Below are 454,491 nucleotides of genomic sequence, written 5' to 3' on the forward strand. Positions count from 1 at the left end.
CACCTAGGACTCGACAGACAAGGCTGTCGTCATCCTCCTTATTTTGCGGCAAATCATCCTCTCTAACTTCAGGCCCCGTGTAATTTCTTGATATCAATATTCCAACATCATTTTGAGAATTGTCTGTTAACTCCGGGCCGATAACCACAATTTCACCATATACCGGGTCGCTGCAATTTTCTCCGGTCGGACCACAAGCGATATCCATTCCCGTCGGATCCCTAGCGTTCATCGGATCATTCATCATAGCCAATAGGATCGGTCCGCAAAAACCTCCCCAAATAAGGCGAATAGGCTCGCGCCTTATAGTGATAGATGCCGATCTCGGGGATCAGTATCTGGCTCCGCTTGCCGCCATGTCCGCCGGACACAGCGCATGCTCGCGCATACTGGAACCGGCCAAGGTTGATGGCATTGGGAATGCCATAGGCGTCATAGGCGTTGACGTGGACCACATTGCCGGTCGCGTCGGTGATCGCGGAGATGCTGCCCTGCCAGTAGTCGAACATGTGACGGCGATCAGCCGGTTCTCCACATCATAGGTGAGATTGACCGACCCATCGCTGGTCAGATTGCCGTTGGCATCAAAGGTGAACGCTGATGGAGCGATAGGCTTTGAAAAAAGTTAGGCCGCTGACAATCAGCTTCTTATGGAGGCGCACTGCATCTCATAGTGCCATAGGTTCCCTATATTCTACCTAACGGATATTAGATAGAATCGGATTTATGGCTAAGTCATTGAAAAACTGGAGCGGGCGAAGAGATTCGAACTCTCGACCCCAACCTTGGCAAGGTTGTGCTCTACCCCTGAGCTACGCCCGCTCGGCGTTGCTGCGACACTCGGGTAATCACTTGGTCAGCAGCAGTTGAGGCGCGCGGTTAGCATGGGTTTTTATACCCCGCAAGCCCCAATTCACCTCTCTATCGCTACAAATGCAAAAATATCCTTGGCTTTGCCTCCTCTGACCCCACATAAAGCGCACAAGTTAAACGATTTGGGCGCGAGTCCGGGCATTTGGTCCCGCGCCATAACAGGAGCAAGATGTGGCAACAGCAGGACTGACAGTTGAAGAACAGAAAGCGGTAGAGGTCTTCCAGCGGGAGGTCGTGACACCCAGCATGGACAAGCTGGTGATTCTCGATTTCTGGGCGGAATGGTGTGGTCCGTGCAAGGCGCTGGCCCCGATGCTCGAAAAGGTCGCCGCCCAATATGCGGACAAGGGCGTCGTTCTGGCCAAGATCAATGTCGACGAGAATAAATTTATCGCTGCCCAGTTCCAGGTGCAGTCGATTCCCACTGTTTATGCGATTTTTCAGGGTAAGCCGGTGGCAGATCTGACCAGCGCGCGTTCGGAAAGCCAGCTGACCGGCGCACTGGACCAGCTGCTCGCACAATTGCCGGTCGGCGGCGGCGAAGAGCCGAAACAGGATATCGCGCCCCTACTCGCCATGGGTGAGGACGTGCTGGCCGAAGGCGACGCCGAGCGCGCCGCCGGGGTGTTCGCCCAGATTGCCGACATGGCGCCGGACAATGTCGAGGCGGTCGGCGGGCTGATTCGCGCACTGGTCGCCGCTGACCATATAGAGCAGGCGGAAGCCGCGCTGGCCGGCCTGCCGGAAGAGTTGCGCAGCGATCCGGCTATCGAACGGGCGCAGACGACGCTGCAACTGGCCAAGGACAAGCCGGACGCCGGCGCGCTGGAGGCACTGCAGGCGGCCGTAGCAGCCGATGAGAAGAATCATCAGGCGCGTTTTGATTTGGCCGGCGCGCTGATCGCCAACGGCGACCATGATGCCGCCGCAGAGCATCTGCTGTCGATCATCGCCGCCGACAGGGACTGGAACGAGGGCGCCGCGCGCCAGAAGCTGCTGTCGCTGTTCGAAATGGTTGGCCTGGAAGACGAATGGGTCGCCGCGACCCGCCGCAAGCTCAGCGCCGTGCTGTTCGGATGAGCGAAACCAAAAGGCTCTCGATTTTTCCGCTGGCCGGAGCGCTGCTGTTTCCCGGCATGCACCTGCCGCTGCATATCTTCGAGGAACGCTATCGCGCGCTCATCAATGACGCGATGGCGCGGGACCGGCAGATCGGTATGGTCCAGCCGAAAGAAGCGGGCAACCACCCGGCTTTGTTCGACGTTGGTTGCCTCGGCAAGATCATAGACATCGAGGCGCTTGACGACGGGCGTTTCAATGTTGTGCTGGAAGGGGTGGCACGGTTTCGCATCACCGAAGAAATCGATGCATCCACGGCTTTTCGTCAGGTCCGGGCCGAGATTGAGGAAGATCTCGAACGCGGCGAAGTTCTGGCGAGTGCGGAACGCGCTGCGCTGGAACTCGAATCGCGCCAGTTTGCCGAGCTGCAGGGCTATCAGGTGGACTGGGACAGTATCGGCCGACTCGACGATATGGCGTTCGTCAACGGCATTGCCCAGATCGCGCCTTTTGATGCGGCGTCGAAACAGGCCTTGCTCGAAGTCGACGGGCTGGCCAACCGCGCCGAACTGATCATCCAGCTGCTGCAGTTTTTCGGACGGCAGGACGGCGACGATAACCGGGTCACATTGCAATGAACAACCGTGCGCCTGCGCCCTCCGGCGACCGGCAGCGGCGTATCGACCCCGAACTGCTTGAAATTCTGGTCTGCCCGATGACGCGGACACCGCTTGTGCATGACGAGGAGGCAAGCGAACTGATCAGCGAAGCCGCCGGGCTTGCCTATCCGATTCGCGATGGCATTCCGGTGATGCTGGTGGAAGAGGCGCGCCGGCTATAGACCGGCCTCAAACCGGCTAACTTTTGGCCGCCAGTGAATATTCGAGAATCGATCCGGATATCAGCCCTGCTCTGCGCTGGACAAGGCTGTTCGGCGGGTTGCGAATCGCTCCGATCGTGAAATGGGTCAGGGGCAGAGGCTGCCTGCCCTCGATCATCCTGCCGAAAGTCAGCTCTGGTCGCTGTCCGCTTTCAACTGAAGGGCTTCGGCGCTGGAGGTGAGCGCATTATGTTCGGTTTCCGCCGCAAGCAAGGGAACAAAGGCAATCGCCAGTGCCACAGCCGAAAAGATGCAGCCCCAAGTCACCAGATTCCCGAGAATCAATTCTCTTTCTCTCTGGCTCAATGCCTTTTGCTGCAATCTATTCAATACGTTCATATTCACTACACTACTCTGAACTGCCAAACGCCAAGCTATCTCGTCCGCTCGGTACGGACCGTTAAATCCATCTCCGGGTTGATCCACATCATGGGAGGTAATGGATCAACCCGGACTGGAATGTCTGAACGAAGCCAAACGGGTGAAAAAACTTCCTTCAAACTGGCCCGAAACCCTGATGCAGCGAGAGAATATTGACCAGAATATTCCATTCACTCCATCCGATGACGGATTTGGTGGGAAACAGATTCGAAATCCGCAAAGCGAGACTCAAATGTTGCCGTTCCAAACCAGCCACCGCCAGGGGCTCCTTGCCGAACGCCTATGAATATGCACCGCTGGACGGATAAACATGAGTTTCAAACCGTGTCACCGTCCCCATGGTGTAACACGTTAACGTTACCCACGGAGAACCGGCAGAAATTCGGGGGAGTTAATGCTAAATTAGTGAGTTTCGTTTACGCTTTGTAGCGGTAACATCGGCTTTTACCCCTCCTTAACCCGGTGGAATATATTTGTTACCCAATGAGATCGGACAGTTAGCCATCTAGCCGACCAATCTTTTTGCCAAATGATCGCCCCTGATTTAAGATTGTAAAATGACAAAAGCCGCTTGCGACAATTTGAACGACAAAGAAAAGGAGGTTCTTCACCTTCTTTTGCTGGGCCATGATGCGAAAACCGCGGCCCAGGAGATTGACGTGACTCCCAACGTCATCAACGAACGGCTACGCTCGGCGCGGCAGAAACTGCAGGTTACGAGCAGCAAGGCGGCGGCCCGGATGCTCGCCGATCATGAAAATCTGGCACCCAAATTTTTTGTGCCCAAGAATATTGGGATTGTGCAAAAGCCGAAATCCGACGCAATTTATCCCTTGCCTGGACAACAGGCAGCGACACCGGACAGGGTCAGGGAAGTGCAATCGGCTTATCAGTCATATTCCACTTTCTCCAACTCGTTACTTTCGGTGCCGTTCCGCAAGCAGGGAGAAACGAGTAACGATCTAAGCAAGGAAGCGCGAATCTGGGCAATTGCCGACCTGTCGGTCAAACTTGCCTTCTCATTTGCCTTCGTCTGTCTCGCCGCAATGGTTGTGAGCAGGTTGCTGGATCCGAGCTGAATCTCTGTATGTTTTGTCACTATTAAGCGCCGGTACCCGCCGGCGTCCGGAGATTCACATGCTGAACCAACGTATTGAAGCCGCCCGTCCGATTGCCACCAAGATCAAGGAAGTCGAAACATCCCTCAACCTGACCATGGTCCAGATAGGCGAACTGATGAGCAACATCGCCGCTGCTCGCATGGCCCCCGGCACCCGTTTTTCGCTGACCGCAGGCGTTGATGCTTCCGAGAAGCTGATCGCGGCCGCCGCCCAGACGGCCCGGTCGTACCGCGAAGTCGTCGAGGCGCATGCGCATCTTGCAGAAGACCAGCAGGATGCCGGTCTCCGTACCGTCAGCTGGGGCGACGGACTGGAATGCCCACCACCACCTTCCGGACTGGCTGATCAGGACACCATCTATCCGCGCGCGGTTCCGAACGCGTAAGGCAAGCTGAGCTTGACCGGTCCGACATTCTTTGGTCGAGTAAGACATGGTCAGAATTCAATTATTTCAGATGCTGCTGATTTTATGTTGCGGCTACGGATTAATATGGGGCGGTCGGCCCGAGCGATATGCTGTCATCATCATAATGGTGGGCTTTCTGCTGACGATCGCGGTGGCCGCCCCTGTTTCTGAGCGTTTTTCTTACGTGGAAGTGAGAATCCTTCTCGTCGATACCGCAATGTTGGCCAGCTTTTTCTACCTTGCCCTAAACGCTGAGAGGTTTTGGACAATATGGTTATGCGCTATGCAATCGATACAGGTGCTCACGCATCTACCGATAATTATCATTCCGGAGCTGCTGCCGCAGGCCTATGGAGCGGTGGCGGCAATCTGGGCCTATCCGATGCTGATTGTGCTGGCGATCGGCACCTACCGTCATCAGCAACGGCTTCGGCAATTCGGGGCCGACAGATCCTGGAGCGACTTTTCCAGCTTGCCAAAATAGACAATGCATCGGCGGTTGCATCGGCACTGATTGCCGAGTTCGGCTCTATTGGTGCGGTTCTGCATTCCGATTCGCGGCCGGCCAAAAGCGCGACTGCCCAGGCCATTCTGTCGCTGGTCCGCGAGGCCATGCTGGTTTCTTCGAAAGACAGGATGCTGGACCGGGTTTGCCTATCCAGAGCCGATGACGTGATCGAATATCTGATTGTCGCAATGGCACGCCTCCCGGTCGAGGAAGTCCGGGTATTGTTTCTCGACAGCAAGAACCGCCTTATTCGCGACGAAGTCGTCAGCAGAGGCACAATATCCGAAGCCCCTATCTATCCCCGTGAAATATTGAAGCGCGCGCTCACCGTGGATGCCAGCGCGCTGATTCTTGCTCATAATCATCCATCTGGCGATCCCGAACCGAGCGAAGGCGATATCGACGCAACCCGCAGGCTGCTCAAGGCCGCGAAGGAACTGGGGCTGACCGTCCACGACCATATCATTGTCGGCAGCGAAGGCTGGATCAGCCTGCGCGACTGGGTGTCGTTCGAGTGACCAAAATGATGGTGCAGCTGTCGAACCGCTCTGATAAGGCCGCGATCAAAGGGAGACCGGAGTAGTGGCCTCACCGATTACGGAAGAGCAACGGGTAAAGCTGCTCCGCGCTGAAACGCATAAATTGTTGCAATCGCCGGATTTCATCCGCTCGCCAGTCATGTCACAATTGCTGAGCTATCTGGTCGAAGAATCAATTTCCAACCCGGACACCCCGCCCAAGGCCTATCAGGTTGCCGTAGACGGACTCGGTCGCAGCGAAGACTTTGACGTCCAGGCCGACAGTTACCCGCGCGTACAGGTCGGCCGGCTGCGCAAGATGCTCGGCACTTATTATAGCGCGCACAAGAGCGCGACCCGGCTACATATCCCGATCGGCCATTATGCCGTAAAAATTGCGGTTGATGAGGGGCCGCAGCCGACGGATGGGAAAAACTCCGCCCCCGACAAGCCGTCGCCCACCGAGCGCGGTCGGGACCGCTGGTTCGACAATCGGCTGATCCGGATCGCGCTGGCCATCCTCCTGCTGATCGCAGCGGCAGGCCTGATCTGGCTACTGAAACCGACCGACCCGGACGACAACCGGACGGGTATGTTAACGGAACACAACACCCTGCCGCCGAAAATATATATCGCCGCCTCAGATGCCGAACCCCACATAGCAGAAGACGACAGATCCGCCGGAATCGAGGAATTTTTTGAAGGGACATTTGCCCGTTCCTCACAAGTGCGGCTGGCGGCGGCTGTCGAACCGGATGTCGCTTCGATCAGGGGGCAGAATGCCTATCTGTTTGAAAGCCATGTCGTCCCGGGCCGGAGCGGCCCGGAGATAAAATTTCAGCTGACGTCGTTGATTGAGGGCGAAACCATCTGGTCAACGACCGTGAAAATGCCGGATTCGCCGGCGGATTATCCGGACCAGCTCGGCCCTGTTTCCAGCCGGATCACCGGCATTTTCGGATTGGTAGCGACCGACCAGCGTAAAAGACTGCCGGATAGCGCGATGATCGGTTATCCCTGCCTGCTTCGCTTCGACAGCTATCGGGCCAACCGCGATCCTGACCTGTTGCCGGTGGTAGAATCCTGCATCACGCAATCGCTGGCGATCGACCCGTATGACAGCGAGATTCTCGCGGCCGCCTCGTTCATTGCCTTTCTGCGGAAAGAAGCGACCGGCAGAGAGCCCGATCCCGAGCAGGGCCTGGAATATGCGCGGCGCGCCATGGTGCGCGGCAGGGAGAATGCGTCGGCCAATTTTGCGCTCGCCCGATCGAGCTTTTTCAATGGCAATTGTATTAGGGGCAAGGAATTCGCCGAGAAGGCCGTGGCACTGGATCCATATGAAGCCGCGATACAGGCACAGGCCGGCGCTTTTCTTTTTGCTTGCGGGGACCCCGACGCCACCCGTTATTTGAGACGCGCAATCGCGCTGGATCCCCGCGGGTCGCTGCTGGCGGAAACGGCTCTCGTGCTGATGCTGCTGGCGGAAGGGAAGGATGCACAGGCGTTGGAAGTCGCGGAAAAAATTGTCCCGTCCAGCACGGGCGTCGGGCCTTTTTATGACGTCGCAATGGCCATGGTCTATGCCAAGAACGGCCGGATCGAGGATTCGCGCGCATCATGGGACCGGCTGGTTGCAACCTACGGCAATGATTCTGATGAAAGCCAGGAACAGTTGCTCAAGCGGCTGATCACCAATCCGGTGCTGGCCGAGCGGGCTTTTCAGGTGCTGGTGCAGACCGGGGTGATCAACAAATGACCGGCCACTCCTAGCCCGTCACCATCGCCTGTCCCGTCAGAAACTGGCGTTCAGCCCGTCGACGACAAATTGCACCGCGAGCGCGCCAAGCAGCACACCAAGAACACGCGTAATCACCGCCTCGACCTTGTTGCCGAGAACCCGCATCAACGGGCCGGCTGCTAGCAGACCGAACAGGGTCAGCAACAGAACCGTGGCCAAGGCACCGAGAATCACAAGCGCATTGTCGATACCGTCATGCTGCGACGTCAGCAGCATCACGGCGGCAATCGACCCCGGTCCGGCGATCATCGGCATGGCCATCGGGAAAATCGAGACATCCTCGATCTCGGGCTGTTCGATAATTTCCTGCGCCCGGTCTTCGCGCCGTTCGGTCCGTTTTTCGAACACCATTTCCAGCGCGATCAGGAACAGCATGATCCCGCCGGCGATGCGGAAACTGTCCAGACTGATGCCCAGCGCGCTCAGCATCTGCTCGCCGAACAGGGCAAAGACCAGCAATATGATCGCGGCAACAAAAATGGCGCGAATGGCCATGATCCGGCGATCGCGCGGCGGCGCGCTGCTGGTCAGGCTGGCGTAGATCGGCGCGCAGCCGGGCGGATCGATCACCACGAAAAAAGTGATGAAGGCAGAGATGAAGAGTTCGATCATGGTGCCGGTGCGTCGACCTTATATTCATGCACACGCTTGAAGCTGCCGTCATCCTGCGCAAGGTCTACAAAAACGATGCGCCCGCCGCCATCAACAGACGAAGCGTTCCAGATCAGGCTGCCGTCGGCAGACCGTCCTGACCGACCCGCACCGGCTTGTTCTGTCGGGGGGAAGCCGGCCGGAACCTTGGTCTTGCACGAAGCGACCTCGGTCTCGACATAATCCGGTTCTGCCAGCGGCGCGGTCAACGGCACGCCATCATCAAATATCCATTTCCACTCCACATCCTTTCCGGGCTTGCGCTTGCCGAAATTCTCCTGATGCCAGATGGTAGTGAAATGGCCGGTGGTTCCGCTCGCGCTTTGCCAGGCACCGGTGGACACACCGATGCTGCCGTCGCAGGACATATAGATTTTATGCGGTTGCCAGTCGACGGCCTGCGCCGGATCGGCCTTGCCTTTCAGCCATTGCTGCGCGTTGACCAGACCGGGCGTGAACATGATCGCCTCGTCGGCAGCGGTTTTCCGAAAGGCGGACCACTGCCCCTCTTCCTGCGCCAGTCGGGCAAAGGACAGTTCGGCCTTCACGATTGCGCTGGGATTGGCGACGGCCTTGCCCATCACCCTGTCATAGCGTTCCCGGTCGCTTGGACGCCCGCCACCACTCGCACAGCTCGTCAGGATCAGCGCGATTCCGATAACGGCAAATATTCGCATTAGAGACCTTCCGGTTTTTCCAGTCCGGCGCGCGCAGATGCAGCGACCAGTGTATTGCGCAATAGCACTGCAATCGTCATTGGGCCAACCCCTCCCGGAACCGGCGTAATCGCCCGGACATGATCGATGGCTTCGGCGGTGGCGACATCGCCGACCAGACGCCCCTTGTCCTTGCCCGGTTCGGGGGCGAGCCGGTTGATACCGACATCGATAACCACGGCACCGTCTTTCAGCCAGTCGCCCTTGACCATTTCGGCCCGGCCAACGGCGGCGACAACGATATCGGCACGGCGGACGACTTCCGGAAGATCGCGAGTCCGGCTATGCGCCATGGTGACGGTGCAATTTTCTCCAAGCAGCAGCTGCGCCATCGGCTTTCCTACCAGAATCGAGCGGCCAACCACGACGGCATTCAGTCCGGTGAGGTCACCCAAAGTGTCTTTCAACAGCATCAGGCTGCCCAGCGGCGTGCAGGGAATCAGCGCATCTTCGCCATTGGCCAGCCGGCCGGCATTGATTACGTGCAGACCGTCGACATCCTTGTCCGGATCGATCGCCATGACCACGGCTTTTTCATCGAGACCTTCGGGCAGCGGCAATTGCACCAGGATACCGTCAACGGTCTCGTCGGCGTTAAGACGCTCGACCAGCGCGATCAGCTCTTCCTGCGCGACATTGGCGGGCAGCCGGTGTTCGAAACTTTCCATGCCGGCGGCGATGGTCGCCTTGTGCTTGGAGGCGACATAGACCTGGCTGGCGGGGTCTTCGCCAACCAGAACCACGGCCAGACCGGGCACTCGGCCTGTCTGTTTCACAAAGGCCGGTACGGCATCCCTGATCCGTTCGCGAAGGCCGGCGGCGAACGCCTTGCCGTCTATGATCTGCGCGGCGGTCAACCGAGAAGCGCCTGAGCGATTGGCGGCAGAATGGCGTCCTGCAGGATGATGATACCGATGATCACTACCATCGGGGTCAGATCAATGGCTCCGAAATCCGGCATGATTCTGCGGATCGGGCGGTAGATCGGCGCGGTCAGCGCATCGAGGGTGGTCCAGATCGCCCGGGCGATGTCATTTTGCAGATTGATCACATTGAATGCGAGCAGCCAGCTCATGATCGCCTGCACGATGATCACGGTGATCGCCACATTGAGCAGGATGGAAATAATTTGGAGAAGTGCGAATGCCATGGTCGGACCCTTTATCGATAATCTGCCATAGCGACTAGAGCTTTGTCACCATCTATGCCAGAATTTTACTGTGTCACCAATATAAGACAGCGGGCGGATTATTCAACCGGCAGAAAATCGTCCTTGACCAGCGTACCAGCACCCTTGCTGGTGAAGATCTCGAGCAGCATCGCGTGCGGAATCCGGCCGTCGAGCACGACCGCCGCATCGACCCCGCCCTGCACCGCATTGACGCAGGTTTCCAGTTTCGGGATCATCCCGCCGGAGATCGTGCCCTCGTCGACCAGCGCCCGGATCTTTTGCGGGTCGAGATCGGTCAGCAACTCGCCCTGCTTGTCCAACACGCCGGGCACATCGGTCAGCAGGAACAGGCGCGCCGCGCGCAGAGCCGAGGCCACGGCTCCGGCCATTGTGTCGGCGTTGATATTATAGGTCGCACCATCGTCACCCACGCCGATCGGCGCGATGACCGGGATCATTCCGGCAGCGGAAATCCGGTCGACCACGCTGCGATCCACTCTTCTGGGCTCGCCGACATAGCCGAGATCGATAATCCGTTCGATATTGCTGTCCGGATCGCGATTGGTGCGGCGCAGCTTGGACGCCTTGACAAAACCGCCATCCTTGCCGGAAATGCCGATGGCGCTGCCGCCGGCCTGTCCGATCCAGCTGACCAGTTCCTTGTTGATTGCGCCGGAGAGCACCATTTCGGCGATTTCCGCGGTTTCCTTCGTGGTGACCCGCAGGCCGTCGACAAATTCGCTTTCCACGCCGACCCGCGCCAGCATCGCCCCGATTTGCGGTCCGCCACCGTGCACGACCACCGGGTTGATCCCGACCGCCTTGAGCAGCACGATATCCTGCGCGAAATTGCGCGCCAGCGTCGCATCGCCCATGGCATGGCCGCCATATTTGACGACAAAGGTCTTGCCCGCATAGCGTTGCAGATAGGGCAAGGCATCGGTGAGCGTTTCCGCTTTGGCGAGCATGGCGGGATCGGGTGCGTGATCAGTCATGGGCATCTTTCAATCCAGGCGCAGCGCAAATGCAAGCGTTAAATCAGCTTTCGGAAAGGGCTTTCACTTTTTCCAGCGTGCCGGCCACATGGCCGTGCGGCTTCGTCGCGCTATGGACAAAGACGATTTTCCCCTGCCGGTCGATAACATAGCTGGTCCGATTGGTCATCGCGAGGCCGGGTGCCATGCGAACCTGATAGCCGTTGATGATCTTTTCGTCCGCCCGGGCAACCGCGAACTTGTTGCGGCATTCGGAAACGGAAAATTTCTTCAAGCCCTCGATATCATCGCCCGACATGCCGATGACCGTTGCGCCCGCAGCATTGAAGTCGGCGGTGGCCTCGGCAAACATATTGGCCTCGATCGTGCAGCCCTCGGTAAAGACCTTGGGAAAGAAATAGAGCACAACGGGCCCGTTTTTCAGCTTGTCGGACAGCGAAAATGCAAAGGCTTCGCCAGCCAGGGCACCAGTGGTGGTGAAATCCGGAGCGGTAGCACCGATTTCCAGCGGTTCTGCGTTGGCGCTGCGGGTGTTGTAGACAAAGGCAGAGCCGCCGATGATCGCCACGGCGAGCAGGATTACGATCCATTTTTTCATATCTTCATTCCTGTTCGAGCTGCGCCTTGAGCGCATAGAGCTGGTCCAGCGCCTCGCGCGGAGACAGCGCGTCTACATCGATCGCGCCCAGAGCCTCCCGCAAACCGTCGGACTTTTCTTCCCCCTCCGCAAGACTTGCGGCAAATAACGGCAGATCACCGAGACCCGCTGCAAGGCCGCCGGTTTCCGCCTTGCCGGCCTCCAGCTTGTCGAGCACCGCCTTGGCGCGGTTGAGCACCGGCCTGGGAATCCCGGCCAGCTTTGCCACGGCCAGACCATAGCTTTTGTCCGCCGGGCCTTTCGCCAGCTCGTGCAGCAGCACCAGATCGCCTTTCCACTCGCGCGCGCGCACATGATGCAGCGACAGCGCATCAAGCCGGTCGGCCAGCCGGGTCAGTTCATGATAATGGGTGGCGAACAGGCAGCGGCAGCGATTGGTCTCGTGCACCGCCTCGACCACCGCCCAGGCCAGCGCCAGCCCGTCATAGGTCGAGGTCCCCCTGCCCACTTCGTCGAGAATGACAAAACTATTCTCGGTTGCCTGAGACAGGATCGCCGCGGTTTCGACCATCTCGACCATGAAGGTCGAGCGGCCCTGCGCCAGATTGTCCGATGCACCGACGCGACTGAACAGACGGTCGACCAGACTGAGCCTCGCCGAGGCTGCCGGCACATAGCCGCCGGCTTGCGCGAGGATGACGATCAGCGCATTTTGGCGCAGGAAGGTCGATTTACCGCCCATATTGGGGCCGGACACCAGCCACAGCCGTTCGTCCTGTGCCAGACAGCAATCATTGGCGACAAAGGGATCGCCCTTGGCCGACAGCGCCGCTTCGACCACCGGATGACGACCGGCCCGGATATCAAGCACATTGCCATAGACAAATTCGGGACGGCACCATTGCCCCTCGGCGGCGCGTTCGGCCAGCGCCGCCGCGACATCGATCCGGGCCAGCGCGTCGGCGCTTTCGCCAATCTCCTGTTTGCGGGCCAGCACCTTGTCGACCAGTTCCTCGAAATGGGCCGCTTCTGCCGCCAGCGCATGGGCACCGGCCTGCGACACGCGCACCGCCTCTTCGTGCAGATCGGTCGAGTTAAACCGCACCACACCGGCCAGCGTCTGGCGATGGGTGAAACCGGAATTTTCCGCCATCAGGCTGTCGCCATGACGGGTGGGAACTTCGATGAAATAGCCGAGCACCGCATTATGCTTGATCTTGAGCGTGTTGATGCCGGTCGCCTCGCGATAGCGTGCTTCGAGCGTGGCAATCGCCTGCCGACCGTCGGAACCGGCGCTGCGCAGTTCGTCGAGCGCGGGATCGAAGCCCGTAGCAATATAGCCACCATTGGTCATATCGGTGGGCGGCGCCTCGACCAGCGCCTGCTCGAGCAGATCGACCAGCGCGGCATGGCCGTCCAGCGCCGGCAATATATTGTCTAGCAGTTCGGGCAGACCCGCCAGTTGTGCCAGGCGTTCGCGCAACAGCCGCGCCCCGGCCAGTCCATCGCGAATCTGCCCCAGATCGCGCGGACTGCCTCGCCCTGCCGACACCCGGCCAAGCGCGCGGCCGATATCGGGCAAAGCCTTCAGACCTGTGCGGACATCGTCGCGGATCGCCGAGCCGTCATGGAACCACTGAACCAGTCCGAGCCGACGATTGATCGGCTGTTCGGCAAACAGGGGCGCGGACAGATCGCGTGCCAGCAAGCGGGCACCGGCGGGTGTAACCGTGCGGTCGATGGCATGGAGCAGACTGCCCTCGCGCCCGCCGGCCAGCGTCCGGTCGATCTCCAGGCTCGCCCGCGTCGGGCCGTCGATCGAGAGAAATTCCCGCGTTTCCCGCCTTTTCGGCGGATGCAGATAGGGCGCATGGCCTTGCGAGACATGATTCACATAGGCGACAAGACCACCGGCCGTGGCCAGTTCGGCCCGCGAAAATTCGCCCATGCCATCGAGCGTCGCCACTCCGAAATGTTCGCGCAACCGTTTTTCGGCCCGGCCACTGTCGAAATTATCTTTCGCCCAGCCGGTTGCCTTGTGCAGCCGTGGCAGCAGCGATGGCGGACAGATTATTTCCGATGGTGCGATCCGGGCGAGTTCCGCATCAAGCGCATCGTCGGAAATCGTCGCCAGTTCGAAATTGCCGGTCGAAATATCCGCCGCGGCCAGCCCGATCTCGCCCTGCACCTCGGCCAGCGCGACCAGCATATTGTCGCTGCGCGCATCGAGCAGATTGTCTTCGGTCAGGGTACCCGCGGTCACATAGCGGATGATATCCCGCGCAACCAGCGCCTTGTAGCCACCCCGTGCCTTGGCTTCGGCCGGGGTTTCTGTCTGTTCGGCGATCGCCACCTTGAATCCGGACCGGATCAGCTTGGCCAGATAGCCCTCGGCCGAATGTACGGGCACCCCGCACATCGGGATCGAATCTCCGGCATTTTTGCCGCGCGAGGTCAGCGCGATATCGAGCGCCGCTGCAGCCAGCTTTGCATCCTCGTAAAACAGCTCGAAAAAGTCGCCCATTCGGTAAAATAGCAGGCAATCGCCGGCCTTTTCCTTCAGCCCGAAATATTGCTCCATCATCGGCGTGACCTTGGCCGCTTTCGGCGCGGGCTCTTTTGCCGTCTTGTCTGCTTTGTCCCGAGTCTGGATTGCCATGGCCCTGCGATAGCGGACTGCGGCTGGACATAAAAGAGTAGCGATCGCATCCTATTGATTTTTACTTGATATTGCGGCTCAGGGACAAAAAGAGTAGGTCCCGAACGAAACTTGAACCTGTGATCGGTACTATCGAGCCGCTCTCAGCATATCCGGAGACAGAATTTGGCCGACCAGAACGACAATGATCTAGAATTTTCCGAACGGGAAGCTTTGCTCTTTCACTCCCACGGTCGTCCAGGGAAAATCGAGATTATTGCCTCCAAGCCGATGGCCACCCAGCGCGATCTCAGCCTCGCTTATTCACCCGGTGTTGCCGTCCCGGTCCGCGCCATCGCCGAAGACCCGTCGAAAGCCTATGATTATACCGCCAAGGGCAATCTGGTCGCGGTGATCTCCAACGGTACGGCTATCCTGGGTCTCGGCAATCTCGGCGCGCTTGCTTCCAAACCGGTGATGGAAGGCAAGGCGGTATTGTTCAAGCGCTTCGCCGATGTCGATTCCATCGACCTGGAACTCGATACCGAAGACGCAGACGCGTTTATCAATGCTGTCCAGCTGATGGAGCCCAGTTTTGGCGGCATCAATCTGGAAGATATCGCAGCGCCGGACTGTTTCATCATCGAACAGACATTGCGCGACCGGATGAACATCCCGGTCTTCCACGATGACCAGCACGGCACCGCGATTATCGCCGCCGCCGGGCTCATCAACGCCTGCCTGCTCACCAACCGCAAGATCGAGGATATCAAGGTTGTCGTCAACGGAGCCGGCGCCGCGGCCATTGCCTGCGCGTCGCTGATCAAGAGCCTCGGCGTACCGCACGACAATCTGACCATGTGCGACCGCAAAGGCGTGATCTACCGGGGCCGCGACGATGTTGACCAGTGGAAATCGGCGCACGCCATAGATACCGATGCGCGCAGCCTGACAGACGCGTTGCAGGGTGCCGACTGTTTCCTCGGCCTGTCCGCTGCCGGTGCGCTCAAGCCCGAAATGGTGAAGGAAATGGCGCCGCAGCCGATCATCTTCGCGATGGCCAATCCCGATCCGGAAATTACCCCGCCCGATGCCAAGGCAGCGCGTCCCGACGCGATTATCGCAACCGGGCGCTCCGACTATCCCAACCAGGTCAATAATGTCATCGGCTTCCCCTTCATTTTCCGGGGTGCGCTGGATGTCCGCGCAACCCGGATCAACGAGGAAATGAAAGTCGCGGCAGCCCATGCCATTGCCGAACTGGCGCGCGAACAGGTTCCGGAAGAGGTGGCCGCGGCCTATGGCGGGAAAGCGCCGACATTTGGCGTCGAATATATCATTCCCGCCCCTTTTGACCCGCGCCTGATGGACGTGGTATCCGCCGCCGTCGCCAAGGCCGCGATGGACAGCGGCGTGGCCCAGAAACCGATCGAGGATCTCGACGCCTACCGGCAGAGCCTGAAGGCGCGTCTCAATCCGACCACTTCGGTATTGACGCAGGCTTATGAAGCCTGCCGGCTGTCTCCGAAGCGCGTCATTTTCGCCGAGGCCGAAGAAGCTGTGGTATTGCGGGCAGCGATCCAGTTCCGCGATGGCGGCTATGGCACGCCGGTTCTTGTCGGGCGCGAAGATCGCGTTCGCCAGCAGCTTGCCGAACTGGGCGTCAGCGATCCGGACAGTTTCGAGGTACACAACAGCCGCAACAGTCCGCTGGTTCCAGACATGGTCAGCATGCTTTATGAACGTCTCCATCGCCGCGGGTTCATGGAGCGCGACATCAAGCGCATGGTTAACCAGGACCGGAATATCTTCGGTTCCGCGCTGCTCTCCATGGATCAGGGCGATGCGATGATCACCGGCGTAACCCGCCCCTATTCGCAGACCTTCCGCGATGTCGCCAAGGTGATTGATGTCGAGAAGGGTCGTACGGCACTCGGCATCCATGTCATGGTCGGCCAGCATCACACGGTATTCATGGCAGACACGACGGTCAATGAACGGCCCTCTGCGCATGAACTGGCGGATATCGCCGAACAGACAGCCGCGGTTGCCCGGCAGATGGGCCACGAACCGCGCGTCGCTTTTCTCAGCTATTCGACCTTCGGCAATCCCGAAGGCCGCTGGCTGGAAAACCTGCGTGAAGCGGTTGCGCTGCTCGACCAGCGTCGGGTCAATTTCGAATATGAAGGCGAAATGGCGCCGGACGTCGCGCTCAATCCGAAACTAATGGGCAATTACCCGTTCAGCCGTCTGTCGCAGCCGGCCAATGTGCTGGTCATGCCAGGACTGCAATCAGCCAATCTGTCCGCCAAGCTGTTACGCGAACTGGGTGGGGACTCGGTCATCGGACCGATGCTTGTCGGTCTGGAAAAATCGGTCCAGATTGCCACCATGGCATCGGCGGCGTCCGAACTGGTAACACTCGCCGTGCTGGCTGCCAGCGGTATCGCGAAATAGTAGCGACCGCCGGGTCCCAGACCCGCCGGCCCGTCAGGGCATGGTGGGATCGTTGCTTGCGCCTTGCGCGCCGGGCGCGCCAACCGCACCGATATTGCCGAACAATTCCTCGAAGAAGGAGCGGTCGCGGCCGAGCGTCGGCGTCTTGTCGCCATCCGGGCTGATACTCGCAACCAGTTCCAGACCGGTCCGGTCGACCGCAGCAACATTACCGTCTGCATCGAAAATTATCCGCATAACCTGCTGTTCGCGAGGGCGCGGGTTGTTGAAACCATATTGCCGGGTGTCGCGGGACAGATAGTACCAGGTGCTGTCGTCAAACTGGCCGGTGAAAGTCGGCCGGCCGAGCGAAGCTTCTACCGACTGGCGATTGTCTACGCCAGCCTGAACGGCGGACATCAACACCTCGTCGGCGATATATCCCTGATGGCCCCGCACCTGCGTGCAGCCGGCGATCGTCATCGTGCCGGCCATGAGCCCCAGCCACAGACTGTATTTCTTGATATTGCCGACCATCAAACTCATTCTCCACTATCCAGCCAGCACCGTATCGGTGCCTGACTCATCATCGCCCATTGCATCTCGCGCCATAAATATCAATATGCCCTGTATCCAGACTTAACAACCGGCCCGATCGTCCATAAACTTGCGATCCAACCAGCGGAACCAGCAATGTCCTTTTTCAGCAAGATTTTTTCCCGTGACAACCCCAATGCCAAGATGCAGTCATTATATAATGCGATCGTCAGCGAGGGGCGGCAACTGGCCTGGTATGAGGAGGCGCAAGTGCCCGACAGCATCGATGGCCGGTTTGACATGATCGCGGCGATATTTTCACTCGTATTGATCCGTCTGGAAAAGGACGAGTCCCGGGGTCAGGACATCGCCTGGCTGTCAGAGATTTTCATCAGTGATATGGAAGGACAGCTGCGCCAGATCGGTATTGGTGACATGGTTGTGGGCAAGCATGTCGGCCGGCTGATGGGCGCGCTTGGCGGCCGGGTCGGCGCCTATCGTGATGCGCTGGAAAATGATGCCGATCTGAAGGACGCAATCGTGCGTAATATTTTCCGCGGCGAGAAACCGGATGACGAGGCCCTGGATATTCTTGCCCGCCGCCTCGCGGCCTATCATGCCGCGCTCGGTGCTTGCGGCACCGAAGCGATCATCGCAGGACAACTGCCCGCCAGCGGGACGGCCATATGATGGAACAACCGGAATTCTCGCGTATCGTCAGGCTGTCGGAAATTGGATCCACCGCGCGCAGCGGCGAGCTGTCTGCCGACGAGGAGGAACGGAGAAAGCTGGCACGACGGTTTGATCTGCCGAAGATCAGCAGGCTGGAAGCCAGCTACAGCCTGCTCGCCGGCGAAGACCGTATCGGCTTTACCGGGCAACTGGAATCCGACCTGCAGCAGCGCTGTGTCGTTACCGGGGAAAGCTTTCAGGTCCGGCTCCGCGAAGATTTCGATATCGCCTTTGTGCCTGAACTGGACATCGCCGGCGCGGAGGAAGAAATCGAGCTGACCGAAGAAGATTGCGACATCATCGAATATGAAAACGGCCAGCTCGATCTCGGCGAAGCGATCGCCCAGACGCTCTACCTTGCGCTCGATCCCTTTCCGCGCGGCCCCAATGCCGATGCGGTGGCACAGGAAGTGCTCAAATCGGAAGAAGAAGCCGGGCCCTTTGGCGCGCTGGCAGCGCTGAAGGACAAGCTGCCCTAGGCTGTTTCCTTGTCATCCTTGATCGCCGCTGCATTGATCAGCCGCTTCTGCAATCCGTTCAGCCGCTGTTTGCTGGTGATCTTGCTGCCGAGAAGGTCGGTAATATAGAATGTATCAACCGCCCGCTCGCCATAGGTGGCGATATGCGCGCTGTGCACGGTGACCTTTGATTCGAACAGCGCATAGGCCAGTTCGTTGAGCAGCGCCGGGCGATCCTGGGCATTGACTTCGATCACGGTAAACCGGTTGGAAGCTTCATTGTCGACCAGGGCAAAGGGAGTGATCTTGAACGCCCCGGCCCGCGAATGGGCCAGCGGGCGTGCCTCCAGTTTGCTCGAGAGCTTGGCCCGGTTTGCCAAGGCATCCTCGACCGCCTGCTTGATCCGCTCCAGCTGCGCCTTTTCCGAAAAAGCCTTGCCATGCGGGTCTTGTACCAGAAAATTGTCCAGCGCCATGCCATCGCGGGTGGTATGAATGCGCGCGTCGATGATATTGCCGCCCGAGACATGGATGCCCCCGGCGATCCGGTAGAATAGCCCGGGATGGTCAGCGGCATAGACGGTGATCAGCGTCGCGCCGCGTTCGGGATAGACATCCGCGAAAATCGCGAGATCCGTATCACCGGCTTCGAGGACCAGCTGGGCGTTTTGCACGATGATATCGTCCGGCTCGGCAATCCAGTAGGCATCGGTAAAGCGCGCGGCCAGATCGTTGAATGTGGCTTCCGGCAATTTCAGCGCCTCTGCCAGAACTGCCTTTTTCTCCTCGACCCGATCCTTGCGACCACGCTGCTTGTGGCCGAGCAGAAGCATTTCCTGCGCGGCTTCAAACAGGTCGGTCAGCAACTGCCGTTTCCAGCTGTTCCACACGCCAGGCCCTACCGCGCGAATGTCGACGACAGTCAATACCGTGAGTTGGCGAAGCCGTTCGACGCTTTTCACCTGACTGGCGAAATCCTGGATCGTCTTGAAATCCGAAAGATCGCGCTTGAACGCTACCGCCGACATCAGCAGATGGTTGCGGACCAGCCAGGCAACCAGTTCGGTTTCATGCGGTTTCAGGCCCAGTCGCGGGCAAAGCTCCATCGCCACTTCCGCACCCAGCACGCTATGATCGCCGCCTCGTCCCTTGGCAATGTCGTGCAACAGGGTTGCAACGAATATCACCCGCCGGTTCTGCAATTTCTCCATCGTCGCCGTACTGTTCGGATGATCGTCCGCAAGATCGCCCCGTCCGATCTTTGCCAGTAGGCCAATGGCACGGATCGTATGCTCGTCGACCGTATAATGGTGGTACATATCGAACTGCATCTGGGCCACAACCCGGCCAAAGTCGGGAATGAAGCGGCCGAAGATTGCAGCCTCGTTCATCCAGCGCAACACCAGCTCGGGATCCCGCGGCGAGCAGAGTATGTCCAGAAACAGCTTGTTGGCCCGCGCGTTTTTGCGGACTTTATTGTCGATCAGCTTGGCATCCCGGCGCGCAGCCCGCATCGCCATGGGATGGACTTCCAGTTCATATTTGTCGGCGAGCCAGAAGATTTCCAGCAACCGCAGCGGGTCTTCCTCGAAAAATTCCTCGCTGGGCAAGGCCAGCCGACCGCGATCCAGCACGAACCCCTTGAGCTTTTTCGGCTTGCGGGTCAGCGACGGCAGGAAACGCCGCACGCCGGCGTTATGGGTTTCATCGAGATGGGCGAGGAATACGCCCGTCAGATTGCCAACGACCTTCGCGTTCAGGAAATAATATTGCATGAACCGTTCGACCGACGATTTGCCGGGCCGATCGGCGAAACGCATCCGGCGCGCCACTTCGGGTTGCAGATCGAAGGTCAGGCGGTCTTCCGCCCGACCGGTGATGTCGTGCATATGGCAGCGTACCGCCCAGAGGAAATTGGCGGCCTTGCGAAAGCGCTTGAATTCATCGACGGTGAGCAAGCCGACGTCGACCAGCTGTTCGGCGGATGTTACCCGATGGATATATTTGCCGATCCAGTAGAGCGTCTGCAGGTCGCGCAAGCCGCCCTTGCCTTCCTTGACATTCGGTTCGACGACATAGCGGCTGTCCCCCATCTTGACGTGCCGGGCATCGCGCTCGGCCAGTTTTTCGGAGACGAAGGCACTATCGGTACCGGCGACGACATCGCTGAAAAAACGCTGCTTGGCTTCTTCGTAGACGCCGGTATCGCCCCAGATATAGCGGCCTTCAAGCAAGGCGGTCCGGATCGACAAATCCTCCTTTGCCATACGCACCATTTCGTCGATCGAGCGGCTGCTCTGCCCGACCTTGAAGCCGAGATCCCAGAGCCAGTAGAGCATTGCCTCGACCGCCTGCTCGGTCCAGCTGTTGGTCTTGTGCGGTGTGAGAAAAGCGATATCCACATCACTGTGTGGCGCCATTTCACCGCGGCCGTAGCCGCCGACCGCCATCACCGCGATACGCTCGCCGGACGATGGATTGCTTACCGGATATTGGTGATAGACGGCGATATCGTGAATCAGGCGGACCAGCTGGTCAACCAGAAAGGACTGGGCCGCCGCCATTTCGTGCCCGGCCGAGGGCTTCTTCAGCAGCCGCCTGCTGATTTCCGCGCGCCCCGATGCCAGAGCATCCTGCAGGACCGGCAGAATCTTCTCCCGCGCCTTGGGCATGCCATATTCGGCAATCAGCGCGTCAATCTCTTCCGCCAGCTCACGCCGGTTGACGATATCCCGCTGCCGGACGATCCGTTTGCCCGGATCTGCTGGCGCTGCCGGAATATCAGCCCGAATATTCATCCTGTTGCCGCCAGTTCGTCGCGATGCTTTTTCGCCAGCACGATTTTCGCGATTTTTGCAGTGCCCAGTTTCGGCAGCGGCTCGTCATATTGCCAGATATGGACGGGCAGCTTGAACGGTGCGAGCTGGTGTTTGAGAAACTCCATCAGTTCCTCGTCGGTCAGGCTGTGTCCATCCTTGGTGTGATAGACCAGAGCCGGCACCTCCCCGAACCGTTCGTCGGGAACACCAAAAATACAGGCTTCGGCCACCGCCGGATTGGCATAGACCGCCGCTTCGACTTCCTGACAGCTGATATTCTCGCCGCCGCGGATGATGATTTCCTTCTTGCGGTCGACGATGAACAGATAGTCTTCCGGATCGAGATAGCCGATATCGCCGGTGCGGAAATAGCCGTCGTCGGTGAAGGCTTCTCTGGTTGCTTCCTCGTTGTTCCAGTAGCCGGTGAAATTGGCTGCGGTGCGGATGCAGACTTCGCCGCGCTCGCCCTGCGGCATCTGGTTGCCGTCATCGTCGAGGATCGCGACATCGACAATCGGTGGCGTGGCCCGGCCGGTGCTGTCCGGCTTGGCGAGATAATTTTCATTCTGGTTGGAACAGCCGACACCATTGGTTTCGGTCAGGCCATAGCCGATCACCGGATAGCCATCACCCATCTTCTCCTTGATCCGCCGGACATGTTCGACCGGACGCGGCGCGCCACCGGCGGCCATGGTAACGCAGCTGCTCAGATCATATTTGTCGAAATGCGGGTGGGAATAGATTTCCATGCTCATCAGCGGTACGCCGACAAAATAGGTTACGCGCTCTTTCTCGATCAGACGCATCGCCTCTTCCGCGTCCCATTTGTTGAGGAACACCAGCTTGCGACCGATCGCATAGCTGACCAGCACCAGTGGTACCGACGCGGTGACATGGAACAACGGCACACAGACCATCGCGGTCGGCTGTCCCTCGGGCATCGTGCCCTGTTTCTCCATGATATGGACCAGCACCAGCACGGTACCGACAAAGCTCATCGCGCCCTGCACCACCGAGCGATGCTCGGCATAGGCGCCCTTCGAGCGGCCGGTCGATCCGGAGGTAAACAGGATGGTCGCATTGTCTTCCGGCGCCATCTGCGGCAGCGGCGTTTCTGCCCCACCCCCTTTTTCCAGCATGATTTTCAGGCCTTCGAGCGGCATCTTGTCATGTTCGAAAATCAGCAACTCCGCGCCGTGATCGCGTTTGGACTCCACCAGACGCTGCGCTCTCTGGTAATCGGCAAAAACATAGGAACAGCCGACATCCTCGATCCCGTCGGCCAGCTCGTCACCTTGCCACCAGCCGTTCAGCTTGGTCGAGACGCCGCCCGCCATGGTGATGGCCATGTCGAGAACGACCCAGTTGGCCGAGTTGCGCGCGGCAATACCGATCCGGTCGCCTTTTTGCACGCCATAGCCCTCGACCAGTCCGCCGGCCAAAACGCGGGCGGCCTTGTAAGTCTCGCCAAAAGTCAGCCGGATATCACCGTCGACCAGAAATTCCTTGTCCGCATGTTGATTGCAGAAATAGGCGAAATAATCCGAAACATTCTGTGGCGCGTTTTTGAAAATCGGCATGTCGACGCCGAATTTGTTGATCGTGTCCAGTTCCAGTAACTGACCAGGCTGGGTCAGCGCTTCCAGCGTTTTGTCGATTACCAGATCCAGTTCAGAGGTCGCCATTATTCAAGTCTCCCGTTGTTCCCTCTTGGTAAAGGGGAATTTCCCTTTATATGGACAGGAAACCACGCGGGGAAAAGAGTTGATTGATATTATATTGGCCAATGCGGCACAGTTTACGCAGTTTACCGATCTTGGCCTATCTCCAAATGCTCTGGATCTTGAAAAACTGATTGGTGTCGACTTCCAGCTGAAATGGTATTCGCTGGCCTATCTCGCGGGCATTTTGATCGGTTACTGGTATCTCACCAAATTGGTCGATCAGCCGGGCTCGCCCATGGCCCGTCGCCATGCCGATGATATGATCTTCTGGGCAACGCTCGGTATCATCGTCGGTGGCCGTCTCGGCTATGTGTTTTTCTACGCACCCGAAATCCTGCTCGAACCGGTCAGGATATTGCAGGTCTGGAACGGCGGCATGTCGCTTCACGGCGGCACGATCGGCGTTGTGCTCGCCCTGTGGTGGACCGCGCGGCGGGAGAAGCTCGATTTTCTGCGTATGTGCGATTATATCGCCTGTGTCATTCCCTTTGGCCTGTTTTTCGGGCGGCTGGCCAATTTCGTCAATGGCGAGCTGTGGGGCCGCGCGACCGATGTGCCCTGGGCTATTGTCTTCCCGATGGGCGGCAATGTCGCGCGCCATCCCAGCCAGCTTTATGAAGCGGGGCTTGAGGGCATTCTCTACTTCATCATTCTCTCCTTGCTCTTCTGGAAAACCGATGCCCGCTACCAGCCTGGCAAGCTGGTCGGCACCGGTTTGCTGGTCTATGGCTGCAGCCGCTTCTTCGTCGAGTTTTTCCGCCAGCCCGACGCCCAGTTGATCTGGCTGGTCGAGCAGTCCGGTTTCAGCATGGGCCAGTGGCTGACGGTGCCGATGATATTGCTCGGCGCGTGGCTGGTGCTCACCGCGAAGGGGCGGCGCAAGCGGGTTGAACCGGTGGCTGGAGACAAGAGCGTTGCCTGACGGCATAAAGGCAGACTTCCCCAGCGCAGCGCATGTAATCGCGGACAGGATCGACCGTGAAGGTCCGATCCCGCTCGGCGACTATATGGCGATCGCCAATGACTATTATTATGCCAGCAAGGACCCGCTCGGCGAAGAGGGTGATTTCGTCACCGCTCCGGAAATCAGCCAGATGTTCGGCGAAATCATCGGCATCTGGCTGGCTGATTTATGGTTACGCAAGGGATCGCCCGGCCATTGTCATTATGTCGAACTGGGCCCGGGGCGCGGTACTCTGGCCAGAGACGCGCTGCGCGCTATGCGCAAATTCGGCTGTCATCCTTCGGTTCATTTCGTCGAAACCAGCCCGGTTCTGAAAACCCGGCAGGCCGAGTTGCATCCTGACGCCACATGGCATGACGGCATGGCCAGCCTGCCGGAAGACGGGCCATTGCTGATCATTGCGAACGAATTTTTCGATGCGCTGCCGGTCGAGCAGTTCGTCGCGACATCGAAGGGTTGGCGGCGGCAGATGGTCGCGCGGGACCGCAGCAAATTCGTCGCGGTCCTGAGCGAGGATGTAGCCGAAGAGCGGGTGGGTGGCAGTATGAGCGGATTCCCCGAAAACACGATCATCGAGCGTTCTCCGGTCAGTGTGGAGATGACGGGCCAGATCGCCAGCCGGGTTGCCAAACAGGGCGGTACCCTGCTGGTCATCGACTATGGCTATACAAAACCAGGCACCGGCAGCACGTTGCAGGCGGTGAAGGACCATATGCCGATCAGCCCGTTCGACAGTCCCGGTGCTTCCGACCTGACGGCCCATGTCGATTTTCACACCTTGGCCAATATCGCGCGCACACGAATATTGAAAATCCACGGACCATCGGAACAGGGACAATGGCTGAAATCGCTGGGTATCGACCAGCGCGCCGAGGCTCTGATGGCAGCCTCGCCGAAAGAAACCGACACGATTGCTGCCGCTCACCAGCGATTGACCCATGTGGACGAGATGGGCCGTTTGTTTCGCGTGATGTCGGCAACCTCGATCGACTGGCCGGAGCCCGAGGGTTTCAGCTACGGAGAGGAATAGCCGAACTTGCTAGTGTGCTATCCGACCCACTCGGCAACTTCCGCGGCTACGGTATTGGCCGCGCGGTTCAAGCCTTCCCCGACCGGATCGGGTTCGGCGGCAAAGACGGTTTCGCTAGCCTGAAACCGCTTTTTCTCGACCGGCTTGTCCGCGACCATCTTGACTGCGTCGTAGGTGACGGTAACTGTCAGGCTGGGACCGTCGAGGCCGAAATCAACCAGTTCGCCTGTGATATAGATTTGCGCGTTGCCGCCCGCTTCCGTTGCTGTCAGCACCAGCCGGTCGTTTTTAACGGCAATGGTTTCGCTCAGCAAATCCTGAAAGAGGCGCGCCGGCTTGTCGACCCAGACAGCATCCTTCAGATAGGCTATGCCCGTGCCGGTCGTCTGCACCGGCACGCGGATCGTGTTCAGCTTCTGCGGTGCGGCGGGCAAGGCCACTACCAGCGAGCCGGCCTGCGGTCCGCTGCGCACAGCTCCAGCCGAGAGTTTATGGTCCGGCGAGAGCGATAGCAGCGATGGCGGCGGCTCGGTTCCGCCAAAGCTGACGCAAGCGCTCAACGCAACGGTGGCACCGAGCAGACCGACGGATTTCCAGATTGTGCTCATCATATCGGTCCCTTCATTTTCCTGGCTCATAATCGGGCAGCGCCGGTGCCGAGAGCAAAGATCCTGCCCCGCCCTGATCCAGCCGTTCGGTCACGTTGGTCATCGACTTGGTCAGCGCCTGCATATCTTCGACCAGCTGATCGATTTCCGGCAGTGTCTTTTTCGAGAACCGTTCCGCACCGGGCTGCGCATTTTTCAACACGCCTTCCAGCGCAAGGAGACTTTTCGAAGCGGAGTCCAATGTGGTCGCAAGATTTTTTGCTATAGGCTCGCCATTGTCGGTCAGGAAAGCATTGGTGTTATCCGCTACCAGCCCCAGTTTCTCGGCTGTCTGTCCCGCGTTGCGAATGGCAATACGGGATTCTTCCATTAGCGCTTCGAGAGCCGGCGCCTGCTGCGCGAGGCTCCCGGTAAGCTTGTCGGTATTGGCCAATATGCCGGTGATTGATTTCTGGTTTTCGTCCGACAGCAGCAGCGTCAGCCGGTCTGTCAGCGTCGCCAGTCGCTCCACCACCAAGGGTGCGCTGTTGAGCAATTCGCCGAGCGCGCCCGGTTTGGTCGGGATAACTGGCACCCCTTCGGGGCCAAGATCGGAAATCGGCGGCGCCCCCTTTTTGGCACCATCCAGCTGGATATTCGGCGGAGCGGTAAAGCTGACGCTCTGGATCGTGGCGGTGGTGCCTTCCAGGATCGGCGTGTCCTCACTGACAGCGATGCGGACGCGAACGAAATTCGGATCTTTTTTCCAGAGCTCGACCTTGAGCACCTGCCCGGACGGTACGCCGGCAAAGGTCACGCCAGTCCCGGACGCCAGCCCGCCCACCGATTGCGCGAAGAATATATCATATTCCTTCGTCGTGCCGTCGCCGAAGCGGACGATCCATACGAGAAAGGCGGCCACAAGGGCCAGCATCGCCAAAGTGACAACACCGACAAGGATATGGTTGGAGCGCGTTTCCATCTATTTCACCTCTATGACGGGCCGTGCCGCCAGCTGCAACGATTCTCTGACCCGCTTGCCCGCTCTCATGCCGGCACCTTTTTACCTGCAAAGGCCATTCGGCCACGCGGGCCGTTGAAATATTCCTGGATCCATGGATGGTCCAGCGCGAGCAGCTCGTCGATTGTGCCAACCGCGATAACCCGCTGATCGGCAAGCACCGCCACCCGGTCGCAAATGGCGTGCAACGTGTCCAGATCATGGGTAATCAGAAACACCGTCAGGCCAAGGGTCTGCTGCAATTCCTTGGTCAGGGCATCAAATGCGGCCGCGCCGATCGGGTCCAGCCCGGCGGTTGGCTCATCCAGAAACAGCAGTTCCGGATCGAGCGCAAGCGCCCGCGCGATGCCGGCCCGCTTGCGCATGCCGCCGGACAGTTCGGACGGATATTTCGGGGCGGCGTCGGGCGACAGTCCGGACAGGCAAACCTTGTATTTGGCCACTTCGCGGCGGAAATCACGGTCCATATCCGGATAGAATTCGCGGATCGGCACCATTACATTTTCCGCCACCGTTAGCGTCGAAAATAGCGCGCCGCCCTGGAACAGCACGCCCCAGCGCTTGCGGATCTCGATTGTCTCGGCATCGGACTTGCCCAAAATCGGTTCGCCGAACACCTTGATCTCGCCTTCTTGCGGCGTCTGCAGACCGATGATCGAGCGCATCAGCACCGACTTGCCGGTTCCTGACCCGCCGACCACACCGATAATTTCGCCACGCTGCACATCAAGATCGAGATTGTCATGGACAACCTGCTCGCCAAAGGCGTTGCGCAGGCCGTGTACACTGACGATCGGGCCTTCATAATCCGGATCATAGGCGATGGTTTGAGAGTCGAGCATCAGTCCCATCCGATCCAGGTAAAGAAGACAGCAAAAAAGGCATCAAGCACGATCACAAGGAAAATGGCTTGCACCACGGCTGCAGTGGTCCGTTTACCGACATCTTCGGCATTGCCCTTGACCTGCATGCCCTGGTAACAGCCGGTCACCGCGATGATCGCGCCGAAAACCGGGGCCTTGACCAGCCCGACATAGACATCGGTCAGCGGGACCACTTCCCGGATGCGGGAGAAAAAGGTCGCAGGCGGAATATCCAGTTCGACCCAGCTGAGCAGGCCGCCGCCGATGATCGCGACGATGGATGCGTAAAAGCCGAGCAGCGGCAACATGACGATGGCGGCGATAAACCGCGGCAGCACCAACGCCTCGATCGGTGATACTCCGATCGTGCGCATCGCATCGATTTCCTCGGTCAGCTTCATCGTGCCGATCTGGGCGGCAAAAGCGGAGCCCGACCGGCCCGCGACCATGATCGCGGTCATCAGCACGCCCAGCTCACGCAAGGTCAGCCGGCCGACGAGATTGACGGTAAATACTTCGGCGCCAAATTGCCGCAATTGCACCGCGCCCTGTTGCGCGATCACCAGACCGATAAGAAAGCTCATCAGCCCGATAATCCCGAGCGAGCGGACGCCGACCACGTCGAAACGCTGGATCACCGCATTCCATCTGATACGACCGGGATGCCGGATGAGCCGCAGGAAGCCGATCATGATCGCGCCAAAAAAGCCGATCAGTCCGGTCATCGTGGTAAAGGCAATCGTCGTCGCCTCACCGACTTCGCCCAGCACCCGGATCACCGGATTGGCCGGTTCCGGACGGATTTCGGTCGGCTGATCGGCGGAGGCGACCGCGGCGATCAGCCGTTCCGCATCATCATTGGCGCCGACTATCTCGGCGTGCCAGTCCCGCGCGGTGCGATGGATCAGCCACGCACCAACGGTATCGACATAGCCGGTCGCGGAAATATCCAGACGCTGCGCCTCGCCGTCATATTGCCTGAGCCGTTCCGGTAGATCGTCAATGCTGGCAATCGACAGGTCGCCGGAAAAATGCAGCGTAACCGCACCATCTTCGGCCGTCTCTTCGACAAAATCGCTCGCTATCGACATCGCATCCATAGGTGACGGAAATTGCGACAAAGCTCAAGAGATTAAACGGTTCAAATATTTGGCGCATTTGCCTGCGGACTGCTATGGGCGGCGCAAACGGAACTATCGGGACACCATGCAGAAAATATCGCTTTACGACATGGACCGCACGATCACCGTGCGCGGAACCTATACACCGTTTCTGTTCCACATGGTTTTCGCCCTCGCCCCGTGGCGCCTGATCTTCCTGCCGATCCTGCCGTTCGGTTTTATCGCCTATGCGCTCAAGCTGATCAGCCGCGGCCAATTGAAGACCTTCAACCAGCGGTGGCTGCTCGGCAGCGCCCCCAGGCTTTCGACGTTGCAGCCGCATATCGAACGGTTCGCCGACGGTGTCTTGCGCCACAATCGACACCGAAAAGCGATCAATCAGATAGAGGCAGACCGCGCGGACGGACGGAAACTGGTGCTGGTGACCGCCTCCTACGAATTATATGCCGGGGCCATTGCCCGGCGTCTGGGGTTCGATCATCTGATCGGGACGCAGCTGGTGGTCGACGGAGAGGGGCGCGTGTTGCCACAGATCAACGGCGAAAATTGCTACGACGATGCCAAGATCGGCCGGATCAAGCAGCTATTCTCCACACAGGGCTGGCAGCGCGGAGAGGCTCATGTCCGCGCCTATTCCGATCATGTCAGCGACGAGGCAATGCTGGAATTTGCTGACGAGGCCATCGCCACCACCCCGACCCCCAAATTGCGCCGTCTGGCCCGGCTGCGCGGCTGGAAAATCGTCGACTGGCGCTGATCCGGGGGGAACGAATCGCCCGGAGCGACAGACGAAAAACTGATCTCGCCACAATCAGCACCCCGATTCCGGTGGACAGACAAGCAGCGATGAACCAGATCGACAGGATGACCAGCTGACCCTGCTTTTTCGGAGATAACAACATATGTCATTCACGCAACTGCTCGTACCGACCTATACACAAATGCTGCGGGCTCTCCAGGGCTGGCTCGGGAAGGCACAGGATCAGCTTCCGGAAGCGGACGCGAGTGCGCTGCTGTCCGCGCGTCTCGCACCCGACATGTTTCCCCTGTCCACCCAGATCCGCTTTGCCTGCGTGCAAGCGCAGGAGGCAGTATTCCGTCTGCAGGGGGAAACATTCCCCTCTTCGCTAGGCGCGCTTGTCGATGAAGGGCGCAACGCAGGAGAACAGCCCGGTTCGTTCGCCGATGCCGAGGCGCGGATTAACGAAACCATCGCCTTGCTGGAAGGTCTGATCCCCGGCGCGCTCGACAAAGACCCGGGCGCCCCGGTCGCGCACGAACTTCCCAACGGCATGGTGCTTGATCTCACCGCGGAGCAATATGCCCGGGACTGGACGCTGGGACAGTTCTATTTTCACCTGATGACCGCTTATGCGATATTGCGCAGCGAGATGATCGAACTCGGTAAAGCGGATTATATCCCGCACATGTTTCCCTATATTCGGCCAGACACGATCCCGGCACACTGATCGTTGGCTTCCGGGCGTCAACCGGTGGTTGACAGTTCTGCCCTGCCGTCGCAGGTGGCGCGGCATGGCAATTATCGCAACCATCATGAACAGCAGCACAGGTCAACCGATCCAGAAAATGACCTTTGGCCGCATGCCCAAACCCTGGGCCTCCTTCAGTCTCGAGAGCGGCGAGCTGGTGACCGCCGAACGGATCGACGTCGGCACGCCAGCGCACGGCAAATTTGTCGCGCCGGTCTCGATCTGGGTTACTCCCAAGACAGCCAAGACCTGATCGATGAGCGTTGCTTTCCGCAGAGAAGGTGATGACGAGCATCTCGAGCCCAAGTTCGAGCATCCGATCCCCGTCGGGCCCAATCTGGTTACCGCGCGCGGATTACGGCAAATCAAGCAGCGCGTCGTGGAATTGCAGGCCGAGGTCGCCAAACTGACCGACGAGACGGCCCTGAAGATTGCCAAGCGCGACCTGCGCTACTGGAGCACCAGACAATCAACGGCGGAATTGCCGCCGAAACCGAGCGGGGAACGAGTCGAATTCGGCACCAGGGTCACTTTCCTTCTCGATGGCAGGGAAAAGACTCTCTCGATCGTCGGGGATGACGAAGCCGATCCGGCCAGCGCGCGAGTCTCCTTTTCCGCGCCGGTCAGCCGTGCCCTGATGGGAATGGAGCCGGGCGATTTCGGCGATTTTGCCGGACGAGAGGATGCCATCGAGATACTGTCCATTGCGGTGCTCCCGCAGTCATGAGCCAGGCCAACGGACAAAAGCCGCGGAAAAATGTCCCGGTGATGGATCGCCACCCGCCTGACTCAATATGCCGTTTTTATTTTCTGTGATTTATGCGCCGGAAACCGCAGATTTTCCGGTCGATATGTCAATGAGCCAGCCCGAGGACAAGCGATCCCCGCCACTGTAGAAGAGTCCGGTTCAGCCGACGAGGATCACTCTCAAATCGTTCACATTTGTGCCTGAAGGACCGGTCATCAACAGAGCGCCCGCCTTTTCAAAAGCCAGATAGCTATTATCCTGTTCGAGCAGATGGCGCGCCTCGCCTACTCCCCCCATCAGCTCGACGATTCCGGGCCACAAGAAGCCTCCGGCATTGTCTTCCGAACCGTCGATGCCGTCGCTGTCGGCGGCGAAGCCGCAAATATCCGGTTCGCCGTTCAATGCCAAGGCACAAGCCAGCAGATAAGCGGTACAACGGCCACCGCGACCATCCCGGTTGCTGATCATCACCGTCGCTTCGCCACCGGATATCAGGGCCGCCTTGCGACCACTTGCCTTGATCGCCAGCGCCTGTGCGGCGTGGTCGCGCCCGAGTTCCAGCGCGTCGCCCTCCAGCGCATCGCCGAGCATCACCGCTTCATAGCCCATCGCCTGAACGGCTTCGACCGCTGCTGCGCACATGTCGGCAGGCCGGGCGCAGAGATCGGCGGTCACGCGTTGCATCTTCGGATCGTCTGCTTTCGGCGTTTCCAGAGCGCCGGAACGCAACTGGCTGCGGATCGCGGGCGGAAGGACAATGTCATATTTTGCGGCAATCGCCAGCGTATCGGCGCAGGTTGAGCTGTCCGCGACCGTCGGGCCCGAGCCGATCATCGCGATATCGTCGCCGGGAATATCGGAGATGGCAATCATATGGGTTGCCGCTGGCCAGGCACGAGCGGCCAGCCGTCCGCCCTTGATCGCCGAAAGATGCTTGCGGACCATATTCATTTCACCGATCGGTGCACCGCTGCGCAGCAGGGCGCGGGTGACGGCCTGTTTCCCGGCCAGCGATATGCCCTCGGCCGGCGCGGGCAGCAGCGCGCTGGCGCCGCCGGACATCAGCACCAGCAAGAGATCATCTTTGCCAAGCGCGTCCGCTGCCTGCAGGGCGCTTTGCGCAGCTTCGGCGCCAACCGAATCAGGGACCGGATGCGATGCTTCGACAATTTTCAAATTATCCGGCGCAAAGCCGGGTTCGACATAGCCCTGGCGCGTGACGATCAGGCCCTCGACATTTTCCGGCAAGCGATCGAGGATAGCGGCGACCATCTGGGTGGCTGCCTTGCCGATGGAAAGCAGATAGGTCCGACCGGGCACTTTTGGCCAATCGACATCGCGCATCGCATTGGCCGGCAGCGCGGGTTGCAGCGCCTGCAAATAGAGATCCTCTAAAAAAGCTTTTATTGAATCGGGATTTGTTGTTTGATGCACTGCACAATAAGGGCCCGATTGTTCCGCCGGGGTCAAGAAGATTTTCGGAGTGACAGAAGAAGCCATGAATGATCGCGCCACTATCGACCACCTTCTGCAACGGCTGACGGCGCATCTGGGTGCGGTCTATCCCGATCACGATTGCGAGGCACTGGCCGAGCGTATTGTCGACCTGTTCTGGCCCGACAAGAGCAAGATGATCCCGCGATCGGAAATCGCCGACAAGCATTTGTGGGACGAACGCGATATCGCACTGATCACTTATGGAGGCACGATTCGGTCGGATGGCGAGCGGCCCCTGCGGACGCTGCACCGATTCCTGAAGCAGCATATCGGACAGACCATCGGCGCCGTTCATATCCTGCCTTTCTTTCCCTATAGCTGTGATGACGGCTTCGGGGTGATCGACTATCTCGCGGTCGACGAGGATCTGGGAGACTGGTCCGATATCGAGGCGATTGCCGGCGACTATCGCCTGATGGGAGATCTGGTGATCAATCACGGATCGAGCAAATCCGTCTGGTTCCAGCAATTTCTGTCCGATGAAGCACCGGGCAAGGACTATTATTATACCGCCGATCCGGCCGCCGATCTCGGGCAGGTGGTGCGTCCGCGGGCGCATCCGCTGCTGACACCGTTTCGCACCGTCTCCGGCAACCGCCATGTCTGGAGCACATTCAGCAGCGACCAGCTCGATTTCGATTTTACCAATCCCGAGCTGCTGATCGAATTTGTCAAGATCATCGCCGCCTATATCGACCATGGTGTCAGGATTTTCCGGCTCGACGCGGTCGCGTTCCTGTGGAAGAAAATCGGCACGCCCTCGATCAATCTCGACGAAACCCACGAGATCATCCGTCTGCTTCGGACCCTGATGGACCATCATGCCGAGACGCTGGTCATCATCACCGAAACCAATATCCCCAATCACGAGAATCTGACCTATTTCGGCAACCAGAACGAAGCGCATGTCATCTATAATTTCTCGCTGCCGCCGCTGCTGGTCCATGCGCTGCTGACCGGCAACGCGCTTTATCTGAAGCGGCTGACACGGAGCAATCCGCCGGCATTGACCGGTTGTACCTATCTCAATTTCACCGCCAGCCACGACGGGATCGGTCTGCGTCCGACCGAAGGGGCGCTGCCACAGGGCGAGGTCGACCAGATGCTGGCCTGTATCCAGGGCTTTGGCGGGCGTGTGTCGATGCGGCGCGGGCCGGGTGGCACCGAGAAGCCCTATGAGATGAACATCTCCTTTTTCGAAGCGATGCAGGGCACGCTCGACGGACCGGACGAATATCAGATCGACCGGTTCATGGCGGCGATGGCGATCATGCTGGCGCTGGAAGGTATTCCGGCCATCTATATCCACAGCCTGCTGGCGACGCCGAACGGCTATGAAGATGTTAACCGGACCGGCCATAACCGGTCGATCAACCGGTCGCAGCTGGACTATGACACGATCAGTGCGAAACTCGCCGATCCGGAAGCCGTCGAGGCGCAGGTCTTTTCGCGTTTTCTTGCGCTGGTTGAAACCCGCAAACGGCAGCCGGCTTTTCACCCCAACGCGGTGCAATTCACGCTGGCGTTGCCCGAAGGCCTGTTCGGCATCTGGCGCCAGAGCCGCGAACGGACACAGAGCATCTTCGCGATCACCAATGTAACCAACGAAGAAAAAATGCTGTCGCTGGCCGATGTTAATCTGATCGCCGGGGACAGCTGGTGGGACCTGATCTCAGGCCATATCATTGCCGACATCGAGGGGGATTTCAGCCTGTCTCCCTACCGGACCGTCTGGTTCAGCAACGTCGCGCCCGACCCGGCCGAGACGTCCCAGAGCTAGTCTTCGTTATCCAGGCGGACCGCTTCCTTGAACCGGTCGGTGAAATCCGGAATGGCGCTGTTGATCCGGTTCCAGTTGGCCATGAAGGGTGTTTCGTTCGGCGATTCCAGAAATGTTTCACCGGCGGTCATGATATTCTGCGCGAACAGTTCGACCGTCGTCTCCTCTTCATGCCGGTCAAGCGTCAGGCCGTTCATCACCGCGTCGTTATAGAACGTCTCGATCCGGTCGAGGGCGATCCGGAAATAGGTCGCTTTCAGCGTGCGGAAGGTGCCGGCGGAAAAGACCTGACCGTCGGTGGCGAGCTTGCGGAACAGCGACTTGGTGATGTCGATGCTCATTTTCGACAGACCGCCTTCGGGATTGTCATGCGAAACCGACTGGTGCTTGTGGTCATAATTGTCGGCGATCTCGACCTGGCAGATCGACTGGGTCGACTGGTTGCGCCACACTTCGGACAATACCCCGACCTCCAGGCCCCAGTCGGACGGGATTCGGATATTCTTGACCACCTGCCGGCCCATCGCGAACTCTCCGGCAAGCGCGTAGCGGAAGCTGTTCAGATAGGTGATATAGTCATTGGGTTCGCAGACTTTCTTGAGCGCCGCCAGCAACGGGCCGATCAGCAGGCGGACCACGCGACCGTTGAACTTTTCCTCCGTCGTCCGTGCATAATAGCCTTTGGAGAAGACATAGGGGAAAGTCGGATTGGCCACCGGATACATCAGCCGCGCGAGCAATTCCCGGTCATAGGTCAAAATGTCGCAATCGTGCAGCCCGACCACCTGGGCGTTGGTGGCCGACAGGAAATAGCCAAAGCAGAACCAGACATTGCGGCCCTTGCCCGGTTCCGCCGGTGACAGGCCGCATTCCTTCAGCTCTGCGTCGAGCGCAGTCAGCCGGGGGCCGCTGTTCCAGAGGATATGGTGGCGTTGCGGCAGCCGCGAAAAATATTGTTTCGCATATTCGAACTGCTCCTTGTCGGCGCGATCCAGCCCGATGATGATGTCGTCTAGATAGGGCACCTGGCACAGTTCATCGACGATATTTTCGAGCGCGGGGCCTTCCAGTTCGGAAAACAGGCTGGGCAGGACCAGGGCCATGGGATTGGCTTTGCGAAAGCCCATCAAATCGGCTTCCAGCGAATCGACCGAGCGACCGGACAGATTGTGAAGCGTGGAAATTGAACCGTTTTGATGAAAGTCAGCCATAGATGTCCCTGTGTTTGCCGAGAGACGAGCCTAATCAGCTTTGGCGCAGGTTTAAACCCAATTCTGCCAGAATTTCCGTGACCGCGCTCACCCAGCCCTCCGGGCCCGGCGCCGGGGCGGTGCGGACACCGGGCTTGACGGAGACAATTGTGACGCCCTGCGGATTGGGCATGATCACGCCAAAATCGGCCGCCTCTATCATCCCCAGGTCATTGGGCCCGTCGCCAAGAGCGATCGAAAGGATGTCGCAGTCCGGTTTTCGTCCGGCGATGGTTTCGATGATCCGGGCCATCGCTTGCTCCTTGGTCGCGTGACCGGTCAGATGGTAAAACCGTCCGCCGCGCTGGATCCGCAGACCGGATTCGGCGACGACGGACGCAAGCGATTCCAGCTCGCCGTCTGTGCCGGACCAGAGAAAGGGTTCGGTCGCCTGACGGTCCTTCGCCCGCCGCGCATCGCCGTAGGCCAGCCCGGTCGCCTCGACCACCGCATCGACAGACATGTCGGAAAATCCGCGAAAATGGCGGCGCAACGAGGCCGGCAGCTTGCCGATCTGGTCCAGTATCGCCGGATAAGCGACTCCCATGGTGATCCTGCCGGAGGGGTCGTCCTCGCCGGTAATGAAGTTTTCGGGACCATGTAGGACGGATCCGTTCTCGGTCACGCAGAGCGAGAATGGCAGGGGCAGTGTCTGCTGCAGGTGAAGCAGTTCCGCATGTGTCTTGCTGGTAACCGGAACGACTTCCGCCAGCGATCGCCGGGCCAGATCAGCGACCAGCCCGTCCGCGGGCTTGGCCGAATAGCTGTGATGATCAAGCAGCGTGCCATCCAGGTCGGTGCATATCACGGGGTAAACGGGTCGCATTGCCATAGCCCCGATATAGCAGTCCGGCCTGAACCGGAAAGCGCTAATCTGGAGAAGCGTTCAGTCTGCGATCACACCGCCGCGAGCGCCTGGTCGAAATCGGCGATCAGGTCGTCCGGGTCTTCGACACCGATGGAAATGCGGACCAGATTGTCGGTGATGCCGAGCGCGGCGCGGCGTTCGTCGGGGACCGAAATATGGGTCATCGCAGCGGGCAGACTGGCCAGCGTTTCGGTGCCGCCGAGGCTAACCGCCAGCTTGGCGATCTTCATCGCATCGAGAAAGCGGAAGGCCTCCGCCTCGCCGCCCTTGATGAACAGCGAGAAGGTCGAACCGGCGCCGCTGCAATGGCGGTCGAAGATATCCTGCTGGCTTTCGTCGTCGATGAAGCCGAGATAGCCGAGACCATCGACCTTCGGATGGTCGCGCAGGAAGGCGCAGACCTTTTCCGCATTTTCGCCAGCCCGGGTCATGCGCAATTCCAGCGTCTCGAGGCTGCGCATCAGCATCCAGGCGGTATTCGGATCGCAGATCGTGCCGATGGTGTTCCGGATCGCGCGGATCGGGTCCATATGCGCCTTGCTGCCGAGCACGCCGCCCGCAACCAGATCGCTGTGACCGCCGACATATTTGGTCAGGCTGTAGATGACGATATCGGCGCCGTGTTTCAGCGGCTGCTGCCAGAGCGGGCCGAGGAAGGTATTATCGATGGCGATCGGCGGCGGGCCCTCTTCGCCAAAGACCTGTTTGCGCGCGTCTGCAACACCCTCGATATCGACCAGCGCGTTGGTCGGATTGGCCGGACTTTCCAGATAGATGATCGCGACCTTGCCGCCATTGGCCGCGGCCTGTTCCTTGGCCTTTTCGAGCAAGGTTGCAACTTCGGACGGACTCGCACCAGCCGGGAAGTCTAGGAAGCTGACGCCAAAGCGGCCGAGTATCTTGTTGATCAGCGTCTCGGTCGCGGCATAGAGCGGCCCGCTGTGCACCACGACATCGCCCTGGTTGACATTGGCGAGCAACACCGTCGAAATCGCCGACATGCCGCTGGAGAAAACCAGCGCATCCTCGGCTTCGTCCCAGATGCTCAGCCGGTCTTCGAGAATTTCCTGATTGGGACCGTTGAAGCGTGAATAGACCAGACCATCGGAGCCGCCGGGACGCTTGCCGGTGATGCCTTCGAAGAAACGTTTGCCGGCTGCGGCATTTTCGAAGGCGAAGGTTGAGGTCAGGAAGATCGGCGGCTTGAGCGAGCCTTCCGAAAGCTCCGGATCATAGCCATGGCCCATCATCAGGGTAGCCGGTTTCAGCTTGCGGCCGCCGATTTTCTCGATTGGTGCCTTGGGCATGCGGCGGGTCACCGGGACGGCTGCGTTGGGATCATCTTGCTTGGCCATGTCTGTCTCTCCACATCAAATATTTGCATGAAGTCTTGCCTGAAAATCTAACTGGTTACAACGGAAACCATCCAGATGCAGCCGATTATGATCGGGATGCCGGCAAGGTCGAGCAGCAGGCCGGATTTCAGCATTTTCGGCAACTCGATATGACCGGTCGACCAGGCAATCGCATTGGGACCGGTACCGCTAGGCAGCATGAATCCCCAACTGGCGGCCATTGCGGCAGGCACAGCGAGCAGCACCGGATCGACGCCGGTGGCGAGGATCAGGCTGGCGACCACCGGCATGATGCCGCTGGCGGTGGCGACATTGGAGGCAAATTCGGTGACCAGAATGACCAGCGCGACCAGCGCGATGGCGATGATCAGTACCGGAACCGACTGCAGCGGTTCCAGCGCTCCGCCCAGCCATTCGGCCAGACCGGACTCGATGATCCCCGCGGCCAGCGCGAGACCGCCGCCGAACAGCATGGTCACGCCCCAGGGCGCCCTGTCCGCTTCATCCCAGTTGAGCAGCCGCCGACCGGTCCCGTCGGGCAACGAGAATAGCAGCAGTCCGCCGAAAACGGCGATACTGCCATCGTGCAGCGCCCCTTCCGGAAAGATCGTCTTGAGTTGCGGCAAGAACAGCCAGCCCAGCACGACGATAGCAACGACCGGAACGAGGCGCTTTTCCGGCACGCTCCAGGGGCCCGGCGAACCGATCGCCAGCTTTGCCTTGACGCCATCGAAACTGTGACGCCCAACCTTTTGTACCGCGATCAGAATGGCGGCGAGGACGGGGATGCCGATGAGCACGATCGGGATACCGAATTTCAGCCAGCTGAGAAAATTGAGATCCATGCCCAATGTCTTGTTGATCAGGCCCGCAGCAATCGCGTTGGTCGGACTGCCGACCAATGTGCCGAGGCCGCCGATAGAGGCAGCAAAGGCCACGCCCATGACCAGCGCTCCGGCGAACCCTTCGGTCTCGCCATCCCGGACCCCGCCAGCGACCAGTACCGCCACCGCAATCGGGATCATGATCAGGGTCGAGGACGTGTTGGAAATCAGCATGCTGAGCAAGGCGGTGGCGATCATGAAGGCAAATAATATGCCCCAGGCGGTCTTGCCGGACAGGCCGATGATCGCCAGCGCCAGCCGCTTGTGCAGTCCGACCCGCTCGATGGCCAGCGCCAGAAAGGCACCGCCGAGGATGAGGAACAGGATCGGCGAATAATATTGGCTGGCGGTTTCATTGACCGACATGACATCCATCGTCGGCAGCGCCAAGAAGGGCAGCAAGGCCGTGGCGGTCAGCGGCACCGCCTGGGTCATCCACCAGGTCGCCATTAGCAGGGTCAGCGCAGCCACCTGCCAGGCCGGCGTCGACATGGCTTCCGGAGCGGGCACGAGCAGCATGATGACAAATCCGGCGAGCCCCGCCCATAGACCGATGCGTTGTGCGTTCATGCCCTCTCCCCCCCGTATCCCGTTCTCCCAGTCTGCGCCGGCGTGCAAACCGGCTGGCCTTTGTTAATGGCCAGATTGGTTCAGCCCCCAGCCTTCGCTGGGGTGACGGGGGAAATCAATAGTATTCCGCAAGGCCGATCAGCGAAATCTGCCTGCCATAGCCCGCTTCATCGCGGTGACAGGAGCGGCGGTAGCTGAAATAGCGGTTCTCGTTGGCATAAGTATCGAGACCGAGTTTATCGAACTTGTTAATGTCTGCTGCTTGCAGTCGGGCAGCGACATAATCCTCTATATCAAACTGGAAATGGTCCGCTTTGCCCGCAGCGAAGAAGCGGTCATTATCCGTATCGGCTTCGAGAAACCGCGACCGGAAGGCCGCATCGACCTCATAGCTGGGCTGCGCGATGCAGGGCCCGATGGCACAGGCAATATTGCCGCGATCCGCGCCCAGCTTTTCCATCGCTGTGAGTACATTGTCGGTAACCCCGGCCAAAGCGCCCTTCCAGCCGGCATGGGCGGCGCCGATCACTTTGGCTTGCGGGTCATAGAACAGCACCGGCACGCAATCAGCGGTCAATATCCCGAGCAGCAGGTTTGGCTTGTCCGTCACCATCGCATCGGCCTGTGGGCGCTGCTCGAGCGGCAGGGGTTCGGTCACGGTGACAACCTCTGCGCTATGGATCTGGTGCACGGTCACCAGTTCGCTACCCGGCAACACGCCTTCCGTGGCGCGGCGGCGATTTTCCATGATCGACTCGCGGTCATCATCACTGCCCAGACCGATATTCAGCCCGCTGTAGATTCCTTTCGAGACACCCCCTGCCCGGCCGAGGAAACCATGTTCCACGCCCTTGAGCAGTGGAGAGGTCGCGATATCAAGCAAGGCTCTTGTGCACCTGTTCGGCGACATCTTTCGACAGGCCCGGCTGCGCCGCAATTTTCTCCAGCGCCAGCCGCATCAGGTCCGAACGCCCCCGTTCGTAGCGCCGCCAGCGCCCGAGCGGCGGGATGAATCGGGCCGCGGTCTGCGGATTTTGCTTGTCCAGCGCGATTACCATGTCTGCGATCAACTGGTAACCTTTGCCCGACGGATCATGAAAGCGGGCTTGATTGCCCGTAAACGCTCCATAGAGCGCGCGCACCCGATTGGGATTGGACAGAGTGAAGTCGGGATGGCGCGACAGGCTTTCGACCCGTTTCAGCGCATCGGGACGCTGCGACATTGCCTGCAGGCTAAACCATTTGTCGAGAACCAGCGCGTTGTCCCTGAATCTCTTGTAGAAATTGTCAAAGGCCGCGGACCGTTCTTCGGATTCGAGATTGGACAATACCGCCAGCGCGCCCTGCATGGCGGTCATATTGTCCGCATCTCGATATTGGTCAAAGGCCAGCTCAGCTGCATCTTCGGCAAAGGATGCGGCCAGATAGGCCAGAGTCACGTTGCGCAATTTACGCTTGCCGCGCGCCTCGGCGTCGAGCGAGAATTCGCCGGGCCAGCAGCTCTTGTAGAGCTTGCGGAACTGCTTTTCGAACTGCACCGCGATCTTGCCGCGCAATTTCTCGCGCTCCTCATGGATCGCCTGCGGATCGACCTCGACCATCTGGTCACCGAGAAAGGCTTCGCTGGGCAGCTGGATCAGCTCGGCGAGAAAGGCAGGATCGATTGACGTGTCGGCGAGTATTTTCGCGACCGCCAGCAGGATGATATCGCGATCAACCGGCGTGCCCGAAACCCTGGCCGTCAGATAATTGGTCATCAGTTGCTGCATCGCCTCGAACCGGGCGAAAGGGTCGTCGTCATGCGCCGACAGAAAGGCCAGTTCCTCGGCGGTCTGGTCGCTGTCCAAGATGATCGGCGCGGAGAAACCGCGATTGATCGACAGGATGGGCCGTTCCTTATGGCCTTCAAGCGCGAAGCTTTTCTCGGACTGGTCGAGCAACAGCAGCTGTTCGCCCTGGTGCGCGCCGGTTTCCGGATCGAGCAGCGCCGTGCGCAGCGGTATCAGCAGTTCGGACGGCTTCGGCTTTGCGCCATTTTGCGCAATTCTCTGCGTCAGCCGGATTGTGGCCGTGCCGGTTTGCGGGTCGTGGGACAGCGTCGCGCTTACCCGCGGCGTGCCCGGCGTCTCATACCATTTGCGGAACTGTTTCAGGGCGATGTCGCCGCCGTCTTCCATCGCGGTGACAAAATCCTCGCAGGTCGCCGCCTCGCCGTCATGCCGGTCGAAATAGAGATCGGTACCCTTGCGGAAATTCTCCGGCCCCATCAGCGTGTTCATCATCCGGATGATTTCCGCACCCTTGTTATAGATGGTCGCGGTGTAGAAATTGGAGATTTCCTGATAGCTTTCCGGACGGATCGGATGGGCCAATGGCCCCGCATCCTCGGGGAATTGCGCTGCCCGCAATATCCGCACATCCTCGATCCGCTTCAGCGCCGCCGAGCCCATGTCGGCAGAGAAGCTCTGGTCGCGATAAACGGTAAAGCCTTCTTTCAGGCTGAGCTGGAACCAGTCACGGCAGGTGACACGGTTACCGGACCAGTTGTGGAAATATTCATGCGCGACCACGCCTTCGATACCGTCAAAATCGGCGTCGGTTGCGACTTCGGGATCGGCGAGAATATAGCGGGAGTTGAAAATATTCAGCCCTTTGTTCTCCATCGCGCCCATGTTGAAATCGCTGACGGCAACAATGTTGAACAGGCCAAGGTCATATTCGCGGCCATAGGTTTCTTCGTCCCAGCGCATCGAGTCCTTCAGCGCCTGCATCGCATGGCCGGTACGATCGAGATCGCCGTCGCGCACCCAGATATTGAGTTCGACCGGCTTGCCCGAACGGGTGGTGAAGCTGTCGCTGTTGGCGACCAGATCGCCCGCAACCAGTGCGAAAAGATAGCTCGGCTTGGGCCAAGGGTCATTCCATTGCACCCAGTGGCGGCCATTTTCGCCATCGCCTTCGGCGATCTTGTCGCCGTTGCACAGCAATATGGGGAATTTCGCCTTGTCGGCTTCCATCCGCACCTGATAGCGGCTGAGCACATCGGGCCGGTCGGGAGCGAAGGTGATCCGGCGGAATCCTTCCGCTTCGCACTGCGTGCACAACATCCCGTTCGATGCATATAGTCCCATCAGCTGGGTGTTGGTCGACGGATCCAGTTCAACCTCGATCTCGACGCTGTGCGATGCACCGTCCAGCGGCAGCACCAGATCGCCTTCGACCAGTTTCCAATCGGTAAACGCGGCGCCGTCCACCCGGACTGCCGTCGGCGAAATATCATCGCCTTGCAGCACCAGCGGTTCGCCAGCCTTCGCGCTTTTTGACCGGCGGACATCCAGTTTCGAACGGACCAGCGTGTGCTCCAGACCGAGCTGGAAATCCAGGTCGACTTCCGGAATGAACCAGGCGGGCGGGCGATAATCCTCGCGGCGGATCGTCGCGGGATCGTGGGGTGCTGGCGCGGCATCGGCCATTTCGTCGTTCGATGATTTCTGAATATCAAGCATGGGCCTTGCCATAAGAGCCATTTGCACCCCGCGCAATTGCGTTTATGGCTGGAATGAAAGGGAGTGGGTCATGTCCAGAATATTGTTCATCGTCTTTGCCGGTCTGCTGGTCGCTGGCTTGCCAGCGGACATTATTTTTGCGCAATCCGGCAGCGCGCCTTTTGACGTCGAGCAGGCCAGCCGCGCCTATATCGACACATTGCAGGGCGAAGAGCTGGAAAAATCGAACAATTATTTTGAAGGCGGCTACTGGCTGATCCTTTGGGGAGCCCTGATTGGTATCCTGGTCGATTTCCTCATTCTACAGTCCCGTTTTTCTGCCCGATTCCGCGACTGGGCCGAACGGGTCACCAAGCGACATTGGCTGCAACCGGCGCTTTATACCTTGCCTTATGTCATCGCCGGATTTCTGTTCACCCTGCCATGGACGATTTACACCGGCTTTTTCCGGGAGCAGCGATATGGCCTGATGAGCCAGAGCTTCAGCGGCTGGTTCGGCGAGCAGATGATCGGTCTTGTCATCTCGCTGCTCATATTCCCGCTGCTGGTCATGGCGATTTTCGCGGTGATCCGGCGGGCCCCCAAGACATGGTGGCTATGGGGCACCGGGGTGGTTTCGATGTTCCTGTTCATCGGCATGATGCTCGGGCCGGTGTTCATTTCGCCCTTGTTCAACGATTATCACGAGATGGCGGACGGACCGATGCGCGACAGGATTGTCGCGATGGCCGCAGAATATGATATTCCGGCGGAGAATATCTATGTGTTCGACCAGTCGAAGCAGCATAAGAGAATATCGGCCAATGTTTCCGGTATCGGACCGACGATCCGGATTTCGCTCAACGACAATCTGCTCGAACGGACCGATCCGGACGAGGTCGCAGCGGTAATGGGGCACGAACTGGGCCATTATGTCCTCGGCCACACGTGGCGCACGATCTTCATCCTGGCGCTCATTATCGGACTGGGACTGTTCGTTGTCGCACGGCTCGCGCCGCGGCTGATCGAACGCCATGGCGCGAAGTGGGGCGTTCGTACCATTTCCGATCCAGCAGCGATTCCGATACTCAGCCTTATCCTCACGGCCTATTTCTTTGCCGCAACGCCGGCACTGCATAGCCTCGTCAGGATTACCGAAAGCGATGCCGACCAGTTCGGGCTGGATACGGCCAGAGAACCGGACGGCTTTGCCAAGGTGGCGATGCGCTTATCGGAATATCGCAAGATCGAACCGGGTCCGGTCGAGGAAATGCTGTTCTTCGATCATCCTTCCGGCGCCACGCGTGTCCGGATGGCGATGCAGTGGAAGGCAGACAATATCGAGAATCCGGTAATTCAGAACCCCGGCAAGCTGGAACAGGAATAGGTGACGATGCAGCGCGTCTTGATCTTCGGCATGGGCTACACCGCCTCGCGGCTGGCACACCGGTTGCGGGCGCTGGGCTATGAGGTGATCGGCACCCGCCGGGAAGCAGGAGATGGGGCGCTGGCATTTGACGATCGCCCCTCTGTGCTGGCCGCGCTGGAATCGGCGAGCTATGTCCTCTCTTCGGTTCCGCCAGCGAGCGATGACAGCGAACCGGTGCTTGAGCAATATGGCGAGGCGATAAGGGCCGCTTCGCTGCAATGGTGCGGCTATCTCTCCGCAACCGGCGTCTATGGCGATGTCGACGGCGCCTGGGTGGACGAAAGCGCGCCAACCGGCTCGGGTCGCCGCAAGGCGCGCAGCAAGGCCGACCAGCGCTGGCAAAGATTGCGCGATGATGTGCATGTTCTGCGCCTTCCGGGCATATATGGTCCGGGCCGCAGCCCACTGACCCGGGTGCGCAGCGGCAAGGCCCGGCGGGTCAATATGCCCGGACAGGTGTTCAGCCGTATCCATGTCGATGATATCGTCAGCGCGGCGATCGCCTCGTTCGACGGGCCGGCGGGCGTCTATAATATTTCCGATGACCTACCAGCGCCGCAACATGAAGTGATCGCTCATGCCGCGCGCCTGCTGGGCATGGATGTTCCGCCGCTGCTATCGCTGGAGGAGGCCAATCTGTCGCAGGCCGCGCTCGGTTTTTATGAAGAGAACCGCCGCGTTGCCAATGGCAAGACGAAGCGATTACTCGGCTGGCAACCGCAATATCCGGATTATAAAGCGGGGCTGCAGTCGCTGCTCGAGTGATGGTCAGGCCGCGATCCGCGGCGTCTTCGGCTTGCGCGCACGCAGCGCGACCAGCAATCCGGCCATCGCCAGAAGCGCGCCAACGGCGGGCAACCAGGTCCAGACATAATCCTCGAAAACCGTCGACAATATCATCGCCACCACCGGCACCAGCACGCTGGAATAGGCCGCCTTGCCCGGTCCTATTTCCCGGATCATCGCAAAATAGAGCGGGAAGGTCACGACCGAGCCAATCACGCCGAGATAGACGATCCCGCCCCAATAGGCGGCGCGCGTTTCATAGACCGGCGGACCAACGGTGACCCAGGACAACAGCACGTTGATCAGCGCCCCGAACAGCATCGCCCAGGCGAGGACGGTGATGATCGGATAGGATTTGAGCCGCTGGCCCGCCTGCATGACATTGGCAATCGAGGCCGACATGATTCCGCCGAAAGCCAGCGCCGCGCCGATCAGCACCTGTTCGAGGCTGGCAGGAGAAGCTCGATATTCGTGCCAGAACAAAAGCGCGATTCCGGCCGCGGCAATCGCTGATCCGCCGAGAAAGGGGCCGGATATCCTGTGGCCGAGGAAAATACGACCCATGATCGCGTTGGGGACCATCAGCAGCGCGAACAGGACCGCGACCAGCCCCGAGGTGATGAACAGCTCGGCATTGTAGACAAAGTTGAAATTGAACGTGAACTGGAACAGGCCGAGGATCAGCGCGAACAGATAGCCGGTACGATCGAGCCGGAATGACAGGCGCCTGTAGGCAACCAGCACGAACATCGCCGCAGCCGCGATCAGGAAGCGGTAGCTCACCGACCATCCGGGTGGCACTTCGGAAATCTGGTCCTTGATCACCAGCCAGGTCGATCCCCAGATCAGCGAGACCAGCAGGAACGGAACCAAAATTCGGGGAGCGAGCAGGCTTGGTTCGCTCTCTTCACCTGTGTTCATAGGGATGCGATCGCTTCGGCCAGCGGGCGGATATTTTCCGCGCTCTGGTTCCAGCTGGTCACCAGCCGGGCCTGCCCCTCGCCCCAGTCGTAGAAATCAAATCCGGCGCCGCGCAGTTTCTCTGCTTCGTCTGCCGATAATCGGATAAAAATCTCGTTCGCTTCAACCGGGTAGAGCAGCCGGTCACCCGCGGCTTCGGCGATGATCTGCGCACCGGCGTTGGCCACCCCGGCGTTTTCGAGCCACAGGTCATCCTCCAGCATGGCCAATATCTGGGCCGCGAGAAACCGGCCCTTCGACTGCAAATGCCCAGCACGTTTGCGGCGATAATGGGTGTCGGCCGCCATTTCGCGATCGAAGAATATCAGCGCTTCAGCGCTCATGCCGCCATTTTTGACGAAACCGAAGCTGAACGCATCGACGCCAGCCTTCCAGGTCAGCTCGGCGGGCGAACAACCGAGCGTCGCCACCGCATTGGCAAAGCGCGCCCCGTCCATGTGCAGACCAAGCCCGCGCGCCTTGCAGACTTCGGCAAGTCCGGCGACCTCGTCCGGCCGGTAGACCAGACCATATTCGCTGGCGTTGGTGATCGAAACCGCCGCCGGCTGGACCTGATGGACATCGTCGCGGATCGCCCTGCAACAGGCTTCCACGCTTTCCGGCGACAGTTTGGCGCCCTCGCCGTCGAGCAGCATCAGCTTCGCCCCACCGGTAAAGAAACCGGGCGCGCCGGCCTCGTCTTGCTCGATATGCGCTTCGCGATGGCAGATCACGCCTTGGTGCGGCTGGCACATCGCGGCGAGCGCCAGCGAATTGGCCGCCGTGCCGGTCGCCACCCAAAGCGCCTCGACCTCGGTTTCAAACAAATCGGAAAAGACGGCATTCAGCCGCCCGCTCAGGGCATCGCCATCATAGGCCGTATCCTGCCCATTGGCGGCGGCGAGCGCTTCCAGAACTTTCGGGTGCACCGGCGCGGCATTATCAGAGAAAAATCGCATCGCCAGCGCATGGCTCACGGGCTCTGACGCGTCAAGACGGGATGGTGGACAGGATAGGATTCGAACCTATGTACGCTTACGCGGGCAGATTTACAGTCTGCTGCCTTTAACCACTCGGCCACCTGTCCATATGGGTACCCAAGGCCGCCATCGGCGACAAGAGCGGCTCAATGACGAAGGGATGGCAAACTGTCAATGCCTGCCCTTTGAAATTTGCAGAAAAAAAGGCTGTCGGCAGCAGCCATAGCGTCTAGAGAGCCAATATGGCACGCAAGAACAGATCTATTAAGAAAACCGGCGGTGGTCTCAAATTCTGGGGACGGCACGCGGTCGAAGCCGCGCTCGACAATCCGAGACGGGTGATCAAGAAAATCTCGATCACCCGCGAGGCCTTGGCAACGCTGGAGATTCCCGACGATATCCCAGTGGTTATCAGCGATGTCGCCGATCTCGGCCGGGTGATTCCGCGCGATGCGCCGCATCAGGGCATGGTCGCCGATGTCGACCCCCTGCCCGATATCTGGCTGGGCGACATTCTCGACCAGCTGAGCGACCGGCCGTTGCTGCTGCTTGATCAAGTGACCGATCCGCATAATGTCGGGGCGATATTGCGCTCCGCCGCGGCCTTTGACGCAGCGGCCATCATTACCCAGGACCGCCATGCGCCGCCCGAATCGGGCGTCGTGGCTAAATCCGCCTCCGGTGCGCTGGAAATTGTGCCGTGGATACGCGTGGTCAACCTGTCCCGCGCACTCGACGACATTGCCGAAGCCGGATACTGGCGAATCGGGCTCGACGGCGAGGCGGTCGACGAACTTGAACCGGCCATGGGGTCCGGCAAGATCGCGCTGGTCATGGGCGCGGAAGGCGAAGGCCTGCGGCAGAATGTTGCCGGCCATTGCGACACATTGGCCCGGCTGCCGATAAGCAGCAAGATGGAAAGCCTGAATGTTTCCAATGCCGCCGCGATTGCGCTATATGCTGAATATACAAGGAAAAAAGGGGAATAGTCGTGGGGAAATATAGCAAATGGCTGCTGGCTCTGGTCGCGCCGCTGCTATTGGCCGGCTGCTTGCTCATTCCGGGCAAATTCGAATCAGAACTCCGCCTGATGAACGACGGCACTTATAGCTTTGTCTATAACGGGCAGATGCAGCTCGCTGAAGGTGGTGATGATGCAATGTCTTCGCCGTCCGGCATCGCGGATGGCGAGCAGGCTGGAAGCGGTTCAAGCGAGGAAGACCAGAAAAACGCAGCGATGCGCTCGATTTTCGGAGGCGCGGTGCCCGGCGATGATGAAGGCCTGAAGCTTTTTGCCGCGAAGCTCGCCAAATATGATGGCTGGAACAAAGTCGAATATATCGGTGATAATATGTTCGAGGTCGAATATGCCATCAGCGGCAAATTCGACCGGATGCTTGCTTTTCCGACGATACCGGGGGCAACGATGCAATTTCCCTTCGTCCAGGTCATCAGGCGCAACAAGGGCGAACTCGAGATACTGACGCCGGCCATGGCAAGCGCTGGCGGACTGGTGGGCAATTTGCGCCCGCCTTCGCTGGGCGGTCCATCGGACGAATCAAAAGCGCAACTGATCGACGGAACCTTCACCATCGTCACCGATGGCACCGTGTTGTCCAACAATACCGAAGATGGCCTGACCGTCGATGGTTCCCTGAAAAACATGCACTGGAAGGTAAATGCGACGAGCGGCCCGGAAGGAAGCCCGCGCGCGATTGTCAAACTGGCCAACTAGATTTTGAACCAGACAAAAAAAGGGGCCGCTGAAAAGCGGCCCCTTTTTTTGCAATCGGTCAGAAGAAATCAGTCTTCTTCGGCGATCCGAACTTTCAGGCCATCGAGTTCGTCGGAGAGCTCAATCTGGCAGCTGAGCCGCGAGAACTCGTCACGATGGTCGCTGCTTTCCAGCAAATCATCTTCGTCTTCGCTCATTTCCGGCAATTTGGCCTTCCAGTCCGCATCGATGTGGACATGGCAGGTTGCGCAGGAGCAGCAGCCGCCGCACAGAGCAAGCAATTCGTCAAAGCCGTTGTCGCGGATCGCTTCCATGACGCTGACTCCGGCATCGACGGAAACTGCTTTTTCTTCGCCATCGCGGCCGGTTACGTGAATCGTTGGCATAGCTACCCCTTAGTGACTGTTCATTAAAAATCCCGCACGCTATGTCTGGACCTTCAAAAAGAATCAAGGGCCGAAACGAGGACCGATATTCGATGGGCCTATCAAAAGAAGGAATCAAAGCCGGGCTGGACCATGCCGCGGCCCTCGAGCCTAGGCTGGCAGCCGCCATCGAAACGTCCGGCTATCCCGAGCCGCGCATCCGGCCGGAAGGCTATGAAACATTGCTCCGCACCATCGTCGGCCAGCAGGTCAGCGTGGCTTCGGCGGCGGCGGTCTGGACCAGGCTGGAGGCACGACTGGGTGACGGTTGTTCTCCTGAAGCGCTGATTGCCACGGAATTTGACGAACTGCGCGCCTGCGGGCTTTCACGGCAGAAACAGGGCTATGCCAGAAGCCTTGCGGAGCTGATTCTCTCCGGCAGTGTGGATCTGGAAAATCTGCCAGAGGATGATGAAGAGGCGATCGCTCTGCTCACCCGAATCAAGGGCATTGGCCGCTGGTCGGCGGAAATCTATCTGCTGTTCGCGCAGGGCCGCCCGGACATCTGGCCGGCGGGCGATCTGGCGATACAGGTCGGTGTCGGGAATTTTCTCGACCTGCCGGAGCGGCCTTCGGAAAAAGAGCTGCGCGATATCGCGGAAAGCTGGTCCCCGCATCGCGGCGCCGTAGCGATCTTCACCTGGCACCATTATCATGTGATGGTGATGTAGCGGCTAGAGATCGACCGGATGATTCCACCAGGCGGCATCGGTGAACGCGCGCATGTCGAGCTCAAACGTCCAGGCCGAGCGGTGCTGGTGGGCGATATGGAAATAGGTGTCGGCAATTGCCGCCGGTTCCATGATCTCGTCCTTGCCATTGGCCTTGGCTTCCCGCAATTTGGCGAAACGCTCCGGCCCGAGCAGCTTGCCTAGCGTGTCCGGCGCATTGACTGCGCTATCGATCAATATATGCGCGACATGGATATTCTGCGGAGCGAACTCAGCGTTGAGCGACTGGCAGAGCATCCGCCGGCCACCCATCGCCGCCGCATGGCTATGCTGTCCGGCATTGCCGCGCATCGCCGAGGTCGCGGAGGTCACCAGTAGCGCCCCTCCCCCGCGTTCTACCATCTTCGGGAACAGCTTTTGCGCCACCCGGAACACGCCGAGCGCGCCCATCCGCCAGCCCAGTTCAAAGGTCTTCAGCGGCGTATCCGCCAGCGCCCGGTTGCCGATCTGCGCCCCGAGATTGTAAACCACCACATTGATCGGCCCAATATCGGCCTCGACATCGTCGATCAGCTTCTCGATCGCGCCCTCGTCCACCGCGTTGAGCAAATGGCCCGAGGCCTCGCCGCCTGACGCTTCAATTTCCCCGACCATCTTGTCGAGCCCATCCTGATCGCTGCGACGGCAGAGCGCGACATGATAGCCATCCTTTGCAAAACGCCGGCCGACATGGCCGCCTATACCGGCCCCTGCCCCGATTATCATGCAAACATCCGTCATAGTGCGCGCCTTGTCATTTGAGGAAAGGATTGAGCTTCATCACTTCTTCCATGAAGGACCGCGGCTTCTTCCAGTTGGCGGTTTTCAGATTGGTCTTGAGGTCGAGCGTCTGAATCACATCATTGATGAAATGCACGCAATTGCGCTTGTTAAGGCTGTAGCTTTTTTGTGGAATAGCCTGCCATTTCTGCACCACGGCCAAAAGGTCGCGATATTTCTTGTCGCTCACTTTCACGGTGAAATGCGGGTTGCTGCTGGCGACATAGTCGGCGGACGGAGCCTTCACATGGCCTTTGACCGAGCCGAACAAAATGCCCGGCGAGACATTGACCGCGGTGAAACCAAAGCCGGTATCGACCTTCTTGCCATCAGCCATTTCTCCCTTGGCGACAAAGAATGCATGCGGAAAATTCTTCCCGAAATCGTGCGAATAGAAAGTGACCGTCACTTCCGCGCGCGCCGTGACCGAGAAGCTTGCCATGAACAGCAGCGCGGCCAGACCGGCCATTCTCAACAGATTTGCAAAAGCAGATTTCACGTTCATTCCCTCAGTTTTTCGTTCAGCCAACGAGCGGCCTGCCGGGGGGTTTTCTTGTCCCCTTCGCGATCGACCATATAATTGGCCTCGCGCATATTATCCACAGTGATTGCGTCGATCAGCGGATTGATTGCGGCGACAAATTTCTGATCACCGGCCCGGGCAGGCGCCAGCAACAGGATCGCTTCATAAGCTGGCACCGCGCCCTTCGGGTCTGCAAGCACGACCAGTCCGTTGGCCGCGATCCGTCCGTCGGAGGAAAAAGCGGAAATCACGTCTACCTCGCCGCTGACGAGCGCCGGATACATGAATGTCGGACTGAAAGAGCGGGCATTCTTGAAGCGGATCGGATACGCGTCGCGCACCATTTGCCATTCCGGCCGTTCGAGAAATTCGACATCGGTGCCGAAATTGAAATCGCTCGACACCCGCGCCAGATCGTCGAGGGTGCGCAGCGACTTTGCCCGGGCGTCTTCCGGCCGGACGGCGAATGCATAGGTATTTTCAAAGCCCAGTGCGCCAAGCATTTTCACCCCGTGACTGTGACTGCTCCATTGCGCGATCGCTTCGAGCATCTCCGCTTTCGGAAGGTTGTCGCTGCGCTGCATCTGGTTCGTCCAGATCGTGCCGGAATAATCGACATAGACATCGACATCGCCCTCCGACAAAGCCTGATAGACCACTGCCGATCCCAACCCGTCGCGATAACGCACGGCATAGCCAGCTTCTTCCAGACGCGAGCCGATCAGCCGCGCCAATATATATTGTTCGGAAAAGCCCTTGGCCCCGATCACCACAATATTGTCGCGGGCGATCATCAGCGGCAGCGTCGCGACCAGCAGCCCCGCGGCGATCATCGCCAGCCCGGCCCATGCCCATATCCGGCGCCGTTCGCGGATGCCTCGCTCGATCAGTCCGAGCAGCAGGTCGACCGAAATAGCCAGAGCTGCGGAGAACAGGCAACCGGCCAGTACCAGGGTCCAGTTCTGCGTCTGCAATCCGGCAAAGATCAGATCGCCCAGGCTGGGCTGGCCAACGGTGGTGGACAGCGTCGCTGCGCCGATGGTCCAGACCGCGGCGGTGCGGATACCGGCCATGATCGTGGGCGCGGCCAGTGGCGCTTCGACATAATATAATTTCTGGCTGCCGGTCATGCCGAGACCGTCTGCGGCCTCCTGCGCCGCCGGGTCGACACCGGTCAATCCGGTCACAGCATTGCGCAGGATCGGGAGCAGCGCGTAAAGGGTGAGCGCGAGCAGCGCCGGAAGGAAGCCGAAAGCGGAGATGCCGTCGCCAATCAAGGCCGACACCCCGAGCAGCAGCGGATAGAATAGCGCCAGCAACGCCAGTCCCGGGATCGTCTGGATCAGGCTGGCAATGGTCAGCGTGACGGCAGCCACTCTTGGCGAGCGCGCGGCCCATATTGCCAGGGGCAGACAGATAAGCATCGCCAGAGCCAGCGCCGAGACACTGATCTGCACATGGGCTGCGAGCAATTCCGGCACCCGGGACAGGGCCTGTTGCCAAGCCTCGGTCATGATTTATTGCCCAGTGCGATCAGATGGGCGGCCTGCGCGCGGGGAATGGCGACCAGCGCCTCGGCTTCCTCGCCAACATTGCCGGACACCAGCTCGGCGGGGGTCGCATCGGCCCTGATCCGGCCGGCCTCCATCACGAGGATGCGGTCAGCGAGGTAGAGCGCTTCGGCCATATCATGGGTGACGATGATCGTGGTCAGCCCGAGACGCTGGTGCAGCGCCTTATATTGATCGGTCAGACTGTCGCGGGTCACCGGGTCAAGCGCGCCGAAGGGTTCGTCCATCAGCATCAGTCCGGGCCGGGTCGCCAGAGCCCGCGCCACACCCACGCGCTGCTGCTGGCCGCCACTCAGCTGGTCCGGCATGCGCGAGGCCATCTCCTGCGGCAGCTCCACGAGTTCGAGCAGTTCGGCAATCCGCTCTCTCCTGCCCTCTGTCTCGCCCGCTAGTTCCAGCCCGATGGCGATATTGCGGGCGATCGTCATATGCGGAAACAGGCCAATATTCTGGAATACATAGCCGATGCGGCGACGCAAGATATGGGGGTCGACCGAGTCGACGGGATCGGCGCCGATGATAATCTCTCCACCGTCCGGCTCGACCAGCCGGTTCATCATCTTCAGTAGGGTCGATTTTCCCGAACCGGACAAGCCGACCAGGGCAACCATGCTGCCCGCGGCAATTTCCAGCGAAACCCCGTCAACAGCGCACACCTTCCCGTAATGGCGACTGATATTTTTCAGCCGGATGGAAGGACCGGAGACAGGCATAGGCCGATATAGTGACGCGCTTTGCCGCGCATGTCCAACTTCACTTGACGTTCGCGTCAAAAACCGCTCGAATGAACATCAATGTTAATAACGACGTGGGAGCGGATTCATGGGCTATCAAACTGGGCAAAAGACGATCTTCATCACCGGCGGCGCCTCCGGCCTTGGTCGCGAAGTCGGTCGCTATTTCGCCGAGCGGGGCTGGTTTGTCGGAATTGCCGATATCAATGACGCAGGCATGGCCGAAACGGCAGCGCTCCTCCCCGAAGGACAAAGCTCGACCCACAAGCTGGACGTCACCGATCGCGCGCAATGGAAGCAGGCGGTTGCCGAATTTGGCGCGATTACCGGTGGCCGGATGAATGTCCTGTTCAACAATGCCGGCATTGGCGAAGGCGGCCCGATCGAGCAGATGCCGGACGAAGATATCGATCTGATGATCGCGATCAACCTGACCGGCGTCATCAGCGGGACACGTGCCTGTTTCGAGATGCTCAAGAACACCCCGGACAGCTGCATTCTCTACACCGCCTCGGCAGCCGGCATCTACGGTGTCGCGGATCTGAGCGTCTATAGCGCAACCAAGTTTGCAGTGCGCGGGCTGGCTGAATCGCACGATATCGAATTGCGCAAACATGGCATAAAATCCCGGTCGCTGATGCCGGGCTTTGTCGACACCAATATCATCTCGAACGTCGTTGAAGGCACCAATCAGACCGGCAAGGAACGGCTGGAAGAGGCCGGCGTGATGGTCAGCCCCGTTTCGATCATCGGTCCGGCAGCCTGGGAGGCCGTGCACGGCGAAAAGGTCCATACGCCGGTCAACAAAATGGCCAAGCAACTGGCCTTTGCCGCACGCTGGATGCCGGGACGTTTGCGCAAGCAGCAGGCCCAGCTCGCCGACATGGGGGATGTGCTTGCCGGAGCGGAATCCAAAAACTAGAGCATTTTTTCGATCGTCCGGGCCAGTTCGCCATCGCGCTGCGACAATCCGCCATTGTTGCCCGCATCATGTGTCGTGAGCAGGATATCGACCCGGTTATAGACATTGAACCATTCGGGATGGTGATCGGCCTTTTCCGCGTGCAGGGCAACGCGGGTCATGAAAGCAAAGGCCTCGGTGAAATCGGCAAATTTAAACGAACGGCTGATCGCATCGCGTTCCTCGTCATATTGCCAGTCCGACAGCTCGGCGAGCAGCGCCTCGCGCTCGTCTTCAGTCAGTTGCGCCACCATAATTATCGCTCCTTGCTTGGCTTTCTTACCAATTCATGTCTTAAGTCTGTGCAATGAGCAAGAGCCAGTCAACCGGAAGCAATAATCGTCTGGTCGCCGAGTCCCTCGACTGTGTGCGCGGCGAGCGCACATTGTTTCGCAATCTGAATTTCACGCTGGAACCGGGCCAGGCAGGATTGTTGACCGGCCCCAATGGTGTCGGCAAATCGAGCCTGTTGCGACTGCTCGCCGGGCTGCTAGAGCCAGTGGCAGGAATCTGCAATGCGCCGGAGACCAAAGCCCTGTGCGACGACCGGCTGGCGCTGGATGAACATTTGCCGCTCGAGCAGGCGCTTGGCTTCTGGGCGAAACTGGACGGCAAGGACAGGGCAGCTACGGCAGGGGCGATGGAGCGCGCTGGCCTAAGCCATCTGGCGGAAGTGCCGGTGCGCTATTTTTCAACCGGACAGAGGCAGAGAGCGCGGCTGGCGCGCACCTATCTGGCGGATGCGAAACTATGGCTGCTCGACGAACCGGCCAATGGACTCGATACCGCTTCGGTAGAGCAGCTCGGACGGGTGCTGCAAAGCCATCTTGACCATGATGGGATCATTCTCGCGGCCAGCCATATCCCTTTGCCGATTGCCTTCGATTGCACGCTGGCGCTCGAGCCACTGGAAGCACTGGAGGCATATTCGTGACCGGCAGCATCGCCTCGATCATTTGGCGCGATGTCCGGCAGAGCTACGCCAGCGGCGGGACCTGGCTGCCGGTGATATTCTATCTCTCGGCCGCGACGCTATTTCCCTTCGCCGTCGGCCCGGACCGCGCATTGCTGCTGCAGACCGGCGGCGGGATATTGTGGATCGCCGCCTTGCTGGCGACCCTGTTACCGCTCGACCGGCTGATCCAGCCCGATCTGGAAAATGGCGTCTATGACCAAATGATTGTACGCGGCCTGTCCGACGAGATGATCGCTGCCGCGCGGCTGATCTCGCACTGGCTGGCTTTCGGCCCACCGCTGCTGCTCGCCGCTTTTCTGGCCAGCGGATTGATGGGGCTGGAGGGGCCCGCTCTCGGTACATTGCTGGCGAGCCTCGCAATTGCGACACCGGCTCTTGCCGGTCTGGCCGTGATGATCGCTGCGCTGACCGCCGGGCTGAAAGGCGCGGGCGCGCTGGGTGGGCTGCTGCTGGTACCGCTGGCAATTCCGCTGCTGATCTTCGGTGCGGGCAGTCTTTCCGCGCAAGGCACCAGCGCTTTGCTGTTTTTGTCCGCTATCTCGTTATTGCTGGTCGCGATCACACCGCTTGCCGCCGGAGCGGCGCTACGAGCGGTTCGCGAATAAGGCGCGGGAACTCTTTATATCTGGTGGATTTGCATCCAGGCATCGACGGCTTTTCTGGCCCTTTCCCGTTTTTGCGCTGCGGTCAGCTTGATATTCTCGCCATAGCGGAGAAACAGATCGATCCGCCCCATCACCAGGCTGACGAACATTTCCGCCGAGGAGGTCAGGTCGTTGCTCTGGATTTCGCCTTTTTCCTGCGAAATTTTGAGCAAATTGACGATATTTTGCAATATCGTGCGGGGACCGTTGTCGAGAAAAAACTGGCCAATTCTGGGGTCCCGGTCAACTTCTGCAGCCAGAACACGGTCGAAGCGAACCTTCTCCTCTTTCGTCAGCGAATCCAACATGCGCTCGGCCACAGCAATCAGGGTTTCGCGCAGGCTGCGGGTCTTCGAATTCTCGCCGACCAGACTCTCACTCATATGGCGACATTCCGCCTTTACCACTTCTGCAAACAGATTTTCCTTGGTGCTGAACCAGTTGTAAACGGTCACTTTCGAAACTTCGGCGAGCGCTGCAATCGATTCGATGCTCGCTCCGGAAAAGCCGTTGGCAAAAAATTCCGTGCGCGCAGCAGTGAGGATCTTGGCAATTTTACGCTGGCTTGAGGGCCGATCCGCGCGCTCTTTTACAATATCCGTGCTTTCCACGGCCGTTTCCTTCCATATTCGACGCGACTAATATAATGAACGATAGCGTTCAAATTAAACGTTGACGTTCATTTTCGTTGATGACATATTATCGAGGCTTGGTAAAGTCCAAGCTGGTCAAACCCCGGATGTCTCCTTGAAGAATCGATTCACCAATTCCCGATTCATGCTGGTTGCGTTATTCTTCGCGACCAATGGCTGCGTAAGCATGGCCCCCGAATCGACGGCGCCTGACATCAGCGCCGCCATGCCTGTAGCTTTTGACCAGAGCGAATCCGGCACCCCCTATGAGTCCGCCCGCTGGTGGGCTTCCTTCGAGGACCCGGTACTCGACAATCTGCTGGACCAAGCGCTGAGCAGGAATCTCGATCTGGCGGAAGCATCGGCCAGATTGCGCGCCGCCGAAGCGCGGGCGCGTATCTCGAAAAGCGGCCTGTTCCCGCAGATCAGTGCCGGACTGGACAGCAGCTATTCGGATTCGCCGACGGCCGGCACCAGCTTTGGCGCGATCGCCGGCGGCGCGCGGCTGCAGAGCGAAACCTATTCATCCAGCCTCGCCTTTTCCTATGAACTGGATATCTGGGGCAAACTGCGCAATGATGCGCGGGCCGGCCGCGCCGATGCCATCGCCTCGGCCGCCGATTTGCAGGCCGCGCGTCTGGCGGTCATGGCGGAAGTCATTACCAGCTATTTTGACATTGTCGACGCGCGCCACCAGATTGCGCTGACCACCCGGATTATCGATGTACTCGGCGACCGGGTCGAACAGAGCGAAAACCGCTACAGCCGCGGCCTGATCACCTCCTTCGAACTCTATCAGGTGCGACAGGACTTCCGCAATGTGCAGGCCGGTCTGCCGCAGCGGGAAAGCCAGCTGGCCGCGACCGAGGGACAGCTGGCCGTGTTGGTCGGCCGGTATTCCAATGATATGGATGACCTCATCGGCCGGAATCTGACTCCCAAACTGGCTTTCGATCCGGTCCCCGCAGGCCTGCCAATCGACCTGCTGGCCCAGCGGCCGGATGTTTTTGCAGAGAGCCAGCGGCTCGAGGCAGCACGGTATAATCTGGGCGCGCGGCGGGCGGAACTTTTTCCCGCGCTCAGCCTTTCCGCCGGCACCGGCAGCCAGGCCGGATCGCCACCTGGGGTGCTCGACATATTCGACAAATGGGTACTGAATCTCGGAGCCGGCCTGACCGCTCCGCTGTTTCAGGGTGGGCGGATACGGGCCAATATCGAGATAGCAGATGCAGAATATGCGCAGCAGACAGCGGTTTATGCCCGCACGGTTCTGACCGCCTATCAGGAAGTTACCACAGCGATCGAACGTTATGAGGAAGAACGGCAGCGTTACCGTTTCCTGTTCTCCCAACGCGACGAGGCCGAGGCCGCTGCCGCTCTGCAATCCCGCCGCTTTGCCACCGGTGTCGGCAGCTATGTCGACTATCTCGATGCGTTGCGGGCGCAATTTCAGGTGGAATCATCGCTTTCGTCCGCAGCGCGTGACGTGGCACTGGCGCGGCTTGGCATACACCGGGCGCTAGGCGGCAGCTGGGACGATACACCGCCGGCACCGGATATCATGGCCGAACCTCCAGCCATTGAGGGAGAAAATTAAGTGCAAAGGCAACGCGTAGTCGGCGGCCTGATCCTGCTCGGAGCGATTCTGATCGCCGCGGTCCTGATCCTGCTCCGTTCCGAACCGGCAGAAAAGCCGCCGGAGGATCTCGTTCCGCTGGTACAGGCCGAAAAGCTGGAAATCCGTTCGGGTAATCTGATGGTCAGGGGCGCGGGTACCGTCCGTGCCCGGGAAGAGCTGACTCTGGCCTCTGAGGTCGCCGGCAAGCTGGTCTATGTCAATCCTGACCTGCGGGAAGGCCAGCGCATCGCCCGCGGCGCGGTGCTGTTTCGCATCGATACATCGGACTACCGCAACGCGGTGCAGACCGCGCAGGCCGATGTTGCATCCCAAGGCATCTCCGTCCTGCAGGCGCAAGAGGAAGTCGCACTCGCCAAAGCCGAGCTCGACCGTTTCCAGCGGCGCGCTGTCAGTGGCGGCAATGCTTATGCCAGCGTCGACAAAAGCGACTATGCAGCCAGAATTCTGCCCCCGGATGCACTGGCGCAAAAAGCGGCTGATGACGGACCGCCGGCCCGCCAGAATATTGCTACCAACAGTTTGGCGACAAGAAAGCCGCAACTACAGTCCGCGCGGGCCGGTCTGCGAAGGGCACAGGCCAATTTGGCCAATGCGCAGACAGCCCTGCGCCGCACCGTGGTGCGCGCGCCATTTTCCGGCATCGTCCGCACTGAGGACATCGCGGTGGGCAGTTATGTACAGCCCGGCCAGGCGCTGGGATCACTGGTAGGAACCGCCGATTATGAAGCGGTGATCCCGCTTTCCGAACAGGATGCAGCGCTCATTCCGCAATTGTTCCGTGCAGGTTCCGGAAACCGGATCCAGGCCTCGATATATTCCGACTATGGCGGGATCCGCTATCGTTGGCCCGCCTATGTCGACCGTGTCAACGGCGTGCTCAATCCGCAGACCCGTACGATCGACGTCTATTTGCGCATTCCCAACCCGTTGCGGGGCGGCGCACCGGCGGCGGTTGCGGAAAATAGCGGGAAGTCGGCCACGGCATCTTCCGCACCGCCCCTGTTCGTCGGCAGTTTTGTCGAAACAGAAATCAACGGCCGGGCGCTGGAAGAATATGCCGTGCTGCCGCTGGCCGCCCTGCAAGCGGACAATCAGGTCTGGCTGGTGCGGGACGGAAAATTGCATATCGTCACGGTGGAAATCTATCAGCGAACCGAAACAAGCGCGCTGATCAGCACGCGTGGTCTGGGTCCCGATCCGGTTGCCGTAACCGGCAATCTGAAGGTTGCGACGGAAGGCCTGCGCGTCAGGATTGCCGGGGCGCAGACAACCGCCACCGCAGCGAAACCGAAGGCCGAAGCGGTTAAATGACAGAACCATCCAGCCCGGATCTGCCGCAGGCGGAACAGCCGAGCAAGGAAGTCTTGCAGCAAGGCGGCGTTGTCGCGTTCATGGCGCGCAACGGCGTTGCGGCCAATCTGCTGATGATATTTCTGTTCGTGGCCGGCATCGCCTCCTACCGTACGATCGTCCAGGAGGTGTTTGCGGAGAACAGCCTCGACACGATTCAGGTCAGCGTGGCCTATCCCGGTGCCACGCCCGACGAGGTCGAGGAGTCGATTGTCCAGAAAATCGAGGAAGCGGTCGAAGCGGTTGAAAATGTCAAAGAGATCAAATCCAGTGCGGCCGAAAATATCGGAACGGTTTCGATCGAACTGGAACTGGGCACGGATATCGACCGGGCGCTTGATGACATCAAAGCCGAAATTGATCAGATCCAGTCTTTCCCCGACGATGCCGAAGAACCCAGCGTTCGCGAATTGACCACGCGGCAGAGCGTCGTGCGCATCGCCATTTTCGGTGACGTGTCGGAAAGCGCGCTGAAGGAAACCGCCTACCGGCTCGAGGACTCTCTCGCCGCACTGCCGGAAATCTCCTTCGTCGACACCAGCTCCATCCGCGATTACGAAGTGTCGATCGAAGTGCCCCAGGACACGCTGCAGGCCTTTGGCCTCTCGCTCAATGACATCTCGCGCACCGTTGCCGCCAGTAGCCTGGACAGCCCCGCCGGCTCGATCGACACCGACAGTGAAGAAGTGCGCGTGCGCACCATCGGACAGAATTACAACCAGCAGAATTTCGAGGATATCGTGCTGGTCAGCAATGAAAATGGCGCGATGGTCCGGCTCGGACAGATTGCCAATATCCGCGACGAATTCGAGGATTCTGCCCTTATCTCCCTGTATAACGGCAAACCTGTAGCCTTCGTCGAGGTGTTCCGCACCAGTGACGAGCGCGTCCTTGATGTCTCCCGTGCCACTCGGGAATATCTTGAGGGCCCCTTTGCCCATTCGCTGCCCGAGGGCATTTCCTACGCGATCTGGAGCGACGATAGCGAACTGCTGAATGACCGGCTGACCCTGCTGCTGGAAAATGCGGCTATCGGCCTGTTCCTGGTGCTGATCGCACTCACGTTGTTCCTCGACATCCGGCTCGCGGCCTGGACGGCGCTCGGCATAGGCGTAACATTTGTCGGTGCGATCTTCCTGCTCGATCTGGCCGGATCGAGCATCAACATGTTCTCCCTGTTCGGCTTCATCCTCGCCCTGGGACTGGTGGTTGACGATGCCATTGTCGTTGGCGAGAGCGTCTATGCCCGCCGGGAAGCAGGGCGCACCGGAATGGGCGCGGCGGTAACCGGTGCGCGACGGGTCACCATGCCGGTAATCTTCGCTGTGCTGACAACGGTCGCTGCCTTTTCACCGCTGTTTGCGGTCGGTGGCATCATGGGCAAGATATTGGCCGACATCCCTCTTGTTGTGGTCTCGGTTCTCTTTCTCTCGCTGGTTGAAAGCCTGCTGATCCTGCCCAATCACCTCAGCCATTTGCCGCCTCCCGGAGCGCCGACGCGCAATCCCGTCACTCGGTTTTTCGAACGGGTGCAGGCCAGCGTCGACGTGCAATATCAGCGGTTTGTTGACGGACCGCTCGACCGGGCTGTGCGCTATGCGGTGCGCATGCCGTTCATCATTTTGGCCGGCAGCGTCGCCCTGCTGATCCTGGTTGGATCGCTGGTCCCGGCCGGTATCATCAAAAACTCCTTCTTTCCCGCAATCGAGGCCGATGTCGTCACGGCCAGTCTCGAAATGCCGACCGGTACGACGATAGCCGAGACCGAAAAAATGGCGCGGTTTATCGAGGAGATGGGACGCGAAACCTACGCCCGGTTCGAAAAGGAAAAGAAAAAGGATGAACCGTCCCCGTTGCGCGGCATATTCACGCTGGTCGGGCAGGAGCCGCGCGGCACGGGCCCCAATGCCCAGGAGGGCAGTTTTGCCACCAATATTGCCAGCATCCAGTTCAGCTTCATTCCCGGTGACCAGCGCTCTCTGGCATCGCGGGATTTTGAAAATGCCTGGCGCGAAAATGTCGGACCAATTGTCGAAGCGCGCTCGCTGGTTTTCGCTTCCGACCTGATATCGATCGGCGCACCGGTGGACGTGCAACTGTCCGATCCCGATCCGGCGGTGGTGGAAGCCGCGTCGACCAAACTCATGGCGAGACTGAACCGCTTCGCCGGCGTGTTCGATATCGAGAGCGACCAGGATCAGGGCCTGAAGGAAATCCAGCTTCGGCTGAAACCGGAAGCCAGGTCTCTCGGCGTCACCCTGCAGGACGTCGCGCTTCAGGTCCGCGCCGCTTTCTTCGGCAGCGAAGCGCTGCGCGTACAGCGGGGCCAGGAAGATATGCGTGTCTATATCCGTCTGCCGGAAGAAGAGCGCAATTCCATCATCGACGTCGAACGCTTTCGCGTGCGCGTTCCGGGCGGCGAAGTTCCGCTCGCCACATTGGCCGACGTATCTTTTGGTCAGGCTCCCGCCATCATCCGTCGGACCGACGGCAGACGGATCACCACTGTGACCGCCGATATCGACACCAATATCGTCACCAGTCAGGAAATCGCCGAGGCGCTGACCGACGAAATCATGCCCGCGTTGCAGGCGGATTATCCGCAGCTGCTCTACAGCTTTGGCGGCGAACAGCAGGAACAGGCCGATAGCTTCGGCGATCTCGGGATCGCTTTCGCCGCTGCTTTGCTGATGATCTATGCGCTGCTCGCGATACCGTTCCGATCTTATGTGCAGCCGCTGATCATCATGACGGTGATCCCTTTCGGAATCATCGGCGCACTGATCGGGCACCTGCTTCTCGGCCTGCCGATCGGCGTGCTGAGCATGTTTGGCATGATCGCCCTCTCGGGCGTGATCGTCAACGGCTCTCTGATTCTGATCGACTTTATCAACGAAAATCTGCGCGACGGCATGGCGATTGAAGACGCTATACTCGCCGGCGCCAAATCGCGCTTCCGGCCGATCATGCTGACATCGCTGACCACCTTCCTCGGTGTTGCTCCGATTACCTTCGAGACCAGCCTGCAAGCACAGTTCCTGATCCCGATGTCGGCCAGCCTGGGCTTCGGCGTATTGTTTGGCGCGATCATCCTGCAATTGCTGATCCCTGCCCTGACCATATTGGAATATAAGGGCAAGCGACGCGCGATAGAATATTGGAACGGTCTGTTTTCGACCGCTGCTCCGACCTGACGATAGCAGCGCGATGCCGGGCGTTTTGCGGGAGAAACGGCCAATGGCGTAACGGGTACCGGCCCCTTCCCCGATGCCGCCTTTCCCGGTGAACCAAAATATACCCCCCCCCCCCAGAGAATCAACGGAACATGACAATATGGCACGACCCGAACCGAGAATATTGAAGGTAATCGACAGCATGCGCCTCACCCCCAATATGCACCGGGTGATACTGGGCGGCGACGGGCTGGCCGGATTTCCGGCCGAGCGGAGCGGCGGCTATGTCAAGCTGATGCTGCCCGACGCCGGCGGCGGCCGCCCCCTGATGCGGACCTATAGCATCCGCAGCCAATCGGAAACAGGAATAGCGATCGATTTTGCCCTGCACGGACCGGATGAGGATTCCGGGCCTGCGACAAGCTGGGCCCTCGAGGCGCAGGCGGGCGACCTGATCAGACTTGGCGGTCCCGGCGATGCCAAGCCGTTGCCGACAGGGCGCGGACCGTTTCTGCTGGTCGGCGACATGACGGCGCTGCCAGCCATATCGGTGAATCTGGAAGGTCTGCCCGCCGATGCGACCGGAGATGCAATCCTGCTTGTCCGCGACGAAGAAGACAAGCAGACTCTGGCCAAGCCTGACGGCGTGACGGTCCACTGGCTGGTCGACGCCGAACTGGGCGCGCATCCCGCGCTGCTAGCCGATGCCGCGCGGCAATTGCCGGCGGTGGAGGAGCTGGCCTACGCCTGGGTTGCCTGCGAATTCGAGGCGATGAAGCTGCTGCGTCAATTTCTGCGCGTCGAGCAGGGGTTTGGGCCGGACCGCCTCTATATTTCAAGCTACTGGAAGCGCGGCCTGATCGAGGACGACCACAAGCAGGTCAAGCGCGCCGACGCCGAGGCCGGCGGCTGATTATCGCACGGACCGGTTTCGCTCGGGCAAGGGATGTTCGCGGTAGAATTCCACCTGCATTTTCACCGGCCCGGACAGCCGGACAAAATGCGGCTCTCCGGGCGGGATCGGTGCGGGCTTGTCGATGGTAACCACGTGCCGAGAGGGTGGATCGACGAAAACCAGTTCGACCGTCCCTTCCAGCACCCGCAACAGGCCCCATGTCCCCTGCTTGGTGCTATGCTCGTTGCGCAGCTTGTCCGGCAGGCTATTCTCGTCGAATATCGGAGAAGCGCCATAGGGGACCGCGGCCGCCGGTCCGCCGGCCATCAGGCCAGCCCCCGGAGGACGGCAAGAGCGCCGGCGAAGACCGTTGGCAAAACCGGTAGGGACGACGTCTCTATGCCCGCGTTGATTTCCGCGCTGCCCGCCTGTCCGGTTGCGCTTTCAAAATCCATCAGCATGATTGCTTCTCCTTCGCTCGCGAAACGCCCGCCAGGCCGTCCCGCTGAACCTTGATCCCGGTGAGCAGGCTGACCGCGATCCGTTCCGCCGCTTCGCGAAAGACCTGAGCGGCCGCATCATTCGGCGCGATGCTGTCCAGCGTCCTGTTCCACAGCACCAGCCAGCGGTTGAAATGCCGGTCATCAAGGCCACCAATTGCAATATGCTTGAGCATGGGATTGCCGCGAAACCGGCCCGACTCCAGCGTGACCGATGCCCAGAAATCCTTCATCCTGGCGAGATGCGGCGGCCAGTCCGTAACATGGGCTTCAAATATCGGACCGAGCAGCGCATCATCGCGGATCGCGCGATAGAATGTCTCCACCAGATCGGAGATCAGCACGTCGTCAATTTCCAGCGCATGGGCCTGGGCCATTTTCTTCGCTCTCGCGCGTTCCGCATAGCTGGCTTCGGTCATCGTCTCGACTTTCTTAAGATGTATTCCATATGCACCGTTTATCCCGCTTGGCATCTAAATGCAATATATGATATACATCTTTTATGAGATTGTCCGTTCAAACCGACTATGCGCTGCGCACATTGATGTATCTGGCGGCGCACGAAGGCCACCATTCGATCGCCGAAATCGCCCGGCGATATGGAATTTCGAAAAACCATCTGATGAAAGTGGCGCAGCGGCTGGCGACAGAGGGCTTCGTCGACAGCGTGAAGGGGCGGAACGGCGGCCTGTTACTCCACCAGCCGGCCGAGAGCATCAATGTCGGCCATGTCGTTCGCACGTTCGAGGACCATGGTGCCTTCGTGCAATGCTTTGATGCAGGGGACGGCGACTGCGTGGTCACACCTGTCTGCGGCCTGCGCCACATACTGGCCGACGGCATCGAGGCCTTTCTTCGGCATCTCGACGGCTTTACCCTCGCCGACCTGGTCGGCGACAAGGCGCGATTCCTTTCCGTCTGGCAATGACCGTTCCGGTCACGGGCCGGTCAGGAAATTTTCAATATGCTGGGCGATTGCCGGAAAAATCTGTATCAGACCTCCCATGTCCAATTCAAACGCACTTCTGGTCGCCTTGCGGCAGATCAACCGGGCAATCGACTTGCAGTCCAAGAAACTGGAGCGGGAAACCGGCCAGACAACGCCTCAGCTTCTGCTATTAAAGGCGCTGGAAAAGGACGGCCGTGCAAAACCGTCGGTCATCGCCAAATCGGTGCACCTGTCGCATGCCACGGTGACGTCGATCGTCGACCGGCTGGAGAAATCCGGGATGGTCATCCGCGAACGCAGCGAAGACGACCGGCGCTCGGTGGAAATCGTACTGACCGACAAGGGCCGCACATGCATCGAAAACGCGCCGGAACTGCTGCAGGAAGATTTCCTGGTGGCTCTGTCGAAACTGGAACCGTGGGAGCAGAATCTGCTGATCTCCTCGGTTCAGCGCATCGCTGTAATGATGGACGCGAACCAGATTGAATCCGCCCCGATCCTCGAGATTGGCGAAATCTAGCTCTGCGGGATGACGTCGGTCATGACTTCATCTGCCGGCAGGTCCCACGTCAGATGGCGATCATCCAGCACAACCATATTCTTGTCGGTGATCAGCGTACCCAGGGTTTTATAACCCAGCAGCTGCATCGCTGACAAAGCCGGATTGCGCGCCAGGGCCATGGTTTCGTCGGACGAGAAATTTGTCAGGCCACGGGCCAGCTCGTCACCGGACTCCCCGTAGATATGGATGACATCGCCTTTGACATAAGGGCCGTGAATGGACAGGACATCCTCCCGTCCGATATTCCGTCGTCCGGATTTGAACGCTTCCGCTGTCGTTTCGTTGACCACAATACTGCCCGCCATTTGCAGACGGTCGGACAGCCAGTTTGCCCAGGCGGACTCGGGCCGCTCGTTGGCCAGAATACGCGTATGCTTTCTCTCGTCTTTCAGAACCGAGGTTACCGGATGTTCGTGTTCCCCATGGGCAATACGTGTGTCGCAACCGGCATTTTGCGCCATATGGGCCGCCTGTATCTTGGTCAGCATGCCACCGCTGCCGAGGCTACTGACGCCTTCTGTCACCGCCAGATAGGGCGAAACATCGGCGACCTCCTCGACCAGTCGGGCGCCCGGTTCCGAAGGGTCCTTGTCGTACAGACCGTCAACCTGTGTCAGAATGATCAGTTCGTCCGCCTGCAGCATTTGTGCGATTTTCGCTGACAGGCGGTCATTGTCGCCAACACGGATTTCTTCCGTGGTGATCGTGTCATTCTCGTTGATGATCGGCATGATGTCGGCATCCAGCAGCCGGTCGACCGTATTCTTGGTGTTCAGGAACCGCTTGCGGTCTTCCAGATCGCGCAAGGTCACCAGTACCTGCGCTATTTCGAAGCTATATTCGTGGGCCACCTGCTTGTAGGCATTGAGCAATAGCGGCATGCCACAGGCTGCTGCCGCCTGCTTGTCGCGCAGACCGGCCGTTTCCGGCCGCTCGCCGATCATGTTCATGCCCAGCGCGACGGATCCGGACGAACATAATATGACTTTCGCGCCACCTTCCCGCAGCCGGGCGATATCCTCGAGCAGATTGTGCATGACAGCCCAGCGCGGCGTGAGCCTCTGCTCATTGGCAAGCAGACTGGAGCCGATTTTCACTACGATTGTTTTGCCTTGAACCATGTAACGTGATGCCCTTATTACTCAGCGATGGAAGTAGGGATTGAAGCTGACCAGTGCAATAATTTAGTGATCAAAATATTTAAATTTGCATGAAATCCCCATAATATAAGCATTTGTTGACATATCTAATTTGAATACTAAGCATATCGCAGACCCCCCTGACACCTGAAAACAAGAGATTGAATTGACAAAAATATTGCTCCTAGGATGCGGAAACATGGGCGGTGCGCTGCTCAAGGCATGGGCCGCCAACACAGATCATGACTTTACCGTGGCCGATCCGGCCGGTCCCGATCTGCCGGACGGCGTGACGCTGGTCGGTTCGGTGGCCGAATTGGGCGAACAGCATTTTGACTATCTCATCGTTGCACTGAAACCGCAGCTGATCGACGACGTGCTGCCCGATTATCTGCCAAGGCTGAAACCGTCAGGCACGATCAGCTCGATCGCCGCGGGATATTCGGCGGCGAAGCTGGCCGCCCATGCACCGGGGCGCTCGGTTATCCGGATCATGCCGAACTTGCCCGCCGTCATCGGAAAAGGTGTCAGCGGCCTCTATGCCCATGGCTCCGTACCGGAAGCGGCATCCAGCCAGATCGAGCAGCTTGCCTCATGTTCCGGCGATATCGTCTGGGTCGACAGCGAGGATATGCTGGATCGCCTGACCGCGGTGGCCGGGAGCGGTCCCGGCTATGTGTTCGAGATTTTGCGCGCCTATGTCGAAGCCGCCGAACAGCTGGGTTTCAGTGGAGAAGATGCCAGAAATCTGGTGCTGGGGACGGTCCGCGGGACGCTGGAACTGGCCCTGGACTCCGACCTGTCGCTCGAGCAATTGCGCAACAATGTCACCAGCAAGGGTGGCACCACGGCCGCCGGGCTTAACGCGCTAAACGGCCAGAACGAATTTTCCGCGCTGATCCGCGGGACGCTTGAGGCCGCTTACGGGCGAGCGGTCGAACTTCGCTAGAAATATAGCGGGCGCGATCGGCCCGCGCCTGTTGCACCCTAGCCCTTGAAACCCGGCGCGCGATAGATTTCGGTGCCGCGCCGGAACACGACCAGCTTCTTGAGCGTTACCGGATGGAAAAAAGCTTCGATGGCCTGTCCGCTATCGGTCCGGGCATAGACTTCATAGCAGTCACCCTCGACCTGCGTCTTGAGCAATTCCCAACCTTCCATCCAGGCTTTTTTCTTCAGCTTCTTGATCGACTTCCAGTCCTTGGTCGGGCCGGAATCGCATTTGATATCGCCATCCGCATAGGCCGGTTGCGCCAGCATCATGGTGGCAATCACTGCTGCTGCGGCGGTATATTTGCGAGAAATTTTTTTCATGTCATGCTCCGTTGCGTGCGGTGTCGGCGTCTTCGGCCAATATAACGTAAAATCCACGCTATCATGAGCGGTGCGAGATGAACCATTGCTGGCTGCCACGCCCAGTCGAGCAAAATCCAGTGAACCAGGCCGATAATCAGCGCAGGATAGACCAGCCGCTGGATATTTTTCCAGTTCCGCCCCAACCGGCGCATCGCAAAATCGAAACTGATCAGCGCCGGCAGGAGCATCAGCAGCAACGACAGCCAACCCGTCCAGATACCCGGAATCGTGAATTCTTCCAGCATCGCAACAACGCTGTTCATGTCGAATATGTAGAATATTAGATGGAGCATGGCATAGCCAAAGGCAGCCACGCCGAGGTTGCGCCGGATCTTCAGCCAGCCTTTGAAAAAGCGGTTGAGACCGAAAAATTCCGACAAAGGCCCCGGCAACATGGCCAGGATCATCAGTCGCACCGCCGTTTCGCCGCTGGGGTGCAGCATGTCCATCGCCAGCACATCGTCCTGCAAAAACGAGCGGACCATCAGAATCGCGGGAAGCGACAGCAACAGCCAGAACAGGCCCTTGATCACATGATTTTTCATACCGTGGCCCAGCGCCGCAACAGATTGTGATAGACGTGGATCAGACGGTTGATTTCCGGATCGTCATGCGGCCGATCTGGGGTCAGCGCCTGGATCGACTGGTCGAGGTCGAACAGCAGCTCCCGCGCCGAGACATCGGCCACCGCGCTCTGCATCCAGGTGATCGCGCAAATCCGTCTGCCCCGGGTAACCGGCATCACCTGATGCAGACTGGAGGAGGGATATAACACCATCTCGCCCGCCGCCAGCTTGACCGGCTGCGCACCATATTGCTGTTCTATCACCAGTTCGCCGCCGTCATATTCATCCGGGTCGGAGAGGAAAATGGTGGCAGACAGATCGCTGCGAATGGTCATATTGGCTTCGGGAAGGCGCATCAAAGCGGCGTCGCTATGCGTGCCGTAATGGCCACCATCCTGATAAAGATTGAAAATCGGCGGCCAGACTTTCTCGGCCAGAGCGGCGGAGATGAACAGGGGATCGTTGCCAAGCTTGCGCAAGATCACATTGCCCAGTTCGACCGACAGCGGATTCTGGCGAGGCAGTTGCAGGTTCTGCTTCACCCTGACCGAGCGCGTACCGGCTGAATCGGCACCGTCGATCCACTCCGCAGCCTCCAGCTTCTGTCGGAAATCCCGGACCTGCTTTTCGTCCAGAATATTTTCGATGATTGTGAGCATGGGGCCAGCCGTGAGTTAGATTGAAAGGGGGGCGACGAATCGCCGCCCCCCTTTTCTCCTATCAGAAACGTCCGGTAAGCGTTAGCGTCGCGCGCCGTTCATCTCCCTTGTAGAGGAAGTGACCGCTGCGATAACCGGCAAGATAATAATCCTTGTTAGTGAGGTTGGTCATATTGACCCGGGCCGACAGATTTTCGTTCACCTTGTAGCTGGCGAACGCATCGAAGGTCCAGTAATCCGGAACGCGGTAGGTATAGACTTCCAGCGTGCTGTCATAGCTTGCCGCATCATCCGGCTGACCGGTGAACATTTCCCCCTTGTAGGTTGCCGTCCCGCCGAAGGCGAAGGCCTCTGTCGCCTGATAGCGGAGCTGTGCCGAGGCCTGGGTGTTGGCAAAATTGCTCAGGCGGCGACCGATCTTGTCGGCGTCGTTCGAGTCCGTAATTTCCGAGTCCATGAAGGTTACCGACGCCTGACCGGACAGTTTCGGCGTAATATTACCGACCAGCCCCAGTTCGATACCACGTACGCGGTTCTCGCCGGTATTCAGGCTTCCGCCCGCTGCATAATCGTCGCCGGCCGATTCAAACACATCGCTCTTGGTGATTTGGAAGGCCGCAGCGGTGAGCATCAGATGATCGTCGAACAGATCCGCTTTCACACCCAGTTCATAGCTGGTCGAGCTTTCCGGACGTCCGTCACCAATGCCCGTTCCGTCATCGACGCAGATTCCGCCATAGCCGCAGTTTCCGCCCAGATCGGATTCACCACCATTGATATTCTTGGCCGTCCCCCAGTTGAAATAGACGTAGACTTCTTCCATCGGCTTCACACCAATACCGGCATGGCCGTTCCACAATGTGTCGTGATAGCGATAGCCGGTTTCGGTGCCTTGGCTAACCACGTCATTGTTATAGTCAAACGCATCGACCCGAACGCCGCCATGAACGGACAGCCACGGATTGATGTCGACCGTATCCATCAGATAGACGGACATGGTTTCCACCTGCCAGTTGCTGTCGACGGAACCGAAAGCGATATCACGTTGCACGATATTGTGGATATCGCTGACGATCAGCTCCCGGTTTTCATCGGTGATGCAATAGGATGGGCTCAATCCGCCGCGTCCGGATGTGACACAATTGGTCGCTCCGTTATTGGTCAGGTCATAGGTGCCATTGGCGACCTTGAGATCGGAATATTCGACACCGGCAACCAGACTGTGCGCGATCGAGCCGGTTTCAAACTCGCCAAGAATGTTGAGCTGGTTGACAAAATATTCGACCTCCTGATTGCCCTGGTGGGTGCTCAGCGTAACCGGCGCGAATGTGTCGGTATCGGCGTCATAGGCTCCGCCTCGCAGTCCGGTCAGCACATAGCCGTTGGACGTTTCGCCATAGCGAGTGGAATTGACGATCGTGAAACCCTCGAACGGCGTAATGAAGATACGGCCGGTGAACGTGTCGACGTTCGTGTTGAGAAAGTCTCCGGTCTGGGTGTAGTTCGGCACATCGTTCCACGGACCATATACGGTTACATCGTCCGGACCGGTGCCGGTCGGCCGCGGCACATAACCGCCCAGGTCCGGCGTATCGTCGGCTTCCAGATGATAATAGTCGAGCAGCACCCGCACCGTATCGTTCAGCCGGAAGCTACCCGAAATTGCCGCACCGATGCGCTCGCGATCGGAGAAATTGCGGTTCGGCGCTTCGTCATAGCCGTACAGCAGATTGGCTCGCAGCGCGATATCGTCGCTCAGCGCCCAGTTGCTGTCAAGGGTGACACGATAGAAATCGTCGGTGCCGATACCCAGGTCGATGCGGTTGAAATTATAGTCGGTGCTGGCCTGTTTGGTGATCGAGTTCACCGCGCCGCCGGTCGAGCCGCGACCGGCGAAGGAAGAACTTGGGCCCTTGGTGATTTCAATCTGTTCGACCGCAAAGGTTTCGCGGGTCGTCATGCCGGGGTCGCGCAAACCGTCGACAAAAACGTCGCTGCGCGCTTCGTGACCGCGGATGATGTAACGGTCGCCAAAGGCATTGCCGTTTTCACCGGTACCGACGGTGACACCGGGCTGGTTATCGAGAATATCGCGCAAATTGGTCGCGCCCTGCTCGTCGAGCTGGCTTTCGGTAAGCACGGTGATCGTTGCCGGCGTTTCCGACAGCGGCTTCACCCGGCGCAGATCGCCCGAAACGCGTGCTTTATAGGGGGCACCCTTCTGGGTGTAGGGATTCACGTCAGCGGCATTATCCTCGATCTGGAGCGTTTCCAGCTCCACTTCTTCCGGTTCGGCATCCTGCGCCAGGGCCGGCGCGGTCGACAGCGCCGTGGTCAAGCCAAGCGCAACAACCGCACTGCGCTTGCTGAAGCTCGAGCGCCGCAGGCTTGTCGGCCTCTGCATTTGGGACATGTCTTTTTTCATCGTGAATCTTCCTTTGTTTCAACGAGTTCGGAGGGAATAATCAATCGGCAGCGAGATCGTCACTTTGTCCCGCTGCATGGATTCGGGCATTGCCGGCAAAGGCGCGACGCGCTGCATCAGCGCCAGAGTGGCCTGATCCAGAATATCATGGCCGCTGGATCCGGTGATCGACACATTGGAAATATTGCCGGTGCGATCGACCGTGAAGCGGACCTTGACCACGCCTTGCTGCCGGGCCTTGCGGGCTTCGGTGGGATATTGCTTGCGCTGGTTCAGATGCGCGCTGACCATTGCATAATAATTGGCCCGCTCTTTCCTGGCCTTCGGGCTGTTGCCGGCGCTGTCGCTGGGAGCGGATCTGGCCGCGGCAACCGGTGGCGCCTCGCTTCGGGCGGGCGTCGCGACTGCAACCGGGGTGATGGCGGCCTGCTGGACCGGCCTGACCGGGGTCGGGTTCTGCTTCGGCTCGGGTGGCAACAGGACCGCGTCATCCGGCAACGGTGCGCGCGCCGGCGGGACCTCGAACGGCAGGGCCTGCTGCGGCGGGATATATTCCGGCTGCGATGCGGGCGTCGGCTCAGACATGGCCTCGCTCGCACTCGCAGGGGGAAGCTCCACGAGGACCACCGGTTCAGGGATGGGGCGGTCGTGCGGAGCCTTCCACGCCATGGCCGCCAACCCGAGAAAGGCATGAGCGGCCACAGCCATGGTAGCGGCGACCACCCAGCGACGTTTTTCGTCTGTACTGAGCGTCACCATCGTCATTTGGCCGAACCCGATTCTGCGCCCACCAGAGCAACGTGCAGATAACCAGCAGAACGCAAGGAATTCATCGCGCCCATGATCGTGTCATAGGTGATGCTCTTGTCAGCGCGCAGAAAAATGCGTTGCTCTCTGTCGGACCGGGTGGCGGTTTCGATCGCCGCCCCCAGACCGGCTTCGGAAACCGGTGTTTCATTGACCAGAAGATTGCCATCGGCCTGGATCGAGAGAAAAACCGGCTTGTCGGGCTTGGGCGCCGCATTGGCGGTTGAGACCGGCAGATCGACCTTCACGTCGACCGTCGCCAGCGGCGCAGCCACCATGAAGATGATCAGCAATACCAGCATCACGTCGATGAACGGCGTGACGTTGATGTCGTGATTTACCGGGAGGTCATCGCTATTATCGTTAAGCCGGATCGACATCGCATCAATCCTTCTTGATCTTCACCGTACCGCGGCTGAGATCGCGCGATACCAGCCGCAAAATGGCAGCGGCCGTGTCCGAAACAAGCGCGCGATAGGCAGATATCTGGCGGGAGAAATGATTGTACATGACAACGGCAGGAATGGCGGCAACGAGACCGAGCGCCGTCGCAAGCAAGGCTTCTGCAATGCCGGGCGCCACTACCGCGAGATTGGTGGTCTGCTTCTCGGCGATGCCGATGAAGCTGTTCATGATGCCCCAGACCGTGCCGAACAGTCCGACAAAGGGAGCCGTCGCGCCGATGGTTGCCAGAATATTGACGCCGCGTGTCATCTTCCGGGACAGAGCCGCTTCATAGCGCTCGAAGCGGGAGACAATACGCTCTTTGACACCGTCGCCGTCCTGCAAGGCATCGGCAGACAGGGCGAGTTCGGTTGCCGCTTCCTGAACCAGAACCGTTTGGGACAGTGCCGGATCGCTGCTGGCGTCTTCCAGCGAACGCAAACTTGCGACCTGCCTGTGCACGACCCTTTCCGCAGCCATTGCCTTGCGCAATTCCGAAAGCTTGGCAATGAATATCGTCCAGCTGACCAGCGAGGCGATGATCAGGCCGATGATAACGAGCTTCACGATCCAGTCCGCCTGAGCGAACATGCCGCCTACGCTCAGTTCGACAGGGATTGTCGAGGGGGAAGCGGCAGCAGCTGCCGCCGGTGCCAGCAACACTGCAATTGCAACGGATTTCAGAACATGTCCCATAAGTCTCTTGACCACTTTCGCCAGCTGTTATGTCTCATGCGAATCATTCGCATCGACAAAAGGCCAATTACAGCTTCCTATTGCTATTGCAAGTGATTCTCATTAATTTACTGGTCATGAACCGGGAGCAGAAAATGTCGCGAACCCGGACCTCTCAAACGAGAGACTTTGCGATCGGCCTGCCGGCCCGTAAATGCAGGAAATGTCTGCACATATTCTGCCATGTCTCCCTCCTCGACGCGAGATCGACCGGGATTCTCTGAAGCTCCTCTTTCGAAATCGTGCGGATGAAGATGTACAAACTTGATTGCTCGCGCCAAACCGTTAGGGACTTGAGGATCCGCGAACCGTCTTTTTACCCCCAATTACGTAAAGATACAGACATAGATGAACTATTTCTACAATTGCTACAATCTCGCGATCGATAGCGAAATGCCCTTATCCGAAATGGTCGCCTTGCCCGATCGGCCGACAGCGATTGATGTCCGCATCGCGCAAGGCGCAGTCGATCCGGATGGACTGGACGGCGCCGAACAGGTCGGTCCCTTCTTGTGGGTTTCCCCCACTGCCCTGCAATTGCACATTCCGGATGTGGCCCGTTTTCTGGTCAGCAACGGTAATACCATTCTTTACGATCCGGCACCGGGGATTGATGAGGACAGCGTTCGGGTATTCATGCTCGGCTCGGCGCTGGGTGCGCTTCTATTCCAGCGGGGCTATCTGGTTCTGCACGGCAATGCTGTACAGATTGGCGACGGCTGCATCATCTGTGTCGGCCATTCGGGCGCGGGAAAATCTACGCTCGCTGCCGCATTCATGCAGCGGGGCTATAACCTGCTTGCCGATGATGTGGTTCCAATCGGCAATGACTGTCATGCCATCCCCGGCTTTCCCCGGATCAAGCTGTGGCAGGATGCGGCCGACAAGCTGGAAATCGACACGACGTCCCTCAGCCGGATCCGTCCGGATATGGAAAAATTCAATCTACCGATTACCGAAAAATTTGTGCCCAAGCCGCTGCCCGTGAAGCATATCTATATTTTGCGCAGCGATGACGAAAAGGGTTTTTCCTCCTCCCCCATCAAGGGCTTGCAAAAATTCCCGGCGCTGCACGCAAACACGTACCGCCAGAAATTTCTCGACAGCATGGATTTGCGGTCCGATCATCTTAAGCTTTGCGGGAAGCTCGCCGGGCAAACGGCGATTACCCGGATCTTGCGCCCGCGCCAGGGTTTTGAAATCGATCAGCTGGTCGATCATATTCTGGCTGACCTGTCCGAAAGCGTCTGAACGTGGGCGCGATCTACTGGCTGTCCTCCTATCCCAAATCCGGCAACACATGGTTCCGTGCGTTTCTGCAGAACCTGCAACAAGATGGCGATGCGCCGGTCGACATCAACGAACTGCATACCGGGTCGATTGCCAGCGGCCGCAGCTGGCTGGACGAAGTTCTCGGCTTTGATACGGCCGACCTACGGCACGACGATATCGATGCCTTGCGGCCTGCTGTATATGAATGGAGCCTGCAGTCACCCGATCTGGAATATCACAAGATCCACGATGCCTATACGTTCCTGCCCTCGGGAGAGCCTTTGGTCAGCAGCAAGGCGACCCGCGGCGCGGTCTATTTTGTCCGCAATCCGCTTGATCTGGCCTCATCCTTTGCCAATCATTTACAGTGCAGCGTCGACAAGGCGATCGAGCGGATGGCTTCGCCGGACATGAGCTTTGTCAAATCGGAAAGAAAGCTGAACAATCAGGTCCGGCAGAAATTGCTCAGCTGGTCCGACCATGTGCTCAGTTGGGTCGACGCCCCCGGGCTCAATCTGGAGATTCTGCGCTATGAAGACATGCTCGGCGACAGCCTGGCCACCTTCACCCGGGCAGCACGCTTTCTGGAATTGCCGCATGACCGCCCGCGGGTCGAAAAAGCTCTTCATTTCAGCCGTTTCGATCGCTTGCAGGAACAGGAGAAAACAGACGGGTTCAAGGAAAAGCCGGCCAATACTCCTTCCTTCTTCAGGCAAGGCAAGGCCGGCGGCTGGCGCAACGAACTGAACGAGGAACAGATCGCCAAGATTATCGCCGACCACGGACCGGTGATGCGGCGGTTCAACTATCTTGATCAGAGCGGTGTCCCGCAATAACTCCGGGCATAGGGTCGCGCGGTCCGGCGATCCATCCGCCTAGAGCTGCGCCAGAAACCCGCCGGTCAATGATTGCGGCAGACTGCCGCCGAAGCCAGTATTCCCCTCGAGCAATATTGGCCCGTCAGGGGTCAGCACCCAGTCCCACGCGATCGCCCAGAACTCGGAAAAAGCGCCATGGGCCGACAGACTGTGGCCAATCAAAGCTTGCCAATCAGGCAGCGGCCGCGGGCCACCGATAGCTTTCAGCATATCCCGCTGACTCTGCCGCACTGGCTCCGGCAACGGCAAATTTCCAGCCAGCGGCTGCACCAGTCCGCTGTCGGCGTCGACGGGCAAGATGACATAGGTATCGGGGCGATCCGACGGCTTGCGCTCGGCCGGGATTTCCAGTGACGCGCACATAATCGCGATATCCCGTCCGTCTTGAAAGGTGATGCAGCGGACGGTGATTGCACGCCCGTCCGGCACCAGCGGGGCAAGCTGCGGATGATTTTGCAGCGCCGGCTGCACCAGAGCATGATCGCGTTCCAGCAAGGATTCCCACGCCGCTATTACCGATTGCTGGTCCGGCAGCGCCTCTCCCTCGAACATCCGGCCTTCAATCGTCTGCTCGGTTTGCCAACATTCAAAAGCCCCGAGACCGCGGTTGCCCGACCTGCTTTTGCAGAACAGGTGGCGATGCGCATTCAAGGCATCGAGAAAATCCAAGCTTGCGGTGCTCGAAACGGTCGCCAGGATCGGCGCCATCGGTATCCCGCGTGACAGCAGGATGCCCGTCGTGACAGCCTTGTTTCCCAGCCGCGAATATTCGTGCGACGATATCGGCTGGCGACTGTTCCGCCACCGGTGAAAAGCGGCGATATGGCGATCGCTGACAAAATTCCACAAGCATCCGGGGTGTTCGACAAGCCCGAAGCGATAAACATCGGCGGGTGGCATGCAGGCTCCGATGCTGAGACGGACGAGCCGGAAAAACTGACGGTATACCGGAATGCCGCGTTCGTCCCGAACCAGGCCACCATATCGGCGCAGCACCCGGAACAGCGCCAACCAGCCGTACAAAGTGGCCCATTTCAGCCACAATATTATTTCCAGAATCAGATAGAGTGGTTTTGGCAGACCCGGCAATGCCGTCCAGAATATTTCCCTGTGCGCTGCCAATTGCGGGCTACTTGCAAACAGATAGCGCCAGCTGATCATCCCGTGCGGTATATTGCGCCGCCACAGTTCCCGGCGAAGCACGCCGCACAGTTTTGCCCATCCGCTAGGCAACCGATAGACCGTGCAGCCAGATGTTTAGCCATTTCAGGGAGTTTGTCTGCCGCCTGATCTGGATGCCTTCCATTTCATTACAACCGCCTGACTCGATTCGCTCGATCTTTGTCCGCCATTTCTCGTGATCGATCATGTCCGCCAGCATCGGGTGCAGATCGGCATCGACCCGCTTCATATTCTCGACAATATCGCTGGTATCGTGAATAGGGAGAGCCTGGCGTTCTCCCATATATTTCGAACGTTTCCACGCCACCCGATCCGGCACCGTTCCGGTGATGGCCCGGCGATGCAAATAGCGCCCCATCCCGCCCGGCCCCGCCCGTTCGACAATCGGCGTGGACAGATATTGCTGCACCAGCCGTTTGTCCCAGAGCGGCCAGCGATAGTCGATGCCATAGGATGCAGCCATCAATGTGCAATTCTCGAGCCGCGTCGGGACATAGGCCATCTTCAACAATCCGCCGATGATCCAGTCATTATGTTTGCGATGGACAGCATCATAGCGGGCGGTTTCCATATATTGCCGATGTAGGTCATAGCGGGCGACAATCTCGTCGCGCAAAGGCTGCTCGGGCCATCTTTCCTTCCAGACGGCAAGGAAGGTCGGATTGTATCCGTCGTTTTTCCGCTCGGCATAGATCCGCCTGAGCAGCCGATATATCCGCATCGGCAAATTGCCCTTCATCACCTCTATCGCGGCCTTGTAGGCGCCCTTGTCGACCAGTTCCCTCTGGATATGGTTGGCATAGTTGGTGACCACTTCATCGCCACCATAGCCGGAGAACAACGTCCTGATGCCGTAAATTCGACATTGATCATAGAAAGGCCGGTGGGTCGTCGCATTGCCATGCTCTTCCGGATAGCCGAGAATTTCCAGATCCTCCCGGATATGCTCGTCCGCATAGTTGATCTGCCCGTAATTGGATGTGTTGATATGGTTGTGGACGATTGACACAGCCTGGCTGGTTTCCAGGATATGGGCGGGTTCCTCTTCTGAAAGCGCGAAGCCGAAACTGTGCAGGCGGTCCCCCGGCACGCCAAGAAATTTCCCAAGATATGCGGTGATTGTCGCGGAATCGATTCCGCCACTATTCTCCGTCCCGAGCGGATAATCGCTGACCATCTGGGAGCGCATCGTCTCCTCGAGAATTTCGCGATAGGCCTCGACACGCGCCGGGTCGCGGGTGAACACATCCGGCGCATCATCCCGCCAATGGTGGTAGCGCCGCAATTCCGGCTGGCCATTGCCGATGCTGAGCGAATGGCCGCCCGGCAATTTCATGATTTCGTGAAAAGCCGTGCGATCCTGGCTTTTTGACTGGCCGATAACATAGCGCGCAATCCAGCCGGGATCGGGCGTGGGCCGGGCATTTTTCAGCTTGAGCAACGCCGCCGGCGTAGAAGCGAAGACCAGACCCTGTGCATGCGGCCAGTAGTAGAAGGGTTTTATGCCGATCGGATCGCGAGCCAGAAATGCCGTGCGCTTTTCGCTATCTATGATCGCCAGCGCGAAGTCACCGGCAAGCTTTTCCGGCAGGCTCTCTCCCCATGCAAGCCAGCCGGCAAGAACCAGCCGGGCGTCGGGCGTTTCATCAAGCGGCCGGTCCAGCGCCAGCTGGGCCGCCAGTTCGTCACGATTGTCCAGCCGCCCCCAGAAGGCGACGCGGAACCGGTCTGCCACCAAGGGTACTGCATCGATATGATGCGACGAAGGCGTGTTATATATATCCGCCTCAACCAGCAGGCTGTGTTCGTCGCGCCGGAAACCGCTCACATCCGGTTTACAGCGGGGATAAAGGGCGGAAATCCAGACCTCCGGCGCAACCCATGCTTCGACCGGCGGAGAATTGTCATAGCAAAGCAGACCGGCAAACATAGATCGGGGCACACCTGTATTGATTATTCCCGCGAGACAACTAGGGCGATATCTGCTTGCATGCCAGCGCTTTTCACGTCCCGCTACCGCTCCTTCTCGCTCGCCGCTCGTATTGATTGCCAGCCAGACTTGGCTTTGATATTGCGATAGCAAATCCAACCATATGAGGCTTTTATGAGCGAATTAAACTTCGATAGTGTCGTCCAGCGCAATCCTGAAATGGTGTCCGCCGACATGGATGGCGAAATGGTAATGATGAGTATCGAAGACAGCGCCTATTATGGATTGAATGCGGTGGGCTCCGATCTGTGGGAAGCCATGGAAAAACCTGTCAGCGTGACCGCCCTGTGCGATCGGGTTACCGAAAATTTCGACATCGACCTTGCTACCTGCCGGAGCGACGTCATGGAATTACTGACCGATTTGCGCGCACGCAATCTGGTGCAACTGGCAGCGTAGCGGAAGGGAGGGTTTCTCTCCGGTTGCAACGGACATGATCAAAACCCTGAAACGAAAATTTGATACGGCTACGCAGATGCCGCTGTTATTCTACCTCTGGCTCGGCCCGGCATGGGTGCTGCTGGGGCTGAGCCGGCTGGTCATTCTCACGGTGACGTTCAAGCGTTTCGCGCACTGGCTTGGGCTGCACGATGGCCTCGCCCCGCGCACCCCCTTGACCACGGCAGAACAGGCAAAACGCGCACGAGCGATCAGCAGCGCCATCATTGTCGCGGCCAAATTTGCGCCATGGAAGGCCAACTGCTTCCCCCAGGCGATCACCGCCCGGCTGATTCTGGGCCTGTATGATATCCCCTATGCCCTCTTTTTCGGCGTGACGCGTAGCAAACAGGAGGAAGACAGGGGTGCGATCAAGGCCCATGCTTGGGTTGTATCAGGCCGGGTAAATGTCACGGGTGGGCGCAGCTTCGGACAATTCACATCGGTAGGCTGTTTCGTATCGAAATAGACCCGCCGCAGCTAGCCACCCTGCGGACAATATCCCGTTATCGCTGTCCCGCCGGCACGGGATCGGGCAACCCTGCTCAATGGATTTTTCTTCCGTCCTTTCCTGTTATTTCGAACAGAGACCGTTTGAGCCGAGCCTGTCACCAATGATCCATTCCCCGCAAGAGAGGTGACCAAATTGGACCGTACTGGGGGATTTCTGGGAGAAGCCAGCAGCGGCGGGTGGAAGATTCTGCTGGCCGGCGTCATCGGCATGATATTGGGGATCAGCGCCCTTCCCTTCTACACTCTGGGCGTTTTCGTGCAGCCAGTGGCCAATGATTTCGGCTGGTCCAGAACGATGGTTGTCTCCGGCCTGACTTTCCAGATGGCCGGAACCGTGCTGGTGGCCTGGCTGGCGGGCTGGATGATCGACCGCTACAGCGTACGGAAGATCGCCCTGCTCAGCCAGGCGGGCCTTGCTCTGGCTTTCCTGCTGCTAGCGTTGCAGGATGGCTCGCTCTGGCTGTGGCAGTTGAACTGGTTCATACTGGCGCTTCTGGGCATCGGAACGTCCCCGATGAGCTGGTCCCGCGGCATAGTCGAACGGTTCGAAAGCGGTCGTGGCCTTGCCCTCGGCATTGCCCTGTCGGGCAGTGGTATCACTGCCTTTGCTGGACCGCCGCTGATCGAAGCGATTATCGAGGCATATGGATGGCGCGCGGGTTTTTATGCTCTGGCTGGCGCCGTCACCCTGATCGGAATTCCCTCCACATGGTTTCTTTTCCGGATCTCTGACCAGAGGGAAGCACGCGGAGCCGCGACGACAGCAGTCCCGTTGACCGGGCTGAGCTTCAAACAGGCGCTTCTGACGCGCTATTTCTGGCTGATTCTCCTCGCATTTTGCACGATCACCTTCGCCGTGAGCGGAACCATTCCCAATCTTGTGCCGATCATGCAGACAATGGGGATCGGACAGGCCGCTTATTATGTGAGCCTGATCGGCATCGCGATTATCATCAGCCGTCTGATCAGCGGCTATCTGATCGACCGCTTCTGGGCCCCCGGTGTGGCTGCCATGCTGGTTCTGATCGCAGCCGGTGCCTGCGGGTTACTTTCCCAAGGCATAGCACCGGCCTTCGCCGTCATCTCGCTCGGCGTAGCCGCCGGAGCCGAGTTTGACCTGATCGCTTTCCTCTGCGCCCGTTATTTCGGCATGCGTGCTTATGGTCGCATCTACGCCTGGCTCTGGGCCGGCTTTGCTCTCTCGACCGGCACGGGATCAATCACGATCGCCTATTTCCTGGAAACAGGTCTTGGCCCATCCGGCGTCATGCTCGCGGTTGTCGGTGCCCTATTCATTGCAGCAGCAGCACTGCTGGGGCTGGGACGCTATCCGGACCCCCGGCAATGGGAACAGCCAGCCTGACCGGCGGAAAAGTCGTGTCACCGGGCATAATATCCACAACCGCTTCCTCACGGTTTTCCCGGGAACCAGTATCCGGTCCGGCTTCAGTTTCTTGTCGAATGGGGTGCCGTCCCGGCCAATGTGTCCGGACTATCTGTCCGTGAACTCGAAGGCATAGCGCAGTCCGATACGGCCGACAAATCCGTCATAATCGCGCACCGGGATATTCGATGCATTGCTGACAAAGCCGGCTTCGGCAAAAAGCGAAACCTGGTCCCAGGCTTGATAGTCCAGCCCCGCAACGGCGCGGATATGGGTGTCGGAGCGCTTGGCCGGATAGAGCTGCGAGAAATCATCCTCATAGTCGCGCTGCACCACGGACATACGACCGAAGCCAGTGAGGCTTTCGGCCAGCGGCGTGCGGCCGACCAAGCGAAAGCCATATCCCTTATAGCTAAAGCGATTGTCGTCTGCGTCATGCTTCAGTCCAAGCAATGAGAGATTGAAGGAGGTCGGGCCGCCCTTGGGGCGCCAGTTGTGGCGCAATTCGACCAGCCACTCGGATTGGTCAAAACCGGTGAAGCGATCCTCGGACTGGTTGCGGAAACCGTAGCGCAGGCGCGCCGTGGTCGTATGCTCCCGGGAGTGCCGATGGATGAGCTGCGCTTCTGCCCGCGGACGATCGAACACGCGGCCGTCATCCCCCAGAACATATTGATATTCGGCGCCCAGCCGCAGTTTGGTTGCCGCATTCTCTCCGAGCGGGAAGTCGGCCCGCAGCCCAGGTCCGAATGCATAGCGGTTGAAACGGCTGTCTTCCGGATAGACGGCGACTTCTGCGCCGAAGTCCAGAAGCAACGGCCCCATGTCGTAGCCAAGCCGGACTTCGCTTTCCAGGACGCTGGCGATGCGATCCTGATCAATGCCGTTCTCGATAATATCGGCCGGTACGACATCCCGCCCCGCTGCGACTTCTACCGTGGCAAAAAACTCGCCGTCGTCAGCCATGGCTGCACCGCTGAAATTTGCCGCGATAGCGAGTGTCATTATCGGAAATGCTGGTTTCATGAGCTTGTGTCACTTTGTGTCGAGAGAGAAGGTTGGCGAAACGATTTGGCCTTCCGGTTGATCGGAATGGTCAAGACGGATTCTAGGGTGAACCAGGCGCGCATGGCCCGGAACAGGATATATTCGGGTAGCGCCAGAAGCGCTGCGGGCTTGCCGTTGATCAGGATGGCGGCCACCGCCACCAGCATCGGAGCGCCGATCAGCACGGCGGCAATAGCCTGCCAGACCAACGGACTGGTCGGGTCGGTATCGGTGAAGAACTGGAATATGCCAAATAGCAGGATCGGCACCATCATCGCACGGCGGGCCGAATTCAGCAGCATATAGGGCAATACCAGCTTGCCCCGGATGGTCATGGATGACGATGTGATGATATCCTGGCAGCGCGAGGAGACATGATAGACCGACCGGAACCAGCGCAGCCGCTGCTCGCGCAGATGCGCAAAACTGGTCGGAACTTCCGAAACATAGCGCACCCGATGGTCGACAATCGCCCGATATCCCATTTCGCCGATCCGCAATGACATATCGGTATCTTCGCCGTTCATCCCCGAAGCAAATTCGCCTACGCTTTTCAGCGGTTCGGTCCGGTAGACAGCGAACATGCCGGGCACTCCGACGAGCCCCCAAAGCGCGCTCAGCGCCGGTGAATAATAGCCATGTTTCACCAGAACCTCGACCAGCCGGGCGCGGTCGAACATCGCGCCACCGGGCGGCATGGGAATACCGCCGACCACGCCTATTTCCGCATCGGAAAAATTCTGCACCGCAAGGATGATATTGTCCGGTGCAATCAGTGTGTCGGCATCGATACGGATGGTGATCGGATGACTCGCTTCCGCTATCCCGCGGTTGAGGGCATGGGCCTTGCCGCTTTTCGCGACATGTATGATCCGTCCCTGCAAGGCGGTTGCTTCTGCGATCGCCTGGCGGGCTACTGCTTCCGTCTCGTCGGTGGAGCCGTTATCGAGAATGATCAGTTCGACAGTTTCGCCATAGTGCCGGGCAGCCGCGTCGATGTGCCGGATGGTTTCGGCAATGATATAGCGCTCGTTAAACGCCGGCACGATGATGCTGACGGGCGAGCGGAAATCATCCTCGGCATCCAGCCGCCGTTCGATCATGCTGATCAGATAAAGCTGGAAAAAAAGCAGCGGCAGAAACAGGAGGACGCCCGGACCAATGCCGCCGAGCAGGGTGATATCCCGCAATCCCTTTACCACGGCAAAATCGGAATAGCCGACAAAACCGGAAAGGGCCGCTGCAATGACAGCCGTCGCAGCCAGTCGCAGAACCGGGCGCAGGTTTTCATGTTCGCCGATTTCCATGTCCGCTTTCTCCGGCATCGACCCGCGCTCCAGCAACATCAGCGAAAACAGGCCGAAACCGATCAGCCCGGCAATGATCTGCACGACGGCCAGGGCATAGGGGTCGCCGAAGAGCGACAGGAAAATCGTGTTCAGCAGATCGAGCAGACAACAGATCAACAGAAAGCGCAGGACAAGATCGAAGGCGAAAAGCAGCCGCGCAACGGCTGAACCACTGCCGAAGCAGGCAAAGGCGATGTAGAAGGAAACGATATAGGTACGGATCGCTATGGAATGCTGCCCGGTATAAGGCGCAAAAATATAATCCCGCTGAGGGAAAAGCCAGTCGAACCGGCCCGTACCAAAGGCCCAGAGCTGGAGTAAGGCCAGTAGGCAAAAGGTGAGCAGCATGGCCGGCACGCGCAACGGCGATACCGAGGCAGCCAGTCCGCGCGGGCGACTGTCGACCGATCCGAATTGGGCCTCACGCCTGGAATCACTGGTGAGCGGTATGGTCAACCATCAATTCCTGCAGTATCGGGCAGCGCTTCGTCGCCGGCTATGGACACAAGGAGTGCCACAGCCGAGCTGGACAGCGTCACGATCTCCCCGACCGGTCGGGCGATTACGCCGCCGTTGCGATCCTGCGACTTGTAGACAATCCAGTCACCGGGCTGAACGCCTTCTTTTGCGATTGCGGCAACAATGTCACCGCTGACAATGCGTATTTTTGCAGCCGTAGGGCCAGTGACGAAGGACAGGCCACGCGGATCCAGTTGCCCCAGCAATTGAGCGGCAGCCTGAGCGTCGACCGCGGTCTCCATTTCGCCAAGCAGCGCAACCGTATCGACAGCCGCCAGTTTTGCGCGCAAAAGCGAAAGGCTATCCGACGCGCGTTGTTCTCCGCCTTTCAGCACGGTTGCCGGCAGCAACTCGGCAACCGACTGCCGGTCGGTGCCGCAGCGATTATAGTTACCGTCTCCCGAGGCCAGCGATATCTCGATCTTGTTGTCCGCTTTGTGAAAATCGGCGGGCAGCGCTATCGACTGGCTGACTCGTTCGGTTTGCGGCGACAGCCGCCGCGAAAACAGCATATGGTCATTGAGCGCGACGGTGAGGTCATAAGGGGTGTTGCTGCCAGCTGGTCCCACAGCCAGACGCAGGTCCAGCGCAGACGGCAGTCTCTGGTTCGGCAGATCCGTAACGCTATAGTGATAGCGCCAGCTGGTCTGGCGATCGAACTTCCGCATGCCGCGATTGACATTCTTGCCGGTAAACGGAATCGGATAGGCAGGCTGGACAAACACATCGCTATAGGGTTTCGCTTTTGCGGAGAGCTTCGTCAGAGCCGCGCTGTCCAGACCATTCGGACCGAAATGCAGCAAATATCCCTTTTGCACCAGCCGGGCGCCATGCACCAGCGATACCAGCGCCTCTTCATTTCCGTTGCTTTTGTTCCAGGAAACCGGCACCCGGCCGCCCCACAAGGCGAGTCGATCGCTTGTCGTCTCGACTGCCTTGGCAAGCTCGAGCCGCAACCCGCTCTGGGGTTTGATCTCGACCACGGCGGCGATGGAGTCATTGGGAGAACATTGCGCAATCTCGCCACGACCCTGCAGACTCAATCCAACGTCAAGAGCACCCGAGGACAACTCACTGGCGGTCAGTTCGATTTGGGCTTTCTGTTCGCCCTTGACCTGATTTAGAAGAATGTCGGCGCGTTTGACCCCGTTGATCGACACCCGCAGAACACCTTCAACGCCTTCGGCGACCCGGCTCGAATACAGCAGTTCATACCGCCCGTTGACCGGGCGGGCATCGGTCGGCAAGTGGAAAACCAGCCCGGTGTAGGAAGGCAGCCCGCTGAGAATGAGCGGCGCGTCGGAATCCTGCCCTGTCGTGAAAACGCTGGTCCCGCTGGTATCAGATCCGAGACCGGACGCGCCTTCATAGTTGGAGAATTGCTGCTGCTCGCCGCCACTCAGCTTGGTCCAGCCGGATTTGAATGCGCCGCCCTGGCCCAATAAAATGAGCACACCGGCCAGCACGAAAGCCAGCAATCCTACACCTACTAATCTCATCTCATATTTCTTTTCGGTTTGTTGTTAAGCTGCTTTTTGGCATTGCTGCTGGCCCTGCGGGTCGTCATCGCCGCTTTCGGTATCTGCATTTTCCTGTCCCCCCAGCGCATTCGACCGGTCTTCATTCCAGGCCGTGCGTGCAGGGATTTTGTCAAGATTGATCCGGTCCTTGTAGCGCGATGATATTTCGATTGTATCGTCGAGCAGTCCCGCCGCGAGCAAGATCGGATCGAGGCCCAGCGCCCGCAAATGCCGGTTGCTGACATTCAGGTCATTTTCTTCCGCTTCCTTGCGCGGGTTGGGCACATAGGCAATTTCCGCACCGGTGATCGACGAAACCAGCTGCGCCAGTTCCTTGACCCGCAAGGTTTCCGCAACCTGGTTGAGGATCTTCACCGGACTGCCGGCTGCCGGCGGATTGTTGACGGCCAGTTCGACACAGCGAACCGTATCCTGAATATTGATGAACGCGCGCGTCTGGCCGCCCGTACCATGGACCGTCAGGGGGTGGCCGACTGCGGATTCCACCAGGAACCGGTTCAGCACCGTGCCATATTCGCCATCATAGTCAAACCGGTTGACCAGCGCCGGGTGACGACGGGTCTGGTCGGTCTGGGTACCCCAGACAATGCCCTGATGCAGGTCGGTGATGCGCATCTTGTCGTTGTTGGCATAAAACTGGAACAGCAGCTGATCGAGCGATTTGGTCAGATGATAGACGCTGCCCGGATTGGTCGGATACAGGATATCGCGCTTGTGCCGCTGTCCCTGATCATCGGTCACTTCAACCGGCAGATAGCCCTCGGGCAATTCGAAACCGGCACCGGAATAACCGTAAACACCCATGGTGCCGAGATGCACCAGATGGGTGTCCAGCCCCAGATCATTTAGTGCCACCAGAACATTATGCGTAGCCGACAGGTTATTATCGACCGTATAGCGTTTTTCCTTCGGGCCGCGCATCGAATAAGGTGCCGCGCGTTGCTCGGCAAAATGGACAATCGTATCCGGCCGCAGTTCCGCGAGAAAATCACAAAATTCCTGATATTCCCGGGCAATATCGATAACGGCATAGTCAATCCGGTTGCCGGAGACTTCTTCCCATGCCTCGACCCGGATATCGATCGGTTCGATCGGGGTCAGACTGCGAATACCGAGTTCAAGATCAATCCTGCGACGCGACAGATTGTCCAGGATGGTCACATGATGACCCAGGGAAGACAGATGCAAGGCTGTCGGCCAGCCGCAAAATCCGTCACCACCAAGCACAAGTATTTTTTTGCCGTTCATAAGATAAGGCCCCATTCTTCAAAGATTATCGTTCAATCGGGCTAGCATCCCGGCCAGTTACTACTGGAGCGCAATTACTCTCTGCGCATCTTTGGTCTGGAGAATTCCGGCGACGACAACAATGGCAAATTACATTCTGTTAGACTTGTTTACATTTAGCTTTCACGGCGTTTGCAGCGCTGGTTTCAGCGGTTGGTAGACTAAGCCTCTGTAATCTTCTCACTATTTGCCGGGAATCAATCGTCGTTGACTGCCGGAGAACAAGTCGGCGCAATCTTCGCCATAAGACGGCACATCCAGGCAGTGGGACCGTTTTTCACCGGCAGATGCGCGTTGCGACTTAATCACTACTGACAGCCGCGAGGCTGCTTTTACGGACGAGGCGGACAGTCTCGGACCTTACCGCCTCACCAGACAACGCCCGTCTGTTCACTGGTCCTGGGAACCATAATTAAGATCAATTCTCGTCAGTTGCATAGGCCGCCTCCGGTCCGGCTTGCCGCTCTCGGCCTTGACGAAGCGAGCCAGTCTGGCAAATACATTATATTTTTCCAGAACCAGCCGTTTTGCTTCTCGAATAGCATCCAGATTTCTTTCCCAGCGATCGGATTTGACAACATCCGCAATGATCTGGAAGACATCCGGGTCTTCCGGATCGAGGATAACCATACTCTCCGCGGGAAAGAATTTCGTGATCGCCGGACTGCCGTAATAGATCGGCATCGTCTCCGCCACGAAACAGTCGCCCAGCTTTTCTGTAAAATACCAGTCGTCCCGAAAATTTTCGAACGCAATGCTGTATTTATAGGGAGCGAGACCGTCCCATTTGTCGGTGACAGGACGAAACCCTCTCCCGAAATGGTCGAATGCGACATTCTGTTTCAACTTTTCGAGAAAAGCCAACCGATATCGATGTCCGGCCATTATCGATTCAGCCGAACATATCCAGGACAATGCGCGGGTCTTGTCAGGCGTTTCGCAGGATGAAAGATAGTCATATGACCGGTCAACCGTCCACATCGGCGTCAGAGAATTTTCAATCTGATAGCGGCGAGCAGGGGATGCGCTGGCCACAATATCGGCATCACAGGTCAGCACGATGGTACCATCTCCCTGGCCCCGGTGCCAAGGCTTATGCGTCGGCGTTGGAGGCTCGCAAACCGCGAGAATGGTACGGTTCGGTCGTCCCCAGAATCGCAAATCCCTTCTGTCCCAATCGAGATTGTTCAGGATCAGGTGCCAATCAGGGGCCGGGTTTTCCCCGCGGATGAACGCGACCCCATCCCAAACACAGCTCCCATTGGGTGTGGCACGGCGTGCAGCATCGACCAGATTGCCCCAACCTCCGTGGCGATGATCGGTCCAGTTATCGTAGCAGGAAACAATGATGTCAGCCGCTTTTGCCTGGGCAGGAGAAGCCAGCGGCCGTAGATCGGAGGACGGCGGAGCGAACCAGCCTTGCCGAAAATTACTCGCGCGCGCGCGGACGCGATGAAGCATGATGGACTCTCCAAGATGATTTCCGGTCGGAATAAAATTTTCGATACCGGCCCGGAGATTGCCAGTAGCATAGACTATTGGCAAGCTCCCCAGCTGATATTGGGTCTGGAACAGCAATTTCCGGAATTCGATAGCCGTTGACTTCCCGCGGCTATATCAGCTTAATCTTCACCATGCGACGGGACAGCCAACCGATAGAGCCGCAATTCACCCGCCGAGGGGTGCTACACGGCACGGTCTGCGCCGGATTTGCCCTCGGCAGCCCCCTTCCCGCTCTCGCGTCCGCCGGACCGGACAACACCCTATCCGCGATCGCGGCAAGCCGCGGCTTATCCTTCGGCAGCGCGATATCGGCGCGATGGCTGGGGAATGACAGGTTCGCCGGCCTGATCGCCCGCGAATGCGATACCATCACCACCGAAAACAGCTTGAAATGGAAATATCTGGAGCCGGACCGGAGTCGTCGAAAGGCGGCGCCGGCGAAAGCCCTTGCGGAATTCGCCCGACAACAAGGACTCGCCACCCGCGGCCATTGTTTCGTCTGGAATCATGACAATCGCATGCCGCAATGGCTCGTCGAAATGACCAGCGAGTTGCGCCCTGGTCACCGGCGACCCTTGACAAGCCGCATGTGGCGGCATGCAGCCTATCTTGGCCGGGTCTTCCCGGATATCTCTTCCTGGGACGTCGTAAACGAGGCGATCAATCCGCGAAATGGTGATGTCCGCGACACCGCCCTGCACCGGCTGATGGGCGAACAGTTCATCGATCTGGCGTTCAAGATGATGAAGAGAAAAGCGCCCAAAGCACAGCTGGTTTATAATGACACGATGAGTTGGGATGCATCGCCATTGCATCGCAATGCAGCCTTGCGGCTGCTCGAACGGCTGTTGTCGCGCAATGTCCCCATCAATGCGCTCGGCATTCAGAGCCACCTTGGCAATACGCTGGGCAGGCCAAGGGACGAGAGCGGCTGGCGGCTGTTTCTGGAGGAGGTAAAGGCCATGGGGCTCGATATCATCCTGACCGAACTGGATTGCAGCGATCGCAATGTTGACCATCCGGATAAGGCCCGACGCGATACAGAGACCGCAGCATATACCAGAGGCTATCTCGACCTGACGCTGGATTTCGCCAATGTGAAGCAGATCATATTATGGTCACTGACCGATGCCACCAGCTATATGAACCGTCCCGGCTATCCGGACTATAAAAGGCGCGCCGACGGTCTGGCCTTGCGGGGTCACCCCTATGATGATCGCTGGCAGCGGAAGAAAATGCATACCGCCATCGGCAACGCATTGCGCGCGGCTCCCCGCCGCTGACATGGTCTCCCGGACCCTGGACCACAAGACCGCTCTGCCACCAGTGTGGCGGCGGCCAAAAGGCGCTATCCTTGAATGTCTGGCGGCATCAGCCCTTCGCTAAGCTTTCGGATCGGCTTTCCCGTGATCACGGCAGGCCGGCGTGCCGCCATCCCGGCTCGCTCCGCCCAATTCTCTCTGCACGCATTTTTCGAACAATATCTGCTCGCGTGAAGGATTGTCGTTAGCGACCCGGTTGGTTTGACGAGGGTTGCCCGACGCTGTGCCCCCGACAGACATATTGAGTTTGCTCGACAACATCCGGTGACTATCTCTGCACGCGACCAGATCCGTCGCCGGACATGAGTTTCTCGACCTCCGGTACCGTGACCCGGTTGAAATCGCCGAGAATGGAATGTTTCAGACAGCTTGCCGCCACCGCAAACTCGAGCGACTGCTGTCGGTCGTCATAGGCATTCAGCCCATAGATCAACGCCGAAGCGAAACTGTCGCCGCCACCGACCCGGTCCACGATATCGGTCAGTTCATAGTGGCGGGACAATTTGAACCCCTGACCCCGGTCGCGCAGGCAAGCGGACCAGCCGTTGCGGTCGGCGCTGTGGCTTTCCCGCAGCGTGATCGCGATGGTTGCCATGTCGGGGTAGAGATCGAGTACCTTGTCCGACAGCGCTTCATATTTTCTGGTGTCGAGCTCACCGGCTTCGACATCGACATCAACGCTGATGCCGAGCGATTTCTGGCAATCTTCTTCATTGGCAATGCCGACATCGACATATTTGACCAGTTCGCTCATTATTTCTGGCGCGCTCTTGCCATATTTCCAGAGCTTGCCACGGAAATTGAAATCGCAGGAAACGGTCAGGCCCGCCTGTTTTGCGGCTTTCACACATTCAATACTCAGATCGGCAGAATCCTGGGTCAAGGCGGGGGTGATGCCGGTAATGTGAAGCCATTTGGCGCCGGCGAAAATGCTCGGCCAATCGAAATCTCCGGGCTTGCACTCGCTGATAGCCGAATGGGCGCGATCATAAATCACCTTGGACGGTCGCTGGTTAGCGCCGGTTTCCAGAAAATAGATGCCGACCCGGTCACCCGAGCGGCGAATGTGGCTTGTATCCACGCCAAAGCGCTTGAGCTCGCCAATTGCCGAGGCCCCGACATCATTGTCCGGCAGCGCCGAAACAAAAGCCGATGACAACCCGTAATTGCTCAGCGCAACGGCCACATTGGCTTCGCCGCCGCCAAATGTTGCTTCAAATGACGGTGACTGGAAAAAACGTTCATGCCCGGGTGTTTTCAACCGCAGCATGATTTCACCGAAGGACAAATATTCTGCCATTTCCGAATTCCTTATGATCTACCGGCACGTGCGAGAGCGACAGCTTCGCGCGCCAGGCTGGTTATTGCATCGTAATCGCCGGCCTCGATCGCCGCTTTCGGTGTGAGCCAGCTACCGCCGCAGGCAATTACCGACGGCACAGCCAGAAATTCACCGAGATTATCCGCAGACACACCGCCGGTCGGCATGAAACGCATATCGCGAAAGACCGAGCTCAATGCCTTGAGCATCGGCACCCCGCCGGCAAGCTTGGCCGGGAAGAATTTCACTATGCCCAGACCGAGATTATGGGCCTGCTGCACTTCGCCCGGCGTCATCGTTCCCGGGAAAACCGGAAGATCTTCCTCCTTGCAGAAATTGACCACCGCATCGACCAGCCCCGGCGACACGATGAACTGGCCCCCCCGGGCAGCGGCGGCTTTTGCATCAGCCACGGTCAATATCGTTCCCGCACCGACAGTGATGCCGCTTGTCTCCGCGATAATGGCCGCCATGCAATCGAGCGCCGCGTCGGTCCGGAGAACGACTTCGACGACATCGAGACCACCTGCCTGCAACGCTTTCGCGGTCGCAACCGCAACCCGGGGATCACTGGCTTCGATCAGGGGCACCACAGGTGCAGCGGCAAATTTCGCCTCTAGTATCTGGTTTGTTTCGCTGGTCATTTCACGCTCGCAATTTTGGGTCAGGAGAAGAAAGTTCCGCCGTTGATATCGATATTCGCGCCGGTGATAAAGCTGCTGTCATCCGACACCAGATTGGCTACCGTGCGCGCAACCTCTTCGGAATTGCCCTGACGCCGGAGCGGGGTACCGGCAGCTACAGCGGTCCGCACTTCGTCTTTGGTAAATGTGTCATGGAAAGCCGTAGCAATCATACCGGGGCACAGCGAATTGACGCGGATGCCTTTGGGTCCGAGTTCCTTGGCCATCGCCCGGGTGAAGGTCATCACCGCCCCTTTTGATGTACCGTAAGCCGCCGCGCCGGGGCCGCCGCCATCACGGCCGGCTTGCGAAGCGAAGTTCAATATCGCACTGCCCTCCGGCATATGCGGGGCCACGGCCTGGGTCATCATGAATGTCGAGGTTACGTTGAGCTGCATGACATGATTGAAAAATTCTTCATCCATCTCGGCAAGGTTCTTCCGTGCAACCAGTCCGCCAGTGACGTTGACCAGAATGTCGATCGTCTCGCCAAAGGCCGCAATCGATTCAGCTACCAGACGATCAACATCGGCCTGTTTTGTCACATCGGCCTGGACCAGTATCGCGCTGCCACCGGCGGCTTTGATCGCATCCAGAGTGGCCTGCCCATCGGCTTCATTGTTGCAGTAGTTAACCACAACATTGGCGCCTTCGGCAGCCAGTTTTTCAGAAACGGCGCGGCCGATATCACGGCTACCACCGGTTACGATCGCAGTCTTGCCCTTGAATTTAGTCATATATTTTTCCCTGTTTTTCAAATGAGGAGGAGGAAGTAATCAAATATTTTTCGGTTTCAGAGGTTTGATGTCGGTGCAGAGGACCAGAACCGACAGGACAGTCATGATCGCCAGTCCGGCGCCGACGGCAAAGGCCGGCGCGTAGCTGTTGACCGTGATGACCGGAATCAGGAAGTTAAGCCCCACCACGGCCAGCTTGGCAGCGGTGCCGGCAAAACCAGCCAGCGAAGCAACGGATTTCCCGCTATAAAAATCGCTCGGCAATGTCTGGATATTTCCGACCGCCGTCTGGAAACCAAAAAGAATGGCCGCCATCAGCAAAACCGCGATCAGGGGCGAAGCCGCGACAATCGTCAGCAACAGCGACACCAGCATGATCAGCCCGCCCAGTGCGATCACCAGCTTGCGCGTCTTGTTGACGGTCCAGCCCGCTTTTATCAGCCGGCCGGCGAGCAGCCCGCCGAACCATGCGCCGAACATCGCGCCGACATAGGGAACCCAGGCATAGGTCGCGATTTCCTCGACGCCGAAACCATAAGTTTCGAACAGATAAAGCGGCAACCAGCCGACAAACAGCCACCAGATCGGGTCAAGGAAGAAGGATGCCATGATAACGCCCCAGCTTTCCTTGCGCGAGAGAATTTCGCCCGAGTTCGGCGCATAGGTAGCCGCTTCGTTGGTCTCGGCATTTTTCTGGCCGGTCAGGATATATTGCCGCTCGTCTTCCGTCAGCCAGGGATGGCTTTCGGGGCCGGATTTGTAGATGATCAGCCACGGCACGAGCCACAGGAACCCAAGGGCGCCGACGGCGATGAAGGTCGCTTGCCAGCTGCCCAGAAAAACAAACAGGATGCCGATGATCGGCGCCGATATAATGCCCCCGATCGCAGCTCCGGAATTGAAAACACCTTGGGCGAGCGCACGTTCGTTGATCGGGAACCATTCGGCATTGGCCTTGGTCGCACCCGGCCAGTTGCCAGCTTCGGACAGGCCGAGAAGACCACGGAACACGGCGAAGCTCATCAGACCGGCCGCCGCGGCGTGCAACATCGTGGCAGCGGACCAGACGACGATCGACAGGACGAAGCCAAGACGTGTCCCGATCCAGTCAAATATCTTGCCGAACAGCGTCTGGCCGAAGGCATAGGCGAAAGTGAAGACGTTCAATATGATCGCATAGTCGGTTTTGGTAAGGCCGATATCTTCAGAAATCTCAGGCCACAAAAACCCCAGAGCGCCGCGGTCAATATAGTTGATGATCGTCGCCAGGGCGACCAGACTGACAATGGCCCAGCGGAGATTTCCGACTTTTTTCACAGCGCTCACGATTTTTCTTCCCCCGTTGCCAAAAAGTCTTCCCGTTGCGGATTGAATATATCGAGCAGCGAGCCCGCTTCGATGCAGCTGATTCCGTGATCGGTGTCGGGCGAAACAATCACGCTGTCGCCGACATCCAGTTCCTGTTCCCTGCCGTTCACGACGGAGAGAAAACGGCCCGATTCGATATAGCTGATCTGGCTATGCGGATGCCGGTGCACGTCGCCGACGGATCCCGTGTCGAACCACAAGCGACAGAGCATGAGATCCGGGCCATAGCTGAGGATTTGCCGTGTAATTCCTTCGCCGACAGTTTCCACGGGGACATCCGAGGCCTGGACGAATGTCTCGCTGCAATTTTGTGAGGGTGCGGTCATCGCTTTGCCTTTCCCGCTGGCAGGTCAATACGTGCGGCGAATCCGGTCCAGGTCAACATTTGATCGCCAAGCTTCACCGAATGTTTCTTTTCGGAATCGGAATCGTAAGACACAACAAGAGCGACCTGCTTGCCGTCCAATTTTTCCACGATGACGATGTCAGAACCATTGACGCTTTCATGGCTGAGTGATTTTATCAGGCTGTCGCTGCCAACCGTCTGCTCGGCCGCTCCGTCATAGCGACCGTGCGATTCCAACAAGCTGACAAAGGTCGTATTTTGCGCGTCCCTGGTCCGCTGGATAATAATCGGCTCGCGGCGAAGATTGAAACTGGGGTCATTGGCACCGATTTCCGCCAAAATGGTTTCCGCGCCTTGTTGCGGTACAAATCGGTAGGTGTAGAATCGTCCATCGAGCAGGGTTGTGACAAATCCATTCTGCCCTTGCGGCTTTCCGACCGCATCAACCCAGATATGCTGATAGCCGTTGCCGGTTCCCAGCACCGGTCGCGCGGCGATATGGGATTCGGTGTCAAAGCCGACCCGCATGATATGCCCCTGATAATGCAGCGGCAGATCATATTGATGCGGGCTGTCGGATTGTACGCGCACGATATCCAGAGCGACCGGCGCAGATAGGCCGTCGACCGAAAACAGCGCCAATGTCCGGATGAAGCGGGTGTCGGGATAGGCGCCCTCGATCACGGCGGAACTGATTTGCGCGCCTTCGGCATCCGAGAAATAGAGCTGCTCAGGTGCGATCGAATCCGCGACCTTCACTTCGCCATCGAAATGGCTTTTTTCATCGACCACCAGCGTATTGTGGGCAATCGTCTGCTTGGCCCAGCTTTCATTCTCGGACAGGTAGCGGCCGCCGTCCTTGGCCTCGATATTCAGGAAACGCGCCGCGCCATAGTCGCTGATAATCTCGTTGCCATTGTCATAATATTGCCAGCTCAGCTTGTCGAAATGGCCGTGTCCCATGCCTTGCGAACTATTCTTCGCAACCAGCGCCTGGCCGCTTGTGCTGTCCCCTTCGCGCAGGATGGCGACCGCGCCCTGTTCGCCTTCGGGTCCGTCACTCAACAGCAGCGACTTGAAAGAGAAGGGCATGGCCTTGCCAGCAGCCAGATCATCGGCGACCAGCTTGCCGTCATTGGTCAGCACGGTCCGTCCTTGCCACTGGGCAATCGACAGCAGTCCGGGATCGCGGGTTTTGCGATAGGCGATGGCGACGCCGTGATAGAGCTCATCGGTCTGCAGGCTCTTGTCCTTGATGGCGTCGTTGAACGGGAAGAAATAGCCATCATAGGTCAGCTGGATGGTGGTGCGCAGCGCCTTCAGCAATATGCCGTCACGATGCTCGAAAATCTTGCGCGCCGGATCGTTCTTTTCGATTACCCCGGCAAAAACCACGAAGGGCTTCAATGCAAAGCGCTGATAATAGGGCCCTTCGGTATAATAGCCGTCGGGGGAAAAGAGCAGTTCGCTCTGCCGCAAGAATCCGGTCTCGCCGCTTTTGTCCAATCCGAGCAGAGCGATATCGACCAGTTCCCTGTCGCCCAGAACATAGCCCGTCATCCCGACACCGGCCGTGGCCCATGTCGCATGGTTGTGGATCTTGCTGAACGTCACCGCCGAGCCGGTGGAGAGGAACTCGGCTGCCTTGCGGAAGAGATTGTCGTCGATATTTTTCCGGTCGGCCTCTGACAGGCTGTCGCGAATGGCTTCATAGCCCTGGATACCGTGCACCATCCACATCGCATCGTTCAGCACCTGCCAGAAAATCCGCCCGGAGCTCTGGCTGTTCTTGCGCGCCGGATGCTCGTCCAGCGTGGGATAGAGATCAGCATAGGCCAGCAACATGTCGCGAACATAATCGGCATATTGCTGCTCGCCGGTAATCCGGTAAAGCTGGCCGCCTTCGTAAATCGCCTTGTAATTACGCTTGTGCTGCTCGTGCGTGTAGCCACCACCAGGATCCCTGGGCACAGGAACGACCACGCCCGCATCCATCATCTGATCGACAAAAGCCCGGGCCCGATCCAGTTCTCTTTCGTAGAGCGGCGCATATCTTTGTGCCGCCGCGTCAGATTCAGTCGGGGAGGAACCGACCGGCCCGGCCACGGCGGCAGAAGATGCAGCAGCCCATAGTGCGACCGCGATGAGCCTGGTTCTCATGGCCTTGCTGCGCCTTCAAACTGATTGTCGGCAAGGATCGCGCGATGCGCGCCTTGAAAATCCAGTTCCTCAAGAACCGGTGCGGGCATATTTTTCGACTGGTTGCCGGTGATCCGGGTTTGCGGTCGACCGACAGTGTGGACGATCTTGATCGGCGCGGCATTCAGGAAACTATTGTTGTTGATATCGCTATATTGCACCCCGTGCAGAACCATTGATGATCCTGTGGCGTTGTTGCTGCTGCGCCCCACATTCATGAAAGCGGAACCGGTCAGGGAAAAATGCGGCCCAAATGTACTCTCGTCCCGACCACCCCGGTAAATATTGAAAACAGTATCGCCGATATCCCTGAAACTGGAATCCGCCACGGCAACATATTCGACATTATACTGGCCGTAATCTTCGGCTTCCGCCGCCGCCTGCAAGACCGATCCGGAAATATTGGCAAATTTGCTGTTTCTGATGCTGATCCGATCCGCAAACGAACTTTTGCCCAGTGCGATGACGTGGAAGGACTTGTTGACGTCCAGATTCGCCACGGTAACGCCGTCAAGCTCGATCAGAAAATTGGACTGGATCGGGTAAATCGCTGTCCGGATAACCGCATTGCCAACCGAATCCGGGGCCAATTCTCCGTCAATAACAAGATTGCTGAGGCGCAGACTTCCGCCCTGCCTGATTTCGACTAGCGAGGGCCTGGCAAAACGGATTCTAGCACCGGCATTTTCGGGCCCTGCGATCGAAAGGACCTTGTCCAGCGGCAGTATCTTGTTCACCAGATAGTCGCCGGCGCTCAACATCAGTCGATCACCGTCGGAGGCTTGGGCAAAAGCCTCGGTCAGCGTGTCTTCGCCCGGGCGCACGGATACGGTCTGGCCGGTTTCGAAACGGTCGCCTGCAGGCGGTTTGGGATACCAGTGGACTCCGACCTGATCGCGTGTAACGGGATCCAGATCACGCGATACGCCCCTTTCGGAGCCTTCCGGGTAGAGCAGACCGTTTTCCGCCCGGATGAGAGTGATTTCGCTTTCTGAAATCCCGGCTATTGGCTTTTCGAGCTTGCCATCAACGAGCATGTTTCCGGCGAATGCGATGCCGCTTATATCATCCTGGACCTTCAAGAAGGTACCGGAGCCAGTACCGCCGAGCAGATTGTTCTCGAAGCGACTGTTAACCGGGGCTGCGGATCGTTCCGCATCGGCACCCGCCGCGAATGTGATGCGCGTGCTGTCCACGACGCTGTTATTCTCGATGACGGCATTGTCGACCTGGACATAACGATTCACGGGCGAGTTTGGCACGCCGTTCATCACCGTCAGGGCACTGGCAAAGCCTGTGCCGCGCAGACCTTCCATATAATTGTTTCGCACCGTCTGATCACGATTGATAACCCGGATGCCACCGGTGTGGTCCTTGCCGTTACCGAGGAACACATTATTCTCGACCAGATTGCCATCACCATGCCGCAGCGTCAGAGTGCCGCTGGATTCATAGAATATATTGCCGCGAAAGACATTCCGGCCGGCTTTCGAGGAGATGATCTCGACCTCGCCATCGCAGCGATCGAAATAATTATTCTCCACCAGAGTGTTGGAATCGAACATCGAATATTTGCTGGTCCCGATCCGCAATGTCTCGCCACCGTTCGAACCGAGAACAGGCCGATGTCCAAAATAATTATGGTCGATGCGATGACCGTTTTCTTGGCTACCCTTGCTGTCCAGCCGGACCGCCAGGGTCACACCCTTGTTGGTCTTGCCGGCCAGATGATTGTGATCAAAACGGTTGTTCTTGCCATACATCCCGACCCAATAGTCGGACTCATATCGATCGGGCTTGCTGAACCCGTCGATCACCACCTCGGTGACGCGGCTGTTGCTGGCGAGATCCTCTTTGGACCGGCGAAAGGAAATGACTTCTCCAGTGGGGCTATAGCCGTTCAAAAACACCAAACCTGTGACCAGAATATATTCGCCGCCGATCCGCAGATTAGACTGACCGGTAATCACGACTTTCCCGGGTTCCTGGGAAATCAGGGTAATCGGCTTTTCCTTCGTACCCTTGCCGGAAATCTTGATCTCGAAATCATGCCATCTGCCATTGGCGAGGATGATGATATCGCCGGCCACGAGCTTCTTCGCAGCAACATTATATTCGTCGATATTTTTAACGAAATATTGTTCGGCCTGCACGGGGGCCGCCATCAGCCCAATGCAAAAGCCAGCAAGACAGCGCCCTGTCCACATTCCCCGTCACCCTCTCTTATTATCTGGGAACGGGCTATCAGGAGAGTCGGTTGGAGTCAACCAATTGATGCTACCAAATCCAATATTTGTTCATACCAATTGGTATGAGGACTTGGCCATTGGGTAATTGTCAGCCGAGTTTGACCGAGGACAGAAAGCGTTCGCGGCTCTCATTGGCACGCTGCTGCACTTCCTCCAGCGCCCGCTTCTCGGTCGCATCCAGCATCGCCTCGATCAGGCGCCGGAAATGGCTGTGCATGGCCTGTCGTGCCGCCAGCGGATTGCGTGATGCCAGAGCATCATAAATTTCCTGATGCTCGTCGGTTCTGGTGCGGACATCATGCTCGCAAACCGATTCATACGCGGCCTTCACATCGGGCAGCTCTTCCCGCATCCGCCAAAGCGTTTTTATCGTATGAACGATCGCCGCATTGCCGGATGCTTCGGCGATCGTGATGTGAAAATGCTGATCCGCCTGGGTGGAGACCTCTTCGTCTTTCGAATCCATTTCCTTGATGAATCTGCCGAGCTTGGCGATATCTTCATCCGTAATATTCTGGGCAGCCAAAGCCGCTGCTTCGGCTTCAAAGAGCGACCGCGCTTCGGTCAATTCAAAGGCACTGACGTCTGGCAGACGACTGTCGTCACCAGGCTGTTTTTCGCTGACATAGACACCGGAACCGGTCTTTATTTCGATCCGGCCAATCGCTTGGAGCGCAATTTCGGCTTCGCGTATGGTAACCCGGCTGACACCAAATCGCTCAGCCAGTTCACGCTCACCGGGAAGCCGCGCACCCACCGGAAACACGCCGTCCTTGATCAGATCGGTGATTTGCTCCGCCACGCTATGGAAAAGTCGCTTTTCGCCCATATTCCCTGTCTATCCCATTGAAAGATTGTTACTTCGCCATCGTTTCCTTCTATTAGCCCAGCTGCATACCAATTGTCTACTCCAGCCTCGACTAGTCTTGTTGCAAAAAATGGCGTAGCGGGTTCAAGCTCCCGCCACGCCACCCCCCGTACGAAGCTAGAATTTGAACTGCACACCCGCAAAATAGCGTGGCCCATAGACCTGGATGGCGCCGAAATCATCTGGCGCGCCGCGATAATTGGTCCGCGGTTCGTTGAACAGGTTGATTCCTTCGAGCGTGAACTTCACATTGTTGTTCAGCCGGAAAGAAACACGGGCTTCGAACACACTGACATCGTCAACATATCGGACGCGTCCCGGCGTCGCGACAAACTGCTGGAAGTAATTGCTGCGATATTTGTAGACGCCCTGGAAATCAAACGGACCGATTTCATAATATAGCTGCGCCGCCAGCACGTGCTTGGAAAAACCGAACAGGTTTGAAGGCACGATCAGACCGTTGCTAACCGTCGTTCCAGTCGGGGTCGGGGTTGTGATTGCTCCCAGGGTATCGTCTTCGAACTCGAAATTCGAATCCGCATAATTGTAGCTTATCTTGAAACCCAGACCGTCAAGCGGCGCCGGCAGATAGCTCAGGCGATGCGCAGCGGTGATCTCGACGCCATAAATTCTGCTTGTATCGTCACTGGTCGCAACAGATGTCGTAAAGAGATCGACGTCCTGATTGTTGATAGTGAACGTCTCGGTAAAGCCGATTGCATCAAATCCGCCATCGAAACTCTTGTAATAGGCGTTGAAAGCCAGGATCGTATCCTCGTTGGGATACCATTCGAGACCAGCGTCGAAATTCCACGAAAGCAATGGTTCCGTCAGCGGATTGCCCGTCGCGCTGACATTGTTGAAGCCTCCGGCAATGGCATCTGCCGGCGTTGCAAATTCGTCATCGTCATTGAAGCTGAAGACCCGGCCATCGCCGAGCGACGAAGGGTCAGGACGCGACAGGGAACGATAGATAGCAAAGCGCCCGAGCAGATTCGGCTGGAATTCTGCAACGATGTTCAGGCTGGGCAGAAATTCCGTGTAGGAATTTTTTGTCTGCCGCTGGATCAGGTTGGTGGTATCTTCGACCAGCACAAATCCGGCGGTGCCGTCACCATCGACATCATCGACAACAACGTTGAAATCCGAACGGAAGCCGGTGGAATTCACCAATGTCTTGACTACCCGCAAGCCCGCGTTTCCGCGAATTGGGGTGTCACCAAGATCACCATCAAAATTGGCCTGGATATAGGCAGCCATGCTGCGCTCGGTCACATCCGTATTTTGCGCGGAATCGAAATTTCCGGACGGATAGATCGGAACGCCATCGTCATCAAACTGCAGACCCGACGGATCCTCGCGCTCGAGAACCTGCGCAATGCACAGCGCATCGAATGTGGCATAGCTGTTGGAAGTACCGATCACATTGCCCGACGCGTCGACATTGGTAATAAGCGGGTTTCCACCGGATATGGAAGACAGGAACCCGGTTTCGGGAAAGCTCGTCCGGCATTCCCGGTTGGCAGCGGCCAGAGCGCCGGTACCGTCGGTGTCATTATAGCTGTTCTCAAACCGGCTGGCGCCGAGTGCACCCGGAACGTCGCGGTATCTCAGCTGCTGATAGCGGGCACCGGCCTGGATTGTGTTTATGAAACCGTCCATTTGATATTCGACATCGCCGCGGAATGCCCAGACGCTATTGAACCGGTCCTGCTCCAGATCAGCGCGCAGTCGCGGATCATTGGCAAACAGGTCATGATTGGTCACATCAAAATTCTGGGTGACAAAATTCAACCCTTGCGAGCCGTTCTGGAGAATCTGGACAGCCGTTTCAACCCGGTCATTGGTCGGGCTGCCATCGCTTTCAAACGCATTCGGCCATGCAGCGGCACCCGTGATATCTTCATTATCTTCGGTACGGAAGCGGATCTGGACCGCCTGCTCCACCCGCTGGGTTCTCGAGTAGGAGCCATCGAGCGAGATTTTCACGCGATCGCTGACTTGCGCGTCCAGCGAGAGCCCGCCACCATAATATTCCTCGCCGCGCTCCAGATATTCGCTGACCGCTTCGATCCGCTGTTCGTTGGTAAACTGCCGCAACGCGCCGGTTTCTGTATAAATAAGCGGATATCCCGGAATGGCATTGGCATCGCCCAGACCGTCAATCCGGCGGCCTTCGGCAAAATTCAGGTCGCTGCGCTGCTCTTTGAACAGACGCTTCGAATATTGGAAATCCGCGTTGATGTCGACGTCGGGGCTTGGCTTGAACTGCAAAGCGCCGAAAAAGGAATCGCGCGTATCATCGGTAATATTGGACCGGAACGCATAGCTGTTCCGGGCAATGACGAAATCGTCGGTGACACTGCCATCGCGCAGACCGTCGATCGTACCGCCGCTGGTATCGCAATTGCCATCATCAAACACGCCATCGCCAGTGTCTGTTGGATCAACCACACAGGCCCGGATGGTGTTGGAAACATTGGCCTCCTGTTCGGGGTTGGTCGTCTTGTTGCGGGAATAGCCCAGCGAGATACCAAGCTCGGCATCACCCAGCTGGAACTGGTCAACATAGCTGCCGGTAATACGATAGCCAAATTTCTGGAACCGCTGATCCGCATCAATATCGAGATTGTCGGGATTCGCATTCAGCTTGAAATTTCCCTGGAACCTTCGCTTGCCATAGTCGAGCGGCTTGATGGATTCGAGGGCAATCTGGCCGGCCACGCCACCTTCAATATAGCTGGCAGCCTGCGTCTTGTAGATACCGATCTTATTGAAAAGTTCGGAAGGGAACTGGCTGAAGTTGACCGAGCGGTCCCCGCTACCATTGGATGCGATGCGGCCGTTGATCACGGTTGAACCCAGAAAGGGTCCGAGACCACGGATCGAAATTTCGGTAGCCCCGCCCTGCTCCCGGTGGGAAGCCGCGCCGGTCAGGGTTTCCAGTGCCTCACCGATCGACAGTGCCGGGATGTCTCCGATCTCTTCGGCCGACAGCGCATCGAATACTTCAGTCGATTCACGCTTGGCCTCGATAGAATCCTGGATTGTGGCACGGATACCGGTAACAACAATCGCGCCTTCATCCGGCTGGGTCGATTGCGACCAGACAGGGGTGGCGATCATCGTCATCGCCGTACCCGCTAAAAGTGCTGTTGAAAAACGCCGCCGCGATCCATTGTCGCGCGCAAAATCCGCCGCCTGTTTCATAAGATCCTCTCTGTTTTGTCTTTATATTTTTCTGGCAAGCTGCCTGCCGCCTACCTATATGTCAACCCCTAATGCATACCAATTAAATTAAATCCATCATACCAATGAGATGATGGATCAATATTTCATCTGGAACAGCGCGGCGGGAATCGCCCCCGCCGCGCTCCGGTCCCGTTGGGGTCGGGAAATTTTCAATCCTATGCCGGCCACCCGGCGCGTGGCCCTAGAATTTGATGCTGGCACCGAACGTGAGTCTTCGGTCCGGCAGGCCCTGGAAGCACAGCAACGCGCCGTCATTCACACAATATTGCTCGATCTTCGATTTGGTGAGATTCACGCCCTCGATGCCGATATTGATATGATCCGTCAGGTCATAGGTAATGCTACCGTTGAGCTGCCCCCGCGCCGCAGTGGTGACCGGAAAACCAATTGTACTACCTTGGGTCGCACCACCAGCGGTGTCCAGCGTGCGGAACGCATCTCGCCATGTGTAACGCGCACGTGCCGACAATCCGTATTTCTCATAGAAAAGCGTGACATTGTAGGCATGCGGCGAGAAATCGAGCAAGCCCTGGACGGCGGTGAAGGGACCGGTGAGACCGCTACTCGATTCGAGGATAGCCGTTCCGCGACTATCCGCATCGGATGTGTCGGTCGCCTGCCCGCCGCTGAACTTCTGATAGGTATAATTGGCCGCCACGCCAAAACCGGATGCAAAGCCGATACTATCTTCAAACGCTGACAGATTATATTGAAAAGCAACTTCGACACCGGTCTGCTTGGTCACGCCCGCATCGTTTATCGTGGTCGAGACCGGCACACACAGCCCGTTGCCAGGCGTGGCGGAGAATACGTTCCGATCCGCGATCGGATTATATATCCCGCCACCTTCACATGGTGCGGTAATATCCTTGAAGCCGGTGACCGGATCGGCAAAGGGCGCAGTTTCCAGAGTTACGAACAGATTGGTTCGCCGCTTGTGGAAGACACCAACGCTGATCACAGCCGCAGGAGCAAAATAGTAGCTCAGCGAAGCATCATAAGATGTCACTTTTTCCGGCACCAGACCCGGATTACCGATTTCGACCGCCGTATTCGGACCGGTCCCGAACCGGACCGAGGTTTTCAGGGAATCAAAATCGGGGCGGTTGATGTCCTGACCATAGCTTGCCCGGAGCACGATATCACTGGTCAGATCGGCCGCGAGGTTGACCCGCGGCAACAGGAACCGATATTTACCCGGCGTATTGGTCTGGTTGATTATATTGCCGCCGGCATCGACATTGTTACCCACCGAATTGATGATGGTGTCGACGTAGCGCAAGCCAGCGTTCCCGCTAAAAATGCCTGCCTCGAAATTGAGCTGGCCGTAAACCGCGTGGGTTTGTTCGGTGATCCGGTAAAAGGAAGCCGGATTAAAGCTGGGATCCGCCAATACACGCCCGCCGGGCTCGGCCAGCAACGCGGCCTGTAATGTGGCCAGCGTTCCCGCCTGATCGGAATAGGCCAGATTCGGATCGATGATCAGAAAATCACCGAAGAACAGCGACCGGCCATCGGCCTTGCCGAAATTCGAGGGCCCGGCAACCAGCAGCTGGGAAAACACCGACCCGTTCGGACTGTCGGCCAATGCTGACAGACCGATGCTGGACGTTATTTCGTTAAACTCCGTCGACCGGTCATTATACCGATAGCCCCAGTTGAAGGATGTCAGGAAACCGGTCAGATCTTCGAGATCGAGCGTAAAGTCCATGCGCCCGGTATATTCGACATTCCTGTTGCTATTGTCGCTGACCGACACTGCATCGAGAACGACATTGTTCGGATCGAGCAGCTGCGCAACCGTCGGAGCAAAGGGCGAACTGGTATCTATTCCGAATGTCAGCGAACCGCCAGAGAGATCGTAAGCGAACGGAGTGCCGTTATCATTCGCGGATCCGGTAATCGGTGTGTTCGGGTTGATGAAATTCAGCGTCGTGCTGAGGTCGGGCGTGCGCGAACTGGCAAGCGTGCGCGAACCTTCGATCCGCGCCTTGAACCGTCCGCTTTCCCATTCGCCGCCAGCGCGTATCAGGTTGCTTTCGGTCAGCCGGGCGCCGGTATCGCTCGAGAAGCGCAAATTGGGCTCATTCGGGACATTCGGTTGAAGCGTACCGGTTTCTGCCGCCTGGATGCTGCCCAGATCGACACCGCCGAGAGAACCGAAATTGATCGTTTCAAACGTATCCGGGACGTTGGTGTTGCGGACAGAGCTCACGCCTGACCCCTGGATTCTGGTGCTCTGCTGTTTACGTGTCTGCTTGTTATAAAATCCGTCGACATATAATTTCAGATTGTCTGACGGCGCCCATTCGAGCGAACCGGCCAAATTATAAGTCTCGTAATTAAAAATCTCGAATTCCTGATTCAGGAACTGGATACCAAGATAGTCAAAATCCGGACCGGGGGCACCCGCTGCGGTCACGCTGGTTCCTTGGGGAATCAGGGTATCCCGGTCGACGCGAGGGCGTGATGACGAAGCATCCTGCTTGGCATAGCTCCCGCTGAGCACGATACCGATACGACCCGCTCCGGTGTCCCAATTTTTGCCGAAACTGCCCGATATACGGGGCTGAACGCTTTCCGACTGCTCGCTATATTCGCCCTGGGCGCGGAACGCGATTAGCGTATCCCGGAGATCCAGAGGGCGGATCGTGCGCAGGTTGATGGTGCCACCAACAGAACCTTCGGTGGTCATGGCTGTTGGCGCCTTGATAACTTCGAGCGAAGAAATGATTGCCGCGTTAATATCTTCAAAATTGATACCGCTGCGCCCCGAACCGGACCCGACGGTACCGACCCCGTTGATCTCGATGCGGTTATCGTTGGAACCACGGATCTGGACGCCGGTTCCGATACCAGCCTCTCTGGTGATCTGCACGCCGGTAATATTCTCGAGAACCTCGGCCAGATTCTGGTCGGGCAGCTTGCCGATATCCTCGGCCTGAATGACTTCGACAAGGCTTTCCGCATTGCGCTTTTCATCCAGCGCTTTCGCGAGCGAGCCGCGGATGCCGGACACGATAATTACATCGTCTTCTGACTGATCCGATTCTGCTTCCTGCGCGACAGCTGGTGTGCCCGCCAGACTCATTGCCGTTCCCGCCAACAGAATCGCCGACATGCGCCGCCGCAAACCTTTGCCGCACGCAGAAATATTCGCCTTTTTCATCTAATCCTCTCCCCTGCACTTTTTTATTTGCAGGGGATTGCCTTGGCCTAACCCTTTTGTCAACCTATATAGTATACCCTTGATATTTTCTTTGTCATACCAATTTTGCATACCTAAAACTGACGCCATCTCGCTGCACATGATTTGTCAATGAGCGGTCTTCGCGACAAACCGGCCCCGCTTTGCTGACAAGGCGCGCGGTCCGGTCGGTCCGATCAACGGGGCTTTTGCTCAATTTATAACCACAATTAAGCCCTATCAATCAGGATTGGATGGATAGATAAGCATTTCATGACGTTAAAACTGTTCCACAAACTGTTCCTGCTGGTTGCGGTAACCGCGCTTATTGCCGCTTTGGCGATGGCGACGACCATGGCCTGGAATCTGAATCGTGGCTTCGGGGATTATCTCGAGGCACGGGATGCAGAAATTCTCGAATCCTACACACAGCTGGTTTCGCAAAAACTGAGCGAGCGTGGCGGACTAGCGGCACTCGAATCGGGGACGGTCAGTCTGCTTGGCGTTCAGGAGGAACTGATATCCGAAGGCTTCATCGCCGAAGGCGCACCGGATTTCAGGCCCGGCGCGCGGTTCCCCGGCGGGCCCCGCCCCCGGTTTCCGCGCGGCAGGCTGGATCAGCCGCCACCACCGCCGCCTACCGGTGCCGGCATCCCGGTTTCCCGAGCACCCCGAATTCTGATTTTCGACAAAAATGACGTGCAGATAGCCGGTCCGCCTCCGCCACCGGAAGGCGGGCCGCAAATGGCGGAACGCGCAATCATTGTGGACGGGGAGCGGGTTGGCACGACGAAGATCATACCGCATGCTCCGGCGCCGGGCGGTGTCGCGACACGGTTCCTGCGCAACCAATATATCAGCGCTGCCCTATTGGTTGGCGGACTGATGATATTCGCAGCGCTGGCAGCATGGGGTTTCGCCCGCGCCGGAACGCGGCGGCTGGCCGGCATGGAAACCGCGACAAAAGAAATTGCCAATGGCAATTTTGCGGTCCGCACCAATGCAGCCGGTGCCGACGAAATCTCGTCGATGGGCCAGAATATCAACCAGATGGCAGAAAGCCTTGCCCGCGCAGACGAGGCGCGACGGGGCTGGCTTGCAGAAATCGGCCATGAACTGCGCACCCCGCTGACCGTCTTGTCGGGTGAGCTGGAGGCACTGAAAGACGGCATAAGACCGCTGGACCAGAAAGCGGTCAGTTCGCTGCTGGAAGAAACGGATCGCCTGGGCGATCTGATCGAAGACCTGCATTTCATGGCGGTGTCCGATCTTACTGACGCGCCGCACCGCTTTGCCTCGGATGACGCGGTCAGACTGGTACATGATGTGACAGAACGATTCCGGCCGTTGCTGACGAAAGCGGGACTGGAGCTGGAGGTCGATCTTGGCGATGACTCGACGCTGGCCGTTGTCTGGGATAGCAAGCGAATAGAGCAATTGCTGGGCAATCTGCTGACCAACGCGCTTCGCTATACCGATACGCCGGGAACGGTGCAGGTCCTGCTCCGGAACCAGAAGGATCGGGTCATTCTTTCGGTGGAGGACAGCGCGCCCGGCGTCCCGGATTATGCTTTGCCGCGATTATTTGAACCGCTATTCCGCGTAGACGAGGCCCGCGACAGATCCTCCGGCGGCAGCGGCCTTGGCCTGGCGGTATGCAAGGCCATTGTCGAAGCCCATGGGGGACGGATTTCTGCAAATATTTCTGGACTGGGGGGATTATCGATTGAACTGAACCTGCCACAGGAGCGGCACCAACCATGATCAAGAACCGCAGCATTTTCATCGTCGAGGATGATCACAAGATCGCCGCGATATTGTCCGACTATTTCTGCAGCGCAGGCCACCATCCGCAAACTTTTCCCGATGGCCGCTCGGTGGTTTCTTCCGTCCGGTCATCCCCGCCCAGCGCGGTTGTACTGGATCTCATGTTACCGGCCTCCGATGGCATGACGATTTGCCGGGAGTTGCGCAAGTTCAGCGCCGTGCCCATCCTGATGCTGACCGCACGGACCGACGAGATGGACAAGCTGCAAGGTCTGACCGACGGTGCGGATGATTATGTCACCAAGCCCTTTAGCGCAAGGGAAGTTGTCACGCGGGTGAACGCGCTGATCCGCAGATATGAGGGCCGGGTAACCAGCGATCCCGCAGCCAGCAAATATCTGGTGGACAGCGCCGGACAGCGGATCGCCTGGCAGGGAACTTGGCTGAAGCTGTCAATATCCGAATATCACATATTATCGGCAATGATGCAGAATGCGGGCCGGGTATTTTCCCGGGATCAATTGCTCGACAAGATCGGCGAACAGTCCTTGAGTTCGGGCGACCGGGCGATCGACAGCCATATCAAGAATATCCGCCGCAAGATTGCGGCAGTCGATCCCGACGCCGGCTGCATCACCTCGGTTTACGGTGCCGGCTATCGTTTCGAAGGCGGCTAGCCGACTGGCAGCCCCGCGCCCGATGTTCAGCCGGGTTCTGGCGGAGGCCGGGTCGCACCCGGAGGCGGACCTCCGCCACCCGGGGGACCACGCCGGACAGACGCGTCACAAGTTTCACCGCTGCCCTCGAACGAGCATCCCTGCTGGCCGGACAGGCAGGCGAGTATCCGGTTGGAACCCGCAGCACCCGCGTGATAATGATACCCATATTCTGCGCTACTGTGCCCCTGACAACTATCGAGCTGCCCGGGCAGCTCTCCGTTGTCGAGCCTGTGCGCCAATATCTTGTATCCATCCATCGCCAACCCGATCACCGGTGCATCATATTTGCCGGAGGTCCGGCCCGACTTGTCGACAAGACAGTCCGTCACCGCATGATAGTGATAGCCGACATGCAGATTGACATGACCACCACAATCATCGAACGGCGCAAGCGTGTGCGCATCCAGAATGGCATCGAGAGGAGCCGGTTCATCCAGACGGATACCGTTTATCGCTACACCCGCTCCGCCATGCGTGCGCGAACGGTTGCTTGATGCGACAGGTCTTACGGGAATGACATAGGTAACGCTGCTCTCCGCCGGCATATAGTCGAGCTGGCATTCGACACAGTAATTATTATATTTTTCGTCCACATCAGGCCTTGCCGCAGCCGCGCATTTTTCCTTGCTGTCAGTGACGTTGACGCGACCAGTCGCGGGATCGAAGAGTTGCCATTCATCGTCCTCGTAAAAGTCGCTTAAATTCTGCAGGAACTTTCCGTCGGCATCGTAAATCTTGCCTTCATCCAACCAGATGCCGGACTTCTCCTTGCCATCGCTGATGTTGCGCGGGCACCAAGGGCCTGGCGTGTAATCGCCGGGAACAGGCTTCACGGTGATTGAAAAACAGGTCGTTTTCGCGCCTCCGGACAGGGTGCATTCGACGAGCGAGGGCAAACCGACAATATTGGCCTTTTCGAAAAAGGCTGCAGCTTCCCGCAGATAACTATCCCGCTCGGCGGCGGAAAGCGCAGCCAGATCAACCGGCGCGATATCCGTCGGTGCCGGAGGATGGGCACCGCATGATCCCAGCAGCAACGATATCGACAATAGCAGCGTGTTCCTGATCATTTGGCCCCGATATTTTCCCATTTAAATGTCGCCCCCCGGATGGCACCAGCCCTTTCAAATCATTTCGGTCTGGCGCATGAAGAGCAGCGTGCCGGCAACCAGCGCGATCCACGATGCCAGATGCGGCACGAGATGGATCCGATCACCAAAGCCGGTTTTGCGGACGGTTAGGATGATCAACAGGACACCGGTCAGAAAGAGAAACTGACCGATCTCGATACCTATATTGAATCCTGCCAGCGTCGCCAATAGGCTTTCACTCGCGGTCAGCATCCCGCCTATAGCAGACGCAAAGCCAAAACCGTGAATCAGTCCGCATGCGAACACGATGGCTATTCTGCCCCAGTCCATCCGGTCGCTGCGACCAGGACCATTTTTCAGGTTGAGGACCGCCATCAATATGATGCTGGCAGCAATGGCCGGTTCGACGATTGTCGCAGGTATGGAGAATATGCCCAGTGCAGACAGGGTCAGGGTGATGCTGTGGGCAACCGTGAAGCTTGTCACCACAGTGAGCCAGTAGCGCCAGCCAGCGCCGGCGATGATGATCGTGAGCAGGAATAGCAGATGATCAAGCCCGCCGAGAATATGCGCAATTCCCAGCCGGACAAAATCACCGAATAGCGCCAGTGGTCCGCGGAAGAACTGGTGTCTGCCACTGGCTGCCGTAAGAATCGCAACTTCCTGATCATCATCCAGGGTGGCGCGCATCGTCATTTGCGCTTCGCCGTCACGAGTGCCGAACAGGTCGGTTTCGATCAGCGGATTATGAGGCGGCTCATCAAACTGCACGCGGTGCAATACAACCACATAGTCGCTGTCCAGCGGGTCTCCATCGGTCTGGGGCGGCACAACCCATGTCATCAACACATTGCCGGACTTGCCGGAATTGGTGACGCCGAAACGTTCGGCAAATTGCCGTTCGATATCCCGGTTGTGCAGCCGGATTTCCCGGGCGGATAGCAGCCCGTCCTGATCATCGTCGACATTGTCCAGGGCCGAAACCGGAACAGACACAACAAAATTGGCGCTATTGTCGACGATTTTCATCGTCGCATTCTGCTTCGGCAACAGATGGGCCTGCGCGGTTCCGGCAAAAAGCAGCAACCAGAACGCCAGCAACAGGCGCTTCATCGTCTGCCTTCTCCCCGCGGCGGACGCTTTCCGTTCCCCTTGCCGCGTCTCCCGCCGCCTTCGCCGCGCTGCTGCTCGCGACGGGCTGTCGGCTGACTGTCAGTGGAACCTTTCACACATCGCTGGACGAAGGGGAAACTGTCGGTCGCATAATAATGATAAATGCCTTCGGGAAATTCGGGTGTAACACCGAAGCGGCCATTACATTCGTCGAGATCGCCGAGACCGGCGACATATTCATAGTCCTGGGTAAAGGCGCCCATCGCTATAATTGCCGTACTCGGACGCCCTGCATCAGCCGCCGGCTTCAGGCGATAGCTCGACTTCATCGGCCGCAGCGCACTGGTCATGAACTTTGCCAGATCATGGCCGTAGCGCGCATAGATCGGAAATCCGTCAGCAGCCCAGCCGATCAGCTGCATCGATTTTCCCATGCGCGTCTGCGCGGACAGCATCGCTTCGGGGATACCGTGATAATGATATTTGCCACCCGGCTGGACGTGAGCGTGGTTTTCGTCCGTGCCAAAGTCGAAGACAGACTGGCCCAGTGCCTCGATGCTCCATTTGCCGGCCTGCCCTCTGCAGTCCTGCGCATCAGTCGCGCCGTCGGGGCAGCGCTCGGCGGTTCCCGGATCGAACGGCACGCCATTGAGCGCGAAGCCGGAATCCTTGACCCGCATGCCGCTGCCGGTATGCGCCACCGGCTCGACCGTAACAGCAAAGTTGAACGATTGTACACTGATGCTGTTCGGATTTCCCGGATTGGGGAAAACACCAATCGCATGATCGGGTATACCGTTTGACACCAGCAAGCGCTGGCCACGTTCGCACGACCATTTGGCTTCACTCTGCAGGCCTATTTGCTCGTTCGGGATATCGGTATGCGCGCCGCAAAGCACACCGAAAGTCTGGGCCCGGGTCGATTCAATCGGCGTACCGAGATTGTTTTGCCCCTGGGGCGGACGATTGGCGGGCCCCATGGCACCGCCTGATGGGCGGCAGGCCAGTGGCATGCCGGCCGGTGCAAAACAGCTGCCCGCGACCTCCTTGCCTTCAGGACCCTCCGTCGAGCAGGGATCGTCGGCCTGTTTGGCGGAGCAGGCCTTGAGCATCGCCTCGCTGGGTTTCTGACCACCACCAGGCGGGCCCCGATCCGGTCCGCTTTGCGCATTGATCTGCACCGCTCCGAGCATGACCAGCGCCGTCGTGGCGCCAACGACCACCGTGCCGAGCGCTGCGCGCCGCTTCTGTATCATTGACCCTCGGGCCCCGTTCCTCGCGCCGGCCTGCCAGCGGGCCGGCAGGCTAGTGGCAGGCCGGCCGGTGCAAAGCAGCTGCCGGCCACGACATTGCCATCCGGACCTTCCGCGGAGCAGGCATCATTGGCCTTTTTTGCGGTACAGGCCTTGAGCATCGCTTCGGTCGGCTTTTTGCCGCCACCTGGAGGCCCGCGATCCTGATCGCGCTGGGCATTGATCTGGGTTGCGCCGAACAGCGCCAGCGCTGCCGCCGCGCTCATACAGGCGATGCCAAAGGTGGTCTGGTTCACATGTTTCATATCAGTTGATATTCCCTTTCAGACAGCGGCTCATGTACGGGTAGCTGTCGGTTGCCATATAATAATAGATTCCGTCCGGAAATTCCGGCGTGACGCCGGTGCGGCCGTTGCAATCGTCGAGATCACCCGAGCCCGCGGAATAGGTCCAGTCCGAGAGGAACGCGCCGAGCGGCACGAGGCTCGTCGATGGTCGGCCGGAATCGGCGACCGTATCCTTGATGTAGCTGCCGGTGCAGACTTTCAGTTCGCTGGTCGCGTCCATGGCGCTGGCATAGCAATAGCGCCCGTAGATCGGATAGCCGTCGCCGGCCCAGCCGATCAACACCATTTTCCGGTTGCTGTCGGAAGCGCCTGCGTTGGTCAGAAGCCCTTCGGGCATCCCGTGATAGTGATAGATGCCGCCGGGCTGCACATGGGCATTGTTGGCATCTTCGCCAAAATCAAACGTGTCCTGTCCCAATGCCTCGATCCGCCACTGACCGGTATTCCCGCCCAGATCACACTCGGATGTCGCGGCAATATCGCTTGCGCAAGTGCCACCCGTTCCGGGATCAAATTTGACGCTGTTCCGGGCATAGGCCGAGGCTCCGCCCGGGCCTCCTATCTGGGTATTAGCACTGCCCATCACTGGCGTTAGCGTCATCGAACCGCTGACAGTCTGGGTCGTGATAGTGTTCGGATTGCCCGGGTTGGGGAATGTGCCAACGCCATGATCGGGTAAACCATTTCCGGTCAGGCTGCGATTTGTTCCATCGCAGGTCCAGCTCCACGTCGCGGTCAACATGCCAGCATCGCTATAGTCGCCCATATAGCTGCCGCTATAGGAGCAATCCACATCGGCGGTGCTGACGCTGTCCGGGGTCGGGGTGGGAGTTGGCGTCGGGGTCGGCGTTGGCGTCGATGTTCCGGGCAAAGTAACCGACGCGTCCGTACTGCTCGATCCATCGCCCCCGCATCCGGACAATGCCAATATCAGCAGGCTTGAAGTCGCCCACAACGGCAGACTTTTCTCAATGTCAGTCAGCATTATCGGTTCTCCGCATGCAACAGGAATGTGGTTGTCGATAGGATATGATTGTGGATGGAATATGGATCAAACGCCCGGGATATACCGGTGCTGAGCGGGCCGGGGCTTCACGTTAACAAGCCGGCGATCGCCTGTGTCGCCCCTTCGCCCCCTCACCTGCAATGAGGAAAGAACGCCAGATCAAGCGGAAGAACAATCTCCCGCTGGACTGGCCCAGCCAGCAGATCATGTTCGGGTTCGGATAAGCCGCGCACTCAGGAGAAATTCGCCCTGGAAACGATCTCCGTAGCGAATCCATCCGTCTGCATCTCGTCCCCAAGATCTGAACCATAGAGATAATCGATGAAAACCCGATATATCGGCGGTCTCCAGAGCGTCTCTGGCAACCGAACCATTGCAGTAGCGGCGCGCATCTCTCGGACTGTCGCTCATCACACAATTTGAGACATATGGCGTTTTAAGAAGAGGCGAGTATTTGGCCCCATCTGTTGGTCGATTTTAGGTAGCAATCGTGCGGTATCGCAAGCGCCGATCTTCGATGGCGTTTTGTCTGATCCTTTCTCGCTGTTTGATGATAGATTCTGTCCTGCCACATTAGACTTTGGCGGGTGTGACGTGTTTCAGGTTCTCGTGATGCGGTGCATCAGCCAACCAAGATTGTGAGCCAACCATCGAGAGGCACTATAGATCTTGATCCGCGCGCCGATAGAAAGAAAAGTGCCTTAAACACGGCCAACCTGAGAACAAGAAATGGGCTGGTAGCGGACTGTCTGCTTCTGGTTGGCCAACGCGAAAAACCGGTGGAGATGTGGCTACCATTCGCACCGAAGACCGTAGTTCCGCGTTTCGCCATTGAAGGGCCTCTTTGTTCAACGGATAGTATTGCTGTGTAACTTAGCTAATTCCATGACAAGCACACAATTTGGAAATCGAGTGCGGGCGATAAGTATCTCAGGCTTCAGATTTTGCTTCCTGAACAGGATGAGCGAATTGACTTACGGTCAACCACCGCTTCCAACCTCTGTAATCAACGTTGACCAACCCACTTTCCAGCAAAAAAATCTGCAACCCATCAGATGATGGATTGATGCCTGCTTCACCTATGCGCTGACGCTTAGGCCAAATAAATAAATCCATTCACTGACCACATTACTTTCCGTCAGAATAACTTATGGGTCCGATCCTGGTAGATCCTCCTCATTCTTCACGATCAAATTGAACCATCTCCGCTAATATTTATCCATCTGTATCAATAATGCTAGTGGTGGTTAGGAAATTGGCAAGATAGCTCAACGCTCGAATAGTTCACGGCTGCATATCACGTTGCACCAAATATCTGACACTTGGCAAACAAGGGAGATTTTGGACAATCAACCGCGAACTTTAGGAGGGGAAAATATATGCACCACGTATCAACAAGAAAAATACATGTAAGTCTTTTAGCGCTTGCAGCAGGCACTGTTGTAGCGACGGCGAGCGCACCTGCCCTTGCGCAAAACACCGAAATCGTGGTGACTGCGCGGAAGGTAGAAGAAAATCTACAGGATGTGCCGGTAGCCGTGACAGCTTTCTCGGGCGAGACATTTGAAGAAGCCGGACTCTCCGAATTTTCAGATATTTCACGACTGACTCCCAATTTTGATGTACGCCCCCGCGGCACGACCGGAGCATTGTTCGCCAATCTTACCATTCGCGGACAAACCTCCGGCTTCCTTACGCTCAACGCCGATCAGGCCGTGGGCATTTCCATCAACAACGCGCCGATCACACGCGGCACAAGCCTGTTCACAAATCTCTTTGATATCGAACGGATAGAGGTTTTGAAGGGACCGCAAGGCACACTGTATGGCAAGAATACGACTGGTGGCGCTGTCAATGTTGTGACCAAGGGCCCCGAGCTAGATGAAATTAACGGCTATGGGCAATTCACATATGGGTCGTATGACCGTACCGATGCCCAACTGGTTGCCAATATCCCACTTGTCCAGGATCAGCTTGGCATTCGACTTGGCGCCGCCTTGACACATCGTGACGGCTTTGGTCGCGGCGTAGCTACCGGTCGGGAATTGGCAGATGATAATGAAATATTTCTCCGTGGCTCGTTGTTGTACGAACCGAGCGACACATTCTCTGTTCGCGTTAACGCCGACTATCATGACGTTGATGAATCGATTTCGATTTTCCGGTCGCTGAGATCGGCTTTTCTTGATCTCGGATTTGCCGTCATACCGATTGCGCTGGAAACAACGGACCCCGATTTTTACGCTGGCAGTGATTTCCGAACGGAAGCGCCGTTTGCCCGCTCCGATGAATTCAATATCAACGCCACCGCTAATCTTGAAATTGGCAATGCCAATCTGCAGTCCATTACAAGCTATCGCAAACAAAATTCTTTGACTCTGGTACAATCTGCGCCATCAACTTCCGTAACACTAGGGCAAAATTCAGATCTGTTTGCTCAGGAGATCCGGTTGTCGGGACAGGCATTCGACGACCGGTTGACGTGGCAGGTCGGAGGATTTTACTCGACGGAAACTGGTGAAGATATCGACAATGTGGGTGGTTTCCAAACCACCGCGGCCAAAAATGAGGGCTGGTCTTTATTCACGCAAAACAGTTTTGCGATCACCGACCAATTACAGTTTACCCTTGGCCTTCGCTATACAAACGAAGATCGAGAAGTTCGGGATATTTCGCCGGTCGTAACCGGGCTGCTACAAAATAGTGCCAGTTTCGATGCATTGTCATGGTTAGCCAGCCTCGACTTCAAGCCTACCGACGAAACATTATTTTATGCCAGCGTATCTCGCGGCTTTCGAAGCGGCGCTGTAGATCAGGACAATCTGGCGACCATAGTCAACCCGGAATATGTCCTGAATTATGAGTTAGGCCTCAAAGCTGACCTGTTTGACAATCGCGTGCGCTTCAATTCGTCCGTATTTTATAGCGATTATACCGATATTCAACGCACCGCCTTTGACCCGGATAGCATTGGCACGACTGGTGTACCTACCACGGTACTGCGCAACGCCGCCGAAGCAACCATATGGGGGTTTGAAGGGGAGCTTCACGTCGCCCCATTTGACGGTTTGTCTTTTGGCGCCACCGTCGGCTATACAAATGCCCAGTTCGACGAATTTCTCGATTTCGATGCGGCCGGCAACCAGATCGATCGTACAAACGAACCGCTGGGCGGCCCAGAATGGCAGTATAGCCTGAACGGTCGATATGAATTTTATGTGTCGGATTCAGCGACGCTTGGAATCCAGGCCAATTATTTCTGGATCGGAGAAGACGTTCTCGCAGCACCGTCGGTTATTGCCATATTGGCTCCAGGAGAAGGGTCTGTTCCATCTTTTGGCCTTCTAAATGGCCAGATTGATCTTGATGTCGAACAATGGGGCGGCCTCAACATCGCCGTTTTCGGCACCAACATACTCGACAAGGAATATTATGTTGGTGGAGTCGCACTCGGTCTGTTTGGTGGTATCTCCAACCGTATAGTCGGCGAACCGCAACAATGGGGTATTCGGGTGACAAAGGGATTCTAGAAAAGCATGGTGGAAGGGAAAACCTACCACCGATTGCGAGGAAATTATGGAAACCGGACTAGAGTTCAATACACGCTCAAAACTGCTGGCAGCAGCCGTCGTGCAATTTGGAAGATTTGGCTTTGCCGGAACGTCCGTACGCAAGATTGCAGATGAAGCCGGGGTCAATCATGGTTCGATAAAATATCATTATTCGAGCAAGGATGAACTGTGGCGAGCCACCGTTGCCTATCTTTACGGCGAACTCGAAAAATCGGTCCATCAGGATGAAGCAAAATGGAAAGACATGACGCCGCGCGAGCAGGTTATCAACAGCGCCACGCATTACATTCGCTTCTCGGCGCACCACCCGGAATTGAGCCGTATTATATTCTTCGAGACGATGCACGAAAGTGAACGACTTGATTGGCTGACGGAAAACTTCATCCGGCCTTTTACATCCCGGGCCATTGCTCGCGTTGCGCTTGCCCAGGAACAAGGCGTTTACAACAGCGACGTACCTCCGATGCACTTACACTATATCAATGTGGCTGCGGCCAAAAACATCTTTCTAATGGCACCGGAAATCAAACGGACATTTGATATTGATGTTTTTGATGATGCTGTGATCGAACAGCATATCGAAACAATGCTCAAGATCATGATGCTACCCGAAAATACAGAACAAACGGATTCAAAAAAATCGGCACAAGACAAAACAAAATTGTCCGATGTGAACTAGCGCGTGCTTTCCCTCCCGGTGGCCGTAATCGGTTTCGGTTGGTTGAGTGCGGATTGAAAGGATGAAAATGCTCGACACTCTGATAAAAGGCGGCACGATAGTCGATGGCCTGGGCGGCGCGCCCCGGATTGGCGATATCGGTATCAAGGATGGGCTGATCGTCGAACTGGGGGACGCCATCGTGGCCGACGCCAAAGCAGTTCTCAATGCCGCAGGTGCAATAGTGACGCCCGGCTTTGTCGACATTCACACGCATTATGACGGCCAGATCAGCTGGGACGACGAGATGAATCCGTCGGCCAGTCACGGCGTGACATCGGTCGTTATGGGGAATTGCGGGGTTGGGTTTGCGCCCGTCTCTCCCGGTGGGGAACGTGATCTCATCGAAGTGATGGAGGGCGTTGAAGACATACCCGGCACCGCCCTTTACGAGGGCATAGAATGGGGAGCCTGGGAGACTTTTCCCGAATATCTGGATTATATCGATTCCCGTAAATATGCGCTGAACATTGGGACCCAGATTCCCCATGCTGCGGTGCGCAACTATGTTATGGGCGAGCGTGGCCGTACCAATGAACCGGCAACGGCCGATGACATTGCGAAAATGAGAGACATTGTAGCCGGAGGCCTGAAGGCAGGTGCGCTCGGGTTCTCCTCATCACGCACCATCGGTCATCGGTCGACCAAAGGAGTATCCATTCCTGGCACCTTTGCTGCGGAAGAGGAGGTGATTGCCCTCACTGACGCTATGAAGTCGCTCGATAAGGGAGTTTTTGAACTTATCCCGGCCGGTGTGATTGGCGATCTCGAACAATTTGGTGGCGAACAGCGGAGCACCGAAGAAGAACTGGATCTGATGACTCGGATTTCCAAAGCGACCGGGAGACCGGTCACGTTCACACTGCTCCAGCATGCCGAGGCGCAAGAAGAGTGGCGACGAATACTGGATCAGGTCTCGACCGCCAATCAGAACGGCGCAAATCTTCATCCACAAGTCGCATCGCGCCCAATCGGGTTGGTAACCAACCTCAAGACCTACCACCTCTTTCAACGGCGCGAGACCTTTCTGCGGCTGGCAGAACTGCCTTTCGATGAAATGTTGACAGAAATGAAAAAACCGGATGTCCGTGCGGCGATATTATCCGACAGGAACATCAAACCGGAGTTACCAGGCACGATGGAAAACGTGCACGAGGTTTTCAAGATTGCCGGCGCTGTTCTGTTCGAGATTGAAGATCCAATCGACTATGAGCCGACACCCGACAAGAGTTTTGCGGAACGGGCAAAACGGGCAAATCAGGACTATGAAGAATATATGTATGATTTCCTGATTCAGGATGACGGTTCCCGTTTTGCTATCATGCTCAGCAGCAATTTCTGCAGCTATAACCATGATGCGATCTATGAAATGCTGTCGCATCCCGAAACGGTAACAGGCCTTAGCGATGCTGGGGCGCATGTGACCCTGATATTCGACGGTGTGGCACCGACCTATCAAATGACCCACTGGAGTCGCGACCGAACGCGGGGACAACGAATCCCGCTTGAGTTTATCGTGCAGAAGCAGAGTTACAAGAACGCCCAGCTTTATGGCTTGCATGATAGGGGATCACTGGAAGTCGGCAAATGTGCGGACATCAATGTCATAGATTTTGAAGAGCTGCAGCTGCTTGGCCTGGAGGTTCAGGCCGATCTTCCAGCCGGGGGCAAACGCATATTACAACCGGCAAAAGGCTATATCGCAACCTTCGTAAATGGCGTCAAAACCAGAGAAAACGACAGGGACACCGGCGCAAGACCGGGGCAACTGCTTCGCGGCTAGATGTCTGGCGTTCAGGAGCGTGCCGGGTTCTCCAACTTGGGTCAGCTATTACAAAGGGTTTTACATGACATATCGCTACGACCGGAACTGCGAAAGTCCTGCATTTTGACCGAGGCATCGACTGTAACCCTAAAACCCCGTCAACTGGCCGCTTTGCTTGTTCTATTTATGTGCGCTTTTGCCGCTCCGCTAACCGTGGCGTTCAATATCGGGACCATAATTTCGGCTTTCGGTGCCAGCCGCGTAGAAGCTGGCTTGGTGATATCGGCAGAAGGGATCGCAGTATCGATCGCCGCGTTAGTCTGTTCCCGACTGATATCCAAATATTATCTGAGAACATTATTATTTGCCGGGCTTGCTTTTGTCGCTGCGGGCAATGTCCTTACCCTAGTCGCGGAGAGCATTCCGGCCATGATCGGATGCCGGATAGTTGCCGGACTTGGTATAGGAACAGTGATCAGCGCAGTTATGGCAACCGCCGCTCGCACACCCAAACCTGAGATGACATTTGGATGGGTCAACGGTTGCGCAGGTGCTTTTATCTCCATGATGGGGTTGACCGTACCCTATTTCATTTTGCGCGATGGACTGGACGGAGCTTATGGCCTGTACACCACGCTTTCACTATTGGCATTGCTCTTGGTCCCGATGGTTCCAAACATCAAGGCACCTCCTCATGAAATGCCGTCAGCCACTTCGCGCGGCAAAGGAGCATCGGGCAGGCTGCAAGAACATACTGGCTGGATTGCCTTGCTGGGACTGGGGATTTTCTTTTTCGGACAAGCGGGCATTGCTGCGTTTGTCGAGCGTATAGGTGCCAGAATAGATGTTTCCTTGGCGACGTTAGGAACGATCTTTTTCTTTAGCGGGCTGCTGACAATTGTCGGACCGATTGCCGCCGGTATGGTTGGCCCGCGCTTTGGATCTACGAAGCCCCTGGTTCTGATTGGTTTTCTGTTTTGCGTGGCCGTTCTTGCTGTTGCCACAGGAGGTGACAAATTAGGCTTTTATCTCAGCGTACCGATGATCATGGTATTGCCAGCGATATTGCTGCCGTTTTTCCTTGGGGGGCTTTCGGTTGTTGATCCGACAGGAAAGCTGGCCGGAGCCCAACCCGCCTTTGCAACCATGGGCGGCGCTCTAGGGCCAGTAGCTGCAGGCGCGGTTGCTGATGCGAGCGGATTCGGTGCTCTGGGCTGGTTCGTCGTAATCATGCTCGCCGTTGGAATGAGCCTGATGGCAACGGCAACCTTCAAAGCAGACAGCTTGCGTAACGCAAAGCTGCAAGGAGTGATATAGTCCATGCACCCGCGCGTATTTGCAAACAGCCATCCTGAAAATATCGCTGCCATAATGGGCGATGGGTCTGGCGCCCTCACCTATCGGGATCTTGAATACAGAGCCAATCAGGGCGCGCATTATTTCCGTTCACTGGGATTACAAAACCGGGATGCAATGGCGCTCTGGATGACCAACAGAACAGAATTTTTCGAGATTTACTGGGCGGCACAGCGCTCCGGTCTGTTCATCGTGCCTATATCGACCCAGTTCACCATCGATGATGCTCTCTATATCATCAATGACAGCGGCGCGAAATTGCTGATTTGTGATCCGGCCGTCAGTGCCGCCGATCATATTCTGGAGGATGAAAAAGAGTCGATTGCAGACGTAATTCGTCTCAACCTTGGCGACTGGAGCAAGACGATTGCCAAGTTTCCGATTACTCCGATCAGCGACGAACTGGCTGGCGTGCAGATGGTCTACTCGTCCGGCACCACCGGCCGGCCGAAAGGAGTCAGGATAACTCTACCTGACATGCCTGCCACTGCCGCCGTACCGCGGGCGGAAGCTCTGGCCCGGCAATATGGGTTTGACGACAAAGCCGTACTACTGACGCCGGCCCCGCTATATCACGCTGCACCGTTGATATTTTCAACTATGCCGCAAAGAGCGGGATCGAAAATTGTTTTGATGCCAAAATTCGATGCGGAGCAAATGCTGCAATGGATCGAAGAATATCGGGTTGCATTCATTCAGATGGTCCCGACCATGTTTATCCGCTTGCTCAAGCTTTCCGAAGAGGCGCGCAAACAATATGATATTTCGTCGCTGAAGGCCGTTCTCCACGCCGCCGCTCCCTGCCCAATCGAAGTGAAGCATGCGATGCTCGATTGGCTGGGGCCGATCATCTACGAATATTACGCTGGTTCAGAAGGCAATGGGAGCACGTCAATCGGTCCCGAGGAATGGCTGCGCAAGCCAGGGTCGGTCGGAAAATCGGACAACGGACCGATCCACATTTGTGATGAATCTGGTCATGAATTACCTACTGGTGAAGCCGGTCTGATCTATTTCGAAGGCGGTAACGAATTTGCTTATTACAACGATGAAAAGAAAACGCGCGAAGCTCGACATCCGTTTCACAATGGCTGGACGACCATGGGTGATATCGGAAGGGTTGATGAGGATTCTTATCTCTATCTGACAGATCGCAAGAGTTTCATGATCATTTCGGGTGGCGTCAATATTTATCCTCAAGAGGTCGAGAACCTGCTGATCCAGCATCCGGAGGTCACGGACGTAGCGGTTATCGGCATTCCCCACGTCGAAATGGGCGAAGAGGTCAAAGCGGTCGTACAACCTGTCCACTGGGAGGCTCAAGGCGACGAATTGGCCGATAGGCTGATCAGCTATTGCCGGGAAAAGCTGAGTCATTTCAAATGTCCCAAGTCGATAGATTTTGAACGCCAACTACCCCGACACGAGACCGGCAAGCTGTATAAACAGGAAATCAGGAAAAAATATTGGTCGGGCCATGCTTAGCCCGGAAAAGTACGCAGATCGATTTGGCGGAGGCGGAATCACTGCGACCCTTGAGGCAAATCGCAGGATATTGCTCGATTCCATTCGTTCTGGAGCCTCGCTAACGGCACGTTTTATAATGAGATTCCGTTGCCCGGCGCAGGCTGGAATATATAGTTCTAATAGTATGCCCGTTGGGACTTGTACGATTTCGAGACGCCTACAATCACCTTGGACGGATAAGCAATCCCGCTCCGCCCCCGTGGTTAAACCACACACCAAGAGATCGGAAAATCGAATATGAAATTCCATCAGCAAAATCCCAGTGATACAAGAACGGGTTGCAGTTCACCAGCAGCATCAAGCCTTCCCAACAAAGTCATCCCCCCAATCTCATCCCTTCCAGCCGAGACACTCGATATCGCGAAAAACAAACGCCCTAATTATGTGCTGACAGTCCTTTTTCTGGTAACGATGCTCAACTTTGTTGACCGGCAAATGATCTCGATTCTGGCCGAGGCGATCAAGCGGGATATGGGTCTCAGCGATAGCCAGATCGGTTTGATGACGGGATTGTCATTTGCACTTTTCTACACAACACTGGCTATACCCGTGGCAGCACTTGCTGACCGTTGGAACCGGAGCCGGATCATTGCAATTGCCATATCGATCTGGTCGTTCATGACTATATTGTGCGGCGTGGCAGTCAACTTCGTGCAATTGTTTGTGGCAAGAATTGGTGTTGGGGTCGGAGAAGCGGGATCATCACCAGCCTCCCATTCACTGATTGCAGATCTTTTTCCTCCCGAACGGCGCGCAGGCGCACTCGGAATTCTGGGCATGTCGGTACCGATTGGCTCGTTCATTGCCTATACCGGCGGTGGATGGATGGTGGAAAACATCGGCTGGCGCATGGCTTTCGTCATTGCCGGAATACCGGGACTTTTCATTGCCGCGCTGATGTGGTTTACCGTACCAGACCCTAGGGGAAAGCCGCGCCTAGCGGACGCTTTCAAGCCGAAGGAGAGCGAGACTAGCCTGCGCACGGCGATTTCAGAACTGTCCAGAAAACCAGCCTATTGGCATCTGGTTGGTGCCGGCATCATCATTTCGTTCGTGTCCTATGGCCTCGCTAGTTTTTATGCTGGGCTGTTCGTCCGCGTGCACGGCATTGGCTATACGGAACTGGGATGGAAGCTCGGGGTCATGGTCGCAATATCCGGAAGCGGCGGAGCTTGGATAGGCGGTAAGGTCGGCGATTATTTGAACGTCAGAATGCCCGCAGGATCCTTGCTTGCCAGCGCCGTTATCCTCCTCGCAGCTACGCCTGGAATGTATTTTGCAATCTATGCCCCATCGGCCAATATCGCTTTTCTGCTGCTCGCAATCCCCACCTTTGCTTTCACCTTCAATTACGGCCCCAATTTTTCCACTATCCAACTGCTTGCCAGCGATCAGACACGGGCATTAGCGATGGCCATCTGGCTGCTCTTCGCAGGCTTGTTCGGTTTGGGCCTAGGCCCGGTTTTTGTGGGTGTCGTATCGGATATTTTTTCAGGCGGGGCGGCGGAGGTAGAAGCAAGTTCTTTGCAGAAAGCCTTGGCAATATTGGCGCTGTTCAACATCTGGGGCGCGTTTCACTTCTGGCGTGCGCAAATCCGAATGAAAGCGACTCTGACCAAAAGTGATCCGGATAGACCTTTCCAACGATGAAATTACCCATGGAGAATGACTGTGAATGACGATTATGCAATGACGATCGACGGCAAGGCGGTGCTATCTGAGAAGGTGATAAAAGTCATTAATCCGGCCAATGGCAAAATATTTGCCGAAGCGCCTGACTGTTCCGCCGAACAACTGGATGAAGCCGTCACCGCCGCTCAATCTGCTTTCAGGAACTGGCGCGATACGCCGATTAAGGAGCGCCAGGCAATGGTTCGCAAGGCGGGTGATCTGTTGATCGAACACGCCGCGGAACTTAGCCGCTTGTTTACCCGCGAACAGGGACGGCCTGTTGATGCGGCCGCAATGGAGATCCAAGGTGCAGGCACTTGGATGCATGCCGTGGCGGAAATGACCCCGCCGGTGCACGTCTCGGCGGATACGGAAACAGAGTTTGTCGAGACACGCTATGTTCCATTGGGCGTTATTTGCGCTATTGCGCCATGGAATTTTCCGGTTAATCTCGCGATGTGGAAAGTTGCGCCCGCTCTTGTAGCAGGGAACACGATGGTTTTGAAACCATCGCCATTTACGCCCCTGTGCACATTGAAAATCGGACAGTTGCTCAACGGAATATTCCCCCCCGGCGTTTTCAACGTCATCTCTGGTGGTGATGATTTGGGGCCAATGATGACATCGCATCCCGGCTTTGCGAAAATATCATTCACGGGCTCGACTGCCACCGGAAAGCGAGTGATGGAATCCGCGTCAAAAGGGCTAAAAAGGCTCACATTGGAACTCGGCGGGAACGATGCAGCGATTGTCATGCCGGACGTTGATCTGGATGAGGTGGCAGCGAAAATTTTCTTTGGCGCATTTTTTAACACATCACAAATCTGTGTTGCGACAAAGCGGCTCTATGTGCACGAGATAATCTATGACGATTTGCGCGACCGGCTCGCCGCCATTGCTGAGGCCACAAAGGTAGGTGATGGCACAGAACAGGGAACTGTGCTCGGACCGATCCAGAATCAACGGCAGTATGAGCGGGTACTTGATTTGATGAAAGACGCCCGCGACACCGAGCTCACGATGATTCAGGGGTCGGCAGTCCCGAAAAATGGTGGCTATTTCATTCCAATCACGATTGTCGATAATCCACCTGAAGACTCCAGGGTAGTGCAGGAAGAAGCCTTCGGACCGATTTTGCCGATGCTGAAATTCTCTGATATTGATGACGTCATCGAACGCGCCAACAACAGCGACTATGGTCTTGCTGGGGCGATATGGTCAAAAGACACCGACAAGGCGATGGAGATCGCTCGGCGTATTGAGACGGGTACTGTCTGGATCAACCAGAACCTTATGTTGCGCCCCGACACAGCCTTTGGCGGACATAAACAAAGCGGCTTTGGCGTTGAAAACGGCATGGATGGGCTGCTGGAATATATGGCGCCGCAAGCCGTTTATCTCGCGCGCTAATCGACTATCTAGACAGGATCCACACTATGTATGATGTAATTATTCGCGGCGGCAAAATAGTCGACGGACTAGGCGACACCCCCTATATCGGCGACATTGCCATTAGCGGCGGAAAGATTACCGCCGTTGGCCCTTCGGTAAAAGGCGAAGCCAAGCGCACGATTGATGCCGAAGGCGCTATGGTCACGCCTGGCTGGGTCGACGTTCACACCCATTATGACGGACAGGTAAGCTGGGACGATGAACTTGCTCCATCTTCCCACAACGGTACGACGACCGTCGTCATGGGTAATTGCGGCGTTGGTTTTGCTCCGGTCAGACCCGGGAAAGAGCAGGCGCTGATCGAACTCATGGAGGGCGTCGAGGACATTCCCGGCACAGCACTTTATGAAGGTATAGAATGGGGCAAATGGGAAAGTTTTGGCGATTATATGGATTATATCGGATCGCGGGAATATGCGATTGATGTCGGCGCACAAATTGCGCATGGTGCCGTCCGCTATTATGCCATGGGCGAACGCGGGCGGACAAACGAAGATGCCACGCCCGAGGAAATTGACAATATAGCGACGCTGGTCGAAGAGGCTATCGATGCAGGTGCGGTCGGCTTCTCGACGTCCCGCACCATCGGGCACCGTTCTCTTTGGGGAGAGCCGGTTCCGGGAACATTTGCCGCTGACGAGGAGCTGCTGGAAATCGCACGCCGAATGAGAAAGCTCGGCAAGGGTGTGATTGAAGCCATTCCCGCCGGAGCGGTTGGTGAACTAGCCATGCTGGGCGGCGAGCGCAATGCGCCTGAAGAAGAGCTTGAGTTACTGCGACGATGCTCCGAGGAAAGTGGTCGACCGGTAACTTTCACCTTGGTCGAAACTCGCGATTATTATCCCGACCTATGGCGCCACCTGCTGGAAAAAACTCATCAGGCCAATGCCGCAGGCGCGCAATTGTTTCCTCAGGTACCTTCGCGGATTATCGGTTATTTGCATGGGCTGAGTTCCTATCACGCCTTCATGCGCGCGCCGACATATATGGAGAAAATGGCGAAGTTGCCGATTGCCGAACGGGCCAAAGCCATGCGGGATCCAGAGATGAAACGGATCATCATGTCTGAAAAGGCCGTGCCTCATGAAGCTCCAGGGTCGATGGAACATGTTGCGGGTCTGTTTCGGCAAAATGCCGACATATTATATCCGATGGCCAATCCTATCGATCTGGAGGCTGGTCCAGAATCTTCGATCGGTCATCTTGCAAAAGCGGTAAATAAGGAACCGCTGGAATATCTGTACGATTATATGGTCGAAGGCGACGGCACTCAATTTGCATCTTTCAGTCGCGCGAACCTGCCCGAAAGCCTTGACGTGATTGGCGAAATGCTGACACATCCCGATACGGTCACGGGTCTTAGCGATGCCGGCGCTCATGTGACACTGATTTGCGATGCGACGATGCCGTCGACCCAACTCAGTTATTGGTCAAGAGACCGCAAAAAAGGGAATACAATTCCGGTTGAATATCTGGTTCACAAGCAAACCGCCCGTAATGCTGCGCTCTATGGATTTAATGATCGCGGGTCGCTGGAGGTGGGCAAGCGCGCAGATATCAACGTGATTGATTATCAAAATCTGTCGGTTGCCCCGCCCGTGGCGCACCATGACCTGCCCGCAGGCGGTACGCGATTGATGCAGCCGATAACCGGCTATAAGGCGACATTTTGCAACGGCGTAATGATCCGCGAGAATGACCAGGATACGGGAGAGCGCCCCGGAAGACTGGTACGCAGCTAGGCGCGCTATATTGCTCCTGCCTCGGCGAGCGCGTCGATCTCGCTCGCCGAGTAGCCAAGTTCCAGCAATATCGTCTGGCTATGCTCGCCAACATCGGGAACAGCTCCCATATCTGGTTCCATCCCATCCAGTCCGCCGGGTGGCCTTAGCGCCGGGATCAAACCGGCTGACGTTGAAACTTCTCGCCAGCGGTCGCGTGCCTTTAACTGAGCGTGCTCCCAAAGCCCTGCCATATCATTCATCCGTGCATTGGCGATACCCGCTTCATCCAGCATGTTAATCAGATCATCGGAATCTATACTCGAAAACACTTCGACGATAGTTTTTGTCAAATCGTCCTTGTGTTCGAGGCGCAGACCATTCCCCTTGAAACGGGGGTCCTGCAGCAGATCCTTGCAACTGAGGATCTGTTCACAAAAAACCGCCCATTCCCGCTCGTTCTGAAGACCGATAAAAACACTTTTGTTATCGCGAGTCGGGAATGCTCCATAGGGGAATATCGTGGCGTGGGAGGACCCCGCACGCGGCGGTGGAGGAGCACCCTGATAGGCATAATACATGGGATAGGACATCCATTCCGCCATCGCTTCAAGCATGGATATATCTATATGGCTGCCCCTGCCGGTTTTTCCACGCTGGATAATTGCAGTCAGGATATTGGTGTAGGCATACATTCCCGCTGCAATATCAGCGATGGAAATGCCCGCCTTGGCGGTCTCCCCTTCTGTCCCGGTGATCGACAAGAAGCCCGATTCAGACTGAATGAGTAGGTCGTATGCCTTGCGCATCTTGTCGGGGCCGTCATTTCCGTATCCGGAAATATCGCAAACGATAAGCTGTGGATATTGGGCGTGGAGCGATTCAAAAGACAGCCCGAGCCGAGCCGCAGCGCCAGGCGCCAAATTCTGCAAAAGAACGTCGGATTTTTCCAGCAGTCTGTGCAGAATATTGTCTGCCTCGGGATGTTTGATATTCAGCGCCAAACTCTCTTTCGATCTGTTCGTCCAGACGAAATGAGAAGCAAGGCCGTCGACCCGCGTATCATATCCTCGCGCAAAATCCCCGATCTCTGGTCGTTCTACCTTGATAACCCGCGCACCAAGCTCTGCAAGCTGACGCGACGCAAATGGTGCCGCGATAGCATGTTCAAAGGCCAGAATGGTAATTCCTTCGAGAGGCTGCATTATCCGTTCTCCAAAAAACCTGCTGGTCTGCCCTTGGCATAACGATATCGCATCACAACTTGATATTGATGCTTTTGATCTGACAATAATGGTGGAGCGCTTCAATGCCCTTCTCGCGCCCGTAACCACTTTTCTTGAAGCCTCCGAATGGAAGAAGAACACAAGGGTCATAGTGGTTTACTGTAATATAGCCGGCATCAATAGATGCCGCCACGCGATGGGCCTTGCGCAAATTCTCTGTCCACAAGCCTGCTGCCAGACCATAGTCGCTATCATTTGCGATCTCGATTGCATCTTCCTCGGTATCGAACGGGATAATACCAAGTACCGGACCAAATATTTCTTCCCTTGCAATCCGCATTGTGGGCGTGACACCGGAATAAATCGTAACCGGTATATAGGCACCGTCCCCCCAATCCTTTTCGCCCATATCCGCGCCGCCACATTCCAGCCGCGCGCCATCCTTTTCGGCAATCGCAAAAAACCCCTGTATGCGGCGAAACTGGTCTTCGGTCGTAATTGCACCCACGTCTGCATCATCACTCGAACCAATCTTCAGTTTTCTTGCTGCTACGACGATTTTTTTGACGACCTCATCGTAGATTGGACGGGCTACCAGCAGCCTTGAACCTGCACTACAAATCTGGCCAGCATTGCTGGTAAAAGCCGCTAGCGAGCCCTTGATGGCGAGATCGATATCGGCATCTTCAAAAATGATATTGGCTGACTTCCCTCCCAGTTCGAGGGTTAATGGGATGATCCTGTCGGCTGCGATATGGCCAATTTCCTGACCGGTGCGGACGCTTCCCGTAAAGGTGACCTTACTGATATCGGGATGAGAGACCAATGCCTTTCCGCATTCGGCCCCGGTGCCCAAAACCACGTTCAGAACGCCGGGGGGCAATCCGCATTCCACAGCGATCTTAGCGAGTTCAACGGCCGTACCGGATGTATATTCCGAAGGCTTACAAGTCACCACGTTGCCAGCCGCCAACGCCGGCGCGATACCGCGGGCGCTCTGGTTCAGAGGAACATTCCAAGGGGTCACCACCCCAATCGCGCCATAGGGTACACGCATGGTGAAGGCATGATAGCCCGAACCATTATTGATCACTGCCCCCATATCCAGCGTGGTCAAGCCGCCATAAAATTCAAAATATTGCGCGGCCGCTTCCACCTCTATCGGCCCCTGCTTCGGTACCTTTCCCGCTTGCTCTGCATCGAGTTTGCCGAGCATATCGGCAGATTCTCTGATCTTGCGCCCGATATCAATCAATATCCGTCCGCGCCGCAAAGGTTCCACGTCTCGCCATTCGGCAAATGCCTCCAGATTGGAACGTATTGACCTGTCAACCGTTTCCGCGTCGCCCAGTGCGATCTCGGCTACAGCGCGACGGGAGTGCGGACAGTTGCTTACAAAGATACTCGCCTTCGGGTCGGCAAACGGCTTCCCATGAATGAAATGCGTAAATTTTTTCATCTTCTTCCCGATAGAGCAAAATAACAGATGGATGTTCTTTCCGGGTCTCAAATGAATCACAACTGCCAATAGTATGATTATTCAGGGTGAGCGTTTCTGTTCTAGTCGGATTTAAATTTACAATCCAGAACCGGTGAATATTGCATGGGCATCTTGGCCGCAGTCGCGCAGATCAACAGCAAGGATCTCAATGTTCAGGAAATCGAAATCAAGCCGCCACAACGATGAAATTCGGATAAAGATCGCCAATACGGGCGTTTATCATACGAATATGTTGGCCCGCGATGCTGGAGTAGCGATTTTTCCTTCTGCTGCAGTTTTAGGTCACGGGGGCTCCGGTGTCGTCTTCGAAGTCGGGATGACCTGCCCCCAGTAGGTGGTTCAGTGCTCAAGTTAGAGCACGGCGGTTAAAGCCATCCATCTGGACTGACCGGAGCGCAGCGTCGGGCAGTTCAGTTGGACAAGGCAAGATTGTTTGTGGTGCGGGTGGTTTACCGCCCAATGAGCTGTACGGTCTCACGGTATTGTAATGCTGTCTCCAGCGTTCGATCACGATAATTGCCTCCTTTAGACTGTAGAAGTTTCTCCGTTCAGCAGCTCATCGCGGAGTTTGCCGTTGAAGCTCTCGTTATAGCCATTCTCCCATGGGCTACCCGGTTCGATGTAAAGTGTTTTGACACCGATCCGGCCCAACCAGTCGCGCACAGCGTGGGCGGTAAACTCAGCGCCGTTATCTGATCTGATATGCGCTGGCGGCCCGTACCGGGTGAACAACTCGGTGAGAACAGCCAGCACATCATCGCTGTTCAGTTTGCGCTGCACATAGATGGCCAGACACTCCCGGCTATGCTCATCAATGACGGTGAGCATGCGGAACGCTTTGCCATCATGGGTGCGGTCGGCGACAAAGTCATAGCTCCAGACATGCCCCTTATACTGCGGCCGGAGCCTGACGCAGGAGCCATCATTAAACCATGGCCTTCCCCGCTTTGGTTACTTCTTCTGTACTTTCAGCCCTTCACGTCTCCAGATACGTTCCACCCGCTAGGCGTTTACATGCCAGCCGAATGATCTCAGCCGTTAGCGGTTTCTCATCCGGTCTGACCACAGCCCGTCTGCGCTGGATAGAACGGTGCTGACCGATAACCCTGCATCTTTGCGACGTGAAGGGTTTAATACTTTCCCTCAACCGCCTCTTTCAATATCAGCGCATCCAGCGTCAGGTTGGAGACGGCTTTCCTGAGTCGCTGGTTCTCTTACTCCAGCTCCTTGAGCCGCCTTAGCTTGGCTAACTTTCAGACCACCATATTCATGGCGCCAGCGGTAATAGCTCTGCTCCGATATACCAAGCTCCCGGCATATCGATCCCGTCTTCTCTCCCTCGGCAAGCCGAACCTCAGCTTCCCGGCGCATCGCAATTATCTGTTCTGCCGTATATCTTTTACGTGCCATCCATCTTTTCTTTCTCAAGACAAATAGCCGTATCTCTAACTCTCAAGCCGGACCACTTCTAAGGGGGGAAGGTCACCGCCCGGTTTCGGTCACCAGAACTGATTGGTTGAGAAATGAGATCAATCACCAGGAGAACTCAAACGCCTACTTGTTTTGAACGGCCACGTGCCTCAAATTGTCTGACGACAGGCAACTATTCGCAAAGCGTAACCCAGTAATTCACCGCCGCGTTTCTGATCGCTTATGCTCGGCTTTCGACGATTCAGAATGCTGAAAAGCGTGCCGCCGCGACAAATGACTACTTGGCAACGCGCAAAGATGTTGACGCTGGTAGAGTGATGATGATGGGACGATCACTTGGTAGCTATCACTCTGCATTTGCTCTGACAACACCCCACTATCGGGTATTTGCCGCCAGTTTAGAATTATCACCGGATTCATCTGGCGTTTCGTCATTCTCCCATCGCGAGACAGCGACCACGGCAACTGCATTACCAAGTACATTGGTCCCCGACCGCCCCATATTAAGCAGATGGTCGACGCCAAGAAGCAGCAATATACCTCCTTCAGGCAACCCGAATTGAGGCAACACTGCTGCTAGTGCGATTAGAGAGCCTCGGGGAACGGCGGCTATTCCCTTGCTCGCGAGCATCAGCATCAGCATCATGACAATAATCGTGCCGAGCGGCATATGGATACCATAAGCTTGGGCGATGAAAAGCGACGCGAAAGTGCAATAGGTCATCGAAGCGTCGAGATTGAAGGAATAGCCCAAAGGAAGGACGAGGCTAACGATTCGTGGCGGCACTCCGAAACGCTCCAGCGCGTTCAGCAAGCGCGGGTAGGCCGCTTCGGAGCTTGAGGTTGAAAAGGCTATGGTTGCCGGCTCGCGTAACAAACTTAACAGCGACGGCAAGCGCCCGCGCAGCATTAGCCAGCCGATAACGACTAGCACGGCAATTAATACGGCTAATGCCATGTAGTAGCCAATCACAAGCCATGCGAGGGAGCCCAGCACCGAGATGCCTTCCTTTGCGACTGTACCAGCGACCGCAGCGAAAACACCGAGCGGCGCGAACAGCATGACATAGGTCGTGATCGTCAACATGAGATCGGCAAGTTCCGATATAGATCGACGAAGCGTTGCCGCGCGTTCGCCCATCGCCGATAGTCCTAGGCCTGCAAATACCGAAAAGACGACGATCTGAAGAATGTTATTGGTAGCCAGAGCGTTGACTACGGATATTGGGAATGCCCCAGTGATAACGTGCTCAGCCGATAGCTCGGAGCCCAGCGCCGCATCGCCCATGTCCAAGGGCAACGGGATGTCGAGACCGGCACCGGGCTGCAGTAGCAAGGCCATCGTCGTGCCTAGGCCCAACGAGATCACAGACGCTCCCAGGAACCAAAGCATCGCTTTACCGCCGACGCGCAGTACCGATTTCCCATCACCAAAACTGGCGATACCGCTGGTCAGCGTCGCGAAAATCAGCGGTGCTACAACCATCTTGATCAGGTTGAGGAAAACGGTGCTGATTGTGCGGAACACCGTAGTAGCGCCTTCAATAGTAGCAGTTTGCGCCGTTGCGTTGAGTACGAAACCAACGAGCGCGCCGAACGCCAAAGAACCAAAGATGATCCATGAAAAACGCTTTGGATTTGATATCACTGAATTCCCCGTCTGTCTTGCCTGCGGTGATCATTTTGATCCCGATGATCAACCTTATCAGGGAATGGTGTAGACGGAATCACGCAGGCGCGTCGCTTGTGTTGCGTATCGTGCAACAGGGGCTAAATGTTACTTTGCGGATTGGCTGGTCGGATTGGGTGGGGCTCGTTCGCAAATCGCTGGCGGATCGGTTCAATTTTGGCGCGCGGTCGATCAGAAACTGATTTTTTCTGCACGGCTTCGGTCAGTTCGCTGAGAAAACCGATAAGCGAATCCTGCGGATCCCCTGTTCCTGATATCACCGTAATTCCCCACTGCTGAAGCACAGCGGTCTGAATAGGATCAGGATTTGCGGTGAATACATAAACGCCGGGTCGCTCGCGTTCGCGTCCAGATTCGCGCCATGTTTGCCACAGCCGGTAAAGTAGAAGCCGGATATTGAGATCAGATACGCTATAACCGATGAACAACAATGTCCGCCCCAATGCATCGGCCTTAAATTTAATGTCGAGCGGAGATTCAAATGCCAACCTTTTAAAATAGTCGGTTTCAGCGATGACGAGCGTGGAATCGTCAGAAAAATCACCATGGAACTTAACGATCTGGGTTTTCTGACCATCAATGGCAATTAAGTCGTGCGTATTCGCGATTTTCAAATAGGGGCGTTCGTGAATTTCATATGCAACTTCGAGTGTATTATCGTAATTTGTCGTGTAAATTATCGGAAAATCGCAATCAAGAATATAGCGATGCACCACCGAATTGGCGACGTCGTCGTGCGAAACGGCCCATGTCCGGTCCATCCAGCTTCGTAGCGGGCCGATGCTGCCCTGTTTCAGGCGATAATATTCAGCTAACGTATGATAAGTAACCTTTGGATCAACCGCAGTCAGCCCCAGCTCCGATTGGAGATGTTCCACTAGTTCAGACCAGGATGGCAAGCCCACGCTCATCGAAACGCCCGCGCCCGCGAACAGCATCGCGCGGCGATTACGGATTGCGTCCGCTAACTCATCGAGATTTGCGTTCATAACTGTTCTGCCTATTGGATTGGTTGGGCCAAATTAGGCTAAATCGGAGAGTATGCAACCCGCTTCTTTCTCCATCTATCCCAGCCGCAACCTATTTTCCTGCCGTTCTAGTGCGGCAAAGACACTGGACCGGACTACAGCAGAGGATTTCGGATTTAGCGGTTCAGGCTGGCTGGTCATCTGCACTTTCAAGGTGCAACTGCTAATCCGGGCTTCAAGCTCTGCCACATTACCGACGCCGTTAGGATCGGCAACTAGCTCGACCTTTGTCTGTTCAAAACCAACGCCGCTGAGCGCGACGCTCGCTGCCAGATTTGCGTTTTTCGGAAACATTAGCGCAGCTTCGCGTGCCGAACCGCGAAAAAAAACCGTAGGCTTGTCCAGCGCATCCAAATCGAACTGATCTTCGGCTGGAGTATCCCGCCATGCATTTGCTGGTTTCGTCGATCGATAGGTGACAGTCGCAGGCCTCGCACGCGACAACGCCATTAACCCATCAAAACCGGCAAGAGCACCCGAAGGAATGATAATTTTTGACTGACCGATGTCAGCTGCACACAGAAAGTCGTCGTATGTTTTGGGGTCGGCAAGGATTCCTGACGACAGCAAATAAAGATCGCTACCATTTCGCAGAATTTCCGCGCCGAACTGGAGAGCAGATGCATGACCGGCTGTTTCCACGACCGCATCGGGCGATTGCGCTAAAACCTCTCCGAGATCATCCGTAATTGCAACGTTTTCGGATAAAAGTTGCCGCAGCGCTGGAAAACAATCGCGCCGCGAACAAACGGAATCAAGTACCCAACCCGACGGTGCACGTTGCATCCAGTCTATGGCTAGTGAAGTCCCTATTGTCCCCATTCCGAATATCGCAGCACGCTTCATTAGGCTCCGTGTCCTTGTCTCGAGTAATCAAGAACGATCTTTCGTGGAAAGCGATGCAATGCGATAGTACAGTGAGTGATGTACCCCGTTGCAAACTACGCAACACCGGCAATCCTCTGCCAGGCTTGCTCCGCATGCATTGCGGAGGCTTTAATATCAGCGATCAGCCTCAATTGAATGGCGCAAAGTATCGATAAAAAGTCGCACCAAGCGAGGAATGCGTTGCTGTTTATATACAATCAGATCAAGCGTACTTTCCTTGAATGCGTCCCCTTGCAAGGGGATGCAGTGCGCGCGACCCGCTTGCTGCTCACGAAGCGAAGCGCCCTTCGGCAATACCGCAATACCCGCTCCCGACCTGACAAAATCACGCAACGCCTCAAACGAATTACTTTGCAAATGGGGTTGCAATCGCACGCCCGCTTCGGCGAGAGCAATGTCAAAAATGCGTCGAACACGGAAATCGGTACTGGGAAGCGCGACTGGGTAATCGTTGATTTCTGCCAGCGATATTTCGGAATTCTGCGCGAGGGCGTGATCGTAGGGAACGACCGCGAACACGGGCTCGGGAACGCGCGCGACGGTCGCAATCATGTCGCTGGGCTCGGCACAAAGGGTGATGCCGACATCACAATTTTGTTGGCGTACCGCCTCCAAAACCGCCGGGGCGGGAACAATCTCAAATTCGAAGTGCACATGCTCATACTGTTTGCTGAATTCAAATATAGCCTGAGCAGGGCCAGCCGATACCACGCTTTCCACCATAGTTAACTTGATCAGTCGCTGGCTTCCGCGCAGGTCGTCGAGATCGGCGCGCAGAGAGTCAAAACCAATTACAACGTCTTCAGCATAGTCAGAAACCAATCGCCCAGCATAGGTGAGCTGAAGCCCGTTGACCTTTCGATCAAACAAGGCCGTGCCCATTTGCCGTTCCAGGATCGCGATTTGACGACTGACTGAAGAGGGCGCGAGTCCCAGCGCGTCTCCCGCCTTTCGTATCGAGCCATTTATTACGACACTACGGAAAGCACGCAATGGATCTGGGAACATGTTTTCGCCTCCATAAGGGGCCCCATGTATGAAGCGTGACACTGTGGGTTGCAAGTTGTGCGCTGCAATATATTAGGGCGGCTAAGGGAAGTGAGTGCGAAACCTCGTTGCTGAATCACGCTATCATAAAACGGAAAATCAAAAGAGGTCACGCGGTTATCTGCGTCGGAAACCGGCTGACAACTTTACACCCCCGTTGCGCATTACGCAACAGGGGCGATTGTTCTTGGCTCTGTTTTACGCGTTTCGATTAGGGGAGCTTTGTCAGACGATAAAAAACGAAATGTTTTGGGGCAGGAGGATGTTGGGCAGCGGATCAACCATAAGGGGGAAACCAACATGGCTAAACACAAAAAGAGCATATATACCGTAAGATCATTTGGCAATCATGCCGCAGGGGCGCCCGGTCGGCTCCTTGCAACAGCGAGCTTGATCGCAATTTTGTCAGTGCCCGCCCACGCGCAAACAATCACGACGCCGGATGAAGACAATGTAAATGAACCAGCTGAAATCGTTGTGACGGGGTCACAGATTCAGCGCAGCGGCTTTGAAGCAGCGACCCCGACAACGGCAGTCGGAACGGCTGATCTTGAGCGCGTCGCAGCACCCAATATTGCAGATGCAATCAACCAATTGCCGGCACTACGTTCGGCATTAACACCGTCGACTTCCACGGCACTTTCGAACGCCGCGGGTGGAAACTTCCTCGATTTGCGCGGCATAGGATATTTGCGTACACTGACATTGATCGACGGAAAGCGCTATGTACCGACGACCACAACGGGTGGTCTTAATATTAACGTCATTCCCCAGGCCATGATCTCATCCGTTGACGTGGTGACCGGTGGTGCATCGGCGGCTTATGGGTCCGATGCTGTGGCAGGCGTCGTCAATCTAAGAATCAATTCCACGCTGGAAGGCTTTAAGGGGAGTCTTCAGGGCGGAATTACGGACCACAATGACCATCGCAACTATCTGGCCTCGATGGCCTATGGAACGTCTTTTGGAGGTGGGCGTGGTCATTTTGTAATCGGCGGAGAGGCTGCAACGAACAGCGGCGTCGGCGCGCTGAGCGACCGTAGCTGGGGGAATGCTGGGGCGATACAAAACCCCGCCTATACAGCAACCAATGGCGAACCCCAATACCTGCTCGTTTCAGATGCGCGTGCATCAAATGGTTCAGTGGGAGGCGTCATCAACTCGCCTTCAATACTCCAAGGGATTCAATTCGACGATAACGGAATGCCGGTTCCTTTCACCTATGGCGCAAATGCGACCGGCTCACAGATGGACGGCGGAGACGGAATTCCCATAAACGGCGTTCGCGTTCTTGAAAGTCCGATCGAACGTTACAGTGCTTTTGGCAGACTAACGTACGAAATTTCCTCGGACATCACCGCGTCTGCAGAATTTGGATATGCGAGCACAGAAGTCAAAACGGGCAGCAACCTTCGCGTTGATCAGATTACCATCCAAGCAGACAATGCTTATCTGCCAGAATCGATCAGTGCGATAATGCAAGCCGAAGGTATTTCATCCTTTACAATGGGGCGTGGCTTCGAAGATTATGCTCAAGGGTTGTTCGACATTCATTCGCAGACTTGGCAAGCGGCAGTCGGGTTGGAGGGAGCGCTAACAGACGATTGGACGTTTGATTTCTATGGCGCGCTTGGTCAGTCGAAAGTGGCTACTCGCTACACGGAGGATCGGATTACCGATCGCTGGCTTCAGTCGGTTGATGCGGTTGTCAATCCCGCGACGGGCGGCATCGTCTGCCGGTCAACGCTGACAGACCCGACTAACGGATGCGTCCCCGGGAATTTCTTTGGCTACGGAAACGTAAGCGAAGCCGCAAAAACCTGGATGAATGGTGAATCGATTCGCGATTGGGACATCAAGCAGCAAGTCGTCGCGCTTACCGTTCGCGGTGAACCCTTCGACACCTGGGCTGGACCGGTGTCATTTGCAGCGGGTGGCGAATATCGCCATCAATCAGTCGATGTCACGTCCGATGAGCTTTCAATCGCCAATGCATTCCGAATCGGTAACAATAAGCCGTGGAGTGCCTCGCAGAATGTGAAAGAGGGCTTTGTCGAAGTTGTGGTGCCGCTTGCGCTCGATGAGAGCTGGGCTCAAAACCTCGACCTAAATTTGGCGGGTCGCATCACCGATTATAGTACATCTGGAACCGTTTACACGTGGAAGGCAGGTCTCAACTACAAGGTGAATGACACGATCCGCTTCCGGGCAACGCGCTCACGCGACATTCGGGCGCCAAGCTTGGATGAAATGTTTGCTTCAGGAAATAATTTTACGCCCACGATCAATGATCCGGTACTCGGAAGCACATATAGTGCCCAGAATTTGATAACCGGAAACCCTGATTTGACTCCGGAAAAGGCCGATACATTTACCGCGGGTATCGTTCTTACACCTGATTTCATTCCAGGCCTGCGGATGTCGATCGACTATTACAGCATCAATTTGAAAGATGCTATCAACACCCTTAATGCGCAATCGATTGTTACGCGTTGCTATACTGATACGCCGCAAGTTTGTTCATTGATAACCCGGGCAACGCCAACAAGCCAGATCACTCTAGTGCGCACCGCGCCCGCGAACTTTCAGAGGACCGAGACCGCAGGTGTCGACTTTGAACTGGCCTACTCCTTTCCGCTCGGAGCCGGTAACGTCGACTTGCGCACATTGGTGACCTATATCGACAAACTTGACCTCGTGGATGGTTCCACGACGACAAGATTTGCCGGCAATACCGAAGTTACAGGAACGGCTGGTATTGGTGGGGTTCCACACTGGCAGTCGAATTCAACGGTGAGCTATTCAACGGATGATTATCGGATGAGTTTGACAGGACGTTCTGTCAGCGGGGGCATTCTGACCCAAGATGATAATATCGATGTGAAACGCGTTAGCGGCCGATTGTATTTCGATCTTTCGGGTGAAGTCACCTTGTTGGACAGCGGAAGCAAGCGTTTAGTGTTGTTCGGAGGAATCCAGAACCTGATGGACAAGGATCCGCCGCTAACCCAACTCGGTACCGCGCGCACGATCTATGATGTGATAGGCCGTGTATATACTGCCGGCGTCCGCGTTCGCTTCTAACTCGACAATTAACCGCTCACAATATGTACACAGGGCGACCTAACAATTGGTCCGCAAAATGCGGACACCAAAAAGGAAAAGTTATGAAAAAGAATTTGATGCTATTAGCCTGTGCCGCTGCGCTTACTTCGTTGCCAGTTCAAGCACAAACAGCCACGGCATCCGCTTCGTGGATTACGCTACCTGAAGCCAATCCAATTGCCACACCCGACAGAGTAAAAGTCAAGAATTTCCTGCCGGAAATGACGTGGAAGGAGGTTGAAGACCTGTTGACGCGCACCGACATGGTTATCGTACCCATTGGAGCGATCGAACAGCATGGCCCTCAAGGGCCACTCGGAACCGATTATTTGAACGGTACCGAAGTCGCCAAGCTTGCCGCACAATATACCGATGTTCTGGTTGCGCCAATCTTAAATGTCGGACAATCGCCTTATCATTTGGCTTTTCCCGGAACAGTAAGCCTTTCATCGGAGACGATTCAGGCGGTTTATGTCGAAGCGATCAAAAGTCTGATCGGCCAAGGTTTCAAACGTTTTCTGATCCTCAATTCCCACGGCGGGAACCGGGCCACAACGAAATTCATTGTCGATCGCATCAATCAAGAAACACCTGGCATTGCAGTTGATTTAGGAGAGGCTTCTCAGCCGTATATGAAGCCTAACAAGAGCAAAGCTCCAAAACCCTTTGACCGTCATGGTGGCGTTAGGGAAACCAGCCGTACGATGTATCTCCATCCGGAATTGGTCGACCTCGCGGCATCTAAGCAGACAAAATTGCACATGCCGGACCACTTGACTGCCTTGATTCCCGATATCGAAGCGGGCGACCCCACCGCAAACCTGATCTTCCTAGTCGAGGCATTAAAGGCCAAATCGACGGGGAAGGGAACCGCCGCCGACGAGATGACCGATACCGGTGTCTGGAGCGAACTGGACCCTGCGACGGCTACAGCAGAGGCGGGTCGTTTAGACATCGAAGTAACGCTCAATGCCATTGTTCAGTTCATTGACCGATGGAAAGAGTTACGTCCGATAGGCTCCAAGTAAAATATGCAGGCGATCCACTCGCCATTAATTTGGCAAATGCAACCGAAGCTTTTCGGCAGCGAATATGCTTCGGCTACCGTTAAGAAAATTACCGCATCTCTGCCAAAACGTAACTAGAACGGATGGTGGTCGCCATGATGGCGGCCGCCATAACCGAAATCATCGCTATTTTCGGCACTATGCGTCCTAACCGACACGAAAGAAGCCTACTGCAAGTCAGAATGAGATTTCTCGGATGTGTCCGATGTCCCGTTGTTCAATACCCAAAAAGAGCTTGTCACCAAAATGCAACGCCGAACCCCGGGGGGGATGAAAAAGGACCATGCCGGAAAACTTCAGCGCCCGGCGAAGAACGAACACTTATTTCCGTTTGCAAGGATCAGCTCAAGGGAAGTTTAATGCGTCCGCATACCCCATCCATGACACGAAGAGGGCTCCTCGCTGCTTCCGCTGGGGCCGGCTCGCTCTTCGTCTTTGCCGGACAACGCTTCCTATCCAACGGCAGCGGGCTAGCCGTTGCGGTCGCAAGCTTGCCTAACTCTCTCATTACGGGATTCTCGAGCTTCTCCTCGTTGTCGGTCATAATGCAAATGCTCGAGCCTCTTGTTACGCGCAACGCTGCCGGAATCGCAGTGCCATGTCTCGCAACCCATTGGGAAATGGATGGCGATTCCTCGTGGATATTCCATCTGCGTGAAGGGGTGAAATTTCAAGACGGCAAGCTTTTTAGTGCCGAAGACGTTAAATTCACGTTTGATTATATCCTTGATCCGGGAAATAATTATGGTGTCCGCACACGAATTTCCCGAGTTACGGGCGTTGAGGTGGTCGACGATCTGACGGTAAGGATTACGACCGACGGTCCGTTCCCCACGATGGTCGCTGGATTGACCAATGTGGCGATAGAACCCAAGCATTACTTCGAAGCGGTTGGACGTGACGGAATGACGGCCCGACCCATGGGAACTGGCCCGTTTATCCTGGATCAATGGACGCCCGGCGAGATGATCACATTCAATGCCTTCCCGGACTACTGGGGTGGTATGGCATCTACCGCGCGGCTGGTTCTCCGTCAGTTGCCAGAAGGTTCAACGCGGGTTTCAAGTCTGTTGACTGGCGAAATTGCAGTGGCTGAAGAACTGCCTATCGACCTGCTGAAAATTATAGATGAGTCTCCGGCAGCGGAAGTAGAAGCGGCTGAATCATCAGTCGGCCTAATTCTGACATTCGATACCCGTATAGAAGAATTCAAGGATCCGAGAGTGCGACGCGCGCTCAATCATGCGGTAGACAAGCAGACTATTCTCGACCGGCTGCTAATGGGCCGCGGCACGGTCCTTCAGGGGCAGATGATCACCAGCAACACTTTCGGCCATAATCCCGAACTGGAGCCCTTCGCGTACGCGCCCGACAAGGCAAGGGCTCTTCTGGCGGAGGCCGGTTATCCAAGCGGGTTCGACACCTCTATCACGACACGGACCGGAAAATATATGGCCGATGTCGACATCTGCAATGTCATTGCAGCCATGTTTTCCGAAATTGGCGTACGAACCTCGGTCAACATTGTTGAACAGGGTGTATATTCCAAGATGGCAAACGCGCGGGACATGGGCCCAATGCACATGGTCGGCTGGCACAGCCTCGGCGATGCCGATTTTGCAATGACTTGGTTTACCAAGGCGTCTGGACGTTCTTTTTGGGATAACGAAGAATTCGAAGCGTTGTTCGTCGCAGGCCGTTCCTCTGTTGATGAGAACGTGCGTTTGGCTGCTTATCACCGCATGACTGAAATCATGAACGAGCAATGCCCCGCCATCTTCCTGTTCGGCCTACCTGCTGTCTTCGGCAAGTCGAGCAACCTGAAAGACTGGAGCGCAACCCCTGACATGATCTTGCGCATGCATAATGCCAGCCTCTCTTCACCCACGTAACCTCCATTTAGGGCAAACGGATTCAGCAGCGCCCCCCATTGACCAAAAGGAAAGTAAAAACCTATGAAAACTGCTCTGACCGCCATGGGGGATCTCCCCCGCCTGTGTGCCACATTAGAGGACAGCCCATACGATGCAATTATCGCCAGTTCGCCGGAGAACATCCGGTATACCGCTGACGTGATGATCGACTCCGTAAAACACATACGGGACCGCCTTGCGTTTGTGGTTTGGCCCAAGGGGCGTGATCCGGTTTTGATCCTCTGCCATATTGATGAAGCCTACGTACGTCAAAAAACGTGGATTCAGGATGTCCGTGGATACCGGGAATTCTTTGTAAATCCGATCGATCTTTTGGTCGATGTTCTATCCGAACTCGGTTTGGCAAACGGTCGTGTTGGGATGGAATTAGAGTATTTTGCAGGAAAGTATCTCCAGTCACTGGAAAAAAAGTTGCCTCAACTCTCTGTCGAACCCTGCGATGAAATCTTTCGAAAGGTGCGTTCTGTCAAGACAGCACGCGAAATCACGGCGCTGCAAGAGGCATTCCGCGGCACAGAAAGGGCGATGTTCACAACGTTTTCATCCACTCAAGTAGGCGAAACTGAGTACAGCCTTTCTCGCCGACTGGCCGATGCCATCATTGGATCCGGCGCAGAAATGGTTGCTTTCAACTTCATTAATGCAGGAGCCAACACCGGCTTTCCCCATGCCGCGCCCACTGATTATCAGGTGCAGAAGGGCGATATTGTGAAAGCCGACAGTGGCGGCTGGTATTCCGGTGCTTATCCATCCAATGTCGGTCGCACTGCCAAGATGGGCAAGCCCACCGCGCAGGAAGCCGACGCTTGGAAGAGCTTACGCGAGATCCATCACACTGTCGCAGACATGTTGCGCCCCGGCAATACAGGCGCAAAAGTCTTCGACGAAGCAGTCCGGCTGCACGAAAAACACGGGCTGCCCTTCCCTTTCGCGCACAATGGACATTCAATCGGGCTGGAACTGCACGAATATCCTATGATCAAACCCCACTCAATTACCCCATTCGAGCCAGGCATGGTCTGTACGGTAGAAACCCGAATCCGGAAACCCGGCGAAATAGGTCTGCACATGGAAGACCTCTATCTCGTTACAGATGGTAAGCCGGAGCTTTTATCGGATGCTTTCGACAACGAAGAAATTTTGGTCATCTAACCTAGTATTCAGTCAGCTGACAGCCCGACGGGAATCATCATGTTACAATTTGCAATTCGCCAATTAATTTGGGTTCCCATCACCCTCCTTCTGGTGATCACTGTTACCTTTTTTGTGCTGCGTCTTACCGGCGATCCGGCAACGCTGTACCTCGATGCAACAGCTACACCCGAACAGTTGGACATCCTGCGCCGTCAACTTGGACTGGATAAGCCATTAATCGTACAATACGGACGTTTTCTAGGAGACATTCTTACCCTTGATTTCGGCCATTCTCTTCAATTCCAAGCACCCGCAATCAACATCGTAATCGGCCGACTAGGTGCAACTTTTGTGTTAATCGTTGCGTCGCTGTTCCTTTCCTTGGTGCTGGGATTGGTCGGAGGCCTTGTATCGGCAATTTACAAGGATCGTGCGGCCGACGTAGCAATCTCAACTTTCGCCGTTGTCGGCCAATCAATGCCCAGCTTCTGGCTGGGTATCCTCCTCGTGCAACTCTTCTCGCTGCAGTTGGGTTGGCTACCAACATCGGGAACTGGCGGCTGGCTTCACCTCGTTCTCCCGGCAACTACCCTCGCCGCCTTCATTACGCCCAACTTGATCCTCATTACTCGAACAGCCGTGCTAGAAGCGAGTGCCGAGCAATTTGTTACCACTGCGAAAGCAAAGGGACTGGGCCCGATTTATATTCTGGTTCGCCACATACTGCCGAATGCAATGAACCCGATCATCAGTTTCTTTGGCATGCAGGTTGGCCGACTAGTCGGCGGCTCGGTCGTCACCGAGACAATTTTCGCCTGGCCCGGAATTGGCCGATTGATGATCGGCGCCGTCTATCAACGCGATGTCCCGGTCGTGGTAGCCACCGTAACCGTCACCTGTTTGGCGATCATCCTCGCCAATCTTGTGGTCAGTCTTATGCTTGCGGCAGCCGACCCCCGGATAAAGTTGAATTAACATTATGTTGGGATCCGGATTAAAAATCACTCTTGGCGGGCTAGTGGTCGTCATCCTCGCCGCTCTAGCCATTTCTGCGCCGGTGCTCGCGCCCTTCGATCCCTTGCAGCAGGACCTGCTCAATCGTATTGTCCCGCCGGTGTGGGCAGATGGCGGTAGTTGGGAACACCCCCTTGGCACGGACAATTACGGCAGAGATGTGCTGTCAAGACTCATCCACGGGTCGCGTATATCGATCTTAGTCGGGTTCACATCGATGCTTTTATCTTGCACGATAGGTACATTTTGCGGGGTGATAGCAGCCTATCGCGGCGGGCGGCTAGGCGCATTCATCACGCGCTTCGCTGACGCGCATCTGGCCTTTCCTGAGATTCTTCTAGCCATTCTGATTGTCGCCACACTGGGCGGCGGCCTACTGACGATTGTAATGATACTCGGGATCTCGTCGTGGATGGTCTATGCCCGTGTAATCTATGGCTTGACTCTTTCAATCAAGGAGCGTCCCTTCATCGAGGCGGTGCAAGCCCAAGGCGCTAGCGGCTGGTACATCGTTCGCCAACATATCCTGCCACACCTGATGCCAATCATCATAGTAATATCGACCCTGCAAGTGGCGCAAATGATCCTTACTGAAACCGCGCTTTCTTTCTTGGGGTTAGGTATACCACCTCCAACCCCCAGCTGGGGCAACGTTCTGGCCGAAGGACGCGATCGCTTATTGATCGCACCGTGGATCGCGAACAGCGCCGGCATCGCAATCATAATGGTCGTCTGGGGCATCAACATGCTGGGCAACGGTCTACGTGAAAAGCTCGACCCGAACGAGGTGACACGTGGTTGATACTACCCCCATTCTCGATATTCGCGACCTGACGGTAAAGTTTCGCTCGGGCGGACAGCTTCTGCCTGCCGTCGATCGCTGTTCTTTCAGCATCGGCAAAGGCGAGGTCCTCGGGCTAGTTGGGGAAAGCGGATCGGGCAAGTCGACAACCGCCATGGCTATGCTTGGCCTGCTGCCAAAAAACGCCGTTATTGAAGGCGATGCGCACTTCGGTGGCGCCAACATCCTTACCTTGCCAGAGACTGAATTGACCGCATTGCGTGGCAGGCGCATCTCGATGATTTTTCAGGATCCCATGTCCTCACTTAACCCAGTCCTTACGGTCGGAGAGCAAGTGGCAGAACCGTTGGTCGCGCATTACGGATTGCCTCCGATGGAAGCGCAGACGCGCGCTCTCGAGTTACTCGATCGGGTAAAAATCCCGGATGCGCGTCGACGCTTACACTCCTACCCCAACGAACTGTCGGGCGGATTGCGCCAGCGGGTTATGATCGCAATGGCACTGGCCTGCGAACCGGAACTCTTGCTCGCGGACGAACCGACCACTGCGCTGGACGTGACGGTTCAGGCGCAAATTCTCGATCTGCTTCTTGACCTGCGTGATGAATCCGGACTCTCGATTTTGCTGATTACGCACGATCTTGGGGTGGTAGCCAATTTCGCCGATCAAGTGGCGGTAATGTATTGCGGACGATTGATGGAGACTGCTCCGGTAAACACTTTTTTTGACTCCCCATCCCATCCTTACACCGAAGCTTTGATCCGATCGATACCCACAGACAACGGGGCTCCACGTCTCGAGACCATTCCCGGCTCGGTACCGAAACTGACCGACCTCCCGCCGGGCTGCCCTTTTTCCACGAGATGCCAGCATCACTTCACGGCCTGCGACGAAACGGTGCCAGTCCTGCGGGAGATCGCGCCTAGCCATTTCTCAGCTTGTGTCAGGACGCCCGATTATGCCTAAGACTAAGCCTGTTGCGCGTCCATTAATGACTGTTCGAGGACTAAAGAAACAGTTCCCGGTCGGCAAGCGCCTGTTGACGAAAGAGCCTAAGGCCTGGTTACGCGCGGTCGATGGTATCGACCTTGAGGTCTACAGCGGCAAAACGCTGGGTCTGGTGGGAGAATCTGGATGTGGCAAGTCTACACTTGGACGGCTGCTGATTCGCCTGCTTGAACCCAGCGACGGTCAGATAAAAATCGGGGATCAAGATATCTCGCACCTTTCGGGTCGCAGCCTTCAAGCGCTGCGTCACCGGTTCCAGATGGTGTTCCAAGACCCGATGGGCTCCCTCGATCCGCGTATGAAAATCGGTAAAAGCATGGCCGAACCGATGATAATTAGCGGCAGCGGCGAGCGCCGCGAACGGATCGCCGAAATGCTCGAAGCAGTCAGCTTATCAGCCGACATCGTCGACAGTTACCCACACGAGTTTTCTGGCGGACAAAGACAACGCATCTGTATAGCTCGCGCGCTGACCTTGGGCCCAGAACTCATCGTCGCGGACGAGCCGGTGGCAGCTCTCGACGTTTCAGTGCAGGCACAGATTGTAAACCTGTTTCAGGACATCCAAGACCGCACAGGCCTGGGCTACGTATTCATTTCGCACGACCTCGGCATCGTCCGCCATATCGCCGATGACGTGGCAGTAATGTATCTCGGTCGGATCGTCGAACGGGGTCCCGTGAAGGCGGTCCTCGACACACCGGCGCATCCGTATACACGGGCGTTGGTTTCGGCAATCCTTCCCCCGCGCCCTACTGGCTCCCGCTTCGTTCCGCCTGTTTCGGGTGACCTGCCAAGTCCGATGAACATACCCGAAGGATGCCGTTTCGCTTCTCGCTGCCCGATGGCAAAACAGATATGCCGCGAGGAAGAGCCCAGCCTCATGAAGGTGCTTGGAAGCCACCAAGCGGCCTGCCATTTTTCTTGAACGCCCAGCTTGGGCAGTCAGTTTGATCGCAAACTGTCTCCAAATGGCGCAACGATCCCCCATTGTCTCCCGTCAGCGATCGATAGACAAATTGGCAACACACGCGAAAGCCCCCGCGGAGCGGGTGGTCAAAGATACATGAAAAGTCGCCAGCGAGTTCAAGGACAAGACCACGGCGCACAACCAGCTGTGGCAGACCGACTTTTCCTATCTGAAGATCATTGGCTCGGGTTGGTATTATCTATCGACGATCCTCGACGATTACTCGCGCTACATTATCAGCTGGAAGCCGTGCGTCCGGCACATGTGGTGCACAAACCGCATCTGCTATGGGACAATGGGCCTAGCTACGTTGCGGGTGAACTTGCGGATTATCTGGCCGGTGATCTCGAAGCGCAGGTCCATGCATCCGTGGAGCATTATTAACACCGGCGCTGCCATAAAGCCTGAACAACGTAACGCCCGCCGATGTCCACTTCGGCAGGACGGAAGCCATCATCAAACATCGAGAAAGGATCAAACGAACGGCCATCGAAAATCGGCGTTTGCAATACCACAAGATCGCCGCCTAAAATCAAAAAACCAGATGGAACCAGATACTCGTCTGATTTAAACCGCCACATGCCTCGGATTGTCTGACGACGGACACGACAACGATAAATTGGCTTTGGGCGATACTCGAATGGCCATCCCCTCAGCCTTGTTGAGGGTGTTTGTATACTGGCCGCAATGATACAAGCCGCGTTGACACCTGCCTTCAGAAGCCCCTATTCGAACGATAGACTGATCACCAGATTAGTTAGCGGAGTTACAAACAACACGGGGCTGATATATGGCTGAGGTAAAGCGGCGGACTCAAGCTGAGCGACGCGAACAGGCAGAAGCCCGATTGCTCGATCAGGCGGTCAAACTGGTTGGCAAACTCGGCTATGACGGCTTTACACTCGCTGACGTCGCCGAAACCGCTGGCTATAGTAGAGGTCTTCCGGCCCATTATTTTGGCAGCAAGGAGGAGCTTCTCGCTCGGGTCGCAGAGCATGTGATAGGTTCTTACAACGAAGGCGCGGGAAATATTTCCTCGTATGAGCGCGGACTGCCGACACTGGTTGCGCTGGTACGCAAATATGTGAAAGGCCACGGGGTAGAAATTCGAACCTTGCAAATTTTGATCACGCAAGCATTGGTGATTCCTCGATTGCGCAAAACCATCGCCAAGCTCAATGCCGAGGGGAAGAAGAATATCGAAGCAGAAATCAGGATTGGGATAGAACAAGGCAATATCCGTCCAGATATTGATCCTACGGCCCACGCTGCTGTGATTTATTCGTTTCTTCGTGGGCAGATGGCATTTGCGGCACTGAACAAATCATTCGATCAGAATGCTGCGGGCGAGGAATTTGTTTCCTGCATGTGCGCCCGGCTCCAACCGAATTAGATCCGAGACCTACGACAATACAAAGAATGATGCCTCTCAGTGGTCGATGAACCACGCTGACAAATTTTCCTCAAATCTTATTTGTCGACCGAATAACAAATTACTTGAGTAGCGAATTGTAACATGGCATGATGCAACTTTGAACGATGCGGGACTCGATCGTTTTCTAAAAGCACCCGCAGCAAATTGGATCGCCGAACCGGCCGACCAGATAAATGGAGAGGCCAGTGTCGGAATTTGCGATTACACATAGGCACAACGCTCAACCCCGTGAGGCAAGGGCATGAACCGGCTGTTCAACGTTTGTTGTTTGGCTATTTTGACATTGTCAACAACGCCTACGTTAGCACAGCAAAGCAGACCAAATTTCCTCGTCGTTGTCGCCGATGACATGGGCTGGTCCGACCCGGGGTTTCTGGGCAGTAAAATTCGCACGCCGACCATAGATCGTCTGGCAAAACGCGGCATTTTCATGTCCAATTTCTACGTTGCCCCTACCTGCTCACCGACCCGGGCGATGTTGATGACCGGTGTCAGCAACCATGCCGCTGGCGTCGGCACGATGCGCAATATGCAGTCACCCAATCAACACGGTCGACTTGAATATGCGGCGCAGCTTCACAGCGGCGTAGTAACCGTTGCGGAGATGCTTTCCGCACATGGTTACCGCACCATGATGAGCGGCAAATGGCATCTCGCTGTCGACGCCAACCAATGGCCTCACCGGCGCGGTTTCCAGCGCAGCTTTGGTCTTGTCGAGGGCGGTGCAAGCCACTTTGCCGATCAAATGCTCATTACGCCGACGGAAGATGTCACTTATCACGAGGACGGGAAAGTCGTTCCGCTTACCAGTGATTTTTATTCGACAATCGGATATACCGACAAGATCATCGAATATATCCAAGAAGCTGGTGAAAAACCCTTTTTCGCCTATGTCGCCTATACTGCGCCGCATGATCCTCTGCAGGTACCGGCTGAATGGATGGATCGCTACAAGGGCGTGTTCGATGAAGGTCCGGCCAAAGCAAAAGAGAAACGTCGGCAGCGGTTGATCGAACTTGGCTTGATAGGCAAAGATGCAGAACTGGCGCAGACCAGGCAGATGCCCGCATGGCTGGACTCGCACAAGAAGCCCTGGACCGAGCGCAGCGAAAGCGAGCGCAAATCCGATGCCAAGCGCATGGAGATATATGCAGCGATGGTCGAGCTGCTTGATCAGCAGTTTGGCCGGATCATCGAGCAATTGCGACGTAGCGGACAGCTCGACAACACTTACGTGCTTTTCATGTCGGACAATGGCGCTTCAGCGTCCACCCCCTTGGTCTATCTCGGCAATTCGCGCGAGTGGGTGCACGACAATTTCGACCTTAGCGACGAAGCGATGGGCACTCGGGGATCCTACACAACAATGGGTGCCGATTGGGCCAATAATTCCAACACGCCCTTCAACCTGTTCAAAGGGACGATTGCTGAAGGTGGTGTGCGTTCGCCCCTTATCATAGCCGGGCCAAATATGGCCGAAGGCGTCATCCGCAAGATGCCCGGGCACGTGATGGACCTGACCCCGACATTCTTTGAACTGGCTGGCATCAATCCGGCCGAGGATCCGCTTTACAAGGGCAAATTGCAGCCAGCCGGTCAGTCGATCATGTCCATCCTGCAAGAGGATAAGGCCGACGACAACCGGATGCTGGTGACCGAATTGTTCGGCAATCGGATGGTGCGGAAGGGGCGTTGGAAAGCGGAATATATGCATCCGCCGTTCGGCAGCGGCGAATGGGAGTTGTTTGATATCGTTGCCGACCCAAGCGCAACCGAGAACCTCGCTGAAGAGCAGGCAGGATTGCTCGCTGAAATGCGCAAAGCTTATGACAATTTCGCCGGTAAAAATCACGTGACAGACGCAGTTGAACGCCCCAGCCGGAGCTCCAGCGTTACCTTTGAAGGGGAATGCAACTGGTGGTGCGAAACGAAGTTCGGTTTTGTGGATGTCCTCGCGAACAGAACGCAGCGCAACCTGCTGTTCGCGGCAATTCTTGTTGTGCCCTTGTTAGGCGGCTTTGCCTGGTATCGCAACAGGCGAAAGAAACACGATTTGCAAGTTGGAAACTACGGTCAGCCAGAGGCGCAAGCTTTCAACAACGATGTTCGATATTGAAGGAACGCAGGATGAGTGAATTGGTAACTCTTGAGGTTAGCGAAAGTATCGCCACGGTAACGCTCAACCGGCCCGAGGCGATGAACGCACTGTCCATAGCCTTGCGTGGGCAGCTCTATGATGTGATCCGCACTGTCGATGAAGATAGTGCCGTGCGCGCGGTGATCCTGACCGGGGCGGGCGAACGCGCTTTTACCGCTGGCATTGATTTGAAGGAACTGGGTTCTATCGAGGGCGCCCTGGGCAGCGCAGGAAGCGATCCTGTCAAGAAGAACGATCCTGCCCAGGCGATAGAGCAATGCCGCAAACCGGTTATCGGCGCGATCAACGGCGTGGCCATTACCGGCGGGTTTGAACTTGCACTGACGTGCGATGTTTTGATTGCCAGCACCAATGCCCGCTTTGCCGATACCCATGCCCGGGTCGGCGTTGTTCCGGGATGGGGATTGTCGCAAAAGCTCAGCCGGATCCTGGGGATCAGCCGCGCGAAGGAATTGAGCTTTACCGGCAATTTCATCGATGCGCAGCAAGCGCTTGAGTGGGGGCTGGTGAACCATGTTGTCGCACCGGACGAACTGCTGCCGCTCGCCCGTAAACTCGCTGGCGAGATGACGACCATCGATCCAGAGTTTCTGGCAACCTACAAAAGACTGATCGATGACGGCTATGCTGCCAATTTTGGTGACGCAATCGAAATGGAATATAAGCTCGCTTCCACCGCCAATGCGGAAGTTTCTCCCGAGGGGGTGGAGGCGCGCCGCAAGGATATATTGGAGCGGGGACGAAAGCAGTAGGTCAGTTAAAAAGAATGAGGCCCAAGCATGAGTAAGATGACCGGAATGCTTTCGCCGATGAGCAGCATAAATTCAAAAATTGGAGACCAACATGACAAATAAAATCTTATCTATGCCAGCCAAGACGTCGACCTTTGAAATCATACCGCTAAGCATAGCCTATGAAGAAAAAGCTGCATTCAAAGACACTTATGGCGGAGCAGTCGGCTGGGCATTCATCGGGGGTCTCTACTATAAGACAAAGACCGAGTCAGACACGGTGTTGATCAGCATGCATCCGATTGGCGGCACAGGACGCCTGTCGGTTATGAGCTTTTTTGCTGAACAGGGCATTCCCGTAATCGGTGCCGACAGCCGATATCGCGGCGTTGACAATGGCTTGAACATGGAAAAGGTGGTCACCGATCTTGGTGCCATTGTGCGCTATGCGAAAGAGACATTGGGGTACAAGAAGGTCGTCCTCCTGGGCTGGAGCGGTGGCGGTGCGCTTTCTTCCTATTATCAGGCACAGGCTGAAGCACCAACGGTTACAAGCTCGCCATGCGGAACAGGGCCAGATCTTACCAAAGCGGAACTTATCCCGGCGGATGCCGTCGTGTTCATGGCCGCTCACGTGTCCCGTCACGGCACATTGACCGAATGGCTGGATGCATCGATCACGGACGAAGCTGATCCGTATAATCGTGATCCTGATCTGGATATTTATTCCGGTGCCAATGGCCCTCCCTTTTCGGATGAATTTGTCGAACGCTACCGTGCCGCTCAAATCGCCCGCAACCGCAAGATCACCGCATGGGTAAAGGAAAAACTTGCCTGGCTGGAATCTTCGGGCCGCGAGAACGAGGAATTTGCATTCACCGTTCATGGCACCATGGCCGATCCACGATGGCTTGATCCGGCAATTGATGCAAATGACCGGAAACCGAACTGGTGCTACATGGGCGATCCAAAAATCGTCAACATGAGTCCGGTAGGCCTTGCGCGCGCGTCCACACTCCGCAGCTGGCTCTCTCAATGGAGCTATGACGATGCCAATGGTGATGGTCCCAAATGTGCCGCCAGCATCACCAAGCCGGTGCTCGTCATCAACAATACCGCAGACGATGCTTGCACACCAAGTCATTCGCAGCGCCTGTTTGATGGTGTCGCCCATGATGACAAGGAATTGCATCACATAGAAGGGGCTACCCACTATTATCAGAACCAGCCGGATCTGGGACGGCAAGCGGTATCGGTGGTCCAAGACTGGTTGCAGCGCAAAGGCTTTGATGTCTGACTACTTTTTAAGCAAGCGAACCGCGCAAGTAATATCCGACCTCCTTAAGCGGGAGTCCGGTGGATATTTCGCGCTGGTCTTGGATGATGGCAGATGACACTAAATTTAAACGACAAAATCTGGAATGATCATGACATTCACGAAATGGATGGCGGGAAAAGCCTTCTATTTGCCGATCGTCATTTCGCCGATCAAGCCACCAGCCCCCTCGCCTTTGAGCTTTGCGAAGCCGAGCCGTCGAAGTGCCCGATCCAGCGCTATCACTGGCGGAAGCTGATCAGATCATCTTTTGCCCAGGCAACGGTCAGCGATTTGCATTCATTGTACCCGGTCATGCCAAGGAACGGCTCGTGTCTGTAGAAAATGGAATGCCTATGGTGTTGAAATGTGAGGAGGAAATTCGAACCTTCGCGGATCAATGGTTCCGAACATCACCATGGGCACGGTCTGATCGGCCAACCAACAATTGAGAGGATGGATGATAATGGAAACCGAATTGGATGGATCGCTAAACCATGAAGGCCGCGTAATTCTAATCACCGGAGCTTCGTCGGGGCTCGGTGAGGAATTTGCGATTGCTTTGGCGCGAAATGGCGCAAAGATCGTATTGGGAGCGCGCCGGGAAGACAAGCTGTCGGCAATCGTCGAACAGATCGAGAAGAAGGGTGGTCAGGCAATCGCTGTTTCGCTCGACGTCACCGAAGAGGCGTCTGTCATTGCCGCATTTGACAAAGCCGAGGAGGTCTACGGCTTAGTTGACACTGTTATCGCCAACGCCGGCATCAATGAAGAAGGCTTTGCAACCAAGATATCCATGGAGAAGTTTGATGCTGTCCATGCAGTCAATAGTCGCGGGGTTTTCATAACGGTCCGCGAGGCGGGAAAGCGCCTGATTGCCGCAGGATCAGACGTTTCCGAGCGCGGCCGGATTGTCATATTGTCATCCATGGGCGGGCTCAATCCGCTGCCCTATTCCGTGACTTATAGCTCATCCAAAGCGGCGGCGGTAATGATGGCGCGAGGATTTGCGAAGGAATGGGCCAGTTTCGGCATATCGGTCAACGCACTGTGCCCCGGTTATATGATGACCGATATCGTTGAAGGCTGGTTTAAGACCGATGCCGGCAAAAAGATGGTCGACGACCTTCCAAGATCCCGCATGATGCCGGTCAAGGCGCTGCTTCCGATGATCAACTATCTGACCTCTGACGAGGGCGGCTATTCAACCGGCAGCGTCATCAAGATGGATGATGGACAAATGCCCTGAGGCATCCCGTGCCGCAGGAAAAAGGGGAATATTGTGACCAGCAGTGAAAATATAGACGAGCAAAAAACGGGCGGACCACTTGCCGGCCTGCGCGTGGTTGAAATGGGAACGTTGATAGCCGGGCCGTTCTGCGGGCAATTGCTGGGTGATTTGGGCGCCGAGGTGCTGAAAGTTGAGGCGCCGGGCGCCGGCGATCCTATGCGCAACTGGGGACAAGTGAAGCGCAACGGCCAGTCATATTGGTGGTCTGTCATCGGCCGAAACAAGAAAAGCATCACTTTAAACCTTCGTGAAAAAGAAGGGCAGGAAATCGCTCGCGATCTGATCAAGACCGCGGACATTTTGGTGGAGAATTTCCGCCCCGGCACAATGGAAAAATGGGGTCTGGGCTATGACGTGTTGTCGGCGGACAACCCGCGCCTGATAATGGCACGGATCAGCGGTTACGGGCAAGATGGGCCATATTCCCGGCGTGCGGGCTTTGGTTTGATAGGCGAGGCCATGGGCGGCCTGCGCCATGTTACAGGTTATCCGGATCGGCCGCCGACACGGATCGGAATTTCCATTGGAGATTCCTTAACCGCAACATTTGCCGCGTTGGGCTGTCTGGCAGCGCTAAGATCTCGTGATATCACCGGCCGTGGACAGATAGTCGACAGTGCGCTCTATGAGTCAGTTTTGGCGATGATGGAGAGCCTGGTCCCTGAATATTGCGGCGAAGGCCATCAACGGGATCGGTCGGGAGCTATTCTCCCCAAAATCGCGCCATCAAATGTCTACCCTTGCGCAAATGGTGACAGCATATTGATTGCCGCCAATCAGGATACGGTATTTGCACGGCTATGCGAGCTGATGGACAGGAATGAGTTTTTGGACGACCCGCGTTTTTGTGACCATGTTGCGCGCGGTGAAAATCAAGAACTGATCGATGATATCATTTCGAAGTGGAGCGAACCACAGGCCGCCGAAGACTTGCTGCAAGCACTTGATGAGGCGGGCGTACCAGCCGGGAAGATATTCCAGGTCAAGGATATGATTGACGATCCGCAGTTCCTCTCGCGCAAGGCTTTGATTGATGTTGAGACTCCCGGCCTGGGTAAGGTCAAGATGCAAAATGTCGTGCCCAAATTATCGGACACACCGGGACAAGTTCGGTCACCCGCACCTGAATTGGGTCAGCACACGCAATCCATTCTCGAAGACTATCTCAATCTGTCGAGCGAACAGATCGATGTCTTGAGGACCAGAAAAATAGTCTGAGGTGGGCAGTCGGACCTCTCGGAGAAGGGAATTTGAACATGGATAAAATCAACCTGGTAGAACTCGGCCCGCGTGACGGTCTGCAAAATGAAAAGCTGCCTTTACCGGTGGAGACAAAGGTCGCTCTGATCAACCGGCTGGTGGATGCCGGGTTTAAAACGATCGAAGCAGGCGCATTCGTGTCTCCCAAAAAAGTGCCGCAAATGGCGAACTCCGGAGAAGTATTGGCAAAAATCAACCGTCCGAAAGGCGTCTCCTTTCCAGTCCTTGCACCAAATATTCAGGGCTATGAGGCGGCGAAGGAAAGCGGTGCAGATACTATTGCCGTATTTGCCAGCGCTTCGGAAACTTTTAGCCAGAGAAACATTAACTGTTCAATCGAAGAAAGCATGAGCCGTTTCAAGGCCGTCATCGACGCAGCCAAGAAAGATGGTATTCGTTCGCGCGGCTATATTTCAAATGTGCTCGGCTGCCCTTATGAAGGAAAAGTTTCGACGAGCACTGTCATCGAGCTCACCAATAAGCTGTTGGAAATGGGCTGCTATGAGATTTCGCTATGCGATACCATTGGCGTCGGAACGCCGCTCAAGGCCAGAAAGCTTATCCGAGATGTGAAATCGGAAATCCCGGTTGAGAAAATCGCAGGCCATTTCCACGATACTTACGGTCAGGCGTTGGCCAATAGTTTCATATGGCTTGAAGAAGGCGTGCGAACGTTTGATTCTTCAGTTAGCGGCCTGGGCGGCTGCCCCTTTGCAGAAGGTGCCAGCGGGAATCTTGCCACAGAAGATCTCGTCTACGGGCTGGAAGGCTCGGGGCTCGATACCTCGGTAAATCTGGAACAGCTGATTGAGATTAGTCGCTGGATTTCCGGCGAATTGAACAAACAGCCAGCATCACATGTGACGGCTGCCCTGCAGTCTAGATAATCAACCCGTTAGGAGGAAATACCAATGACCAAACTACTTTTCATCGAAGCCAGCCCGCGCAAGGAGAACTCTTATTCCTCGCAAGTCGCCAATGAATTTCTGGAAAGCTACAAGGCGGCCAATCCTGAGGACGAGATCGAGCGTCTGCCTTTGTTTGAGACCGAGCTGGCGCCGCTGGGCATGGAAGGCGCCAATCAGAAAATGGAAAATATCATGAAGCTCATGACCACCGGCTCCGGTATCGAGCCGGAGGGCGAATGGGCCGGTGTCATGAAAGAGATCGAGCGGCTGAAAAGTGCGGACAAGGTTCTGCTTTCCGCGCCGATGTGGAATTACTCCATTCCCTACCGCCTGAAGCACTGGATAGACCTGGTGGTACAGGTTGGCGCATCGGTGATGGTGAACGAGAAGTTCGAATATATCGGCCAGATCACCGACCGTCCGCTGCAGATGATACTGGCCAGCGGCAGTCCGTATGAAAATCGTTTTCCACTGGAATCAGACGGGACAAAAACCGATTTCGAGCGCGCCTATCTCGACCATATTTTCCGCTTCCTCGGTTTCACTGACATTCGCTTGATCCGGGTCATGCCGACGGGAATGCCAGGACCTCAGCTCGATGAAATCGTTGCCAATGCCAAGAAAGAAGCGAAAGAGGCTGCCAAAGCCTTCTGAAGCAAATTGTCCAGTTAACCGCCAGAATTTGCAGGATTCCAATATGAAACTCTACGGTGTCTATCTCTCCCCTTTTGCTACTTCAATCATGATGTTGCTCGAGGCAAAGTCGGTCGATTATGAGCTGGTCATGCCTCCGGGCGGCCTTGGATCGGAGGAGTTTGGGCATATCAACTATATGCAGCGGATTCCTGTGCTGGAATCGGATGACGGAGATTTTGTCTACGAATCCGCAGTGATTGCCCAATATATCGATGAGTTGTATCCCATGCCAAATATTGCCGGGAGCTCACCACTGGAAGCTGCGCAAAACAGGACGCTGGCGCGATTAGCTGACCTATATCTTCTGCATGGATTTCTTGCGGTGTCGGGAGAATTGCGAGAAAAACGGTTCGATTCGGATGTGGTTAAACATTCTATCGCAACGGCACAGCGCGGATTGCGGGATGTCGAGGAGACGATGAAGCGAACCGAATATCAGATTAGCGAAACATTCACTTATGCCGACTGTTTCCTGATACCCGGCATGCACGTCGTTGATCTCTTGTTGCCGATTGTCGGACATAGTGATTATCTCGCCGATTTGCCGACGCTATCGGCCTATTGGAAAGCGGCACAATCGAGCGAGCGTCATGGTTTCTATATCGACAAGATGCGTCAGGCCGTGAAGCTACGGCAAGAAACCGGCGAAGCGATGTAAAAGCCGTCGCTAGCTTTGATATTGACGCAGATGTTTTTGGAACGAAGCGCAGAGAGCGTTGCCGCTCTCGTTCGCGCCAAAAATATAGCGGTCAGGGCGCACCAGCACCGCCTTGCCTCCGGTAAACTCGCCAAGCTTGCCGTCAATATCCTCAAAGTCTTTGCCGATCACGAAAACCGATCCGCCAAACTCCTGACTGAACCAGGAGATGGCATCGCCTTCTTCCTGATCTGACAGCAAAAGCACGAAGCCATCCCCGATCACCTCATCGAGCAATTTGCACTGACCCGAGGCACCCACAACCTCGGGCTGGCTTAATCGTCTACCGCATAAATCGTGACCTGTACCGATCAGACCGCCCGAATAGGCTGGGAAGTAGGTATCAGAATTGGCGACCCTGCCAAGCTTGGGGACCATTTTGACGATCCAGAAACCAAAATTGCGCTTTGCCTGCTCCCATTTGCTGGTCGTGCTAAGCAGTGATCCCGTGCGCGAGGCGCGGTTGATCACCTTCTTGCAATGCGGCCAGCGTTCCTCGTGATAGGTATCGAGAATGCGGTCACCAGCTTTGCCGTCAAATATCAGATCAAACAGATAGCTGAGATGAGCGGCGTCTCTCAGTCCCATATTAAGGCCCTGGCCAGCAAAGGGCGAGGTCTGGTGGGCCGCATCGCCAGCCAGCAAGATTCGGTCCTTGCGCCAGATATCGGGCATTCCGGCGTAGAAATTATAAGGCACGCAGCGTTGAATCTCGACTGAAGAGGTGTCGATATAGTTCGAGATATGGGCCATCGCATCATCATGCGTGAATTGATCGGCCAGATCTTCGTCAATTTCGAAATCGAACCGGTAGTGGTTGTGCAGCCCCTTAACGAACACCCGGGCAGCATTGGGCTGGCACATGAACTCTGAAAAATCCTCCTGCGCATCCCAATAGGCCTGATCGTGCACGGCAACGTCCATGACGATCCATTTGCGGCGATAGTTGAAATCAATCCGTTTTGCGCCGATTGACCGGCGGCACATACTGGCGCCGCCATCAGAACCGACAATATATTTCCCGGTAAATTCGGTCTCTTCGCCAGTATCGATATTCTTCGCCTTCAATGTCGCTTGATCGGCATCCGATGATACGCTGAGAACTTCATAGCCCAGGAAACTGTCGACTTTTATGCCTTTGTCGAAATCCTCTCGAAGCAACCGTTCCAGGGTTGGTTGATGAAACATGGTTCCCACACCCGAATGGCCAAAACTTGGCGGGACTTTGCTATAGTCCATTTCCACAAGGGTCTTGCGCTTGTGATCGACCATGCGAAAGGTCTTGAACGGCTTGGCATCATCCGGGAACATCCGGTCCAGAATGCCCATGCGCTGATAGATACGGCAGCTTTCCGGATCAAACATCATCGCCCGCGGCACCGGAAAGATATCCTTGTCACGGTCAAAAATCGCGACTTTGTGTCCGCTCATTCGCAAAAGATTAGCCAGCGTAGCGCCAGTGGGCCCGCAACCGACAATCAAGACGTCATAGGCATTGTTCATCTATTCAATAACTCCCGCATTTTTCGTCGGAAATTTCGCTGGATCCATATATTCGTCGATGCGGACAATCTTTCCGGCTTTGATGACGAAGATGATCGCTACCGGCAACGCAACCTCGTGACCGGTTTTTGATCGTCCGCGAAAGATATGCTGCTGGACAAAGCCCGTCTCGGTTAGTTGGCGGTCGAGTATCTCGTAGTGAATACCATCAATGAAATCGCAAACATGTCGCAAGAGCTGAAGGTTTTCAGATTTCGATTGCCCGCTCGATCGCTCGTCAAGAGGCCTATTACTATGCCAGACGACGAGGTCATCCGCATAGAGTGCTTCCACGCTGTCGATATCGCCCTTCTCGATGGCCGAGAAAAATCGATCGGCGATCGCGAATGTTTCGGGTTTATTCATGGTCATGCTACATCTTCTGCCTGTTTCGGTTACCCAATGACAGCGGTCCTGATATCACGACTAGCTCTTCGGCTTACCCGGCAGCATCCGGCGAAGGACGCCATCTTTCTGGATGAATTGATGCAGAAATGCGGCGGCTATGTGTACGGCTAGCAAGGCTATCAGTAACCAAGTACCAATTTCATGCAGGAAACGGCGACCCTCGAAATTATCGTTTCCGAGAAAGCTCAGCGCCTCGCGAACATCGAAGGCTCCAAAGGGCATAACCGCCATTTCATGCGCTGCGGCCGTGTACAGGCCCATCATCGGGACATAGATCATCAAGGCGTAGAGCAGAAGATGAGAGAGTTTGGACGCCTTTGCTTGCAGTGGCGAAACGGTCTCCGGCAGCTTTGGCGTCGGATGGCCGATGCGCCATAGAATGCGCAGCACGATCAGGCCAATTGCCGTAAATCCCAGAGTGGAATGACCTCTCAACGAAAACGCCATTTCCGCTTCGGTCTTGGGATCATCAAACCCCTGACCGAAAACCAGCATCATGATGATGAGTATAGCGATCGCCCAGTGCAGGAACTTGGCTACGCCGGTATAGTGGGTTGGTGACGGCTTGGTCACAGAAGTTCCTCTCATTAGCTTTTGGCGCGCAAGCCCCAATTTTATTCGGCAGCGTGCTTTGCTTTGCGATCTTCCTCGCTCATCATGGACGGAGGTCGTTTTTCCATCGGGATCATGGCGAACTGCTCGTCAGTCATGGCAAACATTCCCTGGAGAAGCTGCACGGGCCGGTCGGGATTATAGCTGTCCGGATTGTATCCCGGATTGGGGATCTTTCCGCCTTGCCCTTCAAAATCAGCCGGATTGGTGAACTTGGCCAATTCCTCGTCGCTGATTCCGGCCAACTTTTGCACCTCGGGATCGATCCAGTCCTCGGGCCCGATCGGATAATCGGCATTGCCGAATGTCGCGATCTCGAGGCACGTGTCTTCCGGTCCCTGGAAATAGATGCTGTGGCACATGCCATGATCCATCGGGCCCATGACATTGTACCCGCGCGAACGGATCCGGTCGCGGATGTTCAGTAGGTCATCCAGTGTGTCGACGTTAAACGCAAGGTGCTGCATTGTGCCAGGCGCTGAAGGCCCGCCTGTATGACCGGGATTGGTTACGCCATATTCAACCTGGGCATCTTTGTTCGCAGGATTGAACACGAAGGCAATCTGGCTGCTATCATTCATTTCAAGGAAACCGTGCCAGCATCCCTCTACGCCGTGCATCCAGTATAACGCGACAAGCCGGAAGCCCAGCACATCGGTATAGAAGGCGATCTGCTCTTTCATATTGTTGGTCGAAATCGCCAGATGGTTCAGGCCATTGGCTTTGATGTTCTTGGACATTTTCGCGTCTCCTTCAATCTATTCCCCGTTTCCGCCAGTCCGACGATCCATGCCGTCTTGGTGGATCGTCAGCTCATTCCACCGCGTGCACCACCACTAACCGTCAACACCTGTCCGGTAACATAGTCCGAAAGCGGTGATGCCAGCCAGAAAATTGACTCCGCTGCCTCGCGGATCGAGCCGGACCGGCCGAGCGTGATCATCGGATTCGGTTTAGTCGCGTAAATTTCTTCCTGCGTGGGCTTGTGGTCTGGATTGACCTTTACTCCCATGCGAGCAGCTTGTTTGTGAGGCATCCCGACTTTGATTTTACGTCCGTCAACTTCAATAACCTCATCTTCGGATTGCGGTTGGCCAAATCGTGTTTGAATCACTCCGAATGCAACAGCGTTGGAGTTTACGCGAAAACGACCCCATTCCTGAGCCAGCGTACGCATCAACCCTAGCATCCCGGCCTTTGCGGAGGCATAATTACCCGCGCCCATGAGGCCCCATTGCCCTGCCATCGAGGAAACCATGATCATCTTGCGATAATCGGCCTCTCCGCTCGCATCCTCCTTTTCGGCCGCAGTCCTGAATATTGGTGCGCAAGCGCGTGAAATCCGGAACGGCACGATGAGATGGATATCAAGCATCGCCTGGAACTGCTCATCGGTCATGGAATGGATACCACCATCCCAGGCATAGCCAGCATTATTGACAACAATATCCAGGCGACCTCGCTCCTTTGCGGTCCCGTGGACAAGCTCGTCACAGGCGCCTTCTGCCAGCAGGTCGCCAACAAATGCGCTGGCCCTGTCTGACCCGAAAGCGCCATTGATATCGTCAACAGCTTTGTGGGCCGCGTCAGCATCAACGTCCGCGATAACCACATGGGCGCCATTGGCAGCAAGCATCTCAGACGTCGCTCCGCCGATACCACGGCTACCGCCGGTTACGATGGCCACTTTCTCTTTGAGTAGATCGCTTTGCAGTCTTGGTTCAATTAGCATGATAAGTATTCCCTGATCTGATCGCGGCCGACTAGTTCGAAAGCACGTGGACGTAACATACCGCCCCAACGCCGACCATGTGCGCAAGGCCATGCTTGGCGTCCGGCTGTTGACGGTCGCCTGCTTCCCCGCGAAGCTGCATAGTCAGCTCACCAATTTGCCCAACACCGGTCGGTCCGACCGGATGGCCCATCGCGAGAAGGCCGCCAGAGGGACTGATCGCGCATTTTCCGCCAATATCCCATGCGCCATCTTTCAGCATCGGGATGAACTCACCCGGCTTACATATGCCCGTCGCTTCTGCGTAGAGCAGTTCCTCTGTGGCGAAAGCGTCGTGAAGCTCTATGACGTCAAGATCTTCCGGTTTGATCTGTGCCTCGGCAATGGCCCGCATCATGATTTCATTGCTCAGCGCGGTATCAGGATTGAGCCCCTGGTTTGCCTTTTCGCTGCCGGCCGCTGACGATGCGACGCGGATTGCCCGGGACGGATCAATTCCAAGACGCTTTATACCGTCTTCCGAAGCGACGATCACAGCGGCTGCGCCCTCGCCAATCGGGCAACATTGCAACGCGGTAAGCGTGCCGGAAATGGGGTTTGCCCCCAACACATCATCCAGAGTGCGAACCTTCTGTCGCTGGGCATTGGGGTTTTTCGCACCATTTGCATGGTTCTTGACCGCGATCCGGGCAACATCCTCAGGAGCAATCCCGTGACGATGGCTATACTCGTCGGTCAAAAGAGCAAAATGCGTAAACGGGAGAATCGCGTCATCTGCCAGATTCTCGATACCGGTCGCTGAACGGAAGACGCCTTTTTTCGGTGGTTTATCAACGCCGACGGCAAGCGCGACATCACTGATACCACTGGCAACCTCCATGCACGCATGCCGGAACGCAGTCGAGCCAGACGCAGATGCATTTTCAACATGTACTATCGGCTTGCCCAGTGCGCCAAGGTGGCTCAGCATGGGGCGTCCCACAGCCATTCCCAGCAGTGCATGTGCCACATATGAGCTCTCGACGCTTTCCCATTCGATCCCGGCATCGGCCAGTGATTCCCGAACGGCCTTTAGCCCCAGTTCAACATAGGTTGTGTCAGAAGCGTGCTGGTAGCGGTGAAAACCGACGCCGACGACATAGACCGGCGCGAGATCAGAGATTAATTTGGCCATGTTCAGCTTCCTTTTCCGGCTGGAGCAAATCTCAGATCATGCTCGCCTTTCCCTTCGCGCGTTTGGGGTACGAGCAAGGCAACCATCGCGTCGCCGGGATTGAGTTCGACACCTTGTTCTACAGCAAGCATCGTTCGGACTTTTGGTCCGTCTTCAAGTTCAATCGATCCGATAGTAAATGGTGCGGGAAGAGCCGGGTTCATCGACATGAATACCGGAGCACTGCAGATCAACGTGCCGCGACCGGTCAATCTTTGAGGCACGAGATCCTGTGAACCACAAGTTTCGCAGCCATACACCTGCATCGGGAAAAACACGCTGCCGCATGCGTTGCATTTTCCGCCCATCAGCGCTGGAATATTCGCTGCAGCGTCGGTCCCTTCCGCTGAAAACAGCGCGTCGGTATCGCCATCCATGATCTTCTCCTAATTATCCGATAGCTTTTCGCATCAGCTTAGACTATTTGCAAGTTATTTGTTTGCTATTTGACAAATATGATGGACATTTAGTTGCCGAGACCAAGGCGTGCCCGCATCGTCTCGATGAATTCCTTGCCAGCCGCCTCCTGATCGAAATCTCGATCAAATGCCGCAAAGGCCAATTGGCCGCGCAGGAAGGAATATATCATCGCTGCGTGCGCAGACACATCTATATCCTTCCGGATGTTACCCAGCTCAATGCCCGCGCGGATTTCCTTTTCGATCGATTTCAGCGATTGATTGGTCAGCCTCGACATGGTCATTTTGAGCCCAGACCTCACCAAAGCCTGAGCAGTAAGTATTTGAAACGTTCTTATGGGTGCACCGTTCACTCGTACGTAGGTATGCACCAAATTTTCCAGCGCTGGTAACCCGTGTAAAATTTCAGGATTTTTCGCAATGCTGTCGTGATAATCCTGAGTAACATACTCGACGACGCGGGCCAGAAGACCTTCTTTGCTACCAAAATAATGCGCCGGAAGACCACGACTATATCCTGCTGCTTCGGCAACGTCGGCAAGTGTGAATCCATCATAACCGCATTCACCGACTAGTTTGATTGTTTCTACGAGAAGTCGGGTCTCCGCTTCTTCACGCCTCTCCGCCTGTGTACGCCGCTTCTTAACTGCCATAGCCGATCGCACAATCAGCCCGCATGGCTGGAGAAACGCAAATCCATTCTGGCCAACCAGGACCTCTCATCCTACTGCTCGCTCCATCGCTTCTTTTGGTGAGCCCATGTGGTTTCCAGCCATCCAGAAATGAAATGCGGCCCACAAATTCACAAACAGGAAAATACACAGGGTATAGCGCAGTGAATCCGCCCCGAATGTGGGTCCGAGCAGATCACTCAATATGCCGACGCCTTGCGGGCCAAGGCCCATCCCGACAATATTGAGCAAGAAGATGGAAATCGCAGATGCAACCGCGCGCATGCGGGGCCGAACCAAATTCTGGATCATGGCGGTCGAGGGGGCAAGGTAGAACGAACCCAGCACCGCCGGCACGGCATAAAAACACAGGGCCAGCCAGTAATTGTCGATCATGAACCATGCAATCGAGAAGGGGATAAGGGCAACCTTGACAACGGCTATCGACCAAGACCGCCAGCGCTCGTCGAACCTACCTAGATAGTCGGTCACGCGTCCTGACATCATGGTCCCAATAGCGCCGCCAATTCCTGCAAAGACCGCTAAAGTCAGCCCGATTTCTGTGCCGGACAAACCATGGGTGCGCACGAGAAAGGCGGGTGTCCAAAGCACAGTCCCGTAGCCCACAAATCCCGCGAGAGCATTGCCGGCCAATAGATGACGGAGTGGACGGCTCTTTGCCATGTGCCGCGTTGTGGTCCACACAGAGGGCTCGTCTTCGGGGGATGTCTTCGGCGGCACGTCCGGCTCGCGCACGACAAACAACACCATCAGACCCAGAATGACACCGGGAATTGCAACGACGAAGAACGTAATGCGCCAACCAAAATTATCTAGCAGCAATCCACCGCCCAGAAAGGCCAGCAAGACACCTATGCTACCCCCCATTGCAAAAACGCCCATGGCAGTCGCGCGGCGCTTCTCGTCAAATAATGAGGAAATGATGGATACCGAAGCCGGTGACGAGCCAGCCTCCCCGACGGCGACCCCAATCCGCGCGAACGCCATTTGTGTATAAGTGTTTACCAGACCGCATACAGCCGTCATCGCACTCCAGACGATGATGGACGCTGCTATGATATTGCGGCGGTAACCCTTGTCAGCCACCACTGCGATGGGAATAGCCAAGAATGTATAGAATACCGCAAAAGCCAGGCCAACGAGAAAGCCCATCTGTGTATCTGTTGCCCCCAGATCCTGTTTGATCGGTTCGAGCAAGATACCCATGATCTGACGGTCAAGCTGGCTACAGGCATAAACCGCACACAGCATAGCCACGGTAAGCCACGGTCGTGTTGTTACGGGGGATTCTGAACTGGCCGCTGCAGCGGTGCTCACTTTCCTGTCCAGACTGGGTCACGTTTCTCCGCGAATGCCTTCATGCCTTCGATTCGATCTTCCGAACTCATCATTGGTTGGACGATGGGCCCCTGCTCCTTCCAGGCCTGCTCATCTGTCCACTGTTCGGTAGCAGAACGATAGGCCAGTGCTTTTGAAGCCTTGACCGCAATCGGACCGTTACGTGCAATTAATTCGGCATAACGCATCGCCTCGCCCATCACCTGGTCGGATTTTACGACGCTGTTGACGTAACCAAAGTGTTGCATGTCCTGTGCGGACTTGGGTTCGGCGGTAATTACCATTTCCATCGCGATATTATGCGGAATCCGGTGCGGCAGGCGAAAGCAACCGCCGCCGATTGCAACCAGTCCCCGTTTTGCTTCGGCCAAGCCGAAAATGGATTCTTCAGACGCAACAATGATATCGCAGCACAAGGTCAGCTCCATCCCGCCGGCCAGTGCCTGTCCGTCAACCGCTGCGATTAACGGCTTTTCAGGCGGGATACTCATAATGCCAAAACCACCACGCTTCGGCGTAGCCGCAAACTCGCCTTTCAACGCCGCTTTCAAGTCCTGGCCAGCAGAAAATGTGGGACCCTTAGCGCAAATGATCGCGCAACGAAGCTCGGTGTCGGCTTCGTAGTCATCGATTATCTGCTCCATCTCGTCGGCCATCGCCCGATTAAAGGCATTGCGCGATTCCTGCCGATCAAGCGTAATAGTCAGTATATGGCCATGCGTTTCTGTTGTAATATACGTCATCTCAATCCTCTCCGATGGTTTTGCCAGGAATCAAACTGCGCGATCGCGTCCTTCCCAGAAGGGTGCCCGCAGATCTTTCTTCAATAACTTGCCCATGGTGTTCCGCGGCAATTCGTCACGAAACTCGATGACACGCGGCCTTTTGTAAGACGCGAGATGCTCTGCAGCGAAATCGCGCACCTCGTCCTCGGTCAAGCTTTTTTCCGGCTTGAGCTCGACAAAGGCCATCACCTTTTCGCCAAATTCCTCGTCTGGCACACCAATTACTGCAACGTCCTGAATGTCGGGATGCTGGATCAGAGCCGCTTCGATCTCGGCTGGATAGATGTTCACGCCGCCCGATATGATCATGTCTTTGACCCGATCAGTGATAAAAATATAGCCGTCCTCATCAAGCATAGCCGCATCTCCGACACGGAAAAAGCCGCGGTCATCCAGCGTGTCGCTATCCAACAAGTCAGCGTTCACATAGTTGCGGATGGTGACAGGCGTATTGATCCAGATCTCGCCAGATTCTCCAGCAGGCAGGACATTGCCATTCTCATCGCGGATTTCGACAAGAACATGGCGGTGTGGCTTGCCCGACGATCCCGGTTTGATCTTCTGTTCTTCGGGAGCCAGGTCGCTGATCATGCCGACTTCGGTAGCGCCGTAACTTTCGTGGAGAACTTCACCGAAGAACGCACGAATCCACTCCTTAAGCGACGCCGGTACTGGGGCAGCACCAACGCCGAGCGAGCGGACCGAAGACACATCGTACTTTTTCAGTGTTTCGTCGGGCAGTCCGTTAATTCGTTTGTACATTGTCGGCACACCGGTCCAGAAAGTGACCTTATGCTGCTCCATCAATTGCAGAGTACGTTCGGGATCGAAACGCCGCTGTAAAATCCCGATGTTGCCGCTGGCCAAGGTTGCTCGCACCAATCCGGGCCCGGCGCCATGATGCATCGGCATCGAGATTAAAACCACATCACCGGGCACCTGCGGTCGGGCAGCAGCAATGGACTGGTAATATTCCATGATCTTTTGCATGTCCGCTCCTTCACCCGGGCTCATATTCACGCCCTTTGGGAGGCCGGTTGTGCCTGAGGTGTATATGATCAGCGGTGCCTCGCCTTTAGAAATGCGCTCCGGAGCATCGGCAACGAACAGTTCTTCGTAGGAGACAAACGCATCCGCCGGTACGTCGAGCGAGACCTTGAGCTTGAGCGGGACCCCTTCGAATGCGGGCAGCAGAGCAGCGGGATCAGAATCGTCGCAAATGAGCACTTTCGCCTCACTGTTGGAAAGGACGTAATTTACTTCGCTGGGCGTAAGACGCCAGTTTAGACCGAGGATCGAACAGCCAAGCTTTGCGGCAGCGGACGCAATAATGGCCCATTCCAATCGTATTTGCAGGCGTGTGACAATGACGTCTCCCGCTTCAACTCCCAGTCGTGCCAAACCCTCCGCCATCGCGTCAGCCCGCTCATTCCAATCACCGTAGGTCAGCGATTCCTCATCCTCAACCAACGCCAGCGCGCCTGGTTTCTGGGAAGCCCAATATTCGACCGTATGTGGCAGGATAGCCTTCGGCTCTCCCTCATTTGATTTCGTCAATTCTATCTCGGTCATCGCAATTCTCCTAAGCCAGACACTAGGCCTAACGTTTTTGCCTTATTTTTACTTGTTGTTCAACAAATAGAATAATATAATTCCGTTATACCTAAATGATTTACAGTCAAATTGTATGACGAACGCGTATCCAACTGGGCCAAAAAACAGCCCGGTTCCCGAAAAGGGGACCGGGCCATTGGGGAGAGCTAGTTAAAAGTTCCGCGATCTTCTATCGGCATCATCTGTATTTTCTACCAATCGAACCTTATTGAAACGCCATACTCGGCTGGATCCCCTAAGAATGAATCCCGGCTTGCGCCTTGAAAAACTGAGTTGAATATCAGCCCATTGTACGTCTTGTCCGTGCAATTCCGACAGAATGCCGAAACTTCAAATCGGTCGTCCACACGAATACCCGCCGACACGTTGAGCAGTTCATAGCCCGCCAGAGTGAGCGGACTTCCATCGGTTGCCACACGGGAGCTGGTTTTGATCGAACTTCTGAAATAAAGCTCCGGACGCGCGAAAAAACTAACTTCGTCGGAAACAGGGAGGTCAAGATTGGCAAATACCGATCCACTCCATTCCGGCGCAGCATTCAAAGGCTCGCCGCTCACAGATGGCTCTCCGCTTGCAATCACACCTACATTGTCGCCGTATAGCGCTTCTAGATAACTGACGTTGCCGCCGATGGACACACCTGGAACAATTTTAACCACAGATTCCAGTTCGATGCCTTGGGATCTTGCAGTGCCTGCATTGGTAACGAAAAATCCGGTACCGACAAAGCTATTGACCTGGAGATTATTGATGTCAGAGCGGAATGCCGTAAGGTTAAACGTTACGCGACGATCCCAGAATTGTGACCGGAGGCCCAACTCATAAGAATTCACAGTCTCCGGCTTGAACTCCGGATTGGCCGGGTCGCATTGATAAACGACAAAAGGTGCAGGAGGAGAAGTTAAAGCCACATTGCCAGATGCACTGCAGACGGGATTTGTCGAAAATGCGGGCCCAGCCGATGCCCTGCCGAGAGCGAAGCCACCGGCTTTGAATCCTCGTGAGTAACTGGCATAGGTCATGAAATCCGGGGTCCATTCATAGCTGATTGCCGCCGTGCCGGAGAAGGCGCTGTCTGAAACCCTCCGATCAAAGGAATTGGCCCGGGAGGTCAGCGGATCGATCGCAGCCCTTATGATGGACAGGAAATCATTTCCGCCGGTGGTGCCATTTGCAAATGGATTACCGGTGGCTTGTTTTGTCTCTTTGGTCCAGCGCAAGCCAGCCGTAAGCTTGAGACCGTCGGCCACCTCGAAGATATTGTGGGTGAACAACGCAAAGCTTTCGGCGTCCTGATTGGCCATCGTCCCAAAAGCATTTGCCTGTGCAGGGTAAAGCCCTGCAAGCCCGGCGCTCAAAATGGTGGCGTAGGGATCAAGATGCACTCCCAACCCGATGGATTCATCATATTCAATGGATTCGTCGGAGTAGAAACCACCGACCAACCAGTCGAGCCGGCCGTCAAGGGCTTCGCCTTTCAGGCGCAACTCTTGCGAAAAAGCGTCAATCCCGAAGTTGATTTGTTGACTAAGCAGATCGGCACCAGAAAAATCCACGTCGCCGTCCTGCTTGTCGTCAAAGCTGCGATAGGCTGTAATCGAGGTCAGCTCCGCTGCACCCAGATTGGCCTTCAACTGCAACTGGATACCGCGATCCTTATTTGCGTTTAAAACCGGGCTATTGACCGATGTCACACGCTCGGTCGGAGTTGGCGGGTTTGGATAAGACGCGCCGATTGAGCTGGCAAAACCATCCAGGATGCCAGCCAGTGCAACGGAGTCATTTGTGAAACGCACGGATTGACAGCAGGACTCATCCGCTTCGGAATAATCACCGATGATCAACGCTTCGATGTCGTCAGTGATCTGAAACAGGAACTTGCCCGAGAAGGTGAAGCGGTCGCGGTCATTGTACGATGTATTGCGCAACGGATCTTTGACGAAACCGTCCCGGCTTTGATAGCCGAAGCTGAACCGAGCAGCGACCTTGTCTTCGCTAAGCGGAAGATTGGCGGCACCACGGAAACGGAGAAGATCGTAATTGCCGACCGTACCTTCCATGAAGCCGTCAAAATCATAGAGATCGGGGCGCCTTGTCGTGACAGAAATGACGCCCGCCGTCGTGTTTTTACCGAACAACGTCCCTTGCGGTCCCCGCAAAATCTCGAGACCCGCGGTATCAACAAAATCCCCGAGACCTGCTCCTGATCTGCTACGGTAAACACCGTCAACCGAAAACCCGACAGCAGCTTCCAATCCTGGATCATTGCCGGAGGTCCCGAGGCCACGTAGCGAAATTGAGGTCGATGTTCCCGGCCGGTTACTGGTCACAACCGCGAGACTTGGAGTAGCGGTCTGAAGGCTGGTAACGTCTGTGATACGGGCCTGCTCCAGCAACTCCCCATTAAACGCGGATACTGCAACCGGCACTTCTTGCAAGGCTTGCTCTCGCCCTTGAGCAGTAACAATGATGATGCTGTCTTCGGCATCGCTATCCTGAGCATATGCCGTCATCGGTAGCGTCAAAGCAGCGAGTGCCACGGATGAATGGAAAATTTTACGCATAATTTCTCTCCCAAAAAGCTGACACCAGACATCTTATGATGTTCGTCGTACATTCAGCGAATATGCGTTTAAAGATATTTGTTGGTCAGTCAATATATATTTGTTAATTCGACAATATGATTCGAGAGCGGAGAGGCGGACGTTGAGCACTAAAGAACTCGAAACTACCCCACATCCCTTCGTGAACATCGGGGATCACAAGGATACCGAGTGGTTGGCCATGCTGCTCCATCCTGATTTTACTTGGTATATTGCAGTCCCTCCCCCGGCCGTCCCGGAAAAGCGCCCTATGTATTCAAAGCTACCGAAGGAGTTGAATCTCCCCTGGGAGCAAGCAATTTATAGCAAGGCTGAAACAATCACGATTTTTCGAACCTTTTTGTCACCATTTCGAAATTGGTGATCGAGATCGCTTCCATCAGAGGGCCGCATGAGCGTGAGGCCATCGCAGTCACGGGAAGACCGAATCACAAAAGTCCAGCCCACGGCCGCCGGTCCAGCAATATCTATTGCTACATCTTTCGGGTGGAAGACGGCGAGACAATCCTGTTCCGTGGATATCAGAACACACTTTTGCGATTCGATACCTAGGTAGCCAAATTGATCGATCCCACGCAACGCGCGACTAGCTTATCCGGCGCGACATGCCTTCCCAATATTGTTCGCGAATGACTCGGCGAAGCGTTTTTCCCACCGCGCTCTTGGGCAGGGCATCCACAAAATCGACGCTGCGCGGTGCCTTGAAGCGGGCAAGTCGTTCAGAACAATGAGCGACTAACTCCTCTTCGTTCGTGTCAGCCTTGGTCACGACAACCGCTTTAACCGCCTCGCCCCATTTGACGTCAGGAACACCGACGACCGCTACCTCAAATACAGCAGGATGTTCCATCAGCGCATTTTCGACTTCTGCCGGATAGACATTGAAGCCTCCGGAAATGATCATGTCGGATTTGCGGTCGACCAGATATAAATAACCGTCCTCGTCCATCCGGCCCATGTCACGGGTATAGAGCCAGCCGTGCCTGATCGTTTCAGCGGTAAGCTCCGGCGCATTCCAATACCCCCTCATCACCATATCGCCGCGCACGATAATTTCGCCGATTTCACCTGTCGGAACATCGCCTCCATCCTCGTCAACAATGCGAATATCAACCTCAAAAGACGGTCTGCCGGCTGAGGTTAGCCGATGCGCGAGTGCAGGATCGTTGACAACAAGATGATCCTCCAATCCCAGAGTCGAGATGATTCCCGTTGATTCTGTCTGCCCATAGCCCTGTGAAAGAACCGGCCCGAATACAGCGAGCGCCTGCTTTATCCGTTCAGGAGCCATCGGCGCCGTGCCATATACTATCCTCCTGAGAGAGCTGATGTCACGGCTTTTGATATCAGGACATTCCAACAGCATGTTGATCATCGTCGGGACCAGCAGCACATCGGTGACCTTATATTCCTCGACGACACGCAAAAAATCAGATGGTTCGAATTTTGTAAGGAGCAAGTTGCTTCTACCGGACAACATGTTGGCCAGTATTTGTCCGCCAGCGGCGTGTGTGATCGGGGCGACATAGACGGCAAGCCCGGATCCGCTGGAATCCTGACCTTGCGCCATGAGATAGGAACGGGTTAGGCAAATCCAGTTGCCGTGCGTCAGCATCGCGGCCTTGAGCACTCCCGAGGTACCCGATGTATAGTTCAGACTGTACAGACTATCCTTATCCAGCTCTGCCCTAACCGGATCAGCGCTCCCGGCAGCCTTGAAATTGTCAAAATCGGTCCAGCCGAGCCTAGGATCCACATCGCCAACCACCACGATCTGGCGGACTCCGTCGATGCCGTCGAGGCTCGCCTGAGCAAGGTCCACCAGGCCAGCGTGGGTAAAAAGGATCGAGGCTCCGCTATCCTTTAGCATTGCTTGAATCTCACCGGCCGAGACTCGGGCATTGAGCGGCACTTTCACGATCCCGCTCTTCATCACCGCGCCATCAACCGCAATCGCCTGATGACAATTTGGCATGAGGATTGCCGCGCGATCACCCGTCCGAAATCCATCCGCTACCATCGCGTTCGCAAGCCGTGTCGCGTTTTCGCCAAGCTGATCATAGCTGATCCGTTCAGCGCCATCGATGATTGCTTCCTTGTGTCTATAAGCAGCAATGGCGCGGTCGAAATGAATTCCGAGATTCATTATTCTCTCCCAAACTGGTGAGGTCTATTTATCCACCCTCGCAAATCCACTGATCCGCGACAGTATATCCTCAGCTCCTATATATGTTTGACAGCCAACAAATATGATGCTTGAGTATAAGTCAAGAACAATGTCTATTTAGGTGAGGAGAATAGCGTATGTACCAATTCTCGGAAGAAACGGCCGCGATTGTCGAATTGACCCGACGATTGGTCAAAGATTACCAGATGCCGCTTGAGAAGCGCATATTGGCAGGAGAGGTTCTTGCGCCCTCCGACTATCAACCTGGATGCGAAGCTGCAAAAGCAGCTGGACTCTGGGGTCTGACAGCTCCTGAATCGCTTGGCGGAATCGATCTGCCGATTGTCACCTATCTCGCCATTTTCGAAGAAAAATGTAAATGCCTTGCGGAAATCCAGTTCGGTGGGAGCTGTCCGCTACCCAATCTTTACGGATTGGAAGGCGAGCAGAAACAACGATATCTTGATCCGGTTCTTTCTGGCGAAAAGCGGTTATGCTTTGCTCAGACCGAACCTAGTGGCGGCGCCGATCCGGCCATGTCTATCAACACCAAAGCGACCCATGATGGCGAGGGCTGGGTCATCAATGGCGACAAGATATGGATCAGCAACTTCGCCAATGCTGATCATGTCTATGTCGTCGCCCGCACCGAAAAGGGTAAGGGAGCCGCCGGCATTTCCATGTTTGCCGTCGAGACAGACAATCCCGGCATAACGGCACGAGAGATTCCGATGCTGGGTCAATTCAAGACGCACCAATTGATTTTTGACGATTGCAAGGTTGACGAGCTGGCCCTGATCGGTGGCGAGGGAGCGGGCTTTGCAGGTGCTCAAAAGTCGCTGTCCGCGGCCCGTTTCGAAGTCGGAGCGCGGGCCTTGGGCATCGCCCAGCGCTGCTACGACATGATGGTGGAGCACGCGAAAACCCGCCGGGCTTTTGGCGGACCACTCAGCGAAAAGCAGGCTATCCAGTCGATGATTGTCGATAGCTGGATCGAGATTCAGCAAAACCGTTTGCTGATGTATGCTAGCGCTGAAAAGGCCGATCAAGGTATCGATACGCGGATAGAAGCCGGTATGATCAAGATGGTCTGCACCGAAATGGTGAGCAAAGTAATCGACCGCGCGATTCAAATCCACGGCGCCGCCGGTGGAACATATGAGAGCCCCCTCGCCCACTGGCATGACGGCCAAAGACTTGCCCGTATTTATGAAGGACCAACCGAAGTGCATAAATTCCGGGTGCTGGCACGGCATTTGCTAAAATGACAGGTGTGCTTGCCGGGATAAAAATCATTGAAATTTCGGGCATTGGTCCGGGACCGTTTTGTGGCATGCTGCTTGCTGATCTGGGCGCGGACGTGATCGCCATCGAGCGACCGGCCGCAGATTTGGGCAAAGCCCGCCCACAGCAGATATATCATCGCGGCAAGCAATCGATTGTGCTCGATCTTAAAGCGCCCGAGGCTGTCGAAGTCGTGCTTGATCTGCTTTCTGACGCTGATGCCCTGATCGAGGGAATGCGGCCCGGTGTGATGGAGCGGCTAGGCCTTGGCCCGGATATCTGCCTGGAGCGTAATCCGGCACTTGTTTATGGCCGGATGACCGGATGGGGCCAATCCGGTCCAATGGCACAAGCCGCAGGCCATGATAGCAATTATACCGCATTGTCTGGTGCGCTTTGGTATGCGGGCGCATCCGGCAGCGCTCCGCAAGCCCCTTCCACGGTTCTGGGCGATATCGCTGGTGGAGCGCTCTATCTCGCTCTCGGGATTCTCGCCGCAATTTTACGCGCTCGATCAGGCGGCCAAGGCCAAGTGGTTGATGCCGCGATTGTCGATGGATCGGCGCACCTGCTCAATCTACTGCTGTCCATGATAGCGTCCACTGGCGGTAATTTCGCAAGGGATGTACAGATATTCGACAGCTCGCATTGGGCCGGCCAGAGTTATTGTTGTTCTGATGGCGGCTGGATCAACATTGCTCCGCTCGAACCGCAATTTTACGCCGAACTGATCGAACGGCTGGGGCTCCAGGGAGATGAGCGTTTCACGCGTGGACAGTTTGACCCGTCGCTTTGGCCCGAACTGCGTGATGAATTTACAAAACTGTTCGCCAGCCAGCCCCGCGCGCATTGGCAATCGCTACTCGAAGGCACTGATAGCTGCTTTGCGCCGGTCCTCGCTCCCGATGAAGCGGCGGAACATCCCCATATGGCGCACAGGAATATCTATCAACGGGTCGATGACATATTGCAGACAAAGGCCGCACCCGAATTTTCGAGCGATGCCAACCCCGCCCCGCAAGCAATCCCGCCAAGAGGGAGTGATTGGCAACAAGTTCTGACAAATGCCGGGTTTAGCGTGGAGCGGATCCAAAGCCTTATTTCAAACGACATAGTATCGACCAAATAGCATTCATAAACGCCTAGGAAAGGATATTGACAAATGGACAAGGATATTCTCGATCAATCAGGCCGCGTTGCACTGGTGACGGGCGCAGGGCAAGGCGTAGGGCGGCAGATCGCTCTTCATTTGTCGGCGCATAATAGCGGCGGCGTCGCTGTAAACGATTACCATCTCGACAGGGCGGAGACCGTGGCCGAAGAAATTCGCGCCGCTGGCGGAAAGGCGATTGCGGTTCAGTCTGACGTAACCGATCTCGACGCCGTCAAAGACATGGTTGCAAAAATCAAGGCCGACCTGGGGCCGGTTGGGACTTTGATTAACAATGCCGGCAATATGGGTGCCAATCCGACCGCAGAAGTGATGAAACCATTTTGGGAAACCGGACCGGAAGTCTGGAACCAGTCGATCGGTGTCAATCTCTACGGAGTCATAAATTGCACCGCGGCCGTCATGCCTGACTTGATCGAAAGAAACGCTCCGGGCCGGGTCATCACGATCATTTCCGACGCTGCGCGCAATGGCGACGCGGACCTTGATATTTATGCCGGCGCGAAAGCCGGTGCGGCGGGCTTTATGCGCAGCGTAGCGCGCAGCGCCGCACGGTTTCAGGTCAACGTCAACTGCATCGCAATCTCCGCCACCCGCACCCCCGCGATTGAACAGCAACTGGCTGATCCAGAACGGGTGAAAAAAATGTTCTCTCGCTATATTGTACGCCGGCCAGGCGAACCCGACGATATCGCCAACATGGCGCTTTTTCTGGCCTCCGATGCGAGTTCGTGGATCAGCGGACAGACTTATCCGGTAAACGGCGGATTTACACTCGCGCTTTGACCACGGTGGTTCTCGAACCAACGCGCGGGATTGACAGCCCTATCCGACAAACGAAAACTGTTGCTCGAACTCGACGTGAAAGTGCAGGTAACGGCTGACACTGTTGCGATAGACCTGCTCCTCAATGATCATGAAGACAGGCACAAGTTCAGCGTCGAGGCAAAGCTGGTATCAAGGGGCATCGAACGGAAACTCGCTATTGCACCAGATCGGGGTTCGGCAACCTGTGAGGCTGACCCCATCCTGCTCCGCCTCATTTCGCATGCCTTTGCAGCACGAGATCATCGGATCCACAATATCCCGCAACCGCTGGTCGCGCATTATTCCACGCGCCATTTGAACCAGCTTGTTCGCCTTAGCTATCTGGCGCCCGATATCATAACAGCGATCATCAACGGGACCCAGCCGCCGCAACTTACCGGCCGCCAGAACATGCGGAAAAACAACATCCCGCTGGACTGGCCCAGCCAGCGGATCATGTTCGGGTTCGCATAAGCTAGAAACTCAGGGGAAATTACCCCTCAAAATAATCTCTACGCCAAATCCATCCATCTGCATCTGGACTCCAATATTTGGGCATGCCGCTCCATCTAAGTAGATGTTTTTAAAGGATAAAATGGTGGTGCGCGACGCAGTCTGCAGCGAACGGGTCTCACCATGAATTTCCCTGATAATGTTCGATTAACAGGGAAATCATGCAAAACTAGAGGTTTTTCAGCACAATTTCGCTATGAAAGGCCTGAATTTCCGAGGGTTCTAGAGCAAATTCCCTACTTCCAATAACAGGGAATTAAATCGGACAGATCAGGGAAATATTGTGCTCTGAACAGGGAAACTGACTCGGCGATCAGGGAATGGGCTGGTCCAGGCCTTTTGGACCCTTTTATAGCGAGCCCCCCAATTGCTGGCACAGGCGGTCTAGAAGATCCACCGTCTCGGGGTCAGGGTCGATCGGCGCTGTTCGCCAACGCCGGTGTTCGAGAAAGAGCGTGGCCCAGAGCACCGCTGGTCCGCAGGGCCAGATTCCGGTAGCCTGGGCATTTTCGAGGATCCAAGCCTCGAATTCAAACGGATCCCCGAGACCGAGGATTTCGCAGATGCGGTATCCGTCGACCAGATGTGCAAAGTGCACTGAATTGTTCCAGTCCAGTGCATCAGGAACAGCGCCGAGATTGCCGCCGCGAACCTCGTGCACCCAGTCCGGTGCGCAATCAGGTAGATCGGACTGCGCCAGTTGCTGGCGGATCAGCTGGATCTCGCTTCCTGATGGATAGCCGAACAGCAGGGATGCGATCTCGTCGATGGTTTCGACCACGGTAAATCTGGCTTTTGGTAGTACCCGGATGGCCTTTCTCTCAGCCTTGTTTCCCGCGCCGTCGCCCTTAGTGTGCTTTGCCACTCGATTGCCAAGGTCCGGGAGACCGGCTCCGGGCCGATTCCCGAACCAGCGGAAGGGCCCAAGCTCGAGCGTGCCAGGATCGTCGAGATACCAGATCACGCAGCCCGCTGGCTTGAGGGAGAGCCTGGTATTGATCTTCACCCGCGCGGTCTTGGCCTGCCTGCCGCTGGCCTTGAGCTGTATGTGGCGAACAACACCGCCCGCCTCCACTACCAGGTCATGTCCAAAGGCATCGACTTCCGCTCGAAGCACCTCGATATCCCGAAATCCGCGTCGCCACAGCGATGCAGTTAGTGCCGCCAGGAATTGGTGTTCGAGAATATTCTCCTGAACTGACGAACTGAAATTGTCTGGCTGATCATTTTTCATACCGCCCAATTGCTTGCCAACATGGGGAAGTCGAGAGAAATGTGACTGATTGTCCGTAGACGGATTGACATAATCGCTGCCCATGTCAAATGATGGATGTTCGAAAAGTCTTTGGCACAAACGTGCGCCGGCTGCGGCTGGAGAAAGGCTTGTCGCAGGAGGAGTTCGGATTCGCGGCCGGGATCGACCGGACATACGTTTCGGGCATTGAACGCGGCCTCAGAAATCCGTCCCTCGTACTGGCCGAGAAGTTCGCCAAAGGTCTGGGGGTCGAGCTGCGTGAGCTGCTGCGCCCCTGTAAATAATAGGCATCCCAATGCATGATCCGAACAGTCCGCATTATCAATTTGATCCATCAAGCGTGGGATGGCTGCATCGCCGCGCCAAAGAGGATAGCCAAGTCCTCAACGAAGATATTGTGCGAATCATCGAGGCAAACCCTGCACTCGTGCCTGATGAAATACTTCGAGACCATATCGTTCGTGGGCTCCAGAAGAAGTTGAAGGCAAAGAGAGGCCGCAAGCGTACAACCGCGCGGATATTGAAAGAACATCATATCGCCGCAGCCTATGAACACCGTCTCGCCTGGCTCCAAGACCGCGCGTTGAAGCGGAGGAAGCGAGGTATCAAGAAGTTTCCGGTTAATCACGCGCCGGCTGAAGCCGCGTGCATACTAACTGGAAAAGAGTTTCATATGGCTCCGGAAACTGTTCGCAATCTTGTTTCCTCACTGAATAGCTCCCGGTAAAACCGTGAGGGCTTATTGCTGCAATAGGTAGCATTGGAGACTTTCCTTCAACCAATGGAAAGTTTTCGCAAATGTCAGAATTACCTGTTTCCCGGCCTGAACGGCTTGAAAGTCTTCCCCTAGCCCACTTGGTCCCCCACGACCGGAATGCGCGCACGCATTCCAAGAAACAGCTGAAACAGATTGCCGATAGTATCCAGCGCTTCGGCTTTACCAATCCGATCCTTGTCGACGGCAGGAATTCCGTCGTGGCTGGGCATGGCCGCATCGAGGCGGCAAAAATGCTCGGCATGACCGATGTGCCGACACTTCGCCTCGAAAACATGACGGAGGCTGAAAAGCGGGCCTATGTCATTGCGGACAACCGGCTTGCTGAAATGGCAGGCTGGGATAATGAACTGCTCGCGCTGGAGCTGTCAGCAATTGCCGAGCTGGATGCGGAATTCGAGCTGGCGCTGACCGGATTTGACCCGGCAGAAATCGAATCCCTGCTCAATGGGCTCGATGAGGCGCAGCCTGCAGAAGAGGAAGTCATCATCGACGCGGCCGCGCCTGTGGTGACGCAGCCTGGCAATATGTGGCTGCTTGGCAAGCACGCAATCATTTGCGGCGATGCCCTGGACCAAGAAGTCTACTCGCGGCTGCTGGGCGACGAAAAGGCGCAGATGGTATTTACCGATCCGCCCTATAATGTTCCCGTCAACGGGCATATCTGCGGGCTCGGCAAGGTACAGCACGAGGAATTCGTCATGGCTTCGGGCGAGATGAGCGAGGCGGAATTTGCCGATTTTCTCACCCGTGTTGCCACGAACCTTGCCGCATTCAGCGTCGATGGTTCTATCCATTACATCTGCATGGATTGGCGGCACATTGGCGAGTTGTTGGCCGCGGGCCGCAGCGCCTATTCCGAGCTCAAGAATCTTGTAGTGTGGAACAAGGACAATGGCGGCATGGGCGCCTTCTACCGTTCGAAACATGAACTCGTCTTCGTCTTCAAGAATGGTACCGCCGCGCACATCAACAATTTCAGCCTGGGCCAGCACGGCCGCTATCGTACCAATGTCTGGGACTATGCCGGTGTTAACTCGCTCAAGGCCGGGCGCGACGAGGAGCTGGCGATGCATCCGACGGTAAAGCCGGTCGAGATGGTGGCCGATGCCATTCGCGACTGTTCGCGCCGCGGCGGTATCGTTCTCGATGCCTTCTCTGGCTCGGGGACGACGATCATGGCCGCTGAACAAACCGGTCGCCGCGGCCGCGTAGTCGAATTGGACCCTCGCTACGTCGATGTGGCGGTTCGGCGCTGGCAGAATGCAACGGGCGGCAAGGCGACATTGGCCGGCTCGGGGACGACTTTCGATGAAATCGCAGTTGTCGTTCAAGATCTCGAAGCCTGAACATGAGCGGCGCCGGCGTATGTCCGGCGCCGCTCACTCTAATTATTTGGAAATGTCATGAGTGCATAATGGGCGCTCTACCTCCATGTCGTGGTCTTTAGCAGAAAGGAATATGATGGAAGACGAGTACAAGGCATACAATGTTGGCTACGGCAGGCCCCCAGAACATAGCCGGTTCAAGAAGGGAAAGTCTGGCAATCCCAGGGGACGGCCGCCGCGCCCGAAGCCCGCAAATGACATGCGCGCGATTCTTGAGCGGGTGGCGAACGAGGAAATCGAGATCAATGGTAAGACTATTACCATGGCCGAGGTCGAGCTGCGGTCGATACAACGCAAGGCCGCCAAGGGGGACGTCGCAGCCAGCCGCCATCTCGCAAAGTTGCGCGCTGACGCCGGGGTTGGTCAATCACAGGAAGGCGGCGGCGGAGTTCTGGTTGTACCCGGCATGCGCCCTCTCGAGGAATGGTCGATTTCCGCCGCGATCCAGCAGGAGCAATTCAGGGAGCAATCCGAGGATGACCGATGAGAGGGCCCTGGAAGAAGGGAGATTATCATCTTTACAGGCCACCCGAGAAGTTGGACGGAAAGCCCGAAACGCATAGCTAGCTGCCAAATATCAACCGACAAGACGAGATTGTAACATCGAGTGACTGGTGAGACATAGTTCACATGCGATTATAGCTTTTCTCTGAGCGCTTCATAGGGTGTTTTCCCTTTGAATGCACCGTGGGGTCTGTGGAAGTTATAGAAGCGCTGCCATTCATCGAGTTTGGCTTCCAGATCGACGTCGCCTTTATAGCTTAGCAGCTGGTAAAACTCTTGCTGGTCCGAGCGGTGGGATCGTTCAACTTTGCCATTCAGTTGCGGGGTGCCGCGCTTGATGTAAGCATGGCGGATACCGAGGTCTTCGACATGCCAGTGGAACTTGGCCTGGAACTCATGACCGTTATCGGTTCTGATTTCACGAATGCGGAACGGGAACTTTTCAATGATGTGATCGACAAAGTCGATCGCGTTGGCTTGGGTATGTTTTTTATAGACCTTGAGCGCCCGAACGCGGGTCGCGTCATCAATGGCCGTATATTGGAAGCGACGTGTCTTCTCGCCCTTCTTTCCGATAAAAGTCAGGAACTTGACATCCATCTGGATGTGGTGACCAGGAACCTGCTTGTTGTAGCGTTTGGTGTGAACCTTACAAGGGTGCGGTCCGCGCGGCAGCCAGTTCAAACCGTTGCGTTTAAGTATACGGTATATCGTTGCATCGCATAATTTGATGTCGTGATAACGTGCAAGGTACCACATATCCCGTTCGGGTCCGAGGTGGTATTTGCGCCGGAGATGAAGCACCTTGTCCGCCACTTCAGGCGGTGTCCGGTTGGGCGGGTTTTTAGGAATGGTTTTGGCATTGACCAGACCATCTTCGCCATCGCGTCGGTACGCCGACTTCCATCTGCAAAAGCTGGCCTGGGCAATGCCAAAATAGCGGCAGGTCTTGGCGTCATGCCCTATCTTCTCTTCGCGTTGCAATATCCGTAATTTGCGCTGTACTTCGCGTTCGTCTTCCTTGGTCATTCGATCATCTCCTTCCTACGTCAGGAATTTACAGAAGATGTTTCGCGAGACCCTACATATCTACACACATCATCTATTGCAGCATTTGATGGGCAGAGAGGACTTGCAGCCTATGCTGCGTCCAAGGGAGCTGTTGCGGCCATGCCCGTTCCCCTGGCTCAGGAACTGGCGCCGTATTTCATTCAAGCAAAGTGGATTGCGCCGGGTCCATTTGGCACTCCGATGTTGGATGATGTTCCCAGTCCTAAAAATCATAGCCTTGGATCACAAATCCTGCATCCCGCTCGTCTCGGACGACGAGGAGAGTTTGCAAAGTTAGTGGAACACATTATCCGCAATCCCATGCTCAATGGTGAGGTTATCTGGCTCGATGGCGCAAAGCGCTTGGAACCTCAGTGAGAATTTTACTTACGTCATAAAACTCTAGCATTCTATTTTAACCATAGAAGAATATCATCAACATTCTGAACTTCAGCATATTTTTTACCAATATCATATAAGTTAGCATCATGGATTTGCCTGCTCCGATCAGCGCAGCCGTCCGCAGCCACGATAGGAATAAAGCCGTGTTGAAGTGCATCCAGTGCACTCGCGCGGACACAACCCGATGTCGAGTATCCAGCTAGTAAAACTGTATTCACACCGAGAGTCCGGAGATGAGCATTGAGTCCTGTATTGAAAAAGGCTGAGGGATACTGTTTCGTGAAAATTGGCTCGATTGCTCGGGGAGCCAATATCTCAGGTATGAAGCCGAATTTATTCTTTCCTGCCCAGACGGAGAGAGCGGGAACCTTTCTGAAAAAATGCCCGCCATCCGATCCATCTGGCAAGTATCGCACTGTGGTATAAATCACTGGTATTTTCGCGCTTCGCGCAGCTTCCAACAATCGCTTACTTGCGAGCAGAGCAGCATTCGCGCTTGCCATGTACAGCGGAGAATCTGTCTCTAGATAAGCAGATACCATATCGACCAACAACAAGACTGGCCGATCGCCGGGCTGCAATTGGCCTACATAATGATCGTCCCATTTTAACTGGTCTGTCACTAGATTACGCCCTTCTGCTCTAGCTCCATCTGCTTCGCGTTGTCCCAACCAAAGAGTGTGCTAAATACTTCGCCATTATCCTGACCGGGAACTGCAGGTGCAGGGCTGCGGATACTAGACGGTGTTTCAGAAAATTTAGGAACGGCGTTTTGCATTTTGAGTTTTCCAAACCGTTTCGTCTCAACTTCTACGATCGCTTCACGAGCGGAAAAATGGGGATCTGCCAGCATGTCTGGAGCCGTGTAAACGCGACCAGCTGGGATAGAGTATTCAGTCATTGCTCGTTCGAGTTCATCGACGGTGAGTCGTTCCGTCCACGCATTGACGATATCATCTAGCACCTTCTGGTTGTTTCCACGCGCGATATGCGTGGCGTATAGTTCATCCTCTGCCAATTCGGGTTGATCCATGGCCTGCGCCAGACGAGCGAAAATAGCGTCGCCGTTAGCGCCGATCATAAAATGGCCATCCTTGCAGCGATAAACGTTGGAAGGTGCAATGCCAGGCAGGATCGAACCCGACCTTTCACGGATAAAGCCATTGTGATCATATTCAGGAATTAGACCTTCCATAACTTGCAGTACCGCTTCATATAAAGCGGTATCGATCACTTGCCCTTTCCCGGTCTTTTCACGTGATTGCAGCGCGGCAAGTACGCCTATGCAGCCATAGGTAGCGCATAATGTATCGCCGATAGAAATACCCATTCTCGCGGGCGGACGATCAGGATCGCCTACAATATAACGCCAACCTCCCATCGCTTCGCCAATGCCGCCAAATCCAGCACGAGCCGAATACGGCCCATTCTGGCCGTAACCAGACATCCGAGCGATAATTAGGCCGGGAAATTCTAACAACAGATCGTCAGGCGCAAGTCTCCACTTTTCCAACGTACCGGGCTTAAAATTTTCGATCAATATGTCTGCGGTACCGATCAGCTTACGAACGATATCCTGCCCCTCGGGTAACCTTAGATTGGCGGTAACCGATTTCTTGTTCCGGGCGATGACTTCCCATTGGACCTTTTCTTTGCCCTGGCCCCAGTCGCGCATGGGATCGCCTTTGCCTGGCGGCTCGACCTTGATCACTTCCGCGCCCATATCACCGAGCAGCTGACCACAGAAAGGGCCAGCCAACAGTTGGCCTAACTCGACTACTCGGAGCCCCGACAAGGCCCCTTGATTTGGCTTACTCAATCAACATACTCCAGTTCGAGGTTATCATTCCATCGCGGTTGCGTTGGCGCTGGCAGGCCGGTTTCAGCTAGGCAGTTAGCGCGCAACATTTCAATACTTGGACCATAATCGAATAGCGGCAGTTCACCGCGATCCACTTTCATTTGCAAACGCAAAGCTTCAGTCGCATTTAGATCTACGCTGCCATCACCAGCGATTACTACGCCATAGTCGCGTGCGCCTGCAGCAGTAACCAAACCTTGTTCTATTTCGAGTGCAACGAGAGCCGGCTCTCGTTTGAGCGGATCACCCCATCCCCCGCCACCCCATGTGACGAAGTGAAGCTGATCGCCGTTTGTCACTTCTATTTCTTCAACTTTGTTGCCAAGGATTTCGGTAGTGCCGTCTGCTCGCTCCAACATCTTCTTCGCTCGTTTGCCTGGCAATCCACCATTTACGCCCCAAGGCGGAACAAACCATCGATCATCATGAATCGCAATCTGACCATCGGCGAGGAAACGGTACGTCATGCGAATGCCATTGCCACCGCGATGAAGACCGGCACCACCGCTATCCGGCTCAGTTTCATATCGTTCAATCCGCATCGGGAAATAGCGTTCCAAGAACTCGTTTGGAACGTTGGTGAAACCGGGCCAAAGTGAATGCCCGTCTGGTCCATCGCCAGTTGGTCTTCCCGGGATTCCACCAAAACCGATTTGGAACAATTGGAACCATTCTCCCGACTTACCTGGACGATTGTCGTTGCCTGAATAAAATAAATGCGGCGACGAACTGAAGCCGGCGGCGTTCAAGAATTCCGGGGTTTTCTGGCCAAGAAGTCCGCCAAGAATATCGAATATTCGGCCTAGCGCGTGAGTGCGGCCTGACAGCGCTGCTGGAAATGCTGGCTTAAGCAAACAGCCTTCTGGTATCCTTACATCGATCAACTCGTAAAACCCGTCGTTGAAGAGTATCTGCGGGTCGAAAACCATGATCATATAGATGCCAAAAAACATCTTGAACATATTCTCGTTGAGCAGAAAATTGATTGACGCTGCGGATTGCGGATCTGTACCGGAAAAATCCAAAATTACCTTTTCGCCTTCACGCCACATCGTGCATTTGATCTTATAAGGACCAAAACTCATGCCGTCGTCGCAGATGTAATCTTCGAATGTTACCGGTGCTTGTGCAATCGCTGTGGCGATAAGCGATTTCATAGCGCGGTAATTGCGGTCAAGCAGTTGTTGTGTTGCCGAATAATAGACGTCCGGGCCAAAGCGTTTGGTCATTTCGATAATCCGGTTCGCGGCCACACGGCAGGATGCAATCAGCGCATTGAGATCGGCCTGACACCAGTCCGGCTTGCGCGTCTGGTGCATCACTAGCTTCATCAAGTCTTCGTTGTACTCGCCTTTCTTCCAGATTTTGACAGGCGGAATACGGACCCCTTCTTCGAAAATTGAATGCGCTTTAATCGGCATAGAACCGACAACCTTTCCGCCGATGTCACTCATATGGCCGAACATTGCCGTGAATGCGATCAACCGCCCGTCATAGAACACGGGAAGCATCACCAGCCAGTCATTGGAATGGCTTATTGCGCCGCCGCAACTGTAGGGATCAGACAGGAAAATCATGTCTCCATCCTCGATAGTGCCCTCAAATGTCTTGAGAAATCCGTCGATGAAGCTGCCGAACTGGCCGACAATCATTTTGCCTGCTGGATCAGCGATCAGCGGAAAAGCATCGCCTTGCTCCCGGATACCCGGCGACATAGCGGTGCGGACAAGCGTAGCATCCATTTCGATCCGCGCATTACGCAGCGCGTTCTCTATAATGTCTAACGTAACCGGGTCGATGTCGATCGTATTGAATGGTGCTGCATTTTCTTGAATTATCTGGGCGGTCATGGAATCTTCCTCAGGCCAAGTTGATTAAAATATTGCCGACGGCATCGACCTTGGCGATGCATCCGGTCTCAACAAGAGTGGTGGAATCCATTTCAATAATGATGGCTGGACCCGAGATGATATCGCCTTGTTTCAACTTATCACGGTCGTAAATCACGCTCGGCTGCTCCTTTCCATCCATCCATAGAATGTGATCGCGAATTTTAGCATGGACAGGGTCCCCGTCGCCTTTTGCAAGCTCAGCAGCTAGCAAAACTGGCGCTTCACCAAGCGCTACAGCGCGCAGGTTCACGATTTCATGAGGAGTCGTCATGTTAAAGGTGAAGAGTCTTTGATGCTCTTCATCGAAGCGCGCAAGAATTGCCTCGATGCCGCCAACACGAAGAGTGCTTACATCAATCGTCAGCGGGACTTCAAATGCCTGTCCAGCATAGCGGATATCAACTTCGAATTCGCTGGCGATCTCACTTTCTGGAACACCGTCGGCCATTAATTCGTTACGGGTTTGCAGCGACATTTCATCGAACAATGCCACGAGTTCTTCAGCATCAGTCTCATTTGCGAGGCGGTTGAAGCTGCGAGCGGTTTCAGTCCGCATGCGTGTGGTTGCATCACCAAGCGCACAAAGAACGCCTGGCGACACTGGCGAAATCGCTGGCCAGCTATCCATCAACCTTGCAACTGAATTCACGTGCAGTGGTCCAGCGCCGCCAAAGCCCATCAATGCAAAATGGCGCGGATCGAAGCCTTGCTGCACTGAAATCATCCGCAGTGCGCCGAACATATTTTCATTTACGATGTCTATGATACCGCGGGCGGCCTCCATCAAACCGATACCCAGAGCATCTGCGATTTTTTGGATGGACTTTTCGGCGCCCGCACGGTCTAGCTTGAAAGAACCGCCAAGCAAATCTTCTGGTAGATAGCCGAGAACTACATTGGCGTCTGTGACTGTCGGCTCATCGCCACCCTTGCCGTAAGCTACAGGTCCAGGAATCGCACCTGCAGATTGCGGACCAACTCGCAATGCGCCAGTAAGCTCGGGAACATATGCAATTGAACCTCCTCCCGCACCAACTGTCTTAACATCAAGTGCAGAAGCACGAACGCTTAGATGACCAACTTCGGTTGTCCGCTGGCGGCGCGGCTCAAGATTTTCGATCAATGCAACATCAGTCGAAGTACCGCCAACGTCTAGCGTCAAGATGTTGTCAAAGCCTGCGTTTTTTGCAACCCACAGCGCACCTGTGACACCGCCAGCAGGGCCGGACATCAGAATGTTGACCGGATGTTCTTCAGCTTTCTCGGCGCTCATCAATCCCCCATCCGATCGCAACAGGGACAGTTTCCCGGTGAGGCCTGCATCGGCAAGTCCACGACGCAGCGTCGATATATAATTGCCGACTACAGGGCGAACTGCGGCATTCGCGACAGTCGAAAGTGTTCGCTCGTATTCCTGCATTTCAGGCAGAACTTCGTGGCTCAGCGACACGGGAATATCAGGCATGATCTCGCCAGCGATTTCACCTATCCGTTTTTCATGCGCACCATTTGCATATGCATTAATCAAACTTACTGTCAGCGCTGCGACGCCATTGTCTTTCAGCTTGGTGATGACCTCGCGAATGCCATCCTCTTCGAGAGGGTGAATTTCATTCCCATCCGGGTCCATGCGTCCGGCGACTTCTAACGTATCCTCCAATGCGGCGAGAGGCTTGGGCTTGGGCCAAATGATCCATGCTGCCAGACCGCCGGGGACGAAACTGCGCGCAATCTGCAAAATATGACGATAACCGTCGGTTGTGACTAAGCCTACGCGCGCCCCTTTGCCTTCGAGCACCGCATTGGTTGCGACCGTTGTTCCATGCAGCAGATAACCGATATCGCGAGGATCCACTCCCGCTCGTGCAGTTATTTCATTTACACCGGTTAGAATTCCTTCGGAACTGTCGTGGGGAGTGCTAGGAGTTTTATGTCGCCAGAACCCGCCGGTCTGGTTGTCAAACAACAACAGATCCGTAAAAGTACCGCCAACATCGACGCCGAGACGATAACGCATTAAAAATATTCCTTTATGTCTTGCTTACTGGCCGGAAACGAACCGGCCTTTGCCATCATGGATGCTAGTGGTTTATCCATCAAACTGGCCAGCCATTCATTGGCCGCCAATAATTTGTCTATATCGAGGCCCGTCTGAATTCCGGCCCGTTCCAGCATGTAAGTTACATCCTCAGTGGCGACATTTCCCGCTGCTCCTGAAGCGAAGGGACATCCGCCGAGTCCGCCAATGGAAGCATCAACGGTCGCCGCGCCGGCGCATATTGCAGCCCAGACATTTGCTATACCTGTCCCTCGGGTATTGTGAAAATGAACCCTAATAGGCAGGCTTGGTAAAACATCGCGAATTTTATTGATTAGACTAGCGACATGTGCCGGGTTACCGACCCCAATTGTATCAGCGAGTGCGATTTCCACAGGACCCGCTTCAAAAATGGCGGACACCATTTCCACCACGCGCTCTTGCATCACCTCTCCTTCAAAAGGACAGCCGAAGCTTGCAGCGATGGTCGCCTGTGCTGTTATCCCTTTAGAATGGGCGAGCGAAATTATCTCTTTTGCAATCTCGACCGATCCATTACTCGTCTGCCCTTGATTGGCCATCGCGAATGTGTCCGTAGCAACCGCCACTACTCCCAACTGATTTATTCGGCCTGTAGCCAAGGCCCGTTCGGCCCCCCGGTGATTCATGACCAAGCCGATATAAGTCATCTCATCATTTTCAGGCAGGCCGGCACAGACTTTTTCTGCATCAGCCATTTGCGGCACTGCGCGTGGATTTACAAAGCTAGCAACCTCAATCCGGCGCGAGCCAGCATTGATAGCCCGTGCGATCAATGTCAGCTTATGCATTGTGGAAACATACTGAGATTCATTTTGAAGGCCATCACGGGGACTCACTTCGACAATCTCAACTGATGAAATGCTATTCATATGAAACCTCAGAGGACTGCCCCCCTAGCTTACGTTGACCAGACTCTCGGCTTCTTAAAAATATGTCACGCAGAATCTGGGAATTGGTATGACATGCCCAACGCATGTGAGATGTCATAGCCTTCTCTGCCCACGCCTCATCGCGAAGAGCAAAAGCTACCAGCAATTCACCATGCGCGCTGCGCCATCGCAATAATTCGTCAGCGCCATAATGATCTTTATCAGCATCGCGGATAGGCAAAACTATGCGCTGCCCCAACGTGACAAGCATCCCGGAAAGGCTGGTAGAGGCCGCCACCTTTGCAACCAGCGCATGAAATCGCCAAGCGGCGTTGATATAGGTGACTGCTTGGATAGGCGTCTGCCCTGTGGTGCAATATGCAGCTTTGTAACAGCGAACCATTTTTTTCATTACATCGGGTGGGATTCGCGCCGCGGCACGTCGCGCCAGCATCCCCTCTATTACTGAGATAATTTCAAGCAAATCAGCCATCTCGTCAGTAGAATATTCTGCAACATAGCTTCGCTGGGAATCAGTTCGACAAATAAGCATGCCTGATTCTAATTTGTTTAAGGCTTCACGAATTGGTGTTCGAGAAACACCACATTTCTGAGCCAGGGCTTCTTCTCTCAAGGGTGCACCCGGGGGTAGCTCGCCTGAGAGTATAAGTCGCCTAATAGTTGAATAAGCTCTATCCGAAGCTTTTGGCATACTGCCGCTGAATACTGGCTGCCCAAGAACTTCTCTCCGCCAATTTTTGGACAAATCAATTCCTTATTTACGTCAATGCCTTCAATCGCCCGGCGGGAAAAACATTGAGGCTAGAATGACTTAGCTTCGTAAAAAACAATCAGTCAGCCCGCGCGAGCGCCTCAGTCGTCGTATCTATTCGGGAGCTAAAACCAGCGATACCGAACCTTGTCGGCCCTTATTGCTAGGCAAGACAAATTTGTGAATTTCATCATGTGATATCCACGATAGATTTTTACTATAGCCGACTTCTCGGAACATGGCTGTGCTTCAAACGGGGGCTTTGGACGACGATTGGAAAAAGGATCGATAGATAGGGATTTGCCATCCGCTCTGATCAACAGTCCGAAACCACCATTAATGGCCTCTCGACTAATGGATTGCCTAAGGGAACGGAAAAATAATTCGGTTGAATGTGATTAGAGTTATAATAAAGCTCGCCACTCAACCAGCGAGGATGTTTCGAGCCCAACGAACCATCGCTCGATCAACCATCTTCCCTTCGAGCACTCCCACCTCGCCTGCGGTCGACCTAAGAATACGTTTAGCACGAGCCAACTCTTCAGGCGTTGGTCGGAAACAAGATTTTATCGGCGCCACCTGACGAGGGTGAATCGCGGCTTTGCCGTAAAAGCCAGTTGCCTTCCCTTTTACGCACTCGGAAGCGAGGCCTTCGGAATCAGCGATATCGAAAAATGGCGAATCGATTGCTACTATTCCACCACAAGCGGCAGCGTTGACAACGGTGGCCGCAGCATAGCTCGGGCGATAGTGACCAACCTGTTGACCCAAATCGGCGGCATAATCAGCCGCACCGAACATCAGAAAAGACAATTCGCAATCGGCCCGTGCAATCTCGGGTGCCGCCGCCACGCCGCGCGAAGATTCGATCAGAGCTCCGAGGGACGCCTTGCTATTTCCATCCGCTAACATTCGGCTAACCAATTCGAGCTGGCCTGGATCCTCAACCTTGGGAAGCAGGATGTAATCCGGATTGGCACTGGCATTGGCCAAGGCAATAATATCCTTGAGACCACATATCCGGCTTAGTGAATTTACGCGAACAACAATTTGCGGATGAACACTGGTCCGGTTGGCCAACATGTCGATCGTATTCGCTCTTGCTTTGTCTTTTTGATCTTCCGCTACAGCGTCTTCTAGATCAATGATGATCGCGTCGGCCATGCTTGCCGAAGCCTTCGGCAAGCGCTCTGGCATCGAAGCAGGCAGAAATAAAAGGCTGCGCGGGCAATGCCCCCCCCCTCGCATTTTATGCTTACCTTCGGTCGCACCTTCACCCATCATAGCGAAATTACCCCTATTTTCGGACAAAAAAGGTCCAATTCGTCGATCAGTCGTGACCGAAACCTATTGAGCACGATTACTTTGAAGTAAAAACCCAGCCAGATAATAACTACGTTAATCTAGCGGCAATTGAATAACTAACCGAGCTCGCGCATAAAATTATCAATCAGGAAATTAAAACTTGGCGGATCTTCGAGAAAAGGCGAATGGCCGACGCCATCCATCATTTGCACGGTTGCATCTGGCAATGAGCTAGCTAATTCTTGCAGAGTTTCCTCTGAATTAGCCGCATCGTGCTCGCCGAGAATGAAAAGTACGGGGCATGTCAACGCTGGAATAAGATCATGGCTATCGTGTTCCATCTCCGCCATAACTTTTGTGGCATAGAGTGAAAGTTTCAAGTTCGACAACACCATCATTTCACGTAATCCAGAATCGACGGAACGGTATACATTTCGATCTGCAGCATTCTTGGCTTCTCGCAATTCGGCAGCAAAATTTGGTTGCTTATCCTGCACGCGCAACACTGCTTGCGCGCGTTGAAGTCGATACTCTTCGCTCGCGTCGATCATCGCTCCATTGCTTCCAACGCTAACAAAACCTCGAAAATCGCCAATGCCGTAGTTTCGCACCCAGTCCATGAAAACCATAGATCCAAAGGACCAACCAACTACAACCGCATCTCTAAGATCGAACGCACGACGGACCGCTTCAATATCATGCGCCCAAGCATTGGTCGTTGTATAGGCTTGGCGGTCAGAGGGCTTACCTGAGTTTCCGTGGCCTCGCAAATCTAGACTGATAAGACGATAATCCCGAGCAAGCGGTCCACTGAACTGCCTTAAAAAAGCCGCATGACAAAAGCCGAAACCGTGTATGAATAAAATGCATGGCCCATCGGGATTACCAGTTTCATATGCGGCAATGGGAACACCGTCGTCGGTCAGTATATATCGACCGGGCAGATCGGGGATTTCCTGGTCATTAGACATCGTCATTCATCCTTTGGCTGCAGAAACAAAATCATAACTAAATGAAAATCTGTGAAGTTCTTAAGATATCTCCATCCGCCGCCTCAATATTGGCTCACCTTCACATTGTGACAGAATTTGTTTATCATTACTAATATCCGAAACGAGCATACGTGAATATCCGTGCAAATAATCGGCCCAACTCGGACTTTGAAATCGCTCAATCCAAATATTTGGATCATCTACGTCTTGGCCTAAAGACCAGCGTCTGGCGCCGTCGCGACGACGAATCCGTGCTTTCTCGCGCATCGCTTGACGAAAGCTTGCAACATTGCTCCGGGGGACGTTGTATTCTACTGTCAGCCATATGGGCCGGGATCGGGGATCAATATTCAACATACATTGATCGGTTATTTCAATTTTCGGTTCTAGGTCGCTCTCGTCAGGGCTATGGAAATGTCGAGTTGAAGAAAAAACACTAAACGCAAACTGCCCTAATCCAGAGATCAATAACGCGGAAATAAGCCCAGCCTGTGATGCAACCACCCCCCAGAGAATAGATCCGATGGCTATACCCAATGCAAAGGTCATGCTAAAAACAGAAATAGTCCTGGCGAGAACCCATCGTGGACAAGATGTTTGGATCGCCAATTGTAAAGTAGAAAGACTCTGTATCCAACCTATACCACCTAGCAGCAAAGCCGCGCTGGCAGTTAACAACGTGGAACTAAAGGCAAGTGCAAAGCAAGCGGTTGCCACACAAATTGCAGCCCAAAACAACTGCCACTGCGGCGCAAGAAAGTGCCTAACCCAAGCGACGGTGAGCGCACCTGCCATCGCGCCCCCCCCAAATGACGCCAACAAAATTCCAAATCCTCGAGTCTCCAAGCCAAGCTCGACAGCGACGACAGGGGGCAAGGCCAATAACGACGACGCCGTTAACGTCATCAGAAAGCCGCGAATTATATGTAATCGCACACCGGGTGATAATCTTACAAATTGCAATCCATCGATCATCGCCCGACCAATACGCTCCGGTGGAAGCAACTTGATCGGAGGCTGATGACGCCAAGAAATCAGCACTCCGATCATAATCAAATAGGTCACCCCATTTAATCCGAAAGCAATCGCAATGCCAAAAAGCGAAATGATTTCAGCCCCTATGGCAGGCCCCACAGCACGAGCGATATTGTATGCTAGATTATTGAGTGAGATTGAGGCTGCCAAATCGCGACGCTCTACGATCTCCATCACTGTAGCGTGCCAAGCCGGCAGAAATGCCGAGAATCCAAGCGAAATTATAGCGGTCAATACTAAGAGACTTGCAGGTGTCAACTCATTTTGCAGTGTCATCACGACAAGTGCGATTATCGCTACAAGACAAACCAAATTTCCAAGCAGCATCTGAAGACGCTTGTCATAAAGATCAGCCGCAGCACCAGCAGGGATCGCGCTCAACACTAAAGGGAGAGATGCAGCGGTCTGCACCGAAGCGATGAGAACCGATGATGACGTCATTGTCGTCATCAACCAAGCCGCCGAAGCCGCTTGAACAATCGCCCCCATGTTACTTGCAGCACCCGCCATCCAGATGTTTCGAAACACTGAATTCGACAAGGGCGAAAATGTCGCCGACAGCCATGAGACTTTCGAATAAGCGTCATCAACCATTAACGAGATTTACCTTAGCCCAGCACAAACAGCAAAAATATCAGGAGAAGGGCGCCTCAAGATTCGCTGCATCAAGAATACACACGGGGAACATTCGGGAAATATTACTACCCGCTTTGATGTTATAGTACTTTTGGAACACTTGCCGAATCACTAAGCGCCCCCTCCTTCTCAAGACGCTTCATGACATCAGCACGCCTCTGCCCTTCGAGTGGGTCCATAGCCATTTTCGGCCAACTTGTTGAGAAACCATGCGGATAAGTGCTACAATCATCCCGCTGACCGTCCTCAGACCAAATAAGAGGGAAATGCGTCCCCATCGGGCGCTCACCTTCGATCATTTCATCAAAACTCACCCCGGCAACGTTGTTTGCGTCCGGCCTTGGATCCCAGCGAATATCGTCACCAAATACTCGCAGCGACGCAGCAATTCTCCAATCATTCGTCGGATTCCCTCCAGAATAATGAAGCACCCAAGGATGCACAACGAGCATATCACCGCGATCCATATCCCACGATAAAAAATTATAATTGGGATCGCCGCGATGACATTCAATTTCTGGGCGTATCGGCCTGTCATCAGGCTTGATCATTCTTTGGGCATTGCGTGAAAACAGCCAATACTGGACATCCTCGTTATGAGTCCCTGCCAGAACCTCAAGACAATTCTCTTTTACGATCGGGGTCAACGGTATCCACAGTGAGGGCACCATCTTACCGGTTACGGGCCACCCCATACGGTCGTTGTGCCATACCGTCGGACGCGTACTTTGAGGAGGCTTTGCAAAAAGTGAATCAGAGAAAAAGCGAATTTCTTTCGACTGCATAACCTTTCCCGCCGCTTCACCCACAGGAGATTCAAAGGCGAAGCGCCTGAACTCCGGTATTGCATGAGCTAGCCACTTACCTGGAGAATGGGGCAAAAGACCTAAATCCTCGCCATCAACTTGGCTCCGACGCGCCACGGACTCTAGAGAATCTATCCAATCTGTGTCAAAGACGTTGCGCAGAACAACCGCACCGTCTCTCTTGTATGTATCGATATCTTCTTGCGTGATATCGCGCAGGGGTTTGGTATTGAATGACATCTCAGAAATTCCTCCAGTAACGAAACTATTATAGAAACACTCTAGCTATATTTAGTCCAGCAGTGGTGTCGTAATTATTCTTTGGTCGCATAACGAGCATTTGCTGAAGACTTCGCCGCATTGACCTATTCCAGAGAAATCAGCTGACAGCCTCAGCTTAACGTCAATTTTTCGCGGTAGGACTATCGGGCCAAAAGCCCTCGATTGCACCAAGTAAAAGATGAAGTGGCCGGCCTCTGCAACACGTTATGGGCCGGCCTCAAGTTTGTTCAAATTTTAAAATGAATACTTAAAATTTAGACCCACATTAATAGGGTCTGGTAAGAAAACTAATGCACCCACAGGATAACCAGGTAGTGTAAAATCTCGTGCCTCTACAACATTGGTTGGCGTATCGTCATCAAACAAGTTTTCAATAAAGAAAGTCAATTTTATCTTGTCCGAAGCGATACCAGCCCGCAGATCAGCCCGATAATAATCAGGCGCTGTGATAAGATTTGAAGCTTGTGTGTAGCGCTCACCTTTGTATCTCAAGCTTGGCTCAATGAAGAGATCAAGTGAATCACTGATTGGTGTGGCGTAGCTTGCAAACAACTGCCACTGATGCTTAGGCACCTGACCGGGGCGCTTACCATCTAGAGAGATAATGCAGCCATCTTGCGCGCCAACAGTCTCGATCCTTACACAAGACCCATTTACAGCCGTGCCTGCTGTACTAGTGAAAAACTCGTAATCCGTAAACTTAGCATCCAAATAAGTGTAAGCGCCACTTACAGTCAGTTGATCGCTTAGCGACAGCGAGAAGTCGATATCAGCTCCATAAATCCGCGATTTTCCTGCGTTAGCTATTGCGGGTCGAGGAACTTGCGAAGCCAAATCTAGCACCGTCGTGCTGACTTGCTGATCGGTATAATCTTGATAAAATACCGATCCGTTGAATGTGATCGCACCGTCAGCCAAAACTGACTTGATGCCTGCCTCATAGCTCCATAATTGCTCGGCTTTAAACAGCGTAGAATCATTGAAGGAATCAGCCGAATTGGTAGAATGACCTGCAGGCTTTACTGCTTTCGCTACCGACGCGTAAATAGTCAAATCATCGTTGGGCTTAAATGTAATCGTGCCCTTTGGAGTAAAATAACTATCCTTACTGAACCCAGGTTCTTGAACACCGGGAACAACAGTTACCTGTTGAAAAATGGGAGGCGAATTTGGAACAGGAATACCTAGAGATATATTCACAGTACCGTTGGTACGATAAGAGATATCCTCGCTAGCATACCGACCTTCCAAGCTTACCGACAATTTACTCGTCATATCCATCTCAGTCCAAACGAATGCAGAAATGTGCTCAGTCTTACGACTGAAAGTCCGCGTATTATCCAATAGTTGCCCACGAAAAAAACTACGGATGTCGGCCGTCGAAATTTGCCCGAGGGGTATAACTGTTGGCTGATCCTGACCTTGACTGATCTTTTCACGCCAATACAAACCACCAATCATCCAACGAAAGCTTGATGATGGGTTGTCAGAAAATATTTGAAACTCCTGACTATATAGATCTTGCTGTGTATCGAGATACAAAACCTGCGAAACAACACCCGGAATTACTGCCCCGGTCCCCGCTGAGTTTAGAGTGCCATCAGGGTTGACCCAAGGCTGTGGCTGGAAGTTGTTGGTTTGCTGGTTAACCTGATCAAACCCAAGATAGCTGGAAATCGACTTTATACCAATATCTTCTGCACCAATCTCCAAAATGTTGCTGATCAAAGTGTCTTTGCGCTGAGTTCCAGGAAAATCGTTACCATTGAAGGGGTCAAGCGGAATGAAAACGGCGCCGGAATCTGTAGAGCTGGGTACTTTTCCCAAATAAGTATTAGTGGACGGGACACCAAGCGCAGCCGCAGCATCGGGCGCAAATGAGACGGTCGTGTTTGGCGCAAGGAAATTCGCTGGCGACATCTTCGAATCTTGCTCCGAATACTCGATTCTAAGATAGTTTGAAATCCCATAGCTCGGCTCAATCAACAAGCTTCCAGAGACGCCGTGCCCTTGATTTGTGCCAATCCGCGAACCGCTAACCCTATTACGATACGAACCGCCATCGTCCCAATAGGCAGCCGCCATCCCAAGCCCAACCTTACCCTCTAAAATCGGCCCTCTGACCTTAGCCGACAACTCCCATTCGCGCTCTGAAGCTACCTGAGCAGCGACACTACCGCTCCAGTCAAATAAATCGGGACGCCGCGTTACAAAGTTAATAGCGCCTCCGAAGGCAGAGCGCCCATAGAGAGCTACTTGCGATCCCTTTACCACCTCAATCCGCTCCAGATCGAGCAGGCGCTGGTTTGGGAAATATCCAACTCCAGACCCATAAACCGCTTCAGTTGTAACATCGGCATCATCGATACGTAGAGCTACGGAACTACGCCCAAGATCGACATTGAGACCTCGAAGGGATATTTTTGTGGCCCCTGGCCGAACACCTTCGGTGAATTCCAGCCCCGGACTGAACTTTGCAAGATCATCGACCGAAGCGATATTTAGCTGCTCCAGCTTATCGGCGCCAAATGCGGTTATCACAAGAGGTACATCAGAGAGGTCCTCCTCACCGCGTCGTGCAGTAACAACAATTTCAGATTGATTTTTTGGTTCATTGGCCTCTGCCACTTCGTCAACGTTCTCTTTGGCAAATACAGATGCCGACGCAAGCACAGCAAACATAGATGTCGATGCAAGTGCAGTAAACTTCACTATCACAGCCGACTTCAAAAAACCTCTAGAAATTTCCATTACTTCATCCCCGTTTTCTCAAATATTAATGCGTTTTCGCAAGCAATGCAGGTTGATTCATCGAACGCTCGCTCGATGCCTTTTACTCTCAAACTGCGGCGCAACGACGCCTCCTGATGACGCTTGCGAGTATTGAGTAAGATTACAAATTTGTGAATTTCATGATGTGTTATCAGTGATAGATTTTTGCTATACTGGAAAAACTTGAAGGGAATTGTTGCCATAGCAGGATTGCGCCTTCAGGCCGTGCGTGACATAAGAAGCGGCAGACGGACACACATGATCATACGCGATAAGCCGCACCATGGTTGAGATGAATATACGCCGATTAACCCGCTCTGCCTGCTTAATGAAGCCAGGATTCCATTGAGAATGCCTTCCTACAGTGCTCGGAACAGCAATATCGCAAACATGCTGCTCTCCGGGTGACGTCGTGGTAAGCATTTAATTTTGTGCGACAAAACTGAGCATTCTTTACTGGCCCGGGAGGCAAAATTTGGATTATGAGTTACGGCTTGAATGCAGCACGGTTTTATTGAAAGTGCGCAAGACGGTCTAAAAATGCCATTATACTCGTGCATGCAGTACCCAAGGAAACGGAAAAATGAACCTCAACCAACTCAAATATTTTGTAGCGGTCGCCAAGCACGGAAGCTTCAGGCGGGCAGCCAAGGAGTTGAACATTAGCCAACCAGCGCTTTCAAACAGCATCAAGACGCTCGAAGAATTTCTCGGCGCAAAGCTGCTGGAACGCGGGCCACATCAAATAACCCGCACACCCTATGGTGTCGTTACCGAAAAATTTTTTTCGTCCGCACTACGATCCGTTGATCGCGCGACACGAGAAATTGAATTGATGAAGCGTGGTTCGCGAGGACATGTGAACATCGGCGCGCCAACTGGGTTAATGAGCGACTTACTACCTAAGATAATTGGCGCACTGAGAAAAAAACATCCCAGCTACACCTTCTCTGTCCACTTTGCGAACTTCGAGCAGCTGCTTGTTCGTTTGAGGGAAGGGACTCTCGATGTTCTTGTAACCGGCTATTGGAATGAAGCGCATTTGGCGAGCGATTTGACTGTCGAGAGCTTCGCAAAAGCCAGCATGTCTATTTATTGTCGATCGCAACATCCGCTCGTTGGTAAAAAAGAGGTGTCGTTGCAAGACCTCGCTGAACATGAATGGATTTTACCAGATTCACCTTTAACAAGATCATTTCTAAAATCAGCATTCGGTGGTGTAGGTCATTTTTCAACAGTCAACCAACCCATTACTTCAGACTTCATCCCATTTATCCATGCAATGATGCTTTCCGCGGATTTGATCGGCCTAATCTCAGATTATTATGTGAAGGATTTTGTCGCAGAAGGCAGCTTAGTTAAGCTTGAGTGCGCATCCTTCGCGGATGAAGTAAATGTCGGATTGATTTACTTCGAGGATCGCCTGCGAACTCCAGCGATGTATGCATTTCTCAAAATGGCACGCGACCTAGGCCGTGCATCATTCAAGGAAGAAGTAGACGCCCATTCATAAATTATATCATAAAATTCAAAGTCGCAACTAGGCACAAAAAGTTTTCTTGGCCAGATGGTGAAGGATGATAACTGCAACTTTCCTATTATTCATCACGGATGGAGATAGAAACTCAAGGGTCCTAGATGATGAAGTCCAACTCACCATATTAAGGACACTCGATTTCGAGTAAGCACACACTCAATTGCTGCCATTTTTATTTCGAAAATCGCAGGATATCAAAACCGGCCTTGCCTCCCTAGGATAAGTTCGAAAATATAATGACTGTAGAAATAAGCCAATTTTTGATCGCGTTATGGCCTTTTTGAAATCTACGCACAGAAATCGACAAAATCGTAGTGAGGCAGAGCCAGAATGGTAGACATTGAGCAAAATCAGAAGTCCTCTGGCACCTGTAAATCTGCCTCAGATACGAGAACAGCCAGTTCCAAAGCAGTTCACGGTGTTTTACCCGAAAATGATTCAATTGAAGTATTGGCAACCGGTCGAACTGAAACCTCCTCGGTCCCACAAAAGTTAGACTTAAAGATTAGTATTGGCTGGGCAATTGGCTCGCTAGGGACTAGTACATTGCTGTATTTGGTCAGTTCGCTATATCTCAAGTTCATCGTTGACAATCTGTTGATCACCGCCTCTTTGGCCGCAACGATCATTGCTGTAACTCGTCTGTTCGATGCAGCAATTGATCCTTTAATGGGTTCGCTTAGCGATAGGACGCAATCGCGTTGGGGGAGAAGACGACCTTATCTGCTATTGGGTGGAGTACTTTGCTCCATTTCCCTCATACTATTATTTTCAGATCCGTTGAGCTTGGCGGCTATAAATCCACCTGTCTATGTATCGATCACGCTGTGCTTGTACGCGATCGCCTACACAATTTTTAATGTGCCCTATATCGCAATGTCGTATGAGTTAACCGATAACAAAAAACAACGGACTTGGCTGATGTCGTATCGGCTTTATGCCATCGGTGTAGCTGGAATAATCGCGCAAGGGCTTGCACCTTGGATTGTGACCGTAGGAGGCGGTGGTATGCAAGGGTTTGCTTTAGTGGGATGGGTCATGTCTGTCATTGTCCTAGGGTCTTGCCTAACTGCGTTTTTCATGACATCGAATGCAAGAGTAATTCCTCTCAAAGCAACAGCTACTAGACCTCGCTTGCGCGATATGGGCAAGGCTTTTCAAAACAAACCTTTCCGGCGCCTGATATTCGCTAAATGCTCCTATTTGCTGGGGACTGGAGTGCAGATTGCCGCCTTAGCCTTCTTTATCACCGTAGCACTGGCAACGGAACTTTCTATTCTTGGTATCGTCAGTGGATCGCTACTAACTAGCTTGATTGTTTCACAACCTATCTGGGTGTGGATATGCAACCGCATCGGCAAGCGCGACACATTTTTTATTGCCGTGCCATTAAGTGTTCTTGCAAGCCTCAGTTGGTTTTTGGCCGGTCCAGGAGAATCCTATGTCGGATTCATTCTGCGGGGGGTGCTTTTAGGATTGGGTGGCGGTGGTATGCAACTCGTGATCCAAGCAATGTTACCTGATGTAATGGAATATGAATCGGAGCGCACCAACGTACCGCAAGAAGGTGTACTTGCTGGTGTCTTCACCACTGTCGAACGTGGCGTCTCGGCCTTAGCGGTAGCCATAGCAGGCTTGACAATGGGGCTGGGAGGGTACGTCGCGGGACAACAGGTTCAGTCGGATTCGGCGATAATGTCGCTATATGTGTGCGTAGCGATTTTCCCATGTCTCGGCACGATCGGCGCGGCTTTGATCTTGCGTGGCTATACATTACGAAGCTAAAACTAATCGAACACGCTTCCATATTGCAAAGGCAAGTCAATTTCGTCGAATAACTCACTGTCGAATTATTAGGGCGCCCACTGTAGATATGTAGGAACTCTTGATACATCTTCTGTAAATTCCCAGCATAGCAAGGAGATCGTCGATTGACCAAGGAAAACGAACGCGAAGTACAGCGCAAATAACGGATATTGCAACGCGAAGAGAAGATAGGGCATGACGCCAAGACCTGCCGCTATTTTGGCATTGCCCAGGCCAGCTTTTGCAGATGGAAGTCGGCGTACCGACGCGATGGCGAGGATGGTCTGGTCAATGCCAAAACCATTCCTCTAAATGCCCATAACCAGACACTGCCTGAAGTGGTGGATAAGGTGCTTCATCTCCGGCGCAAATACCACCTCGGACCCGAACGGATTATGCGGTACCTTGCGCGCTATCACGGCATCAAACTGTCCGATGCAACCATATATCGAATACTTAAGCGCAACGGCGTGAGGAGGCTGCCGCGCGGACCGCACCCTTGTAAGGTTCACACCAAACGCTACAACAAGCAGGTTCCTGGTCACCATATCCAGATGGATGTCAAGTTCCTGACTTTTATTGGAAAGAAGGGCGAGAAGACACGTCGCTTCCAATATACGGCCATTGATGACGCGACCCGCGTTCGGGCGCTCAAGGTCTATAAAAAACATACCCAAGCCAACGCGATCGACTTCGTCGACCACATCATTGAAAAGTTCCCCTTCCGTATACGCGAAATCAGAACCGACAATGGTCACGAGTTCCAAGCGAAGTTCCATTGGCGTGTCGAAGATCTGGGCATTCGACATGCATATATCAAAAGGGGTGCTCACCAACTCACCAGCAAAGTGGAACGATCACACCATCAGATCAGCAGGAGTGTTACCAGCTGCTAAGCTATAAAGGCGACGTCGATTTGGAAGCCAAACTCGATGAATGACAGCGCTTCTATAACTTCCACAGACCCCACGGTGCATTCAAAGGGAAACACCCTATGAAGCGCTCAGAAAAAGGCTATAATCGAGAAGAGAGAATGTCTCTCCTGTCACCAAATGTTACGATAATAAAAGCTTATCAGGCACGGATTAGAATAGTGGAGGAACAGCATTGAGCAAAATTGTTTTGGGTTCTAAATAAGACCTTAAGCCCGCCACTCCGCCTTCACGTCCGATCCCGGACTTCTTGAATCCGCCAAAGCCTATGTTGAAATCTACCATGCCAGAATTCTGCGCAACCGTCCCTGTTCGGAGCCGGCGTGCTATATCATAAGCCCGCTGGGTATCATTAGTGAAGACAGCTCCGGCTAAACCGAATTCGGAATCATTAGCTATTTCGATTGCATGATCAATATCGTCATACGGTATCACGACAAGTACGGGACCGAAGAATTCTTCTTGAGCGATGCGCATGCCATTATTGACGTTAGCAAAAATCGTAGGCTCTATGAAATAGCCGCGATCTAGGTGGGCAGGTCGTTTACCGCCGGTGACCAATGTCGCGCCTTCTTTTACCCCCTGAGCTATAAGGCTTTCAATTTTTTCGAGTTGACGCTTCATAGCAACAGGACCGACAATCGTCCCCTCTTCAAAAGTATGCCCCACTTTCACCTGCTCGGCAATTGCCTTCATCTTGGCGACTAATTCGTCGTGTCGTTGTCGGCTGACTAACGCGCGTGACAAGAGCGCGCAATTTTGCCCGCTTATTGAGCATATTCCGTCAATAAGTGTCTTGGCGACCGTATCAAGATCAAAATCATCAAGGATAATCGCAGCGGATTTTCCTCCAAGTTCCAAGGTGCATCGTGCAACCCGTTGACCGCAGACCGATGCGATCCGCTGACCAGCTACCACACTTCCTGTAAAACTTACTTTGTCTACATCTGTCCTTTGCACAAGATAATCGGATACATCGCGATGAGCACACAACAGATTCAGCACCCCACGCGGCAGACCGATTTCATCAGCACATTGTGCTATTATGTATGCCTCGAGCGGCGTCTCCGGCGAGGGCTTCATGATTACTGTGCAGCCTGCGATTAAGGCTGGGCCTACCTTGTTTAACATCGTATTGACCGGCACATTCCAAGGCGCGATGGCTACGACAACGCCGACTGGTTCATATGCCAGCAGACCGACACCACTGACCATAGTTTCACGCTGCTCGATAAACTCAAAATGCTGAGCCGCTTTAAGATATTGCTCCATCACCTTTGTAAAATGTGGAGCGATCATTTTAGCTTTATCGTATGGTACGCCGATTTGATGACTCCAACACAACGCAAAATCTGATGAACGTGCCTGTATCGCTTCAGATAATTTGCGAACCCAATCCACGCGTTCGCTTATTGGAAGCCGAGACCATGGTCCCTTGTCAAATGCTTGTCGGGCTGCTGCGACTGCTAAATCTGCATCCTGCTCAGCTGCTTCCGTGACACGCGCAACGACCTCCTCAGAATCGGGGGACACCACGCTGATCATTTTATCGTCAAAAGAAGTGGTCCATTCTCCATCGACGTATATCCTGTCGAGGGGGGTGTTACTCAAATCAAGCTGGGGTTGCTGGTTATTCATATTGTATTCCTCGTGATTGTTTGGAAACTCGCACCGTCTGAAAAAACTTTAATATTCCTAAGTTTGTTGACAGACATTCGTTGGGTTCTAGTAAAGCTGCAAAACATATACTTGGCCGCATCCATTCGGTGAATTTTCACTTTCAAGCCGTATTTTCGCAAAAAAGCGTTATGCGTGTGAAATCCGCATCTCCCCTCCATGACTCACCATCACCGCCCCAGCCGTTTTGCAATGGATCCTCAGCGAGGCTAGATTTGACGCATCGCACATATAGGAATGCGCCCGCATTTCTGGACTGTTCGCCATTTTGTAAACCCCTGAAAGCGTAAAAACTTCGAGAAGGTTGGGTGCTTCCAGCACGATGCCGGCGTCACTATTGGAAAATTCAATCAGTGTGCTACCCTTCCCCGTTTCATTGTGAATCTGGAGAGGTCTTGCGATCAATCCAGGAACATCGCAAGATACTGTACCGGGCTGCACCTCATTAACGGACGCTAACTGCACAAAATTTTCGCCCGAGACATGCCCCTCTAGAAGATAAGGAGTGTTACTTTTCGGGCATTCTTCCCACCAAAGCTTGTTAGTGTCGCTTATTCTTACGTACAATTCGTATCCTCCACGGACATGTACGTTTGTGCCGTGCACAAAATAGGCGGGATAGAACGCATATGATCCTTTTTTAAACCAGGTCGAGCCATCAAATGTAAAGCTGCCTCCAAGGCCAAAGAGCTCTTCATCCGCAGGATGGTATTGCCCGCGAGGTGGATTAGGGTCACGTGCTGCTGATCGGAGCAGCATTGTGTGAGGCCCTTTTTCTCTGCTACCATTTAGAAGCTTAAAACTAACATCTGCATTTGCATTCTGCCAAGGCAAATCAGCGGTATCAATCGGATCTCGAGTTTTTCTCATATCACTTTCTAGAAATGTATCTTGTTGTGGAAACGGAACTGCATGGAAGCGCGCTCATTGTAATTTGAACGAAATTACCGTCCTATCCGGATGGTGCTGCTACAATCAGAATTCTAATGCCTACTTAACCGCCAAGCCCCTCTGAAAATTGAAGAAACAAAGCGTTTCTTCATACCTACTAGATGATCAGAATATGCTGCCTTTAACTGAAGATTATCGCTGCATATTCACAATGGGATGGACCCTCGGGTAGAACGAAAGAAAATTCATGTTCAAAAATCAGACTGGTCGTAGAGTAACAAAACCTTGGTTAGGTAGAGAAGGACAACAAAGCCGGCGATTCAGGCAGAGTTGGGCGCATCACTAACTCCATTTGGCAGAAGCGTTAATATCATCCGGTGCAAGCTAAAAAATTAATCGTCACAAGCTCTGACTGCCTATGATGATTTCCGCTTAAAAAGTCGATGTGGTCACTCCTTGACCACGGCGTGATTTTGTATGGACTCCGAAAGATAGTAGAAGAATAACGTTTGGTATGAAAGATTTCGAATACTTCACGAACATGGCATCAGAAGACCCTGAAGGATTCTGGGCTACTCGCGCCGAAGCTCTAGATTGGTTCAGAAAATGGGATCGAATTCTGGATGAAACATCGACGCCAATACCTACTTGGTTCGAAGGGGGTAGAATCAATGCCACATGGAATTGTGTCGACCGCCACGTCGCATCCGGTCATGGCGAACAAACCGCAATCCGCTTCGAAAGCCCCTTCACAAACTGCAGTCGCACACTGACTTACGCGGAGCTACTGGACCGAGTCTCAAAGCTGGCTGGCGCATTATCAAAACGCGGAATTACTGTTGGCGACCGTGTGCTGATTTACATGCCAAACTCGCCAGAAGCCATTATAGCGATGCTAGCTTGTGCGCGTATTGGTGCAATACATTCGGTTGTATTTGGAGGTTTTGCTGCTGCCGAACTCGCTGTGAGGATTGATGATTGCGAGCCCAACGCAATTCTGACGGCATCCTGCGGGATCGAGGGAAAGAAAATACTCCCATATCAGCCAATCATCGAAGATGCTCTTAACTTGGCGCGGTATACACCCAATTTTGTTGTATTTTGGCAACGCGAAGAGCAGCCAGCAAATCTGTCGGGCCAACCTAAGCACAATGCTGCAGTGATCGACTGGAACGCCGCGATTGAAGATGCCGATCCGGTCGATTGCGTTCCAGTTGACTCAACCCATCCACTCTACATACTCTACACTTCCGGCACAACGGGCCAGCCCAAAGGTGTCGTGCGGGATACTGGTGGATATCTGACCGCATTGGCCTGGACGATGAATGCAGTCTATGATTGCCCAAGCGAAGCGACATTCTGGGCGGCCAGTGATGTCGGCTGGGTCGTGGGCCATAGTTATATGGGCTATGGCCCCCTGCTTGCACGCTGCACGACCATTATATTTGAAGGTAAGCCAGTCGGCACACCAGACGCTGGAATTTTCTGGAGGACTATAGCTCAGCACAAGGTACGTACCTTTTTCACTGCCCCGACCGCAATCCGCGCGATCAGACAGGCAGACCCGGAAGCAAGCTTTCTGAAAGATGTCGACTTGTCACATCTCAAAATAATTTTCCTCGCGGGAGAAAGAACAGATCCTGACACACTTGAATGGCTGGCAGAAAAGGTTGGTGTTCCGGTGATTGATCATTGGTGGCAAACAGAGACAGGCTGGCCAATTTGCGCCAACCCTTCGGGAATTGAATTACTTCCGGTGAAGGCTGGCTCCACTGGGCCTGCGCTGCCCGGCTGGCACGTTTGCTGCCTTGATGATCGCGGCGAAGAAGTCGCACGAGAAGACACTGGTGCATTGGCGATCCGACTGCCGTTACCGCCCGGGGCTGCGCCGACATTATGGAACGCAGCTGACCGTTATCACCAAGCCTATCTCTCACGCTTTGAAGGCTATTATCAAAGCGGTGACGCCGGGTTCATCGACGAAGGTGGATATGTTCACGTTATGGGCCGCACCGACGATGTCATAAACGTGGCCGGTCACCGACTGTCTTCTTCTGCAATCGAGGAAATTCTAGCCAAACATGACGCTGTCGCTGACTGTGCAGTGATCGGGGTGGCGGATCAACTCAAGGGCGAATTGCCGCACGGGTTCGTAGTTCTGAAAGCCGGCGAGCCCAGAGAAGCCGCCGTGTTAAAGAGCGAGCTGGTCGCCGCTGTTCGCAAACAAATCGGTCCAGTGGCTTCTTTCAAAACAGTCCATATAGTCCAACGGTTGCCTAAAACACGTTCAGGAAAGATATTGCGACGAACGATGCGCCAAATTGCAGATGGCCAGCCAGTATCTATACCTGCAACGATCGAAGACCCGCGAGTGCTTGACGATTATTACCAATTGTACGCCGCTGTATGCTAAAGGAAACGTACAAGGTTGATCTCGGCGATGCCCTTATGCATGTCAGGATATACGGCAAGGGCCCACCCCTGATACTGCTTGCTGGATTGGGCGGCCGTGGTGCCTTCTGGCATGGTCAAATCGAGGCCTTTGCTGCATCTCACCGCTTGATCGTGCCCGACCATCGCGGTTGCGGCGACAGTACACGCGGCAAGTGCGTATCCAGCATCGCCCACATGGCATCAGATTTCATGCGAATGATGGATACGCTAGACATCGAAAGATCCAAACTGGTGGGACATTCAACCGGCGGAGCGATTGGACAGTATCTCGCTATCTTTCACCCGGAGCGCATTAACCGTTTGGTACTAAGCAGCAGCTGGGCTGGTCCAGATACTTACTTCACAAAACTGTTCGAACATCGCAAAACGGTGCTCCAACAATGTGGTCCGGAAGCATATTTATGGCAAGGCATGGTATTGGCTATACCTACGAATCGCCTGCAGCCTATTATGAAAAGCGGTGAGAATATCATTTCGGAGCGTTTGGCCCAGTTTCCCGGAGTAGATGTCGAATTGTCCCGAATCAATGCGGTGATGGGTCACAATCTTCGAGAGCGCCTGCACGAGATTTCGGTGCCAACATTGTGCACCGCTGCGCTAGACGATCAGATCACTCCTCCTAGTTTCACTCAAGAGCTCGCTGCAAATATAGCTGGGGCGCAAATTCACCTTTTCGAACGCGGTGGCCATTTTTGCCCGACGACAGAAACCGAAGAATATAATAAACGTGTCTATGCATTTCTCAACCAAAAAGGAACATAACTTGGATCAGCTAAAGTCCTGCGTCGTCGGGCCAGATGAAGGTCGCTCCTTTTGGCAGCCGCTACCTTCTCGAGGTTACGTAACCATCAATCTCACCCCCGAGAACATGCCCTATGATACGTTTTCCAGCGGTATTCAGGTCTTACCCCGCGGGTGTGAAGTGCGCGAACACGGCCATCGCCAGAACCATGAACTGATTTTTATCTATGAAGGCGAAGGGATCGTGGAGATAAATGGCAAGGTTACGCCGATCATGCCTGGCGCAACGGTGCTTTTCTCGCGAAATGACCTGCACCGAATCGAAAATACGGGTGAGATAGATATCCGGTTGTTTTGGGTTTTCTTCCCGCCAGGTCTAGAAAACTGGTTCGAGGCCATCGGCAAGGAGCGCCAACCTAATGACCAAATGCCTGAACCATTTCCCCGACCGGAAAACGTGCAGGAAATCATGGCTCAAATGCGGTTCGTCCCGCCACGAAAAAAGTCATGAGGATTTTGAGCAAATCGGATGTGGAGCGATTGCTGCCAGTCGAAAAATGTATTCCCATTATGCGTGATGTGATGCAGCTCGTCTCTTCAGGCGGCGCGCTCTTACCCATCCGGCAGTTCATGCCCATCCCAGAAGTGGAGGGTAAAATGGCGATCATGCCGGGTGCCATTTCCCTACCCGCCTGTTTCGGGATTAAATTGGTCTGCAAGTACGAACGCGAACAAGGCAGCCAGCTCGGTAGCCACGTCGGCATGGTACTACTTTTCGATAGTGAGCGTGGGATCCCGCTAGCGATGCTGGAAGGCTCATCACTGACTGCCATACGGACTTCGGCTACCAGTGGATTGGCTACCGACCTGCTGGCGCGTTCGGATGCAAATCGGTTAGCCATTCTGGGCAATGGTGAACAAGCCATGCGTCACATTGCGGCAATGCGAGCGGTGCGGCCTATTACCCAAGTCTCTGTTTGGGGGCGGCACCTCGCGCGTGCTCAGGAATTCGCGAAAAAGGCCGAAAGCGTTTTCGACTTGCCGGTTATTGCACATCCAGGCGTATCGGAAGCCGTAACAGGTGCAGATATTGTCTGCACCACCACCGCAGCGCATCAACCCATCCTAGCTGGCTCACTACTTGAACCGGGAATGCATATCAATCTGGTTGGGGCAGCTATTCCCTCCGCAGCCGAAGTCGATAGGGAAGCAGTAAGCCGATCCCGCTATTACGTTGACTACCGACCTGCAGCTATGGCGGCCGCTGGGGAACTACTTCGGGCGATCGAAACAGGCGATGTAACCGAAGACTGCATAATCGCAGAAATTGGAGAAGTCGTAGCCGGAGTTTCTCCGGCCAGACAATCGGCGGAAGAGATTACAATGTACAAGTCGCTTGGTATTGCCGCTCAAGATTTGGCGGCAGCTCACGGCTTGTTCGCTGCCGCCGAGCGAGAACATGCAGGAATTGAGGTAGATTTATTGCTTTGAGACTGGGAAACTGTGGTAGAGAATTATGTCTTTCCAAACTCGTCGCGGAGACTCAAGCCGTGTTCGTCCTTCTTTGGGACTCTACCCAGCGTTATGCGTGTACCGTCAATGACTGGGGCGGGAGAGATAATGTCAATTGTCTCAGCATCCATTTTAATGGCAGAACGGCGGAGATGAGGATGCTCAGCGAGATCAGAAATCTTATTCAGCCGACCGTAGGCTATGCCGCTCTGCTCCAGCAGCCTGATCGCTTCTTCGGCATCTAGACTAAAGAACCTTGCACTGATCAGAGTATCTAGGGCCTCTCGATTTTGCAACCTTGCCATATTTGTCGCATACAAATCGTCCATGGCAACTTCAGGGCGACCCAGAAACACATCGCAAAAGCTAATCCATTCCCGCGCATTCTGGACCGAAAAAACAAGAGTAACCCCGTCTCTGCAACCATACGCACCGTAAGGCGAGAGAGAGGCGTGATTAACGCCTATCCGTTTCGTCTCCCGACCACCATATATTTCCTGAAGGAATGGGACATTCATCCAGTCCGCAAGCGCATCAAACAAGGATATCTCAATCAAACGACCCCGCTTTGTCCGCTCCCGTGCAAACAGAGCTTGTAAGATTGCTGCGTGTGCGTTCATGCCCGCGGCAATATCACAAACCGACACACCCACACGTGATGGCCCATCTTCCGTACCCGTTATCGAACACAATCCTGCCTCGGCCTGGACGATAAGGTCATAGGCCTTAAGATGAGCTCGTGGTCCGTCCGATCCAAAACCACTAATCGAACAACAGATGAGGCTCGGATAACGTTCTCGCAATTCTTTTGGGTGGAAACCCAACTTCCCCAGGCTCCCCGACTTAAGATTTTGTATAAATATATCGGCCTGAGCAACCATATTCTCCAGAATTGCCGCGTCACCAGACCGGCGAAGATCGAGGCAGATCGATTCTTTTCCGCGGTTGAGCCAGACAAAATAGGCACTCTCACCGCACACCAAATTGTCATAATCTCTAGCAAAATCGCCCTCGGGTCGTTCAACCTTGATCACGCGTGCCCCGGCATCAGCCAATCGCGAAGACACATATGGCGCGGCGACGGCTTGTTCCACAGAAACAACCGTTATGCCGACTAGGTCCTGATTCATGCCCTTACCTCTTTCTCAAATTTATGCCGGGTCGTTGCCAATAACCGTCTCTGTTCATTCCGGACGATAGTGATTGACTCATCGACCCCCATCCCAGGCTTGGCCAGCATCATATCTGCACGCGCTGCCACCGCAACATGAACGCAGACCTGCGCAGATTGATCTGTTTCCGCAGACGTACCTCCTGAATAGGCTCCCAACCCAGCGTCTTTTACCAGCTTGATGGCCTCCACCGTGTCGAGAATACTACCAAGATCTGGGGTCTTGACTTGGATGATATGACCGGCCTTATTGTCGCTGAACAAGCGAATGTCAGACAGTGTGTTGCAATATTCGTCGGCTACGATCTTCGCCGAACTACCCAATGCTTCCAACTCCCGGACAATATCTGCGTATCCATTAATTTGCGCTTCTTGCGAACCAAAATCGGCAGGGCATTCGATTGCCAAATCGAAATCCGGAACCGAATCTGCAATATCCGCAATAAATTCCGCGATCTCAACGACGTTTAAACTAATTCCAAGACCCACCCATCCATATGTGTCAAAATGTAGTGCCGGACGATATCCCCCCCCCCCTAAAGCACGCACTCTTTCCGCAACCCAGATCACATATTCTTGAAACTTTGCCCCCCGATAACCGAACTTCTCACTCGTATTTATTAGCCCGTGTGGCAAAATATCGATTGATTTCATGATCATCTTATCAACATTGTCATATCGCTCGTCTCCGCTTTGAGCGAATATCGGCACTTCCTGAACGGGCGGCGCAAGCCCCATATCCTCGGTAATAACCTCGGCCATAGTGATTTTACGTGCATGGGAGGCAGCACGCAGCAATGCTTGGCTCAAACCATATTTTATGGACTTGGGTAATGTGGAACCATCATTTTCATCGAAAAGTTTTTGACAATTTGGGATCAATGACATCGCCGCCAATCCAGCAACTTTGGGGCCAATTCTACGGTCCAGCAGACCACACATCTGCCCCGGAGTCAGGACTGGGTCCCGGCCGGAAGATCCCGCATATTGAACACTTGCGCAATCACCCCAGACAACCGTACCGTCACTGAGCACTAGCCCGACACTTACAGATTCGGCTGGGATCCTCACTCTTGCAAAACCAGGAGTCAGAGGCTTTCCAGACAATGTAAATCCGTTCAATCTTACGCCTCGCCGGATCGCGAGTTGGTCATCATAATAGAATGCACCAGTGTTAGGCGCTACGAGCAATTCAGAGATTGTTAGCATTTATTTGGTCGTCTCCGCGTATAGTAAGGATAATGGTTGACTAGATTATTTTGAACTCTTCAATAAAGAACCACCTCATTTCTCCGAAAACTTATCATTGATCTGTTATCAAGGTACACCGTCAATATATTTTCGAATGATTATTACAATTAGATTGGATGTACGTGGTTACCTATCGACCACATACATTCTCTACCTGTTGCAGTCGTGTCCATGAACTCGCTGTCAACGATTACCAATACAATGGCCGGACAGGAGATTTGATCGCAAAAGGTTATTGAGCGATAATTAGATAGGCCTATGCTACGCTGAACTACGTCGAACTCAAGAAACGATGAACTAAAGCTCAGAGTCCGCTAGCGCTAAACTGATCTTCCTGGACGTTTCCTGAAGCGCTGTCACCAGAGCTTTCTGGTCTACTTCAGTTTTAAGAGCGTTCGCGAAAAATATCACAGACAGGGTACCGATGATTTTGCACTCCATAGCTATAGGAACAACAATTGAATTGGTTCGACTATGCGAGCGAGCGAACTGATGGAAACCATTCATCAAATACCCAGCTTCCCGTATCTTTCGCGAGCGACTGCTTGATCTCGCTTGTTCTATGATTTCAGAACTATAGGTCTGGCCAGACGACACTAGGACATCAATCAAATCGTTGCGTCTGCCATCCTCCATATGAGCAAGATAAACACGCCCTGATCCGCATTTGAGAATAGGAGATGATGCACCGGGAAAATATCGATCAAACGTAAGCGGTGAGATTGCATGGGTACTATCTCGGATCACAATCATTTCACCAACCGGCGTGCAAAGTGAAAGTGGCCAGTGAAAGTTCCGTGTAAACGCCTCAATATACGGACGAGCTAATGCCACTAATTGGCTATGGTCTTGATATCCATTTGACAATGATTGAACCAGTGATGTTGGACGATATCGCTTTTTATCGGGTTCACTTTCAACTAAGTTGGCGACGATGAGAGTTCGCACTAGTCTGCTGGTGGTAGGATATGGGATGTTTGCAATTTTTGCAATGCCCATCATAGAAAGAGGTTCATTGTTATTGATTATTTGCAACACTTTAAGAGCGCGCATTACCGATCGAATTGGAACGCCTTTAAACATATAATTTATCTATCACTGCTTTATTTGATTGCGCGTTTTCACATTAAGCTCTGATCCCAACATTTAATCTGATCCTTATAAAAATGGCCTGTTATTAAACCCTCGCCCCGATTACATTTCCCGAACGCTGCAACTCTATATCGACTTCAAATCGAACGGTAGAATGATTGTTTGGCTCCGCGTATTCATCCAAAAAAGTCGAGCATCAGCGCATGCGTCTCATCAGGCTTGTCTTGTTGAGCAAAAGAACCACAATCTTCTATTGATTCGCACCGAATATCGGGGCGCAGACGCAGCGCTTCTTGCTCAGACTTCCAAAATACATTACTATTTGCGCCAGAAATCAACATAATTGGCGTAGCGCTGCGTGACAAATAATTGATAGGACCAGAAAAACCTACGCCACAAATGCAAGGCTCCTTCCAGAGACCTGCAACATTTTTACTCAAGACAAATTCGTCATAAGTTTCCTGCGTCAAACTAAACATCGAATCTACTTCTTCATAAGTAGGTGCCTGGTCACCATTTTTCTGACGATTTGCAGATGCCTCCCTTACCTTATCCAATGACAATGGTTCAATGAGAGCGCTACTTATCAGGCAAAGTTTACTAATTCGGCCTGGCCAGAGCGCCGATGCAGCCAGCAAGATAAGCCCACCCATGGAATTACCGGCAGCGACGAATTGTTTAATCCCAAGCATATCGAGGGTTGTCATCACTGCAGCGGCCGAGTGTTCGAGACTGATCATAAAAGGTGGATCGCCAAGCATTTCTGATCCACCGTGCCCGGGTGGATCAATGGCTATGACTTGATAGTCAGCCTTCAAAAGCTTAGCCACATGGCGCCAATCATCGATCCAACCACCGATCTTGGGCAAAAGAACGATGGGCGGCCCACTGCCGACCTTTGCCCATTGCATGAAACCTCCTGCCACCGGCACCTTGCCAATCTCTTCCCAAGGACCAATTGGTATATTGCGACCTTCAGTTTGATTTTGATTCTGTGTCATGCGGATCCTAAGCAAAGTATATATTGTAAAAATGGGCTACGGAGGCGAACTTAGAGCGAGAGAAAACTGCGTTGTAGTTCTTGCTGGGCAACACGATTTATTCCGCCAACCGCCAATTCAAATAACAGCTACTTTTCTTGCTGATCGTTACCAGCTGCTTGGGGATTCGCTGCCCAATTAAACCCAGCTTCACGCGGATCGGGAAACTCGCCAGCGGCAAGCGAAGCAAACATCCGGCGAATGAGATCCTGACGCTCGACTTCCATCTGATCACGAAATGACTCGTCAGATTCGAAAGTCTCAATCATGTCTGCACTAACCGGCCTGCCACTTGCCATCAACTTTTCCGTAATAGCTTGACGGTGGCGCAACGTCCAAATTTCTCCACCCATCAAAATGATTACTTCTAAAATCTTATCGATCATTTGGTCCGAAAAATACTGTGGGTTGGTTCTTTTAAAGCCTGGAAGATCTTTGACATACTTCGTTGCCTTGTCCATTTTCATGCGGTCGCTCATTTTACTACCTCAATTGGCTTGTCGCAGACTCGACCATAAAGGTTGATGTCCTTGGGGTCTTCGTAACGCAGGACGAAGCCTGCATCCCTAATTTTTTTCTCCACATTGGAGCGGACGAACTCAGGAGCATAAGGCTCACTATTGTCAGCAGAGTCCAATGCACCTAACACTCCATCATAGTCGAGACCTTCTGGATCGTTACCCGCAGTCGGGAAGTCTGTGATCCAAAATGTGCCACCTGGACGAAGCAAGCGAAATACATTTTTGATTGTCTGTTCGACAACAGGAGTCGGCACTTCGTGGAAAACGATATACATAACCACTAGATCGAACTGCTCAGGCGGCAGATCGTCAAGATCCTCCGCAGCTTTTTGAAGAAAATGAACATCCTTATTTTCTTCGACGGCCCGATAGTGGGCATAACGCACCATACCTGCGCTGATGTCACTCCCCCAAACCTCTGCACTCGGGAATCTATCTTTCAGCGCGCAGGTCAACTTACCCTCGCTACAGCCGATATCCATGATACGACTTACGATGCCGTCCCGGGGCGTAACAACTCGGTCTGCCAACTTGGCGTGATATCCATCGTGATTATAACCATAAAAAATTCTCGTGCCGTAATCGAAGCAGATACCACTCAACATATCGCCCACAACCCCGCCGGTTTGCAGGTGTGTTTCAACCGCTGTATACTCCGGGTATATGTAATCAGGATCCCATGTAACCGATCCCGGGCCTCGCTGGTCGTATTCATCTAGCATTCTGAGAATGTGGGCTTCCCGGAGTCTATACGAGTCAGCAACCCGCTCCCACATACCCGCCTGAGCCGTACGAAAGACCCTTTGAGCCACACCTGTTTCAGGAAAGCCCTGCCGAATCACACTACGTATCGCTTCAACCGATTCATGGGTTGGCTCGAATTTTATTCCCTTTTCTTTAAGGACTTCGTTGACCCTTTTTCGATCCGTTCTGTTTCGCAGCAAGAGCGCACGAGTATCGAGAGTATAATCCAGAAACGATTCATCAGCGAGCCGCGTCATCTTGGGGGTGGGACCAATCTTGCCTCGGTCCGGATACTGATTGGAAATGCTCATTTCAAACCTCCTACATTATTGACTTCAATTTAAATAAGACACGTAAGAGTCCATTCGCCAGGCGCCTTAGTAATCCCTGTCACACTATGAAGTTCAAAACTCTGAAGATTGGTACCCAATAGGTAAATTTCGAGTTTCAAATTTACCTATCAAATGTTTGAATGGGTCCACGATGAATCATCAAGCAGATTGCCTCTGCGCCTCGTCCAACTCAAAATTTCAATCAACTGAACACTAGCTCTCCAAGTGAACTGGACAGAAATCCATTCCGCTAAGCATCTACTGTCCAATTTAGAACTTAAAACTTAGGTTCTTTCGATGCTCTTCAATATCTAGGCCTTGATAGTGTTCGCTGACAATGGTGGCGTTGACGGCCGACACCATAGACCCGCCATAGTGTAATTCTATCGCCAATGCCACAGGATGAAATTCCCAAGATATTCTCTAGTCTCCATACATATCTGTAGCATTCGCAACCTATCTGCGCGGCGGTTATGGAGCCTTCAATGAAATCAATCACATTGCCTAATACTGACACGCCTCCGACAGCGTTTATAGATTCGAGCGTTCATCCGGCAACCCGAAGAGTTTGAACGCGCCATAGGATTGGATTGCAAGTCGCATCAGCGTTAAAAAATACTGGAAAATGAAGATGACTTCCAATTACCGCTATTTGCCGGAGTTAATAGAGAGAGTTGCTAATGGAGGTAGGTTCGTCGTTTCACGGCGAAACATTCGGGTTCGAAAATTGAGTCTGTCAGCTAAAGTCTATCGCAACATAATTGTTGCCGTCTCCCGAAACGTAAATAAATTTCGTCGGAGGATTATTCTTCAACTTCACGTTATTTACAACCAGTATGCCTGATCGCGACGAGGTCCAAGTTTCGTGGATTAAGACCACTTTCGCCCCACTTTCATTAGACGTGTTTCGCAATATTTGGATTGCGGGTACTATGAGCAATCTAGGATCTGTGATCCAAGCCACCGCTACCGCATGGCTTATGACAACCTTGACAACTTCACCTGTGTTGATTGCTTCGGTGCAAACTGCTGCCAATGCTCCTACTGTATTATTCGCACTCGTTGCAGGCACTTCAGCTGATCTGTTCAATAAGCGAATGCAAATGCTGTTTGCCAACGCATTGTGCTTCTTGGCTATTGTGCTTCTCATATATCTGATGCTCCAAAACGCGATCACACCTATCTGGCTGCTAACATTGACAGCGATCATTTCGATCGGATCTGTAGCTTTCATGCCAGCCTGGCACTCCAGCGTTACGGAAATTGTACCGCGCCATATGCTGCCGGCGGCAATTTCTCTAAACAACCTCGCATTTAATGTCGCACGTGCTGCAGGCCCTGCGATTGGCGCGGAAATTATCGCTTTGGCAGGTGTGGCTGTGGCTTTCGGAACAAACGCATTCTCTTTCGGCGTGATGATAGTCGCACTATTGTCATGGCGTCATCGTCCAGCTCCCAAACCTTTGCTTCCCGAAACCATAGGCAACGCAGTGATTGATGGATTACGTTTTGTGACCTTGTCACCGGGTTTGCGCCTACATATGCTCCGCGGCTTTTTGTTGACGCTCTTTGGATCAGCCGTTTTGGCTTTGCAGCCTGTAGTTGCCGTAAACTTGGGGGCAGGCACTCGTGGATTCGGAATTTTGCTATCCGGATTCGGCTTTGGCGCTATTGTGGGTTCATTGACAGTAGTGTGGTTCAGAACACGGGTATCTCCTGATCGGCAACTAAGTATGGCCATGGCACTGTTTGGAACGGCATCAATGCTCTTGGCTTTAAGCACATCACTACTGCAAGCGTCGGCGTCATTGTTTTTGTGTGGAATAGCGTGGACACAAAGCGCAGCAACACTTCAAGTAACGGTTCAAACCTCCTGTCCACGCTGGGTCACGGCGCGCACAATTTCCGTCTTCAGCACACTATTCGCTTTAGGTATCGCTATAGGCGCGATCTTTTGGGGCAGCGTGGCGCTGGTCTTGAATCTATCGGTGGCGCTTATTCTGTCTAGTGTGGGCATGATTGCTACGGCTGCGATGTCAACGCTTATCCGTATTCACGATCCTGAAGACGCGGAGTTGCAGCCACGCTTCGATATGAAGCGCACGCCAATGCCCTCGATCAGCCCACGGTCAGGCCCTGCCTGGATCACCGTTGAGTACCAAGTGCCTCCAAACAATATAGAAGATTTCCTGTCCCTTATGCGTGAATATGCTTTTATCCGCAAACGTTGCGGAGCCCGCAATTGGATTTTGGTTCAAGACATTGACAACCCCGAGATTCTAAATGAACAATTTCAATGTCCGACATGGAACGACTATCTGCACAGCGTTTCAAGGGTAGTTGTCGGAGACAGCGATATTCAATCTCGCGTTGGCAAGCTATGCAACGGACTACCAACTGGCCGACGGGTGTTGGAGCGCCCTACGCGTGCAAAAGAGCTACCGAGTGCGCCTGTGGAGGCTCGGAAGCAGCAACCTCTAAAATCGTCAGTGAGGGGATCTGAAGCTAAGTAATAAATACGGCCTTTGCTCGAGCAGGTTGCTACATTAAGTAAAGTTCGGTCTCGCAATCTCGTTGATCCGGCTCCTGCGCTCACGCCTTTCGAAATCATCAATAACGGCATTACTTTGCAACGTGAGTTCGATTTCATCAACGCCTCGAACGAGGCATTTCTTGTGGAAGGGATCGATCTCGAATTCAATCGAATCAAGGGCTTGTCCAACTATACATTGGTTAATGAGATCAACGCAGAGCACGCCACCCCTTGCGGCATCAAGTAATCTGGGGAGGTGAGCCAGTTCAATCGTTCCTGCAATTAGGCCGTTCTTGAATGCGTTACTAGAAAAAATATCCGCAAAGCTTGGTGCAATAACTGCGCGAATTCCCATATCTACCAGAGCCCAAACTGCATGCTCCCTGCTCGATCCACAACCGAAATTGGTTCCGGAAATCAAGATCGGCGCGCCAGAAAATTCTGGCTGATTCAACGATGATTGGGGGTCTTCTCGAAGGCTAGCGAATGCGCCTTCACCTAATCCTTCGCGAGAAATCGTCTTAAGCCATTCTGACGAAATGATGACGTCGGTATCAATATTGTTTAGCTCTAGCGGAATGGCACGACCGGTAATGGTGGATATGGGTCTCATCAAGCAAGTTCCTTCATTCTACGCACATCGGTCAATTGCCCGGTTACAGCCGCTGCAGCAGCCATTGCAGGGGATAACAAATGAGTGCGTGCACCAGGTCCTTGGCGATTCACAAAATTTCGATTGGAAGTAGCAGCACAACGTTCTCCGGCAGGCACTTGGTCTGGGTTCATACCTAAGCATGCCGAACATCCTGGTTCGCGCCATTCCAATCCTGCATCAATAAATATTTGGTGCAATCCTTCCTCTTCGGCTTGCTTTTTCACTTGTCCGGAACCAGGCACGACAATAGCCCATCGGATATTATCGGATTTGCGCCTACCCCGCAGTATTCGAGCTGCATCTCGCAGATCTTCAATCCTGCTATTCGTGCAGCTGCCTATAAAAATGTTCTCCACGCAGATGTTTTCTAACGGAGTTCCAGGCGACAATCCCATGTAATTCAAGCTTCGCCATGCTGCTTCACGTTGACCTGTGCTTGCGATGCTATCTGGGTCAGGCACGCATCCGGTAATGGGCATGACATCTTGCGGACTAGTGCCCCATGTGACCTGCGGAGCAATATCTGCAGCTTCAATGGAAATTGACTTGTCGAACTCAGCGCCCTCGTCGGAAAATAACGTTTTCCAATGCGCCAGGGAATAGTACCACGCAGCACCGCGAGGTGAATATTCGCGATCAGACACGTACGCGTAGGTTTTTCTATCCGGAGCTACCAGTCCGGCGCGTGCCCCTGCCTCAATTGACATGTTGCATATCGTTAATCGCCCTTCGATACTCATACTCTCAATTGTACTGCCTCGATATTCAATGACGTGGCCGGTGCCACCAGCGGCGCCGAGCATACCGATTATATGAAGAATAAGATCCTTTGGCCCAACTCCGGAACCTAGCTGTCCGTCCACACGCACTTCGAAGTTCTTAGACTTGCTAATTATTAGTGTCTGAGTAGCAAGTACATGCTCGACTTCACTAGTTCCGATGCCGAAGCCAAGCGCACCGATGCCTCCATGCGCAGCCGTGTGGCTGTCGCCACAAACAACCGTTGCTCCAGGTAAAGAGAACCCAGTCTCCGGTCCGACTACATGTACAATTCCTTGCTTGATTTGCATCGCGTCAATATATGGCACTCGGAACTGTCGAGCATTGTTTTCCAATGCTGTGAGTTGAGCAGCGCTGAGCGTATCGGCAATGGGCATCGGGACACCTGCAGCATCCCGTCTTGGCGTGGTGGGGAGGTTGTGATCAGGCATTGCGAGCGTCAGATCGGGGCGGCGCACTAATCTCTTTTTGAGTCTGAGTCCTTCAAAGGCTTGAGGACTGGAGACTTCATGTATTAGATGACGATCGATGAAAATCAAGCAGGTGCCATCCTGGCGACGTTCTACGACATGGTTCGCCCAGATTTTATCGTAAAGCGTCCTAGGTTTCTCTTTCATCAGCTTAAGCTCCTCGACTAGAATTCGATAGATCGCGAACCATTGCGACAGAATCCATTCTGTTGTTAAGCTTTTGTCACCCTATGATCATTCGTCCAAGCTGATTGACATTAGAAAGGGCGATTATACATAGAGAGAGAGAGAAATTTTCTGACGACGGACAATGCGAGAGACTTCATCATCGGTCACGATGGGAATAACGAATCGGCAATCAACACGGCTGCGCGGCTGGGCCCTGCCACCGGCGACGGGATTGTCATACTGGAAACCGGGAGCGATCTGCTCGCCACCCGCCTCGCAAACGAGTGGGTTTTCTGGAAGACCGGTAGGGTGACGGTCTGGCTTTCGCAATAGGCCTTTCGACCTGGCTCCTTTGGGCAGGAGCGGGATCATTTTCCATTCTTTTGATGGGGATTGCACTAGGCAGGAGGCGCCGCAAGCGCTTACGGAATGAGCCGTTGATAATTTAGTGCGCCGGCTATTGTGTCGTGTTGCTTCTATCGAGCGACCCAAAAAATACTGTCAGGCCTGCCAGTTCAGACAGCGCTGCATGCCGAAAATGGCAGCTCGCAAAATCATGCGCTCGGTCCATGAAGGCGCGCGCAACATGGCTCGGGCTATCGCCACCACCGACGCTTATCTCGTGTCACGCCGGCAACGGAAGAAGTTCGAGATGCTGTTCGCGCACCTCAAACGAATACTGAAGCTGGACCGCTTGCGCCTGCGCGGTCCCAACGGAGCAAAAGACGAGTTCCACCTCGCAGCAGCGGCTCAGAACCTCAGGAAACTCGCCAAGTTGCAGCCAATGCCAGCCGTGGCACCCGCCTGAACGGGACACCGAGGCCACTCGTCCGCTATCGACACAGCGGCGATGTCGTCCCTGCATCCGACTTTTTCAACAGAATAGCCCCAAAAGCATCCCTTAGAAATTAATCTCTCGAACGTTTATTTGCCATGTCACAACCATGCTCGATTGCGCCGACAAGTCGATATGCAGCTTTTTTATTTTGACGCGCAATCCACTGGACTTCGCTGTCTATTCGAGCATTGTTGTTGGTGTCGCAGCCAGCAGATGCGACGTGCCGCCTGCGCTTTTTAGCGATCTGCGGCTTGGGTCAGTGGAAGCGCTGGAACCTCCAGCGCGAAGCTGGAGACCCGATATGTCAACGACAAAACCAAAAACCCAAACCAAGTCAGTAACGGTTATTGCGCTGCTAAACCGAGGCAAAGGTGCCAGCATTGATGAGATATGCAAAGCCACCAAATGGCAAAAACACAGCACTCGCGCATTCCTGACAGGCCTACGCAAAAAAGAATATGTGATCGCCCGTGAACAGCGCGGCGATGATGGCACAGCCTATCGGATTACGCAGACGCCCAATCAGAATGCCGAACAGCCGGCATCATGACCGCGCTCGAACAACATTTGGCCGAGGTGATGACCATGCCCCCTGCCCAGCTTCGTTCGTTATGGCGCGACACATATCGATGCCCGGCACCCGACATCGGACCCGACCTGCTCCGACGCGGTATAGCAAACCGCCTGCAGGAACGCGTGCATGGCAAATTGCCCAACGCAGCCAGACGCGAGATCGATCGGCTGCGCAAACGCGTGGAGCGTACCGGCAAGGCCGGCCACATGCATGCCATCTCGCTGAAAACCGGAACCAGGCTTGTCCGCTCATGGAACGGCAAAAGCTATCATGTCCTGGTTTGCGATGAAGGATTCGAGTTTGAAGGACGTCACTATGCCAGCCTCAGCCATATTGCCCGGGAGATCACTAGTGCTCACTGGTCAGGTCCCCGCTTCTTCGGACTGAAGAAGCGAAGCGGATTTACACCGAAGGCAGCCGCCAATGGCTGACAAACCCAAAAAGCTGCGCTGCGCGATCTATACCCGCAAATCGACCGAGGATGGCCTTGAGCAGGATTTCAACAGTCTGGACGCGCAGCGCGAGGCATGCGGAGCCTATATCCTCAGTCAGGCAAGCGAGGGATGGGAAGCGGTTCCCGAACTCTATGACGATGGCGGCTGGTCCGGCGGGAGCATGAACCGGCCTGCGATCACCCAGCTGCTGAATGACGTGCAAGCTGGCAAGGTCGATGTCATCGTCGTCTACAAAGTAGATCGACTGACCCGGTCCCTTGCCGACTTTGCAAAAATCGTCGAGATACTGGATGAGAACGAGGCCAGCTTTGTCAGCGTGACCCAGTCGTTCAACACGACAACCAGCATGGGAAGGCTGACGCTGAACGTTCTGCTATCCTTCGCCCAGTTCGAGCGCGAGGTTACCGGCGAGCGGATTAGGGACAAGATTGCAGCCTCGAAGAAAAAAGGCATGTGGATGGGAGGTCCTGTTCCCATCGGATATGATCTGGATGAACGGCGGTTGGTTATCAACCATGCTGAGGCAAAGGCAGTAACTCACATGTTCAGCCGCTACACGATCCTCAAATCGGTACCTCAGCTTGTCGATGAGCTTGCGGCAGATGGCTACCGAACAAAGCCGCGACTCTACAAAGGCGAACGAATTGTTGGAGACATTCCGTTCCGGGCCGGATCACTCACCAAACTCCTCCATAACCCGATCTATATAGGAAAGGTCCGGCATAAAGATGCCATCTATGATGGCGAGCATGATCCCATCATCGATCAGGCACTGTTCGATGAAGTGCAAAGCATCTTTGCTATCAATCGCCGGGACAATGCCCTCGGCAAGAAATCTGAGAACCCAAGTCTGTTGACTGGCCTAATCTCTGATCCCGAAGGCAGGCCAATGTCTCCATCTCAGGCTAGAAAAGGAGCAAGACTCTACCGCTATTACACGACCCGGCTGGAACCAGGTGAAAAGAAGAACACGGTCTGGCGGATGCCATGCGGAGAAATCGAACGGATCATGATGAATGCAATTGCCAAAGAACTTGCTTCGCTTCCTGCAGCCGATGGCAAAGATGCTGATACTTTGGCAGGGCTGATTGGTCAAAACGATCAGCTGCTGACCGACCTTCCATCAATGAGCATATCTGACAAACGAAAATTGTTGCTCAAACTGGATGTGAACGTTCAGGTAACGGCTGACACCGTCGCTATAGACCTGCTCCTCGATGATCATGAAGACAGGCACAAGTTCAGCGTCGATGCCAAACTGGTATCCAGGGGCATAGAACGGAAACTCGCTATCGCTCCCGATCGGGGTTCAGCAACGTGCGAGGCTGATCCCATACTGCTGCGGCTTATCTCTCATGCCTTTGCAGCACGGGATCATCTGATCCACAATATCCCGCAGCCGATGGTTGCGGATTATTCCACGCGCCATTTGAATCAGCTGGTCCGCCTCAGTTATCTGGCTCCCGATATCATAGCCGCCATCGTCAATGGAACCCAGCCGCCGGAACTTACCGGCCGCCAGATCATGCGGAAGAACAATATCCCGCTGGACTGGCCCAGCCAGCGGATCATGTTCGGGTTCGCATAAGCTAGAACCTGAGGGAATATACTCCCTCAAAATAAACTCTACCCCAAAACCAGCCAACTGCATCTGGGCTCCAATATTTGGGCCTTAGAGATAATCGGCAATAACGCAGCATATCCGAGGCTTCCAGAGCGTCTCTGGCACCCAAGCCGTTGCACCAACAGCGCGTAACCCCCGGACAATGCGCGACAATATTCAGGCATGCCGCTACAACTAATGCTCTGATATAAATAGACAAAAATGGTGGTGCTGCTAGAGAGAATTGAACTCTCGACCTCGTCATTACCAATGACGCGCTCTACCACTGAGCTACAGCAGCCGGACCATTTTGAGGTGTCGGCGCCAGCCGCCCGACCGGGCGGTTTCGACCGAACCGACGCGCTAAGACCAAATGCGTGCGATCTTGTCAAGCGGAGTTGCGTTTTTCCCCGGATAATGCAATCAGAAGCCATGCCAAAACCCCAGCCGAAATCCGAAAAAAAGCGCAAGGAAGCGGAGAAAGCCGAGCGATTGGCAGCACAGCTGCGCGCCAATCTGCGTCTCCGCAAGGCCCAGGCAAAACAGATGGGGCCAGACGAGGTTGAAACCAAAGCCTAGCCCGGGAATCGCAAACTAGGCGTTCATCACCGTCCGTTCCGGCTTGATGAGCTCGAAATCATTGACCGCGTCGATAAATTTCGTGGCGACCGGCGCCACCTCGCCGGTAGCCGGATCAAACCAGACATAGGTCAGCTTCACCACATTGATCAGTTCGTCGCCGCGCAGCAGATGGACGAGTAGCGAATAGCTGGTGCGGCCGAATCGGGTGATTCGCACCGCTATGTCGAGAAGGTCATCGGCCCTTGCCGACGCGCGATAATCGACATCGGCGTGACGCACCCAGTTATCACCGCCGAAATGCCGCGTGAAACTGCCAAGCATATCACGCTCGTCCTGCGGTCTGTCCGCAGCCACCAGCGCGCGCATATATTCGGTCATGCCGACATCCGCGAAAGCAAGATAATGGGCGTTGAAAACGATGCCCTGTAAATCGCATTCGGCATAGCGCACGCGAATCGGTGTGATCAGGCGAAAGCCGTCGCGGGGGTTTTTTGGTTCAGTCATGGCGCTGGCTCTTTCCCCAGCGCCGTCTGGCTGTCAACCGGCTTTGGCTGCGGTCATGCAAAAGGCGTTGAGCTTGTTGCCGTCGGGATCACGGAAATAACCGGCGTAGAAGCGCTCGTCGCCGCGCGGCCCCGGCGCGCCCTCGTCGCTACCGCCATTGGCGAGCGCGATATCGTGGAGACGCTGCACCTGCTCTATGTCCTTTACTTCCAGCGCAACCATCACGCCATTGCCAACGCTGGCGGACTGTCCGTCAAAGGGTATGGTCGCGGCAATTCCGGGCGCACCGCCCATTTCGCCCCAGGCGATGAACTGGTCGGTATCCATCATCCGCCCGAAACCCATTTCGCCGGCGAGCGCATCATAGAATTGCGCCGCCTTCTCCAGATCATTGGTGCCCAATGTTACATAGCCGATCATAATCTTCCCTCCTCGTACAAGAGAGAACATTACGAGAACATACCGGTCGAGTCAACCGGCTCAGAGCGGAGCCGTCTGTGCCTCCAACCACTCCAGCGCCTCACCATCCAGCTGCGGCGCGATCACCGCACGGACCTTGGCATGATAGCCATCAACCCACTGGCGCTGGTTTTGCGAGAGCCTGTCGACCTCGATCAGCTTCCGCTCGAGCGGCGCAAAGGTCAGCGTCTCGAAGCCGAGCATCACCTGTTCACCGCCTTCAATCTCCCGTTCCTCGACGAGGAAGAGATTCTCGATGCGGATACCGAATTCACCGGCCTTGTAATAGCCCGGCTCGTTGGACAGGATCATGCCCGGCTGCAGCGCTTCGCTCAGACCGCCTGCGCCGGATATCCGCTGCGGTCCTTCGTGTACCGACAGATAGCTGCCGACGCCGTGACCGGTACCATGGCCATAGTCCACGCCATCGGCCCAGAGATATTGGCGGGCCAATATGTCGAGCTGCCCGCCGGTCGTTCCCTTGGTGAACACCGCCTGATCGAGAGCGATATGGCCCTGCAGCACCTGGGTATAACGCTTGCGCATTTCCGCGGTCGGCTCGCCGACAGCAACCACGCGGGTGACATCGGTGGTGCCGTCGAGATATTGCCCGCCGCTGTCGACCAGGTAGAGGGAGTTCATTTCGATCGGCTGATTGGTTTCCTCGGTCACGCTATAGTGCGGCAGCGCGCCGTGATCGCCCGCGGCAGAAATGGTGTTGAACGAGAGATCCTTCAACTCGGAATTTTCTTCGCGAAACTGGCGCAACCGGGCGGCGGCCGACAATTCGTCCAGCCCGCCCTTGGGAGCCTCGTTCGCCATCCAGTGCAGGAATTTGGTCAGCGCTGCGCCATCGCGCTTCTGCGCCGCCTTGTGGCCGGCAATTTCGGATTCATTCTTGATCGCCTTGGCGAGAATGGTCGGATCGCGATCCTTGACGATTTTCCCTCCGGCATTGTCGAGCGCTTCGAAAATGGCGGCAACGGAACGCTCGGGATCAACCGCAACGGTTTGGCCGGCCATGTCCGACAGGGCTTCGGCCAGTTCGTCATAGTCGCGGATCTCGACATGATTGCCAAGATGATCGCGCACTACGTCGGTCAGCTTTTCCGGCGCAACAAACAGGGTCGCTGTTTCGTCTGCGCGCACGATTGCATAGGCCAGAGGCACCGGCGTATTGGCGATATCCTTGCCGCGAATGTTGAAAAACCAGGCGACCGAATCCAGCGCCGCAATGACGGTGGCATCATAGCCCTTGTCCTTGAGCCATGTCGCGACATCCACCCGCTTGTATCGCGCTGATTTGCCGGCATATTGATCGCTATGGACCGTGAGCTTCTCTGGAGAACGCGGCGGCTGATCTTCCCAGACCGCGTCGACGGGGTTGTGCTGCACTGCCACCAGTTCCGCACCCGACCTGGTCAACGCCTTGCTGGCCGTTTCCGCCCATTCGCGGGTGTGCAGCCAGCTGTCATAGCCAATTCTGGAGCCTTGCGGCGCATTGACAGCCAGCCACTCGTGCGGCTTCTGGTCCGCTATATTGACATATTCGTAAAGCTTCCCGTCGACCTGGTCGCGGACCTGCACGACATAGCGCCCGTCAATAAACATCGCGGCCTTGTCTTTCAGCACGATCGCAGTGCCGGCAGAGCCGCCAAAGCCGGTGAGCCATGCCAGCCGCTGCGCATATTCGCCGACATATTCGCTCATATGCTCGTCACAGATCGGTACGACAAAGCCGTCGAGACCGTCTTTTTGCATTTGTTCCCGCAACGCCTTGAGGCGGGCTTCGTAGGTAGACATCAACACCGGCTGTGAAACTCCTTGAATTAGATGCTTGCCAAACACATAGGTATTCTAGACGTTTTCCGCCACCCAATTCCCCGAAAGAGGCGTCATGAAACAGATATTCTTCTCGCTGATGGCAATCATCATTTTGGCCCCAGCCCTTTCACCGGCTGCTGCCATCGCTCAAACGGAAACAGAAAAGACCATGACCGAAAAAATGGAAAAACCTCCGGCCGCCGATCGGCGGCCCTACAGCTACCAACGCCACGGCTACACAGTGAGCGACCCTTATCACTGGCTGAAAGACCAAGGCTATCCCACGGTCGATGATGAAGATGTGCTCGATTATCTAAAAGCGGAAAACCGGTGGTTCGAACAGAATATGGAAGACCGGAAAGAGCTGACCAAATCCCTGTTCGCCGAAATGAAGGCGCGGATCAAGGAAGACGACAGTTCGGTGCCACAAAAGGACGGCGACTGGCTCTACTGGAGCAAGTTCGAGGAAGGCATGCAATATCGCCAGCACTGGCGCAAAGCGGTATCGGGCGGCGAAGACCAGCTGATGCTGGACGAGAATGTTCTGGCCGAAAGCAAGGAATATTTCCGGCTGGGCGCGGCATCGGTATCCCCCGACGGCCGTCTGCTGGCTTATTCCTATGATGATAATGGGTCCGAGCGGTTCGAGGCGCGGATCAAGGACCTGGCGAGCGGCGAATTACTGCCCGACATCATTCCCGGCACCCTGTCGAGTCTGGTCTGGTCCGCCGACTCCAAAATGCTGCTCTACGGCCTCGCCAATGAACAATGGCGCACCGACAACGCGCGGCTGCATGTTCTGGGCACCGACATTGCCGACGATGTCGAGCTTTATCACGAGGATGACGAGGGCTTTCGCGTCGGCATCGGCCTCACCCATTCGGAAAAATATATCGTAATCTCCACCGGTGATCACGAAACCAGCGAAGTGCGGCTGCTGCCAACGGACAATCCCTTGGCCGACCCCATTCTGGTGTCCGCACGGAAGACCGGTCGCGAATATGAGGTCGAGGAGCATGACGATACGCTCTATATCCTGACCAATGACGAGCATGTGAATTTCCGGCTGGCGACGGCACCGGTCGCCGATCCCGACAATTGGACGACCCTGATTGCCGGTTCGGACGAATTTTATCTGACCGACGTCTCTACCTTCAAGGACTTCTATGTCACCGAGGGCCGCGAAAACGGCCTCGATCAGGTCGAAATCCGGTCCTATGACGATCCCGCCAAGGTCCAGCGCATCGCCTTCCCCGAGGCAAGCTACAGCGCCGGGCTCGACGACAATCCGGAATATGAAGTCTCCAAGCTGCGGCTCAGCTATGATTCGATGGTCACGCCAGCCACCGTCTTTGACTATCACCTTAGCGACCAGTCGCTCGAAACGCTCAAGGTACAGGAAATCCCGTCGGGCTATGATGCCAGCCAATACGTCACCGAGCGGCTGATGATCGAAGTACGCGACGGTACGATGGTGCCCGTGTCGCTGGTCTATCACAAAGAGACCAGACTCGACGGCAGCGCGCCGCTTCACCTCTATTCCTACGGTGCCTATGGCTATGCTGTGCCGCCAAGCTTCTCCACCACGCGGCTCAGTCTGGTTGATCGCGGCTTTGTCTATGCGATTGCCCATATCCGCGGTGGTGATGATCTGGGCCGGAACTGGTATCTGGACGGCAAGCTGACCAAGCGGACCAATACTTTTAACGATTTCGTCGATGTCGCCAAAGGACTGATTGCACAGGGCTATAGCAGCGAAGGCCGGATCACCGCATCAGGCGGCTCTGCCGGGGGCGAGCTGATGGGCGCGATCGTCAACAGCGATCCCGAACTATGGGGCGCGGTGGTCGCGCATGTGCCCTTTGTCGATGTGCTCAACACCATGCAGGACGAGAGTCTGCCGCTGACCCCCGGTGAATGGCCGGAGTGGGGCAATCCGATAACCGACAAGGCAGCGTTTGAATATATCCGCAGCTATTCGCCCTATGACAATGTGACGGCGCAGGCCTATCCGCCGATGCTGATCACCGGCGGACTCAATGATCCGCGCGTGACCTATTGGGAACCGGCAAAATGGACCGCCAGGCTGCGCGCCACCAAGACCGACGATAATATGCTGTTGCTGAAGACCAATATGGGCGCTGGCCACGGCGGCAAATCCGGACGCTGGAATGCACTGGAAGAAACCGCCGAGGAATTCGCTTTCATCCTGTGGCAAATGGGGGTGGCCGAGTGACACCACCGGAAACGGCCTTTACCCTCTCGATCACCGCTCAATGCGAAGACATAGACGAACTGGGTCATGTCAATAATGCGGTGTGGGTGCGCTGGATTCAGGATATGGCGACAGCCCATTGGAACGCCGTCGCCCCGAAAGATCCGATCGATCAATATATCTGGGTCGTGACCCGGCACGAAATCGACTATCGCGGCAATGTCGGGGCCGGCGACACGGTCACCGGACATACGTGGATTTCCGACCCGCCCAGGGGTGCGCGCTTCTGGCGCAATGTCTGCTTCACGGGCCCGGATGACAAGATCAAGGTGAGCGCAAAAACCAACTGGGCGATTATTGACAGGGACAAGGGCCGGGCGGTCCGCGTCCCCAATGCGCTCGCAGATCTATTCCTGAATGACTAGGGTGCCGGTATCGGCGCGGCCGGCGCCAGCGGAGAAGGCTGGTCGACCTTTTCCCCTTCCGCGGTGCGCAATTGCTGCGGCTCCAAGATCGCGGCGGTTTCGATGACGTCGAGCGCCCGGCGTGCTTCATTATAGCGGCGCGCCTTTTCCATCCATTTCGCCGCATCTTCATCATCCTGAACGCCGGCCAGTTTCTCTATTTCCGCAATAGCCGCATCGACATTTCCGGTTTCGACATAGCGTTTCGCCCGGGTCAGTCGTTGTTGCGGCGCCGGCGAGGGGGTGCCTTCGCGGCGAATCACGAACAGTTCCGACAATTCCCGCTGGAAATCGGCCCAGAAGCCTGCACCGCTCGAGCCGGTCATCAGCGTGGGACCGAGTTCGTCCAGCCCAGCAGACAATTCTTCCAGTGTCACCGGCTGACGGGAGGCGTTGACAATCGTCGTCACCGCCTTGGGCTGGGCGTCGCCGAAACGCAGCCGCAGCTGCGGATCGATATAGCCGAGCGGCGATCCGCGATCGAGCGCCCGCCGAGCGGCAAAAGCGATCAGCAGACCCTCGGCCCGGGCCGCATTGCCGGACGCAGCCTGGGCCTGCACATTGATCCGCGACAAACGGTCTTCCAGATCGGCAACGCGGACAGCGAGTGCACGCTCCAGATCGGGGGTCAGGGTTGCTGCAGGACGGGCCTCTGCGGTCTGAGCCGGCGCCGGTAGGACGCTGCCATCGGCGTCAATGCGATTGGCCAGCGCGGTCGCCGGATCGGCAACAGCCTGTGCGCCATCTCCATCGACAATCGCCGCAGCTTCAGTGTCGGATTCGCTGTCGAACGGATTATAGCGGGACAATATCCATCCGGTCAAAATCACCCCGCCGATAAAGGCAACCACCATCAAAATCAGGACATTACGCGTCAAATTGCTCTTGCCAGCAGATGGCGAAAGCCTTTCATAATCGCGACTCATTCCGGCGTTCCTTCCCGGCCCGGCCTCAATGCGAACCAAATATTTTTATCTACTTTGGCATAGTCCGGTCGCCAGAGACAGTAAAGACTCGTCATCCGGACGGTCCGCGATCTGCAGGCTTTTCCATCCTCTTCCTGCTGCGTCGGCAACTTTTTCGGAGAAGGCCAGTAAATGATGCTGGTCAGGCGTTATGCGCAGTCTTTCGAGTTCCGCAACGAGATGCCTTGCCGCCCGCGCCGAGTGCAGAAGCACCGCCGCTTCCTGTTTCAGGCAGGCGACAGCTTGCTCTCCCAATGCGATGGCCCGCGAGCGATATATCGGAACGACTGTCATCTCCCGCTCGCCCGGATTGAGCGCGCTATGCTGTTCGCCGGCCAGCCACAATATGCGGCGGTAACAGTCTGCCTGCAGATCATCCAGCAACTGCTGCCCACTGGATCTGCCGGTTTCCACAACATGAAATCCGGCATCCCCCGCAGCCCGGGCGGTCGCTTGTCCAACGGCCAGAACCGGAAGCGTTCTAAAGGATTTCAAGCGGGCTCCTGCATGGGCCACGGCATTGGCACTGGTCAGCAGCAAGCCGTCAAAATTCTCCGGCAGCGGAGCGGTCCATGCAATCGGTTCAACGTTGAATAGCGGATCCACAACTGTTCGCAGCCCCAGATCCTTCGCTCGCCGCTCGGTCTGCCGCGCGCCTTCCAGCGGCCGGAGGATCAGCAGCGGCAGCGTCATCGGCCAAATATGGCCTTGAGCTCCGCGCTTGCCTGACCCAGCAGCTTGTCGGCCAATATGGCGGGAGCAGAAACATCTCCGGTATCGAAAGTGGATGATCCTTCGACATGCTCCGATCCATCAGGCAGCAAAATTTCTGCGCGCAGATGAATGGTTGACCCGTCTATCGTCGCCAGCGCCGCCACCGGGCTGTGACAATCTGCGGTCAGTTGTTTCAGAAACATGCGTTCGGCGATGACGGCACGAAATGTATTGGTCGAAGAGATCGCGTGCATCAGCTTTCGGACATGCGGGTCACTGGATCGGGCCTCGATGCCGATCGCACCCTGTGCCGGTGCCGGCAGCATGATTTCGTCAGAAATTTCATGGCCCAGATCATCCATATCAAGGCGCTTCAGACCGGCGGCCGCGAGCAGAGTCGCGTCATATTCGCCCTTATCGATTTTCTGCAGCCGGGATTGCACGTTGCCACGGATCAGACGGATATCCAGATCGGGCCGCTGCCGCAAAAGCTGCGCCTTGCGGCGCGGGGATGCGGTGCCGACGATAGCGCATTCGGCCAGCGCCTCGATCGAATCCGCTCCAACCAGCCGGTCATGGATATCGGCCCGTTCCAGCATCGCGGCGAGGATGAATTCCTCTGGACGGATGGTTTCCACATCCTTCATGCTGTGCACTGCACAGTCGATTTCACCGTTGCCAAGCGCGTGATCCAGCTCCTTGGTCCACAAGGCTTTGCCACCCACATCGGCGAGCGCGCGATCCTGAATTCTGTCGCCTGTAGCAATCATCGGCACCAGCTCGACCTGATCCGATCGCCAGCCATGGGTGGAACGCAGCGCATTGGCCGTCATTTCCGCCTGCGCCATCGCCAGCGGGGATTGGCGCGTACCGATACGCAAGGGGCGGTCCAGACCGGCGAGAATTTCTTTTTTGGCGTGTTCACTCATGATAGCGCTTGTCCTAATGGCTTGAGCGCCTAAGTAAAAGCGTCATGAGCCTGATCTTGGGAATTGAATCGAGCTGCGATGAAACGGCAGCCGCGCTAGTGACGTCTGATCGCGAGATTCTGGCGCACAAACTGGCCGGCCAGGAGGCCGAACACGCCCCCTATGGCGGCGTGGTTCCCGAGATCGCCGCGCGCGCCCATGCCGAAATTCTGACACCGCTGATTGCCGCAGCACTGGACGAAGCAGGAAAGTCTCTGGATGACGTCGATGCCATTGCCGCGACCGCCGGCCCCGGTCTGATCGGCGGGGTAATGGTCGGCCTGGTCACCGGCAAGGCACTGGCGATGGCGGCAGACAAGCCACTAATTGCCGTCAACCATCTGGAAGGCCATGCGCTTTCCCCGCGTCTGGTCAACCCGAATCTCGGTTTCCCCTATTTGTTGATGCTGGTGTCCGGCGGCCATTGCCAGATTTTACGAGTCAAAGGACCGGGGGAATATCGCCGACTGGCGACGACAATCGACGATGCGGCCGGTGAAGCATTTGACAAGACCGCCAAGATACTCGGTCTCGGCTACCCGGGCGGTCCAAAGGTGCAGGCGCTTGCCGAACAGGGCGATGCCAAAGCGGTGCCGCTGCCCCGCCCCCTGCTCAAGTCCAAAGAGCCGCATTTCTCCTTCGCCGGACTAAAAAGCGCGGTGGTCCGCGCATACCAAAATGGGGCGTACCGGCCGGAAGATATTGCCGCGTCCTTCCAGCAGGCGGTGGTCGATTGCCTGCGCGACCGGCTGGAGAAGGCCATTGGCGATCATGGCCGCTGCGCTAATCTCGTGGTCGCAGGCGGAGTCGCCGCCAATACTCCGATCCGATCCATGCTCGAGCAGGTCGCCGGGAAGCATGACATGGTCTTCACCGCGCCGCCCCAGTGGCTGTGCACCGACAATGCCGCGATGATCGCCTGGGCCGGTGCCGAGCGCTTTGCTGCCGGCCTGACCGATTCCCTCGATTTCGTCGCGAGGCCACGCTGGCCGCTGGACCCTACGGCTGAAAAAGCACGCGGAGCGGGAGTGAAGGCATGAGTGCTATAACCACCAGAATAGGCGTCATCGGCGCGGGCGCATGGGGCACGGCCCTGGCGCAGGTTCTGTCGGAAGATCAGGACGAACTTCTGCTATGGGCCCGCGAGCCTGAAGTTGTCGACCAGATCAACCGCACCCACGAGAACAAATCCTTTCTGGCGGGCCATCGGCTCCGCGATAATATCCGCGCGACGCGGGATCTAGGCGCATTGGCGGCCTGTCATGTGCTGCTGCTGGTAACGCCGGCACAACATCTGCGCGCCACATTGCAGGCGCTACCCGATTCCGGTGCCGCGCTGATCCTGTGCTGCAAGGGAATCGAGGCAAGCAGCCGCCTGCTGTTGAGCGAAGTCGCCAGGATCGAGCGACCAGACAACGACCTCGCGGTCTTGTCCGGCCCGACCTTCGCCCACGAAGTGGCGCAAGGCCTGCCAACCGCCCTGACGCTGGCCTGCGAAAGCGAGGCTCTGTGGCAGCGGCTCAATCCGCTGATCGCCAAGCCGCGTTTCCGTCCCTATTATTCCGACGATATTGTTGGTGCGGAAATCGGCGGTGCGGTCAAGAATGTGCTGGCGATTGGTTGCGGCGTGGTCGACGGGGCGGGTCTGGGGCAAAATGCCCGCGCCTCCCTGATCAGTCGCGGCTTTGCCGAGATGCTCCGCTATGGCGCAGCGCGCGGTGCGCGGGCCGATACACTTGCCGGTCTTTGCGGACTTGGCGATCTGGTGCTGACCTGTTCCTCGACCAGTTCGCGCAATTTCTCGCTCGGCAGGGGACTGGGCGAGGGCCAGTCTGCCGAAGCGCTCCTGTCCGACCGGACCACGGTTGCCGAAGGTGCATCGACAGCCCCGGTACTGCAGCAGGATGCCAAGGCCCGGCAGGTCGACATGCCGATCGTCGATGCGGTCTGCACCCTGCTTGCCGGTCAGGCTGATGTTCAGACTGTAGTCACCCAGCTCATGAAAAGGCCGCTGGTTTCCGAACACAGATAGACCGGCAAGCCATGATGATGACAAATTCCCGAAACTGCTATAGACAGTCTGTCCTGGAGCGGACCAGCCGGAGAGCGATTTGAACAGTCCTGAATCATCAGGCACGGCTGGTGCACCGCCAATTGATGGCGATACGCCCGCCGACAAGAGCAAGGACGATATTGCCGCGCTGGCCAAAGGCGGGCGGACCAATATCTTCGGCTTTCTGCTGCGCCTCGCCGCGCGCTTGCCCTTTCTGTTCATCGCCGGCCGTATCTATGGTGCAGAAGCGCTGGGCCGCTTTGCTTATGCGATACTGGTGGTTGAATTTGCCGCTCAACTGGCGACGCTCGGGCTCAAGCGCGGCCTCGCGGCGCAGTTGAGCCGGACCCAGAGACCTCATGTCCATGTCGTCTGGGACGGGCTGCTGGTAAGTTTTCTGGCTTCGGCGGTCGCGGCGGGCATCCTTATCGCCTTTCCTTTCATCATGTTCCCGAACAGCGAGATCAACGGTCTCGACCGGTTTTTGCCCTTGGTCATATTCACGGTTGTCGGCGCCGATATCGCGCTCGCTGCGCTCGCCTACCGCTACGATATTGCCTCGACGGTGCGCGCCCGGTCGATTGTCGAGCCGTGGACGATCAGCATCGCCGCCTTTCTCTTTTCCTATTATTCGCTGCGCGACGGCCTGATCCTTTCCTATGTCGTGTCGATGATCGCCGCACTGGCGGCCTCTTTGTGGCCGCTGTTCAAAAGCTATGGCCTGCCGCACGGCTGGCGACCGGAACCGTTGAAAATCGCGCGGATGGCCCGCCGCAACATGCCCCTTGCCGCGGCCGACGCAGCCGAATGGGGTTCGCGCCGTCTCGATCTGGCGATTCTCGGCCTGTTCGCATCGCCGGCGATCGTGGGCATCTATTATATCGCCCAGCAGGTGGCGAGCCTGCCACAGAAGCTCAAGACCAGCTTCGACCCCATTCTCGGCCCGGTCATCACCCGCAATCTCGAAGCCGGCAATATGAAGGCTATCGCCAGCCAGGTCAGTCAGGTCGGATTCTGGATCATTGCAGCGCAGGTCGGCATTGCCCTGGCGCTGGCGATTCCAGGCGAAGCCGTGATGGGCCTTGTCGGTCCGGGATTTGTCGGCGGCACCGGCGCGCTGGCCTTCCTGCTGGCAGCCGAAGCCGTGGCCGCAACCGCCGTGGTCAGCGAATCCGCACTGGTCTATATCGCCCGCCATCGCAATCTGCTGATTTCGCTGTCGATGTTGCTTCTGCAGGCTGCGCTCAGCGTCGCCTTCATCCAGATCTGCGTCTATCTCGGCCTTGGCCCCCTGTATCAGGCAGCGGCGGTCGCGGCGGCCTTGATGGTCGCCCTCGCCTATGCCTCGGTGGTGAAGGCAATTTTCCTGTCAAAGCTGCTCGATGCGCCGGTCAACGGCTGGCGCTGGACCCTGCTGATCGCCATAGGCGTTGCCAGCGCCGTCGGCTTTCTCGCGACCCGCCTGCCTGAATGGGCGGAACTGATCGTCGGCATACCCATGATCCTCGGCAGCTACGCCTGGGTTATCTGGAAATGGGGCTTTGGACCGGAGGACCGGACGCTTTTCAAAATGAAAGGCTGATTAGCCCAGCCGTTTTTCCACCAGCGCCCGCAGATCGGCTTCCGGACGCGCGCCATAATGGGAAATCACCTCGGCTGCAGCGACCGCGCCGATGGTCAGACATTCCGCCATTGCTCGTTCTTCGATATAGCCGCTGAGGAAGCCGGCGGCAAAAAGGTCACCGGCACCCGTGGTATCGACAATCTGTTCAACCGGCTCGGCGGCAACAGCGGTGGTCTTGCCGTCCCGGACCGCGATCGCCCCTTTTTCGCTTCGCGTGACGACCAGCGTCTCGACCTTGGCAGCCGTTTGCGCGACCGCAGCGTCAAAATCCTGGGTTTCGGCCAGCATCATGATTTCCGCTTCATTGGCGAAGAGAATGTCAATCTTGCCGCCATCGATCAGACCGACAAATTCCGCCCGGTGCCGGTCGACACAGAAAGTGTCGGACAGGGTGAAGGCAACCTTCCGGCCATTTTCCCGGGCAATGTCGATCCCCAAAGCCATCGCGGCCTTGGGTTCATCGGCATCCCACAGATAGCCTTCAAGATAGAGAATCGCGCCGCTGGCAATCAGATCGGCGTCAACCGCAGCGGGCGGCAGAAATTGCGATGCGCCGAGAAAGGTGTTCATCGTCCGCTGCGCGTCGGGTGTAACGAAAATCAGGCAGCGCGCCGTCGGCGGCTCCTTGCCCAGCGGCGGCACGTCAAAATCGATCCCGGTTGCGCGGATGTCATGAGCGAAAACCTCGCCAAGCTGGTCGTCTGCCACTTGCGCGATCAGCGCGCACTGGCGCCCCAGGGTGGAAGCGCCGGCCAGCGTGTTGGAACCCGAACCGCCGCTGATTTCGCGTGCGGGCCCCATGTCGCGGTACAATTCCTGCGCCCTGTTGGCATCGATCAGCGCCATGCTTCCCTTGACCAGCTGCTCCTCTTCGAGAAATTCATCGCTGGACTGGGAGATTACGTCGACAATCGCGTTGCCGATGGCGACGATATCATAGCGGGCTTCGGTGGTCATATATATACCTTCGGGCTGGTTGCTCTATTTGAGGTTCGTTAGGGATTTGGCTCTGGACCATCAAGCAGAATTGACGCCGGATCGGCAATCGTGACATGAAGGAAGAATGATAGAGGCCTTCACCCGCGCGCTCACGCAGCTCACCGACCGCAAGATACTGGTGATCCTGCTGAGGGTTGTCCTGCTGACCATTCTCCTTTTCGCTTTGTTCGGTGTCGCGGCCTATTTCGGGCTGGTCTGGCTGTTCACGTGGCTTGGCTGGACCGACGGCGGATTTGCAGCTGCCGCTGCCGCCGCGATCATCGCCATCCTGACCGGTGTCCTGTTGTTCCGGATCGTCGCCATATTCGTGCTCAACATTTTTTCGGACGACATCGTCGATGTGGTAGAACAGCGATATTATCCGGATCTTGCCGAACAGGCGAAACCACCCGGCTACGCATTGGGAATACGGATGGGGCTCGCATCCGCCGGTCGCGCGCTTGGCTATAATATTCTGGCGATACCGCTCTATGTGCTGCTGCTGGTAACCGGCATCGGCCTTCCCGTCGCCTTTTTCACCATCAACGCCGTCTTGCTGGGAAGGGACCTGCAGGACATGGTTGCAGCCCGCCATGTCGATGATTATCGAGCCCTGTCGGCAGACTGGAGCCTGTCCAAATTGCAGCGCTTCATTCTGGGCCTGATCGCCGCCCTGCTGCTCGCTGTCCCCTTTGTCAATTTTCTTGCGCCGGTTCTGGCAGCCGCTATGGCTAGCCATCTGGTACACGGGAAGAAGAAAGAAAGATCCGCATGAAAGCCAATTTTCTGGTCCTGTTCAGCCTGCCTGCGCTGGCCGCCTGTGCCTCGACCGCCACAGCCCCAAGAAGCACGGGCTTGCCCGCTGTTTCGGGGTCGCCACTCAATAATGTGGCAGGGCTGGAAATCGTCATGGGCAAGACCGCCGATCAACTGACCCGCCTGTTCGGCAATCCCCAACTGGACATATCGGAACCACCTGCGCGAAAACTGCAATTCTCAAGCGGCGCCTGTATCCTCGACGCCTATCTTTATCCGCAGGAAAACGGCGGAACCCAGAGAGTGACCCATATTGACACCCGCCGCAGCGACGGCGCAGCGGTCGACCGGGCCAGCTGTGTCAATGCGCTAAGGCTGCGCTGACTTTAATTGATCCAGCGCCCAGCCGGCGGCATCCCTGATCGTAGCATCATCATCGTCCAGCAAAGCCTCGACCGGTACCATCAGGTCTGCGTCACCACTGTTGCCGGCCGCGATCAGCGCGTTGCGTACCATGCGGTCACGGCCCGTCCGTTTGATCGGTGATCCGGAGAATACCTGACGAAAGCTGGCATCGTCGAGCGCAAGAATATCGACAAGAGCCGGCGCCGCCAGTTCCGCACGCGGCAGGAACGCCCTGTTCGCCGCGCCCGCCTTGGCAAATTTGTTCCATGGACAGACAGCGAGACAGTCATCACAGCCATAGATATGGTTGCCGATTGCCTTGCGATACCGGTGCGGAATCGGTCCCTTATGCTCGATCGTCAGATAGGAAATACAGGCCCGGGCATCGAGTTGATAGGGCGCCGGGAACGCCCCTGTAGGACAGATATCCTGACAGGCCGAACAGCTGCCGCAACTGTCGCTTCCCGGTTTTGAAGGCTCGAGATCGAGCGTCGTGTAAATCGCGCCGAGAAACAGCCAGCTGCCGTGGTCGCGGCTGACGATATTGGTATGCTTACCCTGCCAGCCCAGACCGGCGGCCTCGGCCAGCGGCTTTTCCATCACCGGTGCGGTATCGACGAACACCTTCACCTCACAGTCTGCCTGCTCGACCAGCCAGCGGGCAGTGCGCTTGAGCGCGCCTTTCACCACGTCATGATAATCCTTGCCCTGCGCATAGACAGAAATGCGGCCGTGATCGGGAACTGCCTCGAGCGCAAAAGGATCGACAGCGGGGGCGTAGCTCATGCCCAGCATGACAACCGTCTGCACGTCCGGCCACAACGTTGTCGGATCAGACCGCTCATCCGCCCGGTTGACCATCCAGAGCATGTCACCCTGGCGGCCATCGTCGAGCCATTGCCGGAGACGCTGACCTGTTTTCGGCGCCAGTTTGGCCGGGGCGATGCCGACCGCGCCAAAGCCCTCTTCCTGCGCTCTGTTTTCCAGCGCTTTGGTCAATCTTAACTTGTCATCCGGCATAGGCTGTCCCTATCAAACAGTAACGTCCGAGATGAAAGCCGTAAATGCGCGCAACCCAATCTGAACTGGCCATCGAGGCCCGCAATATCGTCAAGAGATTTGACGGTGAGACAGCTGTTGATGGTATCAACCTGTCCATCGGCAGGGGCAGTATATTCGGCATATTAGGGCCCAATGGAGCCGGCAAGACGACGACTTTGCGGATGCTTCTGGGGATTATTGATCCCGACGAGGGCGAGCGCTTCCTGCTCGGATCGCCGGACCCGATTTCGATGGCCCATCAGGTCGGCTATCTGCCGGAAGAGCGTGGCCTCTATCAGTCGATGAAAGCCTATGACGCGATCGCCTTCATGGGTGCCCTGCGCGGACTGCCGCTGGCCGAGGGGCGCAAGCGCGGTCGCCGGATGATGGAGGAGCACGGGCTCGGCGACGCCGCCGACAAACAAATCCGGCAATTGTCCAAAGGCATGGCCCAGACGGTGCAATTGCTTGGTACGCTGGTACATGAGCCGGATCTGATCATTCTCGACGAGCCCTTTTCCGGACTGGACGCGCTTAATCAGGGCAAGTTGGAACGGTTGATCCGGGCGCAGGCAGACAAGGGGGTGACAGTGATTTTCTCGACCCATGTGATCGCCCATGCCGAACGATTGTGCGAAGAAATCGCTATCGTCGCCGACGGGAAAATCCCTTTCAGAGGCAAAGTCTCCGCTGCACGGGACCGACTGCGCCCGCAAGTCCATCTCGAAACCCGCAACCTCGAAGGCCCCTGGCGCTCGGCCATCCCGGCGGACTGCCAGCCGCTCGGCCACAACTGGCATTTCACTCTACCGGAAACTGGTGTCGAGCCGCTACTTCACGCGCTGGTTGAGGGCGGAGCCGGGATTGAATCTCTGTCCATCGAACGGCCCGGCCTGCACGATGCTTTCGTCCAGATCGCCGGCGAAGCAGTGGCCCGCAGAATGGACGCAGACGCCGCGGAAGATGACGGAGACCCAGCAGCATGATCGAAACCATCCGCGCCGCCTTTGTCATCGCCCGCCGCGATTTCACCGCGATCATCTTTTCCAAATCCTTTTTCTTGTTCTTGCTCGGCCCGCTGTTTCCGATTGGCATCGCGGTGGCCGCTGGCGGATTGGGCGCGCAGGTTTCCCAGGATATAGACAGTCCGGTCATCGGGGTCGCCATGAGCGCGGCAGAATCGGACCGCTTGCTCGCGGCGCATGCACATCTGTCCGGCAGCCTCGGCACAAGAGCCCTGCCGGAGCTTTTTGTGCTGGACGATTTTTCCGGGCGGGAAGACGACATTATTACAACGCTGCACAGCGAGAAATCGCTGACGGCCATTGTCACCGGATCATTGGCCGCCCCCGTGCTGACCGGTTCCAAACGCGACGTCCAACGATGGCAGGGCAAAATTGCCCTGCTCGCAGAAACCGCACTGGCGCAGCCCGCTCCGGTTGAAATCAGAACAACATTTGTCGAACAGACGAGCAGTTCCAGCGAGCGCAACCAGTTGCTGACGGCGCAGGCGGGTCAGGCAATCCTGATATTGCTGACGATGATCCTCGCGGGCATGGTGCTATCCAACTTAGTGGAGGAAAAGACCAACAAGATCATCGAGATCTTGGCCGCAGCGATTCCGATGGACGCGATATTTCTCGGCAAGCTTTTCGCGATGCTGGGTATGGCGCTCGTCGGAATCACGGTGTGGAGCACCATGGGCTTGTCCGTGGCGTTTCTGGCTGGCGGCAACTGGGCGGCACTGCCATCACCCGCCGTCGGCTGGCCCCTGTTCTGCCTGTTGCTGATCCTTTATTTTTCCATGGCCTATCTGCTGCTCGGCTCGCTGTTTCTCGGGATTGGCGCGATGGCCACCACGGTTCGCGAGGTGCAAACCCTGTCGATGCCGGTGACCATGGGACAATTGCTGGTCTTCTTTCTCGCCTATTCCTCGATCACCAAGTTGGGCGAACCGGTCGAATGGTTTGCCGTGTTGTTCCCGTTCAGCTCGCCGTTCGCGATGATCGCTCGCGCGGCTCAAATGGACAATATTTGGCAACATGGCCTGGCGCTGATCTGGCAGGCTGTTTTCACGATCATCATCATCCGCTTTTCGGTGATGCTGTTCCGCCGTAATGTGATGAAATCCGGCCAGGCTGCACGCAAAAAGGGCCTGCTCGCCCGCGTCACCGGAAAATAGTCGCGCGATTCACGCCATTTGCCGAAAAGACATTGACATTACTGTCAATAGCGGCAGATTGAACGAGTTTTGAAACGCAACCGATTGCTGACACAAGCAACGGCAGGAGAGACTTATGGCATCCGTACCGCAAATTGACCTCAATAATCTGACCACATCCCCTACCGCCGACGAGGCGCTAGAAGAATGGTACAAGACCCACCCTTCGATCGCGGACAGTGATGCCAACCCCTGGGATGTCAGCCGCGCGGAACTGTACAGCAAGGATCTGTGGCGCAAGCCTTTCGCCGAAATGCGGGAACAGGCACCGATCAACAAGATCGAGGGCGGTGTGCACGGGGATTTCTGGAATATCACCACCTACAAGCCGATCCAGCATGTCGAGGCGCTGCCCGACATTTATTCGTCCGACGTTTCCCATGGCGGCATCACTATCGCCGAGCCCGATTTCGACGATTCCGATTTCCAGTTGCCGATGTTCATTGCGATGGACCGGCCCAAACACACCGGACAGCGCCGCACCGTCGCGCCGGCCTTCACCCCGACCGAAATGCAGCGGATGGAAGCGGAAATCCGCCAGCGGACGGCTGAAGTGCTCGACAGCCTGCCTTGGGGCGAAAAATTCGACTGGGTCGACAAGGTATCGATCGAACTGACGACCGGCATGCTGGCGATCCTGTTCGGCTTCCCCTGGGAAGACCGCAGGCTGCTGACCTACTGGTCCGACTGGGCTGGCGATGTCGAATTGTCGGTCGCGGAAGACCTGACCGAACAGCGTCGCCAGATTCTGTTCGAAATGGGCGCCTATTTCACCAAGCTCTGGAACGAGCGGGTCAATGCCGAGCCGACACCCGACCTGATCTCGATGATGATCCATTCGGAACATATGCGCGACATGGATCACATGGAATTCATGGGCAATCTGGTGCTGCTGATCGTCGGCGGCAATGACACGACCCGCAATACCATGTCTGGTGTTGCTTATGGTCTTGGGCAATTCCCCGAAGAGCGGAAAAAGCTGCAGGAGAACCCGGACCTGATCCCCAATGCCGTGCAGGAAATCATCCGCTGGCAGACCCCGCTCGCCCATATGCGGCGCACCGCCCTGGAAGACCATGACCTGTTCGGCAACCAGATCAAGAAGGGCGACAAGGTTGTTCTATGGTATATTTCCGCCAACCGCGACGAAGAAGTTTTTCCGGAAGCCGACAAGATCAAGGTCGACCGTGAAAATGCGCGGCGCCATCTCGCCTTCGGCTACGGTATCCACCGCTGCGTCGGCGCCCGCCTGGCCGAATTGCAGATCCGCATCCTGCTGGAAGAAATGCACAAGCGCCGGATGCAGGTCAATCCGACCGGCAAGCATCGCCGCGTCCATGCCTGTTTCGTCCACGGCTTCCGCGAACTGGAAGTCGAGCTTTCGAAATATTGATCAGTTTCCGTTCAGGCCCCTATCTGTAACCTTTATCCGTCCTGCGTCGAATGATTCAGGAATAGCGGAAAGGATTGCAGATGAAATCGCTCAACCGGCGCACACTTATATCCGGTACTTTGGTCGTGGCCGGAGCAGTCGGCGCTGCCAGCGTCTCGGGGCTGTTCGGCAATGCGGAAGCGCGGGCGGGCGGAAAATTCGCGATCAACCGCTCGGCAGAGGACTGGAAACGTCGCCTGGGGCCCGACCGCTACCGTATCTTGCGCGAGGAAGGCACCGAACGGGCCTATTCCAGCCCGCTGAACAAGGAGAAACGCGCGGGTGTTTACGCCTGTGCGGGCTGCAATCTCGGCCTCTACAAATCCGACAAGAAATATGACAGCGGCACCGGCTGGCCGAGCTTCTGGGGCCCTATCGCCCAGGACCGGATCGGCACGTCAAGAGATTACAAGATCGGTTATCCGCGGACCGAAGTCCATTGCGCGCGCTGCGGTGGGCATCTGGGACATATTTTCAATGACGGCCCGAAACCGACCGGCAAGCGTCATTGCCTCAACGGACTGGCGCTGAAATTCATTCCTGCCTGAACTGCAAGATTCAGCTTTCCGGCGCGTCTACCTGCTGCCAGAATTCCAGCTTGATCCCGTCACAATCCAGGATCCAGGCAAATTTGCCATAGCCTTCGTCAATATGGCCCAGAATCTCGAGGCCCTTGCCCTTGAGCTTTTCGACATAGGCATCCAGATCATCAACCCTGAGATTGATCATGAACGGCGCTGCGCTGGGTTTGAGATATTCGGTATCTTCGGGGAAATGGCTGATCAGGCTATAGGGGCGGTCACCCTTTTCATCCGACCAGTTGAGCATCGGGCCATATTCCCCATCCAGCTCTAAAAAGTCCTTGTACCATTTCCGTGTTGCTGCCGGGTCTTTCACCTTGTGAAAGATCCCACCGAGACCGGTGATCCTTGCCATTCTAAACTCCGTGGTTCTTTTTATCTGCGACCATCTCGATGTGCGACCATCAAGCCATAGCTATCAGGGTTTAGAAATCATTAGGCAAGTCTTTTGCCATCACGCGCCAGATATGCAGATCATTGTCCCGAATGTGGACAGGCTGCAGCCAATCCGGCTTTTCGTCTTCGACCAGTCGGGCCCACAGGCCTTCGGGATGCCGCTTCGCATAGATGCCCAGCTCCGCTTCGCCGTCGCAGGCGACGATATATCGGATATTATGGGCCTCCAGCAAGGAACGGGCCATGTTTGGCGATGCGGTGAATATCCTGATCTGGTCGCCCATCGCCTGATCATTGCGATGATGGCTGGTGGCGAGTACGCTGTGCGGTGTCAGCAGCAGGATGCGCGGACCATAATCGAAGGGTGCCAGAATATTGGCGCGCGGCAAGGCATTGAGCCGGTGGAGCGACTCGTCACTCTTGCACATGGTATTTTCCGCTTCGTCCTCGATTTTCTCATCCTCGACACTGACGCTGTTGAACAATGCGATCGCGAGCGGTCCCGGCATGATCAGCAACACAACCGCGGCGGTAGCGAATATGCGTGTCAGCCCATTTTTGATGCCCCGCGCCCTGAGGAATGCCTGACGCACAACCCAGGCGAGAAATGGCAGTGCAAAGGCCGCAGCAACCGCCGTCGCACGCTGAACCAACAGGGACAGCACCAGTGCCCAGAGAAAGGCATAGACCAGAACAAATAGACGGTCGCGATCAATTCGCTCGGGTCGTACCCGTGCGATATAGATCAGACTGCCCAGACCGACGATGATCGAGCCGCCAAGCAAAGTGACCATTGTCTTGCCATTCTGGTACCAGATCGGCAGACCTTCCAGAACATTGACCAGCCAATATTCGCGGACCAGCGGATCCATCGTATTAAACGCCCCGCCAACACATTGCGGCGAGAGGCTGTAAAAGATTGCGAGTGCCGGAACGCCGGCCAGGCCGAGGCAGGCAACCCGCATCGGGATATTGGCGGGCAGCCATTTGATCGCCGGCAAAATGACCGCGGCGCCAGCAGTGCAGGCCAGCAAATGCGATGGTGAAAGCGCGTCGCAATAGTTGATCGCGATGCCAAACCCGCCCTGGCTGCCGAGATAGAGCAGAACGCTCACGCTCAGAAAACTGAGCAAAGTCCAGAACAGACGAACGCCTTCTTCAGTCTGGAAAACCCAGCGCCAGACCAGAAGGACAATGAAGGCAGCCGATATAGGCAGCCCTTCGAGCGATATCGAGAGCCAGAGCGCCAGCGCCGCGCCCAGAGCAATACCGCCCTTGCGCTTGTCGGGCCAGAACATGGTCCATAATGCGGTCAGCGCGAGCACGATCTGCCAGCCATGATGATCCACCCGCATGGGACGGATCTGGGCAACGATTGGAACCGATGTCGCCGTCAAGGTCGCCGCCAGGATCGCGACGGGGCGGTCAAACACCTGTTCGGTGATCCTCGCTACCAGCCACAGGGCCAGGCCCAGCGTGATTAGCGGCACGACGACCATCGCCGTGGTTTCCGCTGCCGCCGGTCCGATCAACGGGTTCAGCAAAAGAACCAGCAGCGCCAGTGGCACCTCAACCCAGCGTGGCCAATGCATGGGCTGGCTGTCGGGCTCGCCTATCCGATATTGCGTCGTGTCAAACCAGCTCTGTCCACCGAGCCAGTCCCGCAACTGCACCATACGCAGTTGATCGTCGGGATCCCAGCCCATGCCGGTCGCGATCTGGCCACGGGTTATCAGTATCAGCAACGCGCTGACAGCGATCCAGATCAACAATATTGGCAGATTGCCGCGCACGCGTTCCAAATTCTTATCCTTCGGATGTTGCGCCCTTGGCTTTCAGATAAAGCCAGGGAACACGTTCCGGGTCAAATTGCGAACGGTGATGGCGGTCGAAAAACGGCGGCATATGGTCGCCGACCAGTAATATATCCGCTTCGGGGAAGTCGCTCGCAGTAATTTCGGCGATCAGTGCCCTGTCGATAGCGTCAAATATCGCGAACTGCCGGCAGATCATCGGATAGTCACGGGCCAGTTCGACCGACACTTTTTCGCAATTCTCGGCGTTGAGATTCTGCCCTGTCGGAACCGGCAGATGGGTGTTCAGGGTCAGCCAATATTGAAAGGTCGGCTGTGTCGCACGCTTCAGATTTTCAGCCAGCATCTTTGGCACCTGGCGGTCGCAGGCACCAGCGAAAACCCCGCCGCACCATTCGGCGCCGCGCTGTTCCAGATCGGCGGCAAATTCGCGCTTCTGGAAGCCGATTTTCGGATACCAGGTTTCGCGCTTGAAGAACGGCCCCTTGAAACTGTGCATCGCCTGGGTCGCATAACCTTTTCCGGCAAGCTGCGCCGGCAGACAATCGAGCGTCTTCGGATCATCGCTCTCAAGCAATTCATAATAGTCGCCCCAGCGGCCACAAAGTTCGCGCATCTCGCCGGACGTGGTGCTGTTATAATAGAGGCTCGTACCCTGACTGACTTCATAGCGCTCCTTGACGGCGCTGCTGTTATAAAGAGCGAACAGCTTGTCGGACATCGCCTGGTTATCCTTGGGCACTCCCAGCGATTCCACCATGATCAGCACCAGATGGCGCTGGCCATCGGCACGGACGGCAAAATCCGACTTGTTGACCGCCGATTCAAAAGCCGCGCCGACCGGGGCGGGCCGGAAATAATGGCCGCGCATGCCCTCGCCGACCGCAGCGTCCGCGCCGACGAGTCCGAAGATCAGCGCTCCGCCGAGCAGGATATGCAGCGGTTTGGCAAAATTGGTGTCGCGCTTGAGCAGGAACCAGCTGCCGATCAATATCCCGAACAGGACCACTGTTGCCGCAATATATTCGATCGAATTGCCCGGCTTGATTTCGGCAAAAAACTGTAGCGAATAAACCAGTGAGTCCAGCGTCAGGCTGAACAGCCCGGACACGAAGGACAGCAGGGAATAGGTCATCACGGCCACAAAGGCGATCCACTGCACCGCTCTCGGCATGCGCTTGACGATCAGGCCGACGAGCCCCGCCAGCGCAATCGGGATCGCGCGCGGTGGTGCGCCGACCATCCACATCGCCATGAACGGAATATTGGCCAGCACTATCCAGACCAAAGCCCAGTTGAGAAATTTCCTGAAATCCGGGCTGAAGTGATGCTGGGTCACCGGCGTTTCGATGGCCATATCCATATAGCTCACCGGAACACGCCATATTTGCGGGCAAAATAGACCGCGAAGAAACTGACGCCAACAGCCGCTGCCTTGGCCAGTACCGGTAGCACACCCGCACTGGTCAGTCCGCTGACCATGCTGACGGTGATGCCCAGCCCCAGCAGGGCTGTCGCGATGAAACCGAAGCGTTGCACCTGCAATGCTGCCCCTTCACGGCGTTTTCCGGGAAATACAAAGTTCAAAGAAATGAACCAGTGAACGACAATACCGGCGCTGTAGCCCGCAGCCGACGCCCAGCCGGGATCGAACAGCAACGCGACCAAGATCATGAAAAGAGCCACGTCAAATGCCAGGCTGACGATGCTCGCCAGCAAATAACGTGTGATCGAAAAACGGTTGAGGAGCGCCAGCGGAGCAGGCAGATTGCCTATCCAGCTGCCGATGGTTGACCGCCTGTCTGCGCCGCTGCGTTCCATCCTGTTTACGCCGCTTTGGATGGTTTGGCTTCTGGCACGACTTCCTCGATCCGCTTCGGCACACCGCGCATGCTTTTAAGCGCTGCAACGCGGTCCTCGCTGATTTCCTCTGCGATCACCTGCTGCGCCCCTTCATCGCCCGCTTCGTGATATTCGGCGTCCTCATTGACGTTCCAGACATTCCATTTACGGGTGCCAGCCTCGATATTTTCCACCGTCAGCATCGCCGTCATCATCGCGTGATCCTGGTTATTATAACGGTGCATGCCGTTGCGACCGACCATGTGTAGCGTCGGAAAACGCTTTTCCAGATCATCGCGCATGGTTGCGACATTCTGCTCATAGGCGTCATCATAGACCGGATAGGCCTTTTCCTGGCGGACAACCGAGCCGCCAACGACGTCTTCGGGCTTGCACAGGCCGAGTATCGCCATTTCCTTCTTGGCCAGTTCGATCAGATCCTCGTCGGAAGAGGACCAGAGGCCGTCATTTTCGAAACAGAAATATTCCAGACCAACGCAGGCAATCGTCTCGTCGGGCACCATTTCCGGTGACCAGCTGCGGAAATTCTGCACCCGGCCCACCTGCACCCGATCATCATGGATATAGATCCAGTTGTCGGGGAACAGGTCTTCCGACTTGACCTTGATCGCCACAGTCAGGAAATCGCGATAGTTGAGATCCTGCGCTTCCGGCAAAGACTGCGGCAGCGGGTGAATACGGGTGGCAAGCTCGCGCATCGGCGCGCTTGAAATCACATGCTTTGCATTGATGATGGTTTCGCCGTCGGCGCTCGTCGCGCTCACCCGCCAGTTTCCTTCGGCATCCTGGGCGAGCTGTTTCAGGCTATGGCCCATCAACACTGCATTGCCCTTGGCCTCGACATGACCCTTGGCTGCGTCCCACATCATACCGGGGCCGAGGCGAGGATAGCGGAAGGTTTCGAGCAGGGTTTTGACTTCCTGTCCGTCATTGGGCTTCTTGTTGAGACCGAGCGAGCGCTTCAGACCATCGGTCACCGCGTTCCAGAGGCTAAGGCCCTTGATCCGCTGGGCCGCCCAGTCTGCCGACATCTCGTCGCAGGGCATGCCCCAGACCTTCTCGGTATAGGTCTTGAAGAAGATCGAATAGAGCTTGTAGCCGAACTGGTTCACCGTCCAGTCTTCAAAACTCTTCACATTCTTGTTCGGGAAGACCTTCGCCTTGGCATAGCTCACCATGCACAAGGTCGAGCGCCAGATGCCGAGGTTCCACAAGGCTTCAAAGGCGCGCAGCGGATAGCTGTAGAATTTGCCTTCATAATAGATGCGGCTCATCCGCGGGCGCTGGATGAAGTCATCGGGCAGGATCTCGTTCCACAGATCAACCACTTCCTGGCTTTTCGAAAAGAAGCGGTGCCCGCCGATATCGAAGCGGAAGCCTTCATGCTCCACCGTCCGGCTGATACCGCCGACATATTTCGGGTCCTTTTCGATCACGGTGACCGAATAGCCTTTCTTGGAAAGCAAATAGGCGGCTGTCAGGCCCGCTGGCCCTGCGCCAATAATGGCGACATCTACCGGTTCATTGGCGGGCGTGATCTGTCTGGTCATAAGGTCCGTTCCCTGTTCATGGTGCGCGCATAACCGCGCCGTTCATGTTTCAGAAACCGGAGTGAACGAAATTGGTTAGCAGAGAGTTAATGCCGTCGTGAAATTTACGGCCGCCGCTTGCAATGCCGCTAGCTCTCCCGACTGATTCGGTAACCATATATGTACAGATTCCGCCCCGGACCGGTAATATCAGCCAAGCATTCCTGCCCCGCGCTGGTATTGATCAGCACCCGCCGGGGGCAAAGGAGAAATGCTATTGCCGCTATGATGCCGAAACGGGTCCAGCTTGGCAAAGTCACTCATCGGGCAACCGGCCCTCCACCAGATCCGCCGGTAACATCGGTTCGCTGAGCAACCGCTCCATCGCTTTCCAACGCCACACCGGCGCGTCGCCCTGGGTTTCGATCCAGTCGCGGACCATTTCCATGCCGAGGCCATAGTTGATCACATAGCTGCGATATTGTTCGTTGAAATCGGTCATCTGCTCGGCCCGTTCACGGGAGACCAACTGATATTTCTGGTTGAGCGCAATGGCCTCCTCGCGGGAGATCCCGCCATCGAGATATTGCTGCGCGATTGTCATCCGCGCGCCGCTCAGCGCCTGTTTGGCGATTTGCAGCGCCCAGTAAGCCGCCGCCGTGTCGGGATCGAGGCCGGCGAGCGGATAGAGTATGTCGCGCTCGTATTCCAGCCGCTCCTGGCCGCTGAACGCGAGTTCGATGCCATAATTGGCAGAACCCTCGGCGATCAGGCTCTGCGGACTGTAGAGCGGGTAGATGGAAAATTCGCGCCAACCGTGGCCATTGGTGAGATTTTGCTCGAGCAGCATGTTGTAGACATGATGGCCGGGGTAACCTTCGTGGCAGCCGAGATCGACGGCGCGGCCGATGAAAATCGGCAGGTCGGTATTGACCTGGATCAGGCTCTGGTAGTCTCCCTGATAATAATTATAGCCGCTCCAGCTTTTGCCGGTGACAAATTCCAGTTTGAAATTCTCTCCAGCGGGCAGATCAAAATAATGCGCGGTCCGCGCCTTGCACTCGGCAATCGCGGTGTCGAACACCACCTGCAGCCGGTCCTTCGGAATGATATAGCCGCTTTCAAATGCCGCGACCCGCTGGCTGAGTGGTCCGTCGCCTGGAACGATATTTTCAATCTCTTCCAGCACCGGGTCAAATTCCGCCAGCGGCTTGAGGGCCGGCACCACTCCAAACAGTCCCCTGGCCTCGTCAGCAAAGGAGAATGTCTCTCCCAATATCATCGCGTGGCGGGTCATGGCCGCTTCAAGTTGCGCCATTAGGAAGCGCTTGCGCGTTTCGTTCAGAGGGTCGTCGCTGACCAGCAAGGTATCCAGCCGTTCCATCAGAACAACAATTGCATTGCCCAGTTCGCGCATGTCACGCGGATCGGATTTCGCGGCCTCCGCCCATTGCGACGGGCCATAATAGGCATCGACATAGCCAGCTTCCTGCTCACCCAGTGCGAGCGTCAGCTTTACATAGTCGGTTGCGATGGCATCGAGCGCGTTGCCCGCGTTCAGACCGGTCGCGTCGGTGATGATCGACGGTGTTGCCGGTCCTGCCTCCGCTGCTGCCCCGGCAAGGGCCAGACAGGCAACAGCAGCAAGCCCGATAGACTTCACAGATTGTCTTTCAGTTTTTCTACTGTAGCATCCGGCAGCACGTCCAGCAGTTCTTCGGCCTCGCCATCCTCCAGCGATTCCAGATGGCGATCCTGCGGGGCAAATCGGAGAATACAATAGCCGACAACAGCCGACAGCAACGATCCGCCAAGCACACCGATCTTGGCTTCCTCAATCAGCAATTCATTGCCAGGAAAGGCCAGCGCGCCGATGAACAGGCTCATCGTGAAACCGATACCACACAGCATTGCCACGCCATAGACCTGCAGCCAGCTGGCACCGCCCAGCCGTCCGGCAAAACCGGTTTTGACCGAGATCCAGACGCTGGCAAAAATGGCGATCTGCTTGCCGAAGAACAGACCGGCTGCAATGCCGAGCGGTAAAGGCGCGAAAATATGTTCGATACCAATGCCCTGGAGCGAGACACCGGCGTTGGCAAAGCCAAACACCGGCACGATCAGAAACGCGCTCCATGGCGCAATCGCATGTTCAAGCCGGTGAAGCGGAGAATTTTCCGCGTCCGGAGAGGTCGGCGTGACCACAATCGGAATGACCATAGCCGCCAATACGCCGGCTATTGTCGCGTGGACGCCGGACATCAGTACCGCATACCAGAGCAATGCGGCAAAGATCAGATAAGGCCAGAGCTTGAGCACCCCATTGCGGTTCATCGTGTACATGATCGCCAATATTGCGGCGCTAGCAAGCAGGGCTGCACCGTTGATCTCGGCCGTGTAGACCAGAGCGATGATCGCCACTGCCCCCATGTCGTCGACGATCGCGACAGTGACCAGAAACAGTTTGAGCGAGGTGGGTGCGCGCGGCCCGAGCAGGGCGAGCACACCGATAGCGAAGGCAATGTCAGTCGCCGCGGGAATGGCCCAGCCATTGTAGAGTGCCGGAACATCCTTGACGATCAACAGATAGATCAGGGCCGGAACCGCCATCCCTGCCACAGCAGCGACCACTGGCAGACGCCGACGGTCCCAGCTATTGAGCCGTCCATCGACAAATTCCCGTTTGATTTCCAGCCCCACCAGCAGGAAGAAAATTGCCATCAATCCATCATTGATCCACAGATGCGGCGTCATCGGGCCCAATTTGCTCGACAGGGTTGGGCCCTTTATCTCGTGCAGAAAATGGTGATACATGTCGTACAGCGGACTATTGGCGACGATCATCGCCAGCGCGGCAGCGGCCATCAGCAATATGCCGCCCGCCGCTTCGCTTTTCAGAAAGTCGCGAAGCGCTGAATTTCTACCTGAGCGTGGCACTATTTTCTTCTCCCTTGGGGGGTCTGTCTCGGAATTTCGATTTTCCGGGTCATGCGCAGGCCCGGTGGTAAAATCAAGACCTGTGTGCAGGGAATTGAGCTCTAGGCAACAAGCAGATCGCGAACTTCAGCGGCAATGGTATAGCTTTTTTCCCGTGCCGCCTGATCGAAGATCGACCCGGAGATGATCAGCTCATCGGCACCGGTCCGCTTCACAAAGCTTTCGACCCCCTGTTTCACTGCCTCCGGCGCGCCGATGGCGCTGCCCTGCATGATCTGTCCGAGCATCGATTGCGCCTGCGGTGGCAGGCTTTCGCGATAGCCTTCCACCGGTGGTGGCATCTTGCCCGGATTGCCGGTGCGCAGCGCAACAAAGCTCTGCATCATCGAACTGGCCAAATATTCCGCTTCTGCATCGCTGTCTGCGGCAAAAATATTGAAGCCGCACAGGACATAGGGCTTGGCGAGCTGCTCCGACGGCTTGAAATCACGGCGATAGATTGTCAGCGCCTCGTCGAGCATCTGCGGTGCGAAATGCGACGCAAAGGCATAAGGCAGGCCAAGAGCCGCCGCCAGTTGCGCACCAAACAGGCTGCTGCCGAGAATATAGAGCGGGATATGGCTGCCCTGCCCCGGTGTGGCCTGAATGCCCAGCCGGTCGTCTCCCGCCAGAAACGCCTGCAGCTCCAGAACATCGCGCGGAAATTCATTGGCATCGCTGTTAAGATTGCGGCGCAAGGCCTGCGCTGTCCGCTGGTCCGATCCCGGCGCACGGCCCAGCCCCAGATCAACCCGCCCCGGAAACAGCGCTTCCAGCGTCCCGAACTGTTCGGCAATGACCATCGGTGCGTGATTGGGCAGCATGATGCCTCCGGCACCGATGCGGATTGTCTTGGTCCCGTGGCCGATATGCGACAGAGCGACGGCTGTGGCGGCACTGGCAATGCCCTCCATCCCGTGATGTTCGGCCATCCAGAACCGCTCGTAGCCCAGCGCCTCAGCATGCCGGGCAAGCGCCAGCGACCGGTCAAGCGCGGTTTGGACATCACTGCCCTGCGGTACCGGGGAAAGATCGAGAATAGAAAATTTCAGTTTGTTTGCCATGGGTTTATGTTACTCCTGAACCTTCAAATGAGGTCTGCATCTTCCGATATCAACTCCCGGCTAAACCGACCGGCGGGGGAGAAATGGCTTTATCTTCGGATTTCAACTATGTAAATTCATGTAAATTACAGAATTTTGCGAACGATTCGATACACTCTGTGACCAGGAGAGCCGTGCGAACACAGTTGGAAGGAAGCTCTCTATGCCATCTCCAGTCAGCGTCGAAGTCGTAATTGGTCTCTATCTGGTTCTGGCCTTTTTCTTTTCCGCACTGCTGGTACGTTTTTTCGGCCAGTCCTCCCTGTCAAAGTCAATCCGGCGCCATTTCTATATTTTTCCCGCCATTCCCCTCATAGCCATTGTCGTACTTCTGCTGAAAATGCTCTGGTACCTGATCCTCTATCCGACCCGTCTGTTACGATTCCTGTTTGAGAAGCTGTCGGGGAAAAAGACCTTCCGCAAAAGAAAATATCACGCCTTTTTCTTCGGCAGCTGACGGGACGAGCCGCGTTCCGCTGGCAAGAATCAACGCGCCAGTTGACCCGCCACCTTTATCGCATAGCCGTCCGGCACCGAACGAAAGCCGAGCGTCGGGAGCAGCAATGTCCAGGCACGGTCGTTGCCCGATAGGAACAGACGCGCGGTGTAAAAGCCGTTTCCCTGCAGCTTGAGCGTCAGCTGTTCCATGCCCGATCCGCTTTGCAGCGGCAGCACCAGCACCCCGTCCTGACATTGGGCATTGCCGAGCAGCCCCTGTTTGAGGTTCAATCCCGGAATATTTGCGTCGAGGGAAACCCGCACCTGACCGCTCGCCGACTGGCAACGGCCACCGGCAAAGCTGATGCTGACCGCCTGCAGCTCCATAGCCGAGGCCGGCAGAGGCGCAAGCTGACTGCCAAGGTTCAGCACGGTCGTGGCATCCTGCACCAGCAGGCTATTCCCGGACTTGCCGACAGTAGCGACCAGTCCGGTATCGCCGGCGACCGGCGGCCGTTCCAGGTCCATCAATATTCGACCTGTCAGCAGCGGCAGTACCCGCACCCCGGCATCGAGATCGCCCAGGGGGAACGGTCCGAGCTGCGCGCCCTCGATCCGGCCGTTCCAGACCGATCCGCTGATCGCCTTGGCCGAGAAACGCGAACCTTCCAGCCCCGCCATGCCTACGGCTAGTCTTAGCGGCAGGAAGAACAAGGCCACGGCGATCACCGCCAACAGGATCAGAACATAGGTCAATGCGCGGGGCACCTGCTTTCCTTCGGTTCAGGGTTCGGGAGAAAATTGGTCGAAATAGGCAAAAATATCGGCTTCTGCGCGGCTTGCGGCATTGCGCCATTTCGGAGCGGACTTGCGGTTGAGCAACACCCCGTCCGCCGACAATATCAGCACCGTTGGCGTGCCCTCGATCGATTTGATACCAAAACGCCGGGCGATATCGATATTCCGGTCTTTGTAACCGACATCGACATAGACAAGCTCATATTTATCCTGCAGCATCGCGGCGAAACGCGGCTCGGCAAACCACCCGGCCAGACCGCGGCTGTCATGGCACCAGTTGGCACCCATAACGACAATCACCCGTTTTTCTGAAGACAGCGCACGCGCCAGCGCGGCGTCGATCAGCGCCGATGCGTTGGCTTCCTGCTCGAACGGCCGGGCTTCCGGATGATCACCGCCATGCGGAGCGGCCGATACAGCGGAGAACGGAACAAAGGCCAGACTGGCCAGAACAAGCAGCAAGAATCTCATCCACCGGCTATTACACTTCCAGCGGTGTGAGGGAACAGGCTTTTGTCAGGGGGGCAACGCAGCAACGGACTGCCCCCGTACCCGCTAGCCGCGTAAATGCGTATCGAAAAAGGCCAGCGTCCTTTTCCAGGACAGGCTTGCCGCTTCCTCGTCATAACGCGGCGTCGTGTCATTGTGGAAACCGTGGTTCACATCGGGATAGAAATGCACGCTATATTCTTTCTGATGCTCCGACAGAGCGGCTTCATAGGCCGGCCAGCCGGCGTTGATCCGTTCGTCATTGCCGGCATGATGGATCATCAGCGGCGCCTCGATCGCTGGCACCTCGGCGGCTTCCGGCTGGCGTCCGTAATAAGGCACCGACGCGGCAAGATCGGGATAGGCCACCGCCAGCGCATTGCACACGCCGCCGCCGTAGCAGAAACCAACCGCACCCACATTGCCGGTCGAACCGTCATGATCGCGCAGAAATTCAAAAGCAGCGAAAAAATCTTCCATCAGCTTGGCGCCGTCCAGCGTCCGCTGCATCGTCCGTCCGTCGTCGTCATTGCCGGGATAGCCGCCCAAGGGGGACAGGCCGTCGGGTGCCAGCGCCAGATAGCCGGCCTTGGCCACCCGCCGCGCGACATCCTCGATATAGGGATTGAGACCGCGATTTTCGTGGATCACCAGCACAGCAGGCAGCTTGCCCGTCGCTCCTGCCGGTTTTGCCATCAGCGCGTTGATTTTGCCATGGCCTTCCGGGCTCTCGTAGCTGATCCGCTCGGCGGTGATCGCCGGGTCGTTCGGCTCGACCTGCGCTGCCCAGGCATAATCGGGCTGCAACTGATCGAGGATCATCGCCCCGGTCACGCCCGCTGCGGCAAATTTCCCCGCCTGTCTGATAAAGTCCCGCTTCGAGATCATGCCATGCACATAGCCGTCGAATATCTCGAGAATATGGGGGTGGAAGTCGCTTGCGCGTTTGCGGGTCGAAGTCATGATGGATCATCCTTCAGCGAAAATGGGCAGAATCTTGCCCGAGCATAGCATAGAATGAATCTTTGAAAATCCCGTTCTTGTTGAGCCTGTCGAAGCGCCCTGATTCCTCCAGCACTGAAGAAGTGCGAGCCTAGAGAATTCCTGCAGCTAGCTCAGGATGAACGGTCATTCTGACCGCGCAACCCTTCAGGCCGCCTCGCTGACCCCCGCCTCGATCTCCGCTGCCTTCGCCTCAACCAGCTTCACAATATGATCCACCATATCCTCGTCCGCAACATGATGGTCGGTGACACCGGAGAGATAGACCATATGCTTGCCCTTGCCGCCGCCGGTGATGCCGATGTCGGTTTCGCGCGCTTCGCCCGGCCCGTTGACGACGCAACCGAGCACCGACAGCGATAAGGGCGTGCGGATATGCTGCAGCCGTTCCTCGAGCTTCTGCACCGTGCGGATCACGTCGAAACCCTGCCGCGCGCAACTGGGGCAGCTGACCACCCGGACGCCGCGCGTTCGCAGACCGAGCGCCTTGAGCATCTCATAACCGACGCGCACTTCCTCCTCGGGTTCGGCCGACAGGCTGACCCGGATCGTGTCACCAATCCCGGCCCAGAGCAGATTGCCCATGCCGATCGAGCTTTTCACGGTGCCGCCGATCAGGCCGCCCGCCTCGGTGATGCCGAGATGCAGCGGGCAGTCCACCGCGTCGGCAAGCTGCGAATAGGCCGCGACGGCAAGAAACACGTCCGAGGCTTTCACCGCGACCTTGAACTCGTGAAAATCATGATCCTGCAATATCTTGATATGATCGAGCGCGCTTTCGACCAAAGCTTCGGGACAGGGCTCGCCATATTTCTCGAGCAGGTCCTTTTCCAGACTGCCCGCGTTCACGCCAATCCGGATCGCGCAACCGTTGGACTTTGCCGCGTCGATAACTTCCCGCACCCGCGCCGAAGAACCGATATTGCCCGGATTGATCCGCAGACAGGCCGCGCCCGCCTCCGCCGCTTCGATCCCGCGCTTATAGTGAAAATGGATATCCGCGACGATCGGTACATTGCTCGCCCGGACAATTTGCTTCAGCGCCGCCGTGCTCTCGACATCGGGACAGGACACGCGGATGATATCCACGCCGGCTTCTTCGCAGCGGCGGATCTGGTCGATCGTCGCCTTGGCGTCGGACGTCAGCGTATTGGTCATCGTTTGCACGGTAATCGGCGCATCGCCACCGACCGGAACATCACCCACCATGATCTGGCGGGATTTGCGTCGGTCAATATCGCGCCAGGGTCGCAGCGACGGATTGTCTGAAGTCATATCTTTGCTCTTGTCAGAAGGGCTTGTTTGCCGAACATATACGCTGTCCACCGCCAAATGATAAGTGCCAATCGGGAGAGCATCGATATGATCCGCTATTTACTCAAAAGGCTGGGCCTGTCCCTCGCGCTCTCGGCAGCGACAACAACGGTGAATGCGCAGGATCGGCTGGACGGGGAAGCAGATTGGTCCATCGCCATTCATGGCGGCGCGGGGACGATCAAACGCGACAGGATCACGCCTGAGAAAGATGCGGAAATCAGGACAGCACTGAACGCGGCCCTGACAATCGGCTCGGACATATTGAGAAATGGCGGCACCGCAATGGACGCTGTCACCGCCACCATCGTCTCGCTGGAGAACAATCCCAATTTCAACGCTGGCAAAGGCGCGGTGTTCACTTGGGACAAGACCAACGAGCTCGACAGCAGCATCATGGACGGTAGCGACCTGTCTGCTGGCGCCGTTGCCGGGATCAACGGCACGAAAAACCCGATATTGCTGGCCCGCGCGGTCAAGGATAAAAGCCCGCATGTAATGCTGTCCGGCGAAGGCGCTAACCAGTTCAGCCGCGAACAGGGGCTGGAACAGGTGTCACCGGATTATTACGCCACGCCCTATCGCCTGAAACAGATCGACGACCTGCGCGCCAAAAAGGTCAGCGCCGCCGATGTGGATTACAAATTCGGCACGGTCGGCGCCGTCGCGACGGACAGGAACGGCGATATGGCTGCTGGCACTTCAACCGGGGGATTGACCGGCAAGCGCTGGGGCCGGATCGGCGACAGTCCGGTGATCGGCGCCGGCACCTATGCCGACAACCGTAGCTGCGCGATTTCCGCCACCGGCTCGGGCGAATATTTCATCCGTCTCGGCGTCGCCCACGAAATCTGCGCCCGCATCCGGATGCGCTTTCCCGAGGCGATCAAGGAAGCGCAACGGGCGGTGCCGAAAGATGCCGACGGCAATGACACTTATGTCGTTCACGCCAGCGAATTCATGTTGTCAGATTCGGAAATCCAGCAGATCGCCGACGACGTGATCGCCGAGCTCGGCGAACTGGGCGGCGACGGCGGCATCATCTATGCAACACCATGGGGACAGGCCGGCTACAGCTTCAACACCGCCGGCATGTACCGCGGTCGGGCGACCAGCGAGGCTGAACCAAGTGTCGCGATTTACGGGGATGAAGAATGAACAGGCGACAGCATAGAAATACGAAATCCAATATCCGCTGAGGAGGCAAAAAACGGGCGTTGCTGATCGCGCGTGAGCAACATCGGCTTTCGCCCCCAATAGCGGTCATTGGCGTTGGTGCGTTTTAATGGCTGTTAAGGGCGCAAAAGGGACGTCGGAAATACGCGGATAGCATGTCCTCTCATGACCTGGTTATCGGGTCTCCGCTATTGGCTGCATTGCTCGATTGCCGGGATTCACAGTCAGCCTAGCCTAATCCCAATGCGCGGGATCTAGCGCCAGCAGTTCCGACAGCTGCGCATAGAGCGCTGGCTCCTCGCGATGCATCAACCGTGGTTTTTCAAAAAACGCGACAATCGCTTCGGCAAAAAACTCCTGATGGTTGTTTGCGCCATAGGGATCGATGAGGGTGTTGTGTCCACGTTCAACACGTTCCACATGCTTGTGGAAGGCATCCAGCATGGCTTTTTCCCAGCCCTCGTACGCTTGCCCCTTGCGCAAGATCGGTATGCCATTGGTGTCGCCGGTCAGGCTGTCCAGCTGGTGCGCAAATTCGTGGATGACGACATTGTGTCCATCGTCTTCACCGAGCCCCCCGTGAAGCGCATGCTCCCATGACAAGATAACCGGCCCCCTGGCCCAGCTTTCGCCAAGCATCGAGTGCCTGCCCTCATGGACGACAAGTCCGTCATGAGAGTTGCGGTGTATGTGAAAGGCGGAAGGATGGACCAACACGTTTCTGATCGTGTTGTACCAGGCCGGACTGTTGGTAATTAACAAGCAGGCTTGAGCAGCGATCGAGAGCCTGATTTCCTCGGTTATCTCGAGACCTTGATTGCCTCGGAAAGTGACCTGATCGAGAAATAGATTGATTTTCCCTTCCAACTTGGGCCGCAATGTTTCCGGTAGCCGGCGCACAATCGGCACCAGGCTGGCGATCACTTCGCGCTGTTCTGAAGTCAACGGTGTCGCCAACAGTTGTTCGCGCCGACGCTTCCTCGCCCAGTTCCGATATGAAAGCACTGCGACAATTGCCAATGCACCAAGGGGGAAGAACAACCAGCTCATGCTGCTGAAGTAAAAACGAAAGATGCAAAATACAATAGCGGTACAAGCAACGCCTGTGCAGCCGTTCACGCCACTGGATGTGCAACGTGGCGGTGGAAAGCCAGTCAATGGAACATGCCAGTTTAAGTCCGAAGAATAGCTAGCATCCAGTGATCCTGTCCTACATTGCTGCAACGCGTTATACCGGTCAGATGGTTGACGCAGGATGAGACTATGCGATCAAGGCTGCCTTTTTGAAAGGTTACACTCGGCGGATCCCGACCTTGGAGTGCACACCGGTTTTCTGCGCTATCCAGCCAAAGGCCACAGAAAATAACCAGGCCTCTTTGTGTAAAGTTCAACTGGACCGGCAATAATCCTGAAAGCGGATGTTGCAATTGAAGGGCGGACTTGCGACGGAGACAGGATAAATTTCGCAATGCCTGAGGAACAAGAATGAAGAAACTGGCCAAAGCGATTTCACCGATCCTGGCGCTTTTCATAGTCGCGCCGGTATATGCAGAGGTGCAGGCACCGTCCGAGCAGACCAAGAGCGCCGAAACTTTTGATGCCGGGCAAGCCTGGCGGGAGTTTGAAGACCAGTTCCGCCTTTTCTATGCCTATGCGCAGCGCAGCGACATCGATGTTGATGCACAGCTTGCACGATCGAAGGCTCTGGCCGTGCAAGCCCCTGACCACGACATATTTCGGAAGATCCTGCACCAGACAGCGCTAACCTTTTCCGACCCGCATTTCATAGTCGGCCCCTTTGACGAGACCGACTATTCGATCGTTCCCACCGGATCGGATATCGCGACCCGCTATGCCGGTGGCCGCTTTCATGTTGCCGATGTCCGCGCCGGTTCCGCTGCGGACAAGGCCGGCATCCGCCCCGGCTGGCAAATTGTCTCGGCGGACGGAATCGCAATGAGCGCCGCCGCGATCCGGCCTTACGGGCAACTGCTGCCCGAGCCGACGGACCGGCAGAGAAATTACGGCGCGATGCTCGCGGTCAGCGGCTTGCGCAATCAGCCGCGCACTCTCGTCTTTGAGGTCGACGGGAAGAATCGCACGATCAACCTGCCGGCCAGCTATGATCTCGGCAAATCGATCAGCGCCGGCCCGTTGCTCGAGACGCACAGGAATGGCGATATCGGCATCATCCGCATCAACAATGCGCTGGGCAATAATGACCTGATCCCGGCTTTCGATCAGGCTGTTGCAGGCCTGTCCGACGCGCGGGCGATGATCATCGACCTGCGCAACACGCCCAGCGGCGGCAATACCGAGGTGGCGCGCAGTATCATTGGTCATTTCGTGACGGACACACGATCCTACCAGATTCACGAAATTCCCAGTCTAGAGCGGGAATTTACCGTGCCCCGCCGTTTCATCGAGCAGGTCAAGCCGCGCAACCCGCAATATCAGGGGCCGCTCGTCGTGCTCGGCGGTCGCTGGACCGGCAGCATGGGCGAAGGGCTGGTCATCGGTCTGGATGCGGCGGCCGGTGCCCATACGATTGCCTCCGACATGGCGGATCTGCTGGGCGCCCTCTCCAATATCACTCTTGCGAAATCCGGAGCGCGCATGGATCTCGGGACAGAAACGCTGTTTCACGTCAATGGCACGCCGCGCGAGGATTATATCGCCGATATGAAACTGGAATCGGCAGACCGTGATGCCGATGGCAACGATCCTGCCATGCGCAGCGCGCTGGAATATCTCGGGCGCGAATTGGACAGGTCTTGATGCCAGGGCGCGATTCCCGCTTCCCCTGCCTTAACCAGTCGGTTAAACGCAGGATATGACATGGAAACCCGAACTGGAAGAACTGGCCGAGCGCCAGCGGCTGGCCGAAAAAATGGGCGGCGAGGAAAAAGTCTCCCGCCAGCATGGCCGCGGAAAACTTGATGCGCGGGCGCGGATTGCGGGGATTGTCGATGAAGGCAGCTTCCGCGAGATCGGCAAGATTGCAGGGCGCGGGACCTATGCCGAGGACGGGACGTTCGAGGATTTCGCGCCGAGCAATCTGATCTTCGGTCGCGCCAATATCGAAGGCCGTCCAGTGGTTGCTTCTGCCGATGATTTCACGGTGCGCGGCGGAGCCGCTGATGCCGCCCTGCACCGGAAATTCACCCAGTGCGAAAAAATGGCCCATACGCTGGGCATTCCGATGATCCGGATGATCGACGGCACCGGCGGCGGTGGCTCGGTCAAAAGCCTCGAGGATATGGGATTTACCTATGTGCCTGCGGTTCCCGGCTGGGAAGATATCATCAAGAACCAGGATACGGTCCCCGTAGTGGCCCTGGCGCTCGGACCGACGGCGGGCATGGGCGCGGCGCGCACCGTCGCCAGCCATTATTCGATCATGGTCAAGGGTCTGTCCCAGATATTCGCTGCCGGTCCCGCGGTCGCCGCCGCGATTGGCGATGATCTCAGCAAGGAGCAATTGGGCGGCTCCGACATCCACACCACCAACGGCGTGGTTGACGAAGAGGTCGCCAGCGAGGCCGAGGCCTTTGTCACCGCCCGCAAATTCCTGTCCTATCTTCCGAGCAACGTGAACCAGCTGGCCGCCCGGACCGAGAACTGGGACCCGGTCGATCGCAAGGACGAAAGCCTGCTTTCTGCCGTGCCGCGGGAGGACAAGCAGGTCTATTCGATGCGCAAGATCATGACATCGGTATTTGACGAAGGCTCGGTATTTGAAATGGGCAAGCGCTGGGGCCGGGCCGCGATCACCGCCTTTGCCAGGCTCGACGGCTGGCCGGTGGCGGTACTCGCCAACGATCCGTCCTTCCTGGGCGGATCCTGGGAAGCCAAATCATCGGAAAAGGTCGAGCGCTTTGCCAAGCTGGCCGAGCAATTCCATCTGCCGGTCGTCCATCTGGTCGACAATCCCGGCTTCATGATCGGCGGCGAGGCCGAGCGCACCGGCACCATCCGCTACGGCGTGCAGGCGATGAACGCGGTCTACAGGGCGACCGTGCCATGGGCCGGCGTCATCGTCCGCCGCGCCTACGGCATCGCCGGCAGCGCGATGAGCAATGCCGAGAATTTCCAGTACCGCTTTGCCTGGCCCTCGGGCGACTGGGGCTCGCTGCCGATCGCCGGTGGCCTCGAGGTCGCCTACAAGAGCGATATCGAAAGCGCTGCTGATCCGGCCGCGCGACTGGCCGAGATCAGGGCCAAGCTTGACAAGGTTACCTCGCCTTTCCGCACCGCCGAGCAGTTCAGCGTCGAGGATATCATCGATCCGCGCGAAACCCGGCCCCTGCTGTGTGAATTTGCCGATCTGGCCTGGCGGAAGCTGGGCGCCAGCTGATACGGGCAGCGCTTTTCCGGAGTCCAGCGGGATCGCCGGCCCCATTTTGCTGACCAAACGGCGGCAACCGCACCGACCCATCGATAATGACCAGATGGCGTGTAAAATTGTGAATAATTTCCATTCAAAGTCAGGCAATTGCCCGGTCCTGTGTTAAACATCACCGGGAAATGACGAAAATATCCTATCGTTTCCGGACAGCATAACTATCATTTCATCTACCAAAAGAAACGGTTCATCGCTGGTACAGCAACCAAATGGCATGTGATACGCAGTAACAGCAATGGGTTCGGCACAAGCAAGGAAGGACGAAACGATGTACTTATCTCCGAGATCATTCATCAATCAGCCTGTTCAACCATTGGCCGAGCAGGATCAGGGGCGCGGCTATCAGCCGCTCTATCATCTGGACATCGTCAATCGCTGCCCCGGCTGCGGCAAATCGCACTGGCACGTCGGCCGGATCAGCGCTGAATGCGCCCATTGCGAAACCGCGCTCCCGCTGGCAATGGTCGCGAGCCAACCGATGCAGCCTCGGTTTACCGAGCATTACAGCAAAACCGCTATGGTCGCCTGACCGGCCGCCGATCTTCAGCCAGACTTCATATGTTGCAGATAGGCGGCAGCCGCATTTGACTTGATCCGTACCCACATCGGTTTGTGATCGGACAATTGGTAGGTGCGCCAGTTCCCTCTGTAATATTTCGTCAGCGCAGCGCCCTGCTTGTCCTTGCCGCCGGCCTTCTTTCGCAATTCCGATTCATATTCCAGCGCATCGCCATCCCGATAGACCGACTTGAATATCTCGAAAATGCCCGCATTTGCTGTCTTCGGGTCGTCCGTCTGCCGGTCGATGAAATTCAGCGTATCATCATCGGTCATGAAGGCAATCTGGTCATAATATTTGCTGAGGTCCAGATTGGACGGCCGGTTGAGCGCGTTGGGAATCCGGAATCCGTGCCGCTTCAGCGCGGTCATCGTCTCATGGTCCGGGTGGACGATATTGAAGTCCCCCAGCAGGATCAGTGACCGCCCTTCCTTCTGCGCCTGTTCGGCCCGATCGGCGAAATAGTCGGCAACGCGGTCGATTTCCTGCACTCGCTGTTGCAGTTTCGATCCAGAGGAAGACCCGTAGAACAGGTGCACCGTGCAGATATCGAACTTGAACCAGCCGGACTGGAACGCCGTGATGAAGGGCGAGCGCCGGAACTGCTTGCCCTGAAACAGTTCGCCACCCTCTCCCGCCGTGTCATCGGTGATCAGCATGTCGGTCGGCAGAACGATTTCGCCGGCGATATTCTGGAACCGCACCTTGCGCTTGTCATAGAGATAGAGCAGCCGTTCACCGCCGCTGCCCAACTTGTGATGGGTCTTGTCCGAGGCGATGAAATCATAATCCGGACCCAGCCGGTCCATGACCGCGCGCCAGTCATCGAGATCGACCACCTCCTGCACCGCGACGAAGTCGAAGCGGGACAATATCTCGGCGATATACATCAGGCTTTCCGGCAGCCGCCGGACCTTGCCGAAATTGCGGATATTCCAGGTCGCCAGCAGCAGCGTCTGCTCGCTGTCCTTGTCGGGCACCTCGCGATCGAGCTGGCCGATCAGCCGCTCGAGATTACCGACGACGCGCGGCCGATCGTTTTTCGGAATATATTTGAGATAATAATATTGCGGCATGCGGCTTCTCCCATTTGCAGGAACCAGAACATGCGACCGATTATCTTTTGCCGGACCATAGCTGATTTTGGTGCTGTAGGACAGTCTCGATCAATCGATGCCGTTCATTCCGAGCTTGTCGAACCGAAGGTCAGCGAAGCTGGCGGCGCCTGTCGACTGGAGGGCATCTCTCCTTTGTCATCGTGGCCACCCGCCCCGTCTCGCCCTAAAGATCGCCAAATGCCTTTAGCGCAGCCGGAGCGACAATATCGCCCCATTCCTGCACGAAATGCCCGGCCTCTTCGATCAGCAGTGGCTCGGGACAGCCCCTGATCAAGCCGTGCATCATCTTCATCACCGGCGGACCGAGCACCGGATCGGAGCCGCCGATCGCCATGAAGCTGGGCCCGGTCCATTCGCTGCTCCAGTAAGCCGCAGCCTGCTTGCTGACCTCGACACCGTCCATATCCGGTTCGACCGGCACCAGCGCCGGGAATGTCCGCGCGCCGGCCTGATAGCGGTCATCCGGATAAGGCGCATTATAGGCAGCAATCTCCGCCTCGCCCATCTCCGGCGTGCCGCGCGCGATGATCTGGCCTGCATTAAATTCTGGCACGGTCAGCGCATATTCTTTCCACGCGTTGAAGCCGTCGCCCGCGCCTGTCCCAAGCCCCAGCGCCGTGTTCATGATGATTAGCCGCGACAACCGTGGCTCGAAAGCTTCATCTACCGGCAGCGTCAAGCCGATCAACCCGCCCCAGTCCTGCACCACTAGGGTGATATTCTGCAGATCCAGCCGCTCCACCAGCGCCAATATGTGGTTGCGGTGGAAGTCAAATGTATAGGTTTCCAGTTCGATCGGCTTGTCGGAGCGACCGAAGCCGAAGAAATCCGGGCATACAACCCGCCCGCCTTTGGCAGTAAAATGCGGGATCATCTTGCGATAGAGGAACGACCAGCTCGGCTCGCCATGCAGGCACAAGAATGTTGTCTCCGCATCAACCGGCCCGGTATCAACCCAGGCGGCGCGCAGTCCCTCGTAGCCGGGCAGATCATCGGCATAATGGACCGGATAATCGAAGTCCGGGATATCGGCGAAACGCTCATCGGGCGTGCGCAGGGCGGCAATAGTCATGCTGAACATCCTCTTCTGTTTCGGCCAGCATAGCAGATGTCAGTGCCAGCAAGAAAGGGACCAGCTGCGCCAAAGTTCGTCAAAGTTCAGGCCAATGAACGCTGGTTTTGCGTGAAGCAGGATAGAAAGTTGCGGATGTCTGACATTATATTTCCTACACATGCAGCCCCGCCATTATGCCAGATCGTGCGGGTTCGGACTTCAATCGCAAGATCCAAACAAGGACGGTTGCGCCTGAGGTCGCAAATCCGATAAGGCCGATTGACGATATCATTGATAAGCTTTGGGATCATAGATTGAGGCAATCGGAAAACGATAGCAAACAAATGGATGCATCGAGCACGCTTTGCACATCCTGCGGCCTATGTTGCGACGGCAGCTTGTTCAGTATCGCGCCATTGGTCCCTGAAGATGGCGCTGTTACGCCTCCGTTGCGCTCGCAGGGAGATGACGATGAGCGTTTTCTTTCGCTTCCATGCAGGGCACTGGACAGCGAAAAATGTTGCACCGTGTACGACCACCGCCCCAGGATCTGCGGTGCTTTTCGCTGCGCTCTGCTGGATCAGCTGGATGGGGGGATAATCACTATGCAGGACGCGACGCAAAAAGTGGCCGTGGCGCATCAACACAAATCAAGGACACTCGCGGTGGTAGGCCAGTTTGTCGATACCGATGGCCGTGGCATGAAAGATATCAAACAAAGTTACAGGGGCTTGAGCAATGCAGATCAGAGGCGCGATGCGCGATCCTATAAAGAAGGAGAATTCTTGCTAAAAGCTTTCGGTCATTATCTTCGCAACACCTTCTTGGATGCTCGTCAAGTCACGTTGAACTCAGCGCCTTCCACAATCTCAAAGCAGGAAGCCGACAGGCCTTAGATCGCCTGTTTTTCTGAATGGTCAGAATGACGGAAAAAAAGAGCTACAAAAAGCATGATGCCGCAGCAGCCTGAAATTAGCCCGCAAAATTTATGAGGCTGCTCCAAAGGTGATTGTTTCAACTACAGTAATTGCCTTCTTACCCTCGGTATAATCTTCCAGAACGATTTCCATCAATTCAGGCTTCTCATAAGGTCGCTTCGCAGAATTCTTTTCCGGTGTATTTGTTGGTTTCACAATCAAGCCTTTCAATAAATGCCGCGTATTAGTCGCCTTATCTGTTACCTTATATGCCTCGCAGATACCAGTCAAGATTCATCGTCGGGTGCTGGCAAAGGCAGGCTGCGCTTAGCCAGTATTCGGTAAGGCATCGTGCCTCTCCTCCCTGGAATCAAGTTACGACGCCACGCATTCGGAATAGCTCACACCAGATATTCGTCCAGCGTCAGCTGCAGGCGCCGGATCCGGGCCTCCTGATAATTGCCGAGCGACTGGGCGCCTTTTTTCGAGGCCTTGGCACCATCTCTCTGCATCGCGAGATTGTCGGTGTCCTGATCGAGGATATCCGCAAGAACGAAGCCTTCCACGCTGGTGTAGCTGTCCTCAATCTCCAGCCGGATCGGTTTGGCGGGCGCGGGTCGCTCGCCGTTTTCTGGCAGCGGTTGCAGCACCAATATCTCGTGCAGGCAATGGTCGACGTCGATTGGCCGGAAGCGGTAGCAGAGCCGGATGTTGATGCCGGGGAAGAAGAACATGTTCGGGAACAGGAAATATTCGAGGCTGTCGATCATCTCGCTGGTCGAGACGCCGGAGAGATCGACATTGAACGCGCTGCCATGTTCCTGGCGCAGCATATCGGCATGGACTTTCCGGGCCGATGCCCCCTCGGGCAGGTCCTTCGGATCGCGGCCCAACTTCTCGAACAGCTTGGCCTCGCTGACCGGCTGGTTGAGATGCGGGCTGGGCACGCCGATCGCGTGCATGAAGCGGCTGACATTCTTGCCGAAAATATCATATTGCGCATTGGCGTCGCCGGCGGTGTAGACCGCCTGCGAATGGGTTTCCAGCACATGATAGGCCTCGAGGAAGGCCTCCATCGCCATTTTCCAGTTGGCCGGCAGGACCTTCTGCGTGTGCAGCGCGACATAGCGGTCGTCCATCGGCCATTGCTTGAAATGGTCGGGCAATATTTCCAGATAGTCGGCCAGCGGCGGCGCATCCTCGTCCATGTTGATGAAGACAAAGCCGCCCCACGTTTCGCAGCGGATCTCGGTCAGGCCGAAATTATCCTCGTTCAGATGCGGGAAGTCCCAGCGGCAGGGAATTTCCTTGAGCGATCCGTCGAGATTGAAGGTCATGCCGTGGAAGGGGCAGCGGATGTGCGAGCGCCGGGCGCCGCTGCTGCCTTCGGTGGCGAATTTCATGCCCCGATGCGGACAGCTGTTGACGAACGCGCGGATTTTGCCGTCATCGCCGTGCACGACCAGGATCGAATAGGGGCCGACATCATAGACATGCTGGTTGCCGGGCGCGGGGATATGCTCCTCGCGACAGGCCCATTGCCAGGTCCGGTTCCACATATGGTCGATTTCGCGCTCATGGAAGGCCGGGTCGATATAGCGGTCGAAGCTGATATCCTCGTCGCCGAGAAATTCATATTGCTCGGTCCGCATCGCCGGCGGCGGATTGTCGCCGTCCGCGTCCATGATATCCTGCATCGAGGGACCCGGGCAGCGCGCCTCGCCCGGCGCGAGATCGGTATCGGACGGTTTGGTCAGGTCATAGGTCATGGTCGGGCTCCGGTTTGCGGGTCATGGCGATACGATGGTAAAGCGGGTCGGCAGGCTTGCGCGCGCCGAGGATCATTGGCGAACCGTCGAGAAATGCGTCGGTGCAGGGATCGTCCCGCACCCAGTCCACCAGTTCCGAACGATAAGCGAATTTCCAGATACCGCCGCGTTTCTCCAGCCGGTCGACATAGCGCCCGCTGATGAACAGGTCGCGCTGCTCGCCAGCCTCATTGGTCAGCTTGTGATAGGCCTGGTAATAGACTTCGCCATAAGCTTCCTCGCCGGACAGCTCGATCAGATGCTGGCCGAGCATATGATGGTTGCGCTCGTGCGTTTTCAGGGCGTCGATGCAGAAGTCCGCAAAGCCGTCCGGACCGCCCTCATAGATGCCGTAGCTCAGATAGGCATCGTCCCAGAATTGCGCGCGCAGCAGATCGCGGTCCAGCCGGTCCAGCCCGCGCATGTACCGCGCCGCCAGATCGCGGATCGCCAGATTGGCCGTCAAGGCCTCCAGTTCGGTCGCCCTAATCGCATCTCTCCTGTTCTTTTGAGGCATAGTAGGAGCCGGACGGATCGGGTAAATTACTCTTATCGATAGCAGGAGGGATGACCATGGCGGGGGACAATCGAGCAGGCATGCAGGAGCCGGGCCGCGTCCCCGACCCCGCGGAACTGGCGGATCGCGCCGCCATCGCCGAGATCATCGCCCTGCACTGTCGCGGCGTCGACCGGGCCGACGAAGCGACGCTGAAAAGCTGCTACTGGCCCGATGCCACCACAGCTTACGGCCCGGAAGCCGTGCCCGCCCACGGCTTCTGCACGGAGCTGGTGCCGGCGATCAAGGCCTTCCGCCAGACCCACCATTTGGTCACCAACATTCTCTACGCCTTCGATGGACCGCAGGCGCGCGTCGAGAGCTCGCTCATCGCCTTTCACTATCTCGCCGGAACCGATGGCGCGGACAGCGAGATGACCTATCTCGGCCGCTATCTCGACCGGTTCGAGAAGCGCGGCAATGTCTGGAAAATCCGGCACCGCGAACCGGTGATGAGCTGGAGTCAGAATGCCGCCACCACCCACGACGCCGACCACCCTGCCCTGTCGGCGCTGCGTCAGGCCGCGCGCTTCCCGGACGATATCGTCTATAAATAGCGCGCGGATGCGCCGGCGGGACAGCCGCGCCCCTGCCCTGCAAGAACGTTACAGGACAGCCCGTTTTTATTTTCTGTGACCTTTGCCCCGAGGCCCCCGGAAAACAGCCGGACGTTCCCAACAACAGCCCTGCCTGGTGTGACCTTTGCCACGCTCCGCCCCGGCGCGTCGGCCGGCGAGGACGAATGCCCGGCAAAGACTCGTCACAAGGCGCAGCATAAGCGCAGACGGCCCGTGTAGGACAGCGGATAGTCCGCTGCACCGGCGACCCGTTGTGATATTTTTGCATCAGAAACGGACAATTTCGACTTATTGCATTGCCGATGGAACGCCGCTGCTTCTGGGCCGTTTCCTCTACTCGTCGATCTAGCGCGCCCTGTATCCGGCGCAGCATCGACGGGAAGCCCGCAGCCATAGCGGGCAAGACCGGAACGATCCTGTTCCATGTTTAGTTAGTTGGAGTAAAATTATGAAATCCCCCATGATCACCCCCCTGATCCTCTCTTCGGTTGTCGGCAGCTTTGCCGTGGCCGCCCCTGCTACCGCGCAGTCCGACTCCCCCTTCACCGGTCCGCGCGCGGAAATTCTCGGCGGCTATGACACGCTGCGTTCGGGCAGCGATGTTGATGTCGACACCGACAATGACGGCATTTTCGAGAATAATACGCTCGACCAGTCGGTTGACGGTTTCGCCTATGGCGTCGCGCTCGGCTATGACTTCGATGCGGGTCCCGTGGTCTTCGGTATCGAAGGCGAATATATGGATTCGACCGGCGAACAGGAAGGCGACGAGGACATCAACGCGCCGTTCGGTTACCGCGTCAACCTGAAGCGTGACCTGTATATCGGCGCGCGCGTCGGTGCCAAGGTCAGCCCGACCACGCTGCTCTACGCCAAGGGCGGCTACACCAACACCGCCGTTGAATCCCGCTTCCAGGACCGCGCCGAATCCGATGGCGTCGATCTCAACTTCGACGACAGCCAGCAGGTTGACGGCTATCGTCTGGGTGCCGGCATCGAGCAGGTGATCGGAACCGGCGGCAACGGCAATGGCTCGGGTGCGTTCGTCAAGCTGGAGTATCGCTATTCCAACTACAGCTCGCTGAAATATAACGACACATTGTTCAACGATAATAATGAAATCGGCGTCGACCTCGACCGCCACCAGGTTGTCGCGGGCGTTGGCTTCCGCTTTTAAGCCGGATCTAGCCCGGTAACAGAGGGGCGCGCCGTTCGATGGACGGCGCGCCCCTTCATTGTGTGTTTTTAACGCGTGCGGTTGTCGATATCTGACAGGTTGCCAGCAAGACATTCGGGCCGGGGAAAACCGTCTTCACTGCTGCGGAATAGACCGCGCTTCGTTGCAGCCGTCCTGATTGCCCAGCTTGCAGGCATAACCGAAAAACCGACGGGCCATTTTCAGGTCGACCGGGCCACCGTCGCCGGTGCGCGCCAATATGCCCGTGTTCATGCAACCGCCCACGGCCCCGGCATTGCAAGATTGCGCAAAGGCTGCACGTGCTGCGGCCCGGTCCTGCTTCACCCCTTCGCCGCCGTAGAGCGCATTGCCATAGTTCAGGCATCCGTCCGCCTTCCCTTTCGTGCAGGACTTTTCGAAGGCACTGGCTGCGCTGGCCAGATCGACTGCGCCACCCTGCCCGGCCTGGGCCATCAGCCCCAATCCGTAGCAGCCGTCAACGTTGTCGCCGCTGCAGGCTTTGTCAAACAGACGTCGAGCCTTGACGAGATCTGCACTCACGCCATTACCAGCATAATGGAGAAAGCCCAGATTATAGCAGGCGCTCGACCGGCTCCCCTCGCACGCCTTGGTCAACGGGCCAAGTGAAGCGCCAATATCCTTGGGTCCTCCCTCCCCGTCGCGCAGCATCCGGCCATAGACATCGCAGGACGCTGGAATATCAGCGGCACAACCCTTCGCATAGGCGCGCCGCGCCAGCGGCAAGTCTTTCGCGACATGCGTACCGCGATACGCCATGGACCCCAGATTATTGCAGGTAACCGCAATATTTCCGTCAAAACAGGCGATTTTATATTGGGCGAAGGCGGTCGCGTGATCGCCCTTGTTCGCCGCTTCCTGTCCGGCCAGAGCCGCTTGCTGATAGCTGTTCATTCCGGACTGTGCGTGCGCCGTGGTTTCGGTGAGAATCACCGCCAAGACGACAAAAATTTTCAACAGATTCTGCATCGGCTGTTCCTTCGGTAATAGGGATGGATTTTGAAATTCAGCAAACATTGCGATTTGCATTATTGTTCATGGTGCAATGTGCGGAGCGGTATTTCTCTCGCACCTGCCTACGCGCGTCCGCGCTCGACAAGACTGACGGGGAGGCCGAAGACCCAGACGAGGAGGATCTGCGATAGCTGTTTCGACTGCCGCCATTCTGTGCGGCCCAGCGGCTGGAAGACGCGCCCGGCATATTGGTGCAATTGAATATACCGCAATCATTGCCGCGCGACCGGCGGGAGATTTCCGTATTAATGACCCGGTTCAGGCTACCCGACGGGAACCAATAGTCCAGCACATGGAGATTATCGATATAGATGCTGCCCATCGCGCCTGCATTGATGGTGGCAGTCAGCGCATATTCTGCATCATCGACGGTGCGGGAATTGTAAATGGCAGCATAGATTGCGCCGTCATAGTCCCCGCTTTTGAGGAAGCTGGTAACGATGGCGCGCTTGTTCGCCTTTACTGCTTGCCGCGCCGCTTGCTGCCGGGCGCGCTGGGCCGCTTCCGCCCGTTCCATCTTGACCCGACGGGATTTCAGCGATCCGGCAAGATCGCAGATCGATTTGCGGTCTTCACCGCCCGATCCGCATGCATGAGCAGCCAGTTGCTCCGCGTTCCGATAGTCTCCGAGATTATACAGGATACGGGCCTGGTGCATACAGGATTGCCAACGGCCAAAACCACAATTTATACCCCGGTACCGAAGGGCTTTTTCCGCATCGAAATAGGGTGAACCGCTGTCGGCAAAAACAGCTTCTGCCACATCGCAGCCGTCACGATCCTGCTCGGCACATCCCCTTTGTGAAAAATTGCCCGCCGCGGACCAATCCTTGTCGACATCACCTGCCCCGTCAAAATAGATCAACGCCAGGCGGCCGCAGGACGCCCCGTCGAAGTCGTTGCAGCCATTTTGCAAGTAGCGCAAGCTGAGAAAGGCATCAAAATCCGGGCTTTTCGGATCAGACAGGATCATCCCGGCCTTGCCACATGCTGATTTGTCGCCGGCATTGCACTGCGCAATATAGCTATCCAAAGCAGCGTCGCTTGCCTGCGCCGTTACCGGTGAACTGAGACAAGCCGTCAGCAGCAAGAGACAAAACAGATACAAGGATCGCCAAGCCTGCCCTGTTGGAGCAAGGACGGGCAGCGATGGGGTGGATTGCAGACTGGTCATTGCCCGTGTCTATTTGCAGGCCTTGCGGGCGTCCAATGACAAAGCCTGTTAGGAATCTCCGAACGGCCGGCGTCCGGTGAGCGTCCGCCGGCAGCAGAATGTTCCGGAACCACCTTCCCCGTCTTGTCCAACGGGCCTCCCGCATCGCCCAAGGCTATCGCTACCGGCTTCTCGATATCGCTCCTATCATGATTTCAGTGGCATCAGACCCCCTAGTGTGCGACGCTGACATCAATGTGAATAAGCACCAAAGCGCCTCTCTGCATTTAACCTTGCCCAACCGCCTGTCCTACGGTCTTGGCGGAGCGGTTTATGCGGTCAAGGAAGCCGCCTATGTCATGTTCGTGCTGCTGTTCTACACGCAGGTGCTGGGGCTGAGCGGTACGGCGACCGGGATTGTGCTGTCGCTCAGCCTGGTCTGGGACGCAGTGTCGGACCCGATGGTCGGTAGCTGGTCCGACCGCTACAAGAGCCGCTGGGGGCGGCGGCATCCGTTCATGATCTATGCCACCGTGCCGATGGGGCTGGGCTTTATCGCGCTGTTTGCGCCGCCTGATTTCGTGCTCGACAGCCAGCTGTGGCTGGCGGCTTGGCTGTTGGGCTGTTCGCTGTGGATCCGCACCGCGCTGACCTTTTTCTCGATCCCGCATTATACCCTGGTCGCGGAAATCTCGCAGGATTATCACGAGCGCAGTGCGCTGATGGGGCAGCGCACGGCCTTTCTGTTTCTCACCACCTTGCTGCTGCCCTCGGCCAGCCTCTATTTCCTGTTCGACGAAGGTGCGGGCGGCGACGGCCGTTTTGTCGCGAGCAATTATGTGACTTATGGCTGGCTGTCGGCGCTGATCGTCTGGATCACCGCGACGGCGTGCATCGCCGGGACCTGGAAGTTTATCGGCCATACCAGAGTCGACCCTGCCCGGGCGCCCTCCACGCCCGGTTTTGCGGGGCTGTGGCTTGATTTTCTCTCGACCTTCCAGAACCGCAATTTCCGCAATGTGCTCGGCTATGATCTGGGCGCGACCGCGTCTTATGGCATCACCATTGCGCTCAACATCATTTTCTGGACCTATTTCTGGGAATTGCAGGCGACCGAGATGGGGCTGCTGCTCGGCCTGTCCGTGCTGATCGCGGTGCCTATCGCGATGGTCTTCCTGAAGACCGCCGGCCGGCGAATGCCCAAGCATGATATAGTCAAATGGGCGGTGGTGGTGATGCTGCTCGACCTGTCCTGGCCCTATCTGCTGCGCTGGCTGGACCTGATCCCGGACAATGGTGACCCGGTGATCTTCGCGGTTCTGGTTGTCCAGAACGCTGTCTTCATGAGCTTCTTCATCTTGCGGATCGTGGCCATTGCCTCGCTGACGGCCGACCTGACCGACGAACATGAGGCAGAGACAGGCCTCAGGCAGGAAGGCGGTTTCTATGCGGTGCTACAGTTCACGACAAAGCTGGGCGGTGCGGTGGGGCCGCTTTATGGCGGCTTTGCTCTCGACCTGGTCGGGCTGGAGGAAGGCATGCGGCCGGGAGCGGTGGAACGGTCGGCGCTCGACGCGCTGGTCCTGATCGGCGCCGCCGCCATCGTGCCGCTGATGCTGATGGCGTTTTTCTTCACCTTCCGCTTTTCGATGACCGAAGAGCGGCTGCGGCAAATCCAGGCGCTGATCGCGCGGCGGCGGCAGGACCAATAAAAAGGGGGCCAAGCGGCCCCCTTTTCTAATTCCATCTGGACCATCGCGGCCTGTAGAGCCGCTTCGTCCGTTCGCGTCAGCGTCACTCACCCGGTACGGGGAAACCACGCTTCTTGAGGATATATTTGACCTCCGGATCGCGGCCGCGGAATTCGCGATAGGCTTCGCCGCGGTCGGTTTCGTTGCCGGTCGCCAGAATGATCGAGCGGAAGCGTTCGGCGACCTCCTTGTCCCACGGGCTGCCGGCCTCTTCAAAGGCTGCCCAGGTGTCGGCATCCATCGTTTCCGACCAGAGATAGCTGTAATAGCCGGCCGAATAGGCGTCCGACGAGAACAGATGGTTGAACTGCGGCAAGCGGTGCCGCATCACGATTTCCTTCGGCATACCGATTTCGGCCAGTGTTTCACGCTCGAACGCGTCCGGGTCAGTGACCGGCTCTTCGCGGTTGTGCAGCTTCATGTCGACAATCGCGCTGGATAGATATTCAACCGTCGCAAAGCCCTCGTTGAAGGTCTTCGACTTGTTGATCTTGTCGACCAATGCCTGCGGCATCGGCTCTCCGGTGTCGGCATGTTTCGCATAATTGTCGAGAATATAGCGCGTCAGCAACCAGTTCTCGTTCACCTGGCTCGGATATTCGACGAAATCGCGCGGCGTGCCGGCGAGGCCCGGATAGGTGATGTCATAGTTGAGATAATGCAGCGCGTGACCGAATTCGTGGAACAGGGTCGAGGCATCGTCGAGGCTGATCAGCGTCGGTTGCCCGTCGCCGCCCTTGACGAAATTATTGTTGTTCGAGGCCAGAACATAGCGGTTCTTGCCGCCCAGATCATGCTGGCTGCGATAGGTGGTCATCCATGCGCCCGACCGTTTTCCCTCACGGGCATAATTGTCGAGATAGAAGAGACCGACCAGCTTGTCGCCGCGCTTCACCTCGAACGTGCGCACTTCGGGATCGAAGACCGGAACGCTGCCCGTATTTTCGGTGAAGGTCATGCCGTACAGCTTGCCCGCCGCATCGAACATCGCGTCGACCATATTGTCGAGCTTGAAATAGGGTTTGATCTCGGCCGCATCGAGATCATATTTTGCCTTGCGGACCTTTTCGGCATAGAAACGATAGTCCCAGGGCGCGATGGTAATGCCGGCGCCTTCCTTGTCGGCAATCGCCTGCATGTCGGCGACTTCTTCCTTCACCCGGGCAACGGCGGCTGGCCAGACTTTCATCATCAGTTCCATCGCCGCTTCCGGATCCTTCGCCATCGTGTCGGCCATGCGATAATGGGCGTGGGTCTTGAACCCGAGCAGTTTGGCGCGATCGGCGCGTATCTTCAGGATCTTGGCAATGGTCGCGTTGGTATCATTCTCGCCGCCATTGTCGCCGCGGTTGATATAGGCGTTATAGACTTTCTCGCGCAGGTCGCGGCGCGTGGAATTCTGCAGGAAGGGCTGCATCACCGAACGGGTGTTTTTCAGCGCCCAGCCGGTCTTGCCCTGCGCTTCGGCAGCGGCCTTGATCGACGCGACAAAGCTGGCGGGCAGGCCGGCGAGATCGGCTTCGTCGGTCAGATAGATATAGCTTTCCTCGTCCGCGAGCACCTTGTTGGAAAAATCGTTGAACGCTTTTGACAATTCGGTGTTCAGCGCGATCAGCTTTTCCTTGTCCGCACCTTCGAGCAATGCGCCGTTACGGACGAGTTGCTCGTAATTGCGTTCGACAAGACGCATCTGCTGCGCGTCCAGGCCAGCGGATTCCCGGTTGTCATAGACCGCCTTGGTCTTTTCGAGCAATTTTGGATCCAGCGCCAGCTCGTCAAAGAAAGCCGAGATTTTCGGCATCCATTCGCCCTGAATCTTGCGAATTTCCTCGTTCGACAGATTGCTGCTGTGGACACCCCAGATGGCGAACAGCTCGTTGGAATCATTACCGGCCAGTTCCATCGGCAGGGTGAAATTCTGAAAGGTCGGGGGCTCGGGATTGTCGCGGATCGCAACTACCTCTGCCTTGACCCTGTCCATGGTCGCCTGAAAAGCCGCGGGAAAATCGGAGACCTTGATCTTGTCCCAGGCAGGCACGCCGTCATAGGGACCGGTCCAGGGTTGGAGCACGCTGTTCCCGCTAATATCCGCAGGGACCGCTTGCATCGCGCTCATTTTGTTCAGTTCGGCTGTCGTCATTTTTTTTCCATGATTGTCGGCGAGAGCAGGTGTCGCGGTTGCGCCGATCAGCGCGGCGCTTGACACGCCCAGAAAGATTTTACGGGTGGATATCGTGAATCGCATCTACATTTCTCCAAATATGGGATCCGCTCTACGCGGCTGACCCCGAAGCGCACAAAGCGCAGTTGGGGACCGTCTAGCCAAAGCGGAGCGGAAACGCAAAAAAGGTTGCGTTGGAAATCAAATATTAGACGAACGACTGTTTATTGCCGATGAACGACATCGGAATATCCGGCTATTCCGGTCTTTCAGCAAGCAAGGCGCGGACCAGCGGCTGCAGATTCTCGTCATAGCGGGCGAGCATCACATGCTCTTCGGCATTTTCGAAATGGCTGATCAGCTGTCGGCCGTTCCAGTAATGCAGGGCAATGGCCGGCGGGTCGGCAACGATCATGTTGCGACCATCCGGATTTTCGGGATCGATCGCGCTCAGGTCCAGCGCTACCTGCGGCGCGGTGGATGCACAGATCGCCAGGCTGACATCCCCCCACCAGGTAGAAATATTGCGGTGCAGATGGCCGGTGATCATGCCCTTGACCTGGTCATGACCCGCCACCGTTTCCGCCAGCCGGCTGACCCATGGCTCGTCGGGATGGGTGGTCATCCACTCGATCCCGCTTTCGACCGGCGGGTGGTGGAGGATCAGGATGACCGGCTTGTCCGTTTGCTCGGACAGCCGCGCGGACAGCCAGGCGGCCCGGGTTTCACAAAAAGCGCCGCCGTGACGCCCCTCTTCCAGCGTGTCGAGAAACAGCAGCCGCAGCTCCGCCGTGTCCACCTCATATTGAACGAAGCCGTCGGGGGCCGGAACGTCGGGAAACTGTTTACGAAACGGCGCTCGCAGATCATGATTGCCGAGACACATGTGGACCGGAAAGGGCACGACGGACAGGGCATTTTCCAGCCGCTGATAGCTTTCCTGATCGCCGCGGTCCACCAGATCGCCAGTTGCCAGCAACAGATCGGGCTGCGGAGTCATCGCGCAAATCGCCTTGATCGCCTGATCGAGCCGCTTGCGGTTGAATTCTGCCGGATTATCCGGGTCAAAGCCCAGATGAATATCCGTGATCTGCGCCATCAGCATGGACGCTCTCCCCTTTTTGCCTTTGCCCTAGCGCCGGGCAATCTGCTTCTCCGGCTTTGTCTGCTTGTCTTTCTGTTGTTCCTTGATCAGCCAGGGCGCTCCGTCATCGGCGTGATAGTCGTGACACATGGCGCAGGTCGATGGCACGTCGGATGCTTCCTGAAATTCGCCGCCGTGGCATTCGCGGCAGGTCTTTATGCCCGGCAACAGCAGGTCAGTGGCCTGCTTCGATGCCGGTGCATTGTGACAGCTTTCACAGGTTTCTTCCTTATGGGCGTCATGGCTGAACCAGCCCTTGTGCATATAGCGGTCGGTCTGGGTCACCGGCTTGATGCCGTAGTCGACCCGACCGCGCGCGGTCGGCGGGGTGACGCCGTGACAGTCGAAACAGGCACCGCCGCGCGAGAAGACCTCGCTGATCGCCAGATTGGCGCGGCTTGGCCGGAAACGGACGGCGCGGGCGTAGTCGCTGGCGACACGGATGTCGTTGCTTTCGCCCGGACGGCGGCGTTTCATTCCACCGAGATTGATCGGCCGCGCCGGGCCGGTGGAGCGGTAATAGGCCCGAAGATCGGCCTGCACCATCGCCGGTTCGCCGTGCCGCAGGGTCCGCACCGTGCCGCCAATCTCGTCAAAGGCCAGACTGTGGCACATGCTGCAGTCTTCCTTCATGTCGACCGGTTCGAAGCGCACGCCCTTGGGGTCCGGCGTGTGGCAATCCTTGCAGACCAGAGAGGGACCGAAACCATAGTCCGCCGCCAGCCGGCGCCCCATTTGCGCGACACCGCCGGTCTTCGACAGATGCAGGTCATGGGGGAATTTCAGGCCGTTATTCTCGGTCGGCTTGTCATCCAGCGAGATACGCTCACGCGGCGGATTCTTGCCGCCCGGGCGAACCAGCACAGCGGGCCGGAATTGCGGATGTTCGATGCCGAAGTCCGACGCATTTTCCAATTTCGTGTCGGTCAACCGTGCATCCATCCCGTTGTGGCAATCCGCGCAGAATTTCTGCGCAGTGGGTTCCATAGCACCGGCGCCTTCATGCTCGCTGTGACATTCGACACACCTGCCCGGCGGTTTGTTGAAAGCCGAAGCGAAAGCGGCGCCGATTTTGCCGAAACCTTCCGGGTCGCCCCGTGCCGTCAGCAGGCGCGGCTTGGCCGCATGGTCGTGCGCATCATCCTCGTGGCAGGTGAGACAGGTCTGGTCCTGCACGGTGACAAAGGCGTCGACATGACAGGCCTGGCAATCCTGCTCCAATCCATGGTGCGCGCTGCTCAGCGCGCCCGAGGACCACATGGTGTCGGCGTGAAACTGGTCGGGCCGCTCTTCGACCCCGCGCCAGGTCGCCCAGGTGTAGATCGGCCAGACCAGAAAGGCCGCCAGCACCAGCGCGATAAAGCCCCAGGCGCTGACCCGTTTGCCCGGGAGCAGCCCTTTGAGCGTGTACAGCGTCGACTCGCTGCGCGTTTCGGCGGAATCGGAAAGAGCCTCGACCCGCTTGACGGTCAGGATGATATCATCACCCTCTTCGCTGACGACAATGATATGGCCGCCGAAGCCAAGTTCCGCCCCGGTGGCCGGATCGACGGTGACGGAAATCCGCTGCTGTCCGTCGAGGGTGAAATTCTGTCCCGACGTGCTTTCGACAATGAGCTGCCCGTCGTCACGCTTGCGAATGACCGCATGATCCGGATTGACGGCAAGATCGGGCAGGTGGATCGCGTTGCCGGTGCTGCGGCCAACACCGATTTCATCCGTCGAGAAAGGCTTGGACCGGGTAATATCCCGGCCGGCGGCGGTGGTGGTTATCTGGCGAACAATGAAGGTCATATCGGTCTCTCCATCCTTACCAGTAGAAGAATACGCTGATGATATGCGCGGTGAGCGAGGCGATCAGCGCGAACGTCATCGGGACATGGATATAGAGCCAGACCTGCAGCATCGCCTTGAGCTTCAGGTGGCGGCGGACGCGACCCAATGTGGATTCCTTTTTCTCGAGCAGCGCCTCGACCTTGTCGAGCGGATCGTCACCGCCCATTTTAGGCTGGTAGGCCCGCTCGCGGCGCAGGTCAGCCTGCGCCTGCCGGGTCGCGCAATCAGGATATTTACCGGAAATGCGGCGAAAGAAGCCGCCGCCGAACGGATCCTGTTCGAGCGACTGCAGCACCTGGGTGGCATGTTCGGCCGAGAGCGGCTGCGCCGCCTCGTGCAGCTGCCGGTCGAGCGAACGAAGATTCTCGAGCATTTCGGTCTCGGTCATCTCGTCGCGATTGTCGGAGAGCGCCTTGGGAATGGTCACATAGAAATAGATACCGACGATGCCGGAAATGATCACGATCATCATGAACAGATAGGCGGCGGTGTGGATATTCCAGCCGAGCTGGAAGCCGGTGTGCAACGTGCCGATCACGATCAAACTGAGCCCGAGATAGATATGCGCCGAGGTCCAGGCCTTGAGCGACCACTGGCCCGGTGTCATCGCCCGCTTGCGCACGCCCAGCATGGTCAGCCACAGGATCAGCAGCGCCCCGATTGTGCCCAGCGTATAGCCGTACCAGCTGCCGCCATTGTGCCGCGGCGACACATCGACAAGCAGATAGCTGACGATACAGACCAGCATGATTGCCGAGGAAATCTTCAGCCAGCGGAACCCGGCATGTTTCAGGAAGCCGTCATGCATTGCGACTTTCTTGCGGCCGGACGGGGCCGGGATGGCGTTGCTGGCCATTATGGGGTGCCCCCCTTTGCTGCGGGTTTGGTGTCTGGTGATACCGTTCGTGCTGAGCCTGTCGAAGCACCGCGTCTTGCCATCTGTTCTTCGACAAGCTCAGGACGAACGGGATGTTGCAAAAACAAACAGTTCACACCTCTTCCCCTTCGAGCTTGGCGACGGTGAGAAATTCCTCCGGAGCCACGCGGATCGCCGCACCGGTCGGGCAAGCGCGAACGCAGGCGGGGCCGCCCTTGATCCCGGCGCACATGTCGCATTTGATCGCTTTCTTCGGTTTCTCCACCGATGGATCACTATGCTCGGCGCTCCAAGTCTTGTCCGGCTCGCCCGGCCCCGGACCGGTGCCGAAGAACAGCCAGCTGAGCAGGCCGGGCTTTTTCGGCGGCACCTTGTCCATGCGGATCACACCATAGGGGCAATAGCGCTGGCAATTGCCGCAGCCGATGCAGCTGTCGTCGATGAACACCTCGCCATCGGGACCGCGATGAATGGCATCGGGCGGGCAGTCGGACATGCAGTGCGGATGCTCGCAATGGCGGCAACTGGTCGGCACATGCAGATGGGCGTAGGTCTTGCCCGCCTCGCGATCGAGACGCGACAGGCCCTCGTGACTGTCGGCACAGGCTTTCTCGCAATTGTCACAACCGACGCAGAGATTTTCGTCGATCAGCAGCACATCCGTGGCTTCGCCAATGCCATTGTCGACGAGAAAATTGGCAATGCCCGAGTACATGTCGACGACGCCCGAAAAACTGTCCTTCTTCGCTTCGACAAAGGCGTTTACATCCTGTCGCGCGGCCATTTCCATCTTCGCCTTGCGCATCAGGTCCGGATGGGCATCGAGCACTTTCTTGAAGGCATCACCGTTGATCCTGATCACTTCCGACTTGATTGCGGCCTTGACCGTCGCAGTGCGATAACCACCAGCGATCAACGTCATTTCCCCGACATAGGAACCCGCCGGCAAATAGGAGAGGAACACCGGTTTTCCGCCGATCTGCTTCTCGACCACCATCGAGCCGACACGAATGACATATATGTCGTTGCCCTCGCCGCCTTCTTCGATAATCGCTTCGCCGGCGCGGACGTTGATGATCTCGCTGGTCTCGACAACCTCGGCAATATCCTCTCTGGTCAGACCCGAGCCGAACATCTGCAGCAATTGCCGTTCGGTGGAAATACGCGTGATAGCGCGCTTCGCAGCCGGCACCGATGCCTGCAGTTTCAGCGCCGCGGTGCGTGGAATTTCGACGACGATGACATCCTCGGCGGCCTTGATCGTCGCGCCGCGGCGGCGGCCCGAGATCAGACCGACCTCGCCAAAGATCGAACCCTGTTCGATCGGCACAGTGATCGAGGGATCGTCCGGATTGATTTCGACCGCGACCGAACCCTGGGCAATAGCGAACAGCGAACTTCCCGGATCGCTTCGTTCGAAAATGACCTCGCCGCGGCGATAGCTTTGCGGCTGACTGTCGAGCATGAATTCGCGCATCTGCAAGGGTGAAAGTTCGTTGAGGATGGTTATATTGGCGCGGAAAAATTCCAGCCATTCGTCAACCGTCCGCCCTCTCGGCAGGCTGCTGAATTTTTCTTCGAGGATCGGCTCGTCGGCGGGTTTCAGATCGCTATTGCCGTTGATGAATTCAATGACATCATAGCCCTGGTTCATGCAATGTTTGATCAGCGGATAGCCGGCAAGCGCACCGATAACGTATAGGCCCTTCTTGGTGCTTTCGAAGGCCGGCGACAATTTGGGATAGGCCTCGCGGTCTTCGCTGGTAAATTCGATCCCGCATTCCTCGACAAATTTGCGCGGCGGCGCGCTGCCCATGCGCGCGATGATCCGGTCGCATTTGATCGTCTCTTGCCCGTCGCGGGTTTCCAGCACCAGTTCGCCATCCCTGACCTCGGCCGGCGTCGTCTCGTTGCGGATCATCACCTTGCCCTGCTCGCCCGCTTCCATCAGCAGTTTCACATTGGCTTTCTTGGCACGGGCAAATTCGGCCGAGCGGTTGAGAATGGTGACAACATTATTCTGCGCCGCATCGGCAGCGAGGCCCAGGGCGTTTTCGATTCCCGCATCGCCCGAACCAATGACCGTGATATGCTCGTCATAATATTCGCCCGGATCGTCGAGCTGGTATTGCACCATCTTGTTGTCGCCGCCGGGGCAACGCATCAGGTTGGGATTGCCCTGCGTACCGATCGCCATCACGATCGTTTCGGCTTGCACTGTATCGCCATTTTTCAGGGTGAGGGTGAAATTGCCTTCCTCACCTTCGATCTTGACCGGCTCCGCATTATACCTGACGTTGACGCCGCGCTCTGCGGTCTGTTCATCCCAGGTGCCGAGAATATCCTCGCGCTTGCCCGCGTCGAAATCCATGTCCGAGCGCAGCACGAGCTGGCTCGGCGTCGCCATCACATGCTTGCCCTTCTGATATTTGAAGATGGTATCGGAGAGATGGTCGGTCTTTTCGAGCAGCACATGCTTCAGCTTGAGCTGCGCCGCGCGGCCAGCCGCGCTCATGCCCGCCGGTCCGGACCCGATGATGACTACACGAAACTTGTCCGACACGCGCTCGCTTCCCCCTTATGCTTTCCCCGACCAACGCACCCTCATACGTCATAGCGATCCGGTTCGGCTTGTAATTCGGCTTTAGCGCGACCCAAAAGATTGAACTTTGGCAGTATCTTACCAAAATGCCTCTTCATTGCCAGTGCAAAATATCACAGCTATCTCGGTGCTTGTCAGGCAGGTAACGGCTGCTTATCCCTGCACGGGAAAATGAATATGTGAAACAGCTCGAGGATTGACCATGGCGAAACCAGCTCCATCGATGAATATCAGCCGAATCGCGCTTATCGTCGCGGCTTTGCTGGCGCTGGGAGCGGTGGCGGTGCAGGTCTACCGCAGCATGAATGACGAGAGCGGTGGCAGCACGACTATTGCCGATGCCGGGACCGAGGAGGCACCCAGCGTCGATGAGGTTATCGACGGTCTGGAAAAAAAGCTGCAGGAAAATCCCGACGATGCGGAAAGCTGGCGGATGCTGGGCTGGAGTTATTTCGAAACCGGAAAATTTGCAGAATCGGCTACCGCGATGAAGCGCGCCACCACGCTGGATCCGGACAATCCCGAATATTGGTCGATGCTGGGTGAGGCGCTGGTCATGGCTAGCAACGGACAGCAAGTACCGGACGACGCCGCAGCCGCCTTCCGCAACGCTCTGAAACATGATTCGAAAGATCCCCGCGCGCGCTATTTTCTGGCAGTAGAGAAAGACATGGCCGGTGACCACCGGGGGGCGATCGACGACTGGTTCGCCTTGCTCGAAGACACGCCTGCTGACGCGCCTTATGCCGCCGATATCCGGCGTGTCATCGGCCAGGTGGCGGAGAATGAAGGCATGGATGTGAAAGCCCGTCTGGCGAAAGCCGCCCCCGCTGCGCCGACCGGCGGCGTCACGACCGACGGTCCGGCAGTCGCCACGGCGGCCATCCCCGGTCCCAGCCGACAGCAAATGCAGGAAGCGGCCGCCTTACCGCCCGGCCAGCAGGAGGCCATGATCGCCAATATGGTCGATGGTCTGGACGAGCGGCTGCAGTCTAACCCCGACGATGCCAATGGCTGGATCATGCTGATTCGCAGCCGCATGCAACTGGGCCAGACCGTACAGGCGAAACAGGCGCTCGACCGCGCCTTGAAGGCTTTCAAAAATGACGGGGCCGAGTCCAAGCGGATCAGGGAAGCTGCGGCAGCCCTTGGTGTCTAGGCGATATCGACCGCCTTGCCGCACAGAGATAAACCATGTGACAATCCTGTCGCCCCATTTCTGTTCCGGGCAACACGGCGTCGCGAAGACAGCATAGCGCCGAGGCAACGGCACTATCCGGAACGGGCAAAGTTACACAAGTTTACGCCACATCCCATTGTGTTGTCGGGCTGGTGCTTTATTGCTAGACTGGGAATGGCCTGCTTGTTGCGTGAAATGTCCATTCTGGAACAGTTTAGCGCAAATATGAACTTGAAAACGGCATCCCTGACCATAACAAACGTTGAAATCTCTTGACCGACCTCTCCAAAAAAAGACTGGATCGCTTCGTACGGATCGTTGCAAAAACCCGGCGCCAGATATCCGAACATTTTTTCGAGAATCTGAGAATTCCGGCAGCGCCCTGCCTGGATATCCTGCTGGCATTGCACACCGCCGATAGCGCTGCACTGAGCGAGAAGGAGATTTCCGACTATATTTCCTGTGGTCCTTCTGTAACCCAGAGATTCCTTGACCTGATGGTAAGCAAAGGTCTGGTCGAAAAGGACGACGACAAGGTCCGGTTGACCGCCAGTGGCAAAAATGAACTGTCCGGTGTTATGGAGCAGTTTCACGCGGATTTTATCGCGAAGGTCCTATAATTTAGAAAGCGTCCGGGGCGTCTGGCCGCCTCGCGCGGGAGACCGGTTGCACCGCTGAGTCGCTGATGAAAGCAAGCCGTTCAGCCTGCATCGCCCGGCAAACGCGGCGAAGCCAGGGCAGAGACGATCTTGCAATCGCCAACCGTGCCATCACCGCAACATTGCAACATCAACGACAATTCCTCGCGCAGGGCGGTGAGATCGGCAATTTTCTGGTCCACGGCGACGAGATGCGCCGAGGCCACTTCATCGACCGCATCGCAGGGATCCTCGCTGTCATCGGCCAGTCTCAGCAGTTCGCGAACCGATTCGAGCGTAAATCCCAGCGCACGCGAGCGCCGGATGAACGTCAGGCGCTCCATATGGGACAGGTCATAGTCGCGGTAATTTGCCTGTGTTCTCGCCGGCTCCGGCAAAAGTCCGGAGGATTCGTAATAGCGGATGGTTTCGACCTTCGTGCCCGTCTGCTTTGCCAACTCGCCGATTCTCATGCCTGACCCTATAGTTACTACAGGGTGCATAGATAGGAACGAGTCTCGAAAAAGCCAAGGATATATGATGGCCGGAAAGCGGTGTGGGAGCGAAACCGGCGGTCGAACAATGCGGGATGCCCCGCGCTGGCGGCTGGCTCTGTGATCGCTCTGGCGGTCAACGCGGCCATGTTCCTCGTCGAATTTGTTGCCGGCGCGGCGGCAAATGGCCGTGCCTTGCAGGCCGATGCGCTCGATTTCTTCGGCGACAGCACCAATTATGCGATCAGTCTGGCGTCGCCGATCTATTGGCGGCGCTGGCATTCAGCGGCGGCTGGCAGATCGTCTGTCAGACCCGCGGCGAGATCTGGTCGCTGCGGGCGGCGGCGAAGGGCGCGCAAGGACAGTTGTGAGGAGGCAAAGTCGGAACTTCTCCTGCAAAGGGAAAGATCGCTAGCGGAACAACGGCTCGCCAAAACTCCGGAGTTTGCGGCTGTGCAGCGTCCCCTCGTCCGCCTCTTTGGCCAGCAGATCAATCGCACGCAGGCCGATCGCCAGATGCTGGCCCACCCGCTCCTGATAAAAGGCATCGGCCATGCCGGGCAGCTTGATCTCGCCATGCAACGGCTTGTCCGAGGCGCAGAGCAGCGTCCCGTAGGGCACGCGGTAGCGATAGCCATTGGCGGCAACCGTCGCGCTTTCCATATCGATAGCGATGGCGCGGGACTGGTTGAGACGGCGGGCAATCTGTTCGAAGCGCAGCTCCCAGTTGCGGTCTCCGGTGGTAACCACCGTGCCGGTGCGCAATTGCTGCTTGAGCTTCGATTTGTCGATGCCGGTTTCCGCCTGCACCGCTTCGGTCAGCGCCAGCTGCACTTCGGCGATCGTCGGCAGCGGAATACTCGGTGGCAGCACATCGTCGAGCACATTGTCGTCACGCAAATAGGCGTGGGCAAGGACATAGTCACCGAGCCGCTGGGTTCGGCGCAGCGCGCCGCAATGGCCGATCATCAGCCAGACATGCGGACGCAGCACCGCAAGATGGTCGGTGATCGTCTTGGCATTGCTCGGCCCCACACCGATATTGACCAGAGTCACGCCGGGCCGGCCGTCGCTGCGGACCAGATGATAGGCCGGCATTTGCGGCGGCTTGGCAATTGGTGGAGCGGACGGCTTGCCATCCTGACCGGTAATCCGGTTGCCCGGCTCGACCAGCATCGTGGCCTTACCCGACGTTACTTCCTTCAGGCCATATTCGATGAATTCGTCAACATAGCGCTGATAATTTGTAAACAGGATGAACGGCTGGAAATGTTCCGGATCGGTGGCGCAATAATGGCGGATCCGGTGCAGCGAATAATCGACCCGTTCGGCGGTGAACAGCGCCAGCGCCGAGGCTTCCTCGCCCTGGAATATCTGGCCGCCATCGACGATCTCGTCATTGGTCTTGACCAGATTCGGCGTGTGGAAATAGTTCGGCAGCTTCTCCTTTTTCGCGCGATCCAGGCCAGCGCCGGCATCTTCCAGCGCGAAGGCCAGCGGTATCGGCGTGTCGGACAGTTCGACCCGGATTTTCGCCGTGAATGTGCTGTCGATCCGTTGCAGCTGGTCCAGCAGATATTCGCGGTACAGCTTCGGCTCGGTAATTGTCGTGCGATAGGTGTTGATATCGGCGAGATGGCCGGACGCCAGATGGCTGGTCTCGGTCGCCTGATCGGCGGGAATTTCAACGCTGATCTGCGGATACAGGCCCTGTTGCCGGTCATCCTTGGCCAGCTTCGATGTCGCGTAGCGGCGAAAGCGCGCGGCGGTGATTTCAATCTGTTCCGCGTATAGTTTTTCAAGCAGCGCCACGGCTTCGGCAGGCGTGGCACATAAAGTGGATTCGGTTGTCATGTAGTCTCCGTTACAGTTTCAGCCCTTTAACGGAAAAACGGATCAAAGGGAAAAACTAACTACGGGAAAGATCAAGAAAGCGGGCTGCCGCCTCGAATTCCTTTTTCTTGCGATCCCGCAGGGCAGCGGCCTGATCATCGCGCCCCCATTGCTGTTCCTGCCAAAGCTCTTCCAGATTGGCCAGCGGCCAGAGTCGATCAATATCATATTGCTGTTCGACCAGCCCCAGTGTGGCGATCAGCGAGCCAGACAGGCCGACGAGCGACAGCATGGCGGCGATGACAAAATCGGGCTGCGCCTCGACCGCAGCGGTCAGACGGGCAACGGTTTCTTCGGGCTGCGCCTGATAACGGATGCCGTGGATCAGGTTGAACCCCACATCATAGCGTTGCCGCGCCCATTCGAGCAGCGGATCCCAATGCTCCGCCTGATGATCGATCAGTGCCTGCTGCCCCCCGTCGGCCCGGTAATAAAGCATATCGCTGTCGGCAAAGGCCGCGATACGGGAGACGATCCGCTCACGCTCGTTGCCAACCTGGTCAAGCGCGCCTTGCGCAAGAGCCGTGAGCGGCATCGAAACCGGGACAATATCGTCTTCCTGGGCCGCCCATTCCGCGGCAATCGCATCGGCGAGCGCGGGGGTCGGTACAGCCAGCGCATTGCGCTGCGGCGTTTTCATGGGGCGCCCGTCGAGCATGATGGCAAAGGCGTCACCGGCCGGCGACACCGATGCTTCCTTGTAAAATCGCTTCATGGGCCGTCCGCGCCTTCTGCCGCTTTCGCGATTTCTTCCTCGGCAACCCGCGCGCGGATATATTTGCGGATGATCCAGACCGGCAGCACCCACATCTGGGCCAGACCGATAATGAGCAGCACATAGCCCACTGGAGCCGGAACCGGCGGCAGCTTGTCCAGCGCGATCGCCAGACCCAGCATCACCAGCACCACGCCGAGCAGGCGGATGATGCTGATCAGCCAGTGCACGGCTTTTGCCTGCTTTTCCTTCTCCGGATCGGGGATATATTCGTCGCGTTCGTCTTGACTGTCGATCGGATCGTTCATCGGTTCAATATTCCATGCAGGTCCGCCATATGGGCCACCACTATTTCCGCGCCGGCCTCGATCAGTTCATGCTCGTCATGATAGCCCCAGTCGACTCCGACCGGCCGCACGCTGGCGTTGACCGCCATCGCCATGTCGAAACTGGTATCGCCGATCATCGCCGTGGTTTCCGGCGCCGCACCCGCTTCGGCCATCGCCAATTCAACCATCGCCGGATGAGGCTTGGAAGGATGCCGGTCCGCCGTCTGGAGAGTGACAAAGCGGTCGAGCAGACCGTGGGTTTCCAGCACATGCTGCAGGCCGCGGTCCGACTTGCCGGTGGCGACCCCCAGCACCCAGCCGGATGCCTCCAATTCTTCCAGTGTCTCGAGCAATCCCTCGTAGAGCGGTTCGTGCACGCCGCCCGCTTGCCGCATTTCGAAAAAGCCGTCCTTGTAGGATTGGGTCACCGCCGCGACCAGTTCAGTGTCCCCGTCGGGCAGCAGCTGTGATACCGCCTCGATCAGGCTGAGACCGACAATCCGCCGTACCAGATGATGATCGGGTGGGACCAATCCATGTTTGGTAAAGGCCTGATCCATCGAGGCGCAGATATTGGCCTGACTGTCGACCATCGTGCCGTCGCAATCGAACAGGGCTAGCTTGTTGTTCATTTGTCTCCAAATTCCTGCATCAAATGGGCCATCGCCCGCCGGCCCGTGGCATTCAGCGCCGCAGCCGCATTTTTCCGAGCCTCAGCCGGCTTGTTCTGGCCAAGCTTCGCGGTCGGGCGCCAGGCCAGTATTTCCATCTCGAAACCGATGATCGCATCGACCATCTTGTCGAATTTTGCGGCATCCATCTTGTCGCGGTGCCACGGCTGCTTCGGCGCCAGCTTCGCTTCATTCTGCTCCGTCAGGTCGTCAAGCAGGCCGATCAGGCCTTCGCGCTCCATCTGCCGGACCGTCCCCTCCAGTTCCAGCGCCAGATAATTCCAGGTCGGCACCTGATCGTCCATGTCGTACCAGTCCGGACTGATATAGGCGTCGGGCCCATTGATCACACACAGCGCCTTGTGCCCGGCAATATGGCGGGTCAGCGCATTGCCGCGCGACAGGTGGAATTGCAGCGCACCGTCGCCGGTGGAAAAGACCGGCACATGGGCCACACGCGGTCCGTCCGGCGTTTCGGCAAAAACCATGCCGAACCCGATATTGGCAATCATCGCCTCGAGCGCTGCCCGCTCGTCGGCGTCGTGATGATCATTGGCGGATCTGGGCCAGCGGAAGGCGGGATCGGGATGCATTATCTGGGCTTCTTGCGCAGCGCCTGCTTGACCTTGGCCTTGTGCGGCATGTTCTTCTTGTGCGTAGCCTTGCCGGCATTGGGCCGTTCGCGCTTGGTCGGTTTGCCGGCCTTGGTCGGCTTGCCCGTGGTCTCGCCGCGACCGCGCCGCTCGCCCCGCTTGTCCTTGCGGATCTGCTTGGCATGCGCTCTGGCCTGCTGTTTGCGGACCAGCTTGCCACCCGGTTTCTTCTCGTCGAGCGGCAGATCGCCGAGCAGCAGATCGAGCCCGAGATTATCCACCGTTTCGGCAAAATGGGCCGGCAGGTCGGCGCTGACGTCGAGCGTGTGCCCATCCGGATGCTCAATCCGCAACCGGCGGGCGTGCAGGTGCATCTTGCGGCTGATCGTGCCGGTCAGGAAAGCATCCTTTCCGCCATATTTGCCATCGCCGACGATCGGGTGGCCGATCGCCGCCATATGCACGCGCAGTTGGTGGGTGCGTCCGGTATAGGGCTGCAATTCCACCCAGCAGGCCCGGTTGCCGGCGCGTTCGATGATCCGGTAACGCGACTTGGCGGACTGGCCGTTTTCCTCGTCGACGTGCATTTTTTCGCCACCCGAACCCGGCTGTTTGGCAAGCGGCAGGTCGATCATGCCATCGGCGATTTCCGGAACGCCCATGACGATCGCCCAATAGACCTTGCGCACGTCGCGGCCCGAAAAACGCTTGGAAAAGAACGAAGCCGCTCCGGGCGAACGGGCCAGCAGGATCGCCCCGCTGGTGTCCTTGTCGAGCCGGTGGACCAGCTTGGGCCGGGATTTGGCATCAAAGGTCAGCGCATCGAGCAGGCCATCGAGATGGGTTGTCGTCTTGCTACCACCCTGAGTGGCGAGACCCGGCGGCTTGTTCACGATGATCGCGGCTTTGTCCTTGTGGATCACCAGTTCGCGCGCGAAATCGATCTGGTCCTGCGACAGGTCAGCCTTGGCCTTGACAACACGGCCCGGTCGCTCGATTTCCTGCGGGGGTACGCGCAGAACCTGCCCGGCCTGCACGCGATCCCCTGGCGAAACACGCTTGCCGTCCAGACGCAATTGTCCGGTACGCGCCCAGCGCGAGACAATGTTGAACGGGACATCTTCCATGTGCCGCTTGAACCAGCGATCCACCCGGATATCGTCATCGTCGGCGGAGATCGTGAATTGCCGAACATCGAGTGTCTTCAGCGCCTGCTTCTGCTCCTTGGTCGAGCCCTGCGGCTTTTCCTCTTCGGAGCCGCTTTCGGCGGTGGGGTCGAAGCCGCTCATGCCAGCGCTCTGACGGCCATCAGACCGGCGAACAGGGCCAGCACCGAACCGGCGACGGAGACCAGGGCATAGACGATTGCTACGCCCCATTGACTGCGCTCGATCATATTGAGAACTTCCAAACTAAAGGCCGAAAAAGTTGTAAAACCACCCAGCAGGCCAACGCCGAGCAAGAGCCGCCACGGCTCGTCGATAAAACTGCTGCGCGCCAGAACACCGGCGAGCACGCCCATCAGGAGACCGCCAGTCACGTTGGCCACCAGAGTTCCTATGGGGTATCCCACGGGAGCAAGGTGAAAGACAAGTCGGCCGAGATGATAGCGTCCCGCCGCACCCATCGCACCGCCTGCCATGACAAGAAGCGTAGCGTTCATGGGCGTCCCTTAGTCGGCTTGCGTGGTTTTTCCAAGCATATCATTGGTCAGCCACAAACGGATGGCGGTTGCAAGACCGGGCGGTTCCTCTGCGGAGATGCGCTCGACGTCGATCCGGGCGACCAGTGCATTGACTGGCAGATCGCGGCTGTCGGCGGCCGCTTTCAGCATATCCCAGAACAACGGCTCCAGAGAAATCGATGTCTGATGCCCGGCAATGGTGATACTCCGCTTGACCGGCGGGTGGAAGATTTCAGGCCTATCTAGAGCCACCCGGACAATTCCCGTCGGATCAGCGACTCGAGCATGTCCATCCCGGTATCGCTGTCGTTGAGGCAGGGCAGATAGACGAATTTCTCGCCGCCGGCGGCCTGAAACTGCTCCTTGCCCCGTATCGCCAGCTCCTCGCAGGTCTCGAGGCAATCGCTCGAGAAACCGGGCGCGAAAATCGCGATATTCTTCTTCCCCTGTCCGGCCAGCGCTTCCAGCGTCGCGTCGGTTGCCGGCTCGAGCCATTTCGCCCGGCCAAAGCGCGACTGGAAAGCAACCACCAGCTCCCGGCCCATCTTTTCGGACAGCAGACGCGCGGTCTTCTGGCAGTGGCAATGATAGGGATCGCCCAGTTCCAGCGTCCGTTGCGGCATGCCGTGGAAGCTGGCGACAATCGCGTCGGGAACAAAATCCAGCGCCGCAAGATCGCGTTCCAGACTGGTCGCCAGCGCGTCGATATAGGCCGGATCGTCATGATAGGCGGGGAGCAGCCGGATTGCGGGTTGCCAGCGCATGGCAGCAATCGCGTCGAACACCGCATCATGGACACTCGCGGTGGTGGCGCCGCTATATTGCGGATAGAGCGGCGCGATCAATATGCGATCGCAGCCTGCCGTCTTCATCGCTTCCAGCCGGGACGCGATGCTCGGATTACCGTAGCGCATGGCCCAGTCGACCATTACACCATCGATTTTGGGGGCCAGCTTTTCCGCCTGCTTGCGCGTGTAGGACGCCAATGGCGAACCATCCTCGGTCCAGACCAGACCATAAGCTTCAGCGGATTTAACCGGACGGGTGTTGAGGATGATCCCGCGCAAAATCGGCTGCCAGATGACCGAGGGTATCTCGACCACTCTCTTGTCCGACAGGAATTGCTTGAGATAGCGTTTGACCGCTTTCTTCTCCGGCGCGTCGGGCGTGCCGAGATTAACCAGCAGCAGGCCGACTTTTTTCGCCGCGACGGGCGGATGGTCTTGTGGCAATGGTCCGGTTTCACGCATGATCAGGATATTTCTCCGAAAAGTGGCAATTGCCGGAGCCTTGCGCCGGTTGCCGAGAATAGCGCATTGGCGATGGCGGGCGCAACCGCCGGCACACCGAGCTCCTCATAGCCAGCGGATTCTTCCTCGCTTCTGACAAATTCGATCTGGATCGGCGGTATCTCTGCCAGTCGCGGCAGAGACAGGTCGCGCAGTCGCCTGACCTTGGGCAGACCTTTTTCAAACCGGGTGGCACTGCCCAGCGCCATCGCCAGCCCGAAGACAATGCCGCCCTCGATCTGTTGCCGGGCTATATCGGGGTGGATGATCCGGCCGATGTCGACGCTAGCGGAAATGCGGCGTACTTCCAGACCGCTGCCACCCCTGCTGGCGCTCGCGATGATAGCGATATGGCCGCCGCGCATGCTGTGACAGGCCATGCCCTGACCGCTGCGATCCAGACCACCGTCCCAGCCGGCCATGGCGGCAACGCTGGTCAGGCAGCGGGCCAGTCTTGGCGCGTTGTTCATCATCTGCATGCGGAATGAGAGGGGTTCTATGCCGGCCTTCGCTGCCAGTTCGTCGATGAATGATTCGAGATAGAAGACATTGCTGCTGTGTGCGTTGCTGCGCCAGTTGCCGGTCGGCACGCCGACAAAGGCACTATGGTGGTCAACCGTCAGATTGGCGATGTCGTAGGGTATGTCGAGTCCCTCGACAGCCTTGCTATCGGCGTCCCCGATCGAAGAGCGCATAGCTTCGGCATTGCCCAAGCCGTCGAACAGCCTTTTCACCTGTTCGCGTCCCGAAGGGGGAGCGGCAATCTTGATCTGCAGTGCCTCCACGCGGCCGCCCTTGGCCATAGCGGCATCCAGCCGCGCCTGGCTCGGCGCGCGGAAATGGTCGTGCATCAGATCTTCGGCTCGGGACCACATCAGTTGCACCGGCCGTCCCATTTTCCTGGCGATCAGTGCAATCTGCGCGGCGATATCATTATCCAGATTGCGGTCGAACGAGCCGCCGCTCAGCATGGGGTAAAGCGTCACCCGGTCCTGCTGTATGTTCAGCGCTCGGGCCGCCGCCTGTACCGCCGCAACCGGCGCTTGCGTCGCCATCCACAGCTCGAGGCCGCCATCCTTATATTCCGCGGTTGCGGTCCGCGTCTCGATCGGCGCATGCAAGGCGGCATTGGCATGATAGCGCGCCCGGACCAGATTTTCCTCGGTGAATAGGCCGCTGGTTTCTCCACGCGACAGAAAGCGCGTTCCCGGCCCGTCATCCAGCGCCTTTTGCAGAAAACCGTCGATCCGCTCGCTGTCGGCCATGAAGCCGCGCGTTTCGAAAATCGGACTCATTTTATCCAGCGCCCGGTTGGCCGCCCACCAGTTGGTAGCGACCGCCGCGATCCATTGGTCGCCCTCGACCACGTCGATAAAGCCGGTAATCTTGCCGGCACCGGCGCGGTTGAACGATTTCAGCCTTGTCTCGCCGATCGGACCCTGTCTGATCGCGGCATAGACCATGTCCGGCAACCGCACGTCTCCGGCGAAATTGGCCGAACCGTCGAGCTTGCTGGGCAGATCAAGGCGCGGCACGTCCTGTCCGATCAGGCTGCCGGCTCCGGCTGTCCGCAACGGCACGGGATCGGGAAGATTCTGGTTTGCCGCTTCGCGAACCAGCGCGCCGAACCGCAAGCTTTTCTCGCCATTGGCGATCATCCCGTTTTCGACCGTACAGGCTTCCCAGGGGACATCCCATCGTTCGGCCGCCGCCTTGGTCAGCAAGACGCGTGCTGCCGCCCCCGCATCGCGGAAACTGGCAGCAAAAGCAGGAATGGAAGTGGAGTCGGCCGTCACCATGAACTGTTCGCGCACCGCTACATTCTGCGCGATCCATTGCACCGCGGCATTTTCGGTCAATTTTTTGCTGCCGGCCGGCATCAGGGATTCAGCCCATTGTTCGGCCAGCGGGATGTTGCTGTATAGTGAATTGATCGGCGCCGGTTCGACCGCAACGGTGCGCCAGTCTGCGCCCAGTTCGTCGGCGAGAATTTGTGGCAGTACCGTATAGACACCCTGCCCCATTTCGCTTTGCGGCACGACCACCGTGACCTGCCCGTCTTCGGATATTTTCAGAAACGCACCGAATATCTGTTCATTCTCGGTCGCGGCGACGTTCGGTTCGTAGCTGCGCGGCCAGATCGCCCAGGCCAGCGCCAGTCCGCCAAGGGCACCCCCGCCGATCAGGAATTTGCGACGGTTCAGTCCGCTTGCTGGCTGGTCAGGCTGCGCAATATCAGGTTCCGCCGCCATTGAATTATTTCAGCAACCCCAGGCGCGGAATATCGATCTTCGGGCAACGGTCCATGACCACCTTGAGGCCTGCCTCGGTCGCCCGCTGTGCCGCCGCCTCGTTGATCACGCCGAGCTGCATCCAAACCGATTTCGCGCCGATCGCGATGGCTTCGTCGACAACATCACCCGCCGCTTCCGAATTGCGGAAAATGTCGACCATATCGATGTCACCATCGATCGCGGAGAGCGAACCGGCCACCGTCCTGCCATGCAATTGCTGGCCGGCCAGACCGGGATTGACCGGAACCACGTCATAACCCTGATCCAGTAAAAATTTCAGAATCCGGTTGCTGTCCCGTTCAGGTTTTGCCGAGGCCCCGACCAGGGCGATGCGCCGCGTCGATGTCAGCAATTCGGTAAGATCCTGATCGTTTTCCAGCAGCATGTCGCCCTTTCTCCGCCCTATTGATTGTCCAGCCATATCGCCAGCTTTTGCGCAATATCACGAAACGCCTGTCCGTGCACATCGTCGCGACAGGCCGGTGGCATTCCACCGTCACTGGACTTGCGGATCTCGATATCGAGAGGAATTCTTCCCAAGAAGGGCATATCCATGGTCTTCGCCGCCGCTTCCGCACCACCGGCACCGAACGGATCGCTGACCTCGCCACAATGCGGACATTGGTAGCCGGCCATATTCTCGACCATGCCAATGATCGGGATCTTGGCCTGGTTGAACAGATCAACCGCACGGGTTGCGTCCATCAGTGCCAGATCCTGCGGTGTCGAGACTATCACAGCGCCCACCGGCTTGTGATGCTGCATCATCGACAGTTGTACATCGCCAGTACCGGGGGGCATATCGACGATCAGTTCCTCGACATCGCCCCAATGCGCGTCCACCAGCTGCTCCAGGGCCTTGCCGGCCATGGGTCCGCGCCAGGCGATCGCCTGCCCGGGTTTCGCCAGATGCCCCATCGACAGGACCGGCACATCATATTCGTTCGGCACGGGAATCAGTTGCTTGCCTTCTGCTTCGGGCCGCCGGCCTTCGCAGTGGAGCAACCGTGGCTGGGACGGACCATATATATCGGCATCAACCATCCCGACCTTGCGGCCGAGCTGCTGCAATGCAATCGCCAGATTGGTCGACAGCGTGGATTTCCCGACGCCGCCCTTGCCGCTGGCCACTGCGATCAACCGCCGCGCGACCTTCTCTGCGGTCATCGCGATATCGACTTTCTCGATCCCGTCCAGCGCCAGCAGCCTGCCTTTCACCGCAATCTCGATCTGGCCGCGCTCGCGCACGTCCAGTCCGCCAACATTGAGCACCAGAGCAATCCGGCCTTCGGTAAATTTTACGGCGCTGAAACGGCCCTTGGCAACATCTTCTAGCGCTGCCTCGATTGTGGAAATATCGGTCATCGGATCGACATAGTTACACTTTTCTCGGATTGACACTGTTTTTCTGGCAGCGCGCTACCTATAAAGAAACTATGAATGAAAATATTAACGGTGACGCACGCCGCAAATCGATTTTGGGCTCAATTCTGAACATGGCCGGCCCCTGGGGCAATGACGGCGACGGCGGCAATGGAGGCGGCAGCGGCGGTGGTCCGCGCAATCCATGGGGCAACCCCTCCGGCGGACCATCCGGTGGTGGTCGCAAGGGTGCGGCCTCGCTTGAAGAACTGTTCAAAAAAGGCACGGGCGGCGGCTTCAAGGGCGGCATTCCCAAGCGTCCCGGCGGGCGGTCCTGGTGGCCCCTCATGGCGATCGGCTTCATCATCCTCTGGGTGCTGCTGACCAGCATCCATCGGGTCAGCCCTCAGGAACGCGGTGTCGTGACATTTCTGGGTTCCTATTCGCGGACCCTGCAACCGGGCCTGCATTTTTCGCTCCCCACTCCGCTGGAGCAAGTCGTCAAGCTGGACGTCGAGGACATCCGGACGATCGACATCCCCGAAGGCGAAGCCGAGAAGTTGATCCTGACCGGTGATCAGAATATCGTCGATCTCGCTTATTCGGTGCGCTGGAACATCAAGGCGCCGGAACTGTTCCTGTTCCAGATTGCCGAACCGGAAGAGACGATCAAGGAAGTAGCCGAAGCAGCAATGCGGGCGGTGGTCGCGAATTTCACGCTGGATGATACGATCGGCTCCGAACGGACCGAAATCGAACAGCAGGTGGAACAGAATATGCAGCAATTGCTCGACGGCTATGGCGCGGGTGTGGTCATTCGCGGTATCGCCATCAAGAAGGCCGATCCTCCGGCCGCGGTCAACGACGCGTTCAAGGAAGTGTCCGCCGCACAACAGACCGCGCAGACCTATCTCAACGAGGCGCGCGCCTATGCGCAACAGCTCACGGCGCAGGCACAGGGTGAATCCGCCGCTTTCGACAAGGTCTACGAAGAATATCGTCTGGCTCCGACTGTGACCAGACAGCGCATGTATTATGAAACAATGGAACGTGTCCTGTCCAAGGTCGACAAGACCGTAGTCGAAGCCCGGGGCGTGACGCCCTATCTCGCTTTGCCCGAACTGAAGAAACGCGCCCAGCAACCCGCGATAACGACCGTGGAGGGCAAATAATGGGACAGATTATGAAAAATCCCGTGGCGCTCGGCGTGATCGCCATTGTGGCGCTGTTCGTTCTGCTCAACACCATCGTGATCGTGCCGGAAACCCGGCAAGGCGTCGTGGTCCAGCTCGGTGAACCCAAGAGAATTGTCAACCGTTACCAGTCAGGCGAAGCCTTTGGGGAAACCGGTGCTGGCCTGATCGCCAAGATCCCGTTTTTCGAGCAGATCGTGTGGATCGACAAGCGAATCCGCGACGTCGAAATGGAACAGCAGCAAGTGCTGTCCACCGACCAGTTGCGTCTGCAGGTCGATGCCTTCGCCCGCTTCCGGATCACCGATCCGCTGCGCATGTATATTGCTGCCGGCAGCGAAGAACGGGTTTCCGACGAGTTGCGCCCTATTCTGGGTTCCGCGCTGAGGAACGAACTGGGCAAGCGTCCTTTCGCCGCTCTGCTGAGCCCGGAACGCGGTCAGGTCATGGATAATATCCAGGCCGGTCTCAACCGCGTCGCCCGCCAATATGGTGCGGAGATTGTCGACGTGCGGATCAAGCGCGCCGATCTTCCCGACGGCACGCCGCTCGACAGCGCCTATCAGCGCATGCGGACAGCGCGGGATCAGGAAGCCCGGACGATTCGCGCACAGGGAGCAAAGCAGGCCCAGATCATTCGCGCAGAGGCCGATGCCAGCGCCGCGCGGACCTATGCCGAAAGCTTTGGCAAGGACCCGCAATTTTACGATTTTTACCGCGCCATGAAGAGTTATGAAACCACCTTCCAGGACGGTGGTGAGAATGGCCCGCAAAGCTCGTTCGTGCTGTCCCCGGACAACGAATATCTGCGCCAGTTCCGGGGCCGGTAAAGCATCTTGCCTTCGAACCGCGAGATTATCGACGCCTATTATACCGCATTGTCGGTGATGGACGTCGATGGTTTCGAGGCGCTGCACCATCCGGATGTCGTGTATAATGTCGCGGGGAACACGATCATTTCCGGGCGCTATGACAGCTTCGCCGCCCTGAAAGCGGTTTTGCCGGCCATATTCGAGGCTCTGGATTTCGAGCGGTTCCGCTTTGCGGAAAAATGGCGGATAATGAACGACAGTCCGGAGAGCGCAACCGCCATTATGGAGGCCAGAGGCGTCACCCGAAACGGACAGCGCTACGACCAGCGCTACGTTCATATCTTTTCATTTCGCGATGGGAAAATAGCGTCGGTTCACGAATTTTTCGACACGCAACTGGCCAATGACGCGCTCGGCTTTACAGGCAAGCCGGCGTTTGACACCGACGGTCGGTTTGAATTCTGACATCAGAAAGGCCGGATGCGGGGGCCGTCGACTACAAATGTCGTCTTTTCTGCACAATGGCGGTTTTTTTCTGCGAAACGACGATTCGCGGCTTGCGAAAGCTATTTTGCACACCCAAATAGGTTGGCATCGGGAATGTCCCGCAGTTCAGCGCTTAGGATCGGCGGACATATATGCTAATATTCAATTTCCGTTCATGAAAATTGCGCCATTAATCCCGCGATTTTGAACGGATCTGGCGATTGGAACTGATTGGTTCCGCCAGAAATTTGAGAGGAAGATTATAGTGCGTTACGCTTACGGAATTTCAGCCGCTTTGCTATTGGCCGGCAGTGCAGCCACCCTGACCGGTATCGGTCCTGCGGGAGCACAGACCGCCGCCAATGACAGCTCGGTGATGCGCAACGTCGTGCCGCGCGCCGGCGCGCCGATGAGCTTTGCCGATCTGACCGAACAGCTACAGCCTGCTGTGGTCAATATCTCCACCACCCAGCGCGTGCGGGTGAACAACAACCCCTTCGCGGGGACGCCCTTTGACGGCCTGTTCGGCAATCGCCAGAGCGGGGGCGGCGAGCAAACCCGCGAGGCGCAATCGCTCGGTTCCGGCTTCATCATCTCGGCCGATGGCTATGTGGTAACCAACAACCATGTCGTGGCACCCGGCAACCGCAATGCGACGATCGAATCGATTACCGTGATCATGCCGGACCGCACCGAATATGAAGCGGAGCTTATCGGTCGCGATGCAGCATCCGATATCGCCGTGCTCAAGATCAAGGCCAGCAAGCCGCTGCCGTTTGTGAAATTCGGTGACAGCACCAGCGCCCGGGTCGGTGACTGGGTGATTGCCATCGGCAATCCCTTCGGACTCGGCGGGACGGTGACCACCGGAATCCTGTCTGCCATTCACCGCAACACCGGCCAGGGTGGCGCCTATGACCGCTTCCTGCAAACCGATGCCTCGATCAACCGCGGCAATAGCGGTGGCCCGATGTTCGATCTCAACGGCAATGTCATCGGGATCAACAATGCAATCATTTCACCCACCGGCGGCAATGTCGGAATCGGCTTTGCCATTCCCGCCGAAGTCGCCGCACCGATTGTCGAAACCCTGAAAGACGGGAAGACGATCGAACGCGGTTATCTCGGTGTCCAGATCAGCGCGCTTTCCGAAGACCTCGCAGATTCCCTGGGTCTGGAGAAGAATCGTGGTGAATTTGTCCAGCGGGTCGAACCGGATGAGGCAGCAGCCAAGGCCGGCATCCAGGCAGGCGATGTGATCACCAAGGTGAACGGAAAGGCGGTAACCCCCGACCAGACCCTCTCCTATCTGGTGACCAATCTTCCGATCGGCACCGTGGTTCCGATCGAACTGATCCGCAACGGCAAGACGATCAAGGTCAATGCCAAGCTTGGAAAACGTCCTTCCGAAGAGGAACTCGCCGGCAGCACCTTTGACCCGGATGCGGAAGATGATGCGATGGGCCAGAATGACGATGGAACCAGTGCGCAGGCAACCGCCGACGCGCTAGGACTGTCGGTAATCGACCTGACACCGGCAATCGCCCGGCAGATCGGTGTCCCATCGTCGCAGAAAGGCGTGGTGGTAACCACCGTCAATCCGAACAGCGACGCAGCCCAGAAAGGCATAAGACGGGGATTTCTGATCACCAGCGTCAACCGCAAGCCGGTGACCACGGTGGCCGAACTGGATGAGGCGATCAGCAATGCGACCAGCGCTAACCGCGAGGCCGTGCTTTTGCAGATCCGTCGCGGTGCTCGCCAGCCCGTATTTGTTGCGGTCCGGCTACAGGACAATTAAACGCATATAAACAGATGTAACAGACAAGGGCCGGCGCTTGACGCCGGCCCTTTTTTTGCGTCAAGTCGGGATCAGCTTTGCAATATGATTGAGGGGATCCGCCGATGGCCGATGCAACAGAAATTTTTCTCGGACTGGGCGGCGGCGAACGGCAAAGCCTCAATCTCTCCCGCGCAAACCGGCACGGCCTGATTGCCGGCGCAACCGGTACCGGCAAGACGGTCACGCTGCAGGGGCTGGCCGAAAGCTTCTCGGCCAACGGCGTTCCCGTTTTTGTTGCCGATGTGAAAGGCGATCTGTCCGGTGTTTCGATGGCCGGTTCTGGCCAGTTCAAACATGCCGACAAACTGGAGGAACGGGCCAAGGAACTTGGCATGGAAGATTACGCCTATTCCGATAATCCGGCGATATTCTGGGACCTCTACGGTAAACAGGGTCATCCGATCCGGACCACGATCACGGAGATGGGACCGCTGCTGCTTGCTCGCCTGATGGACCTGAACGACACGCAGGAAGGCGTGCTTAATATTGTTTTCCGCTTTGCCGACGAAGAAGGATTGCTGCTGCTCAACCTCGACGACCTGCAGTCGATGCTCGCCTATACGGCGGAAAATGCGAAGCAGCTGTCCGCCAAATATGGCAATGTCAGCAAGGCCAGCGTCGGCGCCATTCAGCGCCAGCTGCTCCAGCTCGACAGCCAGGGCGCGGGACAATTCTTTGGCGAGCCCGCTCTGGAGATTGATGATTTCCTGAAATGCGATGACCAGGGCCGCGGCTATATCAACATTCTCGCCGCCGACCAGCTGATGCGTAGCCCGAAACTCTATGCCACCTTCCTGCTCTGGCTGCTCGCCGAGCTTTTTGAAAGCCTGCCGGAAGTCGGCGATCCGAAAAAGCCGAAACTGGTCTTTTTCTTTGACGAAGCCCATCTTCTGTTCGACGATGCGCCGAAAGCCCTGGAAGACAAGATCGAACAGGTTGTGCGCCTGATCCGTTCGAAGGGCGTCGGCGTCTATTTCGTCACCCAGAACCCGGTCGACATTCCGCAGGAAGTTGCCGGCCAGCTCGGCAACCGTGTGCAGCACGCGCTGCGCGCCTTCACCCCGCGCGACAAGAAAGCGATCAAGGCCGCCGCCGACACGTTCCGGATCAATCCTGATCTGGATGTAGAGGAAGCCATTACCGAATTGCGCGTTGGCGAGGCGCTGGTATCGACCCTGCTGGAAGACGGCGCGCCCTCGATCGTCGAGCGGACCCTGATCAAGCCTCCCCGCTCCCGCCTCGGACCGGTCACGGCAAAGGAACGCGCGATCATCAACTCCATCTCTCCTTATGACGGCAAATATGATACCGAGATAGACCGGAACAGCGCCGAGGAAATCCTGGCGCAAAAAGTGATCGACGCGACAGAAACCGCCAAGGAGGTTGAGGAAAAGGGCGAGGAAGAGGTCCGCAAACAGCCGCGCAAGAGCAAGAGCATCTGGGAAAAAGCACTCAGTCGCGGGGCAAAGGTGGCCATGGGTTCAGCAGCGGGCATGGCTGCATCGACCATGCTCGGCAAAAAATCACGGGCAAACCCGGTGCGGACCGGCGTGACGTCCGCCGTTGGTTCTGTGGTGACGGATCTGGCGGGGCCGGTTGCGGGACGCTTCGTCCGCAATCTGATCGGCGGGTTAATGCGCTAACCGGCGCTGTCCCTGTAGTCGCTAGTCTTTGTTGCCCAGAAAACGCGCGACAATATCCTTTGCCAAGCGGGTCGGGCGCAAAGTGTCGGCGTCAATGCAGCACCAGCTTGACTGGACTTCGGCCAAGACCTCTTCGCCCCGCCGAATGACCGTGCTGTAGAAAGCGCGCGCGCCGTGGACTTTTTCCAGCAACACTTCCGCGATCACATCATCTTCCAGAAACGCCGGCTTGCGATAGGTGATCTCGTGCTTGAGCGCGACCCACAGATGGGCGGCGACCGCTTCGGAGGGCGCAAATTTCTGCCAGTGCGCGACCACAGCATCCTGCACCCAGGTCAGATAATTGGCATTATTGACGTGGCCCATGAAATCAATGTCGGACGGTTCGATCGCGATGCTATGATGGTGTGAAATGCTGCTCATATCGACAATATATAAGAATGACCGTGACCGATTGATAGGGCAAAGTCGATTCTGGTGCTGAATCCGGGAAAGCCGCGCAACATCAGCCGCGAACAAGCTTGAATTTTTCGAACGCCAACCGCTGGTTCATCGTGAAGTTTGTAAAGGCCCCTGCGCCGTCAACCGACGAGAGAAATTCGTCCGCCGCCGCCTTCTCAACATCCGCCAATCCCCGGTGATAGTCCAGCGGGCGTTGCAGCATCCACAGGCTGAACGGCGGTGCGATCCGCTGTCCGGCCACGCCCTCGATGGAAAAATCGGCCATGCCGACCGCACGCGGAATTTCGGTATCGCGATTGGCATCAGCCCAGCGGGCGAACATATCGCTGGTTTTCTGCAGGAAGGGCATCTGCTCTGCCATCATCCGCTCCAGCACCGGGATCAAGGTCGGCGGGATCGCGTCATCCGGTAGAAATTCTCCCGATAGCGGCTGCTGCACATTCACCATCCGCTCGACCCATCCGGCAACCTTCGGCGCCAGCCGCTTCATGATCTCGCCCGATGCCGGATCGCGGTATAAATGGGCATAAAGCGGACCGATAAGACCGTAATCGCCGATCGATGGACGCGAACCCAGCAGATAGTCATGTTCGGCAAAATGCCGGTCGAGATCGGCGAGAAGCGCTTCATAGCTTGCCTCGATCGCGGGGATGGTCTGCTCGTTAATCCCCAATATCGGACAAAAACCCTTGAACGTCTGGCCCCGCTCACGGCCGATAACAAGCTGTTCCTCCCGGCTGGCCTCGGGGGCTGCAACCGCCCCGAATTCGCCGTAGACCCATTCTTCATTATAGTTCCAGCGATAGTGCATCGCCGGGATCACCAGCCATTCGTCACCGAACACTTCCATCAGCAGCGCCACCAGCCGCTGCTTCGGCGTGTCGGGATAGACCGACGGCCCGCCGGTCGTCGCTTCGAAATGATCGATAATCAGCGTTGTGTCCTGAAGCGTTTCGCCGCCGTCGGTCACCATCACGGGAATAACGGGGCGACCGACTCTGGGGACGATGACCGTCTTGTAAACCTCTGTGGTGCTGAGAATCTCCTCGTAATCCACCCCTTTCCAGTCAAGATAGGCCCGCGCCTTGCCCGAATAGAGGGAGAGCGGCCCGCCGTAGAATTTATGCGGCATCAGCCACGGCCCCGGTAGGACGCGACGCCCTGATCCGGCACCCAGAGCCCCTTGGGCGGTTCGCCCGACTGCCAGAAAATGTCGATCGGTATGCCGCCGCGCGGATACCAGTAACCACCAATCCGCAGCCATTCGGGTTTCATTTCGTCAAACAGCCGCCTGCCGATTCCGACCGTACAGTCTTCATGGAAGGCGGCATGATTGCGAAAGGAACCCAGAAACAGCTTCAACGACTTGGACTCGACGATGGTCTCTCCCGGCGCATAGTCAATGACCAGATGCGCAAAATCCGGCTGGCCGGTGACCGGGCAAAGCGACGTGAATTCGGGCGCGGCAAAGCGCGTCAGATAGAGCTCGCCGGCGCGCGGGTTGGGCACATAATCCAGCACAGCGCGCTCGGGCGAAGCAGGAAGTGCGCTGTCCTTTCCCAGAAATTTCGGTGCGGGTTTTTGGGTGTCATCATGGGTCATGGCGGTCTTTTAGGGCAGCCCGTGCGCCATGTCATTAGCCAGCGCCATTTTCATACTGCCCCAAAGCACAGATCGTCAAAAGCCGCCTGATTGTATAAAAGGCCCGACATGTCAGAGAAAATTCTTATACCGATACTGGGCGATCAGCTGTCGATGGATATCTCGTCCCTGGACGGGCAAAACCCTGATGACTGCATCTTGCTGATGATGGAGGTCGAGGACGAAACGACCTATGTCCGGCACCACAAGGCCAAAATCGCCTATATCCTGTCGGCCATGCGCCACCATGCCAAGGCACTGGCAGAGCGGGGATGGTCCGTCGATTATGTGAAGCTGGCCGACCCCGACAACCGTGGCAGCTTTTCCGGAGAAATCGCGCGGGCGCTGGAGCGGCATCGCATCGACCGCATCCGGATCACCGAGGCCGGTGAGTGGCGAGTCATGGCGATGATCGAAAATTGGGAGGACCAATTCGCCATCCCGGTGTCCATATGCCCGGATCGCCGCTTTATCGCGACGCATCAGGATTTCACAAACTGGGCGGACGGTAAAAAGCAGCTGCGGATGGAGTATTTCTATCGCGAAATGCGGCGAACGACCGGAATCCTCATCGACCGCGACGGCAAGCCGGAAGGCGGCAAATGGAATTACGACAGCGCCAATCGCAAACCGGCCAGGGGCGACCTGTCCATTCCCCAGCCGATCCGCTTCCGGCCAGATGCCATAACGGAACAGGTTCTGACCATGGCGGCGGAAGAATTTTCCGGTCATCCCGGGTCACTGGAGCAGTTCCATTTTGCCGTCACCCATGAAGAAGCGATGCGGCAAAAACGCAAATTTCTGGACGAGGCCTTGCCCAGATTCGGAGACTATCAGGATGCGCTGCTCAGCGGAGAGCCGTTTCTCTGGCACTCGATCCTGTCTCCCTATATCAATTCGGGCCTGCTCGATCCGCTCGATCTCTGCCACGAAGTCGAGCAGCGCTATCGAGACGGTGACGTTCCGCTCAACGCCGCCGAAGGGTTTATCCGGCAAATCATCGGGTGGCGCGAATATATACGCGGCATCTACTGGCGCGAGGGTCCCGATTATGTCGAACGCAATTTTCTGAAGGCCAAACGGCCTCTGCCGGAATTTTACTATTCGGGTGAAACCGACATGCACTGCCTGTCCGAAGCCATTGGACAGACGCTCGATCTGGCTTATGCCCATCACATCCAGCGGCTGATGATAACGGGCAATTTTGCCCTGATCGCCGGTCTCGATCCGCAAGCGGTGCACCAATGGTATCTGGAAGTCTATGCCGATGCCTATGAGTGGGTCGAACTGCCCAATACGCTGGGCATGAGCCAGTTTGCCGACGGCGGCATTATCGCATCCAAACCATATGCTTCGTCCGGCAATTACATCCACAAAATGTCGGATTACTGTCAGAAATGCCACTATGACGTGACAAAGCGCGTTGGCGAGAACGCCTGCCCGTTCAACGCCCTGTACTGGGACTTTCTCGACCGCAACCAGAACAGGCTGGCCGATAACAATCGCCTGGCAATGCCCTACCGCACGTGGGGCAAAATGGATTCTCAAACGCGAGACGACATCCGTCGGCAGGCGAAAAGCTTCCTCGATCAGCTGCAGGGAAACTGAATTGCCGAAAAAGCACATAAGCGGTAGATTCGTCCGGCAATGCGTTATAGCCTCGACGCCTTGAAATCGAGTCGCTAAACGGCGGTTGGAGTAGCGCAAATAATTGCGGGCATGAGGAGTTTAATATGGAATTGCTGGTAACGACCGAATGGTTGGCCAACGAACTGGGCGCATCCGATCTGCGTATCGTGGACGCGACGAAATTCATGGCGGATGCCGGTCGTAATCCGGCCGCCGAATATGAAGCGGGCCATATTCCCGGTGCGGTCTTCATGGATCTCAGCGATCTGACCGACAGCAGTAACCCGATCGAAAACATGCTGCCGCCGGCGGAGAAATTTGCCAGCCGCATGCAATCGCTCGGCCTGGGCGATGGCAGCCGCGTCGTTCTCTATGATGACAGCCCGCTCAAAAGCGCAGCGCGCGCCTGGTGGATGCTGACCATGTTCGGAGCGCATGAAGTCGCCATTCTCGACGGTGGCATCGCCAAGTGGAAAGCCGAAGGCCGGCCGCTGGAAAGCGGCAAGGAGGCCTTGCGCCACCGCCATTTCACCGTCTGGAAGGACGACAAGGATATCCGTACCAAGGCCGATATGCTCGCCAATCTGCACAGCAAGGACGAGCAGGTCATCGATGCGCGCCCTGCCGATCGTTTCAGTGGCGAGACTCCGGACCCGCGCGGCAACATTGCTTCCGGACATATTCCGGGATCGACCAATATCCCGCACAGCAACTTCTTCAACGCCGACGGCACATGGAAAAGCAGCGACGAAATCAAGGCGATCTTCAGCGATGCCGGCGTCGATCTTTCCAAACCTCTGGTCACGACCTGTGGCTCCGGCATGACCGCAGCGGTCGTCTCTTTTGCTGCCGCACTGGCGGGTGCAGAAAAGACCGCGCTTTATGATGGCAGCTGGGCAGAATGGGGCGCCGACGCCGATACCCCGAAAGAATCCGCCTGAACATGCCGGCGCTGCTGGAACGATAATTGGCAGATGATGACTCCGGCTTGAAAAAACCGGCGACCCAGGTTGTTACCGGCGGTCGCCGGAAAAATTGGACCGGAGCCGTGGTCAATCCGCCTGTCTGGCGGGGCAGTACCCATCTTTACGAGAATGTCGCCGATCTCCGGGAAGGCCTGAAGACCAATGACGACGGGCGGTTTTTCTACGGTCGCCGCGGCTCGCCTACCCAATGGTCACTGGCCGATGCGCTGACCGAAATGGAGCCCGGCGCCGCCGGAACGATGCTCTATCCTTCCGGCGTTGCGGCCATATCCTGCGCATTGCTGGCTGTGCTCAATCCCGGCGACGAAATCCTGCTGACCGACAGCAGCTACGATCCCAGCCGCAGCTTTGCTGATGCCTTTCTCAAGCGGATGGGCATCACCGCCCGCTATTATGATCCGCTTATCGGCGCGGATATTGCGGAAATGTTCGGCCCCGCTACAAAAGCCATATTGATGGAAAGCCCGGGCAGCCTGACCTTCGAGGTTCAGGATGTACCAGCCATTTGCAAAGCGGCCAACGCGGCAGGCATCGTCACCCTGCTCGACAACACATGGGCAACGTCACGATTTTTTCCGGCGCTGCAACATGGTGTGGATATCGCCATAACCGCAGCGACAAAATATATTGTCGGACATAGCGATGTGATGATGGGCGCGGTCACCACCCATGACAAATATTGGCCCCGGCTCCGGCGCACCGCCCAGCAACTGGGACAGGTGGTTTCTCCGGATGACGCCTATCTGGCCGCGCGCGGATTGCGGACGCTGGACGTCCGCCTGCGCCAGCACGAGGCCAGCGCACTCGAAATCGCCCAGTGGCTGAAGCAAAGGCCCGAAGTCGGTCTGGTCCTGCACCCTGCCTTACCCGATTGCCCGGGCCACGATATCTGGAAACGGGATTTTAAAGGGGCATCCGGACTATTCTCCTTCGAGCTTGCCGATGCCGACGAACATTCCCGTGCGGTCTTCATCGATGCGCTGGCGCTGTTTGGCATAGGATATAGCTGGGGCGGTTTTGAAAGCCTCGCACTGCCGGTCGATCCCGCGAAGCATCGCAGCGCGGTACCATGGACCCCAAGAGGAGCGCTGGTCCGGCTCAACATAGGCCTGGAAGACCCGGCTGATCTGATAGCGGACCTTGCCAAAGCTTTCGAATATTATCACAGTGTCAGCCCATGATCGACAATGCGCTGAAATATATTGAGGCTTTTGCGCCCGACATCCCGCGCAATGTTCAATATATCCAAGGCGCCATCGCTGCGGGGCTGGTGGTTCTCGCGCTGACCGCCGGCTGGTATCTCAGCAAATATATCGGTCCAAAACTGCGTCACCTCTGGGAAGCGCGCGCCGGTTATGAAAGCGAACTTGCCGGCCGCCGCATCCGCGACATGACCCGCCGAGCCACTACCTTCATATTATGCGGCATTTTCCTGGCGGCCTATCCCTGGTATCTGATTGCGCAAGTCGTCTTTTCACTGACCATTGCAATAACCGTCGGCCTGTTCGCCAATGACCTGATCCGTGGCGTACGGATGCCGAACTGGTTGGGAACAACCATTGGCCTCGCCCTGTTCGTTAGCATCGGGTCCGGACTGGTCGGCGGAATCGAGCCGATTACCCTGGCGATGGACAAGGTCGGGTTCAGCCTCGGTTCCCGCCGGATCTCACTGCTCTGGATTGTCACGCTGGCGATGACCGCCGTCATTCTGCTGGCGGTGGCCCGCGTGCTGATGAAGCTGGTGGCCTATATCATCAGCAACAGCGAGCTCGACGCCGCGCAAAAGGTATTGGGGCAGAAACTGGCTACGGTTTCGATATTGGCCGGAGCCTTTGTGCTTGGTCTCGACGTGGTCGGGATCGATCTCACAGCCCTCGCGGTATTTTCTGGTGCCTTCGGCCTCGCCATCGGCTTCGGCATGCAGAAGACGATCGGTAATTTGATCGCCGGGATCATCCTGCTGATGGACCGCTCGATCAAACCGGGGGATGTGATCGCGGTTGGCAATACCTATGGCTGGGTCAACAAGATCGGCGTGCGCGCCGTTTCCGTCCTGACGCGTGCGGGCAAGGAACATCTGATTCCGAACGAGGATTTGATGACCCGCGAAGTGGAAAACTGGTCCTATTCAAGCCCCAACGTCCGGATCAGCATTCCGGTCGGCGTATCCTATAATACCGACATGGATCAGGCGATCGAGCTGATGAAACAGGCCTGTGTCGATGTGCCGCGGGTGCTCAATCATCCCAAACCGGTTGTCTGGATGCTTGAATTTGGCGACAATAGCGTCAATTTCGAGATCCGGTGCTGGATCAAGGACCCGCAATCCGGTGTCGGCAATTTCAGAGCGGCAATTTTGAAAAGGGTCTGGGACCTGTTCAAGGAACATGGTGTCGAAATTCCGTTCCCGCAGCGCGATCTCCATATCAAGTCCTTGCCGGAAGGTGGGACTGTCATATTGCAGGCCGGATCGGAACCGGCCATTGGACCGGCAGGACCAAACGGCTCGGACTGACCAGATGCTGGAAATTTGGTTACGGTATCAGCCTGGCAGACGCCGAATGACGCTTTATTAATCACCGGCAAACAAATCCGCCTAAATTTTAAGCGGCCGAAAGCAAGTCTGTGGCGCAAGTGCAACATTTCAGAATTATGTCATCTTTACTGTCATATTCGATCTTGTGCAGCGCAATAATATAGAGCAGCTTTCTTGGGCATGTTTAGAGACTGTTCGCGTTCGGGGTATCTGGCGTAATATAATAACAGCGGAAACAAAAGTAGGAGGGGCGATACGCATTAACGAGAAAGGGATTTCCATGCGCACGTCCAATAAAGCTAATCTTGGCGGAAAAGCCAAATCAACCATCATCGGCCTCTCGGCCGCATTGCTTGCCTCTACCGCAGCCCCTGCCCTGGCGCAGGATGCGGAAGAATCCGCAAGCCCGATCACAATTTCGGGAAATGCAGCGGTCACTTCTGACTACCGCTTTCGCGGTGTAGCGCAGTCCGGCGGCGATGTCGCTATTCAGGGCGGCATCGATATCGGCCATGAAAGCGGCTTCTACATCGGCACCTGGGGATCTTCGATCAACTTTGCCGGTGGTACCGAGCTCGACATTTACGGCGGCTGGTCCGGTGAAATCGCTTCCGGTATTACCGCCGATATCGGTCTTCTCTATTATTTCTACCCTGACGCCGGCGGCGTTGGCGGTGGAGCGACCGACTTCTTCGAACCATATGCTTCGCTCTCGGCTACGCTGGGCCCGGTTGAAGCCACGGTTGGCGCAGCCTATGCCTGGAGCGGGCAAAGTGCTCTGGCCAACGAAGACAATATCTATCTTTACACCGACCTGAGCGCCGGTATTCCCGACACTCCACTGACCTTGAATGCGCATCTGGGCTATTCGGATGGCGACAGCTTCCTCAGCACGCTGCAAGGAACCGACGGCAACTATGTTGATTGGTCGTTGGGCGTAGACTATGCGATCACCGAAAATCTGTCGCTGGGAGTGGCCTATACGGACACCGACGATTCCCCGTCACAGAAAGATTTCACCGACTCTGCATTCGTCTTCACTCTCGGCGTATCCTTCTAAATTCACAAAGCAACGCTGAAAAAGGGGCCGCTCGGACAACCGGGCGGCCCTCTTTTTTAGCTTGCCGCCACCAGCCTTTGTGTTGCCGGATGCTTCGGATGTTCGATGACCGCCTGCATTGCACCGGATTCGACGATCCGCCCTTCTTCCATCACGGCAATCCGGTGACATATTCGCCGGGCGGCGGCAACGTCATGGGTGATGAACAGAAGGCTCAGGCCGTTATCTGCCTGCAGCCGGAGCAGCAGATCCAGAATTTCCGCTCCCACTAGCGGGTCGAGCGCCGATGTCGCCTCGTCCAGCACCAGAAGCTGTGGCGCCGCAATGACTGCCCGCGCGATCGCTACCCGCTGCGCCTGCCCGCCCGAAAGGCTGGCGGGAGAACGGGACAGAAAATCTTCCGTCAGATCGACTTCCAGCATGGCCTGCCGTGCCATCTCGCTCCGGTCGACAGCTATCAGACCGGGCCGCAGGTTACGCAATGGCTCGGACACAATATCCTCAACCCGCCATTGCGGATCGAGACTGGCAACCGGGTCCTGAAAGACCGGCTGGATCAACTGGCGCATGGCAAGATTGCGCTGGCGACGTCCGGGAAGCGGCGCGCCCTGCCACCGGATTTCTCCACTGGTTACCGGGCCGATACCGGCGATAGCCCGTCCAAGGGTGGATTTCCCCGATCCGGAGCCGCCGACTAACGCCAGGGACTCACCTTGCCGGATCATGATGTCGGCGTTGACCACGGCCCGGATCTTACCGCTGCGCCAGCCCGGTCGCGGGAATTCGACGCCGACATCCACGGTTTCGAGCAGCGGCTCACCGGGCTGGCCAAGCTTTGGCGGTGCCTCGTCTAGCCGCGGGGTAGCAGCGATCAGGCGCCGGGTATAATCTTTCGCAGGATGGGTGATAATCGTCCGTGTCACCCCCTTTTCCACCAGCCGGCCCTTTGCCATCACCACCAGCTGGTCGGCATGGCCCTCGACTGAAGCCAGATCATGACTGACCAGCAGCATCCCGAGCTGATGTTCGGCCCGCAATTCATCGAGCAGGTCCATGATCTCGGCGCGCAAGGACGCATCCAGCGCGCTGGTCGGCTCGTCGGCGATCAGCAATTTGGGATGATGGGCGATAGCCGCGGCAATCATCACCCGCTGGCGCTCGCCACCAGACAGCCGGTGCGGGAACTGGTCCAGTCGCTCGTCTGCCCGGGTCAGGCCGACCCGTTCCAGCATGAGTGCCAGTTCCTTGCGCGATGGCCGTGGTGATGCGGCCTGCATGGCGGCTTCCTGCAATTGCGAGCCGACCGTCAGATGCGGGGTCAGCGCGGTCTGTGGCTGCTGGAACACAAATCCGGTCAGCCTGCTGCGGGCGTTACGCAATTGCTGGTGGTCAGCGCTGGCCAGGTCGATGCCATCCAATATCATCGCGCCCGAAGCGATACCAGGCGACAGGCCGAACGGTGTCAGGCAAGTGAGGCTCTTTCCCGACCCCGAGCCGCCGATGATTGCGGTGCATTGTCCCGCTTCAACGGTCAGGCTGACATCTTGGACCAGCCGCTTGCCGGCGATCTCCACCGCCAGTTGGTCTATTTCGTAAAGGCTCATGAGAAGCGGTCTCGCAACCGCTCGCCTTCGATTGTCAGGCAGACCAGGATCAGCACCAGCAAGCCGCCGGGCAGCAGCAGGCCGAGCGGCGCCATATCTATGTCATCGGCGCCCTCCTTGACCAATGTGCCGAGCGATGTCAGCGGCTCCTGCACGCCCAGGCCCAGAAAGGAGAGGAAACTCTCGACCATTACCACCTGCGGCACGGTCAGCATTAGATAGGCCAGCGCCACGCCGGCGATATTGGGCAATATATGGCGCAGCACGATCGTCGTGGATGGCGTCCCCGCCGCCTCGGCCGCCAGAATGAAGGGCCTTTGCTTCAGCGCCATCACCTGCCCCCGCACCACCCGCGCCATGGTCAGCCATTCGACCAGCCCGATACCGACGAAGACCAGCAATATCGACCGGCCGAACACCACCATCAGCAGGATCACGATGAACATGAAGGGCAGCGCGTAGAGACCATCGACAATCCGCATCATCAGCTCGTCGACTTTGCCGCCGATCCAGCCCGCGGTCGCGCCCCAGGCGATGCCGACGACCAGCGACACCAGCGCCGCCGCCATCGCCACCAGCAGCGTGATCCGGGTGCCCGCTGCCAGCCGCGCCAGACGATCCCGGCCAATGTCATCGGTGCCGAATATATGCGATTCGCTGAACGCCGGCGCGCGGACGGCATCCCAGTCGATCTGGTCATAACTCCAGGGCAGAAAGAATGGCAGCAACAGAGCCAGAGCGGCAATTAACAGAACCAGAGCTAGCGGGAGATGACGCTTCAACATGCGCTCACCCTTCCCGCATTCTGGGGTCGAGCCAGCCGTAGATCAGGTCGGCAAACAGATTGAACAATATGATCAGCGCGGCGTAGAGCGTGACCACACCGAGCACGAGCGGATAGTCGCGGTTGAGCGCGCCCTGCACGAAATAGCGGCCCAGCCCCGGCAGGCCGAAGACGGTTTCCACCACCACGGCCCCGGTCAGCAGCCCCGCTGCCGCCGGACCAAGATAGCTGGCGACGGGAACGAGAGCGGGCCGAAGACCATGTTTGAACAGGATTTTCACCTCGGGCAGTCCCCGCGCCCGCGCTGTGCGAATATGATCCTGCTTGAGCACGCTCGCCAGACCGGCGCGGGTCAGCTTGGCAATCGCTCCCGACACCGGCAGCGCCAGGGCGACGACTGGCATGATCAACCAGGCCGCGCCCTCGCCCGTTCCCGATACCGGCAGCAGGCCGAGCCATAGACCAAAAAACAGCGCCAGCGCGGGTCCGGTGACAAAGGTCGGCAGCGCGGTTGCGATCGTCGCCAGCATCATGATCGTCTTGTCCGCAGCCTGCCCGGCTCGCACGGCAGCAAACAGGCCGGCCGTCACCCCGATCATCAGCGCCAGCACGATCGCCAGCCCGCCCAGCGTCAGCGAAATCGGCAGGCCCTGCGCGATCAGTTCCGATACGGTAAAGTCACGATAGACCAGCGAAGGCCCGAAATCTCCCTGGATCAGCCGCGAAATATAGAGCCACGCCTGCTCCCACAATGGCCGGTCCAGACCATAAGCCTGTTGCAAGGCCGCCTGCGTTGCCGGATCGAGCGGTCGCTCGCCGTCAAACGGCCCGCCCGGCGCCAGCCGCATCAGGAAGAAGGATGCCAATATGATCACCAGCAATGTCGGGATGGCCGTCATCAGCCGCCGGGTGATCAGGGCAAGCACGTGCCGCTAGAGCTCCATCCCGGCAAAACAGCCGCGCACTTCCTGCACGAACAGTTCCGGCACTTCCATCGCCGCGAAATGGCCGCCCTGTTCAGGCTCTCCCCAATAGTGCAAGTTCTGGAACCGTTGCTCTGCCCAGCGGCGCGAAGGGGTGATGATTTCGTGCGGGAAGATGCTGCACCCCGAGGGAATAGTGACCGGATCGACATTGGGCGCGCCGAAGCTTTCGCGGTACAGGCGCGCCGAGGAAGCACCGGCATTGTTGAGCCAGTAGATCATCACATTGTCGAGCAGGCGGTCGCAGTCGAAATTCTCGTCCGGCGCCTTGGCATCCTCTGCCCAGCCCTGGAATTTCTCCATGATCCAGGCCATTTGCCCGACCGGAGAATCAGCCAGACCATAGCCCAGGGTCTGCGGCCGGGTCCGCTGGATTTCCGCATAGCCGGCGCCCTGCTCCTGATAGACCGCGAAATGGGCCAGTGACGCTTGCTCTTCGGGGGTCAGGCTGGCCATCATCTCGTCCGACGGTGGTCCGACGACCACGAGATTGACGTGCACTCCGGCACAATGGCCGAGATTCTGTGCGCCGATCACCGAGGTCACCATGCCGCCCCAGTCGCCGCCCTGCGCGAAATAGCGGTCATAGCCGAGCCGCGTCATCAGCGTGTCCCACGCTTTTGCGATTTTCTCCAAGCCCCATCCGGTCGTGGTCGGCTTGCCGGAAAAACCATATCCGGGCAGCGACGGCAGCACCAGATGATAGGCATCTTTCGCCTCCCCGCCATGTGCCACCGGATCGGTCAGGGGACCGATCACGTCCATGAACTCGACGATCGAGCCGGGCCAACCATGTGTCATCAGCAGGGGCCGCGCATCCGGCTCTGGCGAGCGGATATGCATGAAGTGGATATCGACGCCGTCCATTTCGGTCAGGTGATGCGGGTATTGATTGAGTTCCTGCTCGCAGCGCCGCCAGTCGTAGCTGGTCCGCCAATGTTCGACGATGGTTTTCACATAGTCGAGCGGGATGCCTTGCGACCAGTCATCCACCGGCTCCGGATCGGGCCAGCGCACATGCCGCAACCTTATATCGAGATCGTCCAGTGCCGTCTTCGGGATATCGATTGTGAAGTCTCTGATCATATCATTCATATAAACCAACTTCTTCCTGTTCGTGTATCCCGAGCCTGTCGCCAGACGCAAGGCTCGACATCTCTATTCCGACATGCCGGAATAGAAAGCAATCGACTCACATCGTCGGAACCGGCACTTCGCCCGAATAGTCGTAAAAGCCCTTGCCCGTCTTGCGGCCCAGCCAGCCGGCTTCGACATATTTGGTCAGGATCGGCGCGGGGCGATATTTGGGGTCGCCAAAGTCATTCTGCAGCACGCGCAGGATTTCCAGCAAGGTGTCCAGCCCGATCAGATCGGCCAGAGTGATCGGCCCCATCGGGTGGCCGAGACCAAGTTGAACGCCGCGGTCGATATCTTCCATCGACGCCGTGCCTTCGCCGAGCGCGAAAAAGGCCTCGTTGAGCATCGGCAGGAGGATGCGGTTGACTACGAAACATGGCGAATCTTTCGCCATCACCGGAGTCTTGCCGACAGCTTTGGCGAAATCGCTGGCTATGGCCGCGGTCTGGTCGCTGGTCGCAAGGCCGCGGATGACTTCCACCAGACCCATCAACGGCACCGGATTGAAAAAATGCACGCCGACAAAGCGCGACGGGTCTTTCACCGACTGCGCCAGCCGGGTGATCGAAATCGATGAGGTATTGCTCGCCAAAATCGCTTGGTGACCCAGCACTTCGGATGCTGCGGCAAAAATCTGGCGCTTGACGTCTTCACGCTCGGTGGCGGCTTCGATGATGATGTCGGCATTGGCCATCGGGTCAAGCTGGACGATCGGCTCGATTCGGCCGAGTGCGGTTTCGGCGGCCTGCTGATCAATCTTGTCCTTTTCGACCAGTCGCGACAACTGCTTGGCGATACCCGCCCTGCTGCGTTCAGCGATTTCCATGCTGACATCGGAAAGATAGACGTGATAGCCCGCCTGAGCAGAAACCTGCGCGATGCCGGCGCCCATTTGTCCCGATCCGATAATACCGATTGCTTTCATATCATGCCCTTCATGCTGTTCGATGTGTTTGCACAAGCCACTAGCGATTGTCGGCCAAACTGGCTAGATTGCAATTATGTCCCCTATCAGTTTCATTGTCGGAATATTTGCCACCATCACCGCCGCGACCGCCCAGCCGGCGGCGCAACCCGGTGAGATCCGGACTTTCCGGGACTGGGCTGTCGGCTGCGACAATGGCGGAAACTGCCAGGCTGTTTCGCTGGTTCCGGACGACGGCGGATCCGGATTTGACGGCTGGGACGGACCGGTTTCGATCGTCAGGACCGCCGGCAAAGATGATATTTTCAGGATCCGCGTCCTGTTTCCTGCCCGAGAGATGGACCGTTACCGGATGAATATTGATGGCAAGCTGGTCGACACCGGGCCGATTGTGCAAGGCGATTATCCGATAGAGATTGTCGGCACGGATGCCGAAAAGGTGGCGAAGGCTATTATCAACGGAAGAAATCTCGTCATCCAGGGGCCCCAGGGCGAGAATATCACGCAAATTTCGCTGGCCGGTTCTTCGGCCGCCTTGCGCTATATCGACGAAAAGCAGCAGCGTGCCGGAACCGCAACCGCTCTGGTCGCCAGGGGACCGCGAGAATATCAGCCCGCGGATAGCGAAATCCCGACCATCACGGTCGACCGTTGGGACGATTCCAAACTGGCCCCGGAAACCGGCGATATCGTGGCGCTGGTCGAAAAGTCCAGATGCAAGGACGAGCGCTACGGGCTGGTGGAGGACCAGGTCTTTCCGCTGGGCAAACGCGGCAACCGATTCCGGGCGCTGGTGCTGATTTCCTGCGGCTCGGGCGCCTATAATTTCTCCAGCGCGCCCTTTATCGGGGAATATGTCGCAAATCCCCGCGCGACCAGCGGCTGGACGTTCGCGCCCGCCCGATTTGACCGTCAGCCCAGCTGGGGCGGCGAAGGTACCGACCCGTTGCTGGTCAATGCGAGCTGGGATGAGCGGGAGCGGAAGCTCGGCAGCTATGGCAAGGGCCGCGGGCTCGGCGATTGCGGCAGCGCTGAAAATTATATCTGGGACGGAGACATGTTCCGGCTGACCGATGCCAGCGCAATGCCGGAATGCCGCGGTGCCTATGAATGGATTTCGATCTGGCGCGCAAACTACCGCATTCTCGAAGAGACCACTGCGCCTGCCGAATAATCCTAGGGCGCGTGCTTGAGCGGATGGGCTTCCACCAGCATGAGCGTAAAATAGTCCAGCTCGTCGCTCCATTCGCGCAAGGGCGTCCAGCCGCCGGCCCGCAACATCAGCCGGGCGTCGCGCAAGCCGTATTTATGGCTATTCTCGATATGGATTTTCTGTCCTCCGGCCATTGCATGGCTATGCCCGTCGATTGAAAATTGCACATCGTCCTGGGCTTCCAGATAGATTTCGATCCGCGCATATAAATCGTTCCAGACCGCCTTGTGACGGAACCGGTCAACCGGAATATCTGCTGCCAGCTCGCGGTTGATCCGGTGCAGCAGATTGAGCGAAAATTGTGCCGTCACGCCGGCCGCATCATCATAGGCGTCGATCAGCGTCTGGACATCCTTGATCCGGTCAAAACCGATCAAGAGCTGCGCGCCCTCACCCAGCGTTTCCCGCATGAAGCGCAGCAGGTCGACCGAAGTCCGGGCGATCATATTGCCGATCGTCGAGCCGGGAAAGAAACCGAGCTTCGGCATGTCGGCCACGGCCTCCGGCAGCGCCACCCTGTTCATGAAATCGGCCTCGACCGGATATATCGGCAACTCCGGGAATTCTTCCTGAAGCAGCGAAGCGCTATGTTCCAGAAACTCGCCGGAGATATCGATCGGCACATAGGCCGCAGGGTCAATCGCTTTCAGCAGATGCGGGGTTTTGACCGAACTTCCCGAACCGAATTCGATTACCGCCCGGCCGGTGCCCGTCGATGCAGCAAAAGCCGCTCCATTGTCCTTGAGCAATTTCGTCTCGGTCCGCGTCGGATAATATTCGGGTAGCCCGGTAATCTCTTCAAACAATTCCGAACCGCGCCGGTCGTAAAGCCAGCGCGCCGGGATCGCATAGGTGCGGTTTTCAAAACAGCGCCGGACGTCCTTGCGAAACGTATGGTCGACAAGAGAGGTGGTCATGTCCATGAGGGAGTCCTTGACGTCAAAGGTCTTTGGCTAGCCGCAATCCGCAGAATTGCCAGCGCTGGTGGGGATAGAAGAAATTCCGGTAGCTGGGCCGGACATGGCCAGGCGGAGTAGCGATACTGCCACCCTTCAGGACAGACTGGCCCGACATGAACTTGCCATTATATTCCCCGACCGCCCCGTCGGCCGGCCGGAACCCCGGATAGGGCAGATAGGCGCTGCCGGTCCATTCCCACACCGCGCCATTGTGCGGAAGGCCATGATTGGCCGCCACTTCCCATTCGGCTTCAGTGGGCAAGCGGGCGCCGGCCCAGGTAGCATAGGCATCCGCTTCATAATGGCTGATATGTTGTACTGTGGCGGACAGGTCGAGCCGATGGTGGCCGCCCAGTCCGAACGCGGACCATGTCTTGTCCGGTTCCCGGCTCCAGTACAGCGGGGCTTCAATGCCGTGCTGCTGTACCCAGGCCCAGCCGTCCGACAGCCAGTGGCTGGCCTCCCGATAGCCGCCATCCTCGATAAACGCGAGCCATTCACCATTGGTCACCGGGCGGCTGGCAATCGCGTGAGGATGAAGCAATGTCTCGTGTCTCGGTCCTTCGCAATCAAAGGCAAAACCGGGTCCGTCATGACCGATTGGCTGTACACCCGTTCTGCCTTCGATCCATTCCAGAGGTCCGGGCTCTGCGGCCTCAACGGGATCCGCGCAGGAATAGGCGGGCTTTAGCGGATTTCGGGAAAAGAGATGGAGGATATCGGTCAGCAACAATTCCTGATGCTGCTGTTCGTGGTTCAGGCCAAGCTCGACCAGATCGAGCAATTCTGCGGAGAAGCCGTCCATCGCCCCCTCCATTGCCGTGTCGACATGACGACGATAGGCCATTACCTCCGCGAGCGAAGGGCGGGTTAGCAAGCCCCGTTCCGGTCGTGCGTGACGGGCACCTTCGGCTTCATAATAGCTGTTGAACAGATAGGAATAAGCATCGTCGAACAGGTGATAGCCGGCGACGTGATCACGCAGCAGGAAAGTTTCAAAAAACCAGCTGACATGGGCCAGGTGCCATTTTGCCGGAGAGGCGTCGTCCATCGATTGTGCGGTCGCATCGGCATCGCTCAGCCCATCGGCCAGGCCAACCGAATAATGTCTCACATCGCGGTAGCGGGCCAGCAGCTCACCTGCCCGGGAATCACTATGTGCGTCGGCCGCGTGCGAAATCGGGCGATGTGGTTGGCTGGCGATCAATCCTACTCCGGTAGCGGCTCTTATTGTCTTCGGAACATAGCGCGAACAATGATTAGGTCAACTACGCATATACACTCCGACTGGTTGCATATATCTGCGTTGCAGGGCACTTTAGCGTCCTAACGCGAGGCCCCCGGAACCCATAGAATGTCGTCCTTGCCACCCCGGTTCAGCGCGCGTCCAACTACGAACATATAGTCCGAAAGACGATTGATATAGGCCAGCGCCTGCGGGTTGATCGACGTCGCCCTGACCGCGGCAACACAGGTCCGCTCGGTCCGCCGGGCCACGGCGCGCACCAGATGGATGGCTGCGGCGGCTTTCGTTCCGCCGGGCAAGATGAAGCTGGTCAGCGGGTCTAACTCGGCCGTGGCGGCATCAATGGCTTTTTCCAGCCGCTCCACTTGTGAAGGGACCACTCTCAGAACCATTTCCGACGGCGTAAAATCGTCGCCTTCAGCGGCCGGCGTTGCCAGGTCCGCACCGAGATCGAACAGGTCGTTCTGGATAACGCGCAAGGTCTGGACCAGCGTGTCATCGGCGATTTCGCAAATCGCCACACCGAGCACACTGTTCAATTCGTCCACATCGCCAATCGCCGCCATTCGCGGATCATTTTTGGCAATGCGCGATCCGTCGACCAGACCGGTCGTCCCGTCATCACCGGTGCGCGTATAGATTTTGTTTAGCTTTACCATCGGGGAAGCGGTCTAGCTCTGGCCACCCGCCACTGCCAGCAATATCACCACCAGAATGATCGCGATCGCCTGATATTTGACGCGCGCAAACATCATTTCATTCTGCTTCTTGTGCGAAGCGGTAATGCCTTCGGCATCTACATCGCCTGGCTCCATATTGGCGAAGGCGATCAGCCCGCGCACAAGTGCATAAACAACAGCGCCAGCCGCTGCGATGATCATCAATATCAAAATATAGCTCATAATTTCACCTTAAGCCTGCGAGAGGGATATTCCAACAGGGAAGATTCCCGCCCTGAGATTCTGCACCAGTCGATAGCCGTCTTCACCGGCGGCCCGCAATACGGACAAAGAGGCAGAACCGCGGCTTTTCGACAGCTTTTCCCCCTTGTCATCGAGCAGCAGCCGATGGTGAAAATAGATAGGGGTGGGCAAGGCCAGCAATGCCTGCAGCAGGCGGTGGATGTCGGTGGCGGCGAACAGGTCTTCGCCGCGCACGACATGGCTGATCCCGTCCCGGGCATCATCGAGCGTCACAGCGAGATGGTAGGCAACCGGCATATCCTTGGGCAGCAGAATAACGTCGCCAAGTCGCTCGGGTTGGGTCAAGCGCTCGCCTTGCCGCTCGTCGATCCAGCGCAACGGGCCCGTGATCGCCGCGGCCTTTGCGACGTCAAGTCGCCAGCTATGCGGCTCCTCAGCCGCTCGCTTGCTTGCCACTTGCGGGTCCAGATGACGGCATGTTCCCGCATAAACCGGACCATCAGGCCCTTCAGGCCGCCCCCCTTGTTCCCATAATTGCCGCATATCCGACCGGGTGCAGAAGCAGGGATATAACAATCCCATCGCCTTCAGCCGGTCGGCTGCGGCCGCATAGCTGGCAAGCCGTTCGGACTGAAAAATCACATCCCCGTCCCAGTCCAGGCCTAGCCAGCGCAGGTCATTCTCTATCGCCTCGACAAATTCCGAACGGCTGCGGCCGCTGTCGATATCCTCGATCCGCAGCAGGAACCGGCCCGCGTGCTGTCGGGCGAAATCGTGCGCCACCATCGCTGCATAGGCGTGACCCAAATGCAACAACCCGTTGGGACTGGGGGCAAAACGCACCACAATATGTCGATTCAATTGCCCACTTGACGTCATGAGCCGGATAATGTTCTCTGTGTAATAGTCATGTCACGTTCTTAGGCATAAAGAGCAGACAGTAAAGGACAAGGGAGACAGACACGCATGTACCACCCCGACCTGCTGAGGCATCCGGAAAGCTGCCCCTCGCTTGTCCTTAATGCAGACTATACGCCGCTGTCCTATTATCCGCTCAGCCTGTGGCCCTGGCAAACAGCAATCAAGGCGGTGTTTCTCGACCGCGTCGACATCGTTTCCAGCTATGAGCGCGAAGTACACAGCCCCAATCTCGACATGAAAATCCCGTCGGTGATTGCCCTGAAGAAATATATCAAGCCGTCCGAATATCCAGCCTTCACGCGTTTCAACCTGTTCCTGCGCGACAAGTTCGAATGCCAATATTGCGGATCACCCGACAATCTGACCTTTGACCATGTCATCCCGCGCCGCCAGAAAGGCCGCACGACCTGGGAAAATGTGACCACCGCCTGCCTGCCCTGTAATCTCAAGAAAGGCGGCCGGACACCCAAGGAAGCGCATATGCAGCTCGCCAATCAACCGATCAAACCGACCAGCTGGCATCTGCAGGAACATGGCCGGGCCTTCCCGCCAAATTTTCTCCACGACACCTGGCATGACTGGCTATATTGGGATATCGAGCTGGAAAGCTAAGTCATTCCAAATCCGGTGATCGGGAATCAGACGTAGCGCATCGGCAGTTTTTGCGTAGCTTTGCGTTTCTCGACATTGTCCAGCATCGTTTCGACAGTCACCACAAGCTCGTCGGGGTCAAAGGGCTTTTTCAGATAATCTGTGGCGCCGGCTTCCCGCGCGATCCGTTCATCGGCCGCAGACGACCTTCCGGTCAACATCAATACCGGCGTCGCGAATAGTTCATGATGGTTGCGAATGCGGCGAACCACTTCAACCCCGCCCATTCCCGGCATGCTGCAATCCAATATGATCAGATCGGGGTTTTTCGCCTTGGCTACTTTCAGTGCCGTCAGGCCGTCACCGATCACGCCAATGGCATGCCCTGCATCTATCAGCGTATCACGGACGATCTCGGCAACCATTTCATCGTCTTCGGCATAAATAATTCTTGCCATGGAAAAATCTCCTTGATCAGGCGCGTTAGCAGGAACTCGTTAATGAATTGCCCGGTCTCCCGCGGGCGGCAGCCGGACCATATCCTCCAGCGCCCTGTGGAGGTCAGGCAAATTTGCTCAGTCGCGGATTCCGAGAAAACGAAACGTCTGTCCCAGACTGTTGAATATGCCGTGCGCAAAAATCAGCGGCATGATATTCTTGCGGCCGAACCAGAGATAAAGCATTGCAAAGGCAAACCCCCCGGCTCCGGTGATCAGGGCACCATGCATACCCTGATAATAATAGTGCCGGTAGCCGAAGAAAATCGAGGAAAACAGGGCCGCTCCGATCTCTGCCTTCCCGCTTCCGCCGAAGGCTTTGCTGGTTCGGTCGATGACAAAGGCGCGAAACAACAGCTCCTCGAAAAAGGATCCGTGGGTCCAGACCAGCAGCATGATCCCGATATAAGCCGCCAGATTGCCCTCGATATGGTCAAACCGGCCACTGGTGCCGACATCTTCGAAAAATGCGTCGGCGAAAAGCTGCATCAGCTGTGTAGCCGCGATGAACAGGGCCATTGAAAATAACGTCAGTCCAACGGTTTTCCACCAGTTTTCGGGCCAGCGCAGTCCCAGATACTTCCAGCCCAAGCCTCGGCGCCGCAGCAACAGGGTCGCGACCAGCATCGCCGAAAATGTGGATGCAGGACCGGCATAGAGATAGCTGAAGGACAGAACAGACTGTTTGACCCCGACCAGAACCGCCAGAATTATGAGCAGGTCGACCAGTGCCACCGGATCAAATCGCCTCACCGGCATTTCGGCCACAGGCCCCCTTTGCGATTTGACTGACATCTCGCCCTCATTTTCCCGATGTGTATTACCCCAATATAACACCAGAATTTAATCTCGCAACCACGCAGTATTTCTTGACCCTGCTGGCGGTGCAGTGCAGCATATCAATATGACAGAATCCCTGACCGTCCGCCAAAATCCAGACATCAAATATCTCGGCAAATTGCTGGGCGACGTCATTCGTTCCTATGGCGGGGAAGACCTTTACCGGCGCACCGAATATATTCGTTCGACCAGCGTCGATCGCCATCGCGGTCTCGCCGATGCGGATGCGATTGATCCCGGTCTTGATGCGCTGTCACTTGACGAGACGCTCGCCTTTGTCCGTGGTTTCATGCTGTTTTCCCTGCTCGCCAATCTGGCCGAGGACCGGCAGGGCGTCGCAGCGGAGAAAGGCGCCACGGTGGTCGAGGCGATCGAACTGCTCGCCAGCGAGGGGGTAGATCGGGACGCGATCCTGCAACTGCTCCAGGACGCATTAATCGCGCCGGTGCTCACCGCCCACCCGACCGAGGTGCGGCGCAAGAGCATCATCGACCATAAATCCCGTATTGCCGAACTGCTGCTGATGAAGGACGAGGGAGAGGAAGAAACCCCGCAAGGCGATATGCTCGACGCGGCGATCCTGCGCCAGATCGCCCTGCTCTGGCAAACCCGTCCGCTGCGCCGCGAGCGGCTGTTTGTCACCGATGAAGTGCAGATTTCGCAAAGCTATATGAAAGACGTGTTCCTGCCCGTCCTTCCCCGGCTCTATGCCAAATGGGAGCGAACATTGGGCGCGCGGCTGCCAAGTTTCCTGAAGCTCAACAGCTGGATCGGCGGCGACCGGGACGGCAATCCCTTTGTCGACGCAGGCGCGATGGAGGAAGCCTTGTCGCGGGCTGCCGAAACCGTCATCGGCTATTATCTGATGTGCGTGCACACATTGGGTGCAGAACTGTCGATCTCCACCGAACTGGCCGAAGTGCCCGAAGCGGTGCTGGAACTGGCCGAGGCCAGTGGTGATGACTCGCTCAGCCGCAAGGACGAGCCCTATCGCCGCGCCTTGTCCGGTATCTATGCCAAATTGTCAGCGACCCACCTCAAGCTGTGCGGACATGTGCCGGGGCGCGCGTCGACGATTACCGCCGAGGCCTATGACAATCCGCAGCAATTGCGCGAGGAACTGGTCATTCTGGCGCAAGGCCTGAAATCGGCCGGCAAGGGCGTCTTCGCGACATCCGGAGCGTTGGGCCGCCTGATCCGAACGGTCGAGCTGTTCGGCTTCCACCTCGCCACCCTCGATATGCGCCAGAACAGCAAGGTTCACGAACGCGTGGTCGCCGAATTGCTGAAACAGGCGGGTGTCGAAGATGACTATCTGGCGCTGGACGAAGCGGCGCGGGTCAAGCGGCTGCGCGCTGAACTGGCCAATAACCGTCCCCTTGCGAGCCCGTGGATAACCTACAGCGACGAGACCCGGAAGGAATTGTCAATCATCCGCGCGGCTGCCGAAGCGCACAGGAAATATGGCCCCGAGGTGATCAACAATTATAATATCAGCAACGGCGAGAGCGTTTCCGATATATTGGAAGTCTATGTCCTGTTGATGGAAACCGGCCTCTATCACGCACCCACCGAAGACAGTGATTCACCGTCCTGCCCGGTCATGGCGGTGCCGCTATTCGAAACCGTCGCCGATCTGGAAAATGCACCGCAGGTGATGAGCGATTTCTTCGCGCTTCCCGAAATGCACGCTCTGGCAAAGGGCCGCGGTCATCAGGAAGTGATGATCGGCTATTCGGACAGCAACAAGGATGGTGGGTATCTGACCTCGACCTGGAGCCTGTTCAAGGCGAGCGATGCTTTAACCCCGATTTTCGCCGATGCGGGCATAAAAATGCAGCTATTCCATGGGCGCGGCGGTGCCGTGGGCCGTGGTGGCGGATCCGCCTTCGGCGCGATCAAGGCCCAGCCCAAGGGCACTGTCGCCGGCCGTATTCGGATCACCGAGCAGGGCGAAGTGATCGCCGCCAAATATGGTACGACCGATGTCGCGGAAGCCAATCTTGAAGCGATGACCTCCGCCGTGCTGATCAACTCGCTCGAGCCCGACCGGACCGACGACAAGGTACAGGCCGATCATGCCGCGGCCATGGACGAAATCTCGCAAGTCGCGTTCACCGAATATCGCGATCTGGTCTATGGTGACGACAGCTTCCGGACTTTCTTCCGGCAGATGACGCCGCTGACGGAAATCGCCAAACTGAAGATCGGTTCGCGCCCGGCCAGTCGTACGAAGAGCGACAAGATCGAAGATCTGCGCGCCATTCCCTGGGTGTTCAGCTGGGCTCAGGCCCGGGTGATGCTGCCCGGCTGGTATGGTGTCGGACAGGCGCTTCAAGCCTTTGACGACAAGGCGAAACTGAAGGATATGGCGCAGAGCTGGCCCTTTTTTCAGGCATCGCTCTCCAATATGGAGATGGTGCTGGCCAAGTCCGACATGGGTATTGCCGCCCGCTATGCCGGCCTGGTCGAGGATCAGGACATGGGCCAGGCTTTCTTCGGCCGCATCCGGTCAAGCTGGTACCAGACGCGCGACATATTGCTGGAAATCACGGATCAGCCGCATCTGCTCGCAAAAAGTCCCGCGCTGTTCAACAGCATCGAGTTACGGCTGCCCTATATCGAACCGCTCAACCATCTGCAGATCGAACTGATGAAACGGCTGCGCGCCGGCGAGGATGATCCGCGTATCGGGGAGGGCATCCAGCTGTCTCTCAACGCCATCGCCACCGCATTGCGCAACAGCGGCTGACGGTCAGCCCGGTTTCCGGCCTGAACCCATCTGACTCTGCTGCGAAAAGGAAAGCATTTTTCCGAGCATTTTTGTCAGTCGCTTGTGCCCTTTTCCGCGCCTAGACTTCTCCGAAATAGGAGAGATTCATGGCTGTCGAGACCAAGCGTAGTTTTTGTCGTTTTTGTCACGCAAGTTGCGCAATGATTGTCGAGGTGGAGGACAATAAGGTCAAATCCGTCCGCGGCGACAAAGAAGACCATTTGTTCCACGGCTACACCTGCATCAAGGGTCGCCAGTTGCCTGATATGCACAATCTTCCGGACCGGATGATCACCAGCAAGATCCGCCAGCCCGATGGCAGCTTCAAAGACATATCGACCGCCGAAGCGCTGAAGCTCGCCGGTGAGCAAATGAAGAAAATGGTCGAGGAGCACGGACCACACAGCATCGCGATCTACTGCGGCACCAATGCTTTCCAGAACAGCGCCGTGCTCGGCACCTCTTATGCTTTTGCGCAGGGTATCGGATCGCGCAACTGGTATACCAGCGTCACGGTCGATCAGCCGGCCAAGGTTTTCACCACCGCTCGCTATGGCATGTGGATGGGTGGCGGCAACGCCTTCACTGAATCCGATGTCGCGATGTTTGTCGGCAATAATCCGATCGTCTCCCATTATTCCGGCGGCATGCCGACATCCTCTCCATCACGTGGCCTGCGCGATGCAAAGGCGCGCGGCATGAAAGTCATCGTCGCCGATCCGCGGGTCAGTGACATGGGCAAACTGGCGGACATTTATCTTCCGGTGAAACCGGGCGAAGACCCTGCCCTGCTCGCCGGCATGCTCAACGTGATTTTCGAAGAAAAGCTCTACGACCAGAATTTCGTCGCCGCCCATGTCGACGGCGTGGAAGAACTGGAAGAGGCGGTCAAACATATGACACCGGATATCGCCGCGAAGCGCGCCGGGGTCGAGAAGGATCAACTGGTCGCCGCCGCCCGGATGTTCGCCGGTGCCAACAAGGGCCGGGTCGTCACCGGCACCGGTCCGGAAATGGCCGGCAATGGCACGCTGACCGAATATCTCGTGGCTTCGCTCAACATTCTCTGCGCCCGCTTCAACCAGGAGGGCGAGCGGGTTTCCGCGCCGACGGTCTTCAATCCGCTGATGGGCGGACCGAGAAAGGCGCAGGTCGCGCCGAAGATGCCGACCTTTGGCGAGGGCTTCCCCAAATCACGGATCAGGGGCCTCGGTCATCTCGGCAAGGAGATGCCGTGCAATGTGCTGGCCGACGAAATCCTGACGCCAGGCGAAGGTCAGGTCAGGGCGCTGATCTCGATCGGCGGCAATCCCGAAATCGCCTTTCCCGACCAGCAGAAAGTCCGCCGCGCGCTCGACGAATGCGAACTTTTCATCCAGATTGACCCGTGGATGTCGGCCAGCGCCAAACGCGCCGACATGATCCTGGCACCGAGCATGTGTCTGGAACGCGAAGACATCAACAATGTGTCGGATGCCTTCACCGAAGAAGCCTATGGCCATTATACCGAGGCGATGGTGCCGCCGCCCGGCGACACGATGGACGAATATGAAATGCTCTGGTGGCTGGCCAAGCATATGGGCATCGAAATGAATTTCCCTGGCGGCCCGGTCTCGATGGAAACCTGCCCGGACAAGGCGACCGTCCTAGACCTGATTTCCGAAGGCTCTCTGCTCAAACCGAGCAAGGCCAGGGCCGATGCAGCGGCGCTGGAACGCAAGGGTGCGGCGATCACCTATGAAGACCTGCATCCCGTCGTTGGTCCGGCCGATCCGGACGCGCAGGAGAAATTCGATCTCGCTGCTGGTGCCATGCCCAGCGAACTGATCGATTATGCTGCCAATGATCCGGTCGAGAGCGGCTTCGATTTCCGCCTCATCTCCCGCCGGTCCAGACACCGCTATAACAGCAATGGCCACACCTTCCCGAAGCTGGTTGAAAAAATGCCAACCAACCCGGCCTTTTTCAATCCCGCCGATCTCGCCGCAGCCGGCATTGAAGACGGTGCGATCATCGAAATAAGCTCTCCCAATGCCTCGATATTCGGGCTCGCCAGGGCCGACGAAAAAATTCGGCCCGGCGTTATCTCAATGAGCCATGCGTTCGGCGATAGCGAGGCTGGCAAGGACGATGTGATGACCAAGGGCGGCTCGACCAACCGGTTGATCGTCGATGATGCTGATATCGATCCAATCACCGGACAGGCGATGCAAAGCGCAATTCCGGTCAAGATTGCCGCCGCCTAGGGGATGATGCCATGCCAATGAGCGAGAATTATATCGACCAGATGAAAGCGCTGATGGAGTGGGAGGCTTCCCGCACCGCGCCGCCGGAGGGATTTCCCCACCTTCCTGACCTGCCCGCTGGCCGCTATACGAGTCAGGAATATTATGATCTCGAGCAGCAATATCTGTGGAAGAAGAGCTGGCTGTTCGCGGCGCATATCGATGAAGTCCCCGAACCCGGCTGCTTCATGAAATGGGAACAGATTGGCGATCCGCTTGTCATCGTCCACGGCATGGATGGCGAGGTGCGGGCGTTCTACAACACCTGCCGCCATCGCGGTGCGCCGGTGGTGACCGAAGAAAAGGGCAAGACGCCGCGGCTGATGTGCGGTTATCACAACTGGACTTACAAGACCGACGGGTCTCTGGTCGGCGTGCCGGAAAAGCAGGACTTCGGCCCGGATTTCGACATGTCCTGCCGCAGCCTGATCCCGGTCCGGTGCGAGCGGCTGGGCAATCTGATCTTTGTCAATTTTGACGAAGAGGCCATGCCGCTGAAACAATGGCTGGGGCCGGTCTGGGATGAGTGGAAAGAATTCCGGTTTGACAAGATCAGGCTTGCCGCGCGCCACAGTTTCGACCTGAAGTGCAACTGGAAGGTGGCGATGGAGGCCAATATGGAGGTCTATCATGTGCCCTTCATCCATCCGGATACCGTCTCTCCTCTGGTCGACAGCAAGCGCAATGTGAATACGCTCTACCCCAACGGCCATGCCCGGATGCTCGCGCCTGCGCCCGCACAGACCGACCGTGAACATGTCCGCGCCATTGACAGCCCGCCTAACTGGCAGGAGATCGATGGCGTTGGCGAATTTGGCCGCACCTGCACGCAAAGCTACACGATGTTCCCCAACTGGGTGTCACCGCTGAGCAATTATTTCGTTCCGCCGCTGATCTTCTGGCCGACCTCTTTGAATACAACCCGGCTGGAACTGGTGACCATGGCAATGGATTGGGGTGATGGCCCGGCCCCGGATCTGTGGACCGTGCCCCATGACAGCAAACCCAATGGCCGCGACATGTCGCCGATCATTCTCGAGGACACGCAATTCGGTGAAATGATCCAGAAATCGATGGAGAGCGACGGCTTCAAGAGCGTGCCGCTAAGCTATCAGGAAGCGCGCATCTACAGCTTCCACCAGAATTGCGACAAGATGATCGGACTCAACCGCGTGCCGGATCATCTCGCAGTAGAACAGGTGATCGGCGAGGAATGGGTCTATCCCAATGATCCCCGAGTCGCACAGATGGAACAGATGGAAGCAGCAGAATGAAGACGGGAAAAACCTGATGGGACGCGTGCAGGACAAGATCATATTGCTAACCGGCGGAGCAATGGGACTGGGCAGGGCCGCGTCACAGCGTCTCATCGACGAGGGCGCGCGGGTGATCATCACCGATCACAATGCCGAAGCGGGCGCCGCAACCGCAGCGGAGCTTGGCGACAAGGCGGAGTTTCTGGAGCAGGATGTTACCAATCCGGATCGCTGGGGCGAAATCATCGCCCATGTCGAGGGGAAATATGGCCGGCTTGATGTTCTGGTCAACAATGCTGCGGTCACCGTTTTCGGTTCGATAGCAGACGTCAGCTACGAGGATTTCAAACGCTGTTACACCGTCGATGTCGACTCGATATTTCTCGGTTGCAAGACGGCCCTGCCGCTGATGAGCAAGACGGGCGGGTCGATCATCAACCTTTCCTCCGCCGCAGCTATCAACGCCAGCGCCGATCTGGTTGCCTATAACAGCGCCAAAGCCGCGATTCCGATGCTGACAAAGTCCATTGCCCTTTACTGCGCGCGCGAGAAAAACAGGGTACGGGTCAATGCGGTGCTGCCCGGCACGATCATGACCCCCAATGTCCGCAGCGTCATTGATGGAACGCCCAATCCAGCGGAAACCGAGGAATCCTTGCAGCTGGCCCAGCCGGTCGGTCACATGGGCGAACCCGACGATATCGCGCATCTGATCGTCTATCTTGCCTCCGAGGAAAGCAAATTCGCCACCGGAGCCGCCTTTGCGGTCGATGGCGGTCTGAGCATCTAGCTTGCCGGAGCGGCCAACGGACAGGGCCCGTGTCTTTATATTGCAGCAAAGCCTAGCCTTTCCCACACCAAATCCCTAAATGCTCCAACATGCATTTTCTCGATCAAGCCAAAATCTATGTCAGCTCCGGTCAGGGCGGGCCTGGCGCTGTCAGTTTCCGGCGTGAAAAATATATCCAATATGGTGGCCCCGATGGCGGCAACGGCGGCAAAGGCGGCGATATCGTGTTCGAAGCCGTCGAAGGCCTGAACACATTGATCGACTTTCGCTATGCCCAGCATTTCAGAGCCCCGCGCGGCAAGGGGGGCGCCGGCCGCAACCGGACCGGTGCGGGCGGCCATGATCTGGTCATCAAAGTGCCTGTCGGTACCCAGATCCTGTCCGAAGACAAGGAGCTGGTGCTGCTCGACTTCACCCGCGAAGGCCAGCGCGCCACCTTTCTGGAAGGCGGGATCGGCGGGCGCGGCAACGCCAGCTATAAAAGCTCTACCAATCGCGCCCCGCGCCAGCATCAGCCCGGCGAACCGGGCGAGGAAGCAGCCGTCTGGTTGCGACTGAAGCTGATCGCGGACGCGGGCCTTGTCGGCCTACCCAATGCCGGCAAATCGACGCTGATCAACAAGGTGACCAATGCCAGTGCCAAGGTCGGGGCCTATCCCTTTACAACCATCCACCCCCAGCTCGGTGTGGTCCGGCACAAGAGCCGCGAGTTCGTACTTGCCGACATCCCCGGCCTGATCGAAGGCGCAGCGGATGGCGCTGGCATTGGCGACCGCTTCCTCGGTCATATCGAACGGTGCAAAATATTGCTCCATCTGATCGATGCGACCGGAGACGATCCGGTGCAGGCCTGGAAGACGGTCACCAAGGAACTGGAAAAATATGGCGGTGGCCTCGCCGAGAAACCGCAAATACTTGCGCTCAACAAAGCCGATCTGCTGGACGACGAGCTGATGGCGGACATCGCCGACCAGTTGCGCGCAGCCGGTGCGGAACATGTTCTGCCGGTATCGGGCGCCACCGGCGAAGGGCTCGATGCTGCGCTGGACAAAATATTGGAAGCGGTCGGCGAGAATAGCTCCATCGAGCAAAAGGGCCTGGATTCAGACACCTCTGGCGAAGAGGATATTGTCAAGGACTGGTCACCGCTGTGAGCGTTGACAAGCCGGAGACGATAGTCGTCAAGGTCGGCTCTTCCCTGCTGGTCGGCGAGGACGGACAGCCAAGACGGACGTGGCTTCAAACGCTGGTCGCCGATATCGCCAAACGCCATCAGGCGGGTGACAATCTGATCATCGTGTCTTCCGGTTCGATCGCTCTGGGCGCGCGCAGGCTCGGCCTCGAACAAGGTGGCCGTTCCAGCCTTTCCGATGCACAGGCAGCGGCTTCTGTCGGCCAGATCGCACTCAGCAGCCTGTGGTCGGAGCTTCTGGCCGAACATCAGATCACCGCCGCCCAGATGCTGCTCACGCTGGACGATATGGAAGATCGCAAACGCTATCTCAACGCCACCGCGACGCTGGAAAAGCTGCTGGAGCATCGCGCCGTTGCGGTCATCAACGAGAATGACAGCGTCGCCACTGACGAAATCCGCTTCGGCGACAATGACCGGCTTGCCGCGCGGGTCGGCCAGGCCGCATCGGCTGATCGCGTGCTGCTGCTCTCCGACATAGACGGCCTTTACGACCGCCGCGAGGATAGCCAGGCTTACGGACAGTTTATTGGCGTGGTCGAAGCGGTTGATGAAACGATCATGGCGATGGCAGACGGCAGTTCTTCATCCGGCCTGGGTTCGGGCGGGATGATATCGAAGCTGGAAGCGGCCAAGCTCGCCAATCTAGCCGGAATCGAGCTGTCGATCATTTCCGGACGCCACGACCATCCGCTGGAACGCTATGCCCTGACCAACGTCGGGACCCTGTTCAGGGCCGGCGATGGCGCCAATGCCCGCAAGGCATGGCTGGGCGGACGACTGACCTCGGCCGGATCGATTACCATTGATGCCGGTGCGATCGCAGCCCTGCGGTCGGGAAACAGTCTGTTGGCGGCCGGAATTATCACGATTGACGGCCAGTTCGAACGCAGTGACGTGGTCGATATCCGCGATGAAGACGGTCTGACGATCGCTCGCGGTCTGGCCGAATATAACGCGCTCGACTGTGCCAAGATCATCGGTCGCCGCAGTTCGGAACTGGAGGCTCTCCTCGGCTATGCGCCGCGAAGCGCGGTGGTTCACCGCAACCAGATGGTGCTGGTCTAGCCGCGATGGCCGACGTTGCTCAAAAGACAGTCGCGATCACCGGCGCGACCGGCTTTGTGGGCAGCCGGATGCTCGACCTGATCGTCCGGAACGGATATCGCGCCCGCGCACTAACCCGCCGCAAGCAGGATGAACGCCCCGGCGTCACCTGGGTACGCGGCGCGCTGGACGATCCGGAAAGCCTCGCTAGCTTGTGCAGCGGCGCGGATATGTTTCTGCACATAGCCGGCGTGGTCAACGCTCCGGACAGAACCGGCTTTGAGGCCGGCAATGTAGCAGGCACGCTAGCCGTCATCGAGGCCGCCAAACAGGCTGGAACGCGGCGTTTCGTGCATGTCTCCTCGCTGGCTGCCACCCAGCCCCGGCTGTCGATGTACGGCGAGACCAAGGCGAAGGCGGAAAAACTGGTCCAGACCAGCGGCCTCGACTGGACGATCATCCGCCCTCCCGCCGTCTATGGCCCCGGCGACGGCGAGTTTCTTGATCTGTTCAAAATGGCGCGACTGGGTTTCCTGACCCTGCCGCCCGATGCCGACGGCCGTTTGTCGGTGATCCATGTCGAAGATCTCTGTCACGCCCTGCTGGCCTTGCTACCCGAGAAGGAAGATTTTACCGCGCGGATATTCGAGGTCGATGACGGCAAGCCGGGCGGCTGGACGCAGGCCGGCTTTGCCAAGGCCATCGGTCGGGCAATGGACAAGCGTGTTGCAACGGTCGGGACCCCCAAATTCTTGCTCCGCCTGGCTGCCGGGGCCGACCGTCTGCTGCGCGGCGACGGGGCCAAGCTTACCGAGGACCGGGTGAATTATTTTTGCCACGATGACTGGACGATAGACCCGCAGAGGCGAATCCCGGGACCATATTGGCAAGCGCGGATCGAGACGCACCAGGGTCTCGAGGATACCGCAAAATGGTATCGTCAGAACGACTGGCTGTAACCCGGTTCAGACAAGCGGTCCGGCGAACTGCTCGTAAATATAGGCGATGAAGGTCAGCGTCAGCCCCGCCAGAAACACCCGATAGGCCCATCCCAGAAAGCGATATTTTTTCCGCTCGAGAATCTGGCCCATCTGGTAAATATCACGCAACATCGCCCGATAGGTCGATTCCTGGGTGCGCAGTTGTGTTTCCAGCAAATGTTCGACGAACTCCTCTTCGGAAATTTTGGAAAAGCCGCCAAAAAACAGCATATTGGGGGAGTTGTTTTTCTCGAGCTTGAACGAGGGCATCACCGCCAGCGCCGCCAGACCAGCGGATATGAAGGCTGAAATCGCCAGAATGAGGAGCGGCAGGGATATATTGCCAGCGTGGCTCTGGCCAATGGCGAGCGTGAAAACAACAAATGTCGCGCCAATCAGCATATTGGCCTTGTTGTCCGCCATGACACTCAATTGCACATGATGGCGCTGGGTGGTTCCCAGCGCATAGACAACTTCATCCGGCCATCTGCTGCCTTCGTCCATAATCATACTCCCAAACCTGTAGACCTCGATAAGGCAGAAGAGTGGCAGAAAGCGCATGTCCGGGCAAGACAAGGCGCGCATTGTGCCGCTTTTGCGCCTTATTCGCTTGCCAATGGTGCGCATGTCTTGGCAAAGGTCGGGAATAGCAATTTTGAAAGCATATTATGGCAAATCGCGAAGAAATCATGGCCAAGGTCAGCGAACTGATCGGGCCGTTTAACAACAAGGGCGTCGAACTGGCCCCCGGCACCACGTTTCAGGGTGATCTCGAATGGGACAGCCTGACGGTCATGGACTTTGTTGCCGCGGTCGAAGACGAATTTGACATCATCATCACGATGAACATGCAGGCCGAGATCGAGACCGTCGGCCAGCTCGCCGATGCCGTCGCAAAGTTGATGGAAAACTAGAACCGGACACCCGTTCGCCCTGGGCTAGATCAAGGGTCGCACGAGCGGGTGATTCGTACTTCGACAGGCTCAGGACTAACGGAAGTAAAGCATGACCGATCTACTCAGTAAATTTGACCCACTCATCCAGGAGCGCGAGAATCTCCTCGCGACGGGCGTCAAGGATCCGTTTTCGCTGGTGATGGAAGAGGTGCTCTCACCCACCGTCGCCATCTGTAACGGCAAGGAAACGATTCTCCTCGGCACCTATAATTATATGGGTATGACCTTTGACGATGACGTTCGTCAGGCCGGCCTGAAAGCGCTGGAAGAATTTGGCTCCGGCACCACCGGCAGCCGCGTGCTCAACGGCACCTACAGCCTGCATCGCGATTGCGAGGAAGCGCTCAAGGAATTTTACGACATGGACCATGCTATGGTCTTTTCCACCGGCTATCAGGCCAATCTGGGGATCATCTCGACGCTGGCGGGCAAAGGGGATTATGTGATCCTCGACATCGACAGTCATGCGTCGATCTATGATGGTTGCGCGATGGGCAATGCCGAGATTGTCGCTTTCCGCCACAATGATGTCGAAGCGCTGGAAAAGCGGCTGAAACGCCTGCCCGCCGAGGCTGGCAAGCTGGTTGTACTTGAAGGCGTCTATTCGATGCTCGGCGATGTGGCGCCGCTCAAGGAAATGGTTCGTATCTGCAAGGAAAACGGCGCCATGGTGCTGGTCGACGAAGCCCATTCGATGGGTTTCATCGGCGAAAACGGTCGCGGTGTCTGCGAAGAGCAGGGCGTGATTGACGATGTCGACTTCATCATCGGCACCTTCAGCAAAAGCGTCGGGACGGTCGGCGGCTTCTGCGTCTCCAACCATCCGAAAGCCGAAATATTGCGCTTGGTTTGCCGCCCCTACGTATTCACTGCCAGCCTGCCGCCCAGCGTCATGGCCACGGCAAGCACCTCGATCCGCAAGCTGATGCACAGTGGCAACAAGCGCGCGCATCTCTGGGAGAACAGCAAGAAGCTCCACCAGGGCCTGCGCGACCTCGGATTCACTCTCGGCACGCCGGAAGCGCAAAGCGCGATCATCGCGGTGATCATGCCGGATCTCGAAAAGGGCGCGATGATGTGGCAGGCGCTGCTGGCCGAAGGACTCTATGTCAATCTCGCCAGACCACCGGCGACACCGGCCAATATGACCCTGCTGCGCTGCTCGCTCTGCGCGGAACATACGAGCGAACAGGTCGACCAGATCCTGGGCATGTTTGAAGCAGCCGGGAAAGCAGTAGGGGCGATCTAGCGCTATGAGCAGTTCCATCCTCATCGAACAGCGCGGCGCAATCGAAATTCTGACCCTGAACCGCCCGGACAAGCTGAACACCATGAACGAGGAGATGATCTTCGCGCTGCAGGATTATTTCCGCGGGCTGCAGAAGCGCCACGACGTGCGCGTTGTGCTTTTCCGCGCCGAAGGCCGCGCCTTTTGCGCCGGCCTTGATATCGGCGGCTGGAAGAATGACGGGTCAGCCGGGCAAGTCCAGCATGTCTGGCGTACCCAGCGGTCCATCGCCACGGTGATGCAACTGATGCGGCAATGTCCGCAGCCGATTATCGCGCTGGCCCGGGGCGCAGCCTGTGGCGGCGGATTCTCGCTATTGCTCGCCAGCGACGTTCGCTTTGGCGCACCGTCGCTGAAAATGAATGCCGCCTATATCAAGATTGGCCTCGGCGGCTGCGACATGGGCTCCAGCTATTTCCTGCCGCGCATGGTTGGCGCTTCGATTGCATCGGAACTGATCCTGACCGGCCGTTTCATCCATGCCGAACGGGCGGAAAAATATGGCCTGATCAGCGAAGTCGTCGACGATGACAAGCTGCTCTCGACCGGCCTGTCTCTGGCCGAGGAGATGCTCGACACCGCGCCGATGGGCCTGCGCCTGTCGAAGGATGCCCTGAACCGCAATATCGATGCGCAGAGCTTCGAGGCAGCGCTCGCCATCGAAGACCGGCAACAGGTGATGCTCTCGATGACCGAAGACAGCCGCGAGGCGGCCAAGGCCTTTTTTGCGAAAAGAAAGCCGGATTACAAGGACCGCTAGCATCCCGTCATTCTGAACTTGTTTCAGGATCTCGTCACTCTTGCTCCCATATTCCGGTTCGGATTCCCGGGGTCCTGAAACAAGTTCAGAATGACGGGATCATTTGATCGCCCCGCCGGCGATCAATCGCGGCAGCATTACCAGCGCACCCAATATCGGCCATTTGCGTTGCCAGGGCTTGATCACATAATCGGTCCCGGCGTGCCGGTTGATTTTCCACGCCAGATAATCAATCCCGCCGGCATAGGTGGCGGAGGCCTTGGCCAGCCTGGCGAGCGTCAGCAATTTTCCGTTGCGCCGCAACTGCCGCCATCTTTTTTCCACCGCATCGCGGGACGCGACAATTTTAAGCTTTTTGCCCTCCACCTCATCCCGCGCGGCAATCGCCGCAAGCACGGCCGGTCCGAATCGCGCATAACGTTCCGGATCGGAATCAACTACGGAGCCGGAGCGGTCCTTCCGCTCAGCGCGCAGTTCGGCGCCGTAGGTCAGCTCAAATCCCCGCTTCCAGAGGTCGACAATATTATATTTGGTGTCGATGTTCATCATCGGGAAGGTCATGTCGAACAGGGTGATGGAAGCGCCTTCGATCGCCTCGACCGCTCGCACCTGCGCCGCTTCGTCCGCCTGCCAGACCAATCGGGACGGTTGCGCGAACCGCGCCCAGACGCTGACCGCGCTGGCGCCGATCCGGTTCAATTTGTGAAAATCTGATTCGCTGAGCACCGCCACCTTGGCAACCAGTCCGTCATGTTCCGCCGGAAAGACATTGGGTGGCAAGCGCCTGTTCGCCCTCACGAGCCAGCTTTTGCCATAAGCCGCCTCATAATCCGACACGATCAGATAAAAATCGAGCATCTGCCCGTCGAGCTCGGTGGAGCGCAGGCAAGAGCCGTAGAACAGCACCGCGCGCGACGCCTCGCCATATTGCGCGGCAATGGCAGCGGCAAAGGCGGTCACCCTCCCGTCGACGGGCTGGGCCAGTTCCTGTGCAATCAATGTCTTGAGTTCGCTCACGCGAAACGCCTTAGCTCAGGCGGCGAGCCGAAGAAAGGATACTGGTTTGGTGGATTTCAGCACGATCGGTTGTCCCGGCTGGGCGGAGAAAAGTTCGCCGTCCATCAGCACATTGCTGCCATCGCCTTCGATACGGATCATGTCTCCCCGTTCCAGATGGATGCCTTTCTGCACTTTTCGTCCCAGCCGCCCGAAAATCACCGACAACAGAAAGCGCATGATGGCACCGGCCTGATGATCAATGGCCAGAAACTGCATCCGGCCAATCGCATTCTTGTTCCGCATGGATCGCTTCATCAGCAACAGCTTCTCCAGCGTGGTGACGATCAGCACCGCAAAATTGCCCTGGAACTGACCATCCCGAATCAGCGATATCTTGATCGGCGTCGACCGCTTCGGCAAAAACTTGCCCTTTATTCCAAACAAAACGGAGGCCAGTGCGGCGAAAACCGTCAGCACATGCGCGGCCGCGTTAGGCAGGCCCAACGGGTATATCTTGTGCCGGCAATAGAGAATGAACTCGGACAGGCCGGCCCCGCCCAGAAACATGCCCAGCACCACCTTGCTATCCTTGCTGCCATCCGACAGCGCGATCAGTTCCCGGTCGACGAGATGTTCGTGCAGATCATGTTTGGCCAGTTCGACAATCCGTTCCAGCGCCTTCAGCGGATTGCCCTCTGCGCCCAGATCAAGCGCTATCAGATTCGTCTTCCCGTTCGGCAGAACGGCCACAGGTGGCGGATTGTCGCCGAAATGGCCACCCTGGTGCAATTCGGTCAGCGCCGCCTGCACCGTGCCGTCACCGCCGTTGATGACCAGCACTTTCGGCTTCACCCGGGCGATGGTTTGCAGCGCCTTGGCGATTTCGTCGACATGATCCACCTCATAATGGAAAACATCGCTATTCTTGACGCAATAAGAGCGCACCTCCGGTAAAATCGACCGGTTTCCGGTGGAGTTCGGATTGGAAAGAAGAGCGACATTTGCCATGAATTAGCCCCAAATTGTCCTGCGTACTGGATGCATCACATATATTTCATAGTGATGCGGATGGATTTAACCTCATTGCCAAGGGCAAATTTGGTTTTCTTGTAGCTTGGTTTCCCAAGATTGAAGATGTTGATGCTCGGATTGTTCGACATGCCGCCACCGTCTCTGGACAGGTCGGTCTTGCCATTGCCGTTCATATCATGACGAACAGCGATCGCATATTCGCCGGAACGGCTGAACGGCAGACAAAAGGTCATATTTGTCGCGCTGGCCGGAACCTCGATGCGAGACAGCCATGCGCCTTTTTTCAGCCATTCCTCCTCGGTGCCACGGTAGCTCTGGACGCGAACCTTGCCTGTCGCTTCCTTCAATCCTTCAATCTCCACCCGGACAGCGGGCCCTTTGCCCGTCTGACACTGGCGCATATCATTGGGTATGACCCGGCCTCCGGCGATTGCAGGGGCGGAAGATAGCAAAATAGCGGTCGAGAATGCGATAGATGCCGCAAATTTCAACATGACGTAGTAACTCCTAGTCGTTATACCCGCGCCATTACTCCGGCGCGGACGAGAATCAGCCCCCCGATCTACCGATTGCTATGGAATTGATTTGCGGCGAAAACATGGTGAGAGGGAGACAACAAGTTGAAACTGCTGACTTCCACTGATCGCTATCTGGCCAGATTGATCGCGGTTCCGCTGTTCAGCACATTGGTGATCGCCGCCATGCTGCTGGTACTGGAAAAAATGCTGCGGCTTTTCGATTTTGTCGCTGCAGAAGGCGGGCCGGTCAGCGTGGTCTGGCGCATGCTGGCCAATCTTATTCCCGAATATCTGTCGCTGGGCATACCGATCGGGCTGCTGCTCGGAATCCTGCTGGCTTTCCGGCAACTGGCGCTCAGTTCGGAACTCGATGTTTTCCGCGCTGTCGGTCAGGGCTATGGGCGGCTGCTCCGCGTCCCCTATCTGTTCACAATCGCGCTGATGCTGGTCAATCTGGCTCTGGTCGGATTCATTCAGCCGCTATCCCGTTATTATTATGAGGAACTGCGCTTTGAATTGCGTTCGGGCGCGCTGGGCGCATCGATCAAGGTCGGCGAATTTACCAATCTGGGCAACCGGATGACCCTGCGCATCGAGGAAAGCCGCGACAACGGCACCAAATTGAGCGGCATGTTCGTGCGCGCTGAGAGCAAACAGGGCCAGACCGTTTCGGTCACAGCGAAAAGCGGTCAGTTTCTGGCAACAGACGATCCCGACACGATCATATTGCGACTGACCGATGGCGTATTGGTCCACGACGCACCGAACTATGAAAAACCGCGCATCTTGAGCTTCAGCAACCATGATCTGCCAATCGACCTGCCCGATATCGAAAGCTTCCGGTCACGCGGCGGCAAGGATCTGGAATATACGATACCCGAACTGGTCCGGGTCGGGCAGGATGAGAACCGTCCGGTCGCCGAACGCAACGAAAGCCGCGCCAATTTCCATTTTCGCATGGTCGAGGTGGTGATGATGATGCTCTTGCCGCTCTTGGCAGTGGCGCTGGCGGTACCCCCGAAACGCTCCAGCTCGGCGCTTGGTGTATTCCTGTCGATCATCATGATTGTGACCTATCACAAGGTCAATGAATATGGCGAAGATATAGGCGCTCTTGGCCTGATCGATCCGATTATCGCGCTATGGCTGCCCTTCTGCCTGTTCGCCGCGCTGATCATATGGATGTATCATGTCGCAGCCCATGTGCCGGGCGGCCAGCCGATCGGTGCTCTGGAAAAGGCCTTTTCCAAATTCGGTGGGGTTTTCAAGGGGCTGCTCAATTTCAATCGCAAACGCGCGTTGATGAAGGAATAGCCGGACATGGACTTTTTCCCATCCCGTACACTCGCCATCTATATGGCAAAAATGTTCATCATCCGGACGCTGGCAGTGCTGGCGCTGCTGGTGCTGGTGCTGCAGGCGCTCGACCTGCTCGGCGAAAGCGGCAAGATCATGGCCTATGAAGGCAATGGCGAAGCCGAACTGTGGACATATGTATCCTTGCGGGCGCCCCAGCTTATCGCTCGTTTTCTGCCCTTTTCCGTGCTGCTGGGAACGATTATCACGCTGGCCACGCTGAACCAGAACAGCGAAGTCATCTCGATGAAGGCCGGCGGCCTGTCCGCTCACCAGATTCTGGCCCCTTTGATCGTTACCAGCATGGGCGTCGCGCTATTGTCCTTCGTTTTCAACGAAACGATTGTCGCGCCTGCTACCGCCCGGTTGTCACAATGGGAGAAAGTGGAATTCGGACCGATTCCGGCGGAGAGCAACGTCCGCACCAATGTCTGGGTGAAAGATGGTAATAATCTGATCAACGCGCGGACCGTGACCGGTCGTGGCAATGACGTTCTGTTGCAGGACATCACCATCTATAATCGCACCGAGAATGGACTGAAAAGTCTGATGCAGGGCGAGGAAGCGCGGTTCACGGGCGACGGCTGGCGAGTGACCGGCGTCACCCAGTTCGATGTCGGTACCGGAACCGAGCAAAAGAAGGCCGAGGTTCTGACCGGCGATTCGATCCGGCCGGACCAGTTCACCCTGACCAATGTGAATGCCGACAGCCTGTCGATTGTTGCGCTGCACACGGCAATCGGCGAGCTGGAACGCGCGGGACGTCCGACCATGGGCCTGAAAGCAGGCTGGTGGCACAAGATATCCGGTCCGATGTCATCGATTCTGATGCCGTTGCTGGGCGCGGTCGCCGCGTTCGGACTGGCGCGGTCAGGGCAGTTGTTTCTGCGCGCCGTGATTGGCATGGCTCTCGGATTCGCCTATTTCGTGGCCGACAATTTCGCGCTCGCCATGGGCAATATCGGCGCCTACCCGACCTTGCTGGCGGCCTGGGCACCGTTCATGCTGTTTTTCCTGATCGGCGAAACCGTGCTGATCCGGACCGAGGAATAGACGCTTCAGTTTCTCCCGGCGCTGCCCCGCACGAGTCCGGTAATCAGAGTCCACAGACTGTCATGATCCGCCCGGTAGAATTTGGATTCGCTCGGCAATTCTGCCGCCAGACGCCGGTGCGCTTCGCCCAGGCTGTGATAGGGCACGCCCGGCAACAGATGGTGCAGCGCATGATAACGCAGGCCTACCGGCGCCCATAAGGCGGGCAAGGTTGCGGGCGGCGGAACGTTGACGCTGTCCAGATATTGCGCCGTCACGGTCATTTCCTGGCCGTCATTTTCCCAGAGGTGGGCGACCAGGGTGCGGATCTGGTTCAACACGACACTGCCCGACATCACCGCCAGAAAGATCAAGAACGCGCGCAGCGGGATCACATCGGTGGCAACCAGGGCCAGCAAGGCGATAGCCCAGATACTGGCGCCGATCTCGCACGCCAGCCAGCGGCGTTTCAGCTCGCCCTCGGGCGGCTTGCGGCGGAATTCCGGATTGATGATGAGGCCCGAATAGCGCTCGACAACAAGCTTGCGCAGCGGCGGAATGACTGCCGACAGCGGGCTCAGAACCGCATAGCGGAACAGCAGCGCTACCGGTGCCAGTGCAGCGACGACCACAAACAGCGGCACCGACCAGGGTTTCATTAGCGCCAGCGGCAGATATTCCGGATCTTCCACCGTGCCATATTTCCTGGTCCGGTGATGGATACTGTGAATGCCTTCATACATGAAAGACGGGATCAGCATCGGCACACCGAACAGGGCGTTCCAGGCAAAATGGAAACCGGGCAGAGCATTGCGGCGGATATGGGTCAGTTCGTGGATGAAACTGCCGGCCCGGTATAACGCCAGCACGGCGATCAGGCCAAATGCGACAGCGACGGCGGTCGACGGACTGAAAATGGCGCCGGCCAGCGATCCATAGCCTACGGCCGTCGATGCCAGAAAATCAGCCCAGTAGATCAAAGGCTTTGGCGCATTCAAATCGCGCGTGACCTTGGCTGCCGTGCGGATCAGCTCGACATCCTCGGGAACGGGAACAGCCGCATTGGCGCGGCGCGATGCTGTCGCTGCCGCCGGATTTTTCGGAGAGATAGTCGTCGAACTCATAAACACCTGCATTATCGTTGGATGGCCTAGAGCAACATATCGTGGCGACATCATGGCAAGGACAAGACCGCAATGGCGCAGCTGCCCTTGACATTGCGCCTCAATTAACGCCACAGCCAGCCGCATATTTAGAAGGATAAAAAATGGTAGCCACTCAGGATATAGCCGTAGAACCTGTCACTACCAAGGCCCAGACCAAAGAGTTTATCGATATCGCCTATCGGCTCAACGCCGGTGATCCGCACTGGGTTCCTCCTCTCAGGTCCGAAGTTGCAAAGCTGATTACACCTGGCAAGAACCCATTTTTCGAACATGCCCGGGTGCAATTGTTTCTCGCTCTCCGGCACGGCAAGGTGGTTGGCCGGATCAGCGCGCATATCGACGAGCTGGCGCTGAAACAGCCGGCCGACCAGGGAATGGGCCCCGGCACCGGCAACTGGGGCCTGATGGAAGCCAGCGACGAAGCGGTGATGCACGCCTTGATCCATCGTGCCGAAGCATGGCTGAAGGAGCAGGGCATGACCCGCATACTGGCCCCGATCAGCATGTCGGTCTGGGAAGAACCCGGTCTTCTGACCAAAGGCCATGACCATAGTCCAATGATCATGATGGGCCACCATAATGCGGAATATCAGCGCTGGATCGAGCAACTTGATTATACGGTCGCCAAGCGGCTGGTGACCTATCATTTACCGGTGGAAGACGGCTTTCCTGAACTGATCAAACGGATCGTGGCTTCGGGCGAGCGCAACAAGAAGCTCACGATACGCAAGGTTGACAAGAAATATTTCGACCGCGACGCGGCGATCATCATGAATCTCCTGAACGACGCCTGGTCGGGCAATTGGGGATTTGTCCCGATGACTGACCACGAGATCGAACATGCCGGCAAGAGCCTGAAACCCATTGTGTATGAAGATCTGATCCGGATTGCAGAACTGGAAGGTGAACCGGTGGCCTTCATGATGACGTTGCCCGACATGAACGAGGTGCTCAAGACCATGAAGGGATCGCTCTGGCCGTTTGGCTGGGCGAAGCTGCTCTGGTGGTTGAAATTTCCCAAGTCCAGTTCAATGCGGGTCCCGCTCATGGGGGTCAAAAAGGAACTGCAGAACAGCCGACTGGCCAGCCAGATGGCTTTCATGCTGATCGAATATATCCGGCGCGACGCAAAGCGGAATTTCGGTACGAAACGCGCGGAAATCGGCTGGATACTGGAAGACAATCAGGGAATGCTGGCGATCGCCGAAGCGATTGAGGCAAGCATCAATCGCGAATATCTGATTTACGAGAAGCCCATCAGCTAGGAAAAAGGGCGCAGGCCGTCGCCGAACGGCGGCTATAGATCCAGATCCACCCAGGCCGGCGTGTGATCACTGGCTTTTTCCCGCCCGCGATGCTCCTTGTCGACACCGCAGCTTTGCAAACGGTCGGCGGCAAGCGGGCTGAGCAGCAGATGATCGATTCGGAATCCCTGGTCGCGCTGCCAGCCGCCGCTGCGATAGTCCCAATAGGTCCAGATTTTGCCGGCAGGATAGGTCACGCCCAGCGCATCGGTCCAGCCGTCGTTCAATATGCGGCGATAGCCCTCGCGGCTTTCCGGCTGCATCAATGCATCATTTTGCATTGCTTTCACCGAAAAGACATCATTGTCGCGCGGGATGACATTATAGTCACCCGCCAGCACCGCCGGTATTTCTTCCGCCCAGATCTCCGCAGCCCGCTCGCGCAGCCGTTTCATCCAGCGCAGTTTGAAATCGAATTTCGGTCCGGGATGGGGATTGCCATTGGGCAGGTAGATGCTGGAAACGCGAACTTTCGCGCCATCTTTGGCACGGATATTGGCTTCGATATAGCGGCTATGCTCGTCTTCCGGTTCGCCGTCGAGCCCCCGCTTGACCTCTTCCGGCACCTGATCGCGCGCCAATATGGCAACACCGTTGAAGCTTTTCTGCCCGTGCCAGATCGCACCATAGCCGATTTCCTCGAACTTGCCGGCGGGAAAGCCTTCGTCCTGCGTCTTGATTTCCTGCAGACAGGCGACATCGGGCCTGGTCTCTTCGAGCCACTCCAGGAGGCGCGGCAGGCGCGCCTTGATGCCGTTTATGTTGAAGCTCGCTATTTTCACTTAGATAGAGAAGCTGGAGCCGCAGCCACAGCCGGAAGCAGCATTGGGATTGGTCACCTGAAAAGCGCTGCCGCCCAGCGATTCGACAAAATCCACCGCGCTGCCGCGCACCAGATCAAGACTGATCTCGTCGACAACCAAGGTAACGCCGGACTCTTCAACCGCAATATCGTCTTCTTCGACGCCATCCGCCAAACCAAAGCGATATTGGAAACCGGAACAGCCGCCCCCTTCGACAGCCAGCCGCAAAATGGCCGCCTTGCCCTGTTTATCGGCAATGGCCGCGACACGCTTTGCAGCGTTGGGAGTCAGGATAATATCCTGTTCGTTGGTTGCGAGCAGCTGGTTCATAATCTTTAGATAGGGAGAATCAAAAGGAGCGGCAAGCCTTAAGCTCTAACCGCTCCCTGATGCACCCTCTCCCAAAGGTGTGAAATTCGTATTATTCCGCCGGACCGCCCAATGCAACGCCGGAATTCAGCTTCTGCGCGATCAGGAAATCATTCGATTGCATGAACGGGATGGGATTGACCGCTTCGCCGGCGATCCGCACTTCATAATGCAGGTGGCTGCCGGTGGAACGGCCGGTCGAGCCCATGAAACCGATCAGGTCGCCGCTCTTGACCCGTGCATTGGCTTCAACATTGAGCCGCGACATATGGCCGTAGCGGGTCTGGATGCCGTTGCCGTGGTTAATTTCGATATATTTGCCATAGCCGCCCAGCCATTGCGCGCGACCGACAATGCCGTCAGCGGTGGCGTAAATCGGAGTGCCAATCGGGCCAGCCATATCGAGGCCCTTGTGATTGGCGCGACGGCCCTTGAAAGGGTCGGAGCGGAAACCGTAAGAACTGGTCAGCGTAAAGTCTTTAACCGGCTTGCGGGAAGGAATGGTCAGCTTGACCTCTTCTTTTTTCCCCTGGCCGCTCCATTTGTCGAAAATCAGTTTGAAAGCGGGGTCAGCTTCGCCCAGTGCGCTTTCGGCCGCCTGGCTTTTCAGAACATCAACCGGGATACTGGCTTCTGCCGCTTCTTCCGCTGATGCAGCGGTGGAAAAAATCATTGCCGATCCGAGAAGGGCAACCGCTGTGATCTTGCTCACAGATTTCTTAAACAAAACTACTATGTTTTCGGTCATAAAATGAACGAACCTTTATTTGCGACCCATGAAACCCATGGCTTGAATTTTGTGGCGGAACTTTCGCCCCCGTCGTGCGTTTACGGGTGTAAATTCATATTGGTTAATTATTCAATGCCATAATAATATTCTCGGGTCAGACCGGCTGTCTGGCGCGCTGAGTCGTTAAATGGAGGCTTCAACCCGCCTTTGAAGTGGGCTTTTACAAGATTTTTCCAATGGGTGTGGGGGGCCAGATTGCCCTTTTCACAGACGATTTCGAACCATTTTGTCCCGAAAGATACATGGACAATCTCGTCATGATAGATTCGCTCTAGCACCTTTGCTGTCAGTTTATCGCCTTGCTGCCTGAACCGTTCGACGGTTTCCAGCGTCACATCCAGCCCCCTCGCCTCGAGTACCATCGGCACAATTGCCAGCCGCGCCGAAACATCATGGGCGGTATTTTTGGCGCTGTCCCACAGCCCGTCGTGCGCCGGAAGCGCGCCGTAAAAGCTGCCCTGGTCCCGCAATCGCCGGTCCAGCAGCGCAAAATGCATCGATTCTTCGGCACCAACCCGCATCCAGTCATCGATAAATTCGCGCGGAAATTGCGCGCCAAAGCGCCCGATCATATCGAACGCCAGATCAATCGCGACAAATTCAATATGGGCCAGAGCATGGATCAGAGCGATTCTGCGCGCCACCGAAGTACCCTTGCCCCGCCGCGGCATGTCGCGCGGGCGCATCAGCACCGGATGATCGGGTCGCTCCGGCATGTCCGGCATGGCTTCACCAAATCCGTGCGCGAGCCGTCCCAGCCGCCATTCCCGGGCCACGTGGCGCGCAGCCATCACCTTGGCGCGCGGATCGGCGGTCTGCAGCACGCGCAAAACCGCGCTGCCGACATCAAGCTGTTCGGTCATGTCAGGGGGCTATGCCGCCTGCACCGCAGCCAGCACCTCTTCAGCATGGCCCTTGACCTTCACTTTCGGCCAGGCCTTCAGCACGGTGCCGTCCGGCCCGATCAGAAATGTCGAGCGGATGATCCCCATGAAGGTCTTGCCGTACATTTTCTTTTCCGCCCAGACACCGATTTTCTCGAGAAACTCGGTGCTTTCGTCGGAAGCGATATCGACGGTCAGCTCCTGCTTGCTGATAAAATTCTGCTGTCGTTTCGGCGAATCGGCCGACATGCCGAGCACCGCGGCGCCGGCGTTTTCAAATTCCGGAAGCAGCGCCGAAAAATCCTTCGATTCCGTCGTGCAGCCCGGCGTGCTGGCCTTCGGATAAAAGAACAGCACGAGCTTTTTCCCGGCATAGTCGGAAATCCTCACCGGGCTGCCATCCGGCGCCACCAGTTCCATATCCGGAATTTTGTCGCCCACATCGATCATATAATATCTCCTAATATTTCATCGGGATCCGGCCGCAACAGCCTGTTCCACTCGTCGATAACGCATTGGCGCGCCCGATCATAGCCGTCGAGCAGCGCATCCCAGCTTTCCTGCCCCGCCGCCTTGGCAATCAGGGCGCGGCTGGTTTCCGGCGGAAAATCGCAATCCGGCGACATCAGCCGCAGTGCCACCAGCAAGCGGGTCATCAGCTCATGCGCGGGGATCATTTCTCGGTCGAGATGCCCCGCGTCCACCAGCGCGCGGACCGCCCTGCCCAATTGCGGGTAGAGCGCCTCACCCGTTTTCAGCTGCAGAAAATGGACGATAAACTCCCAGTCGACCAGACCGCCTTCCATCATCTTGGTATCCAGCGGCCCCTTGGGCGGTTTGTGATCGACAATATCCAGCCGCATTTTCCGGACCGCCTTGCGCAAAGCTTCGGGTTCGCGTTCCTCGCCCAGGATGTCGCATATTTCTTTTTGAAGCTTGGCCCGCGCGGCCTTGCTCCCGTAGACGGGTCGCGCCCGGGTCAGCGCCATATGTTCCCAGGTCCAGGCATTTTCCCGCTGATATTTGTAGAAACTCTCCAGCGTAACGGCCAGCGGTCCCTGCGTACCCGAAGGCCGCAATCTTGTATCGACTTCGTAAAGCGGGCCAGCCGCCGTTGGAACGGACAGCGCCGTCACCAGCCGCGCGGCCAGACGGTTATAATATTGCGTAGCTCCCAATGATCGCTGGCCGTCGGACTCGGCACCATGATCCCCGCTGAACAGAAAGATCAGATCGAGATCCGAAGCATGGGTCAGCGCCTCGCCGCCCAGTCGTCCCAGCGCCAGAATGAGCAGCGCGCCGCCGGGGATCTTGCCGTGTATATCTTCAAATTCCGATATCGTCGCGTCGGTCAGCACCTGAATCGCCGCCTCCGCTACCCGGGCATAGCCCGCCGATATTTCGAGCGCGTCATGATGCCCCTCGATCAGTTGCACACCGAGTGCGAAGCGCTTGTCGCCGACCCGGGCCCGCACCCGGTCCAGCAGCATCTGGTAATCATCGCCCGGCTCCATACGGGCAAATTGTCCCACCAGTTCATCCACCGACGGCGGCAGATCCAGCGCGGTCGCATCGATCAGGCCATCGAACAATTCGGCCCGCTGGGCCAATGCATCGGCCAGAACCGGCGCGTGGCTGAGAATCTTTCCAAGCAGCTCGAGCAGGGCGGGCCGCGCTTCCAATATCCGGAAGAAATTGATCGCGGTCGGCAATTTCTCGATCAGGCTGTCGAGTCGCGCCAGCGCCTTTGTCGAATTGGGAGCCGTAGCGATCGCATCCACCAGATCGGGCAATATCGCCTCGAAGGATTCGTGAGCAGCAGAGGAACGCAACGCGGTAACCTTGCCACTCCGCCAGCGCCGGATCGCCTGCAGGAAGCTGTCCCCCTCGATCAGCTTCTTCTCCGCTATTACCGCGGCCAGCTTTTCCTCATCGACCGGCAGACGTCGGTCGTCTTCCGGCTCGATCAGATCATCGTAGATGGTGCCAACCGCCTCCACATGCGGCGCGAGCAGGTCGAGCAGCTGCTCGCCGCTCTGGAGTCCGTGCAGTCGTGCGACGCGGTCAAGGTCCGTCGCCGTGTCAGGCAGACTGTGGGTTTGCTGGTCGTTAACCATCTGCAGCCGGTGCTCGATCACCCGGTAGAGCTCGTAGGATTCGCTCAGCACCCGTGCCTTGTCGCCATCGATCCGTTCGGCTTTGACCAGCGCCGCCAGCGCATCGCGCGTGGCCGGTGCGCGCAGATCCGGCTGACGGCCGCCGAAGATCAGCTGGTGCATCTGGGCGTAAAATTCCGTCTCGCGGATGCCACCGCGCCCGCGCTTCAGATCGAAACCCGGACCGAATTTCTGACCGGCGGCATAATGATCGCGAATTTGGGCCGTAACCGAGCCGATATTCCTGATCGCGCCATAGTCCAGCGACCGGCGCCAAATGAACGGATTGATCGTCTCGAGAAAATATTGGCCCAACCCTGGGTCACCGGCGGCGACCCGGGAGCGGATATAGGCCGCCTGCTCCCACGCCAGCGCGCTCGATTCATAATAGCTGATCGCCGCTTCGACCGGCAGCGCCACCGGGCTGACTTCCGGCGACGGTCGCAGCCGCATGTCGACCCGGAAGACATAGCCGTCGGCGTCGCGGGCGTTGAGCGCTTCGACCAGCTGCTGGCCGATCCGCCGCGCTGCGTCGCTCGGTTCTTCCTTGCCGCGCACCGGGATTTTGTCGGGATCATAGATGAAGATCGGATCGATATCCGAGGAATAGTTGAGTTCCCGGCTGCCATGCTTGCCGAGGCCGATGATCGAGAATCCCTCCAGCGGCGCATCGGGATAGCGGTTCGCATATATATCGGCCAAAGCCTCGTCGAGCGCCCGATCAGCAAAGTCCGAAAGGCGGGTGATCACGTCGGTGAGCGACAATTGCCCGGCAAGATCGCCAATCGCGAGCGTGAGGGCCAGAGCCCGTTTTTCCCAGCGCAGCTTTTGCCGGACATTGGCGGCGCCCTCCCCCGCATTGCGCACATATTCCAGTGCCGCCTCGAGATTATCCTCGGCCAGCAGATCCGCCAGTTCGGGCAGCACCTGCATCGTCCTGCCGAGATAGGGCGCATGGTTACGCGCGCGGTCCAGCGCATCCTGCAGGGTCGTTTTTTCCGGCAGTCCGATGATCATGATTTCAAATAGGCGCTGCGGAAATTTTTGGCAAAATCGGCAAAGGTCCCGGCGGCAATCGCGTCCCTCATACCCGCCATCAAAGACTGATAATAAGCGATATTATGCTCGGTCATCAGCATCGCGCCCAATATCTCCTTCGCCCGGATCAAATGGTGCAGATAGGCGCGGCTATGGTTCTGGCAAACCGGACAGGCGCAATTCTCGTCCAGCGGAGCGAGATCCTCGGCAAATTTCGCGTTGCGGATATTGATCGGTCCCTGCGCGGTAAAGGCCTGCCCATTGCGGCCGGACCGGCTCGGCAACACGCAGTCGAACATGTCGATGCCGCGTTCCACTGCGCCAACCAGATCATCCGGCTTGCCGACTCCCATCAAATAGCGCGGCTTGTCAGCGGGCAGTTGTCCCGGCGCATAGTCGAGCACATCGAACATCGCCTCCTGTCCCTCGCCCACGGCCAGACCGCCAATCGCATAGCCGTCGAAGCCGATCTCGATCAGCGCCTCGGCCGAGGCCGCGCGCATTTCCCTGTCGAGCGAACCCTGCTGGATTCCGAACAACGCCGCCTTAGCCGCATGGTCCTCGCCACTGTCGAACCCGTCGCGCGACCGCTTGGCCCAGCGCATCGAGCGTTCCATCGAAGCCGATGCCTCTTCGCGCGTCGCCCCGTTTTTGGTACATTCGTCGAAAGCCATAACGATATCGCTGCCCAGCAACCGCTGGATTTCCATCGACCGTTCCGGCGTCAACATATGGCGCGAACCGTCGAGATGACTCTGGAATTCCACTCCGTTTTCGCTCAATTTGGTCAGCTCGGACAGGCTCATCACCTGATAGCCGCCACTGTCGGTCAGGATCGGCCGGTTCCAGTTCATGAACTTGTGCAATCCGCCGAGCCGCGCCACCCGCTCCGCGCCCGGGCGCAGCATCAAATGATAGGTGTTGCCGAGAATGATATCGGCACCGGTCGCGCGCACCGTTTCCGGCTTCAGCGCCTTGACCGTCGCCGCCGTACCGACCGGCATGAACGCGGGCGTACGAATATCGCCGCGCAACATGCTGATTGTGCCGGTCCGTGCCTTGCCGTCGGTAGCGGCAATGGAAAAGGAAAAGCGCTCAGCCACGGGAAAGCCTGTCTTTCGCCCTGAAACCTGATTTTACGGCCTCGATTTTGTGTTTTGCTATTGTTGGTGTAACCAATGGTTTGTCCTGTTCGAATATTTCGACATCTGTGCAGGATGGGCGCAGATTCTCAAAGACCTAAATCGGGAGTAATTTATGACAAAAGCAACAAGTCTTGGTTCCGCAGCAACCGCATTGATCGCGGCAGCCGCCCTTTCCGCCTGCTCCGGCGGCAATAGCGAAGCAGCCGGCGAAGGCGCAGAAGCATCAGACGCCGAAGTAACCGAAGTGGCCGCAGCGGAACAGGAAAAATGCTACGGCATAGCCCTCGCCGGTGAAAATGACTGCAAGGCCGGTGAAGGCACCACCTGTGCCGGCACCTCGGTGCTCGATTACCAGGGCAATGCCTGGAAAAACACCGATGTAGGCGAATGCGAAGCCATGGGGGGCTCGCTCACCGAAGTCGCTGACAATGAACCGCCGGTCCCTCCGGCTGAGGCTCCGGCCGAAGGCTGAGCCCTTCCGGCAGCGAAACAAAAAAAGGGCGGCCCGAACGAGCCGCCCTTTTTTAGTATCAGCAACGTCTGTGCCTAGCTTGGCAAACCGCTGATCGACTTCATTTCCATGAAATCTCGCAGACCATAGACACCGCCTTCGCGGCCGTTGCCCGACTGTTTATAGCCGCCGAAAGGCAGGCCGGGTGCCGGCCCCCAGTTGTTGACGATGACCATGCCTGCTTTCAGTTGCGGTGCGACATCGGCAGCAGCAGCCGGATCACCGGAAATAACCGCAGACAGCCCATATTCGGTATCATTGGCGATCTCGATCGCTTCGTCCAGATTGTCATAGCTCATGAGAGTGACAACCGGACCGAACACCTCTTCCTTGGCGATCCGCATGTTAGGCGTCACGCCGCTGAACAGGGTTGGCTTGATATAATAGCCGCGGTTCACATTGGATGGCAGATCGGTGCCGCCGGTTTCCAGCGTGGCACCGTCGTCAATCGCCGACTGGATCAGATCCTGGATCTTGCCAAATTGCGCCTTGTTCACGACCGGCCCCATATGTCCGCCCTCGACGGTCGGATCGCCGACTTCCTGGCTCTCGACAATATTCTTGACCACCGCAATGGCGTCGTCCGTCTGGTCCTTGTGCACGAGGACGCGGGTTGGTGCGATGCAGCTTTGCCCGCTGTTGATCATCACCCCGGCGATCGTCGGCGGCAGCACTTCCTCCAGCTTGGCACCGGGCAGGACCAGATTGGGCGATTTGCCGCCCAGTTCCTGATGGACGCGCTTGACCGTATCGGCGGCCGCTTTCGCCACCAGGATACCGGCGCGGGTCGATCCGGTGAAGCTGACCATATCGACGTCGGGATGCGAGGAAATCGCTGCGCCCACTGTCGGGCCGTCACCCTGTACGAGATTGAATACGCCGGCAGGAACGCCTGCCGCATCCATGACTTCGGCAAGAATCGCGGCGCTGCCAGGACATTCTTCGGACGGTTTCAACACCATCGTATTGCCGCCCGCCAGAGCCGGAGCGACCTTCAACGTGATCTGGTTCAAAGGCCAGTTCCACGGGGTGATCATGCCGACCACACCAATCGGTTCATAAGCGATCATATTGGGGCCGACTTTCTCGGAGAACTCGAAATTCTTCAAAGCTTCCAGCGTGCCCATGAATCCGCCGAGTCCGGCAGGCGCCTGCGCGGCATTGCCGAGGCTGACCGGCGCGCCCATCTCGACCGCCAGCGAAGCGGCAATATCGGGCATGCGTTTCTTATATTCCTCGATGATCCGCTCGAGCAGCGCCAGCCGTTCCTCGCGCGAGGTCTGGCTGAACGTCTTGAACGCGGCTTTTGCTGCAGCAACCGCGGCATCGACATCGGCCTTGGTGCCCAGCACGATCTTCGTGCCCGGCTCTTCGGTCGCCGGATTGATGACCTGGTGCGGCGTGCCGCCGATGGAATCGACCCATTGGCCATTAATATAATTCTGTTCGTAACTGTCCATTGTCATCTCTCCATTTGGAAACTTCTGTTTCAGGCATAATCATGCCCTGATTCGCTTTCGTATGCCACTAGTAACAGGGTCAGTCGGGCCTATTGCCCCGGCAGCAGCAGGCTGGAGTCGCCATAGCTGTAGAACCGATAATCATGGGCAACAGCATGAGCATAGACCGCTTGCATCGTCTCCAGCCCCATCAGCGCGCTGACCAGCATGAACAGCGTCGATTTGGGCAGGTGGAAATTGGTCATCAGGCCGTCGATCGCGCGAAACTGGTAACCCGGCGTGATGAAAATATCGGTATCGCCTTCGAACGGACGGATAATCCCGTCCTCACCCGTCGCGCTTTCCAGCAGGCGCAGGCTGGTGGTGCCAACCGCGATCACGCGGCCTCCCGCTTTGCGCGCGGCATTGAGCCGGTCTGCCGTTGCCGCATCGATCCGGCCCCACTCGCTGTGCATCTGGTGGTCGTCGGTTTCATCGACCTTGACCGGCAGGAAAGTGCCCGCGCCAACATGCAGGGTCAGCGTTTCGCTGCCGATGCCGGCGGCGGCCAAAGCATCCAGCAACCTGTCGGTAAAATGCAGCGCCGCAGTCGGTGCGGCAACCGCGCCCTTTTCGCGGGCAAACATCGTCTGATAATCTTCCGCATCGCGCGCGTCGATCGCCCGCTTGCTGGCGATATAGGGCGGCAGGGGCATGGTCCCCGCACGCTCGAGCAGCAGCTCGACCGGCTCGTCACCCAGAAAATGCAGAATGAAACTGCCGTCGTCCAGCTTGGCTTCCGCTTCCGCCGATACATCCGACCCGAAATCAACCACCTCGCCGACCCGCAGCCTCTTGGCGTTTCGAATGAAGGCCTGCCAGCGGCGCAGATCGACCCGCTTGTGCAGCGTTGCACCGATTTTCGCTGCGCCGCGTGTGCCTTGCAACTGCGCGGGAATCACCTTGGTATCGTTGAATGCCAGTATATCCTGCGGGCCGAGTAATTGCGGCAGGTCGCTAACGCTATGGTCGGACATCCGGTCGCCGTCGACCCGCAACATTTTCGCGCTGTCCCGCGGGACCGCCGGCCGCAGCGCGATCCGATCCTGCGGCAGCGCAAAGTCGAACAGATCAACGCGCACGGTTCAGGCTAGGGATTGAACGGTGCGTTCAGATCGTCGACCGAGAAAGGCTTCTCGGCGGCATTGTCGAGCGCGCTCGGCAAGACCGGCGGCTTGTTGTCTGCAGCGATCGAAGCCTGCAGGATCCGGCTGGGATTGGCTGGCGGTTCGCCGCGTTCGATGGCATCCACATATTCCATCCCGGCGATCACCCGGCCAAAGACCGTGTAATTTCGGTCGAGCGAGAAGCGCGGGTAAAAGACGATGAAAAACTGGCTGTTGGCGCTGTCTTCGCTTTGCGCGCGCGCCATCGAAACCACGCCCCGAACATGAGGAAACTGGCTGAACTCGGCCTTCAGGTCGGGCAGTTCTGACCCCCCGGTGCCGGTGCCCGTGGGATCGCCGGTCTGCGCCATGAACCCTTCGATCACCCGGTGAAAAATAATGCCGTCATAAAAGCCCTGACGCGTCAGGGTCTTGATCCGCTCGACATGATTGGGTGCCATGTCCGGAAACAGCTTGATTGTCACCCTGCCACCGGTCGACAGATCGAGATGCAGGATATTCTCTTCGGCAGGAACAGACGCCGGTGCCGGTGTCTGTTCAGACGCTTCCTGCGCGTGGGCAGGAAGGGAAGCCAGAAAAAGGGCGGAGATGGTCAATAAAAATTTGCGCAGCATGGCATACTCGATTTGGTATTGCGGGAAGGGAAAGCAAACAGCCTTTGGACGATTCTACCTTTCACTGCAATGAATTGCTGGGAAACCCTATTGATCGCCCTTCAGGCCGATCTTTTCCACTCTCGCTGTAATTTCATCGGCCACAAGCGGTGTCACGAACTTGTGGATCTCGCCGCCGAACATGGCAATTTCCTTGACCAGACGCGAGGCAATCGGTTGCAACGAGACATCGGCCATCAGAAAGACGGTCTCGATATCGCCATTCAACTGCTGGTTCATGCCGGCCATCTGATATTCATATTCGAAATCGGCCACGGCGCGCAGACCGCGGACAATCACACCGGCTCCCTGTTTTTCCGCAAATTTCATCAGCAGCATATTGAAACCGACGACCTCGACACCATCGCCCAGTTCCGCGGTTTCCCGGCGCACCATTTCCAGCCGCTCCTCGTCGGAGAACATCGGCGATTTCGAGGGATTGGTGGTCACACCGATCACCAGCTTGTCGACCAGTCGCATACCGCGCTTGATGATATCCATATGGCCCAATGTAATGGGATCAAATGTCCCCGGATAAACGCCTATTCTCATGTCCCGTCCTTCCCGCCTAGCGGTCTCTGGTGATTGTATATTCGGCAATGGCGCGCAGCAGGTTGGCTTCATCGCCATAGCCGTTCAAATGCGATTTGGCCTGATCCACCAGCATCTGCGCCTGTTCTCTGGCCCTATCCAGTCCCATCAGGCTGAGAAAGGTTTCCTTGCCGGCCTCTGCATCTTTTTGCAGCGCCTTGCCGGCCTTTTCCTCGTCACCCTCGACATCCAGGATATCGTCGGCAATCTGGAAAGCGAGACCCAGATCATGGGCATAGCCGCGCAGGCTGGTCCGCCCTTCACTGGCCACCCGTCCCAGAATAGCGCCAATTTCGACGCAGGCACCAATCAGCGCTCCGGTTTTCAATTGCTGCAAGCGGGTCACTGTCGGCAGATCGAAAGTCGACTTTTCCGCCACCAAATCCATCATCTGGCCGCCCGCCATGCCGGCCGGTCCGGCAGCCTTGGCGAGGCAGGCGGTCATCTCGGCGCGGACGAACGGATCATGATGGGTGCGCTCGTCAGCCAGCAACTCAAAGGCCAGCGCATGCAGGGCATCGCCAGCCAGAACCGCCGCCGCTTCGCCAAAGGCAATATGGGTGGTCGGCTTGCCGCGGCGCAGATCATCATCATCCATGCAGGGCAGATCATCGTGGATCAGCGAATAGACGTGCAGGGCCTCGACCGCGGTCGCGGCCCGGATGGCGCAGCTTTCATCGACATTGAACAGCCGCGCGGTCGCCATCACCAGCAACGGACGCAACCGTTTCCCGCCGCCGATCGCGGCATGGCGCATGGCCTCGTATAATTCGCGACGGGCGTCGTCAGGCACCTGTAACAGCAAATCGAACTGCCGGTCGATGGCGGTGGCAACCCGTCCCATCTCCCGCAAAAGATCCGAATTATTATTGGCCGCCACCGGCTCAGTCCGCGTCAAAAGGTGCAGTAGCTTGTGGTTTGCCATCGCGGTCGAGAGTGATTTTCTCGATCTTGGCCTGCGCGGCTTCCAGACGTTGCTGGCACAGCCCGCGCAGTTTCTCGCCTTCGCTGTAGAGCGCAATCGACTGGTCGAGCGGCACATCGCCGCTTTCCAGTTTGCGGACAATATCCTCGAGCCGCTTCAGCGCGTCCTCGAAATTCAGGGCGGAAAAATCTTCTTTGGTTTCGCTCATGGCGAAATTCAATGACGGCGCTTTGGGCCGCGGTCAAGGGCCGGCCTTCACTAACATCCACTTCCGGTGTAGCTCTGCACAGAAAAGCTAGGGGAAGAAACATGTTCATCGGTCATTTTGCACCTGCGATGGTCGCAGCAACCCATCCCAGGGCACCGGGACTCGGAACGTTATTTGTGGCAGGACAACTGGTCGATTTCGCTTTTTTCGGGCTGGCATTGGCGGGCATAGAAAATTTCCGGATCACGCCCGGGATCACCGAAATGGTCCCGCTTGACCTTTATGACATGCCTTATACCCACAGTCTTTTGGGCAGTGCCGTCTGGGCGGCCGGCTTTGCGCTGCTGATCTGGCTGTTCACCCGCAACCGCACCGGAGCGCTGATCGGAGGTGCCGTGGTGCTCTCGCACTGGTTCCTCGACCTGCTGGTGCACGCACCGGACCTGACGCTTGCCGGGTCACAGCCCAAATTGGGCTTTGCGCTCTGGAACCATCCGATGATCGAAATGCCGCTGGAACTGCTCCTCACCTTTGGCGCGCTGGCCTTTTTCGTCGCTCGCACCCGCCCGGTTGCCCCCGGCTCCCGAATTGCCTTAGTGCTTTTGGCCATATTGCTGGCCGTATTTCAGGCTGTTAACTGGTTTGCCCCGGAACCCGAGACGGCCGACGCGAATATGATGATTACCGCGCTGATCGCCTTTGCGGTCCTGTCTGCCGTCGCATTGCTGGTCGGCAAGACGCGGGCGTTGAAACAGGTCTGATCCGCAAAGTGCAAAGACAGGAAAGCAGAAAAAGCCATGACCCACTATATTGCCGCCTATATTATCGCCGCCATCATCTTCGGCATTCTCGATTTTCTCTGGCTCAGCAACATGGCCCAGAACCTTTACCGGCCGGTGATAGGCGAGATCATGGCGGATGAATTCCGCAAGGCACCAGCGATGATATTCTATGCGATCTATCTGTTCGGCATCGTCTGGTTCGGGATCAAGCCGGCGCTGGCCAGCGGTCAGTGGACCACGGCCTTGCTCAACGGCGCGTTGTTTGGCGGTATCGCTTATGCGACTTACGATCTGACCAGCCAGGCCGTACTCAAGGTCTGGTCGACCAAAATCAGCCTGTACGATATCGCCTGGGGCGCCTTTGCTACCGGCGTGACGGCGGCGCTGACCGCCTATCTGGTGCTGAAATTCGTAAAGGCCTGACGCGCGTTCCTTAGCGTTTCGCCTTCGCGGCCAGTTGTCTCATCCTGTCCGGCAGCAAGGACAATATCTCCCGCTGCCGGCCGGGCGAGGCGGAACCCCATTCGCCAATTTCCGACAGGCTGCGCCCGCAGCCGACACAAAGCCTGCTCGAACGATCTATGGTGCAGATATCATTGCAGGGCGATTTCAAGCGGATAGCTGCTCGTCGATCTGGCCGAGCCGTTCCTTGCCGAAATACATTTCGCCGTCGATATAGATGGTCGGGATGCCAAAGGCTCCGCGCTCTACCGCATTTTCCGTGTTGTCGATCAGCGCCTGCTTGACCGCCGGGTCCTGGGTCTGCGCGAGAAGATCGGCCGCGTCGAAGCCGCCGTCCTGCAAGATACTGCCGAGCGTGTCGCCATCGGTCACGTCGAGTCCATCTTCCCAGATCGGCGGCAAGAGCAGTTCGATGAGTGCGACCCGCCTATCCGGTTCCAGCGCCACCAGCATTCGCTGCAGCGTAATGGTGTTGAACGGAAATTTCGGGTTCATCCTGAATTTGCTCAGCTTGTGCTTCTGGATGAACCGGTTCATCTCCAGCATCGCATAGTCATTCTTGCCCTTCACTTCCGCATCGCGGATGAACGGCGGCGCGTTGCCGGTCAGCTTGTGCATGCCGCCAAGAAAGGCCGGGGTGATTTTGATGGTCGCGCCATGTTTTTCGGCCAGCGCCTTGAGCGGTTGCCAGATAAGATAGGCGTTGGGGCTGACAAAATCGAAAATCAGCTCTATGGTCTTGGACATAGGTTGCTCCTTTGAACCTATCCTTAAAGCAGCGCCACGAAACATCAATTCCCTCTAGGCGAAATTGCCCCGCGTCGTTAAAGGGTCATCATGACCTCAGACACGATGATTACCGAGCCCAAAATCTCCACCGAAACCGTGCGCGAGCATGGCCTCAATGCGGAGGAATATCAGCGCATATTGAATGCGCTGGGCCGCGAGCCGAATATTACCGAACTGGGCATCTTTTCAGTCATGTGGTCGGAACATTGTTCCTACAAGTCATCGCGCCTGCATCTGAAGAAGCTGCCGACCACCGGCCCGCAGGTTATTTGCGGCCCCGGCGAGAATGCCGGTGTGATCGATATCGGCGACGGCCAGGCGGCGATCTTCAAAATGGAGAGCCACAACCATCCGTCCTATATCGAGCCTTATCAGGGTGCGGCAACCGGCGTCGGCGGCATCCTCCGCGACGTCTTCACCATGGGCGCACGACCAGTGGCCAACCTCAACGCGCTCCGCTTCGGCCGGCCCGACCATCCGAAGATGAAGCATCTGGTCAAGGGCGTTGTCGCGGGTATCGGCGGCTATGGCAATTGCGTCGGCGTCCCGACCGTTGGCGGCGAGACCAATTTCGACCCGGCCTATGATGGCAATATCATCGTCAACGCGATGACTGTCGGCGTCGCGGACGCGGACAAGATTTTCTATTCCGCCGCCTCCGGGGTCGGCAACCCGATCGTCTATGTCGGTTCCAAGACCGGTCGCGACGGCATCCACGGCGCGACCATGGCGAGCGCGGAATTTGACGATGACAGCGATGAAAAGCGCCCCACCGTGCAGGTCGGCGATCCGTTCACCGAAAAACTGCTGATCGAAGCCTGTCTCGAACTGATGGCCAGCGACGCGATTGTCGCGATTCAGGACATGGGCGCGGCCGGGCTGACCAGCTCCAGCGTCGAAATGGCGACCAACGGCGAAGTCGGCATCGTTCTCGACATGGACAAGGTGCCCTGCCGCGAAACCGGCATGACCGCTTATGAAATGATGCTCAGCGAGAGCCAGGAGCGCATGCTGATGGTGCTGAAACCCGGCCGCGAGGAAATGGCCGAAGCGATTTTCACCAAATGGGAACTGGATTTCGCGGTGATCGGCGAAGTTACCGACAGCCGCCGGATGGTGCTGACCCACAAGGGCGAAACCGTCTGCGATATTCCGCTCGGCCCGCTCGCCGACGATGCGCCCCTCTATGATCGCCCGCATCTCACCCGCGAGGAATATGCCGCGCATATCAATGTCCAGCCGGTCGGCGACCTGCCCGAAAGCACCGATATCGGCGCCGATCTGCTCAAGATGATGGCCAGCCCCGCGCTCGCCTCGCGCCGCTGGATCTGGGAGCAATATGACTCACAGGTCGGCGCCGACACCGCGCAACGCTCCGGTGGCGATGCCGCGGTTGTTCGCGTCCATGGCACCAACAAGGGCCTCGCGATCACCACCGACTGCACTCCGCGCTACTGCAAGGCCGATCCCTATGAAGGCGGCAAGCAGGCGATTGCCGAGGCTTATCGCAACCTCTGCGCGGTCGGCGCGAAGCCGCTCGCCACCACCGACTGCATGAATTTCGGCAATCCCGAAAAGCCGCATATCATGGCACAATTTGTCGGCTGTATTGAAGGCATGGGCGAAGCCTGCAGGGCGCTCGACATGCCGATCGTATCGGGCAATGTCAGCCTCTACAACGAAACCACCGGCGCCGACGGCGTCAGCCACGCGATCCTGCCGACCCCGGCAATCGGCGCGGTCGGGCTGATCGACGATCTCGACAAGATGATGACCATCGGATTCAAGCAGGAAGGCGATTTCATCGCCACCATCGGGTTCCATCACGAAGAGCTCGGCCAGTCGACCTGGCTGCGCGAAATCCACGGCCGCACCGATGGCCCGCCGCCGAAAGTCGATCTCAAGGATGAAGAATGGGCGGGCCGGATCGTCCGCGAACTGATCGCCGCCGGCAAGGTCACCGCCGTCCACGACATCAGCGACGGCGGCCTCGCCGTGACGCTCGCCGAAATGGCATTGGCTGGCAATCTTGGCGCCGAAATCGATCCGATGACCAGCGCCTTTGCCTTCAGCGAAGCGCAGGGCCGCTATGTCATCACCTATCGCAACGAAGATGATCTGGATCGCGCGAAAGTGCCGTTCGAGAAGATCGGACAGGTCAAGGGCGACAAGCTGGTGCTGAACGGCAAGCCGGTTGCGGTTACCGATCTGCGGGAAGCGAATGAAAGTTTCTTCCGCGACTGGATGGAAGACTAGCCCCTCCACCACTGCTTCGCAGCGGTCCCCCTCCCCGTGCCTGCGGCACAGGGAGGAAGACCATTTTCCTCCCTGTTGCGCAACAATGGGGAGGTGTCAGCCTGAAAGGCTGACGGAGGGGCCTAACGCAGACTCTGAATATATCGCAATAGCCGGTCGGCGACATCTGCCGGATCATCGAGAACTTCCTGCGCAGATATTCTGATGATTTCGATACCGTCCTGGGATAGATTCCAGTCGCGCTGTTCGTCACGCTCTGGGCGATTGCCCATGTCATGCGCCATTCCGTCGACTTCGACACCCAGCTTTGCTGATGGACAATAGAAGTCCAGTATATAGAAGCCAATCGGGTGCTGGCGCCGGAACTTGATGCCGAGAGGCTTCTTACGAAGTTGTTGCCAAAGCATGATCTCCGGCTTGCTCATGGTTTTGCGCAGTTCCCTGGCCTTCAGGATGGTTTGTCTTGTCGTTTGTGCCAATTGCCCCTCCGTCACGCCTTCGGCGCGCCACCTCCCCATTGCTGCGCAACAGGGAGGAAAGATGTAACATAAAATTCTGTGATGAGGGACGGTCAGGCCAAAACTGTCAAGCCGCACCTTTCCTCCCTGTGCCGCAGGCATGGGGAGGGGGACCGCGCGAAGCGTGGTGGAGGGGCTTCAGCCGTGCTTCTCGCCAACCAGCGGAAACAGATACACGCACAGGAAAGGGAACCACGCTGGCATCCAACCGTTGATGTGGATAATCATCTAATGCGAAAGGATGCCGATCATGGTTTCAGGATATTCGGATACCCCGCTAGCCAAAAAACTCTCCCTCAAGGACGGCATGCGCGTCTGGTTTCTCGACATGCCGGACCGTGTCCGGGCCGACATCGAGGATAGCGAACTGACCCTATCCGAGGATGAAGTCCCGTCGCCCGGCCTTCACTCGGCCCATATTTTCGTTACCGAACGGAATGCGATGGAAAAGCATCTGACTACCCTGCGTGACATGATCGATCCCGCCGGTCAGGTGTGGGTGAGCTGGCCGAAAAAGGCGTCCAAGGTCGAGACCGACATCAGCGAAGACACGATCCGCGAAGTCGCCCTGCCGATGGGATTTGTCGATATCAAGGTCTGTGCCGTGAACGAGATCTGGTCCGGCCTGAAACTGGTCATCCGCAAGGAATTCCGCTGAGAAATTCGCCCTGAAGCGAGGCTTCGGGGAGGGGGACCATCCGGAGGATGGTCGAGGGGTGTTGGTGCACCTTGCCCATCCGAGCCGCTTCGCGGCCCACCTCCCGTAGCATCGGTATAAGGAGGAAGCGTTTCTAAGCCGTTTGTGCCAGCATATCGTATGGATCGACATTTCCGGCCCGGAACTTCGCATGGGCTTCGTGATAGAAGTGCGGTGTCTTGATGTGCAGCCGCTCGCGCAACGCGTCCAGCGGCTGGGCGAGCAGATCGGTGATCGATTCCTCGTTGATCTTGGGACAGGCCTTGCCCATTTTCTGGCCCTCGCGGATCGCGCTGAATATCGGCGCGTCACTCTTGACCTGCTTCTTCATGTTGAGACCAGCGGCATAAGCGATGAAGACATTGCCCAGTGACGGGTTCTGGCCATAGGTAAAGGCCAGAACGCAAGCTTCGCCCAGCGCATCGCGGCCATAGCCGGTAAGCACGTGGAGCAAGTCATGAGTGTCGCGCTGGCGGAAACCGTACCATTCGATCATATCGCCATATTTGCGCGGGCTGAACTGGTCATATTCGGCAATCAGGCCGGCGGCGCTCAGCCCTTCCTTTTCCATGAAGTCGCAATAGGCATGGGCCAGGCTGCCCGCCGGCATTTTGCGCAGACGTTCATGATCATCAAGAAGCGGGGCCAGTTCCGGCTCGCTTTGCAGCAGCGCCCTGCCCTTGTCGCTTTCGACAAATTTCCTGGCATCCTTGCGGAATCCGGGACGCGGCAGCGATTCAAAAATATGGAAGACCTGTTCGGTATCTTCCTTGTCCTTGATCAGTTCGCGAAAATGATGAAGCGCTTTCAGGGGACGAAAGCGGGCTGCGGGGCGATCCGGGTGGACAAATGGCATGTGCGAATCACCGGGCGCCAAGAATTTATGGTCAATTTTCATACGGTCTATATGTCGCTTACTAACATCTATGTCAATAGAGCTTAGTGGCTTTCCCGAACGCAGTCGCTGCGCTATCTCTGTGCCGCAAAAGCCGATGACGCGTTTTGACCGCAGGAGATGGTAGAATGAAGCCGCATGACAGCCTGCCCTATAGCCAGTTGCCGGATTATTCCGACGCGGAACGGGTCGCCCGGTCGCGCGCCTTTTACGAGGCGATCCGGACCCGGCGTACCTGCCGCTATTTCAGCAACGAAGCCGTGCCCCGCGCGGTGATCGAAAATGCAATTCTCGCCGCCGGAACCGCGCCCAATGGCGCCAATCACCAGCCATGGCATTTCGCAGTGATCGAATCCGCAGAGAAGAAAAAGGTCCTGCGCGCCGCAGCCGAAGAAGAGGAGCGCGCCTTTTACCAGAGCAAGGGCAGCGAAGAATGGCTGGAAGCACTTGCGCCGCTCGGCACCGATGCCGACAAGCCGTTTCTCGAGACCGCGCCCTATCTGATCGTCATCTTCGGCCAGCGCAAGGGCGGTATGAATCCGGGCGAGACGAAGCAGAATTATTATGTCAACGAAAGCGTCGGCATCGCCACCGGCATGCTGATCACCGCGCTGCACGACGCCGGTCTCGCTACGCTTACCCACACGCCCAATCCGATGAAATTTCTCAATCAGCTCTGCGATCGTCCGAACCATGAAAAAGCGATGATGGTGCTGGTCGTCGGCAAGCCGGCCGCCGATGCCACGGTCCCGGTGCATGCCACAAACAAGAAACCGCTGGACGCCATTTCCTCATGGCTGTAGTATATAAATAATACAGTGGGAGCAACAGAATGAGCGGGTCATACCGCTTCGTGGAGATAGACGCGCTGCGCGGCTTTGCCGTCATGGGCATATTGGCTATCAATATTGCCGCTTTCGCCCAGCCGGAAATGGCGTTTGTCAATCCGCTGCTGTCGAGCCATGCGTCCAATCTCGACATCGCCGGATGGGCGGCCAATTTCATCCTGTTTGACGGCAAGATGCGGGGTCTGTTCTCACTGCTGTTCGGTGCCAGCAGCGCCATGGTGATCGAGCGCGCCGTCGCCGGCGGCCAGTCGGCGGCGGAAGTTCATTTTTCGCGCATGTTCTGGCTGGCGCTATTCGGTCTGGTGCATTTTTTCCTGCTCTGGATGGGGGACATATTGTTTCTCTACGCAGGGTGCGGCTGCATATTATACCTGTTTCGAAATTGGGACGCGGAGAGGCTCGTCAAATGGGGCGTTATCGCCTATGCCGTCGGAGCGATCCTGCTGATCACCGGCCTGGCTCCCCTGCTGCTGCTGGCACAGGAAGCCGCGCAGGCCAATCCGCCGCAGGACGTGTTGGACCGGATTGCAGAAATCTATACGGAGATGGGGACATCGCCGGCAGAAATCGCCGCGGAAACAGCGCGGATCAGCGGCGGTTTTGCTACGCTGCTGCAATATAAGATTTTCCACCAATGGTCGGTCCCGCTGGAGAATTTGATGCTCGGTCCGATCGAAACGATCCCGCTAATGATGATCGGCATGGGGCTCTATAAAAACGGCTTCATCCTCGGACAGGAAAATCCGGCGACCTACCGCAAGATTGGCGTGGCAATGATGGTTGTCGGCCTGCCGGTTTTCGTCGCGCTCGCGGCCATCGCCCATCACCAGAATTTCAACACCTTGTGGATGCTCAACATCACCCAGGCATGGTCGGCATTGCCGCGGTTGTTGATGATCATTGGCTATGCCGCGCTGCTCATCCATCTCGTCCAGCGGTTCCGGGACAGCCTGTTCGTGCAGCGCGTTGCGGCAACAGGCCGTGCCGCCTTCTCCAACTATCTCGGCACCAGCATTGTCATGACCTTCATTTTCTACGGCTGGGGTCTCGGCTATTTTGAACAGTTCGGCCGGTTCGAACTGCAGCTGTTCGTCGTTGGCGCATGGCTGGTCATGCTGCTCTGGTCGCGGCCCTGGCTATCGCGCTATCGCTACGGCCCGCTGGAATGGCTGTGGCGCAGTCTGGCGCGGCAACGGGCGCAGCCGATGCGCCTGTCATGAAGGATCGCTGACCGCTTCTGCCGGACCCGATTGTTCATCATCGGTGAACCCGCTGGTATAATTGGCGCTTAGCTGTTCGTACAGATTGAACCCGGAGACAAACTCCAGCCGGTCCCCGGCATCGTCCATCAGCCCTAGCGGCCGCCCATCCGGCGTATATGCAAAGTTCAGCAGATGGCCTTTCTGATCCCGGCGATATATCGAGCAAATTACCGGCGAGTCGAGACCGCCCATCATGCTGTGCATCACGATCGCTTCCGTCTCTGCTTCCAGAGAGGCATCGCTTTCCGGATCAAACGGTATCCCGGAATATCGATACACGGTCAGATGATCCGATGCTTTCGCTATGGGATTTTTCATGCAACTGGCTTTGCCGGTCTGTATTTCATCAGCCGCCAGGAAAACAACATGGACCGGACTGATAGCAACAAAGATGCCGCCCTTGGCATCGACCGGACTTACGGCTTTCGGCCCCGCTTGAATATATTCCCAATCGGCAAGAATGTCGGCAGGAATTTTTCCGAAAAGCTCCAGCGACGGCACCTCTCCAAGGGTCAACAGACCGTTATTGGCAATGCCGCCCGGCAAGGACTCTATATGTCCGATCAGGTCTATACCTCTGGTGTTCCAACCTGCTTCCGTTTCTCCGGTCGGCACCAAGGCGGCGCGAAGCTCGCTTTCAACCAATTCCAGAAACTCTTCCAGGTCCTCGGCTATTTCCGATGGCATTATCTGCCAAAATTCGACAACCGGAAACGGTTCCGGAGCGGTCGATTTTCCCGCGTCTTCCCTTTCGACCATTAGCTGCGTCGATTCAGGCACATTGGCAGCATCGACCGACGTTGACGCCAGGGCCAGCGCAACCGGAACAATGAAACTGTATATTCTACGCATCACAAACCTCATGCTCTGGCCATGGGCCGGTTTAACCAATATTTCCTGTTTGGGAAGATTCCATCTATCGTTATTTTGATATTGCGATCTATTCTCATTAGCGATATACGAGTCGCAGAGAGGAACCGAGATGGTTGTTTGCGTCTGTAATGCGATTAAGGAAAAAGACCTGAGAGCCGCCGTGCGCAGCGGAGCGGACAGACCTTCCCAGGTCTACGCCCAGCTCGGCCGCAAGCCGAAATGCGGACAGTGCCTTTCCTTTGCGCAAACCATTATCAAATCCGAAGTTGCGACCGCTTAGCATTCGCGTTAGCAAAGCATTGAAATAATTGCATTTTTTCGGGTAGCCGCCCTTTCGCTTGTTGGCGATATGCTGTATAGACTTCCCCAATTGATCCACTGACAGAAGGGAAGGACTCTGCCATGAAGGGTGATACGAAAGTCATCGAGTTTCTCAACGAAGCGCTAAAAAACGAACTTACTGCAATCAACCAATATTGGCTGCATTATCGCATGCTGGACAATTGGGGCGTGACAAAGCTGGCCGAATTCGAACGGCACGAATCCATCGACGAAATGAAACATGCGGACAAGCTGGCTGAGCGGATTTTCTTCCTCGACGGCCTGCCCAATTTCCAGCTGCTCGGACGGCTCAAGATCGGAGAAACGGTAGAGGAAATTCTCAAGGCCGATCTCGAACTAGAATATGAAGCGCTGCCAATGCTCAAAAATGCGATCGAGCATTGCGAGAGCGTCCGCGACTATGTCAGCCGCGACCTTTTTGCCGAAATTCTGGAAAGCGAGGAAGACCATGTCGATTCGCTCGAACAGCAGTTCGACATGATCGAACGCATGGGTATCAAAAATTATATCCAGCTACAGTCAAAACCGGTCGAATAGGGACGTAACGGGAGCTTCAGCCGAACCGGCGGCCAAAGCCGGTCGGCTGCCGCTGCTGCACCAGCGGGCTGGTTCCCCTGTCCAATATGGCCAGCGTATCCTCGAACATCGGCCGTAGTGCTACCACCAGTTCGATAAGCTCTTCTGGCGTCTCGTGATGTTCAACACAGGCGCGGGCGGTCATTTCGATCGTTTCCGCTGCAATGCTCAATTTCATGCCACCCAGTTGCAGCGCCTCGCCTTTCAGCTTGTGCGCTGCCAGCACCATGGCTGCAGGATCGTTGGCCCGCATCGCTTCTTCGATCTTGTCCACCGACTGGTAGCCATCTTCACGGAAATAGCCCAGAATCCGGACGAAATGCGGCCCCAGAGCCGAGCGGGTGTCCGCCCAGACCTTCCAGTCAATCAGTTCGCTTTCTACTGGTCCCACAGAACGCTCCCGGCGCAATAGCGGAAATACGCTATCCTCCCCGAACATAGGGCAGAACCTGTAAAAACTTAGTTACCAGGCCCAGAAAACTGCCGGTTTTTCTAACAAGCTACGGAGAATTCAATCTTTTTCATGATAAGGGTTTTTGGGTGCGCGAATGATCAGTCGCACCGGGACGCCGCCGAAGCCCAGTTCGCGGCGGATACCGTTGACCAGGTAGCGGCGATAGCTCTCCGGCAAATCGTCGACCCGCGTTCCGAAAATGACGAATGAAGGCGGCCGCGTCTTGGCCTGGGTGATATAGCGCAATTTGATCCGCTTCCCGCCGGGTGCCGGGGGCGGGTTTTCGCTAATCGCATCCTCGAACCAGCGGTTCAGCTTACCGGTCGAAACCCGCTGCGACCAGATCCGTCGTGCCTTGAACGCAGCCTTCATCAACTGGTCGATACCCTTGCCGGTAAAGGCCGACACGGCAATCAGCGGCACGTCGCGGACTTGCGCAAGGCCGTCATCAAGCGCCGCCCGGATGCCGTTGAACAATTTGCTCGGCCCTTCGGCAACATCCCATTTGTTGATGCCGATTACCAGACAGCGGCCTTCCTGGATTGCATGGTCGGCGATCCGCAGATCCTGTGCTTCCAGTCCCTTGGTCGCATCGAGCAAAAGCACCACCACTTCGGCAAAGTCGACCGCATGGCGGGCATCGGCCACGGCCAGCTTTTCCAGCTTGTCATTGACCTTGGCCTTTTTGCGCATTCCGGCGGTGTCAATCAGTCTGACCTGCCGGTCCGGCTCTATACCATCCAGCTTCTCTTCCTCGGTCAGGGCATCATCATGCCAGACCCAGTCGACGGTGATGCTGTCGCGGGTGATCCCGGCTTCCGGCCCGGTAATCATCCGGTCTTCATCCAGCATCTTGTTGATCAGCGTCGACTTGCCCGCGTTCGGGCGGCCAACGATCGCCAGTTTCAGCGGAGCCGACTCGTCGGTTGGTTCTTCCGCGGCAGCCGCCCTGAAATTCTCGACATAGGGCTGGATAGCCTGGAACAGGTCGGCGATACCGTCTCCATGCTCGGCGCTGAACGGGATCGGATCACCGAAACCGAGAGAATAGCTTTCCAATATGCCGGCTTCCGCCGCTTTGCCCTCGGCCTTGTTAACCAGCAGGACAACCGGAGTTTTCGCGCTTCTCAGCCAGCGGGCGATTTCCTCGTCGAGTGGGGTCAGGCCCGCCCGGCCATCGATCACGAATATCGCCAGTTCCGCCCCGGCTACCGCCAGTTCGGTTTGCTTGCGCATCCGGCCAGGCAGGCTTTTCGGATCCTCATCCTCATAGCCCGCGGTGTCGATGATATTAAATTCGAGCCCCAGCAGATTGGCCGCCCCTTCGCGACGATCGCGCGTCACCCCGGGCGTGTCGTCGACGAGCGCCAGCTTCTTGCCAACCAGACGGTTGAACAGGGTTGATTTGCCGACATTCGGTCGACCGATAATAGCGATATTGGGCAGCATGGAGCCGGTCCCTATCCTTTGGTTCTGATCCTCAGCGGAACGCGGAAATCCGGCCGCTGTCGTCGAGAATATATAGCATGCCACCCGCGGCAACCGGCGGCAGCGAAACGCCGTCGTTCAGCTCAAACAGCGTCTGGCTCGATCCCTCACCCGGCGAAATCGACACGATTTCGCCTTCGGTGCTGGCTACGATCAGTCGGTTGCCAGCCAATATCGGCCCCGTCCAGTTGATCGGGTTCTTCTTCTTTTTCTCGTTCCGGAATGCGGCGAGCTGGCTGATCCAGCGAACCTTGCCATTCGGCCGTGCGATGCACAGCAGTTTTGCATCGTCGGTCAAGACGAATACCCACTCGCCCGCGACAACGGGTGTGGCGATACCGGCAATGTTCAGTTCCCAGATACGCTGGCCGGTGACCAGCTCATAGGCAGCCATACGGCCGCCCTGTCCCAGCGCGAAGACCCGTCCGCGATCGATCACCGGATCGGCATCAATATCGGACAAGGTTGCCACCGAGGTCGAGATGCTCGTGCGCGCCAGTGCGTCATTCCAGAGGTTGCGACCATTTTCGTATCGATAGGCGGTCAGCTCGCCGGAAGAATAGCCGGCGACGACCGTGCCCTGTCCGGCGGCAGGAGCGGCGACACCGAAAATTCCGGCCAGTCCGACCGTACCGGCTTCGTTCCACTGCACCGAACCGTCTGCCATGCTGAGCGCGTAAATCTGGTTGTCCTGGGTCATTACATAGACATTGCCATTTGAGATCGTCGGCGAGCCGCGCAGCGGTCCAGCCGGCCGGACTTTCCATATCTGGCTGCCATCAGCCGCATTGAGCGCGACGACATCGCCGACGCCGTTGGTTGCGTAGACGACCTCACCCAAGACGCTCGCACCACCGCCGAAACGCGAATTGGAGCCGTCGCCCTTGACCTCGATCTGCGATGACCAGATTTTTGCACCGGTTGCAGCGTCGAAGGCATGCACCATGGCTTCCGTGTCGATTGCGAACAGCCGTCCGCCGGATATCACCGGCGCCGCTGCCAGCCGTTCCCGCTTGGTGGTGCCGCTGATATTGGCGGTCCAAACCCGTTCCAGACTGCCCGGCAAGGCGATATGACCAATCGACTTGCTTGCGTTTCCGCCCGACTGCGCCCATTCGCTATTGGCCACAGGAGCCGGCAGGATCACGGCAATCGAGGCCAGTGCGGGATCGACTTCCGCGCCGCTTTCACCGCTCAATATCGGCGTGCGCTTGCCCAGCGTCGGCGTGTTCTTCTTGTCATCGCCATCGCCGCCGCCCAAAATGCTGCAGCCGGACAGCAGTGACAGAGTCAGCAGGCTGGCGATCAGTGTCTTACCGGAAATCATTCCTTGGATTCTCCCTCGGTCGCAACCACAGTTGGCGGTGCAACTTCATTATCATCGCCGCCCGGTTCGACAGCGTCAATGCCCTCGACGCCGGCCATCTGCAATGCGCGCGACCGGATCGTCGCCGGAACGCTCTCGTCTTTTGCCAGCTGGGCGAAAAGCGGCCCCGCCAGATCCGACTTGTTCAAATTCAGATAAGAAATCGCCACCATTTCGCCGGCGCTCCCGAACCAGGGGTTGCCCGGCACCGCAAGCGGCTTCAGCCGGTCGATCACCTGCTGCGGCTTGAGCGTATCGAATTCAGCGGTCGTCTGGCGGATCAAGGCAAGATCGCGAAACGGCTTTGGCAGGCTGTCGTCGGCAGCAACCTTGGCATAGCCGGCGATTGCTGTTTTCGGATCATCTTTCTCCAGCGCGATGCTTGCCCGAAGGATTTGCGCTGCGGCCCGATAGCCGCTTTGTTCGGCCTCCGTCAGGGGCTCAAGCGCGGTTGCGGCGCCGTCCAGATTATTCTGGCGGATGCTGTCGATGGCCGCGACATATTCCTCGCTGCGCAGACCGGCATCTTCATTCTGGCTATTCTGCCAGAAGATCCAGCCAGCCAGTGCGCCCAGAGCGAGAACGATAGCTGCGAAAATCCAGATCCCGTAGCGCGTCACGATGGTTTTCAGCTGGTCCTCGCGCACCGCCTCATCGACTTCCCGCAGAAATACCTGTTCTTGCTGGTCCGGCTTCTCTTCCGGGGCTTTATCTTTGTCTTTGGCCAAGCTGGCTTCCTCAATTCTGTTTCGCATGTCCTGTTCGCCGGTCAGGCAAAGACATTATGCAATCGGCTGTCCTTTAGCGTCCGCGATAGCAAATGTAAAAGTCTATTGACCATTTCCACAGGCTGAACAACGGATCGGCGGAATAGAAGAAATATCGCTATTTTTTCGGTTGATAGAGCTGGTCGGGGCCCGGAAACGCGCGTTCCCGGACCTCTCCGGCATATTGCTCGGCGGCCTGGTCAATCTGTTCGGCAATATTATGATAGCGTTTCACAAAGCGGGCCGTGCGGTCGAACATGCCGAGCATGTCCTCGGTCACCAGCACCTGGCCGTCGCATTGCGCGGACGCGCCGATACCGATGGTGATCGCATTGACCGCCCTCGTCGCCTCGATCGCGATCGGTTCGAGCACGCCCTCCAGCACAATTGCGAAGGCACCCGCCTTGTCGAGCGCCACCGCATCGCCGACGATCTTCTTCGCCTCGGCATCGCTGCGCCCGCGCGCTGCATAGCCACCGAGCACGTTGATCGCCTGCGGCGTCAGACCGACATGGCCAACCACCGGAATACCGCGCTGGACAAGGAATGCGACGGTTTCGGCCATCACTTCCCCGCCTTCAAGCTTGACCGCAGCCGCACCGGTTTCCTTCAATATCCGCGCCGCGCTTTCATAGGCCTGTTCCGGCGAGGCTTCATAGGAACCGAAAGGCATGTCGACGATGACGACGCTATGATAGCTGCCGCGAACCACCGCCGCGCCATGGTTGCACATCATCTCCAGCGTGACCGGAATGGTTGAATCAAGGCCGTAAATCACCTGCGCCAGCGAATCGCCGACCAGCAGCATATCGCAATGCGCATCGAGCAATTGCGCTGTGCGCGCGGTATAGGCGGTCAGCATCACCACCGGCTCCGCCGTCACCCCGTCAACCTTGCGGCCCTGGATTTTCGGCACGGACAGGCGCCGCATCGGCTGGGGCCGGGGATTGGCGCGACTGGTGGACGTATCGAGTTTGAAGGTCGTGGACATGGCTATCCTCAGCAGAACGTTATCGGACTGGCCTCAATAAGCGACGATGGAGGATATGGCCAGCTTCGCGGTTATTGCCTTACAGCTGTCACCGCCTGAGCCGGATTGTCGCTGAAAAGTCCATCCACGCCGGCGGCGACAAATGCACGTATTTCGCCCGCCAGATCGCCCGGCTCGCGCGGATCGATGCCGCTCTTCAGATCGGTCGGCAGAAAATAATTTTCACGGCGGAAGGTCCACGGGTGAACCACAAGACCGGCCTCGTGCGCGGCCGCGACCAGGCCGGTCGGTTCGCCCAGCTGACCGATGGCATTGCGGCCGATCACCATATCCTTGGACGGTCCGACCCCGTCAGCATAGGCGGCAATGGCGGCCAGACCGGACGGGGATACCATGGACGCATAGGTTTGCCCGGCGATGTCGGGTGGCCCGCCCTCCCCGGCCACCAGTTGCACCAGCCGGACTTCGGTATTTCTGGCCAGCGCCTTAAGGTTGCCGACTTCGAACGACTGGATGAAGACCGGATCATCCGCGCCATCAAAGCCATATTGCTTGAGCAACCGGAGCATCGGTGCCTCGTGGTTCAGCCCCAGTGTTGCAAAATAGCTCGGATGCTTGGTCTCCGGGTAGACGCCAATCCGCCTGCCCGTCTTGACCGCATGCGTTTCGAGCAGTTGCAACACCTCTTCAAAAGTCGGGATCTCGTACTGGCCATCATATGGCATGTTGCCCGCCCGCAGGTCGGGCAACCGTTCTCTGGCCCGCAATGTCTTCAGCTCGGCGAGGGTGAAATCCTCTGTGAACCAGCCGGAAAATTCTTGGCCATCGATAATTTTCGTGACTTTGCGACCGGCAAATTCCGGCCGGTCGGCAACATCAGTGGTGCCGCCGATTTCATTCTCGTGCCGGGCCACCAAAATGCCGTCTTTGGTCAACACCAGATCGGGTTCGATAAAATCTGCCCCCTGTTCGATCGCCAGCCGATAGGCCGCCAGCGTATGTTCGGGGCGCTCCCCGCTGGCGCCGCGATGGGCGATGATGATCGGAGGCTCTCCGGTAAGCGTTGTCATGGTCATGCCGGTTTTTCCTGCCTGTTCCGCCTGCGCGCCGCATCCGGCCAGCGCCAGCGCCCACAGGATCGGCAGGACAATGCGCCCGATCCTCATCACCCGATCTCTACGTCTTTCCAGAAGGCAACCCGTCCCTTGATTTCTGCGGCCGCTTCCTTTGGCGCCGGATAATACCAGGCCGCATCCTCGTTGATTTCGCCCTCGACGATCAGGCTATGATAGGCTGCATCACCCTTCCAGGGACAATGGCTGGTCGTATCGCTATGCATCAGATATTTTGACCAGACCGCATCGCGCGGGAAATAATGATTGCCCTCTACCACGACCGTGTCGTCGCTGTCGGCGATCACCGTGCCGTTCCATTTTGCCTGAACCATTTGCTTGTCCTTTTCCTGATACCAAAAGCTGCGGCAACCAGTGTCAACGGTATCCAAATCCAGATAGCTTCGGAATATAACACTTTAATGCCACGGCCACTGATAAAATCGGAAATCCCGATCGGCGATACGGCAATCGGGGTAAACGGAGCGAAATGGCGTATCTCGTCGAATGGCCAGAACACAGCCACGCCCAGACCGCCATTGGTGAGCATATCCAGCGCACCGTGCGAGGCCATCGAGACAAATAGAAAAGCCGCCGCCACGCCATATCGCTGTGGCCGCAGCAAGGCCGTGGCGAACAGTGCTGCAGCGGCGGCAAAGAGCAGACTATGGGTCGCGCCGCGATGTCCCCAACTGTCGCCATATGCGATGCCAAGCCGGAAGCCGATCACATCGGCGTCGGGGAGCATCGCGAATATCAATCCGGTTGCGATCACCGGCAGGGCAAGCCGACCCCGTCCCAAGATCAACGCGCCCGCAAGCGGCACCGCAGCATGGGATATGATCGTCGGCATCAGCTGTTGCGCGCTGTCAGACCCGCTGCTTCATAATCCGACGCCTTGAAACCGACCACCAGTTCGTCGCCATGTTCCAGCACCGGGCGTTTGATCATGCTGGGGTTTTCCGCCATCACCATCACCGCCGTATCATCGCCAATATTTTCCTTCACCATGTCGGGCAGTTTGCGGAAAGTGGTACCGCGCTTGTTGACCAGCGCCTCCCAGCCGACCTGCATCACCCACATTTCCAGCTTTTCCTTGCTGATTCCCGACTTTTTATAGTCGTGGAAGACATAGTTGATGCCGTTTTTCTCCATCCAGTTGCGCGCCTTCTTGATCGTGTCGCAATTGGAAATGCCGTACATTTTGGTTTCGTTGCTCATGGGCCTGATCCTGTTTTTGCTGCACGTCGCCCCAGAGACACAGGTCAGCGACCGGACAATGGTCGCTTTTCGGGCTCCGGGCCGTGCAAATTCGCTTCCGGAACTGAATTAGCCAGAAATGTTCGTCGCGCAAGGCCCAATCGGGACTGCGTTGTTCCAGTTGCCGCGCGGTCCTGTCGGCAGTCTTTGCATCCGTCAGGCCGGTACGGTTGCAGATCCGGTATCGCAATCGGCCCGCAGCGGACAGGATGGACAATCCGGTCGTTTCGGCCGGCAGATGGTCTGGGCAAGGCGCTTGCCGAGCAGATGGTGCTCGTCCAGATCCTCCGCCGACCATTCCGGCGGCATCAGCGGCATCAGTTCGTCATAAGCGCGTCTGGTATCGGCCCTGGCCGGTACCAGACCCATGCGCTGCACCACGCGCCGATGGCCGGAATCGAGCACCAGCGCTTTGCGATTGAAATGGCTGGTATTCATGATCCCGGCGCTGATCTTGCGCGCAATCCCGGGCAGAGTCTCCAGCCAATCCATCGCGTCCGCCGTCTCCATGGATCCGAGATGCTCCAGGCTGGCCTTGCCGCACCGCGCGATAATGTCGTTGAGGCAGGCCTTGAGCCGCTCTGCCGCCATCCCCGGAAAAGTGGCGGTCTGCAAATGGTTCCGCAATTGCCCGACAGGCGCCTCGGCAACGCGCTCCCACGACCCGTATTCGGCGATCAACCGATCGGTATTGGCGTTGGACACCGCGGTTTTCGCGCGCGCGCCGATCACGCCCTGTACCAGAACCCACATGGGATCGCGGCGCATATCGTCGACCGGCATCACCCGGCCGAACCGCTTGATCAGACTGCCGTGCATCCTGCCCAGAATTTCCATGCGATGATCAGGGCCGAGGTCGAGTTGCATCAGCGGAATATGGCCGAGCCGCCGGTCGGTAGCAAGGCTATCAGCCCCCCCCCCCTGAAGCCGGTCGGTCAGTCAATGCGTCGGCCAATGGTCACAACCGGCTGCGCATCAAGGCGAAGCGCCTTGAAGAAGCCGGTCGCCGCCTCATCGATCAGATATCGACAATGATCTTGCCGAAATGCTGTCCCGATTCCTGATGGCGGAACGCATCGCCCAGGTCGGCGAGCGGAAAATGCTTGTCGAGCACCGGTTTCAGGCCATTGGCTTCAATGGCCGCGATCATGTCCTGTTGCTGCGCCCGGCTGCCCACGGTCAGACCCTGCACGCGCAGATTCTTGCCCATCAACAGGCCGGTCTGCACCGGCCCGGCAAAGCCGGTGAGCACGCCGATCAGGGCGATATGGCCGCCGATCCGGGTTGCCATCATCGACTGGTCGAGCGTGCCCGGCCCGCCGATCTCGACGACGCAGTCGACACCCTTGCCACCGGTCAGCTCGAGCACCTTCGGCCCCCAGGCCTCGATTTCCTTATAGTTGATCAGATGGTCGGCACCGAGTTCCTGCAACCGCTCCAGCTTGGCGTCGGAAGAGGATGTCGCGATCACCGTCGCACCGGCCGCCTTGGCAAATTGCAGCGCGAAGATGGAAACGCCGCCGGTGCCCTGTACCAGCACCGTGTCACCCGGCTTGACCGTGCCATCGACAAACAGGGCGCGCCAGGCGGTCAGGCCGGCGCAGGTCAGGGTCGCGCTCTCGGCGGCGCTATAGCCTGCGGGCGCGTGGGTCCACGAAGTCGTCGCGCCAATCGCCTGTTCGACCGCATAGCCGTCGATCCCGTCGCCCGGCACACGCTTGAACCCGCCTTCGGGCGGCGCACCGTCGATCCAGTCGGGGAAGAAGGTCGAAACCACCAGATCCCCCACTTTGAACTCGCTGACACCCTCGCCCACGGCGGTGACTTCACCAGCGCCGTCGGACATCGGGATCCGCTTCTCGGCGGTTGGGATCATTCCCGTGACCACGGCATAATCATGAAAATTGAGGCTGGAAGCGCGCAGCCGCACCGCGATTTCGCCGGGTCCGGGCGCCGCCGGTTCCGGCAGATCGACCAGCTTGAGATTGTCGAGCGAGGCGGGGGCGTGCAGTTGGATGGCTTTCATGGGGTTGTGCCTTACCAGAGGGTTTTGACCGGATAATGGTGAATATTCTTGTCGGCGGTGACCAGTGTCAGGCCCAGCACAATCGCATGAGCTATCAGCATCCGGTCAACCGGGTCACGATGAATATCGGGCAATTCGGTCGCAATTTCCCATAGGCCGGCTGGAAAATCGAGTAGGTGAAACCCCAGTTTTCGCTGAAATCTGGAAAGCGGAACGCTGGCCGGAAAACGGCCCCGCCCCAGCAGATCACTATATTCGTAGGCCGTCACGGCGCTGACGAACAGCCGATTGTCGACATTTGGTAATTCAGCAAGAAAGTTGTGGCTCAAGCGCGGGTCGTCATCTCCGATCCACGCCAGCACATGGGTGTCAATCAGCAGATCCAAATTTCCTCCGGAACCGCTCCTCGGGATCGCCCCGGTCGGCTTTCAGTGCTTCAAGACTAAGATCAAAGCCCTTAAACTCTTCCTTGAACGCCCCGACCGCCTGCACCCGCCGCCGCGCAATTTCTTCGCGCTCCGCCCGGTTGGCTATTTCAATCGGCACCAGCTTCAGCTTCGGCACGCCCGCTTTTTGCAGGATCACCTCTTCCCCGCGCAGCGCCGCTGCGACAAGTTCCGAAAGCCGGGTCTTGGCTTCGCCGATATTGACATGGATGGTCATTGCTTGGCCAATATAGCTTGACCAAGAAGATTGGTCAAGATTGGGGCAGCAACATTGAAACTTGCTTGATGAACAATTGATCATCATCCAGATACTATTGCATTTAGATATTTTCCTATTTAGGAAAGTATCTATGGAAAATGCTTTCAAAGCCTTGGCCTCCAATCCAAGACGCCGAATTCTGAATCATCTGGCTGGCGGACCAATGACGGTGGGGGAAATCGCAGAAAAATTCGACATGGCTATGCCATCAATATCAAAACATCTCTCAGTCCTCCATTCTGCAGGACTAATCCATCAGCAAAAAAGGGGGCAGCATGTTATTTACAGCGTTGCAGCTGACCGATTGACCAATCATTTATATGGTTTTTTGACCCCGTTTTGCCCTGAGGCTCGCAAATTGAGTGCAGAGCGAAAGAAAAATCGAAGCATCACCGGAGAGCCATCATGAACATAGCTGACGGTGCGGCCTCCGGTGCTTATAAGGTCAATTCCCTGAGTGGTTTGGAAAAGGCCAATGCCGTTGATGGCGAGTTGGTATGGGATCCCGTCCGTTCTATCTGGAACACATCGATCTTGGCTACCGCCTTAATTTTCGGGCCGCTTACCTTCTCATGGAGCGCTTTAGCAGTTTTTATTTTGTTGTCGGGCATTACACTTTGCGTCGGTCACTCGGTTGGCTTTCATAGAAGGCTAATTCATCAAAGCTTTGAATGCCCGAAATGGTTAGAGCGTTTCATGATTTGGGTCGGCGTACTCGTGGGCATGGGCGGCCCTATTTGGACGATAGGACTGCATGATCTGCGTGATTGGGCTCAGCGGCAGCCGGATTGCCACTGGTTTTTACGTCACGGCAAGCCAGTGCTTGCCGATGGCTTCTATTATCTCAACTTCCGTCTGAAATTGAAAAATCCGCCAAACTTTGATCCTGGGCCGGGAATTAGCGATGATCCTTTTTATCTGTTTCTACAAAAAACATGGATGGCGCACCAAATCCCGCTCGCTTTGGCCCTCTATGCGCTCGGCGGTTGGCCATGGGTGGTTTGGGGTATCTTTGTTCGGGTAGCGGCGTGTGTTACCATGCATTGGTATATCGCTCATGTTGCGCATACTAATGGACCGCAAGACTGGTCCGTCGATGATGCAGCAATTCAGGGATATAATGCCCGCTGGCTGGCCATCCCTACTGTCGGGGAGAGCTGGCACAGTAATCACCATGCTTTCCCTGCCTCAGCACGACATGGCCTGTATAAGGGCCAGATTGATCTTGGTTATAATTTCATCCAGCTTTTAGCATTTTGGGGCTTGGCCAGAAATATCAAACTGCCGGAAAACCTACCGCCCAGAGAAGGCGTGACGGCTGAAAGCGATCGTGCCAGAGACGCGGCTACGAGCCTTGGACTTGGTACAAGCCATGCGACTCCTCACGTCGCCGAATAAATCGGGCGTGCATCCCCCGGATGCACGCTGTGTCCGATTTATTCCCACTCGATCGTCCCCGGCGGCTTGCTCGTATAATCATAGACCACCCGGTTGATCCCCTTCACCTCGTTGACGATCCGCGTCGATACGCGGGTCAGGAAGCTGGCGTCGAAGGGGTAGACGTCGGCGGTCATGCCGTCGGTGCTGGTAACCGCGCGCAGGCCGCAGACGCTGTCATAGGTGCGGCTGTCGCCCATCACGCCGACGGTTTTCACCGGCAGCAGTACAGCAAAGGCCTGCCAGATCGCGTCATAGAGACCGGCGTTGCGGATTTCCTCAAGATAGATGGCGTCGGCCTTGCGCAATATGTCGCAGCGTTCCTTGGTCACTTCGCCGGGAATACGGATGGCCAGTCCGGGTCCGGGAAACGGATGGCGGCCAACGAAAATTTCCGGCAGCCCCAGTTCACGGCCGAGATCGCGAACTTCGTCCTTGAACAATTCGCGCAGCGGCTCGACCAGCTTCATGTTCATGCGTTCCGGCAAGCCGCCGACATTATGGTGTGACTTGATCGTCACGCTTGGCCCGCCGGTGAAGGAGACGCTCTCGATCACATCGGGATAGAGCGTGCCCTGGGCGAGGAAATCGGCGCCGCCGACCGCTTTCGCCTCTTCGTCAAACACGTCGATGAAGGTCGCGCCGATAAACTTGCGTTTCTTTTCCGGGTCAGTGACACCGGCCAGACCGGAGAGGAACATCTCCTCCACGTCGCGGTGGACCAAAGGCATTTTATAATGTTCACGGAACAGGCTGACCACCTGATCCGCCTCGCCCATCCGCATCAGGCCGTGATCGACAAAGACGCAGGTCAGCTGGTCGCCGATCGCCTCGTGGATCAGCACCGCTGCCACCGCGCTGTCAACGCCGCCGGACAGACCGCAGATGACTTTCTTGTCGCCAACCTGCTCCTGGATTTCCTTGATCTTGGCCGCCTTGAATTCGGCCATCGTCCAGTCGCCAGCGCAGCCGCAGACATGGCGGACGAAATTGGCGATCATCTTGCCGCCATCGGGCGTGTGCACGACCTCGGGGTGGAACTGGGTGCCATAATAGCGCCGCTCGTCATCGGCAATCAGGGCGAAGGGCGCGCCTTCGGTGGTCGCGACGATCCGGAATCCCGGTGCAAATTCGGTAACCTTGTCGCCGTGGCTCATCCAGACCTGGTGCTTCTCGCCGACCTTCCACAGACCATCGAACAACACGCATTCTTCGCTGATCTCGATGAAGGCACGTCCGAACTCGCCGCCAAACTGGCCACCATCGCCGGATTCCACCTGGCCGCCCAGCTGGTGGGTCATCACCTGCTGGCCGTAGCAGATGCCGAGGACCGGCAAGCCGCTTTCGAAAATCACATCCGGCGCCCGCGGGCTGCCTTCCTCGGGCACACCGGCCGGCGATCCGGAGAGGATGATCCCCTTCGGTTTCAGCCGGTGAAAGGCCTCTTCCGCGCTGTTGAACGGAGCAATCTCCGAATAGACCCCCGCCTCGCGCACCCGGCGGGCAATAAGCTGCGTGACCTGAGAGCCGAAATCGACGATCAGGATGGTTTCTTCATGGGCTATGGACATAGCTTAGGCGCTTAGTGGGCCACCTCTTTTGAGTCCAGTGCCTTTGTCGTCTACGGCGGCAAAATACGCCCTGGCTCAGGCGCTGGCAAATGTGCCGATAAAAACCGCCAGGATCACGCCAATGGCGGTTGCGACACCAGCCATGTGCTGGTCTTCCTTATAGGCCTTGGGGAAAACTTCGGTCGCCAGCGAGGCCACCACCGCACCGGCGGCAAAACAGCGGGTCGCGGCCAGCACGTGCGGCGAGACGCCTTCGAGTGCAAAATTTCCGACGATCGCGGCGGCCGACAGGATCAGTGCGGTCAGCGCCCAGAGCCCCAGCGTCTTGCCCTTTGACAACCCATTGCCGACCATCTGCTTGGCACCACCCGCTGCTTCGGGAAGATTGGAGAGCAGTATCGATCCGGCCAGCGCCGCCACTTCAATCGGCGCCGCCCCGATCAGCGCCACCCCGAGCGCCAGATTTTCCGGCACGCCGTCCAGCGTGATCGCGGCCAGCAAACCGCCGCCGCCTTCCGCGCCCCATTTTTCGTCGATCCAGTAATCGACAACGGAAAAGACCATGGCCCCGGCTGCCACCGCGCCCAGCCCGACCCACAGGTTGCTTTGCGCGACCGCTGGCTGGATCAGTTCGCTGACCAGCGAGACGATCAGCGCGCCCCCGGCAAGCGCTATGACAAAGCCCTCGGTTTTGCGCGACAATTTGCCGTAGATACCCCAGAGCGCCCCGGCGATCAGCGCCGCCGACACCACCGCCACGACAAGAAAAGTCATCAACATGTCGGGATAACGCTCCTCATCAAACTAGGTTGCCCGAGCCCGTAGTAACGAGCAGTGCCCCTGCGCAGGCAGGGGACCATCTCCGGAATTCCCGTCGCCAGAGACAGGTTATTTTCAGCGCTCCGGCCCCGGCATTGCGCGAACTAAAAAGCATTCCGTCCAAGCGCACCATCGGATAGTCCCGGGGTTCATCCTATCCCTCGGCCATATCCCGCAATTCCGTCTTCAATATCTTGCCGATATGACTGCGTGGCAGTTCGTCGATCAGGCGCAGTTCGGAAAGCCGCTGGGTTTTGCCGAGATTGGCGTTGGTCGCCGCCTTCAGCGCTTCCGGATCAAGCGTCACACCGGCGTCCGCCACGACGAAGCCGACCGGCGTCTCGCCCCATTGCCGCGAAGCGACGCCGATCACGGCGGCATCGGCGACACCCGGTTGCGCTATCAAAGCCTCCTCCAGATCGCGGGGATAGATATTGAAGCCGCCGGAAATGATCATATCCTTGGTCCGGCCCATCAATGTGATGAAGCCGTCCTCGTCAACCTTGCCGATATCGCCCATCCGCTGCCAGCGGTCGCCATTTTCGTCATACCAGCTGGCTTCCTCGGTCTTCTCCGGCTGGTTCTTGTAGCCCGACATCATCGTCTGCGACCGGCCGACCAGCTCGCCCATTTCGCCCGCGGGCAGCCGGTTGAGCTCCTCGTCCACCGTAATCACCTCGCTGCCGCCCCAGGCGATGCCGACCGTGTGCAGCTTGTCCGGATGCTCGTGGCACAGCAACAGGCAGACCACGCCGCCCTCGGTCATCGAATAAATCTCGATCAGCCCGCCCGGCATGCGTTTGAGCACTTCCGCCTTCAGCTCCGCCGAGAAGGGCGCGCTGGTGCAATATTTATGGGTCAGGCTGCCGAGATCAAAATCGTCAAAGCCTGCAAAATCCATCAGCCGCTGATATTGCACGGGCACCAGCATCGTATGGCTCGCGCGGTGTTCTTGCGCGAGTTCCAGCCAGCGCTGGCAATCGAACTTGCCCATCAGCACCACCGTCCCGCCATAGGCGATCGTCGGAGTGAACAGCGCCAGCGTGGTGTTCGAATAGAGCGGCGTCGACAGCAAGGTGACCTGACCGGGCTTGCCATATCCGGTCGCCTCGCCCACCGCGGCATGATACCAGCGCATCTGGCGGCTGTGGACAATGCCCTTGGGCGTGCCCGTGGTGCCACTGGAATAGATGATATTATAGGGATCGCTCGGGCCAACGCCCGGATCAGCTGGGACCGCGCCGTCGTCCGCCATCCAGTCGAACATCATCGGCGCGTCGTCAACCGCACCATCCATCATGACATGTTTGAGCGGCGGCAGCTCTTCCCCGCTCTCCAGCAGCTCGGCGCGCTTGGCGCTATCTATAAACAAATGCATCGCGCCGCTGTCGCGCATCATGTTCGCCAGCTGCGTCGGCGTCGCCGAAGTCGTTAGCGGCGCCGCACAACCACCCGCAACAATCGCGCCGAGATAGGCCAGCGCATAGCGCACCGTGGTGGTCCCCAGAATCGCAACCGCCTGCCCCTTTTGCAGCCCGTCCGCCTGCAACTGCGCCGCAATCCGGTTAACCTGAGCCGCGGTCTCCGCCCAGCTGAACTTCTCCCCGCTGTCATCCAGCGCGATCCGGTCGGGCTGGTTGAGCGCATGGGCGTTGATCAGATCAGCGAGATGGCCAAAGGGCTGCTCGAGATAGCGGGCGGGGTCTATATGTTTCATCAAGCGATTAATTCCGCATATCGGTTTGAGATGCAATGGCTTTCCGCGCGGCTTGTTCTTTTGAACAGGTAGGGAAGATTTTCACGCGAAGACGTGAAGGCGCTAAGGGTGATAATTATTGACGATGCGGCGTAGACCCAGCTTGAAGGTTGTCGCTGCAAATTCCAAAATCTGGGCAGATCATCGTCATTGCGAGGAGCGCAGCGACGCGGCAATCCAGAGCGTCTCACCCCAATCACTAGCGCCTGCCGCCCTGGATTGCCACGCTGCGCTCGCAATGACGTCCTTGGCGCAGATGTGCAAAGCCCTGGCCTGAAATACCCCGGTCACCTACCTCTTCGCGCCTTAGCGGCTTCGCGTGATAAAACTAGCCCGCCACCAGCTTCACAAAGGTGCTCTCGACCCAGCCGCTTTTGCACGGCCCGTCATAATCACGTTTCGAGCGCACCGGAGAGGACACGCCGCAATCGCCGGGTCCCTTGGCGGTAACCGGTGTCGCGCTGTTTTCTGCAGCGCCTTCGACGTCGTCAACAACGCCGTCATCATAGACAATGCCAAACCATTGCTGGTCGATGCTGCGAGTGCATATCCACAGTTGCTGACCTTCCCCGATTTCCGCTTTCTGCTTCGCTGCATCAAACGGGGCAATCCGGACCGGAAGCGTGCCGCCGCGCAGACCCTGCACCCGTCCTACCGCCTGGCAGGCATCAAAACGCGGCCCGCCTTCACCGATGCGCACCGGCTTTTCAGCCGGATCCGACCCCTGGCGCGCCTCGCGGCCCGTCGGATTAACGAGATCGGTCTGCGCTTCGGACAGGTCATCCTCCACCCGGGTAGTCTCGGAACAGGCAAGCGTCGCCAGCGACAGTGCAGAAATAGTCAGGATTTTTCGGATCATGACAGAAGGTCTAGCGCAAAAGCAGGGTCCTTGGGAAGCTGCGAATATTTGCGGCGGCGGGGCCGAGGCTATTCGACTCCCATCCTGCCGTTCGCCCTGAGCCTGTCGAAGGACGCCGGAGAACGCAAAGATGCTTCGCCGCGCTCGGCCCGAACGGATTGAACCTCACAGCACGATCTGCGTCTGCGTGACCACGGCCACGAGCGTTCCGTCTTCCAGCGTGATCTTCGTCTGCCAGACCGACTGGCGGCGGCCAATCTTGAACGGCGTCGCCACACCATAGACGGTGGAGCCCTCGGGGGCCGCACTCAGGAAATTGGTCTTGCTTTCCGATGTGGTGGTGCCGTTCGAACCGTCTGGCAGATTGGCAAAGCCGCCGAACGCGCCCAGCACATCGGCGAAGGTCATCACCGCGCCGCCGTGAATGCTAGGGCTGCCCCGCCCGTTCCCCGCGGTACAGATTTCCGGCCGCACCAGCATTTCGCCGCGCACGACATCCTTGCCCATCTCGGTAATTGTAATCCCCATGGTTTTGGCAAAGGGCACCATATCGGCAGGATTGGTCATGATCGGGGTCCTTTTTACTCGTTTTCGGCGTAAAAGCGGGAAGAATTGTATTGTTTTGCACAAAGGCGCAGCGGGAGAAAGGGCTTTTGACCGCCGCCGTGGAAGACTTCCCTCGGCGGCTGCTTTCGCCCCCTATCCATTTTGATAATCATCACCTCGAGCCATTATTCTCCCTCCAATCTCAAACCCTTATAAACCATTGAATCAAGGGGATTTTAATATCCCGAAATCCTACATTTCCCTTGGGTTTGCCGGCTCCAGCGGCTATGGTTGCGCTATGAGTGACATTAGCAAGAACGAAACAGCGGAAGATGCTTCCAACTCTTCCAATCAGAACGAATATGGCGCTGATTCCATCAAGGTTCTCAAGGGCCTGGACGCGGTGCGCAAACGGCCAGGCATGTATATCGGTGACACCGATGATGGCAGCGGCCTCCATCATATGGTGTTCGAGGTATCGGATAACGCGATCGACGAAGCTCTCGCCGGCCATTGCGACCTGATCCTGATCACGCTCAACGCCGACGGCAGCGTCTCGGTCGAGGACAATGGTCGCGGCATTCCGACCGGCATGCACAGCGAGGAAGGCGTCTCGGCGGCCGAGGTCATCATGACCCAGCTTCACGCCGGCGGCAAGTTCGAGAACACTTCCGACGATAATGCCTATAAGGTCTCCGGCGGCCTGCACGGCGTCGGTGTGTCGGTAGTCAACGCCCTGTCCGAATGGCTGGAACTCGATATTTGGCGCGACGGCAAGGCGCATAATATGCGCTTCGAATTTGGCGATGCGGTACGGCCGCTGGAAGTGACCGGCGATGCACCACCCGCCGACAATGAAACGGGCGTCAAAAAGGGTACGAAAGTCACATTTTTCCCGTCCCCCGCGACCTTCAAGATCACCGAATTCGATTTCGAGAAACTGGAGCACCGCTATCGCGAACTCGCGTTCCTGAACAGCGGCGTGCATATCATTTTGCGCGATGAACGGCACGAGGAAGCGAAGGAAATCGACCTCTATTATGAAGGTGGTATCGCGGCTTTTGTGCAATTTCTCGATCGCAACAAGACTGCGCTGGTGCCCGAGCCGATCGCCATTCACGGTGACCGCGACGATGTCATCATCGACGTCGCGCTGGAGTGGAACGACAGCTATTATGAAAATGTCCTCTGCTTCACCAACAACATCCCGCAGCGCGACGGCGGCACCCATCTGGCAGCCTTCCGTTCGGCGCTGACCCGGACGCTTAACAATTATGCCGAAAGCTCGGGCGCACTCAAGAAAGAGAAGGTCAAGCTGACCGGCGATGATATGCGCGAAGGCCTGTCGGCAATCGTATCGGTCAAACTGCCCGATCCGAAATTCAGCTCGCAGACCAAGGACAAGCTGGTCTCCTCTGAAGTACGCCAGCCGCTGGAAAGCCTGATGGCCGACAAGCTCGCCGAATGGCTCGAGGAAAATCCGCAGAACGCCGCAATGGTGATCCAGAAGGTGATTGATGCCGCTGCCGCCCGCGAAGCCGCGAAAAAAGCGCGCGAACTGACACGCCGCAAGGGCGCGATGGATATCGCCTCGCTACCCGGAAAACTCGCCGATTGCCGCGAAAAAGACGCAAGCAAATGCGAACTTTTCTTAGTGGAAGGGGACTCCGCAGGCGGTTCTGCCAAACAGGGCCGTGACAGCATGTATCAGGCGATCCTGCCGCTGAAGGGCAAGATCCTCAATGTCGAGCGCGCGCGGTTCGACCGGATGTTGTCCTCCAAGGAAGTCGGCACGCTGATCCAGGCGATGGGCACCGGCATTGGCCGCGAGGATTTCAATCTCGAAAAGCTGCGCTATCACAAGATCGTCATCATGACCGACGCGGACGTCGACGGCGCGCATATCCGCACCTTGCTGCTGACCTTTTTCTATCGCCAGATGCCCGAGATCATTTTGAATGGCCATCTCTATATCGCCCAGCCTCCGTTATACAAAGTCGGCAAGGGCAAGAGCGAGGTCTATCTGAAAGACGACAATGCGCTCGACCAGTATCTGGTCGAAGCCGGACTGAACGGTATGGTTCTGCAGACCGGCGAAGGCGCACGCAGCGGAGAAGACCTGCGCGGCCTGATCGAACATGCCCGCAGAATGCGAAGCCTGATGACCTATGTGCCGCGGCGCTATGACAGCACGATTGTCGAGGGAATGGCACTCACCGGCGCTCTCAACCCCGATCACGGACGAACGGAACGGCAGGCTGCGGTCGACGCGACTGCGGCATGGATGGACAAGGTGGACGAGGAAGGCCGCTGGTCCGGTGAGGTCTCCGAAGAAGGCGGCTATTTGTTCCAGCGATTCTGGCGCGGCGTCACCGACCATCATATCATCGAAGCCAAATTCCTCGAAAGTGCCGAAGCGCGCAAGCTGCACCTGCTCGCCTCGGAAGAGAGCGTAACATATGGCAGCGGCAGCCGACTGGTCAAATCCAGCCCGGGTGATGCGGATAATGGCGAGGATGGCGACATCGGTTCCGAAGGAACGCTGATCACGCGCCCCTCCGAACTGCTCGATACGGTCATGGCCGCAGGCCGCAAAGGGCTGTCAATTTCCCGCTACAAGGGTCTGGGCGAAATGAATGCCGAGCAACTCTGGGAAACGACACTCGATCCGGAAGTCCGCTCCCTGTTGCAGGTGACCGTGGAACAGGCTGATGTCACCGATGATATTTTCACCAAGCTGATGGGCGAGGTGGTCGAACCGCGGCGCGAATTTATCGTCGACAATGCGCTGAATGTCGCCAATCTCGATATTTAGCCTCAGTTGCCCTTAGGCCTTTGGGCCATATGGTGATGGGCCATCCCGTCGCTTAACTGTCTGTTGCAATGATAGTGAGACGCTTGTGAAGCAAGGCAGCAGTGATGGGAAACAGCGATGCGCCGGGTGACTGTCTGGTACGACGGCGCCTGTCCGCTGTGTATCCGGGAAATCGCCCTGATGCGTCGGCTCGACTGCCGTGATGCCGTCTCCTTCATCGATATATCCGTGCCCGCCGCGTCCTGCCCGCTCGACCGGCAATTGATGCTCAGCCGGTTTCACGCTTCGGTAAACGGGGACATATATACCGGTACGGCCGCATTCGCCGCCATGTGGCGCGTTATTCCGGTCCTGCGGCCAATCGGCCATCTCGCCCGCATTCCGGCTGTGCTACGGATCCTCGAGGCCCTGTATATCCAGTTCCTGAAAATCCGTCCGCACATCCGGAAGCGGTTCAAACCCGCAGACTAGGATCAGGAAGCGGCGGCGACAGCCCCCATCATCAGCTCCTGGTCCTTGCGGGTCGGATTGCCACGCAGGCACAGTCCACCGTTGACCTGCAAATTCTCGCCGGTCATGAAACATTCGTCGCTGGCCAAGAATACGGCGGCAGCTGCAATATCCTCGCTGGTGCCGATCCGCCCGAGCGGGTAGCGCGCCTCGAAGGATTCAACCAGTCCCGGCACCTGGTCGACACCAGCGGTCATGGGCGTGCGTGTCAGACCCGGAGAAATACTGTTGGCTCTTATGCCCTGCTCGCCAAATTCATGCGCCACGCAGCGGATGATATGGTCGGTTGCCGCCTTCGTGCCCATATATGCGGCGTGATCGTTGAGCATGATCGTCGCGGTTGCCGAGCTGATCTGGATGAGTGATCCACTATCGCCCATTGCCTTGATCATTTCCTGATAGAATTGGAACGGCCCGACCAGCTGCAGCGCTGACATGGTTTCCAGCTCTTCCCTGGTGTTTTCCAGAAATGGCTTGAGAAACCCCAGTCCGGTGGCATTGACCGCAATATCGACGCCGCCCATTTGGCTTTTCGCGCTATCGGCTAGCGCCTTGATATCCTCTTCGTTGGTGAGATCGCACAGTGCGTAATGGCCGCCAATCTCCTCGGCAAAGCGCTTCAACTCCTCTTCGTGGCGTCCTGCAACCAGCACATCGGCACCTTCATCCTGAAAACGCTTGGCAATTACCTGCCCCATATTGTCGCGGCCGGCAGCCCCTAAAACTATCGCCCTTTTTCCTTCCAGTCGTCCCATAGACTTGCTCCTCCAATCCAGTTGTTATGCGTTTCGCCATATTAGTTGTTCACGAACTGCCGACTACTCTCACAATGGCTATTGTCGCCAAAAAAAGGCCGGATTGACGTGAGTCAATCCGGCCAAAATCAATCAACGGGAGTTGATCAGAACTTGAAGGCGGCTTCCACGAACACCTGACGGCCGCGATTCTGGGTAAGCACGAGATCGTCACCGACACCGGGCTCGAGGAACGGGCGACCACTGCTGGTGTTGGTCCAGATTTTGTCGGTCAGGTTGACACCGATCAGCGACAATTTCCATTTGCCGTCCGGATCGCCAACCGAGACCGAACCGTCGATCGAGATATAGCTGTCCTGTTTCATATCCGAGAAGGAATCCTCGTTGGTGAAATAGGAACCGCTATATTGCAGGTTGCCGTTCAATCCCAGTTCGAGAGCATCGCCCGTCGGGACTGTCCAGTCGAAAGCAGCATTGGCGGCGAATTTCGGCGCGCGTGCGGCGGACCGGCCGTTAATGTCTTCTCCCGATGTGGTCACGAACGGAGCGGTAAACTCCGCATCGGTATAAGCAATCGAACCGGAGAGATTCAGACCCTCGACCGGCGTGCGCCATCCCCATTCGACATCGACACCCTGGCTGGTCAGCTGGCTGGCATTGAACGTCTGGAACTGGACCGCAGCGGCATCAAAATTCTGCACCTGAAGATCATCAAATACATAATAGAAAACCGAAGTGTTCACCGTCAGCGTGCGATTGGCGAACTGCGCCTTGACCCCGACTTCGCCGCCGAGACCGGTTTCCGATTTGAATTTCAATGCGTCGGCAACCGCCTGACGGGTAGCCGGATCCGGATCATTGAAGCCCAGCAAGCTGGATGATGGCAGAGCGCTGTTGTCAATACCGCCAGATTTGAAGCCGGTCTTGAAGGCACCGTAAATATTAATGTCCGGAGTGGCCTGATAACGGATCGACAGTTCCGGCGAGAAATTGTCGTCGCTGAACTCGATCGGTCCGGAGAAAAAGCCGCTTGGAATGAATGCCGGGCCCGATGACAGGAAAGTGTGGACATAAGGCACCGAAATCCGGCTGGTCTTGTTCTCGTCCGTCCAGCGTACACCGCCGGAAACCTGCAGCTCTTCCGTCAGGTCCAGCGTTGCACTGGCGAAAAACGACAGCGCTTCGGTCTTGGTATTCTGTTTCTTGTACCAGTCATAAGTATAGCCAGTGACCGGATCAGCGCCGAGGAAAGAAATATTCACACCCTGCTGCGAGGTGTTGAAATCGATATCGCGTGATTCATAAAATGCACCGACCATGAAATTGAACATGCCGTCAAAATCACTGGTGATCCGAAGTTCCTGAGTGAACTGCTCGGTCTTGTTCACAGGATCGCTGCAACCCGCGTTACCGGGTACACCAGGCGAGATCTCGCCGAGATAGGCATAGCAGTCGGTGTCGATCGAATCGAGGCTGAGATAGCCGGACACCGACGACAGGGTCAGATAATCGGAAAGACCCAGATCCCATTTCAGCCGCCCGAAGAAAATATCGGTTTCGCCATAAGGTATGCCATTTTCAAAACGGGTGTCGCCGCCGGATCCGTCGGGGACATTGCCCATAAGAACCGCTGCGCCATCAGAAGTGTGATACAGGCCGTCACGATCGTTACAATCGGCGTTCGAAGGGATGACGACCGCACCGGAAAGCAGATAGACAGGATCCGCCACGCCATTTGCACCGCAGTTGATGTCGGTATGACCGATGGCGCCATCGCTCTTGTTCTTGACATAGTTCAGCTTCAGATTGGCATTGAAATTGTCAACCGGATCCCATTGCAGGGTCACCCGGCTGATGAAGTTGCTGATCCCTCGGGAATCCCGGATGCTGCCATCGGGATTGAAGGCCGGGGTTCCCGGTGCCAGCTTCACATAGTCCTCGATATCCTGATATTGCGCAGCAACACGGATGCCGAGCGTATCGGTGAGCGGCCCGGAAATATGCCCGCCGAGCGTGTAACCGTTTTCCTCAAATTCGTAGGAAGCTTTACCAGCGACTTCCCAGTCCCGGGTCGGATTGGCGGAGCGGATAGCGAAGACACCGCCGGACGCGCTTTTGCCGAAGAAAAGTGACTGAGGTCCCTTGAGAACATCGATCTGTTGAACATCGAAGAAGCCCGCCTGAACGATCCGCATGGTGCTGACCTGAACGCCGTCAAAGTCAAATGCGACAGCGGAATCGAACGCTGCCGAAAGATTAGACGATCCGACGCCGCGGAGACTGATCTGGCCACCAGAACCCGAGCCACCGACCTGCACGTTGAGCGCAGGCACACGGCTGACCACATCGGCAATTTCATTGACCTGATATTTGTCCAGCGTGTCGCCGCCAATAGCGGTAACCGTCACAGGCACTTCCTGCAAAGTTTCGGTCTGCTTACGGGCAACCACGGTGATGACGTTGCTATCATCATATTCGACAGCGTCCTGTGCGTATGCTGGTGCCGCAATGCCGGCGAAAGCCAGGCTCGCCGCCGAACCCATCAGCAGCCCCCGAACGGAATGGCAGGGCGATATTTTAGCAAGACGTGTCGATTGTGTACTCATAAGAACCTCCAAAAAAAAATACCTCAGTGATGACCTGAGGCATATCCAAAAACTGACGGCTATTTGTCTGCCGCCTTGTTTCGCAGCGAGTAACAGGTCCCTTGCTGCCTGCTACTGTCACTTTCGCTATTTGGCTGGTGAGCGCATCGTCAAAAATGACAGGCCGGGAACAGCTTGCGCTGCCCCGGCCCGTTTAGATCAACCGTGAAAAACAGTTAGAACTTGAAGGCGGCTTCCACAAATACCTGACGGCCACGATTTTGCGTCAGCAGCAAATCATCCCCAACACCCGGTTCAAGGAACGGACGGCCGGCACTGGTATTGATCCAGATCTTGTCGGTCAGGTTGACGCCGACCAGCGACAATTTCCATTTGCCGTCCGGATCCCCAACCGAAACCGACCCGTCGATGGACACATAGCTGTCCTGCTTCAGATCGTTCAGCGAATCTTCGTTGGTAAAATAGGAGCTGCTATATTGCAGGTTGCCATTCAATCCGAGTTCCAGTGAATCGCCCATCGGGATCGACCAATCAAACGCTGCATTGGCCGCAAATTTTGGCGCGCGCGCCGCTGCCCGCCCGTTGATGTCCTCTCCCGAGGTGGTCACGAAGGGAGCGGTGAATTCTGCGTCAGTATAGGCAAGCGAGCCGGAGAAGTTCAGGCCCTGAACCGGCGTGCGCCACGCCCATTCGACATCGACACCCTGGCTGGTCAACTGGCTGGCGTTAAAAGTCTGATACTGAACCGCGGCAGCGTCGAAATTCTGAACCTGAAGATCATCAAAGACATAGTAGAACACCGAAGTATTCAGGGTAATCGTGCGATTTGCCAACTGGGTTTTCACGCCAATCTCGCCACCCAATCCGGTTTCGGAATCGAACTTCAATGCATCGGCGACCCCCTGACGAACAGCAGGATCAGGATCATTGAAGCCAAGCAGGCTAGAGGATGGCAATGCACTATTGTCTATGCCGCCGGATTTGAAGCCGGTTTTAAAAGAAGCGTAGATATTGATATCGGGCGTCGCCTGATATTTGATCGAGGCTTCCGGTGAAAAATTGGAGTCCGAGAAATTGATGGGCCCCGAGAAAAAGCCGCTCGGGATAAAGGCAGGGCCAGCAGAAAGGAATGAATGAACATAGGGAACGGTAATTCTCGATACCTTGCTTTCGTCAGTCCAACGCACACCGCCCGACAGTTCCAGCTGGTCTGTCAAATCCAGCGTGGCGCTAGCGAAAAACGATAGCGCTTCGGTTTTCGTGTTCTGCTTCTTATACCAGTCATAGGTGAAGCCTGTAATGGGATCTGCGCCGAGGAAAGAAATATTCACGCCCTGCTGCGAAGTGTTGAAGTCGATATCGCGGCTTTCATAAAATGCACCGATCATGAAATTGAACATACCGTCAAAGTCACTGGTGATGCGAAGCTCTTGGGTGAACTGCTCGGTCTGGTTGACTGGGTCACTACACCCTGCGCCACCCGGAACACCGGGAGCCAATTCCCCGACATAGGAATAGCAGTCGGTGTCGACAGCATCGAGGCTCAGATAACCGGAAACCGACGACAGGGTCAGATAATCAGAAAGACCCAGGTCCCATTTCAGACGGCCGAAGAAAATCTCGGTTTCACCAAAAGGCGTGCCGTTTTCGAATTGTGTATTGTCACCGCCTGAGCCGGTCGGAATGTTGGATACCAGGGCGGCCGCACCATCGGAAGTATGGTAAAGGCCATCATGGGAGTTACAGTCCGCATTCGACGGGATCACAAGTGCGCCTGACAACAGATAAATGGGATCCGCAACACCATTTGCGCCGCAACTTACATCAGTATGCCCAATCGCGCCGTCGCTCTTGTTCTTGATATAATTCAATTTCAAATTGGCATTGAAATTGTCAACCGGATCCCATTGCAGGGTCACACGGCTGATGAAATTGCTGATACCCCTGGAATCCCGGACACTGCCGTCCGGATTGAAGGCCGGCGTTCCCGGTGCCAGCTTCACATAATCTTCAATATCCTGATATTGCGCAGCTACGCGAATACCAAGCGTATCGGTGATCGGACCGGAGATATGCCCCCCGAGCGTATAACCTTTTTCCTCAAACTCGTAGGATGCCTTGCCTGCCACTTCCCAGTCTTGGGTTGGATTGGCGGAACGAATGGCGAAAACACCAGCGGAAGCACTTTTGCCAAAGAACAGAGATTGCGGCCCCTTCAGAACATCGATCTGCTGAACATCGAAAAATCCGGCTTGTACCATCCGCATGGTGCTGACTTGAACACCGTCAAAATCAAATGCCACAGCGGAGTCAAATGATGCGGAAATGTTGGAAGAACCGACACCACGCAAGCTGATCTGGCCACCCGAACCGGAGCCACCAACCTGCACGTTCAGTGCAGGCACACGACTGACCACATCGGCGATTTCATTGACCTGGAATTTTTCCAGCGTATCGCCGCCAATCGCGGTGACCGTGACAGGAACTTCCTGCAAAGTTTCGGTCTGCTTGCGGGCAATAACGGTAATTATGGCTGGCTCATCCATGCCTTCGGAATCTTGTGCCAAGGCTGGCGACGCCAACGCCGCGCAAGCGGTGGCGGCGGCCGAGCTCAGCAGAAGCGATCTGACTGCTGTGCTTTTCAGGTTGGTTTTGTGGCGCGGCGAATTTCTGGTCATAGCTCTCTCCCAAATGGCCCGGTCGGGTCGACCGGAATCCTTTTCCAGTTTTTGGCGGTTTTACAGCCTTGGTGTGGGGTTTATCTTAAGCATGCGTTCCGGATCGCTCTGCTAGCCAATTTGATAGCAACTAATGAAAACTGTGGTGTCTGCGCAACAAAAGTACGTTTGCGCCGCCAATCCGTATACCCACTATCGATAATGCTAACGATAATAGGGATTGCAACGGCGGGCTGCACGACGCCTAAAGCATCGCAACGATTCAGAACGGGAGATTGATCAATGGGCCGCCTCAAGGGAAAAATTGCCATCGTAACCGGCGCCGGATCCGGCCTCGGAAAAGCGATCAGCGAAACATTTGCCGCAGAAGGCGCCCGGGTCGTGCTAACCGACATTGAGATTGACGCCGCAAAACAGGTCGCCGAGAGGATCGGCGCCAATGCCATCGCCCTGGAGCAGGATGTTGTCGACGAGGCGCGCTGGGATGAAATATTCGCGGAGACGGCAGGCGCTTTCGGTACGCCGCATATTCTGGTGAACAATGCAGGGCTGGTCCTCCCCGGAACAATCGAGGATTGCTCGTTCGAACTGTTCCGCAAACAGACCTCTATCATGCTCGACGGTGTATTTCTGGGATGTCGCAGCGCCGTGCGAGCGATGAAGTCCAATGACCAGCCGAGCTCGATCATCAATCTCAGTTCGATGGCGGCCTTGCAGGGCTATTCGCCATTTGTCGCCTATAGCGCCGCCAAAGGTGGCGTGCGGTCGATGACCAAATCGGTGGCCCTGCATTGCAAGGAGCAGGATTACCCGATCCGCTGCAACAGCCTGCATCCCGCCGGGATCGACACGCCGATGGTGCGTCAGGAATCCGTTGGCGCTGGCGGCGGAGAAACGCCGGCAACCGGAATGATAAAGATTGGTGAACTGGGCCACCCCAATGATGTTGCGGCTCTATGCGTCTATCTGGCGAGCGATGAATCCCGCTTCATGACCGCTGGCGAATATCCGGTCGACAACGGGGTGCTCTACAAGCCCGCCTGATATCAGGAGGCGGCAGCACCCACGGCTGCCGCCATCTGGTTCTGGAATTCGGCAAGGTCGAAATAATCCCGCCACTTGGCGATCTTGCCATCACGCATTTCGAAGGTGCCCATCACGCGGATGGCGATCCACTGTCCGTTGATCCGGAACTTGTCGGTGCGCTCGGTCAGCACCGTGTCGCCGTCGGCGGCTATATGGTGAACGATCCATTCCGCACCATCGGAACCCATCCCCGATCCGTCGAAAAAGGCCCGGACAGCATCAATCCCGACGCACGGCTCCATCGGGATATTATGATAGAAAATATCGTTCGCCATCGCCGCGTAGATCGCGTCATAATCGAGCCGGTTCCAGGCGTCGATGAAGTCGAGCACCTGTCGCTTGCTGTCGGACATGGCGAAAATTCCTTCTATTCTTCCGGTGAAACGTCGAGGATCATCTTGCCCTGGTTGGCACCGGAGAACAGCTTCATGAACGCAGCATAGCTGTTCTCGATTCCCTTATCGATATCCTCGTCATGCTTGATCTTGCCCTCGGCCAGCCATTTGCCCATATCGGCGATGCCTTCGGCAAAACGCGGCGGGTAATCGCGAACCAGAAAGCCCTTGATCGTCGCCTGACGGGAGATCAGATACCAGAGGTTGCGAATGCCGACCGGCTCGGGGCTATTATATTCGCTGATCAGGCCGCAAAGAACGACGCGGCCATATTCGTTGATCGCGGTAATTCCGGCATCGAGAATCTCGCCGCCGACATTTTCCCAGATGATGTCGACACCATCAGGGGCTGCCGCTGCAATTTCCTTTTCCAGATCGGCCTGACTCTTGCCGCGATAGTCGATCGCCGCATCAAAGCCATAATGATCGGTCAGCCGCGCGCATTTTTCGGCACCACCAGCGATGCCGACAACCCGGCAGCCCTTGATCTTGCCAATCTGCCCGACCAGCGAACCGACCGCACCAGCCGCGCCGGTGACCAGCAATGTGTCACCTTCCTTGGGCTTGCCATCGTCGATCATGCCGAAATAGGCGGTCATCCCGACTGCGCCGAGCACCGACAGGAAATTGGTTGGCGAAGGAACCAGCGAAGCATCGACCGGCGAGGTAAAACCACCGGCTTCGACGACGGAATATTCTTCCATCGCACTGAGGCCGACAACCCACTGACCAACCGGAAAATCGGGATTCCTGGACTCGACAACCCGGCCGACCGTGCTGGCCGTAACCGCCGCGCCGAGAGCGATCGGCGGCATATAGCTTTCGGCATCACTCATCCAGCCGCGCTGGGCCGGGTCGAGCGAGATATAATGATTGCGCACCAGAAACGAGCCGTCGGCGAGTTCCGGCAGATCTTCCTCGACCAGCGCAAAATCGCTCTCCTTGGGCTCGCCCACCGGGCGACTGACAAGCGTAAATTTGCGGTTTTTGGTCATGAATTATCCTTCATTGGCAATTTTGTGGGATTTCTTGATTTTCTTGGCGAGCGACCATTTGTGCACCTCGGTCGGCCCATCATAAACGCGGAAAGCGCGCACTTCGCGGAACACCTGTTCGACCACTGTATCCTTGCTGAGGCCAGTACCGCCCATGACTTGCACGCAATTGTCGGCAATCCGGAACAAAGCTTCGGAAACAGCAACCTTGGCCATCGAGCTTTCGGTTGTCCCCAGCGCACCGGTATCGAGTATAGAAGCGCACCAGTCGATCATCAGTTCGGCCTGCTTCAAATCGATTTGGTTCTGCGCCAGCATGAAACCGACCCCTTCATGATCGATCAGCGGCTTGCCAAAGGCCTGCCGCTTGCAGGCGTAGTCGATGGCGATTTCCTGAGCCCGGTCACAACTGCCAAGCCAACGCATGCAATGGGTTAGACGCGCTGGCGCCAGACGCACCTGGGCATATTTGAAACCTTCGCCGCTTTCACCGAGCATTTGGTCCGCTGGCACACGAAGATTGTCAATCTGGACAACCGAGTGACTGCCCGGCATCGAGCTGTCAATTGTGTCGAGTACGCGCTCGATCTTGATTGCGGGGTCCGGAAGGTCGACGAGGAACATCGTCGCACCCTCATCGGATTTCGCCATGATGATCCCAACCTTCGCGCCTTTTGCACCGGTGATGAACGTCTTGCGACCATTGATTACCCAGTGGTTCCCGTCGGGCTTGGCCGTCGTCTGCATCATCATCGGATCGGAACCAGCACCATTTTCACTCGCTGGCTCGGTCATGAAAAAGGCTGATCGTTCCCGCCCGGATACGAGCGGCTCAAGAAACCGCTCCTTCTGCTCAGGCGACGCGCATTTGCCAAGCAGGTACATATTGCCTTCATCGGGCGCGAAAGTGTTCACCGCCAGAGGCCCCAACGGCGACAACCCGGACTTGCGCAAAACCAGCGCCGTTTCCAGATGGGTCAGGTGGCTGCCATCCTCACGGATATGCGGCGTCAGGACACCGGCTTCTCGGGCCAATGCACGCATTTCCTGAACCAGACCGTCGGTCGGGCCATGGTCTTCGCACCGTTCGTCCTTTTCATAAGCAAAAATCTTGTCGCGAACGAATGTCTCCACCCGTTCAGCCATGTCATGCGCTTCGGCGCTGATCTTCTTCGTCATTGAATCTCCTATCTTTGGAGAATCGTTACGGCAGATACGCCCGGGGCGCCATAGACTTGTGTATAAGCAGTCTTCGGATCGCCCTGCACCTGCCGAGCGCCCGCGGTGCCGCGCAGCTGCACGACATTTTCGTAGACCTGCCGCAGACCCGACGCACCGATAGGTTCGCCACAGGCAAGGCATCCGCCATCCGTGTTGATCGGCAGTGAACCGGTGATATCGCTGCGCCCTTCCAGCAGCCATTGCTCCTGCTCGCCGGGCTTGCAGAAACCGTTTTCCGCCATATGCATGATTTCCGCACCGGATTCCGTATCCTGCAATTGCGCAATATCGATATCTTCGGGGCCCATGCCAGCCTGCTCAAAGGCAGCCTTGGACGCGATTTCGGTTGCCGTGCCACCGCGTTCATTATCGATCGACGCGGCAAAGACCTCGAAGGAGCCCGGCGGCCGGGTGCGCATCACCGAGCTTTTCAGGCGAATGATGGGCACGCCCAGCTCCCTTGCCTTTTTCTCGCTGGCCAGAATGAGCGCGACGGCCCCTTCGGCGGGCGAACAGAACATATATTTGGTGAGCGGATCGCAGATCATCGGTGCGTTCATGATCGTTTCCAGGTCCACCTCGCTCCGCCGCCAGGCATGATCGGTTTTCACCCCGTTGCGAAATGCCTTTTCGGCAACCCGGCCCAATGTTTCGCGGCTGATATTATGTTCGTGTAAATAGCGCATGATCTTCGCGCCAAAAAACTGCACGGTCAGCATATAGCCGGCCTCACCATACCAGTTGGGCAAACCGTAGGCCGACGGATCGGCATTGAAGGCTCCGCGCGGATGCTTGTCGAAACCGACCGCCATGCCCATTTCATATTCACCCGACTTGATCGCGCTGACAGCGGCGTTGAGCGCAGAGCCGCCGGTAGCACAGCCGTTCGAAACATTGATGAACTGGATGCCGGTCAGGCCCAGCTGCGACACCATATTGTCGGCGCTGCCCGATGCCGCCGAGCCGCCGAAGGCGAACTGGACATCTTTCCATTCGATACCGCTGTCGGCGAGCGCCTGCCGGACCGCGAAAATGCCCTGGTCCATGCCATCGCGCCCTTCGGTGCGGCCGAACGGATGAATGCCGGCTCCTACGATACAAACGTCTGACATGATTATTCTCCCTGAACAGGTTTGAAGGCATGGATGAACTTCTGCTCTTCCACCGGCGCATCGGGATCGAGCGGAATCACCGTAAATTCGACCTCCATGCCGATTTTGACATCGTCCGGATCAATGCCAGTCAGACGAGATTCCACCATCGTCTGGTCAGGCAGGCTGACATAGGCGACCACATAGGGCTTGAACTTCTCCGGATCGGTCGGTCCGATATAGGGGGGCTTCGGCGGAAAGCGCTGGACGGTATAGGTCCAGACGGTGCCGCGCGTACCGAGCACAACGGGCTCGATATTGTCATCGGGAGTTAGTGGCAGCGGAAAGAATATCTGGCCTGTTTGCCTGTTGCGCGCGCCCAACAGGGCGCCCATGTCATCGGTAAACAGATTATCAGCAATCGGTTGTGCACTCACGAAGGTCTCTCCTTTTATGCGAATCCTATAAGGGGGAAAGCGGGCGGCAAATAACTGCCAAAACGGCTAGGGAGGATGCGCCTCAATAGCCTGGATGCACCGCCAGCATGCCACCATCGACCAGCAGATCGCTGCCGGTCGCGAAACTGCTGTTGTCACTCGCGAGATATACAGCGGCCGCGGCCAGATCGCTGCCCTGCCCGATCCGGTTCAAGGGCGACATGGCGGCCGCCATTTCGACCATCCCGGGAACGCTCTTTGCTGCGGTGTCGATAATGCCGGTATGAGTCGCGCCGGGCACCAGATTGTTGCAGCGGATATTCAAGCCGCTTTGCGCGCAGTGCACCGCCACCGACCTGGACAGCATGCGTACTGCGCTTTTCGAGGCGGTATAGGCAACATCACCGGGCAGCGCGGCAAAAGCGCTGGTCGATGCGATATTGATGATCGAACCGCTGGAACCGCCCGGATTTTCCTTCATTGCGGCAATTGCCTTTTGGCACCCCAGCATCACGCCGGTCAGGTTGATGCCGAGCAGATGATGCCAGCTGTCGAGATCCATTTCCTCGATATTCTTGCCAATCACGATGCCGGCGTTGTTGACCAGGATGTCCAGCCTTCCGAATTCGCCGAGCGCCTTGGCCATTACCCCGTCCCAGGCGCGGGCGTCGCTCACGTCCTGCGCCATGAACAGCGCGCCTGCGTCATCCGCAACCTCCTGTCCCAGAGCGTCCTGCACGTCGGTAGAGAGAACCCTGGCACCTTCTTCGACAAAACGTTCGACGGTCGCAGCCCCGATACCCGAAGCGCCGCCGGTGACGATCGCCACCTTGCCTTCCAATTGACCCGACATTTTCTTCTCCCTATCAAATTCAGCAGAGGCCTATCACGCCTCGGCACTCTAGTTCCGGCCCCATATACAGCGAAAGGAAGCCTGATGCTCACACCGGAATATATGAAACAAATTGTCGACCAATATCTGGCCGCAATCAACGATGGCGACATGCAGGCGGTGATGGACCTCTATGCCGACAATGCTGCCGTCGAGGACCCGGTTGGCACAGAGCCCAAATCCGGCAATGATATTCTGGAATTTTACACCAAGGCCTTCTCCGGTGGCGCCAATGTCGAACTGACCGGCCCGGTTCGTATCTCGGCAAAAGCGGCTGCCTTTCCGTTCCGCGCCGAAATCAACCAGCAAGGCGGTCAGGTTCTGGTTGTGGACGTGATCGACATTTTCGAGTTTGATGCCGACGGCAAGGTGGGCAAGATGACGGCGCATTTCGGACCAGCCAACGTGACGGTAAAGGGCGCCTAGCCCTTTCCACACCCGATCAATAGCCGGACTTTTTTGCCCAGCGATCACTGTGAAAACCGGCATCGCCGAACATTTGCTGCGCGACATGGACCCGCTTGAAATAAAGTCCGACATCATATTCGTCGGTTACGCCGATTCCGCCGTGCATCTGGATCGCTTCCTTGGTTGCAAGCTGCGCGACCTGGCCGGTCTTGGCCTTCGCCAGCGAGCAGGTCATGCCGGCATTGGCAAAATCCTGATCGAGGTCTTTCAGCGATTTCAGCACCGCCGATTTCATCATTTCGATCTCGGTCGCCAAATGGGCAGCGCGATGCTGCAATCCCTGAAATGCGCCGATCTTCTGGCCAAATTGCTCGCGTTCCTTGAGATAGTCGGTGGTAACATCGAACACCTGTTGCGCAGATCCGGACATTTCCGCGCTCAGCACGGCCCGGCCAGCAGACAATATGCCTTCCAGCGCCCCGAAGCCGCCGTCCAGTTCACCCAATATATCATCTCCGGTGACTTCCAGGCCATCAACCGACAGATTGGCTGCGTTGCGGCTGTCGACCATGGGCGTATGCTCGCGCGTAATTTCCGGCGCGTCGGCATCCACCAGGAACAGGGTGATACCATGCGGATCATCCTGTTCACCCGAAGTTCGGGCTGCAATGATCAGCTTGTCTGCGACATGGCCGTCCGCGACGAAAGTCTTTGTTCCGAAAAGCGTAAAGCCGTTGCCCGATGGTGTGGCGGAGAACGCAATCCGGCCGGGGTTATGCCGCGGGCCTTCGTCGACGGCCAGCGCATAGAGCGTCTCGCCGCTGCTGATTGCCGCCAGATTTTCCGCTTTTTGCTTCTCGGTCCCATATTGCTGGATGGCTGTTGCACCCAGAACAGACGTCGAAAAGAAGGGCGAGGCGGTCAGATTGCGGCCCATCTGTTCGGCCAGAACACCGGCACCGACATAGCCGAAACCACTGCCACCATGCTCTTCCCCGACGATGATACCGGCCCAGCCCATTTCGGCCATCTCGGACCAAAGCTCACGGCAGAAACCGTCTGCCGGCTTGTTGTCGCGCACCTTGCGAAAAGCGGCCACCGGCGCTTTTTCAGCCAGAAAACCGTTCGCTGCATCCTGCAGCATTTCTTGTTCTTCGTTCAATATCAAAGGCATGACAATTCGCTCTATTCGCTCGGCAATCCCAAGACGCGCTTGGAAATGATGTTAAATTGAACTTCCGTGGTACCGCCAAGGATCGAATAGGCCCGGTGATAGAGCCAGTTGTTGGCCAGGCTGCCATATTCGATACCATCTTCACCGATGGTTGCTCCGGTCGTGCCCTCGATCTCCATGAGCAACTCGGTGCCGCGCTTGGTGAGTTCCGATGCGGCATATTTGAGCATCGAGGATTTCGCCCCCAGACCGCTACCTGCATTGGCTTCGTCGGTCAGCCGCTCCACCGTCAAATTATAGGCCCAGTCGTCCAGCTCAGCCTGCGCTATGCTCTGCCGCAAGGCGGGATCATCCAGACGCCCGGTGGCATCCAGACCGATTTTCTCGGCTGCATGCTTTCCAAGATTCTCTGGCCCGCTCGTACCGCGCAACGGTGACATGGTTCCGAGCATCCCGCGCTCGTGCACCAGCAGATTTTTTGCCACGTCCCAGCCACGATTGACCTCGCCGACAACCGACGCATTATTCTCGCCATAGCTTTTGGGAACTTTGACATTGTCGAAAAATGTTTCACAAAAGGGCGAGTGGCCGGAAATCAGGACGATCGGCTTCACGCTAATGCCCTCGCTGGCCATGTCGATCAGGATGAACGTGATACCCTTGTGCTTCGGGGCGTCGAAATCGGTCCGCACCAGACAGAATATCCAGTCCGAAATGTCGGCATTGGACGTCCAGACCTTCTGGCCGTTGATCAGCCAATGATCGCCCTTGTCCTCGCATTTCGTCTTGAGCGAGGCCAGATCCGAACCGGCTCCCGGCTCGGAATAGCCCTGACACCAGCGAATTTCGCCCCGCGCAATTGCAGTCAGATGCTGCGCCTTCTGTTCGTGCGTACCAAAGGCCAGCAAGGCGGGGCCAAGCATCGATATGCCAAAATTGCTCAGCGGCTTGCGGGCATTGATCGTCTGGCGTTCTTCATCGAGAATCTTGGCTTGGTCGGCAGAAAGCCCGGCTCCGCCATATTCCTTGGGCCAGGTCGGCACCGTATAGCCCTTGGCCAGCGCCCGCTCGAACCATAATTTCTGCGCCTCGGACTGGAACTCCCATTGGCGTCCACCCCAGCATTGATTTTCGGCGGTAATATCCCCGTCGCGCATTTCCTCGGGACAGTTTTCTTGCAGCCATGCCCGCACTTCGATGCGGAAATTTTCAAGATCGCTCATGACTTAACCTCTCGTGACAACCATGTCATATGTCAGCCGACGCGATGCTGGCACTGCGCATTTAGTTAGCGATGTCATCCGCACCATCAGTCCAGACGAAGCATTTGCTTGCCGAAATTCTGGCCAGCGAATAACCGCTTCAATGTCGCGGGAATATTGTCAAAGCCGTTCTGGATATCTTCTTTGAAGGTTATTCTGCCTTCCTTGATCCACTCCCGCATACGTTTGCGCGCTTCGGGAAATTCACTTGCATAATCCGAGACGATAAAGCCCGACATGCTGGCGCGCTTGAAGATCAGGTTGAAATAATTCTCAGGACCGGCCGGCATGTCGCCCTGCTCGTAGCGGGAAATACCGCCGCAGATCGCGACCCGGGCATGCATCGCGATATGTGCCAGCGCATCGTTCAGGATCTTGCCGCCAACATTGTCGTAAAAGACGTTGATTGACTGCGCACAATGTTCCTTCAACTGCGCACGGACATCGTCATTCTTGTAGTCGATCGCCACATCATAGCCAACATCTTCGGTCAGCCAGTTGCATTTTTCTTCACCCCCGGCAATGCCAATGGTGCGGCAGCCGGCGATTTTGGCAATCTGCCCGACCATCGAACCGGTTGCGCCGGCCGCACCGGAAACGACGACCGTATCGCCCGGCTGGGGCCGGCCATGTTTCAGCAGGCCAAAATAGGCGGTCATTCCGGTCGTACCCAAAGCGCCCAGATTGGCAGCGAGCAAATCATCGTCCGGAACCTTGTTCAGCTCGCCGCCGGGAACATGGGCATAATCCTGCCAGCGCAGCATCCCCATGACCTTGTCGCCCTCGGCAAATCCGGGATGACGAGACTCGACCACGGTGCCAATTCCGGAACCGCGCATCACTTCACCAATTTCGGTGGGCGCGACATAGCCGCCGATATTTTCCATCCACCCCTTCTGCGCAGGGTCGAAGCCGAGAATTTCCGTCTTCACCAGCACATGGCCTTCGGCACATTGCGGAACTTCGGTGACGACCTTCTTGAAATCATCATCCACTAGTCCGCGCCCTTTGGGACGCCCATTGATCAGCCATTGCCTGTTGTCGGTCATATATTCTCTCCGTTGGAAGATTTAGAAACCTGTTAGACGGATTCTCTTGACCAACCGAACTGCCAGCTTTGATAGCTGACCGGTTAAAACCGCTATCGGCCGCAGTGGGCGGGAAGATTTAGCACCTGTGATTGCTACTTTTCAGCCATAGTGAAGGGCGTAACAAAGCCTGACTATCGAGTGGCCCGCTGGCGGCTTACTCCCTATAACAATAGTGGCGGGTCGGGCCGCTCGCGCTATGACGTTTTTTAAGGATAGCGTCCCCTTCAGAGGGCCGCATTACAAAGGAGCAAAGCCTTGGCAAATAGTGACATGGCGGACAAAGACGTCCTCATCGATATTTTTACCCGCGCCGACCTGATCATGCAGTCGGATATCAAATTCCGGCAGATGATCGGAGCGGGCCAGTTGCAAATCGTCTATTATCCGGTGCGCGGACAGGAAGTTGTCTCCTCGGCAATGATGGCAGCGGTGAACAAGGAAGATTATCTGGTCACGATTTATCGCGGCCTGCATGACCAGCTCGCCAAGGGCATTCCTTCCAAGGATCTCTGGGCCGAATTTGCCGGCAAGATGGCGGGCACTTGCAAGGGCAAGGGCGGGCCGATGCATATCACCCATCCCGAAACCGGAGTGATGGTGACCACCGGTATCGTTGGCTCGGGCATTCCTATTGCTAACGGCCTCGGTCTCGCCAGCCAGCTCGACAAGGATGGCAAGGTCACCGTCTGCTGCTTCGGCGATGGCGCTACCAATATCGGTGCTTTCCACGAGGGCCTCAACATGGCCCAGATCTGGAAGCTTCCGGTGATCTTCCTGTGCCAGAACAACCTTTATTCCGAACATACCCCGATGGCTTTTGCCACCAGCTCTGATTCGATCAAGCAGCGCGGCGAAGGCCTTGGCATGCGATCAGTGCAAGTGAACGGCAATGATGCCAGCGCGATGTATGCAGCCGCGAAAGAAGCGGTCGAATATGCGCGTGCCGGCCACGGACCGACGCTGATCGAGGCGATGACCTTCCGGTTCCACGGCCATCTGCTTGGCGATACCAGCCATTATATCCCGAAAGAGGAAATGGAGCAGGCAAAGAAAGACGATCCGATGCCGATCCTGCGCCAGCAGTTGCTCGATCTGCAGATCAGCGAAGCGGATATTGCCGCGATCGAAGCGAAAAACGCCGCGATTATCGAGGAAGCGTCACAATTTGCGCTCGACACCCCCTATCCTCCGGGCGAGGAATATCGCATCGATGTACTCGACGTGGAGATTGCAGCATGAGCGAGAAACCAAAAGAAATCATGTTCGCCCAGGCCTGCAACATGGCGATGGCCAAGGCGATGGAAGACGATCCCAAAGTCATTTTGATGGGTGAAGATATCGCCGACGAACAGGGCGGTGGCGTGTTCAAGGTGACGCTCGGCCTGTCCGAGAAATTCGGCACGGACCGCGTCCGTTCGACCCCGATTTCCGAACAGGCAATTGTCGGCGCCGCGGTTGGCTCCGCGATGGTCGGCTACAAGCCGGTCGCCGAGATCATGCTGATGAACTTCATCACCGTGGCGATGGACCAGATCGTCAACCATGCCGCCAAGCTTCGCTTCATGTCTGGCGGACAGACCACGGTTCCGCTGACCATCCGCACCACCACCGGTGCCGGCACCGGTCTTGGTGGTCAGCATAGCGACATGCTCGAGGCATGGCTGGCCCATGTTCCCGGCCTGAAGGTTGTTGCCGCATCCAATCCGGCGGATGCCTATGGCCTGCTCTATTCCTCGATCATGGATCCCAATCCGGTGATCTTCATCGAGAATACGCCAGGCTATTTTGTCAAAGGCCCCGCTCCGGCAGCCGATCACACTGTGCCGCTCGGCAAGGCGTCTGTCCCGCGCGAAGGCACGGATGTCACCCTGATCGGCTATGGCAGCAGCATCAGCCGGTGCCATGCTGCCGCAGACAAGCTGGCCGAAGACGGCATCTCCTGTGAAATCGTCGATCTTCGCACCATTGCGCCATTCGATGAAGAAACGGTGTTGAAAAGCGTTGCCAAGACAAAGGCTGCGGTCGTTGTCCATGAAGCGGTCAGGAACTTCGGTGTGGGCGCGGAAATATCTTCGCGCATCCACGAAGAGCTCTTTTCCGAACTGAAAGCACCCGTCGGCCGCGTCGGCTCCGGCTATGCGCCCGTTCCCTTTTCCCCAGCGATCGAAAAGGCCTGGATGTTCAGCCAGGACGACATCGAACGCGAAGTGCACAAAATCTTAGGATAAATTACAATGGCTACAGAAATCAGAATACCGAAACTGGGCTTCAGCATGGAATCGGGTATCCTTGCAGAATGGCTGGTCGAGGACGGCGCAGATGTCACCGCCGGACAGGAAATTTACGCGCTGGAAAATGAGAAATCGACACAGGAAGTCGAATCGCCAGCAAGCGGAAAACTGAAAATTCTTATCCAGGCCGATGGCGAAGAATATCCGGTCGGCGAACTGATCGGAACGATTGAATAGCAAAAGCCGGAAGGCACTACAGCTCCTATCATTATGGTTAGGAATGTTTGGTTGACTAGAAAACCAAACAACGCGACACACGGCGATCATAAAATAAGCGTCGCAAGGAGTAGTGCCAGATGGCTGACAATTTTATCGCAGAAATTCCCGAGATTGGACGGAAACGGTTTCGGGAGAATGTAGACAGTGTCACCATCACCAATCCGGCGGAGATTCGTCCTGCTGCCGAGGCCGTGCACAAGATTGCCCAGTCCTACGGCTTCAGAATAGCGGTTTCCGCCGATATCTCATCCAAGGCGCATCTGGTCGATGCCGACGGCAATCTGATCAACAAGGACGTCTTCGGCTGGGTTGCTGAAGGCGAACGCTGGTGGGAAGATACCCGTCTCGCGCTCAGCTCCCCCCTGCCCAGGGCCTGCCGCTACGAAAGCGAGCCGATCTGGTGCAATGGTGACGGCTTCCACGGTCATTGGCCGAATGAATATCTCGACAAGATCGACCTGAAGGATTTCTACGCGCAGGGCGGCACCTCGGCAAAATCTGCCATTCTCATCCCGGTGCACCTGCCGTTTGGCCAGATAGCTGCGGTCAGCTTCACCCCGCTGGAGCACGATATCTCCGATCTTACCGAACCCTATCGGCTCTATTCCGATTTTTTCGGCATCATCACCCGCCGTTTCGTCACCGGCTATGTACTGGCCATGCGCGAAAAGCACCGGATGCCGGCCAATTGTATCCTGTCCAAACGGGAAGCCGAGTGTCTGCACTGGGCGGCGATCGGCAAGACCGACAAGGAAATCAGCATGATCCTGTCACTCAGCCATGCGACGATACGCTATCATGTTAACCGTGCCGGACAGAAACTGAACAGCGTCAACCGCGGACAGACGATTTTCAAGGCCGGACAGCTTGGGTATCTCGGCGCGACCGACTGATCGCGTGATCCAGAGATTATCTGCCGCGTCAAGCGCGGCGCACTATCGCTATTTCCGCAAAATCGCGAACACCGCGGTCATCGTCATAAGAACCGTGTCGCCGCAGACAATCCGGCCGCTGCAATAAGCGGTACGCTTGCTCATGCGATCGATCCGGCAATTGGCCTCGACCCAGTCATCCAGCTTTGCGGCAGCCAGATAGTTGGTATTCAGACTCATCGTAGCAACCGGCAGACGGGGCCTTTCGGCCTCATGAACCTGCAGGCTCAGCGCCACGTCGGCGAGCGTCCCGAGGACGCCGCCGTGCGCGACATTGATATGATTGATCTGGCCCTCGTGGATGCGCGTACCGACGATGATGCCATCGTCACCAGGCCGCACATAATAGGGCCCGGCCATGTCCAGAAACGGATTCGAAAATTTCGCCCGTTCAAAGCCGGCCGGGACAGACTCAACCAAGGTCAGGCAGCCGCCCGCTTCGGGCTCTTGGGCGGTTCGTCAGAATTCAGCCACAGATTCAGCGTCTCGTGGAAATGGCGTAGCTTCGATTCCTGATATTGCGCGAACAGGGAGACGCCATCCGGCTGACTCTTGACCCCTTTCTGCATCGCCTTGTGGTTGAGATAATCCTGATTGAAAATCTTGTTCAGATAGCTGCCGAATTCAGCCGCCTGAGTATAGTCGTCATCCAGGTCGAGGAACGTGCATTTTGCCGGTTCGGGCCGCTCCGCGCCCTCGGGCAGCGCAACCATGAACATGACTTCATGCAGCGATTGTTCCGGATTGTCACCATCCGGCCGGAACCGGTAGAAAATCGGGTTGAAGTCGGCCCATGGACTGATGTTCGGGAACACGCTGTAGAAAATAGCGTCCATCAGATCGGCGTCGCTGATCTCGTCGACCATATCGCCCCACATGGGCCGCATTTCCTCGCGGCGCGCCTGTGCGGCCTCATCGCGCAATGCATGTGCGGATTCATCGGTATAAACCATCGGCATATCTTCATCCGCCGGCGCGATCTTTCCGCCGATCCAGTTACACATGTGCGGATCGGCCGATGTCACATCGCCCTCGATATAATTGGCTTCCATATCGAAAATGCCGCTTTTGCCGTTCGGCAGCGATACTTTGACGCGATTTTCCTCGAGCCGTTCGAACTTGTGCTTGCTGATCGGGTGGATGAAACTCTGGAACGCCTTCTGGTCCGGGAAAGCTGTCGGGTCGGGATTGACCAGTCCGGTATGCGGACTGGGCTGACCATGGGCAGACATTGCACGGGAAATATTGTGCCAGACATCATATTTGCTGTTCGCATCGGCAAATGCGGGCATCAGCTCGGGATGGGTGCCGACCACATGATAGGATTCCATGAAGGCTTCCTGCGCAATCTTCCAGTTGCAGGGCAGACGCTTGATCATATGCGCAGCCTTGTAGCGCCGCTCGAAGGGAATCTGGAAATGGCGATCGATATCGCCGAGGAAATCCTCCAGCGGCTCGCAATTCGGATCGGGATTGATGAAGACGAACCCGCCCCACTCGCCGACACTGACTTCCTGCAAGCTGTGGGTCTCTTCGCTGACCGAGGGAAAATCCCACTGGCAGGGCACTTCTTTCAGCTTGCCGTTGAGCTCCCAGGACCAGCCATGGAACGGGCAGCGCAGCGCCTTCTGGCCTTTTTTGTGATTGTCGCAAATAGCCCGGCCGCGGTGCATACAGCTGTTTGGGAAGGCCTTGATCTCGTCTTCCGAAACGCGGACCACCAGAAAGGACAGCTCGGCGATATCATAGACGAACGTGTCGCCGACATTCTTGATCTCATCCTTGTGACAAGCCATCTGCCAGACGCGTTTCCAGAGCTTCTCGACTTCGCGGTCATGCTCTTCCTTGGACCAGTAGCGGCTGACCTCGACGGTGGTAACGCCCGGCTCCATCGGAGATTCCTCGAGATACACGGCGGGGGGAGCGACTTTGTCACCCTCCAGCAGTTCCGTGTAGGAAATACCGTTAGACCGATTATGTCCGGTTAAAGTCTCAACCATCATCTTCTCCTGAAAACTGAACGTCTTTGTTTCGATCAAAATAGCCTAAACAGGCCCTTCGGCCACTAGTGAATCTGGCAGCATCGCCTGTTGTTTTTGAGAGGTTAGTCCCCGGTGGTTACCTGTGTATCTTTACATCATATAGAGACGGAAGCGAATCCGCCCCGAAGGAGAAATCTCACGTGAAGCTTTATTCAAGCCTTGGTCCCAATCCCCGATTCATCCGCATGTTCATCCTCGAAAAGGGGCTCGATATCGAACGGGTCCATATCGACATTCTCACCGCGGAAAATCGGCAGCCGGATTTTGCCGACAAGAATATTCTCGGTACCACGCCGGTGCTCGAACTGGACAATGGTTTCATGCTCAGCGAGATCATGGCTATTGCCGAATATCTCGAGGAAACCCATCCCGATCCCGTGCTGATCGGATCCACTGCCCAGGAGCGCGCAGAAGTGCGGATGTGGACGCGGCGTATCGATCTTGAAATCGCCGTTCCGATGACCCTCGGATTTCGTGGCGGTGCCGGACGGCCGATGTTCGAACCGCGAATGGAAGTCGTCGGCGCTGAAGGCGCGGCCGACCTGTCGCGCATGGCGGACAACAAGTGGAAGTGGCTCGACAGCCAGCTCGAAGGCAAAGACTATATCTGCCAGGACAAGTTCACCATGGCGGACCTTATCGCCTATTGCTTCATCCAGTTCGGCTACACCGTCGGCTGGTCGCTGCCTGAAGGCACGAATAATCTGGCAAAATTTGTCGATCGTATCGGCGAGCGGCCATCCTCGAAAGTCTGGCAGGACAGCGAATGACCAACAAGCCAGCCTCTCTCGCCAAACTCGGTACGATCATGCAGATCAGCTATGTGCCGGAGGATTATGACGCCGCGCTCGATTACTGGACCCGGAAAATGGGCGCCGGCCCGTTTTTCCACACCGAAAAGGTCGAAGTGGAAAATGTCAAATATCGCGGCGAGCCTTCCGATATCCAGTTTTCCATGGCGATCGGCTACTGGGGCGATATCCAGGTCGAACTGATCCGCCCGAACAATGAGGCCCCGTCGATGTTTAAGGACTGGCGGGAAAAAGGTCTGCAAGGTGTTCAGCATCTCTGTCTGGTGGTCGACGATCTGGCGCACGCCCGCGCGCTGACCGAAGAAGCGGGGGGCGAGGTGATCCAGGAAGTCAGCCTCCCCGGTGGCGTCGGAGGTGCTTTCTACGCCGATTATGGCGGCGGCCCCGGTACGATTATCGAATATCTGCAGATCCCGCAGGCCGGCCTCGACGGCTTTGCCGCGATGCGCCAGATGCATCTCGACTGGGATGGCAAAACAAACCCCGTAATAGGAAAAGCATAGATGAGCGAAGCGCCAGAACGCCGCCCCGACCAGAAACCGATCCGCTGCGTGCTGGTCGCCGCAGGCAAATATCATGATATCGATTATGCCCGGCTGGAAGTGATGAAGCTGCTCGCCGAGGATGATCGGATCCGGGTTCGCGTATTCGAGGATTATGAAAATCTCGAAGCGATCAGAAATGCCGATTTCCTCGTCAGCTATACCTGCGACCTGCAACCCAGCGAGGCGGCGCAGAAGACTATTCAGGAGTTCGTCAACAACGGTGGCCGCTATTTCGCGCTGCATGGCACCAATTCTGTATTGCGCTTTCTGGAAGATGGCCGGGTCGATGCACCGGATGAAATGCCGGTCTTCGCCGACACGCTCGGCACGCGCTTTTTGAGCCACCCGCCGATCATCCCGTTCACCGTCGACAACGCCCAGCCGGATCATCCGCTGGTCAAGGGCATCCCCAGTTTTGAAACCGTCGACGAACAATATCTCGTCGAGACCCGCGCCGAACTCGATGTTCTGCTCGACACCGAATATAATGGTACCGACGATATCAGCGGCTTCGTCCATAGCGATATCGAGAAGAGCCGCCATCCGGTCTTCTATATCCGCCGGATGGGCGAAGGCGCCGTGCTCTATCTGACCATGGGACACTGCCGTGGCCATTATGACATGGAGCCGGTGCTCGACTGGTGGCCGGAGGTCGACCGTTCCGGCTGGCAGCAGCCGATCATCTATGACCTGCTGCGGCGCGGTATCGGCTGGAGCTGCGAACCGGCCATAGCAAAATTCTAACCCCGATTTCACGAAACATAAAGGAGACGACAATGGATTTAGGACTCAAGGGCAAGAAAGTCATTCTCACCGGCGGTAGCCGTGGCCTCGGGCGTGCAGCGCTGGAACATTTTGCCGCAGAAGGCGCCGATGTCGCCTTCTTCTCGCGCAACGCCGAACAGGTTGCCACGGCGAAAAAGGAGCTCGAAGCCCACGGCGGCAAGGTCTTCGCCGATGCGCTCGATATGAGCGATCTCGACGGCTATGCCAAATGGCTTGAGAAAGCGGCGGGCGATCTCGGCGGCTGCGATATTTTCATCCACAATGTCAGCTCGTCGGGTGCCGGCGCAACCGGTGACTGGGAAGTTACGTTCAACACCGACATTCTCGGTGCGGTCAAGGCGATGGAAGTGCTGGAACCCCATCTCGAAAAATCCGACGATGGCAGCGTGATTTTCATGTCCTCCACCGCAGCCTTCGAAACCTTTGTTGCGCCACAGGCTTTCAACGCGATGAAAGCCGCGCTGATCACCTATGGCAGCCAGCTCGGCCAGGCGCTGGGTCCCAAGGGCATCCGCGTCAACATGGTATCCCCGGGCCCGATCAAATTCCCGGGTGGCAACTGGTCGCAGATCGAGAAAGGCATGCCGGAATTTTATGAAGGCACGAAGGCCGGCTTCGCCCTGGGTGATTTCGGCACCGCCGATGACGTAGCCCGCAGCGTCGTCTTCCTCGCCAGCCCCGCGTCCAGCTACACCACTGGCGCGCATCTGGTCATCGACGGCGGCTTCACCAAGCGCGTCCAGTTCTAAAACCACAAGCCTCCCCCTCCCGATCGAGGGGGAGGCTTGATCTGCCTTTCGGGCGCCGTGTTCCGGGTTGTGCTCATCAGCGCTGAGTGATTTTCCAGCCGGCCGCCATAGTCAAAATGGATGCTCTCGCAATCCCCCGATGATTTTATGAGGCAAGCGATGCAAAGCGCATTATAGCGCGCATCATGTCGACATCTGCGCAAAACTTCACTCTGCCCCGGTCCCTTTGGACTGCCATGCCCTATCTTGCCCTGTTCGGGGGGATGGCTTCCCTGGCGATAGGCACTTCCTTCGCAAAACAGCTGTTTCCACTGATCGGTGCGGAGGGCACATCCGCCCTGCGGGTCAGCCTGTCGGCGCTTATATTGATAGCCGTTTGGCGCCCTTGGCGTTTCAAGCTGAGCAAGGCTGATGCTGGCCGAATATTATTATACGGGCTCGTGCTGGGGCTGATGAATCTTGCCTTCTATCTGTCACTGCGCACAATACCGCTTGGACCGGCTATCGCGATCGAATTTATCGGGCCATTGGCTCTGGCGTTAATACACGCCCGTCGCTGGATTCACTTTGTCTGGGTTGGCTGCGCAGTTGTCGGACTGGGTCTTCTGCTGCCCCTCCGCGGCGGCGTCCATGCGCTGGATCCCGTCGGAGTGGCTTTCGCCGCAGCAGCAGGCCTGTTCTGGGCCCTGTATATTGTTTTCGGCAAGAGCCTGTCGCACATGCACGCAGGACAGTCCGTGGCCCTTGGCATGAGCACCGCCGCTCTGGTCATTTTACCCTTCGGCGTCATGAGCGCGGGTACAGCCTTGCTGTTGCCGTCGGTTCTGTTTGTCGGCCTGGGTGTCGCCCTGCTCTCCAGCGCTCTGCCTTACTCACTGGAAATGATTGCCCTGCGCCACATCCCGGAGCGGACCTTTGGCGTGATGCTATCTGCCGAACCGGCCCTGGGCGCGATTGCAGGCATGTTTCTTCTTCATGAACAACTCAGCGGCTTTCAATGGCTGGCCATCGGCTGCATCGTCATCGCCTCGATCGGCGCGCTTCTGACCACCGAATCGGACAATGCGATCATTACGCCCGGTGCCCCGGCATAGACGGCTGTCCCGTCTGCCAAGACAGATATTCCAGCCGCCTCAAGCGTGCGCGAGCGCATAATCGAGCGCCGCGCAAACAGCCGTGACCTGCGCCTCGTTGCATATCTGCGGGGTTGCTCGCGGGCTGTCGGGATAGACTTCGGTGGTTGTCCTGAACCGGGCATCGGTCATGGCGCCACACATGGCATATTGGGCTTGCGGATATTCGATCACGCCGTCAGCGACGACTGGCGAACCAATAATCATGTCATTCTCATCCGGCGGAGCGATATGGGTTACCCGTTCGACCGCCGCGATGATCGCCTGTTGGAAGGCGGGTTGCGGGTTCGCGCTGTCATCGACGAGATAGAAACCGTCCGGCACGATATCCGGCACATATTTTTTCCCGTCTCGTGCCGCCAGCGCGGGACGAAACTCGGTCTCGTCGCTATCGGTTGTTTCATGCAGGTCGATATGCAGAAGGAACGGCCCGGGCTGCGCAGCCACCAATGCCATCAGCGCGGCACACTCAGCCGCTTCGCTGCCTGTCTTGAAGTTGCGATTGGGATCCAGCGCGTTGTAATTCCAACGATTGACGCGCTCGTAGGCCCAAGGGCTCACGCACGGTGCGACAAGAAGATTGATCTTTCCGACATAGTCGGCTGCGCGCGTTTCCAGAAATTCAAGGGCACCCATTATGCCACTCGTCTCATAGCCATGGACGCCGCCGGTTACGAACGCCGTGGGCAGAGCCGGGTCATGAGGACCGTTCCGCAGAGCGAAGAGTGAATAGATTTTCTCAGCGTAATCGAGTTGGCCATATGTGATGATATCAAATTGGTCAGTCATTGCCTCGATCCGCGGCACAACGTCCTGAGCATATCGGCGCCGGACGGATTGACGTGCCCGCCATTGTTTCCGTTCATATTCGCCCCAAGCCTGGCCCGGAATTCCGATCGGATAAAAGGGATTACTATTCATTGGGGTCTCGCTGGCCGGAGGCATGAATCATGGTTGGGCATTCTTGCTGCCAATTCTAAACGAATTTCGAGCAAGTGCCAGCGCTGCAGTCCGCTTTCAGACCAATATAGACGCCAAAAACAAGCGAATCATCTTTCGATCACTTGCCTTTCCCGATGAAAGCCCCAATCCGCTCGTGCATATCGGGGCCGTGGCCTTCGCTCTCCATCACTTCCCATTGCAGTCCGGCGTCGAGCGGGCCGCCGTCGGTTGCCTCCAGCAGCCGCTTGTTCGCGGCGTGGGAAAATCCGGAATTGGCGACGATCTTGCATGCCAGTGCCTCGATCTCGGTATCAAACTGCGCGAGCGGCACCGCATATTCGGCAAGACCAATGCGCACCGCTTCCTCGGCATTGATCATGTCGGCGGTAAACATCAGCCGTTTGGCGGTGGCAACGCCCACTCGCCGCGGCAATCGCTGGCTCATCCCCCACACCGGGGTCAACGCCCATTTCGCATGGGTATCGCCAAAGCGCGCGCTGTCCGCTGCGAGAATGAAATCCGCCGCCAGCGCCACTTCCAGCGCGCCCGTATAGCAATGGCCGTGTACAGCCGCGATCACCGGCTTGGGCAGCTTCTCCAGCATCCGCAAGGTTTCGGAATGCCAGCCGGCCGACGGCAACGCTTCGCCCTCGGCAATATCGCCGAGATCATGCCCGGCGGAAAAGCATTTGCCCGCACCGCGGAGCACGACGCAGCCGATACTGTCATCCTTGCGCAGATCCTCGACATGGTGCCGCAGCTCGCGAAACATCGCCACCGTCAGTGCATTGAGCTTGTCAGCCCGATTGAGCGTCAGCAGCGTCCAGCCGTCCCGATCTTCCCGCAGCACCAGTTCCGCCATGTCCCTTCTCCCTTTATCCCGGCACGGTTCGTGCGAAGCCTGTCGCGCCAACTTGGTAACAGGCCCTTTGACGGCCACAGGACGAACGGTTTACGGGATTCCGGCCGCACAGGCAATCAGTTGACTGCCCGGTCCTTGCCTTCCCAATAAGGTGCGCGCAAATCCTTGCGCAAAATCTTGCCCGACGGATTGCGCGGCAGGGCGTCGATGAAATCGATCGACTTGGGACATTTATAGCCGGCAATACGCTGACGCGCGTCAGCGATCAGCTCTGCCTCGGTCAGCTCCTGCCCCTTTTTGACAACCACGCAGGCTTTTACCGCTTCGCCCCATTTTTCATCGGGCACTCCGATGACGGCAACATCCGCGACTTTGGGATTGGCATAGAGCGCATTCTCCACTTCCGCAGGATAGACATTCTCGCCACCGGAGATGATCATGTCTTTCAGTCGGTCCTGGATATAGAGATAACCATCCTCGTCGAGCGAACCGGCATCGCCCGTCTTCAGCCAGCCGTCGGCATCGATGGCTTCCGCAGTGGCATCAGGCCGGTTCCAGTAGCCCTTCATATTCTTGGCCGAACGAGTTGCGATTTCACCGATCGTGTAGGGCGGCAAGGTCTCTCCCGTTTCCGGATCGATGATCTTGATTTCGACACCGGGCAAAGGCGTACCGACCGAGCGCATCTTCTCGTTGCCGTTGACATCATGATCTTCCGGATTGAGCGTCGTGATCGTCCCGGACGTTTCGGTCATGCCGTACATCTGGACGAAACCGCAGCCCAGCACATCCATCGCCTGCTTCATCAGTTCCAGAGGTATCGGCGATGCCCCGTAGGTGATATATTGCAGATCGGAAAAATCGACCTCCTTGGCGCGGGGGTGATTGAGCAATATCTGGATCGCCGCCGGCACCATGAAAATTTTCGAGATCGTGTATTTCTCGATCAGGTCCAGCGCCTGGGTCGGGTCATATTCGGGCAGGACAACCGCGCTGCCGCCAGTGAACATCACGCCCAGGCCGGTGCCGGTGCCGCTGATATGGAAACAGGGCATGGCCAGCAGGGTAATCTCCCCCGGGATCGGCTTTTGCCAGTCCATCAGATCTTCTTCGGTCAACCCGGAACTGCGCGAGGAAAAAATCGAACCGCTGGTCATGATCGCACCCTTTGGGTGGCCGGTCGTGCCTGATGTATAAAGCTGTAGCGCGTCATCATCCTCCGCGCACGGGACCATCGGATCAACCGCGTCGAAACTATCACGCCATTCCGGATAGCTGGCAAATTCACCCTCGGCTTTCTCGCTGCCCAATATCAGATCGACATGGTCCAGATCGGCCGCGATCTTGCGGACCAGATCATCAAAGCCGGGGCCGATGAACAGGATCTTCGCCTGGCAGTCGTTGAGGATATAGGCCACTTCCGGCGGGGCGAGACGCCAGTTGACCGGGACCATAACGGCACCCAGCTTCGCCGCCCCCACCAATATTTCGAAATAGAGGTGACTATTCTTGCCCATATAGGCGATCCGGTCGCCCTTGCCGACGCCTTTCGACTTCAGCGCCTGAGCCGCCCGGCTGCTGCCTTCATCAAGCGCCGCATAGGTCATCTCGTCACCTTCATAGGTGAAAACTACGGAATCCGGTTGTTCCTGCGCGTGAAAACGCACCACATCGGCAACGGAAATAATATCTTCTTCGGTCATGCAATGGTCCTCTTGGCGCGATTCTGTGATCGGCTTTTCCATGGAATACATAGAGACGCCATGACATGATACAGCTAGCAGATTGACTAGCCGCAAAGCCCCGACTCCGGTGGCAAAAGCAATGCAAGCTGCTTTAGGGTAAATCCATGCGCGAACCGGCATTGCATCAGATCACCATGATGGAGGGAGGACCGGAGGGTCTTGTCCGCTTTGCCGCCGATGCCGGGCTGGCCGGTGTCTGCCTGTTTACCACCTCTCCGCTTGATGCCGCAGGCCGCAATATGTTCCCGCTGGTTTCTGCGGATGCGGCTCCGTCATTCGGGCGTCTGCTCCGCGACCATCACGTGTCTGTCATCAATGCGGAATATTTCCCGGTGATGGCCGGGCGGGATGTTGCCGACTATCTCCCCGCCATCAGTCTTGCCGCAGAAATCGGCGCCAGACGGCTGGTCAGCCATGTTCACGATACCGATCCGCACCGCGCGGAAGACCAGTTGTCCCATCTTTGTACCCTGGCTCGCGCGCACGATCTCGATGTCGGACTGGAATTCACCGGCTTTGCCGCCGGTTGCAACAGCCTGCAAAAAGCCGTTGCTCTACACACTCGTCTTGCCCAGCCCAATCTGGCCATCGCGATCGATGCGCTCCATCTGTTCCGCACTGGCGGCACTATAGAGCAATTGCGATCCGTCGATCCGGCTATCATCGGCTACGCCCAGCTCTGCGACGGTCCCGCCTTGCATCTGTCAGCCGACTATCTGGATGAAGCGATGAACCGGATGGTCCCCGGAGAGGGTGTCTTCCCCCTGCGCGAGCTTGTCAGTTTGCTGGGCTCCCATGTCGATATCGACATCGAAGTTCCGGCTTTCATGAGACCATCGAAAATCAGCGCGAGAGATTGGGCCCAACGCGCGGTCCGGGGAAGCCGCAGACTGCTGGGCTAGGACGCGGGCGGCGGAACGTCCGGTGCAGGCAAATCCGACAAATCGAGCCAGCTGTTTCCGGACTGGCCATAGAAACTGTCCAGCACCGCGAACGGCAGGCTGAATGGCCGGCCCCAGCTGCTGTTCCACATTGCCACCACGCCCGTTCGCGCTGCTGGATCGAAAATCATCGTCGAGCGAAAGCCGTCTACCGCTCCGCTGTGCCCGACCAACTGCCGGTCAGAATAGGTAAAACTGCGCCAGCCAAGTCCGTAATGCGGATCCTTTAGCGCGCGGGCCAGATCGCCCCGGTAGACACGATGCGTCCGGACCAAGGGCGCATGGGCCAGCGTCAGCGCTGTGCCCGAGAGGACATCGCTGTTCTCGCCCATCTGCGCGCGCATCCAGCGGGCCATATCGACAATATTGCTGCTCACACCGGCAGCTGCAGGCACCCGCCAGTAGGATTCCGACAGGGTCCGCACCTGATCACCGCGATGCGGCCGCGCCCAGCTTTTCGCGCCGGTCAGACCGCTCATGCCGAATTGCGCGCTTGTCATGCCGAGCGGTTCGAACAGACGCTTTTGCACCGCATCAGAATATAATGTTCCCGCTGCCTGACCCAATATTTCGCTCGCCGCGTCGAAGGCGATATTCTGGTAGCTGTGGCAGCTGCCCGGCACGCATTGCAAAGGGGCATCGACCAGCTGCCTGCGAAGCATTCCGGGATCCTCGCCGTCCTCCAGCTTGCTGTCATAGGCATTTTTCGTGAGGCCTGTCCGGTGGGAGAGCAGTTGCGCCAGATTTATCTGCGTTTCAGCATTGCCCGGAAGCCGTAGCGAAGAGTGCCAGCTGCTCAATGGCGCCTGCAGATTGAGCCCGCCCTCTTCCGCCAATTGGGCCGCAAGCACACCCGCGACGCCTTTTGAAACCGAAGCCCAGCGGAAAACCGTATCCGGCATCACCCGATCGCCGCTTTCCCTGTCGACCACGCCATAGGTTCCGACAAAGCGCAGCTCGCCATCTTCGACAATCGCTACCGCCAGCCCTGCCATTTCGGGCCGCGCTGCCAGCACCGTAAAGTCGCGGTCGAGACCGCGATAATCAATCTTGCCGTGCCAGTCGTCCGCCGCAACCGGAAGCTTCTCCTGCGCCACCTGTTGGGCGAGCAGGGGTAGCGGAAAACCCGCGCGCTGTTCCACCAGCGCGCGATAGCCGTTCCAGCTCACCAGCAGCAGAGCCGCCAGCCCGAACAGCAGCGCCAGAGATCTTTTCACCGCCCGGATCTTATAGGGCTAGTTCATAGGCCGCAGAGGTTTTGGCAGCAACATCCTCGGCGCTGACATCCGGTGCTAGCTCAATCAGACGGAACGGACTGTCATGGTCTGGCCGCTGGAACACGCACAGATCGGTAATGATCATGTCGACGACATTGGTACCGGTCAGCGGCAAGGTGCATTCCGGAATGAATTTGGGGCTGCCGTCCTTGGCACAATGATCCATCACGACGATGATCTTCTTCACGCCCGCGACCAGATCCATCGCCCCGCCCATGCCCTTGATCATCTTGCCGGGGATCATCCAGTTGGCGATATCGCCATTCTCGGCGATTTCCATCGCGCCCAATACCGTCAGATCGATATGGCCGCCGCGGATCATGGCAAAGCTGTCGGACGAACCGAAATAGCTTGAAGATGGCAGCTCGCTGATCGTCTGCTTGCCGGCGTTGATCAGATCGGGATCAATCTCGTCCTCATAGGGAAACGGTCCGATGCCCAGCATTCCATTCTCGCTCTGCAAGGTGACTTCCACGCCGGGCGGGATATGGTTGGCAACCAGCGTGGGAATACCGATGCCGAGATTCACATAATAGCCGTCATGCAGTTCCTTTGCCGCCCGAGCGGCCATTTCATCGCGAGTCCAGGGCATATCTATCCTTCTTTGTCATCTGGTTTGGCTGTCGGCTTCCTGGTCGCCTCCACAAGCGGAGGCGGGGTCAGAAACCAGCCGTTGTCAAACATATGATTGAGCGCAATCGCGCCGTCGGGTTCCAGCAAATAGTCAAAAAGTTCGTCAAAATCGGCACGGTCGTCACCCGCGATGGCGACAATACAATAGTTTCGCGCGGCATCCCAACGCCGCACCTGTTTGCGGTCATCCCCTCCGCGGTCAAGAAAAAGAAAATCATCCGATCCGGAACGCGAAAGACCGGCCTCGTTGAGAATGGCAGAGATTCTCCCGGATGCGGCCACCGGATGATCAGACAGCCAGATCACGCTGATCTCGGCCGAATGCAGACGGCCGAGCGCCTCGACCAGACCATTTTGCCGGTAAAGCGTGTCGGCCTTGATCAGGTCACCGCCCGTCGGACTATCGAGATCAATCAGAACGGCCAACGGCTTGCCTTCGCATTCGATGGTTTCCGGCTCGAAAATATCCACGCGCGGGACCAGCACCACCGAATCGACGCCCTCTCCGGCTTCCAGTCTGGCCGATTGCTGCAGCGCATGGGCCGCGAAATCAGCATAAGGGGACGCGTCCAGACCCGGCGTCGGGATTACCGGGGAATCGCGGTCGGCAGATTCTCGCTCGAGATCGAGCCCGGCAATTTCGAACGCACCGCCCTGTCCGGCGAAACCAGCGTCTTTCTCCCGCATTTCCACCGCCTCGTCACCGTCGAGCCCGATCGTCACGGAGCCAGCCGGAATCGCCAGATCAATCGCTCCGGATGCGACCAGATCCTGTTTCGCCTTGGTCCGGTCGATCTGTGCTTTCCCCATGGTGCCGATTGCCGCGAGCGGCAATATTGCGGCCACGCAGCCGGAGAGCAACGGCAAGGCTGTCAGTATCAGCAGAGACAGGCGGATTTGCGCCATCAGGCGTCTTCGCGCTCCCGGGTCATGCGGAATTCGATCTTCTTGTCGTAGGGCGATCCGTCGATCAGCCGTTTCACATAGATTCCCGGCAGATGGATGCTATCGGGATCCAGCTCGCCCACTTCGACAATCTCCTCGACCTCGGCGACGCAGATCTTGCCTGCGGTCGCCATTGGCGCGTTGAAATTGCGGGCAGTCTTGCGGAAAATCAGATTGCCCGCCTTGTCCGCTTTCCAGCCCTTGATCAGGCAGAGGTCGGCAAAAATGCCCCGCTCGAGAATATAGGTTTCGCCGTCGAATTCCTTATGCTCCTTGCCCTCAGCCACCTGGGTGCCAACCCCGGTCTTGGTGTAGAATCCGGGTATCCCCGCACCGCCGGAGCGGCACCGTTCGGCCAGCGTGCCCTGCGGACAGAATTCCACCTCCAGTTCGCCGGAGAGAAATTGCCGTTCAAATTCCTTGTTTTCGCCGACATAGGAAGAGATCATCTTCTTCACTTGGCGCGAACGCAGCAATTTGCCGAGACCTTCATTGTCGATACCGGCATTGTTGGAGGCTATGGTGAGATCTTTGACCCCGTCTTCCTGGATCGCGTCAATCAGCCTTTCCGGGATCCCGCACAGGCCAAAGCCGCCCACGCAGAGATGCATTCCGTCAAATAATAGACCCTCGAGAGCGGCCGCCGCATCCGGATAGATTTTCTTCATAAATATGCTTTCCTGACTGATCGCCCGCCATCTAGCGCAGGAGGCGCACGAGCGTCCAGAATAGAATATGCTTGAATCGGCTTATCGGTTATGCGCGGATGCATGTTGCGTGTACTTGCCTGCCTGTCCCTGTTCTTCTTTCTTGTCCCGGTCACATATGTGCGGGGCCCCGAGCCGCCGGCAAATGACAGCCAGTATATCGCGCTCGAACCGGTCATGCTCGACGCCCGGGACCCAGACCGCACCCGGATCGGCCGTCTGGAATTTCTCGGCGGCTGGAAAATAACCAGCGATAACGAGGAATTCGGCGGCATATCCTCGATGCTGGCGCTGGCCGACAACCGCTTCCTGATGCTGAGCGATAACGGCACGCTGGTCGGCTTTACATTGGACGAGGCCAATCAAGCGGCGGTCCGGCCGTTCATTGCCCCCCTGCCCGACGGCCCCACACCGCCCAACGAACATGCCAAGAAAAACTGGGATTCAGAATCCTTCCTGCATGATCCCGCAACCGGCCAGTTCTGGGTCGGTTACGAACATCAGCACAGTATCTGGCGCTACGGTCCGTCCTTAGCGCGCAAGGAATCGGCGAATTTCCCGAAAGCGATGCAGAAATGGCCCGACAATGGCGGCGCGGAAGCCATGCTCCGTTTGCCGGACGGCCGCTTTCTGGTTTTCTCGGAATCCGCGGATTATTCCGGTGGCGGCTACCAGGCGCTGGTCTTTGACGGAGACCCTTCCGAAGCGGACACCAAGGCCCGGCTGATGGGCTATCGGGGGCCCGAGGGCTACCGGTTGACCGATGCGGTGCTGATGGATGACAAGACAGCATTGATGCTGCACCGGCGCTTCACCCCGATCGACGGGGTCTCCGCGATATTGTCGGTTGCGCGATTGGCCGATTTCCGGCCGGGCACAGTCGCCACGTCGATCCCGGTCGCGACGCTGAAACCACCGGTCAAGGTCGACAATATGGAAGCTCTCGCCGTTACGCGCGACGGGGACAGGGTGATTGTCTGGATCGCATCGGACGACAATTTCAATATGCTGCAGGAATCTCTGTTGTTCAAATTCCGGCTGCTGGATGCCGAAGACAGCGCAAAAAGGCCCCGGCCCGGGCAGAAAAACGAAAAAGCCGGAGCGAGCCCCGGCTTTTCTGCGTTCGAATCGGAATGATCGCTTAAGCGGCGGCGGCCTGCTTTTTCACGATTTCCTTTTTGATGCGTTTGACGCGCAGGCTCAACTTTTCGTCCTTGGTTTTCAACAGCCAGTTGTCGAGGCCGCCAACATGTTCCACGGAACGCAGACCATGGGTGGAAACACGCAGTTTCACGCCCTTGCCCAGTGTATCAGACAAAAGAGTCACATTTTGCAGATTGGGCAAAAATGTCTTCTTGGTCCGGTTTTTGGCGTGCGACACATTATTGCCTACCAGCCGAGTCTTACCTGTCAGTTCGCAAATCCGCGACATCGTAAAAGTCCAATTTCTTGTTATTGAGTGATTCCCAGCGGGAAAGAGCGGTCACCTAACCATAATCGAGCCATGCGTCAAGCATGTCCGAGCCATTTTGCGCGAACCGGTCCGTCTCCGGCTCCCTATAGCCTTCGGACCGCTTCCGCGCTACTCCACCGGCATGACGGCAGCAAGATATACTTCATTCATGGGCGACGCGCTCGAGCAGGCGCACGCGGCTGTCGCTGTCGACGAAGTGCCGGTCGGCGCGGTGATCGTCCGGGATGGCCATATCATCGGCCGCGGCCATAACCGTACCCGCATCGATCAGGACCCGACGGCCCATGCCGAGATTGTCGCGATTCGGCAGGCGGCCCGATTTCTCGGCAATGACCGGCTGGACGACTGCGATCTGTGGGTGACGCTGGAGCCCTGCACCATGTGCGCCGGCGCGATTGCCCACGCCCGTTTGCGCCGGCTCTATTATGGTGCGGAGGATCCCAAGGGCGGAGCGGTGGACAGCGGTGTACACTTCTTCGACGCCCCGACCTGCCATCACCGTCCCGAGGTTTACGCCGGGATAGAGGGCAAGCGCTCGGCTGAGTTGCTGCTGGATTTTTTCCGCGGCCGGCGCGATTGACAGCTAGTGCACAAAGCGCGCGACAACATCGCGATAGCTGCGTGACACTTTTACCTGTGCGCCCGATCCCAAAATCAGGAAACATTCGCCATTGGTGTGCGGCTTCACTTCCCGGACCTGGCTCAGGTTGACGATAGTCGAGCGGTGCACCCGCTGGAAATGACGCGGGTCGAGGCGTTTCTCCAGATCCTTCATGGTTTCGCGCAGGATCAGGCTGTTGTCCGCGGTATAGATGCACATATAGTCGCCAGCGGCGTCGATCCGTTCGATCGTGTCGACATCGACGCGGAAAATCTGGCCGCGGTCTTTGACATTGATCAGCTTCTCATAGCGATTCGCCGTCGCAGGCTCCTCCGATTCGTCGATATTGGCCATGGCATCGGGTGCCACTTCACTGAGCACATTTTTCAGCTTTTCCAGCTCGGCCCCACCGCGTTTTTCCAGCAGACGCTTGCGCACCCGGTCGATCGCATCGGCCAGCCGGTCTTCCTCGACCGGCTTCACCAGATAGTCGATTGCTTCCGCCTCGAAGGCACGCACGGCATGTTCGGAATAGGCGGTTACAAAGATGAACAGGGGCGGTTCGATTTCCATAATCCCCTGAACCACCGAAAAACCGTCGAACCCCGGCATCTGGATATCCAGAAAGACCAGATCGGGCTTCAGGGTCTTGATCTTGCGAATCGCTTCGCGGCCATTGCGACAGGTGTCGACAATCTCGATATCGTCAAATTTTTCGAGCCGGATCTGCAGGCCCTGAATAGCCAGCTTCTCGTCATCGACTAATATTGTCCTGATCGTCATGTTTTTAAATCCTTATGCTGAAATGATGCCATCGTCCGTGCATTTGCCGGCTCCCGCTGATGGTCATCACTGGATGCATGCTCCCCAAAAATAGTCTCGTTTCTCAACTGCTCTCCGGTGGCGGCATGATCTGCCGCTTCCCGCTGAATTTGCTCTCTGGTTTCAAATGGCAAGGCAATGAACACCGAAAAGCCTTCGCCGGGCGAAGAGCGCGTTTCGAATATCGCGCCTTCTCCATAAGCCTGGTTTAATCGCTCCTGAATATTGCCAAGCCCTACGCCGGTCGATTCAGCTTTTCCGCTCGTATTTCCTGCCTTGCCCGGTCCGGTGTCCGAAACGGTAATCCGCAACTTGTCGCCATCGAGATGGGCCGAGACCGAAATATCCGCCCCTTCTTCCTGCGGTGTCACCGCATATTTGATCGCATTCTCGACCAGAGGCTGCAGCAGGAGCGAAGGCAATAGCGCGTTGCGCACGGCCGGATCGATATCGAAATGCGACCGCAACCGTTCCTCGAAACGCATTTTCTCGATATCCAGATAAAGGTGCAGGGTTTCCACTTCCTGCGCCAGCGTTACCCGGCTGTGGACTTCATTGACCAAAGTATGGCGCAAGAAAGAGGATAGGCGCGAGAGCATGGCATTGGCCGGTTCGGTCTGGCGCAGCAGCACCAGCGTCGAAATACTGTTCAGTGTGTTGAACAGGAAATGGGGGTTGAGCTGATAGCGCAACATCGCCAGCTGCGCGCGGGTTGCCTGCGCTTCCAGTTGCAGCAGCTGGTCATTCTGTTCTTCGACCCGCAGGAAGAAATTGATGGCGTAATACAGCGCCGACCAGGCCCCCAACAGCATGATGCCCAGAAAGAGCGAACCGAGAAACAGAGTCCCGAAGGCCGTTTCCGAAGTCGGGTTCTGGATAAGAAATACCCAGGCGTCGATGAAGGCGTAGAGAGCGGAGGCAATGGTCAATATGACGGCGGTACTGCTCCAGGTCACAATCGGACGGCGGTGGATCAGATTTTTGTAAACCACCGACAAAAGCAGCGAAATCGAATAGCCGGTGATGGTCGAGATGATCACCGGCACCAGAAAGCTCAGCGGTAGCCCGTTGGAAATCCCGCCGATCGCGCGCAAGATAAGCGCACCGGCCCAGCCGGCGGACTGCAGGTTCCAGAACGCGCGGTTCTTGTTGCCAAAAAACGGCTGGGGTCGAATTTCCATGACGGCCATCACCTTATCTATAGCGGGGCATTGCCGCTTGGGAAAGAATCGCCTATCATTTGGACAAATAAGTCGGGAAACGGCAGACTTCTGACGATATTGCCAGGATATTGGCATTGTCGGCCATGAAACTCCTGCCGGATATCCGAATATGCAAAGAGGAGAGTATCATGGGCGGTCCCAACGAAGTTCGGGCAAAATTCCCTTCCATGGAAGAGGGCACGCAGGAAGACTGGCAGATCATCGGCGGGCATTTCGCCCCTTTTGCCAGCAAGGTTGCCGACCGGGTGCTCGACCATTTGAAATTGCTCGACGGCGATTTTGGCGGTTTCCCGATCGACCGGATGCAGCACAGCCTGCAAACCGCAACCCGCGCGCACCGCGATGGCCGGGACGAAGAATATGTCGTAATGGCCTTGCTGCATGATGTCGGTGACACGCTTGGCACCTACAATCATCCCGATATTGCCGCTGCGATCCTGAAACCTTTTGTCAGCGAGAAAAATCACTGGATCACCGAAAAGCACGGCATTTTCCAGGGCTATTATTTCTTCCATTATCTCGGCCAGGATCGTGACATGCGCGAACAGTTTCGCGGTCACGAACATTTCGAGGATTGTGCGGAATTTTGTGCGAAATATGACCAGACGGCCTTCGATGCCAATTATGACACGGCGCCGCTGGAATTTTTCGAACCCATGGTCCGTCGTGTCATGGCGCGTCCGGTAAACAGCATTTACGCGACCGAATAGGGACGGCTTGCCAGCCGCTTCAGGCGGCGGAAGATTCGCCGATATCCTTTAGATTCCGGACGACGATATCGTCGCGCCGGGCACCGTCGGCATCCGGCTTAAACTCCGATTCGTCGATCCAGCACAGGTCCTCCATTTGCAATATCCGGCCATCATGGGCCTGCATGCTGATCTGGGCAATCGGTTGCCGGTCACGCGAATCACACAAGATCGGATTGGACTGGACGCCGGTTTCCCATCTTTCGCCCCATTGCCGCAGCGCAATCATCGTCGGCAACAGATCCTGCCCCTTGTCGGTCAGTCGATATTCGACTTTTCGCTTGTCATGATCACAGGGACGACGGGTCATGATTCCCGCTTCCACCATCCGGGTAAGCCGATTGGCCAATATGTTACGGGCAATGCCGATTTCACACAGAAAATCTTCAAAATGTCCGACACCATTGAGGGCGGCGCGCAAGATCATGAAGCACCAGCGTTCCCCAATCACTTCCAGCGAAACCGGAAGACTGCATTCATCGCCCGGCAGACTCGATAGATTTTCTCTGATTTTATCCATGCATCGTTCCTAACCCAGTTTTTTCGTCTGTGCGAAAAAAATATACATTTTTAGTTGCAACTTAAAACTTATCAATATAAGTATTGATTCGCAACCTAGATTGCAATGCCCGATTTCTTCCCCTTGCGGCCGCTCCCCGGCTGGACGCAGAAAACGACTGACGAAAGGAAATATCATGCTTCTCTCCCAAAGCCCGCTTCGCGCCTCCATATTCTTCTCGATCGCGGCGATGGCCTCGCTCACCCTGTTTACGGCAACGACGGCCGAGGCGCGGAGCACACCCATTGCCTATACCGCCGAACTGCAAGCCCCGGTAGAATCGTCTCAGGAAATCATCAAAGGCGCGGTAGTGCGCTGTTCCGGGACCGGCTGCGTCGGTACGAAAAGCAACTCCTCCGCCCGTTCGGTCTGCGCCAAAATCGCCGACAAGTTCGGCCCGCTCGCCAGCTTCGCCTACAAGGACGAAGCGTTCGATGCCGAGGCGCTCGCACAATGTAACGACTGATTTGACCGTCCCCGTCTGACCGGCCTTCTCACTCCCCGTGGCAGCCAGATTCCTGGCCCCCGCCGGTCAGCTTTGGCGCCGAAGCCTGTCCTAGCTTCCCTTCCCCGGAAACTAGCGGCGGCTTCGGCGCTCTTTTTTGTTGCCCCGACACCAAAAGCGCACCATCTTTAGCCTATGCTGAGACAATATGAACTGGTGGAACGTGTAAGATCCTACGATCCGGATGCAGATGAGGATCTGATCAACCGGGCCTATGTCTTTTCCGTGCAGCGGCACGGCAGTCAGAAACGCGCCAGCGGCGACCCCTATTTCAGCCATCCTATCGAGGTTGCCGGGCTGATGACCGACCTCAAGCTGGACCAGCAGACAATTGTAACCGCACTGCTCCACGATACCGTCGAGGATACGCTCACCACCACCGAAGAAATCAGCAAATTATTCGGTTCCGAAATCGCCCGGCTGGTCGATGGCGTGACCAAACTGTCAAAAATCGAAGCCCAGACCGATAATGAAAGAGCCGCAGAAAATCTGCGCAAATTCCTGCTCGCCACATCTGATGATATCCGCGTGCTGCTGGTCAAGCTGGCCGACCGGCTGCACAATATGCGGACCCTGCATTTCATCAAGAGCGAAGAGAAACGCCTGCGGATCGCCCATGAGACCATGGATATCTATGCGCCGCTGGCCGAGCGGATCGGCATGTATGAATATATGCGCGAGATGCAGCTTCTGGCTTTCGAGCATATGGAACCGGAAGCCTATGTAACGATCACCAAGAGACTGCAGACGATCAAGGAAGGCGACGAGGGTCAGGTAGACAAGATTGCCCTGTCGATCCAGAAGGCGCTTGAAAGCGGCGGGCTGGCAGCGGATGTCAATGGAAGGGAGAAACACCCCTATTCGATCTGGCGCAAGATGCAGGAGCGGCACGTCAGCTTCGAACAGCTGACCGATATCATGGCGTTCCGCGTGGTGACCGACAATAGTGCCGAATGCTACCGGGCGCTCGGCATCCTGCACGAGAAATGGAAAATGGTGCCGGGCCGGTTCAAGGACTATATTTCCACGCCCAAGCGCAACGGCTACCGCTCGATCCATACGACCATCATGCACGGCAACAATATGCGCGTGGAAATCCAGATCCGCTCGCAGCGCATGCATGAGGATAATGAATTCGGTCTTGCCGCGCACTGGGCTTATAAACAGGGCAACCGGCCCGATGGACAGGCCGGCTGGATCCGCGACCTGATCGAGATCCTGGACCAGGCGGAAGATGCCGAAGAATTGCTCGAACATGCCAAGCTGGCGATGTACCAGGACCGGATTTTTGCCTTCACCCCGAAAGGGACCCTGCTGCAGCTGCCGCGCGGATCGACCACGGTCGACTTTGCCTATGCGGTGCACACCGATCTCGGAAACCAGGCGGTCGGTGCCAAGGTCAACGGGCGGCACGTCCCGCTCCGGACCCAGCTGCAAAATGGCGATGTTGTCGAAATCCTCAAGTCCAAGGGACAGGAACCGCAGCCGGGCTGGCTGTCCTTTGTCATTACCGGCAAGGCACGCGCTGCCATCCGCCGCAACGTCCGGTTCAAGGAACGCGACGAGATTATCGCCATCGGCACGGAACTTTACGAGGAAATCATCGAGCGGCTGCCCGGCAAGATCGGCAAGCGCGCGATCAAGGCCGCGCTCAAGCGGCTGGACCTGAAGGAGCCGGACGACCTGATGATCGCGATTGGCACCCGTCAGCTCAGCGATCGGGAAGTGATGGAAGCGATCATCCCGGGTAGCGTGCACGACAATGACGACGAGCGGCAATGGCCGGAACAGGATCGCGCGATCTCGATCAAGGGCCTGACGCCCGGCGTCGCCTTCAATCTCGCCGAATGCTGTCACCCGGTGCCCGGAGACCGGATCGTCGGCTTGCGCCGCAGCGGCCAGAATGTCGAGGTGCACACGATCGACTGCCAGAGCCTTGCCGACGGCGTCGATGCCGACTGGGTCGATCTCAGCTGGGGCAATGAAAGCGATGGCGCCGCGGCGCGGCTATGCGTGGTCTTGCACAACAAGCCGGGGACGCTGTCCGAAATGGCGGGGATTTTCGGCTTTCACAACGCCAATATCCTGAACCTGCGCCTGTCCCACCGGGACGGCCCGTTCCATACCTTCGACGTCGATCTGGAAGTACACAATGTCCACCATCTGATGCGGATATTGTCAGCCCTGCGCGCGTCGGAAGCGGTCGCTCAGGCCGAACGCACATGATCGCGTCGGCAAGCCTGGATTAGTAGCCGGGCGCGGGATCAGCGGCTTGGCGGTGGTCCGCCGGGCATGCCCTCAGCCTGCATCTGCTGACGTAATTCTTCCATCTGCGCCTGCGAAATGAAATCGATCAGCGTAACGTCGAAAATCAGCAGGCTGTTCGGCGGGATCTGTTCGCCGGGGGAAGCTTCGCCATAGGCCAATTCGGACGGGATCCAGATGCGGTATTCGCCGCCTTTCTGCATCAGCTGCAGCGCTTCGGAAAAACCGGGAACTACGGCGCCAACCGGCATCGGTGCCTGCTCGTTGGCATCGAAAACCGTGCCGTCGCGCAACTGGCCTTCATATTTGACCAGAGCCGTGTCGGTGGCGACCGGCGAAGGCCCCTCGCCCGGAGTGATGACTTTATATTGCAGCCCGGATTCGGTTGTTACAACGCCGTCTTCACCGGCATTGGCTGCCAGAAACTGCTCGTTGGACGCGCCCGTCACAACCGCACTCTGGGTCCCTGCATAGGCGAGACCGAATGCTGCGGCAGCAATCAGCAATACACCGATCCAGATCTTGGTCAGTGAACCCTTTTTGATGGGATGAATCGGAACCGTCGTAACAGACATGGGCGGGCTACCTTAGTTCTTGTGGAGCCGAAGCGCTTAAATGAGACCGTCGCGTTCCATACGCTTGCGATCCATCTTGCGGGCGCGACGTACGGCAGCTGCCTTTTCGCGAGCACGCTTTTCAGACGGCTTTTCATAATGGCGACGCAGTTTCATTTCGCGATAGACGCCTTCACGCTGCAATTTTTTCTTGAGCGCCCGAAGGGCCTGATCAACATTATTATCGCGAACCATGATTTGCATAAGACTGAGTAACTCCGTTCAGATTTCGTAGCGGTCCAGAAGCAATTTCTTCCGGCCTATATTAGTGTAAAAGCCATAAAAAAGGGTTTGCAGCAGAATCAATCTGCTTCAATCTCGCGCCGCCTATCAATTTCTTGGAACCGAGGCAAGCTTTTACGCGATTCTTTGCGCGAATGAGGGCGGCTTGGCCTTCGTCTTTTCGGGTCATTGCTATAATATGGCGAATAACAAAAGAATAGCCGATTCGAGGAGAGACAGACATGGCCACCGCAATCAACATCCAGTCCAGCTGCAGCGAAGCAGAATGGCAAGCGCGCCAGCGGCTCGCCGCCTGTTACCGGATATTTGCCTATCTCGGCTGGGACGAGATGATCTTCAACCATATCACGCTCAAGGTTCCCGGCGAGGATGATGCTTTTCTGATCAATCCCTATGGCCTGCACTTCAGCGAGGTCACCGCCTCGACCCTGGTCAAGATCGATATCGATGGCAATACGCTCGACGGCTCGACCTATCCGGTCAACAAGGCCGGCTTTACCCAGCACAGCCTGTTCCATCGCGAATTGCCCGACGTCCATGCGATCATCCACACCCACACGACCGCGACCATGGCGGTATCTTCGGTCGAAGGCGGCCTGCAGCCGATCAATTTCTACGCCGCCGCGATCGTCCCGCGCCTCGCCTATCACAAGTTCGAAGGCATCACCGTGCACGAGGATGAAGGCCCGCGCTTTCTCGCCAGCCTTGGCCAGAAACGGATGATGATGCTGGAAAATCACGGACCGGTGGTGATGGGCCGGACACTGGAACAAGCCTTCCTCAACCACTGGGTGCTGCAACGCGCCTGCGAAATCCAGATGCAGACCCTGTCGATGGGCAAACCGGTGCTGATCGGTGAAGAGGTGATCAAAAAGCATCTCGACAATCTGTCGCAGGCCTCGATCGATCCGCTGCAGCAGGGCGTCCCCGAATTCGACGCAATGGTGCGGCTGATTGATCGCGAAGACAAAAGCTGGCGCGACTAATAACCGCTTTCGTCATGCCGAACCTGTTTCAGCATGACGGGCATTGGCCCATGACCAAATTTGCCGACGATGCGAATGCCCATCAGCATTTACTCAACCCGGCATTGTGAGAACGAGCGCCGATAAATAGAGGCCGAAGCCAAAAACGCTATGGCCCAAAATGCTGCTCAGACGGGCTACCAGTGGGTTGGGCGTATTTGCGGCTGCGATTCCCGCTCCCATCGCTGGTTGCATGATGAAGAAAGGCGCCACAACCGTGGCCAAGCCGATGGCAAGTGCGGGCGCGAGTGTCGGATTGCTGATCCAGTTCGACCCGAAGAATAGAAACAGCACCGTCGCATAGAATATTCCGATAATATAATGTGCGCTCCAGCCGATCAATCGTTCGCGGGCTATAGGCGGGGCAGCGGCGATATCGTGATGAACAAACCGGCCTTTTGGAAAATATCCAAGCCACCGGCCCACTCTGGCCCAATTGGCGACAGGGAGGCCCAGCACATGGCCCGCGAACAGTGCCCACAGGTCTAGCAAGGCCGTGGCGCCGATACCTATTGCGACAACTTCAATTACAAGTTCTGGAGTGTTCGGGTTCATATTGCCTTGCCATATGTTATGATATATCATGCTATTTAGGCCTTGTTTATGGCTCCGTCAATACAACTTGTCGGGCTGCATTGTCGGACCGCATTTTCTGATGTAACGATTGGCTTCATGACCAAATTCACCGTCAACGACCGTCCGGTCCAGTACCGGATGGACCCGGAAACCCCCCTGCTATGGGCGCTGCGCGACGCATCCAATCTCACCGGCACCAAATATGGCTGCGGCACGGGCGATTGCGGCGCCTGCATGGTCGAGGTCGACGGCGAGGCGATCCGCTCCTGTCTGGTCACCATCGGCGAGATGGAGGGCCGTTTTGTCACGACGATCGAAGCGCTGTCGCGCGATCGCAGCCATCCGGTGCAACAGGCCTGGGCGGCAGAGAATGTCCCGCAATGCGGCTTCTGCCAGTCCGGCATGATCATGGCGGCGGCGGTATTGCTGAAGAAAAATTCCAATCCGTCAAAGTCCGAGATTGACGAAGCGATCACCAATATCTGCCGCTGCGGCACCTATCCGCGCATCCGCGAGGCGATCCAGCGCGCCGGTCGCGTTGCCCGCGGAGAAGCGGTGCTTAGTTCAGCTCCGCCGCCGGGTATCGACCCGGAAGATGCCGCCAAGGCCGTGCCGGCGCTGACCCCCAAGGAATGAGTTGTTCACCCGAGACGGCGGGTGTCCATCCAGGACCATCAGGATACAGCCCGGCCGGAATTTTGAAGCGCTTTCAGGGCGCAAAGAGCTGAACCTCTTCCCGATTGGGCGCTGACCCGATTTTTGGCGATGGGCCCCGGTCTTCGCCGGGGTACAAGTTCCGCGAAAAGTCTAAAAGCCGAATTTCACGGTCAGCCGCGCGTTGAGCGGTTCACCGGTTGAAATATTGTCATTATTATGGACCGACGGATAATAAGTTTCGTCGAACAGATTTTCCACGTTGAGCTGGACCTGCACCTTCTCGCTGACGTCATAGTAAAGAGCAGCGTCGACCCGGGTGAAAGCCGGTATGCGGACGCTATTGTCGTTGGTCGCGAACTGGCTCGACTGATGGGTCACACCGACACCGGCCGCAAATTGCGTGGTGAAATCATATTTGGTCCACAGCGAAACCATATGTTCCGGCACCTGGAAAAGGCGCAGTTCCTGACCGGCAACGGTAGTCGCATTGCGTTGCTGGCCATCGAGATAGCTATAGCCTGCATTGATTTGCAACCGTTCCGTCAGCTTGCCGACGAGCTGGAACTCGACGCCTTCGGTCCGCGACCCGGACAAGGTGCTATTGCCCTGATTGTCGAGCAGGATAGACTGGTCGTCCCGGTCCAGACGGAACAGCGCTGCGGTCAGGCTAAGCCCGGATGTCAGGTCATATTTTACACCGATTTCGTAATTCTCGAAGGTTTCCGGTGCGAGATTGGCGGTGCTCGGGGTGAGCGTCAGAAACTGGTCACCCGAACGGGGCAGAAAGCTTTTGGCATAGCTCGCGTAAATCGAGATATTTTCCTGCGGCTTGTAGATCGCGCCGAATCGCGGCGAGAATTTTTCGTCCGTCCGGCTGAGCAGCAAGCTGTTCTGGATATCGTTGACATCAAGATCAAAACGATCAAAACGCACGCCGCCGATTATATCGAAATGATCACCAATACTGATCTGGTTCTGCACATAAAGCGACAGGAATTTCAGGTCGGAAACGGTGCTGCGGCTGAATGCCGGAAAGGTGAATGCCGGAACGACGATAGGGTCGGTTAGCGGAACCACTATCTGGTCATCACTGCTGGCGGCAAAGAATATATCACGGCGGGCATTGGCAGATTTTTGCTGGCCGATTTCATAACCGAGCAACAGGCTGTGGCCCAGAGCACCAGTATCGCCCGTCCACAACAAATTGCCCTGCGTGATGAAATTCTCGCGGTCAGTCGTGTCGACATAGCCGTCGAGCGTGACCGAATTGGCGACGGGCGTCAGCCGGATATCGTTGCTCACCGCATCGACCGGATAGACGTTGCGATAGAGCTTGTCATAATCGCCATATTGGGTGGTCGAACTGAAGCTCAGCTCATCACTGAAATCATGCTCCACCCGCAACTTGACGATATGGGCCTGCAGCGTCGTGCGGTTGGTTCCGGGCTGGCCGAACAATGTATCGCGATATCCGGCAAGCGGTCCGCAAGGGTCGCCGAACGAGCAGGCATCCCCTGCGGCGCGCAGTTCCGCCGGATTGCCGCGGTCTACCGCACGATCATCATCAACATATTCGTAGGACAGCAATATCCGGTTCTTGTCGTCCAGTTCGGTACCGAATGTCGGGTTGATGGCGAAACGGCGGCCATCGTAAAAATCGCGATGGTTGTTGAAATCCTCATAAAGGCCATTGAGCCGGAAGGCCGCGGAATCGCCGACGGGCAGATTCAGGTCACCGGCAAAAAAAAATGCGCCAAAGCTGTCGACACTGGCGGTCGCTTCGCCAAATTGCCGATCGGAGATCGGTGATTTCGTCACCCTGTTGACGATTCCGCCACCGCCGCCCCGGCCAAAGATCATCGCATTGGGGCCTTTATGAATTTCAACCCGCTCGATATTATAGAGCGGCCGGAAATATTGGACATCATCGCGAATACCATCGACGAAGAAATCGGCGGTGGTGTTCTGCCCCCTGATGGTGATCTGGTCGCGATTGCCTTCGCCCTGTCCGATCGATGCGCCAGGCGTATAACGGAGAATATCCCCGATATCCTGAAGCGCTTGGTCATCCAGTTGCTCGCGGGTCAGGACTGATACGGTTTGGGGAGTATCTATGAGCGGCACGTCGGTTTTCAAACCAGCGCTGCTGATCGCGACATAGCCCTGCTTTTCACCAGTTACGATAATTTCCTGATCGTCGGAAAAGCCTTCCTCCCACATCTCCTGACCGGATGCGTGCGCCGGACTTGCCGCGACCGCGGCCAGACTAACAGAGGTTAAAAGGCACAACAAACGGCACGAAACAATATCCACAGACCCCCCTCGCTTGAGAATTATTCTCAATTGCCGCTTCGCTAATGCGATTAGTTCTCATAAGCAACAAAGAATCGTTGGGTTTTTGACATTTTCTTTGAAACAACCGCCAGACTTGTGTTTATGAAGCGGCATTGACCCAATGGGAGAGAAACATGAAAGCGACGATCTGGCACAACCCGAAATGCGGCACATCGCGCAAGACTTTGGCGATACTGGAAGAGACGCCAGGCGTTGATCTGACTGTGGTCGAATATCTGAAAAACCCGCCGAGCCGTGCCAAGCTGGAACAGCTTTACAGCGATGCTGGCATGACTCCGCAGGAAGGCCTAAGAGTGCGCGGTTCGCCTGCCGAGGAGCTCGGGTTGACGGAAGACAGCGCTACAGCCGACCAGATCCTGGATGCAATGGCGCGGGAGCCAATCCTGATCAACCGGCCGCTGGTCGAGACCGAAAAAGGGGTGCGGCTGTGTCGTCCGCAGGAGATCGTGCAAGAGATACTCTGACCGGAGCGTCTTTCAGCGGGTGGAAACAACAGACCGGGAAAGATGATGTCGGTAGTCGCAATATACAGCATGAAAGGTGGCGTCGGCAAAAGCTGCACGGCGGTCAATCTGGCATGGAACAGCGCCGTCGGCAGCTCCCGCCGGACCTTGCTCTGGGACCTTGACCCGCAAGGCGCGGCGTCGTTCATCCTGAAGGGTGACCGGTCGAAAAAGGATCGCGCACGCGCCATGGTCGCCGGCGATGTCAAACCGGAAAAACTGATCAAGCATACGGACGTGGAGAATCTCGATATTCTGGCCGCCGACGTGTCGTTGCGTGGTCTCGACCGGCTGTTCTTCCAGATTAGCAAGAAACGGCATCTCGGCAAGCTGCTGAAGGAAATCGGCAGGCATTATGACCGGATCATTCTCGATTGCCCGCCCGGCCTGACCGAGACCAGCGAACAGATTTTGCGCAACGCCGATATTGTCATCGTACCGACAATCCCGTCGCCGTTATCGGAACGCGCCCTTACCGATGTCCAGATGTTCCTGAACAGCAACAGCAAGAAACACGCGCCATTGCTGCCGGTATATACGATGGTCGACAGGCGCCGCTCGATTCACAACGAGGGCTTGGCCCGCAAACCGAAATGGCCGGTCATCCCGATGTCGAGCGCGGTGGAACATATGACAAAATTGCAGCAGCCGGTCGGAAGCTTTGCGCCACGCAGCCCGGCCGCCCAGGCCTATGCCCGGATCTGGCGCGGTATCGAGAAGAAGCTGGCCAAAAAATAGACCGGCCGGAGAGGTTCAGGCGGTTCTTTGGCTATATTCCAGATGCCCGGGTTCGTACGACTGGAACAGTTGCTTGGCATCATCGGCAACCATCGGACGACCGAAATAATAGCCCTGGATTTTGCGACAACCCAGCCGCTTGATCATCTGGACTTCCGCCTCTGTCTCGGCCCCCTCGGCCGTCGTCGACATGCCAAGCGAATCCGCCATGGCTACAACGGCCCGGATAATCGCAAGGCTTTCCGGCGCATTCTTCGCTGCCCCCTGGACAAAACTGCGATCCACCTTGATTGTGGTGAAACGGGTTTTGCGCAAATAGCCAAGCGAACTATAGCCGGTTCCGAAATCATCAAGCGACAGGTTGATGCCCAGATCGATGAGCTTGTCGAGCACTTCCGCAGCACCATTGCCTTCGTGCATGAAAATGCTTTCGGTCACTTCTATTTCCAGCCGGCTGGCCGGCAGTCCGCTTTCTTTCAGGGCGGAGACAACCATCTGGAGAAAGTTCACTTCAGCCAGCTGATCCGCTGAAACATTGACCGCGAGCTTGACCGAAGACGGCCATGACAGGGCTTCCTTGCAGGCGGTCCGCAATACCCATTCGCCGATCGGAATGATCAGCCGCGCTTCTTCGGCCAGCGGCACGAATTTGGCTGGCGACACAATGCCGAATTCCGGGCTGGTCCAGCGCAGCAATGCTTCAAAACCGACGACACCGCCCGAATCCGCGCTGACAACAGGCTGATATTGGAGCGACAGTTCGTCGTTCTTCAGCGCCTTGCGCAGAGCGATCTCCATGACCCGGCGCTCTTCCGCCTGGACGTGCAGCTTCGGCTCATAATGGGTGAAGGCGCCGCCGCCCTGGTCCTTGGAGCGGTAAAGCGCAAGATCGGCGCTGCGCATCAGCATCTCGACCGTCCGTCCGTCCCGGGGACCGATCGCGGTGCCGACGGAGGCACCTATGTAAAGCGTATGCTGGTCGACTTCATAGGGCCGGGACAGCGTATCGATGACCTTTTCGGCCAGCAATTCCATATATTGCGTGTCGCTGGCTTCCTTGATCACGATGGCAAATTCGTCGCCCCCGAGACGGCCGCACAGCTCGTTGTCGGTCATGATCGACCGCAGCCGGTCGGCCACACGCGCCAGCAACCGGTCGCCCACCGGATGGCCGAGCGTGTCGTTCACCGCCTTGAACCGGTCCAGGTCGATCATCATGAAGCCGCAGCGGCCATTCCATTTTTCGGCGGTTTGCATCGCCTTGCTGGCCGCATCGGTCAGCTGCAGGCGATTGGGCAGGCGGGTCAGCGTATCAAATCTGGCAAGTTGTGAAATCTTGTCTGCCGACTGGCGCTGTTCGGTAATGTCCGATCCGACGCCGCGGAAGCCATGAAACACGCCATTGTCGTCGAGCTTCGGCGAAGCGGATAATTCCCACCACCGGGTTTCGCCATTGATCTGCACCGGCACCAGCATGTTGCTGAAACTGTCGCGCCGTTTCAGCTTGTCCGCCAGTTCGTGCAGCGCCGTCGAGAATTTCCCGCTGTCCCAGGATTCTCCGGCAACCAGCTGCAGAAACGGCTTGCCTTCGATTTCCTCGGTCGGCTGGCCGATCGCATGGGCAAAGCGCGGCGAGACGTGGATGATGCGACGCGATGTATCGGTCTGCCAAAGCCAGTCGGCGCCGGTATCCTCGAATTCCTTGAGCAACAGACTGACCACTTCGCTTTTCTCGTTGAGACTGGCTTCTGCAACCCTGCGGTCAATGAATGCCCGTCCGGACATCAGGCATCCGGCAATCAGCAGGATCGCGATCGAAAGCGATGCCATCGCCAGATGCGCACTGCCGACGTAAAGCCAGCCGCCGATTATCGCGATGCTGGAAGATGCGATGAAGAAAATGCTGTTGAGCGGCATATTCGACAACAGCATTGCGGAGCCGACCATCAGGCAGACGATGGTTGCCCATACCGGTATCATCGTCATCAGGTCCGCACTAAAGGCAAACAGCAGAAAACCGGCGCCCCAGAGCATACCCCCGGCCAGGGAGATGAGATAGAATATTGTCAGATCGGAACGGCTGATCGACTTCTGCTGCCAGGCCGACTGTTTGCGATAGAGCAGATGAGCGTAGATATAGACCGCACACAGCCCCAGGAGCCAGGCCCCGAGCAGCAGGATATTGACCTGACCAACGCCCAGTTGCACGGTCAGCAGACCGCACACGACCGCAGCAACGATCTTCAGCAGACCATGCTGGCTATTGCCGTTGAATTGCAACGCGCGGATGCGGCCCCAGTCGACCCCTTCCGGATCCGACAGACCAAGCAACACGCTGAGCGGGATTACCCGCGGCAGACCATTTTGAGCGAATGTTTTTGACACCGCTCGTCCCTACAAGGAAATTCTTAGCGAAAAGTAAGGAAGGACCTGATTTTCTTCACTATTTTCGGACGGCCCCTGAAGCGCCGGTTCAGGCGGCCACCGCATAGGGCTGGATATCGCCGGAAAGATAGAGATTTCGGGCCTTCGCACGGCTCAATTTTCCGGAACTGGTGCGCGGCAGGGTGCGCGGAGGCACCAGTTCGATCACACAATTCATTCCGGTGATCGCCCTCACCTTGTCCCGGATCTCGTTCCACAGCCGCAGCCGCTCGATCTCGTCCGAGGTCCGGCACTGGACCAGAACGGCAGGTGTTTCTTCACCGCCCGGCGTGGTAATCGCAAAAGCCGCGATGTCGCCGGCCTTGAATCCGGGCAATTGTTCCACCGCCCATTCGATATCCTGAGGCCAGTGGTTTTTGCCGTTGATGATGATCATGTCCTTGGCGCGGCCGACAATGTAGAGATAGCCGTTCGAGAGATAGCCCATATCACCAGTATCGAGCCAGCCATCGACCAGACAGGCGTCGGTCGCTTCCTGGTCACGATAATAGCATTCCATGACCGCCGGGCTCTTCATCCAGACTTTGCCGACCGATTTTTCGGCCAGCACCGTTCCGTTTTCCTCGCGAATTTCCAGCTGGGTATCACGGACCGGCTTGCCGCAATTGACGATGGCGCGATAGCGTTTCGGACGGCTGCCGTCGCTCGTCTTTTCGCCGGAAAGCTCGGTCTCTTCCACCAGTTCCACTTCCATGCCTTCGCCGGATGGCATGAGGGTCACCGCCAGCGTGGCTTCGGCCAGACCGTAGCTGGGCAGGAAGGCCTTGGCATCAAATCCTGCCGGTGCGAAGGCATCGGTAAAGCGCTGCATCACGTCGGGCCGGATCATGTCGGCGCCATTGCCGGCGAGCCGCCAGCGCGAAAGGTCGAACCGTTCCTGCACATTGGACTGGCTGCCGATGCGCCGCGCGCAAATCTCATAGCCGAAGGTCGGCGAGAAGCTGCAGGAGGTGCCCGGGTTGCGGGTGATCAGATCCAGCCATGACAACGGCCGGCGCGCGAAATCGGCGGTCTTGAGATAGTCGGTCGAGACCTGGTTGGCGACCATCGACAGGAAGCAGCCGACCAGCCCCATATCATGATAGAAAGGCAGCCAGGAAATACAGCGATCAGTGTCGTTGATCAGCATGCCATGGGCGTGCGAACCGAGATTGTGCAGCAGGGCCTTGTGGGTGACGGCAACGCCGTGCGGGAAGCGGGTCGAGCCGCTGGAATATTGCAGATAGGCGATATCACTGCTGCTCGCCGCAGGCAATTCGACATCAGGCGCATCCTGTTGCGCGAAAGCATCCCAGCCGAAGATCGGGATCGATCGCGATTGTCCGGCCGGGCCGGCCAGATCCGCGATTTCGTCCGGAAACAGCAGCAGAGAAGGATCACAGCTGTCGAGCTGCACCCCGATCTGGTCGATATAGCTTTCCTTGCCGCCAAAAGAGGTTGGCAGGGGCAGCGGAACCGGCAGCGCGCCGGCATAGACCGCGCCGAAGAACAACGCGCAGAACTGCGGCTCGGTATCGGCGATAAGCGCCACCCGGTCACCCGGCTTGATACCGGCAGCGATCAGACGTTTTGCCGCCGCCATGGCGTCATCGCGCAGTTCGCTGAACGGATAGGCCCGGACCAGCGTTGCCCGGGCATCGTGAAAATTGAATCCCTTTTGTCCTGTGGCTGCATAGTCAAGGGCCTCGCCCAGCGTCTCGAAATCGGAGAAGCGGCGCGGGAGTTCATCCAGGGTCGGAGTTGGCGTCAATTCGGTCATTCAATATCCATTTCCGGGAGGTCCAGCCTTCCCAAAATCAGTCTCATGCGCATTACCGGGAACGATTGATCGGCTTTTTTCCACGGTCAGAGGCATCTACCAGTGTCATTGATGACCTCTGGCGTTTAAATTTCGGCCCGACTGTGGCACAAAAAGGGCAAAGGTCATAACCGAAGGTCAAGCCGTTGAAAAACAGCGTTAAAACGTTAGATCAGGAGAGCCTGTACCGGCTGGCCATCCGCTATGTCGAGCGATATGCAACGACCCGCAAGAAACTGGCCGACTATCTGAACCGGAAAATCCGCGAAAGGGAATGGCAGGATGCCGAACCTCCGGCAGTAGAACCGCTGATCGAACGGTTCGTCGATCTGGGCTATATTGACGATGCATTATACGCGCAGACCAAGGCGGCGGCGCTGACCCGGCGCGGATACGGGGCCCGGCGCGTCTCGCTGGCGCTTTATCAGGCCGGGATCAGCGAAGCGGACGGAGCCGAAGCCTTTCAGATCAGCAAAGAAAATAAATGGTCTGCAGCAGATAAATTTGCTCGCAAACGGAAGATCGGATGCTATGCCGAAAGCCAGCAGGACGAGGACATATGCCGCAAGCAGTTGCAGGCTTTTCTGCGGGCCGGCCATGATTTCGATCTGGCATCCCGTTTTGTTTTCGCCCGGCCCGGCGAGGAAATAACAGCGGAAGACTAGTTAGCACGAGTGCAAGTAGATTGCGGTCCAGTTGAATTGGGCTCTATGGCGTCAAGAATCGCCAGTCTTGTAATATTGTGATATATAGTGCTGATCGAGTCGAAATATGTTAGATTTTTGATTTGGTTTAGTTTTGTTCGGAGATGCATAGTGGCAAGCTTGTTTGCGGAACCTGATCCTGCGGGTAATCGCACGCCCCATCACAGCGAGCATGATCATTCCTCAACCGACGGCGAATTGCTGCGCGCCACCGGCCGGGTGAAATGGTTCGACAGCCATCGCGGCTTCGGCTTCATCGTTCCGGAAAATATCGATTCCGGTGACACCTCTTCCGGCCCGCAATCAGATATATTGGTGCACTGGAGCCTGCTGGAATCCCTCGGCACCCGCGAATTGCCGGAAATGGCCCTGGTCACCTGCGAATATGCGGTTGCGCCCAAAGGGCTGCAAGCGACCAGAATATTGGACATCGACCTGTCCAGTTGCGGCCCCAAAGCGGACCAATCGGAGCCGAAAGGCAACCGGCAGGCGATGCATATCGTCGACGAGAATTCCGCCTTCGTCAACGCCGAGGTCAAATGGTTCAATCGCGCCAAAGGCTATGGATTTCTGGTGAGCGACGCGTTCGATGGCGATATTTTTCTCCACATGGAAACCCTGCGGGATGCGGGCATTGCAGAAATTGCGCCGGGCCAGCCGCTACTGACCCGCATAAGAGACGGAAACCGCGGCCATATGGCGGTGCAAGTCTGCCTGCCTCCGTCTGACTGAAAAAGAGACCCCCCGCATGATCAAGCATTCAAAAGCGATCGCGCTTTCCCTGACGCTGCTTGCCACGGCAGCCCTACCCGGCTGCCATGCCCGGGCCGGTGATAGCAGTGCGGCCAGCGCACAGAGCGGGCCGCAGAATGAAATGCCCCTCTCCGAAGCGGGGCTCAGACAGGTGCCGCTCAGCGTCAAGACGTCGGATGCGGTGCATCGCTTCACCGTCGAAGTGGCAGAAAGCGCTGCCGAACAGGCACAGGGCCTGATGTTCCGGACCCGGCTGGCGCCGGACGAAGGAATGATTTTCCCCTTTGCCAAAGATCGCATCGCCAGCTTCTGGATGAAAAACACCGTGATTTCGCTGGATATTATCTTTGTCCGCCGCGACGGGACGATCGAATCGATCGCGGCCAACACCACGCCCTATTCGCTGGAATCGGTCCGCTCCGGCGAGCCGGTGGCCGCCGTGTTTGAAATTGCCGCAGGGCGCGCGGCAGAACTGGGTATCGAACCCGGCGACAAAATCACTTGGCAGTGACGCTATCAACAAGCGCCACCATCCGTCCGCTTTGACATTTTTTCATTGCGAAGCGCATGGCTGCGGGGCTAAGCGCACAGCATGAACATATTGGCGAAAATATTCACTTGGTGGGACGGCGCAACGATCGGCACCGCCCTGTTTAGCGCCCGCAAAGGCAAGCGCGTCGGCGAAGATGTGTTTGGCAATATCTATTATCAAGCAAAAAAGGCCGAATCCGGTGATCCGGCCGGCAAGCGCTGGGTCATTTACAACGGCTCCAATGACGCCAGCCGCGTGCCGCCGGAATGGCACGGATGGCTGCATCACAGCTACGACGAAATTCCCGAAAGCCATTTGCCGCAACCGCGCATCTGGGAAAAAGAGCCGAGCGGAAACCTGACCGGCACTGCCCATGCCTATCGCCCGGCAGGGGCACTGGAACAAGGCGGTCACCGTGCCGCAGCAACCGGCGATTATGAATCCTGGAACCCCGCCGAAGCGGAATGACCGGCATGCTGCGCCACTCCGTTTCCTTTCCGATGCTGGCCGCCATGCTGTTGCTAACGGGCTGTGGCTGGTTCAGCGACGACAATGTCGAGGAAAATGCCACCGGCCAGGCGGCTGAAAAAGGAGAAGTTGCTGCAACCGATGGGGATCTGGTCGCACCGGTTACGGAGCAGATCGGAACGCCGATGGCGGAACGGGTTGCCACGCTCGGCTTTCTGAACAAGCGCAACGGCCTGACCCGGGATCTCGAATTGCGGCCCGGCCAGTCCATCCGCATCGGTCGCGCGATCGTCCGGCTGCGAGCCTGCGAACGCACCGCCCCCTGGGAACTCACCCCCGAGCAGGGCGCCTTTGTCCAGCTGCTGGTTAACGAACGCCCTTCCAACCGGTCCGGCGAGGATCAATGGAAACGGGTTTTTTCCGGCTGGCTGTTTCGCGAATCGCCGTCGCTGAACGTTGTCGAGCACCCGATCTATGATGTCTGGGTCAAGAGCTGCGCGATGAGCTTCCCCGGCGAGGAAAATCCGCCGGAAGATTCGGTCAATCCGACGGCACCGCGCACATCATCGTCCAATCTGGCCAACAATATATCGAGCGCGCCGAACGAAACGGAGACGGAATCGCCATCTCCCCCGGCCGCCGCGCCAAGCCCTGCTCCGGCACCGGCAGCGAGACCAGCACCACCGGCCAGCAATCCGCCGGAAGACCTGATCGGTGACCTGATCGCCGAATCCGAAGACGGCGCATAGTTCCGCACTTTTCCGAGCATAGCCAGATAGGCTTTCTGGCTGATCTCGACCGCGCCCAACGATGCCAGATGATCGGTCATGAACTGGCAGTCGAGCAGCGGAAATCCGCCGACCTTCAACCGGGCCACCAGCCATGCCAGCGCCACTTTCGACGCGTCGCTGGCGCGCGAAAACATGCTTTCCCCGCAAAAGGCGCCGCCAATGGCGAGGCCATAGAGACCACCGACCAGATCCTCCTCACCGGATTCGGCATTCCATAGCCAACATTCAACGCTGTGCGCATGGCCCAGCTGGTGCAGCTGGTTGAACGCCTGTTCGATCTCGGCATTGATCCATGTTTCCTGACGGTCGTCGGCCTCGCTGGCGCAAATCCGGATCACATCGGCAAAGGCACTGTCGGTCGACACCCGGAACCGGTCGGATCGGATGGTCTTGCGCAGCGAGCGCGACATCCGGAAATTGTCGAGCGGAATGATCGCCCGCGTTTTTGGTTCCACCCAGAACGTGTCCGGATCGTCCCGGGCATCCGCCATCGGGAAGATGCCCGATGCATAGGCTTTCAACAGGAGATCAAGATCAATGGTCATAGGGGATGGATAACGTGGCCGGTGCCGTTCGCCCAGCCCGAAAACAACAAAGCCGGGGCGTCAAGGATGGCGCCCGTCAGGCCGCCATCAGCACCCGGGCTTCCTCGGCAATTTTCTCGGCGATCGCGGTATATTCGCTGGCAAAGCCGGCATTGGTGCGCCAGGCAGCACCGATGCTGCGGGTGACCGACCAGCCTTCGACATCGAGTAAAGCGACATCGCCGCCGCGGGGCAGTTCGGAACGCACGTAAAGCGCAGGCAATATCGCCAGTCCCAGCCCGGATGCGACCATCTGCCGGACGCTGTCCAGGCTGGTGCCTTCATAATCGCGCAGCAGGTTCATATCATGCTGCTGGCACTGTCGCGCCACGTCGCGGTGAAGATGATGCCGCCGGTCCATGCTCAGCACGGGCAAGCCGGCCAGATCGGCAAGCGTCAGATTATCCCGCGCGGCGAGCTCGTGATCGGGTGGTGCCACCAGCAGCAAGGGTTCGCGAAACAGCGGCTCGATATGCAGATTCTCGCCTTCGATCGGCAAGGGTCCCAGCAGCATATCGATCGATCCCTTGGTCAGTTCCATGGCCTGCAGATCGGGAATGCCCTCGCGCATATAGAAGCGCAGGTCCGGCCGGGTGCGATGCAGGGCGGCAATCACCGGAGGCATCAGATAGGGCCCCAATGTCGGCGACACGCCGAAGCGCAAAATACCCGCGAGGCTGTCGCTGGCCCGCTCGGCCAGATCACGAATATCCTTTACCTCGACCAACACCTGCCGCGCGCGCGCCGCAATTTCGCGCCCCACCGGCGTCAGCTCCGCGCCATGGGTGCGGCGTTCGACGAGGGTCACGCCCAATCGCTGCTCCAGCGTCCGCAGCTGATGGCTCAGGGTCGGTTGCGAAGCGCCGGCGGATTGTGCCGCCTTGCCAAAATGACCCTGGTCGGCGACCGCAACAAGATATTCAAACTGGCGTAACGTCGGCATGGCACAGCTCCATACTATAGAACATATCTATTAATAGATATGATTTCATTCGATTGGATTTATCATGCCTCATCCCGCATATCAACCTTATCGATGCCCGGGCACGGTAGAAAGAGGTAAGGCAAGGACCCGTATAGCAGCAACCTGATCCGCAAGCATCGTACAGGGGCGCCGATATCGCCGCATTGGCGGCATTCTCCGGTCCCTTCCCTTCCCCCGCTACTGGGGCGGCAGCACTCCCTCAACGGCTCGCCGCCCCGATTTTTATGACCGCAATTCCGGAACGAGGACGACAGCCTGATGGTAAAGAAGATGAGCGCCGCACTGCAGGAATTTATTGCGCAGGAAACCAGCGCCGGCATCATCCTGTTCTGCGCTGCGGTCGCGGCCATGATCGCGATGAACAGCGCCTTCAATCCCTATTATCTGGCCTTTCTCGATATCCCGGTAGCCGTCCAGTTCGGCGCGCTGGAAATCGCCAAGCCGCTGTCGCTGTGGATCAACGACGGGCTGATGGCGATCTTCTTCTTCCTGGTCGGACTGGAAGTGAAACGCGAACTGATCGAGGGGCAGCTTTCCACTGTCGAACAGGCCGCTCTGCCGGCTGTGGCAGCGATCGGCGGCATGGCGCTGCCGGCGCTGGTGTTTCTCTATTTCAACTGGACCATGCCGCAGAATATCAGCGGCTGGGCGATTCCGGCGGCGACCGATATTGCCTTTGCCCTTGGCGTGCTTGCCCTGCTCGGCAAGCATGCGCCCGTCTCGCTCAAGGTGCTGCTGCTGGCGATCGCGATTATCGACGATATCGGCGCGATCATCATTATCGCCTTATTTTACACCGCCGAAGTCTCCGGCTTTTCGCTACTGCTCGCCGGCGGCGGAACCATCGTGCTGTTCGCAATGAACCGGCTGGGCGTAATCCGCACCGCGCCCTATATACTGGTGGGCATATTCCTGTGGATCTGTGTTCTGAAATCCGGCGTCCATGCCACGCTGGCCGGAGTCATCGCGGCGCTGGCAATCCCGCTTTCCGCCAAGGATGGCCGTTCGCCGCTGAAGCATCTCGAGCATATGTTGCACCCCTGGACCGCTTTTCTGGTGCTGCCGATTTTCGCTTTCGCCAATGCCGGCGTGTCGCTGGCAGGTCTGCAAATTGCCGATCTGATGGCCCCGCTGGCGCTCGGCATTGCCGCCGGTCTGGTGATCGGCAAACAGGTCGGGGTGTTCGGTTTCATGTTTCTGGCGACGAAGATCGGTCTGGTAAAACGACCGGCGGGGGTCAGCTGGATGCAGCTATACGGCCTCGCCTGCCTGACCGGCATCGGCTTCACGATGAGCCTGTTCATCGGCAATCTGGCCTTTGTCGACCCCGAACAGATAGAAACCGTTAAACTGGGCGTGATCAGCGGGTCGCTGCTTTCGGGCCTCCTGGGATATTGCCTGCTGCGCTTTACAACGTCGCCCGGACCTGCGTACCCCACGAAACCGGCCTGATCGCCTTTCCCTGCCAGAACAGCTATGTCGAATCTGTCGGCAATCGCCGCAAAGCGTGATAGAGCGCAATCATGAAGCGACAATTCTATCTGTTGGCGGGACTGACTTCGCTTGCATTGGGCAGCATCGGCATCATCCTGCCGCTGCTCCCGACGGTGCCATTCATGATTCTGGCGGCCTTCTGTTTTGCCAACAGTTCGCCACGGCTGGAAGCTTGGCTGGTCGACCATCACGTCTTCGGCCACCATATCAGGAACTGGCGCGAGCGCCGCGCAATCACCCGGCGCGGCAAATGGGCGGCGACAGTCGCCTTTGCGGTCAGTTGTGGGCTCGCCCTGCTGTTTGTCAAACTGCCGTGGAATCTCGTTCCGATCGCCGCTGCGCTGATCAGCGGCAGCTGGATCTGGACCCGCAACGAGCCCGACCCGGCCAAATTGCCGGTCCAGCCCCCTTCGCATAAAGAATAGTTTCCGCAGTCCGCAAATCTGGTAATCTTCAGCCAAATCTGAGGAGAGAATTATGTCGCGGCAGCAATTGTTGGAAATGACTCGTTCGCTGGTCGAACATGGCAAGGCGGGCACAATGGAACTGGTCGATGACGTGGTCGCAATACCGGCGTCCGACTATACGGATGAAGCGCAGTTCGAGCGCGAGAAGAATCTGATCTTCAAACGGTTGCCGCTGATGATGGCACCATCCTGCGAACTGCCCGAACCAGGCTGTTACAAGGCGATGGAAATGGCCGGCATTCCGGTGTTGCTGACGCGCCAGAAAGACGGCACCGCGCAGGCCTTTCTCAACAGCTGCACCCATCGCGGCAATCCGGTGGCGCAAGGCAGCGGCAAGGCCTCGCGCTTTACCTGCGGCTATCACGGCTGGACCTTCAAGAATGACGGCGACCTGCTCGCGATCGCATCGCCAAAGGATTTCGGCAAGGTCGACAAGGCAAATTTCTGCCTGCAGAAATTCCCGACGCTGGAACGGGCCGGACTGATCTGGGCGACGCTGGATCCGGACAGCACACTGGACATCGAGTCCTATCTCTGCGGCTATGACAGCCTGCTCGAACATTTCGGCTTCGACAGCTGGCACCTGTTTGACCAGCGGACCATCCCGGGGCCGAACTGGAAGACCGCCTATGACGGCTATCTCGACTTCTATCACCTTCCCGTCTTGCACAAGGACACGTTCGGTTCCGATTTCTTCAACCGGGCGAACTATTTTGCCTGGGGACCGCACCAGCGCCTGTCCTCCCCGTCGAAACTGATCCAGAAAACGGGCAGCGACGAACAGCTTGATCTCACCGAGATCGATGAAAAAGACTGGCCGATCGACGCATTGCTGCAAGGCGTGTGGACGATCTTCCCGCATATCTCGATTGCCAGCTTCTACGGCGGTGGCGGCCGCGGTGCGATGATCTCGCAGCTGTTCCCGGGCGAAAATGTCGGAGAAAGCTACACCACGCAATTTTACGTGATGGAACATGAACCGACCGACGATGCCGTGCGCCAGGGTGCGCGGGAGCAATTCGACTTTCTTGAAGTCGTGGTCGCGGAAGAAGATTACAAGACCGGGAAGCGCCAGCACGAAGCCTTGCAATCGGGTCTGATCGACAAGGTCTGGTTCGGCCGCAACGAGGGTGGCGGACAGGCTTTTCACCAGTGGGTCGATCGCCTGACCAAAGCCGATGATGCGGAACTCAACCGGATTTTTGCACCACAGTTGCAAGCCGCGGAATAAGGAGATTCAGGCGTTGCGATAGTCCCTGACCGGGGGCAACGCCTCTTTCCACTTCGGTTGTTCGGCGCGGAGTTTTTCCAGCATCTTTTCCCAATAGGCTTCGGTCTTGCCCTTGAAGCGGATGTCAAAATCCTCCTGCGTGCGGAATTCCAGCAGTTCAACGCCCGCGTCTCCGATCGTATAGGTATAGGGCGTGCCGGCGGGCAGGAAAAAGCCGTCGCCTGCCGCCATCTCTTCGGTGCCCATCCGGATGTCGCCGCTGATCAGATAATAGAGGCAGTCGCTGTCGTGGCTGTGCAGCGGCAGCGGATAGCCGGGCTTGAACCAGACATAATGCAGGGAGAAGCCAAATCCGCTGAACAGGCATTTGAGCACCGCGCCGTCGCCGATGCCTTCCTCGCCCAGCTTTGCCGCACCGTCGAGAATGACCGGATCGTCATCGACATAGGTCATATGCCCCGCCTCATCGAGGCTTGGCGCATCTTTGCCCCTGAAAATTCGCATCACTTTCAGTGGTTCAGGCTTGCTCGAAACAGGAGCGTCTGCATCTGTCATATCATCCTCCGGAGCCGTTCGGGTCATGACATTAGCAGCAGACACTCCATCCGGCAAAGCCGATAAAATGTCAGGCGCTAGTCAGCCTGATATTTGGTCATATAATGGTTCAGCACCGCTGGATTGAGCACATTCTTGAAGGCGCAGGAAATGCCCTGGTTACTGCTGCGGACCACCTCCGCCTCGAGCGCTCCCAATCCCGGCAGGGTCAACCAGCACAGGGTGCCGGGATGCGCGGGTTGCAACGCGTCGCTGGTAAATCCGGCGAGCGAAATGGAGGTTATTTCGACCGGGAAACTGCGGGAGCAGGAGAAGCGCATCCTGGCCTTGATCGCAACCTGATAGCCCGGCGCAAATCTCTGCGCTCCGGACGCCGCAGCAGATTGCATGGCCGGTTGGCCGTTGCCTGCGGATATCGTTGAACTGCGAGCCAGTGTTTCTGCCATACCTGTTTCCTTCGGGGCGTTTTTTCGCGACGGCGGCGCCTCCCCTGGTCTGAAGAAGCCGCGAGACAGGAAGTCTAGTGCTTACCGGTAAATTCCGCGTTTACAATCATGGTAAACAGAAAATGTGCGGAATGAATCGTGGCGCGTTTTGGCCCTTTGGCGCACAATCACGCTTGCCGAAATCGTCTCGGGACGCTAAGGCGCGCGAACCGGCTGTTTCGCAAGGGCGATGCGGCCCGTGCAGGAGTGTAGCTCAGTTGGTAGAGCATCGGTCTCCAAAACCGAGGGCCCACGGTTCGAGTCCGTGCACTCCTGCCATTTTTCCCCTTCATAACCGAAGTCCTCATGACCCAGTTTATCTCCGCCATCCGCCTGATTGTTCCTGACTATGATCAGGCAATCGCCTTCTATGTCGGGCTGATGGGATTTGAACTGATTGAGGATAGCGAGATTTCCGAAGACAAGCGCTGGGTGCTCGTTGCACCGCCCGGCAGCACCGAAACCCGGTTGCTGCTGGCCAAGGCCAGCAATGAGGCGCAGGAAGAAATTATCGGCGAGCAGGCCGCCGACCGGGTCTTCCTGTTCCTCGAAACCTATGATTTCGACAGCGACATCGCCCTGATGGAGCGGGCAGGGATCGATATTATCGAAGAAACCCGAATCGAAAGCTATGGCAAGGTCGTTGTGTTTCGCGATCCGTTCGGTAACAAATGGGACCTGATCGAACGCCATTGAGGGCTATCGATCAATATCCAGCGCTCCGGCGATCATCCCCCATATCTGATGCGTCAGCTTCTCCGGATCCGGCCGCGGGTCCATGCCCATGGCGTGCATGATGCCGCTGCGAAGCGCACCGATAATGGCAGCGCCGGCGATGGTCGGATCGATATGGGTGCCGATATCGCCGCGTCTGATGCCGGAATTGATATTCCGAATCGCCATTTCGATCATCTCGTCATGCCGGGTGGACTCGACCGCTGCCACCTGGTTGGTCAGGGCCATTTTTCCGAGAATGACGGGCGCCATGGGATCATTGTAGAGAAATTCGACCACCGCCATCAAACGGCGTTTCTCGCGCACGCTCCATGTGATGTCCGGGTCGAAATACTGGTTCGCCACCTGATTATAGCGATCGTAGAAAGCGTGGATGATGGCTCCGAGCATGCCGGATTTGGAGCCGAAATAATGGTATGCGAGGCCGACGGATACGCCGGCTTTGCCGGCGACCTGCCCCATTTCCAGTTCGCCGTCCCCTTCGCGCAGGAGCAATTCCGCAGCCGCCAGGATGTTTGCGGCGCGTATGATCTTGCGGTCGGAGCTTTCCCCTGCCCCGCGCTCCTTTGTCTTGCCTTTTTCCTTGACCGGCCACAGCCCGTTCCCCCGGATATCCTGCATCGCAACGCCCTAGCAACTGTTTGAATTGAATTCAATTCAAACAGTTGCTAGGCAATCCGCACAGACCAATGACGGAGCGGACGCATGAACATAGCGAACCAAATGGACATTGCAGCGACGGACCTCGCCCCCTATCTGCAGGGACGCGACTTTGACGGTGCCTGGGACCAGTTTCAGGAAGAAGGCTATGTCATCTTCCCCGATGTCCTGAGTCCCGAGCAGCTGGAGCAGCAGCACGCGGCACTGAAACCCTGGATCGACGCCGATATCCGCGGCCGCAACAATTTCGAGGGCGACCGGTCCAACCGCATCTACGGGATGCTCGACAAGGATCCGGTCTTTGCCGACCTGGTTTCCCATCCCCTGCAACTGGCCTTTGCCGAACGGGAGCTTGGCAAAAGTTGCCTGCTCTATGCCTGTCTCGCAATCAACCTGCATCCCGGCGAAACCGTCCAGCCGTGGCATTTCGATGACAGCCATTGCGGTCTGGCCCGGCCACGCGACCCGCTCAGCCTGTCAACTTTCTGGTCGATCAACGACACGACCGAGACCAATGGTGCCACCGAAATCATCCCCGGCAGCCACAAATGGGGTGACGAACAGCCGGCCGGTGCCAATCGCGGCTCCGATTTCAAGACGGGCGTTACCGACAAACAGACCAGCAGCAGCGATGACCATCCCGATATGATCAAGGCGACCATGCCGGCCGGTTCGCTGATGATCGCCAAGGGGACCTTGTGGCATCGCGGCGGCGGCAACAGTTCGGATGCCCATCGCCTGATCGTGACGCCGCAATTCTGCAAGGGATGGTGCCGCCCGCTGGAACAGCAATTGCTCGCGGTGTCTCCCGAAAAAGTTGCGCGCCTCCCCAAGCGGGTCCAGGAATTGCTGGGCTACAATATCCACCCCCCCTTCATGGGCTATGTTGACGGCATGCACCCGGGCAGGGTCTTGACGCAGATCTGAACTGCCCTCGAAGGGAGACCATATGAAAGCCCTGAAAAGCGACGCGCCACTGATCGTCTATGTCGACATCAAGAGTCCCTATGCCTTTGTCGCCATCCGGCCGACGCTGGCGCTGGAAAAATCTCTTGGCATGCGATTCGACTGGCGGCCCCTGACGCTCGATATCCCCAGCTATCTGGGCTCGGCGCGGAAAAGCAAGGGCAAGCTGGTTGAAAGCAACCGCAGCGCCAGCCAGTGGACGGGGATCAAATATGGCTATGCCGATGCCCGCCGCTATGCCGAGCGACAGGGCCTGATGCTCAAAGGCACCGAGAAAATCTGGGATTCGTCGATCGCCAATATCGCTATATCCTGGGCGATGCAGACAGATCGTGACCGGCTGGGTGACTATTTTGAAGCGGTCTACCCGCCCTTCTGGCGGCGGGAGCTTGATATCGAGGATGTTGCGGTGGTCGAGGCCTGTCTGGAGCAGGCCGGTATCGACTCGACCGGCTTTGCGGCCTTTGTCGAGGGCGAGGGACGGGCGCATCATGACGCGCTGCAGGCGCAGCTTCACCCGAGTGGCATCTACGGCGTTCCGACCTATGTCTTTGACGGCACCATCCTCTTTGGCCGTGAACATCTCCCTTATGTCCGCTGGCACCTGCAGGGCCGCAAAGGTCCGGCGCCCGATATCGCTTACGAAATTGATGGCGCGGAGGCATTGCCATGCTGACTGTCTTCATCGACTTCAAATCGCCCGCGTCCTTCCTTGCGTTCGAACCGACACTGGGTCTGGCGCGGGAAACCGGCGTTCCTGTCGATTGGCGGCCTTTTGCGGCCCGCCCCTTTCTGATTCCCGACAAAAAAGCCGACGAGACGGTCGGGGAGCGCCATCGCCGCGTCCGCGCGATCGCCCGGCGCGACACCCATTTGCATTATGCTGCGGTTCAGGGGCGGAACATGCATTTCGCGACGGATCCGGCGGGTAGCGATACCGCTCTTGCCGCCCTGGCGGGTCTGGAGGGTGACCCGGTACCGTTCATCCGCGCCGCTTATGATGCTTATTGGACGGATCAGGCGGACCTTGATGACGAGGCGGTGGTGGCGGGCCTGCTATCGGACGTGAACCTCGCTCTTCCCGACATGCAATCGGCCCGGGAATCGCTGGATTCCATTCGCGCCGCGGCAGAAGAATCCGGCATTTTCGAATCGCCTTCTTATGTCATTGCAGGCCAGCTGTTTGTCGGCCGCGAGCATCTCCCGTGGATAGGCTCGCTGACCAAAGCGGCGACCATCCGGTAAAATCCCGTTCTTTTTCTTGCGAATCCGGGAATCTGGGTATAAAGGGCTGGTTCTTTCCGAAACCATGCATATATCCGAACACAGTCAAATGACTGACACCCGGAGTTTATGTGGAAACCGGCGAGAAAGTTTAGGGAATCAAGCATGGCGAAAGTCAATCCAGGCGAATTCATGAATCAGGTCAAGGCCGAGACCAACAAGGTCGTCTGGCCGACATGGCCCGAGACCGTCCGTACGGCGATCCTCGTGCTGATCATGACGACGATACTCGGCCTGTTTTTTCTGGGCGTTGATTCGGTTTTTAACGGGATTGTAGCCTGGCTCCTCAGCCTTGCCTAAACGCCCCACTCAGTTTTTTTAGGTTATTCGCATGGCACGCTGGTACATCATTCACGCTTATTCGGGCTTTGAACACAAGGTCAAGGAAGCCATTGAGGCGGACGCCAAGCGTCTTGGCCTGACCGAGCTGGTCGAGGATATCGAGGTCCCGACCGAAACCATCACCGAAGTCAAGCGCGGCAAGAAGATCCAGTCGGAGCGGAAATTCTTCCCCGGCTATGTGCTGGCCAAGCTGGAAATGACCGATGATGTCTATCACCTGGTCAAGAACCAGCCCAAGGTTACCGGCTTCCTCGGCAGCAGCGGCAAACCGCAGGCGATCAGCGAAGCCGAAGCGGCCCGCATTCTCAACACCAAGGAAGAAGCTGCCAACGCTCCGAAAGAACGGATCACGGTCGCTTATGAAATCGGCGACGAGGTCAAGGTCAAATCCGGCCCGTTCAACAGCTTCAACGGCATTGTCGAGGAACTGGATTTCGACAAGAACAAGGTCAAGGTTTCCGTGTCCATCTTCGGTCGCGCAACCCCGGTCGAACTGGACTTCGGCGAAGTCGACCTGATCAGCTAGTTTTCATGCTTCGGACCCAAGTCCGGAGCACAACAGAATTTGGTGGCTTTCAGCTGCCGAATACCACCGCGGGAGGAAGTTTCGGCTTCTGTCTGACCGCTTAATTTGAGGTTTCGGAGACCCGCTCATCCTGAGCTTGTCGAAGGACCGAAAGAATGAAAGGACTGCCAAATGGCTAAGAAAATTGATGGTTATATCAATTTGCAAGTACCAGCCGGTATTGCAAATCCATCCCCGCCAATCGGCCCTGCACTGGGTCAGCGCGGCGTTAATATCATGGAATTCTGTAAGGCGTTCAACGCGGCTACAGACAAGCTGGAAAAAGGCACGCCGATCCCGACCAAGATCACGGTCTATGGCGATCGCAGCTTTACCTTTGAAACCAAGACGCCACCGGCCAGCTATCTGATCAAGAAGCTCGCCAAGCTGAAAAAAGGTTCGAGCGAACCTGGCAAGGCTTCCGGCGGATCGATCAAGGCTTCGCAGATCAAGGAGATCGCCGAAACGAAAATGGCCGACCTCAATGCCAACAGCATTGAACAGGCTATGAAAATCATTTCAGGCACCGCGCGCTCGATGGGCGTAGATGTGGTGGAGGGATAAGAAGATGGCGAAACTCTCCAAAAAAATGCAGGCGATCAACGAAAAAATCGATCGCGAAAAGCTCTACGGCATCGACGAAGCAATCAAGACGTTGAAAGACCTGGCTTCGTCCTCGAAATTTGACGAGACGCTCGACGTCGCGATCAATCTCGGCGTTGATCCCCGCCATGCTGACCAGATGGTCCGCGGCGTGATCTCGCTTCCTGCCGGCACCGGCAAGGAAACCCGGGTTGCCGTGTTTGCCAAGGATGCCAAAGCAGACGAAGCAAAGGAAGCGGGCGCCGACACGGTTGGTGCGGAAGATCTGATGGAAGCCATGCAGGGTGGCGATCTCAACTATGATCGTATCATCGCAACCCCCGACATGATGGGTGTTGTCGGTCGTCTCGGCAAGGTTCTCGGTCCGAAAGGCCTGATGCCGAACCCGAAACTCGGCACGGTGACCCCGAATGTCGCGCAAGCGGTCAAGGACGCCAAGGGCGGCCAGATCGAATATCGCGTCGAAAAAGCCGGTATCATCCACAATGGCATCGGCAAGGTCAGCTTCTCCGAAGCCGATCTGCGCAAGAATTTCGATGCGCTCGTCAACGCGGTCATCAAGGCAAAGCCAGCCGGCGCCAAGGGCAGATATGTCCGCAAGGTCGGCCTGAGCACGACCATGGGCCCCGGCCTCAAGGTTGATCTCGGCGAGATCGAAGGCGCCTGATTGATAGGGGTCATCCCGGCGCAAGCGGGGATGATATGCAATGCTTTTAGAAAAAGGCCGGGCGCGTTCCCGGCCTTTTTTCATGCGCGACAATTTCCGGAAGGACCGACATGACCCACTTGCAGATCAGCGCGGACCTGTCCTACCGCCTCGCCGCACCCTGCACGATATTGGTCCAGGTCGAGGCTGCGCCGACCGCCGGACAGGCGCCGACCGATTCGCGCATCGATATCGGTCCGGCGAACAGCAAAACCATCGTCCCGGCCCATGACCGCATCGGCACAAGATTGTGGACCACGCAGGAGGAGCAGCTCAGCATCTCTTATGCC

General features: G+C 56.9%; 431 protein-coding genes, 4 tRNA genes and 5 pseudogenes (2 of these 440 running past the window's edge). 188 read left to right on the plus strand and 252 right to left on the minus strand.

What is annotated here, in order from left to right; all coding sequences use genetic code 11:
* From ACHZCJ_RS07215 to ACHZCJ_RS07225, 3 genes are all read right to left on the minus strand, one after another.
* Window positions 1-247, minus strand: partial view of a hypothetical protein gene (locus ACHZCJ_RS07215; RefSeq protein ID WP_321325155.1) — the start only. It extends 356 nt beyond the left edge of the window; the window shows 247 of its 603 coding nt (coding positions 1-247); it begins with the start codon at window positions 245-247; its stop codon lies off the left edge, out of view.
* The gene (locus tag ACHZCJ_RS07220) at window positions 237-509 is read right to left on the minus strand and encodes a hypothetical protein (protein ID WP_321325158.1); all 273 of its coding nucleotides are present in this window, start codon (window positions 507-509) and stop codon (window positions 237-239) included. Before ACHZCJ_RS07220 ends, ACHZCJ_RS07215 begins: the two co-directional genes overlap by 11 nt.
* 238 nt (window positions 510-747) lie before the next feature.
* Window positions 748-822 (minus strand) — tRNA-Gly (locus tag ACHZCJ_RS07225).
* Between the two features lie 222 nt (window positions 823-1,044).
* On the opposite strand from ACHZCJ_RS07225, the gene ACHZCJ_RS07230 reads away from it, so the two are divergent.
* Genes ACHZCJ_RS07230 through ACHZCJ_RS07240 form a run of 3 tightly spaced genes read left to right on the plus strand, consistent with a single transcriptional unit; the run spans window position 1,045 to window position 2,773 of the window.
* On the plus strand, window positions 1,045-1,953 hold the full coding sequence (locus tag ACHZCJ_RS07230; RefSeq protein WP_321325160.1) for a tetratricopeptide repeat protein: 909 nt from the start codon (window positions 1,045-1,047) through the stop codon (window positions 1,951-1,953).
* Entirely contained in the window at window positions 1,950-2,570 is a 621-nt protein-coding gene (locus ACHZCJ_RS07235) for an LON peptidase substrate-binding domain-containing protein (RefSeq protein WP_321325162.1), read from the plus strand. The genes ACHZCJ_RS07230 and ACHZCJ_RS07235 overlap by 4 nt, the downstream gene beginning before the upstream one ends.
* Window positions 2,567-2,773 (plus strand): Trm112 family protein, encoded by a 207-nt coding sequence (locus ACHZCJ_RS07240; RefSeq protein WP_321325164.1) that lies wholly within the window; start codon window positions 2,567-2,569, stop codon window positions 2,771-2,773. Before ACHZCJ_RS07235 ends, ACHZCJ_RS07240 begins: the two co-directional genes overlap by 4 nt.
* Before the next feature lie 168 nt (window positions 2,774-2,941).
* Here ACHZCJ_RS07240 and ACHZCJ_RS07245 read toward each other — a convergent pair whose 3' ends face one another.
* Entirely contained in the window at window positions 2,942-3,151 is a 210-nt protein-coding gene (locus tag ACHZCJ_RS07245; protein ID WP_321325166.1) for a hypothetical protein, read from the minus strand.
* Between the two features lie 100 nt (window positions 3,152-3,251).
* On the opposite strand from ACHZCJ_RS07245, the gene ACHZCJ_RS07250 reads away from it, so the two are divergent.
* From ACHZCJ_RS07250 to ACHZCJ_RS07275, 6 genes are all read left to right on the plus strand, one after another.
* Window positions 3,252-3,479, plus strand: coding sequence for a hypothetical protein (locus tag ACHZCJ_RS07250; protein ID WP_159640239.1), 228 nt, complete (start codon window positions 3,252-3,254; stop codon window positions 3,477-3,479).
* A 271-nt stretch (window positions 3,480-3,750) separates the two neighbouring features.
* Complete coding sequence (locus ACHZCJ_RS07255) at window positions 3,751-4,272, plus strand: LuxR C-terminal-related transcriptional regulator (RefSeq protein ID WP_159640236.1); 522 nt, start codon at window positions 3,751-3,753, stop codon at window positions 4,270-4,272.
* A gap of 58 nt (window positions 4,273-4,330) precedes the next feature.
* Window positions 4,331-4,699 (plus strand): hypothetical protein, encoded by a 369-nt coding sequence (locus ACHZCJ_RS07260; protein WP_321325169.1) that lies wholly within the window; start codon window positions 4,331-4,333, stop codon window positions 4,697-4,699.
* Window positions 4,700-4,745: 46 nt separating this feature from the next.
* Window positions 4,746-5,204, plus strand: coding sequence for a hypothetical protein (locus ACHZCJ_RS07265; RefSeq protein WP_321327834.1), 459 nt, complete (start codon window positions 4,746-4,748; stop codon window positions 5,202-5,204).
* A 107-nt stretch (window positions 5,205-5,311) separates the two neighbouring features.
* Entirely contained in the window at window positions 5,312-5,746 is a 435-nt protein-coding gene (locus ACHZCJ_RS07270; protein WP_321327744.1) for a JAB domain-containing protein, read from the plus strand.
* 64 nt (window positions 5,747-5,810) lie between these two features.
* A complete protein-coding gene (locus tag ACHZCJ_RS07275; RefSeq protein ID WP_321325172.1) occupies window positions 5,811-7,505 on the plus strand; it encodes a hypothetical protein in 1,695 nt (564 codons plus the stop codon).
* A 36-nt stretch (window positions 7,506-7,541) separates the two neighbouring features.
* Here ACHZCJ_RS07275 and ACHZCJ_RS07280 read toward each other — a convergent pair whose 3' ends face one another.
* From ACHZCJ_RS07280 to mutS, 7 genes are all read right to left on the minus strand, one after another.
* Complete coding sequence (locus ACHZCJ_RS07280; protein WP_321325174.1) at window positions 7,542-8,159, minus strand: MarC family protein; 618 nt, start codon at window positions 8,157-8,159, stop codon at window positions 7,542-7,544.
* Window positions 8,156-8,875 (minus strand): hypothetical protein, encoded by a 720-nt coding sequence (locus ACHZCJ_RS07285; RefSeq protein ID WP_159640218.1) that lies wholly within the window; start codon window positions 8,873-8,875, stop codon window positions 8,156-8,158. The genes ACHZCJ_RS07280 and ACHZCJ_RS07285 overlap by 4 nt, the downstream gene beginning before the upstream one ends.
* Complete coding sequence (gene folD / locus ACHZCJ_RS07290; protein ID WP_321325177.1) at window positions 8,875-9,771, minus strand: bifunctional methylenetetrahydrofolate dehydrogenase/methenyltetrahydrofolate cyclohydrolase FolD; 897 nt, start codon at window positions 9,769-9,771, stop codon at window positions 8,875-8,877. Before folD ends, ACHZCJ_RS07285 begins: the two co-directional genes overlap by 1 nt.
* Window positions 9,768-10,064 (minus strand): YggT family protein, encoded by a 297-nt coding sequence (locus tag ACHZCJ_RS07295; protein ID WP_159640212.1) that lies wholly within the window; start codon window positions 10,062-10,064, stop codon window positions 9,768-9,770. The genes folD and ACHZCJ_RS07295 overlap by 4 nt, the downstream gene beginning before the upstream one ends.
* Before the next feature lie 98 nt (window positions 10,065-10,162).
* On the minus strand, window positions 10,163-11,080 hold the full coding sequence (gene argB, locus ACHZCJ_RS07300; RefSeq protein WP_159640209.1) for an acetylglutamate kinase: 918 nt from the start codon (window positions 11,078-11,080) through the stop codon (window positions 10,163-10,165).
* Between the two features lie 43 nt (window positions 11,081-11,123).
* Window positions 11,124-11,678: a redoxin domain-containing protein gene (locus ACHZCJ_RS07305; protein ID WP_321325180.1), complete on the minus strand. Its 555-nt coding sequence runs from the start codon at window positions 11,676-11,678 to the stop codon at window positions 11,124-11,126.
* Between the two features lie 4 nt (window positions 11,679-11,682).
* Window positions 11,683-14,337 carry a DNA mismatch repair protein MutS gene (gene mutS / locus ACHZCJ_RS07310; RefSeq protein ID WP_394700067.1) on the minus strand — a complete coding sequence of 885 codons (2,655 nt, stop codon included), beginning with the start codon at window positions 14,335-14,337 and terminating at the stop codon, window positions 11,683-11,685.
* 165 nt (window positions 14,338-14,502) lie between these two features.
* On the opposite strand from mutS, the gene ACHZCJ_RS07315 reads away from it, so the two are divergent.
* Window positions 14,503-16,773: an NADP-dependent malic enzyme gene (locus ACHZCJ_RS07315; RefSeq protein ID WP_159640203.1), complete on the plus strand. Its 2,271-nt coding sequence runs from the start codon at window positions 14,503-14,505 to the stop codon at window positions 16,771-16,773.
* 33 nt (window positions 16,774-16,806) lie between these two features.
* On the opposite strand, the gene ACHZCJ_RS07320 is transcribed toward ACHZCJ_RS07315, so the two are convergent.
* Complete coding sequence (locus ACHZCJ_RS07320; protein WP_159640200.1) at window positions 16,807-17,298, minus strand: outer membrane protein assembly factor BamE; 492 nt, start codon at window positions 17,296-17,298, stop codon at window positions 16,807-16,809.
* 147 nt (window positions 17,299-17,445) lie between these two features.
* On the opposite strand from ACHZCJ_RS07320, the gene ACHZCJ_RS07325 reads away from it, so the two are divergent.
* The gene (locus tag ACHZCJ_RS07325) at window positions 17,446-17,979 is read left to right on the plus strand and encodes a ubiquinol-cytochrome C chaperone family protein (protein WP_159640197.1); all 534 of its coding nucleotides are present in this window, start codon (window positions 17,446-17,448) and stop codon (window positions 17,977-17,979) included.
* Window positions 17,976-18,500, plus strand: a complete 525-nt coding sequence (locus tag ACHZCJ_RS07330; protein WP_321325184.1) for a DUF177 domain-containing protein — start codon at window positions 17,976-17,978, stop codon at window positions 18,498-18,500. The genes ACHZCJ_RS07325 and ACHZCJ_RS07330 overlap by 4 nt, the downstream gene beginning before the upstream one ends.
* On the opposite strand, the gene ACHZCJ_RS07335 is transcribed toward ACHZCJ_RS07330, so the two are convergent.
* Both ACHZCJ_RS07335 and ACHZCJ_RS07340 read right to left on the minus strand, forming a co-directional pair.
* Window positions 18,497-21,277, minus strand: coding sequence for a [protein-PII] uridylyltransferase (locus ACHZCJ_RS07335; protein ID WP_321325186.1), 2,781 nt, complete (start codon window positions 21,275-21,277; stop codon window positions 18,497-18,499). The two genes, ACHZCJ_RS07330 and ACHZCJ_RS07335, sit on opposite strands and share 4 nt — an antisense overlap.
* A complete protein-coding gene (locus ACHZCJ_RS07340; protein ID WP_321325188.1) occupies window positions 21,274-22,983 on the minus strand; it encodes a class I adenylate-forming enzyme family protein in 1,710 nt (569 codons plus the stop codon). Before ACHZCJ_RS07340 ends, ACHZCJ_RS07335 begins: the two co-directional genes overlap by 4 nt.
* A gap of 79 nt (window positions 22,984-23,062) precedes the next feature.
* On the opposite strand from ACHZCJ_RS07340, the gene lgt reads away from it, so the two are divergent.
* Window positions 23,063-23,944 (plus strand): prolipoprotein diacylglyceryl transferase, encoded by an 882-nt coding sequence (gene lgt, locus ACHZCJ_RS07345; protein ID WP_321325190.1) that lies wholly within the window; start codon window positions 23,063-23,065, stop codon window positions 23,942-23,944.
* Window positions 23,937-25,016, plus strand: coding sequence for an SAM-dependent methyltransferase (locus tag ACHZCJ_RS07350; RefSeq protein WP_321325192.1), 1,080 nt, complete (start codon window positions 23,937-23,939; stop codon window positions 25,014-25,016). The genes lgt and ACHZCJ_RS07350 overlap by 8 nt, the downstream gene beginning before the upstream one ends.
* Window positions 25,017-25,033: 17 nt before the next feature.
* On the opposite strand, the gene ACHZCJ_RS07355 is transcribed toward ACHZCJ_RS07350, so the two are convergent.
* From ACHZCJ_RS07355 to ACHZCJ_RS07370, 4 genes are all read right to left on the minus strand, one after another.
* Window positions 25,034-25,627, minus strand: a complete 594-nt coding sequence (locus ACHZCJ_RS07355; RefSeq protein WP_394700068.1) for an ABC-type transport auxiliary lipoprotein family protein — start codon at window positions 25,625-25,627, stop codon at window positions 25,034-25,036.
* 10 nt (window positions 25,628-25,637) lie between these two features.
* Window positions 25,638-26,585: an MlaD family protein gene (locus ACHZCJ_RS07360; protein ID WP_321325196.1), complete on the minus strand. Its 948-nt coding sequence runs from the start codon at window positions 26,583-26,585 to the stop codon at window positions 25,638-25,640.
* Between the two features lie 65 nt (window positions 26,586-26,650).
* Window positions 26,651-27,466: an ABC transporter ATP-binding protein gene (locus ACHZCJ_RS07365; protein ID WP_159640176.1), complete on the minus strand. Its 816-nt coding sequence runs from the start codon at window positions 27,464-27,466 to the stop codon at window positions 26,651-26,653.
* Window positions 27,466-28,578 (minus strand): ABC transporter permease, encoded by a 1,113-nt coding sequence (locus ACHZCJ_RS07370; protein WP_321325199.1) that lies wholly within the window; start codon window positions 28,576-28,578, stop codon window positions 27,466-27,468. The genes ACHZCJ_RS07365 and ACHZCJ_RS07370 overlap by 1 nt, the downstream gene beginning before the upstream one ends.
* A 115-nt stretch (window positions 28,579-28,693) precedes the next feature.
* Between ACHZCJ_RS07370 and ACHZCJ_RS07375 the strand changes: the two genes are divergently transcribed.
* The 4 genes from ACHZCJ_RS07375 (at window position 28,694) to ACHZCJ_RS07390 (ending at window position 30,825) form a co-directional block, all read left to right on the plus strand.
* Complete coding sequence (locus tag ACHZCJ_RS07375; RefSeq protein ID WP_236553745.1) at window positions 28,694-29,365, plus strand: HAD family phosphatase; 672 nt, start codon at window positions 28,694-28,696, stop codon at window positions 29,363-29,365.
* Window positions 29,366-29,510: 145 nt separating this feature from the next.
* A complete protein-coding gene (locus tag ACHZCJ_RS07380) occupies window positions 29,511-30,077 on the plus strand; it encodes a DUF1993 family protein (protein ID WP_159640170.1) in 567 nt (188 codons plus the stop codon).
* Window positions 30,078-30,141: 64 nt separating this feature from the next.
* Entirely contained in the window at window positions 30,142-30,351 is a 210-nt protein-coding gene (locus tag ACHZCJ_RS07385) for a hypothetical protein (RefSeq protein WP_321325205.1), read from the plus strand.
* A gap of 3 nt (window positions 30,352-30,354) precedes the next feature.
* Window positions 30,355-30,825, plus strand: a complete 471-nt coding sequence (locus ACHZCJ_RS07390) for a GreA/GreB family elongation factor (RefSeq protein WP_321325207.1) — start codon at window positions 30,355-30,357, stop codon at window positions 30,823-30,825.
* A gap of 180 nt (window positions 30,826-31,005) precedes the next feature.
* On the opposite strand, the gene ACHZCJ_RS07395 is transcribed toward ACHZCJ_RS07390, so the two are convergent.
* Entirely contained in the window at window positions 31,006-32,226 is a 1,221-nt protein-coding gene (locus tag ACHZCJ_RS07395) for a glycerate kinase (protein ID WP_321325209.1), read from the minus strand.
* A 103-nt stretch (window positions 32,227-32,329) separates the two neighbouring features.
* Here ACHZCJ_RS07395 and ACHZCJ_RS07400 point away from each other — a divergent pair, with 103 nt between their 5' ends.
* Complete coding sequence (locus tag ACHZCJ_RS07400) at window positions 32,330-34,123, plus strand: sugar phosphorylase (RefSeq protein ID WP_321325211.1); 1,794 nt, start codon at window positions 32,330-32,332, stop codon at window positions 34,121-34,123.
* On the opposite strand, the gene ACHZCJ_RS07405 is transcribed toward ACHZCJ_RS07400, so the two are convergent.
* The 6 genes from ACHZCJ_RS07405 to pepN form a co-directional block, all read right to left on the minus strand.
* A complete protein-coding gene (locus tag ACHZCJ_RS07405; RefSeq protein WP_159640158.1) occupies window positions 34,120-35,334 on the minus strand; it encodes a glycosyl transferase in 1,215 nt (404 codons plus the stop codon). The genes ACHZCJ_RS07400 and ACHZCJ_RS07405 overlap by 4 nt on opposite strands.
* 34 nt (window positions 35,335-35,368) lie before the next feature.
* Window positions 35,369-36,199 carry an HAD-IIB family hydrolase gene (locus ACHZCJ_RS07410; protein ID WP_321325214.1) on the minus strand — a complete coding sequence of 277 codons (831 nt, stop codon included), beginning with the start codon at window positions 36,197-36,199 and terminating at the stop codon, window positions 35,369-35,371.
* A 71-nt stretch (window positions 36,200-36,270) separates the two neighbouring features.
* The gene (locus ACHZCJ_RS07415) at window positions 36,271-37,596 is read right to left on the minus strand and encodes a cystathionine gamma-synthase family protein (RefSeq protein WP_394700069.1); all 1,326 of its coding nucleotides are present in this window, start codon (window positions 37,594-37,596) and stop codon (window positions 36,271-36,273) included.
* A 47-nt stretch (window positions 37,597-37,643) separates the two neighbouring features.
* On the minus strand, window positions 37,644-39,050 hold the full coding sequence (locus ACHZCJ_RS07420; protein ID WP_321325217.1) for a DASS family sodium-coupled anion symporter: 1,407 nt from the start codon (window positions 39,048-39,050) through the stop codon (window positions 37,644-37,646).
* A 115-nt stretch (window positions 39,051-39,165) separates the two neighbouring features.
* A complete protein-coding gene (pgeF, locus tag ACHZCJ_RS07425) occupies window positions 39,166-39,960 on the minus strand; it encodes a peptidoglycan editing factor PgeF (RefSeq protein WP_394700070.1) in 795 nt (264 codons plus the stop codon).
* Window positions 39,926-42,523 carry an aminopeptidase N gene (gene pepN / locus ACHZCJ_RS07430; RefSeq protein WP_321327749.1) on the minus strand — a complete coding sequence of 866 codons (2,598 nt, stop codon included), beginning with the start codon at window positions 42,521-42,523 and terminating at the stop codon, window positions 39,926-39,928. The genes pgeF and pepN overlap by 35 nt, the downstream gene beginning before the upstream one ends.
* 103 nt (window positions 42,524-42,626) lie before the next feature.
* On the opposite strand from pepN, the gene ACHZCJ_RS07435 reads away from it, so the two are divergent.
* Window positions 42,627-43,922: a M48 family metallopeptidase gene (locus ACHZCJ_RS07435; protein ID WP_321325221.1), complete on the plus strand. Its 1,296-nt coding sequence runs from the start codon at window positions 42,627-42,629 to the stop codon at window positions 43,920-43,922.
* 6 nt (window positions 43,923-43,928) lie between these two features.
* The gene (locus ACHZCJ_RS07440) at window positions 43,929-44,729 is read left to right on the plus strand and encodes an SDR family oxidoreductase (RefSeq protein WP_321325223.1); all 801 of its coding nucleotides are present in this window, start codon (window positions 43,929-43,931) and stop codon (window positions 44,727-44,729) included.
* 3 nt (window positions 44,730-44,732) lie between these two features.
* Here the strand turns inward: ACHZCJ_RS07440 and ACHZCJ_RS07445 are convergent, their stop codons facing one another.
* The 3 genes from ACHZCJ_RS07445 to ACHZCJ_RS07455 all read right to left on the minus strand — a co-directional run bounded on the left by ACHZCJ_RS07445 (window position 44,733) and on the right by ACHZCJ_RS07455 (window position 46,797).
* Window positions 44,733-45,671, minus strand: coding sequence for a DMT family transporter (locus tag ACHZCJ_RS07445; RefSeq protein WP_321325225.1), 939 nt, complete (start codon window positions 45,669-45,671; stop codon window positions 44,733-44,735).
* Window positions 45,668-46,669, minus strand: coding sequence for a low specificity L-threonine aldolase (locus ACHZCJ_RS07450; RefSeq protein ID WP_321325227.1), 1,002 nt, complete (start codon window positions 46,667-46,669; stop codon window positions 45,668-45,670). The genes ACHZCJ_RS07445 and ACHZCJ_RS07450 overlap by 4 nt, the downstream gene beginning before the upstream one ends.
* Before the next feature lie 42 nt (window positions 46,670-46,711).
* A tRNA-Tyr gene (locus ACHZCJ_RS07455) sits at window positions 46,712-46,797 on the minus strand.
* A gap of 135 nt (window positions 46,798-46,932) precedes the next feature.
* Between ACHZCJ_RS07455 and rlmB the strand changes: the two genes are divergently transcribed.
* Together rlmB and ACHZCJ_RS07465 are read left to right on the plus strand one after the other, a co-directional pair.
* On the plus strand, window positions 46,933-47,679 hold the full coding sequence (gene rlmB / locus ACHZCJ_RS07460) for a 23S rRNA (guanosine(2251)-2'-O)-methyltransferase RlmB (protein ID WP_321325228.1): 747 nt from the start codon (window positions 46,933-46,935) through the stop codon (window positions 47,677-47,679).
* A gap of 2 nt (window positions 47,680-47,681) precedes the next feature.
* Window positions 47,682-48,425 carry a hypothetical protein gene (locus tag ACHZCJ_RS07465; RefSeq protein WP_321325230.1) on the plus strand — a complete coding sequence of 248 codons (744 nt, stop codon included), beginning with the start codon at window positions 47,682-47,684 and terminating at the stop codon, window positions 48,423-48,425.
* A gap of 68 nt (window positions 48,426-48,493) precedes the next feature.
* Here the strand turns inward: ACHZCJ_RS07465 and ACHZCJ_RS07470 are convergent, their stop codons facing one another.
* On the minus strand, window positions 48,494-48,811 hold the full coding sequence (locus ACHZCJ_RS07470; RefSeq protein ID WP_159640125.1) for a 2Fe-2S iron-sulfur cluster-binding protein: 318 nt from the start codon (window positions 48,809-48,811) through the stop codon (window positions 48,494-48,496).
* A gap of 92 nt (window positions 48,812-48,903) precedes the next feature.
* On the opposite strand from ACHZCJ_RS07470, the gene ACHZCJ_RS07475 reads away from it, so the two are divergent.
* Complete coding sequence (locus tag ACHZCJ_RS07475) at window positions 48,904-49,521, plus strand: DNA-3-methyladenine glycosylase (protein WP_321325232.1); 618 nt, start codon at window positions 48,904-48,906, stop codon at window positions 49,519-49,521.
* Window positions 49,522-49,524: 3 nt separating this feature from the next.
* On the opposite strand, the gene ACHZCJ_RS07480 is transcribed toward ACHZCJ_RS07475, so the two are convergent.
* The 4 genes from ACHZCJ_RS07480 to ACHZCJ_RS07495 are packed head-to-tail and all read right to left on the minus strand — an operon-like array spanning window position 49,525 to window position 53,147.
* Window positions 49,525-50,286 carry an SDR family NAD(P)-dependent oxidoreductase gene (locus ACHZCJ_RS07480; protein WP_321325234.1) on the minus strand — a complete coding sequence of 254 codons (762 nt, stop codon included), beginning with the start codon at window positions 50,284-50,286 and terminating at the stop codon, window positions 49,525-49,527.
* Between the two features lie 28 nt (window positions 50,287-50,314).
* On the minus strand, window positions 50,315-50,839 hold the full coding sequence (locus ACHZCJ_RS07485; RefSeq protein WP_236553739.1) for a hypothetical protein: 525 nt from the start codon (window positions 50,837-50,839) through the stop codon (window positions 50,315-50,317).
* A 2-nt stretch (window positions 50,840-50,841) separates the two neighbouring features.
* The gene (locus tag ACHZCJ_RS07490) at window positions 50,842-52,377 is read right to left on the minus strand and encodes an ABC transporter permease/substrate-binding protein (protein ID WP_321325238.1); all 1,536 of its coding nucleotides are present in this window, start codon (window positions 52,375-52,377) and stop codon (window positions 50,842-50,844) included.
* Complete coding sequence (locus ACHZCJ_RS07495; protein ID WP_321325239.1) at window positions 52,374-53,147, minus strand: ABC transporter ATP-binding protein; 774 nt, start codon at window positions 53,145-53,147, stop codon at window positions 52,374-52,376. Before ACHZCJ_RS07495 ends, ACHZCJ_RS07490 begins: the two co-directional genes overlap by 4 nt.
* Before the next feature lie 109 nt (window positions 53,148-53,256).
* Between ACHZCJ_RS07495 and ACHZCJ_RS07500 the strand changes: the two genes are divergently transcribed.
* Entirely contained in the window at window positions 53,257-54,090 is an 834-nt protein-coding gene (locus ACHZCJ_RS07500; RefSeq protein WP_321325241.1) for an SDR family oxidoreductase, read from the plus strand.
* Here ACHZCJ_RS07500 and ACHZCJ_RS07505 read toward each other — a convergent pair.
* Window positions 54,087-54,386, minus strand: a complete 300-nt coding sequence (locus tag ACHZCJ_RS07505) for a 4a-hydroxytetrahydrobiopterin dehydratase (RefSeq protein WP_159647816.1) — start codon at window positions 54,384-54,386, stop codon at window positions 54,087-54,089. The two genes, ACHZCJ_RS07500 and ACHZCJ_RS07505, sit on opposite strands and share 4 nt — an antisense overlap.
* 50 nt (window positions 54,387-54,436) lie before the next feature.
* Between ACHZCJ_RS07505 and ccmA the strand changes: the two genes are divergently transcribed.
* Window positions 54,437-55,063 (plus strand): heme ABC exporter ATP-binding protein CcmA, encoded by a 627-nt coding sequence (ccmA, locus tag ACHZCJ_RS07510; protein WP_321325243.1) that lies wholly within the window; start codon window positions 54,437-54,439, stop codon window positions 55,061-55,063.
* Entirely contained in the window at window positions 55,060-55,710 is a 651-nt protein-coding gene (locus ACHZCJ_RS07515; RefSeq protein ID WP_159640104.1) for a heme exporter protein CcmB, read from the plus strand. The genes ccmA and ACHZCJ_RS07515 overlap by 4 nt, the downstream gene beginning before the upstream one ends.
* 14 nt (window positions 55,711-55,724) lie before the next feature.
* Here the strand turns inward: ACHZCJ_RS07515 and ACHZCJ_RS07520 are convergent, their stop codons facing one another.
* Window positions 55,725-56,360 carry a TetR/AcrR family transcriptional regulator gene (locus ACHZCJ_RS07520; protein ID WP_321325246.1) on the minus strand — a complete coding sequence of 212 codons (636 nt, stop codon included), beginning with the start codon at window positions 56,358-56,360 and terminating at the stop codon, window positions 55,725-55,727.
* 136 nt (window positions 56,361-56,496) lie between these two features.
* Between ACHZCJ_RS07520 and ACHZCJ_RS07525 the strand changes: the two genes are divergently transcribed.
* The 4 genes from ACHZCJ_RS07525 to ACHZCJ_RS07540 all read left to right on the plus strand — a co-directional run bounded on the left by ACHZCJ_RS07525 (window position 56,497) and on the right by ACHZCJ_RS07540 (window position 63,456).
* On the plus strand, window positions 56,497-57,978 hold the full coding sequence (locus ACHZCJ_RS07525) for a TolC family protein (protein ID WP_321325248.1): 1,482 nt from the start codon (window positions 56,497-56,499) through the stop codon (window positions 57,976-57,978).
* The gene (locus ACHZCJ_RS07530; protein WP_321325249.1) at window positions 57,979-59,331 is read left to right on the plus strand and encodes an HlyD family efflux transporter periplasmic adaptor subunit; all 1,353 of its coding nucleotides are present in this window, start codon (window positions 57,979-57,981) and stop codon (window positions 59,329-59,331) included. It abuts the gene before it with no gap.
* The gene (locus ACHZCJ_RS07535) at window positions 59,328-62,564 is read left to right on the plus strand and encodes an efflux RND transporter permease subunit (RefSeq protein WP_321325250.1); all 3,237 of its coding nucleotides are present in this window, start codon (window positions 59,328-59,330) and stop codon (window positions 62,562-62,564) included. The genes ACHZCJ_RS07530 and ACHZCJ_RS07535 overlap by 4 nt, the downstream gene beginning before the upstream one ends.
* 139 nt (window positions 62,565-62,703) lie before the next feature.
* Window positions 62,704-63,456: a siderophore-interacting protein gene (locus tag ACHZCJ_RS07540; protein WP_321325252.1), complete on the plus strand. Its 753-nt coding sequence runs from the start codon at window positions 62,704-62,706 to the stop codon at window positions 63,454-63,456.
* On the opposite strand, the gene ACHZCJ_RS07545 is transcribed toward ACHZCJ_RS07540, so the two are convergent.
* The 3 genes from ACHZCJ_RS07545 to ACHZCJ_RS07555 are packed head-to-tail and all read right to left on the minus strand — an operon-like array spanning window position 63,457 to window position 64,357.
* Window positions 63,457-63,765 carry a DUF1971 domain-containing protein gene (locus ACHZCJ_RS07545; protein ID WP_321325254.1) on the minus strand — a complete coding sequence of 103 codons (309 nt, stop codon included), beginning with the start codon at window positions 63,763-63,765 and terminating at the stop codon, window positions 63,457-63,459. It abuts the gene before it with no gap.
* Entirely contained in the window at window positions 63,765-63,899 is a 135-nt protein-coding gene (locus ACHZCJ_RS07550; RefSeq protein ID WP_321325256.1) for a hypothetical protein, read from the minus strand. The genes ACHZCJ_RS07545 and ACHZCJ_RS07550 overlap by 1 nt, the downstream gene beginning before the upstream one ends.
* Window positions 63,893-64,357, minus strand: coding sequence for a group III truncated hemoglobin (locus tag ACHZCJ_RS07555; RefSeq protein WP_321325258.1), 465 nt, complete (start codon window positions 64,355-64,357; stop codon window positions 63,893-63,895). The genes ACHZCJ_RS07550 and ACHZCJ_RS07555 overlap by 7 nt, the downstream gene beginning before the upstream one ends.
* Window positions 64,358-64,440: 83 nt before the next feature.
* Here ACHZCJ_RS07555 and ACHZCJ_RS07560 point away from each other — a divergent pair, with 83 nt between their 5' ends.
* Together ACHZCJ_RS07560 and ACHZCJ_RS07565 are read left to right on the plus strand one after the other, a co-directional pair.
* Window positions 64,441-64,866, plus strand: coding sequence for an Rrf2 family transcriptional regulator (locus ACHZCJ_RS07560; protein ID WP_321325260.1), 426 nt, complete (start codon window positions 64,441-64,443; stop codon window positions 64,864-64,866).
* A 76-nt stretch (window positions 64,867-64,942) separates the two neighbouring features.
* Window positions 64,943-65,407, plus strand: a complete 465-nt coding sequence (locus ACHZCJ_RS07565; protein ID WP_159640083.1) for a MarR family winged helix-turn-helix transcriptional regulator — start codon at window positions 64,943-64,945, stop codon at window positions 65,405-65,407.
* On the opposite strand, the gene proB (ACHZCJ_RS07570) is transcribed toward ACHZCJ_RS07565, so the two are convergent.
* Window positions 65,404-66,570 carry a glutamate 5-kinase gene (gene proB, locus ACHZCJ_RS07570; RefSeq protein ID WP_321325264.1) on the minus strand — a complete coding sequence of 389 codons (1,167 nt, stop codon included), beginning with the start codon at window positions 66,568-66,570 and terminating at the stop codon, window positions 65,404-65,406. The two genes, ACHZCJ_RS07565 and proB (ACHZCJ_RS07570), sit on opposite strands and share 4 nt — an antisense overlap.
* Window positions 66,571-66,766: 196 nt before the next feature.
* On the opposite strand from proB (ACHZCJ_RS07570), the gene ACHZCJ_RS07575 reads away from it, so the two are divergent.
* Complete coding sequence (locus ACHZCJ_RS07575; protein ID WP_324292268.1) at window positions 66,767-67,537, plus strand: pyrroline-5-carboxylate reductase; 771 nt, start codon at window positions 66,767-66,769, stop codon at window positions 67,535-67,537.
* 38 nt (window positions 67,538-67,575) lie between these two features.
* Here the strand turns inward: ACHZCJ_RS07575 and ACHZCJ_RS07580 are convergent, their stop codons facing one another.
* The 7 genes from ACHZCJ_RS07580 to exbB all read right to left on the minus strand — a co-directional run bounded on the left by ACHZCJ_RS07580 (window position 67,576) and on the right by exbB (window position 73,541).
* Window positions 67,576-67,902 (minus strand): PepSY domain-containing protein, encoded by a 327-nt coding sequence (locus ACHZCJ_RS07580; protein ID WP_159640074.1) that lies wholly within the window; start codon window positions 67,900-67,902, stop codon window positions 67,576-67,578.
* A complete protein-coding gene (locus ACHZCJ_RS07585) occupies window positions 67,899-68,489 on the minus strand; it encodes a ferric reductase-like transmembrane domain-containing protein (protein ID WP_321325268.1) in 591 nt (196 codons plus the stop codon). The genes ACHZCJ_RS07580 and ACHZCJ_RS07585 overlap by 4 nt, the downstream gene beginning before the upstream one ends.
* On the minus strand, window positions 68,486-69,169 hold the full coding sequence (locus ACHZCJ_RS07590; RefSeq protein ID WP_321325271.1) for a Fe2+-dependent dioxygenase: 684 nt from the start codon (window positions 69,167-69,169) through the stop codon (window positions 68,486-68,488). The genes ACHZCJ_RS07585 and ACHZCJ_RS07590 overlap by 4 nt, the downstream gene beginning before the upstream one ends.
* A gap of 61 nt (window positions 69,170-69,230) precedes the next feature.
* Window positions 69,231-71,594, minus strand: a complete 2,364-nt coding sequence (locus ACHZCJ_RS07595; protein WP_321325273.1) for a TonB-dependent receptor domain-containing protein — start codon at window positions 71,592-71,594, stop codon at window positions 69,231-69,233.
* Between the two features lie 18 nt (window positions 71,595-71,612).
* Window positions 71,613-72,359, minus strand: coding sequence for a TonB family protein (locus tag ACHZCJ_RS07600; protein WP_394700071.1), 747 nt, complete (start codon window positions 72,357-72,359; stop codon window positions 71,613-71,615).
* Window positions 72,356-72,781: a TonB system transport protein ExbD gene (exbD, locus tag ACHZCJ_RS07605; RefSeq protein WP_321325277.1), complete on the minus strand. Its 426-nt coding sequence runs from the start codon at window positions 72,779-72,781 to the stop codon at window positions 72,356-72,358. Before exbD ends, ACHZCJ_RS07600 begins: the two co-directional genes overlap by 4 nt.
* A gap of 4 nt (window positions 72,782-72,785) precedes the next feature.
* A complete protein-coding gene (gene exbB, locus ACHZCJ_RS07610; protein ID WP_321325279.1) occupies window positions 72,786-73,541 on the minus strand; it encodes a tonB-system energizer ExbB in 756 nt (251 codons plus the stop codon).
* A 387-nt stretch (window positions 73,542-73,928) separates the two neighbouring features.
* On the opposite strand from exbB, the gene ACHZCJ_RS07615 reads away from it, so the two are divergent.
* Together ACHZCJ_RS07615 and ACHZCJ_RS07620 are read left to right on the plus strand one after the other, a co-directional pair.
* The gene (locus ACHZCJ_RS07615; RefSeq protein ID WP_321325281.1) at window positions 73,929-74,831 is read left to right on the plus strand and encodes a hypothetical protein; all 903 of its coding nucleotides are present in this window, start codon (window positions 73,929-73,931) and stop codon (window positions 74,829-74,831) included.
* Between the two features lie 2 nt (window positions 74,832-74,833).
* Window positions 74,834-75,688 (plus strand): sulfotransferase domain-containing protein, encoded by an 855-nt coding sequence (locus ACHZCJ_RS07620; RefSeq protein WP_321325283.1) that lies wholly within the window; start codon window positions 74,834-74,836, stop codon window positions 75,686-75,688.
* Window positions 75,689-75,727: 39 nt separating this feature from the next.
* On the opposite strand, the gene ACHZCJ_RS07625 is transcribed toward ACHZCJ_RS07620, so the two are convergent.
* Window positions 75,728-76,963 (minus strand): sugar-transfer associated ATP-grasp domain-containing protein, encoded by a 1,236-nt coding sequence (locus tag ACHZCJ_RS07625; RefSeq protein WP_321325285.1) that lies wholly within the window; start codon window positions 76,961-76,963, stop codon window positions 75,728-75,730.
* Window positions 76,956-78,842, minus strand: coding sequence for an asparagine synthase-related protein (locus ACHZCJ_RS07630; protein WP_321325286.1), 1,887 nt, complete (start codon window positions 78,840-78,842; stop codon window positions 76,956-76,958). Before ACHZCJ_RS07630 ends, ACHZCJ_RS07625 begins: the two co-directional genes overlap by 8 nt.
* A gap of 174 nt (window positions 78,843-79,016) precedes the next feature.
* Here ACHZCJ_RS07630 and ACHZCJ_RS07635 point away from each other — a divergent pair, with 174 nt between their 5' ends.
* From ACHZCJ_RS07635 to ACHZCJ_RS07645, 3 genes are all read left to right on the plus strand, one after another.
* Window positions 79,017-79,301, plus strand: coding sequence for a lasso peptide biosynthesis PqqD family chaperone (locus ACHZCJ_RS07635; RefSeq protein WP_159647804.1), 285 nt, complete (start codon window positions 79,017-79,019; stop codon window positions 79,299-79,301).
* 34 nt (window positions 79,302-79,335) lie between these two features.
* Window positions 79,336-79,809, plus strand: coding sequence for a lasso peptide biosynthesis B2 protein (locus tag ACHZCJ_RS07640; protein ID WP_159647803.1), 474 nt, complete (start codon window positions 79,336-79,338; stop codon window positions 79,807-79,809).
* 168 nt (window positions 79,810-79,977) lie between these two features.
* Complete coding sequence (locus ACHZCJ_RS07645) at window positions 79,978-81,216, plus strand: MFS transporter (protein ID WP_394700072.1); 1,239 nt, start codon at window positions 79,978-79,980, stop codon at window positions 81,214-81,216.
* A 129-nt stretch (window positions 81,217-81,345) separates the two neighbouring features.
* Here the strand turns inward: ACHZCJ_RS07645 and ACHZCJ_RS07650 are convergent, their stop codons facing one another.
* The 5 genes from ACHZCJ_RS07650 to ACHZCJ_RS07670 all read right to left on the minus strand — a co-directional run bounded on the left by ACHZCJ_RS07650 (window position 81,346) and on the right by ACHZCJ_RS07670 (window position 88,441).
* On the minus strand, window positions 81,346-82,242 hold the full coding sequence (locus ACHZCJ_RS07650) for a DUF2860 family protein (RefSeq protein ID WP_321325292.1): 897 nt from the start codon (window positions 82,240-82,242) through the stop codon (window positions 81,346-81,348).
* 17 nt (window positions 82,243-82,259) lie between these two features.
* The gene (locus ACHZCJ_RS07655; RefSeq protein WP_321325294.1) at window positions 82,260-84,089 is read right to left on the minus strand and encodes a glycosyltransferase family 2 protein; all 1,830 of its coding nucleotides are present in this window, start codon (window positions 84,087-84,089) and stop codon (window positions 82,260-82,262) included.
* Window positions 84,086-85,651, minus strand: a complete 1,566-nt coding sequence (locus ACHZCJ_RS07660) for a hypothetical protein (RefSeq protein ID WP_321325296.1) — start codon at window positions 85,649-85,651, stop codon at window positions 84,086-84,088. The genes ACHZCJ_RS07655 and ACHZCJ_RS07660 overlap by 4 nt, the downstream gene beginning before the upstream one ends.
* A 24-nt stretch (window positions 85,652-85,675) precedes the next feature.
* Window positions 85,676-86,941, minus strand: coding sequence for an NAD-dependent epimerase/dehydratase family protein (locus tag ACHZCJ_RS07665; RefSeq protein ID WP_321325298.1), 1,266 nt, complete (start codon window positions 86,939-86,941; stop codon window positions 85,676-85,678).
* A 429-nt stretch (window positions 86,942-87,370) separates the two neighbouring features.
* Complete coding sequence (locus ACHZCJ_RS07670) at window positions 87,371-88,441, minus strand: glycosyltransferase family 10 domain-containing protein (protein WP_321325300.1); 1,071 nt, start codon at window positions 88,439-88,441, stop codon at window positions 87,371-87,373.
* A gap of 173 nt (window positions 88,442-88,614) precedes the next feature.
* Between ACHZCJ_RS07670 and ACHZCJ_RS07675 the strand changes: the two genes are divergently transcribed.
* Window positions 88,615-89,766, plus strand: coding sequence for an endo-1,4-beta-xylanase (locus tag ACHZCJ_RS07675; RefSeq protein ID WP_321325302.1), 1,152 nt, complete (start codon window positions 88,615-88,617; stop codon window positions 89,764-89,766).
* Window positions 89,767-90,073: 307 nt separating this feature from the next.
* On the opposite strand, the gene ACHZCJ_RS07680 is transcribed toward ACHZCJ_RS07675, so the two are convergent.
* The 10 genes from ACHZCJ_RS07680 to ACHZCJ_RS07725 form a co-directional block, all read right to left on the minus strand.
* The gene (locus ACHZCJ_RS07680; RefSeq protein WP_159647795.1) at window positions 90,074-91,105 is read right to left on the minus strand and encodes a sugar kinase; all 1,032 of its coding nucleotides are present in this window, start codon (window positions 91,103-91,105) and stop codon (window positions 90,074-90,076) included.
* Between the two features lie 11 nt (window positions 91,106-91,116).
* The gene (locus ACHZCJ_RS07685; protein ID WP_321325305.1) at window positions 91,117-91,770 is read right to left on the minus strand and encodes a bifunctional 4-hydroxy-2-oxoglutarate aldolase/2-dehydro-3-deoxy-phosphogluconate aldolase; all 654 of its coding nucleotides are present in this window, start codon (window positions 91,768-91,770) and stop codon (window positions 91,117-91,119) included.
* A gap of 20 nt (window positions 91,771-91,790) precedes the next feature.
* The gene (locus ACHZCJ_RS07690; protein ID WP_159647793.1) at window positions 91,791-92,546 is read right to left on the minus strand and encodes an SDR family NAD(P)-dependent oxidoreductase; all 756 of its coding nucleotides are present in this window, start codon (window positions 92,544-92,546) and stop codon (window positions 91,791-91,793) included.
* A 39-nt stretch (window positions 92,547-92,585) separates the two neighbouring features.
* Complete coding sequence (locus ACHZCJ_RS07695) at window positions 92,586-93,872, minus strand: MFS transporter (RefSeq protein ID WP_321325307.1); 1,287 nt, start codon at window positions 93,870-93,872, stop codon at window positions 92,586-92,588.
* Complete coding sequence (locus tag ACHZCJ_RS07700; RefSeq protein ID WP_321325309.1) at window positions 93,869-94,240, minus strand: cupin domain-containing protein; 372 nt, start codon at window positions 94,238-94,240, stop codon at window positions 93,869-93,871. The genes ACHZCJ_RS07695 and ACHZCJ_RS07700 overlap by 4 nt, the downstream gene beginning before the upstream one ends.
* Window positions 94,237-96,420: an alginate lyase family protein gene (locus tag ACHZCJ_RS07705; protein ID WP_321325311.1), complete on the minus strand. Its 2,184-nt coding sequence runs from the start codon at window positions 96,418-96,420 to the stop codon at window positions 94,237-94,239. Before ACHZCJ_RS07705 ends, ACHZCJ_RS07700 begins: the two co-directional genes overlap by 4 nt.
* Window positions 96,417-98,612 carry a polysaccharide lyase 6 family protein gene (locus ACHZCJ_RS07710; RefSeq protein ID WP_394700073.1) on the minus strand — a complete coding sequence of 732 codons (2,196 nt, stop codon included), beginning with the start codon at window positions 98,610-98,612 and terminating at the stop codon, window positions 96,417-96,419. Before ACHZCJ_RS07710 ends, ACHZCJ_RS07705 begins: the two co-directional genes overlap by 4 nt.
* 184 nt (window positions 98,613-98,796) lie before the next feature.
* The gene (locus ACHZCJ_RS07715) at window positions 98,797-99,537 is read right to left on the minus strand and encodes a FadR/GntR family transcriptional regulator (RefSeq protein ID WP_159647789.1); all 741 of its coding nucleotides are present in this window, start codon (window positions 99,535-99,537) and stop codon (window positions 98,797-98,799) included.
* Window positions 99,538-99,693: 156 nt separating this feature from the next.
* On the minus strand, window positions 99,694-102,786 hold the full coding sequence (locus tag ACHZCJ_RS07720; protein WP_321325317.1) for a TonB-dependent receptor: 3,093 nt from the start codon (window positions 102,784-102,786) through the stop codon (window positions 99,694-99,696).
* Window positions 102,787-103,009: 223 nt separating this feature from the next.
* Entirely contained in the window at window positions 103,010-105,997 is a 2,988-nt protein-coding gene (locus tag ACHZCJ_RS07725; RefSeq protein WP_321325319.1) for a TonB-dependent receptor, read from the minus strand.
* A 291-nt stretch (window positions 105,998-106,288) separates the two neighbouring features.
* Between ACHZCJ_RS07725 and ACHZCJ_RS07730 the strand changes: the two genes are divergently transcribed.
* Window positions 106,289-107,779 carry an ATP-binding protein gene (locus ACHZCJ_RS07730; protein ID WP_321325321.1) on the plus strand — a complete coding sequence of 497 codons (1,491 nt, stop codon included), beginning with the start codon at window positions 106,289-106,291 and terminating at the stop codon, window positions 107,777-107,779.
* Window positions 107,776-108,459: a response regulator gene (locus ACHZCJ_RS07735; protein ID WP_159647786.1), complete on the plus strand. Its 684-nt coding sequence runs from the start codon at window positions 107,776-107,778 to the stop codon at window positions 108,457-108,459. The genes ACHZCJ_RS07730 and ACHZCJ_RS07735 overlap by 4 nt, the downstream gene beginning before the upstream one ends.
* Window positions 108,460-108,485: 26 nt before the next feature.
* On the opposite strand, the gene ACHZCJ_RS07740 is transcribed toward ACHZCJ_RS07735, so the two are convergent.
* The 6 genes from ACHZCJ_RS07740 to ACHZCJ_RS07765 all read right to left on the minus strand — a co-directional run bounded on the left by ACHZCJ_RS07740 (window position 108,486) and on the right by ACHZCJ_RS07765 (window position 114,427).
* The gene (locus ACHZCJ_RS07740; protein WP_321325324.1) at window positions 108,486-109,571 is read right to left on the minus strand and encodes a YHYH protein; all 1,086 of its coding nucleotides are present in this window, start codon (window positions 109,569-109,571) and stop codon (window positions 108,486-108,488) included.
* Between the two features lie 54 nt (window positions 109,572-109,625).
* Window positions 109,626-110,705: a HupE/UreJ family protein gene (locus ACHZCJ_RS07745; RefSeq protein WP_321325326.1), complete on the minus strand. Its 1,080-nt coding sequence runs from the start codon at window positions 110,703-110,705 to the stop codon at window positions 109,626-109,628.
* On the minus strand, window positions 110,702-111,961 hold the full coding sequence (locus ACHZCJ_RS07750) for a YHYH protein (RefSeq protein WP_321325327.1): 1,260 nt from the start codon (window positions 111,959-111,961) through the stop codon (window positions 110,702-110,704). The genes ACHZCJ_RS07745 and ACHZCJ_RS07750 overlap by 4 nt, the downstream gene beginning before the upstream one ends.
* Window positions 111,958-112,263 (minus strand): hypothetical protein, encoded by a 306-nt coding sequence (locus tag ACHZCJ_RS07755; RefSeq protein WP_321325330.1) that lies wholly within the window; start codon window positions 112,261-112,263, stop codon window positions 111,958-111,960. The genes ACHZCJ_RS07750 and ACHZCJ_RS07755 overlap by 4 nt, the downstream gene beginning before the upstream one ends.
* A gap of 1 nt (window position 112,264) precedes the next feature.
* On the minus strand, window positions 112,265-113,290 hold the full coding sequence (locus ACHZCJ_RS07760; RefSeq protein WP_321325333.1) for a YHYH protein: 1,026 nt from the start codon (window positions 113,288-113,290) through the stop codon (window positions 112,265-112,267).
* A 951-nt stretch (window positions 113,291-114,241) separates the two neighbouring features.
* Window positions 114,242-114,427 (minus strand): hypothetical protein, encoded by a 186-nt coding sequence (locus ACHZCJ_RS07765; RefSeq protein WP_159647780.1) that lies wholly within the window; start codon window positions 114,425-114,427, stop codon window positions 114,242-114,244.
* Window positions 114,428-114,690: 263 nt separating this feature from the next.
* On the opposite strand from ACHZCJ_RS07765, the gene ACHZCJ_RS07770 reads away from it, so the two are divergent.
* From ACHZCJ_RS07770 to ACHZCJ_RS07805, 8 genes are all read left to right on the plus strand, one after another.
* Window positions 114,691-116,841: a TonB-dependent receptor domain-containing protein gene (locus ACHZCJ_RS07770; protein WP_321325336.1), complete on the plus strand. Its 2,151-nt coding sequence runs from the start codon at window positions 114,691-114,693 to the stop codon at window positions 116,839-116,841.
* A 46-nt stretch (window positions 116,842-116,887) separates the two neighbouring features.
* Window positions 116,888-117,562 (plus strand): TetR/AcrR family transcriptional regulator, encoded by a 675-nt coding sequence (locus tag ACHZCJ_RS07775; RefSeq protein WP_159647778.1) that lies wholly within the window; start codon window positions 116,888-116,890, stop codon window positions 117,560-117,562.
* Between the two features lie 67 nt (window positions 117,563-117,629).
* Window positions 117,630-119,384, plus strand: a complete 1,755-nt coding sequence (locus ACHZCJ_RS07780; protein ID WP_321325339.1) for an amidohydrolase family protein — start codon at window positions 117,630-117,632, stop codon at window positions 119,382-119,384.
* Window positions 119,385-119,489: 105 nt separating this feature from the next.
* Window positions 119,490-120,683: an MFS transporter gene (locus ACHZCJ_RS07785; RefSeq protein WP_321325340.1), complete on the plus strand. Its 1,194-nt coding sequence runs from the start codon at window positions 119,490-119,492 to the stop codon at window positions 120,681-120,683.
* A gap of 3 nt (window positions 120,684-120,686) precedes the next feature.
* Entirely contained in the window at window positions 120,687-122,207 is a 1,521-nt protein-coding gene (locus tag ACHZCJ_RS07790) for an acyl-CoA synthetase (protein WP_321325343.1), read from the plus strand.
* Between the two features lie 279 nt (window positions 122,208-122,486).
* Entirely contained in the window at window positions 122,487-123,899 is a 1,413-nt protein-coding gene (locus tag ACHZCJ_RS07795; RefSeq protein ID WP_159647774.1) for an MFS transporter, read from the plus strand.
* 15 nt (window positions 123,900-123,914) lie between these two features.
* Window positions 123,915-125,330: an aldehyde dehydrogenase family protein gene (locus ACHZCJ_RS07800; protein WP_321325345.1), complete on the plus strand. Its 1,416-nt coding sequence runs from the start codon at window positions 123,915-123,917 to the stop codon at window positions 125,328-125,330.
* A 26-nt stretch (window positions 125,331-125,356) separates the two neighbouring features.
* On the plus strand, window positions 125,357-127,114 hold the full coding sequence (locus ACHZCJ_RS07805) for an amidohydrolase family protein (protein ID WP_321325347.1): 1,758 nt from the start codon (window positions 125,357-125,359) through the stop codon (window positions 127,112-127,114).
* Window positions 127,115-127,119: 5 nt separating this feature from the next.
* On the opposite strand, the gene ACHZCJ_RS07810 is transcribed toward ACHZCJ_RS07805, so the two are convergent.
* The 7 genes and pseudogenes from ACHZCJ_RS07810 to ACHZCJ_RS07840 form a co-directional block, all read right to left on the minus strand.
* Window positions 127,120-128,298: a CaiB/BaiF CoA-transferase family protein gene (locus ACHZCJ_RS07810; RefSeq protein WP_321325349.1), complete on the minus strand. Its 1,179-nt coding sequence runs from the start codon at window positions 128,296-128,298 to the stop codon at window positions 127,120-127,122.
* A gap of 52 nt (window positions 128,299-128,350) precedes the next feature.
* On the minus strand, window positions 128,351-129,778 hold the full coding sequence (locus ACHZCJ_RS07815; RefSeq protein WP_159647771.1) for an aldehyde dehydrogenase family protein: 1,428 nt from the start codon (window positions 129,776-129,778) through the stop codon (window positions 128,351-128,353).
* 388 nt (window positions 129,779-130,166) lie between these two features.
* Window positions 130,167-131,230, minus strand: a pseudogene (locus tag ACHZCJ_RS07820) (IS3 family transposase).
* Window positions 131,231-131,627: 397 nt separating this feature from the next.
* On the minus strand, window positions 131,628-132,899 hold the full coding sequence (locus ACHZCJ_RS07825; RefSeq protein ID WP_321325352.1) for a dicarboxylate/amino acid:cation symporter: 1,272 nt from the start codon (window positions 132,897-132,899) through the stop codon (window positions 131,628-131,630).
* A 122-nt stretch (window positions 132,900-133,021) separates the two neighbouring features.
* Window positions 133,022-133,930 (minus strand): SIR2 family protein, encoded by a 909-nt coding sequence (locus ACHZCJ_RS07830; RefSeq protein WP_321325354.1) that lies wholly within the window; start codon window positions 133,928-133,930, stop codon window positions 133,022-133,024.
* A 75-nt stretch (window positions 133,931-134,005) separates the two neighbouring features.
* Window positions 134,006-134,815, minus strand: coding sequence for an aspartate dehydrogenase (locus ACHZCJ_RS07835; RefSeq protein ID WP_321325357.1), 810 nt, complete (start codon window positions 134,813-134,815; stop codon window positions 134,006-134,008).
* Between the two features lie 156 nt (window positions 134,816-134,971).
* On the minus strand, window positions 134,972-135,865 hold the full coding sequence (locus ACHZCJ_RS07840; RefSeq protein WP_321325359.1) for a LysR family transcriptional regulator: 894 nt from the start codon (window positions 135,863-135,865) through the stop codon (window positions 134,972-134,974).
* A 261-nt stretch (window positions 135,866-136,126) separates the two neighbouring features.
* Between ACHZCJ_RS07840 and ACHZCJ_RS07845 the strand changes: the two genes are divergently transcribed.
* From ACHZCJ_RS07845 to ACHZCJ_RS07930, 18 genes and pseudogenes are all read left to right on the plus strand, one after another.
* A complete protein-coding gene (locus ACHZCJ_RS07845) occupies window positions 136,127-138,988 on the plus strand; it encodes a TonB-dependent receptor domain-containing protein (protein ID WP_394700074.1) in 2,862 nt (953 codons plus the stop codon).
* Window positions 138,989-139,071: 83 nt separating this feature from the next.
* On the plus strand, window positions 139,072-140,037 hold the full coding sequence (locus tag ACHZCJ_RS07850) for a creatininase family protein (protein ID WP_321325363.1): 966 nt from the start codon (window positions 139,072-139,074) through the stop codon (window positions 140,035-140,037).
* Window positions 140,038-140,435: 398 nt separating this feature from the next.
* A complete protein-coding gene (locus ACHZCJ_RS07855; protein WP_321325366.1) occupies window positions 140,436-141,968 on the plus strand; it encodes an ABC transporter substrate-binding protein in 1,533 nt (510 codons plus the stop codon).
* A 63-nt stretch (window positions 141,969-142,031) separates the two neighbouring features.
* Window positions 142,032-143,162 carry a Xaa-Pro peptidase family protein gene (locus ACHZCJ_RS07860; protein ID WP_321325368.1) on the plus strand — a complete coding sequence of 377 codons (1,131 nt, stop codon included), beginning with the start codon at window positions 142,032-142,034 and terminating at the stop codon, window positions 143,160-143,162.
* Between the two features lie 39 nt (window positions 143,163-143,201).
* Window positions 143,202-144,119 carry an ABC transporter permease gene (locus ACHZCJ_RS07865; protein WP_321325370.1) on the plus strand — a complete coding sequence of 306 codons (918 nt, stop codon included), beginning with the start codon at window positions 143,202-143,204 and terminating at the stop codon, window positions 144,117-144,119.
* 4 nt (window positions 144,120-144,123) lie between these two features.
* On the plus strand, window positions 144,124-144,960 hold the full coding sequence (locus ACHZCJ_RS07870) for an ABC transporter permease (protein WP_321325371.1): 837 nt from the start codon (window positions 144,124-144,126) through the stop codon (window positions 144,958-144,960).
* Window positions 144,953-145,927, plus strand: a complete 975-nt coding sequence (locus ACHZCJ_RS07875) for an ABC transporter ATP-binding protein (RefSeq protein ID WP_321325373.1) — start codon at window positions 144,953-144,955, stop codon at window positions 145,925-145,927. Before ACHZCJ_RS07870 ends, ACHZCJ_RS07875 begins: the two co-directional genes overlap by 8 nt.
* Window positions 145,920-146,897, plus strand: a complete 978-nt coding sequence (locus ACHZCJ_RS07880; RefSeq protein WP_321325375.1) for an oligopeptide/dipeptide ABC transporter ATP-binding protein — start codon at window positions 145,920-145,922, stop codon at window positions 146,895-146,897. Before ACHZCJ_RS07875 ends, ACHZCJ_RS07880 begins: the two co-directional genes overlap by 8 nt.
* Before the next feature lie 142 nt (window positions 146,898-147,039).
* Window positions 147,040-147,469: pseudogene (locus tag ACHZCJ_RS07885) on the plus strand (DDE-type integrase/transposase/recombinase); the annotation flags it as partial.
* Between the two features lie 260 nt (window positions 147,470-147,729).
* Entirely contained in the window at window positions 147,730-148,332 is a 603-nt protein-coding gene (locus tag ACHZCJ_RS07890) for a TetR/AcrR family transcriptional regulator (protein WP_321325377.1), read from the plus strand.
* A 283-nt stretch (window positions 148,333-148,615) separates the two neighbouring features.
* The gene (locus ACHZCJ_RS07895) at window positions 148,616-150,490 is read left to right on the plus strand and encodes an arylsulfatase (protein ID WP_321325379.1); all 1,875 of its coding nucleotides are present in this window, start codon (window positions 148,616-148,618) and stop codon (window positions 150,488-150,490) included.
* Window positions 150,491-150,501: 11 nt separating this feature from the next.
* Entirely contained in the window at window positions 150,502-151,284 is a 783-nt protein-coding gene (locus ACHZCJ_RS07900) for an enoyl-CoA hydratase (protein ID WP_321325381.1), read from the plus strand.
* 91 nt (window positions 151,285-151,375) lie between these two features.
* A complete protein-coding gene (locus tag ACHZCJ_RS07905; RefSeq protein ID WP_321325383.1) occupies window positions 151,376-152,560 on the plus strand; it encodes an alpha/beta hydrolase in 1,185 nt (394 codons plus the stop codon).
* Between the two features lie 484 nt (window positions 152,561-153,044).
* Entirely contained in the window at window positions 153,045-153,827 is a 783-nt protein-coding gene (locus ACHZCJ_RS07910; RefSeq protein ID WP_321325387.1) for an SDR family NAD(P)-dependent oxidoreductase, read from the plus strand.
* Window positions 153,828-153,860: 33 nt separating this feature from the next.
* A complete protein-coding gene (locus ACHZCJ_RS07915; RefSeq protein WP_321325389.1) occupies window positions 153,861-155,087 on the plus strand; it encodes a CoA transferase in 1,227 nt (408 codons plus the stop codon).
* Window positions 155,088-155,125: 38 nt separating this feature from the next.
* Window positions 155,126-156,016, plus strand: a complete 891-nt coding sequence (locus ACHZCJ_RS07920) for a hydroxymethylglutaryl-CoA lyase (protein ID WP_321325391.1) — start codon at window positions 155,126-155,128, stop codon at window positions 156,014-156,016.
* Window positions 156,017-156,040: 24 nt separating this feature from the next.
* Window positions 156,041-156,691, plus strand: coding sequence for an NAD(P)H-dependent oxidoreductase (locus ACHZCJ_RS07925; RefSeq protein WP_321325393.1), 651 nt, complete (start codon window positions 156,041-156,043; stop codon window positions 156,689-156,691).
* Between the two features lie 43 nt (window positions 156,692-156,734).
* Window positions 156,735-157,391, plus strand: a complete 657-nt coding sequence (locus ACHZCJ_RS07930; RefSeq protein WP_321325396.1) for a glutathione S-transferase family protein — start codon at window positions 156,735-156,737, stop codon at window positions 157,389-157,391.
* Between the two features lie 9 nt (window positions 157,392-157,400).
* On the opposite strand, the gene ACHZCJ_RS07935 is transcribed toward ACHZCJ_RS07930, so the two are convergent.
* The 13 genes from ACHZCJ_RS07935 to ACHZCJ_RS07995 form a co-directional block, all read right to left on the minus strand.
* Window positions 157,401-158,933, minus strand: coding sequence for an FAD-dependent monooxygenase (locus ACHZCJ_RS07935; RefSeq protein ID WP_321325398.1), 1,533 nt, complete (start codon window positions 158,931-158,933; stop codon window positions 157,401-157,403).
* On the minus strand, window positions 158,934-159,344 hold the full coding sequence (locus ACHZCJ_RS07940) for a nuclear transport factor 2 family protein (RefSeq protein ID WP_394700075.1): 411 nt from the start codon (window positions 159,342-159,344) through the stop codon (window positions 158,934-158,936).
* A gap of 54 nt (window positions 159,345-159,398) precedes the next feature.
* Window positions 159,399-159,953, minus strand: coding sequence for a cytochrome b (locus tag ACHZCJ_RS07945; protein ID WP_321325402.1), 555 nt, complete (start codon window positions 159,951-159,953; stop codon window positions 159,399-159,401).
* Window positions 159,954-159,994: 41 nt separating this feature from the next.
* Window positions 159,995-160,732: a VOC family protein gene (locus ACHZCJ_RS07950; RefSeq protein WP_321325405.1), complete on the minus strand. Its 738-nt coding sequence runs from the start codon at window positions 160,730-160,732 to the stop codon at window positions 159,995-159,997.
* A 68-nt stretch (window positions 160,733-160,800) separates the two neighbouring features.
* Complete coding sequence (locus tag ACHZCJ_RS07955) at window positions 160,801-161,724, minus strand: SDR family NAD(P)-dependent oxidoreductase (RefSeq protein WP_321325407.1); 924 nt, start codon at window positions 161,722-161,724, stop codon at window positions 160,801-160,803.
* Between the two features lie 31 nt (window positions 161,725-161,755).
* A complete protein-coding gene (locus ACHZCJ_RS07960; RefSeq protein ID WP_321325409.1) occupies window positions 161,756-162,898 on the minus strand; it encodes a thiolase family protein in 1,143 nt (380 codons plus the stop codon).
* Window positions 162,899-162,900: 2 nt separating this feature from the next.
* Entirely contained in the window at window positions 162,901-163,314 is a 414-nt protein-coding gene (locus tag ACHZCJ_RS07965; protein ID WP_321325411.1) for a zinc ribbon domain-containing protein, read from the minus strand.
* Between the two features lie 89 nt (window positions 163,315-163,403).
* Window positions 163,404-164,009 (minus strand): TetR/AcrR family transcriptional regulator, encoded by a 606-nt coding sequence (locus ACHZCJ_RS07970; RefSeq protein WP_321325413.1) that lies wholly within the window; start codon window positions 164,007-164,009, stop codon window positions 163,404-163,406.
* Window positions 164,010-164,075: 66 nt separating this feature from the next.
* The gene (locus ACHZCJ_RS07975) at window positions 164,076-165,365 is read right to left on the minus strand and encodes a spinster family MFS transporter (protein ID WP_394700076.1); all 1,290 of its coding nucleotides are present in this window, start codon (window positions 165,363-165,365) and stop codon (window positions 164,076-164,078) included.
* Window positions 165,362-166,129 carry a crotonase/enoyl-CoA hydratase family protein gene (locus tag ACHZCJ_RS07980; RefSeq protein ID WP_321325415.1) on the minus strand — a complete coding sequence of 256 codons (768 nt, stop codon included), beginning with the start codon at window positions 166,127-166,129 and terminating at the stop codon, window positions 165,362-165,364. The genes ACHZCJ_RS07975 and ACHZCJ_RS07980 overlap by 4 nt, the downstream gene beginning before the upstream one ends.
* A gap of 30 nt (window positions 166,130-166,159) precedes the next feature.
* Window positions 166,160-167,743, minus strand: a complete 1,584-nt coding sequence (locus ACHZCJ_RS07985) for an AMP-binding protein (protein WP_321325417.1) — start codon at window positions 167,741-167,743, stop codon at window positions 166,160-166,162.
* 233 nt (window positions 167,744-167,976) lie between these two features.
* The gene (locus ACHZCJ_RS07990; RefSeq protein ID WP_321325419.1) at window positions 167,977-170,349 is read right to left on the minus strand and encodes a TonB-dependent receptor; all 2,373 of its coding nucleotides are present in this window, start codon (window positions 170,347-170,349) and stop codon (window positions 167,977-167,979) included.
* Window positions 170,350-170,974: 625 nt separating this feature from the next.
* The gene (locus ACHZCJ_RS07995; RefSeq protein ID WP_321325423.1) at window positions 170,975-172,534 is read right to left on the minus strand and encodes a long-chain fatty acid--CoA ligase; all 1,560 of its coding nucleotides are present in this window, start codon (window positions 172,532-172,534) and stop codon (window positions 170,975-170,977) included.
* Between the two features lie 158 nt (window positions 172,535-172,692).
* Between ACHZCJ_RS07995 and ACHZCJ_RS08000 the strand changes: the two genes are divergently transcribed.
* The 4 genes from ACHZCJ_RS08000 to ACHZCJ_RS08015 are packed head-to-tail and all read left to right on the plus strand — an operon-like array spanning window position 172,693 to window position 176,291.
* Window positions 172,693-173,823, plus strand: a complete 1,131-nt coding sequence (locus tag ACHZCJ_RS08000) for an acyl-CoA dehydrogenase family protein (RefSeq protein ID WP_321325426.1) — start codon at window positions 172,693-172,695, stop codon at window positions 173,821-173,823.
* Window positions 173,820-174,968 (plus strand): CaiB/BaiF CoA-transferase family protein, encoded by a 1,149-nt coding sequence (locus ACHZCJ_RS08005; protein WP_321325428.1) that lies wholly within the window; start codon window positions 173,820-173,822, stop codon window positions 174,966-174,968. The genes ACHZCJ_RS08000 and ACHZCJ_RS08005 overlap by 4 nt, the downstream gene beginning before the upstream one ends.
* Before the next feature lie 33 nt (window positions 174,969-175,001).
* Entirely contained in the window at window positions 175,002-175,796 is a 795-nt protein-coding gene (locus tag ACHZCJ_RS08010) for an SDR family oxidoreductase (protein ID WP_321325430.1), read from the plus strand.
* Window positions 175,797-175,826: 30 nt separating this feature from the next.
* On the plus strand, window positions 175,827-176,291 hold the full coding sequence (locus tag ACHZCJ_RS08015) for a hypothetical protein (protein WP_321325432.1): 465 nt from the start codon (window positions 175,827-175,829) through the stop codon (window positions 176,289-176,291).
* Between the two features lie 388 nt (window positions 176,292-176,679).
* Here the strand turns inward: ACHZCJ_RS08015 and ACHZCJ_RS08020 are convergent, their stop codons facing one another.
* The gene (locus ACHZCJ_RS08020; protein ID WP_394700077.1) at window positions 176,680-177,564 is read right to left on the minus strand and encodes a hypothetical protein; all 885 of its coding nucleotides are present in this window, start codon (window positions 177,562-177,564) and stop codon (window positions 176,680-176,682) included.
* An 89-nt stretch (window positions 177,565-177,653) separates the two neighbouring features.
* Between ACHZCJ_RS08020 and ACHZCJ_RS08025 the strand changes: the two genes are divergently transcribed.
* The 4 genes from ACHZCJ_RS08025 to ACHZCJ_RS08040 all read left to right on the plus strand — a co-directional run bounded on the left by ACHZCJ_RS08025 (window position 177,654) and on the right by ACHZCJ_RS08040 (window position 180,235).
* Entirely contained in the window at window positions 177,654-177,869 is a 216-nt protein-coding gene (locus ACHZCJ_RS08025) for a helix-turn-helix transcriptional regulator (protein ID WP_321325437.1), read from the plus strand.
* 11 nt (window positions 177,870-177,880) lie between these two features.
* Window positions 177,881-178,312: a hypothetical protein gene (locus tag ACHZCJ_RS08030; RefSeq protein WP_321325439.1), complete on the plus strand. Its 432-nt coding sequence runs from the start codon at window positions 177,881-177,883 to the stop codon at window positions 178,310-178,312.
* Between the two features lie 71 nt (window positions 178,313-178,383).
* Window positions 178,384-179,709 (plus strand): DNA methyltransferase, encoded by a 1,326-nt coding sequence (locus ACHZCJ_RS08035; RefSeq protein WP_321325441.1) that lies wholly within the window; start codon window positions 178,384-178,386, stop codon window positions 179,707-179,709.
* Window positions 179,710-179,824: 115 nt separating this feature from the next.
* On the plus strand, window positions 179,825-180,235 hold the full coding sequence (locus ACHZCJ_RS08040) for a DUF5681 domain-containing protein (protein ID WP_321327754.1): 411 nt from the start codon (window positions 179,825-179,827) through the stop codon (window positions 180,233-180,235).
* 149 nt (window positions 180,236-180,384) lie between these two features.
* Here the strand turns inward: ACHZCJ_RS08040 and ACHZCJ_RS08045 are convergent, their stop codons facing one another.
* Window positions 180,385-181,281 carry an IS481 family transposase gene (locus ACHZCJ_RS08045; RefSeq protein WP_321325443.1) on the minus strand — a complete coding sequence of 299 codons (897 nt, stop codon included), beginning with the start codon at window positions 181,279-181,281 and terminating at the stop codon, window positions 180,385-180,387.
* A 6-nt stretch (window positions 181,282-181,287) separates the two neighbouring features.
* On the opposite strand from ACHZCJ_RS08045, the gene ACHZCJ_RS08050 reads away from it, so the two are divergent.
* A complete protein-coding gene (locus ACHZCJ_RS08050) occupies window positions 181,288-181,680 on the plus strand; it encodes an SDR family NAD(P)-dependent oxidoreductase (protein ID WP_321327755.1) in 393 nt (130 codons plus the stop codon).
* A gap of 32 nt (window positions 181,681-181,712) precedes the next feature.
* On the opposite strand, the gene ACHZCJ_RS08055 is transcribed toward ACHZCJ_RS08050, so the two are convergent.
* From ACHZCJ_RS08055 to ACHZCJ_RS08105, 11 genes are all read right to left on the minus strand, one after another.
* Window positions 181,713-182,327, minus strand: a complete 615-nt coding sequence (locus ACHZCJ_RS08055) for an isochorismatase family protein (protein ID WP_321325444.1) — start codon at window positions 182,325-182,327, stop codon at window positions 181,713-181,715.
* On the minus strand, window positions 182,327-183,523 hold the full coding sequence (locus ACHZCJ_RS08060) for a CoA transferase (protein ID WP_321325446.1): 1,197 nt from the start codon (window positions 183,521-183,523) through the stop codon (window positions 182,327-182,329). The genes ACHZCJ_RS08055 and ACHZCJ_RS08060 overlap by 1 nt, the downstream gene beginning before the upstream one ends.
* Window positions 183,520-185,415 carry a hydantoinase B/oxoprolinase family protein gene (locus ACHZCJ_RS08065; RefSeq protein ID WP_321325449.1) on the minus strand — a complete coding sequence of 632 codons (1,896 nt, stop codon included), beginning with the start codon at window positions 185,413-185,415 and terminating at the stop codon, window positions 183,520-183,522. The genes ACHZCJ_RS08060 and ACHZCJ_RS08065 overlap by 4 nt, the downstream gene beginning before the upstream one ends.
* A 10-nt stretch (window positions 185,416-185,425) precedes the next feature.
* Complete coding sequence (locus tag ACHZCJ_RS08070) at window positions 185,426-187,474, minus strand: hydantoinase/oxoprolinase family protein (RefSeq protein ID WP_321325450.1); 2,049 nt, start codon at window positions 187,472-187,474, stop codon at window positions 185,426-185,428.
* Window positions 187,474-188,406 carry a hydroxymethylglutaryl-CoA lyase gene (locus tag ACHZCJ_RS08075; protein ID WP_321325452.1) on the minus strand — a complete coding sequence of 311 codons (933 nt, stop codon included), beginning with the start codon at window positions 188,404-188,406 and terminating at the stop codon, window positions 187,474-187,476. Before ACHZCJ_RS08075 ends, ACHZCJ_RS08070 begins: the two co-directional genes overlap by 1 nt.
* Window positions 188,399-189,118 (minus strand): GntR family transcriptional regulator, encoded by a 720-nt coding sequence (locus ACHZCJ_RS08080; RefSeq protein WP_321327757.1) that lies wholly within the window; start codon window positions 189,116-189,118, stop codon window positions 188,399-188,401. The genes ACHZCJ_RS08075 and ACHZCJ_RS08080 overlap by 8 nt, the downstream gene beginning before the upstream one ends.
* 483 nt (window positions 189,119-189,601) lie before the next feature.
* The gene (locus ACHZCJ_RS08085) at window positions 189,602-190,462 is read right to left on the minus strand and encodes an aldolase/citrate lyase family protein (protein ID WP_321325454.1); all 861 of its coding nucleotides are present in this window, start codon (window positions 190,460-190,462) and stop codon (window positions 189,602-189,604) included.
* A 137-nt stretch (window positions 190,463-190,599) separates the two neighbouring features.
* Complete coding sequence (locus ACHZCJ_RS08090; RefSeq protein WP_321325456.1) at window positions 190,600-191,454, minus strand: alpha/beta hydrolase; 855 nt, start codon at window positions 191,452-191,454, stop codon at window positions 190,600-190,602.
* Window positions 191,455-191,514: 60 nt separating this feature from the next.
* The gene (locus ACHZCJ_RS08095) at window positions 191,515-193,104 is read right to left on the minus strand and encodes an MFS transporter (protein WP_321325458.1); all 1,590 of its coding nucleotides are present in this window, start codon (window positions 193,102-193,104) and stop codon (window positions 191,515-191,517) included.
* A 122-nt stretch (window positions 193,105-193,226) separates the two neighbouring features.
* Window positions 193,227-194,192, minus strand: coding sequence for a phytanoyl-CoA dioxygenase family protein (locus tag ACHZCJ_RS08100; RefSeq protein WP_321325460.1), 966 nt, complete (start codon window positions 194,190-194,192; stop codon window positions 193,227-193,229).
* Window positions 194,193-194,468: 276 nt separating this feature from the next.
* On the minus strand, window positions 194,469-196,985 hold the full coding sequence (locus ACHZCJ_RS08105) for a TonB-dependent receptor (protein WP_321325464.1): 2,517 nt from the start codon (window positions 196,983-196,985) through the stop codon (window positions 194,469-194,471).
* 604 nt (window positions 196,986-197,589) lie between these two features.
* On the opposite strand from ACHZCJ_RS08105, the gene ACHZCJ_RS08110 reads away from it, so the two are divergent.
* From ACHZCJ_RS08110 to ACHZCJ_RS08120, 3 genes and pseudogenes are all read left to right on the plus strand, one after another.
* Window positions 197,590-198,519, plus strand: a complete 930-nt coding sequence (locus ACHZCJ_RS08110) for a LysR family transcriptional regulator (protein ID WP_321325468.1) — start codon at window positions 197,590-197,592, stop codon at window positions 198,517-198,519.
* A 354-nt stretch (window positions 198,520-198,873) separates the two neighbouring features.
* The gene (locus tag ACHZCJ_RS08115) at window positions 198,874-200,328 is read left to right on the plus strand and encodes an MFS transporter (protein WP_321325470.1); all 1,455 of its coding nucleotides are present in this window, start codon (window positions 198,874-198,876) and stop codon (window positions 200,326-200,328) included.
* Between the two features lie 188 nt (window positions 200,329-200,516).
* Window positions 200,517-201,369: pseudogene (locus ACHZCJ_RS08120) on the plus strand (helix-turn-helix domain-containing protein).
* Window positions 201,370-201,434: 65 nt separating this feature from the next.
* On the opposite strand, the gene ACHZCJ_RS08125 reads toward ACHZCJ_RS08120, so the two are convergent.
* Both ACHZCJ_RS08125 and ACHZCJ_RS08130 read right to left on the minus strand, forming a co-directional pair.
* Complete coding sequence (locus ACHZCJ_RS08125) at window positions 201,435-202,919, minus strand: aldehyde dehydrogenase (RefSeq protein WP_321325473.1); 1,485 nt, start codon at window positions 202,917-202,919, stop codon at window positions 201,435-201,437.
* A 168-nt stretch (window positions 202,920-203,087) separates the two neighbouring features.
* The gene (locus ACHZCJ_RS08130) at window positions 203,088-203,828 is read right to left on the minus strand and encodes a cupin domain-containing protein (RefSeq protein ID WP_321325475.1); all 741 of its coding nucleotides are present in this window, start codon (window positions 203,826-203,828) and stop codon (window positions 203,088-203,090) included.
* Window positions 203,829-204,363: 535 nt separating this feature from the next.
* Here ACHZCJ_RS08130 and ACHZCJ_RS08135 point away from each other — a divergent pair.
* From ACHZCJ_RS08135 to ACHZCJ_RS08150, 4 genes are read left to right on the plus strand one after another with little or no spacing between them, the layout of a single operon-like run.
* The gene (locus tag ACHZCJ_RS08135) at window positions 204,364-206,262 is read left to right on the plus strand and encodes an AMP-binding protein (protein WP_321325476.1); all 1,899 of its coding nucleotides are present in this window, start codon (window positions 204,364-204,366) and stop codon (window positions 206,260-206,262) included.
* On the plus strand, window positions 206,256-207,065 hold the full coding sequence (locus ACHZCJ_RS08140; protein ID WP_321325478.1) for an alpha/beta fold hydrolase: 810 nt from the start codon (window positions 206,256-206,258) through the stop codon (window positions 207,063-207,065). The genes ACHZCJ_RS08135 and ACHZCJ_RS08140 overlap by 7 nt, the downstream gene beginning before the upstream one ends.
* Before the next feature lies 1 nt (window position 207,066).
* Window positions 207,067-207,555, plus strand: a complete 489-nt coding sequence (locus ACHZCJ_RS08145; RefSeq protein ID WP_321325480.1) for a cupin domain-containing protein — start codon at window positions 207,067-207,069, stop codon at window positions 207,553-207,555.
* Window positions 207,552-208,535: an ornithine cyclodeaminase family protein gene (locus ACHZCJ_RS08150; protein ID WP_321325482.1), complete on the plus strand. Its 984-nt coding sequence runs from the start codon at window positions 207,552-207,554 to the stop codon at window positions 208,533-208,535. Before ACHZCJ_RS08145 ends, ACHZCJ_RS08150 begins: the two co-directional genes overlap by 4 nt.
* Before the next feature lie 23 nt (window positions 208,536-208,558).
* Here ACHZCJ_RS08150 and ACHZCJ_RS08155 read toward each other — a convergent pair whose 3' ends face one another.
* From ACHZCJ_RS08155 to ACHZCJ_RS08180, 6 genes are all read right to left on the minus strand, one after another.
* Window positions 208,559-209,686 carry a CaiB/BaiF CoA-transferase family protein gene (locus ACHZCJ_RS08155; protein ID WP_321325484.1) on the minus strand — a complete coding sequence of 376 codons (1,128 nt, stop codon included), beginning with the start codon at window positions 209,684-209,686 and terminating at the stop codon, window positions 208,559-208,561.
* Window positions 209,683-210,936: a methylaspartate ammonia-lyase gene (locus tag ACHZCJ_RS08160; protein ID WP_321325486.1), complete on the minus strand. Its 1,254-nt coding sequence runs from the start codon at window positions 210,934-210,936 to the stop codon at window positions 209,683-209,685. Before ACHZCJ_RS08160 ends, ACHZCJ_RS08155 begins: the two co-directional genes overlap by 4 nt.
* Window positions 210,937-211,275: 339 nt before the next feature.
* Window positions 211,276-212,061, minus strand: coding sequence for a helix-turn-helix domain-containing protein (locus ACHZCJ_RS08165; protein ID WP_321325488.1), 786 nt, complete (start codon window positions 212,059-212,061; stop codon window positions 211,276-211,278).
* 185 nt (window positions 212,062-212,246) lie between these two features.
* Window positions 212,247-213,071, minus strand: a complete 825-nt coding sequence (locus ACHZCJ_RS08170; protein ID WP_321325490.1) for an alpha/beta hydrolase — start codon at window positions 213,069-213,071, stop codon at window positions 212,247-212,249.
* Between the two features lie 128 nt (window positions 213,072-213,199).
* Window positions 213,200-213,577, minus strand: a complete 378-nt coding sequence (locus ACHZCJ_RS08175) for a hypothetical protein (protein WP_394700078.1) — start codon at window positions 213,575-213,577, stop codon at window positions 213,200-213,202.
* Between the two features lie 8 nt (window positions 213,578-213,585).
* Window positions 213,586-214,686 carry a class I SAM-dependent methyltransferase gene (locus ACHZCJ_RS08180; protein ID WP_321325494.1) on the minus strand — a complete coding sequence of 367 codons (1,101 nt, stop codon included), beginning with the start codon at window positions 214,684-214,686 and terminating at the stop codon, window positions 213,586-213,588.
* A gap of 857 nt (window positions 214,687-215,543) precedes the next feature.
* On the opposite strand from ACHZCJ_RS08180, the gene ACHZCJ_RS08185 reads away from it, so the two are divergent.
* Window positions 215,544-217,220, plus strand: coding sequence for an MFS transporter (locus ACHZCJ_RS08185; RefSeq protein WP_321325497.1), 1,677 nt, complete (start codon window positions 215,544-215,546; stop codon window positions 217,218-217,220).
* A 33-nt stretch (window positions 217,221-217,253) separates the two neighbouring features.
* Here ACHZCJ_RS08185 and leuD read toward each other — a convergent pair whose 3' ends face one another.
* Entirely contained in the window at window positions 217,254-217,853 is a 600-nt protein-coding gene (gene leuD / locus ACHZCJ_RS08190) for a 3-isopropylmalate dehydratase small subunit (RefSeq protein WP_321325499.1), read from the minus strand.
* Window positions 217,853-219,292 carry a 3-isopropylmalate dehydratase large subunit gene (gene leuC, locus ACHZCJ_RS08195; protein ID WP_321325501.1) on the minus strand — a complete coding sequence of 480 codons (1,440 nt, stop codon included), beginning with the start codon at window positions 219,290-219,292 and terminating at the stop codon, window positions 217,853-217,855. Before leuC ends, leuD begins: the two co-directional genes overlap by 1 nt.
* Window positions 219,293-219,812: 520 nt before the next feature.
* Between leuC and ACHZCJ_RS08200 the strand changes: the two are divergent.
* The 4 genes and pseudogenes from ACHZCJ_RS08200 to ACHZCJ_RS08215 all read left to right on the plus strand — a co-directional run.
* A pseudogene (locus ACHZCJ_RS08200) lies at window positions 219,813-220,121 on the plus strand (transposase); the annotation flags it as partial.
* A 136-nt stretch (window positions 220,122-220,257) separates the two neighbouring features.
* Window positions 220,258-220,701, plus strand: a complete 444-nt coding sequence (locus tag ACHZCJ_RS08205; RefSeq protein ID WP_394700079.1) for a DUF3489 domain-containing protein — start codon at window positions 220,258-220,260, stop codon at window positions 220,699-220,701.
* Entirely contained in the window at window positions 220,698-221,156 is a 459-nt protein-coding gene (locus tag ACHZCJ_RS08210; protein WP_321325505.1) for a DUF2924 domain-containing protein, read from the plus strand. Before ACHZCJ_RS08205 ends, ACHZCJ_RS08210 begins: the two co-directional genes overlap by 4 nt.
* Window positions 221,149-222,768, plus strand: coding sequence for a recombinase family protein (locus tag ACHZCJ_RS08215; protein ID WP_321325507.1), 1,620 nt, complete (start codon window positions 221,149-221,151; stop codon window positions 222,766-222,768). The genes ACHZCJ_RS08210 and ACHZCJ_RS08215 overlap by 8 nt, the downstream gene beginning before the upstream one ends.
* Before the next feature lie 241 nt (window positions 222,769-223,009).
* Here the strand turns inward: ACHZCJ_RS08215 and ACHZCJ_RS08220 are convergent.
* A tRNA-Thr gene (locus ACHZCJ_RS08220) sits at window positions 223,010-223,084 on the minus strand.
* Between the two features lie 131 nt (window positions 223,085-223,215).
* Here ACHZCJ_RS08220 and ACHZCJ_RS08225 point away from each other — a divergent pair.
* A complete protein-coding gene (locus tag ACHZCJ_RS08225) occupies window positions 223,216-223,362 on the plus strand; it encodes a hypothetical protein (RefSeq protein WP_201295695.1) in 147 nt (48 codons plus the stop codon).
* 15 nt (window positions 223,363-223,377) lie between these two features.
* Here the strand turns inward: ACHZCJ_RS08225 and ACHZCJ_RS08230 are convergent, their stop codons facing one another.
* From ACHZCJ_RS08230 to ACHZCJ_RS08240, 3 genes are read right to left on the minus strand one after another with little or no spacing between them, the layout of a single operon-like run.
* Window positions 223,378-223,869 (minus strand): thioesterase family protein, encoded by a 492-nt coding sequence (locus tag ACHZCJ_RS08230; RefSeq protein ID WP_321325511.1) that lies wholly within the window; start codon window positions 223,867-223,869, stop codon window positions 223,378-223,380.
* A gap of 33 nt (window positions 223,870-223,902) precedes the next feature.
* Entirely contained in the window at window positions 223,903-224,289 is a 387-nt protein-coding gene (locus ACHZCJ_RS08235; protein ID WP_321325513.1) for a VOC family protein, read from the minus strand.
* 60 nt (window positions 224,290-224,349) lie between these two features.
* Window positions 224,350-226,131 (minus strand): aminopeptidase P family protein, encoded by a 1,782-nt coding sequence (locus ACHZCJ_RS08240; RefSeq protein ID WP_321327759.1) that lies wholly within the window; start codon window positions 226,129-226,131, stop codon window positions 224,350-224,352.
* Between the two features lie 190 nt (window positions 226,132-226,321).
* Here ACHZCJ_RS08240 and ACHZCJ_RS08245 point away from each other — a divergent pair, with 190 nt between their 5' ends.
* Window positions 226,322-228,388 carry a S9 family peptidase gene (locus tag ACHZCJ_RS08245; RefSeq protein ID WP_321327760.1) on the plus strand — a complete coding sequence of 689 codons (2,067 nt, stop codon included), beginning with the start codon at window positions 226,322-226,324 and terminating at the stop codon, window positions 228,386-228,388.
* Window positions 228,385-228,792, plus strand: coding sequence for a thioesterase family protein (locus tag ACHZCJ_RS08250; protein ID WP_321325515.1), 408 nt, complete (start codon window positions 228,385-228,387; stop codon window positions 228,790-228,792). The genes ACHZCJ_RS08245 and ACHZCJ_RS08250 overlap by 4 nt, the downstream gene beginning before the upstream one ends.
* Here ACHZCJ_RS08250 and ACHZCJ_RS08255 read toward each other — a convergent pair.
* From ACHZCJ_RS08255 to hemC, 3 genes are read right to left on the minus strand one after another with little or no spacing between them, the layout of a single operon-like run.
* Complete coding sequence (locus ACHZCJ_RS08255; RefSeq protein ID WP_321325517.1) at window positions 228,789-229,757, minus strand: mitofilin family membrane protein; 969 nt, start codon at window positions 229,755-229,757, stop codon at window positions 228,789-228,791. The two genes, ACHZCJ_RS08250 and ACHZCJ_RS08255, sit on opposite strands and share 4 nt — an antisense overlap.
* A 45-nt stretch (window positions 229,758-229,802) precedes the next feature.
* The gene (locus ACHZCJ_RS08260; protein ID WP_321325519.1) at window positions 229,803-230,489 is read right to left on the minus strand and encodes a uroporphyrinogen-III synthase; all 687 of its coding nucleotides are present in this window, start codon (window positions 230,487-230,489) and stop codon (window positions 229,803-229,805) included.
* On the minus strand, window positions 230,486-231,439 hold the full coding sequence (hemC, locus tag ACHZCJ_RS08265; protein ID WP_321325520.1) for a hydroxymethylbilane synthase: 954 nt from the start codon (window positions 231,437-231,439) through the stop codon (window positions 230,486-230,488). Before hemC ends, ACHZCJ_RS08260 begins: the two co-directional genes overlap by 4 nt.
* A 44-nt stretch (window positions 231,440-231,483) precedes the next feature.
* On the opposite strand from hemC, the gene tsaD reads away from it, so the two are divergent.
* From tsaD to ACHZCJ_RS08280, 3 genes are all read left to right on the plus strand, one after another.
* Window positions 231,484-232,518, plus strand: a complete 1,035-nt coding sequence (gene tsaD, locus ACHZCJ_RS08270; protein WP_321325522.1) for a tRNA (adenosine(37)-N6)-threonylcarbamoyltransferase complex transferase subunit TsaD — start codon at window positions 231,484-231,486, stop codon at window positions 232,516-232,518.
* A complete protein-coding gene (locus tag ACHZCJ_RS08275; RefSeq protein WP_321325524.1) occupies window positions 232,515-233,510 on the plus strand; it encodes an NAD(P)H-dependent glycerol-3-phosphate dehydrogenase in 996 nt (331 codons plus the stop codon). Before tsaD ends, ACHZCJ_RS08275 begins: the two co-directional genes overlap by 4 nt.
* A 79-nt stretch (window positions 233,511-233,589) precedes the next feature.
* Window positions 233,590-235,113, plus strand: coding sequence for a lipopolysaccharide biosynthesis protein (locus ACHZCJ_RS08280; protein ID WP_394700080.1), 1,524 nt, complete (start codon window positions 233,590-233,592; stop codon window positions 235,111-235,113).
* Here the strand turns inward: ACHZCJ_RS08280 and ACHZCJ_RS08285 are convergent, their stop codons facing one another.
* A complete protein-coding gene (locus ACHZCJ_RS08285; protein ID WP_321325526.1) occupies window positions 235,114-236,112 on the minus strand; it encodes an adenosine kinase in 999 nt (332 codons plus the stop codon).
* 106 nt (window positions 236,113-236,218) lie between these two features.
* On the opposite strand from ACHZCJ_RS08285, the gene ACHZCJ_RS08290 reads away from it, so the two are divergent.
* Window positions 236,219-236,908 (plus strand): EI24 domain-containing protein, encoded by a 690-nt coding sequence (locus ACHZCJ_RS08290; RefSeq protein ID WP_321325528.1) that lies wholly within the window; start codon window positions 236,219-236,221, stop codon window positions 236,906-236,908.
* Window positions 236,905-237,273: a hypothetical protein gene (locus ACHZCJ_RS08295; protein ID WP_321325530.1), complete on the plus strand. Its 369-nt coding sequence runs from the start codon at window positions 236,905-236,907 to the stop codon at window positions 237,271-237,273. Before ACHZCJ_RS08290 ends, ACHZCJ_RS08295 begins: the two co-directional genes overlap by 4 nt.
* Here the strand turns inward: ACHZCJ_RS08295 and queG are convergent.
* Complete coding sequence (gene queG, locus ACHZCJ_RS08300; protein WP_321325532.1) at window positions 237,259-238,314, minus strand: tRNA epoxyqueuosine(34) reductase QueG; 1,056 nt, start codon at window positions 238,312-238,314, stop codon at window positions 237,259-237,261. The genes ACHZCJ_RS08295 and queG overlap by 15 nt on opposite strands.
* A 44-nt stretch (window positions 238,315-238,358) precedes the next feature.
* Here queG and ACHZCJ_RS08305 point away from each other — a divergent pair, with 44 nt between their 5' ends.
* From ACHZCJ_RS08305 to msrB, 4 genes are all read left to right on the plus strand, one after another.
* Window positions 238,359-239,321, plus strand: coding sequence for an ATP-binding cassette domain-containing protein (locus tag ACHZCJ_RS08305; protein WP_321325534.1), 963 nt, complete (start codon window positions 238,359-238,361; stop codon window positions 239,319-239,321).
* Window positions 239,318-240,517 carry an ABC transporter permease gene (locus ACHZCJ_RS08310; RefSeq protein ID WP_321325536.1) on the plus strand — a complete coding sequence of 400 codons (1,200 nt, stop codon included), beginning with the start codon at window positions 239,318-239,320 and terminating at the stop codon, window positions 240,515-240,517. Before ACHZCJ_RS08305 ends, ACHZCJ_RS08310 begins: the two co-directional genes overlap by 4 nt.
* Window positions 240,518-240,632: 115 nt before the next feature.
* Window positions 240,633-241,949, plus strand: coding sequence for a cytochrome P450 (locus ACHZCJ_RS08315; RefSeq protein ID WP_321325538.1), 1,317 nt, complete (start codon window positions 240,633-240,635; stop codon window positions 241,947-241,949).
* An 80-nt stretch (window positions 241,950-242,029) separates the two neighbouring features.
* Complete coding sequence (gene msrB, locus ACHZCJ_RS08320) at window positions 242,030-242,536, plus strand: peptide-methionine (R)-S-oxide reductase MsrB (RefSeq protein ID WP_321325540.1); 507 nt, start codon at window positions 242,030-242,032, stop codon at window positions 242,534-242,536.
* Window positions 242,537-242,546: 10 nt separating this feature from the next.
* Here the strand turns inward: msrB and ACHZCJ_RS08325 are convergent, their stop codons facing one another.
* From ACHZCJ_RS08325 to ACHZCJ_RS08360, 8 genes are all read right to left on the minus strand, one after another.
* Window positions 242,547-242,924 (minus strand): VOC family protein, encoded by a 378-nt coding sequence (locus ACHZCJ_RS08325; protein WP_321325542.1) that lies wholly within the window; start codon window positions 242,922-242,924, stop codon window positions 242,547-242,549.
* Between the two features lie 70 nt (window positions 242,925-242,994).
* Window positions 242,995-244,767 (minus strand): hypothetical protein, encoded by a 1,773-nt coding sequence (locus tag ACHZCJ_RS08330; RefSeq protein ID WP_321325545.1) that lies wholly within the window; start codon window positions 244,765-244,767, stop codon window positions 242,995-242,997.
* A 4-nt stretch (window positions 244,768-244,771) separates the two neighbouring features.
* The gene (locus tag ACHZCJ_RS08335) at window positions 244,772-246,142 is read right to left on the minus strand and encodes a sulfatase-like hydrolase/transferase (protein ID WP_321327762.1); all 1,371 of its coding nucleotides are present in this window, start codon (window positions 246,140-246,142) and stop codon (window positions 244,772-244,774) included.
* Window positions 246,143-246,147: 5 nt separating this feature from the next.
* Window positions 246,148-246,600, minus strand: a complete 453-nt coding sequence (locus ACHZCJ_RS08340; RefSeq protein ID WP_321325547.1) for a GtrA family protein — start codon at window positions 246,598-246,600, stop codon at window positions 246,148-246,150.
* 5 nt (window positions 246,601-246,605) lie between these two features.
* Window positions 246,606-248,192 carry an NAD(P)/FAD-dependent oxidoreductase gene (locus ACHZCJ_RS08345; RefSeq protein ID WP_321325549.1) on the minus strand — a complete coding sequence of 529 codons (1,587 nt, stop codon included), beginning with the start codon at window positions 248,190-248,192 and terminating at the stop codon, window positions 246,606-246,608.
* Between the two features lie 295 nt (window positions 248,193-248,487).
* On the minus strand, window positions 248,488-249,834 hold the full coding sequence (locus tag ACHZCJ_RS08350) for a hypothetical protein (protein WP_321325551.1): 1,347 nt from the start codon (window positions 249,832-249,834) through the stop codon (window positions 248,488-248,490).
* Window positions 249,831-251,108 (minus strand): Na+/H+ antiporter NhaA, encoded by a 1,278-nt coding sequence (gene nhaA, locus ACHZCJ_RS08355; RefSeq protein WP_159647750.1) that lies wholly within the window; start codon window positions 251,106-251,108, stop codon window positions 249,831-249,833. Before nhaA (ACHZCJ_RS08355) ends, ACHZCJ_RS08350 begins: the two co-directional genes overlap by 4 nt.
* A 101-nt stretch (window positions 251,109-251,209) precedes the next feature.
* On the minus strand, window positions 251,210-252,211 hold the full coding sequence (locus ACHZCJ_RS08360; protein ID WP_321325553.1) for an LLM class flavin-dependent oxidoreductase: 1,002 nt from the start codon (window positions 252,209-252,211) through the stop codon (window positions 251,210-251,212).
* A 202-nt stretch (window positions 252,212-252,413) separates the two neighbouring features.
* Here ACHZCJ_RS08360 and ACHZCJ_RS08365 point away from each other — a divergent pair, with 202 nt between their 5' ends.
* The gene (locus ACHZCJ_RS08365) at window positions 252,414-252,707 is read left to right on the plus strand and encodes a hypothetical protein (protein WP_159647748.1); all 294 of its coding nucleotides are present in this window, start codon (window positions 252,414-252,416) and stop codon (window positions 252,705-252,707) included.
* A gap of 29 nt (window positions 252,708-252,736) precedes the next feature.
* Here the strand turns inward: ACHZCJ_RS08365 and gspN are convergent, their stop codons facing one another.
* From gspN to ispG, 4 genes are all read right to left on the minus strand, one after another.
* Window positions 252,737-253,456, minus strand: coding sequence for a type II secretion system protein N (gene gspN / locus ACHZCJ_RS08370; protein WP_321325556.1), 720 nt, complete (start codon window positions 253,454-253,456; stop codon window positions 252,737-252,739).
* A 15-nt stretch (window positions 253,457-253,471) separates the two neighbouring features.
* A complete protein-coding gene (locus tag ACHZCJ_RS08375; protein WP_321325558.1) occupies window positions 253,472-253,957 on the minus strand; it encodes a thioredoxin family protein in 486 nt (161 codons plus the stop codon).
* Between the two features lie 84 nt (window positions 253,958-254,041).
* Entirely contained in the window at window positions 254,042-254,938 is an 897-nt protein-coding gene (gene yghX, locus ACHZCJ_RS08380; protein WP_321325560.1) for a YghX family hydrolase, read from the minus strand.
* Window positions 254,939-255,124: 186 nt separating this feature from the next.
* A complete protein-coding gene (gene ispG, locus ACHZCJ_RS08385; RefSeq protein WP_159647744.1) occupies window positions 255,125-256,252 on the minus strand; it encodes a flavodoxin-dependent (E)-4-hydroxy-3-methylbut-2-enyl-diphosphate synthase in 1,128 nt (375 codons plus the stop codon).
* Window positions 256,253-256,339: 87 nt separating this feature from the next.
* On the opposite strand from ispG, the gene ACHZCJ_RS08390 reads away from it, so the two are divergent.
* Window positions 256,340-257,449, plus strand: a complete 1,110-nt coding sequence (locus ACHZCJ_RS08390) for an isoaspartyl peptidase/L-asparaginase (RefSeq protein ID WP_321325565.1) — start codon at window positions 256,340-256,342, stop codon at window positions 257,447-257,449.
* A gap of 252 nt (window positions 257,450-257,701) precedes the next feature.
* Here the strand turns inward: ACHZCJ_RS08390 and ACHZCJ_RS08395 are convergent, their stop codons facing one another.
* Window positions 257,702-258,517, minus strand: a complete 816-nt coding sequence (locus ACHZCJ_RS08395; RefSeq protein ID WP_321325567.1) for a M90 family metallopeptidase — start codon at window positions 258,515-258,517, stop codon at window positions 257,702-257,704.
* 435 nt (window positions 258,518-258,952) lie between these two features.
* On the opposite strand from ACHZCJ_RS08395, the gene ACHZCJ_RS08400 reads away from it, so the two are divergent.
* Complete coding sequence (locus tag ACHZCJ_RS08400; RefSeq protein WP_321325569.1) at window positions 258,953-260,245, plus strand: S41 family peptidase; 1,293 nt, start codon at window positions 258,953-258,955, stop codon at window positions 260,243-260,245.
* Window positions 260,246-260,300: 55 nt separating this feature from the next.
* Window positions 260,301-261,824, plus strand: a complete 1,524-nt coding sequence (locus ACHZCJ_RS08405) for a carboxyl transferase domain-containing protein (RefSeq protein WP_321325571.1) — start codon at window positions 260,301-260,303, stop codon at window positions 261,822-261,824.
* 334 nt (window positions 261,825-262,158) lie between these two features.
* Here ACHZCJ_RS08405 and ACHZCJ_RS08410 read toward each other — a convergent pair whose 3' ends face one another.
* From ACHZCJ_RS08410 to ACHZCJ_RS08420, 3 genes are all read right to left on the minus strand, one after another.
* Window positions 262,159-262,308 (minus strand): hypothetical protein, encoded by a 150-nt coding sequence (locus ACHZCJ_RS08410; RefSeq protein ID WP_394700081.1) that lies wholly within the window; start codon window positions 262,306-262,308, stop codon window positions 262,159-262,161.
* A 107-nt stretch (window positions 262,309-262,415) separates the two neighbouring features.
* Window positions 262,416-263,507, minus strand: coding sequence for an endonuclease/exonuclease/phosphatase family protein (locus ACHZCJ_RS08415; protein WP_321325575.1), 1,092 nt, complete (start codon window positions 263,505-263,507; stop codon window positions 262,416-262,418).
* 205 nt (window positions 263,508-263,712) lie between these two features.
* A complete protein-coding gene (locus ACHZCJ_RS08420; protein ID WP_321325577.1) occupies window positions 263,713-264,621 on the minus strand; it encodes a haloalkane dehalogenase in 909 nt (302 codons plus the stop codon).
* A 176-nt stretch (window positions 264,622-264,797) separates the two neighbouring features.
* Between ACHZCJ_RS08420 and ACHZCJ_RS08425 the strand changes: the two genes are divergently transcribed.
* Window positions 264,798-265,499: a YkgJ family cysteine cluster protein gene (locus tag ACHZCJ_RS08425; protein ID WP_321325579.1), complete on the plus strand. Its 702-nt coding sequence runs from the start codon at window positions 264,798-264,800 to the stop codon at window positions 265,497-265,499.
* A gap of 90 nt (window positions 265,500-265,589) precedes the next feature.
* On the opposite strand, the gene ACHZCJ_RS08430 is transcribed toward ACHZCJ_RS08425, so the two are convergent.
* The 3 genes from ACHZCJ_RS08430 to ACHZCJ_RS08440 form a co-directional block, all read right to left on the minus strand.
* Window positions 265,590-265,736 (minus strand): hypothetical protein, encoded by a 147-nt coding sequence (locus ACHZCJ_RS08430; RefSeq protein WP_394700082.1) that lies wholly within the window; start codon window positions 265,734-265,736, stop codon window positions 265,590-265,592.
* 185 nt (window positions 265,737-265,921) lie between these two features.
* A complete protein-coding gene (locus ACHZCJ_RS08435; RefSeq protein ID WP_321325583.1) occupies window positions 265,922-267,289 on the minus strand; it encodes an aromatic ring-hydroxylating dioxygenase subunit alpha in 1,368 nt (455 codons plus the stop codon).
* Window positions 267,279-267,845, minus strand: coding sequence for a nuclear transport factor 2 family protein (locus ACHZCJ_RS08440; RefSeq protein WP_321325585.1), 567 nt, complete (start codon window positions 267,843-267,845; stop codon window positions 267,279-267,281). The genes ACHZCJ_RS08435 and ACHZCJ_RS08440 overlap by 11 nt, the downstream gene beginning before the upstream one ends.
* A 56-nt stretch (window positions 267,846-267,901) precedes the next feature.
* On the opposite strand from ACHZCJ_RS08440, the gene ACHZCJ_RS08445 reads away from it, so the two are divergent.
* Both ACHZCJ_RS08445 and ACHZCJ_RS08450 read left to right on the plus strand, forming a co-directional pair.
* The gene (locus ACHZCJ_RS08445) at window positions 267,902-268,441 is read left to right on the plus strand and encodes a nuclear transport factor 2 family protein (protein WP_321325587.1); all 540 of its coding nucleotides are present in this window, start codon (window positions 267,902-267,904) and stop codon (window positions 268,439-268,441) included.
* 469 nt (window positions 268,442-268,910) lie between these two features.
* Window positions 268,911-269,639: an outer membrane protein gene (locus tag ACHZCJ_RS08450; protein WP_236554089.1), complete on the plus strand. Its 729-nt coding sequence runs from the start codon at window positions 268,911-268,913 to the stop codon at window positions 269,637-269,639.
* Window positions 269,640-269,774: 135 nt separating this feature from the next.
* On the opposite strand, the gene ACHZCJ_RS08455 is transcribed toward ACHZCJ_RS08450, so the two are convergent.
* Together ACHZCJ_RS08455 and ACHZCJ_RS08460 are read right to left on the minus strand one after the other, a co-directional pair.
* Window positions 269,775-270,647, minus strand: coding sequence for a tetratricopeptide repeat protein (locus tag ACHZCJ_RS08455; RefSeq protein ID WP_321325592.1), 873 nt, complete (start codon window positions 270,645-270,647; stop codon window positions 269,775-269,777).
* Window positions 270,648-270,684: 37 nt separating this feature from the next.
* On the minus strand, window positions 270,685-271,725 hold the full coding sequence (locus ACHZCJ_RS08460; protein ID WP_321325594.1) for a sel1 repeat family protein: 1,041 nt from the start codon (window positions 271,723-271,725) through the stop codon (window positions 270,685-270,687).
* A 377-nt stretch (window positions 271,726-272,102) separates the two neighbouring features.
* Between ACHZCJ_RS08460 and ACHZCJ_RS08465 the strand changes: the two genes are divergently transcribed.
* Window positions 272,103-273,557: an MFS transporter gene (locus ACHZCJ_RS08465; protein WP_321325596.1), complete on the plus strand. Its 1,455-nt coding sequence runs from the start codon at window positions 272,103-272,105 to the stop codon at window positions 273,555-273,557.
* Between the two features lie 82 nt (window positions 273,558-273,639).
* Here the strand turns inward: ACHZCJ_RS08465 and ACHZCJ_RS08470 are convergent, their stop codons facing one another.
* The 5 genes from ACHZCJ_RS08470 to ACHZCJ_RS08490 form a co-directional block, all read right to left on the minus strand.
* Window positions 273,640-275,841, minus strand: a complete 2,202-nt coding sequence (locus ACHZCJ_RS08470) for a M3 family metallopeptidase (protein ID WP_321325598.1) — start codon at window positions 275,839-275,841, stop codon at window positions 273,640-273,642.
* Window positions 275,842-276,013: 172 nt separating this feature from the next.
* The gene (locus tag ACHZCJ_RS08475) at window positions 276,014-276,862 is read right to left on the minus strand and encodes a phosphodiesterase (protein ID WP_159647731.1); all 849 of its coding nucleotides are present in this window, start codon (window positions 276,860-276,862) and stop codon (window positions 276,014-276,016) included.
* A 27-nt stretch (window positions 276,863-276,889) separates the two neighbouring features.
* Window positions 276,890-278,695 carry a cytochrome c3 family protein gene (locus ACHZCJ_RS08480; RefSeq protein WP_321325601.1) on the minus strand — a complete coding sequence of 602 codons (1,806 nt, stop codon included), beginning with the start codon at window positions 278,693-278,695 and terminating at the stop codon, window positions 276,890-276,892.
* Between the two features lie 16 nt (window positions 278,696-278,711).
* Complete coding sequence (locus tag ACHZCJ_RS08485; protein ID WP_321325604.1) at window positions 278,712-279,593, minus strand: hypothetical protein; 882 nt, start codon at window positions 279,591-279,593, stop codon at window positions 278,712-278,714.
* Between the two features lie 133 nt (window positions 279,594-279,726).
* Window positions 279,727-282,177, minus strand: a complete 2,451-nt coding sequence (locus tag ACHZCJ_RS08490; RefSeq protein ID WP_321325606.1) for a cyclic nucleotide-binding domain-containing protein — start codon at window positions 282,175-282,177, stop codon at window positions 279,727-279,729.
* Window positions 282,178-282,418: 241 nt separating this feature from the next.
* On the opposite strand from ACHZCJ_RS08490, the gene ACHZCJ_RS08495 reads away from it, so the two are divergent.
* Together ACHZCJ_RS08495 and ACHZCJ_RS08500 are read left to right on the plus strand one after the other, a co-directional pair.
* Window positions 282,419-283,375, plus strand: coding sequence for a tetratricopeptide repeat protein (locus ACHZCJ_RS08495; RefSeq protein WP_321325608.1), 957 nt, complete (start codon window positions 282,419-282,421; stop codon window positions 283,373-283,375).
* A gap of 293 nt (window positions 283,376-283,668) precedes the next feature.
* Complete coding sequence (locus ACHZCJ_RS08500; RefSeq protein ID WP_321325610.1) at window positions 283,669-284,016, plus strand: hypothetical protein; 348 nt, start codon at window positions 283,669-283,671, stop codon at window positions 284,014-284,016.
* Between the two features lie 80 nt (window positions 284,017-284,096).
* Here ACHZCJ_RS08500 and ACHZCJ_RS08505 read toward each other — a convergent pair whose 3' ends face one another.
* The 13 genes from ACHZCJ_RS08505 to ACHZCJ_RS08565 all read right to left on the minus strand — a co-directional run bounded on the left by ACHZCJ_RS08505 (window position 284,097) and on the right by ACHZCJ_RS08565 (window position 295,361).
* The gene (locus tag ACHZCJ_RS08505; protein ID WP_321325612.1) at window positions 284,097-284,507 is read right to left on the minus strand and encodes a helix-turn-helix domain-containing protein; all 411 of its coding nucleotides are present in this window, start codon (window positions 284,505-284,507) and stop codon (window positions 284,097-284,099) included.
* 432 nt (window positions 284,508-284,939) lie between these two features.
* Entirely contained in the window at window positions 284,940-286,382 is a 1,443-nt protein-coding gene (locus ACHZCJ_RS08510) for an AMP nucleosidase (protein WP_159647725.1), read from the minus strand.
* 55 nt (window positions 286,383-286,437) lie between these two features.
* Window positions 286,438-287,136 (minus strand): ATP12 family protein, encoded by a 699-nt coding sequence (locus tag ACHZCJ_RS08515; protein ID WP_321325614.1) that lies wholly within the window; start codon window positions 287,134-287,136, stop codon window positions 286,438-286,440.
* Window positions 287,133-287,444: a hypothetical protein gene (locus ACHZCJ_RS08520; RefSeq protein WP_321325616.1), complete on the minus strand. Its 312-nt coding sequence runs from the start codon at window positions 287,442-287,444 to the stop codon at window positions 287,133-287,135. The genes ACHZCJ_RS08515 and ACHZCJ_RS08520 overlap by 4 nt, the downstream gene beginning before the upstream one ends.
* Window positions 287,441-288,097, minus strand: coding sequence for an HAD-IA family hydrolase (locus tag ACHZCJ_RS08525; RefSeq protein WP_321325618.1), 657 nt, complete (start codon window positions 288,095-288,097; stop codon window positions 287,441-287,443). The genes ACHZCJ_RS08520 and ACHZCJ_RS08525 overlap by 4 nt, the downstream gene beginning before the upstream one ends.
* A complete protein-coding gene (locus ACHZCJ_RS08530) occupies window positions 288,094-288,729 on the minus strand; it encodes an FMN-binding negative transcriptional regulator (protein ID WP_321325620.1) in 636 nt (211 codons plus the stop codon). Before ACHZCJ_RS08530 ends, ACHZCJ_RS08525 begins: the two co-directional genes overlap by 4 nt.
* Window positions 288,729-290,108 carry an RluA family pseudouridine synthase gene (locus tag ACHZCJ_RS08535; protein ID WP_394700083.1) on the minus strand — a complete coding sequence of 460 codons (1,380 nt, stop codon included), beginning with the start codon at window positions 290,106-290,108 and terminating at the stop codon, window positions 288,729-288,731. The genes ACHZCJ_RS08530 and ACHZCJ_RS08535 overlap by 1 nt, the downstream gene beginning before the upstream one ends.
* Window positions 290,015-290,392 (minus strand): fluoride efflux transporter CrcB, encoded by a 378-nt coding sequence (crcB, locus tag ACHZCJ_RS08540; RefSeq protein WP_201295693.1) that lies wholly within the window; start codon window positions 290,390-290,392, stop codon window positions 290,015-290,017. Before crcB ends, ACHZCJ_RS08535 begins: the two co-directional genes overlap by 94 nt.
* Window positions 290,393-290,401: 9 nt before the next feature.
* A complete protein-coding gene (locus ACHZCJ_RS08545; RefSeq protein WP_321325623.1) occupies window positions 290,402-290,665 on the minus strand; it encodes a ribbon-helix-helix domain-containing protein in 264 nt (87 codons plus the stop codon).
* Window positions 290,656-291,663, minus strand: a complete 1,008-nt coding sequence (gene hemH, locus ACHZCJ_RS08550; protein WP_321325625.1) for a ferrochelatase — start codon at window positions 291,661-291,663, stop codon at window positions 290,656-290,658. Before hemH ends, ACHZCJ_RS08545 begins: the two co-directional genes overlap by 10 nt.
* A 2-nt stretch (window positions 291,664-291,665) precedes the next feature.
* Window positions 291,666-293,954, minus strand: coding sequence for a molybdopterin cofactor-binding domain-containing protein (locus ACHZCJ_RS08555; RefSeq protein ID WP_321325628.1), 2,289 nt, complete (start codon window positions 293,952-293,954; stop codon window positions 291,666-291,668).
* Window positions 293,955-293,958: 4 nt separating this feature from the next.
* The gene (locus ACHZCJ_RS08560) at window positions 293,959-294,381 is read right to left on the minus strand and encodes a CoA-binding protein (RefSeq protein WP_321325630.1); all 423 of its coding nucleotides are present in this window, start codon (window positions 294,379-294,381) and stop codon (window positions 293,959-293,961) included.
* Window positions 294,382-294,398: 17 nt separating this feature from the next.
* Entirely contained in the window at window positions 294,399-295,361 is a 963-nt protein-coding gene (locus ACHZCJ_RS08565; protein ID WP_321325632.1) for an Mrp/NBP35 family ATP-binding protein, read from the minus strand.
* A gap of 131 nt (window positions 295,362-295,492) precedes the next feature.
* On the opposite strand from ACHZCJ_RS08565, the gene hflK reads away from it, so the two are divergent.
* The 5 genes from hflK (at window position 295,493) to ACHZCJ_RS08590 (ending at window position 301,335) form a co-directional block, all read left to right on the plus strand.
* Window positions 295,493-296,530 carry an FtsH protease activity modulator HflK gene (hflK, locus tag ACHZCJ_RS08570; protein WP_159648093.1) on the plus strand — a complete coding sequence of 346 codons (1,038 nt, stop codon included), beginning with the start codon at window positions 295,493-295,495 and terminating at the stop codon, window positions 296,528-296,530.
* A complete protein-coding gene (locus ACHZCJ_RS08575; protein ID WP_321325635.1) occupies window positions 296,530-297,381 on the plus strand; it encodes a protease modulator HflC in 852 nt (283 codons plus the stop codon). Before hflK ends, ACHZCJ_RS08575 begins: the two co-directional genes overlap by 1 nt.
* Before the next feature lie 6 nt (window positions 297,382-297,387).
* Window positions 297,388-297,828: a nuclear transport factor 2 family protein gene (locus tag ACHZCJ_RS08580; protein ID WP_321325637.1), complete on the plus strand. Its 441-nt coding sequence runs from the start codon at window positions 297,388-297,390 to the stop codon at window positions 297,826-297,828.
* Window positions 297,829-298,114: 286 nt separating this feature from the next.
* Window positions 298,115-299,650 carry a Do family serine endopeptidase gene (locus ACHZCJ_RS08585; RefSeq protein ID WP_321325639.1) on the plus strand — a complete coding sequence of 512 codons (1,536 nt, stop codon included), beginning with the start codon at window positions 298,115-298,117 and terminating at the stop codon, window positions 299,648-299,650.
* 104 nt (window positions 299,651-299,754) lie between these two features.
* Entirely contained in the window at window positions 299,755-301,335 is a 1,581-nt protein-coding gene (locus ACHZCJ_RS08590) for a helicase HerA-like domain-containing protein (protein ID WP_321325641.1), read from the plus strand.
* A gap of 21 nt (window positions 301,336-301,356) precedes the next feature.
* Here ACHZCJ_RS08590 and ACHZCJ_RS08595 read toward each other — a convergent pair whose 3' ends face one another.
* From ACHZCJ_RS08595 to queF, 3 genes are all read right to left on the minus strand, one after another.
* A complete protein-coding gene (locus ACHZCJ_RS08595; protein WP_159647711.1) occupies window positions 301,357-301,758 on the minus strand; it encodes a thioesterase family protein in 402 nt (133 codons plus the stop codon).
* 82 nt (window positions 301,759-301,840) lie between these two features.
* Window positions 301,841-302,929 carry a glutathione S-transferase gene (locus tag ACHZCJ_RS08600; RefSeq protein ID WP_321325644.1) on the minus strand — a complete coding sequence of 363 codons (1,089 nt, stop codon included), beginning with the start codon at window positions 302,927-302,929 and terminating at the stop codon, window positions 301,841-301,843.
* Window positions 302,929-303,399 carry a preQ(1) synthase gene (queF, locus tag ACHZCJ_RS08605; protein ID WP_321325646.1) on the minus strand — a complete coding sequence of 157 codons (471 nt, stop codon included), beginning with the start codon at window positions 303,397-303,399 and terminating at the stop codon, window positions 302,929-302,931. Before queF ends, ACHZCJ_RS08600 begins: the two co-directional genes overlap by 1 nt.
* Before the next feature lie 108 nt (window positions 303,400-303,507).
* On the opposite strand from queF, the gene ACHZCJ_RS08610 reads away from it, so the two are divergent.
* The 5 genes from ACHZCJ_RS08610 to ACHZCJ_RS08630 all read left to right on the plus strand — a co-directional run bounded on the left by ACHZCJ_RS08610 (window position 303,508) and on the right by ACHZCJ_RS08630 (window position 309,649).
* On the plus strand, window positions 303,508-305,046 hold the full coding sequence (locus tag ACHZCJ_RS08610; protein ID WP_321325648.1) for a cryptochrome/photolyase family protein: 1,539 nt from the start codon (window positions 303,508-303,510) through the stop codon (window positions 305,044-305,046).
* Window positions 305,047-305,171: 125 nt separating this feature from the next.
* Window positions 305,172-306,008, plus strand: coding sequence for a 3-mercaptopyruvate sulfurtransferase (sseA, locus tag ACHZCJ_RS08615; protein ID WP_321325650.1), 837 nt, complete (start codon window positions 305,172-305,174; stop codon window positions 306,006-306,008).
* A gap of 26 nt (window positions 306,009-306,034) precedes the next feature.
* Window positions 306,035-307,234, plus strand: a complete 1,200-nt coding sequence (metC, locus tag ACHZCJ_RS08620) for a cystathionine beta-lyase (RefSeq protein ID WP_321325652.1) — start codon at window positions 306,035-306,037, stop codon at window positions 307,232-307,234.
* Window positions 307,231-308,568, plus strand: coding sequence for a mechanosensitive ion channel family protein (locus ACHZCJ_RS08625; protein ID WP_159647705.1), 1,338 nt, complete (start codon window positions 307,231-307,233; stop codon window positions 308,566-308,568). Before metC ends, ACHZCJ_RS08625 begins: the two co-directional genes overlap by 4 nt.
* A gap of 301 nt (window positions 308,569-308,869) precedes the next feature.
* The gene (locus tag ACHZCJ_RS08630; protein ID WP_159647704.1) at window positions 308,870-309,649 is read left to right on the plus strand and encodes a TorF family putative porin; all 780 of its coding nucleotides are present in this window, start codon (window positions 308,870-308,872) and stop codon (window positions 309,647-309,649) included.
* 56 nt (window positions 309,650-309,705) lie between these two features.
* Here ACHZCJ_RS08630 and ACHZCJ_RS08635 read toward each other — a convergent pair whose 3' ends face one another.
* From ACHZCJ_RS08635 to ACHZCJ_RS08655, 5 genes are all read right to left on the minus strand, one after another.
* Window positions 309,706-311,253: an ABC transporter ATP-binding protein gene (locus tag ACHZCJ_RS08635; protein ID WP_321325656.1), complete on the minus strand. Its 1,548-nt coding sequence runs from the start codon at window positions 311,251-311,253 to the stop codon at window positions 309,706-309,708.
* Window positions 311,250-312,038, minus strand: a complete 789-nt coding sequence (locus ACHZCJ_RS08640; RefSeq protein WP_321325658.1) for an ABC transporter permease subunit — start codon at window positions 312,036-312,038, stop codon at window positions 311,250-311,252. Before ACHZCJ_RS08640 ends, ACHZCJ_RS08635 begins: the two co-directional genes overlap by 4 nt.
* 4 nt (window positions 312,039-312,042) lie before the next feature.
* Entirely contained in the window at window positions 312,043-312,963 is a 921-nt protein-coding gene (locus ACHZCJ_RS08645) for an ABC transporter permease subunit (RefSeq protein ID WP_321325660.1), read from the minus strand.
* Window positions 312,964-312,969: 6 nt separating this feature from the next.
* Complete coding sequence (locus ACHZCJ_RS08650; protein ID WP_321325662.1) at window positions 312,970-314,115, minus strand: epoxide hydrolase; 1,146 nt, start codon at window positions 314,113-314,115, stop codon at window positions 312,970-312,972.
* A 97-nt stretch (window positions 314,116-314,212) separates the two neighbouring features.
* Entirely contained in the window at window positions 314,213-315,082 is an 870-nt protein-coding gene (locus tag ACHZCJ_RS08655) for a 3-hydroxyacyl-CoA dehydrogenase NAD-binding domain-containing protein (protein ID WP_321325664.1), read from the minus strand.
* 76 nt (window positions 315,083-315,158) lie between these two features.
* Here ACHZCJ_RS08655 and ACHZCJ_RS08660 point away from each other — a divergent pair, with 76 nt between their 5' ends.
* The gene (locus tag ACHZCJ_RS08660; RefSeq protein ID WP_321325666.1) at window positions 315,159-316,256 is read left to right on the plus strand and encodes a DUF1176 domain-containing protein; all 1,098 of its coding nucleotides are present in this window, start codon (window positions 315,159-315,161) and stop codon (window positions 316,254-316,256) included.
* 2 nt (window positions 316,257-316,258) lie between these two features.
* Here ACHZCJ_RS08660 and egtD read toward each other — a convergent pair whose 3' ends face one another.
* The 5 genes from egtD to gluQRS all read right to left on the minus strand — a co-directional run bounded on the left by egtD (window position 316,259) and on the right by gluQRS (window position 320,302).
* Entirely contained in the window at window positions 316,259-317,218 is a 960-nt protein-coding gene (gene egtD / locus ACHZCJ_RS08665) for an L-histidine N(alpha)-methyltransferase (RefSeq protein WP_321325667.1), read from the minus strand.
* A gap of 16 nt (window positions 317,219-317,234) precedes the next feature.
* Window positions 317,235-318,434 carry an ergothioneine biosynthesis protein EgtB gene (egtB, locus tag ACHZCJ_RS08670; RefSeq protein WP_394700165.1) on the minus strand — a complete coding sequence of 400 codons (1,200 nt, stop codon included), beginning with the start codon at window positions 318,432-318,434 and terminating at the stop codon, window positions 317,235-317,237.
* Window positions 318,435-318,580: 146 nt separating this feature from the next.
* Window positions 318,581-319,159 (minus strand): cob(I)yrinic acid a,c-diamide adenosyltransferase, encoded by a 579-nt coding sequence (locus ACHZCJ_RS08675; RefSeq protein WP_321325669.1) that lies wholly within the window; start codon window positions 319,157-319,159, stop codon window positions 318,581-318,583.
* 12 nt (window positions 319,160-319,171) lie between these two features.
* Window positions 319,172-319,402, minus strand: a complete 231-nt coding sequence (locus ACHZCJ_RS08680) for an HIG1 domain-containing protein (RefSeq protein ID WP_159647695.1) — start codon at window positions 319,400-319,402, stop codon at window positions 319,172-319,174.
* A gap of 9 nt (window positions 319,403-319,411) precedes the next feature.
* Window positions 319,412-320,302: a tRNA glutamyl-Q(34) synthetase GluQRS gene (gluQRS, locus tag ACHZCJ_RS08685; RefSeq protein WP_321325673.1), complete on the minus strand. Its 891-nt coding sequence runs from the start codon at window positions 320,300-320,302 to the stop codon at window positions 319,412-319,414.
* Window positions 320,303-320,389: 87 nt separating this feature from the next.
* On the opposite strand from gluQRS, the gene ACHZCJ_RS08690 reads away from it, so the two are divergent.
* Window positions 320,390-320,956 (plus strand): HNH endonuclease, encoded by a 567-nt coding sequence (locus ACHZCJ_RS08690; protein ID WP_321325675.1) that lies wholly within the window; start codon window positions 320,390-320,392, stop codon window positions 320,954-320,956.
* A gap of 26 nt (window positions 320,957-320,982) precedes the next feature.
* On the opposite strand, the gene ACHZCJ_RS08695 is transcribed toward ACHZCJ_RS08690, so the two are convergent.
* Window positions 320,983-321,393, minus strand: coding sequence for a response regulator transcription factor (locus ACHZCJ_RS08695; RefSeq protein WP_159647692.1), 411 nt, complete (start codon window positions 321,391-321,393; stop codon window positions 320,983-320,985).
* Window positions 321,394-321,510: 117 nt separating this feature from the next.
* Window positions 321,511-322,227, minus strand: coding sequence for a type II CAAX endopeptidase family protein (locus tag ACHZCJ_RS08700; RefSeq protein ID WP_321325677.1), 717 nt, complete (start codon window positions 322,225-322,227; stop codon window positions 321,511-321,513).
* A 109-nt stretch (window positions 322,228-322,336) separates the two neighbouring features.
* Between ACHZCJ_RS08700 and ppc the strand changes: the two genes are divergently transcribed.
* The 7 genes from ppc to ACHZCJ_RS08735 all read left to right on the plus strand — a co-directional run bounded on the left by ppc (window position 322,337) and on the right by ACHZCJ_RS08735 (window position 332,574).
* Entirely contained in the window at window positions 322,337-325,024 is a 2,688-nt protein-coding gene (gene ppc / locus ACHZCJ_RS08705; RefSeq protein WP_321325678.1) for a phosphoenolpyruvate carboxylase, read from the plus strand.
* A gap of 128 nt (window positions 325,025-325,152) precedes the next feature.
* Window positions 325,153-327,291 (plus strand): molybdopterin-dependent oxidoreductase, encoded by a 2,139-nt coding sequence (locus ACHZCJ_RS08710; protein WP_321325680.1) that lies wholly within the window; start codon window positions 325,153-325,155, stop codon window positions 327,289-327,291.
* Between the two features lie 17 nt (window positions 327,292-327,308).
* Window positions 327,309-328,604 carry an SRPBCC family protein gene (locus ACHZCJ_RS08715; RefSeq protein ID WP_321325682.1) on the plus strand — a complete coding sequence of 432 codons (1,296 nt, stop codon included), beginning with the start codon at window positions 327,309-327,311 and terminating at the stop codon, window positions 328,602-328,604.
* A gap of 16 nt (window positions 328,605-328,620) precedes the next feature.
* Complete coding sequence (locus ACHZCJ_RS08720; RefSeq protein ID WP_321325684.1) at window positions 328,621-329,376, plus strand: glucose 1-dehydrogenase; 756 nt, start codon at window positions 328,621-328,623, stop codon at window positions 329,374-329,376.
* Window positions 329,377-329,465: 89 nt separating this feature from the next.
* The gene (obgE, locus tag ACHZCJ_RS08725; protein WP_321325686.1) at window positions 329,466-330,530 is read left to right on the plus strand and encodes a GTPase ObgE; all 1,065 of its coding nucleotides are present in this window, start codon (window positions 329,466-329,468) and stop codon (window positions 330,528-330,530) included.
* Window positions 330,527-331,636, plus strand: coding sequence for a glutamate 5-kinase (gene proB, locus ACHZCJ_RS08730; protein ID WP_236554080.1), 1,110 nt, complete (start codon window positions 330,527-330,529; stop codon window positions 331,634-331,636). The genes obgE and proB (ACHZCJ_RS08730) overlap by 4 nt, the downstream gene beginning before the upstream one ends.
* A gap of 5 nt (window positions 331,637-331,641) precedes the next feature.
* Window positions 331,642-332,574, plus strand: coding sequence for an NAD-dependent epimerase/dehydratase family protein (locus ACHZCJ_RS08735; protein ID WP_321325689.1), 933 nt, complete (start codon window positions 331,642-331,644; stop codon window positions 332,572-332,574).
* A gap of 6 nt (window positions 332,575-332,580) precedes the next feature.
* Here the strand turns inward: ACHZCJ_RS08735 and ACHZCJ_RS08740 are convergent, their stop codons facing one another.
* On the minus strand, window positions 332,581-333,099 hold the full coding sequence (locus ACHZCJ_RS08740; RefSeq protein ID WP_236554079.1) for a Pycsar system effector family protein: 519 nt from the start codon (window positions 333,097-333,099) through the stop codon (window positions 332,581-332,583).
* 164 nt (window positions 333,100-333,263) lie between these two features.
* On the opposite strand from ACHZCJ_RS08740, the gene ACHZCJ_RS08745 reads away from it, so the two are divergent.
* The 3 genes from ACHZCJ_RS08745 (at window position 333,264) to ACHZCJ_RS08755 (ending at window position 335,599) form a co-directional block, all read left to right on the plus strand.
* Complete coding sequence (locus ACHZCJ_RS08745; RefSeq protein WP_159647684.1) at window positions 333,264-333,509, plus strand: acyl carrier protein; 246 nt, start codon at window positions 333,264-333,266, stop codon at window positions 333,507-333,509.
* Between the two features lie 91 nt (window positions 333,510-333,600).
* Entirely contained in the window at window positions 333,601-334,800 is a 1,200-nt protein-coding gene (spt, locus tag ACHZCJ_RS08750; protein ID WP_159647683.1) for a serine palmitoyltransferase, read from the plus strand.
* A gap of 4 nt (window positions 334,801-334,804) precedes the next feature.
* Complete coding sequence (locus ACHZCJ_RS08755; RefSeq protein ID WP_159647682.1) at window positions 334,805-335,599, plus strand: enoyl-CoA hydratase/isomerase family protein; 795 nt, start codon at window positions 334,805-334,807, stop codon at window positions 335,597-335,599.
* A 99-nt stretch (window positions 335,600-335,698) separates the two neighbouring features.
* Here the strand turns inward: ACHZCJ_RS08755 and ACHZCJ_RS08760 are convergent, their stop codons facing one another.
* The 3 genes from ACHZCJ_RS08760 to ACHZCJ_RS08770 are packed head-to-tail and all read right to left on the minus strand — an operon-like array spanning window position 335,699 to window position 338,124.
* Window positions 335,699-336,616 carry a hypothetical protein gene (locus ACHZCJ_RS08760; RefSeq protein WP_321325694.1) on the minus strand — a complete coding sequence of 306 codons (918 nt, stop codon included), beginning with the start codon at window positions 336,614-336,616 and terminating at the stop codon, window positions 335,699-335,701.
* A 15-nt stretch (window positions 336,617-336,631) separates the two neighbouring features.
* The gene (locus ACHZCJ_RS08765) at window positions 336,632-337,606 is read right to left on the minus strand and encodes a diacylglycerol kinase family protein (protein WP_159647680.1); all 975 of its coding nucleotides are present in this window, start codon (window positions 337,604-337,606) and stop codon (window positions 336,632-336,634) included.
* A 35-nt stretch (window positions 337,607-337,641) separates the two neighbouring features.
* Window positions 337,642-338,124, minus strand: coding sequence for a DUF2141 domain-containing protein (locus tag ACHZCJ_RS08770; RefSeq protein WP_159647679.1), 483 nt, complete (start codon window positions 338,122-338,124; stop codon window positions 337,642-337,644).
* A 132-nt stretch (window positions 338,125-338,256) separates the two neighbouring features.
* Between ACHZCJ_RS08770 and lptF the strand changes: the two genes are divergently transcribed.
* Both lptF and lptG read left to right on the plus strand, forming a co-directional pair.
* Window positions 338,257-339,462: an LPS export ABC transporter permease LptF gene (gene lptF, locus ACHZCJ_RS08775; protein WP_321327764.1), complete on the plus strand. Its 1,206-nt coding sequence runs from the start codon at window positions 338,257-338,259 to the stop codon at window positions 339,460-339,462.
* Window positions 339,463-339,468: 6 nt separating this feature from the next.
* Window positions 339,469-340,557 (plus strand): LPS export ABC transporter permease LptG, encoded by a 1,089-nt coding sequence (gene lptG / locus ACHZCJ_RS08780; protein WP_321325696.1) that lies wholly within the window; start codon window positions 339,469-339,471, stop codon window positions 340,555-340,557.
* A gap of 5 nt (window positions 340,558-340,562) precedes the next feature.
* Here the strand turns inward: lptG and ACHZCJ_RS08785 are convergent, their stop codons facing one another.
* A complete protein-coding gene (locus ACHZCJ_RS08785) occupies window positions 340,563-341,660 on the minus strand; it encodes a fatty acid desaturase (protein WP_321325698.1) in 1,098 nt (365 codons plus the stop codon).
* A 143-nt stretch (window positions 341,661-341,803) separates the two neighbouring features.
* Between ACHZCJ_RS08785 and ACHZCJ_RS08790 the strand changes: the two genes are divergently transcribed.
* On the plus strand, window positions 341,804-342,967 hold the full coding sequence (locus ACHZCJ_RS08790; RefSeq protein WP_321325700.1) for an N-acetyltransferase: 1,164 nt from the start codon (window positions 341,804-341,806) through the stop codon (window positions 342,965-342,967).
* A 32-nt stretch (window positions 342,968-342,999) separates the two neighbouring features.
* Here the strand turns inward: ACHZCJ_RS08790 and xth are convergent, their stop codons facing one another.
* The 7 genes from xth to tgt all read right to left on the minus strand — a co-directional run bounded on the left by xth (window position 343,000) and on the right by tgt (window position 350,149).
* Window positions 343,000-343,788 (minus strand): exodeoxyribonuclease III, encoded by a 789-nt coding sequence (xth, locus tag ACHZCJ_RS08795; RefSeq protein ID WP_321325702.1) that lies wholly within the window; start codon window positions 343,786-343,788, stop codon window positions 343,000-343,002.
* Window positions 343,789-344,139, minus strand: a complete 351-nt coding sequence (gene erpA / locus ACHZCJ_RS08800; RefSeq protein ID WP_321325704.1) for an iron-sulfur cluster insertion protein ErpA — start codon at window positions 344,137-344,139, stop codon at window positions 343,789-343,791. It lies immediately after the preceding gene.
* Window positions 344,140-344,230: 91 nt separating this feature from the next.
* Window positions 344,231-344,890, minus strand: a complete 660-nt coding sequence (locus ACHZCJ_RS08805; protein WP_236554078.1) for a M23 family metallopeptidase — start codon at window positions 344,888-344,890, stop codon at window positions 344,231-344,233.
* 143 nt (window positions 344,891-345,033) lie between these two features.
* Complete coding sequence (locus tag ACHZCJ_RS08810; protein ID WP_321325707.1) at window positions 345,034-345,831, minus strand: ferritin-like domain-containing protein; 798 nt, start codon at window positions 345,829-345,831, stop codon at window positions 345,034-345,036.
* A gap of 9 nt (window positions 345,832-345,840) precedes the next feature.
* The gene (locus ACHZCJ_RS08815; RefSeq protein WP_321325708.1) at window positions 345,841-346,302 is read right to left on the minus strand and encodes a peroxiredoxin; all 462 of its coding nucleotides are present in this window, start codon (window positions 346,300-346,302) and stop codon (window positions 345,841-345,843) included.
* Window positions 346,299-349,025 (minus strand): bifunctional [glutamate--ammonia ligase]-adenylyl-L-tyrosine phosphorylase/[glutamate--ammonia-ligase] adenylyltransferase, encoded by a 2,727-nt coding sequence (gene glnE / locus ACHZCJ_RS08820; protein ID WP_321325711.1) that lies wholly within the window; start codon window positions 349,023-349,025, stop codon window positions 346,299-346,301. Before glnE ends, ACHZCJ_RS08815 begins: the two co-directional genes overlap by 4 nt.
* Window positions 349,022-350,149, minus strand: coding sequence for a tRNA guanosine(34) transglycosylase Tgt (tgt, locus tag ACHZCJ_RS08825; RefSeq protein WP_321325712.1), 1,128 nt, complete (start codon window positions 350,147-350,149; stop codon window positions 349,022-349,024). The genes glnE and tgt overlap by 4 nt, the downstream gene beginning before the upstream one ends.
* A gap of 154 nt (window positions 350,150-350,303) precedes the next feature.
* On the opposite strand from tgt, the gene ACHZCJ_RS08830 reads away from it, so the two are divergent.
* Entirely contained in the window at window positions 350,304-350,663 is a 360-nt protein-coding gene (locus tag ACHZCJ_RS08830; RefSeq protein ID WP_321325714.1) for a DUF2282 domain-containing protein, read from the plus strand.
* A gap of 74 nt (window positions 350,664-350,737) precedes the next feature.
* Here ACHZCJ_RS08830 and ACHZCJ_RS08835 read toward each other — a convergent pair whose 3' ends face one another.
* The 6 genes from ACHZCJ_RS08835 to ACHZCJ_RS08860 all read right to left on the minus strand — a co-directional run bounded on the left by ACHZCJ_RS08835 (window position 350,738) and on the right by ACHZCJ_RS08860 (window position 355,705).
* Window positions 350,738-352,162: an aldehyde dehydrogenase family protein gene (locus ACHZCJ_RS08835; RefSeq protein WP_321325715.1), complete on the minus strand. Its 1,425-nt coding sequence runs from the start codon at window positions 352,160-352,162 to the stop codon at window positions 350,738-350,740.
* Window positions 352,163-352,251: 89 nt separating this feature from the next.
* Entirely contained in the window at window positions 352,252-353,283 is a 1,032-nt protein-coding gene (gene queA, locus ACHZCJ_RS08840) for a tRNA preQ1(34) S-adenosylmethionine ribosyltransferase-isomerase QueA (RefSeq protein ID WP_321325718.1), read from the minus strand.
* An 8-nt stretch (window positions 353,284-353,291) separates the two neighbouring features.
* The gene (locus ACHZCJ_RS08845) at window positions 353,292-353,942 is read right to left on the minus strand and encodes a peptidylprolyl isomerase (protein ID WP_159647665.1); all 651 of its coding nucleotides are present in this window, start codon (window positions 353,940-353,942) and stop codon (window positions 353,292-353,294) included.
* An 87-nt stretch (window positions 353,943-354,029) separates the two neighbouring features.
* Window positions 354,030-354,533 (minus strand): pantetheine-phosphate adenylyltransferase, encoded by a 504-nt coding sequence (gene coaD / locus ACHZCJ_RS08850; RefSeq protein ID WP_159647664.1) that lies wholly within the window; start codon window positions 354,531-354,533, stop codon window positions 354,030-354,032.
* Between the two features lie 16 nt (window positions 354,534-354,549).
* Window positions 354,550-355,416 carry a polyprenyl synthetase family protein gene (locus ACHZCJ_RS08855; protein WP_236554204.1) on the minus strand — a complete coding sequence of 289 codons (867 nt, stop codon included), beginning with the start codon at window positions 355,414-355,416 and terminating at the stop codon, window positions 354,550-354,552.
* A 40-nt stretch (window positions 355,417-355,456) separates the two neighbouring features.
* Window positions 355,457-355,705: an exodeoxyribonuclease VII small subunit gene (locus tag ACHZCJ_RS08860; protein WP_159647662.1), complete on the minus strand. Its 249-nt coding sequence runs from the start codon at window positions 355,703-355,705 to the stop codon at window positions 355,457-355,459.
* Window positions 355,706-355,806: 101 nt separating this feature from the next.
* Between ACHZCJ_RS08860 and ACHZCJ_RS08865 the strand changes: the two genes are divergently transcribed.
* On the plus strand, window positions 355,807-356,466 hold the full coding sequence (locus tag ACHZCJ_RS08865; protein ID WP_321325722.1) for a hypothetical protein: 660 nt from the start codon (window positions 355,807-355,809) through the stop codon (window positions 356,464-356,466).
* Window positions 356,467-356,502: 36 nt separating this feature from the next.
* Window positions 356,503-356,910, plus strand: coding sequence for a DUF2177 family protein (locus ACHZCJ_RS08870; RefSeq protein WP_321325724.1), 408 nt, complete (start codon window positions 356,503-356,505; stop codon window positions 356,908-356,910).
* Window positions 356,911-356,920: 10 nt separating this feature from the next.
* Here the strand turns inward: ACHZCJ_RS08870 and ACHZCJ_RS08875 are convergent, their stop codons facing one another.
* Together ACHZCJ_RS08875 and ACHZCJ_RS08880 are read right to left on the minus strand one after the other, a co-directional pair.
* On the minus strand, window positions 356,921-357,100 hold the full coding sequence (locus ACHZCJ_RS08875; RefSeq protein WP_321325726.1) for a DUF1289 domain-containing protein: 180 nt from the start codon (window positions 357,098-357,100) through the stop codon (window positions 356,921-356,923).
* On the minus strand, window positions 357,097-357,696 hold the full coding sequence (locus tag ACHZCJ_RS08880; protein WP_321325728.1) for a 2-hydroxychromene-2-carboxylate isomerase: 600 nt from the start codon (window positions 357,694-357,696) through the stop codon (window positions 357,097-357,099). Before ACHZCJ_RS08880 ends, ACHZCJ_RS08875 begins: the two co-directional genes overlap by 4 nt.
* Window positions 357,697-357,786: 90 nt before the next feature.
* Between ACHZCJ_RS08880 and purL the strand changes: the two genes are divergently transcribed.
* Window positions 357,787-359,994 (plus strand): phosphoribosylformylglycinamidine synthase subunit PurL, encoded by a 2,208-nt coding sequence (gene purL, locus ACHZCJ_RS08885; RefSeq protein WP_321325730.1) that lies wholly within the window; start codon window positions 357,787-357,789, stop codon window positions 359,992-359,994.
* A gap of 122 nt (window positions 359,995-360,116) precedes the next feature.
* On the opposite strand, the gene ACHZCJ_RS08890 is transcribed toward purL, so the two are convergent.
* Window positions 360,117-360,590, minus strand: a complete 474-nt coding sequence (locus tag ACHZCJ_RS08890) for an endonuclease domain-containing protein (RefSeq protein WP_394700084.1) — start codon at window positions 360,588-360,590, stop codon at window positions 360,117-360,119.
* A gap of 172 nt (window positions 360,591-360,762) precedes the next feature.
* Here ACHZCJ_RS08890 and ACHZCJ_RS08895 point away from each other — a divergent pair, with 172 nt between their 5' ends.
* Window positions 360,763-361,170 carry a hypothetical protein gene (locus ACHZCJ_RS08895; protein ID WP_321325732.1) on the plus strand — a complete coding sequence of 136 codons (408 nt, stop codon included), beginning with the start codon at window positions 360,763-360,765 and terminating at the stop codon, window positions 361,168-361,170.
* A gap of 133 nt (window positions 361,171-361,303) precedes the next feature.
* On the opposite strand, the gene ACHZCJ_RS08900 is transcribed toward ACHZCJ_RS08895, so the two are convergent.
* Window positions 361,304-362,065: a Coq4 family protein gene (locus ACHZCJ_RS08900; RefSeq protein WP_159648086.1), complete on the minus strand. Its 762-nt coding sequence runs from the start codon at window positions 362,063-362,065 to the stop codon at window positions 361,304-361,306.
* Between the two features lie 167 nt (window positions 362,066-362,232).
* Here ACHZCJ_RS08900 and ACHZCJ_RS08905 point away from each other — a divergent pair, with 167 nt between their 5' ends.
* Window positions 362,233-362,907, plus strand: a complete 675-nt coding sequence (locus tag ACHZCJ_RS08905; RefSeq protein WP_321325736.1) for a nitroreductase family protein — start codon at window positions 362,233-362,235, stop codon at window positions 362,905-362,907.
* A 29-nt stretch (window positions 362,908-362,936) separates the two neighbouring features.
* Window positions 362,937-364,172 carry a DUF418 domain-containing protein gene (locus tag ACHZCJ_RS08910; RefSeq protein ID WP_321325738.1) on the plus strand — a complete coding sequence of 412 codons (1,236 nt, stop codon included), beginning with the start codon at window positions 362,937-362,939 and terminating at the stop codon, window positions 364,170-364,172.
* Here ACHZCJ_RS08910 and ACHZCJ_RS08915 read toward each other — a convergent pair.
* The gene (locus tag ACHZCJ_RS08915) at window positions 364,167-365,066 is read right to left on the minus strand and encodes a hypothetical protein (protein WP_321325740.1); all 900 of its coding nucleotides are present in this window, start codon (window positions 365,064-365,066) and stop codon (window positions 364,167-364,169) included. The genes ACHZCJ_RS08910 and ACHZCJ_RS08915 overlap by 6 nt on opposite strands.
* Window positions 365,067-365,196: 130 nt before the next feature.
* Between ACHZCJ_RS08915 and ACHZCJ_RS08920 the strand changes: the two genes are divergently transcribed.
* Window positions 365,197-365,367 carry a bacterioferritin-associated ferredoxin gene (locus ACHZCJ_RS08920; RefSeq protein WP_159647652.1) on the plus strand — a complete coding sequence of 57 codons (171 nt, stop codon included), beginning with the start codon at window positions 365,197-365,199 and terminating at the stop codon, window positions 365,365-365,367.
* 122 nt (window positions 365,368-365,489) lie between these two features.
* Window positions 365,490-365,966 carry a bacterioferritin gene (gene bfr / locus ACHZCJ_RS08925; protein ID WP_321325743.1) on the plus strand — a complete coding sequence of 159 codons (477 nt, stop codon included), beginning with the start codon at window positions 365,490-365,492 and terminating at the stop codon, window positions 365,964-365,966.
* A 16-nt stretch (window positions 365,967-365,982) separates the two neighbouring features.
* On the opposite strand, the gene ACHZCJ_RS08930 is transcribed toward bfr, so the two are convergent.
* The 13 genes from ACHZCJ_RS08930 to ACHZCJ_RS08990 form a co-directional block, all read right to left on the minus strand.
* Complete coding sequence (locus ACHZCJ_RS08930; RefSeq protein WP_159647651.1) at window positions 365,983-366,396, minus strand: Hpt domain-containing protein; 414 nt, start codon at window positions 366,394-366,396, stop codon at window positions 365,983-365,985.
* Between the two features lie 120 nt (window positions 366,397-366,516).
* Window positions 366,517-367,908, minus strand: coding sequence for a ribosome biogenesis GTPase Der (der, locus tag ACHZCJ_RS08935; RefSeq protein ID WP_321325747.1), 1,392 nt, complete (start codon window positions 367,906-367,908; stop codon window positions 366,517-366,519).
* Between the two features lie 31 nt (window positions 367,909-367,939).
* Window positions 367,940-369,274: a PQQ-binding-like beta-propeller repeat protein gene (locus ACHZCJ_RS08940; protein ID WP_159647649.1), complete on the minus strand. Its 1,335-nt coding sequence runs from the start codon at window positions 369,272-369,274 to the stop codon at window positions 367,940-367,942.
* Window positions 369,271-370,041, minus strand: coding sequence for a tetratricopeptide repeat protein (locus ACHZCJ_RS08945; RefSeq protein WP_321325750.1), 771 nt, complete (start codon window positions 370,039-370,041; stop codon window positions 369,271-369,273). The genes ACHZCJ_RS08940 and ACHZCJ_RS08945 overlap by 4 nt, the downstream gene beginning before the upstream one ends.
* 157 nt (window positions 370,042-370,198) lie before the next feature.
* Window positions 370,199-371,071, minus strand: coding sequence for a 3-methyl-2-oxobutanoate hydroxymethyltransferase (gene panB, locus ACHZCJ_RS08950; RefSeq protein WP_321325751.1), 873 nt, complete (start codon window positions 371,069-371,071; stop codon window positions 370,199-370,201).
* A gap of 71 nt (window positions 371,072-371,142) precedes the next feature.
* Window positions 371,143-372,147 carry a glycerophosphodiester phosphodiesterase gene (locus ACHZCJ_RS08955; RefSeq protein ID WP_394700166.1) on the minus strand — a complete coding sequence of 335 codons (1,005 nt, stop codon included), beginning with the start codon at window positions 372,145-372,147 and terminating at the stop codon, window positions 371,143-371,145.
* A gap of 89 nt (window positions 372,148-372,236) precedes the next feature.
* Window positions 372,237-372,518, minus strand: coding sequence for a DUF427 domain-containing protein (locus ACHZCJ_RS08960; RefSeq protein ID WP_159647645.1), 282 nt, complete (start codon window positions 372,516-372,518; stop codon window positions 372,237-372,239).
* On the minus strand, window positions 372,488-373,036 hold the full coding sequence (locus tag ACHZCJ_RS08965; protein WP_321325754.1) for a metal-dependent hydrolase: 549 nt from the start codon (window positions 373,034-373,036) through the stop codon (window positions 372,488-372,490). The genes ACHZCJ_RS08960 and ACHZCJ_RS08965 overlap by 31 nt, the downstream gene beginning before the upstream one ends.
* Complete coding sequence (locus ACHZCJ_RS08970; RefSeq protein WP_089133301.1) at window positions 373,036-373,404, minus strand: ArsC family reductase; 369 nt, start codon at window positions 373,402-373,404, stop codon at window positions 373,036-373,038. Before ACHZCJ_RS08970 ends, ACHZCJ_RS08965 begins: the two co-directional genes overlap by 1 nt.
* A 195-nt stretch (window positions 373,405-373,599) precedes the next feature.
* Window positions 373,600-374,310: an endonuclease III gene (gene nth, locus ACHZCJ_RS08975; protein WP_321325758.1), complete on the minus strand. Its 711-nt coding sequence runs from the start codon at window positions 374,308-374,310 to the stop codon at window positions 373,600-373,602.
* Between the two features lie 151 nt (window positions 374,311-374,461).
* Complete coding sequence (locus tag ACHZCJ_RS08980) at window positions 374,462-375,469, minus strand: NAD(P)-dependent alcohol dehydrogenase (protein ID WP_321325760.1); 1,008 nt, start codon at window positions 375,467-375,469, stop codon at window positions 374,462-374,464.
* An 11-nt stretch (window positions 375,470-375,480) separates the two neighbouring features.
* Window positions 375,481-375,855, minus strand: coding sequence for a type II toxin-antitoxin system VapC family toxin (locus tag ACHZCJ_RS08985; protein ID WP_321325762.1), 375 nt, complete (start codon window positions 375,853-375,855; stop codon window positions 375,481-375,483).
* Window positions 375,839-376,132, minus strand: a complete 294-nt coding sequence (locus tag ACHZCJ_RS08990; RefSeq protein ID WP_159647640.1) for a type II toxin-antitoxin system Phd/YefM family antitoxin — start codon at window positions 376,130-376,132, stop codon at window positions 375,839-375,841. Before ACHZCJ_RS08990 ends, ACHZCJ_RS08985 begins: the two co-directional genes overlap by 17 nt.
* Before the next feature lie 61 nt (window positions 376,133-376,193).
* Between ACHZCJ_RS08990 and ACHZCJ_RS08995 the strand changes: the two genes are divergently transcribed.
* Together ACHZCJ_RS08995 and ACHZCJ_RS09000 are read left to right on the plus strand one after the other, a co-directional pair.
* Complete coding sequence (locus tag ACHZCJ_RS08995) at window positions 376,194-376,583, plus strand: metalloregulator ArsR/SmtB family transcription factor (RefSeq protein WP_321325765.1); 390 nt, start codon at window positions 376,194-376,196, stop codon at window positions 376,581-376,583.
* Window positions 376,580-377,572, plus strand: coding sequence for an acyl-CoA desaturase (locus ACHZCJ_RS09000; RefSeq protein WP_321325767.1), 993 nt, complete (start codon window positions 376,580-376,582; stop codon window positions 377,570-377,572). Before ACHZCJ_RS08995 ends, ACHZCJ_RS09000 begins: the two co-directional genes overlap by 4 nt.
* Before the next feature lie 38 nt (window positions 377,573-377,610).
* On the opposite strand, the gene guaA is transcribed toward ACHZCJ_RS09000, so the two are convergent.
* The 5 genes from guaA to ACHZCJ_RS09025 all read right to left on the minus strand — a co-directional run bounded on the left by guaA (window position 377,611) and on the right by ACHZCJ_RS09025 (window position 383,183).
* A complete protein-coding gene (gene guaA / locus ACHZCJ_RS09005; protein WP_321325769.1) occupies window positions 377,611-379,182 on the minus strand; it encodes a glutamine-hydrolyzing GMP synthase in 1,572 nt (523 codons plus the stop codon).
* 75 nt (window positions 379,183-379,257) lie between these two features.
* Window positions 379,258-379,962: a zinc transporter gene (locus tag ACHZCJ_RS09010; RefSeq protein WP_321325770.1), complete on the minus strand. Its 705-nt coding sequence runs from the start codon at window positions 379,960-379,962 to the stop codon at window positions 379,258-379,260.
* A gap of 193 nt (window positions 379,963-380,155) precedes the next feature.
* Window positions 380,156-381,718, minus strand: coding sequence for a class I adenylate-forming enzyme family protein (locus ACHZCJ_RS09015; protein ID WP_321325772.1), 1,563 nt, complete (start codon window positions 381,716-381,718; stop codon window positions 380,156-380,158).
* A gap of 367 nt (window positions 381,719-382,085) precedes the next feature.
* Window positions 382,086-382,616 (minus strand): hypothetical protein, encoded by a 531-nt coding sequence (locus tag ACHZCJ_RS09020; RefSeq protein WP_321325774.1) that lies wholly within the window; start codon window positions 382,614-382,616, stop codon window positions 382,086-382,088.
* Between the two features lie 165 nt (window positions 382,617-382,781).
* Window positions 382,782-383,183: a PaaI family thioesterase gene (locus ACHZCJ_RS09025; protein WP_321325775.1), complete on the minus strand. Its 402-nt coding sequence runs from the start codon at window positions 383,181-383,183 to the stop codon at window positions 382,782-382,784.
* A gap of 277 nt (window positions 383,184-383,460) precedes the next feature.
* Here ACHZCJ_RS09025 and gyrB point away from each other — a divergent pair, with 277 nt between their 5' ends.
* On the plus strand, window positions 383,461-385,977 hold the full coding sequence (gyrB, locus tag ACHZCJ_RS09030) for a DNA topoisomerase (ATP-hydrolyzing) subunit B (RefSeq protein ID WP_321325777.1): 2,517 nt from the start codon (window positions 383,461-383,463) through the stop codon (window positions 385,975-385,977).
* 117 nt (window positions 385,978-386,094) lie between these two features.
* Window positions 386,095-386,448 carry a DUF393 domain-containing protein gene (locus tag ACHZCJ_RS09035; RefSeq protein ID WP_321325780.1) on the plus strand — a complete coding sequence of 118 codons (354 nt, stop codon included), beginning with the start codon at window positions 386,095-386,097 and terminating at the stop codon, window positions 386,446-386,448.
* Between the two features lie 2 nt (window positions 386,449-386,450).
* Here ACHZCJ_RS09035 and ACHZCJ_RS09040 read toward each other — a convergent pair whose 3' ends face one another.
* The 3 genes from ACHZCJ_RS09040 to ACHZCJ_RS09050 all read right to left on the minus strand — a co-directional run bounded on the left by ACHZCJ_RS09040 (window position 386,451) and on the right by ACHZCJ_RS09050 (window position 392,526).
* Entirely contained in the window at window positions 386,451-387,242 is a 792-nt protein-coding gene (locus tag ACHZCJ_RS09040; protein ID WP_321325782.1) for an SDR family oxidoreductase, read from the minus strand.
* 146 nt (window positions 387,243-387,388) lie between these two features.
* Window positions 387,389-389,848 carry a TonB-dependent receptor domain-containing protein gene (locus ACHZCJ_RS09045; RefSeq protein WP_321325784.1) on the minus strand — a complete coding sequence of 820 codons (2,460 nt, stop codon included), beginning with the start codon at window positions 389,846-389,848 and terminating at the stop codon, window positions 387,389-387,391.
* A gap of 215 nt (window positions 389,849-390,063) precedes the next feature.
* Complete coding sequence (locus ACHZCJ_RS09050) at window positions 390,064-392,526, minus strand: TonB-dependent receptor domain-containing protein (protein ID WP_321325785.1); 2,463 nt, start codon at window positions 392,524-392,526, stop codon at window positions 390,064-390,066.
* A 282-nt stretch (window positions 392,527-392,808) separates the two neighbouring features.
* Between ACHZCJ_RS09050 and ACHZCJ_RS09055 the strand changes: the two genes are divergently transcribed.
* Window positions 392,809-393,570, plus strand: a complete 762-nt coding sequence (locus ACHZCJ_RS09055) for an SDR family oxidoreductase (protein ID WP_321325786.1) — start codon at window positions 392,809-392,811, stop codon at window positions 393,568-393,570.
* A 2-nt stretch (window positions 393,571-393,572) separates the two neighbouring features.
* Here ACHZCJ_RS09055 and ACHZCJ_RS09060 read toward each other — a convergent pair whose 3' ends face one another.
* The 6 genes from ACHZCJ_RS09060 to ACHZCJ_RS09085 all read right to left on the minus strand — a co-directional run bounded on the left by ACHZCJ_RS09060 (window position 393,573) and on the right by ACHZCJ_RS09085 (window position 398,604).
* Window positions 393,573-393,965: a limonene-1,2-epoxide hydrolase family protein gene (locus ACHZCJ_RS09060; RefSeq protein WP_321325789.1), complete on the minus strand. Its 393-nt coding sequence runs from the start codon at window positions 393,963-393,965 to the stop codon at window positions 393,573-393,575.
* 14 nt (window positions 393,966-393,979) lie between these two features.
* A complete protein-coding gene (locus tag ACHZCJ_RS09065; protein WP_321325791.1) occupies window positions 393,980-395,002 on the minus strand; it encodes an NADP-dependent oxidoreductase in 1,023 nt (340 codons plus the stop codon).
* A 3-nt stretch (window positions 395,003-395,005) separates the two neighbouring features.
* Window positions 395,006-396,181, minus strand: coding sequence for an acyl-CoA dehydrogenase family protein (locus ACHZCJ_RS09070; protein WP_159647624.1), 1,176 nt, complete (start codon window positions 396,179-396,181; stop codon window positions 395,006-395,008).
* 8 nt (window positions 396,182-396,189) lie between these two features.
* A complete protein-coding gene (locus ACHZCJ_RS09075) occupies window positions 396,190-397,338 on the minus strand; it encodes a thiolase family protein (protein ID WP_321327767.1) in 1,149 nt (382 codons plus the stop codon).
* Window positions 397,338-397,751 carry an OB-fold domain-containing protein gene (locus ACHZCJ_RS09080; RefSeq protein ID WP_321325794.1) on the minus strand — a complete coding sequence of 138 codons (414 nt, stop codon included), beginning with the start codon at window positions 397,749-397,751 and terminating at the stop codon, window positions 397,338-397,340. The genes ACHZCJ_RS09075 and ACHZCJ_RS09080 overlap by 1 nt, the downstream gene beginning before the upstream one ends.
* An 82-nt stretch (window positions 397,752-397,833) precedes the next feature.
* Window positions 397,834-398,604 carry an SDR family oxidoreductase gene (locus ACHZCJ_RS09085; RefSeq protein ID WP_321325796.1) on the minus strand — a complete coding sequence of 257 codons (771 nt, stop codon included), beginning with the start codon at window positions 398,602-398,604 and terminating at the stop codon, window positions 397,834-397,836.
* Between the two features lie 84 nt (window positions 398,605-398,688).
* On the opposite strand from ACHZCJ_RS09085, the gene ACHZCJ_RS09090 reads away from it, so the two are divergent.
* Window positions 398,689-399,069 (plus strand): nuclear transport factor 2 family protein, encoded by a 381-nt coding sequence (locus ACHZCJ_RS09090; protein WP_321325798.1) that lies wholly within the window; start codon window positions 398,689-398,691, stop codon window positions 399,067-399,069.
* Between the two features lie 16 nt (window positions 399,070-399,085).
* Here the strand turns inward: ACHZCJ_RS09090 and ACHZCJ_RS09095 are convergent, their stop codons facing one another.
* The 3 genes from ACHZCJ_RS09095 to ACHZCJ_RS09105 all read right to left on the minus strand — a co-directional run bounded on the left by ACHZCJ_RS09095 (window position 399,086) and on the right by ACHZCJ_RS09105 (window position 402,536).
* Entirely contained in the window at window positions 399,086-400,225 is a 1,140-nt protein-coding gene (locus ACHZCJ_RS09095; protein WP_394700085.1) for an acyl-CoA dehydrogenase family protein, read from the minus strand.
* A gap of 11 nt (window positions 400,226-400,236) precedes the next feature.
* Window positions 400,237-401,448 carry an acyl-CoA dehydrogenase family protein gene (locus ACHZCJ_RS09100; RefSeq protein WP_321325800.1) on the minus strand — a complete coding sequence of 404 codons (1,212 nt, stop codon included), beginning with the start codon at window positions 401,446-401,448 and terminating at the stop codon, window positions 400,237-400,239.
* A gap of 86 nt (window positions 401,449-401,534) precedes the next feature.
* Window positions 401,535-402,536, minus strand: a complete 1,002-nt coding sequence (locus ACHZCJ_RS09105; RefSeq protein ID WP_321325802.1) for an NADP-dependent oxidoreductase — start codon at window positions 402,534-402,536, stop codon at window positions 401,535-401,537.
* Window positions 402,537-402,833: 297 nt separating this feature from the next.
* Between ACHZCJ_RS09105 and ACHZCJ_RS09110 the strand changes: the two genes are divergently transcribed.
* From ACHZCJ_RS09110 to ACHZCJ_RS09125, 4 genes are all read left to right on the plus strand, one after another.
* The gene (locus ACHZCJ_RS09110; protein ID WP_321325804.1) at window positions 402,834-403,817 is read left to right on the plus strand and encodes a thiamine pyrophosphate-dependent dehydrogenase E1 component subunit alpha; all 984 of its coding nucleotides are present in this window, start codon (window positions 402,834-402,836) and stop codon (window positions 403,815-403,817) included.
* Window positions 403,814-404,806 (plus strand): alpha-ketoacid dehydrogenase subunit beta, encoded by a 993-nt coding sequence (locus tag ACHZCJ_RS09115; protein ID WP_159647617.1) that lies wholly within the window; start codon window positions 403,814-403,816, stop codon window positions 404,804-404,806. Before ACHZCJ_RS09110 ends, ACHZCJ_RS09115 begins: the two co-directional genes overlap by 4 nt.
* A 6-nt stretch (window positions 404,807-404,812) precedes the next feature.
* On the plus strand, window positions 404,813-405,046 hold the full coding sequence (locus ACHZCJ_RS09120) for a biotin/lipoyl-containing protein (protein ID WP_159647616.1): 234 nt from the start codon (window positions 404,813-404,815) through the stop codon (window positions 405,044-405,046).
* A 119-nt stretch (window positions 405,047-405,165) separates the two neighbouring features.
* Complete coding sequence (locus tag ACHZCJ_RS09125) at window positions 405,166-405,981, plus strand: helix-turn-helix transcriptional regulator (protein ID WP_321325807.1); 816 nt, start codon at window positions 405,166-405,168, stop codon at window positions 405,979-405,981.
* Window positions 405,982-406,029: 48 nt separating this feature from the next.
* Here ACHZCJ_RS09125 and ACHZCJ_RS09130 read toward each other — a convergent pair whose 3' ends face one another.
* Both ACHZCJ_RS09130 and ACHZCJ_RS09135 read right to left on the minus strand, forming a co-directional pair.
* Window positions 406,030-406,440 (minus strand): PaaI family thioesterase, encoded by a 411-nt coding sequence (locus ACHZCJ_RS09130; RefSeq protein ID WP_321325809.1) that lies wholly within the window; start codon window positions 406,438-406,440, stop codon window positions 406,030-406,032.
* Between the two features lie 2 nt (window positions 406,441-406,442).
* Entirely contained in the window at window positions 406,443-408,020 is a 1,578-nt protein-coding gene (locus tag ACHZCJ_RS09135) for an SRPBCC family protein (RefSeq protein WP_159647613.1), read from the minus strand.
* Window positions 408,021-408,202: 182 nt separating this feature from the next.
* On the opposite strand from ACHZCJ_RS09135, the gene ACHZCJ_RS09140 reads away from it, so the two are divergent.
* The 5 genes from ACHZCJ_RS09140 (at window position 408,203) to ACHZCJ_RS09160 (ending at window position 412,048) form a co-directional block, all read left to right on the plus strand.
* Window positions 408,203-408,832 (plus strand): glutathione S-transferase family protein, encoded by a 630-nt coding sequence (locus ACHZCJ_RS09140; protein ID WP_159647612.1) that lies wholly within the window; start codon window positions 408,203-408,205, stop codon window positions 408,830-408,832.
* On the plus strand, window positions 408,829-409,377 hold the full coding sequence (locus ACHZCJ_RS09145; protein ID WP_321325810.1) for a VOC family protein: 549 nt from the start codon (window positions 408,829-408,831) through the stop codon (window positions 409,375-409,377). Before ACHZCJ_RS09140 ends, ACHZCJ_RS09145 begins: the two co-directional genes overlap by 4 nt.
* The gene (locus tag ACHZCJ_RS09150) at window positions 409,378-410,163 is read left to right on the plus strand and encodes a ThuA domain-containing protein (RefSeq protein ID WP_159647610.1); all 786 of its coding nucleotides are present in this window, start codon (window positions 409,378-409,380) and stop codon (window positions 410,161-410,163) included. It abuts the gene before it with no gap.
* 32 nt (window positions 410,164-410,195) lie between these two features.
* Window positions 410,196-410,954 carry an SDR family NAD(P)-dependent oxidoreductase gene (locus ACHZCJ_RS09155; RefSeq protein WP_159647609.1) on the plus strand — a complete coding sequence of 253 codons (759 nt, stop codon included), beginning with the start codon at window positions 410,196-410,198 and terminating at the stop codon, window positions 410,952-410,954.
* Window positions 410,955-411,190: 236 nt separating this feature from the next.
* A complete protein-coding gene (locus ACHZCJ_RS09160) occupies window positions 411,191-412,048 on the plus strand; it encodes a DMT family transporter (RefSeq protein WP_321325812.1) in 858 nt (285 codons plus the stop codon).
* A 39-nt stretch (window positions 412,049-412,087) separates the two neighbouring features.
* Here ACHZCJ_RS09160 and ACHZCJ_RS09165 read toward each other — a convergent pair whose 3' ends face one another.
* The 3 genes from ACHZCJ_RS09165 to ACHZCJ_RS09175 form a co-directional block, all read right to left on the minus strand.
* A complete protein-coding gene (locus ACHZCJ_RS09165; RefSeq protein ID WP_321325814.1) occupies window positions 412,088-412,876 on the minus strand; it encodes a M14 family metallocarboxypeptidase in 789 nt (262 codons plus the stop codon).
* A 271-nt stretch (window positions 412,877-413,147) separates the two neighbouring features.
* A complete protein-coding gene (locus ACHZCJ_RS09170) occupies window positions 413,148-413,891 on the minus strand; it encodes an enoyl-CoA hydratase/isomerase family protein (RefSeq protein WP_321325816.1) in 744 nt (247 codons plus the stop codon).
* Between the two features lie 116 nt (window positions 413,892-414,007).
* Window positions 414,008-415,594, minus strand: a complete 1,587-nt coding sequence (locus ACHZCJ_RS09175) for a fatty acid--CoA ligase (protein ID WP_159647605.1) — start codon at window positions 415,592-415,594, stop codon at window positions 414,008-414,010.
* 146 nt (window positions 415,595-415,740) lie between these two features.
* On the opposite strand from ACHZCJ_RS09175, the gene ACHZCJ_RS09180 reads away from it, so the two are divergent.
* On the plus strand, window positions 415,741-416,538 hold the full coding sequence (locus ACHZCJ_RS09180) for a sugar phosphate isomerase/epimerase (protein WP_321325819.1): 798 nt from the start codon (window positions 415,741-415,743) through the stop codon (window positions 416,536-416,538).
* On the opposite strand, the gene ACHZCJ_RS09185 is transcribed toward ACHZCJ_RS09180, so the two are convergent.
* Genes ACHZCJ_RS09185 through ACHZCJ_RS09200 form a run of 4 tightly spaced genes read right to left on the minus strand, consistent with a single transcriptional unit; the run spans window position 416,535 to window position 420,100 of the window.
* Window positions 416,535-417,794: a serine hydrolase domain-containing protein gene (locus ACHZCJ_RS09185; protein ID WP_321325821.1), complete on the minus strand. Its 1,260-nt coding sequence runs from the start codon at window positions 417,792-417,794 to the stop codon at window positions 416,535-416,537. The genes ACHZCJ_RS09180 and ACHZCJ_RS09185 overlap by 4 nt on opposite strands.
* A gap of 10 nt (window positions 417,795-417,804) precedes the next feature.
* Entirely contained in the window at window positions 417,805-418,446 is a 642-nt protein-coding gene (locus ACHZCJ_RS09190) for a 3-oxoacid CoA-transferase subunit B (protein WP_159647603.1), read from the minus strand.
* 2 nt (window positions 418,447-418,448) lie between these two features.
* Window positions 418,449-419,393: a hypothetical protein gene (locus tag ACHZCJ_RS09195; RefSeq protein ID WP_321325823.1), complete on the minus strand. Its 945-nt coding sequence runs from the start codon at window positions 419,391-419,393 to the stop codon at window positions 418,449-418,451.
* Complete coding sequence (locus ACHZCJ_RS09200; protein WP_159647601.1) at window positions 419,393-420,100, minus strand: CoA transferase subunit A; 708 nt, start codon at window positions 420,098-420,100, stop codon at window positions 419,393-419,395. The genes ACHZCJ_RS09195 and ACHZCJ_RS09200 overlap by 1 nt, the downstream gene beginning before the upstream one ends.
* Before the next feature lie 102 nt (window positions 420,101-420,202).
* Between ACHZCJ_RS09200 and ACHZCJ_RS09205 the strand changes: the two genes are divergently transcribed.
* Window positions 420,203-421,276, plus strand: coding sequence for an esterase-like activity of phytase family protein (locus tag ACHZCJ_RS09205; RefSeq protein ID WP_321325827.1), 1,074 nt, complete (start codon window positions 420,203-420,205; stop codon window positions 421,274-421,276).
* Between the two features lie 4 nt (window positions 421,277-421,280).
* Here the strand turns inward: ACHZCJ_RS09205 and rpmB are convergent, their stop codons facing one another.
* The gene (rpmB, locus tag ACHZCJ_RS09210; RefSeq protein WP_159647599.1) at window positions 421,281-421,571 is read right to left on the minus strand and encodes a 50S ribosomal protein L28; all 291 of its coding nucleotides are present in this window, start codon (window positions 421,569-421,571) and stop codon (window positions 421,281-421,283) included.
* A gap of 190 nt (window positions 421,572-421,761) precedes the next feature.
* Between rpmB and tadA the strand changes: the two genes are divergently transcribed.
* A complete protein-coding gene (gene tadA / locus ACHZCJ_RS09215) occupies window positions 421,762-422,193 on the plus strand; it encodes a tRNA adenosine(34) deaminase TadA (RefSeq protein ID WP_201295689.1) in 432 nt (143 codons plus the stop codon).
* A 3-nt stretch (window positions 422,194-422,196) separates the two neighbouring features.
* On the opposite strand, the gene ACHZCJ_RS09220 is transcribed toward tadA, so the two are convergent.
* Entirely contained in the window at window positions 422,197-422,997 is an 801-nt protein-coding gene (locus tag ACHZCJ_RS09220; protein WP_159647597.1) for a LytTR family DNA-binding domain-containing protein, read from the minus strand.
* Entirely contained in the window at window positions 422,994-424,226 is a 1,233-nt protein-coding gene (locus ACHZCJ_RS09225; protein WP_321325830.1) for a histidine kinase, read from the minus strand. Before ACHZCJ_RS09225 ends, ACHZCJ_RS09220 begins: the two co-directional genes overlap by 4 nt.
* A 161-nt stretch (window positions 424,227-424,387) precedes the next feature.
* On the opposite strand from ACHZCJ_RS09225, the gene ACHZCJ_RS09230 reads away from it, so the two are divergent.
* The gene (locus ACHZCJ_RS09230) at window positions 424,388-424,969 is read left to right on the plus strand and encodes an HD domain-containing protein (protein ID WP_159647595.1); all 582 of its coding nucleotides are present in this window, start codon (window positions 424,388-424,390) and stop codon (window positions 424,967-424,969) included.
* Between the two features lie 19 nt (window positions 424,970-424,988).
* Here ACHZCJ_RS09230 and ACHZCJ_RS09235 read toward each other — a convergent pair whose 3' ends face one another.
* Window positions 424,989-425,528, minus strand: coding sequence for a helix-turn-helix domain-containing protein (locus ACHZCJ_RS09235; protein WP_159647594.1), 540 nt, complete (start codon window positions 425,526-425,528; stop codon window positions 424,989-424,991).
* A 175-nt stretch (window positions 425,529-425,703) separates the two neighbouring features.
* Between ACHZCJ_RS09235 and ACHZCJ_RS09240 the strand changes: the two genes are divergently transcribed.
* Together ACHZCJ_RS09240 and ACHZCJ_RS09245 are read left to right on the plus strand one after the other, a co-directional pair.
* Entirely contained in the window at window positions 425,704-426,033 is a 330-nt protein-coding gene (locus ACHZCJ_RS09240; protein ID WP_159647593.1) for a CC_3452 family protein, read from the plus strand.
* A 174-nt stretch (window positions 426,034-426,207) separates the two neighbouring features.
* Window positions 426,208-428,298 (plus strand): bifunctional (p)ppGpp synthetase/guanosine-3',5'-bis(diphosphate) 3'-pyrophosphohydrolase, encoded by a 2,091-nt coding sequence (locus ACHZCJ_RS09245; RefSeq protein ID WP_321325834.1) that lies wholly within the window; start codon window positions 426,208-426,210, stop codon window positions 428,296-428,298.
* Window positions 428,299-428,336: 38 nt separating this feature from the next.
* On the opposite strand, the gene ACHZCJ_RS09250 is transcribed toward ACHZCJ_RS09245, so the two are convergent.
* The gene (locus tag ACHZCJ_RS09250; RefSeq protein WP_159647591.1) at window positions 428,337-428,912 is read right to left on the minus strand and encodes an FKBP-type peptidyl-prolyl cis-trans isomerase; all 576 of its coding nucleotides are present in this window, start codon (window positions 428,910-428,912) and stop codon (window positions 428,337-428,339) included.
* A 36-nt stretch (window positions 428,913-428,948) separates the two neighbouring features.
* Entirely contained in the window at window positions 428,949-429,155 is a 207-nt protein-coding gene (gene rpsU, locus ACHZCJ_RS09255; RefSeq protein WP_067197663.1) for a 30S ribosomal protein S21, read from the minus strand.
* A gap of 260 nt (window positions 429,156-429,415) precedes the next feature.
* On the opposite strand from rpsU, the gene ACHZCJ_RS09260 reads away from it, so the two are divergent.
* On the plus strand, window positions 429,416-430,180 hold the full coding sequence (locus tag ACHZCJ_RS09260; protein WP_321325838.1) for a class II aldolase/adducin family protein: 765 nt from the start codon (window positions 429,416-429,418) through the stop codon (window positions 430,178-430,180).
* Between the two features lie 93 nt (window positions 430,181-430,273).
* Here ACHZCJ_RS09260 and ACHZCJ_RS09265 read toward each other — a convergent pair whose 3' ends face one another.
* The gene (locus tag ACHZCJ_RS09265; RefSeq protein ID WP_321325840.1) at window positions 430,274-430,774 is read right to left on the minus strand and encodes a DUF2938 domain-containing protein; all 501 of its coding nucleotides are present in this window, start codon (window positions 430,772-430,774) and stop codon (window positions 430,274-430,276) included.
* 117 nt (window positions 430,775-430,891) lie between these two features.
* On the opposite strand from ACHZCJ_RS09265, the gene ACHZCJ_RS09270 reads away from it, so the two are divergent.
* Complete coding sequence (locus ACHZCJ_RS09270) at window positions 430,892-431,431, plus strand: (2Fe-2S)-binding protein (RefSeq protein ID WP_159647588.1); 540 nt, start codon at window positions 430,892-430,894, stop codon at window positions 431,429-431,431.
* A gap of 171 nt (window positions 431,432-431,602) precedes the next feature.
* On the opposite strand, the gene ACHZCJ_RS09275 is transcribed toward ACHZCJ_RS09270, so the two are convergent.
* Window positions 431,603-433,672: a TonB-dependent receptor gene (locus ACHZCJ_RS09275; protein WP_394700086.1), complete on the minus strand. Its 2,070-nt coding sequence runs from the start codon at window positions 433,670-433,672 to the stop codon at window positions 431,603-431,605.
* 248 nt (window positions 433,673-433,920) lie between these two features.
* On the opposite strand from ACHZCJ_RS09275, the gene arsC reads away from it, so the two are divergent.
* Together arsC and ACHZCJ_RS09285 are read left to right on the plus strand one after the other, a co-directional pair.
* Window positions 433,921-434,271, plus strand: a complete 351-nt coding sequence (arsC, locus tag ACHZCJ_RS09280) for an arsenate reductase (glutaredoxin) (protein WP_159647586.1) — start codon at window positions 433,921-433,923, stop codon at window positions 434,269-434,271.
* A 45-nt stretch (window positions 434,272-434,316) separates the two neighbouring features.
* Window positions 434,317-435,048 carry a ParA family protein gene (locus ACHZCJ_RS09285; protein ID WP_159648082.1) on the plus strand — a complete coding sequence of 244 codons (732 nt, stop codon included), beginning with the start codon at window positions 434,317-434,319 and terminating at the stop codon, window positions 435,046-435,048.
* A 15-nt stretch (window positions 435,049-435,063) separates the two neighbouring features.
* Here the strand turns inward: ACHZCJ_RS09285 and ACHZCJ_RS09290 are convergent, their stop codons facing one another.
* Together ACHZCJ_RS09290 and ACHZCJ_RS09295 are read right to left on the minus strand one after the other, a co-directional pair.
* The gene (locus ACHZCJ_RS09290) at window positions 435,064-437,433 is read right to left on the minus strand and encodes a bifunctional diguanylate cyclase/phosphodiesterase (RefSeq protein ID WP_236554069.1); all 2,370 of its coding nucleotides are present in this window, start codon (window positions 437,431-437,433) and stop codon (window positions 435,064-435,066) included.
* A gap of 88 nt (window positions 437,434-437,521) precedes the next feature.
* On the minus strand, window positions 437,522-439,252 hold the full coding sequence (locus ACHZCJ_RS09295; RefSeq protein WP_159647585.1) for a fatty acyl-AMP ligase: 1,731 nt from the start codon (window positions 439,250-439,252) through the stop codon (window positions 437,522-437,524).
* A gap of 185 nt (window positions 439,253-439,437) precedes the next feature.
* Between ACHZCJ_RS09295 and ACHZCJ_RS09300 the strand changes: the two genes are divergently transcribed.
* The 5 genes and pseudogenes from ACHZCJ_RS09300 to ACHZCJ_RS09320 all read left to right on the plus strand — a co-directional run.
* On the plus strand, window positions 439,438-439,956 hold the full coding sequence (locus ACHZCJ_RS09300) for a RecX family transcriptional regulator (RefSeq protein ID WP_321325845.1): 519 nt from the start codon (window positions 439,438-439,440) through the stop codon (window positions 439,954-439,956).
* 150 nt (window positions 439,957-440,106) lie between these two features.
* Window positions 440,107-440,727, plus strand: coding sequence for a cold shock domain-containing protein (locus ACHZCJ_RS09305; RefSeq protein ID WP_321325847.1), 621 nt, complete (start codon window positions 440,107-440,109; stop codon window positions 440,725-440,727).
* A gap of 16 nt (window positions 440,728-440,743) precedes the next feature.
* Window positions 440,744-441,259, plus strand: a complete 516-nt coding sequence (locus ACHZCJ_RS09310) for a DUF192 domain-containing protein (RefSeq protein ID WP_159647582.1) — start codon at window positions 440,744-440,746, stop codon at window positions 441,257-441,259.
* Between the two features lie 81 nt (window positions 441,260-441,340).
* Window positions 441,341-441,748, plus strand: a complete 408-nt coding sequence (locus tag ACHZCJ_RS09315) for an NADH:ubiquinone oxidoreductase subunit NDUFA12 (protein ID WP_321325849.1) — start codon at window positions 441,341-441,343, stop codon at window positions 441,746-441,748.
* Window positions 441,749-441,933: 185 nt separating this feature from the next.
* Window positions 441,934-442,185 (plus strand): annotated as a pseudogene (locus ACHZCJ_RS09320) (DUF2155 domain-containing protein); the annotation flags it as partial.
* 35 nt (window positions 442,186-442,220) lie between these two features.
* Here ACHZCJ_RS09320 and aat read toward each other — a convergent pair.
* Complete coding sequence (gene aat, locus ACHZCJ_RS09325) at window positions 442,221-443,084, minus strand: leucyl/phenylalanyl-tRNA--protein transferase (RefSeq protein WP_321325852.1); 864 nt, start codon at window positions 443,082-443,084, stop codon at window positions 442,221-442,223.
* Between the two features lie 76 nt (window positions 443,085-443,160).
* Entirely contained in the window at window positions 443,161-444,066 is a 906-nt protein-coding gene (locus tag ACHZCJ_RS09330) for a hydrogen peroxide-inducible genes activator (RefSeq protein WP_159647579.1), read from the minus strand.
* A gap of 300 nt (window positions 444,067-444,366) precedes the next feature.
* On the opposite strand from ACHZCJ_RS09330, the gene nhaA (ACHZCJ_RS09335) reads away from it, so the two are divergent.
* From nhaA (ACHZCJ_RS09335) to ACHZCJ_RS09345, 3 genes are all read left to right on the plus strand, one after another.
* On the plus strand, window positions 444,367-445,560 hold the full coding sequence (nhaA, locus tag ACHZCJ_RS09335) for a Na+/H+ antiporter NhaA (RefSeq protein WP_321325855.1): 1,194 nt from the start codon (window positions 444,367-444,369) through the stop codon (window positions 445,558-445,560).
* 71 nt (window positions 445,561-445,631) lie between these two features.
* Window positions 445,632-446,027: a YbaN family protein gene (locus ACHZCJ_RS09340; RefSeq protein ID WP_159647577.1), complete on the plus strand. Its 396-nt coding sequence runs from the start codon at window positions 445,632-445,634 to the stop codon at window positions 446,025-446,027.
* Window positions 446,028-446,079: 52 nt separating this feature from the next.
* Window positions 446,080-447,300 carry an aromatic ring-hydroxylating dioxygenase subunit alpha gene (locus tag ACHZCJ_RS09345; RefSeq protein ID WP_159647576.1) on the plus strand — a complete coding sequence of 407 codons (1,221 nt, stop codon included), beginning with the start codon at window positions 446,080-446,082 and terminating at the stop codon, window positions 447,298-447,300.
* A gap of 6 nt (window positions 447,301-447,306) precedes the next feature.
* On the opposite strand, the gene ACHZCJ_RS09350 is transcribed toward ACHZCJ_RS09345, so the two are convergent.
* Window positions 447,307-447,855 (minus strand): cupin domain-containing protein, encoded by a 549-nt coding sequence (locus tag ACHZCJ_RS09350; RefSeq protein ID WP_321325858.1) that lies wholly within the window; start codon window positions 447,853-447,855, stop codon window positions 447,307-447,309.
* Window positions 447,856-447,932: 77 nt separating this feature from the next.
* The gene (locus ACHZCJ_RS09355; protein WP_159647574.1) at window positions 447,933-448,301 is read right to left on the minus strand and encodes a PilZ domain-containing protein; all 369 of its coding nucleotides are present in this window, start codon (window positions 448,299-448,301) and stop codon (window positions 447,933-447,935) included.
* Between the two features lie 242 nt (window positions 448,302-448,543).
* Between ACHZCJ_RS09355 and ACHZCJ_RS09360 the strand changes: the two genes are divergently transcribed.
* Window positions 448,544-448,619 (plus strand) — tRNA-Trp (locus ACHZCJ_RS09360).
* 27 nt (window positions 448,620-448,646) lie between these two features.
* Entirely contained in the window at window positions 448,647-449,036 is a 390-nt protein-coding gene (locus ACHZCJ_RS09365; RefSeq protein WP_321325860.1) for a VOC family protein, read from the plus strand.
* A 3-nt stretch (window positions 449,037-449,039) separates the two neighbouring features.
* On the opposite strand, the gene ACHZCJ_RS09370 is transcribed toward ACHZCJ_RS09365, so the two are convergent.
* Window positions 449,040-449,696 carry a TetR/AcrR family transcriptional regulator gene (locus ACHZCJ_RS09370; protein ID WP_321325861.1) on the minus strand — a complete coding sequence of 219 codons (657 nt, stop codon included), beginning with the start codon at window positions 449,694-449,696 and terminating at the stop codon, window positions 449,040-449,042.
* A gap of 84 nt (window positions 449,697-449,780) precedes the next feature.
* On the opposite strand from ACHZCJ_RS09370, the gene ACHZCJ_RS09375 reads away from it, so the two are divergent.
* The 8 genes from ACHZCJ_RS09375 to ACHZCJ_RS09410 all read left to right on the plus strand — a co-directional run.
* Window positions 449,781-450,662: a phytanoyl-CoA dioxygenase family protein gene (locus ACHZCJ_RS09375; protein WP_321325863.1), complete on the plus strand. Its 882-nt coding sequence runs from the start codon at window positions 449,781-449,783 to the stop codon at window positions 450,660-450,662.
* Window positions 450,663-450,684: 22 nt separating this feature from the next.
* A complete protein-coding gene (locus ACHZCJ_RS09380; RefSeq protein ID WP_321325865.1) occupies window positions 450,685-451,377 on the plus strand; it encodes a DsbA family protein in 693 nt (230 codons plus the stop codon).
* Complete coding sequence (locus ACHZCJ_RS09385; RefSeq protein ID WP_321325867.1) at window positions 451,371-451,946, plus strand: DsbA family protein; 576 nt, start codon at window positions 451,371-451,373, stop codon at window positions 451,944-451,946. Before ACHZCJ_RS09380 ends, ACHZCJ_RS09385 begins: the two co-directional genes overlap by 7 nt.
* Window positions 451,947-452,090: 144 nt before the next feature.
* Window positions 452,091-452,285, plus strand: a complete 195-nt coding sequence (gene secE, locus ACHZCJ_RS09390; protein ID WP_067197601.1) for a preprotein translocase subunit SecE — start codon at window positions 452,091-452,093, stop codon at window positions 452,283-452,285.
* 31 nt (window positions 452,286-452,316) lie between these two features.
* Entirely contained in the window at window positions 452,317-452,853 is a 537-nt protein-coding gene (gene nusG, locus ACHZCJ_RS09395) for a transcription termination/antitermination protein NusG (protein ID WP_067197598.1), read from the plus strand.
* A 171-nt stretch (window positions 452,854-453,024) separates the two neighbouring features.
* Window positions 453,025-453,456 carry a 50S ribosomal protein L11 gene (gene rplK, locus ACHZCJ_RS09400; protein WP_089133374.1) on the plus strand — a complete coding sequence of 144 codons (432 nt, stop codon included), beginning with the start codon at window positions 453,025-453,027 and terminating at the stop codon, window positions 453,454-453,456.
* A 4-nt stretch (window positions 453,457-453,460) separates the two neighbouring features.
* Window positions 453,461-454,162, plus strand: a complete 702-nt coding sequence (rplA, locus tag ACHZCJ_RS09405) for a 50S ribosomal protein L1 (protein WP_159647568.1) — start codon at window positions 453,461-453,463, stop codon at window positions 454,160-454,162.
* A 110-nt stretch (window positions 454,163-454,272) separates the two neighbouring features.
* Window positions 454,273-454,491 carry the 5' portion of a transglutaminase family protein gene (locus ACHZCJ_RS09410; protein ID WP_321325873.1) on the plus strand. The gene runs 561 nt beyond the window's last position, so only the first 219 of its 780 coding nucleotides appear in the window; the start codon lies at window positions 454,273-454,275; its stop codon lies beyond the right edge, outside the window.

The sequence above is a fragment of the uncultured Parasphingorhabdus sp. genome (assembly GCF_963677535.2).
Taxonomy (GTDB): domain Bacteria; phylum Pseudomonadota; class Alphaproteobacteria; order Sphingomonadales; family Sphingomonadaceae; genus Parasphingorhabdus.

What these genes read in the sequence shown, in the direction of transcription:
- ACHZCJ_RS07220 (WP_321325158.1), bottom strand. Translation starts at nt 509, where the DNA reads ATGTTCGACTACTGGCAGGGCAGCATCTCCGCGATCACCGACGCGACC.
- ACHZCJ_RS07235 (WP_321325162.1), top strand. Translation starts at nt 1,950, where the DNA reads ATGAGCGAAACCAAAAGGCTCTCGATTTTTCCGCTGGCCGGAGCGCTG.
- ACHZCJ_RS07240 (WP_321325164.1), top strand. Translation starts at nt 2,567, where the DNA reads ATGAACAACCGTGCGCCTGCGCCCTCCGGCGACCGGCAGCGGCGTATC.
- ACHZCJ_RS07245 (WP_321325166.1), bottom strand. Translation starts at nt 3,151, where the DNA reads ATGAACGTATTGAATAGATTGCAGCAAAAGGCATTGAGCCAGAGAGAA.
- ACHZCJ_RS07250 (WP_159640239.1), top strand. Translation starts at nt 3,252, where the DNA reads ATGGATCAACCCGGACTGGAATGTCTGAACGAAGCCAAACGGGTGAAA.
- ACHZCJ_RS07255 (WP_159640236.1), top strand. Translation starts at nt 3,751, where the DNA reads ATGACAAAAGCCGCTTGCGACAATTTGAACGACAAAGAAAAGGAGGTT.
- ACHZCJ_RS07260 (WP_321325169.1), top strand. Translation starts at nt 4,331, where the DNA reads ATGCTGAACCAACGTATTGAAGCCGCCCGTCCGATTGCCACCAAGATC.
- ACHZCJ_RS07265 (WP_321327834.1), top strand. Translation starts at nt 4,746, where the DNA reads ATGGTCAGAATTCAATTATTTCAGATGCTGCTGATTTTATGTTGCGGC.
- ACHZCJ_RS07280 (WP_321325174.1), bottom strand. Translation starts at nt 8,159, where the DNA reads ATGATCGAACTCTTCATCTCTGCCTTCATCACTTTTTTCGTGGTGATC.
- ACHZCJ_RS07285 (WP_159640218.1), bottom strand. Translation starts at nt 8,875, where the DNA reads ATGCGAATATTTGCCGTTATCGGAATCGCGCTGATCCTGACGAGCTGT.
- ACHZCJ_RS07295 (WP_159640212.1), bottom strand. Translation starts at nt 10,064, where the DNA reads ATGGCATTCGCACTTCTCCAAATTATTTCCATCCTGCTCAATGTGGCG.
- argB (WP_159640209.1), bottom strand. Translation starts at nt 11,080, where the DNA reads ATGACTGATCACGCACCCGATCCCGCCATGCTCGCCAAAGCGGAAACG.
- ACHZCJ_RS07305 (WP_321325180.1), bottom strand. Translation starts at nt 11,678, where the DNA reads ATGAAAAAATGGATCGTAATCCTGCTCGCCGTGGCGATCATCGGCGGC.
- mutS (WP_394700067.1), bottom strand. Translation starts at nt 14,337, where the DNA reads ATGGCAATCCAGACTCGGGACAAAGCAGACAAGACGGCAAAAGAGCCC.
- ACHZCJ_RS07320 (WP_159640200.1), bottom strand. Translation starts at nt 17,298, where the DNA reads ATGAGTTTGATGGTCGGCAATATCAAGAAATACAGTCTGTGGCTGGGG.
- ACHZCJ_RS07325 (WP_159640197.1), top strand. Translation starts at nt 17,446, where the DNA reads ATGTCCTTTTTCAGCAAGATTTTTTCCCGTGACAACCCCAATGCCAAG.
- ACHZCJ_RS07330 (WP_321325184.1), top strand. Translation starts at nt 17,976, where the DNA reads ATGATGGAACAACCGGAATTCTCGCGTATCGTCAGGCTGTCGGAAATT.
- ACHZCJ_RS07335 (WP_321325186.1), bottom strand. Translation starts at nt 21,277, where the DNA reads ATGAATATTCGGGCTGATATTCCGGCAGCGCCAGCAGATCCGGGCAAA.
- ACHZCJ_RS07340 (WP_321325188.1), bottom strand. Translation starts at nt 22,983, where the DNA reads ATGGCGACCTCTGAACTGGATCTGGTAATCGACAAAACGCTGGAAGCG.
- ACHZCJ_RS07355 (WP_394700068.1), bottom strand. Translation starts at nt 25,627, where the DNA reads ATGATGAGCACAATCTGGAAATCCGTCGGTCTGCTCGGTGCCACCGTT.
- ACHZCJ_RS07360 (WP_321325196.1), bottom strand. Translation starts at nt 26,585, where the DNA reads ATGGAAACGCGCTCCAACCATATCCTTGTCGGTGTTGTCACTTTGGCG.
- ACHZCJ_RS07365 (WP_159640176.1), bottom strand. Translation starts at nt 27,466, where the DNA reads ATGCTCGACTCTCAAACCATCGCCTATGATCCGGATTATGAAGGCCCG.
- ACHZCJ_RS07370 (WP_321325199.1), bottom strand. Translation starts at nt 28,578, where the DNA reads ATGTCGATAGCGAGCGATTTTGTCGAAGAGACGGCCGAAGATGGTGCG.
- ACHZCJ_RS07375 (WP_236553745.1), top strand. Translation starts at nt 28,694, where the DNA reads ATGCAGAAAATATCGCTTTACGACATGGACCGCACGATCACCGTGCGC.
- ACHZCJ_RS07380 (WP_159640170.1), top strand. Translation starts at nt 29,511, where the DNA reads ATGTCATTCACGCAACTGCTCGTACCGACCTATACACAAATGCTGCGG.
- ACHZCJ_RS07385 (WP_321325205.1), top strand. Translation starts at nt 30,142, where the DNA reads ATGGCAATTATCGCAACCATCATGAACAGCAGCACAGGTCAACCGATC.
- ACHZCJ_RS07390 (WP_321325207.1), top strand. Translation starts at nt 30,355, where the DNA reads ATGAGCGTTGCTTTCCGCAGAGAAGGTGATGACGAGCATCTCGAGCCC.
- ACHZCJ_RS07405 (WP_159640158.1), bottom strand. Translation starts at nt 35,334, where the DNA reads ATGGCTGACTTTCATCAAAACGGTTCAATTTCCACGCTTCACAATCTG.
- ACHZCJ_RS07410 (WP_321325214.1), bottom strand. Translation starts at nt 36,199, where the DNA reads ATGCGACCCGTTTACCCCGTGATATGCACCGACCTGGATGGCACGCTG.
- ACHZCJ_RS07415 (WP_394700069.1), bottom strand. Translation starts at nt 37,596, where the DNA reads ATGGCCAAGCAAGATGATCCCAACGCAGCCGTCCCGGTGACCCGCCGC.
- ACHZCJ_RS07420 (WP_321325217.1), bottom strand. Translation starts at nt 39,050, where the DNA reads ATGAACGCACAACGCATCGGTCTATGGGCGGGGCTCGCCGGATTTGTC.
- pgeF (WP_394700070.1), bottom strand. Translation starts at nt 39,960, where the DNA reads ATGTCGCCGAACAGGTGCACAAGAGCCTTGCTTGATATCGCGACCTCT.
- pepN (WP_321327749.1), bottom strand. Translation starts at nt 42,523, where the DNA reads ATGGCCGATGCCGCGCCAGCACCCCACGATCCCGCGACGATCCGCCGC.
- ACHZCJ_RS07435 (WP_321325221.1), top strand. Translation starts at nt 42,627, where the DNA reads ATGTCCAGAATATTGTTCATCGTCTTTGCCGGTCTGCTGGTCGCTGGC.
- ACHZCJ_RS07440 (WP_321325223.1), top strand. Translation starts at nt 43,929, where the DNA reads ATGCAGCGCGTCTTGATCTTCGGCATGGGCTACACCGCCTCGCGGCTG.
- ACHZCJ_RS07445 (WP_321325225.1), bottom strand. Translation starts at nt 45,671, where the DNA reads ATGAACACAGGTGAAGAGAGCGAACCAAGCCTGCTCGCTCCCCGAATT.
- ACHZCJ_RS07450 (WP_321325227.1), bottom strand. Translation starts at nt 46,669, where the DNA reads ATGCGATTTTTCTCTGATAATGCCGCGCCGGTGCACCCGAAAGTTCTG.
- rlmB (WP_321325228.1), top strand. Translation starts at nt 46,933, where the DNA reads ATGGCACGCAAGAACAGATCTATTAAGAAAACCGGCGGTGGTCTCAAA.
- ACHZCJ_RS07470 (WP_159640125.1), bottom strand. Translation starts at nt 48,811, where the DNA reads ATGCCAACGATTCACGTAACCGGCCGCGATGGCGAAGAAAAAGCAGTT.
- ACHZCJ_RS07475 (WP_321325232.1), top strand. Translation starts at nt 48,904, where the DNA reads ATGGGCCTATCAAAAGAAGGAATCAAAGCCGGGCTGGACCATGCCGCG.
- ACHZCJ_RS07480 (WP_321325234.1), bottom strand. Translation starts at nt 50,286, where the DNA reads ATGATAATCGGGGCAGGGGCCGGTATAGGCGGCCATGTCGGCCGGCGT.
- ACHZCJ_RS07490 (WP_321325238.1), bottom strand. Translation starts at nt 52,377, where the DNA reads ATGACCGAGGCTTGGCAACAGGCCCTGTCCCGGGTGCCGGAATTGCTC.
- ACHZCJ_RS07495 (WP_321325239.1), bottom strand. Translation starts at nt 53,147, where the DNA reads ATGCCTGTCTCCGGTCCTTCCATCCGGCTGAAAAATATCAGTCGCCAT.
- ACHZCJ_RS07500 (WP_321325241.1), top strand. Translation starts at nt 53,257, where the DNA reads ATGGGCTATCAAACTGGGCAAAAGACGATCTTCATCACCGGCGGCGCC.
- ccmA (WP_321325243.1), top strand. Translation starts at nt 54,437, where the DNA reads ATGAGCAAGAGCCAGTCAACCGGAAGCAATAATCGTCTGGTCGCCGAG.
- ACHZCJ_RS07535 (WP_321325250.1), top strand. Translation starts at nt 59,328, where the DNA reads ATGACAGAACCATCCAGCCCGGATCTGCCGCAGGCGGAACAGCCGAGC.
- ACHZCJ_RS07540 (WP_321325252.1), top strand. Translation starts at nt 62,704, where the DNA reads ATGGCACGACCCGAACCGAGAATATTGAAGGTAATCGACAGCATGCGC.
- ACHZCJ_RS07545 (WP_321325254.1), bottom strand. Translation starts at nt 63,765, where the DNA reads ATGGCCGGCGGACCGGCGGCCGCGGTCCCCTATGGCGCTTCTCCGATA.
- ACHZCJ_RS07550 (WP_321325256.1), bottom strand. Translation starts at nt 63,899, where the DNA reads ATGCTGATGGATTTTGAAAGCGCAACCGGACAGGCGGGCAGCGCGGAA.
- ACHZCJ_RS07555 (WP_321325258.1), bottom strand. Translation starts at nt 64,357, where the DNA reads ATGACCGAAGCCAGCTATGCGGAACGCGCGAGAGCGAAGAAAATGGCC.
- ACHZCJ_RS07560 (WP_321325260.1), top strand. Translation starts at nt 64,441, where the DNA reads ATGAGATTGTCCGTTCAAACCGACTATGCGCTGCGCACATTGATGTAT.
- ACHZCJ_RS07565 (WP_159640083.1), top strand. Translation starts at nt 64,943, where the DNA reads ATGTCCAATTCAAACGCACTTCTGGTCGCCTTGCGGCAGATCAACCGG.
- proB (WP_321325264.1), bottom strand. Translation starts at nt 66,570, where the DNA reads ATGGTTCAAGGCAAAACAATCGTAGTGAAAATCGGCTCCAGTCTGCTT.
- ACHZCJ_RS07580 (WP_159640074.1), bottom strand. Translation starts at nt 67,902, where the DNA reads ATGAAAAAAATTTCTCGCAAATATACCGCCGCAGCAGCAGTGATTGCC.
- ACHZCJ_RS07585 (WP_321325268.1), bottom strand. Translation starts at nt 68,489, where the DNA reads ATGAAAAATCATGTGATCAAGGGCCTGTTCTGGCTGTTGCTGTCGCTT.
- ACHZCJ_RS07590 (WP_321325271.1), bottom strand. Translation starts at nt 69,169, where the DNA reads ATGCTCACAATCATCGAAAATATTCTGGACGAAAAGCAGGTCCGGGAT.
- ACHZCJ_RS07595 (WP_321325273.1), bottom strand. Translation starts at nt 71,594, where the DNA reads ATGAAAAAAGACATGTCCCAAATGCAGAGGCCGACAAGCCTGCGGCGC.
- ACHZCJ_RS07600 (WP_394700071.1), bottom strand. Translation starts at nt 72,359, where the DNA reads ATGACGATGGTGACGCTCAGTACAGACGAAAAACGTCGCTGGGTGGTC.
- exbD (WP_321325277.1), bottom strand. Translation starts at nt 72,781, where the DNA reads ATGTCGATCCGGCTTAACGATAATAGCGATGACCTCCCGGTAAATCAC.
- exbB (WP_321325279.1), bottom strand. Translation starts at nt 73,541, where the DNA reads ATGGGACATGTTCTGAAATCCGTTGCAATTGCAGTGTTGCTGGCACCG.
- ACHZCJ_RS07615 (WP_321325281.1), top strand. Translation starts at nt 73,929, where the DNA reads ATGAACTATTTCTACAATTGCTACAATCTCGCGATCGATAGCGAAATG.
- ACHZCJ_RS07630 (WP_321325286.1), bottom strand. Translation starts at nt 78,842, where the DNA reads ATGTTTGCCGGTCTGCTTTGCTATGACAATTCTCCGCCGGTCGAAGCA.
- ACHZCJ_RS07635 (WP_159647804.1), top strand. Translation starts at nt 79,017, where the DNA reads ATGAGCGAATTAAACTTCGATAGTGTCGTCCAGCGCAATCCTGAAATG.
- ACHZCJ_RS07640 (WP_159647803.1), top strand. Translation starts at nt 79,336, where the DNA reads ATGATCAAAACCCTGAAACGAAAATTTGATACGGCTACGCAGATGCCG.
- ACHZCJ_RS07650 (WP_321325292.1), bottom strand. Translation starts at nt 82,242, where the DNA reads ATGACACTCGCTATCGCGGCAAATTTCAGCGGTGCAGCCATGGCTGAC.
- ACHZCJ_RS07660 (WP_321325296.1), bottom strand. Translation starts at nt 85,651, where the DNA reads ATGAGATTAGTAGGTGTAGGATTGCTGGCTTTCGTGCTGGCCGGTGTG.
- ACHZCJ_RS07665 (WP_321325298.1), bottom strand. Translation starts at nt 86,941, where the DNA reads ATGAACGGCAAAAAAATACTTGTGCTTGGTGGTGACGGATTTTGCGGC.
- ACHZCJ_RS07670 (WP_321325300.1), bottom strand. Translation starts at nt 88,441, where the DNA reads ATGCTTCATCGCGTCCGCGCGCGCGCGAGTAATTTTCGGCAAGGCTGG.
- ACHZCJ_RS07675 (WP_321325302.1), top strand. Translation starts at nt 88,615, where the DNA reads ATGCGACGGGACAGCCAACCGATAGAGCCGCAATTCACCCGCCGAGGG.
- ACHZCJ_RS07680 (WP_159647795.1), bottom strand. Translation starts at nt 91,105, where the DNA reads ATGGCAGAATATTTGTCCTTCGGTGAAATCATGCTGCGGTTGAAAACA.
- ACHZCJ_RS07685 (WP_321325305.1), bottom strand. Translation starts at nt 91,770, where the DNA reads ATGACCAGCGAAACAAACCAGATACTAGAGGCGAAATTTGCCGCTGCA.
- ACHZCJ_RS07690 (WP_159647793.1), bottom strand. Translation starts at nt 92,546, where the DNA reads ATGACTAAATTCAAGGGCAAGACTGCGATCGTAACCGGTGGTAGCCGT.
- ACHZCJ_RS07700 (WP_321325309.1), bottom strand. Translation starts at nt 94,240, where the DNA reads ATGACCGCACCCTCACAAAATTGCAGCGAGACATTCGTCCAGGCCTCG.
- ACHZCJ_RS07705 (WP_321325311.1), bottom strand. Translation starts at nt 96,420, where the DNA reads ATGAGAACCAGGCTCATCGCGGTCGCACTATGGGCTGCTGCATCTTCT.
- ACHZCJ_RS07715 (WP_159647789.1), bottom strand. Translation starts at nt 99,537, where the DNA reads ATGGGCGAAAAGCGACTTTTCCATAGCGTGGCGGAGCAAATCACCGAT.
- ACHZCJ_RS07720 (WP_321325317.1), bottom strand. Translation starts at nt 102,786, where the DNA reads ATGAAACAGGCGGCGGATTTTGCGCGCGACAATGGATCGCGGCGGCGT.
- ACHZCJ_RS07725 (WP_321325319.1), bottom strand. Translation starts at nt 105,997, where the DNA reads ATGAAAAAGGCGAATATTTCTGCGTGCGGCAAAGGTTTGCGGCGGCGC.
- ACHZCJ_RS07730 (WP_321325321.1), top strand. Translation starts at nt 106,289, where the DNA reads ATGACGTTAAAACTGTTCCACAAACTGTTCCTGCTGGTTGCGGTAACC.
- ACHZCJ_RS07735 (WP_159647786.1), top strand. Translation starts at nt 107,776, where the DNA reads ATGATCAAGAACCGCAGCATTTTCATCGTCGAGGATGATCACAAGATC.
- ACHZCJ_RS07740 (WP_321325324.1), bottom strand. Translation starts at nt 109,571, where the DNA reads ATGATCAGGAACACGCTGCTATTGTCGATATCGTTGCTGCTGGGATCA.
- ACHZCJ_RS07745 (WP_321325326.1), bottom strand. Translation starts at nt 110,705, where the DNA reads ATGAAGCGCCTGTTGCTGGCGTTCTGGTTGCTGCTTTTTGCCGGAACC.
- ACHZCJ_RS07750 (WP_321325327.1), bottom strand. Translation starts at nt 111,961, where the DNA reads ATGATACAGAAGCGGCGCGCAGCGCTCGGCACGGTGGTCGTTGGCGCC.
- ACHZCJ_RS07755 (WP_321325330.1), bottom strand. Translation starts at nt 112,263, where the DNA reads ATGAAACATGTGAACCAGACCACCTTTGGCATCGCCTGTATGAGCGCG.
- ACHZCJ_RS07760 (WP_321325333.1), bottom strand. Translation starts at nt 113,290, where the DNA reads ATGCTGACTGACATTGAGAAAAGTCTGCCGTTGTGGGCGACTTCAAGC.
- ACHZCJ_RS07765 (WP_159647780.1), bottom strand. Translation starts at nt 114,427, where the DNA reads ATGGATTTATTTATTTGGCCTAAGCGTCAGCGCATAGGTGAAGCAGGC.
- ACHZCJ_RS07770 (WP_321325336.1), top strand. Translation starts at nt 114,691, where the DNA reads ATGCACCACGTATCAACAAGAAAAATACATGTAAGTCTTTTAGCGCTT.
- ACHZCJ_RS07775 (WP_159647778.1), top strand. Translation starts at nt 116,888, where the DNA reads ATGGAAACCGGACTAGAGTTCAATACACGCTCAAAACTGCTGGCAGCA.
- ACHZCJ_RS07780 (WP_321325339.1), top strand. Translation starts at nt 117,630, where the DNA reads ATGCTCGACACTCTGATAAAAGGCGGCACGATAGTCGATGGCCTGGGC.
- ACHZCJ_RS07790 (WP_321325343.1), top strand. Translation starts at nt 120,687, where the DNA reads ATGCACCCGCGCGTATTTGCAAACAGCCATCCTGAAAATATCGCTGCC.
- ACHZCJ_RS07795 (WP_159647774.1), top strand. Translation starts at nt 122,487, where the DNA reads ATGAAATTCCATCAGCAAAATCCCAGTGATACAAGAACGGGTTGCAGT.
- ACHZCJ_RS07800 (WP_321325345.1), top strand. Translation starts at nt 123,915, where the DNA reads ATGACTGTGAATGACGATTATGCAATGACGATCGACGGCAAGGCGGTG.
- ACHZCJ_RS07805 (WP_321325347.1), top strand. Translation starts at nt 125,357, where the DNA reads ATGTATGATGTAATTATTCGCGGCGGCAAAATAGTCGACGGACTAGGC.
- ACHZCJ_RS07810 (WP_321325349.1), bottom strand. Translation starts at nt 128,298, where the DNA reads ATGCAGCCTCTCGAAGGAATTACCATTCTGGCCTTTGAACATGCTATC.
- ACHZCJ_RS07815 (WP_159647771.1), bottom strand. Translation starts at nt 129,778, where the DNA reads ATGAAAAAATTTACGCATTTCATTCATGGGAAGCCGTTTGCCGACCCG.
- ACHZCJ_RS07830 (WP_321325354.1), bottom strand. Translation starts at nt 133,930, where the DNA reads ATGAACGCAAATCTCGATGAGTTAGCGGACGCAATCCGTAATCGCCGC.
- ACHZCJ_RS07835 (WP_321325357.1), bottom strand. Translation starts at nt 134,815, where the DNA reads ATGAAGCGTGCTGCGATATTCGGAATGGGGACAATAGGGACTTCACTA.
- ACHZCJ_RS07840 (WP_321325359.1), bottom strand. Translation starts at nt 135,865, where the DNA reads ATGTTCCCAGATCCATTGCGTGCTTTCCGTAGTGTCGTAATAAATGGC.
- ACHZCJ_RS07850 (WP_321325363.1), top strand. Translation starts at nt 139,072, where the DNA reads ATGAAAAAGAATTTGATGCTATTAGCCTGTGCCGCTGCGCTTACTTCG.
- ACHZCJ_RS07855 (WP_321325366.1), top strand. Translation starts at nt 140,436, where the DNA reads ATGCGTCCGCATACCCCATCCATGACACGAAGAGGGCTCCTCGCTGCT.
- ACHZCJ_RS07860 (WP_321325368.1), top strand. Translation starts at nt 142,032, where the DNA reads ATGAAAACTGCTCTGACCGCCATGGGGGATCTCCCCCGCCTGTGTGCC.
- ACHZCJ_RS07865 (WP_321325370.1), top strand. Translation starts at nt 143,202, where the DNA reads ATGTTACAATTTGCAATTCGCCAATTAATTTGGGTTCCCATCACCCTC.
- ACHZCJ_RS07870 (WP_321325371.1), top strand. Translation starts at nt 144,124, where the DNA reads ATGTTGGGATCCGGATTAAAAATCACTCTTGGCGGGCTAGTGGTCGTC.
- ACHZCJ_RS07880 (WP_321325375.1), top strand. Translation starts at nt 145,920, where the DNA reads ATGCCTAAGACTAAGCCTGTTGCGCGTCCATTAATGACTGTTCGAGGA.
- ACHZCJ_RS07890 (WP_321325377.1), top strand. Translation starts at nt 147,730, where the DNA reads ATGGCTGAGGTAAAGCGGCGGACTCAAGCTGAGCGACGCGAACAGGCA.
- ACHZCJ_RS07895 (WP_321325379.1), top strand. Translation starts at nt 148,616, where the DNA reads ATGAACCGGCTGTTCAACGTTTGTTGTTTGGCTATTTTGACATTGTCA.
- ACHZCJ_RS07900 (WP_321325381.1), top strand. Translation starts at nt 150,502, where the DNA reads ATGAGTGAATTGGTAACTCTTGAGGTTAGCGAAAGTATCGCCACGGTA.
- ACHZCJ_RS07905 (WP_321325383.1), top strand. Translation starts at nt 151,376, where the DNA reads ATGACAAATAAAATCTTATCTATGCCAGCCAAGACGTCGACCTTTGAA.
- ACHZCJ_RS07910 (WP_321325387.1), top strand. Translation starts at nt 153,045, where the DNA reads ATGGAAACCGAATTGGATGGATCGCTAAACCATGAAGGCCGCGTAATT.
- ACHZCJ_RS07920 (WP_321325391.1), top strand. Translation starts at nt 155,126, where the DNA reads ATGGATAAAATCAACCTGGTAGAACTCGGCCCGCGTGACGGTCTGCAA.
- ACHZCJ_RS07925 (WP_321325393.1), top strand. Translation starts at nt 156,041, where the DNA reads ATGACCAAACTACTTTTCATCGAAGCCAGCCCGCGCAAGGAGAACTCT.
- ACHZCJ_RS07930 (WP_321325396.1), top strand. Translation starts at nt 156,735, where the DNA reads ATGAAACTCTACGGTGTCTATCTCTCCCCTTTTGCTACTTCAATCATG.
- ACHZCJ_RS07935 (WP_321325398.1), bottom strand. Translation starts at nt 158,933, where the DNA reads ATGAACAATGCCTATGACGTCTTGATTGTCGGTTGCGGGCCCACTGGC.
- ACHZCJ_RS07940 (WP_394700075.1), bottom strand. Translation starts at nt 159,344, where the DNA reads ATGACCATGAATAAACCCGAAACATTCGCGATCGCCGATCGATTTTTC.
- ACHZCJ_RS07950 (WP_321325405.1), bottom strand. Translation starts at nt 160,732, where the DNA reads ATGTCCAAGAACATCAAAGCCAATGGCCTGAACCATCTGGCGATTTCG.
- ACHZCJ_RS07955 (WP_321325407.1), bottom strand. Translation starts at nt 161,724, where the DNA reads ATGCTAATTGAACCAAGACTGCAAAGCGATCTACTCAAAGAGAAAGTG.
- ACHZCJ_RS07960 (WP_321325409.1), bottom strand. Translation starts at nt 162,898, where the DNA reads ATGGCCAAATTAATCTCTGATCTCGCGCCGGTCTATGTCGTCGGCGTC.
- ACHZCJ_RS07965 (WP_321325411.1), bottom strand. Translation starts at nt 163,314, where the DNA reads ATGGATGGCGATACCGACGCGCTGTTTTCAGCGGAAGGGACCGACGCT.
- ACHZCJ_RS07970 (WP_321325413.1), bottom strand. Translation starts at nt 164,009, where the DNA reads ATGGCAGTTAAGAAGCGGCGTACACAGGCGGAGAGGCGTGAAGAAGCG.
- ACHZCJ_RS07980 (WP_321325415.1), bottom strand. Translation starts at nt 166,129, where the DNA reads ATGACGTATATTACAACAGAAACGCATGGCCATATACTGACTATTACG.
- ACHZCJ_RS07985 (WP_321325417.1), bottom strand. Translation starts at nt 167,743, where the DNA reads ATGACCGAGATAGAATTGACGAAATCAAATGAGGGAGAGCCGAAGGCT.
- ACHZCJ_RS07990 (WP_321325419.1), bottom strand. Translation starts at nt 170,349, where the DNA reads ATGCGTAAAATTTTCCATTCATCCGTGGCACTCGCTGCTTTGACGCTA.
- ACHZCJ_RS07995 (WP_321325423.1), bottom strand. Translation starts at nt 172,534, where the DNA reads ATGAATCTCGGAATTCATTTCGACCGCGCCATTGCTGCTTATAGACAC.
- ACHZCJ_RS08000 (WP_321325426.1), top strand. Translation starts at nt 172,693, where the DNA reads ATGTACCAATTCTCGGAAGAAACGGCCGCGATTGTCGAATTGACCCGA.
- ACHZCJ_RS08005 (WP_321325428.1), top strand. Translation starts at nt 173,820, where the DNA reads ATGACAGGTGTGCTTGCCGGGATAAAAATCATTGAAATTTCGGGCATT.
- ACHZCJ_RS08010 (WP_321325430.1), top strand. Translation starts at nt 175,002, where the DNA reads ATGGACAAGGATATTCTCGATCAATCAGGCCGCGTTGCACTGGTGACG.
- ACHZCJ_RS08020 (WP_394700077.1), bottom strand. Translation starts at nt 177,564, where the DNA reads ATGAAAAATGATCAGCCAGACAATTTCAGTTCGTCAGTTCAGGAGAAT.
- ACHZCJ_RS08025 (WP_321325437.1), top strand. Translation starts at nt 177,654, where the DNA reads ATGATGGATGTTCGAAAAGTCTTTGGCACAAACGTGCGCCGGCTGCGG.
- ACHZCJ_RS08030 (WP_321325439.1), top strand. Translation starts at nt 177,881, where the DNA reads ATGCATGATCCGAACAGTCCGCATTATCAATTTGATCCATCAAGCGTG.
- ACHZCJ_RS08035 (WP_321325441.1), top strand. Translation starts at nt 178,384, where the DNA reads ATGTCAGAATTACCTGTTTCCCGGCCTGAACGGCTTGAAAGTCTTCCC.
- ACHZCJ_RS08040 (WP_321327754.1), top strand. Translation starts at nt 179,825, where the DNA reads ATGGAAGACGAGTACAAGGCATACAATGTTGGCTACGGCAGGCCCCCA.
- ACHZCJ_RS08045 (WP_321325443.1), bottom strand. Translation starts at nt 181,281, where the DNA reads ATGACCAAGGAAGACGAACGCGAAGTACAGCGCAAATTACGGATATTG.
- ACHZCJ_RS08065 (WP_321325449.1), bottom strand. Translation starts at nt 185,415, where the DNA reads ATGACCGCCCAGATAATTCAAGAAAATGCAGCACCATTCAATACGATC.
- ACHZCJ_RS08070 (WP_321325450.1), bottom strand. Translation starts at nt 187,474, where the DNA reads ATGCGTTATCGTCTCGGCGTCGATGTTGGCGGTACTTTTACGGATCTG.
- ACHZCJ_RS08075 (WP_321325452.1), bottom strand. Translation starts at nt 188,406, where the DNA reads ATGAATAGCATTTCATCAGTTGAGATTGTCGAAGTGAGTCCCCGTGAT.
- ACHZCJ_RS08080 (WP_321327757.1), bottom strand. Translation starts at nt 189,118, where the DNA reads ATGCCAAAAGCTTCGGATAGAGCTTATTCAACTATTAGGCGACTTATA.
- ACHZCJ_RS08085 (WP_321325454.1), bottom strand. Translation starts at nt 190,462, where the DNA reads ATGATGGGTGAAGGTGCGACCGAAGGTAAGCATAAAATGCGAGGGGGG.
- ACHZCJ_RS08090 (WP_321325456.1), bottom strand. Translation starts at nt 191,454, where the DNA reads ATGTCTAATGACCAGGAAATCCCCGATCTGCCCGGTCGATATATACTG.
- ACHZCJ_RS08095 (WP_321325458.1), bottom strand. Translation starts at nt 193,104, where the DNA reads ATGGTTGATGACGCTTATTCGAAAGTCTCATGGCTGTCGGCGACATTT.
- ACHZCJ_RS08100 (WP_321325460.1), bottom strand. Translation starts at nt 194,192, where the DNA reads ATGTCATTCAATACCAAACCCCTGCGCGATATCACGCAAGAAGATATC.
- ACHZCJ_RS08105 (WP_321325464.1), bottom strand. Translation starts at nt 196,985, where the DNA reads ATGGAAATTTCTAGAGGTTTTTTGAAGTCGGCTGTGATAGTGAAGTTT.
- ACHZCJ_RS08110 (WP_321325468.1), top strand. Translation starts at nt 197,590, where the DNA reads ATGAACCTCAACCAACTCAAATATTTTGTAGCGGTCGCCAAGCACGGA.
- ACHZCJ_RS08115 (WP_321325470.1), top strand. Translation starts at nt 198,874, where the DNA reads ATGGTAGACATTGAGCAAAATCAGAAGTCCTCTGGCACCTGTAAATCT.
- ACHZCJ_RS08125 (WP_321325473.1), bottom strand. Translation starts at nt 202,919, where the DNA reads ATGAATAACCAGCAACCCCAGCTTGATTTGAGTAACACCCCCCTCGAC.
- ACHZCJ_RS08130 (WP_321325475.1), bottom strand. Translation starts at nt 203,828, where the DNA reads ATGAGAAAAACTCGAGATCCGATTGATACCGCTGATTTGCCTTGGCAG.
- ACHZCJ_RS08135 (WP_321325476.1), top strand. Translation starts at nt 204,364, where the DNA reads ATGAAAGATTTCGAATACTTCACGAACATGGCATCAGAAGACCCTGAA.
- ACHZCJ_RS08140 (WP_321325478.1), top strand. Translation starts at nt 206,256, where the DNA reads ATGCTAAAGGAAACGTACAAGGTTGATCTCGGCGATGCCCTTATGCAT.
- ACHZCJ_RS08150 (WP_321325482.1), top strand. Translation starts at nt 207,552, where the DNA reads ATGAGGATTTTGAGCAAATCGGATGTGGAGCGATTGCTGCCAGTCGAA.
- ACHZCJ_RS08155 (WP_321325484.1), bottom strand. Translation starts at nt 209,686, where the DNA reads ATGAATCAGGACCTAGTCGGCATAACGGTTGTTTCTGTGGAACAAGCC.
- ACHZCJ_RS08160 (WP_321325486.1), bottom strand. Translation starts at nt 210,936, where the DNA reads ATGCTAACAATCTCTGAATTGCTCGTAGCGCCTAACACTGGTGCATTC.
- ACHZCJ_RS08165 (WP_321325488.1), bottom strand. Translation starts at nt 212,061, where the DNA reads ATGTTTAAAGGCGTTCCAATTCGATCGGTAATGCGCGCTCTTAAAGTG.
- ACHZCJ_RS08170 (WP_321325490.1), bottom strand. Translation starts at nt 213,071, where the DNA reads ATGACACAGAATCAAAATCAAACTGAAGGTCGCAATATACCAATTGGT.
- ACHZCJ_RS08175 (WP_394700078.1), bottom strand. Translation starts at nt 213,577, where the DNA reads ATGAAAATGGACAAGGCAACGAAGTATGTCAAAGATCTTCCAGGCTTT.
- ACHZCJ_RS08180 (WP_321325494.1), bottom strand. Translation starts at nt 214,686, where the DNA reads ATGAGCATTTCCAATCAGTATCCGGACCGAGGCAAGATTGGTCCCACC.
- ACHZCJ_RS08185 (WP_321325497.1), top strand. Translation starts at nt 215,544, where the DNA reads ATGCCTGATCGCGACGAGGTCCAAGTTTCGTGGATTAAGACCACTTTC.
- leuD (WP_321325499.1), bottom strand. Translation starts at nt 217,853, where the DNA reads ATGAGACCCATATCCACCATTACCGGTCGTGCCATTCCGCTAGAGCTA.
- leuC (WP_321325501.1), bottom strand. Translation starts at nt 219,292, where the DNA reads ATGAAAGAGAAACCTAGGACGCTTTACGATAAAATCTGGGCGAACCAT.
- ACHZCJ_RS08205 (WP_394700079.1), top strand. Translation starts at nt 220,258, where the DNA reads ATGCTCGATTGCGCCGACAAGTCGATATGCAGCTTTTTTATTTTGACG.
- ACHZCJ_RS08210 (WP_321325505.1), top strand. Translation starts at nt 220,698, where the DNA reads ATGACCGCGCTCGAACAACATTTGGCCGAGGTGATGACCATGCCCCCT.
- ACHZCJ_RS08215 (WP_321325507.1), top strand. Translation starts at nt 221,149, where the DNA reads ATGGCTGACAAACCCAAAAAGCTGCGCTGCGCGATCTATACCCGCAAA.
- ACHZCJ_RS08225 (WP_201295695.1), top strand. Translation starts at nt 223,216, where the DNA reads ATGCCAAAACCCCAGCCGAAATCCGAAAAAAAGCGCAAGGAAGCGGAG.
- ACHZCJ_RS08230 (WP_321325511.1), bottom strand. Translation starts at nt 223,869, where the DNA reads ATGACTGAACCAAAAAACCCCCGCGACGGCTTTCGCCTGATCACACCG.
- ACHZCJ_RS08235 (WP_321325513.1), bottom strand. Translation starts at nt 224,289, where the DNA reads ATGATCGGCTATGTAACATTGGGCACCAATGATCTGGAGAAGGCGGCG.
- ACHZCJ_RS08240 (WP_321327759.1), bottom strand. Translation starts at nt 226,131, where the DNA reads ATGTCTACCTACGAAGCCCGCCTCAAGGCGTTGCGGGAACAAATGCAA.
- ACHZCJ_RS08245 (WP_321327760.1), top strand. Translation starts at nt 226,322, where the DNA reads ATGACCGAAAAAATGGAAAAACCTCCGGCCGCCGATCGGCGGCCCTAC.
- ACHZCJ_RS08255 (WP_321325517.1), bottom strand. Translation starts at nt 229,757, where the DNA reads ATGAGTCGCGATTATGAAAGGCTTTCGCCATCTGCTGGCAAGAGCAAT.
- ACHZCJ_RS08260 (WP_321325519.1), bottom strand. Translation starts at nt 230,489, where the DNA reads ATGACGCTGCCGCTGCTGATCCTCCGGCCGCTGGAAGGCGCGCGGCAG.
- hemC (WP_321325520.1), bottom strand. Translation starts at nt 231,439, where the DNA reads ATGAGTGAACACGCCAAAAAAGAAATTCTCGCCGGTCTGGACCGCCCC.
- tsaD (WP_321325522.1), top strand. Translation starts at nt 231,484, where the DNA reads ATGAGCCTGATCTTGGGAATTGAATCGAGCTGCGATGAAACGGCAGCC.
- ACHZCJ_RS08275 (WP_321325524.1), top strand. Translation starts at nt 232,515, where the DNA reads ATGAGTGCTATAACCACCAGAATAGGCGTCATCGGCGCGGGCGCATGG.
- ACHZCJ_RS08285 (WP_321325526.1), bottom strand. Translation starts at nt 236,112, where the DNA reads ATGACCACCGAAGCCCGCTATGATATCGTCGCCATCGGCAACGCGATT.
- ACHZCJ_RS08290 (WP_321325528.1), top strand. Translation starts at nt 236,219, where the DNA reads ATGATAGAGGCCTTCACCCGCGCGCTCACGCAGCTCACCGACCGCAAG.
- ACHZCJ_RS08295 (WP_321325530.1), top strand. Translation starts at nt 236,905, where the DNA reads ATGAAAGCCAATTTTCTGGTCCTGTTCAGCCTGCCTGCGCTGGCCGCC.
- queG (WP_321325532.1), bottom strand. Translation starts at nt 238,314, where the DNA reads ATGCCGGATGACAAGTTAAGATTGACCAAAGCGCTGGAAAACAGAGCG.
- ACHZCJ_RS08305 (WP_321325534.1), top strand. Translation starts at nt 238,359, where the DNA reads ATGCGCGCAACCCAATCTGAACTGGCCATCGAGGCCCGCAATATCGTC.
- ACHZCJ_RS08310 (WP_321325536.1), top strand. Translation starts at nt 239,318, where the DNA reads ATGATCGAAACCATCCGCGCCGCCTTTGTCATCGCCCGCCGCGATTTC.
- ACHZCJ_RS08315 (WP_321325538.1), top strand. Translation starts at nt 240,633, where the DNA reads ATGGCATCCGTACCGCAAATTGACCTCAATAATCTGACCACATCCCCT.
- msrB (WP_321325540.1), top strand. Translation starts at nt 242,030, where the DNA reads ATGAAATCGCTCAACCGGCGCACACTTATATCCGGTACTTTGGTCGTG.
- ACHZCJ_RS08325 (WP_321325542.1), bottom strand. Translation starts at nt 242,924, where the DNA reads ATGGCAAGGATCACCGGTCTCGGTGGGATCTTTCACAAGGTGAAAGAC.
- ACHZCJ_RS08335 (WP_321327762.1), bottom strand. Translation starts at nt 246,142, where the DNA reads ATGGATATGGCCATCGAAACGCCGGTGACCCAGCATCACTTCAGCCCG.
- ACHZCJ_RS08340 (WP_321325547.1), bottom strand. Translation starts at nt 246,600, where the DNA reads ATGGAACGCAGCGGCGCAGACAGGCGGTCAACCATCGGCAGCTGGATA.
- ACHZCJ_RS08345 (WP_321325549.1), bottom strand. Translation starts at nt 248,192, where the DNA reads ATGACCAGACAGATCACGCCCGCCAATGAACCGGTAGATGTCGCCATT.
- ACHZCJ_RS08360 (WP_321325553.1), bottom strand. Translation starts at nt 252,211, where the DNA reads ATGGCAAACAAACTGAAATTTTCTATTCTCGATCTTTCCCCGGTACCG.
- ACHZCJ_RS08365 (WP_159647748.1), top strand. Translation starts at nt 252,414, where the DNA reads ATGCCATCTCCAGTCAGCGTCGAAGTCGTAATTGGTCTCTATCTGGTT.
- ACHZCJ_RS08375 (WP_321325558.1), bottom strand. Translation starts at nt 253,957, where the DNA reads ATGAGATTCTTGCTGCTTGTTCTGGCCAGTCTGGCCTTTGTTCCGTTC.
- yghX (WP_321325560.1), bottom strand. Translation starts at nt 254,938, where the DNA reads ATGACTTCGACCCGCAAACGCGCAAGCGACTTCCACCCCCATATTCTC.
- ispG (WP_159647744.1), bottom strand. Translation starts at nt 256,252, where the DNA reads ATGACTTCAGACAATCCGTCGCTGCGACCCTGGCGCGATATTGACCGA.
- ACHZCJ_RS08390 (WP_321325565.1), top strand. Translation starts at nt 256,340, where the DNA reads ATGATCCGCTATTTACTCAAAAGGCTGGGCCTGTCCCTCGCGCTCTCG.
- ACHZCJ_RS08395 (WP_321325567.1), bottom strand. Translation starts at nt 258,517, where the DNA reads ATGAGCTGGTTGTTCTTCCCCCTTGGTGCATTGGCAATTGTCGCAGTG.
- ACHZCJ_RS08400 (WP_321325569.1), top strand. Translation starts at nt 258,953, where the DNA reads ATGAAGAAACTGGCCAAAGCGATTTCACCGATCCTGGCGCTTTTCATA.
- ACHZCJ_RS08405 (WP_321325571.1), top strand. Translation starts at nt 260,301, where the DNA reads ATGACATGGAAACCCGAACTGGAAGAACTGGCCGAGCGCCAGCGGCTG.
- ACHZCJ_RS08410 (WP_394700081.1), bottom strand. Translation starts at nt 262,308, where the DNA reads ATGGGCGCATTCAGCGCTGATCCGGCCGACGTGCCAGTGCGATTTGCC.
- ACHZCJ_RS08415 (WP_321325575.1), bottom strand. Translation starts at nt 263,507, where the DNA reads ATGCCGCAATATTATTATCTCAAATATATTCCGAAAAACGATCGGCCG.
- ACHZCJ_RS08420 (WP_321325577.1), bottom strand. Translation starts at nt 264,621, where the DNA reads ATGACTATTGCCGCCCTGCGCACGCCCGATGAGCGTTTCGCCGATATC.
- ACHZCJ_RS08425 (WP_321325579.1), top strand. Translation starts at nt 264,798, where the DNA reads ATGCCAGATCGTGCGGGTTCGGACTTCAATCGCAAGATCCAAACAAGG.
- ACHZCJ_RS08435 (WP_321325583.1), bottom strand. Translation starts at nt 267,289, where the DNA reads ATGACCTATGACCTGACCAAACCGTCCGATACCGATCTCGCGCCGGGC.
- ACHZCJ_RS08440 (WP_321325585.1), bottom strand. Translation starts at nt 267,845, where the DNA reads ATGCCTCAAAAGAACAGGAGAGATGCGATTAGGGCGACCGAACTGGAG.
- ACHZCJ_RS08445 (WP_321325587.1), top strand. Translation starts at nt 267,902, where the DNA reads ATGGCGGGGGACAATCGAGCAGGCATGCAGGAGCCGGGCCGCGTCCCC.
- ACHZCJ_RS08450 (WP_236554089.1), top strand. Translation starts at nt 268,911, where the DNA reads ATGAAATCCCCCATGATCACCCCCCTGATCCTCTCTTCGGTTGTCGGC.
- ACHZCJ_RS08455 (WP_321325592.1), bottom strand. Translation starts at nt 270,647, where the DNA reads ATGCAGAATCTGTTGAAAATTTTTGTCGTCTTGGCGGTGATTCTCACC.
- ACHZCJ_RS08470 (WP_321325598.1), bottom strand. Translation starts at nt 275,841, where the DNA reads ATGCGATTCACGATATCCACCCGTAAAATCTTTCTGGGCGTGTCAAGC.
- ACHZCJ_RS08475 (WP_159647731.1), bottom strand. Translation starts at nt 276,862, where the DNA reads ATGCTGATGGCGCAGATCACGGATATTCATCTGGGCTTTGACCCGGAT.
- ACHZCJ_RS08480 (WP_321325601.1), bottom strand. Translation starts at nt 278,695, where the DNA reads ATGACCTTCATTGTTCGCCAGATAACCACCACCGCCGCCGGCCGGGAT.
- ACHZCJ_RS08485 (WP_321325604.1), bottom strand. Translation starts at nt 279,593, where the DNA reads ATGGCCAGCAACGCCATCCCGGCCCCGTCCGGCCGCAAGAAAGTCGCA.
- ACHZCJ_RS08495 (WP_321325608.1), top strand. Translation starts at nt 282,419, where the DNA reads ATGGCGAAACCAGCTCCATCGATGAATATCAGCCGAATCGCGCTTATC.
- ACHZCJ_RS08505 (WP_321325612.1), bottom strand. Translation starts at nt 284,507, where the DNA reads ATGAGAATCGGCGAGTTGGCAAAGCAGACGGGCACGAAGGTCGAAACC.
- ACHZCJ_RS08510 (WP_159647725.1), bottom strand. Translation starts at nt 286,382, where the DNA reads ATGACAACCGAATCCACTTTATGTGCCACGCCTGCCGAAGCCGTGGCG.
- ACHZCJ_RS08515 (WP_321325614.1), bottom strand. Translation starts at nt 287,136, where the DNA reads ATGAAGCGATTTTACAAGGAAGCATCGGTGTCGCCGGCCGGTGACGCC.
- ACHZCJ_RS08520 (WP_321325616.1), bottom strand. Translation starts at nt 287,444, where the DNA reads ATGAACGATCCGATCGACAGTCAAGACGAACGCGACGAATATATCCCC.
- ACHZCJ_RS08525 (WP_321325618.1), bottom strand. Translation starts at nt 288,097, where the DNA reads ATGAACAACAAGCTAGCCCTGTTCGATTGCGACGGCACGATGGTCGAC.
- ACHZCJ_RS08530 (WP_321325620.1), bottom strand. Translation starts at nt 288,729, where the DNA reads ATGCATCCCGATCCCGCCTTCCGCTGGCCCAGATCCGCCAATGATCAT.
- ACHZCJ_RS08535 (WP_394700083.1), bottom strand. Translation starts at nt 290,108, where the DNA reads ATGGGGCGTAGCAATCGTCTATGCCCTGGTCTCCGTCGCCGGTTCGGT.
- crcB (WP_201295693.1), bottom strand. Translation starts at nt 290,392, where the DNA reads ATGAACGCTACGCTTCTTGTCATGGCAGGCGGTGCGATGGGTGCGGCG.
- hemH (WP_321325625.1), bottom strand. Translation starts at nt 291,663, where the DNA reads ATGCGTGAAACCGGACCATTGCCACAAGACCATCCGCCCGTCGCGGCG.
- ACHZCJ_RS08555 (WP_321325628.1), bottom strand. Translation starts at nt 293,954, where the DNA reads ATGGCGGCGGAACCTGATATTGCGCAGCCTGACCAGCCAGCAAGCGGA.
- ACHZCJ_RS08560 (WP_321325630.1), bottom strand. Translation starts at nt 294,381, where the DNA reads ATGCTGCTGGAAAACGATCAGGATCTTACCGAATTGCTGACATCGACG.
- ACHZCJ_RS08565 (WP_321325632.1), bottom strand. Translation starts at nt 295,361, where the DNA reads ATGACCGATATTTCCACAATCGAGGCAGCGCTAGAAGATGTTGCCAAG.
- hflK (WP_159648093.1), top strand. Translation starts at nt 295,493, where the DNA reads ATGGCCGGCCCCTGGGGCAATGACGGCGACGGCGGCAATGGAGGCGGC.
- ACHZCJ_RS08575 (WP_321325635.1), top strand. Translation starts at nt 296,530, where the DNA reads ATGGGACAGATTATGAAAAATCCCGTGGCGCTCGGCGTGATCGCCATT.
- ACHZCJ_RS08590 (WP_321325641.1), top strand. Translation starts at nt 299,755, where the DNA reads ATGGCCGATGCAACAGAAATTTTTCTCGGACTGGGCGGCGGCGAACGG.
- ACHZCJ_RS08595 (WP_159647711.1), bottom strand. Translation starts at nt 301,758, where the DNA reads ATGAGCAGCATTTCACACCATCATAGCATCGCGATCGAACCGTCCGAC.
- ACHZCJ_RS08600 (WP_321325644.1), bottom strand. Translation starts at nt 302,929, where the DNA reads ATGCCGCATAAATTCTACGGCGGGCCGCTCTCCCTCTATTCGGGCAAG.
- queF (WP_321325646.1), bottom strand. Translation starts at nt 303,399, where the DNA reads ATGACCCATGATGACACCCAAAAACCCGCACCGAAATTTCTGGGAAAG.
- ACHZCJ_RS08610 (WP_321325648.1), top strand. Translation starts at nt 303,508, where the DNA reads ATGTCAGAGAAAATTCTTATACCGATACTGGGCGATCAGCTGTCGATG.
- sseA (WP_321325650.1), top strand. Translation starts at nt 305,172, where the DNA reads ATGGAATTGCTGGTAACGACCGAATGGTTGGCCAACGAACTGGGCGCA.
- ACHZCJ_RS08625 (WP_159647705.1), top strand. Translation starts at nt 307,231, where the DNA reads ATGATCGACAATGCGCTGAAATATATTGAGGCTTTTGCGCCCGACATC.
- ACHZCJ_RS08630 (WP_159647704.1), top strand. Translation starts at nt 308,870, where the DNA reads ATGCGCACGTCCAATAAAGCTAATCTTGGCGGAAAAGCCAAATCAACC.
- ACHZCJ_RS08635 (WP_321325656.1), bottom strand. Translation starts at nt 311,253, where the DNA reads ATGAGCCTTTACGAAATAGACCAACTGGCGGTGGAGATCGCCGGCAAG.
- ACHZCJ_RS08640 (WP_321325658.1), bottom strand. Translation starts at nt 312,038, where the DNA reads ATGTTGAAGCGTCATCTCCCGCTAGCTCTGGTTCTGTTAATTGCCGCT.
- ACHZCJ_RS08650 (WP_321325662.1), bottom strand. Translation starts at nt 314,115, where the DNA reads ATGAATGATATGATCAGAGACTTCACAATCGATATCCCGAAGACGGCA.
- ACHZCJ_RS08655 (WP_321325664.1), bottom strand. Translation starts at nt 315,082, where the DNA reads ATGAAAGCAATCGGTATTATCGGATCGGGACAAATGGGCGCCGGCATC.
- ACHZCJ_RS08660 (WP_321325666.1), top strand. Translation starts at nt 315,159, where the DNA reads ATGTCCCCTATCAGTTTCATTGTCGGAATATTTGCCACCATCACCGCC.
- egtD (WP_321325667.1), bottom strand. Translation starts at nt 317,218, where the DNA reads ATGGACATGACCACCTCTCTTGTCGACCATACGTTTCGCAAGGACGTC.
- ACHZCJ_RS08675 (WP_321325669.1), bottom strand. Translation starts at nt 319,159, where the DNA reads ATGGTAAAGCTAAACAAAATCTATACGCGCACCGGTGATGACGGGACG.
- ACHZCJ_RS08680 (WP_159647695.1), bottom strand. Translation starts at nt 319,402, where the DNA reads ATGAGCTATATTTTGATATTGATGATCATCGCAGCGGCTGGCGCTGTT.
- gluQRS (WP_321325673.1), bottom strand. Translation starts at nt 320,302, where the DNA reads ATGACGTCAAGTGGGCAATTGAATCGACATATTGTGGTGCGTTTTGCC.
- ACHZCJ_RS08690 (WP_321325675.1), top strand. Translation starts at nt 320,390, where the DNA reads ATGTACCACCCCGACCTGCTGAGGCATCCGGAAAGCTGCCCCTCGCTT.
- ACHZCJ_RS08695 (WP_159647692.1), bottom strand. Translation starts at nt 321,393, where the DNA reads ATGGCAAGAATTATTTATGCCGAAGACGATGAAATGGTTGCCGAGATC.
- ACHZCJ_RS08700 (WP_321325677.1), bottom strand. Translation starts at nt 322,227, where the DNA reads ATGTCAGTCAAATCGCAAAGGGGGCCTGTGGCCGAAATGCCGGTGAGG.
- ppc (WP_321325678.1), top strand. Translation starts at nt 322,337, where the DNA reads ATGACAGAATCCCTGACCGTCCGCCAAAATCCAGACATCAAATATCTC.
- ACHZCJ_RS08710 (WP_321325680.1), top strand. Translation starts at nt 325,153, where the DNA reads ATGGCTGTCGAGACCAAGCGTAGTTTTTGTCGTTTTTGTCACGCAAGT.
- ACHZCJ_RS08715 (WP_321325682.1), top strand. Translation starts at nt 327,309, where the DNA reads ATGAGCGAGAATTATATCGACCAGATGAAAGCGCTGATGGAGTGGGAG.
- ACHZCJ_RS08720 (WP_321325684.1), top strand. Translation starts at nt 328,621, where the DNA reads ATGGGACGCGTGCAGGACAAGATCATATTGCTAACCGGCGGAGCAATG.
- obgE (WP_321325686.1), top strand. Translation starts at nt 329,466, where the DNA reads ATGCATTTTCTCGATCAAGCCAAAATCTATGTCAGCTCCGGTCAGGGC.
- ACHZCJ_RS08735 (WP_321325689.1), top strand. Translation starts at nt 331,642, where the DNA reads ATGGCCGACGTTGCTCAAAAGACAGTCGCGATCACCGGCGCGACCGGC.
- ACHZCJ_RS08740 (WP_236554079.1), bottom strand. Translation starts at nt 333,099, where the DNA reads ATGGACGAAGGCAGCAGATGGCCGGATGAAGTTGTCTATGCGCTGGGA.
- ACHZCJ_RS08745 (WP_159647684.1), top strand. Translation starts at nt 333,264, where the DNA reads ATGGCAAATCGCGAAGAAATCATGGCCAAGGTCAGCGAACTGATCGGG.
- spt (WP_159647683.1), top strand. Translation starts at nt 333,601, where the DNA reads ATGACCGATCTACTCAGTAAATTTGACCCACTCATCCAGGAGCGCGAG.
- ACHZCJ_RS08755 (WP_159647682.1), top strand. Translation starts at nt 334,805, where the DNA reads ATGAGCAGTTCCATCCTCATCGAACAGCGCGGCGCAATCGAAATTCTG.
- ACHZCJ_RS08765 (WP_159647680.1), bottom strand. Translation starts at nt 337,606, where the DNA reads ATGGCAAATGTCGCTCTTCTTTCCAATCCGAACTCCACCGGAAACCGG.
- ACHZCJ_RS08770 (WP_159647679.1), bottom strand. Translation starts at nt 338,124, where the DNA reads ATGTTGAAATTTGCGGCATCTATCGCATTCTCGACCGCTATTTTGCTA.
- lptG (WP_321325696.1), top strand. Translation starts at nt 339,469, where the DNA reads ATGGACTTTTTCCCATCCCGTACACTCGCCATCTATATGGCAAAAATG.
- ACHZCJ_RS08785 (WP_321325698.1), bottom strand. Translation starts at nt 341,660, where the DNA reads ATGAGTTCGACGACTATCTCTCCGAAAAATCCGGCGGCAGCGACAGCA.
- ACHZCJ_RS08790 (WP_321325700.1), top strand. Translation starts at nt 341,804, where the DNA reads ATGGTAGCCACTCAGGATATAGCCGTAGAACCTGTCACTACCAAGGCC.
- erpA (WP_321325704.1), bottom strand. Translation starts at nt 344,139, where the DNA reads ATGAACCAGCTGCTCGCAACCAACGAACAGGATATTATCCTGACTCCC.
- ACHZCJ_RS08810 (WP_321325707.1), bottom strand. Translation starts at nt 345,831, where the DNA reads ATGACCGAACAGCTTGATGTCGGCAGCGCGGTTTTGCGCGTGCTGCAG.
- ACHZCJ_RS08815 (WP_321325708.1), bottom strand. Translation starts at nt 346,302, where the DNA reads ATGATCGATGTGGGCGACAAAATTCCGGATATGGAACTGGTGGCGCCG.
- glnE (WP_321325711.1), bottom strand. Translation starts at nt 349,025, where the DNA reads ATGATCATCGGACTGCCGGAAAAAACGACCCTGCAGGATGCGCTGGAC.
- ACHZCJ_RS08830 (WP_321325714.1), top strand. Translation starts at nt 350,304, where the DNA reads ATGACAAAAGCAACAAGTCTTGGTTCCGCAGCAACCGCATTGATCGCG.
- ACHZCJ_RS08835 (WP_321325715.1), bottom strand. Translation starts at nt 352,162, where the DNA reads ATGGACAGTTACGAACAGAATTATATTAATGGCCAATGGGTCGATTCC.
- ACHZCJ_RS08845 (WP_159647665.1), bottom strand. Translation starts at nt 353,942, where the DNA reads ATGCTGCGCAAATTTTTATTGACCATCTCCGCCCTTTTTCTGGCTTCC.
- coaD (WP_159647664.1), bottom strand. Translation starts at nt 354,533, where the DNA reads ATGAGAATAGGCGTTTATCCGGGGACATTTGATCCCATTACATTGGGC.
- ACHZCJ_RS08855 (WP_236554204.1), bottom strand. Translation starts at nt 355,416, where the DNA reads ATGGGACGGGTTGCCACCGCCATCGACCGGCAGTTCGATTTGCTGTTA.
- ACHZCJ_RS08860 (WP_159647662.1), bottom strand. Translation starts at nt 355,705, where the DNA reads ATGAGCGAAACCAAAGAAGATTTTTCCGCCCTGAATTTCGAGGACGCG.
- ACHZCJ_RS08865 (WP_321325722.1), top strand. Translation starts at nt 355,807, where the DNA reads ATGTTCATCGGTCATTTTGCACCTGCGATGGTCGCAGCAACCCATCCC.
- ACHZCJ_RS08870 (WP_321325724.1), top strand. Translation starts at nt 356,503, where the DNA reads ATGACCCACTATATTGCCGCCTATATTATCGCCGCCATCATCTTCGGC.
- ACHZCJ_RS08880 (WP_321325728.1), bottom strand. Translation starts at nt 357,696, where the DNA reads ATGTCCAAGACCATAGAGCTGATTTTCGATTTTGTCAGCCCCAACGCC.
- purL (WP_321325730.1), top strand. Translation starts at nt 357,787, where the DNA reads ATGACCTCAGACACGATGATTACCGAGCCCAAAATCTCCACCGAAACC.
- ACHZCJ_RS08895 (WP_321325732.1), top strand. Translation starts at nt 360,763, where the DNA reads ATGGTTTCAGGATATTCGGATACCCCGCTAGCCAAAAAACTCTCCCTC.
- ACHZCJ_RS08900 (WP_159648086.1), bottom strand. Translation starts at nt 362,065, where the DNA reads ATGCCATTTGTCCACCCGGATCGCCCCGCAGCCCGCTTTCGTCCCCTG.
- ACHZCJ_RS08905 (WP_321325736.1), top strand. Translation starts at nt 362,233, where the DNA reads ATGAAGCCGCATGACAGCCTGCCCTATAGCCAGTTGCCGGATTATTCC.
- ACHZCJ_RS08910 (WP_321325738.1), top strand. Translation starts at nt 362,937, where the DNA reads ATGAGCGGGTCATACCGCTTCGTGGAGATAGACGCGCTGCGCGGCTTT.
- ACHZCJ_RS08915 (WP_321325740.1), bottom strand. Translation starts at nt 365,066, where the DNA reads ATGCGTAGAATATACAGTTTCATTGTTCCGGTTGCGCTGGCCCTGGCG.
- ACHZCJ_RS08920 (WP_159647652.1), top strand. Translation starts at nt 365,197, where the DNA reads ATGGTTGTTTGCGTCTGTAATGCGATTAAGGAAAAAGACCTGAGAGCC.
- bfr (WP_321325743.1), top strand. Translation starts at nt 365,490, where the DNA reads ATGAAGGGTGATACGAAAGTCATCGAGTTTCTCAACGAAGCGCTAAAA.
- der (WP_321325747.1), bottom strand. Translation starts at nt 367,908, where the DNA reads ATGCTGCCCAATATCGCTATTATCGGTCGACCGAATGTCGGCAAATCA.
- ACHZCJ_RS08940 (WP_159647649.1), bottom strand. Translation starts at nt 369,274, where the DNA reads ATGATTTCCGGTAAGACACTGATCGCCAGCCTGCTGACTCTGTCACTG.
- panB (WP_321325751.1), bottom strand. Translation starts at nt 371,071, where the DNA reads ATGTCCACGACCTTCAAACTCGATACGTCCACCAGTCGCGCCAATCCC.
- ACHZCJ_RS08955 (WP_394700166.1), bottom strand. Translation starts at nt 372,147, where the DNA reads ATGACCATGACAACGCTTACCGGAGAGCCTCCGATCATCATCGCCCAT.
- ACHZCJ_RS08960 (WP_159647645.1), bottom strand. Translation starts at nt 372,518, where the DNA reads ATGGTTCAGGCAAAATGGAACGGCACGGTGATCGCCGACAGCGACGAC.
- ACHZCJ_RS08965 (WP_321325754.1), bottom strand. Translation starts at nt 373,036, where the DNA reads ATGCCGACGATCATATCCCATGCTGCGGTGCCGCTTGCGGGCGCGTTG.
- ACHZCJ_RS08970 (WP_089133301.1), bottom strand. Translation starts at nt 373,404, where the DNA reads ATGAGCAACGAAACCAAAATGTACGGCATTTCCAATTGCGACACGATC.
- nth (WP_321325758.1), bottom strand. Translation starts at nt 374,310, where the DNA reads ATGCAACTCGACCTCGGCCCTGATCATCGCATGGAAATTCTGGGCAGG.
- ACHZCJ_RS08980 (WP_321325760.1), bottom strand. Translation starts at nt 375,469, where the DNA reads ATGAAAGCCATCCAACTGCACGCCCCCGCCTCGCTCGACAATCTCAAG.
- ACHZCJ_RS08990 (WP_159647640.1), bottom strand. Translation starts at nt 376,132, where the DNA reads ATGACCATCCATGTCAATATCGGCGAAGCCAAGACCCGGCTTTCGGAA.
- ACHZCJ_RS09000 (WP_321325767.1), top strand. Translation starts at nt 376,580, where the DNA reads ATGAACATAGCTGACGGTGCGGCCTCCGGTGCTTATAAGGTCAATTCC.
- guaA (WP_321325769.1), bottom strand. Translation starts at nt 379,182, where the DNA reads ATGTCCATAGCCCATGAAGAAACCATCCTGATCGTCGATTTCGGCTCT.
- ACHZCJ_RS09010 (WP_321325770.1), bottom strand. Translation starts at nt 379,962, where the DNA reads ATGTTGATGACTTTTCTTGTCGTGGCGGTGGTGTCGGCGGCGCTGATC.
- ACHZCJ_RS09015 (WP_321325772.1), bottom strand. Translation starts at nt 381,718, where the DNA reads ATGAAACATATAGACCCCGCCCGCTATCTCGAGCAGCCCTTTGGCCAT.
- ACHZCJ_RS09020 (WP_321325774.1), bottom strand. Translation starts at nt 382,616, where the DNA reads ATGATCCGAAAAATCCTGACTATTTCTGCACTGTCGCTGGCGACGCTT.
- ACHZCJ_RS09025 (WP_321325775.1), bottom strand. Translation starts at nt 383,183, where the DNA reads ATGACCAATCCTGCCGATATGGTGCCCTTTGCCAAAACCATGGGGATT.
- gyrB (WP_321325777.1), top strand. Translation starts at nt 383,461, where the DNA reads ATGAGTGACATTAGCAAGAACGAAACAGCGGAAGATGCTTCCAACTCT.
- ACHZCJ_RS09035 (WP_321325780.1), top strand. Translation starts at nt 386,095, where the DNA reads ATGCGCCGGGTGACTGTCTGGTACGACGGCGCCTGTCCGCTGTGTATC.
- ACHZCJ_RS09040 (WP_321325782.1), bottom strand. Translation starts at nt 387,242, where the DNA reads ATGGGACGACTGGAAGGAAAAAGGGCGATAGTTTTAGGGGCTGCCGGC.
- ACHZCJ_RS09045 (WP_321325784.1), bottom strand. Translation starts at nt 389,848, where the DNA reads ATGAGTACACAATCGACACGTCTTGCTAAAATATCGCCCTGCCATTCC.
- ACHZCJ_RS09050 (WP_321325785.1), bottom strand. Translation starts at nt 392,526, where the DNA reads ATGACCAGAAATTCGCCGCGCCACAAAACCAACCTGAAAAGCACAGCA.
- ACHZCJ_RS09055 (WP_321325786.1), top strand. Translation starts at nt 392,809, where the DNA reads ATGGGCCGCCTCAAGGGAAAAATTGCCATCGTAACCGGCGCCGGATCC.
- ACHZCJ_RS09060 (WP_321325789.1), bottom strand. Translation starts at nt 393,965, where the DNA reads ATGTCCGACAGCAAGCGACAGGTGCTCGACTTCATCGACGCCTGGAAC.
- ACHZCJ_RS09065 (WP_321325791.1), bottom strand. Translation starts at nt 395,002, where the DNA reads ATGACCAAAAACCGCAAATTTACGCTTGTCAGTCGCCCGGTGGGCGAG.
- ACHZCJ_RS09070 (WP_159647624.1), bottom strand. Translation starts at nt 396,181, where the DNA reads ATGACGAAGAAGATCAGCGCCGAAGCGCATGACATGGCTGAACGGGTG.
- ACHZCJ_RS09085 (WP_321325796.1), bottom strand. Translation starts at nt 398,604, where the DNA reads ATGTCGGGTCAATTGGAAGGCAAGGTGGCGATCGTCACCGGCGGCGCT.
- ACHZCJ_RS09090 (WP_321325798.1), top strand. Translation starts at nt 398,689, where the DNA reads ATGCTCACACCGGAATATATGAAACAAATTGTCGACCAATATCTGGCC.
- ACHZCJ_RS09095 (WP_394700085.1), bottom strand. Translation starts at nt 400,225, where the DNA reads ATGCCTTTGATATTGAACGAAGAACAAGAAATGCTGCAGGATGCAGCG.
- ACHZCJ_RS09100 (WP_321325800.1), bottom strand. Translation starts at nt 401,448, where the DNA reads ATGAGCGATCTTGAAAATTTCCGCATCGAAGTGCGGGCATGGCTGCAA.
- ACHZCJ_RS09105 (WP_321325802.1), bottom strand. Translation starts at nt 402,536, where the DNA reads ATGACCGACAACAGGCAATGGCTGATCAATGGGCGTCCCAAAGGGCGC.
- ACHZCJ_RS09115 (WP_159647617.1), top strand. Translation starts at nt 403,814, where the DNA reads ATGAGCGAGAAACCAAAAGAAATCATGTTCGCCCAGGCCTGCAACATG.
- ACHZCJ_RS09120 (WP_159647616.1), top strand. Translation starts at nt 404,813, where the DNA reads ATGGCTACAGAAATCAGAATACCGAAACTGGGCTTCAGCATGGAATCG.
- ACHZCJ_RS09125 (WP_321325807.1), top strand. Translation starts at nt 405,166, where the DNA reads ATGGCTGACAATTTTATCGCAGAAATTCCCGAGATTGGACGGAAACGG.
- ACHZCJ_RS09135 (WP_159647613.1), bottom strand. Translation starts at nt 408,020, where the DNA reads ATGGTTGAGACTTTAACCGGACATAATCGGTCTAACGGTATTTCCTAC.
- ACHZCJ_RS09145 (WP_321325810.1), top strand. Translation starts at nt 408,829, where the DNA reads ATGACCAACAAGCCAGCCTCTCTCGCCAAACTCGGTACGATCATGCAG.
- ACHZCJ_RS09150 (WP_159647610.1), top strand. Translation starts at nt 409,378, where the DNA reads ATGAGCGAAGCGCCAGAACGCCGCCCCGACCAGAAACCGATCCGCTGC.
- ACHZCJ_RS09155 (WP_159647609.1), top strand. Translation starts at nt 410,196, where the DNA reads ATGGATTTAGGACTCAAGGGCAAGAAAGTCATTCTCACCGGCGGTAGC.
- ACHZCJ_RS09160 (WP_321325812.1), top strand. Translation starts at nt 411,191, where the DNA reads ATGCCCTATCTTGCCCTGTTCGGGGGGATGGCTTCCCTGGCGATAGGC.
- ACHZCJ_RS09165 (WP_321325814.1), bottom strand. Translation starts at nt 412,876, where the DNA reads ATGACTGACCAATTTGATATCATCACATATGGCCAACTCGATTACGCT.
- ACHZCJ_RS09170 (WP_321325816.1), bottom strand. Translation starts at nt 413,891, where the DNA reads ATGGCGGAACTGGTGCTGCGGGAAGATCGGGACGGCTGGACGCTGCTG.
- ACHZCJ_RS09175 (WP_159647605.1), bottom strand. Translation starts at nt 415,594, where the DNA reads ATGACCGAAGAAGATATTATTTCCGTTGCCGATGTGGTGCGTTTTCAC.
- ACHZCJ_RS09180 (WP_321325819.1), top strand. Translation starts at nt 415,741, where the DNA reads ATGCGCGAACCGGCATTGCATCAGATCACCATGATGGAGGGAGGACCG.
- ACHZCJ_RS09190 (WP_159647603.1), bottom strand. Translation starts at nt 418,446, where the DNA reads ATGCCCTGGACTCGCGATGAAATGGCCGCTCGGGCGGCAAAGGAACTG.
- ACHZCJ_RS09195 (WP_321325823.1), bottom strand. Translation starts at nt 419,393, where the DNA reads ATGGCGCAAATCCGCCTGTCTCTGCTGATACTGACAGCCTTGCCGTTG.
- ACHZCJ_RS09200 (WP_159647601.1), bottom strand. Translation starts at nt 420,100, where the DNA reads ATGAAGAAAATCTATCCGGATGCGGCGGCCGCTCTCGAGGGTCTATTA.
- ACHZCJ_RS09205 (WP_321325827.1), top strand. Translation starts at nt 420,203, where the DNA reads ATGTTGCGTGTACTTGCCTGCCTGTCCCTGTTCTTCTTTCTTGTCCCG.
- rpmB (WP_159647599.1), bottom strand. Translation starts at nt 421,571, where the DNA reads ATGTCGCGGATTTGCGAACTGACAGGTAAGACTCGGCTGGTAGGCAAT.
- tadA (WP_201295689.1), top strand. Translation starts at nt 421,762, where the DNA reads ATGGGCGACGCGCTCGAGCAGGCGCACGCGGCTGTCGCTGTCGACGAA.
- ACHZCJ_RS09220 (WP_159647597.1), bottom strand. Translation starts at nt 422,997, where the DNA reads ATGACGATCAGGACAATATTAGTCGATGACGAGAAGCTGGCTATTCAG.
- ACHZCJ_RS09225 (WP_321325830.1), bottom strand. Translation starts at nt 424,226, where the DNA reads ATGGCCGTCATGGAAATTCGACCCCAGCCGTTTTTTGGCAACAAGAAC.
- ACHZCJ_RS09230 (WP_159647595.1), top strand. Translation starts at nt 424,388, where the DNA reads ATGGGCGGTCCCAACGAAGTTCGGGCAAAATTCCCTTCCATGGAAGAG.
- ACHZCJ_RS09235 (WP_159647594.1), bottom strand. Translation starts at nt 425,528, where the DNA reads ATGGATAAAATCAGAGAAAATCTATCGAGTCTGCCGGGCGATGAATGC.
- ACHZCJ_RS09240 (WP_159647593.1), top strand. Translation starts at nt 425,704, where the DNA reads ATGCTTCTCTCCCAAAGCCCGCTTCGCGCCTCCATATTCTTCTCGATC.
- ACHZCJ_RS09245 (WP_321325834.1), top strand. Translation starts at nt 426,208, where the DNA reads ATGCTGAGACAATATGAACTGGTGGAACGTGTAAGATCCTACGATCCG.
- ACHZCJ_RS09250 (WP_159647591.1), bottom strand. Translation starts at nt 428,912, where the DNA reads ATGTCTGTTACGACGGTTCCGATTCATCCCATCAAAAAGGGTTCACTG.
- rpsU (WP_067197663.1), bottom strand. Translation starts at nt 429,155, where the DNA reads ATGCAAATCATGGTTCGCGATAATAATGTTGATCAGGCCCTTCGGGCG.
- ACHZCJ_RS09260 (WP_321325838.1), top strand. Translation starts at nt 429,416, where the DNA reads ATGGCCACCGCAATCAACATCCAGTCCAGCTGCAGCGAAGCAGAATGG.
- ACHZCJ_RS09265 (WP_321325840.1), bottom strand. Translation starts at nt 430,774, where the DNA reads ATGAACCCGAACACTCCAGAACTTGTAATTGAAGTTGTCGCAATAGGT.
- ACHZCJ_RS09270 (WP_159647588.1), top strand. Translation starts at nt 430,892, where the DNA reads ATGACCAAATTCACCGTCAACGACCGTCCGGTCCAGTACCGGATGGAC.
- ACHZCJ_RS09275 (WP_394700086.1), bottom strand. Translation starts at nt 433,672, where the DNA reads ATGTGGGAGGAAGGCTTTTCCGACGATCAGGAAATTATCGTAACTGGT.
- arsC (WP_159647586.1), top strand. Translation starts at nt 433,921, where the DNA reads ATGAAAGCGACGATCTGGCACAACCCGAAATGCGGCACATCGCGCAAG.
- ACHZCJ_RS09285 (WP_159648082.1), top strand. Translation starts at nt 434,317, where the DNA reads ATGTCGGTAGTCGCAATATACAGCATGAAAGGTGGCGTCGGCAAAAGC.
- ACHZCJ_RS09295 (WP_159647585.1), bottom strand. Translation starts at nt 439,252, where the DNA reads ATGACCGAATTGACGCCAACTCCGACCCTGGATGAACTCCCGCGCCGC.
- ACHZCJ_RS09310 (WP_159647582.1), top strand. Translation starts at nt 440,744, where the DNA reads ATGATCAAGCATTCAAAAGCGATCGCGCTTTCCCTGACGCTGCTTGCC.
- ACHZCJ_RS09315 (WP_321325849.1), top strand. Translation starts at nt 441,341, where the DNA reads ATGAACATATTGGCGAAAATATTCACTTGGTGGGACGGCGCAACGATC.
- aat (WP_321325852.1), bottom strand. Translation starts at nt 443,084, where the DNA reads ATGACCATTGATCTTGATCTCCTGTTGAAAGCCTATGCATCGGGCATC.
- ACHZCJ_RS09330 (WP_159647579.1), bottom strand. Translation starts at nt 444,066, where the DNA reads ATGCCGACGTTACGCCAGTTTGAATATCTTGTTGCGGTCGCCGACCAG.
- nhaA (WP_321325855.1), top strand. Translation starts at nt 444,367, where the DNA reads ATGGTAAAGAAGATGAGCGCCGCACTGCAGGAATTTATTGCGCAGGAA.
- ACHZCJ_RS09340 (WP_159647577.1), top strand. Translation starts at nt 445,632, where the DNA reads ATGAAGCGACAATTCTATCTGTTGGCGGGACTGACTTCGCTTGCATTG.
- ACHZCJ_RS09345 (WP_159647576.1), top strand. Translation starts at nt 446,080, where the DNA reads ATGTCGCGGCAGCAATTGTTGGAAATGACTCGTTCGCTGGTCGAACAT.
- ACHZCJ_RS09350 (WP_321325858.1), bottom strand. Translation starts at nt 447,855, where the DNA reads ATGACAGATGCAGACGCTCCTGTTTCGAGCAAGCCTGAACCACTGAAA.
- ACHZCJ_RS09355 (WP_159647574.1), bottom strand. Translation starts at nt 448,301, where the DNA reads ATGGCAGAAACACTGGCTCGCAGTTCAACGATATCCGCAGGCAACGGC.
- ACHZCJ_RS09365 (WP_321325860.1), top strand. Translation starts at nt 448,647, where the DNA reads ATGACCCAGTTTATCTCCGCCATCCGCCTGATTGTTCCTGACTATGAT.
- ACHZCJ_RS09370 (WP_321325861.1), bottom strand. Translation starts at nt 449,696, where the DNA reads ATGCAGGATATCCGGGGGAACGGGCTGTGGCCGGTCAAGGAAAAAGGC.
- ACHZCJ_RS09375 (WP_321325863.1), top strand. Translation starts at nt 449,781, where the DNA reads ATGAACATAGCGAACCAAATGGACATTGCAGCGACGGACCTCGCCCCC.
- ACHZCJ_RS09380 (WP_321325865.1), top strand. Translation starts at nt 450,685, where the DNA reads ATGAAAGCCCTGAAAAGCGACGCGCCACTGATCGTCTATGTCGACATC.
- ACHZCJ_RS09385 (WP_321325867.1), top strand. Translation starts at nt 451,371, where the DNA reads ATGCTGACTGTCTTCATCGACTTCAAATCGCCCGCGTCCTTCCTTGCG.
- secE (WP_067197601.1), top strand. Translation starts at nt 452,091, where the DNA reads ATGGCGAAAGTCAATCCAGGCGAATTCATGAATCAGGTCAAGGCCGAG.
- nusG (WP_067197598.1), top strand. Translation starts at nt 452,317, where the DNA reads ATGGCACGCTGGTACATCATTCACGCTTATTCGGGCTTTGAACACAAG.
- rplK (WP_089133374.1), top strand. Translation starts at nt 453,025, where the DNA reads ATGGCTAAGAAAATTGATGGTTATATCAATTTGCAAGTACCAGCCGGT.
- rplA (WP_159647568.1), top strand. Translation starts at nt 453,461, where the DNA reads ATGGCGAAACTCTCCAAAAAAATGCAGGCGATCAACGAAAAAATCGAT.